The 461,373-nt window shown below is 39.3% G+C and carries 355 protein-coding genes, 9 tRNA genes, 6 rRNA genes and 1 pseudogene; 153 read left to right on the top strand and 218 right to left on the bottom strand.

The window, feature by feature from the left end; genetic code table 11:
- Positions 1-311: 311 nt before the first annotated feature.
- The 5 genes from V6R21_RS30550 to V6R21_RS30530 form a co-directional block, all read right to left on the bottom strand.
- Complete coding sequence (locus V6R21_RS30550) at positions 312-959, bottom strand: IS630 family transposase (RefSeq protein ID WP_334247281.1); 648 nt, start codon at positions 957-959, stop codon at positions 312-314.
- Positions 960-1,041: 82 nt separating this feature from the next.
- Complete coding sequence (locus V6R21_RS30545; RefSeq protein ID WP_334247280.1) at positions 1,042-1,965, bottom strand: MBL fold metallo-hydrolase; 924 nt, start codon at positions 1,963-1,965, stop codon at positions 1,042-1,044.
- 27 nt (positions 1,966-1,992) lie between these two features.
- Positions 1,993-2,760, bottom strand: coding sequence for a helix-turn-helix domain-containing protein (locus V6R21_RS30540; protein ID WP_334247279.1), 768 nt, complete (start codon positions 2,758-2,760; stop codon positions 1,993-1,995).
- 89 nt (positions 2,761-2,849) lie between these two features.
- Positions 2,850-3,584, bottom strand: a complete 735-nt coding sequence (locus V6R21_RS30535; RefSeq protein ID WP_334247278.1) for a hypothetical protein — start codon at positions 3,582-3,584, stop codon at positions 2,850-2,852.
- A 377-nt stretch (positions 3,585-3,961) separates the two neighbouring features.
- Complete coding sequence (locus V6R21_RS30530; RefSeq protein ID WP_334243358.1) at positions 3,962-4,246, bottom strand: hypothetical protein; 285 nt, start codon at positions 4,244-4,246, stop codon at positions 3,962-3,964.
- A gap of 303 nt (positions 4,247-4,549) precedes the next feature.
- On the opposite strand from V6R21_RS30530, the gene V6R21_RS30525 reads away from it, so the two are divergent.
- Positions 4,550-5,203 (top strand): hypothetical protein, encoded by a 654-nt coding sequence (locus tag V6R21_RS30525; protein ID WP_334247277.1) that lies wholly within the window; start codon positions 4,550-4,552, stop codon positions 5,201-5,203.
- Between the two features lie 249 nt (positions 5,204-5,452).
- Here the strand turns inward: V6R21_RS30525 and V6R21_RS30520 are convergent, their stop codons facing one another.
- A complete protein-coding gene (locus tag V6R21_RS30520; RefSeq protein ID WP_334247276.1) occupies positions 5,453-6,613 on the bottom strand; it encodes a DUF1624 domain-containing protein in 1,161 nt (386 codons plus the stop codon).
- A gap of 1,126 nt (positions 6,614-7,739) precedes the next feature.
- Between V6R21_RS30520 and V6R21_RS30515 the strand changes: the two genes are divergently transcribed.
- From V6R21_RS30515 to cutA, 15 genes are all read left to right on the top strand, one after another.
- Entirely contained in the window at positions 7,740-8,096 is a 357-nt protein-coding gene (locus tag V6R21_RS30515; RefSeq protein ID WP_334246166.1) for a hypothetical protein, read from the top strand.
- A 63-nt stretch (positions 8,097-8,159) separates the two neighbouring features.
- Complete coding sequence (locus V6R21_RS30510) at positions 8,160-8,333, top strand: SymE family type I addiction module toxin (RefSeq protein WP_334241649.1); 174 nt, start codon at positions 8,160-8,162, stop codon at positions 8,331-8,333.
- A complete protein-coding gene (locus V6R21_RS30505) occupies positions 8,327-8,569 on the top strand; it encodes a hypothetical protein (protein WP_334247275.1) in 243 nt (80 codons plus the stop codon). Before V6R21_RS30510 ends, V6R21_RS30505 begins: the two co-directional genes overlap by 7 nt.
- A 197-nt stretch (positions 8,570-8,766) precedes the next feature.
- The gene (locus tag V6R21_RS30500; RefSeq protein WP_334247274.1) at positions 8,767-9,333 is read left to right on the top strand and encodes a hypothetical protein; all 567 of its coding nucleotides are present in this window, start codon (positions 8,767-8,769) and stop codon (positions 9,331-9,333) included.
- Positions 9,334-11,065: 1,732 nt separating this feature from the next.
- Positions 11,066-11,737 carry a PD-(D/E)XK nuclease-like domain-containing protein gene (locus tag V6R21_RS30495; protein ID WP_334247273.1) on the top strand — a complete coding sequence of 224 codons (672 nt, stop codon included), beginning with the start codon at positions 11,066-11,068 and terminating at the stop codon, positions 11,735-11,737.
- Between the two features lie 107 nt (positions 11,738-11,844).
- Positions 11,845-13,635: a tetratricopeptide repeat protein gene (locus V6R21_RS30490; RefSeq protein ID WP_334247272.1), complete on the top strand. Its 1,791-nt coding sequence runs from the start codon at positions 11,845-11,847 to the stop codon at positions 13,633-13,635.
- A gap of 472 nt (positions 13,636-14,107) precedes the next feature.
- On the top strand, positions 14,108-14,398 hold the full coding sequence (locus V6R21_RS30485; protein ID WP_334247271.1) for an acylphosphatase: 291 nt from the start codon (positions 14,108-14,110) through the stop codon (positions 14,396-14,398).
- 28 nt (positions 14,399-14,426) lie between these two features.
- The gene (locus V6R21_RS30480) at positions 14,427-14,987 is read left to right on the top strand and encodes a subtilase family N-terminal domain-containing protein (protein WP_334247270.1); all 561 of its coding nucleotides are present in this window, start codon (positions 14,427-14,429) and stop codon (positions 14,985-14,987) included.
- Positions 14,984-22,273 carry a S8 family serine peptidase gene (locus V6R21_RS30475; RefSeq protein ID WP_334247269.1) on the top strand — a complete coding sequence of 2,430 codons (7,290 nt, stop codon included), beginning with the start codon at positions 14,984-14,986 and terminating at the stop codon, positions 22,271-22,273. The genes V6R21_RS30480 and V6R21_RS30475 overlap by 4 nt, the downstream gene beginning before the upstream one ends.
- Before the next feature lie 626 nt (positions 22,274-22,899).
- On the top strand, positions 22,900-24,342 hold the full coding sequence (locus tag V6R21_RS30470) for an arylsulfatase (protein WP_334247268.1): 1,443 nt from the start codon (positions 22,900-22,902) through the stop codon (positions 24,340-24,342).
- Between the two features lie 241 nt (positions 24,343-24,583).
- Positions 24,584-25,636, top strand: coding sequence for an HAD family hydrolase (locus V6R21_RS30465; protein WP_334247267.1), 1,053 nt, complete (start codon positions 24,584-24,586; stop codon positions 25,634-25,636).
- A gap of 798 nt (positions 25,637-26,434) precedes the next feature.
- Complete coding sequence (locus V6R21_RS30460) at positions 26,435-27,382, top strand: PLAT/LH2 domain-containing protein (RefSeq protein ID WP_334247266.1); 948 nt, start codon at positions 26,435-26,437, stop codon at positions 27,380-27,382.
- A gap of 351 nt (positions 27,383-27,733) precedes the next feature.
- A complete protein-coding gene (locus tag V6R21_RS30455; protein WP_334247265.1) occupies positions 27,734-29,626 on the top strand; it encodes a phosphatidylinositol-specific phospholipase C domain-containing protein in 1,893 nt (630 codons plus the stop codon).
- A gap of 1,328 nt (positions 29,627-30,954) precedes the next feature.
- On the top strand, positions 30,955-33,387 hold the full coding sequence (locus tag V6R21_RS30450) for a caspase family protein (RefSeq protein ID WP_334247264.1): 2,433 nt from the start codon (positions 30,955-30,957) through the stop codon (positions 33,385-33,387).
- A 400-nt stretch (positions 33,388-33,787) separates the two neighbouring features.
- Positions 33,788-34,099: a divalent cation tolerance protein CutA gene (gene cutA, locus V6R21_RS30445; RefSeq protein ID WP_334247263.1), complete on the top strand. Its 312-nt coding sequence runs from the start codon at positions 33,788-33,790 to the stop codon at positions 34,097-34,099.
- A 152-nt stretch (positions 34,100-34,251) separates the two neighbouring features.
- On the opposite strand, the gene V6R21_RS30440 is transcribed toward cutA, so the two are convergent.
- Complete coding sequence (locus V6R21_RS30440; protein ID WP_334247262.1) at positions 34,252-34,824, bottom strand: hypothetical protein; 573 nt, start codon at positions 34,822-34,824, stop codon at positions 34,252-34,254.
- A gap of 72 nt (positions 34,825-34,896) precedes the next feature.
- Positions 34,897-35,463 carry a hypothetical protein gene (locus V6R21_RS30435; protein ID WP_334247261.1) on the bottom strand — a complete coding sequence of 189 codons (567 nt, stop codon included), beginning with the start codon at positions 35,461-35,463 and terminating at the stop codon, positions 34,897-34,899.
- Positions 35,464-36,403: 940 nt separating this feature from the next.
- Between V6R21_RS30435 and V6R21_RS30430 the strand changes: the two genes are divergently transcribed.
- Together V6R21_RS30430 and V6R21_RS30425 are read left to right on the top strand one after the other, a co-directional pair.
- The gene (locus tag V6R21_RS30430) at positions 36,404-37,999 is read left to right on the top strand and encodes a hypothetical protein (protein ID WP_334247260.1); all 1,596 of its coding nucleotides are present in this window, start codon (positions 36,404-36,406) and stop codon (positions 37,997-37,999) included.
- A 685-nt stretch (positions 38,000-38,684) separates the two neighbouring features.
- Entirely contained in the window at positions 38,685-39,101 is a 417-nt protein-coding gene (locus V6R21_RS30425) for an antitoxin Xre/MbcA/ParS toxin-binding domain-containing protein (RefSeq protein WP_334247259.1), read from the top strand.
- A 229-nt stretch (positions 39,102-39,330) separates the two neighbouring features.
- On the opposite strand, the gene V6R21_RS30420 is transcribed toward V6R21_RS30425, so the two are convergent.
- On the bottom strand, positions 39,331-39,591 hold the full coding sequence (locus V6R21_RS30420) for a hypothetical protein (protein WP_334247258.1): 261 nt from the start codon (positions 39,589-39,591) through the stop codon (positions 39,331-39,333).
- 2,161 nt (positions 39,592-41,752) lie between these two features.
- Positions 41,753-42,238, bottom strand: coding sequence for a hypothetical protein (locus tag V6R21_RS30415; RefSeq protein ID WP_334247257.1), 486 nt, complete (start codon positions 42,236-42,238; stop codon positions 41,753-41,755).
- A 314-nt stretch (positions 42,239-42,552) separates the two neighbouring features.
- Between V6R21_RS30415 and V6R21_RS30410 the strand changes: the two genes are divergently transcribed.
- Positions 42,553-42,963, top strand: a complete 411-nt coding sequence (locus tag V6R21_RS30410) for a hypothetical protein (protein WP_334247256.1) — start codon at positions 42,553-42,555, stop codon at positions 42,961-42,963.
- A 53-nt stretch (positions 42,964-43,016) separates the two neighbouring features.
- Here V6R21_RS30410 and V6R21_RS30405 read toward each other — a convergent pair whose 3' ends face one another.
- The 3 genes from V6R21_RS30405 to V6R21_RS30395 form a co-directional block, all read right to left on the bottom strand.
- A complete protein-coding gene (locus tag V6R21_RS30405; protein ID WP_334247255.1) occupies positions 43,017-44,642 on the bottom strand; it encodes an arylsulfatase in 1,626 nt (541 codons plus the stop codon).
- A 178-nt stretch (positions 44,643-44,820) separates the two neighbouring features.
- Complete coding sequence (locus tag V6R21_RS30400; RefSeq protein ID WP_334247254.1) at positions 44,821-45,351, bottom strand: hypothetical protein; 531 nt, start codon at positions 45,349-45,351, stop codon at positions 44,821-44,823.
- Positions 45,352-45,426: 75 nt separating this feature from the next.
- Positions 45,427-45,981: a DUF4136 domain-containing protein gene (locus tag V6R21_RS30395; RefSeq protein ID WP_334247253.1), complete on the bottom strand. Its 555-nt coding sequence runs from the start codon at positions 45,979-45,981 to the stop codon at positions 45,427-45,429.
- Between the two features lie 225 nt (positions 45,982-46,206).
- Here V6R21_RS30395 and V6R21_RS30390 point away from each other — a divergent pair, with 225 nt between their 5' ends.
- Together V6R21_RS30390 and V6R21_RS30385 are read left to right on the top strand one after the other, a co-directional pair.
- Positions 46,207-46,410, top strand: coding sequence for a hypothetical protein (locus tag V6R21_RS30390; protein ID WP_334247252.1), 204 nt, complete (start codon positions 46,207-46,209; stop codon positions 46,408-46,410).
- 87 nt (positions 46,411-46,497) lie between these two features.
- Positions 46,498-47,460 (top strand): calcium/sodium antiporter, encoded by a 963-nt coding sequence (locus V6R21_RS30385; protein WP_334247251.1) that lies wholly within the window; start codon positions 46,498-46,500, stop codon positions 47,458-47,460.
- Positions 47,461-47,799: 339 nt separating this feature from the next.
- Here the strand turns inward: V6R21_RS30385 and V6R21_RS30380 are convergent, their stop codons facing one another.
- The 4 genes from V6R21_RS30380 to V6R21_RS30365 form a co-directional block, all read right to left on the bottom strand.
- Entirely contained in the window at positions 47,800-48,156 is a 357-nt protein-coding gene (locus V6R21_RS30380) for a heavy-metal-associated domain-containing protein (protein ID WP_334247250.1), read from the bottom strand.
- A 133-nt stretch (positions 48,157-48,289) separates the two neighbouring features.
- Positions 48,290-48,739 (bottom strand): hypothetical protein, encoded by a 450-nt coding sequence (locus V6R21_RS30375; protein ID WP_334247249.1) that lies wholly within the window; start codon positions 48,737-48,739, stop codon positions 48,290-48,292.
- Between the two features lie 219 nt (positions 48,740-48,958).
- Complete coding sequence (locus tag V6R21_RS30370; protein ID WP_334247248.1) at positions 48,959-50,062, bottom strand: DUF1254 domain-containing protein; 1,104 nt, start codon at positions 50,060-50,062, stop codon at positions 48,959-48,961.
- A 318-nt stretch (positions 50,063-50,380) separates the two neighbouring features.
- Positions 50,381-50,953 (bottom strand): DUF6266 family protein, encoded by a 573-nt coding sequence (locus V6R21_RS30365; RefSeq protein ID WP_334247616.1) that lies wholly within the window; start codon positions 50,951-50,953, stop codon positions 50,381-50,383.
- A 249-nt stretch (positions 50,954-51,202) separates the two neighbouring features.
- Between V6R21_RS30365 and V6R21_RS30360 the strand changes: the two genes are divergently transcribed.
- The 3 genes from V6R21_RS30360 to rpiB all read left to right on the top strand — a co-directional run bounded on the left by V6R21_RS30360 (position 51,203) and on the right by rpiB (position 53,581).
- Positions 51,203-51,391 (top strand): hypothetical protein, encoded by a 189-nt coding sequence (locus V6R21_RS30360; RefSeq protein ID WP_334243336.1) that lies wholly within the window; start codon positions 51,203-51,205, stop codon positions 51,389-51,391.
- A gap of 451 nt (positions 51,392-51,842) precedes the next feature.
- Complete coding sequence (locus V6R21_RS30355) at positions 51,843-53,057, top strand: glycosyltransferase family 4 protein (RefSeq protein ID WP_334247247.1); 1,215 nt, start codon at positions 51,843-51,845, stop codon at positions 53,055-53,057.
- 86 nt (positions 53,058-53,143) lie between these two features.
- Positions 53,144-53,581 carry a ribose 5-phosphate isomerase B gene (gene rpiB / locus V6R21_RS30350; protein WP_334247615.1) on the top strand — a complete coding sequence of 146 codons (438 nt, stop codon included), beginning with the start codon at positions 53,144-53,146 and terminating at the stop codon, positions 53,579-53,581.
- A gap of 62 nt (positions 53,582-53,643) precedes the next feature.
- Here rpiB and V6R21_RS30345 read toward each other — a convergent pair whose 3' ends face one another.
- Positions 53,644-53,970 (bottom strand): hypothetical protein, encoded by a 327-nt coding sequence (locus V6R21_RS30345; protein ID WP_334247246.1) that lies wholly within the window; start codon positions 53,968-53,970, stop codon positions 53,644-53,646.
- 103 nt (positions 53,971-54,073) lie between these two features.
- On the opposite strand from V6R21_RS30345, the gene V6R21_RS30340 reads away from it, so the two are divergent.
- Positions 54,074-55,126 carry a WD40/YVTN/BNR-like repeat-containing protein gene (locus V6R21_RS30340; RefSeq protein WP_334247245.1) on the top strand — a complete coding sequence of 351 codons (1,053 nt, stop codon included), beginning with the start codon at positions 54,074-54,076 and terminating at the stop codon, positions 55,124-55,126.
- A gap of 62 nt (positions 55,127-55,188) precedes the next feature.
- Here V6R21_RS30340 and murA read toward each other — a convergent pair whose 3' ends face one another.
- From murA to V6R21_RS30320, 4 genes are all read right to left on the bottom strand, one after another.
- Positions 55,189-56,499, bottom strand: a complete 1,311-nt coding sequence (gene murA / locus V6R21_RS30335) for a UDP-N-acetylglucosamine 1-carboxyvinyltransferase (RefSeq protein ID WP_334247244.1) — start codon at positions 56,497-56,499, stop codon at positions 55,189-55,191.
- Between the two features lie 249 nt (positions 56,500-56,748).
- Positions 56,749-57,390, bottom strand: coding sequence for a pyridoxamine 5'-phosphate oxidase (gene pdxH / locus V6R21_RS30330; protein WP_334247243.1), 642 nt, complete (start codon positions 57,388-57,390; stop codon positions 56,749-56,751).
- Positions 57,391-57,459: 69 nt separating this feature from the next.
- Entirely contained in the window at positions 57,460-59,043 is a 1,584-nt protein-coding gene (locus tag V6R21_RS30325; RefSeq protein ID WP_334247242.1) for an NAD(P)/FAD-dependent oxidoreductase, read from the bottom strand.
- A 217-nt stretch (positions 59,044-59,260) separates the two neighbouring features.
- Positions 59,261-60,007, bottom strand: coding sequence for a hypothetical protein (locus V6R21_RS30320; RefSeq protein ID WP_334247241.1), 747 nt, complete (start codon positions 60,005-60,007; stop codon positions 59,261-59,263).
- 667 nt (positions 60,008-60,674) lie between these two features.
- Here V6R21_RS30320 and V6R21_RS30315 point away from each other — a divergent pair.
- Both V6R21_RS30315 and V6R21_RS30310 read left to right on the top strand, forming a co-directional pair.
- Positions 60,675-60,902, top strand: a complete 228-nt coding sequence (locus V6R21_RS30315) for a hypothetical protein (protein ID WP_334247240.1) — start codon at positions 60,675-60,677, stop codon at positions 60,900-60,902.
- A gap of 11 nt (positions 60,903-60,913) precedes the next feature.
- Positions 60,914-61,129, top strand: coding sequence for a hypothetical protein (locus V6R21_RS30310; RefSeq protein WP_334247239.1), 216 nt, complete (start codon positions 60,914-60,916; stop codon positions 61,127-61,129).
- A gap of 76 nt (positions 61,130-61,205) precedes the next feature.
- On the opposite strand, the gene V6R21_RS30305 is transcribed toward V6R21_RS30310, so the two are convergent.
- The 30 genes from V6R21_RS30305 to rplP form a co-directional block, all read right to left on the bottom strand.
- A complete protein-coding gene (locus V6R21_RS30305) occupies positions 61,206-62,477 on the bottom strand; it encodes an adenylosuccinate synthase (protein ID WP_334247614.1) in 1,272 nt (423 codons plus the stop codon).
- A gap of 71 nt (positions 62,478-62,548) precedes the next feature.
- Positions 62,549-62,890, bottom strand: a complete 342-nt coding sequence (locus tag V6R21_RS30300; protein WP_334247238.1) for an STAS domain-containing protein — start codon at positions 62,888-62,890, stop codon at positions 62,549-62,551.
- 139 nt (positions 62,891-63,029) lie between these two features.
- A complete protein-coding gene (locus V6R21_RS30295; RefSeq protein ID WP_334247237.1) occupies positions 63,030-63,773 on the bottom strand; it encodes a shikimate dehydrogenase family protein in 744 nt (247 codons plus the stop codon).
- 34 nt (positions 63,774-63,807) lie between these two features.
- Positions 63,808-65,085, bottom strand: coding sequence for a M16 family metallopeptidase (locus tag V6R21_RS30290; protein WP_334247236.1), 1,278 nt, complete (start codon positions 65,083-65,085; stop codon positions 63,808-63,810).
- A 99-nt stretch (positions 65,086-65,184) separates the two neighbouring features.
- Positions 65,185-66,402: a type IX secretion system outer membrane channel protein PorV gene (porV, locus tag V6R21_RS30285; RefSeq protein WP_334247235.1), complete on the bottom strand. Its 1,218-nt coding sequence runs from the start codon at positions 66,400-66,402 to the stop codon at positions 65,185-65,187.
- Between the two features lie 179 nt (positions 66,403-66,581).
- Positions 66,582-69,911 (bottom strand): type IX secretion system sortase PorU, encoded by a 3,330-nt coding sequence (gene porU / locus V6R21_RS30280; protein WP_334247234.1) that lies wholly within the window; start codon positions 69,909-69,911, stop codon positions 66,582-66,584.
- 218 nt (positions 69,912-70,129) lie between these two features.
- On the bottom strand, positions 70,130-72,082 hold the full coding sequence (locus tag V6R21_RS30275) for an ATP-binding response regulator (RefSeq protein WP_334247233.1): 1,953 nt from the start codon (positions 72,080-72,082) through the stop codon (positions 70,130-70,132).
- Positions 72,083-72,280: 198 nt separating this feature from the next.
- Positions 72,281-73,378, bottom strand: a complete 1,098-nt coding sequence (gene carA / locus V6R21_RS30270; RefSeq protein ID WP_334247232.1) for a glutamine-hydrolyzing carbamoyl-phosphate synthase small subunit — start codon at positions 73,376-73,378, stop codon at positions 72,281-72,283.
- Between the two features lie 321 nt (positions 73,379-73,699).
- Entirely contained in the window at positions 73,700-74,176 is a 477-nt protein-coding gene (rplQ, locus tag V6R21_RS30265; protein ID WP_334247231.1) for a 50S ribosomal protein L17, read from the bottom strand.
- Positions 74,177-74,329: 153 nt separating this feature from the next.
- Entirely contained in the window at positions 74,330-75,319 is a 990-nt protein-coding gene (locus tag V6R21_RS30260) for a DNA-directed RNA polymerase subunit alpha (RefSeq protein WP_334247230.1), read from the bottom strand.
- A 95-nt stretch (positions 75,320-75,414) separates the two neighbouring features.
- Positions 75,415-76,020 (bottom strand): 30S ribosomal protein S4, encoded by a 606-nt coding sequence (gene rpsD / locus V6R21_RS30255; protein ID WP_334247229.1) that lies wholly within the window; start codon positions 76,018-76,020, stop codon positions 75,415-75,417.
- Between the two features lie 94 nt (positions 76,021-76,114).
- Positions 76,115-76,507 carry a 30S ribosomal protein S11 gene (gene rpsK / locus V6R21_RS30250; protein WP_334247228.1) on the bottom strand — a complete coding sequence of 131 codons (393 nt, stop codon included), beginning with the start codon at positions 76,505-76,507 and terminating at the stop codon, positions 76,115-76,117.
- 24 nt (positions 76,508-76,531) lie between these two features.
- Positions 76,532-76,900, bottom strand: coding sequence for a 30S ribosomal protein S13 (gene rpsM, locus V6R21_RS30245; protein WP_334247227.1), 369 nt, complete (start codon positions 76,898-76,900; stop codon positions 76,532-76,534).
- Between the two features lie 60 nt (positions 76,901-76,960).
- A complete protein-coding gene (gene rpmJ, locus V6R21_RS30240; RefSeq protein ID WP_334247226.1) occupies positions 76,961-77,077 on the bottom strand; it encodes a 50S ribosomal protein L36 in 117 nt (38 codons plus the stop codon).
- Between the two features lie 271 nt (positions 77,078-77,348).
- Positions 77,349-77,567 carry a translation initiation factor IF-1 gene (gene infA, locus V6R21_RS30235; protein ID WP_334247225.1) on the bottom strand — a complete coding sequence of 73 codons (219 nt, stop codon included), beginning with the start codon at positions 77,565-77,567 and terminating at the stop codon, positions 77,349-77,351.
- Position 77,568: 1 nt separating this feature from the next.
- Positions 77,569-78,342: a type I methionyl aminopeptidase gene (map, locus tag V6R21_RS30230; protein ID WP_334247224.1), complete on the bottom strand. Its 774-nt coding sequence runs from the start codon at positions 78,340-78,342 to the stop codon at positions 77,569-77,571.
- Positions 78,342-79,664: a preprotein translocase subunit SecY gene (gene secY, locus V6R21_RS30225; protein ID WP_334247223.1), complete on the bottom strand. Its 1,323-nt coding sequence runs from the start codon at positions 79,662-79,664 to the stop codon at positions 78,342-78,344. The genes map and secY overlap by 1 nt, the downstream gene beginning before the upstream one ends.
- Before the next feature lie 6 nt (positions 79,665-79,670).
- Complete coding sequence (rplO, locus tag V6R21_RS30220; protein WP_334247222.1) at positions 79,671-80,117, bottom strand: 50S ribosomal protein L15; 447 nt, start codon at positions 80,115-80,117, stop codon at positions 79,671-79,673.
- Between the two features lie 64 nt (positions 80,118-80,181).
- Positions 80,182-80,361 carry a 50S ribosomal protein L30 gene (gene rpmD, locus V6R21_RS30215; protein WP_334247221.1) on the bottom strand — a complete coding sequence of 60 codons (180 nt, stop codon included), beginning with the start codon at positions 80,359-80,361 and terminating at the stop codon, positions 80,182-80,184.
- A gap of 16 nt (positions 80,362-80,377) precedes the next feature.
- The gene (gene rpsE, locus V6R21_RS30210; RefSeq protein ID WP_334247220.1) at positions 80,378-80,893 is read right to left on the bottom strand and encodes a 30S ribosomal protein S5; all 516 of its coding nucleotides are present in this window, start codon (positions 80,891-80,893) and stop codon (positions 80,378-80,380) included.
- Between the two features lie 14 nt (positions 80,894-80,907).
- Positions 80,908-81,261: a 50S ribosomal protein L18 gene (gene rplR, locus V6R21_RS30205; protein ID WP_334247219.1), complete on the bottom strand. Its 354-nt coding sequence runs from the start codon at positions 81,259-81,261 to the stop codon at positions 80,908-80,910.
- Between the two features lie 8 nt (positions 81,262-81,269).
- A complete protein-coding gene (gene rplF / locus V6R21_RS30200) occupies positions 81,270-81,818 on the bottom strand; it encodes a 50S ribosomal protein L6 (RefSeq protein ID WP_334247218.1) in 549 nt (182 codons plus the stop codon).
- 87 nt (positions 81,819-81,905) lie between these two features.
- A complete protein-coding gene (gene rpsH, locus V6R21_RS30195) occupies positions 81,906-82,301 on the bottom strand; it encodes a 30S ribosomal protein S8 (RefSeq protein ID WP_334247217.1) in 396 nt (131 codons plus the stop codon).
- A gap of 62 nt (positions 82,302-82,363) precedes the next feature.
- Positions 82,364-82,633 (bottom strand): 30S ribosomal protein S14, encoded by a 270-nt coding sequence (gene rpsN, locus V6R21_RS30190; protein ID WP_334247216.1) that lies wholly within the window; start codon positions 82,631-82,633, stop codon positions 82,364-82,366.
- Positions 82,634-82,645: 12 nt separating this feature from the next.
- Positions 82,646-83,191, bottom strand: coding sequence for a 50S ribosomal protein L5 (rplE, locus tag V6R21_RS30185; RefSeq protein WP_334247215.1), 546 nt, complete (start codon positions 83,189-83,191; stop codon positions 82,646-82,648).
- Positions 83,191-83,511: a 50S ribosomal protein L24 gene (gene rplX, locus V6R21_RS30180; RefSeq protein WP_334247214.1), complete on the bottom strand. Its 321-nt coding sequence runs from the start codon at positions 83,509-83,511 to the stop codon at positions 83,191-83,193. Before rplX ends, rplE begins: the two co-directional genes overlap by 1 nt.
- Before the next feature lie 10 nt (positions 83,512-83,521).
- Positions 83,522-83,890 (bottom strand): 50S ribosomal protein L14, encoded by a 369-nt coding sequence (gene rplN, locus V6R21_RS30175; RefSeq protein WP_334247213.1) that lies wholly within the window; start codon positions 83,888-83,890, stop codon positions 83,522-83,524.
- 60 nt (positions 83,891-83,950) lie between these two features.
- Positions 83,951-84,205: a 30S ribosomal protein S17 gene (rpsQ, locus tag V6R21_RS30170; RefSeq protein WP_334247212.1), complete on the bottom strand. Its 255-nt coding sequence runs from the start codon at positions 84,203-84,205 to the stop codon at positions 83,951-83,953.
- A gap of 26 nt (positions 84,206-84,231) precedes the next feature.
- Positions 84,232-84,555, bottom strand: coding sequence for a 50S ribosomal protein L29 (gene rpmC / locus V6R21_RS30165; protein WP_334247211.1), 324 nt, complete (start codon positions 84,553-84,555; stop codon positions 84,232-84,234).
- Positions 84,556-84,560: 5 nt separating this feature from the next.
- Positions 84,561-84,980: a 50S ribosomal protein L16 gene (rplP, locus tag V6R21_RS30160; RefSeq protein ID WP_334247210.1), complete on the bottom strand. Its 420-nt coding sequence runs from the start codon at positions 84,978-84,980 to the stop codon at positions 84,561-84,563.
- A 503-nt stretch (positions 84,981-85,483) separates the two neighbouring features.
- On the opposite strand from rplP, the gene V6R21_RS30155 reads away from it, so the two are divergent.
- Positions 85,484-86,539, top strand: a complete 1,056-nt coding sequence (locus tag V6R21_RS30155) for an L-lactate dehydrogenase (RefSeq protein ID WP_408613114.1) — start codon at positions 85,484-85,486, stop codon at positions 86,537-86,539.
- 68 nt (positions 86,540-86,607) lie between these two features.
- Here V6R21_RS30155 and dtd read toward each other — a convergent pair whose 3' ends face one another.
- Entirely contained in the window at positions 86,608-87,060 is a 453-nt protein-coding gene (gene dtd / locus V6R21_RS30150) for a D-aminoacyl-tRNA deacylase (RefSeq protein ID WP_334247209.1), read from the bottom strand.
- 217 nt (positions 87,061-87,277) lie between these two features.
- On the opposite strand from dtd, the gene V6R21_RS30145 reads away from it, so the two are divergent.
- From V6R21_RS30145 to V6R21_RS30130, 4 genes and pseudogenes are all read left to right on the top strand, one after another.
- Positions 87,278-88,882 (top strand): fumarate hydratase, encoded by a 1,605-nt coding sequence (locus tag V6R21_RS30145; RefSeq protein ID WP_334247208.1) that lies wholly within the window; start codon positions 87,278-87,280, stop codon positions 88,880-88,882.
- 135 nt (positions 88,883-89,017) lie between these two features.
- Positions 89,018-90,420 (top strand): annotated as a pseudogene (gene fumC / locus V6R21_RS30140) (class II fumarate hydratase).
- Between the two features lie 281 nt (positions 90,421-90,701).
- Positions 90,702-91,331 carry an Ezrin/radixin/moesin family protein gene (locus V6R21_RS30135; RefSeq protein WP_334247207.1) on the top strand — a complete coding sequence of 210 codons (630 nt, stop codon included), beginning with the start codon at positions 90,702-90,704 and terminating at the stop codon, positions 91,329-91,331.
- Positions 91,332-91,416: 85 nt separating this feature from the next.
- Positions 91,417-92,517, top strand: coding sequence for a DNA alkylation repair protein (locus V6R21_RS30130; protein WP_334247206.1), 1,101 nt, complete (start codon positions 91,417-91,419; stop codon positions 92,515-92,517).
- 60 nt (positions 92,518-92,577) lie between these two features.
- Here the strand turns inward: V6R21_RS30130 and V6R21_RS30125 are convergent, their stop codons facing one another.
- Positions 92,578-93,603 carry an FAD:protein FMN transferase gene (locus tag V6R21_RS30125; protein WP_334247205.1) on the bottom strand — a complete coding sequence of 342 codons (1,026 nt, stop codon included), beginning with the start codon at positions 93,601-93,603 and terminating at the stop codon, positions 92,578-92,580.
- Positions 93,604-93,829: 226 nt separating this feature from the next.
- Between V6R21_RS30125 and V6R21_RS30120 the strand changes: the two genes are divergently transcribed.
- Positions 93,830-97,867 (top strand): AAA domain-containing protein, encoded by a 4,038-nt coding sequence (locus V6R21_RS30120; RefSeq protein WP_334247204.1) that lies wholly within the window; start codon positions 93,830-93,832, stop codon positions 97,865-97,867.
- A gap of 19 nt (positions 97,868-97,886) precedes the next feature.
- On the opposite strand, the gene V6R21_RS30115 is transcribed toward V6R21_RS30120, so the two are convergent.
- From V6R21_RS30115 to V6R21_RS30100, 4 genes are all read right to left on the bottom strand, one after another.
- Entirely contained in the window at positions 97,887-98,600 is a 714-nt protein-coding gene (locus V6R21_RS30115; protein ID WP_334247203.1) for a head GIN domain-containing protein, read from the bottom strand.
- Positions 98,601-98,746: 146 nt separating this feature from the next.
- Complete coding sequence (hslU, locus tag V6R21_RS30110) at positions 98,747-100,114, bottom strand: ATP-dependent protease ATPase subunit HslU (RefSeq protein WP_334247202.1); 1,368 nt, start codon at positions 100,112-100,114, stop codon at positions 98,747-98,749.
- A gap of 105 nt (positions 100,115-100,219) precedes the next feature.
- On the bottom strand, positions 100,220-101,302 hold the full coding sequence (gene porQ, locus V6R21_RS30105) for a type IX secretion system protein PorQ (protein ID WP_334247201.1): 1,083 nt from the start codon (positions 101,300-101,302) through the stop codon (positions 100,220-100,222).
- Positions 101,303-101,356: 54 nt separating this feature from the next.
- Positions 101,357-102,604, bottom strand: coding sequence for a M16 family metallopeptidase (locus V6R21_RS30100; protein ID WP_334247200.1), 1,248 nt, complete (start codon positions 102,602-102,604; stop codon positions 101,357-101,359).
- Positions 102,605-102,730: 126 nt separating this feature from the next.
- Here V6R21_RS30100 and V6R21_RS30095 point away from each other — a divergent pair, with 126 nt between their 5' ends.
- Positions 102,731-103,636: a Ppx/GppA phosphatase family protein gene (locus V6R21_RS30095; protein WP_334247199.1), complete on the top strand. Its 906-nt coding sequence runs from the start codon at positions 102,731-102,733 to the stop codon at positions 103,634-103,636.
- On the opposite strand, the gene V6R21_RS30090 is transcribed toward V6R21_RS30095, so the two are convergent.
- The 6 genes from V6R21_RS30090 to V6R21_RS30065 all read right to left on the bottom strand — a co-directional run bounded on the left by V6R21_RS30090 (position 103,633) and on the right by V6R21_RS30065 (position 111,895).
- The gene (locus V6R21_RS30090; RefSeq protein ID WP_334247198.1) at positions 103,633-104,481 is read right to left on the bottom strand and encodes an endonuclease/exonuclease/phosphatase family protein; all 849 of its coding nucleotides are present in this window, start codon (positions 104,479-104,481) and stop codon (positions 103,633-103,635) included. The genes V6R21_RS30095 and V6R21_RS30090 overlap by 4 nt on opposite strands.
- 240 nt (positions 104,482-104,721) lie before the next feature.
- Positions 104,722-105,741, bottom strand: coding sequence for a M28 family peptidase (locus tag V6R21_RS30085; RefSeq protein ID WP_334247197.1), 1,020 nt, complete (start codon positions 105,739-105,741; stop codon positions 104,722-104,724).
- A gap of 153 nt (positions 105,742-105,894) precedes the next feature.
- A complete protein-coding gene (cysS, locus tag V6R21_RS30080) occupies positions 105,895-107,394 on the bottom strand; it encodes a cysteine--tRNA ligase (RefSeq protein ID WP_334247196.1) in 1,500 nt (499 codons plus the stop codon).
- 66 nt (positions 107,395-107,460) lie between these two features.
- The gene (gene gldB, locus V6R21_RS30075) at positions 107,461-108,486 is read right to left on the bottom strand and encodes a gliding motility lipoprotein GldB (RefSeq protein ID WP_334247195.1); all 1,026 of its coding nucleotides are present in this window, start codon (positions 108,484-108,486) and stop codon (positions 107,461-107,463) included.
- A 189-nt stretch (positions 108,487-108,675) separates the two neighbouring features.
- Complete coding sequence (locus V6R21_RS30070; protein ID WP_334247194.1) at positions 108,676-110,220, bottom strand: sodium:proton antiporter; 1,545 nt, start codon at positions 110,218-110,220, stop codon at positions 108,676-108,678.
- Between the two features lie 448 nt (positions 110,221-110,668).
- A complete protein-coding gene (locus V6R21_RS30065) occupies positions 110,669-111,895 on the bottom strand; it encodes a Glu/Leu/Phe/Val dehydrogenase dimerization domain-containing protein (RefSeq protein WP_334247613.1) in 1,227 nt (408 codons plus the stop codon).
- Between the two features lie 493 nt (positions 111,896-112,388).
- Here V6R21_RS30065 and V6R21_RS30060 point away from each other — a divergent pair.
- From V6R21_RS30060 to V6R21_RS30030, 7 genes are all read left to right on the top strand, one after another.
- Positions 112,389-112,462 (top strand) — tRNA-Arg (locus V6R21_RS30060).
- A gap of 170 nt (positions 112,463-112,632) precedes the next feature.
- Positions 112,633-112,706 (top strand) — tRNA-Arg (locus V6R21_RS30055).
- 288 nt (positions 112,707-112,994) lie between these two features.
- On the top strand, positions 112,995-113,687 hold the full coding sequence (locus V6R21_RS30050; RefSeq protein ID WP_334247193.1) for a 2'-5' RNA ligase family protein: 693 nt from the start codon (positions 112,995-112,997) through the stop codon (positions 113,685-113,687).
- 70 nt (positions 113,688-113,757) lie between these two features.
- Positions 113,758-114,345, top strand: coding sequence for a phosphatase PAP2 family protein (locus tag V6R21_RS30045; protein ID WP_334247192.1), 588 nt, complete (start codon positions 113,758-113,760; stop codon positions 114,343-114,345).
- An 84-nt stretch (positions 114,346-114,429) separates the two neighbouring features.
- Positions 114,430-115,326 (top strand): DUF6588 family protein, encoded by an 897-nt coding sequence (locus V6R21_RS30040; RefSeq protein ID WP_334247191.1) that lies wholly within the window; start codon positions 114,430-114,432, stop codon positions 115,324-115,326.
- Between the two features lie 14 nt (positions 115,327-115,340).
- Positions 115,341-115,916 (top strand): hypothetical protein, encoded by a 576-nt coding sequence (locus V6R21_RS30035; RefSeq protein ID WP_334247190.1) that lies wholly within the window; start codon positions 115,341-115,343, stop codon positions 115,914-115,916.
- Positions 115,917-116,024: 108 nt separating this feature from the next.
- The gene (locus V6R21_RS30030) at positions 116,025-116,792 is read left to right on the top strand and encodes a hypothetical protein (RefSeq protein ID WP_334247189.1); all 768 of its coding nucleotides are present in this window, start codon (positions 116,025-116,027) and stop codon (positions 116,790-116,792) included.
- Between the two features lie 75 nt (positions 116,793-116,867).
- Here the strand turns inward: V6R21_RS30030 and V6R21_RS30025 are convergent, their stop codons facing one another.
- The gene (locus tag V6R21_RS30025; protein WP_334247188.1) at positions 116,868-119,102 is read right to left on the bottom strand and encodes a ligand-binding sensor domain-containing protein; all 2,235 of its coding nucleotides are present in this window, start codon (positions 119,100-119,102) and stop codon (positions 116,868-116,870) included.
- 347 nt (positions 119,103-119,449) lie between these two features.
- On the opposite strand from V6R21_RS30025, the gene guaA reads away from it, so the two are divergent.
- From guaA to V6R21_RS30010, 3 genes are all read left to right on the top strand, one after another.
- Positions 119,450-120,982 (top strand): glutamine-hydrolyzing GMP synthase, encoded by a 1,533-nt coding sequence (gene guaA / locus V6R21_RS30020; protein WP_334247187.1) that lies wholly within the window; start codon positions 119,450-119,452, stop codon positions 120,980-120,982.
- Between the two features lie 124 nt (positions 120,983-121,106).
- On the top strand, positions 121,107-121,619 hold the full coding sequence (locus V6R21_RS30015) for a hypothetical protein (RefSeq protein WP_334247186.1): 513 nt from the start codon (positions 121,107-121,109) through the stop codon (positions 121,617-121,619).
- Between the two features lie 157 nt (positions 121,620-121,776).
- Positions 121,777-122,382 (top strand): outer membrane beta-barrel protein, encoded by a 606-nt coding sequence (locus V6R21_RS30010; RefSeq protein ID WP_334247185.1) that lies wholly within the window; start codon positions 121,777-121,779, stop codon positions 122,380-122,382.
- Between the two features lie 77 nt (positions 122,383-122,459).
- Here the strand turns inward: V6R21_RS30010 and V6R21_RS30005 are convergent, their stop codons facing one another.
- From V6R21_RS30005 to V6R21_RS29995, 3 genes are all read right to left on the bottom strand, one after another.
- Positions 122,460-124,292, bottom strand: a complete 1,833-nt coding sequence (locus V6R21_RS30005; protein ID WP_334247184.1) for a cytochrome-c peroxidase — start codon at positions 124,290-124,292, stop codon at positions 122,460-122,462.
- Between the two features lie 13 nt (positions 124,293-124,305).
- Positions 124,306-125,847 (bottom strand): alkaline phosphatase PhoX, encoded by a 1,542-nt coding sequence (locus V6R21_RS30000; protein WP_334247183.1) that lies wholly within the window; start codon positions 125,845-125,847, stop codon positions 124,306-124,308.
- Positions 125,848-126,455: 608 nt separating this feature from the next.
- Entirely contained in the window at positions 126,456-129,311 is a 2,856-nt protein-coding gene (locus V6R21_RS29995) for a M16 family metallopeptidase (protein WP_334247182.1), read from the bottom strand.
- Between the two features lie 699 nt (positions 129,312-130,010).
- Here V6R21_RS29995 and V6R21_RS29990 point away from each other — a divergent pair.
- The 3 genes from V6R21_RS29990 to fmt all read left to right on the top strand — a co-directional run bounded on the left by V6R21_RS29990 (position 130,011) and on the right by fmt (position 133,571).
- Positions 130,011-131,750 (top strand): ABC transporter substrate-binding protein, encoded by a 1,740-nt coding sequence (locus V6R21_RS29990; RefSeq protein WP_334247181.1) that lies wholly within the window; start codon positions 130,011-130,013, stop codon positions 131,748-131,750.
- Positions 131,751-131,869: 119 nt separating this feature from the next.
- A complete protein-coding gene (locus tag V6R21_RS29985; protein WP_334247180.1) occupies positions 131,870-132,583 on the top strand; it encodes a TrmH family RNA methyltransferase in 714 nt (237 codons plus the stop codon).
- A gap of 67 nt (positions 132,584-132,650) precedes the next feature.
- Positions 132,651-133,571: a methionyl-tRNA formyltransferase gene (fmt, locus tag V6R21_RS29980; RefSeq protein WP_334247179.1), complete on the top strand. Its 921-nt coding sequence runs from the start codon at positions 132,651-132,653 to the stop codon at positions 133,569-133,571.
- Positions 133,572-133,648: 77 nt separating this feature from the next.
- Here the strand turns inward: fmt and V6R21_RS29975 are convergent, their stop codons facing one another.
- Complete coding sequence (locus tag V6R21_RS29975) at positions 133,649-134,662, bottom strand: hypothetical protein (protein WP_334247178.1); 1,014 nt, start codon at positions 134,660-134,662, stop codon at positions 133,649-133,651.
- Between the two features lie 265 nt (positions 134,663-134,927).
- On the opposite strand from V6R21_RS29975, the gene tsaE reads away from it, so the two are divergent.
- Both tsaE and V6R21_RS29965 read left to right on the top strand, forming a co-directional pair.
- Positions 134,928-135,362, top strand: a complete 435-nt coding sequence (gene tsaE / locus V6R21_RS29970; protein ID WP_334247177.1) for a tRNA (adenosine(37)-N6)-threonylcarbamoyltransferase complex ATPase subunit type 1 TsaE — start codon at positions 134,928-134,930, stop codon at positions 135,360-135,362.
- Positions 135,363-135,416: 54 nt separating this feature from the next.
- On the top strand, positions 135,417-136,649 hold the full coding sequence (locus V6R21_RS29965; RefSeq protein ID WP_334247176.1) for an alanine dehydrogenase: 1,233 nt from the start codon (positions 135,417-135,419) through the stop codon (positions 136,647-136,649).
- Positions 136,650-136,737: 88 nt separating this feature from the next.
- On the opposite strand, the gene dnaJ is transcribed toward V6R21_RS29965, so the two are convergent.
- The 13 genes from dnaJ to V6R21_RS29900 all read right to left on the bottom strand — a co-directional run bounded on the left by dnaJ (position 136,738) and on the right by V6R21_RS29900 (position 156,795).
- Positions 136,738-137,889, bottom strand: a complete 1,152-nt coding sequence (dnaJ, locus tag V6R21_RS29960; RefSeq protein WP_334247175.1) for a molecular chaperone DnaJ — start codon at positions 137,887-137,889, stop codon at positions 136,738-136,740.
- A 97-nt stretch (positions 137,890-137,986) separates the two neighbouring features.
- Entirely contained in the window at positions 137,987-138,598 is a 612-nt protein-coding gene (locus tag V6R21_RS29955) for a nucleotide exchange factor GrpE (protein ID WP_334247174.1), read from the bottom strand.
- Between the two features lie 176 nt (positions 138,599-138,774).
- Complete coding sequence (locus V6R21_RS29950) at positions 138,775-139,980, bottom strand: M20 metallopeptidase family protein (protein WP_334247173.1); 1,206 nt, start codon at positions 139,978-139,980, stop codon at positions 138,775-138,777.
- A 244-nt stretch (positions 139,981-140,224) separates the two neighbouring features.
- Positions 140,225-141,301, bottom strand: coding sequence for a peptide chain release factor 1 (gene prfA / locus V6R21_RS29945; protein WP_334247172.1), 1,077 nt, complete (start codon positions 141,299-141,301; stop codon positions 140,225-140,227).
- A gap of 118 nt (positions 141,302-141,419) precedes the next feature.
- Entirely contained in the window at positions 141,420-142,313 is an 894-nt protein-coding gene (locus V6R21_RS29940) for a toxin-antitoxin system YwqK family antitoxin (RefSeq protein WP_334247171.1), read from the bottom strand.
- A gap of 311 nt (positions 142,314-142,624) precedes the next feature.
- Positions 142,625-147,721: a hypothetical protein gene (locus V6R21_RS29935; protein ID WP_334247170.1), complete on the bottom strand. Its 5,097-nt coding sequence runs from the start codon at positions 147,719-147,721 to the stop codon at positions 142,625-142,627.
- A gap of 238 nt (positions 147,722-147,959) precedes the next feature.
- The gene (gene prmA / locus V6R21_RS29930; RefSeq protein WP_334247169.1) at positions 147,960-148,781 is read right to left on the bottom strand and encodes a 50S ribosomal protein L11 methyltransferase; all 822 of its coding nucleotides are present in this window, start codon (positions 148,779-148,781) and stop codon (positions 147,960-147,962) included.
- Positions 148,782-148,985: 204 nt separating this feature from the next.
- A complete protein-coding gene (gene tpiA / locus V6R21_RS29925; protein ID WP_334247168.1) occupies positions 148,986-149,747 on the bottom strand; it encodes a triose-phosphate isomerase in 762 nt (253 codons plus the stop codon).
- A gap of 666 nt (positions 149,748-150,413) precedes the next feature.
- Complete coding sequence (locus V6R21_RS29920) at positions 150,414-151,565, bottom strand: acyltransferase family protein (RefSeq protein WP_334247167.1); 1,152 nt, start codon at positions 151,563-151,565, stop codon at positions 150,414-150,416.
- Between the two features lie 40 nt (positions 151,566-151,605).
- A complete protein-coding gene (gene recG / locus V6R21_RS29915; RefSeq protein ID WP_334247166.1) occupies positions 151,606-153,708 on the bottom strand; it encodes an ATP-dependent DNA helicase RecG in 2,103 nt (700 codons plus the stop codon).
- A gap of 103 nt (positions 153,709-153,811) precedes the next feature.
- On the bottom strand, positions 153,812-155,035 hold the full coding sequence (locus V6R21_RS29910; RefSeq protein WP_334247165.1) for a hypothetical protein: 1,224 nt from the start codon (positions 155,033-155,035) through the stop codon (positions 153,812-153,814).
- Between the two features lie 144 nt (positions 155,036-155,179).
- Positions 155,180-156,133 carry a hypothetical protein gene (locus V6R21_RS29905; protein WP_334247164.1) on the bottom strand — a complete coding sequence of 318 codons (954 nt, stop codon included), beginning with the start codon at positions 156,131-156,133 and terminating at the stop codon, positions 155,180-155,182.
- Positions 156,130-156,795: a GNAT family N-acetyltransferase gene (locus V6R21_RS29900; RefSeq protein ID WP_334247163.1), complete on the bottom strand. Its 666-nt coding sequence runs from the start codon at positions 156,793-156,795 to the stop codon at positions 156,130-156,132. The genes V6R21_RS29905 and V6R21_RS29900 overlap by 4 nt, the downstream gene beginning before the upstream one ends.
- 429 nt (positions 156,796-157,224) lie before the next feature.
- Here V6R21_RS29900 and V6R21_RS29895 point away from each other — a divergent pair, with 429 nt between their 5' ends.
- Complete coding sequence (locus tag V6R21_RS29895; protein WP_334247162.1) at positions 157,225-160,161, top strand: DEAD/DEAH box helicase; 2,937 nt, start codon at positions 157,225-157,227, stop codon at positions 160,159-160,161.
- A 114-nt stretch (positions 160,162-160,275) separates the two neighbouring features.
- On the opposite strand, the gene rseP is transcribed toward V6R21_RS29895, so the two are convergent.
- Positions 160,276-161,592 carry an RIP metalloprotease RseP gene (rseP, locus tag V6R21_RS29890; protein ID WP_334247161.1) on the bottom strand — a complete coding sequence of 439 codons (1,317 nt, stop codon included), beginning with the start codon at positions 161,590-161,592 and terminating at the stop codon, positions 160,276-160,278.
- Between the two features lie 60 nt (positions 161,593-161,652).
- Positions 161,653-162,807, bottom strand: coding sequence for a 1-deoxy-D-xylulose-5-phosphate reductoisomerase (locus V6R21_RS29885; protein ID WP_334247160.1), 1,155 nt, complete (start codon positions 162,805-162,807; stop codon positions 161,653-161,655).
- A 478-nt stretch (positions 162,808-163,285) separates the two neighbouring features.
- Here V6R21_RS29885 and gcvH point away from each other — a divergent pair, with 478 nt between their 5' ends.
- The 5 genes from gcvH to V6R21_RS29860 all read left to right on the top strand — a co-directional run bounded on the left by gcvH (position 163,286) and on the right by V6R21_RS29860 (position 171,305).
- On the top strand, positions 163,286-163,669 hold the full coding sequence (gene gcvH, locus V6R21_RS29880) for a glycine cleavage system protein GcvH (RefSeq protein ID WP_334247159.1): 384 nt from the start codon (positions 163,286-163,288) through the stop codon (positions 163,667-163,669).
- A 122-nt stretch (positions 163,670-163,791) separates the two neighbouring features.
- Complete coding sequence (locus V6R21_RS29875) at positions 163,792-164,850, top strand: alkane 1-monooxygenase (protein ID WP_334247158.1); 1,059 nt, start codon at positions 163,792-163,794, stop codon at positions 164,848-164,850.
- Positions 164,851-164,880: 30 nt separating this feature from the next.
- Complete coding sequence (locus V6R21_RS29870) at positions 164,881-168,006, top strand: hypothetical protein (protein ID WP_334247157.1); 3,126 nt, start codon at positions 164,881-164,883, stop codon at positions 168,004-168,006.
- 185 nt (positions 168,007-168,191) lie between these two features.
- On the top strand, positions 168,192-169,019 hold the full coding sequence (locus V6R21_RS29865; protein ID WP_334247156.1) for a 1-acyl-sn-glycerol-3-phosphate acyltransferase: 828 nt from the start codon (positions 168,192-168,194) through the stop codon (positions 169,017-169,019).
- Positions 169,020-169,157: 138 nt separating this feature from the next.
- Positions 169,158-171,305, top strand: a complete 2,148-nt coding sequence (locus V6R21_RS29860) for a 7TM diverse intracellular signaling domain-containing protein (protein ID WP_334247155.1) — start codon at positions 169,158-169,160, stop codon at positions 171,303-171,305.
- A 52-nt stretch (positions 171,306-171,357) separates the two neighbouring features.
- On the opposite strand, the gene V6R21_RS29855 is transcribed toward V6R21_RS29860, so the two are convergent.
- From V6R21_RS29855 to V6R21_RS29840, 4 genes are all read right to left on the bottom strand, one after another.
- Complete coding sequence (locus V6R21_RS29855; RefSeq protein ID WP_334247154.1) at positions 171,358-171,858, bottom strand: hypothetical protein; 501 nt, start codon at positions 171,856-171,858, stop codon at positions 171,358-171,360.
- A gap of 25 nt (positions 171,859-171,883) precedes the next feature.
- Positions 171,884-172,639: a DUF5011 domain-containing protein gene (locus V6R21_RS29850; protein WP_334247153.1), complete on the bottom strand. Its 756-nt coding sequence runs from the start codon at positions 172,637-172,639 to the stop codon at positions 171,884-171,886.
- 74 nt (positions 172,640-172,713) lie between these two features.
- Positions 172,714-174,234 (bottom strand): SusD/RagB family nutrient-binding outer membrane lipoprotein, encoded by a 1,521-nt coding sequence (locus tag V6R21_RS29845; protein ID WP_334247152.1) that lies wholly within the window; start codon positions 174,232-174,234, stop codon positions 172,714-172,716.
- A gap of 96 nt (positions 174,235-174,330) precedes the next feature.
- Positions 174,331-177,495, bottom strand: coding sequence for a SusC/RagA family TonB-linked outer membrane protein (locus tag V6R21_RS29840; RefSeq protein ID WP_334247151.1), 3,165 nt, complete (start codon positions 177,493-177,495; stop codon positions 174,331-174,333).
- A 300-nt stretch (positions 177,496-177,795) separates the two neighbouring features.
- Here V6R21_RS29840 and ppk2 point away from each other — a divergent pair, with 300 nt between their 5' ends.
- The gene (ppk2, locus tag V6R21_RS29835) at positions 177,796-178,602 is read left to right on the top strand and encodes a polyphosphate kinase 2 (protein WP_334247150.1); all 807 of its coding nucleotides are present in this window, start codon (positions 177,796-177,798) and stop codon (positions 178,600-178,602) included.
- 671 nt (positions 178,603-179,273) lie between these two features.
- Positions 179,274-180,569: a DASH family cryptochrome gene (locus V6R21_RS29830; RefSeq protein WP_334247149.1), complete on the top strand. Its 1,296-nt coding sequence runs from the start codon at positions 179,274-179,276 to the stop codon at positions 180,567-180,569.
- 50 nt (positions 180,570-180,619) lie between these two features.
- Here the strand turns inward: V6R21_RS29830 and V6R21_RS29825 are convergent, their stop codons facing one another.
- Positions 180,620-181,501 (bottom strand): lysophospholipid acyltransferase family protein, encoded by an 882-nt coding sequence (locus V6R21_RS29825; RefSeq protein ID WP_334247148.1) that lies wholly within the window; start codon positions 181,499-181,501, stop codon positions 180,620-180,622.
- 452 nt (positions 181,502-181,953) lie between these two features.
- Here V6R21_RS29825 and V6R21_RS29820 point away from each other — a divergent pair, with 452 nt between their 5' ends.
- Positions 181,954-183,084 (top strand): DNA polymerase III subunit, encoded by a 1,131-nt coding sequence (locus tag V6R21_RS29820; protein ID WP_334247147.1) that lies wholly within the window; start codon positions 181,954-181,956, stop codon positions 183,082-183,084.
- Positions 183,085-183,104: 20 nt separating this feature from the next.
- Here V6R21_RS29820 and V6R21_RS29815 read toward each other — a convergent pair whose 3' ends face one another.
- Positions 183,105-184,337: a chorismate-binding protein gene (locus V6R21_RS29815; RefSeq protein ID WP_334247146.1), complete on the bottom strand. Its 1,233-nt coding sequence runs from the start codon at positions 184,335-184,337 to the stop codon at positions 183,105-183,107.
- Between the two features lie 687 nt (positions 184,338-185,024).
- Between V6R21_RS29815 and V6R21_RS29810 the strand changes: the two genes are divergently transcribed.
- Positions 185,025-185,660 carry a histidine phosphatase family protein gene (locus V6R21_RS29810; protein WP_334247145.1) on the top strand — a complete coding sequence of 212 codons (636 nt, stop codon included), beginning with the start codon at positions 185,025-185,027 and terminating at the stop codon, positions 185,658-185,660.
- An 86-nt stretch (positions 185,661-185,746) separates the two neighbouring features.
- Here the strand turns inward: V6R21_RS29810 and V6R21_RS29805 are convergent, their stop codons facing one another.
- On the bottom strand, positions 185,747-186,445 hold the full coding sequence (locus V6R21_RS29805; RefSeq protein WP_334247144.1) for an SAM-dependent methyltransferase: 699 nt from the start codon (positions 186,443-186,445) through the stop codon (positions 185,747-185,749).
- A 438-nt stretch (positions 186,446-186,883) separates the two neighbouring features.
- Here V6R21_RS29805 and V6R21_RS29800 point away from each other — a divergent pair, with 438 nt between their 5' ends.
- The gene (locus V6R21_RS29800; protein WP_334247143.1) at positions 186,884-188,017 is read left to right on the top strand and encodes a Na/Pi symporter; all 1,134 of its coding nucleotides are present in this window, start codon (positions 186,884-186,886) and stop codon (positions 188,015-188,017) included.
- A gap of 70 nt (positions 188,018-188,087) precedes the next feature.
- Here the strand turns inward: V6R21_RS29800 and V6R21_RS29795 are convergent, their stop codons facing one another.
- The gene (locus V6R21_RS29795) at positions 188,088-189,038 is read right to left on the bottom strand and encodes a hypothetical protein (protein WP_334247142.1); all 951 of its coding nucleotides are present in this window, start codon (positions 189,036-189,038) and stop codon (positions 188,088-188,090) included.
- Positions 189,039-189,164: 126 nt separating this feature from the next.
- Between V6R21_RS29795 and V6R21_RS29790 the strand changes: the two genes are divergently transcribed.
- A complete protein-coding gene (locus V6R21_RS29790) occupies positions 189,165-190,964 on the top strand; it encodes a MutS-related protein (RefSeq protein ID WP_334247141.1) in 1,800 nt (599 codons plus the stop codon).
- A gap of 1 nt (position 190,965) precedes the next feature.
- Here the strand turns inward: V6R21_RS29790 and V6R21_RS29785 are convergent, their stop codons facing one another.
- The 7 genes from V6R21_RS29785 to V6R21_RS29755 form a co-directional block, all read right to left on the bottom strand.
- The gene (locus V6R21_RS29785; protein WP_334247140.1) at positions 190,966-191,295 is read right to left on the bottom strand and encodes a hypothetical protein; all 330 of its coding nucleotides are present in this window, start codon (positions 191,293-191,295) and stop codon (positions 190,966-190,968) included.
- A 203-nt stretch (positions 191,296-191,498) separates the two neighbouring features.
- Positions 191,499-191,571: transfer RNA gene (locus tag V6R21_RS29780), tRNA-Gly, on the bottom strand.
- A 6-nt stretch (positions 191,572-191,577) separates the two neighbouring features.
- Positions 191,578-191,661, bottom strand: a tRNA-Tyr gene (locus V6R21_RS29775).
- 55 nt (positions 191,662-191,716) lie between these two features.
- A tRNA-Tyr gene (locus V6R21_RS29770) sits at positions 191,717-191,797 on the bottom strand.
- A 32-nt stretch (positions 191,798-191,829) separates the two neighbouring features.
- A tRNA-Gly gene (locus V6R21_RS29765) sits at positions 191,830-191,902 on the bottom strand.
- A gap of 6 nt (positions 191,903-191,908) precedes the next feature.
- A tRNA-Tyr gene (locus V6R21_RS29760) sits at positions 191,909-191,992 on the bottom strand.
- 139 nt (positions 191,993-192,131) lie between these two features.
- Positions 192,132-192,755 (bottom strand): hypothetical protein, encoded by a 624-nt coding sequence (locus tag V6R21_RS29755; protein WP_334247139.1) that lies wholly within the window; start codon positions 192,753-192,755, stop codon positions 192,132-192,134.
- Positions 192,756-193,012: 257 nt separating this feature from the next.
- Here V6R21_RS29755 and truA point away from each other — a divergent pair, with 257 nt between their 5' ends.
- A complete protein-coding gene (gene truA, locus V6R21_RS29750) occupies positions 193,013-193,759 on the top strand; it encodes a tRNA pseudouridine(38-40) synthase TruA (RefSeq protein WP_334247138.1) in 747 nt (248 codons plus the stop codon).
- A 36-nt stretch (positions 193,760-193,795) separates the two neighbouring features.
- Here truA and V6R21_RS29745 read toward each other — a convergent pair whose 3' ends face one another.
- Together V6R21_RS29745 and V6R21_RS29740 are read right to left on the bottom strand one after the other, a co-directional pair.
- Positions 193,796-194,089 (bottom strand): MTH1187 family thiamine-binding protein, encoded by a 294-nt coding sequence (locus V6R21_RS29745; RefSeq protein ID WP_334247137.1) that lies wholly within the window; start codon positions 194,087-194,089, stop codon positions 193,796-193,798.
- Positions 194,090-194,101: 12 nt separating this feature from the next.
- Positions 194,102-195,232: a glycosyltransferase family 4 protein gene (locus V6R21_RS29740; RefSeq protein ID WP_334247136.1), complete on the bottom strand. Its 1,131-nt coding sequence runs from the start codon at positions 195,230-195,232 to the stop codon at positions 194,102-194,104.
- A gap of 167 nt (positions 195,233-195,399) precedes the next feature.
- On the opposite strand from V6R21_RS29740, the gene V6R21_RS29735 reads away from it, so the two are divergent.
- The 3 genes from V6R21_RS29735 (at position 195,400) to V6R21_RS29725 (ending at position 198,550) form a co-directional block, all read left to right on the top strand.
- Entirely contained in the window at positions 195,400-196,605 is a 1,206-nt protein-coding gene (locus tag V6R21_RS29735; protein ID WP_334247135.1) for a DUF3137 domain-containing protein, read from the top strand.
- A 46-nt stretch (positions 196,606-196,651) separates the two neighbouring features.
- Positions 196,652-197,047 carry a 30S ribosome-binding factor RbfA gene (gene rbfA, locus V6R21_RS29730; protein ID WP_334247134.1) on the top strand — a complete coding sequence of 132 codons (396 nt, stop codon included), beginning with the start codon at positions 196,652-196,654 and terminating at the stop codon, positions 197,045-197,047.
- Positions 197,048-197,140: 93 nt separating this feature from the next.
- Entirely contained in the window at positions 197,141-198,550 is a 1,410-nt protein-coding gene (locus V6R21_RS29725) for a hypothetical protein (RefSeq protein ID WP_334247133.1), read from the top strand.
- Between the two features lie 72 nt (positions 198,551-198,622).
- On the opposite strand, the gene lepA is transcribed toward V6R21_RS29725, so the two are convergent.
- From lepA to V6R21_RS29675, 10 genes are all read right to left on the bottom strand, one after another.
- The gene (lepA, locus tag V6R21_RS29720; RefSeq protein ID WP_334247132.1) at positions 198,623-200,413 is read right to left on the bottom strand and encodes a translation elongation factor 4; all 1,791 of its coding nucleotides are present in this window, start codon (positions 200,411-200,413) and stop codon (positions 198,623-198,625) included.
- Between the two features lie 226 nt (positions 200,414-200,639).
- On the bottom strand, positions 200,640-201,884 hold the full coding sequence (locus tag V6R21_RS29715; RefSeq protein WP_334247131.1) for a glycosyltransferase: 1,245 nt from the start codon (positions 201,882-201,884) through the stop codon (positions 200,640-200,642).
- Positions 201,885-201,981: 97 nt separating this feature from the next.
- Positions 201,982-203,565, bottom strand: a complete 1,584-nt coding sequence (locus V6R21_RS29710) for a hypothetical protein (protein WP_334247130.1) — start codon at positions 203,563-203,565, stop codon at positions 201,982-201,984.
- 133 nt (positions 203,566-203,698) lie between these two features.
- The gene (locus V6R21_RS29705; RefSeq protein WP_334247129.1) at positions 203,699-208,690 is read right to left on the bottom strand and encodes a fibronectin type III domain-containing protein; all 4,992 of its coding nucleotides are present in this window, start codon (positions 208,688-208,690) and stop codon (positions 203,699-203,701) included.
- Between the two features lie 49 nt (positions 208,691-208,739).
- Entirely contained in the window at positions 208,740-210,029 is a 1,290-nt protein-coding gene (locus tag V6R21_RS29700; RefSeq protein WP_334247128.1) for a flippase, read from the bottom strand.
- A 15-nt stretch (positions 210,030-210,044) separates the two neighbouring features.
- Positions 210,045-210,656 (bottom strand): acyltransferase, encoded by a 612-nt coding sequence (locus tag V6R21_RS29695; RefSeq protein WP_334247127.1) that lies wholly within the window; start codon positions 210,654-210,656, stop codon positions 210,045-210,047.
- Positions 210,657-210,660: 4 nt separating this feature from the next.
- Entirely contained in the window at positions 210,661-211,554 is an 894-nt protein-coding gene (locus V6R21_RS29690; protein ID WP_334247126.1) for a glycosyltransferase family 2 protein, read from the bottom strand.
- Positions 211,551-212,789 (bottom strand): glycosyltransferase, encoded by a 1,239-nt coding sequence (locus V6R21_RS29685; RefSeq protein WP_334247125.1) that lies wholly within the window; start codon positions 212,787-212,789, stop codon positions 211,551-211,553. The genes V6R21_RS29690 and V6R21_RS29685 overlap by 4 nt, the downstream gene beginning before the upstream one ends.
- Positions 212,786-213,796, bottom strand: coding sequence for a sugar transferase (locus V6R21_RS29680; RefSeq protein ID WP_334247124.1), 1,011 nt, complete (start codon positions 213,794-213,796; stop codon positions 212,786-212,788). Before V6R21_RS29680 ends, V6R21_RS29685 begins: the two co-directional genes overlap by 4 nt.
- A gap of 173 nt (positions 213,797-213,969) precedes the next feature.
- Positions 213,970-214,326 (bottom strand): response regulator, encoded by a 357-nt coding sequence (locus V6R21_RS29675; RefSeq protein WP_334247123.1) that lies wholly within the window; start codon positions 214,324-214,326, stop codon positions 213,970-213,972.
- Positions 214,327-215,002: 676 nt separating this feature from the next.
- Here V6R21_RS29675 and V6R21_RS29670 point away from each other — a divergent pair.
- From V6R21_RS29670 to V6R21_RS29655, 4 genes are all read left to right on the top strand, one after another.
- The gene (locus V6R21_RS29670) at positions 215,003-215,905 is read left to right on the top strand and encodes a decaprenyl-phosphate phosphoribosyltransferase (protein WP_334247122.1); all 903 of its coding nucleotides are present in this window, start codon (positions 215,003-215,005) and stop codon (positions 215,903-215,905) included.
- A gap of 70 nt (positions 215,906-215,975) precedes the next feature.
- Positions 215,976-217,292, top strand: a complete 1,317-nt coding sequence (locus tag V6R21_RS29665) for an FAD-binding oxidoreductase (RefSeq protein WP_334247121.1) — start codon at positions 215,976-215,978, stop codon at positions 217,290-217,292.
- Position 217,293: 1 nt separating this feature from the next.
- Positions 217,294-218,025, top strand: coding sequence for an SDR family oxidoreductase (locus V6R21_RS29660; protein WP_334247120.1), 732 nt, complete (start codon positions 217,294-217,296; stop codon positions 218,023-218,025).
- Positions 218,026-218,037: 12 nt separating this feature from the next.
- Positions 218,038-218,640, top strand: a complete 603-nt coding sequence (locus V6R21_RS29655; RefSeq protein WP_334247119.1) for an HAD-IB family hydrolase — start codon at positions 218,038-218,040, stop codon at positions 218,638-218,640.
- A 36-nt stretch (positions 218,641-218,676) separates the two neighbouring features.
- Here the strand turns inward: V6R21_RS29655 and V6R21_RS29650 are convergent, their stop codons facing one another.
- On the bottom strand, positions 218,677-221,853 hold the full coding sequence (locus V6R21_RS29650) for an alpha/beta hydrolase-fold protein (RefSeq protein ID WP_334247118.1): 3,177 nt from the start codon (positions 221,851-221,853) through the stop codon (positions 218,677-218,679).
- 831 nt (positions 221,854-222,684) lie between these two features.
- Between V6R21_RS29650 and V6R21_RS29645 the strand changes: the two genes are divergently transcribed.
- Together V6R21_RS29645 and V6R21_RS29640 are read left to right on the top strand one after the other, a co-directional pair.
- On the top strand, positions 222,685-224,115 hold the full coding sequence (locus V6R21_RS29645) for an O-antigen ligase family protein (protein WP_334247117.1): 1,431 nt from the start codon (positions 222,685-222,687) through the stop codon (positions 224,113-224,115).
- A gap of 42 nt (positions 224,116-224,157) precedes the next feature.
- Complete coding sequence (locus V6R21_RS29640; protein ID WP_334247116.1) at positions 224,158-224,853, top strand: TolC family protein; 696 nt, start codon at positions 224,158-224,160, stop codon at positions 224,851-224,853.
- Between the two features lie 32 nt (positions 224,854-224,885).
- Here V6R21_RS29640 and V6R21_RS29635 read toward each other — a convergent pair whose 3' ends face one another.
- The 3 genes from V6R21_RS29635 to V6R21_RS29625 form a co-directional block, all read right to left on the bottom strand.
- Positions 224,886-228,194, bottom strand: coding sequence for an Ig-like domain-containing protein (locus V6R21_RS29635; protein ID WP_334247115.1), 3,309 nt, complete (start codon positions 228,192-228,194; stop codon positions 224,886-224,888).
- A gap of 6 nt (positions 228,195-228,200) precedes the next feature.
- Positions 228,201-229,148 carry a type IX secretion system membrane protein PorP/SprF gene (locus V6R21_RS29630; protein ID WP_334247114.1) on the bottom strand — a complete coding sequence of 316 codons (948 nt, stop codon included), beginning with the start codon at positions 229,146-229,148 and terminating at the stop codon, positions 228,201-228,203.
- An 86-nt stretch (positions 229,149-229,234) separates the two neighbouring features.
- Complete coding sequence (locus V6R21_RS29625) at positions 229,235-230,887, bottom strand: hypothetical protein (protein ID WP_334247113.1); 1,653 nt, start codon at positions 230,885-230,887, stop codon at positions 229,235-229,237.
- Between the two features lie 314 nt (positions 230,888-231,201).
- Here V6R21_RS29625 and V6R21_RS29620 point away from each other — a divergent pair, with 314 nt between their 5' ends.
- The 9 genes from V6R21_RS29620 to V6R21_RS29580 all read left to right on the top strand — a co-directional run bounded on the left by V6R21_RS29620 (position 231,202) and on the right by V6R21_RS29580 (position 243,480).
- Complete coding sequence (locus V6R21_RS29620; RefSeq protein ID WP_334247112.1) at positions 231,202-233,874, top strand: T9SS type A sorting domain-containing protein; 2,673 nt, start codon at positions 231,202-231,204, stop codon at positions 233,872-233,874.
- Positions 233,875-234,119: 245 nt separating this feature from the next.
- Positions 234,120-236,252 (top strand): GumC family protein, encoded by a 2,133-nt coding sequence (locus V6R21_RS29615; RefSeq protein ID WP_334247111.1) that lies wholly within the window; start codon positions 234,120-234,122, stop codon positions 236,250-236,252.
- 78 nt (positions 236,253-236,330) lie between these two features.
- Positions 236,331-238,265 carry a T9SS type A sorting domain-containing protein gene (locus V6R21_RS29610; RefSeq protein ID WP_334247110.1) on the top strand — a complete coding sequence of 645 codons (1,935 nt, stop codon included), beginning with the start codon at positions 236,331-236,333 and terminating at the stop codon, positions 238,263-238,265.
- A 26-nt stretch (positions 238,266-238,291) separates the two neighbouring features.
- Positions 238,292-239,464 (top strand): glycosyltransferase family 2 protein, encoded by a 1,173-nt coding sequence (locus V6R21_RS29605; RefSeq protein WP_334247109.1) that lies wholly within the window; start codon positions 238,292-238,294, stop codon positions 239,462-239,464.
- Between the two features lie 12 nt (positions 239,465-239,476).
- Positions 239,477-240,526 carry an acyltransferase gene (locus V6R21_RS29600; protein ID WP_334247108.1) on the top strand — a complete coding sequence of 350 codons (1,050 nt, stop codon included), beginning with the start codon at positions 239,477-239,479 and terminating at the stop codon, positions 240,524-240,526.
- A 151-nt stretch (positions 240,527-240,677) separates the two neighbouring features.
- Positions 240,678-241,235, top strand: coding sequence for an RNA polymerase sigma factor (locus V6R21_RS29595; RefSeq protein WP_334247107.1), 558 nt, complete (start codon positions 240,678-240,680; stop codon positions 241,233-241,235).
- A gap of 54 nt (positions 241,236-241,289) precedes the next feature.
- Positions 241,290-241,598, top strand: a complete 309-nt coding sequence (locus tag V6R21_RS29590; protein ID WP_334247106.1) for a hypothetical protein — start codon at positions 241,290-241,292, stop codon at positions 241,596-241,598.
- Positions 241,599-241,806: 208 nt separating this feature from the next.
- Positions 241,807-242,481 (top strand): energy transducer TonB, encoded by a 675-nt coding sequence (locus V6R21_RS29585; RefSeq protein ID WP_334247105.1) that lies wholly within the window; start codon positions 241,807-241,809, stop codon positions 242,479-242,481.
- 144 nt (positions 242,482-242,625) lie between these two features.
- The gene (locus V6R21_RS29580) at positions 242,626-243,480 is read left to right on the top strand and encodes a universal stress protein (RefSeq protein ID WP_334247104.1); all 855 of its coding nucleotides are present in this window, start codon (positions 242,626-242,628) and stop codon (positions 243,478-243,480) included.
- 50 nt (positions 243,481-243,530) lie between these two features.
- Here V6R21_RS29580 and V6R21_RS29575 read toward each other — a convergent pair whose 3' ends face one another.
- On the bottom strand, positions 243,531-244,166 hold the full coding sequence (locus tag V6R21_RS29575) for a peroxiredoxin (protein ID WP_334247103.1): 636 nt from the start codon (positions 244,164-244,166) through the stop codon (positions 243,531-243,533).
- A 223-nt stretch (positions 244,167-244,389) separates the two neighbouring features.
- Between V6R21_RS29575 and V6R21_RS29570 the strand changes: the two genes are divergently transcribed.
- The gene (locus tag V6R21_RS29570) at positions 244,390-245,283 is read left to right on the top strand and encodes an SDR family oxidoreductase (RefSeq protein ID WP_334247102.1); all 894 of its coding nucleotides are present in this window, start codon (positions 244,390-244,392) and stop codon (positions 245,281-245,283) included.
- Positions 245,284-245,344: 61 nt separating this feature from the next.
- Here V6R21_RS29570 and V6R21_RS29565 read toward each other — a convergent pair whose 3' ends face one another.
- Both V6R21_RS29565 and V6R21_RS29560 read right to left on the bottom strand, forming a co-directional pair.
- Positions 245,345-245,626: a DUF427 domain-containing protein gene (locus V6R21_RS29565; protein WP_334247101.1), complete on the bottom strand. Its 282-nt coding sequence runs from the start codon at positions 245,624-245,626 to the stop codon at positions 245,345-245,347.
- A 51-nt stretch (positions 245,627-245,677) separates the two neighbouring features.
- Positions 245,678-246,355, bottom strand: a complete 678-nt coding sequence (locus tag V6R21_RS29560; protein WP_334247100.1) for a haloacid dehalogenase type II — start codon at positions 246,353-246,355, stop codon at positions 245,678-245,680.
- Between the two features lie 304 nt (positions 246,356-246,659).
- Between V6R21_RS29560 and V6R21_RS29555 the strand changes: the two genes are divergently transcribed.
- On the top strand, positions 246,660-247,193 hold the full coding sequence (locus tag V6R21_RS29555) for an RNA polymerase sigma factor (protein WP_334247099.1): 534 nt from the start codon (positions 246,660-246,662) through the stop codon (positions 247,191-247,193).
- Positions 247,190-247,981 (top strand): anti-sigma factor, encoded by a 792-nt coding sequence (locus V6R21_RS29550; RefSeq protein ID WP_334247098.1) that lies wholly within the window; start codon positions 247,190-247,192, stop codon positions 247,979-247,981. Before V6R21_RS29555 ends, V6R21_RS29550 begins: the two co-directional genes overlap by 4 nt.
- Before the next feature lie 619 nt (positions 247,982-248,600).
- Here the strand turns inward: V6R21_RS29550 and V6R21_RS29545 are convergent.
- The 6 genes from V6R21_RS29545 to V6R21_RS29520 form a co-directional block, all read right to left on the bottom strand.
- Positions 248,601-249,158 carry a helix-turn-helix domain-containing protein gene (locus tag V6R21_RS29545; RefSeq protein ID WP_334247097.1) on the bottom strand — a complete coding sequence of 186 codons (558 nt, stop codon included), beginning with the start codon at positions 249,156-249,158 and terminating at the stop codon, positions 248,601-248,603.
- Between the two features lie 109 nt (positions 249,159-249,267).
- A complete protein-coding gene (locus V6R21_RS29540; protein WP_334247096.1) occupies positions 249,268-250,140 on the bottom strand; it encodes a hypothetical protein in 873 nt (290 codons plus the stop codon).
- A 20-nt stretch (positions 250,141-250,160) separates the two neighbouring features.
- The gene (locus tag V6R21_RS29535) at positions 250,161-250,841 is read right to left on the bottom strand and encodes an Ig-like domain-containing protein (RefSeq protein ID WP_334247095.1); all 681 of its coding nucleotides are present in this window, start codon (positions 250,839-250,841) and stop codon (positions 250,161-250,163) included.
- 192 nt (positions 250,842-251,033) lie between these two features.
- On the bottom strand, positions 251,034-251,297 hold the full coding sequence (locus V6R21_RS29530) for a hypothetical protein (protein WP_334247094.1): 264 nt from the start codon (positions 251,295-251,297) through the stop codon (positions 251,034-251,036).
- A 927-nt stretch (positions 251,298-252,224) separates the two neighbouring features.
- Entirely contained in the window at positions 252,225-253,499 is a 1,275-nt protein-coding gene (gene glyA / locus V6R21_RS29525; RefSeq protein WP_334247093.1) for a serine hydroxymethyltransferase, read from the bottom strand.
- Positions 253,500-253,697: 198 nt separating this feature from the next.
- Positions 253,698-254,390: a Crp/Fnr family transcriptional regulator gene (locus V6R21_RS29520; protein WP_334247092.1), complete on the bottom strand. Its 693-nt coding sequence runs from the start codon at positions 254,388-254,390 to the stop codon at positions 253,698-253,700.
- A gap of 558 nt (positions 254,391-254,948) precedes the next feature.
- On the opposite strand from V6R21_RS29520, the gene V6R21_RS29515 reads away from it, so the two are divergent.
- Positions 254,949-255,347 carry a VOC family protein gene (locus V6R21_RS29515; RefSeq protein WP_334247091.1) on the top strand — a complete coding sequence of 133 codons (399 nt, stop codon included), beginning with the start codon at positions 254,949-254,951 and terminating at the stop codon, positions 255,345-255,347.
- Positions 255,348-255,423: 76 nt separating this feature from the next.
- Here the strand turns inward: V6R21_RS29515 and rrf (V6R21_RS29510) are convergent.
- From rrf (V6R21_RS29510) to V6R21_RS29470, 9 genes are all read right to left on the bottom strand, one after another.
- Positions 255,424-255,535 (bottom strand): 5S ribosomal RNA (rrf, locus tag V6R21_RS29510).
- Between the two features lie 87 nt (positions 255,536-255,622).
- Positions 255,623-258,434, bottom strand: a 23S ribosomal RNA gene (locus V6R21_RS29505).
- A 152-nt stretch (positions 258,435-258,586) separates the two neighbouring features.
- Positions 258,587-258,660 (bottom strand) — tRNA-Ile (locus tag V6R21_RS29500).
- 91 nt (positions 258,661-258,751) lie between these two features.
- Positions 258,752-260,275 (bottom strand): 16S ribosomal RNA (locus V6R21_RS29495).
- A gap of 394 nt (positions 260,276-260,669) precedes the next feature.
- Positions 260,670-260,781 (bottom strand): 5S ribosomal RNA (gene rrf / locus V6R21_RS29490).
- Positions 260,782-260,868: 87 nt separating this feature from the next.
- A 23S ribosomal RNA gene (locus tag V6R21_RS29485) occupies positions 260,869-263,680 on the bottom strand.
- 175 nt (positions 263,681-263,855) lie between these two features.
- Positions 263,856-263,929: transfer RNA gene (locus V6R21_RS29480), tRNA-Ala, on the bottom strand.
- Positions 263,930-264,033: 104 nt separating this feature from the next.
- Positions 264,034-265,557: ribosomal RNA gene (locus V6R21_RS29475) — 16S ribosomal RNA — on the bottom strand.
- The 16S, 23S and 5S rRNA genes sit together here with 2 tRNA genes alongside, the layout of an rRNA operon.
- 585 nt (positions 265,558-266,142) lie before the next feature.
- A complete protein-coding gene (locus V6R21_RS29470; RefSeq protein WP_334247090.1) occupies positions 266,143-266,856 on the bottom strand; it encodes a LytR/AlgR family response regulator transcription factor in 714 nt (237 codons plus the stop codon).
- Positions 266,857-267,128: 272 nt separating this feature from the next.
- Between V6R21_RS29470 and V6R21_RS29465 the strand changes: the two genes are divergently transcribed.
- The 6 genes from V6R21_RS29465 (at position 267,129) to V6R21_RS29440 (ending at position 274,872) form a co-directional block, all read left to right on the top strand.
- On the top strand, positions 267,129-267,983 hold the full coding sequence (locus V6R21_RS29465) for a polysaccharide biosynthesis/export family protein (RefSeq protein ID WP_334247089.1): 855 nt from the start codon (positions 267,129-267,131) through the stop codon (positions 267,981-267,983).
- Between the two features lie 63 nt (positions 267,984-268,046).
- Complete coding sequence (locus V6R21_RS29460) at positions 268,047-270,509, top strand: polysaccharide biosynthesis tyrosine autokinase (protein ID WP_334247088.1); 2,463 nt, start codon at positions 268,047-268,049, stop codon at positions 270,507-270,509.
- 28 nt (positions 270,510-270,537) lie between these two features.
- Positions 270,538-271,287, top strand: a complete 750-nt coding sequence (locus tag V6R21_RS29455) for a tyrosine-protein phosphatase (RefSeq protein ID WP_334247087.1) — start codon at positions 270,538-270,540, stop codon at positions 271,285-271,287.
- Between the two features lie 66 nt (positions 271,288-271,353).
- A complete protein-coding gene (locus tag V6R21_RS29450; RefSeq protein ID WP_334247086.1) occupies positions 271,354-272,328 on the top strand; it encodes an NAD-dependent epimerase/dehydratase family protein in 975 nt (324 codons plus the stop codon).
- A gap of 76 nt (positions 272,329-272,404) precedes the next feature.
- Complete coding sequence (locus V6R21_RS29445) at positions 272,405-273,796, top strand: tetratricopeptide repeat protein (protein WP_334247085.1); 1,392 nt, start codon at positions 272,405-272,407, stop codon at positions 273,794-273,796.
- Between the two features lie 305 nt (positions 273,797-274,101).
- Positions 274,102-274,872 carry a phosphosulfolactate synthase gene (locus V6R21_RS29440; RefSeq protein WP_334247084.1) on the top strand — a complete coding sequence of 257 codons (771 nt, stop codon included), beginning with the start codon at positions 274,102-274,104 and terminating at the stop codon, positions 274,870-274,872.
- Positions 274,873-274,954: 82 nt separating this feature from the next.
- On the opposite strand, the gene kdsA is transcribed toward V6R21_RS29440, so the two are convergent.
- Together kdsA and V6R21_RS29430 are read right to left on the bottom strand one after the other, a co-directional pair.
- Positions 274,955-275,740: a 3-deoxy-8-phosphooctulonate synthase gene (gene kdsA, locus V6R21_RS29435; RefSeq protein WP_334247083.1), complete on the bottom strand. Its 786-nt coding sequence runs from the start codon at positions 275,738-275,740 to the stop codon at positions 274,955-274,957.
- A gap of 74 nt (positions 275,741-275,814) precedes the next feature.
- Positions 275,815-277,626: an ABC transporter ATP-binding protein gene (locus V6R21_RS29430; protein WP_334247082.1), complete on the bottom strand. Its 1,812-nt coding sequence runs from the start codon at positions 277,624-277,626 to the stop codon at positions 275,815-275,817.
- A 250-nt stretch (positions 277,627-277,876) separates the two neighbouring features.
- On the opposite strand from V6R21_RS29430, the gene V6R21_RS29425 reads away from it, so the two are divergent.
- From V6R21_RS29425 to V6R21_RS29395, 7 genes are all read left to right on the top strand, one after another.
- Complete coding sequence (locus V6R21_RS29425; protein ID WP_334247081.1) at positions 277,877-279,418, top strand: sensor histidine kinase; 1,542 nt, start codon at positions 277,877-277,879, stop codon at positions 279,416-279,418.
- 47 nt (positions 279,419-279,465) lie between these two features.
- Entirely contained in the window at positions 279,466-279,924 is a 459-nt protein-coding gene (locus V6R21_RS29420) for a response regulator (RefSeq protein WP_334247080.1), read from the top strand.
- A 182-nt stretch (positions 279,925-280,106) separates the two neighbouring features.
- The gene (locus V6R21_RS29415) at positions 280,107-281,759 is read left to right on the top strand and encodes a hybrid sensor histidine kinase/response regulator (protein ID WP_334247079.1); all 1,653 of its coding nucleotides are present in this window, start codon (positions 280,107-280,109) and stop codon (positions 281,757-281,759) included.
- On the top strand, positions 281,731-282,777 hold the full coding sequence (locus tag V6R21_RS29410; protein WP_334247078.1) for a response regulator: 1,047 nt from the start codon (positions 281,731-281,733) through the stop codon (positions 282,775-282,777). The genes V6R21_RS29415 and V6R21_RS29410 overlap by 29 nt, the downstream gene beginning before the upstream one ends.
- A gap of 584 nt (positions 282,778-283,361) precedes the next feature.
- Complete coding sequence (gene recQ, locus V6R21_RS29405; protein WP_334247077.1) at positions 283,362-285,545, top strand: DNA helicase RecQ; 2,184 nt, start codon at positions 283,362-283,364, stop codon at positions 285,543-285,545.
- A gap of 150 nt (positions 285,546-285,695) precedes the next feature.
- Positions 285,696-286,967: a phosphoribosylamine--glycine ligase gene (purD, locus tag V6R21_RS29400; protein ID WP_334247076.1), complete on the top strand. Its 1,272-nt coding sequence runs from the start codon at positions 285,696-285,698 to the stop codon at positions 286,965-286,967.
- 74 nt (positions 286,968-287,041) lie between these two features.
- Positions 287,042-288,205, top strand: a complete 1,164-nt coding sequence (locus V6R21_RS29395) for a 5-(carboxyamino)imidazole ribonucleotide synthase (RefSeq protein WP_334247075.1) — start codon at positions 287,042-287,044, stop codon at positions 288,203-288,205.
- Between the two features lie 62 nt (positions 288,206-288,267).
- Here the strand turns inward: V6R21_RS29395 and V6R21_RS29390 are convergent, their stop codons facing one another.
- The 5 genes from V6R21_RS29390 to V6R21_RS29370 form a co-directional block, all read right to left on the bottom strand.
- Entirely contained in the window at positions 288,268-289,173 is a 906-nt protein-coding gene (locus tag V6R21_RS29390) for a rhomboid family intramembrane serine protease (RefSeq protein WP_334247074.1), read from the bottom strand.
- 130 nt (positions 289,174-289,303) lie between these two features.
- Entirely contained in the window at positions 289,304-290,110 is an 807-nt protein-coding gene (locus tag V6R21_RS29385; protein ID WP_334247073.1) for a rhomboid family intramembrane serine protease, read from the bottom strand.
- Between the two features lie 55 nt (positions 290,111-290,165).
- On the bottom strand, positions 290,166-291,881 hold the full coding sequence (gene recJ / locus V6R21_RS29380; RefSeq protein WP_334247072.1) for a single-stranded-DNA-specific exonuclease RecJ: 1,716 nt from the start codon (positions 291,879-291,881) through the stop codon (positions 290,166-290,168).
- 132 nt (positions 291,882-292,013) lie between these two features.
- Positions 292,014-292,484: a hypothetical protein gene (locus V6R21_RS29375; protein WP_334247071.1), complete on the bottom strand. Its 471-nt coding sequence runs from the start codon at positions 292,482-292,484 to the stop codon at positions 292,014-292,016.
- A 150-nt stretch (positions 292,485-292,634) separates the two neighbouring features.
- Positions 292,635-294,422 carry an ABC transporter ATP-binding protein gene (locus V6R21_RS29370; protein ID WP_334247070.1) on the bottom strand — a complete coding sequence of 596 codons (1,788 nt, stop codon included), beginning with the start codon at positions 294,420-294,422 and terminating at the stop codon, positions 292,635-292,637.
- 200 nt (positions 294,423-294,622) lie between these two features.
- Here V6R21_RS29370 and V6R21_RS29365 point away from each other — a divergent pair, with 200 nt between their 5' ends.
- Positions 294,623-295,564 (top strand): DNA/RNA non-specific endonuclease, encoded by a 942-nt coding sequence (locus V6R21_RS29365; RefSeq protein ID WP_334247069.1) that lies wholly within the window; start codon positions 294,623-294,625, stop codon positions 295,562-295,564.
- A gap of 83 nt (positions 295,565-295,647) precedes the next feature.
- Here the strand turns inward: V6R21_RS29365 and V6R21_RS29360 are convergent, their stop codons facing one another.
- From V6R21_RS29360 to V6R21_RS29260, 21 genes are all read right to left on the bottom strand, one after another.
- On the bottom strand, positions 295,648-297,804 hold the full coding sequence (locus V6R21_RS29360) for a cytochrome c biogenesis protein CcdA (RefSeq protein WP_334247068.1): 2,157 nt from the start codon (positions 297,802-297,804) through the stop codon (positions 295,648-295,650).
- A gap of 57 nt (positions 297,805-297,861) precedes the next feature.
- Entirely contained in the window at positions 297,862-298,170 is a 309-nt protein-coding gene (locus V6R21_RS29355) for a DUF4286 family protein (protein WP_334247067.1), read from the bottom strand.
- Between the two features lie 232 nt (positions 298,171-298,402).
- Positions 298,403-299,944, bottom strand: a complete 1,542-nt coding sequence (locus V6R21_RS29350) for a glycoside hydrolase family 10 protein (protein WP_334247066.1) — start codon at positions 299,942-299,944, stop codon at positions 298,403-298,405.
- A gap of 52 nt (positions 299,945-299,996) precedes the next feature.
- Positions 299,997-300,806, bottom strand: coding sequence for an N-acetylmuramic acid 6-phosphate etherase (gene murQ / locus V6R21_RS29345; protein WP_334247065.1), 810 nt, complete (start codon positions 300,804-300,806; stop codon positions 299,997-299,999).
- A gap of 41 nt (positions 300,807-300,847) precedes the next feature.
- Complete coding sequence (locus tag V6R21_RS29340; protein ID WP_334247064.1) at positions 300,848-302,314, bottom strand: sodium:solute symporter; 1,467 nt, start codon at positions 302,312-302,314, stop codon at positions 300,848-300,850.
- A 42-nt stretch (positions 302,315-302,356) separates the two neighbouring features.
- Positions 302,357-303,568 (bottom strand): exo-beta-N-acetylmuramidase NamZ family protein, encoded by a 1,212-nt coding sequence (locus tag V6R21_RS29335; RefSeq protein ID WP_334247063.1) that lies wholly within the window; start codon positions 303,566-303,568, stop codon positions 302,357-302,359.
- 199 nt (positions 303,569-303,767) lie between these two features.
- On the bottom strand, positions 303,768-305,069 hold the full coding sequence (locus tag V6R21_RS29330) for a RagB/SusD family nutrient uptake outer membrane protein (protein ID WP_334247062.1): 1,302 nt from the start codon (positions 305,067-305,069) through the stop codon (positions 303,768-303,770).
- Positions 304,988-305,365, bottom strand: a complete 378-nt coding sequence (locus tag V6R21_RS29325; RefSeq protein WP_334247061.1) for a hypothetical protein — start codon at positions 305,363-305,365, stop codon at positions 304,988-304,990. Before V6R21_RS29325 ends, V6R21_RS29330 begins: the two co-directional genes overlap by 82 nt.
- Positions 305,366-305,380: 15 nt before the next feature.
- Entirely contained in the window at positions 305,381-308,452 is a 3,072-nt protein-coding gene (locus V6R21_RS29320) for a SusC/RagA family TonB-linked outer membrane protein (protein WP_334247060.1), read from the bottom strand.
- Positions 308,453-308,934: 482 nt separating this feature from the next.
- On the bottom strand, positions 308,935-311,733 hold the full coding sequence (locus tag V6R21_RS29315; RefSeq protein WP_334247059.1) for a family 10 glycosylhydrolase: 2,799 nt from the start codon (positions 311,731-311,733) through the stop codon (positions 308,935-308,937).
- Positions 311,734-311,826: 93 nt separating this feature from the next.
- Complete coding sequence (locus V6R21_RS29310) at positions 311,827-313,428, bottom strand: PKD domain-containing protein (protein WP_334247058.1); 1,602 nt, start codon at positions 313,426-313,428, stop codon at positions 311,827-311,829.
- 56 nt (positions 313,429-313,484) lie between these two features.
- Positions 313,485-314,279, bottom strand: a complete 795-nt coding sequence (locus tag V6R21_RS29305; RefSeq protein ID WP_334247057.1) for a hypothetical protein — start codon at positions 314,277-314,279, stop codon at positions 313,485-313,487.
- A gap of 32 nt (positions 314,280-314,311) precedes the next feature.
- A complete protein-coding gene (locus V6R21_RS29300; protein WP_334247056.1) occupies positions 314,312-315,826 on the bottom strand; it encodes a SusD/RagB family nutrient-binding outer membrane lipoprotein in 1,515 nt (504 codons plus the stop codon).
- Positions 315,827-315,838: 12 nt separating this feature from the next.
- On the bottom strand, positions 315,839-318,883 hold the full coding sequence (locus V6R21_RS29295) for a SusC/RagA family TonB-linked outer membrane protein (protein WP_334247055.1): 3,045 nt from the start codon (positions 318,881-318,883) through the stop codon (positions 315,839-315,841).
- A 449-nt stretch (positions 318,884-319,332) separates the two neighbouring features.
- Positions 319,333-321,033, bottom strand: coding sequence for a glycoside hydrolase family 3 protein (locus V6R21_RS29290; RefSeq protein WP_334247054.1), 1,701 nt, complete (start codon positions 321,031-321,033; stop codon positions 319,333-319,335).
- Positions 321,034-321,099: 66 nt separating this feature from the next.
- Entirely contained in the window at positions 321,100-322,401 is a 1,302-nt protein-coding gene (locus V6R21_RS29285; protein WP_334247053.1) for an MFS transporter, read from the bottom strand.
- A 78-nt stretch (positions 322,402-322,479) separates the two neighbouring features.
- The gene (locus tag V6R21_RS29280; protein ID WP_334247052.1) at positions 322,480-322,956 is read right to left on the bottom strand and encodes a GNAT family N-acetyltransferase; all 477 of its coding nucleotides are present in this window, start codon (positions 322,954-322,956) and stop codon (positions 322,480-322,482) included.
- A gap of 65 nt (positions 322,957-323,021) precedes the next feature.
- A complete protein-coding gene (locus V6R21_RS29275) occupies positions 323,022-323,885 on the bottom strand; it encodes an N-acetylglucosamine kinase (RefSeq protein ID WP_334247051.1) in 864 nt (287 codons plus the stop codon).
- A 246-nt stretch (positions 323,886-324,131) separates the two neighbouring features.
- On the bottom strand, positions 324,132-324,785 hold the full coding sequence (locus tag V6R21_RS29270) for a response regulator transcription factor (RefSeq protein WP_334247050.1): 654 nt from the start codon (positions 324,783-324,785) through the stop codon (positions 324,132-324,134).
- A 35-nt stretch (positions 324,786-324,820) separates the two neighbouring features.
- Complete coding sequence (locus V6R21_RS29265; protein ID WP_334247049.1) at positions 324,821-328,990, bottom strand: AAA family ATPase; 4,170 nt, start codon at positions 328,988-328,990, stop codon at positions 324,821-324,823.
- A gap of 102 nt (positions 328,991-329,092) precedes the next feature.
- On the bottom strand, positions 329,093-329,467 hold the full coding sequence (locus tag V6R21_RS29260; RefSeq protein WP_334247048.1) for a DUF423 domain-containing protein: 375 nt from the start codon (positions 329,465-329,467) through the stop codon (positions 329,093-329,095).
- Positions 329,468-329,796: 329 nt separating this feature from the next.
- Between V6R21_RS29260 and V6R21_RS29255 the strand changes: the two genes are divergently transcribed.
- The 3 genes from V6R21_RS29255 (at position 329,797) to V6R21_RS29245 (ending at position 332,567) form a co-directional block, all read left to right on the top strand.
- A complete protein-coding gene (locus tag V6R21_RS29255) occupies positions 329,797-330,009 on the top strand; it encodes a hypothetical protein (RefSeq protein ID WP_334247047.1) in 213 nt (70 codons plus the stop codon).
- 118 nt (positions 330,010-330,127) lie between these two features.
- Positions 330,128-330,733, top strand: coding sequence for a DUF1684 domain-containing protein (locus V6R21_RS29250; protein WP_334247046.1), 606 nt, complete (start codon positions 330,128-330,130; stop codon positions 330,731-330,733).
- A 250-nt stretch (positions 330,734-330,983) separates the two neighbouring features.
- Positions 330,984-332,567 (top strand): NAD(P)-binding domain-containing protein, encoded by a 1,584-nt coding sequence (locus V6R21_RS29245; protein WP_334247045.1) that lies wholly within the window; start codon positions 330,984-330,986, stop codon positions 332,565-332,567.
- Positions 332,568-332,645: 78 nt separating this feature from the next.
- On the opposite strand, the gene V6R21_RS29240 is transcribed toward V6R21_RS29245, so the two are convergent.
- The 10 genes from V6R21_RS29240 to V6R21_RS29195 all read right to left on the bottom strand — a co-directional run bounded on the left by V6R21_RS29240 (position 332,646) and on the right by V6R21_RS29195 (position 342,916).
- Positions 332,646-333,824: an acetyl-CoA C-acyltransferase gene (locus tag V6R21_RS29240; RefSeq protein WP_334247044.1), complete on the bottom strand. Its 1,179-nt coding sequence runs from the start codon at positions 333,822-333,824 to the stop codon at positions 332,646-332,648.
- A 69-nt stretch (positions 333,825-333,893) separates the two neighbouring features.
- Positions 333,894-334,256: a four helix bundle protein gene (locus tag V6R21_RS29235; protein WP_334247043.1), complete on the bottom strand. Its 363-nt coding sequence runs from the start codon at positions 334,254-334,256 to the stop codon at positions 333,894-333,896.
- A 28-nt stretch (positions 334,257-334,284) separates the two neighbouring features.
- Positions 334,285-336,693 (bottom strand): 3-hydroxyacyl-CoA dehydrogenase/enoyl-CoA hydratase family protein, encoded by a 2,409-nt coding sequence (locus V6R21_RS29230; RefSeq protein WP_334247042.1) that lies wholly within the window; start codon positions 336,691-336,693, stop codon positions 334,285-334,287.
- A gap of 95 nt (positions 336,694-336,788) precedes the next feature.
- Positions 336,789-337,307 carry a MarR family winged helix-turn-helix transcriptional regulator gene (locus V6R21_RS29225; protein WP_334247041.1) on the bottom strand — a complete coding sequence of 173 codons (519 nt, stop codon included), beginning with the start codon at positions 337,305-337,307 and terminating at the stop codon, positions 336,789-336,791.
- A 259-nt stretch (positions 337,308-337,566) separates the two neighbouring features.
- On the bottom strand, positions 337,567-338,439 hold the full coding sequence (locus tag V6R21_RS29220; RefSeq protein WP_334247040.1) for an aldose 1-epimerase family protein: 873 nt from the start codon (positions 338,437-338,439) through the stop codon (positions 337,567-337,569).
- A gap of 119 nt (positions 338,440-338,558) precedes the next feature.
- Positions 338,559-339,083, bottom strand: coding sequence for a Rod shape-determining protein MreD (locus V6R21_RS29215; protein ID WP_334247039.1), 525 nt, complete (start codon positions 339,081-339,083; stop codon positions 338,559-338,561).
- Positions 339,084-339,130: 47 nt separating this feature from the next.
- Positions 339,131-340,003, bottom strand: coding sequence for a rod shape-determining protein MreC (gene mreC / locus V6R21_RS29210; RefSeq protein WP_334247038.1), 873 nt, complete (start codon positions 340,001-340,003; stop codon positions 339,131-339,133).
- A 204-nt stretch (positions 340,004-340,207) separates the two neighbouring features.
- A complete protein-coding gene (locus V6R21_RS29205) occupies positions 340,208-341,236 on the bottom strand; it encodes a rod shape-determining protein (protein ID WP_334247037.1) in 1,029 nt (342 codons plus the stop codon).
- A gap of 204 nt (positions 341,237-341,440) precedes the next feature.
- Positions 341,441-342,088: a carboxypeptidase-like regulatory domain-containing protein gene (locus V6R21_RS29200; protein ID WP_334247036.1), complete on the bottom strand. Its 648-nt coding sequence runs from the start codon at positions 342,086-342,088 to the stop codon at positions 341,441-341,443.
- A gap of 156 nt (positions 342,089-342,244) precedes the next feature.
- Positions 342,245-342,916, bottom strand: coding sequence for a hypothetical protein (locus tag V6R21_RS29195; protein WP_334247035.1), 672 nt, complete (start codon positions 342,914-342,916; stop codon positions 342,245-342,247).
- Positions 342,917-343,431: 515 nt separating this feature from the next.
- Between V6R21_RS29195 and atpD the strand changes: the two genes are divergently transcribed.
- A complete protein-coding gene (gene atpD, locus V6R21_RS29190; protein WP_334247034.1) occupies positions 343,432-344,937 on the top strand; it encodes a F0F1 ATP synthase subunit beta in 1,506 nt (501 codons plus the stop codon).
- A gap of 106 nt (positions 344,938-345,043) precedes the next feature.
- Positions 345,044-345,292, top strand: a complete 249-nt coding sequence (gene atpC / locus V6R21_RS29185) for an ATP synthase F1 subunit epsilon (protein WP_334247033.1) — start codon at positions 345,044-345,046, stop codon at positions 345,290-345,292.
- 68 nt (positions 345,293-345,360) lie between these two features.
- Here atpC and polX read toward each other — a convergent pair whose 3' ends face one another.
- Entirely contained in the window at positions 345,361-347,058 is a 1,698-nt protein-coding gene (gene polX / locus V6R21_RS29180) for a DNA polymerase/3'-5' exonuclease PolX (protein ID WP_334247032.1), read from the bottom strand.
- Between the two features lie 150 nt (positions 347,059-347,208).
- On the opposite strand from polX, the gene V6R21_RS29175 reads away from it, so the two are divergent.
- Complete coding sequence (locus tag V6R21_RS29175; RefSeq protein ID WP_334247031.1) at positions 347,209-347,643, top strand: sugar 3,4-ketoisomerase; 435 nt, start codon at positions 347,209-347,211, stop codon at positions 347,641-347,643.
- Between the two features lie 33 nt (positions 347,644-347,676).
- Here the strand turns inward: V6R21_RS29175 and V6R21_RS29170 are convergent, their stop codons facing one another.
- The 5 genes from V6R21_RS29170 to V6R21_RS29150 all read right to left on the bottom strand — a co-directional run bounded on the left by V6R21_RS29170 (position 347,677) and on the right by V6R21_RS29150 (position 353,074).
- A complete protein-coding gene (locus V6R21_RS29170) occupies positions 347,677-348,897 on the bottom strand; it encodes a hypothetical protein (RefSeq protein WP_334247030.1) in 1,221 nt (406 codons plus the stop codon).
- A gap of 205 nt (positions 348,898-349,102) precedes the next feature.
- The gene (gene pheS, locus V6R21_RS29165; protein ID WP_334247029.1) at positions 349,103-350,122 is read right to left on the bottom strand and encodes a phenylalanine--tRNA ligase subunit alpha; all 1,020 of its coding nucleotides are present in this window, start codon (positions 350,120-350,122) and stop codon (positions 349,103-349,105) included.
- Positions 350,123-350,323: 201 nt separating this feature from the next.
- Positions 350,324-350,830: a phosphoribosyltransferase family protein gene (locus V6R21_RS29160; protein ID WP_334247028.1), complete on the bottom strand. Its 507-nt coding sequence runs from the start codon at positions 350,828-350,830 to the stop codon at positions 350,324-350,326.
- A gap of 76 nt (positions 350,831-350,906) precedes the next feature.
- Positions 350,907-351,566, bottom strand: coding sequence for an RNB domain-containing ribonuclease (locus tag V6R21_RS29155; protein WP_334247027.1), 660 nt, complete (start codon positions 351,564-351,566; stop codon positions 350,907-350,909).
- Positions 351,566-353,074: a ribonuclease R family protein gene (locus tag V6R21_RS29150; RefSeq protein ID WP_334247026.1), complete on the bottom strand. Its 1,509-nt coding sequence runs from the start codon at positions 353,072-353,074 to the stop codon at positions 351,566-351,568. The genes V6R21_RS29155 and V6R21_RS29150 overlap by 1 nt, the downstream gene beginning before the upstream one ends.
- Positions 353,075-353,596: 522 nt before the next feature.
- On the opposite strand from V6R21_RS29150, the gene V6R21_RS29145 reads away from it, so the two are divergent.
- Positions 353,597-354,730 (top strand): hypothetical protein, encoded by a 1,134-nt coding sequence (locus V6R21_RS29145; protein ID WP_334247025.1) that lies wholly within the window; start codon positions 353,597-353,599, stop codon positions 354,728-354,730.
- 57 nt (positions 354,731-354,787) lie between these two features.
- Here V6R21_RS29145 and V6R21_RS29140 read toward each other — a convergent pair whose 3' ends face one another.
- From V6R21_RS29140 to V6R21_RS29120, 5 genes are all read right to left on the bottom strand, one after another.
- Positions 354,788-355,681, bottom strand: a complete 894-nt coding sequence (locus V6R21_RS29140) for a carbon-nitrogen hydrolase (RefSeq protein WP_334247024.1) — start codon at positions 355,679-355,681, stop codon at positions 354,788-354,790.
- Positions 355,682-355,723: 42 nt separating this feature from the next.
- Entirely contained in the window at positions 355,724-356,305 is a 582-nt protein-coding gene (locus tag V6R21_RS29135) for a 2'-5' RNA ligase family protein (protein ID WP_334247023.1), read from the bottom strand.
- Between the two features lie 26 nt (positions 356,306-356,331).
- Entirely contained in the window at positions 356,332-357,519 is a 1,188-nt protein-coding gene (locus V6R21_RS29130) for a GlmU family protein (protein WP_334247022.1), read from the bottom strand.
- A gap of 264 nt (positions 357,520-357,783) precedes the next feature.
- On the bottom strand, positions 357,784-358,026 hold the full coding sequence (locus V6R21_RS29125) for a type B 50S ribosomal protein L31 (RefSeq protein WP_334247021.1): 243 nt from the start codon (positions 358,024-358,026) through the stop codon (positions 357,784-357,786).
- Between the two features lie 141 nt (positions 358,027-358,167).
- Positions 358,168-365,478: a lamin tail domain-containing protein gene (locus tag V6R21_RS29120; RefSeq protein ID WP_334247020.1), complete on the bottom strand. Its 7,311-nt coding sequence runs from the start codon at positions 365,476-365,478 to the stop codon at positions 358,168-358,170.
- Positions 365,479-365,825: 347 nt separating this feature from the next.
- On the opposite strand from V6R21_RS29120, the gene V6R21_RS29115 reads away from it, so the two are divergent.
- Entirely contained in the window at positions 365,826-367,610 is a 1,785-nt protein-coding gene (locus tag V6R21_RS29115; protein WP_334247019.1) for an LTA synthase family protein, read from the top strand.
- A gap of 97 nt (positions 367,611-367,707) precedes the next feature.
- Positions 367,708-368,913, top strand: coding sequence for a tRNA 2-thiouridine(34) synthase MnmA (gene mnmA, locus V6R21_RS29110; RefSeq protein ID WP_334247018.1), 1,206 nt, complete (start codon positions 367,708-367,710; stop codon positions 368,911-368,913).
- Positions 368,914-368,996: 83 nt separating this feature from the next.
- Here the strand turns inward: mnmA and pruA are convergent, their stop codons facing one another.
- From pruA to V6R21_RS29095, 3 genes are all read right to left on the bottom strand, one after another.
- Positions 368,997-370,637, bottom strand: coding sequence for an L-glutamate gamma-semialdehyde dehydrogenase (gene pruA, locus V6R21_RS29105; protein WP_334247017.1), 1,641 nt, complete (start codon positions 370,635-370,637; stop codon positions 368,997-368,999).
- 242 nt (positions 370,638-370,879) lie between these two features.
- Positions 370,880-371,731: a hypothetical protein gene (locus V6R21_RS29100; RefSeq protein ID WP_334247016.1), complete on the bottom strand. Its 852-nt coding sequence runs from the start codon at positions 371,729-371,731 to the stop codon at positions 370,880-370,882.
- Positions 371,732-371,925: 194 nt separating this feature from the next.
- Positions 371,926-373,404: a BatD family protein gene (locus tag V6R21_RS29095; protein ID WP_334247015.1), complete on the bottom strand. Its 1,479-nt coding sequence runs from the start codon at positions 373,402-373,404 to the stop codon at positions 371,926-371,928.
- A gap of 292 nt (positions 373,405-373,696) precedes the next feature.
- Between V6R21_RS29095 and V6R21_RS29090 the strand changes: the two genes are divergently transcribed.
- Positions 373,697-373,894, top strand: a complete 198-nt coding sequence (locus tag V6R21_RS29090) for a hypothetical protein (RefSeq protein ID WP_334247014.1) — start codon at positions 373,697-373,699, stop codon at positions 373,892-373,894.
- 67 nt (positions 373,895-373,961) lie between these two features.
- Here V6R21_RS29090 and queG read toward each other — a convergent pair whose 3' ends face one another.
- The gene (queG, locus tag V6R21_RS29085; RefSeq protein ID WP_334247013.1) at positions 373,962-374,906 is read right to left on the bottom strand and encodes a tRNA epoxyqueuosine(34) reductase QueG; all 945 of its coding nucleotides are present in this window, start codon (positions 374,904-374,906) and stop codon (positions 373,962-373,964) included.
- A 211-nt stretch (positions 374,907-375,117) separates the two neighbouring features.
- Between queG and V6R21_RS29080 the strand changes: the two genes are divergently transcribed.
- Entirely contained in the window at positions 375,118-375,879 is a 762-nt protein-coding gene (locus tag V6R21_RS29080) for a hemerythrin domain-containing protein (RefSeq protein WP_334247012.1), read from the top strand.
- A gap of 41 nt (positions 375,880-375,920) precedes the next feature.
- On the opposite strand, the gene mnmD is transcribed toward V6R21_RS29080, so the two are convergent.
- Complete coding sequence (gene mnmD / locus V6R21_RS29075) at positions 375,921-376,598, bottom strand: tRNA (5-methylaminomethyl-2-thiouridine)(34)-methyltransferase MnmD (protein ID WP_334247011.1); 678 nt, start codon at positions 376,596-376,598, stop codon at positions 375,921-375,923.
- A 175-nt stretch (positions 376,599-376,773) separates the two neighbouring features.
- Here mnmD and V6R21_RS29070 point away from each other — a divergent pair, with 175 nt between their 5' ends.
- From V6R21_RS29070 to V6R21_RS28975, 21 genes are all read left to right on the top strand, one after another.
- Positions 376,774-377,412 (top strand): hypothetical protein, encoded by a 639-nt coding sequence (locus tag V6R21_RS29070; RefSeq protein ID WP_334247010.1) that lies wholly within the window; start codon positions 376,774-376,776, stop codon positions 377,410-377,412.
- A 102-nt stretch (positions 377,413-377,514) separates the two neighbouring features.
- Positions 377,515-378,408 (top strand): glucose-1-phosphate thymidylyltransferase RfbA, encoded by an 894-nt coding sequence (rfbA, locus tag V6R21_RS29065; protein WP_334247009.1) that lies wholly within the window; start codon positions 377,515-377,517, stop codon positions 378,406-378,408.
- 52 nt (positions 378,409-378,460) lie between these two features.
- Positions 378,461-379,021, top strand: coding sequence for a dTDP-4-dehydrorhamnose 3,5-epimerase (gene rfbC / locus V6R21_RS29060; protein WP_334247008.1), 561 nt, complete (start codon positions 378,461-378,463; stop codon positions 379,019-379,021).
- 9 nt (positions 379,022-379,030) lie between these two features.
- A complete protein-coding gene (gene rfbD, locus V6R21_RS29055; RefSeq protein ID WP_334247007.1) occupies positions 379,031-379,882 on the top strand; it encodes a dTDP-4-dehydrorhamnose reductase in 852 nt (283 codons plus the stop codon).
- Positions 379,883-379,932: 50 nt separating this feature from the next.
- Complete coding sequence (gene rfbB, locus V6R21_RS29050) at positions 379,933-380,958, top strand: dTDP-glucose 4,6-dehydratase (protein ID WP_334247006.1); 1,026 nt, start codon at positions 379,933-379,935, stop codon at positions 380,956-380,958.
- A gap of 238 nt (positions 380,959-381,196) precedes the next feature.
- Positions 381,197-381,790: an adenylyl-sulfate kinase gene (gene cysC, locus V6R21_RS29045; RefSeq protein ID WP_334247005.1), complete on the top strand. Its 594-nt coding sequence runs from the start codon at positions 381,197-381,199 to the stop codon at positions 381,788-381,790.
- A gap of 426 nt (positions 381,791-382,216) precedes the next feature.
- Positions 382,217-383,122, top strand: a complete 906-nt coding sequence (cysD, locus tag V6R21_RS29040) for a sulfate adenylyltransferase subunit CysD (RefSeq protein ID WP_334247004.1) — start codon at positions 382,217-382,219, stop codon at positions 383,120-383,122.
- A 100-nt stretch (positions 383,123-383,222) separates the two neighbouring features.
- Positions 383,223-384,494: a sulfate adenylyltransferase subunit CysN gene (cysN, locus tag V6R21_RS29035; protein WP_334247003.1), complete on the top strand. Its 1,272-nt coding sequence runs from the start codon at positions 383,223-383,225 to the stop codon at positions 384,492-384,494.
- 143 nt (positions 384,495-384,637) lie between these two features.
- The gene (locus V6R21_RS29030; RefSeq protein ID WP_334247002.1) at positions 384,638-386,410 is read left to right on the top strand and encodes an SLC13 family permease; all 1,773 of its coding nucleotides are present in this window, start codon (positions 384,638-384,640) and stop codon (positions 386,408-386,410) included.
- A gap of 484 nt (positions 386,411-386,894) precedes the next feature.
- A complete protein-coding gene (locus V6R21_RS29025; RefSeq protein ID WP_334247001.1) occupies positions 386,895-387,404 on the top strand; it encodes an ABC transporter C-terminal domain-containing protein in 510 nt (169 codons plus the stop codon).
- A gap of 57 nt (positions 387,405-387,461) precedes the next feature.
- Positions 387,462-388,025: a helix-turn-helix domain-containing protein gene (locus V6R21_RS32445; protein ID WP_408613109.1), complete on the top strand. Its 564-nt coding sequence runs from the start codon at positions 387,462-387,464 to the stop codon at positions 388,023-388,025.
- A gap of 500 nt (positions 388,026-388,525) precedes the next feature.
- A complete protein-coding gene (gene tviB, locus V6R21_RS29020) occupies positions 388,526-389,794 on the top strand; it encodes a Vi polysaccharide biosynthesis UDP-N-acetylglucosamine C-6 dehydrogenase TviB (RefSeq protein ID WP_334247000.1) in 1,269 nt (422 codons plus the stop codon).
- Positions 389,795-390,062: 268 nt separating this feature from the next.
- Complete coding sequence (locus V6R21_RS29015) at positions 390,063-391,385, top strand: hypothetical protein (RefSeq protein WP_334246999.1); 1,323 nt, start codon at positions 390,063-390,065, stop codon at positions 391,383-391,385.
- Positions 391,369-392,586 (top strand): O-antigen ligase family protein, encoded by a 1,218-nt coding sequence (locus tag V6R21_RS29010; RefSeq protein WP_334246998.1) that lies wholly within the window; start codon positions 391,369-391,371, stop codon positions 392,584-392,586. Before V6R21_RS29015 ends, V6R21_RS29010 begins: the two co-directional genes overlap by 17 nt.
- Positions 392,573-393,727, top strand: a complete 1,155-nt coding sequence (locus V6R21_RS29005) for an O-antigen ligase family protein (protein WP_334246997.1) — start codon at positions 392,573-392,575, stop codon at positions 393,725-393,727. Before V6R21_RS29010 ends, V6R21_RS29005 begins: the two co-directional genes overlap by 14 nt.
- Positions 393,724-394,932: a glycosyltransferase family 4 protein gene (locus tag V6R21_RS29000; protein WP_334246996.1), complete on the top strand. Its 1,209-nt coding sequence runs from the start codon at positions 393,724-393,726 to the stop codon at positions 394,930-394,932. The genes V6R21_RS29005 and V6R21_RS29000 overlap by 4 nt, the downstream gene beginning before the upstream one ends.
- A 4-nt stretch (positions 394,933-394,936) precedes the next feature.
- Positions 394,937-395,542: a sugar transferase gene (locus tag V6R21_RS28995; protein WP_334246995.1), complete on the top strand. Its 606-nt coding sequence runs from the start codon at positions 394,937-394,939 to the stop codon at positions 395,540-395,542.
- 6 nt (positions 395,543-395,548) lie between these two features.
- Positions 395,549-396,154 (top strand): acetyltransferase, encoded by a 606-nt coding sequence (locus V6R21_RS28990; protein ID WP_334246994.1) that lies wholly within the window; start codon positions 395,549-395,551, stop codon positions 396,152-396,154.
- Entirely contained in the window at positions 396,144-397,289 is a 1,146-nt protein-coding gene (locus V6R21_RS28985) for a DegT/DnrJ/EryC1/StrS family aminotransferase (protein ID WP_334246993.1), read from the top strand. Before V6R21_RS28990 ends, V6R21_RS28985 begins: the two co-directional genes overlap by 11 nt.
- A 163-nt stretch (positions 397,290-397,452) precedes the next feature.
- Positions 397,453-399,432, top strand: coding sequence for a polysaccharide biosynthesis protein (locus tag V6R21_RS28980; RefSeq protein ID WP_334246992.1), 1,980 nt, complete (start codon positions 397,453-397,455; stop codon positions 399,430-399,432).
- A gap of 297 nt (positions 399,433-399,729) precedes the next feature.
- Complete coding sequence (locus V6R21_RS28975) at positions 399,730-401,325, top strand: DUF4301 family protein (RefSeq protein ID WP_334246991.1); 1,596 nt, start codon at positions 399,730-399,732, stop codon at positions 401,323-401,325.
- A 132-nt stretch (positions 401,326-401,457) separates the two neighbouring features.
- Here V6R21_RS28975 and V6R21_RS28970 read toward each other — a convergent pair whose 3' ends face one another.
- From V6R21_RS28970 to V6R21_RS28930, 9 genes are all read right to left on the bottom strand, one after another.
- Positions 401,458-402,252 (bottom strand): SDR family oxidoreductase, encoded by a 795-nt coding sequence (locus V6R21_RS28970; RefSeq protein WP_334246990.1) that lies wholly within the window; start codon positions 402,250-402,252, stop codon positions 401,458-401,460.
- A gap of 83 nt (positions 402,253-402,335) precedes the next feature.
- A complete protein-coding gene (locus tag V6R21_RS28965; protein ID WP_334246989.1) occupies positions 402,336-403,451 on the bottom strand; it encodes a hypothetical protein in 1,116 nt (371 codons plus the stop codon).
- A 197-nt stretch (positions 403,452-403,648) separates the two neighbouring features.
- A complete protein-coding gene (locus V6R21_RS28960) occupies positions 403,649-404,911 on the bottom strand; it encodes an O-antigen translocase (RefSeq protein ID WP_334246988.1) in 1,263 nt (420 codons plus the stop codon).
- Between the two features lie 86 nt (positions 404,912-404,997).
- Positions 404,998-405,984: an SDR family oxidoreductase gene (locus V6R21_RS28955; protein ID WP_334246987.1), complete on the bottom strand. Its 987-nt coding sequence runs from the start codon at positions 405,982-405,984 to the stop codon at positions 404,998-405,000.
- An 81-nt stretch (positions 405,985-406,065) separates the two neighbouring features.
- Positions 406,066-407,340, bottom strand: coding sequence for a nucleotide sugar dehydrogenase (locus tag V6R21_RS28950; RefSeq protein ID WP_334246986.1), 1,275 nt, complete (start codon positions 407,338-407,340; stop codon positions 406,066-406,068).
- Between the two features lie 102 nt (positions 407,341-407,442).
- The gene (locus V6R21_RS28945) at positions 407,443-408,522 is read right to left on the bottom strand and encodes a mannose-1-phosphate guanylyltransferase (protein ID WP_334246985.1); all 1,080 of its coding nucleotides are present in this window, start codon (positions 408,520-408,522) and stop codon (positions 407,443-407,445) included.
- 97 nt (positions 408,523-408,619) lie between these two features.
- Entirely contained in the window at positions 408,620-408,958 is a 339-nt protein-coding gene (locus V6R21_RS28940) for a DUF721 domain-containing protein (protein WP_334246984.1), read from the bottom strand.
- 122 nt (positions 408,959-409,080) lie between these two features.
- Positions 409,081-410,193 carry a DNA replication/repair protein RecF gene (gene recF / locus V6R21_RS28935; RefSeq protein ID WP_334246983.1) on the bottom strand — a complete coding sequence of 371 codons (1,113 nt, stop codon included), beginning with the start codon at positions 410,191-410,193 and terminating at the stop codon, positions 409,081-409,083.
- A gap of 76 nt (positions 410,194-410,269) precedes the next feature.
- Positions 410,270-411,142 (bottom strand): UbiA family prenyltransferase, encoded by an 873-nt coding sequence (locus tag V6R21_RS28930; RefSeq protein ID WP_334246982.1) that lies wholly within the window; start codon positions 411,140-411,142, stop codon positions 410,270-410,272.
- A gap of 190 nt (positions 411,143-411,332) precedes the next feature.
- Here V6R21_RS28930 and panB point away from each other — a divergent pair, with 190 nt between their 5' ends.
- Together panB and V6R21_RS28920 are read left to right on the top strand one after the other, a co-directional pair.
- Complete coding sequence (gene panB / locus V6R21_RS28925) at positions 411,333-412,151, top strand: 3-methyl-2-oxobutanoate hydroxymethyltransferase (RefSeq protein WP_334246981.1); 819 nt, start codon at positions 411,333-411,335, stop codon at positions 412,149-412,151.
- 112 nt (positions 412,152-412,263) lie between these two features.
- Positions 412,264-412,950: an RluA family pseudouridine synthase gene (locus V6R21_RS28920; protein WP_334246980.1), complete on the top strand. Its 687-nt coding sequence runs from the start codon at positions 412,264-412,266 to the stop codon at positions 412,948-412,950.
- 48 nt (positions 412,951-412,998) lie between these two features.
- On the opposite strand, the gene V6R21_RS28915 is transcribed toward V6R21_RS28920, so the two are convergent.
- On the bottom strand, positions 412,999-414,447 hold the full coding sequence (locus V6R21_RS28915; RefSeq protein ID WP_334247612.1) for an aldehyde dehydrogenase family protein: 1,449 nt from the start codon (positions 414,445-414,447) through the stop codon (positions 412,999-413,001).
- An 88-nt stretch (positions 414,448-414,535) separates the two neighbouring features.
- Complete coding sequence (locus V6R21_RS28910) at positions 414,536-415,594, bottom strand: aminopeptidase (RefSeq protein ID WP_334246979.1); 1,059 nt, start codon at positions 415,592-415,594, stop codon at positions 414,536-414,538.
- 199 nt (positions 415,595-415,793) lie between these two features.
- On the opposite strand from V6R21_RS28910, the gene V6R21_RS28905 reads away from it, so the two are divergent.
- Positions 415,794-416,789 (top strand): GDP-mannose 4,6-dehydratase, encoded by a 996-nt coding sequence (locus V6R21_RS28905; RefSeq protein WP_334246978.1) that lies wholly within the window; start codon positions 415,794-415,796, stop codon positions 416,787-416,789.
- Between the two features lie 29 nt (positions 416,790-416,818).
- Here the strand turns inward: V6R21_RS28905 and dxs are convergent, their stop codons facing one another.
- The 5 genes from dxs to metG all read right to left on the bottom strand — a co-directional run bounded on the left by dxs (position 416,819) and on the right by metG (position 424,247).
- On the bottom strand, positions 416,819-418,738 hold the full coding sequence (gene dxs, locus V6R21_RS28900; protein WP_334246977.1) for a 1-deoxy-D-xylulose-5-phosphate synthase: 1,920 nt from the start codon (positions 418,736-418,738) through the stop codon (positions 416,819-416,821).
- A gap of 475 nt (positions 418,739-419,213) precedes the next feature.
- Complete coding sequence (locus V6R21_RS28895; protein ID WP_334246976.1) at positions 419,214-420,056, bottom strand: flavin reductase family protein; 843 nt, start codon at positions 420,054-420,056, stop codon at positions 419,214-419,216.
- A gap of 58 nt (positions 420,057-420,114) precedes the next feature.
- A complete protein-coding gene (locus V6R21_RS28890) occupies positions 420,115-421,809 on the bottom strand; it encodes a hypothetical protein (RefSeq protein WP_334246975.1) in 1,695 nt (564 codons plus the stop codon).
- A 37-nt stretch (positions 421,810-421,846) separates the two neighbouring features.
- On the bottom strand, positions 421,847-422,041 hold the full coding sequence (locus V6R21_RS28885; protein ID WP_334246974.1) for a hypothetical protein: 195 nt from the start codon (positions 422,039-422,041) through the stop codon (positions 421,847-421,849).
- 139 nt (positions 422,042-422,180) lie between these two features.
- A complete protein-coding gene (metG, locus tag V6R21_RS28880; RefSeq protein ID WP_334246973.1) occupies positions 422,181-424,247 on the bottom strand; it encodes a methionine--tRNA ligase in 2,067 nt (688 codons plus the stop codon).
- Between the two features lie 260 nt (positions 424,248-424,507).
- Between metG and V6R21_RS28875 the strand changes: the two genes are divergently transcribed.
- A complete protein-coding gene (locus V6R21_RS28875) occupies positions 424,508-425,245 on the top strand; it encodes an SAM-dependent methyltransferase (protein ID WP_334246972.1) in 738 nt (245 codons plus the stop codon).
- Between the two features lie 109 nt (positions 425,246-425,354).
- Here V6R21_RS28875 and V6R21_RS28870 read toward each other — a convergent pair whose 3' ends face one another.
- From V6R21_RS28870 to V6R21_RS28825, 10 genes are all read right to left on the bottom strand, one after another.
- Entirely contained in the window at positions 425,355-427,169 is a 1,815-nt protein-coding gene (locus tag V6R21_RS28870) for a tetratricopeptide repeat protein (RefSeq protein WP_334246971.1), read from the bottom strand.
- A 1,025-nt stretch (positions 427,170-428,194) separates the two neighbouring features.
- Positions 428,195-429,892: an Ig-like domain-containing domain gene (locus V6R21_RS28865; RefSeq protein ID WP_334246970.1), complete on the bottom strand. Its 1,698-nt coding sequence runs from the start codon at positions 429,890-429,892 to the stop codon at positions 428,195-428,197.
- Between the two features lie 120 nt (positions 429,893-430,012).
- The gene (gene mnmG / locus V6R21_RS28860; RefSeq protein WP_334246969.1) at positions 430,013-431,878 is read right to left on the bottom strand and encodes a tRNA uridine-5-carboxymethylaminomethyl(34) synthesis enzyme MnmG; all 1,866 of its coding nucleotides are present in this window, start codon (positions 431,876-431,878) and stop codon (positions 430,013-430,015) included.
- Between the two features lie 261 nt (positions 431,879-432,139).
- Complete coding sequence (gene ybeY / locus V6R21_RS28855; RefSeq protein WP_334246968.1) at positions 432,140-432,568, bottom strand: rRNA maturation RNase YbeY; 429 nt, start codon at positions 432,566-432,568, stop codon at positions 432,140-432,142.
- Positions 432,569-432,589: 21 nt separating this feature from the next.
- Positions 432,590-432,994: an ATP-binding protein gene (locus tag V6R21_RS28850; protein WP_334246967.1), complete on the bottom strand. Its 405-nt coding sequence runs from the start codon at positions 432,992-432,994 to the stop codon at positions 432,590-432,592.
- 22 nt (positions 432,995-433,016) lie between these two features.
- Entirely contained in the window at positions 433,017-436,358 is a 3,342-nt protein-coding gene (locus V6R21_RS28845) for a DUF4175 family protein (protein WP_334246966.1), read from the bottom strand.
- A gap of 84 nt (positions 436,359-436,442) precedes the next feature.
- Positions 436,443-438,212 carry an ABC transporter substrate-binding protein gene (locus V6R21_RS28840; protein WP_334246965.1) on the bottom strand — a complete coding sequence of 590 codons (1,770 nt, stop codon included), beginning with the start codon at positions 438,210-438,212 and terminating at the stop codon, positions 436,443-436,445.
- 327 nt (positions 438,213-438,539) lie between these two features.
- A complete protein-coding gene (locus V6R21_RS28835) occupies positions 438,540-439,316 on the bottom strand; it encodes an exodeoxyribonuclease III (RefSeq protein ID WP_334246964.1) in 777 nt (258 codons plus the stop codon).
- Between the two features lie 63 nt (positions 439,317-439,379).
- Complete coding sequence (locus tag V6R21_RS28830) at positions 439,380-439,733, bottom strand: hypothetical protein (protein WP_334246963.1); 354 nt, start codon at positions 439,731-439,733, stop codon at positions 439,380-439,382.
- A gap of 73 nt (positions 439,734-439,806) precedes the next feature.
- Entirely contained in the window at positions 439,807-440,154 is a 348-nt protein-coding gene (locus tag V6R21_RS28825) for a carboxymuconolactone decarboxylase family protein (protein WP_334246962.1), read from the bottom strand.
- Between the two features lie 130 nt (positions 440,155-440,284).
- On the opposite strand from V6R21_RS28825, the gene V6R21_RS28820 reads away from it, so the two are divergent.
- The 9 genes from V6R21_RS28820 (at position 440,285) to V6R21_RS28780 (ending at position 447,639) form a co-directional block, all read left to right on the top strand.
- Entirely contained in the window at positions 440,285-440,983 is a 699-nt protein-coding gene (locus V6R21_RS28820; protein WP_334246961.1) for a ComF family protein, read from the top strand.
- Between the two features lie 167 nt (positions 440,984-441,150).
- Complete coding sequence (gene nusB, locus V6R21_RS28815; RefSeq protein ID WP_334246960.1) at positions 441,151-442,329, top strand: transcription antitermination factor NusB; 1,179 nt, start codon at positions 441,151-441,153, stop codon at positions 442,327-442,329.
- A gap of 262 nt (positions 442,330-442,591) precedes the next feature.
- The gene (locus V6R21_RS28810; RefSeq protein WP_334246959.1) at positions 442,592-442,903 is read left to right on the top strand and encodes a YtxH domain-containing protein; all 312 of its coding nucleotides are present in this window, start codon (positions 442,592-442,594) and stop codon (positions 442,901-442,903) included.
- 51 nt (positions 442,904-442,954) lie between these two features.
- Entirely contained in the window at positions 442,955-443,449 is a 495-nt protein-coding gene (locus V6R21_RS28805) for a DUF1573 domain-containing protein (RefSeq protein WP_334246957.1), read from the top strand.
- 99 nt (positions 443,450-443,548) lie between these two features.
- Positions 443,549-443,872, top strand: a complete 324-nt coding sequence (yajC, locus tag V6R21_RS28800; protein ID WP_334246956.1) for a preprotein translocase subunit YajC — start codon at positions 443,549-443,551, stop codon at positions 443,870-443,872.
- Between the two features lie 154 nt (positions 443,873-444,026).
- On the top strand, positions 444,027-445,028 hold the full coding sequence (locus V6R21_RS28795; RefSeq protein ID WP_334246955.1) for a YbbR-like domain-containing protein: 1,002 nt from the start codon (positions 444,027-444,029) through the stop codon (positions 445,026-445,028).
- Complete coding sequence (gene coaE / locus V6R21_RS28790) at positions 445,021-445,629, top strand: dephospho-CoA kinase (protein WP_334246954.1); 609 nt, start codon at positions 445,021-445,023, stop codon at positions 445,627-445,629. The genes V6R21_RS28795 and coaE overlap by 8 nt, the downstream gene beginning before the upstream one ends.
- Positions 445,630-445,736: 107 nt before the next feature.
- On the top strand, positions 445,737-447,275 hold the full coding sequence (gene purH / locus V6R21_RS28785) for a bifunctional phosphoribosylaminoimidazolecarboxamide formyltransferase/IMP cyclohydrolase (protein WP_334246953.1): 1,539 nt from the start codon (positions 445,737-445,739) through the stop codon (positions 447,273-447,275).
- 133 nt (positions 447,276-447,408) lie between these two features.
- Positions 447,409-447,639, top strand: a complete 231-nt coding sequence (locus V6R21_RS28780) for a 4a-hydroxytetrahydrobiopterin dehydratase (RefSeq protein ID WP_334246952.1) — start codon at positions 447,409-447,411, stop codon at positions 447,637-447,639.
- Positions 447,640-447,738: 99 nt separating this feature from the next.
- Here V6R21_RS28780 and V6R21_RS28775 read toward each other — a convergent pair whose 3' ends face one another.
- Positions 447,739-449,547: an acyl-CoA dehydrogenase family protein gene (locus tag V6R21_RS28775; protein ID WP_334246951.1), complete on the bottom strand. Its 1,809-nt coding sequence runs from the start codon at positions 449,545-449,547 to the stop codon at positions 447,739-447,741.
- A 501-nt stretch (positions 449,548-450,048) separates the two neighbouring features.
- Positions 450,049-450,612, bottom strand: coding sequence for a 30S ribosomal protein S16 (locus V6R21_RS28770; protein WP_334246950.1), 564 nt, complete (start codon positions 450,610-450,612; stop codon positions 450,049-450,051).
- A gap of 258 nt (positions 450,613-450,870) precedes the next feature.
- On the opposite strand from V6R21_RS28770, the gene V6R21_RS28765 reads away from it, so the two are divergent.
- The 6 genes from V6R21_RS28765 (at position 450,871) to gldD (ending at position 455,957) form a co-directional block, all read left to right on the top strand.
- Entirely contained in the window at positions 450,871-451,497 is a 627-nt protein-coding gene (locus tag V6R21_RS28765; RefSeq protein WP_334246949.1) for a rhomboid family intramembrane serine protease, read from the top strand.
- A gap of 15 nt (positions 451,498-451,512) precedes the next feature.
- Entirely contained in the window at positions 451,513-452,019 is a 507-nt protein-coding gene (locus V6R21_RS28760; protein WP_334246948.1) for a DUF2062 domain-containing protein, read from the top strand.
- A 49-nt stretch (positions 452,020-452,068) separates the two neighbouring features.
- A complete protein-coding gene (mutY, locus tag V6R21_RS28755) occupies positions 452,069-453,172 on the top strand; it encodes an A/G-specific adenine glycosylase (RefSeq protein ID WP_334246947.1) in 1,104 nt (367 codons plus the stop codon).
- Between the two features lie 99 nt (positions 453,173-453,271).
- On the top strand, positions 453,272-453,760 hold the full coding sequence (locus tag V6R21_RS28750; protein WP_334246946.1) for a single-stranded DNA-binding protein: 489 nt from the start codon (positions 453,272-453,274) through the stop codon (positions 453,758-453,760).
- 84 nt (positions 453,761-453,844) lie between these two features.
- A complete protein-coding gene (gldE, locus tag V6R21_RS28745; protein WP_334246945.1) occupies positions 453,845-455,224 on the top strand; it encodes a gliding motility-associated protein GldE in 1,380 nt (459 codons plus the stop codon).
- Positions 455,225-455,351: 127 nt separating this feature from the next.
- Positions 455,352-455,957: a gliding motility lipoprotein GldD gene (gldD, locus tag V6R21_RS28740; RefSeq protein ID WP_334246944.1), complete on the top strand. Its 606-nt coding sequence runs from the start codon at positions 455,352-455,354 to the stop codon at positions 455,955-455,957.
- Between the two features lie 53 nt (positions 455,958-456,010).
- Here the strand turns inward: gldD and V6R21_RS28735 are convergent, their stop codons facing one another.
- Positions 456,011-456,547 (bottom strand): RNA methyltransferase, encoded by a 537-nt coding sequence (locus V6R21_RS28735; RefSeq protein WP_334246943.1) that lies wholly within the window; start codon positions 456,545-456,547, stop codon positions 456,011-456,013.
- Between the two features lie 100 nt (positions 456,548-456,647).
- Positions 456,648-457,046, bottom strand: a complete 399-nt coding sequence (locus tag V6R21_RS28730; protein WP_334246942.1) for an ArsR/SmtB family transcription factor — start codon at positions 457,044-457,046, stop codon at positions 456,648-456,650.
- 243 nt (positions 457,047-457,289) lie between these two features.
- Between V6R21_RS28730 and hemC the strand changes: the two genes are divergently transcribed.
- The 4 genes from hemC to V6R21_RS28710 all read left to right on the top strand — a co-directional run bounded on the left by hemC (position 457,290) and on the right by V6R21_RS28710 (position 459,854).
- Positions 457,290-458,219 (top strand): hydroxymethylbilane synthase, encoded by a 930-nt coding sequence (hemC, locus tag V6R21_RS28725; protein ID WP_334246941.1) that lies wholly within the window; start codon positions 457,290-457,292, stop codon positions 458,217-458,219.
- Between the two features lie 96 nt (positions 458,220-458,315).
- A complete protein-coding gene (nuoB, locus tag V6R21_RS28720) occupies positions 458,316-458,855 on the top strand; it encodes an NADH-quinone oxidoreductase subunit NuoB (protein ID WP_334246940.1) in 540 nt (179 codons plus the stop codon).
- On the top strand, positions 458,855-459,358 hold the full coding sequence (locus V6R21_RS28715) for an NADH-quinone oxidoreductase subunit C (RefSeq protein WP_334246939.1): 504 nt from the start codon (positions 458,855-458,857) through the stop codon (positions 459,356-459,358). Before nuoB ends, V6R21_RS28715 begins: the two co-directional genes overlap by 1 nt.
- 199 nt (positions 459,359-459,557) lie before the next feature.
- Positions 459,558-459,854 (top strand): ArsR/SmtB family transcription factor, encoded by a 297-nt coding sequence (locus V6R21_RS28710; protein WP_334246938.1) that lies wholly within the window; start codon positions 459,558-459,560, stop codon positions 459,852-459,854.
- A 12-nt stretch (positions 459,855-459,866) separates the two neighbouring features.
- Here V6R21_RS28710 and V6R21_RS28705 read toward each other — a convergent pair whose 3' ends face one another.
- A complete protein-coding gene (locus tag V6R21_RS28705) occupies positions 459,867-461,255 on the bottom strand; it encodes a POTRA domain-containing protein (RefSeq protein ID WP_334246937.1) in 1,389 nt (462 codons plus the stop codon).
- Between the last annotated feature and the right edge of the window lie 118 nt (positions 461,256-461,373).

Below are 461,373 nucleotides of genomic sequence, written 5' to 3'. Positions count from 1 at the left end.
TCTTATTCGTCTAATATCGGTCAGCAGTCAATCATTTAACACCTAACCTCAAGCTATCATTTGTTCAAGCCTGCGCCTTCTCAATATAGCACGAACCTGATTTCCAATTAACTGAAGCAAATGACAAAATAGACCTTGCAGCTTGTTATTAACAAAATAAAATAAACACAGCGCTGGGCACAGCTTATGTGCGATCCATCAATACCAATCCCCCTCATCCTCCCAATCCTTTAGATCTTTAAGATCAAGGTTCTGACATAAGCAGTCCGTTACAAAAAAGCCAAACCCAACAGGTCTGGCTAATTAAGCAACTATTGAAATGAAATGGAGAATTTCTCTCCTATGTTTTCAAGGATATAGATTATCTGTTTTTCTAGGCCTTGTTTAGAGGTATAAGCATACTTAGGCAACCATGTATATTTTATTTCTTTCCAGAGTCTTTCAATCAAATTAAGCTCAGGAGAATAAGGAGGGATAAAGAAGAGTGTAAGTCCTTTATCCCTCCATTTTTCGATTTGTTCCTTGAATCTATGACTTCGATGTGTAGGTGCATTGTCTAACACGACAATGGTTGGACGAATTATGTCACTGGCAAAGCGATCAAAGCACTCAATAACTATTTCAGAGTTAGCAGCCTCTTGAAAGAGAAAAGACTTGAATGGTTGTGTTCTACTCATAAACCCGAGTACGGTCAGATTTGCACTTGGCACGGAAGGAAGCAATATCCTTTTACCTTTTAGTTGCCATGCATAAGGCACACTTGGGATAAGGTTGACGCCCATTTCATCAAAGAAATAAAGATCGATTCTTCCCTGCTCCTCCTTTTTCTTAAGTGATTTCAGCCATTGGTGGGCTTTTTCAAAGTCTTCCTGATTCCGTTTATGCAGCAAGCTTTTGCGGCTTCTTTTCCATCGGTAACCCCATTTCTTCATCCAACGTCGTAGCGTTGAGACTTTCACCCACTTGTGTCGCGGAGGCCTCAGTTTTCACTTTGCAAATAACTAAGTAAGCCTATGAAGCTTAGCACCTGTTACAGTTCGATTATCGTTGATGGCCATAGATAACCTCAACATTTGGAAACATTTCATGAAACTCTACTAATTGAGCAAGGCTGTTTTCAGCTGACAACTGATCATCTACCCAACCCGGTTCAATATTATTTATAAAACCATATCTTGTGTGACTTGCATCTCCTGTCAGAAGCTTTGGGCCATCGGAGGTCATTAGCAGATAGGATAAGTGACTTGTTGAATGACCTGGAGTATGAACTCCCAAAATCGACCCATCCCCGAAAATATCAATTACACGACTGAAAGGAAGTTTATCAATCCCTTGTGACCAATCGAGTTCTATGAGTTGCGAATTAGAAGTTAGATGATTAGCATGATAAAGTAACGGGATATCCAAGTATTCCTCTCCTTTTCCAATATATTTGGGTATTGAGGAATTCAACTCAGGTAAACCTGCTGTGTGATCACCATGCAAATGTGTAAAGAATATCCCTTTTACATCCTTATTTTCTCTTTTTAACTGAGCAGCTATATTTTGACTCTTTTGCTGCTTAGATTCGATGATAAAGTTTGTAGCCAGAAACCCCTTAATATTGCCATCTTCTTGGAAAGTACTATCCAATCCTGTATCAATCATAAACCACCCCCTATCCGTATGATGAAACAAGAATACAAATACGTCCACCCATAAGAACTCCTTCAGATCATGAGTTTCGCTTAGTTTGTCGGTGTTTAACATTCCACTAAGAGGCACTTTAACTGAACCCGTATTCAAAACTTTAAATTGATCTATAAGTGGACTACTATTGAGTATTTCATCCCAGCTTTTCTCCGGTAGTTCGCTTGGGGGTAGCGTGTAAACCAATCGAGTGGGCTTAACGGGGTGATACCCAATCACAACAACTAGTATAAGTACGATTAGTACCAGCAATGGAATTTTGATTTTTTTGCTCATGACTTTGTTTTTTGAGCAAAGTTGGGCTTACTGGGGAAAGGAAACTTGAACGAATTTGCTGTTCTTAGCGATCAGTGAAGGAGGAATTCCAATCATTTTAGTGAACGTTCGTGTCATATGAGCTTGATCTGCAAATCCAGCTTCGTAAGATGCAGCAGTAAGCAAATTTCCTTCCAATATCAATTCTATTACAATTTGAAGTCTATGCCATAAAATGTAATTACGAATGGGTAATCCCATTACCTCTTTGAATAGATGGATTAATCGACTTTCACTTAGATGAGCCACTTCCATGAGTCTTTCTGAGGTGATATTTTGATTGATATTGTTTGAGATAAAATCCAAGACATCCTGTATTCGCTTGTCTTTCTGAGAGGTTTGATCAGTTTGCCGAAAGCTGAAGACTTTTTCAATCATCGTTCTAATGGCTAGCCAGTCTTCATTGTTAAGGCAGACAGAAAACTCATCGATATCAATTGTTGCTATATCGTTTGACGGGTAATTAAGGATAGGTCGGTTTTTCAATTGATTAGTCAAAACCCATTTGCCCAGACTAGATTCGGGATCAATCTCTACACTAATTATCGGAACGTTTTTAGCATCGCATTCATGTAAATAATTGGGAGCAACAAGAAGTCCCTTTTTGTTTGTCCAAATGCCTGTGTCGTCTTTAGAGAGAAATGTGCTTCGAACTGCAAGAACCAATTGAACTATTGGGTGACTATGTTCTGTAACAGTCCGGGGATGACTTCCATAAAATAGCCTGAAGTCTTTCCAAATAACCAGGTGATTCATCTTAATAAGCTATAACGGTCTCCTGCATGTGGTATACCAACCAGATGGGAAGCATAAATATCATACAAGCTGTTCTCAGTTTTTCTGTTTTAATCTGTTGACGAACCACAGATCCCTATATACCAATCCTTTTCAGGATTATATACTGTCCAAAAGAATGTCCCCCACCATTCCTTTCCTGCATCGAAATAAGGTGAGCAGTCTGTACCCCATTTCATAATTTCTATTTTCGTCATATCTGTAAAAATGAAGTTCATAAAATCTATAAGATATTCTCCTTTTTCCTTTATTGTCTTACCTGTTTGTATTGAGTATGGTGGTTCCATAAAGGCATAAACAAAATTTCCATTACGATTTGGATATTTCAAATTAAATTCCTGAATCCTCTTCTTCATATCAATTTTATTCACTACAGCTTCTTCAGTATCAAAGTAGAAATATGAATTTCTAGTGTCATTGCCTTTCTTACCCCTCACAAATGGTTTACCCTGTTCTAAGTCATAAAAAGCTCCCAAGAATTCTTCTAACCCTATGCTTATTCCACTATTATCAAGTTCTTCGAAATTCGTTCGAAATTCGGGTAAAGATTTACGGTTTCCCTTTGATGCACACCTGTTCCAATGGTAATTCATGTCAAAATTTACCCGTTCCATTGTTTGTCTTGCAACGATCAAGTGGCATTCATATTTATCTGTTGGCTTAATCCCTTTGTAATTTTCTGATATTCGGAATACATGAAAGAGTAATTCTCCTCCTTTATTTTCGAAGTCTTCAGTTCTTGATTGAACTTTATCATTGCGTATTTCCAAAATATTTACAAGCATTTTTTAATTTTTTCTAATTGCAGAAAACAATTGTATATAATGCAGAGTGGTACATAACCTATGAATTCAAGGAACAAAAGAACAATTATTTATATACGCACTGTGTCAAAAACTTCTCTAATCTAGTGGATTCTTGATTTTGTTCAAATTTTTAGTTGCCATATGTGTGTAGGTTTCTGCCGTCATGATCTAGCAATGCCTGAATATATCGCAGGTCAGTTCCTTTTTCCGTAAATGCGTGGCAAATGAATTCTAGTATATGGAGAGTCGCCCACTTCTTTATACTAGTCCTCCTTGCAGCACGCTTGACATTTTACCCCACACTTGTGACACTGTATTGGTAACTAGTGTTCAATATCCCCCTCACCCCAAAGCCACTACCTCCTCATCCTTTCTATCATCTCCTTCAGCTCCCTAATCTCCGAAATGGTACTTTCCTGCTTCTGCTCAATATTCTGAAGCTTCAAGTCCACCACCTCCCGAGACACCATCTCCGCCTTCAGTACACTCACCTTCTCGGTCACCTCCGAAAGTGTCGCCTGCTGCGTTGCACTGGTAGCCTGGTTGGAAGAAACCTGTACCTGTATCGTCACCAAAAAGGACATAATCCCCAAGGTGGTAATCACATTCTGCAAATCGATTTTCTGTAAGTTAACTGACATGGCTGTACGTTGTTAATATTGAGATGCCACACAGCATCCCAAGCCTCAAAATTAGGTTAACGGCATTAGCCTCTTACAGCTAAGTGCCATACAAAAGATACACAAATCCATTGCCTGATATAGCTATACCGACAGCTCAGAAAGTAGAAAACCTTGTCTAAACTTACATGGAAAATAGCATAGTATTAGTCTAATAAGTGACCACACCATATACCTAAGCATAAAGTCAAAACTGCTTTTGTTATTTAGCATACATTGAGCTTATATTCACTTAATAATCAATTAACCTAATTCCTAAAACCCATGTACAAAAAATCACATCTCCTGACCCTTTTACTCATTATATCAACCTGCTTTGGATGCTCAGATAAAGATGAAACCACTCCTACTATCAACCCCCAAAACAGTGATATCCGCAGGCTACTACTAAATGCCAACTTTACCACACTAACCGTTTCTGGTATCAACAATATATTTAATGATTCAGCCATGGTTGGAGAAAGAAGTGACCTACAAATCAGTAGTGATGAGAACAGGAATAACATAGAAATCTACACCAACTTGAAAGGAGAACTTATCGATTTCTATATGGAAGAATGGTGGTACGAAGAAGACCTTCCCAATAAGAGTCCAGAGGATATACTCACTTTCTATCGTACAGAATACCTAGACCGCTTGGAAAACCGTTACGGACCAGCAAAAATCGTAGCACTTGATCGAGAAGCAGTCGAAAAGATCAAGTCTGACTTTGAGCTTTCTCGTGATGTCCAATATGGCAGTGTTTACCAGCACTATTGGGAAGTGATCCCTGATCCCAATGATATCATTGAAATAGACAACAATAACGATGGAGTCATTGACCTAATCTACCCAAGGTTTTATATCATTTATATCTCTATCACAGGTACTCGCAAGTATAATCAATATACAGCTTCCATCACTGTGGAAAATCTCTAACCAGCTAACCGCAGATGAAAAAACATTAACCCGATGACCTTACAGAAAGAAGTATATCAGTCCGCTTGCCTCCACCAACCTTCCCAAGGTGATAAGTTTAGAAAACTGATCCAGACCGCAGGCTTGTGGAATGGAAGTTGGGAGGTATCTTAGATGGCCTTTGAAGGTTGCTAAATGGATAGCCGCCATTTCCTTGGTTTGTGGGAAATGGTGGCCTTATTTCAATAAAATTTAGATAGCATAGTTGTTCTAAAAATACTTTATCAATTTTGAAGAACTATGACGCTTATAATTAGAAAACCACCTTGTTGGGTAATATAGAACTACTAAAAGTACTATGGTAAATAGCCATACCTGCCAAAGTGTATCAAACCCAAAATAACTTCCTTGTTGTGTTCCATAAATTGCCACAAGTACCTTATATAAAAACAAGAGAATGTATAGGTGTAAAATGTAGAAAAACATGGGAGCAGTACCGAAGGTTCTTAAAACTTCCGTCCATTTATATGTGACTCGCTCAAACCAAGAAAGCAACAAACACCCAACTCCAATTGTAAGTAACAAGTAATCTAATGAAGGAGGATATTTCGTATAGTTGAAGAAAGACATGACGGATTGAATAAGTGTACCTTGTGCCATCCAAGGTTCTGTCTCCCCGTAAAGGTTAAAGCCCCTCAAGATAAGTAATAGGGATAAAGCACTAGTTCCTATACCAATCATTACCTTTTTCCGTGTTAGAACTGGCACCTTGGTATCATATAATGGACCAACAAAGTAACCTATCAATATTACACCAATCCACGGTAATACAGGGTAAGATGCTTTTATTTTGAGAAACCCATCTGTTAGTAGATACCCCCTGTCATGTAAGATTGTCCAGAGTGTATAGCCCAATTCATCTGACTCTAAGGAAATAGGAGTTAATGTATTATGTCCAAATATGATAAAAAAGCCAATCATACCAATCCACAAATGACTTAGGCTTAACTTACATAATACAGATAGACATATCATACTGATTCCTATCGCCCAGATCACCTGTAAATACAGTGTCTGATAGTACCCAAACCATGATAAATTGATAACAGTCACCTCAAGCATAATTAAGAATAGTCCTCTCTTCAGCAAGAAAGAACTTACAGGGCGGGGAGCTTTATTCTTAGGGTGGGCATACAACCAAGCAGACAGTCCTGTTAAAAACACAAAAACAGGGGCACATAAATGGGCCAACATTCGGGTAAAGAATAAAGAAGCGCTTGTTTGATCTATATCAATGGGATCACTGATAGGAACATGGTAAAAGAAACGCTCTCTTACATGATCTAAAAGCATAACGGCCATCACAAAACCTCGTAATATATCAATGGACGAAACCCGTGATCGATTGATTGTTTGTTCTTGTTCTAACATAGGAGCAGGGTAATTCAATAATTGTCAGTATTTTTCATAGCCATTGTCATCCCTATCTTTTTCTAAGACATAATGCAACATAGTCGCAAATGTAAGGCAGTATACTTTAAATGCAACAATATTGCGCTTATATCAGGTTAAATATATTCGTATTATAAGGGAAAATGAATAGTAGGAGATCAACTCAATACAACCATAAACTTGTATAAGACAGCCACCAGACTTTGAAAAGTTGGTAAACCAAACTAATCATATCTATTGCTTAACCACTTTTGACAAAACATGCTCATTACCTTAGTTTCAGCTAACGATAAAAAATAATAATTTATAAAACCCACTGCCAACCCTTCCAGCCCCTGTCATCCGGCGGGTTTCGGCAGCCAATCTACCCTCAAAAAGCTCTTTCGGTCTGCCGCTCCCATTCGCCTGCTGCCAGCGGCTCCCACGCCGACACCCTACACACAGCTCGCAGTAATGTAGCAGTTCCATACCCACCCACCACATAGGACAGTATCCCGTGACAGGGCAGTAGTCACCCTAACTACCACCACACACTATCAAGGGCAACTCCCCCCGAAAAGCTAATCCCCACTGCACCAAGGGTATGCACCCCTATTATGCTGCAAGATAGCCATGGCCGCCAAATACCAACCCTGCAATTCCAAAAGCAAAAGCCCCACAGTATCACCCCAAAAATCCCACTTCTTTTGCTTTTGGCCCAAGCCATGGTCAGTATACAGCATAGGGGTTCTGCAGCCGTGGCTCCGTCGGGGTAGCTTTCTTTCCTGGGCTTTTGCCCTTGCATTACCCACCCCAGTTAGTAGCATTCGCTTCGCTCATATCTTATCTAAGAAGGGGGATGCGCGCCCTCCCTCAGTGTGTAGCTTTTCTTTCTTTAGTGCAAGTTTTCAAGGTAGTATTTTCGCTCAAAAAGTAAACTTTAATTCATTCTAAATCAGCTTTTTGCATTGAAAAAGTGGCATTTTTTAGCTATATTAGGGTATAGGGTTAAGGAAATAAGCAAACCGAAACCCGCTCCTTTATCCACGTTTCGTACAATTCCTTTCAACAAAAAACGAACTGCATCCCTCGGCAAAGTTTTGCAGCCCGTTTAAAATTCATCTTTATGAAAAATAACCAATCTCCAGCAGTTTTCACACCTTCTTACGCTAAAGTTTTATTGCCTGTCGTAGAAGAGCACGCCATTCGCAGCCTGTGCGCCTACCTGTACAACCTTGCCTCAGATCGCCACTACAAGACCAGAGGCAACGATTACACCAAGCAGAAGCGAGAAAAGGCTTTGCAGTGGCTCTCCCTCTTACATACCTGTTTGACAGCCATCGGCACACCCCACCGCATGTACCTATCGGTACGTTACAGCATCCGCCGCCATGCCATCAAGATGCTTCGCCAGTGGTCAGACTTTGAGCAAGACCACTATGTCAGCATCCAAAAAGCAGGCATCAACGAGCTGCCTTTTTAGCCCCACAGGGGCAGGCTTACAGGTCTGCCCTATATTTTCCCATCCCTCATCCCCTCAACCAAAATGAAAACCACTTTTAAGATTATGCAGCGCAAGTACTACCGCCGCCGCTTCCGTGAAGTATGCTTCCCCTCGTTAGCCCTAGAAGGCAAACAGCTCCAAACCGCTGGTTTTGCCGCAGGCGAAAAGGTCAAGGTCAGCATCGAGCACCACAAAATCACCATCGAAAAATGTTGACACCAGGCTTTTACCTCTTCGAGATCAGCGCCGACATCCTTGGCGCTGACTTCACCCTCCGCATAGCCGGTTATGTCGATGAAGATGACCCCAAAACAGGCTACAAGGCATTCTTCAACCTCCACAGCGTAGAAGCCATGACCCCATCAGGGCAAGCTGTCAACATCACCGACACCATAGAAAACCTCAACCTCACAGAAGCCATTACCGAAATCTTCTACGAAACACATCTATAACATACCCTTTAAGATAATCGGCCTTGGAGCATGGGCGTAAAGAATTCGACCGACAGAGGCGTAAAAAATGCTGCTGTTTGAGCGCAGCGAGTTACAGCATTTTTAGCTGAAGGAAGGAGAATTTAGCCCAAGCTTCACAGCCTTGATTTTTTGTCCACTTTTTTATCAAGAAAAAAGTGGAATAAACACAACATGCTATGAAAAGAGATACAAGAAATAAAGCACAAAACACCATCAAATATTACGAAGGCGCCCCAAAGCAGTACCGAGCAGACTGCAAGGCAGGACAGTTTAACCTCAACGGTATAGAACCACTGGGCAACCAACTCACCTTTCAGCCTGTGGCTTGGCGTTTCTTTACCGATGAAATCCTCGGCATGGACAGAAGAAAATGGGTCGAACTGTTTTTTGTCGACGCCGAAGGCTGCCTTTCCGCCCTGCTTTTTCACGGCTACAGCCGAGAAAACCTTGAAGGGTTGGCTGCCAAGCTATTCTATTCCGAAGTCACCATGGCAGAGATTATCCTGCATTGTAGCCTCTCGGAAAAGAAAAATGAGAAAGCAAACGCCAAGTACTTTATAGCCGAGTTTGACTTTGAAGTGGCAGACCCCGAAGCAACCAAAAAGCTAAAAGCCGCCACCGCCAGAATGAAACTCTACCGCACCGAAACCATCACAGGAACCTGCCAACTGGAAGCCTTCCACCGCTACGAGATCACAAAAATCGAAGCAGCCCGCGAGGAACTTAACCGACTGAACCCCTAGTCGGTATACAGTATTGAAATCGGCCTTGGAGCATGGGCGTAAAAAATTCGACCGACAGAGGCGTAAAGAAAATGCTGCTGTCTGAGCGCAGCGAGTTACAGCATTTTTAGCCGAAGGAAAGAGAATTTAGCCCAGACTCCACAGCCTTGATTTTTTGGTTCTTTTTCATCAAGGAAAAAGAACAACACAAAACCACAGATACCAATGCTAAAAGTCAACTACAAGATCATCACCATACCCGAAGCAGAGCAAGCCCCTATTATAGGCTACAACCTGATCCATATTATTGAAAACATAAAGTAAATCGGCCTTGGAGCATGGGCGTCAAGAATTCAACAGACAGAGGCGTAAAAAAATGCTGCTGTCTGAGCGCAGCGAGTTACAGCATTTTTAGCCGAAGGAAAGAGAATTTAGCCCAAGCTCCACAGCCTTGATTTTTTGGTTCTTTTCCATCAAGGAAAAAGAACAACACAAAACCACAACAACCAATGCACAAGATTCATCACCATACCCAAAGCAGAGCAAGCCCCTATTATAGGCTACATTATTGAATACGGCCTTGGAGCATGGGCGTAAAGAATTCGACAGACTAAGGCGTAAAGAAAATGCTGCTGTCTGAGCGAAGCGAGTTCCAGCATTTTTAGCCGAAGGAAAGAGAATTTAGCCCAAGCTCCACAGCCTTGATTTTTTGGTTCTTTTTCATCAAGGAAAAAGAACAACACAAAACCACAACAACCAATGCACAAGATTCATCACCATACCCAAAGCAGAGCAAGCCCCTATTATAGGCTACATTATTGAATACGGCCTTGGAGCATGGGCGTAAAGAATTCGATAGACAGAGGCGTAAAGAAAATGCTGCTGTCTGAGCGCAGCGAGTTTCAGCATTTTTAGCCGAAGGAAGAAGAATTTAGCCCAAGCTCCACAGCCTTGATTTTTTGGTTCTTTTTCATCAAGGAAAAAGAACAACACAAAACCACAGATACCAATGCACAAGATTCATCACCATACCCGAAGCAGAGCAAGCCCCTATTATAGGCTACATTATTGAATACGGCCTTGGAGCATGGGCGTAAAGAATTCGACAGACAGAGGCGTAAAGAAAATGCTGCTGTTTGAGCGCAGCGAGTTTCAGCATTTTTAGCCGAAGGAAAGAGAATTTAGCCCAAGCTCCACAGCCTTGATTTTTTGGTTCTTTTTCATCAAGGAAAAAGAACAATACAAAACCACAGATACCAATGTACAAGATTCATCACCATACCCGAAGCAGAGCAAGCCCCTATTATAGGCTACATACCTGCTCTATATTATTGAAAACATAAAGTAAATCGGCCTTGGAGCATGGGCGTCAAGAATTCGACAGACTAAGGCGTAAAGAAAATGCTGCTGTTTGAGCGCAGCGAGTTACAGCATTTTTAGCCGAAGGAAAGAGAATTTAGCCCAAGCTCCACAGCCTTGATTTTTTGGTTCTTTTTCATCAAGGAAAAAGAACAATACAAAACCACAACAACCAATGCACAAGATTCATCACCATACCCAAAGCAGAATCGGCCTTGGAGCATGGGCGTAAAAAATTCGACAGACTAAGGCGTAAAGAAAATGCTGCTGTCTGAGCGAAGCGAGTTCCAGCATTTTTAGCCGAAGGAAGAAGAATTTAGCCCAGACTCCACAGCCTTGATTTTTTGGTTTTTTTTCATCAAGGAAGAAGAATAACACAAAACCACAGATACCAATGCTAAAAGTCAATTACAAGATCATCACCATGCCCGAGGAAGACTACCGCCACCTTCCAGCACTTTCCAACTCAGACCTCACCGTAGCCAAGCACCTGCTAGCCGGTATCCCCCACAACAAACCAATGGCAGCCTTCCGCTTCGGACGGGCAGTACACATGTGCCTGTTGGAGCCTGAGAGATGGAAACACCACGCCCAAACCACCGATACCGAAACAGCCCTAAAGGTAGAATTGCTAGCCAATGCCGCAAGGCAAAACGAAGCCCTAGTCAAGCTACTTGCCAAGTGTTACACAAGAAAGGAACAGGTTGTACTATGGCAAGACCCCATAACGGGCATCGACTGCAAGGCAAGAATTGACCTACTGCGGGAGCGGCAACTGGTAGCCGACCTCAAAACCACAAGAGTAGCCAGTCTGGAAGGTTTTATCTCCGATGCCGAACGCTTTGACTATGACCGTCAGATGGCATTTTACGGCATGGCAATCCAACCCAAGCGTTACCTCTTGGCAGGCACCAGCAAAAAGAAACTCGGCAGCGTCTACTTTATCAGCCTAGCCCAAGACGATCACTTTATCCTGAGAGGCAAACAGAAAGTAGCCGCCATTATCCGTGCCCTGCAAAAACAGCCCGCAGTACTAAGGCAAGTACTTGAAGCTCGAAACCCCTAAACTTGCTTCTCTACTCTCCCCATTGTTTGCTTTGGGCATTGCATTCATTAAACCAAATATTATTTTTACAATATCAAACATTAACAAATGAACATTTAACAACCAGCATGAATACTAGACTGTTCTTTTTACTATTCTTTCTACTAGGTGATTTTTATGTATATAGCAACAAAACTGATAGTTACAATTTACCTATTACACAAATAAATGAGATCTCCAATGATTCTCTCCGCCTTCAATACTTGGACAGTCTCCTAAGTACTTTGGCTACAAGCCAAATGGACAACAAATTGGCGTTTTATGACAGTCTTGAAAAAAATATCCACTTCAGCCATGAAAAATTCAAGGCGGAGTTTTACCTAAACCTGACCTCCAACTATTCCTATATCAACCAATACCAGAAGGGAAAGCTATTGAGCCTGCAAGCCGCTGAAGTTTTCACTCGTTTGGGCGACAAACCTCAGCTTGCCAAAGCCTATTACATCTTGGGACTGATACACAATAAAATCAACGACCTTGATGATGCACTTAATTACCTGCTCAAATCGCTACAAATTCAGGAAGATCTTTCTCCCAGCATTAACTTGGCTCACGCCTACAATGCCATTGGTGGAGTTTATGACTTGCTGGAGAAAGACAGTAAATCATTTGAGTACTACCAGAAAGCACTAAAGCAATTCAAAATATACGGTAACCTGAAAGCACAGGCTTTGGCTTATAATAACTTGGGTTTGTTAATGCAACGGCAAGGCAACATCAAGGACGCATTGGACTTTATGCTTCAGGCACAAGAGATTTTTGAAAGTGAACAGGAAGTAAGGTTACAAACACGTTTAATACCCAATATCGCCAGCCTTTATATTGATTTGGGAGAGTTCGAAAAGGCAGAACATATCTACCTGAAAGCTAGTAAGAGCCTATCCCAGTACGAAGACCCTAATACACTGGCACATATCAATGCCGGTTTAGGGAACCTGTATATGAATATGGGAAAACTGGAACAGGCAGAAAGGCTTTTACGCAAAGCCGCTCCTTTTCTCCAACCTTTCAATGCTATGCGAGTATACAGCAACCTAGCCAGTATTGATACACTAAGAAACGATTATAAGGCATTTGCTCATGACCACTTAAAGTATGTAACCCTCAAGGACAGCATATACGATGAAGAGAAAATGCTCAAAATATCCGAGCTTGAAAACAGCTATGAGAGCAAACTCAAAGACAAGGAAATACAGCTCCTCCAAAAGGACAATAAAATCAAGAGGAGTCAACTGCTATTTATGGTCATAGCCATTGTCGCTATACTATTGTTATTGTTGACACTTTATTTCAGATATAGAGTCCTGATGCACCAGAAAAAACTTAACCTAATACAGATAGAAAAGCAGAATTTTGAAAAGCTCAGGCTGGAAGAAAACTATTATGCCGAGCAAAAGATTCGGGAAATCCAGAAAAGAAAGTACCATGAAGACCTAGATGAGAAAAACAGGCAGTTGGCCTCTGCCTCTTTCCATACAATAAGCAAAAATAAAACCCTGAAACAGGTCTCCGACAGTATTCAGGATTTTCTGGAAAATGATAAACCCAAAACATCTCTAAACCACCTTCAGAAACTGATTAACAACAACCTTAATCTTGATGAAGACTGGGAGCAGTTCAAGCTGCAGTTTGAAAAAGTAAATCCTGACTTTTTTAAAAAATTACACAACAACTACAAGCAGCTAACGGATAACGACCTCCGCTTGTTGGCTTATATGCGCATCAACCTTTCTACCAAAGAAATCGCACAAATGCTGAACATCAGTTCGAAGTCAGTCAACATGAGTCGATACAGACTCCGTAAAAAAATTGGACTTGACAAAGATGAAGAGCTGAGAGACTTTATCCAGAACATTTAACCTAAGCCTTACACGGTGGAGCTTTTCACTTAGGATATCTATTTCTAACCATAGAATAAGATATCCTTTTTGTATACTTCTATTCGCTAGCTACCACTACTCAATTTTGCTTTTATTAGCACACCTACTTTCATCAACACAAGAATGGATATATTCCGCAAAACAACACTTTTAAGTGTCAAATATTCCGCCATCAAAAAAGCTAACACACCAATCAATTACCCACAACCTCATTAACCAAATAATTCCCTAAAAAAACACCTCATTTCCCTCAAAAAATGATGTTGTAGACATTTAAAAGCACTTTACACGCACTACAACATTTCTTTCATTCACTGACAATCAACACCTTAAAAGAATACAGAATTATCTATGTAGACCCTATGTAGATAGCTGAAATTAGCAATATCACACTATGTCATAGACTTTTGTAGAGTTCACAAACATAACAATCGAACCACAACTGACACATATGTCACAAGAGCAAAACCAAGGATGGGAAGTGATCTTACAAGGATCATTCTGCAAGTCTGGAATTCTCTTCTTGTGTATGAAAGAGGCTGAAGAACTTAACCTGACCGGACAGGGATACCTATTGTCTGATACCATGGCACAGGTCAAGCTTTACGGAAACAAGAAGCAGTTGGAAGAATTTCTGAACTGGGTCAAAAGTGGAAAGCTACCCAAGCGACTACTCAATATCCAGATCAGTTACGTAGGTGAAATCACCTATGAAGAGTATAACTATTTTGAGATACTCTAAATCTTTTTTTAATCAACAAACCAATTCAATGAAAAACAAACTCTACGTATTGAACAGTAGTTTGTGGCTACTCTTACTCCTGGCGATAGGAGCCGTAGCACAAGCCCAGACACCAGTCGGGCCACAAACGCTTCCGGGTGTAATCCGGATCAAGCTGAAGGAAGAGAGCGGCGTCCTTCAGAAAGTGGGCAGCCAAGCTGTCACCACTTCCAGCATGCAACAGCCACTCAGTATTGGCATTGCGCCTTTTGATGCCCTTAACACGCAGTATAATGCCCAATCAATGAAAAGGGTATTCCCACATGGAGGCAAGTACGAGGACAGGCAACGCCATCACGGGCTGCACCTTTGGTATGAGATTGCTATCGACCAGAATGCTTCCGTTACGGCGGCAGCCAAGGACTACAGCCGTCTGGGTGAGGTGGCCATTTCAAAGCCTGTTTACAAGAAAGTATTTGAGGAAGGTGAGCCTAAGCAGATCGTGCTGCCACCGGATGTGGAGGGAATGCCTTTTGATGATCCTTTCCTCAAGATCCAGTGGCACTACAACAACCGTGGACAGTCCAACGGTACGCCAGGGCGGATATGAAAGCCTTTGAGGCTTGGGAGATCACGGCTGGTACACCCAACGTTATTGTGGCGGTGGTTGACGGCGGTATCGACACAGCGCATGAAGACCTGAAAGACAACCTTTGGGTGAATGAGGCAGAGGTGAATGGTGTAGAAGGCATCGATGATGACGGCAACGGCTTTGTGGATGACATCCACGGCTACAACTTCGTCTATGACCAAGGTGGTATCATGCCACACTACCACGGTACACACGTGGCAGGTACAGTAGGTGCTGTCAACAACAACGGTAGAGGTGTTTCAGGTGTAGCCGGTGGTACCGGAAATGGCGACGGCGTGCGCCTGATGTCTACACAGGTATTTACCGATGCCTATGGTGGAGGTTTTGCCGCTGCCATCGTGTACGGCGCCAACAACGGGGCTGTGATCTCCCAGAACTCATGGGGCTACACATCTGCCGGTTACTACGAGCAGGAAGTGCTGGACGCCATCGACTACTTTATCGAGGAGGCGGGCAACTACACAGGCAGCCCGATGAAAGGTGGTGTCGTGATCTTTGCTTCCGGCAATGATGACACCGATGCAACCATGTACCCGGGTGAGTACCCGAGAACCATTGCGGTAGCCTCTACCCAACACGACAATGACAAGGCTTACTACTCCAACTTCGGGGAATATATCGATATCAGCGCGCCGGGAGGTGACTCTGCCAACGACTATTTCGGAGGCGTCCTGAGTACCTTCCCAGGGCAAGGGTATGGTTTCCTGCAAGGTACTTCCATGGCATGCCCACATGTATCAGGCGTGGCGGCACTGGTGGTATCCAGATTTGGCGGAGAAAACTTCACGGCCGAGGAGCTGAGAAACAGGCTGGTTTATTCCGCTGACCGTCATACGGATGCCCTGAATGATTATTACGAAGGCAAAATGGGTTATGGCACCCTGAATGCTGTAAAGGCACTGAGGGAGCAAATCAATATCTTCCCTGCGCAAGTGACTCCATACGTAGCAGGATTCGATTACTCAGACACCCGCCAGACTTTTGCGATTGTGGAATGGGATACGCCTGCCGACGAAGGCAACGGCAAGCCAGCCTACTACGAGGTGTTCAGAGCAGTAGAGCCTTTTACGGCAGAAACATTGTATGAAGCTAATCAGGTGATAGCTTATCCAGCTTCGGATACCGCCTCAACGGCAAGCTATGAGCTGTACGGTCCGTTAGGTGGCAAGCGATATATTGCTATCCGACCGGTAGACATGTTCGGCAACAAAGGAGCTGTCTCTGAAATATTGACAGTGTCTTACCCTGCCAAGCCAGCGGGCGAAGTGAGCGCCAACCTTATCTCCATGAATGTGGATATCAATGCCACTTCAGCAGCCAACACTTCTTTCCAGCTTGGTAACACAGTTGTAGGGACCACCCTGAAATGGGACTCGCATATTACGCACCTTTCAGCTGGAAGTGCGGCAGCTACGTTGAGCTACCCAGCTCCTGCCAATGTAGCAGAGCACGGCGCAGCAGAAATCCAGTATTTCACCAAAGAAGCACTGGGTATTGCGGATGGTGAAAACATACAGCCAGCCAGCGAAGAAGCAGTGCCTTATGTCAGCAGCCAGTCGGATTTTTTCGATGACCTTGGCTATGACATCAAAGGAGATGTAGTCGATGGCTACCTGGGCGTGAACAATCCTTACTACTCTCTGGGAACTGCTACCCGCTTTATGGTACCTGACGACAAGCCTTTCTTTACTTTCTCCCACCTGCAGTTCTACTTCTCTGACAATGGCTACGACCAGCCAATCATTCTGGAGATCAGAAAAGGGGGCGATACCCCGGCAGAAAGCAAGCTGCTGTTTGCACAGGAAGTACATGATGACAGACAGGGAGGCGTAAGCCGCATGGTATCCTTGGAGCAGCACCTGACATTCAAGGCAGGTGACGTATTCTGGGCGAAGCTGATCTACCCGGCGGAGTTCAACTCACCGATCGTCATCAACGAGATGTCGAAGAGCCAGGCAGGCAGGTTCTTCCTGAGCCTGGATGCCGGACAGACTTTTGACCCAATGGAGTATGCCATGGGGGTAGACTTCCTGGCACTGAAAGTCAGGGCCTACAGCGCAGGCAAAGGTTGGGACATGCCGTTTATGGTACTCGACCCTGAGATGGGTGAAGTAGAAGGCGGAGATACCCAGACCATTAACCTTGCCCTGGAAGCAGGACAACTACGCAATGGTCTGCATACTTCTGAGGTGAAGATCAAGACCAACGACAAGACCTTTACAATACCGGTAGAATTTACCGTGACAGGTCAGGAGGCAAAGATCGAAGCCAACAAGAATACGGTTGAGTTTGGTAACAGCTTTATCGGTGAGCAAGCTTTGCAGCAGGTAGCCTTCCTTAACAGCGGATTGGCAGACCTGACCATCAGTGGCGTCACGTTCAGCTCAGCCAAGTTCTCGACCAAGGACCTGGCGGGTACGGTGATCAAGCCCGGACATCACCTGAAAGTCAACATCGCTTATTCGCCTGACTCAGCAGCCATGGATGCAGCAACGATGGCTCTGGCAACAGATGCGGGCGATATGGAAATTCCTGTAGTGGGCAGCGCCATAGAGAAGCCGGTACTGACCGTAACCAATGGTCCTGCTGATATGATGATCAACTTCGGTGATACGGTACTGACCAGTATGACCATCCGCAATGACGGCGCTTATCCGCTCTCCTATAAATTACCGCAAACCATCAAGGATGTAACCATCGGTATTGAGGGTCAGAAAGACCAGGGCTTCGGCTACCACTACCTGACTTCTGACAATGAAGGTGGCCCGACAAGAGGCTTGTGGGAAGAGATTTCGGAAACAGGTCAGGACATCACCAGTACACTACTTGCTGACTCAAGAAAGCGTACCTCCATGGACATGGGCCATGAATTCAATTACTATGGAGAGGTCTACAACCAACTGTATGTTCACGAGAACGGTATAGTTGCCTTCATAGACCCTAGTACTGCTTCCAGTGTAACCGGATGGGTTTATTATTACGCGCCTGCTGCAGGTATCGGACCTTTCTGGCACAACTTAGACCTGACCAAGGGCGGCCAGGTATTTTATGAGACCCACGAGGACAGAACCATTGTACAATGGCAGAACGTCCCAACCTACTATACAGGTCGCCCGGGAGATATGACTTTCCAGCTGGTACTGTTCAAGGATGGTGCTGTCCAGTTCCGCTATAAAGATATATCCGGTTCCTCCTTCCTTGACTGGGGTTCTTCTATCGGTTTCCAGAATGCGGCAAAAGACGACGGTATCCGAATTGGTTACCTGGACAAGACCCTGCTTAAGGACAATATGGTGATCGAGATACTGCCACCAGCATTTGACATTGTCAAGGAAGCCAGCGCGCAGGAAGGCTCCCTGATGCCGGGGGATTCTACAACCGTAGATTTTGTCTTGGACCCAAGTATCAAGCCTTATTACGGTGGCACACATCCGGTTGGGCTGGTAGTCAACTCCAACGACCCGACAGCCAAGCGTTATGTGCATGCCTTCAATATGAATGTCATCGGTGAGGCCATGCCAAAAATATCTGCTGACAGCCTGCACTTCTCTACCCTGATGGTGGGTGACAAGGAAATAAAGGCATTGGAGATCATGAACGAAGGTACACAGGCAATGACACTGGAAAATGTAGTCATTTCTTCTTCGGAGTTTACGGAGACCTTCTACACCACTCAGGTTATTGAACCAAAGAAAAGCTACGAGATCAATATCACTTACCGCCCTGAGACAGTAGCGGAGCTGAACGAGACCATCACGTTGACTATTGATGGTAGTGATATCGTAGTGCCAATCATGGCAAAAGCCATTGACGCACCAGTGGCTGACTTCTCTGAAATCAGTGCCTCAATTGACCTGAATTACGGTGACAGCACAGACTGGAGCTTTACGGTCAGCAACATGGCTACAGAAGGTGATACTGAATTGCACTATACGGTATCAGCCCCTACGGAAGGCAGCTTCCTGAGCAACAAGGCGCTACCGGCATACGAAGGACAGGACAAGGACTTCGGTTACTACTTTATGGACAGCCGTACCTCTGTGGATCCGGCTGACGCCTATGATTGGGTAGATATCAGGGAAACTGGTACACAGCTTTACATTGAAGGTCAGTTTGCGTGGAGTCTGGTAATTCCATTTGACTTCCCTTACTACGGCGAAAGCTTCAACAAGCTGTTTGTGGCTTCCGATGGTTTTATCGGTCTTGATTTCCCTACCAACCAGTTCCCGTTCTACTACAGGGACATTCCTGAAAAAGGGGACTACGTGAAAGGCATGATTGCGCCTTTCTGGGCCAACTTTGACCCTGACTACTCCAAGGACGGTGGCGTATTCTACCAGATGGAAGAGGATCGCTTTATCGTAACTTGGGAGAACGTGATCATGCACTACCGCTACGACGGAGAGTTCTACTGTACTTTCCAGGTGATCCTTTACAAGGACGGTCGCATCAAGTACAACTACAAGGACATCGACACGCACCACGATGTGGCGGTCATCGGACTGGAAAGCTTTGACGAGACCATGGGGCTGAGCATCAAGAAGGCTTACGAACCTGAGTATGTAAATGAAGACCTGACGTCTTACACCATCTATCCGCCGGCACACAACGTGCAAGCCAACGGAGAGGCCGAGACTTTCAGCTTCAAGGTAGATGCGGGTACCCTATATGAAGGCGCTTACACGGAGCACTTCTACGTGAAGAGCAATGACCCTAAGAGCAAGTCCAAAACGATCAGTGTAAGACTGAATATAACGGGTACACACGGGGCTACCATTGCTGACAGCATTGCCTTCGGCAACGCTTTTATGGAAGAGGGTCTGGCTGTGAAGGAATATATGCAGGACCTGACTGTGGAAAACACAGGTACCAAGGAGATTGCCATCAAGGGCTTCCATTTCAGTGAGGGTGTGTACAAGAACACTGCCAACGGACTGGAACTGCTTAGAGATTCAGGCTATTCGTTCTCTTACGGGCTAAATGCTGACAAGGACTTCTCTTACTCTTACCAGCGTCTGCGCATCGCACCAGGCGAAAGCTACACCTTCCAAGTAAGCTACGAGCCTAACACTATGGGCGTATTGAACGACACCCTTTACCTGCGTATGGACGGCGGTACGGAAACCATCATTGAAGCCATCCCTGTATCGGCAAATGTGACGGCACCTTCCATGATCGAGGCTGACATTGCAGCTGTTTCACTGAATGTGCTGCCTACTGAGCAGAACGAAGGTGACTTCAGCTTCAGCAATGCAGGAGAAGGTATATTGGAGTACAACTTCAAACCTACATGGTACAGAGCGGTAGAAGAAGGCGCAATGGCGACCAATGCCATGAGAATGGCTGATGTCACTGAGTTCACGGCAGATGCCAAGTCGTTTATCCAGGCTGCGCCAAGCAGTGCGGTGGCCACCATGGCAACAGCTGCAGAGGCGGAAATGATGAGCTTCACCGACTCCATCCATTACGCTGATGACTTGGGCCCTGAGGAAAAGGCTTACCGTTCAGGTCTGCATGGCACGCAGGTATTCAATGCCACCAGGTACAAGGCAGGAGAGGCAGGTTTTGCCCTGACACACTTCCGCAACTATGTTTACAACGAAGGTTTGCCAGAGGCGAGCCTGAAGGTACAGGTTCGAGTAGGTGGCACCACACCAAATGAGGCGACGATTGTACACACACAGGAGTTTGAGGTGATGGGCACTGAAAAAGGTGCTTGGCAGCTCTATGAGTTTGATCACACCACGTTTGTAAACCCGAACGAGTACTTCTTTATCGTACTGGAGTATGACGAGCGCCTGGACTACCCGCAAGGGGTTTACGACATGGGTTACAATGCCGACAACGGGGAGTTCTTCTACTCAGACAATGGCGGACAGTCCTACAAGGTAACCGGTCTGGGTATCCAAAGAAGAATCCGTGTCCTTTCGGATGCGTCATTCGACTGGCTGACCCTGACACCGGAGAGTGGTGAGTTATCTGGCAGCAGCAAAGGAATGTTCACTTGGAACACAGATGCTGCCAAAGCCATCCCTGGTCACAACTCGGCAAGGGTACTGGTCATCAACAACGATCCGCATGCAACTGATTCTGTTGCTTTCAATGTGGATATGTACGTCAACAGGGCGCCATACTTCACCAATCCGGTGATGGTGGATACTGTCTTTGAAAACACACCCGCTACTATCGAGCTGATGATCAGAGACTATGAAGGCGAAGCGCTTCAGGTATCACTGGCAGAGGACAACGGTTTCGCTTCCATTGACTGGAATGCGGAAACTGGTATGGCGACAATCAACGTAGCGGCAGATTACGAGGCAGCAGGTGACTACACCCTGACTGTCGTGGCAGCAGATGCCAACGGCCTGCAGACCTCACATGAGGTAATGATGCATGTGGTGGACGTGAACAGATTGCCGGAAATCACGATGGAAAACATCAGCTTCCCATTCTGGAGTGAGTATGTGATCGACCAGTCGCTGTTTACAGATGGAGACGGTGATGCGCTGGACATTGATGCGACTATCAATACTGGTGATACTGTAGCACAGGTTGTCATGAGAGGAAATGAAATGGTGATCCTGCCATTTGCACAAGGCACTACTACCCTGAACCTGATGGCAACGGACAACCGTGGCGATATGGTGAGCAAGTCAGTAGAGATAACTGTTTCAGGCAACAATGCCCCTGAAGTAGCGAACCTGATCGATGAGCAAAGCGTGTTCCTGGAAGACAAAACATTTGCTGTTGACTTCTCAGATGTATTCATGGATGCCGACGGTCATGTACTGGCTTACACCGTAAGCGTTTCTGACTCATCAGCAGTAGACTTTGTACAGACAGTAGACAACCGAATCATCTTCACACTGAATGAAGCTACTCAGGTAGAGGTTTCAATCACTGCCAATGATGGTTATACTTCAACATCAACTCACTTTATGCTGACTGTCAATCTGCCACTGGCAATTGACGAAGAACTGGCTGCCCAAATCGGACTGAGCAACTACCCTAACCCGGTAAGCACTTCAACTACCTTCAGCTATAGCCTTGTAAAAGGTGGCAATGTAGCAATTGAAGTAACGAACCTACAGGGAATGGTCGTAAAAACGATCGAAGTTGGCGACCAAAGTGTTGGCGAATACAAATCAGAACTCCAAGCAGATGCATTGCCTGCAGGTATGTATATCTACAGCCTGAAACTGAATGGCAAAGTAGTAAGCACTGGAAAAATGATTAAAAGATAATTTTTAAGACTAACACAGACACTTACTTAATAAACCATGAGTCACCCCGGATAGACCGGTGGTGGCTCATTTTTTTATACCCTACCCCTTGACAAATGATACAAAAAGAACAACACAAAAAAACCTATAGAAACAAACCAATATTATCCCCAACATTCCCGGCCTTGGAGCATGAGCGTCAAGAACTCGACCGACAGAGGCGTAAAAAATACTGCTGCCTGAGCGAAGCGAGTTTCAGCATTTTTAGCCAAAGGAAGAAGAATTTAGACAATACGCCATAGCTTTGATTTTTTGGTTCTTTTTCCTTGATGAAAAAGAACAGCAAAACAACACCTAACACACAGTAGTAACAAAGCAAAATACGCAGAAACCAAGAATACAAAGATCCATGAACTCATGCATTGTATATAATGTTAATTAAGCACCTACAAAACAACATATCCAGTAAAACCAACGCTTCTCACTCCTATTGTAATGACTTGTTCAAAGTAAATAGCACATAAATGAAGAAGAGTGTACTACTGTTTAAAGCACTTCGGCATATAAGCCACACTAGAGTCCAAAACAAGCCCAAAACTCATATTGGTTTACCATATTTCTCCCACCCTATTTCTAATTGCTCAACCATGAATAAACACATTTTACTGACGTTGCCTCTTTGCTTGATAATTCAGCTATTTGCCTCACTACATACACATGGACAGGACAAACCCAATGTGGTGATTATCGTAATGGACAACCTTGGTTGGGGAGAAATCGGTGCTTATGGTGGCGGCATCCTTCGCGGTGCAGAAACCCCACACCTGGATCAACTGGCAAAAGAAGGAACACAGCTACTGAACTTCAATGTAGAACCTCAATGTACCCCCAGTCGCTCAGCCCTGATGACGGGCAGGCATCCAATTCGATCTGGAACAACCAAGGTAGTATGGGGACTCCCATACGGACTGGTAAGTTGGGAAAAGACCATCGCCGAACTGTTTTCCGATGCAGGGTATGCTACAGCCATGTATGGCAAATGGCACTTGGGGGATATGGAAGGAAGGTTCCCTACAGATCAGGGGTTTGACGAATGGTACGGTATAGCCAATACCACTGATGAGTCCGAATATACCTCACAAACAGGTTTTGACCCCAAGGTGGTAAGTCCACCACAGATACAGCAAAGTACCAAGGGTAAAAAGCCACAACCGGTTAAGGAATATAATGTGGAAACAAGAAGAACCATTGACGCTGAACTGACCCAAAAATCCATTGACTTTATAAAGCGGCAAGTAGACAAGAAGAAGCCCTTCTTCCTCTATCTGCCTTATACACTGGTACACCTGCCGACCTTGCCCCACCCTGACTTTGAAGGTAAGTCAGGAAACGGGACATGGGCAGATGTACTTATGGAAGTGGACCATAGGGCCGGACAAGTGCTAGATGCCATTGATGACCTGAATATCAGAGACAACACCATTGTCATTTGGATGAGTGAGAATGGGCCGGAAGAAGCACCCAACTGGTTTGGTACAGCAGGCTACTGGAGAGGACACTACTTCACTGCCCTGGAAGGTTCACTCCGTACACCATTCCTGATCCGCTGGCCTGGCAAGATACCAGAAGGCGTTAAAACCAATGAAATGGTACACATGGTCGACATCATGCCTTCATTGGCAGAAGTGGCAGGGTATCAAGTACCATCAGACCGGAAAATCGATGGCGTAAACCAGCTCCCACTGCTAACAGGAAAAACAAAGGCCTCTGCCAGAGAAGGATTCCCTGTCTACAATGGCGACGATATGTTTGCCTATAAGTGGCGCAACTTCAAAGTGCATTTCATCAAGCAGGAAAGCATGTTTGACACCCCTGTCAAACACAATTTCCCAAGAGTACACAACCTAATACGTGACCCCAAAGAGTTGCATGGCATAGATGGTGGAGGACGAGAAACAGGCGCCCAAAACCTGACTTGGGTATTACCCGCTGTCACCAAGGAAGTACTCCAGTTTCAGAAGACACTGAAAGAAGAACCCCCAATCCTGCTAGGGACACCAGAGCCTTATGTTCCAAAAAGTAAGAAATAAACAGGAGTTACCTATGTGTTGCTCAATACGATTTACGAACCATAGATTATATAAAACTAACCGTCCTTGGAGCATGGGCGTTAAGAATTCGACAGACAGAGGCGTAAAAAATGCTGCTGTCTGAGCGCAGCGAGTTTCAGCATTTTTAGCCGAAGGAAGACGAATTTAGCCCAAGCTCCACAGCCTTGATTTTTTGGTTCTTTTCCATCAAGGAAAAAGAACAACACAAAACACATCTATAATGGATTATATGAAAACAGCCCTCAAATCATGGACAGCAAGCCTACTCATATGCCTGCTACTATGCTGTTGCTCCACTTCCACCAATACCGATCAACAGGCACAACAGCAGGAAAATACACCAACCGCACAGCAAGATCCCCTGCCATCATGGAATGAAAACAACACCAAACATGCCATCATTACCTATGTGGAAGAGATTACCGACAAGAACAGTGGAAACTTTATCCCTGAGCTGGACCGCATCGCTACCTTTGACAATGACGGTACCTTGTGGAGCGAACAGCCTATCTATTTCCAGCTATTTTTTGCCATGGACAGAGTCAAAGCCATGGCAGATGAGCACCCTGACTGGAAAAACAAGCAACCATTCAAGGCTGTACTTGACAACAACAGGCAAGAACTAATGAAGCAAGGGGAAAAAGGCATTCTCGAAATTGTAATGAATACCCATGCAGGCATGACCACTGAGGAGTTTGAAAAAGAAGTGAAAAATTGGGTGGCAACAGCCGAGCACCCCATCAAAAAGAAGCGCTATACAGAACTCGTCTATCAGCCCATGTTGGAACTACTCCAATATCTAAGAGCAAATGGTTTCAAAACCTTTATCGTATCCGGTGGCGGAGTAGACTTTATGCGTCCTTGGGTAGAAGAAGTCTATGGTATCCCTCGTGATCAAGTAGTCGGCAGTACCATCCAAGTCAAGTATGACTACAACAACGGAAAACCTGTAGTAAGAAAACTAGCAGAAATCGACTACATCGATGACAAGGATGGCAAACCCGAATGCATCCATAAGTACATTGGGCGCAAACCTGTTTTTGCCGCAGGCAACTCTGACGGCGATTTACAGATGCTCAGGTGGGCAGATGCCAACCCCTACAAGAGCTTTCAGCTTTACGTTCACCACACAGACTCCACCAGAGAATGGGCTTATGACCGCCAATCACACATAGGACAGTTCGACAAGGGACTCGACGAAGCCAAGGAAAAAAACTGGACCTTGGTGGATATGAAAAACGACTGGAAAGTCGTATACCCCTTTGACAAGTGACAACCTAAAGACAACAATGAAACAACACCATACCCAAAATCCGATCAACAGGTAAACGGGTATTTCAGTCTGTGTTGATTATTGGTTTCAGCCTTATGGATATATTCCATAAGGCTTTTTTTCTGCCCCCTCTCTAACCTACAGTCCCTCCCTCCTGTTATTTAGCTCAGCAGCGTCTACTTTATCAGCCTAGCCCAAGACGATCACTTTATCCTGAGAGGCAAACAGAAAGTAGCCGCCATTATCCGCTCCCTGCAAAAGCAGCCAGCAGTATTGAGGCAAGTACTTAAAGCAAGAGAGGTGTAAAAAAAGCCACTTCACCGTTCTTAATAAAAAGTTTAACACCACCGTACTTCTGTTTTTTCTAGCACTCATAGCCTCAACTGTAGCAATAACAGTTGAGGTTTTTATATGGTTTGGAATAAAAGTTCTTCGGACAAGCTTGCTTGTTTTATTACATGATTGAATCACAGTATTTCAAAGCCATTTGAAATCATTCTGATAACTCAACAGATAGGTACCGATCACATGAGTATTAAAGTATTGCAACGGTGTAACAAGAGGAAGGAAAGAACTAGCTTTGTTAAGTTATAAGATGTACAATTCCTGATATTCTTTTGTGTTGATTATGCATTAACTCAAATTATTCAATATACAGAGAATTGGTACAGAAAATCCTTCCAATAGGCAGTAGAGTCATCCCCCTAGATAGGTTGTTTGTTTGAATATATTTTTAAATTCTCAAACCCTTTTCAAGGGTTACGGAATTATTGTTTAACCTTAAAAATTTAGAAAATAGTGAACGAAATTAGTTACAAGATCTGTGTCAATACTAGTGGGAAATCCCATGGTGGTACAGATGACAAAGTCTTTATGATTATTTGTGGTGACAAGAATGTATCCAAGGAGTTTCGCTTTGATACACCCAAGGACAACTTTGAAGGAGGCAAGGATATCATAAACGCGACTATTGGTAATGCTTGGTTTGCCAGCGAAGACCTTGGGAATGTTTATGGAGTGAGTGTACGTATGGAGGGACATGATGGCTGGTGGCTGAAAGGGATATCGATTGAGCGAAAGGAAGGTCATGACACAAAAGAATATAACTTCCCATTTGACGGATTTCTGGGAGAAAAGGGGGACGGACCAGGAGTCTATGAACTACCCAAAGAAAGAAAAAGTGTTTTTCTCTGGAAAGATGGTGTTGTACCTAAAGAGGCTGACGAGGGAGCAGAGATAATGATGGAAGTGGATAGAGACTACTTCGTTCAGGATCGCAGAGGGGTCAACTCAGGTACCAACGAATATAACTATAGCATCTCAACCGAGATTAGCGCTGAGAAGATATACGAAAGTATCAAGAAGACCTCCAAAACTGTCAAGACAGAATTTATCATGGAGTCAGGTAAGTTGTGGACACCAAAAGTGAAGTTTGGCATAGGGGTTTCTATCTCAGAAGAAGAACAGACAAAGAATGCCAACCTTGTTAAGGGAAGTACCACTGTGACAGATCAATTTACCATCGAAGTACCGGTAAATACGCTATATATAAGGAAAACCAGGGTGCTGATGAAAATGAAAAAGGTCACCCTTAAAGCAAACGACAGCTATTTCGATGCCTATATCAGTTTGTCAGTAGAGAAACTCAACTACGACATTAAAGAGTGGAGCTACAAGGCTGGCGAAGAAGTCAAGGAAAAGGAAGCCGTTGATATTCTCAACAGAGTTGTTAGTGTCACTGGATAATGTACAAATATACAATCCTATAAAAAGGGTGTCACAACTCTTTTTATAGAGTCAAATTTAGATGCTGTCCAAATTTCACCTCATAGCAGCCCCCTCCTTGGACATCCACAACCTTCTAAAGCATTGACCTATTTGAGGCTATCTCAATGCCTACGTCTACATCCTTTAATTTCCAACACCAACTTATTCTCACTGGGTTAGTAGCTCGTTTGCAAGATGTGCCCCAAAAAAAGAGTTGACACTTTTCGCAGATGTCTGCTCATTACCCCAACAGAGAATATAACAATCTTAACCTAGTTTCAACGAAATCCTGAGAAAGTGGATTTCTAAACCCTAACAAGAATTCTAAACATGGAAAATTTATCTATTATCTACAAAGGAGCACACTCTAACAACCTCTACACAGCTTATTATGATGGCGCTAAATGGCATGGCGACACGCCAATCAGTGATGAGCCAGGAGGAATCAGCCCTGAGTCCAATTACAATCCTGGAACAGTAGTTTTCAACAATTGGCTGTACTTAATATACAAGGGGGCAAACTCGAATGAACTTTATTCATCATGGTATAATGGTACAAAGTGGTCAGGCAATATTAAAATCAGTGATCAACTGGGAAATATCAACCCTGAATCAAATTATTGCCCCAACGCCGTAGTCTATAAAGGGCTGTTATTTATAGTCTACAAGGACCCTCATTCCAATGATTTATATTCAGCATGGTTTAATGGAACCACTTGGTATGGCAACACCAAGATCAGTGACCAACCTGGAGGCATTAGCCCTGAGTCCAATTACAATCCTGGAATGGTGGTGTATAACAACCGGTTATATATCATCTATAAAGACGCCCATTCTGATGAGCTGTTTACGGCTTATTTCGATGGTTCAGCTTGGTATGGCAATACCAAGATCAGTGACCAGCCTGGAGATATTGACCCTGAATCAAACTATAGCCCTGGTACAGCTGTATTTGACAATAAGTTATACCTAGTCTACAAAGGGGCCCATTCCAATGAATTGTTTACAGCTTATTTCAATGGAACGACGTGGTATGGCAATACCAAGATCAATGACCAGCCTGGAGATATTGACCCTGAATCAAACTACTCTCCAAATGCAGAAGTTTTTGATAATGATTTATGGATTGTATATAAAGGAGCCCATTCAGATGAGTTGTTCACGGCTTATTTCAATGGAACGACGTGGTATGGCAATACCAAGATCAATGACCAGCCTGGAGACATTGACCCTGAATCCAACTATAACCCATCAGTATGTACTGCTGCCATCTCCCCTAATAGCCAGGCCAGATGGATGGAGCGCCTAACAGACTCCACTTTAATTTCTGCCATAAATATACCTGGCTCCCATGATGCTGCAGCAATCAACACTTCCATTACGACCCCGTATGCATGCCATAATTACTCCATATCAGATCAGCTGGAGTTTGGGATAAGGTTGCTAGATGTCCGTATCAAAGTGGAAGAGAAGAATGGCTCCTACACATTTACGACCTGCCATAGCGACATCGGATTGGGTATAGGGATGAATACCTACCAATCATTAGTATCATTGCTAGATGAGTGTACTGCTTTCTTACACACCAACCCTTCAGAAGTAGTCCTCATGTCCCTTAAGGTGGATGACTGGAGCAATACAACGGATAAGAGTCAAGCAGAAACAGCATTGACTGAATTGGTGAATCAATACCCTATTTCCTCATCAGAGAGTATTCCGAGTTTAGGGTCTGTACGTGGCAGGATATTCTTGTACAATAGAATCAATACTCATCTCTCTTTGGGAGTACCCATACATTGGAGCAACAATACAGCAGGCAGTTATGCTGACAATGTTACTCATCGAAGGTATCAAGTCTATGTCCAAGATAAATACGAGGAATTATCTACATTTGGTCCACAAGCCGAGAAATTCGAATTGGTTACACTTGCCTTTTCCAATAAACAAGAAGATGAGGTTGTATGGAATTTTGCCAGTGCCACATGGTTTGGGTTTGGAGTGTACATAATGGGAGATTTATTGAATTACTTTGGTGCTAATGAGGCAAATAACCGGTTAGCGAAATTTGGATGGACATTATTTGATTTCCCTTTCAACTCTTATAATACCAATATTTACTCAGCAATGAGTATCGTTTCTCTTATCATAGATTCAAACTTTGGTTACTCCAACTATCCGGATAAGTTTAAAGTTGTAAATGACGGGCATGATTCTAGTATATAAGAGCGTCTGAGAGAATATTGTCAGGCGTTGAGAAGATCAAGAAATGCTTAAAATAAATGTAGGAATCGGTGCTGATAGTTTTCGGCACCGGTTTTCTTTTTTATATAGTTTACGAAAGCTTGCCAATAAATCCCTAGCATAAAAAGTACTTGGATCTCACATATCAAATTTAGCCAATACCCGAAAGCTTTTTCATTTGTAGAGTTTGTTCAAATAGCTTTAAGGTTATCTTAAATAAAGCTACTACAAACCACATAGATATCCCTGAAAATGATGATTTTAAAATCACATCAGAAGTAACTTCAAAACAAATCCTTCACTCCCATCACCTATACACCCAAGCATTGATAAGTAAGATAAACCAATCCCAAAGGGATTCAATAATAATAGCTCCAGACAGAAATCTGGAGGCAGATAAATGTCATATGTTCCCAACTCCATAGGAGTTGAACTTCAATTTTGATGTAACATGTACAACCACTATAGACCTGAGTCTATCAGTACTTATACCCAAGATCGTAGTGATAAATAATTTATTCAGCAAAATATACCTACCACGAAGGGGGGTAAATACATCAGCTATGGCTGTTGCACGCGCGATTATCCCATCGAAAAGGAGATGACATTTTTTAAGCCCTATGAGGGCAATATATTCGAAGATAAACTCCTAACTCACTAGAATTTTTCCCATCACCCCATAGTTCACATTAATGTTAGAAGTGATCCCAGTAATTATTCCCACTCAAAACACGCTTTTCAAACTAAAAACAGAACCTTCACCCTCTATCAGCTAAGCTAACTAGCTCACAACTCCTTCATTAACCCCGTGATAATCTCCACCGAGGGTAGATAAATAAAGTGTACACTTTAGTACAAAACTTAAAATGAAATTTGGACAAAAGAAAGAAAAACTTAGTTTGCAACCATACAACTACCTTACTGACAGCTGATTGTGGAACACTATAACAAAGAGTCAGTCAAGCAGATGGAAAAAGCTAAATATGGATTAACCATAAGAAACCCCAAAGGGAAATACCCATTTTCATTTGCTATAAAAGACATCACTATATGCAATCAATAAACGCAGACAAAGAGTAACACCTCTATTGAGTTAACTATGTTATGGATTGCAAGTGTTTGAAAATAAATATTATCATTGCTGTTTCAACTTATTTGAAAAGAGGAATTTAATACCATCATCTTTCATTGTAAACTTTATCTACAATAGTGAAACTTGATAAGTTGGATACAATCGACAAAAATGAAACAAACGATATAGCTAATACTGTTAGCCCCAAATTAATTTGTAAGAAATGAGCACATTGAAAATGAGAATCAGACTAACATTCGTCCTGCTAATTATTACTCATGCAGGTTTTGCACAAAACTACTATCGCAACTGGACTGAACAGGTAGAGAACCAAAAGAAATACATCGCTTTGGTAATTGGAAACAGCCAGTACTCTAGCCATAAACTGCTCGAAGAACCTGTTCAGGCTGCAACTAAACTGGAAAGTACATTGATCAACCAGGGATTCGATGTAATGGCAGGTAGGGACCTGAACAGAAAGCAGATGGTAGCCTTGCTCAATGACTTTTCTAATATTTATGTAGACTACCAGTTCGCCCTCATACTATATATGGGGCATGGCTTTGCCGTAGAGGAGCAAAACTTCTTGGTTCCTATTGATGCCAACCCTCCTTCAGAAGACGAGATGGTGATCGAAGCCATAGACATGGCATATATACTCAAGAAGCTGGACAAGACCAATGTCCCAAAATCACTGATCCTTAATGCATCCTATACCAACCCTTTCTTGCAAAACTGGAATAAGCAAAAGGTAAAATCAGAATCCCCTAATGCATTCGCTGACTTCAATGCACCTACCAATACTGAAATCTTGTTGACCTTCCCTTCACAAAGCGAGAGTGGTTACCATAACCCTTTTGTCGACTATTTCATCAGTGAGCTAAATCAGGATAGCTGTTGGGAAGACATTCAAAAAAATATTAGCAACAACCTTACTGAAGAGAATCCAAGTCTTACTCCTGTTAAATACGGACGGCTGTTGAACAAGGTATGTTTTGAAAAAAACAATGTAACAACTGAAAAGCAGGCAAGTCAAATTGAAGAATGGAACCAGAAAGGGGATAATTATAGGCATGGTAAAAATGGTATAACCAAAGACACCCAAAAGGCGATAGAGTGGTACACAAAGTCAGCAAACCTAGGGGATACGGATGCACAACTCATTTTGGGAATCATATATTACAATAATAAAGACTATCAGCAGTCTTTCAGTTGGTTTACAAAGTCTGCAGCACAAGGCAATAAGGATGCCTGTTTATGGTTGGGCAAATTGTATGTATATGGTGAAGGAGTTGAAAAGGATGCAGAAGCTGCTTATATGTGGATTGAAAGACCTTTTGACAAGGAAAAATCGGAAGAACTCTATGAGCTAGGATTGGAATACTTTAACTATGGAATGGATGATTATCGATTTATGAGTAAGTCGGTATATTGGTTAGAGAAAGCCGTTTCCAAAGGGCATTTAAATATTGAAATAGCATTTTGGTTAGGAGCAACTTACGAGTCAGGTATTAATTTACCCATAGACTATAAGAAAGCATACTTTTGGTATGAACTTGCGGCCAAACAAGACGATCAAAATGCATTTTCTTGTTTAGGAGATATTTGCTACCGAGGTATAGATGTTCCCCAAGACTACACAAAAGCATTCTACTGGTATGAGAAAGCTGCGAACAAGGGCGATGCCAATATACAAGCCAAAATTGGAGATATGTACTATGATGGCAAGGGTGTGAAATCAAGCTTTGACAAGGCGATAGAATGGTATGAGAAGTCTGCCAAGGGAGGGAGTGCAGTAGGCCAATACAGGTTGGCTACTAGCTGTTTCCAACTGGGTCAGGACTATAAAAAGGCCATCAAATGGTATACTGCTTCTGCCGAACAAGGATACAAGGACGCCCAAAACACACTGGCAATCCTCTACTATACAGGTCAAGGAACATCCCAGGACATCGAAAAAACCCTTTACTGGGCCAAGCTGGCAGCAGAACAAGGACAACCCGAAAGTCAATACCTTTTAGGAGTCCTATACTATCAAGGTACTGGTATTGCTAAAGACCTCCTTAAAGCATTTGATTGGTTTGTAAAAGCAGCGAATCAAGACAATGTTGAATCCCAAAAAATACTGTCAAAAATGTATTGGATAGGAGAAGGTGTTGCCCAAGATGAAAATAAGGCTTTATTCTGGGCTCAAAAAGCCGCAGAGCAGGGGGATATGATCAGTCAATACAATTTGGGAGACATTTACGCCTATAGCAACAGCAGCTCAATACAAAACCCTAAAAAAGCGCTTCACTACTATCACCTGTCTGCAGAACAAGGGCTAGCAGCAGCACAACACAAACTGGGGAAAGCCTATTATAACGGCTCATTGGGAGCCAGCATAGATGCGGATAAAGGCAGGTACTGGTACACCAAAGCCGCAGAACAGGGCATTGTCGATGCACAGTATGAGCTAGGTGCTTGGTATGTGAAAGAAAGAAACCGTAAGAAAGCAAAATACTGGTACACCAAAGCTGCAGAGCAAGGGCATAAATTGGCAATGTATTATGTAGCGGATATGCATGTCAAGGACAAAGAATTTGAAAAAGGCAGGTACTGGCACAAAAAATCATGTGAAAATGGTAATAGTTTTTCTTGTTCAGCACTTGAACGTCAAGACCAGTGGTAATGTCACAGGCACAATCAAATAAGATAAGAGTAGTCGCCTCCATAATCCGCTCCCTGCAAAAACAGCCCGCAGTACTAAGGCAAGTACTTGCCGCTAGGGAATCATAAAACCAAAACGCCTGCAAGAATGACTTGCAGGCGTTTTGGGTTTCAGATAGCAGCTAACGAACCTATCTACACAGTTATCTCCCACTCACTCCAGGCTTCCGGCGGGCATTCGCAGCCAACCCACCCACAAAACCCATCAGGTCTGCTTCTGCCGTTCGCCTACAGCCTTTCGTCCCAATTGCAAGTACCAACGCAATACCAGATAGCTACACATCAGAGTTTCCTCGAAGCAAACTTTTTCAAAATAAATCTGATTATCTATACAAATAAACGTTAGCCTTAAACGGACAACTATGATACAGCTGAATGTAACATGCTATCAGAAGGAGCAAGCCAATATGATTGCAAGCTTCCTCCTTGAAAACAAACTCGTCATATCAGTCAATATGATGGAAGTCAAAAGGTTTGAGAAAAAGGATGGTGAGGTGATTTCCTTAACAGCCTACAAACTGATAGGAAAGACAAAGGCACTGCTATTTGACAAAATTGATAAGCAATTAAGGGAGTTATACCCAGATAATGTACCTGAACTCTATTCTGTTGCTATAGTAAATATGGATTGGGAACAGACAGAACAGTTGGTAGAAGACACAGAAAAAGTCTGAAAGACTCTACCAAACATTTTTCAAGTGCTTTACTCCTGTACTTACCTAGGTGTATTGGTAATTATCTTTGATGTTTTTTCCAAGATACGTGTAAGCAGCACCAAAACCGCTCAATGTTTTGAAATAAGATTTTCCAGTTTAGGCTAAAAGAATCATTCTACCCTTAAATCAAAACGCCCATCTCTTACACGAAGCGTATCACCCGTATGGGTCAAGGCATCAAAAGAGAATGTACCAGCCACAACCTCTTCATCCATTCTTAGCATTTTAATAGTTAAGGTATAGGCATCTCTAAATACTAACTCATGTGGTCTTCCAATTACATCAGCACCTAGCGAATCTTTACTATAAAAGTAATAAAAGGCATTATTCCCATATTCTTTATTTTCTTCAAAAACACCTAGGTTTCCATCTTTCCAAGAAAACGTTTTCTCCTTTCCAACCTCAACCTCATCTCTTAATAATTGAAGGTGAAGTTCCTGATCAGAGTTTTTATCTCTATGTCCAACAATCCCCACAAATTTATCTGTTAGATAGGCATTCCTATCTACCTGAAAAAAAGCAGTACAGCAGGGCTCCCAATTTTCTCCATCAATAGTACAGGCTAATATACCTTTACCTTCAGTGGTAATCTCAGGCAATTCAGGATCAATTTTATCGATTTCACAGGTACTGGCTCCAAGCAAAATACTAGACAGCAGCAAAACAAACTTAAGTCTTCTCATATATTCTTGATATTAACATTTCAGTTTTAATGTTGTCCAAAAAATTTGAGTCATTGGATAGATCTTGAAAAGTTATTCTACTCTCAGGTCAAAACGCCCATCTCTTACATGAAGCGTATCGCCCGTATGGGTCAAGGCATCAAAAGAGAATGTACCAGCCACAACCTCTTCATCCATCCTGAGAATTTTGACTGTCAATCTAAATGCATCCCGATAGAGTAATGCATGCGTTTTTTCACCTCCATTAGCAGCAATAGAATCTTCATGATTATAATAATAATGAGCACTATTCCCTTCATTTTTGTTTTCGGACCATATACCTAACTTTCCATTCGACTTTAAATAAGTCACTTCCTCCCCAATATTTATTTCTGACCTTAATAGTTGAAAAGCTAAAACTTCATCTGCAGACTTTTGTTTCTGTCCAACAATCCCCACAAATTTATCTGTTAGATAGGCATTCCTATCTACCTGAAAAAAAGCAGTACAGCAGGGCTCCCAGCTTTGACCATTAATGGTACAAGCAAACGTCCCCTTACCCTCAGTGGTTACTTCTGGCAGCTCACCTGGTTCAAGGTTGTCAGTATTACAGCTAATAAGTAAAAGCCAAGGAATTAATAAAAAAGTAAGCTTTTTCATTTGTAGAGTTTGTTCAAATAGCTTTAAGATTATCTTAAATAAAGCTACTACAAACCACATAGATATCCCTGAAAATGATGATTTTAAAATCACATCAGAAGTAACTTCAAAACAAAACCTTCACTCCCATCACCTATACACCCAAGCATTCATAAGTAAAATAAACCAATCCCAAAGGGATTCAATAATAATAGCTCCAGACAGAAATCTGGAGGCAGATAAATGTCATATGTTCCCAACTCCATAGGAGTTGAACTTCAATTTTGATGTAACATGTACAACCACTATAGACCTGAGTCTATCAGTACTTATACCCAAGATCGTAGTGATAAATAATTTATTCAGCAAAATATACCTACCACGAAGGGGGTAAATACATCAGCTATGGCTGTTGCACGCGCGATTATCCCATCGAAAAGGAGATGACATTTTTTAAGCCCTATGAGGGCAATATATTCGAAGATAAACTCCTAACTCACTAGAATTTTTCCCATCACCCCATAGTTCACATTAATGTTAGAGGTGGTCCCAGTAATTATTCCCACTCAAAACACGCTTTTCAAACTAAAAACAGAACCTTCACCCTCTATCAGCTAAGCTAACTAGCTCACAACTCCTTCATTAACCCCGTGATAATCTCCACCGAGGGTGGATAAATAAAGTGTACACTTTAGTACAAAACTTAAAATGAAATTTGGACAAAAGAAAGAAAAACTTAGTTTGCAACCATACAACTACCTTACTGACAGCTGATTGCAAAACCCAATAACAAAGAGTTAGTCACACAAACGACAAAACCACTTAGAGAGTCATCCATATTGCAGGAGATATGATTTTTAAAAGTAACGCTACTGATACTGATTTACCCCATTAGAGAACATGGGGTTACCTATAGCCAAAGATTAAAAACAAGCAGATCACAAATTATCATTGAACTACTATGACAAAGCTAAAACTACTATTCACCTTACTATTAGCCTTGATGGCTATAAAGAGTAAGGCACAAGACGAAATACACAACATCACCAATGTACCTATTGATATTCCAGGTAGGGATAGACTAGTAGGGTTTGTAGACTTCAAGGCTAAAGCTTTTTGTGGCGGTGAGCCTCGCATAAAAATGGCAGTGACCAGGGTCGTAATCGAAGGGGTTTGGATCAACGATTCCTATTACGATGAAGATGATATTGATGGGTTTACATTTCCAATGGAGGCGACATCTGGCAACCTGTATTTAAGAGGTGACCTATCATATGATATACGCCAAACCCCTATCCAAGAAGGTTCTATAACAGTCGGTTTAAAAGGATTTCTCGATTGGATATTGATCAAGGAAGGTACCGCTCCCCATGAAATGTCATGCTCAGAGTGGCAGACCTATGCGAATAAATACCTCCTAAATTTTTCACATCGCTTAGAAGTGTTTAAAGAAGAGTGTCTAAGTAGAAGCGGCAGCAACGCCTGCTTGCTTTCTGAACTAAAAGATGCCATCAAGAAGCTGGAAAGCTCCGACTCATATTTAGAAAAGTTAAAAGATGATTTCAGGAATGCTACTACATCCAGTCAATTGGAAAGTATCATCCAAAAGATAGATTCATATAACTGGTCGAAGTCTGCCCCTGCCTTTTCTCACGCTCCTGCAGACCTGGCTAAAGAACTAAAGGAGGAAGTGCAGTATAAGTTAAACGGTCTCTTGGAAGAAGAGAAGGACAAACAGCAAAGTACATCCCTAGATATGGCAGCCGGAAGTACAGTGGCATTTAAATCTGAAAAGAAGGAGTCGACGAAAACAGATTCTAAAAATACTGCTGCCAAACCCAAAGAAAAAAAGAAACAGTCGTCTCCCACAACTACACTGGACTATGCATATAACCTAAAGGCAAAAGGGGATATGGCTATGAAGAGGGGTGATTATAAATCTGCTGCTGAGTACTATAAAAATGCCCAAAAGCTTGGCTACCCCATGCCAAAGGAACTAATAGAGTCCGCTACTGCTGCACACATAGGCACATCCTTAAATACTTTCTTTGACGGCCTCCCAGACCCTTCAGACTCAAAAGCCAGTGTATATTTAGGATATGAGTCAGACAATTATAGCAATACATATTTATTGGGTGCATCCACAAGAGGTATTTGGGGAAAGGCATTTACGATTAACCCCGACTTTGCCCTCTTTTATTCACAATATCAGGAGGTAGAAAAAGGATTAAATCAAGAGCTTGTAGATTTTAATACATATGGGCTTAGTTTCGATCTGGGAGCTGGTCTAAACATTCCTCTAAATGCAGCAGCTGTTTCTTTTGGTGCAAGCCTCGGAACAAGGCTTGACTTCGGTCCTGAAACACTATTGCTATACGGAAATGGTTATTGGATAGACTTTTCACTTGGCAAACTGATGCTTGGTGTTAAATTCCAAAACTACAGGCAGTACCAATCTGATGATGGAGAAGAGGCTGAAGAAGACTACCTCCACATTGATGATGGTACAGGCGTGATTAAAAGGTTACAGTTCCGGATAGGGCTAAACACATTTTAAGCAGATGTATCATTGAAATCGGAAGTTTTAAAACGCTTCAATGATTTATAGGTTCAACCCCTTTGGAGTTGTGTAAATGAATTTACTTATACCGTAGGCTTTTGCCTACGGCTACCATTATTGAATCCCTTTGGGATTATTTCTCTTACAATAAACATTGTTCCCGAAGGAAACAAGCCATATTAGCTCCGGATGGTAATCCGGATTTTGCAGTGTTCATTATCTCATACCCCTGAAAGGGTTGAACAGGATAACATCATCATTTAGTACATCATAATATGTGAAAGGGTTAAAATAGAAAACCTCTATTCCAATTCGATTCTTGCTTAAACACTTTCGTAGAAGAAAAACGTCCCATCACCTATACACCCAAGCATTGATAAGTAAGATAAACCAATCCCAAAGGGATTCAATAATAATAGCTCCAGATGGAAATCTAGAGGCAGGTAAATATTAGAAGAACCCAACAACTCCATAGGAGTTGAACTCATTTTGATGTAACATGTACAACCATTATAGGCTTGGTTCTAAAGCTGACCTCTAACAATATTGACAAGCATTTTCAGCCTTGCGGAGATATTTCCGCAAGGCTTTTTCATATATCCAACTCCCATCATATATCCATTTTTACTTATATTATTTAGGTCAAAAACTAACATAACCCAACCCACACTTAGCTAAAAGCATGAAATACAAACAAGTATGTTATATATTGGGTGTACCTGACAATGTACATGCAACAGAACATGACCTGATTCAGTTGGCACGCAAAGGACTTACAACAGAACAAGTTGCCCTACTACTGGAGTTTACTGCACTTACTCAATCAGAAATCAACCACATTGTCCCCAACCTCAATATACGACTGACACAGCCACAACAGCGGCTGGATAAGCACCTCTCATCCTTGCTGATCGAGATTGCCATTATTCACGAGACAGGCTACCACCTGTTCAAGTACAGGAAAGAGTTTCAACGCTGGCTACACACCCCACTGATGGTACTTAACAAGGAAGAACCCATCTCACTCCTGGATGGCACACAAGGATGCCGAATTGTCAGCAATATCCTGTACAGGCTCCAGAAGGAAGTAATCATCTAACCATTTTACCCACTAACACTTACTTATGGAAAGCATTATCACCAACCATTTCTACCACCACTACAACAACCACAACTCGCTGACATCCTCCATTGGACTAGCACCCTTGCATACATCCGACAAAAGAAGCGTTCAGCAGGAAGCCATTTACCTCAGACGCCACCTGTATCGGTTCCGCCCCCAGCGCTGGGTGATAGACCTATCCCAATGCAGCATACAACCCTATTCGTTACAGCAAATACAGGACATTCTCACCAACTGGAACCATATACTCAAGCAAACGGGCACACTTCAGGTAGCACTGGTGGTCGAAAACAATTCCGAAGCGCTTTCCTTCGCCTGCAATATAGTGGCAGGCAGCCTCTACTGCCGCAATACCATATTCACCCCCCACTGGTTTGAGCACCTCAACCAAGCCAAAAACTGGATACGCTAACCACTCACAAAAAGGAGAGAATACACAAAAAAACAGCCCCCAATATTTTACCATTGGAGGCCTACACTTTATAAAAGTGATCATATTAGCAAAGATTAATTAGAGGGCTACTGCAAACGAATCAACAATGTTAAGTGATTATACATTACCATGCTAACGCATTAGTGTTTTTCACAATTAACATTCATCGTATTAACAATATTCTCGATGTTCCCTGAGCGTAGCCAAAGGGGTAATTCTTTGGACTTCGCTCAGTCACCGTCATTAACTATAAAATGTCATGATACAATCTATTGTACCTTTTAAATAAAAATAGCCTATTAAAGTAAATGATTAATTGGATACCCGATTAAAAACCTGTCACCCTGTGGCAGGTCTTTTTATCCCCATATCCAATAGCATATCCACCCAACATATTGTATATTATATAAAGTCAAATAGATCCTGCTTGACTTTATCAGTTAGCCCAGCCGCCCTCTACCATAAGGGCGGCTTACCTGTTTAATAGCTTTCCCCCCTAACTAAAAAGAAAAAACCACCCAATAAGCGGGTGGTCAGAAGGTTCAAGTCTCTAATGGGATGAACTCAAAACAGTAAGTGTTGAATAAAGACAGTATTAAAATAACCAATTTCCCATTGATACCATATAACCACCCTCACTTCCCTCAAAACCTCCTATAAGTTCCTTTCAAAAGAATAGGCACGACACCACCCCTTTGAAAACAAACCCCTTACACAATCAAACATTTACATATTTTTTGTGTTATAAGTAGGTAGGGTTTGATTTGACCCCTACCCCATAATGTGTGTATACAGAAGTCAGGCTCCATTACCTGGCTTCTATTTTCACCCACCATTAAACAAGTGTTTAAATAAGCCAATATTTTATTTTGATTGATATAGAGTAAGAAAAGCATGCAGAGTTTCTGCATGTTTTTTTATGTCAAAAATATTGTCTTAAATTATTCCCTAAGTAGTTAACCTTTCATGAGAAAGCGTCTTCACCCCCAATTGTGTTGACGCTTTTTTATTGACACCTAAAGTAATTTTACGCCACAAAAAATTGTTTTAATAGCAGATAAAGAAGAGCACAAGTTTAGCCGCCCCCTATTTATCCACTTCCTTCAGAACCCCTATAGCTCTCTATGGTCGTCCTTACATTATGGCAGGACGACCATTGACAAAAAACCATCGTCCCAAAAAATCGTATATAACTTATACTAGACCCTATTACAATAGGGTGATAAGTCCAGCATACTTATTTAAATAAACTCAGTTGGTTCCCAGTCTCCCATAGCATATATGAGAGACTGTTTTTTATTGAATCCCCCACAAAAAAGCCACCCCATATCAGGGCGGCCCACATGATAGACTCCAGTCTAAAATCACTTTTACATTTGAACGGCACAATGTAAAAGCCCCCTCAATATAAGAAATAACAAGCAATAACAACTCAAAACCAACCACTTAACATACACCATAGATCAAAAACTTCTATCCCCCTTCCACTTAAACATCAACAGGTACTATACCATCAAAACATACCAATCACCAATATTATCCCCCAACATTCCCGGCCTTGGAGCATGGGCGTCAAGAATTCGACAGACTAAGGCGTAAAAAATGCTGCTGTCTGAGCGAAGCGAGTTCCAGCATTTTTAGCCGAAGGAAGAAGAATTTAGCCCAAGCTACACAGCCTTGATTTTTTGGTTCTTTTTCATCAAGGAAAAAGAACAATAGAACCAATACGAAACACCCACTAGTCACAAACCTATACACCTACCCAATACTACCGGCCTTGGAGCATGGGCGTAAAGAATTCGACAGACTAAGGCGTAAAGAAAATGCTGCTGTTTGAGCGAAGCGAGTTCCAGCATTTTTAGCCGAAGGAAAGAGAATTTAGCCCAAGCTACACAGCCTTGATTTTTTGGTTCTTTTTCATCAAGGAAAAAGAACAATAGAACCAATACGAAACACCCACTAGTCACAAACCTATACACCTACCCAATACTACCGGCCTTGGAGCATGGGCGTAAAGAATTCGACAGACTAAGGCGTAAAAAATGCTGCTGTTTGAGCGAAGCGAGTTCCAGCATTTTTAGCCGAAGGAAAGAGAATTTAGCCCAAGCTACACAGCCTTGATTTTTTGCTTCTTTTTCATCAAGGAAATAGAACTAGAAGAGCATATAATAAGCTGTATCTCTCACAACTTGTATTACGAACAAAGTTCTCGTATTCTTTCACAAGCACTACAACACCCATTAAGCCAACCCAAAGCCTCTTTCCTACTCAAAAACAACCGACTCTCCAGCTGTTCAGTCTGCATCCCCTCCATAGCCAAGGAATGCTCAGCCGATAGCTGACCAAAAAGGTTACTGGACATAACAAGCCCATACCGCTTTAACCCCAATTCATGAACAGACGGTATCCACACTCGCTTTTGCCAATCATAAGTCTCCTCCCAACCTCCCATGTAACAGCTCATATCAAACAGCAAACACCGAAGCTCGTACTGGCGCAACAACTCCAATGTCAGTGTACTTGCAGCGATCAGCTCATCAGAAGTCAGCTCAACCCCCACACACCTTACATACAAAACCCCACTATATACATCCGTATGTCCCGTAAAATAAACCTCGCCCAATGAATTTTTCAGTGCCTTATACACCTTATTGGGGGTTGGTAGGTCTCGGTTAGTCACAATACTTTAGGTTAAATAAAAGATAGTTAGCACAAAGAATGCCTCTGCTAATTATAAATGCTTTAGTCAAAATAAGCAGCCACACAAAATTTCCAAAACCAGCAACCCAAAATACTTGTTCTCCCTATAGAGATCCATATGCGCTCATACACTTGAGCCATATGCCCTAATCTCTCATTTACCATAAAGAACACACGCTACCCCTATTGGAGGTAGCGTGTTTTATTCACCATCCATCATTACTTTTGTCTATTGTATTACTATAAAACACACTTACATTTCCCTTTGCCGGAATACACAAACTAACAGAACAAATGAAAGCACTCTCAAACTACTTTATACACAAATACTACCAAGAGCAGCAGCTGATGGTGACAGAACTGATAAAGCCCCCTTTACATCCAGAATCCGCCATCCACTACAATGAAAGGGACCTATCCATCATCTGCTTTCAGCGCAATAACCCACACCTATGGCTTATAGACCTTAGTGAGTACCCAAAATACTCCTCAGACAGCATCATGACAACAGCAGCCGATGCATGGCTGTCCGTTTTTTATGAGTCAGCACTTCAGAAAGTAGCCTATGTTGTGGGAGACTCTCCAAGGTCACCACAATTCACCGATGACATGAAATCCAAAATCACCCGACTGATCAACCAACTACCCATCCAGTTCCAGTGGTTCTCCACCCAAAAGGAAGCCAAGCAGTGGCTATTGTCGTAAAAAAGTGAACAGGTTATAAAACGGTACACCACCACTTTATAACCTGTCATAGATTACTTCTTGCTTGGCTCCAGCTCAGGCAGTTTCACACCTTTCTGGTCCATATATTCTTTTATTTTTTCAAGTGTTCTGAAACGTTCAATCGTCAAAGGCCCTGTAAACACTTCACTTTGTAGTTTTCTTGGAGGGTAATCAATATAACTTTTCATTAAATCCTGAATCGCCTTGTTGAATATGACCAATGTCCAGGTCTTTTCCGTAAAGCTGTTCATAAACAGGTCATACCGCTCCTGAGGGTCTTGCCATATATTATAGATGGCTGGCACTGTTGCGACATACTCCTGATCTCCTCTCCAACCCAATTCCTGACCAGGCATATCACTACCAGCCATCGCACCATTGTCTCCACGGGTATTGAAGACTGCCTTCCAGCGCTCATACCTTACCGCTCCTGGCGAAAGTTCTGTCTCCGTAAAATAGAACCACTTATTACGTAACGGCTCTCCCTCTTTGAAAAGGACATTAGACATATCAATGCTATCAAAAATCATCGCCTTGCCATCCCTGTCCTGTTTCGGTAACTCAATCCCTGCCAGACTGGCAAACGTCGCCATCAGGTCCAAACCGCCCACAATTTCATGGCTGTCACTGCCTGCCTCAATTTGATTTGGCCACCAGGCGATAGCCGGCACCCTGCTGCCACCTTCCCTGTCATTACCTTTTGATCCCCTGAAAGGCGTGTAACCCGCATCAGGATGCACGTCCTGCCATGCACCGTTATCTACTGTATAAATCACAAAAGTGTTCTCATCTATGCCCAGCTCACGTACCTTATCCATGATACGCCCCACATTGTAATCCATTTCCACTACAGCATCGGCATACTTGGTTCTGGCATCTGATTTTCCTTCAAACTGCTTGGACGGCAGGTTGGGCTGGTGGTTCTTGGCAAAGTTGATACTCATAAAGAATGGTTCGCTCCCTTTGGCATATTCCTCCAGTCGTTCGAGTGCCTTGTCTGTCATTTTCATGTCCAGCTCGGCAATATTCTCTTCCGTCACCTTCTCCACTTCCCTTGTCTTGCCACCAGCTTCACCTTCCAAAACACCTGTGGTTACCTTCTTGAAAAATTCGGTCATTTCTGGTGTCATATCCGGATTCCAAGAAGGGAAAGCATAGGTATAAGCATTAAGGTGGTAGAGTACCACATGCTCCATCTTGTCATAGCCATGGGCAATTGGCATAGCATACTCATCTTCACCCAAATGCCATTTACCACAAAAATAGGTTTTGTACCCTGCCTTTTTCAGGACAGATGCCACTGTCCATTCAGCGGCAGGAAGTCCACCTCCCTGTCCTTGGAATGCTACAGTAGTCATCCCACTCCGGTTTGGAATTCGACCAGTCTGCATCGCTGCCCTGCCGGGCGTACAGCTGGGCTGCCCATAGAATGACCAAAATTGCATCCCTTCATTACCAAGGCGGTCAAGGTTCGGAGTCGCCATTCCCCTTCCCTTACCTCCTCCATAGATACCCAAATCCCCCCAACCTGTATCATCCGAAATCAACATGATAATGTTGGGTTTCTTCGGTCGCTCTTTTTTTTGGGCTACAGCTTCCTGTATGGAAATACTGAGTAGGCCTATCAGTATAAATGATAAGAATATGTTTCGCTTCATCATAAAATTGTTTTGCATTGTAAGTAGACTTGATTCATTTAGAAATTACCAGAATACAAAAGGTGGGATAATGGTATAGACCATTAAGAGTATCTCATAACGTTTCGTTACTAATTTGAAAGGCACAGTTATTTTGGGGTAAGCTAAGACAAGGTTGTGTTCACACTGTTATTTGGACTTATTTTACAGGTCTGCCCTCTCCATCAAAATGTAACGTCTTAGTCTTTTTATCTTTCCTGATTGTAACCGTATACATATCAGCTTCTCCCTTTGGCGTTTTCTTGATTACCTCCTTGTCTTTGATAAATGCCCAGCCATTGTAGTTTTCTCCAATATAATTCCTGATAGAAGCCGGTAGTGCTTCATCCGTAATAACTTCCTTATAGTTGACAATGTCTCCCTTATCATCATACACAACTTCCGCATGAGACCTGTCTCCATACAACTTGATCGCATAGTAATGAACTTCCTCGTTAGGGTTGGATTTGCCCCGTACACTGGACACCGTCCATTCATTGACATAGACATCCTCCGGAACAATGGCAATTTCATCCACTACGGCATCAGGAAAGTCTTCTTCAATAGCTGATGTCACTTCTACTGGAACTTCTGTGCTTGCTACTCTTTTGAGAACAACCTGTTCTTCTTGCGCCATTAGAGAATTAGTCAAAAAAAAACCTAATATCAAGGTAAAAGTGAGTGTTTTCATAGTCTTGAGTTTTAATGATGTGAGTGTTATAAGGAGTAGTGCAATAGTCTATATACACCCTGTCTCACCAAATCACTATTTGATGGGAATCGGATACTTCTTCATCAGTTTTTTAATCTTCTTGGGTATGGATTTCTCTCTTTTCTTAGGCTTTTCGTTCGCAATGGTTGTCAAGACCCCTTGCCATTTTAGATCATTGTTTTGCGAGTCATACATATCAACAACCAACGTTCCCTCCAAATAGTCATTTTCACTATAGGTCGTGGTAGCCATACCTCCAGCTCCCATTCCCCAACCCCAACGTGGTCCATACCCCATTCCTCCCATAAAATCAGTATAGGCAGTGGTACTTTCCTTTTTATCAAGAACCAGGTATAAAGCAATCTTCGCATCTGCATCACCTTCAATCAGGGTCATGCCACGTTTGTCAAATTCTGATTTGAGCGCATTCTGAATACGTTCCTTATCAAAATCGTTCAATTGCTGGTCACTGTCCTTCTGCCATCCTTCAAAGGAATAGGTCTTGTACTTGGAGAAATCCGTGTCCTTGTCATAATCGCTTTTTACTTGGGCACTACTTATGAGACTAAAGAATAGTAATACCAATAGAAGCCAGTTAAATTTTATCATAGCAAAGTAGCATAGAGTCAGAGTCACAAATAATTGTACTCCCTAGTTTTGTTGTGGGCTTTGCAGGGAGAGGGTTCTTTAATTAAATGCATAACATAGATCTATAGGGACAGGTTCATTCATTGTTGTTCCCTCCTAAGCTATTTAACCCGCTGTTACCTATCCATCCCACACCTATGGCTTATAGACCTTGGTGAGTACCCAAAATACTCCTCAGACAGCATCATGACAACAGCAGCCGATGCATGGCTGTCCGTTTTTTATGAGTCAGCACTCCAGAAAGTAGCCTATGTTGTGGGAGACTCTCCAAGGTCACCACAATTCACCGATGACATGAAATCCAAAATCACCCGACTGATCAACCAACTACCCATCCAGTTCCAGTGGTTCTCCACCCAAAAGGAAGCCAAGCAGTGGCTATTGTCGTAAAAAAGCAATAGCTCACTTTTTAACACAGCAGGCAACAACTTATCAATAGCATTACCGTATCTTAGCTAATCCAAAACATCAGAAACTATGCTAACATACGTACTATTTGTCATCGGCTTCGTGCTGCTCATCAAAGGAGCTGACTACCTGGTCGAGGGAGCTTCTTCCATAGCCAAACGTTACCAACTTTCCGAGCTGGTCATTGGCCTTACGATTGTCTCCTTTGGCACCAGCATGCCAGAACTGATCGTCAACCTGCTGGCAAGTTTTGAAGGCAGTGCAGAGCTTGCCATTGGTAACGTCTTTGGTAGCAACATAGCCAACGTACTGCTGATTTTGGGCTTCTCCGCTATCGTCCGTCCACTACCCATTCAGCGCAGCATCTACTTCACTGAGATTCCTATCTCACTCGTAGCTACCTTTATGGTAGGCTTCTTGGCCAATGCCAACCTGTTTACAGATGGACAAGGACTTTCTCTTAGCCGGTTTGATGGAGGAATGCTGCTGCTCTTCTTTGCCCTGTTCATGTTTTATATCGCTGTAATAGCACGTTCAAAGGATGAAACCGAAAACGAGGAAGAGGAAATTGCCCTCCTGCCTATGGGCAAGTCACTGCTGTTGATTGGTGCGGGTGTCCTAGGCCTGTTTGTAGGAGGTAAATGGATTGTCGATGGCGCTGTGGTCATTGCCTCTGCACTCGGGTTTAGCGAAACCTTTATCGGACTTACCGTTGTCGCGATCGGGACTTCGCTACCTGAACTGGTCACCTCTGTAGTAGCTGCACGAAAAGGCAAAGCCGATATTGCAGTAGGCAACGTCATCGGTTCCAACATCTTCAACATCCTCTGGATTCTTGGTATCAGTGCCCTGATCAGGCCGCTACCGTTTGACATAGTCAACAATATGGACATCCTGACTGTCATCTTCTCCAGCACTATGCTGTTATTTGCCGTAATCGTGGGTAGGAAACCCCAAATCAGCCGTGCTACCGGCTACTTATTTGTGTTCCTGTACATAGCTTACTTGGTATACCTTGTACAACGAGGGTAGGTAAAATAACGTAAACTATCACTTAGTTTCCACCAATAGAACCTATGCCAAACTAATTGGCAGCATTCATTGGTCAACAGGGTAATCGTGCATACATGATATATTCAGAGTTCCTTTGTCTACCTGAAAGGGCAAGATACAATAGCGATGGATTTCAATCCATCCTATAAACCCATCACTCAGATTAAAATATAAGCTGCTATATCATTTGGCTAAACCCCATATCCCTGACATAGCAAGTCATACAATTTGCAAAAAAATAACAGCTACCTATGTTTCTTGGGTAGCTGTTATTACTTATCCTCCCTACAGAGCATACCATACAAGCTCTATACTACCTTACTCCTCATTCTTGCAGCAGCCATCCAGTTGCTCATACGCAGCTGTCTCCGCCTTCACATCATCCGCATCAAACCCTGCCGCCGCAATAGACTGCCTGATGCCATCAGGCGTTGTTTTATCCGGCTTGTAAATCACAGTGATCGTCTGTTTCGCAGGATCTACAGTCACCTTCTTGATCCCCTTGTTCCGGTAAATCTCATCCGTAATATTGGCGCCACAGCTGCCACATTGTAAACAGTGGTCGCACAGTATGGAGGTCTGCACTGTCAAGGTTTCCACCTTTTTCTTATCCTGTCCCAAAGCTGTACCAGCCAACAAGCCTATCAGCATTACAATTGCAAGTATTGGTTTCATATCTGTCCTTTTGGTTTAAATCAAAGATAGTAACCAATATCACAAATTGCCCCATATGGAAAAAGAACGCTGTCCATCCCAAAAAGACTACCTCCCTCACTGCTAATACAGGGACAATGAAATAAACACCCTTCTAAAACAGAAGAAGCCTTCCATTATCAACCGTACTCATTTCGTCTCCACTGTTCAATACATTTAAGTGGCTTGCCAGCAGTTCATGACACTGACCCAATAACCATTCACCTCGCTGAAAAAAGTATTCAGAAGCATGCTTAAGATTATTTTTTGTCAAGTAATTTTCGCCATCATAAAAAACCCATTCCCCACGGAGACAAGCCCTATACAAATGGTCACTTACCAAGACGGAAGCACCATACAGCTGCAAGGTCTCAATGTCAAGCAATTCGTAATAACCACGTTCAAAGAAAAAGGAGAATAGGTTACAAGCTGTTTCCAGCTGTTCTATCCTGTTTTCAATATCATCCAACAGCTCCTGATTATCTACCAAGGCTTCAAGTTCCTCAATATACAAGGCGTACATCTCCTGTTTGAGGGTTGGCGGTATTTCTTTCCTGCTCCCCATAATCCTGATCAGATTAAAGTATTCGTAACTTTATAACATAAAACAGCAAAGAAATATTCTCAATATCTGGCCCTCCTACAGGACTTCCAAACAACGTAAGTTTCCAATGGTAAGGACAAAGTATATTGAACAAAAAAAACCACAAGCCCCTCCCGAAGCCTGTGGTCCTACCTTATTCATTCATTGCCTTTTTATCTCAAGATGAAAAGTGTCATTGTATCATTGGGCCACCTCAATTTTCGGCAACTTATAGTCCCCATTCACTACCGGCTCCCCAGGCATATAAACCCTGAAACAAATCCAGAAAGGTTGGGTAGGTACCAGCAGCTTATTTTGGTGCTTTGACTGGTCAAACTGGTCTTCAAGTATATAATAGAGGTCAAAGGTCTTACCGTCAGGGTTCAGCTTGATTTCGGTATTGCTGATGGTCGAACCTTTATCAGTCTTTAGGTACTGGTCGTCCCCATAGATGGTCACAGAGTAAAAGCCAAGCTTGGGGTCTTTCATATCAGGCACCTGATAGGTAGCCTTATAGGCTATTCCCTTTTCCACCTCATACTTCTCAGTCAGGTAAACAGCATCCTTGTCAGGAAGTAGCCCTGTCGCAATGGAGACACCCCTATTACGGTCTTCCAGCGAAACCGGATTGTCCACTGTTCCCATCGTTCCACGTACCCCTTCTTTCCCTGCAATCTCCACATAGTGCTGAAGTACCTTCTTGAATTCCTCCATATTCCAGTCAGTCACCTTAAATGACTTGGGTTGGTACCCATTCAAAAATTCTAACTGTAGCTGGTCCTGATACCCATTTACCTTCTTAATATCCGCTGGATCATTCGGGTTGACCTGTATTCGTACATTTGCCCAATAGAAATCCGTCGTTTCAGAAGAAGGAATCACATACCTGCCCGGACCATAAAACACCTTCACAGTTACATGGTCATGGTTTACTATATGCAAGGACATATAACGCCCATCTGTCTCCGGCAAGGTAATCGCCACATCACCACCACCATCCAGTATGGCAAAGGAATAATCCGTATCCCGATTCATCAGCGGAGCAGGTTGTTCATTTAGCGGCATAGGCTTTCGATGGTGATTCCATGTATTATCAGCTCCCTGTACAAACTCCTTCTGCATAGCCAGGTCAGCCATAGCAAAGGCAAAGTTCTCTTTCGTAACACTCACCGTAGTACCTTTATCCACTTGAGTAGCTTCATCCTTGTTTTCATTGTCTTTGGATTGGTTACAGGCAACAAAAAGTAAATGGAATGCCATAACCCCTATGGCACTTACCATAGGTAGTAGCTTTATTTTCTTCATAGTTTATCTCAAATTATGTTCAAGTGAGTGGGATATGAAACAAATATTTCCACAGAGGGTGTTTTAGACGGGTCTATCAGCAGTGAGTCATCAGCTTCATGCTTTTTGAAACATTAGAAGACTAAAAAAAGGTTTTTGACCAAATGGATACTACTGCTTAAAATGTTACCAATTTTCGTTTTGTAAACATTAACCAATTGGTATTAGTTCTATTACAATTTCAAAAAAGTAGCATATTTAATCCCTAAACAAAAACCACAAGCCCCTCCCGAAGCCTGTGGTCCTGCCCATTCATATATCCATGCAAGCAAAAAACTGTTACGAAATCAAGAAACCCGCACTGCGGCTCACATTCACCCCATCATCCAAAAAGTAGAATACATCATACTCATCCGAATCATCCCAGTTCCTCGGAATCACCGCCTGCCCTGTGGCATCCAACTGCCCTTCGTGCACCACAACCCCCTCAGGCGTGTAGCTGTTCTGGTTCAGCATCAGGATATGGTAGTTGGCATTTGCATTGGCAGGGAAGTTCAGCGTAATGTTGGTATAGTCACCAGTGGCTGTTCCACCTGTCGTGTCCAGCACATTACCCGCCGGATCACTTACCGTAAACTTCGTTGCATCCAGCACCACCGTCCCGTTGGCCTCATCCCAAGTGAACGCCGCCGTATTGCCCTTCACAAACAGGTTCCAAGGTGTGTAGGAAGTACCCTGCGCCCTTTCATAAAAACCAACCCTTGCCGCCTGAGAAAAATACTTCAGCATCGAGACCACCGTCTTGAAGAAGCCACGCTGTTTCTGCTGCGCATCTGTGTTGGAGTTGTTGGAAAGCGGCTTGGACTTGAGCACATTGATGCCCTTCCAGGTGGAAAACACTGCATTGGCCATTGTGCCGCTTGCCCTGCCGATAATCGGGTTCTGTACCGTTGCCATAGGCTGTTATCGTAATTAGGTTAAACACTGGTTGAAAGAAGGCATCACCTTTGGGAGCCTTTCCCCGATAATACCCCACCAGCCACCACAACTCCAAACCCCACCGACCACCCTGACCGTTATGGCAGGAAATTACCGCCATTGTCCTCCCGACTCACCTCCCTGATCCTTATCTTGTAATCAATGTTAACCTGACCCTCAAGAATGAAAAGAATCTGCATCTACCCCAAGGACATCCAGCTCCTGACCGGCAAAAGCGAACGCACCGCCCGCCGCATCCTCTCCGATATCCGCAAGGAGTACGGCAAGGAGCCAAAGCAACTCGTCACCATTACGGAGTTCTGCCAGTACACCGGCCTGAAGGAGCAGCAGGTTCTTCCCCTCCTCCACTGACCAACATTGTAATTGTCCAACACATCACCAAAATACATAAGCTAGCCTAACTGGTATCTTTCTCCTATTTGTCTCCCATTTAGCGCTACCCCATATATGCTAGACTACTACCACCCTTATGTCCAAGAAATATTATATATATTGTCAGACACATAGACTGGCATAGTCTTGTTACCCAGCATGAACCATCACGGCATATAATTGAATTTTCTTTGTATCTGCTTTTAGACGGGCTTCCAACAAGTTAATTTGCGCATATCTGTGATACATAATATGTGATTTGTCCACACCGTATCCACACACAATAGGATAAGTCACTCATTTACTGATACATAACTTATTAGCAAAAGTAATAAAAAAGAGATAAGACTTGAGAGGTAAGACGCTAGACATAAGACTTTAAGAATTTCTAACATCTCATGCCTGTCGACCTGAAGTCGAAACAACTAACATGACAAAGAAACTGAACATTGTATTCGCTACGGCTGCTGACCTGCCTGAAGGTGGCGGCAATACTACCCGTCTGAAAACACTGGTGGCGGCCTTGAGGGGAATGGGACACAAGGTAAGACTCCTACTTGAACATAGCCATGGCAGTGTTTCTCCCGATATGCTTCAACTGACTGGTGATATTGATGGCGCTCCTTTTGAATATATTATTGGTACTACAAAAAAACCTGAAGGATATAAATTCTTCACCAAAAAGCTTAGTGCTGTCTTCCTGATGCGTGACCGTATCAAGGCATTGCATGCGGAAGAGCCTATTGATATCCTCTGGTTTAACCATTCTGCTGCGCACTTGATCTACCCACTCAGCAGGCTGGCTCATCAACTGTCTATCAAGACGGTTCACTCCTATGAAGATGAACGTGTAAAAGGATCAGGGCTGAAGCGGAAACTAATCTATGCCAACCAAAGCTTTGCGGATAACCGCCTGACCAAACAAGCCGATCACTTGATTGTAATCTCCAATTACCTAAAGGAAAAATACGCTCAGCTGACTCAAGGAAAGGTGCCCATCACATTGATCCCAACCATCATTAAACCTGAGTATTGGGACTGTACAAATGATGACAACAACCATGATATTCCGCTGCTAATGTATTCGGGTGGCTTTTATGGGTTCGACGAAGTTGAAGAGGTGATCAAAGCGATCCGTATTCTGAAGGACCGTAACTTGCTTGTCAATTACCATATGATCGGCTACAACAAAAGGAACCCTGCCTATATGGAATCTATCAACCAACTTATCAAGTCCAATGGGCTGGACGAGCAGGTCAAGATGCTTGGTTTTACTCCTTTTGCTGAACTAAAAGGAAAGCTAGCCAAAGCAAACCTGTTGATCGGTATCCGAAAAGACGATGAATGGAGTAGTACTGGTTTCTCCACCAAGCTGAGTGAGTACTTGGCTACGGGCAGGCCAATCCTATGTGCTGCACTTGGCGACAACACCTACTACTTGAAAAATGGGGAGAATGCCTTTATGGTACAGCCGGGGGCACAAGCTCAAGAGATTGCAGATGCTATACAAGCAGCACTCACGGATAAAGAGCGGGCTAGTACGATAGGAAAAAAAGGGCAAGAAGTAGCCCTCGCGCATTTCAGCCAGAAAGTAGCACAAAAGGAACTGGATAAAGTGTTCGATCAACTTTTCTGCAATCAGTAAGACCATACTAGGGTTTTCCTTATATTTGCAGCATCAAAAGGAATTGTCCTTTTAATTGAAAATTTAGGTTTGGATAAATAAACGACATCGTTATGAAAATCGCGATTGGTGGCGACCACGCTGGTTATGAGTACAAAGAAGAACTTGTAAAGTATTTAGAGGAAAATGGACATGAGGTAAAAGACTTCGGTCCTTTCTCTGCTGAGTCTTGTGACTACCCTGATTATGTTCACCCGCTGGCTGATGCGATCGAGGCTGGTGAGTATGAAAGAGGTGTTATAATCTGTGGAAGCGGGGTTGGTGTATCAATCGTTGCCAACAAGCACCAAGGTATCAGAGCTGCGCTTTGCTGGGAGAACGAAATCGCGGCACTTTGCCGTCAGCACAACAACGCTAACGTATTGGCATTGCCTGCTAGGTTTATTTCTCTGGATGATGCGAAAAAGTTTGTGGATACTTTCCTGACAACTGAGTTTGAAGGTGGAAGACACCAAAAGCGAGTTGATAAAATTGCTTGTGCATAAGACATATATAAAAGGGAGCCTGATAAGCTCCCTTTTTTATTTATCCAACAACACAGCAGTGATCAGTTTCTATCTCTTCCGTTGTGTTTCTTTCTATATATCTCACGGTTTGCCTGACGTTGCTCACTTCTGATTACAGCCCTCTCTCCACAGGTTACTTTGCCATCTGCTTTGGCCAGTTTTTTCATTTGCTTGACATCTCTTTGGTCTTGTCTCAGGTTTCTAGCTTCTCTTCTTGTAAGTTCTCCACTTTTCACTCCTTCTGAAATTCTTGCCTGCTGTCTTACTTGCCTTTTTGCCACTGACTGTGCCGCTACATCCTGTGTTGAAAAAGCGACCAACACAAATGCTGCTACGGCTCCGATGATTTTTAGTCCTTTTGCTTTCATAAGGTTTTTGTTCTTTATTGGGTGTCTTTAGTTGATTTCTGTTGCTTAGACCACAAGCAATGGAGAAGGTTTAAACTGACTTCCAAACTTTTTAATTTTTTCTATGAAATACTTATATTTCATTTTAGGGTTGGGCTTTCTTACGGCTTGCAATAACTCAAATACTACAACTGAACAAGCAACAGATACACCTCTGCTGACTTGGGAAAAGCACCAACTGCCAACCAATGCATCCTTCCGTGGAATCCACGCCTACAGCGACAAGGTGATTTGGCTAAGTGGCTCCAATGGGACTTTTGTTCATACTGCTGACGGCGGACTTAACTGGGAAGTGGACAGCATTGCAGATACTGAAAAGTTGGATTTCCGTGATATAGAGGTACTGAATGATACAACAGTGATTGTTATTTCTGCTGGTTCACCAGGTCGTGTTTACAAAACAACAGATGCCGGTAAAAACTGGACACGTACTTACAACAATGAATCTCCTGCTGTCTTTTTTGACGGGATGGATTTCTGGGATAAAGACCGTGGTATCGCATTCAGTGACCCGATTGACGGCAAGCTTTTCATGATCCAAACAAATGACGGAGGAAACAACTGGAGTGAAATTGAAGGGCCTGTAGTTGCTGAAGGGGAAGCTGGGTTTGCCGCAAGCGGAAGCGGTATCATTGCCCAAAATGACAGTTGTGTATGGATCGGGACAGGAGGAGCCAAAGCAAGAGTATTCTATTCCTCAGACAAAGGCAGTAACTGGACTGCTTATGATACTCCTATGCTACAAGGTAATGGTCCTCAAGGAATCTATGGAATGGACTTCAAGGACAGCATGAATGGTATTGCCATTGGAGGTAACTTTCAGGACAGTGTAGCCAATAACCAATCTCTTGTGATTACTGAAGATGGTGGCAAGACTTGGAGTATACTGAAAGAAAATGCTACGGCTGGTTATAAATCATCCGTGAAGTATGTTCCTAACAGCGACATTGTTGTTGCGGTTAGCCGTTATGGAACAGATATTTCAGAGAATGGAGGCAAAGCATGGAAAAATACTGATAAGGAAAGCTACTATGCCATCTCTTTCCCTAAAAACAGTCAGACAGGTTGGGCTTGTGGAAGCAACGGAAGAATCGCGAAGGTGATAATCTCACAATAATAACAAAAAAGCCCTGTATACTTAAGCATACAGGGCTTTTACCTTTATAAATTTTGATCAGATTATACTCTACGGATATTGGCTCCAAGCGCATTCAGACGCTGGTCAATAAACTGGTAACCTCTGTCAATCTGTTCAATATTGTAGATCGTACTCTCTCCTTCTGCTGCCATTGCTGCAATCAGCAGTGCCACACCAGCACGGATGTCAGGAGAAGTCATTGAAATGCCACGAAGTGGACGCTCATTGTTTGAACCAATCACAGTTGCTCTGTGCGGATCTGACAAGATAATTTGCGCTCCCATATCGATTAGCTTATCCACGAAGAACAAACGGCTTTCAAACATCTTCTGGTGAACCAATACTGTTCCTTTCGCCTTGATCGCAGATACAAGGATGATACTCAAAAGGTCTGGTGTAAACATTGGCCAAGGTCCATCGGCGATGTTCAGGATAGAGCCATCAATGAAACGATCAATCTTATAGTTTTCCTGAGCAGGAATATAGATGTCATCTCCACGGAATTCCATCTGGATACCTAGCTTCTGGAATGTGGCAGGAATTTGTCCCAACTGATCCAGACGGCAATCCTTGATTGTCAGCTCTGAACCAGTCATAGCTGCCATACCGATAAATGACCCGATCTCGATCATATCAGGCAACATGGTGTGAGTCGTTCCACCCAATCTTTCAACACCTTCTACCTTAAGTAAATTAGAACCCGCTCCTTCAATATTAGCTCCCATACGATTCAGCATACGGCAAAGCTGCTGGATGTAAGGCTCACAAGCTGCATTATAGATCGTAGTAACTCCCTTTGCCATAACGGCTGCCATAATCACGTTGGCAGTACCTGTAACAGACGGCTCATCTAATAAGATGTATTTACCTTCAAGGCTACTCGCATCTATCTTGTAGAAAGCATCGTTTTCATCATATTCAAATGATGCTCCTAATTTGGTAAAGCCCAAGAAGTGCGTGTCCAGTCTTCTACGACCAATTTTATCTCCACCTGGCTTAGGTACCTTTGCGTAACCATAGCGAGCTAACAGTGGTCCCAATACCATGATTGAACCTCTTAACTTTGCCGCTTTTTGGTTAAACTCTGGTGACTCCAGATATTCTATATTTACATTGTCTGCAATAAATTCATAAGAGCCTTCTCCAAGTTTTGTTACTTGTACACCCAAGTCTCCAAGAATTTCAATCAGCTTCATCACATCCAGAATATTTGGGATATTATGGATGGTTACTTTTTCTTCTGTCAGCAGTACTGCACATAAAATCTGCAGTGCTTCATTTTTCGCACCTTGTGGTACAATCTCTCCGCTTAACTTGCGGCCACCTTCAACAACAAATGCTCTTGACTCCATAGTTTGAGTAGAATAAATTATTTCTTCTTTGACCTGGCTTAATGGTTCTTTTGATTGAATCATGTGATATTAAAATTAGTAAGTGGTATTGGGCGCTAATAAAACAAATGATTCTCAATTGGCTTTTGCCCTGTGATTATCATTATGTTACCAGCTGGGTAAAAGTTGAATTATAAGAGTCTAATCAATATCAAAAAATATGCTGAAAAGTTCGCAGGATTTAAAACTTTCAGCAAAAAAGCCATGATATCAAGGTGCTAACCTTTTTTTGTTCCAATTACCGTTTTCATCCAACGTATAAAGTACCCTGTCATGAAGTCTACTAGGCCTGCCTTGCCAAAATTCAATTCGGTCTGGAGAAATAGCAAAACCACCCCAATGCGGTGGACGAGGTACATGTGTGAGATACTTTGCTGCATAAGTCGCAAAGCGCTTCAAAATAATATTTTTAGAAGTTATTTCACTACTCTGCTCTGAAGCCCATGCTCCGACTCTACTTTTATAGGGCCTGCTTGCAAAATATTCGTCAGACTTAACATCAGAAACTCTAGTTACTGTTCCTTCAATATTTACCTGTCTCTCAAGCTCAGGCCAAAAGAAAGTCAAAGCAGCCACAGGATTTGACAACAAATGCGTGCCTTTTCGGCTGTTGTAGTTAGTATAAAACACAAACTGGTTATCTTCCACTCCTTTCAAAAGAACTGTTCGAGCAGCAGGTCGTCCTTCTGGAGAAACAGTAGAGATTGTCATTGCCGTCGGCTCATTCACCTCTGACTTGATCGCTTCCTCCATCCACATATTAAACTGCTCGATAGGATTGGCTAAGCAATCTTCTTCACTGAGTTCTTTTTTCGCATAGTCTAGTCGGATATCTGCTATGTTCACTTTCATGCTTTATGCGTCTGATTTTTAAAACATCTATTCAGGTTATCAACTACCTGTCAAATCATTCGGTTGAGTTTATGAAACACCACAATAGAGTTGAGCTGCCAATTCCGCACACCTTTCTCCATCCATTGCTGCCGATGCAATTCCACCTGCGTAACCTGCTCCTTCTCCACATGGGAACAAACCTTTGATCTGAGGGTGCTCATGTGTCAGTCTATCTCGTGGAATTCTTACTGGTGATGAGGTTCTACTTTCCACACCCACAATTTGAGCTTCGTTGGTCAGGTATCCCTTCATTTTCTTTCCAAATGCCTTAAAGCCATATTTAAGCCTATGCGCTATCTGTTCAGGCAACACTGTTCTCATATCAGCCGATACCAGCCCCGGCTGATAAGATGTCTCATTTAAGGCATTGGAAACTCTCCCTTCTACAAAATCCCCTAAACGTTGTGCCGGAGCTTGTTGAGTTCCTCCTGCAACTACACAAGCTTGCTGCTCAATTGCCTGCTGGAATGCCATACCTGCCAATACACCATGCTCTTTGTAGAATGGTTTGAAATCATCCTCATCCACAGCCACTACAATTCCTGAATTGGCAAATTTTGAATCACGTCTTGATGGAGACATGCCATTCACTACTACCTCTCCAGGTGCTGTTGCAGAAGGAACTATAAAACCACCTGGACACATACAGAATGAAAAAACACCTTTTTCTTTTCCTTCAAACTGCACTTGATTAACCAAAGTATAAGAAGCTGCTGGCAAGTATGGTCCACGGTCACCATTACAGTGGTATTGAATACCATCTATAATACTTTGCGGGTGTTCAATCCTAACTCCTAAAGCATATGGCTTTGTTTCAATCTCAATTTCCTTATCACGAAGCAAAATAAATATATCTCGGGCTGAGTGACCTGTTGCCAAAATCACAGCCTCTCCCTCTAGTCGGTCTCCTTGTTGTGTAACTACTCCCTTGATACGGTCACCATCCAATATGAAATCCTCTACCCTTGTATCAAAGTGAACTTCACCACCTGCATTCAGGATACTTTGGCGTATTTCTGCTACCACTTTTGGTAACTTGTTAGTACCAATATGTGGATGGGCATCTACCAATATTTCTGACGTAGCTCCGTGAGCTACAAAAATTTCCATGATACGCACGAAGTCACCTCGCTTCTTCGCTCGGGTATAAAGTTTACCATCTGAATAAGTACCTGCACCTCCCTCTCCAAAACAGTAATTGGAATCCGGATTAACGATATTCTTCTTATTGATGTTAGCCAGATCTCGCCTTCTTTCCTGCACATCCTTGCCTCTTTCCAGTAGAATCGGTTTTATTCCCTGTTCAAGAAGACGCAATGCAGCAAACATTCCTGCAGGGCCCGCTCCTACAATAATTACACGTTTTGCATCACTTACATTAGGGTAGTCTCTTCGGTAGGATATTAAGTCTGAAGGAGGCTCACCTTCAAAAATTTCTGCCTTAACATTGATTTTGATATTTCTGGAACGAGCATCAACCGACCTTCTCACCATTCGAATATGCAACTCATCTGAATCAGACAGTTTTACTTTATTGATGATGAAATTCCTGAAATTTTGTTCGTCAAATGCCACTTCTGGCGAGACTACGTATTCAACCTCTCTTCTCATAATTATTCCTAACGAAAATAAGCCTACAGACATCAATAGACCACAGTACCTTTCTGTATAATTTATAAGCCTTTCTTACAAACTGAAGCCATATACAGACGTGCAAAGTTAAGGATTTAAATGAGTAATGACTAACCCCTCAGTTATATACCAAACATAAAAAAGCCCTCAGAACAACGGTGTCCTGAGGGCTATATCTCTTGTATATGTATTACAATTACTTCACTTTTTCTTCCATCTCCTCTACTTTAGCATAGGCATCTTTCTTACCTGCCTCAAATGCTTTTTTGTAAAGAGCCAAAGCTTCAGCATATGTCGCTTTCTTTTTCTTTGGAGCCAGTTTAGTTCTATTTGCAGCCTCTTCCAATGCCTCAGCTTGTGCGTAGAAAGCATCTGCAGTTGTCTTTTTAGCCTGTACCATCATTTCTTCAATTTGGTTTTCAAGCAACATCAACTCTTCTCTTTTCTGCTTGATAGAGTCATCCTGTGCTTGCAACTCTTTTGCCTGAAGGTCTACAGTTTTGATCAATGCCGTGTTCTCTGACTTGAACTTCTCTACTTGCTCACTCAATTGAGCTACTTCTTCGCCTCTAGTCTTCAGTTGTTTTTTCAATCTGCGAATTGTATTCTGGAAGCTTGAGTTTTGTGAATTTGCTTTAGCCATCATAGCCTCTGCTTCTTCCAACTTACGCTCAGACTCTTCCATATACTGGTTCAACTTTGCCAGTCTATCTTTATATGTTTCGTAGCTAGTGCCTTTTTCGAGGTCAAGCTTCAAAATTTCTCTTCTATCTTCAATAGAATCAATCATCTCCCCTACATCCTGCAAAGTCTCGGCAGCTTGACGGCTTGCTTCCAATTCAGTCTCCATCTCTGCCAACTGCTGCTTCAATTGTTCATTCTCTTCCTTAATTCCACAGCTTACCATTAATAAAGCCAAAAACGGCACCAATAATTTTTTCATTACTTTCTTATTTAAACTTTTGTATGATTTCAATAATTAATATTACACAATTACGTTCATGTATATGTAAAATTCAAGCGAATTAATTGCGCATTTTCAGCATATTAAATGCTAAAATTGTACAGTTTAACGAGCATCAATGATAATATTTTTATTCCGTAAAAGTTTTCGATAAAGAATTTTAATTACATGGCTTCAAACTTCTTGATAAAAGTCAATTGTGAAAGCCTAGTAGAGACAGTCAAAGAGAAATAAGAAAGGGTTTGATTATCAGTTCAATAAATTTACAATTGGGTCAATTCACAGCTGAATAATCATATTTTATACCAAATAGTTCAAATAAGGATTCATTAAACAATAACACACTGCACATTTGCTTATTTAAGTTTTTATAACAAATTTATATTATAGTTATACCCCCTTTTCTTTTCCTTGTTTTGATACATCAATTGTACAATAGTGTTTGTCATTACCTCGTTATACTTGACTAAGTGAAGACTGAAATATCCTAATATTTCCAACAAACTTGCTAGTAACTGGTTAGTTTAAAATTACTTCAGTCCATACACTGTAACAGCAAAAGCTAATTTTTTAATATTGATAAAGAGGAATAGCTTTTGTAACTATTTTGACAGCAAATTACTATTTCGAGCTGGTGAATTTTGATATGGCTAAATCAACAGTAAAACCAAATAAAGTGAAAATAATGCGTGTGATTGCGCGCCTCAATGTAGGAGGTCCTGCTATTCACACGATCCTGCTAACTGATAGGTTGAACAATGACAGCTTTGAAACCAAGCTTGTCTCTGGAACTGTATCAGCTGAAGAGGGGGAAAGGACCATTCATCTCACCTTTTGGTTAAGTTTGGTTTTAGCCCCAGAGATGCTGTATTGACAATTTACCTAATGGTGACTTCTGTAAGCACACTTTGTTTTATAGGACTAATTACAGACCTAACCTATGCTATTTCAGCTTATACTACTGTATTTATTATGCTACTGTTATTTGGACGAAAATTGACCAAAATGCATGATAAAGAATACATCCTGAATAAAGAGGATATTGTAGAAAGGCGAATCAGCAAAGAACAGGTTATGGAAAAAGTATCAGGTCGTCATTAAAATAGAATACTCCAGTAACAAAAAAGGGATGAAGTTAAATTATTAACTTCATCCCTTTTTACTTATATAAGGATAATTATTTCATTACAGTTTCTGTACGGTCTGGACCTAAGGAAACCATAGTTACAGGAATACCTACATAAGACTCAATGAACTTCACATACTCCAACATCTCTTTAGGAAGCTCATCAAAAGATTTATTGTGATCAACTTCACAATTCCAACCTTTCATTGTCTCATATACAGGCTCTGTTACATCTTCTAAATCGTAAGGAACCTCAGTTGTTTCTGATCCATCCTTCATACGGTATTTAGTACATACCTTGATTTCTTCGAATGAATTCAAAACATCTGCTTTCATCATGAATAGCTCTGTTGCCCCATTCAGCATAATAGCATATCTCAATGCAGGCAAGTCCAACCAACCACATCTACGTTCACGACCAGTAGTTGCGCCGAATTCGTGACCTATCTTCTGAATTTCCTTACCTGTCTCGTCAAACAGCTCAGTAGGGAAAGGTCCCGATCCAACTCTTGTACAGTATGCCTTAAAGATACCATAAACATTCTTCTGCTTATTAGGAGAAACCCCCAATCCTGATGAAGCACCAGCTGCAAAAGTGTTCGAGCTTGTAACAAATGGATATGAACCAAAGTCAACATCCAACAATGATCCTTGAGCTCCTTCAGCCAATACTTTCTTTCCGCTATCAATACCGTCATTCACAAAGTATTCGCTATTGATAAACTTCAGCTGCTTCATTTTCTCAACTGCTTCAAAGAAATCCTTTTCCAGTTCAGCTAGTTGCTCAGCATAATCATATTGATAAAACTCAAGTGTAGTCTTATGCTTGTCTACCAACGTGTTGTATTTCTCTTGGAAGTTAGCGGCAAACAAATCACCTGTCCTTAATCCAACTCTTGCTGACTTGTCCTGATATGTTGGACCAATACCTTTAAGAGTTGAACCAATTTTCTTTTCACCTTTGCTTTGCTCATAAGCTGCATCCAACAGTCTGTGTGATGGTAAAATAAGGTGTGCTTTTTTAGAAACCAGCAACCTATCCTTTACATCAAACCCAGCTGCTTCAAGCTTGCTAATTTCTTCCCAAAGGATTCTGATATCCAGTACGACACCATTACCAATCACATTGTCAGTACCTTCTTGGAATACTCCTGATGGAATTTGGTGCAGTACGAATTTCTTACCTTCAAACTCGAGTGTATGCCCAGCGTTTGGTCCACCTTGAAAACGCGCTACTATATCGTATTTGGGAGCAAGGTAATCTACTACTTTACCTTTTCCTTCATCCCCCCATTGCATTCCTAATAATATATCCATTGAAATATAATTTTATGCTAATTATGAATTTGATGTTTATCTGTTACATGAATTATTTGTCCTAAACACTACATCCCTTATGTGGATGGTAAAACTCTCAAAGCTTCTGAACGGCTTTCTGCTGTCAGAAACACTTTGTCTAGTTTTGTAATTTTAAGGAGTTTGTTGAATTGAGATGGAGGGGATATCAGTACCATGGTGCCCGAAGACTTGTCGAGTAAAGTTAGGATCCTAACGAGTATACTCAACCCTTTGCTATTGATGTGCCCCATTTGAGAGGTGTCTACAATGCAGTTTGTTGTCTGTGAGAGATGCCTTTCGGCAACTTTGTAGAGTTCCTTTTCTTCTGCAAAACCCAGAAGATCACCTTCTATTTTAAGAAGAAGCGTCTTATCGTATAAACTGTATGTCAGCGACACTTTTAGATTTTTTAAAGTTCCAGTTAAGAACTTATCTTCTGCAATTAAAAATCAGTCTTTTATAAATGGTTAAAAACCCAAAAATGGGTTTTTATCAGACTTTCTCACAAATATACTTTTTTAGTAATAAGCTAAAAAATCAATCTTGCATCTGCCATATACTCCAAGCTGCTTCTGCCTGACCCTGAAGCATTTCCATTCCATTTTTTATGTGGGCACCAAAAGCTGCCGCTTTTTTCATAAATGCTGTTTCAGATGGATTATATACCAAGTCGTAACAATAGTGAGATGCTGTCAAATAATGATAGGGAATATCTGGTGCATTTTCTACATCAGGAAAAGTCCCCAATGGAGTTGTATTCACTATCAGGTGTGTGCTTGCCATTACCTCTTCTGTTAAGTTTTCATAGGCAATTACCCCTTCTCTTCTCGTTCTGGACACACTCACAAACTCAATAGTCATACTCTCAAGTACTGCCTTAACAGCTTTGGCTGCTCCTCCTGTACCCAATACCAGAGCCTTCTTTACGTCTTTTGAAACAAAACGTTTTAAAGAATTAGCAAAACCAAAGTAATCTGAGTTATAACCTGTAAGTGTCCCATCCTCTTCTACTTTTATTACATTGACAGCACCTATCTTACCTGCAGTTTCAGGATCCAGCTTGTCCAGAAAAGGAATAACCTGTTCTTTGTATGGAATGGTTACATTTAAACCCAATAACCCTTCTTCTTCTTTCAGTAACTTAGGAAGCTCTGAAATAGAAGGGAGTTCATAGAGGTGATATTCATACCCTTCAATATTTTCCTTTTCAAACTTCTCTGAAAAGTACTTCTGCGAAAATGAATGTTTAAGCGGAAAACCTATTAGTCCTAGTTTATTCATAAGTAAGAGCTTATACCTTCTCTATTAATCACCATTATCCGACTGCCACCTCAATAAATGGACCGTTATAATATTTTTTAGCCATTTCTTGCACCTGTTCCGAAGTTACTGCATCCAGTCTGCTGACATAATGGTCGTAGTAATCAAAATCAAATCCGTTGAAATATAGTTGTCTCATATAATCCAACAAGGACATATAGGAATTAATTGACATTACAAATGTACCTGACATATAAGATTTCACCAATGACAGCTCTTCTGCTGAAACAGGTACCTCTACCAACTGACGAACTTCTTTATAGATTTCTTCAATGGCTAGATCTTTTTGCTTTTTCTGCACATCCGAAGCAATCATAAAATGTCCTTGGTCATGCGTATTGTAACGCCCTGCATAAATACCGTATGTCAAACCTTTGTCTTCACGAATATTACGCATCAGCCTTGACCCAAAGTAACCTCCCAATATTTCGTTCGCTACTGCAAAAGGCACCCTGTCTTCTCCATGTAAGGTAAAAGTTGACCTACCTATTCGCAATGATGTCTGAACTGCCTGATCTCTTTCCTGATATTTTTGATAACCTTCCTCAGTCAATGCAAAGTCAGGATATACGACATTCTGAGTTGAAGCCTCCAGTTTAAGTTGTCCAAAAGTACTATTCAATACTTTTATCTCCTCCTCCTTGACAGCTCCCGCAATAAAAATTACAAACTCTTTTCCTGACACTTCTTGCTGATAATACGCTAATGCATCCTTTCTATCAAATGAGCTTATCTGTTCCTCAGACAGGTCATAACTATATGGATGATCTTTACCATACATTTCTTGTCTGAAAAGTCTGGTAGCAATTATATTATTCTTTTCGTTATTGATCTTCTTATTCTGCAATGTTACACTACGCGCATGCTCAAACTCCTTTTCTGGAAACGTTGCTTCTTCAAATGCTTCTACTACCAATTGTGATACTTGAGGTAAGTATCTGGAAAGGCAATGGGCATCTATAGTAAAAAGGTCATACGCATTTTGTGCATACACTGTAGCGCCCATATCTTCGACCATTTGTGAGATCTGAGCACTTGAGTATTGAGTAGTACCTTCAAAAAGCATCTTAGCTGCAAAGTAAGACGCCCCTTGTACACGCTCTGTCAACTTACCTCCCCTAAAAATCAACTGCATACTCAACACTGGCTGTGTATAAGCATCCAATGCAAATACTTCAATTCCGTTATCCAGCACATACTTCTGAGGTTTTGTCAGATTAAAGTCAGAAACGGGATAAGCAATTGGCGGGACCGTACGATCAAAGACATTCATATATCAGCGCTTTAAATTTATGCAAAAAAGAAAGTGAGTAGTCAGTAATCAAATTTATACTTTCTACTCACTTTATTGAATGTATATAGTGAAATTTTATTAGATATCGTCATCTAACATATCTGTACCTCCAGGTCCACTTGATGATTTACCTGCATCCCCAAAGTTCAGCATGATGGCAAACCTCAAAGTATCTTCCAATGGGTGATTACGCTTATTCGAGATCAGGTAAGAGAAATCAAACCCGAATACTTGGTATCTCAAACCAACACCCAAAGTGAAATATTGTCTATCTCCCTTATTTGGGTTTTCATAAAAGTAACCGAATCTAGCTGCAAACATCTGGTTATACCAATATTCCAAACCTGTTGATATACCAAACTCTTCCATCTCCTCTGAAAAACCTCCTGGTGCATCTGTAAATGAACCAAACATGCCATCAAAAAGAGACTTATCAAGGTGTGAACCATCTTCCTGAGGAGTTGGTACCAAAAGTTTATTAACATCCAATGCCCAAGTAATCTTGTTATATGGATCGAACTCTGTTGTCAATGCTGATCCTAACCTTAGGTTCGTTGGAATAAAATCTTCTTGATTCTCATCAGTATAGCTTAGTTTCAAACCTACATTGGATAGATTCGCTCCCAATGCAAATTTGGACTGGTAACCAGCAATTGTCAATTCTGGATTTTCCCAATATGCAGATACATCAAATGCTACTGAGTGGCCTGGACGACTATCTAAGCCTGTCGATGTCGAACTACCATTGATTGACCCAGCAAGATTTGAATAAATATATCTACCTGATACCCCCATACTAAACCTCTTTGAAAGTTGCATCGCAAAAGTTGCATCAAAAGAGAATTCACGCGGGTTGAAATTTCTTGTTTCATTCCCCAAATCATCCGTAAACTGGATATCTCCCAAGTCAAAGTAGCGCATACTCATTGCCACTACCTGTCGTTTGTTCAGCTTATAATAACCTGACAAATAAGAAAGGGACATATCGTCTACAAACTTAGCTAACCAAGGGTTGTATGCTAAAGATGCTCCAAAATTGTCTTTTGCAAAGGCTAGCTTTGCAGGGTTCCAATACGTTGCGTTGGCATCTGGTGAAGTAGCTGCTCCAACGTCACCCATACCTGCACTGCGTGCATCAGGAGCAATCATTAGAAATGGTACTGCTGTGATAATAGGGTTTCCTTCCTGACCAACTAATTGGCCTGGAGAGGTTACGGGCTGTTGCTGTGCATATATTGAGACTGTTGCCAATAAACTTAGCAAAGCAGAAAAAAATAATGGTTTCCTGTTTTTCATAAGAGAAAATAACGATTGACGTGTGTGTAAAAAGTTACTACATTTTGAGTAATTGTCTCCTCTATAAGCAAGCACTATTTGTAATGATTAACGAAAAAGAAACTTTTCTGATTTTCAGCAAATTTAACATTTACTAATTCAAAGAAAAATTGTCACATATAATAGTTTCATCAAGCCTTTCAATTATTTAATATCAGCTTCATCACTTTCATACCTGACAAACCACTATTTGTACCTCTGATTGATACTTTACACAGATAAAGACCACCTATCAACCTACCTCCATTTTCCATTTGACGGTTCCATTGTATCTCAACACTTTCTTCAGCATTATACACAGTCTTGTCCATTGTAGCAATAACCTGACCTGATATAGACAAAATATCAACTCCTATTTCTAAATCCTCCCCTCCATAATCGTGATTCAGCCTAAAATTTATCAATTCATCAGCTGGATTAGGATATACATTTGCAGTAAAATTGAACATCTCATCTTCACTAACTGTAAAGCTTATACGTGCAGACGCTTCATTATTATAAGTATCCCATGCAATTAACTCTAGCTCATGTACTCCCTCTGAAAGGTTTGTCATAGGAAAAGCAATCTCTCCTGAAGTATAATCATCAACTGTAGTGCTGAAATACTCATTTAATGTCCCATACTCTTCCCCATCTAACCAAAGTGTAATGTCATGACCTAAACCAATACCTGATATATTGATTCCGTTTTCATCCTTTAGTTTAGCCAACAATAGTGCATCTGGACGAACAACTCCTCCATTTTTAAAGGATTCATTGTTCATGAAAAGTGAAATCTCTGGAGCTGTATTATCTGTCTCTGCATTAATAGTACTACCTCCTACAACTACCTTATCACTAAAACCACTTGCATCTCTATTAGCAGAATCGACATATGCGTATAAACTTACTTTTCCTTCTCCAAACTTGTAACGGATATCTTTTGGTACTACAAAGCCTACTTCAAACAATCCGTTCTTAACAGTAGCTTCTCCTCTGAAAATAATATTTTTACGTGCATCATATTCAAAGACTGTCTCAGGCCCATCATTACCTAATGTCTGCTGCCTACTTTTTTTCTCATAGACAGTTACATTTACCTTTCCATTAAAATCAGTTGAAAGATTACTTCCACTTTGAACCTCCCCTGACAAAACAACTTTTTCAAGGGCTTGTAGGGTATCGCTATCCTGTAATAGCGCTCCATTTACATGAGTAATGTAAGCTCTCTCTTCTGGGTACACCAGTCTCATTGATGGATCCCCCAATAAGGTAAAGTTACGGTTTGAAACTCCTGACAAACTTCCATTTTTTGTCATTCTGATAATATCCCCCAACCTTGGCATCTCATCACCAACTTCTTCTCCAAAAAGTACACTGTAAAATGCTTTGTTAAGCTTAAAGTTGGTGTAAGACACTACAGGTCTAGTTGTTGTTAACAATGCAATTGCACCACCTTTGGGACTTAGAATTGCCTGTTCCGCTCCTGAGCTAATGGTTGGGTCATCATAACGCCCAAATTCGCATGTCGCTGTTAAAAGCAATGGGAGTTTATGGATATTACTCCAGTTGTTTAATTCTGTTGTTTCGAGAATACGTTCAGAAGTCCATGCAGATATTGAACCATGTCCACTGTAGTTCATTACCAAAGCGCCTTGATTGACTACAGCTTCATTCAGTGCTTGTCTACAATACGGAGACAAAGCCCCATTTGCCGTTGAGACCTTTTCAAAATCATCTACAAATAACCTGTAAGGATTTAAGCCTGGGTAAGTATTTTCGACAAATGCAGCCAACTCATCTGCCTGTTCTTGATGGGTATTATTATCACCATCATCTGCCACAAAAACTACACGTTGTTTCCAAGTGCCCTGTCCATTTGTTGTTGTATGGTAGTGTATAATCTTATCCACAACTGTCGTTGCTTCTTCAACTGTCTTAACGGGCAAACGACCGACCCCTATTTCCAAATCATACTCATCGGCATAAACGGATTCAAAGTCTTCTTTCCACTCCCCTTCATTTTCATCCATAAAACCAAAAAAGTCATCTGAAGAAAAAGTCTTAGTTGGGTAAAAAACTTCTCTTGCCTCATAAACAGGCACTAAACTTCCTTTGATACCTCGGAGACTTTTATAGTCATAAGAAGCATCTCCAAATAAAAGCAGGTACTTTAGTTTTGTCGATTTTTGGTAAAGCACTTTCACAAAATCACGTATTGCCACCACGTCTTGCTTACCAGAGGAAAACTCATTGTAAATTTGGCTTACCTTCACAACTTCCACCTTCAAGTTATCATGCTGTAATCTAAAATCTGCGAGTCTTTGAGCCTCTGCTTCAAACTCATCATATACGACGATCAGCATATCAGGAACTGATATACTGTACAAATCCTGATTACTTACCTTACTAACAAATGTCGGATTTGGAAAATCAGCACCCTGAAAGGCTATAAAATGAGGGACACTGCCATTACTTTTTCCTACAAATATTCCATTACTTCCTGACAGTTGGTAAGGTAGCTTCTTTGCACTAACAGGGTCTGAGAGATCCCATATCTGTAAAGTATTATCAACGCCTGTAATGTTATAAGCAACACTACTTTGTTCAAGCGCTTCAGGGAAGTACATATCATTGAAATCTCCATTCAATGCTAGCTTTCTGGGGACATTAAGCGTATAGAAATTTAAATACCCTTTTGAGTCTGTATCCGGTTTATTATAACTGACTTGAAAATCAATTTCTGCTGAACTCGACAATACTGCTTCCATCTGTAATTCTTGTATATTGCCTTGACGTCCATACTTATAAGAGTTATAAGATGACGCTCCATCAACATGGATTTCACCAATTTCCTTACCGTTCAAATTTGCTGTAAAAGCTGACTCTGATCTACTCTTGGCTGCAACTGATAGTAGCAACTTTATTGGTTCATTAGCAATAGCCTGAGTCGAGTGACTAAAGTTACGAGACAGTTGTGTATCGAAAGTTTCTCCTAACCAATATCTACCTGAAGGTTCAGAAAGAGCTGTTTGTAACTCTTCCTCATGATGTATGACTTCAATATAGTTTTGTATCGGTGTTCCCTCATAAGCATTACTTTCTGCCTGACTCAACCTTTCCCCTTCACTATCCCCTATTTTCAGGTAATAGTAATTGGCATTACTATATAAATTAAGCTCATAACGTAAAAAGTCATTCAAAGAATCATAGTAGATAGCATCTGGCCCTTCAGCATAAAAAAGGATATAATCACTTTCATCAAAGCGTCCATCCTCTTCTCCTTTTACCCAAATGGCATTTTCCTGTAAACCTTGATACCTATCTACATTATTGGCTTGAGCGAGCATACCACCCGGATTACCTAAAATACTAAGGTTTTTAGGGTTCAAGTTATTTAAGTCCACCCCCATTGTTACCAACATGTTGGCATCTATTTTATATATACCCGTCTTCTCTACCTCAAGCTTGTAAAGCTCGCCATCAGCCATTATTCCCGGTTGGGCATAACTTTTAAGGCACATGAATATTGATAACAGGGTAATGAGTCTGCTACTATAGTTTATATATTTTCTCAACATCTTAAAAAAATGGAGGTTTGGCTATCAGAAATGATTCTCCTAATCAATGACAAATTAAGAAAAGTTTCATGATTTATCATTCAATACCAATCTCTTGCTCCCTTCCCGCCGTCACTTGTTATAAATTTTTACTCTAATGTTATTTTCTTCCTAAGATACTTGTCCACAATTGGTAATAACTTATCAAAGTCTATAGGCTTCACAATATAATCGTTTACACCTTTACTGAGTGCTATTCGTTGTTGTTCCGTAAAAGCGTCCGCTGATACAGCTACTATAGGTACTTCATGTAAATTTTCCATTTTTCTGATTTCTTTCGTTGCCTGAATACCATCCATCTCAGGCATATGCATATCCATTAAAATCAGGTCCGGTTTTATTTCCCTTAGACTATCCAAACACTCCCTTCCGTTCTCAGCAGTTTTAATCTCAATATTGAAACGTTTGAACAAGGCTCTTAAAATCTGCAAGTTTAACTTGTTGTCATCCACTACTAAAATCACATTGTCATCTTCAAATGTTTCTTTCGCCTTTTCAATCAAGTCTTTTGCTTTAATCTTTGGTACCTCGGCCTCCACAACAGGAATACGAATAAAGAACTTGCTCCCAACTCCTTCAACACTTTCCAACCATACATCCCCTTTCATTAACTCAACCAATTTTTTGGTAATAGTCAAGCCTAACCCTGTCCCTCCGAATTTCCTCATTATACTGTTATCAGCCTGCTCAAATGGCTCGAACACTTTTTTGAGTCTATTCTCAGGAACCCCTATTCCTTCATCTGATACTTCAAACAAAATGTGACCTTCTTCATATTGGGCATTCATCAGTATCTTTTTCCCTGAAGAAGTAAACTTGATAGCATTGGACACTAAATTCATAAGTATCTGATTGAGTTTGGTCCTATCCGAATAAATATATTCAGGAATAAGCTTATCAAAATTATAGGAGAATAGTATACCCTTTTCTTCTGCCCTATTCTTATTGATATGAAATACGCTAGAAAATAGCTGTTGAATATTGATATTTTCTGAAGACAGTGTCATTTTGCCCGCCTCTATTTTCGAAATATCCAATATATTATTGATCAGCTCTGTCAGGTTCTGACCACTTTGCATAATATTCCCCAAAAACTGTTTAAACTCCTCATCAACCTTCTCTAAGTCAGGGTTCAGCAAAAGTAATTTACTAAACCCGACAATGGCATTTAAAGGAGAGCGTATCTCATGGCTCATATTGGCTAGAAACTGCGTTTTTGCTTCATTAGCCACTTCTGCTTTTACCTTTGAATCTTCAAGCTCTATTGTTCTTTGCTCAACCTTATCTTCCAAAGTCCGTTTATACTCTTCCAATTCTTGGTTGATTCTCATCATTTCTGACTGGCGTTCAAACAGTTCTTTTTTTGAGCTGATTAATACTTCATGCTGTTTCAGAATCTGGTCTTTCTCCTCTTTCAACCTCTCAAGAAGCTGTCTGATTTTCTCTTCATGCTGATAGTTAGTTTTCTTAAGTAAATAGAAACCAACCAAGACAAAACACAGCAAAAAAGCGATCATAGAAGTTAAGATTATTTCCTTCTCTGGTAAGAAGGGAAAATCTCGCCTTGTTACACCAAGCCATTCATATATATAGGGAGATAAGAAAAAGAGCAGAACAGGCACCAATACAGTCAGCTTTAACTCCTTCTGCTGTTTATATTCAAAAAACACAAAAGGGATACAAGCAAAAAGCACATAGATTAACAATTGAGCATAATAACCCACAATTCCAGTATTGGTAGTCCCATTTACAACTGCATAAAAAATCAAAATGGATATCACTACAGGGGGGAAGACACAAAGTAAGACTCTGGAGAGATTAATATACCCTTTAAGGTTTAACATCAATACTCCAACTGAACAGAGAATATAAAAACATGAGCCAATTATGGTCAGTTTACTTTCGATGGAAATACCTATTAGTGCCATTAACGAGAACCAGATAATCATAATCATGGCTACCTGATTGGTCAACACCAAACTACGGTCATCGATATCTTTAGGAAGGTGGCTATTTCCGATATTTGATAGTCTATTCCACATTCGTTATAAAATATGAAAAGTTAGTCTAAATGGGTTTTAAGATAAGTCATGTATAACATTAAAGGTTGAATGACTTCAGACTTAATAGATGTAGTTTACAACAATTATCAATAAATGTAAATCCCTGAAAAAGAAAAGGTTCCATTTGTGTAATACAAATGGAACCTTTTTATAACTAAACAGTCTCTATTACTCTGATTAGTTGTTAGATCTGATCATATCAATGAACTGATCAAACAAATATCTCGAGTCATGTGGCCCTGGAGATGATTCAGGGTGATACTGTACTGAGAATGCTTTCTTATCCTTAACTCTGATACCTTCTACTGTATCATCATTCAGGTTGATGTGTGTAACTTCTACGTTGTCACTGTTTTCTACATCCTCTTTACTTACTGTAAAACCATGGTTTTGTGAAGTAATCTCACTCAGTCCTGTCACCAAGTTTTTCACAGGGTGGTTCAAACCTCTATGGCCATGGTGCATTTTATAAGTAGAGATTCCAGATGCAAGTGCCAAAATCTGATGACCAAGACAGATACCAAACACAGGCATATCATCTGCCAATATTTCTTTTACTGTGTCTACAGCATAGCTCATCACAGATGGGTCACCAGGTCCATTTGAGATAAAGAAACCATCAGGATTCCACTTCTTCATTTGTTCGTAAGAAGTTTTCGCAGGGAATACTTTACAGTAAATACCTCTCTCTGTCATGTTCTCAAGAATCGATTTCTTGATACCGATATCTAATACTGCTACTTTAATCGGTGCATGAGGGTCTCCCATGAAATATCTCTCCTTGGTACTTACCAATGAAGACAACTCTAGCCCTTCCATGCTTGGAGTTGCTTCCAACTTCTCCTTGATTTTCTCAATATCATCGGTTTCCGAGGAAATAATAGCATTCATAGCGCCCTGCTGACGGATATGTCTAACAAGCTTTCTTGTATCAATATCGGCAATACCCACGATGTTCGCTCTCTCAAGGTATTCCTGAAGAGACCCTTCAGATGTCTTTCTAGAGAAGGTGTTTGAAAACTTCTTAACCACCAATCCTCTAATTTGAACCTGTGTAGACTCATCTTCTTGAGACAGTGTACCGTAGTTACCGATATGAGACGTTGTGTTCACGATGATTTGTCCATAATAAGACGGGTCTGTATAAATTTCCTGATAACCTGTCATCCCTGTATTAAAACAGATTTCACCAGCAGAAGTTCCTATCTTACCAATGGCTGTACCGTGAAAGGTAGTGCCATCCTCGAGCATCAAAATAGCAGCTTGTTTCTCCATCTATTCAAGTCCTTTTATATTTACAAATTGCGCAAAGGTAATAAATTAATAATGAACCTATTAGAGTAATGCTTAGAATATTTAAACAGTCTGTAGAAATTATTTTAATTTTTATTTCAAATTCATTGCGTTTTCCACTCTTTTATTTAGAAAAATTGAGATTCAACAAAACATCAATCTTTTTGAACACTGTTTAATTTTTTTTTTCATCAGCTCCTCCAAATATATTCAGGGCATAAAAAAAGGGAAACAGTCAACTGACTGTCTCCCTCGACATTTCTTCTAAAGCATTTTATCAATACTGTTAGACACATTTTCAGATTATTCAGCTGATTCAGTGTTTTCAGTAGTTGAAGAAGTATCAGCTGAAGCTGAACCTTTCTTTCTTCTGCTTCTTCTAGTAGTTTTAGTACTAGTTGCACCTTTAGGGTTGTAGATTTCGTTGAAGTCTACCAACTCGATCATCGCAGTTTCAGCACCGTCACCAAGACGTCTACCAGTTTTGATGATACGAGTGTAACCACCTGGTCTGTCCGCTACTTTGTCAGCAATAACACCGAAAAGTTCTTTCAGAGCCTCTTTGTTTTGCAGGTAAGAGAATACAACTCTTCTTGAGTGCATAGTATCATTCTTTGCCTTTGTAATGATAGGCTCAGCAAACTTACGAAGAGCTTTCGCTTTCGCTAAAGTTGTGTTGATTCTTTTGTGCTCAATCAGAGAGATTGTCATGTTTGTAAGCATCGCATTTCTGTGCGCTGCTTTTCTACCTAGGTGGTTAAATTTTTTACCGTGTCTCATTATTCTACGATTGTTAGCAACCAGCCGTATTAGGTACTGATGCTTTAATATTTAAAATAAACAACTTTATAGTACCAGCCGTATTAGGTACTGGCACTCTGTAATGAATAACTGAAGACTTCAAATAATGGCCTAATAGTTATTCATTACTTATTAATCTTCATCCAGTCTGTACTTTGACACGTCCATTCCGAAGGTTAATCCTTTTTCGGCAATCAGTTGCTCAAGCTCAGTAAGTGATTTCTTACCAAAGTTTCTGAACTTCATCATGTCCGAGATCTCCAGAGAAGCCAAATCACCTAGTGTTTTCACATCGGCTGCTTTCAGACAGTTGTATGCCCTTACTGATAGATCCAACTCAGAAAGTGGAGTCTTCAGCAGTTTACGCATATGTAGGAATTCCTCATCAATTGGCTCGTCCTCTTTCTTATTAGGCAAGTCCAATGTCATTGTCTCATCAGAGAACAGCATGAAGTGCTGGATAAGCACGCGAGCTGCACCTTTCAAAGCATCCTCTGGGTGAATTGAACCATCAGTTTCAATGTCCAAGATAAGCTTTTCGTAGTCAGTTCTCTGCTCAACCCTTGTATTTTCAACACTATACTTCACGTTTTTGATAGGCGTAAAGATCGCGTCAATTGGAATATAACCAATTACTTCGTCGTTGTTCTGCTGCTCTTCAGCAGGCACATAACCTCTGCCTTTAGCCAAAGTTAGCTCCACCTGAAGGTTTACGGATGGGTCCAAATGGCAAATAACGAAGTCTGGATTCAAGATCTGGAAATCATCAGTAAACTGATTGATATCTCCAGCCGTGAATTTATCCTTGCCACTCAGGTTAACGTTGATCTTGAAGTTAGGCTCTTCAGACATCTTTTTGAACCTCACTTGCTTGAAGTTCAAAATAATCTCCGTCACATCTTCAACAACCCCTTCAATAGACGAGAACTCATGCAGCACATTCGGGAATTTAATTCCCACAATGGCATGCCCCTCCAAGGAAGAAAGAAGGATTCTTCTTAGAGCGTTACCTACCGTAACCCCGTATCCTCTTTCCAGTGGCTTGAATTCAAACAGACCGTGAAAGTCATCTGCTTTTTCCATCACCACCTTATCAGGCATTTGAAAAGCTAAAATGGACATATATGACGTTGTTTTTTCTGGATTTTGTATGAATGAAATATAAAACAGCCTTTAAGATATAAAAATATCTTAAAAGCTGTTTCGCAAGTATTAAATTACTTAGAGTATAGTTCGACGATCAGTTGCTCCTGAAGGTTTTCAGGGATATCCTCTCTTTCAGGGAGATTCAGGAACTTACCAGCCATCTTCTCAGCATCCCACTCCAACCAAGGGTAGGCAGAACGCTGACGTCCAGAAACTGACTCAGTGATTACTTTCAGCGCTTGAGACTTACCTCTAACACTTACAATATCACCTGGCTTCAGCGTGTATGAAGGGATGTTTACAACCTCACCATTCACAGTAATGTGCTTGTGCGATACAAGCTGACGAGCACCTCTTCTTGTAGGAGCGATACCCAGTCTGTAAACAGTATTATCCAATCTTGCTTCCAGGTATTGCAACAAGTTTGTACCTGTAATGCCTGGTTTTGCAGCAGCTTTCTTGAATAGGTTACGGAATTGTTTTTCCAATACACCGTAAGTGTATTTAGCTTTCTGCTTAGCAGCAAGCTGTACCGCGTATTCAGACTGCTTTCTTCTTCTATTTTTGCCGTGCTGACCTGGAGGGTAGTTCTTCTTCTTCAGCTCTTTGCATGCCCCGAAAATTGGATCATTGAACTTTCTAGCAATTTTCGACGTAGGCCCAGTATATCTAGCCATTTTTCACCAAAATTTTTCGTATAAAAATATATTAACTAATGATCTCTGCCGTGGCTTGCGGCAGACTATTGTTGCCCAAAAAGGCGAGCCATAATTAGACTCTTCTTCTTTTCGGAGGACGACATCCGTTGTGAGGTAGTGGAGTACGGTCTTTGATAGACGTTACTTCGATACCTGAGTTTTGGATAGTTCTGATTGCAGACTCTCTGCCTGAACCTGGTCCTTTAACAAACACCTCTGCTTTTCTCATGCCCAGATCGTACGCTACTTTAGCGCAATCTGTTGCTGCTTGTTGAGCTGCATAAGGAGTGTTCTTTTTCGATCCTCTGAAGCCCATTTTACCTGCAGAAGACCATGAAATCACTTGTCCCTCTAGGTTAGTGATCGAGATGATAATGTTGTTGAATGTGGCCTGAACGTGTACTTGACCTACAGACTCAACCTTAACAACTCTCTTCTTAGCTTTGTCTTTTCTCTTCTGAGCCATTGCTAATAATGTCTATTAAATCAATTATTTCTTCTTGTTAGCTACTGTCTTTCTCTTACCTTTTCTGGTACGAGCGTTGTTTTTAGTCTTTTGACCTCTAACAGGTAGACCTCTTCTGTGTCTCAGACCTCTATAACAACCGATGTCCATCAGACGTTTGATGTTCAATTGGATTTCTGACTTCAGCTCACCTTCAATTTTGTGCTCATTGTTGATGATGTCACGGATAGCCATTGACTCCTCATCCGTCCAGTCCTTAACCTTCTTGTTTTCGTCAACACCTGCTTTAGCAAGGATCGAAGAAGCAGAAGTGTTACCAATTCCGAAGATATATGTAAGAGAAATTACACCTCTCTTATTATCCGGAATATCAACTCCTGAAATACGTGCCATTTTAATACTGTTTGTACTGTGAATTATACTTTTTTAAACACTTTGTACGCAAGCGACATCTTAACCTTGTCTCTGTTTGTGACGAGGGTTCTTTTTGTTGATGATGTAAAGCTTGCCTTTACGTCTGATGATTTTATCATCAGAACTTCTCTTTTTGATTGAGGCTCTAACCTTCATAGTTCCTGATTTAGAAAACTTAAAATAAAAATCCCTGAAAGTTTATATATTTAAGGTAAGTAATCCCACCCGCAAGTAAAAAAGCAAAATTAAAAGGGCATAGTTCCCCCTCCTAGTTATTAATTGTTAATTCCTCTAGCAATCAACAACTTGCTTTATTTTGGATCGTCATTTCCTTATTTATCTCGTCAACTTTAGGACTATTATTCCCGAGTTTAGTATTCCAGTTGTATCAGCCTCATTTTGTTCAGAAGCGTCATTACTGACCAGATTACTTGTAACGGTAAACAATTCTTCCCTTAGTCAAGTCGTAAGGAGACATCTCCAGTTTCACACGGTCTCCTGGCAGGATACGAATGTAATTCATTCTCATCTTACCAGAAATATGAGCGACTACCTGGTGACCATTCTCCAGTTCAACACGGAACATTGCATTTGAAAGTGCTTCAACGATCGTACCGTCGAGTTGGATGTTTGATTGTTTCGGCATACTAGAATTTGTAAACTTCTTCTATATACTTAAATGTGGTAAGAACTTCTGTCTGATCGTTATGAGCAGCTACTGTATGTTCGTAATGCGCAGATGGCTTTCCGTCTCTAGTACGGATCGTCCAACCGTCAGCATCTTGTACAATACCTTTGCCACCCAAGTTAATCATTGGCTCAATCGCGATCACAAGACCGTTTTTGATTTTCAGTCCTCTACCTCTTTTTCCGTAGTTAGGAACCTCAGGTTTTTCATGAAGACTCTTCCCTAACCCGTGTCCAACCAACTCTCTCACGACTCCATAGCCATGCTTTTCAGCGTGCTGCTGTACTGCAAAGCTAACATCACCGATACGGTTATTCACCTTCATCTGCTCTATTGCCAAATAGAGTGACTCCTTGGTTACCTTCAGCAGCTGCATTACTTCAGCAGAAACATTTCCTACTGGATAAGTATATGCACTGTCTGAGTGAAATCCTTGGTAGTAGACACCGCAGTCAATAGAAACAATGTCTCCATCCTGTAGTCTGTAATCATTCGGGATACCGTGCACTACTACATCATTTACTGACATGCATAGTGACGCTGGAAATCCGTTATAATCCAAGAAGGAGGGGTAAGCCCCATGATCCTTGATAAATTCTTCAGCGACCTTATCAAGTTCCTTGAGACTAACCCCTACTTTGATGTTTTTTGCAACCTCAGCATGAGCACGACCCAAAAGGTCTGCACTTTCACGCATCAGCGCAATATCACTGTCTGTTTTGTAATAAACCATTAGGCCATTGCCACGTTTTGTCTTCCCTTAATGTTACCCGACTTCATCATGCCCTCGTAGTGTTGCATCAACAAGTAAGACTCAATTTGCTGAAGCGTGTCAAGAATTACTCCTACCATGATGATCAATGAAGTACCACCATAGAATCTAGAGAATGTCATGCTTACGCCAAACAAGTGAGCAATTGCAGGAAGCACTGCTACGATCGCCAAGAACAGGGCACTTGGAAGTGTGATTCTGTCCAAAATTACACTGATGAAGTTTGAAGTAGCCTCACCTGGTTTAACACCAGGAACGAAAGCATTGTTTCTCTTCAAGTCATCTGCCATCTGATCAGGATTGATCGTGATAGCTGTGTAGAAATAAGTGAACAGAAGAATCAATAGACCGAAGGTAACGTTATATGCAAGCGACGTAAAGTCAGAGAAGTTTTGAGCAACCCAACCTGCAGCATTACTCTCATCAGCCCAAATGTTTGCGATCAACGACGGCAGGAACATCAGTGACTGCGCGAAAATAATTGGCATTACGTTCGCCGCATTAACTTTCAATGGAATGTATGACCTTTGACCTGTTTTCAGCATTTTCTTCTTTCCTCCAGCTCCTACTACTTGTCTTGCGTACTGAACAGGTATCTTCCTTACTGCTGTTGTAAGCAGTACAACACCCATTACCACGAAGAACAAAGCAATAATTTCTACTACTAGCAGCAGTGAACCACCGCGAGTTGTGAACTCTTGGTAAATTGCTGTAGGGAACCCAGAGATAATACCGATCATGATCAGCATGGAAATACCATTACCAATACCTTTTTCAGTAATTTTCTCACCGATCCACATACAGAACACAGTGCCTGCAGTCAGAATTACCATTGAGGAAATGTAGAACAGCCTTTGGTCGATTCCGATAGCTTCATTAGGGACAGTGGTAGCCAAGTACCCAGACCCTTGAGCCAACGTAATCAGGATGGTCAACACCCTTGTAATTTGGTTGATTTTCTTTCTACCAGACTCACCTTCCTTCTGCAAACGCTGGAAGTAAGGTACTGCCATACCCATCAACTGCACCACAATGGATGCCGAGATGTAAGGCATGATACCAAGCGCAAAGATAGAGGCACGGTTAAATGCTCCACCCAAGAAGATGTTCAGAAAGTCCAAAAGACCTCCTGACTCACCTGTCAGTTTGCTTGGATCAACTCCTGGCAAAACGATAAATGAACCTAATCTAAATACAGCAAGGAAACCCAGTGTATAGAAAATTCTATCCCTGAGTTCCTCAATTGAAAAGATGTTCCTTAGTGTCGTGAAAAACTTTTTCATTGCTCCTTATAGTGTGTTTGCTTTTCCGCCAGCTTTTTCGATTGCCTCTTTAGCTGATGCAGAAAACGCGTGTGCCGATACCTCCAAAGATGCCTTCAGCTCACCTCTACCTAATACTTTCACCTTGTCGTTTTTGCTAGCAAAACCGAATTTGATGAAGTCTTCTGCGGCAAACGAGGTAAGACCTTTGGCCTCCGCAAGTTTTTGTAGTGTATCCAGGTTTACAGGAGTGTATTCAACTCTGAATGGGTTCTTGAAACCAAATTTCGGAACTCGTCTTTGCAGTGGCATTTGACCACCTTCGAAACCGATCTTTTGGCTATAGCCAGATCTAGACTTGGCACCCTTATGACCTCTCGTAGAAGTGCCTCCTCTGCCAGAACCTTGACCTCTACCAACCCTCTTGTTGTTTCGTACAGATCCCGCAGCCGGACGTAATGTATGTAGTTTCATGATCTATTTTCCGATTGAAATATCTCAATAGTACTAACGCATAGACGCAAAAGTACAAAAGATATTATAACTCTTCAACTATTACTAAGTGACTTACTTTTCCAACCATCCCCAAGATCTGAGGTGTAGCTTCGTGTTCTACGGTCCTGTTGATCTTGCCCAGACCTAGCGCTTCGATTGTACGCTTCTGATTTTCAGGCCTTTTGATGGTAGATCTTACTTGAGTGATTTTGATTTTTGCCATCTCCTCTTCGATTTAATTATCCGTTAAACACTTTGCTCAGTGTAACACCTCTTTGCTCAGCAACCATGTAAGGGTCACGCAACTTGATCAGTGCATCGAATGTTGCCTTAACTACGTTGTGAGGGTTAGATGAGCCCTGAGATTTTGCTAATACGTCGTGTACACCCGCAGACTCCAATACTGCACGCATCGCACCACCTGCGATAACACCAGTACCTTTTGAAGCCGGCTTAATTAGTACATTACCACCACTGTATTTGCCTTTTTGAGCATGAGGGATAGTACCTTTCAGTACAGGAACCTTGATCAGATTCTTTTTCGCATCATCGATACCTTTCGTGATTGCATCAGTTACCTCATTTGCTTTACCCAAACCGTAACCTACAATACCATCACCATTACCAACAACAACGATAGCTGAGAAGCTGAATCTTCTACCACCTTTTACTACTTTGGCAACTCGTTTGATGGCTACTACTTTCTCTGTAAGTTCCAGGTCGGTTGATCTTACGTTTTTGATGTTTTGTTTCATTCTTCCTAGACTTTTTAGAATTTCAATCCACCTTCTCTAGCACCATCAGCCAAAGCCTTCACCTTACCGTGGTACAGGTAGCCGTTTCTGTCAAATACTACTGAAGTAACACCAGCAGCCGCTGCTTTCTCAGCAAGTTTCTTGCCTACCTCTGTCGCCAAAGCGATGTTTGCAGACTTGCTATCAGGCTTAATTTCCTTTGATGAAGCTGCTACCAGAGTGTGGCCTTTTATATCATCGATCAGCTGAGCAGTGATCGCTGTATTGGATTTGTAAACAGAAAGTCTTGGTCTCTCAGCTGTGCCGGAAACTCTTTTTCTGATAATCCTTTTTATTCGGAGTCTTCTTAGATCTTTCTTAGTGGCCATGTCGCTTATTATTTACCAGTTTTACCTGCTTTTCTTCTGATTTGCTCACCTACGAATTTCACACCTTTACCTTTGTATGGCTCTGGCTTTCTCAGTGACTTAAGCTTTGCGGCAACTTGTCCAACAAGCTGCTTGTCAGTACTCTCAAGGTGTACGATTGGAGCCGCACCTTTAGGAGTTTCTGTAGACACTGATACTTCTTTAGGAACTTGAAGGATAATCGAGTGTGAGTAACCCAAGTCCAGATTCAATAGGTTGCCTTGGTTAGTAGCTTTAAAACCTACACCAACCAATTCAAGCGATTTTTTGTACCCCTCAGTAACACCAACCACCATGTTGTTGATCAGCGCTCTGTAAAGACCGTGCATAGCTCTGTGTTCTTTTGCTTCAGAAGGTCTTTTTACTTCTACCTGTCCATCAGCAACTTCAACAGTGATATCATTCTTGATCTCTTCGCTAAGCTCTCCTTTTGGACCTTTTACTGTTACTACGCCATTGTTGAATTTTACTTCAACGCCTGACGGGATAGTAATAGGCTTTTTACCAATTCTTGACATTTCTCTAATAATTTAGGCTTAAGGCATCAGAACTCAATGAGTTCCGAGCGGTCAGCTTTTTGAAATATTAATTCCCTCCTTAACGGATTAGTATACGTAGCAAAGCACTTCGCCACCTACGTTCAGCTCGTTAGCTTCCTTGTTAGTCATTACTCCTTTAGAAGTAGACAGGATAGCTACACCCAGTCCGTTCAGTACTCTTGGCATTTCTTTCGCCTTAGTGTACTTTCTCAGACCTGGACGAGAGATTCTCTCCAGCTTCAGCATTGCAGGCTGCTTTGTCACCGGGTTGTACTTCAAAGCGATTTTGATCATACCTTGAGTATTCACACCGTCCTCGAACTTGTATCCCTGAATGAAGCCCTTTTCGTGCAACACTTTAGTCATCTGCTTCTTCAAGTTAGAAGCAGGCACTTCCACGATCCTTTTGTTAGCGCGGATAGCGTTTCTAAGTCTTGTCAGGTAATCTGCTATCGGATCCATTTATTCAAATATTTATGCACACAACAAAGTTGTATGATTGAAGTCTGTCAAATGATTAAATCTTACCAGCTTGCTTTTGTTACGCCCGGTATTTTACCAGCTGAAGCCATTTCACGGAATGTCACCCTTGAGATACCGAATTTTCTCATGTAACCTTTAGGACGACCAGTCAGCTTGCAACGGTTGTGAAGACGAACAGGAGATGAATCTCTAGGCAGCTTGTCAAGTGCTACATAGTCACCAGCCTCTTTCAGCTGCTTTCTTTTTTCAGCGTACTGTGCTACTAGACGCTCTCTTTTTCTTTCTCTAGCTTTTACTGCTTCTCTTGCCATGTGATTAAGTTTTTATTTTTTGAAAGGCATTCCGAAAAGTTTCAGAAGCTCCAGTGCTTCCTCATCAGTTGGAGCTGTTGTAGTGAAAGTGATATCCAAACCTGTCACTTTCTTTACTTTCTCAATAGAGATCTCTGGGAAGATAATTTGCTCTTTCAAGCCCAGTGTATAGTTACCTCTACCGTCCAGCTTCGTCTTAATTCCGTGGAAGTCTCTCTCACGTGGCAGAGCAATTGAGATCAGTCTGTCTAAGAACTCGAACATTCTCTCACCTCTCAGTGTCACTCTCGCACCAATCGGCATACCTTCTCTCAGTTTGAAGTTCGCGATTGATTTCTTTGCGATTGTAGGAACAGCACGCTGACCGGTGATCAATGACAGTTCTTCAACACCAATATCAACTAGTTTCTTATCAGCAACAGCGTCACCAATACCTCTGTTGATTGTGATTTTTTCCAGCTTAGGCACTTGCATTACAGACTTGTACTGGAAGCGCTCCATCAGTGCCGGAACTATCTCCTCTTTATATTTTGCTTTAAGTCTTGTTGGATTTGCCATCAGTCAATAAATTCTCCAGTTTTCTTAGAATATCTTTTCAGTTTGCCAGTAGCCTCATCAATCTTGCGACCTACCTTTGTCTTCTCGCCCGATTTAGGATCGATCAGCATTAGGTTTGAGATATGGATAGATGCCTCTTTCTTCTCAACACCGCCCTCTGGCTTCTCTGCTGTTGGCTTGATGTGCTTCGTCACCAGGTTTACCCCTTCAACGAATGCTCTCTGCTTTTCACGGTCAACTTTCAGTACCACACCTTCTTTAGCATTGTGGTTACCTGTGATCACCGCTACTTTATCTCCTTTTTTGATATGGAATTTCATGTCAGTGAGTTTATAGTACTTCTGGTGCCAGTGAAACGATTTTCATAAACTGCTTCTCACGCAGTTCTCTTGCCACAGGGCCAAATACACGTGTACCTCTTGGTTCATCTTGTGTATTCAACAGTACTGCTGCATTGTCTTCGAAACGGATATAAGAACCATCTTTTCTTCTTATTTCCTTCTTCGTTCTTACAACAACCGCTTTAGAAACAGTACCCTTCTTGATGTTTCCAGAAGGAACCGCTGACTTCACTGTCACAACGATTTTGTCTCCCACTGTAGCGTAGCGCTTGCCAGTACCTCCCAGTACGCGAATACACAGTACTTCTTTAGCACCTGAGTTATCCGCCACGTTCAGTCTTGATTCTTGTTGTATCATTGTATGATCCTACCAAGGATTATTATAACCTAAACTTAAATTTTTGCGGACGCAGAAAAATTACTTAGCTCTTTCTACGACTTCTACCAGTCTCCATCTTTTTCTCTTAGACAGAGGACGTGTTTCCATGATTCTCACAGTATCACCGATGTTACAATCGTTTTTCTCATCGTGAGCCATGAATTTCGCCGTTTTCTTCACGAACTTACCGTACATCGGGTGCTTTTGACGACTCTCAACAGCTACCACGATCGAGCGGTCCATTTTGTTGCTCGTTACGACACCGACTCTCTCTTTTCTGAAGTTTCTTTGCATCGTTATCAGATCTTCAATTGTTAGGATTACTTGTTGATCGCTCTCAACACCATTTTCTTGTTAACTGGCGCTGCGAACTTGTTTTTCTGCAGGAATTCGCTTACTGACTCACGTGTCACTGACTCTGCTGCTACTTTCTCGTTCAACTCAGCAGTAACTTTCTCGTGAAGAACAGTTTTCATTCTTGCAATCTCCTTCTTCAGAGACCTGATAGTTGCCGGACTCTCAATTGGTGTCACGGCATGAGCAAATTGCAGCTCCTCCAGTTGCTTCTGTGATTCGTTGATCTTAGCAGACAACTCCTCAGCAGACATTTTCTTGATTTGATCTTTCAGTTCTTTCGTCTTCATGATGATTATCCTACGTAGTCTGGTCTAACCACAAATTTCACGCTGATTGGAAGTTTCTGAGCAGCAAGTCTCATTGATTCCTGAGCTCTCTCCAATGATACACCTTCAGACTCGAACAGGATCGTACCTGGTTTTACAGTCGCTACCCAATATGAAGGAGCACCTTTACCTTTACCCATACGAACCTCAGCTGGCTTCGAAGTCACTGGCTTATCTGGAAAAATACGGATCCAAACCTGACCTTCCCTTTTCATCGCTCTGTTAATCGCAATACGCGCAGCTTCGATTTGTCTGGAAGTGATCCATCCTGGCTCCAGCGCCTTCAGACCAAAGCTACCGAAAGCGATCGTGTGGCCTCTCTGAGCGACACCTTTCACTCTTCCTTTCTGCGTCTTTCTAAACTTTACTCTTTTTGGCTGTAACATGACAAAAATCTACTTTAATACCCGCCAAAACCGTTTTGGCGAGCGAAAAATTGCTTAAATTAAACAGCACACAAAAAGCACCCTTAAATGCAAGGCATTTCGAAAGGCAACTCCTTGTTATATATTACGTTGCGTAAATTCTGATTTCATCAAATGGGACTTATGTTTATGTCAAATAAACACAGTTTCCCGCGTATTGGGACTGCAAATGTAGCAACTCTTTACTGAAATACAAACAGTTACCCATAAATTTATAATATATTTATCAGAATCACGTCAAAGAAGATTGCCATTGATAATTAGAGCCGGTTATTCAACACTTACCAAGCCTGAAAACATTCCCATCATCAACAAATATTTATAACTTTAGGTTACTTCTTTCTATAACAGATTTTTGTCAATTTATCTTCCGTAAAAGAATTGACTATTAACTCAATAAGCTTATTTTTTTGTAAGTTTTCTTACTAGTCATATCCCCCATTGCTCATCCTAATATTTATAAAATGAAAAATCCTGGAAACAATAAAGTTGTTCTGATCGGAACAGGGTTCGTCGGAATGTCATATGCCTATGCAATGCTCAACCAAGGTGGTGCCGGTGCCCGTGAATTTGTACTTATTGATGTAGACAAAGAAAAAGCTATTGGAGAGGCAATGGACCTCAATCATGGACTTGCTTTTGCGCCACGAGCTCTTCGAATTTGGGCTGGAGACTATAAAGACTGTGCAGATGCCGATCTTGTGGTGATTTCAGCAGGGATATCCCAACAAAAAGGAGAAACAAGACTCGAGTTGTTAACCCGAAATGCCGCCATCTTCCACGATATTGTTGAGGAAGTCATGTCAAGTGGTTTCAATGGGATATTCTTAGTTGCTACTAACCCCGTTGATATTATGACCTATCTTACATGGAAATACTCTGGACTTCCGCAGCATAGGGTTATTGGGTCAGGCACCACTCTCGATACAGCCCGATTAAGATATATGCTGGGAGATAGATTGAATGTTAACCCTAAAAACGTACATGCCTATATCATGGGCGAACACGGAGACAGTGAGTTTGCTCCTTGGTCAGTAGCAATGGTGGGTGTTAAACCTATTCTCAAATATGTATTTGATAAACAGCTTGACTTCGCTGAACTAGAAAAAACATATGAGGGTGTTCGAGATGCAGCCTATCATATTATAGAAAAAAAGAAAGCGACTTATTATGGCATAGGTATGGCTTTAACCTCCATTACGGAAGCGATACTTAATAACTCTAGCTCCATACTTTCCATTTCCTGTTACCTTGATGGGCAATACGGAATTACAGATGTCTATATGGGCGTTCCATCTATACTACACAGAAACGGAGTGAAAGAAATAATGGAACTTAGTCTCACCGCAGAAGACCTGGGAAAACTTCATGCTTCAGCTCATATCCTACAAAACACTATCAAGTCAGTAATAGATAAGGAAGAACTTCAGCAAAAACCTAAAAAAGCCCCAGAAACGAAAAAGACAACCTCTTCACAAACTGCGACCAAAAAGGCTCCTCCAAAAAAGAAAAGTAAATAAGTATCCAACTCTTACAAACTAAAAATTTGGCTGAAGTCGTAACTGTGACTCACTTCAGCCAAATGCTTTTATTGCTTGTTCTTCGTATCAACCACTATTGTAACAGGACCATCATTTACAAGTCCTACTTTCATATCTGCACCAAACTCACCTGTCTGAATAGGTTTACCCATACTCTTTTCAAAAGCCTGAATGGTTTTTTCATATAGAGGAATTGCTATATCAGGCTTAGCAGCCTCAATAAAAGACGGCCTATTACCTTTCTTTGTACTAGCGTGCAGTGTAAACTGACTAATTAACAACAGCCCTCCATTTACATCCATCAATGAAAGATTCATTTTATCATCCTTATCACTGAATATGCGCATATTCACGACTTTCTTTACGAGCCAATCAATATCTTCCTGACTATCATCATGTCCTATTCCTAACAAAACCATTAAGCCTTGTGCTATCTCTCCCTTGACTTGATTCTCAATCGTAACATTTGCTTCACTAACTCGCTGAATTACTGCAATCATATAATACTTGTTTTATTAAGTTCTGAATATGCCTTCTAGTCAGAGACAAAAATAATAGAATCATAAAGTTTCCGAAAAATGTCTCCTTTTATGGCTTATGATATATCTCACCTTTCGTTTTTTACGCTAATCCTTAAATTTGTTCAGCTTTTTATATGAAATTGCACACAGCGAATACCTTTAATTCACGACTGATATAAAATAACATAAAGTAATCATGGCTGATTTTTCTTACCAGAAGCCTTTCCCATTGGGAGAGGACAAGACTGAATACCGATTGGTTTCAAAGGACTACGTATCAACAATTGAAGTGGATGGCGAAAAAGTCCTTAAGGTAGATCCAAAGGCTTTGGAAGTACTGGCTGAGCAAGCAATGGCTGATGTTTCATTTTACTTACGTCCGTCTCACCTACAAAAGCTTGCTAAAATTCTAGATGATCCTGAAGCGACAGATAACGACCGTTTTGTAGCTTATACACTGCTTCAAAATGCTGTAACTGCTGCAGAAGGACAACTTCCTAGCTGCCAAGATACAGGTACAGCCATCGTTATGGCTAAAAAAGGCGAAAATGTATGGACAAAGGCTAACGATGCTGAATACCTTTCAAAAGGCATTTTCAATACCTACCAGAACCGCAACCTTCGCTATTCTCAAGTGGTTCCTTTAACCATGTTTGAGGAAAAAAATACTGGTACCAACCTTCCTGCACAAATTGATATCTATGCAGAAAGCGGCAGTAAGTATGAATTCCTGTTCTTGGCTAAAGGTGGAGGTTCTGCCAACAAGACTTTCTTGTACCAAAAAACAAAAGCCCTTCTAAATGAAGAGAGCTTAGCTGAATTTATTCAGGAAAAGATCAAAGACCTGGGTACAGCTGCATGTCCTCCATATCACTTGGCTGTAGTAATCGGTGGTACTTCAGCTGAAGCCAACCTTGCTACAGTTAAGAAAGCTTCGGCTGGATATTTTGATAACCTGCCAACAGAAGGAAACATGGGTGGACAGGCTTTCCGTGACATTGAATGGGAAGAGAAAGTACAAGAGATCTGTCAAAAGAGCCATATCGGAGCACAGTTTGGTGGTAAGTACTTTACACATGATGTAAAGGTAATTCGTTTGCCTCGTCACGCTGCATCATGCCCGGTCGGGATTGGTGTAAGCTGTTCTGCTGACCGTAATATTAAGGCGAAAATCACTGAAGAAGGACTTTTCGTAGAACAGTTAGAAATGGATCCAAGACGTTTTCTTCCTGAGCAAGCTCCTCACCTTGAGAAGCCTGTTGAAGTTGACTTGAACAGACCAATGGATGAAGTACTGAAAGAACTGTCTAATTATCCGATCAAAACTCGCCTGAACCTCAAAGGGACACTGATCGTTGCTCGTGATATTGCACATGCACGTATCAAGGAAATGCTGGATAAGGGTGAACCTATGCCAGAATATTTCAAAAACCACCCTATATATTATGCAGGTCCTGCTAAAACACCTGAAGGAATGCCTTCTGGAAGTTTCGGACCAACAACAGCAGGAAGAATGGACCCATATGTAGAGCCATTCCAAGCTAAAAAGGGGTCAATGATCATGCTTGCAAAAGGTAACCGTTCCGCTGCTGTTCGTCAAGCTTGTGAAAAGCATGGTGGTTTTTACCTTGGCTCTATCGGAGGACCTGCTGCGATCCTTGCTAAAGAAAACATCAAGTCTGTTGAAGTAGTAGACTTTGAAGATCTAGGTATGGAAGCAATTCGTAAGATTGAAGTAGAAAACTTCCCTGCCTTCATTATCTGTGATGACAAAGGAAATGACTTCTTTGCGGAGCTATAATTAAATAGCACCCTAAATATATAAAACTGAAAGGCTACTCATTTGGGTAGCCTTTTTCTTTTTCAAGTTACTGCAAACATTTACTCCTACCCTATTTGTTCTCTTACATATACAACACGAAAAATTAAACTTCTCATGGAATTCCGCACAGAAAAAGACACCATGGGACCTGTACAGGTTCCTGCAGACAAATATTGGGGCGCTCAAACTGAACGCTCCCGTAACAATTTCAAAATTGGCAATCTTACCAAAGAGCAAATGCCTCTTGAAATCGTCAAAGGATTTGCCTACCTCAAAAAAGCCGCAGCACATACCAACTATGAGTTGGGGGTATTAGATGAAAATAAAAAAGAGCTTATTTCTAAAGTTTGCGACGAGATATTGGATGGCAAGCTCGACGATCAGTTTCCTTTAGTCATTTGGCAAACAGGTTCAGGGACACAGTCAAATATGAACGTAAACGAGGTTATTGCTAACAGAGCCCATGTCTTGAATGGAGGCAAACTAGGAGAAGGTGAAAAGCCAATTCACCCAAATGACGATGTCAACAAATCACAGTCATCCAATGACACTTTCCCTACAGGCATGCACATAGCTTGCTATAAAATGATCGTAGAAACAACGATTCCAAGTGTCAGACAACTTCAGCAGACCTTAAAGAAAAAAGCTGACACCTTTATAGACATCGTGAAAATCGGTAGAACTCACCTGATGGATGCCACTCCACTAACTGTAGGTCAGGAACTCTCAGGCTATGCGGCACAACTTGATCACGGACTAACCGCTCTGGAAAATACCCTTTCTCATTTATCTGAGCTTGCTTTAGGCGGTACAGCAGTTGGAACAGGTATTAATACACCAGATGGATACGATGTACTTGTAGCTGAAAAGATTGCCACTTTCACGAAACTTCCATTCAAATCAGCAGCGAACAAGTTTGAAGCGCTCTCTGCACATGATGCTATTGTAGAAACACATGGTGCTCTAAAGCAAATTGCCGTTTCACTTATGCATATCGCAAACAACATCAGGCTGAATGCTTCAGGTCCTCGTTGTGGTATTGGAGAATATACAATCCCAGCAAATGAACCCGGCTCATCCATCATGCAGGGAAAGTAAACCCTACTCAAGCTGAAGCGCTTACCATGGTCGCTGCACAGGTAATAGGAAATGATGTTACAATCTCAGTAAGTGGTACACACGGGCAATTCCAACTAAACGTATTTAAACCCGTGATGGCTGCAAATTTCCTTCAGTCTGCGCAATTGATTGGGGATGCTTGTATATCATTTGATGAACACCTTGCAGTTGGATTGGAAGCCAATCAGGAACGGATTGACCAAAACCTTAACAACTCATTGATGTTGGTTACAGCGCTTAATACTCATATAGGTTACGAGAAAGCTGCAAAGATTGCAAAACATGCACACCAGAATGGAACGACGTTGAAAGAAGAAGCTATCAAGTCTGGTTTCCTATCTGAAAAAGAGTTTGATGAATGGGTTGATCCAACCAAAATGGTAGGTAAGAAAGGTTAATTTAGACAAAAGCCTTTTCCAAAATATGAAGGAAAAGGCTTTTTCATTGATTTACATTGGGCATAACCAAGAAATTTTCTTTTTTTTACTTCCAAAACTTCCAAGTTCATTTATAATATTAGCAGCGATTACTCTGTTTTATTACATATGGACCATGTTTTGTACTATGTTGATTTTAGTCAACGAATCATGAGTTCGATCAATTCGTATTACTATTAAAAGCAGACTACTATATTTTTTAATCTATAAATACCTAAAGAAATAAAATGACAAATACTGTTATGAGAAAACTTATTCTTGCTGTTGTAATGGTTGTGGGTACGATTGCCGCAACAACATTTACTGCTCAAGCGCAGGATAAAAAAGCGGAGAAAAAAGAAAGAAAGGAGTGGAAAAAGAAACTGAAACAAATGGATCCACTTGAATTCCGTGACCTGACACAAGAAGTAAATGTACTTAGAGGACAGGCATCAGGTTTGAAATCAGAAATTTCAAAACTGGAAAAACAAACAGGATCACTTAAAGATGAGATTCAATCTAAGAATGACAAAATCTCAGAACTGGAGCAAAAGCTAAGTGAAGCTAGCTCTCAGCCAAAAGGTGATGATTGGACTAAAGGAGTGGTCTACAAAGTTCAAGTTGGCGCTTTCAAAAATGAGCGTCTGAAAGATTACCAAGAGAAAGGTGCTTTCTGGGAAGAGGACGAAGACGGTCTTAAAAAATATACAATTGCTCATTTCCGTGATTACAACGAAGCGGATCACTTCAAGAAATATATGAGAGCAATGGGCATCAAAGACGCTTGGATTGTTGCTTACGAAAACAATGTAAGAAAAGACATCAAAGACGCTCTTGAAAGCCAGCAGCAAAATGCTCCTGCTCAAAGCAAAAAAGAAAGATCAAGAAGATAATTTCTGATCTTATTCAGATATTGTGAACCCCTTTGCGACAAGCTTAGGGGTTTATTTTTTGCTTGATCTTTTTAATTAAACCAACATGGCTGAACCTCTCAAAAACATTTACTCCGAAAGTTTCATTAGGCTACTTTCTGAACAACTCGAAAGCATTATCCCTGACTTCAATAAATCTGAATTTACAGAAAAAATATACGATGAAACATGGGATACACTCGAACTGAAAAGTCGTATGAGACATATTAGTCATACACTTCATCTTTTTTTACCAAAGCCATTTCCTAAAGCAGTAAACTCTATCCTTGCATTAACCCAAGAGTTGAAAAAGCTTGATATCGGTGGTATGGGATTGGCATATATGTTTTTACCAGACTATATCGAGGCTTATGGATTGGAACACACTGAACTCTCTTTAGAAGCATTTGAGGAAATAGTCAATATATGTAGCCCTGAATTCGCAATACGTCCTTTCATTCTTCAAGATGAAAATACTGTTATGACAAAAATGTATCAATGGGCTGAGAGTCCTAACTACCTGTTGAGACGTTTTGCCAGCGAAGGTTGTCGTCCCAGACTCCCTTGGGCGATGGCTTTACCTGCTTTCAAAAATGACCCTTCTCCAATTATGCCTATTTTGGAAAAGCTTAAAGCAGACGATACCCTCTTTGTTAGAAAAAGTGTCGCCAACAATCTCAATGATATCTCAAAAGACCACCCTGAGTTGCTGGTAAAAACAGTTAAGAAATGGCAACATCAGCACCAACATACAGACTGGATACTCAAACATGCAAGCCGTACACTACTCAAGCAAGGTCATAAAGACATCTTACCTCTATTTGGGCTAGTCTCTCCTGATGATATCTCTGTTGAACTTACAAACATCTCATCTCCAATTACAATTGGAAATGATGGGATATTCGCTTTTACAATCCAAAACAATGCTTCAAACGTGATGCTATTACGGATCGAATACGCCATTGACTATTTGAAAGCCAATGGAAAACATAACCGAAAGGTTTTTAAACTTTCTGAAATAACTATTGGTGCAAAACAGACATTAAAGTACAGTCGCAAACAATCCTTTGCCAATATGACAACCCGCAAGCACTACAAGGGTTTACACCGACTGTCAATTATCATTAATGGTATAGAAAAAGCTACAACAGACTTTGAACTGATGTAAAACAAAAAGGGATTCTCTGTCATATGAGAATCCCTTTTCCATTTATACTTCATAATGTCATTACAACTTCACAGCATCGACACCATCTGTTGAAAATACTTTCAACTCTCCATCTTCATCGTAAATCAACAAACCTTCCAACTCACTATGACTAGAAAGTATCTGCATGGCACTATCCTTACCCAATACCATAAAAGCAGTAGCATAAGCATCTGCTGTCATACAATCAGGAGCAAAAACAGATGCACTCAATAGTGAGTGCTGTACAGGATACCCTGTTCTTGGATCAAGTGTATGTGCATACTTCTTACCATCCTTAATATAGAAGTTGCGGTAATTTCCAGAAGTGGCCAAAGCTTTGTCTTTCAGTTTTACGATAGCTGAAGCTGCCTTACCTCCTTCTTCCTGATATTTAGGGTTATCTATTCCTATTGCCCATACATCACCTTTTTCATTCACTCCACGGCAAACGACTTCTCCTCCAATCTCAACCATATAATCCTTAATACCCTTTTTGTCCAGTAGTTGAGCCACGACATCAACACCATACCCCTTTGCCAAAGCACTGAAGTCTAACTGCACTCCTTTTTCAGTCTTTTTGACCTGGTGGTCGTCAAATTGAACTTTATCCATTCCTATATAACTCATCAGAGAGTCCACCTTTTCCTCATTCAGTTCCTGACGTTTTCCTGGACCAAACCCCCAAGCTTTTACTAAAGGCAAAACAGTTGGTTCGAATGCTCCATTTGTATTTTCGTATATCTCATAACTGGACTTGAGAATTGGATAAAAGAACTGCGATTCATAAACTAAGCTATCATTATCATTGAATCGAGAGATCTCAGAGTCCTTGATATAAGTTGACAGTGACTGGTTAAATACAACAAGCAAGCTATCAACTTCGTCCTTCAACATTCTTCCTTCGAGATCAATATACTTGATATGATAAATTGTTCCCATCGTTTGTCCTTCGATCAGAAAGTGGGTCGTTTTTTCAGGCTCACTATTCTGTCTGTATAACCAAACAGCCCCCATTAGGGCAAAAAGCACTACTGAGTATACAATATTCTTAGTTCTATTGTCCATCTGATTTTGTGTATTAAATCTGTTTGTTAGAAGCTATTCACATGATTTGTAAAGCAGTATACCCAAAGCCTTCCGCTTTACGGACGTAAAGATAACAGCTTTTCTTTCGTTCAAGACAGAATGCTGCTATCTGATAGTTATATTGAAAAAATTTCACTAAAATTATTAAAGATTGGGCCATGCTATGCCCTGCCATTGACTGAGACTACTAATCCTATTTTTTGCCGTGCAGAAGACACTTAGAACATTCCAGAAAAGGCTAACAAACCTTAGCAGCAAAAACCGATCACTGCTCTTACTCAAGTTGCTCAAGAAACAGCACATTGACCTGCTCGAACTTGACTTCTTGGAAAACACGTCTTCTTATGAGTTAATCGCACAAGTGTTGCGTACTACCAAGTCTGTACCTGTCTGTGCTGTAGCAGATAGCCGGGACCAGCACGCCAACCAAGTAAGTCATCAGCTCAAGGACATTCATCGTACAGAAAAATTCATCTATGAAGAAAGTGGCAGCAAGGACCTTTTTATAGGTTATCCGATGCTTGAAGGTAAACTCTTCAATGATATGCCCATACGCTGTCCGCTGCTCTTTATCCCTGTGACATTAGAAAGTCAAGGCAACAAATGGTTGCTACAGCGCAGACAAGACGTAGCGATCACTTTCAACAAAACTTTTCTGCTTGCCTATTCCTATTTCAATAACATTCCGCTTGACGAGAACTTTATCGATACTGACTTCTCACAATATCCATCCGATTTAATTCCATTTCTGACAGAACTTTACAAGGAAGTTGAAGAATCGGCACTTGAAATTCACTTCAATCAAGAAAATTTCGAAAGTAAACTGGTTCCGTTTTGGGATTACAAAAAAGCTGAGTTTGAAGAGAAGTTAGGGACAGGCCAACTCAAGCTTTTCCCCCAAGCTGTTCTTGGCATTTTCCCTCAGGCAGACTCATACTTGATTCCTGACTATGATCAATTATTGGAAAAAGAGCACCTGCAAGAGTTTGAAGACTTGGTGGGAATTGACTTAGAGCCTCAAACACAAGCAGAAGAAAAGCTATTCACACCATATCCGATAGATGCCTCTCAGGAAGATGTTGTCAAAAGACTAAAGAATGGACAGTCAATTGTAGTACAAGGCCCTCCAGGTAGTGGAAAGTCCCAACTGATTTGTAACCTGGTTGCCGACTACATTAGTAGAGGCAAGAATGTTTTGGTCGTTAGCCAAAAGAAAGCTGCCCTCAATGTAGTTTTCGATAGGCTTGAAGAAAAAGGGTTGGCTAAGTTTTCAGCCTTGGTACATGACCATAAACATGACAGAGCAAAAGTCTATGACAAAATCCTGAATCAGGTTGAGGCGATTGAGCAACACCAGCTAAAAAACAACAGTTTGGATGCCATATTCATGGAACGCTCCTTTACACAAAAGTGCAGGGAGATTGAAATGCTGACAGAGCAACTTGAGCAATTCCGCAACGGGCTTTTCTCTTTTGAAGAGTGTGGTAAGTCTGCCAAAGAGCTTTACCTGTCATGTTCAGCCCAAGCTCCATCGGTAAGCCTCGTTGAGTATTTCAAGCAATTCCATTTTGACGAATATGACCAGTTTGTCAATACACTCAAAGACTATGTTGCCTATTACCGATTTGATCGCAGCTCCTATATTTGGTCTGAACGAAAATCATTTGCCGGATATGGTATAGGTGAATTGAAAATACTGAAAGAGGTACTAGATGAGGTGCCGAAGTTCCGTGATGAAATGCTTCAAGGAATTAAAGATGTTCTTAACCTTGAAGTTGGGTTTAATGAATGTGAAAGACTACTTGATAAAGAGCGGGAGATCCTCCGTTTTATTGACTTACTCCAAGACGATGCAACATTTAAAGCTTTCCAGCAAAGCTTGGATTACCCTACCTCAGAAAGCAGGTTAAAACAGTACGGGAACAAGCTATTAAACACTTTTGGTGAATATGGATTAGAAAAGTCTGTTGACAGACATGAACTCCCTTATTGGCACCAGCAAGCTACAGAGGCTGCGGAAGTACAACTTAATTGGTTCAAACGCAGTCGTTGGAAGATGTTTGCAGAGCATCGAGAAGACCTTCAGGAGTTATTACTCAAAAACGGCCTGATGGAAGGACAGGAACACGTTTACGATATATTGGTTGCCAGATTGGACAACAGAATGAACTATGAGCACTATGCTTCAGAACTTGGAAACCTTCCTTGGGTACTGCCCCTCCCTAAAGACTTTGAAAAAGGCAGCATTGAAGCTTGGATTGAGCGTCACCTGAATGCGTTAGCAGCTAAAGATATTTTCGAAAAGCTTCACATTGGACTACAGTTTATCGATATCACGCATATCACATTTCCTCAACTGCATAAGATATTACTGTTTATCATTGAGAAAGGGCAGGTTATCAAGAATAACAGGACAAGGTGGATCAACTACCTTGATCCGAGAATGCTAAATAAACTACTCAGAAAAGACATCAATGCAGATCACCTGAAACAAACACTGCACGATGACTTTGAAGCATTGTGTGCTTTTGATAATATGAAAGACGCACTGTATGCTCATGAAAGTGGCATGATTGAAAAAGTACTGGAGTACAATCCAAAGGCAACTCCAGAAGAATCTGAAAAACTGTTCCACAATAGTATCCACCTAGCATGGCTGGAAAGTCAGGAAAACCGTTACCCTGTTCTGACCATGGTATCAAGTGGAGAAATAGAAAAACTGGAAAAGCAGCTTCAAAAAGCACTGACAGCCAAGGCTGAAATGTGTAAGGAAATTGTACTACTGCACGCCAGAGAACGTACCTACAAGTTTATTGAGTATAACAGACTTGGGAACATGGTCACTTACCGAGACCTTAAGCATCAGGTAAGTAAGAAGCGCCTTGTCTGGCCAATGCGAAAACTGATCAAGCACCATGTCAATGAGCTATTGGACTTGTTGCCTTGCTGGATTGCCTCTCCGGAATCCGTATCCACCCTTTTCCCACTTGAAAAGGTATTTGATTTGGTCATATTTGATGAAGCCTCTCAGTGTTTCGCTGAAAAAGGTATTCCTGCCATGTACCGTGGCAAGCAAGTAGCCATTTTGGGCGATGCCAAACAGCTTTCTCCTTACGACTTATATCAGAACCGATGGGAAGAAACGGAAGATGATGATGAGTACAACCCTGCCCTTGAGATGGTTTCTTTATTGGATTTGGGTGAACGGTTTTTACCACAAACTATGCTTAAAGGTCATTATAGAAGTCAGTCTTTGGACCTGATTGATTTCTCTAATCAGTATTTCTATAAAAACAGGCTTTACTTCCTTCCAGAATATGACAAGTTTGTACAAGGAGATAAAGGGATCTCGTTTGTACATGTCAGTAATGGCACATGGCAAAACAGCACTAATCTACCTGAAGCAGAGGAAGTAGTAAGAATTACCATTAAGCTATTACAGGAAGGATTACGAAATATTGGTATAATCACCTTCAACTATAAGCAACAAGAGCTTATACAAGAGTTACTTGAAGCACAACAAGTCCGTATCCCTGACAACCTATTTGTAAAGAATATTGAAAACGTGCAGGGTGATGAAAGAGATATCATTATTTTTTCTATCACCTATGCTCCAGATACAGCAGGAAGACTAAGGGCTAATTTTGGTTCACTGAATGCTATTGGTGGAGAAAACAGGTTGAATGTAGCGATTACCCGTGCAAGGAAAAAAGTATATGTTGTCAGTAGCCTAATGCCACAACAACTCAAAGTTGATGAAGCTAAAAATGATGGTCCAAGGTTACTGAAACGTTATTTGGAATACGCATTTGATGTATCAGCAGGAGAATACAAACCAACCATTGCTGCCGTAAGTCAAACACCTTTTGGACTTTACCTAAGAGATAAAATTGAGAAAGCGGATGGATACTTAGGTTCATTACAACGGGATTTACCTTTTGCTGACCTTTCTATCAAAACTGATAAACATGAAGGTTTGGTACTGACTGACGACGACCTTTACTTCCAAAGCATTTCGGTTAAGGAATCGCACGCCTACCTACATTTTGTATTGACTCAAAAAGGATGGCAAGCACAAAGGTTCTACAGTAGGGAATTCTGGAAAGACCCCGAAAAGCTTATTGGTATGGTAAAAGCATTTGAAAAAAGTGTCTGCCTGAATAATGAAAATGATAATCGTCAAAAAGCAGGAAGTCCTTCAGTACCTGAAGTTGAAACCAGAACAGAAAAAGGAGAAGTCTAGACTTCTCCTTTTTTTATGCTCAAAACTTCTTCACGTTTCCTGAGCCTTCAATATGGGTACTCACTGTTTCAGGAGTTCCTCTATAATAAACACTTCCACTTCCTGTAATATCAACATCCAAGTACCTTTCTACAGCTACTTTGATATTTCCAGACCCACTGATATCAGCCTGTACCTTTTCACAAAGGTAACTTTCAGCATCTATATTACCTGAACCAGAAAGTTCTAATGTTGCCTCAGTAGTTCTTCCTTCCAAGGCTACCTTCCCCGAACCACTTAACCGCACTTCTGTTTTTTCTGATTCCATTTCCGCCTCAATATTCCCCGAGCCAGAAAGTCGTATTACTATACGCTCCAGACCTTCAAAGGTATTTTCCGTTCTTATTGTTCCTGAGCCAAACAAAGAGATTTGCTTGAGAGTTTCCATACTTATATAAATTCTAAGTACGTCATGCTGCCTGACATTTCGTTCCTCATCAACTTCCAAGACATTGTCTTTGACATTCAGCTTCAAGTTATCTAAAATGTTATCCTGCCCTTCCAAAATGACATCCTGTACAGCTGATTGTACCAAATACACATCAGCCGAATTATAGAACTTAATACCTTCTATTTTGTCCGGAAGTTCCACTGAGCGTATTTTTATTTCTCCCTCACCAACAATACCACTGTTATCACAGGAAATTAGAAATAGGGCAAATAATACTGACACTAGAAATGATACTCGTTTCATAAAGAGGTTATTGACGTTAATAAATAGTTATACTATAACTAAGAATCCCCCAAACCAATTCCCCCTTATTCCCAAATAGAAAATCATAAAAAAAGCCGAAGCGGTAAACTTCGGCTATTTATAATTATGTCTGAATGTCTTCTAAATTACAGGATATAATGGCTCAAATCTCTATTTTTCACCAATCCTGACAGTCTTTCATGGACCATTTCTTTAGTTACAATGATATGTGCATTTGGTCCAATCACATCTGGCACATCAAACAACAGCTCATTCAGCAAGTGACTCATCACAGTATGCAGACGTCTGGCCCCAATGTTTTCGATTTCCGTATTGATTTGGAAAGCAATAGAAGCCAATTCCTCCAAAGCATCATCATTGAATGTCAATTCCACATCTTCTGACTTAAGCAGCTCTTCGTATTGTTTAGTCAATGCATTTTTAGGTGCTTTCAGAATTCTATTAAAATCTTCTTTCGTCAGGCTACTTAGCTCTACTCTAATCGGGAAACGACCTTGAAGCTCAGGAATAAGATCTGATGGCTTAGAAATATGAAATGCACCTGCTGCAACAAACAGAATATGATCTGTATGAACGATACCATATTTAGTATTGACAGCACTTCCTTCTACAATTGGAAGTAAGTCACGTTGCACTCCTTCACGGCTCACATCAGGACCTTGCTTGGCACTTGAACCTGCTACTTTATCAATCTCATCAATAAAGACAATACCCGTATTTTCTGCCTTGAACAAAGCTTCTTCCTTCACTTCATCCATGTCAATCAACTTGGCACTTTCCTCTTCCAACAAGATTTTACGTGCCTCACCGATGCTCACCTTACGCTTCTTGGTTTTCTTTGGAAGCATTCCACTGATCATCTCTTGAATATTCATCATAGAGACCTCATCCATGGCACCACCTATTACGCCAATACCTGAATTATTGTTCTCTACTGTAATATCTATCTTACGGTCTTCTAACTCACCATTTCTCAGTTTTTCACGGAAACGTTCACGCGTTTTCTCATTCAACTCATGGTCTGGGGATAGAAACTCGCCTTCTTTTACGGTATTAGCACCTTTCAATGGTGGAATCAAGGCATCTAAAATGATGTCTTCCACAATCTGCTCAGCACGTTCCTCTACCTGCTTCTGCTTTTGCTCTTTTACCATGCCAACAGCCTGCTCAACCAAGTCACGGATCATGCTTTCCACATCACGGCCAACATAACCGACTTCTGTAAACTTGGATGCCTCTACTTTTACAAAAGGGGCATTGGCAATTTTGGCCAACCTTCTTGCGATCTCTGTTTTACCAACACCAGTAGAACCGATCATCAGGATGTTATTCGGCATGATTTCCTTTTTCATTTCCGACTTTACATTCATCCTTCTCCAACGGTTTCTCAAAGCGATGGCTACATTTTTCTTGGCATCGTCCTGACCAACTATATATTTATCAAGTTCTTTTACAATTTCTCTTGGGGTCAGATAATTCGCGTTTTCTAGCATTGGCTTAAATATTTTGATTGTGTTTGGGGACCTCTTCTGTTTTAGTGCAGTTGTGCTTTTTATCAGGCTCTATTAAAACCTCAAAAGACATTGCCTCCCTATAATTTAATCAATCACTTTCTTTTTTCTAGTAAACAGGGAACGAGTATCAGCAATCAAAGAAAAACTATTCACACCTCCTGCTACGTGGTGCCATGCTCTTGTATAGGAAAATCTGAATTTCCTGACATTCAGCATTGCTCCCATCGAAGCTCCGGCAAGTCCTCCTTGACCCTCCAATACCATCTCCCTTCTCCGCAGAAAATTGTATCCAAAACGGAGGTTCACGACCTTACCCAATACAAACTCTCCTCCAAGTACAAAATGGCGTGACAATTTGTCAGCAAAACTCACATCTTCATTAATTTCATTACCAAATGCGTCGATCTGACCGTCCTGAGATGGGTCATCATAAGCAATATCAAACTCGTGCAAGTGGTGATAAGTGACAGAAAGGCGCACAGGCATCTGCTCAGGTTTAAACGAAATACCAATTTGTGAGTCAAAAGGCATCCGGAATTGTTGTGTAGAAGAAAACTCACTAAAAGGGAATCCTATATTCTTAAACACCATCCCAATAACCAAATCTTTATCGGGGTGAATAAAAGCACCTCCCATATCCATAAATAGTCCTGTTGACTGGTAGTCTCCAATGCCGGAATAAGCAAACTTTAAGTTCGTCCCCAACGAGAATGGTCCTACTTTATGTGCATTGGATACTATAAAAGCAAAATCCTTCACTTGAAAGGTTCCCAAAGAAGCTCCTGTTTCATCATAAGCATCCATACTTCCATAACCAATATACTGCATACCTGCTCGCCAAAAGCCCGATTTCCCTGCTTGCTGTCCATATGAAAGGGATGTCTGACCGATGTCAGCATAGTAACTGTAATAGTTGAGCGCCACCTGCCTATCCATGTCTTCATTTTGTAAGGCGGGGTTTGCCCAAAACATATCCATATCCACCCCTGCAGAGGTCACATTCACACCTCCCAATGCCAACTGGCGGCTCGTTGATGGTAAGTTCAAAAAATCGAAGGTACCTACACCTCCTATCTGAGCATAACCCTTAAGGTTACCTAACAAACAGATCAGTATTGTAAGTACACCAAAGCGCATTCCCAACATATCAGTTAAGTCTCTTTTCATACCGTTCAGCATTTTCAGGTATGAAATCGTATTTGTATAAGTTGATTAATGTGATCAGTTATTATTTGCTTCTGACTTATAATACAATGTAGAGCAATTCTCCTTTACCAAGTATTTATCCATTGCCTTGTTCACATCCTCGGCCGTTACTTTTCGGACCAATACTTCTTCTTCATTAACAAGGTTGGGGTTTCCCATGATGGCTCCATAAGCTAATGCTACAGCGCGTGGTAACAACTCACTTTTTCCTGCAGCAATACCAAACTCCACTTGGTTTTTCACCTTTTCCAATTCACTTTCTGTGACTCTTTTTACCTTTACCTCTTCAATCAGTTCCTCAATAGCGAGGTTTGCCTCATCCAAAGTTACTCCCTGCTGTAGTCTACCCGCAATGCAAAACAAGCCTGGATCCAAAGATCCTGTGATATAAGCATTCAGTGAACTAAAAAGACGCTTTTCTCTTACCAGTTTCTGATACAATGGTGATGATTTTCCTCTACCCATTACATCACTCAATAAGTCCGTTGCATAGTAATCGCCTTCACCACGTGCTCCCATGTGCCACACTTTATACAGTGCATCTACCGGTACATTTTCTGTCACTTCAGTAAACCTTGCCTCTGTCTGTGGTGATTCCTTTGGGATATCTCTCTCAGGCACTTTTCCAGCAGGGATAGGCCCAAACCACTTTTCAGTAAGTTCCTTGACCTGATCCAAAGTTACGTTACCAGCCACAACCAAAACTGCGTTGTTTGGACGATAATGCGTAAAAAAGAAGTCCTTTACATCTTCCATAGTCGCATCTTCAATATGACTTACTTCTTTTCCTATTGTAGGCCACTTATATGAATGTTCCTTATAGGACATCTCTCTTAACTTATGCCAAGCGACACCATAAGGCTGATTCAGATAACGCTGCTTGAACTCCTCAATTACGACCTTTCTTTGTACCTCCAATACATTTGGATCAAAAGATAGGCTCAACATTCTGTCAGACTCTAGCCAAAAAGCGGTTTCAATGTTTTGGGCAGGTAATGTCACATAATAGTTGGTAACATCAGGGGAAGTATAAGCATTATTGGAGCCTCCTACACGCTGTAATGGCTCATCATAAGATGGCACATTGACAGATCCTCCAAACATCAAGTGCTCAAAAAGGTGGGCAAAGCCCGTTTTATGCTCCTCCTCATCACGTGACCCGACATTATACATAATATTCAGAACTGCAGAAGGAAATGTATGGTCTTCATGAACAACCACTTTTAGTCCGTTGTCCAAGGTAAAACTTTCAAATTGGATCATTAGTTTTGCACAGTTTTGTAAGGTGAATTGCATCTTTCACCATTGATTTTGGCATTCCCCATTTTGGGTAATCCTTAAATATAGAATAAGTTTTAAGATAAAAATAAGCATAAGAACAGCAAAAGCATGATAAAAGCAGCGATTGACCTCGGTACCAATACTTTTCAGCTGTTGATCGGGAAGGTAACTAACGGTAAGATCTCCCCTTTATACCAAGAAGATATCTTTGTCAGGCTTGGCAAGGGAGGCATCAGTCATGGTCAAATCACAGAGGATGCGATCCAAAGAGCTATTGATGCATTGTCTCATTTTAGAGATAAAATCGAAGAGTTTAATGCTCAGAAAACTTATGCCATTGCTACAAGTGCGCTTAGAAGTGCTGCCAACAAGGATGAAGTTGTTTCTAGAATAACAAATGCTACAGGTATTACCCCACAAATCATCTCAGGAGAAGAAGAAGCTTCACTCATTTATGAGGGAGTCAAAACCGACATCGAAATTGGCGATGAGAATGTCCTGATCATGGATATTGGAGGTGGAAGCATTGAATTTCTGCTTTGCAATGATCAGGCAATCTGCTGGAAAAGAAGCTTTGAAATTGGCGCTCAACGACTGTATGACCTCTTTGTCACTGAAGACCCCATTTCAGAAAAGAGCATCAGTAAGCTTAATGATTATCTTTCCGAGGTACTACAACCACTTGCTGAAGCTGTTTCCTTATACCAACCAAAAGTATTGGTTGGCTCAGCGGGCACTTTTGACTCCCTTAAGATGATTAACGAGTTACAGTTTTCTCATACTCCTAAAGGATACTATCAAATTAGTCTCCCTGAATATGAAAAAATCCACCGATTATTCATCAATCAACCACGGGAACAAAGATTGCTTATTCCGGGACTGATTGACAAACGGGTGGATATGATTGTACCGGCGTCATGTGCACTCCAATATGTATTGAGCAGCACTACCGTCGAAACTATTAAAATCTCTACAGGCTCTCTTAAAGAGGGAATTATGGCTGTAAAAGGTTAGATTCTCATCTTCACCCAAACAGGGTAATGATCTGAAGGAGGATGGTTACCCTGTTCAGCTGTAATTACTTTTTTATCAATCACCTCAGAGCCTGTACTCATCATAATGTAATCAATGCGCTTTCCGGGAAACTCATCTTTTGGCTCCCAACCATGATAAGTAACACTTGTGCTGTCTTTTCCATAAGCGTCCATAAAGCTTATATAACCATTATGAGTCAAATAATTGATAGACTCATCGCCACTCTCCGCATTAAAGTCTCCCATCAAGATTACAGGTCTATGACCTTTTTCCATAATGGCCCTTACAATCTGCCTTGCGCTCTGATCTCTTGCTTTCTTTGACTGATGATCAAAATGTGTATTGTAAACATATACCATCTTGGTTGAACCGATCATCTGAAATGCTCCCCAAGTGTAAATTCTAGGATAAAAGTTACCATAGGTTTTGGAGCCTGCTGAATCAGGCGTATCTGACAGCCATCTGGTTCCACTGTTAATTAGCTTCCATTTACGCTTATCATAAAAGATTGGTGTCGCTTCGCCTTCGGTAGGCTTTGCTTCTCGTGTTCTAAAAACACAGTCATAACTCATATGCAGCTGCATATCCAGATAGGCTATCTGTGTTGGTTCAGCTTCCTGCAAACCAATAAAATCTGCTTTAGATTGCTTCAGAATCTCAGCAACTTCCTCTCGTCTGCTTTCCCAATGGTTCAGACCAGGAATGGTATCATGGTATCGAATATTAAAGGTCAATGTATTGACCTCCCTTAAATTCCGCTCCTGCACCGTATTGGTACAGCCGAATAAAAAAATCAAAAAAATGGTGGCAAATGTATATCTCATACAGTGTCAAGTTAGTTTAAAAGTGATGTAATAAAATACATAAAATTGGTTGAAAGAATGTGCTCTTGAGGAGCACAAGAATTAATGGGACAAAAAATCCTGCAGTTTATTAACTGTTTACCCCATCAAGTAGTTGCAAAAAATTTCACTTCTTTTTTATAGACTAATCTCACTACAAAAAGAAAAGCCACTTCCGCGGAAGTGGCCTTTATCAGTTTGCCTATCAGGTTTCCCTTATATTTAGTTGTTAGGCTTACCTTCATTATATACCACCTGCAAAAGTGTTTGCCCCACAGCTTTCAGCGTTTCAGAGTCAATCGTTTGCATATTGTCTTCATGTGTATGCCAATGCTTGAAGAAAGTTCTCTCTCCTGTTATATCCAAGTCTATAATGTCAATCATTGGAATGTGAGCATTGAGGTTTACAAAGACATGGTCATCTGTAATTTCAGCAGCTTTCTCATAAAGGAAATGATTCCCATGACCTAAAGCATGTGCCGTTCTCCAAATTTTATCGACTACCTTTGGAGCCACTTCCATTGAAAAACCTTCACGAGGGAAAGTTGCGCCTTTGGCACCCACCATATCCAAGAGTACCCCAAAGTATGCATGGTATCCCAATTTGTGCTTATTTTTTGACCAGTACTGTGAACCTAAGCAGTAAGTCGTCTCATTAGGGTTATTGTTTCCTTCTTCAAACTCTGGTCTTCCATAGTCTTCAGCGTCAAAAAACATAATGTCTACCCCAATATCAGTCTTAATGGAATCTGCCTGCATAGCACGTGCTACTTCCAACAGTACACCTACGCCACTTCCTCCATCATTAGCACCGTCAATTGGTTCACGCTTATTTTCATCGTCCTGATCCGCAACATGACGAGTATCCCAGTGTGCTGCTAACAGAATGCGTTTTTTTGCTTGAGGGTTGATTGCCCCTACAATATTACGAGACTGCAAAACTGCACCGTTATAAGCTGTAGCCTGAAACTCCTGTACCGTCACCTCTGCGCCATAAGACTCCAACTTATCAATCAGATAATCTCCACAAGCACGGTGTGCTATACTGTTAGGAACCCTTGGTCCAAATGCTACCTGTTCTTCAACAAATTTATATGCCGAATCCGCATTAAACACAGGCGCTTTGGTCAGTACTACTTCCTCATTCTTGGTATCGTTGGATTTATTTTCACTGCAAGCAGTGGTTAGTGTCATTAGCAATGCACTACCAATTACTGCTGCTTTCTTTAAAGTAAATAGCATTGTATAAGAGCGTAAAAAATGATTTTGAAATGATTATTGTAAGCCATGACAAAAGGCTACTTACCTTCCCTCAATGACAATTTGCCCCTAATATGCAAAAAAGTTCTGCCCCTAAGGACAGAACTTTTTTAAAAAAATATAAAACCTCTAGACTTACATTTCATCGTAAGCCCATTCAATGCGGTCTTTCATATCTTTTAGCACCACACCAATACCCTTCAGCCTTTCACGGATGGTATCTACTTTTTCGTAGTTACGTACCTCTTTGGCTTCACGGTACTCATCAATGATATAAGACAAGGTTGCTTCAAAACCATCCGGTTTTTCTTCCAACAGTCCCAATACATCTTCTACAAATGTGATGTAAAGTGAAGTCATTTTCTCAAACAGTTCCTTCCCTATTGTAGCCGGTGCCAAAGCACCTGTATATACAGAGTTGATTTTCTTCAACAGGTTAAATAAGCCCGCAATAGCAATTGCTGTATTGAAGTCATCATTCATTCCTCTATAAACAGATTGGATGATGCTGTCAATTTGCTTGGCCTGCTTTTCATTGACCTCGACAGAAGCATCTTCCACATATTCCAACTGCTTAGCAATACGCAATCCGTTGATCATCTTACGATATCCTTTTCTTGCAGCCTGAAGTGCTTCATTAGAGAAATCCAAAGTACCTCTATATTGCGCCTGAAGGATAAAGAATCGGATTGTCATCGGACTGTACACCTCTTCCAACAGTTCGTGGTCACCTGAGAAAAGCTCTCCTAAAGTAATGAAGTTACCAAGTGACTTACCCATCTTCTGCCCGTTGATGGTAATCATATTGTTATGCATCCAATAGCGAGCTGGTGCTGCATGGTTACAAGCTTCTGATTGAGCAATCTCAGCCTCATGGTGTGGGAACTTAAGGTCCATACCGCCTCCATGAATATCAAACTGCTCGCCCAAATATTTTGCACTCATGGCAGAACACTCCAAGTGCCAGCCTGGAAACCCATCGGACCAAGGAGACGGCCAACGCATAATATGTTGTGGCTCTGCCTTTTTCCAAAGTGCAAAGTCTACTGCATTTTTCTTGTCTGACTGCCCATCCAATGAACGAGTACCTTCCATCATTTCCTCGATCTTACGACCTGACAGGATTCCGTAAGGTTTAGTCTCATTGTACTTAACAACATCAAAGTAAACCGAACCATTAGACTCATACGCCAACCCTTCATCTAGGATCTTCTTAATCATCTCGATTTGTTCCACTATATGACCAGTCGCCCTCGGCTCAATGCTTGGAGGTCTTACATTCAGTTTTTTCATGTCATTATGGTAGCGGTCAGTATAGTACTGAACCACTTCCATCGGCTCCACCTGCTCAAGTCTGGCCTTTTTAGCAATTTTGTCTTCGCCTTCGTCTGCATCATTTACAAGGTGTCCTACATCCGTAATATTACGAACGTAACGAACCTTGTATCCAAGGTGCTCCAAATAACGAAATACCACGTCAAAGGTAACCGCAGGTCTTGAGTGCCCTAAGTGCGCATCACCGTACACTGTCGGACCACAGACATACATACCCACAAAAGGAGCCTTGATCGGCTCAAACACTTCCTTATCCCTCGTTAGGGAGTTATATATTCTGAGTTTCTGTTCCTGTCGCATACGGCAAATTTAGTTTTTATAAGTATCAAGGCAAAAGTTGGTCTTTTGTCTCTTCAATATGTGTTTCTAGTCCACTGGAGGCCTATAGCGAGACCCCTGAAATATCTTCTTGGCATCTTCTGTCGCCATCACTTCTTTCAAAGTCAAGTTTGGGTACTTCTGCATATACTGCTGTACCACTCGCCAACCAAGCCAACGTCCGATTCTTCCTGGACACTGGGAGTCAATTTCATTGACAGCAGGTCGTTCACCTATATACTTGTTCTTGATAAAGCGATCTTTTGTATAGAAAAGGTCATTTTCCACAAAATGTTTCCAAATCTTCCCTTCATTATGGAAAGCTCCAGCAGTTTGTTCTCCTGTCCACCCCCATACAAGGCTATCCGCAATATAAGGCAAAGTTCTGTTGACAAACTCATAGGACTTGCCATAGGCAATCATTTCACCTAGCATTGTTTTGTCCTGCATATCAACATGGTTGAACCTCCCTGAAAGCAACATCATGACAGTTGGTACGATATATTCAGGCTCATAACGTGACATTTGATAAGCAGGTGTTTCAGGTGGTCTGTAAGTGGCTTCCATTCCTGCAAAATAATCAAGACCTATCACGATAAAATCACCACAGTCTACAACATCTCCACCATAACCGAAATGTCCAAAACCTGACACCATAGTGTATATCTCTGGCACTTTAAACTCAGGAAAGTAATACTTCACATAACGGAAAGCTTCCTCAAATTGCTTTTCATATGGGGTGAAATCTGCAAAAATCTTTTCCACATCCTGATTCAATGTATCATTGGCTGTATACTCAATGCTTCCCAACAATAGATCAGGTAATTTTGCAGGATCAAAGGGTGTATAGTTTCTGATATAGCGTTGTTCAATTGCAGGATTAGCCATCAGGAACTTAGTTACTTCTTCTCTGCTCTTAAGTGCAAAAAACTCTTTCTCCAGTCTGCGCACTTTCACATCCACTTTGATATCTGATATGTCAGGTACCTCATGGTCACTTTCTTGTCCTGTATCACAGGAAGTTCCTGCGAGCATCACTCCCAGCAACAAGTACAAAAAATAAAGTTTTCGCATAGTAGCTCTCTTGTTATTAATTAGGTTGAAAAATTTATGTTCCGTAATGTGGCTACAAAATTATACCATTATTGATAAAAAAGATGCCATCTGCACTCAGTACTTTTATACAGAGCTTGATGGCATCTTTCAAAGATATAGATATGGTCTGTTTTTATTCAAAAAACCAACCAATGCAATCTATTTTTTTTATGCAAATAATGCATTCCAGCCTAATGTCACAGACTCATTAAAGAAGAATAGGAACCACACCATCACCAACACAATCAGCAAAATTGGCAGTGAGTATCTTAGGATATAACCAAAGAACGATGGCATTTCAATTCCTGTTTGCTCTGCAATTGACTTTACCATAAAGTTAGGTCCATTGCCAATGTAAGTCATAGCGCCAAAGAATACAGCCGCTATTGAAATGGCTTGCAGCTCCAAGATGGAGTCAGCAAAGCCTCCTTTTGTAAAGGCAACCACATCACTGACATTATTAATATCAGCACCCTTGGATGCTAATGCCGCCGTCAAGAAATTCAAATAAGTTGGTGCATTATCCAGAATACCTGAAAGTACACCTGTCCCCCAATACAAGGTATTATGGCTAATTAGCTTTGCTCCTTCTGGAGATGCAGCAAAGCCTGCCACCAATTCCAATGCTGGCATCATTGTACCAAAGATCCCGATAAAGATGTAAGCTACCTCACGGATTGGCTCAAAGTTGAAATCATTGCCTTTAATCGCTTTCTGATCTGCCAATTTATAAGACAGGTATGCTACTGCGAACATGATCAGTTCACGAACAAATGAGAAAATCGTAGCATCTTCCGGCATTGTACTCAAAAAGCCAATAGAGAAATGGCCATGATGTTCAATGATACCTGGAACAAAACTCAGTTTAGACGGATCTATGAATACCGCTATAATGACTACTACCAGCCAAATAAAGTTTTTGCTACCTGTGATTTCTATTTTGCCCGAAATTGGCTTTACTGTATCAGACGCAAAGAAAGGATTCTTCTTATTAAGGCTTTTCTTGTCAAAGAAATAAAATATAATCGCCAGTACTGCAATGGCAAAGAACCACATTGGTAAACCATGAACGATGGTCCATTCAAATGGCACACCTTTCAAGAAACCCAAGAACAATGGCGGGTCACCAATTGGCGTCAAGGCTCCTCCCAAGTTACTTACCATAAAGATAAAGAACACAATATGGTAGGCATGGATACGCTCACGGTTCACACGCATAAATGGGCGAATCAGAAGCATAGAAGCACCTGTTGTACCAATGATATTAGCTATAACAGCCCCAATCACCAAGATTACCACATTCAGCATAGGCGTACTTTTCTTGTCGATATTGATCATAATACCGCCTGACGCTATATAAAGTGATGAGAGAAGTGCTATAAACTGGAAATATTCAAAGAAGGCATGAATCGGTCCATGTGTATTGTGAAGACCGAAGATATAGTAAAGAACTACTACTGCTGCTAGGATGACTGCCACTTTAGGGTAATTATGGTGCCAAAACTTCTCGTAGAAAAGTGGACCTGTCGCAATCATGATCAATAAAGTCGCAAATGGAATAACAGCCCACACCGGCACATGCCCATGTCCACCCTCAGTTGTTCCTTCAATAGCTGTCACCCCCATAGTTTCCGTCACCGCAGCGAACCCTTCTTGCGAAAAAAGCAATAGGGCACTAAGCGACAGGAACAAATAGATAATCTTTTGTTTCATATTTGGTTAATTCGTTTCTGCTAACAGTACTTCAAGCCCTTGACCTTGAACATACCGTAACATTCAATTCATCCACACATAAATTCAACAACGATCATTTCCGCACAATAAAGCCAAGTTGTAAATGTATCAATCGTTGAGCTTACATTATATGACTCATATCAATTTTTACAATCTTATTATCATTTATTAATATTTATATCGTCATAAATGATAGTAAAAACGTCATATTTTCTGCTTTGCAATTATAGTGATCTTTTCTTTATGATTCCGGAATCTAATTCTTGTTGTAATAATTTCTTAACATTGGCATTGTGCACATATCCAATAAAGCATCCAATATCCCACATTATAAATTTCAAAAAAATTTCGACTGCCATAAAAAAATAGTTCGCATAGCACTAAGTACTATGCGAACTATCAAAACAGCCAATTACATTCCCTAATGTTATAGCAATTTACCGATTGCTTGCTTTAGAGAAACACTTGCCAAGTTCTTATTATCCTTACAATGCTTTCGTGTTTGCTCAAGTCCTTCAAGGATTGTCTTGGAAACATCTGTAAATACCGCTTCATCAGTCAAGGCTACATCTTGTCCCATTAGGTAAGCAAATACTCTGGCCATACCAGCATTGGCAATAAAGTCTGGGATAACAGCCATTGTACTATCTGCCAACTCATATGTTGGTCCATAGAAAATCGCCTGGTCCTTGAAAGGAACATTGGCTCCACAAGAGATCACCTCCACTCCTGCTTTACTCATTCGTTGAACCTGTTCTGGTGTAACCAACCTTGAACCAGCTGCCGGAATAAAAATATCAGCCGGCATATCCCAGATACGTTCATTCACCTCATCGAATGACAGCATATTTTCTGTATTCAGTTGGTTTCCATTCTTATTTGCAAAAAGTGTCTTCACTTCCTGTAAACCTAAACCTTCTTCACTAAGTAAGCCACCTTCACGGTCGATCACACCTACCAACTTCACTCCATCCTTTGCCAAGTAAAGCGCTGCTGCTGATGCTACATTGCCCCAACCTTGTACTATTACCCTTTTTCCTTTCAGTTCCCCACCCCAAAGGTTATAGTAATGCTTCACTGCTTCAGCCACACCATAACCTGTTATCAGGTCTGCTATGGTATATTGTTTTTGACCATCCGGAGTAAACTCAGGATCTTCTACCACTTTAGAAACACCTGTCCTCAGTTGACCAATCTTATTGATCTTGTTACGCTCATTTGGATTGAAATGACCATTGACAATACCCTCTTGCGGATGCCATAACCCATACTCTTCTGTAATAGGAATTACTTCTTCTATCTCATCCACATTCATATCGCCCCCTGTTCCATAATAGTTTTTCAATAATGGAATAACGGCCTTATACCACCTCTTCAAAACCGCTTCTTTACGAGGGTCTTTCGGGTCAAAGTCAATTCCTGATTTGGCACCACCAATTGCAGGACCAGACACTGTGAATTTCACCTCCATTGTTTTTGCTAGAGACTCTACTTCCCTTTTGTCTAGCCCTGGGCGCATACGTGTACCTCCACCAGCAGCACCTCCACGTAGAGAGTTGATTACTACCCAGCCTTTGGCCTCTGTTTCACGGTCATTCCATTCAAATACTACTTCAGGAGCTTTGTCCTCAAATTTTTTGATAAGTGCCTTCAGTTCGTCATGAGAGGCGAACGGCTGTTCAACTACCGTTTGGTCGTCCATCAAAGTTTGCATATGTGTCTGTGTTGTTTGTTGGTTAGTGATATTTAAATCACGACTTGGTTATAATACTTGTGTTAATATGTAAGGAGTTGGGTCTACTCATTATCAATATCTTTATATACCCATACGTGCCTCACCTTTGAATAATAGCTGCTCAATATTCTAAATATTACACAAATTACAAGGTGTATAGTCTAAAAAAGTGTAATAAAAACGTTTTTATTTCTGTTCAGGTTATTTAAAGAAGAAAAATCATACACTGAGGGATTTCATTTATAAAGTTTCCAAGATTTTATTTCTTCTTTCAGGTACGTTTAACCTTACTACTAGTCAGTGGGTTGCCTTTAGCACATCAAGAGTATTAAAATCCGTTTAGAATTTAATTGAGGGTTAATATTTGCATAACAAACAAACATTACTACCTTTGCAACGCTTTAAGACAAAAGGCCTCGTAGCTCAACTGAATAGAGCATCAGATTACGGCTCTGAAGGTTTCAGGTTTGAATCCTGACGAGGTCACTAAAACTAGGGTTTCCAAATAGGAAACCCTTTTTTTATACAATTTCGTCTTATATTTATATTTTTCTCACTGTAAATAAGGCGGTTACTCTCTAAACAGATATTTTTAGAGTGAATGTATTGCATAATACAAAGAGAAGCCCTTATATTTGCAACGCTTTAAAGCAAAAGGCCTCGTAGCTCAACTGAATAGAGCATCAGATTACGGCTCTGAAGGTTTCAGGTTTGAATCCTGACGAGGTCACTAGAACTAGGGTTTCCAAATAGGAAACCCTTTTTTTATATCCAAATATTATCAAACTCATTATTGTATTTACACAACAATTAATTGCACATTAATAATTTATTAAAACATCACGCCCATATTTACCTCCTATTCGAAATATTAACAATATCAAAAGTCACACTTAATTTCATTTATTAACCCTATGCCATATTTTTACTTGCGGATATTACAATGAACATCCTGAAAGAGTGATATCTGTAATTAATCCAATAAATACCAATCATAACCTATCAACTGATTAGCAGCATGACAATAGAACACCTTTTGGATCACAAGTACAGGGAAATTGCCCACTCCGGTATTTCTGCCCTTACTTCCGGTAAGGAGTATATTGATGCCCACCTTCAGCTTCCTGATAGTGACAGGCGTATGGGGCTTACACTTCTAGTAACTTTAGAAGGTGAAGTACTAAATCATTTCTGTGCCGTTCATCAGAAACTGCAACCGATTGAACCATATCAGTATTATTATCCTACATCGGATATTCACTTAACTGTTATGGACTTGATTGGGGCTAAGGAAGACTTACGTCTTGATAGGAAACTTATCCAGTCTTATATGAACATCTTTGATGAGGTACTCTCACAGACTCCATCATTTAATGTTTATTTCAAAGGTGTAGCAGTCAGTAATGGTGCTGTAATCGCCAAAGGTTATTATGATCAACCGCTTTATCAGTTACGTAACAGTATTCGGCAAAAGGCGAAAGAGCGTAAACTCTTGTTGGAAGAACGGTATGAGTCCTTTACGGCTCACGCAACAATTGTCAGGTTCAAAGACCGCATGAGAAGACATGGTGAGTTCATCAACTCTGTCAAGTCAATGGAAGCCCTTAACATGGGGAAATTCAGGGTAAAAGAAATTGAATTTGTCTATCACGATTGGTATAACATTGAGTATAAAAAAGTGCTACTCGGCAAGTACACCTTAAAATCATAAAATGAAGGCTACCACTCGGTAGCCTTTTCTATTTTCAGTTATATTTGCCTGAAAACTAATAAAGACAAACATGACTGAATATATCAATGAACTAGACAAACAGTTGTTTCTTTGGTTCAATGGACTTCACAACGATTTTTCTGACCAATTTTTTTATTTCATTACACAATCTAAAACATGGGTCCCTCTTTATTTGATCATTGCTCTTGTAATGTTCTGGAAGTTTGGTTGGAAACGTGGATTACTTATGCTCGCTGCAATAGGTGCAGCAGTAGGACTTGCTGACTTTATCACATCAGGCATTTTTAAGCCATGGATTCAACGCCCAAGACCATCTCATGCCCTCGACTTGGAGGGACTCGTACACCTTGTCAATAATTACAAAGGAGGGCAATTTGGTTTTATGTCTTCCCATGCGTCGAATACGATGGCACTTGCTTCTGCATTATATCTTTTCTGGCGCAAAACATTTTCTTGGATATGGGTCATATTTCCCTGGGCAATTCTCGTGGCCTACAGTAGGATTGCGGTCGGAGTACACTACCCTGGTGATATTGTAGCAGGAATGACTGTAGGGGCTTTATGTGGAATCAATATGTATTTAGTCTCTAAGATTATTGAACAAAAATTCCTCTCTAAAGGACATATACACCCGTAAAACATAACAGCAACAACCTATTCCGCCATTTTTGTCTATTTGATTGTGTGTCGTATATTTCCCTACTTATGAATCCTGCTGTCTATGATGAAATATACTATACTGTTTACTATTTGGCTACTACCAGCCATTGCTTACACCCAAACCATTGATGAACTTGTCAGTCGCTATACAGGTGAAAATGGAGAAGCTTACATGCAACCAATGTCGGATGTATTTGGTACCAGCATCAATAGTGGTTGGTTTCGATCTGCCTATATAGAAAAAGGGGGTGTCCAGTTCTATTTTGGTATTGTAACAACATTGGCTGTCATCTCTCAAGATAAAAAAAGCTTTCAGGCCGACTTTGATGATGTTTTTGTACCTATAAACGGCCAACAGCATGTTGATGCACCTACCATCTTTGGAAGTAGCAAGGCTGTTGTAGTTGATGGACAAGGGGGAACCCAAGCCTATTACCCAGGAGGTGCAGATATTAGTACGTTACCATTTGCAGTTCCACAGTTTAGTATTGGTAGTATTCTGGGGACAGAAGCATCTTTTCGTTTCTTTGCTTCTGACTTTACAGGCAGTATAGGTAAGCTCAAGCTAATAGGTGTGGGTGTCAGACACAGTATTTCCCAATATCTACCTAAAAACTTTCCATTAGACTTAGCTGCTGGCTTCTATTGGCAACGCTTCAAGACCAATGATATGGTAAAGAGTAACAACTATATCACATCACTACAAGCTAGTTATGACTTCAGGATACTTACTTTTTATGGTGGATTGGGACTTGAATCATCCAATATGGACATCACTTACCAAGTGTCTGGCAATACAGATCAGGTCAGTATCCTACTAAAAGAAAAACGGACATTCAGACTTACGGCAGGAACCAGCTTTAATATTGGCTTTCTTAAAGTCAATGCTGACTATAGCATTAGTCCATTACAAAATGTACTGACGCTTGGCTTCGGAGTTGGGCTTGGCGAACAATAACTATCTATTCACCTATGAAAAAACTAATTCAGCTATCTTTTTTAGTACTCTTTTTACTGACTTCTTGTAAAAAACAGCCCATTGAATTCGTCGTCACTGTACCTGTTCCTCAAGACTTTGGAAACCTATCTGCTTCCAACCAAAATCTTACACTACCAATTGTAGTCCCGTATAGCCAGTTTGAAGAAACCGTAGCTCAATATGACATATCACTAAATGAAATTGATCAAGAGCGGGTTAGTTTAGAGGGATTTGTCCTGACTATCATTCCTAACTCTAACAACAAAACAAGCTCTCTTAACCTCTCTGCAACCATTGAGGGCGCTACCTTTTTTTCCTGCACCTATGATGTAAGTCAGATAGGTTATGTATATCAATACAAAGCTGATGACAGGTGCATCAATAAAGCTGGTTTACAAAAGGTCTTGGATAAAGTCAGAGCTTACATTGATGGCTCCAGCCAAGAGGATATTGTCATCAACCTTGAAGGAAGTGGTTTTCCTGCAGGAGAGCAATTTGCTGCGAATGTTGTTTTTGAGCCTACTTTCAACCTAGTTGTCATCAAGAACTTCACTTTCCCAGACTTATAGTACATTAATATTTATTGATAACTTTCTTTACTTCAGTCCCTTCCCAACTGCCCATAATTGAGTATCTTTTTATTTAATGATAATCTGTATCAACTAACCGACCCTCATATGAAAACACTTTGGATATTCATCCTTGGCACACTCATTTCCGCTCCTCTATTTGCACAACAAGAAGCCCCCGATCAAGACATCAAATCCTTTCTAGAAGAAATCGAATCCTCAGATGTCTCTAAACGCCTTGATTATATAGATCCTAACTGCAAAATCAACTATGTGCTCGTCAGGTTAAATGGGAATATCGGCACCCAGACCTATACATATGACGACCTTGTGAAAAGGGCAGAATATAATCGCATTAATAATTTATCCTTTAAGACATCAATTAAAAGTGTGAACACACACACTGCTGCTGATGCCAGTATTTGTGAATATACTCGTGAATTTGAGATCTTCAAGGGAGAAGAGAAAATAGCAGAAAACACGCAGGTCATTACCGCTGTACTAAAAAAGGTCAATGATGATTGGAAAATCGTTCAAATGAATATTTCAGAGCTTGAACAGAATAAGGAAAAAGGCACTTGCCTTTGCGAGGTATATGGTGGTCCACAAGATGAATACATTGTAAAAGCTATCATTCCGGCTGGAGACCACTATGAGACACAAATGGATAATTACACCTTAAGTGGAAATGATGGGGATAAAGTAATCAAGACTGCAAAAGGGAAATACCTACTTCGGAACAATGAGGTTTTCATGATGGAAAATGAGAAAGCAGTCAAAAGTTTAGGGAACGCCACTAAGGATGAAGAAGCCTTTTTACTGATTCTCAAACAGCAATACAGTCAACAGTGCAGTAATATACTTCGTAGGCAATAGTAATTTTTAAAAATATCTTTCAACAAAAAACGGGTAACTAAAGCAGTTACCCGTTTTGCTGTAGAACTCTAATAATTACTGTACAGCAGGAAATGTATATACTGAAACTGATTTATCTATATCAAGTATGCTATTTCCTCTCTGCTTCAACTTTTCACCCAATGGCATCACTTGTGCCTGCTGTTGTTGCATCATGTTACTAGTGAATGGTGAAGCATCTTTTGATTTATCTAAGCACGAAACGTACAGCTTTCCTCCTTTAATATAAATATCCATAATTTCACCTCCTGATATAATCCCTGCATTTTCTGTATTGAAAACTTCAAGGTTCTGGCCATCAAAGTGAGAGATACTATCTGTTCTCTTAACCCAAAGAGTCCCATCTTGTGCTAACAACAAGTTCCCTCCTGAGCAGTCATTTATCTTTTCAAATTTCCCATCTGTAAATTTATACATACCTAGGCTATTAAATGTATACACATTGCCTTCAGCATCTTCATACAAACTATAAGCTTCATTATATCCTAACCCATTAGTTTTGTCATAATGTATCCATGTTCCATTATCCAATACAGACACTCCTTTTCCATGACTTATCCAAACTTTCCCTACTTTATCTACTAAGAAACCTCTAGCATTATAGTTAGGTAATTCACTGTTTTTCTTATGGTAGTAAGTCACTTGTTTGTCAGCTGTCACATAAGCATAACCTTTGTTTATTCCTACCCAAAAACCTCCTTTATGGTCAACAGCAATTTCATCAAACTTTTTAGCTAGCTTACTATCAAAATTTATATCTGCAGGTACCACTTTTTCCCCTGTCAACTTAAAAATTTCCTTTGTCGTCAATATCCATACAGAACCATCAGCTGCTTCAGCCATCTCAGTAAGATATGCCATTTCAGGTAATTTAATTTTCTTCACATCACTACCTTTTTCTACAACCAATGTATCTGGCTTACCCCAAGCATTTGTCTTGAAGCTAATAATTGTTCCATCTTTTTTCTGAAAAGACCATCCCTTATATAAAGCTTCCACCTGATCCTTTGAGTGTGTCATTGGGTTAACAATTTCCCAGTTTGCCACTGCATTAAAATCAATTGGCTTATAAGCCGATACTTGAGTCCCTTCTTTCACATATGTATAGCGAGCTTTTTTTATCAGGCCTCTTGTCCCCTCCAAAAACCATAACTTACCATCTGCAGGGTTCTTTACTATATCATGTACTCTCTTAGTAGCATCCTTTACAAAAAGAGTTTCGCCATATTTGTATGTTTGCTTCAACTCATGTCCTTCATAATATTTCAAGTCTGAATATGTCGCTACCCAAACACCATTTCCATCAGCTAAAACACAATAGATATAATCAGCATCTCCAACTTCTAAAATAGTTTTCCACTCTCCATCTACTTTTGTCACCAAATGATTAGCCGAGTTAACCCAAGGAGTACCATCTTGTGTATAAGTATAATCTTCAATATCAAGACTCTCTCCCTTTTCTCCTCCTGCTAAAGTTGTTACTGCCTTTAAAAATTTAGACTTTTCCAAAGCTTCCTGTTCCTTCGTAGAAAGGCCTTTTGTAACTTCCTCAGATGTCCATTCTCCATCTTTCAACTCAACAAGAAAATATGAATAAGTATCAGATACAGCCCAATACTCCAACCCAATAGCTGTAAGACTACCTGATTGGCTTATTTCAAGGTTATACAAAGCCATATTACTCATGCTATCTGGAAGAGTATGCATTTTCCAATCGGTACCATCAAAGAAAGCTACACCATCATATTTTTGTAGCCACTGTATTATACCCAGCTTATTTGTATGCTTATACTGTTGCAACCCTGTGACATATACTCCTTTATCTGACGCAACCATATCTGTGATATTCATCATCGGAATATCGCCTGCTGAAATTACATCCTTCTCTTTTGTCAATTCTACATTATGCCACTCATCATCAGGCGTACGATATAAGAGCTGATGAAAATTTGACACCCATAGGTTACCATGTCCATCTTCTCCAATTCTACTTCCAAGCCCTTCTTTATAATCAGGTACATCCACGACACTTAGTTCACCATTTCTAAAAACTGATGGTGAATGTTTGTCCGCTGCAAAATAAATATCTCCATTTTTTGCAAAAGAAATGTCTGAGATGTTCTCAAAGTCTTTAAACTCCTCTTCTTTCAATTCTTGTTTGTCATAAACAAATTTAGAAGAAAGTACAGTCCAATCAGGTTGGATAACTGCTTGTGCTGATACCATATTGGCAGCAAACAGCATCCCCATTAAAATTTTTAATGTTTTCATTTTGAAATAGGATTTAGATAAAAAAGATTTAAAAAATAATCTGCGACTACTTAAAAAGTACTATTACCTCTAATTAACAGAGGTAAAAAATCTGTATAAAAATGCGTTTGAAAAACAGTAATTCCAAATTCAAAAATCCCTCACAATCAATTTAATCAAACCCACAACATTGATAACCCTATGCGGTATGGTACCGCAATGATCTAATTAGCCTACTTTTACTATTTTAGCTAGCAAGAATTTTTACTTTCATTCTCATTCACAAGGTTTTTAATATAAATGGTGTAATTTTGCACCCCATAAAGTAAAATAGGGATTTTAGAATAAGATCACTCCTTTCCAAGCTCATGGCAGACAAAATTCTAATCTACGATTTTGGCTCTCAGTATACACAGCTGATTGCCCGCAGAATCAGGGAACTAAACGTTTACTGCGAAATTTATCCATACAACCATACTCCGGCAATCGACCACTCAGAGTATAAAGGTGTTATCCTGTCAGGTAGCCCTCACTCTGTATTGGAAGAAGACGCTCCCAACTTTGATGTTTCTAATATCAGAGGTAAGATGCCTTTGCTGGGTGTTTGTTATGGTGCTCAAATGTTGGCTCACCAGAATGGTGGTAAAATTGCCCGCTCTGAAGTAAGAGAGTACGGACGTGCCAACCTTGATTTCATATACCACAACAGCCCTTTGCTGAAAGGTATTCCTGAAAACTCGCAGGTATGGATGTCACACGGTGACACCATTCTTGAACTTCCTGAAAACTTCAAGATCATTGCTAGTACTAGTAATGTAAAAGTTGCCGCTTACCGCATCGAAGGTGAAGACACATTCGGTCTGCAATTCCACCCTGAAGTAACACACTCCACTGACGGTAAAATGATGTTGCAAGACTTTGTGGTAGGTGTTTGTGGTTGTTCACAAGACTGGACTCCTGAGTCATTTGTAGATACTACAGTTGCTGAACTGAAAGAACAACTAGGTAATGACAAAGTGATCCTAGGTCTTTCAGGTGGTGTCGATTCATCTGTTGCTGCAGTGTTATTACACAAAGCAATTGGCGCTAACCTGCACTGTATCTTCGTAGACAATGGTCTGCTTAGAAAGAATGAGTTCGAAGACGTACTGGATTCTTACAAGCACATGGGCTTGAACGTAAAAGGTGTAAATGCGAAAGATGAATTCTACGCAGCACTGGAAGGCGTAAAAGACCCTGAGGCTAAACGTAAGGCGATCGGTAAAGTTTTCGTTGACGTTTTCGAAAAAGAGTCAAAACTGGTAGATGACGCTAAATGGTTAGGACAAGGTACTATTTACCCTGACGTAATTGAGTCAGTATCAGTAAAAGGTCCTTCAGCAACTATCAAGTCACACCACAACGTAGGTGGTCTACCTGATTATATGAAACTAAAAGTGGTTGAGCCTCTGAACACGCTTTTCAAAGATGAAGTAAGAGCAGTAGGTCACACTTTGGAAATTGACGATGCGATCTTGCAACGTCACCCATTCCCAGGTCCAGGCCTTGGTATCCGTATCTTGGGTGATGTCACTGCTGAAAAAGTACGCGTACTACAGGAAGTGGATCACATCTTCATTTCTTCACTGAAGTCATCAGGCCTTTACAATGACGTATGGCAAGCAGGTGCAATGCTGTTACCTGTTCAGTCAGTTGGTGTAATGGGTGATGAAAGAACATATGAAAATGTAGTAGCACTTAGAGCAGTTGCCAGCCTTGATGGTATGACAGCTGACTGGGTACACCTTCCATATGAGTTCTTGGCAGAAGTAAGTAACAACATCATCAATAGAGTGAAAGGTGTTAACAGAGTAGTGTATGACATTAGCTCAAAACCACCAGCAACTATTGAGTGGGAATAATTATAGAGACTGGGTTCCAGTTACTACAATAGATTTTACAAGCACTTTGGATACATGTTATTCAAAGTGCTTTTTTTGTATTAGCAAAGCTTGAATACATACTCAACCTTATAACCAACACAAAATGGAAACATCACTTACTCAGCTACTTGCTCAACGTCATACCAAAGAGGAAATGATCTCATTCCTAAAGCTGTATCAGGATCAGTTTGTTGATGCTATAAAAGTTGCTGTTACTGACGAACAACCTTTAGCATGGCGTGCCACATGGCTTATAGGACATTGTATGAACACTAATGACAGTAGGGTTGAACCGTTTAAAGATAAAATTATTGATACGATCCCTTTTAGACCTGATGGCCACCAGAGAGAGTTACTGAAGTTGCTTCAAAAAATTGATTTGAATGAAGAACAAGAAACCAAACTGTTGGATATCTGTATTGCTATTTGGGAAAAAGTAGGAAAAAGTGCTTCTGTTCGTATAACTGCTTTCAAGTTTATTGCGACAATAGCACAGAAATACCCTGAGCTGAAAAATGAAATCGAATTTATGACACAAAGTCACTATACAGACCCGCTTTCTGCCGGAATTAAGCGGCAATTTGAAAAGCTGGTAAAAGCTAACGTCCCCAACTGAACTCTTAAAAACGCTTCTAACAACCTGTTTTAACCGCAATTATCTTTCATACACACAGACAACGATTATGGTCAATTTTTTGCTGTCAAAACCGTTATCATATTTCATGCATTTAATTCTAAAATCAGAAACCACTTTTTCTACAACCATTTGAAAAATGAAAAAATCACTCTTTACCCTATTAATTCTAATAATAACCCTACTTGCGGTTAACGATACGCAAGCACAATACAGAAGAAGGCATAAATCAGACAACAAATTCAAAGTAGGATTGGCTGGTCTGTATGCATTGTCAACTGACAAAGGATTAGGTGGAGATGGCGTTGGCTTCTACGTTCACCCACAATACAATGTAAATGAGCAATTTTCAGTTGGTCTTCAAGCAGGAGTAATACTATCTTCAGCAGAAGAACTTCAAGTGGAAGACCTTCCAGAGGGAGCTATTGAACCATCTGACCCTACTATCATTCCTGTATTACTGACTGGAGAGTTTTACTTTTCAGACCGTGTCGTAAGACCATTTATCGGGCTAGGAGTAGGTATGTATAAGATGTCTGCCGTTACTTACAAATTCGACGATAACTTCTCAAGTATTGACAGTTTTGAATCAGAGCCAATTAACAATTATGGTTTGGCTCCAAAGCTGGGACTACAAATGGGTCCTGTTGATTTATCAGTAGCTTATCATATGACTGGGGAAGGCATCGCTGATTTTGCAACCTTCAACTTGGGCTTTACTATCGGTGGAGGAAAAAGAAGATAGACACTCACTCATCAAGATAAATAATGAGAAAGACCTGCTCAATAAGATGGGCAGGTCTTTCATATTTTAGACAACACTTACTCAACCTTTGCTGTCAACGCTCCTATTTGTTGATCTGTTAGCGTCTTCATAAATGCTATAATCGCCTGTACCTCTGCTTCAGTTAGGTTCAACGAATCAGGAGGAAGTGTTTGCAACGGCACATCCAAACCCAAACCTTGACCTCCTCCTACATTATAGAAATCCATCACTTCTTCCAATGTCTTATATACTCCGTTGTGCATATAAGGAGCTGTCAAAGCGATATTGCGAACCGTTGAAGTTTTAAAAAAGTGTCGTTTTTCTTCTGTCCCAAAGACATTCCATCTCCCTGGATCAGTATCAATTCGGTCATTCGCAGCAGTAGCGGGTACCCCCAATGACTCCAATTCTGTTTCCTTGAATCGTGGAGGAACTGTTCCATTAAAGAATGGAGGAAAATGACAGGTAGCACAAGCTGCCTTACCCAAAAATAAGTTTGCACCAAGGACCTCTTCTTCCGTAAAAGTAGCTTCCTCTCCTTTTATATTTCTGTCAAACTTTGAGTTAAATGGAGCCAAGCTTCTCACATACGTAGCCAATGCGCTCCTAATATTTCGTTCTGAAATACTATCCTTAAATACCTGCTGAAATGATTTTTGATAATTCTTATTATTCTTGACCGCTTGCGTGATGTAATCCATATCTGTATGAAACTCCATCTCACTTTTGACTACATTAACGATCTGCCCTTCTAAATTACCTGCACGTTTGTCAAAGAAGAAGCCTTTCTGAAAAGCTGCATAGGTCAGCGTTGGCGAGTTTCTTTCCAGCTCCATCCCATTACGCCCAATTGATTTTGCTTTTCCATCCGTAAAAGCAAGTGCTGGCTGGTGACAACTGCCACAATTTAGCCCTTTACCCAATGAAAGGTTTGTATCATAAAAAAGTTGTTCTCCCAAAGCTACTGTCTGTTCATCTATCTCAGGAGCAAACCTGCTAGAGAAGAACTTCATATTGTAGGCTTCAGCAGAAAATAGGTTTGCTGCATCATTCTTTAATGCCAACTCCAAAGGAAATTCAACTTGCCAGTCTTTAACCGTTTGGTTCCAAAGTTCAACCTGTTTATGCGTATGGTCTTTGATAAAATGGAATCGGTCAAAGGTGTCAAAGTCTCCTGACAATGCTTCCACTGTGGCATTGATCTCTTCCTGCCAAGCCTTATATATTTCTGAGTCAGCAAATATGGGTTCAAAATGTATCAGGTACTTTTGAAGACTACCGTAAACTTGCTTAGCCTCATCCAATGAGTTAGCAAGAACAGGGGAATCAAACCCTGTTATACCTGTAAAAGCCACCCTGACAATCGCATTTCTGACCATCCATAAGAAATGGTAAGGCTTATACCCTGTCAATTTTGTATTGGTTCTGATCAACTTCAGACGACTTGCCACAAATTCAGCTTTGGCCTGAAGCTGCACTATATCCAAAGTATCTGCAAAGATTATTTCTTCCAGTACCTGAAAACCCTGGGGTTCTGAAATCTTAATATTGGTCGCATCCTCTTCCTCAACTTGCAAAAGGTTAGGCTGGTTGAGTGTTTCATAATTCTCCACATCCACAAATGAGAGAATTGGCTCAATTTTCTTGAAATATGTGCGAGCATTTAAGAATTGTTGCTCAATGTCTTTCTGCGTTGAGCTATGTTGCAATGCTTCTGCAAAAGAAATACAGCTATCCAAATCTGCCTTATACACTTTGTCCAAGACAGCAAAAATCTCTTCCGGTGTTTCCGCTTTCTCTTCTACTGTATTACATCCAATCAAAAACACAAAAAAGAGGCTTGTTATGATCCAAGCCTCCTCTTTGATACATTTAAAAAATGTACTCATGATATTGTCAAAATTATCTTTCCAAACCTTTAATAGCGAAAAGTACACTTCCTTCTTTCGGAGAATTAGCAACGTCAGGGAATGCAGTAGGGTCAGTGAAAGCACCTTCAGCCGGCACCCATCCGTGATTTTGTGTCATGAAAAGGAAAGTACTTTCTGTGCTCCCAATCACATCCGTCACATCGATCATACCTGTGATCTCCCAAATAGAGTTTGTTGTTCCGTATCCTAGTGCTTCTGCTTCAGTCTGGTTACACTCCAAAACTGTTTTCAGCTCGCCTGTATTCAGGTTATACTGATAAAGTCTTGCAAAGTGATCAGCAGCCACCTTGTTAGGGTAAGAATTTACTACACCGTTCGGGTCTTCTTGAATGTAAGCGTAGTTCTCAGTTACCACGATATTGTCAGGGCTATGGAACATCTCTGCTTTACCACCTACCTTGTCACCATCCAATACACATGTAATTTTTCCTGCGCCAGTTGGATCATTCTCATTCAAGGTTACTTTGTATACACGACCAGTCAAAGAACCCAATCCATTTAGAGATTCCTTGTTTCTACCAGTCACACAGAAGTAAATCTCTCTTTGTGCCGAAGCGTCTCCTCTTCTCCAATCGATGTCTTCAAGACGTGAGAAGCCCATTACCCCTTTTGCCTTTGCCTCAGCATCAAGTAAGTCCATATCTGTTTCTTGCAACTCAACAAACTCAACATCATACTCAACCCCCTCGTCCATATCCATTTCATACGTAACTCCTGTTGTAGTTACTTTCAAACCGTAAAGTTTACCAGCATTCAGGTTACCAAATGGGCCTACATACATACCTAGCTGACCAGATGGAACCGAATTGTCACTGTGGTCATCACCAATAAACACTACCGTTTTCCCAGGAAATGCATCTTTACCGATTGCCACTGCATTTTCAGTTGACCACTGTCCCATCGCAGGAAGCATGTTGGCAAAGCTAGCATCAGAAGCACTTTTGTAAGGACTGGTTACGAAAACCCCATTGGAAGCTCCACCCCACTCACCACCTGAAAGGTAAAGAGGACCAAAACCATGCTCTTTAGGAGTAATCATACTACCAGAACACTGTGCTGTAAATGCCGTTGCGTTCGCATTGACAATATACTCACCATGAAAAGGCTTCAGATCTTTATTAAGTAAGATTCTAGCAATTGAGTAGTCTGCTTCAATATTATTGATCAGCATAAAGGAAGTGTCTGTATCCTGCAACAAACCAGCGCCATCTGCCATACTTCCATATACAAATTCTGGAGAGCCAGGAATAACATCCTCTGAAGAAAGAACCACTTCAAGTGTCGCATTAGAGAACTCTCCTGATAATTTCAAAAGACTAGTAGGTGTTTTTGATACTTCAAGTGGCATTAGCGTCTCTTCTGTCAAGTCTCTGCCATTTGAGCCATCAGAACCATCCGATCCATCTGCACCTGCTGAACCTTCAGGTCCCTGTGGTCCTTCAGGACCTTCACAACTAAAAGTAATAGCCCCTGCTACTAACAGGGCCGTCATCAAAATAGGTAGCTTTTTCATAAAGTCATTTCGTTTAGTTATTTGGAGTCCCCAAAGAAATGACTTCACTGTGTATTCATTTTTACCCTAATCAAATAGAAATATTAAAAAATATTAACTCAAACACTTGATAGTTCATAATTGATTAAAGAAATGCATTTTGAATTTCAAACCACCTAACAAGTTTGTTGTTTCATTATACACACAATGAATTATATTTTAAATACACAGTTTCACTATAACATTAACGAAATATAAAAAAGACCTAATCCAAAAGGCAGATTAGGTCTAAAACAATTAGCTATTTAAAGGAATGCCCTAATTTACATAAAATAAAAACCAAAATAATGCTCAACACAAAGTTCTACTTACAAAATCACTTCTTAACCGCTTAACCTCACTTTTAAGAGCATTTTGTAACCAAAAAACTAACACACATTAACCTCTTCAGCCTACAAAAATAAAAAATCAATCAATGTGTAATTTACTATTTACTACACATTGTTACTGAAAATGAATTTCAATCACTAATCGCCTCCTCATTCATAAATAGCAAAAACAAAAAAATTGGAGGCACTGACTTTTGTCAAATACCTCCAATTCATTTGTAAATTCTAATCAAACTGCAATTACTTTACAGCCACTTCATTTCCATCTGCATCCAGTTCCACAATTTCATAACCCAATCGAGCCAATTTATCTTTCAATGATGCTTTATCTCCTACTACAATGATCACCATCTTTGATGGGTCAAGGTATTTACGGGCAAGCTCATTAACGTTTTCAGCCTTGATCTTGGAAATGATTTTATTCTGCTTCTTCACATAACCTTCTGACAAATCATATTGAATGATTCTATTTAGGAATGCAGCCTTCTGACCTGGCGTCTCATACTTCAACGCATCTTTTTGGCCAACAGAACTTTTCATAAAATCAAGCTCTTCCGGTGTAATGCCTTCCTTATAGTACTCTTGAATCTCAGACATCATCTCATACACGGCACTGTCAGTTGCCACTGCCTTAACTCCTGCTGATGCTACAAACTCTCCAGTCAACTTATCTCCATAAAAACTTGATCTGGCTCCGTATGTCCATCCTTTATCCTCTCTCAGGTTCAGGTTAATTCTGCTGTTGAATGCTCCACCCAATGGGTAGTTCATCAGCGTAGACTTAAAGTATTCACCCTCTACATCATATTTCAAGTTGGTCACGTAACCTATCCTGATTTCAGACTGAGGAGCATTTGGCTTATCTACCAAGTACAGTACTGTACCTTCATTTTTTGGAGTTACCTCAATTGTAGGAGCCTGAAGGTCATTTGCTTTCCATGTTGACAAGAAATCTATTTTAGCCAACAGACTTTCCTTAGTTATATCTCCCACCACAACCAACTGTGATAGTTGAGGAACATAACTTTCTTTATAGAACTGATTGACATCCTCCAAGGTAAGTGCCTCGACAGATGCTTCTGTACCCTCAGATGATATTGCCAGTACATTACCTTTACCATACAATACTGTGTTAAATACACTGTTTGCAATCGGCACTGGCTGTTTTTTACTCGCCTTGATACTTTCCAGAGTCTGTTTCTTTACTCTAGCTAAGTCTTCCTCTGTAAACTTAGGTCTGAAGAGCCTTTCTTCTAATAACTCCAGTGTTCTGTCTATATGCTTCGTCAATGTGTTTACACTGATATAAGTGCCTGACTGACCACTTCCAACTGAAATCGAGCTTCCCAGTTTTTCCAACTCATTTTCAAACTCAGCTGCAGAGTAGTTTTCTGTCCCTTCACCCATCAATGAAGCTGTCAGAGATGCAATACCGGCCTTATCCAGATTGTCTTTTTCTAAAAGATGTCCACCTTCAATGTACAATCTCAATGTAACGGATGGAGTCTCCTTATTTTCAGTTCCAATGATCTTGATGCCGTTCGCAAATGTCTCTTTCCACAATTGAGGTACTTCTATTGTTGGGTTTGCTCCTGGACTTGGTTTTACACTTCTGTCAAAGTCATCTTTAGGCGACTTTCTTTCTGCCACCTTAGCATAGTCTGTAGTCGGAAATGTGTTTTTAACAGTCTTGTCCACTTGATAGTTGTCAGGTTTAGCTGCCATATTTTCCATTCCTTTAGGCAACACACTCTGAATAACTGCATACTGACCTTTGATATACTTGTTGTATACCCTGATCACATCTTCCTTGGTCAATTCCTGATAACTCTTCAATGACTCTGGGAAATAGTTAGGGTTATCCAAGAATGTTTCAAAGTGCGCAAGGCTAGATACTTTACCTCTAACTGATTCTAATGTTCTTAATGCTCCAGCTTCTTTTTTGGCTTTGAACTTTTGCAGGTCCTCATCTGAAACGCCTTCCTGCTCAAACTCTACTAATGCCTCTCTCATCATTCCTTCAAAGTCACTTAATGAAGTTCCTGGGTAAGGAAGGACAAACATTGTAAACTCACCCGCCAACTCAGAAGTAGGGTTAAAAATAGAAGCCTGAATCGCCTTTTGAGTCAAAACAAATTTCTTGTAGAAATAAGAATCCTGACCTTGACCAATAATATCAGCCAAACACTCAAGAGCGGCTTCATCCTTATGGAACTCAGGAACTGTAGGGTAAGTAAATAGAAGGGCTGGAAAACGGATATTGTTATCTACATAAGACACATAACGGTCTTTATCCAAAACAGGCGCTTCCAACTTCATGTCTTCAACCTCAGGTCCGACAGGAATTTTTCCAAAGTACTTATTAACCCATGCTAAAGTTTGCTTAACATCTATATTACCTCCAATAGTCAAGGTAGCATTGTTGGGACCGTACCATCTCAGGAAAAACTTCTTCAAGTCAGCCACATCTACTCTATCCAAGTCTTCCAAAAGTCCAATTGTCAACCAAGAATAGGGGTGTCCGTATGGATAAAGTGCTTCTGCATTTTTCTCTCTGAACATACCGTAAGGACGGTTGTCATAATTCTGCTGCTTTTCATTTTTTACAGTAGCCCTTTGAACTTCAAATTTCTCCTGTGTCACAGCATCCAGAAAATAACCCATCCTGTCTGCTTCCAGCCACAGCATGGTCTCCAGCTGGTTACTAGGAACTGTCTCAAAATAGTTTGTTCTGTCTCTATTTGTTGTACCGTTCAGTGTACCTCCAGAGGCAGTTACAACTTTGAAGTGCTCTTCATCCGCTACATTCTCCGAACCTTGAAACATCATATGTTCAAAGAAGTGCGCAAATCCAGATTTGTTTAATTCTTCTCTGGCAGAGCCTACGTGGTAGGTCACATCAACATGAACTAATGGGTCTGATAAATCTTGATGAAGAATTACTGTCAAGCCATTATCCAAAACATATTTTTGGTAAGGAATTGTCCAGTCATTTTCTCCTGACTCAACCTTTTCTACTAGTTTTTGGGCAAAAATCAGTTGAGAAGTCATTAGTAGAGTAGCAATACTAATTATTCTAAAAAAGTAATTTGACATGTGTTCTTTAATTAAAAAGTTACATTTGATTTAATAATGAATTAGAATTTACAAATACTAAAATCTCAAAATACTCCTATTAGTCAAAAAAATTCCATTTAAAAAATCAAAACTAACCTCTACATTCTCAAACCTTCAAATAAATCAACATACCTGACAGGCATACTTGACTAAAAAACCACACACAAAACACTCATAATCAAATTTAACAAATACTACAAGACCTCATCATTATCAACACAAGCAATAAAACCCAACCATACTATCACTTATAAAAAAGCACTACCTTTACTAACACTCTACTTTCTTGATAATTTACAAAATCAATACCTCATCAATAACATTGATCTAAAACCATAAAAAAGTGCACCTAAAAACGGTTATAGAGATAAAGTTCAAACATCTAAAATAATAAGCTAACGCATCGCTTAATTGCTATTCTCATTACTTTCAGTAGGTAGCAAAAGAGTATTTAGGTATTAACAATTCAACTATCCCATAATGGACTAAAAAAATTATTTTTCCCTTTCCTCCCAACATCATTTGAGTGGCACGAGAAATGCGATGATATTTTTTCTTGTTATCAGATAACATTGGCTACCATCGACACCCGCTCTAATTGGTTACTGTGGTTTTTATTTGATATTTTTACCGCCTATAAATTAGATTATTACTAGAACTGACTAATATAAAATAATGATGAGTAAATACTTTTTGGTTTGGCTGGCGCTTCTCGGTATTCTGGGAAACCTGAATGCACAATCAGCAGCCGACATTCGCAAGAAATATGAATACGGTAAGCAGCTGGTTGACCAGAAGAAGTATGCACAAGCACGAATCGTACTAGAAAGCATCAATCAGGACAACCCAAAGAACCTGTTGGTTGAATACTGCCATTACCTTTATGCGACAGCTTGTTTCAACTCAAACCACGAGGATGAAGCGATCAATACATTGGAGCATTTGGTATCAGAACACGGAGACTGGGAAAATATCAATGAGGTCAAAGTATCTCTAGCTGGTATGTTGGCTGATAAAGGTGACTTCCTGACAGCCGCAACGATTATGGCTTCCGTTCCATCAAAGAAACTGGATGACGCTACGAAAACCTCTGAAAAAAGTATTTGGGCAAAGTTGAGCTATGAGGATATGCAAAAACTGTATAGCCAATTCCCAAAACAAGAAAGAATAGGAAAAGGTCTCTTGGCTAAAGCATTGCATACACCAAAGGACAAAAGGGATGAAGCCCAAACTACAAAGCTGATTGCTCAATATGGTGGCGACCAAAAAGAAGCTTATACAAAGGTCATGAATGCTGGAATCAAGGACGTCTACAATATTGGGGTTATGATGCCTTTTTATGAAGACAAAGTTGATCCTACTTCCTTATCAATAAAGAACGAGTTTGTCTATAACATCTACCAAGGTATCAAACTCGGTCAAGAACAGTTGACTAAGGAAGGTATCAAAATTGAGCTGTTTGCCTACGATACAAAAAGAGATTCTGCTGTCGTAGAGCAATTATTGGCTTCTCCAGTGATGGCAAACATTGACCTGATTATTGGACCGCTTTATGGGGATATGCTTCCAATCGTAAAAAGATACGCTGACAGTACGGGTACTCCAATGGTTAACCCTATTTCTATGCACCCTCGTGTGCTGGAAGATTCAGAGCAATCATACCTTACTGCCGCTTCTTACAATACGCAAGGCAAACAACTTGCAAGGTATTTACATAGCCAGCAGGACACTGCAAAAGCCTATATCATTTATGGGGCTTCAACAAAGGAAAAAGCTTTAGCTGAAGCTTACAAAGATGAATTTGAGTCGTTGGGTGGTGTCGTTCAAGTATTCCAAGAGTATGATTATGCTGATGGCTTTACGGTTGCACAAGAAAGCTTCACTCCTTTGGCTATGGACACATTGGGTGTTGCACTTGACAGTACATCTGCACATGTAATTATCAGTACTACAAAAGAAATTCCTTCCATGAATGTACTGAGTGCCTTACAGTCATTAAAAGCGTTGGCACCCGTATATGTACCTGATGATTGGTTGACATTTGAACAACTAGGGTTTAGTCAGTTGGAAGGAGGGCATGTAACAATCATTGCACCTGAATATGTTAACCCTGATACAAATAATGTCCGAATGATTGACAAAGAATATCAGCAACGTTTTAACAACATTGCCTCGGACTTTACTTATAAAGGGTTTGAAACTATTTATTTCTTTGGAAAGGTTATGCACTTACATGGTAAATACTTCCAGAACAAGTTGCATGAAACGGGTTTCCAAAATGGTTTTATTTATCCAGGACATGATTACACCAATGCCAATGACAACCAGTATGTACCATTGATTAAGTTTCAACAAGGGAAGCTGGTGCTAATCAACAAGCAACAAGAAGGCGAAAATGCCAGTAAGGATAAAGAGTAGATTTGTGAGATACTAGACACAAGATATTAGAAGCCAAACAGGAGACTTGAGAATTATGGGAGATTTTTCTTACCTATTCTCAAGTCTTTTGTCTTGGTTTCCATATCTGTTTTAAGATCATGACGGGAATTGCAGATAATAAAGACTTAATTAATCGCATAGCAGAAGACGAATCAGCCTACCAATACCTAAGGTCATTTGTCACGCCAAACAAGCAACAGCTATTTGAAAAAGTGTTGGCTCATCGCACGCGCCACGTAACAGTGGTGTTGGAAGATATATACCAACCGCAAAATGCCAGTGCCGTGATTCGTTCATGCGATTGTTTTGGCATACAGGACTTGCATATCATTGAGGTAGAACATACCTATGAGCTGAACAAAAAGGTGGTAAAAGGAGCTTCCAAATGGGTTGACAGACACCATTACTCTTCCAATGAAGATGCGATCAAGCAACTAAAAAACAATGGATACAAGATTGTTGCTACCACTCCACATACGGATATGACTCTAGACGAGCTTCCTTTGGACGACAAAGTAGCGTTGATGTTTGGTACCGAATCCACCGGTCTGACAGACTATGCACTCTCAGAAGCCGACTACAAAATTCGTATTCCAATGTATGGGTTCAGTGAAAGCTTCAACATTTCAGTATCCGCAGCAGTTAGCTTAAACCACCTGATGACTAAGTTGCACAACAGCCAAGACATCAAATGGCAGCTTTCACCTGAAGAATACAAAAGGCAAGAAATCCGTTGGATTTTGAAAGTCATTAATAAGGTAGAAACGCATGTAAAAGATTTCTACAAGAAACAGAGGTCTAAATACGAATAAAATATTTTGATTGTATTCAACTTTTGAAACAGTCAACAAACCAAATACTTCTTCTCCCAAGACTATTATGAAAAAAGAACTTCGGATTGTATTTATGGGAACTCCAGAGTTTGCGGTGCCTTCCCTCGAAATATTGATAAACAACGGTTACAATGTAGTAGGTGTTATTACTGCTCCTGACAAACCGGCAGGCAGAGGCCATAAGTTGAACTCCTCTCCTGTTAAAGCGTTTGCAGTAGCCAATAACTTAAACGTCTTGCAGCCAAAAAACCTGAAGGACCCTGCATTTCAAGAAGAGCTGAAAAGTCTCAACGCCAACCTTCAAATTGTTGTAGCTTTCCGTATGTTACCTGAAGCTGTCTGGGACATGCCTGAAATCGGCACATTCAACTTACACGCATCGTTGCTTCCTAAATACAGAGGTGCAGCTCCTATCAATTGGGCGATTATCAATGGAGAAACAGAAACAGGTGTTTCTACTTTTTTCCTTAAACATGAAATTGATACAGGAGACATTATTATGCAAGATAGAGAGCCTATCCATGAAGATGATAATGTTGGGTCACTCTATACACGCCTAATGGCAAGGGGAAGCAAACTTGTACTGAAGACGGTTCAAGCTATTGAAAATGACAACTACACTTTAAGTTCGCAACCTGGTGAAACAGTTGAAGCTCCAAAGATCTTTAAGGAAACATGTGAGATTGACCTCAACAAACCTACTAAGCAGGTATATGACTTTATTCGTGGATTAGCTCCTTATCCATGTGCATGGACCAAAATCGAGGGCAAAGTTTACAAAATCTACGACGCGAAAAAAGGTCAGGAAAGTGATGTTACCTTCGAAGGCGACAAAGAGTATGTAACGGACAATAAAACGTATTTCTATCTGAATACAGCCGACGGTTATATCAACATTAAAGAGTGGCAGATGGAAGGCAAGAAACGGATGAAGATTGAAGACTTTCTAAGAGGTAAGCAATTCTAGTTCTAAATAAGCAAAAAGGCTGTGACAAGGATTTTAGATACTGTCACAGCCTTTTATATGTATACTCAATTAGATGGTTATTTTACTATACTGACTACACGGTTTGCAGCAGCATACACACCATTCATTGCAAACTCAGCCAAAGTAAAATCCTTCACCTTGCCTTTTCCTTCTACTTTGCCAAATGATTTCAGTGGGAGGTTACTCGAAATTGTAGCCACAACCCTATCGGCAGTCTCTTTACTGGTAGAATAAGTGTCATTCAATAACTTACCTGAGATTTCAACTGGCATTTTAACTAGCTGAACGGCTTTTGAAGACACTTCTTTTGTCATGCTTAGCGTTGCGCCTACCATTTCTCCAGAACGCTGAAAAACCATTTCACTAAGGTCTCGGCTACCTTGAATCATCTTGGTAGAAGTCTCCCTTCCAAACTTGGCTACATCACTTACCAGTGACTCTGTACGTTTGAAAGTACCACCTGCAAACTCTTTCGTCTGAACAAGGTTTTTGTCAATCATTGTTCCTGCCTTAGTCAAGGTGGTTTCTGTCAGTTCCTTTGACTTGCCCAGTACATCATTAGCTGTTTTCTCAGCTTTTGAAATCACATCCTCTGTCAACGTCTCAGTCTTGGTAATCAGACCTCCCGTTGTTTGTTTAGCATTTTCTAACGCTTTGTTAGAAGCCTCCTCTGTTTTCTGAAGAGCCGAATGCATCAATTCTTCAGCTTGGATAAGCACCTTTCCAGACTGAGCCTTTTCAGCCTCTTTTTTAGTTTTTGTTTGGGATTTTGTTTGCGTGCTCATGACTTTACTTTTTTCTTGTTGACTTTGATTCACGTTTGTTTTAGCGCCAGCACCCGTTGTTTTCTTGGCTGCAGTCGTACGGCTTGTAGAAGTCGTAGACTTTCTCTGCGTAGAAGACGTGGATGTTTTTGCTGTTGTTTTACGAGTAGAGGTCTTTGCTGTACCGGATGCTCCTACAGCAGGTGTAGTTTTTTTTTCGCTCGCACTAGAAGAATTGTCTGCACCTTGTTTTGGAGACGCTTGTTGGTTCTCCTGATTTGTAGTTGGGTTTTGCTGCTTTGCCATAGGTCCTAGGTAATTTATATGTAAAATGAATGCTTATTCAACTCTATATCAAAAAAAATATTTAAATACCATTATTCAAACTATCTAGCATTTAATTTGATAATGTGTGACTTAACTACAACAAGATAACCTACAAGTCATTTATTTGGTAATTTTGTATGTCAATTTTTTTTAAACAAAATGAGATTCCAGTCTCATTTTCTTCCGAAAGAAATACAACTTCAAATACCCTATACTTCACTATTTTATTATAAATTTGTTATTAATGGAACATATTGAATTAGAAAGCAGACAGCTGTCTGACTTAGGGGAAGTTGCCAATAAAATTATTGAATTTGCAGGGCACGATAATATATGGCTGTTTGAAGGCACATTAGGCGCAGGGAAAACTACACTCATAAAAGCGATCTGTGATCAATACGGTGTTGAAGATTTGGTTAACAGTCCTACATTTTCCATTGTTAATGAGTATAGTACCTCTAATGGAAATACAATCTACCATTTCGATTTTTACAGGTTAGATGATGAGGAAGAGGCACTAGATATTGGGTATGAAGAATACGTTGATTCGGGTAAGCTTTGTTTAATGGAATGGCCATCACGTATACCTAACCTAATTCCAGAAGATCATATCCTTATTGAAATTAATCACGGCACTGACGACCAACGGCAAATTAAAGTAAGTAAAGTCAGGCTGTAATACATCTCGCGTTAGGCTACTATTGGTGAGGTGTTACATTAACTCTTGAAAACTATGGGCAAAGAAAAGGAAGGCTTCAAACGAGCTACTGAGGAATTTTACCAATATCACCCTCAGGAAATGATGCTAAAGACACCCCAAAGGCATAAAAACCCAATTACGATTGGCATGCCTAAGGAAACTTGCCGAGATGAGAAACGCATCATGCTACGTCCTGAAGCTGTCAACATACTTGTCAACAACGGTTATGAGATACTGTTAGAGTCTGGTGCAGGAGTAGATGCCAACCTACCTGACCAAGAGTACAGTGATGCAGGTGCCAAGATAGTCTACACAGCCAAAGAAGCTTGGGGTACCGACATTATCTTGAGGGTTTCACCTCCTTCTATTGAGGAACTATCCCATATTAAGAAATCCAAAACCGTTATTACCGCCCTCAATATTAACAACCTGACGAAGGAATACTTACAAGAGATTGTCAGTAAAAAACTGGTCTGCCTAGCTTTTGAGCTTTTAGAAGACAAAGTTGGAGGTTTACCTGTAGTCAGGGCTATGAGTGAAATTGCTGGCAGTACTGTTATGCTAATTGCGGCTGAATACCTCAGCAGCTTTAACAATGGAAGAGGAATTATTCTAGGAGGAATTACAGGGGTACCACCTTCTAAGATTGTTATATTAGGTGCAGGAACTGTTGCCGAATATGCTGCTCGAACAGCTATTGGAATGGGGGCTGACGTAAAGGTCTTTGACAATCACATCTATCGCCTACGAAGATTAAAAGATGTGTTAGGCACTCATCAACTCTACACATCTGTCTTTGACAATGGACAACTAAGGGAAGCACTTTCTACAGCAGATGTCGTAATTGGGGCAGTCCATAGCAATACAGGCCGTCCACTTTCTATTGTGACTGAAGAGATGATTGCCGAAATGAAAGCCAATTCTATTATCATAGATGTCAGCATTGACCAAGGAGGTTGTTTTGAGACTTCCTATCCTACGACACTTCACAACCCGGTCTACAAAAAACATGGTGTTATCCATTACTGTGTTCCCAACATTGCATCAAGAGTTTCCAGAACCGCATCTACTGCTGTCAGCAACATTTTCACCCCTATTCTTACCAAGCTGATAGAAGAAGGTGGTACAGACCAAATGATGCGAATGCATCCTTGGTTCACCAAAGGTGTCTATGCTTATAAGGGTGGTATTACCAATAAGTTTATTGCAGAAAAATATGACTTACCATGCCGCAACTTAGAGCTAATTCTAGCCGCTAGCATCTAAGTTTTTAATAAAGGTCAACTAAAAACCCCTTCTGAAAAATAGTTTTCGGAAGGGGTTTTTAAGTTTTGGCATAAATGCCTCAAATATGCTATTCAAAAAGGTCACGCATTCTATGCATAAATCCTTTTTTCTCTTTTTTATCACTTTCAGGCTGGAAGTTTGGAGACTCCTTCAGCTTCTGCAAAATCTTTTTCTCTTCGGCAGAAACCTTTGTTGGAGTAAAGACATTTACGTGGATCAACTGATCTCCAGTATGATATCCGTTAATATCTTTGATACCCTTATTTCTCAGGCGTAATACCTTACCACTTTGTGTTCCTGCATCAATTGGAACCTTTACTTTACCACTTAAAGTAGGCACTTCAACTGTAGTCCCCAGTACAGCATCTACAAAGTTAACATAAAGGTCAAAGTGAATATTGTTGCCTTCTCTGTGGAACTCCTTGTGCTCGATTTCCTCGATTACAATCAGCAAATCACCTGGGATACCTCCTTGCTTAGGCACATTACCTTTGCCACTCATTGAAAGCTGCATACCATCAGAAACTCCAGCAGGAATCTTGATGTTCAGGACTTCCTCATTGTAAAGTCTACCTTCACCGTGACAAGTATCACATTTTTGGGTAATGGTTTTCCCTTCTCCTCCACAAGTAGGACATGTTGAAGAAGATACCATCTGTCCAAGCATAGTATTCACTACTTTACTTACCTGACCTGTACCATTACAAGTATGACAAGTTTTCAGCTCTGTACCATTCTTAGCACCATTACCACCACAAGTATCACAAGCTACATAGCGTTTAACCTTGATTTTCTTTTCAACGCCATTAGCAATCTCTTCCAATGTCAGCTTCAGCTTGATACGTAAGTTGGAGCCTTTCTTTACACGCTGACCACGACGTCCGCCGCCGCCACCGCCGAAGAAGTCTCCAAAGCCACCACCGCCAAATATATCACTGAACTGAGAGAATATATCTTCCATGTTCATGCCGCCGCCTCCACCGAAGCCACCGCCTTCAAAGGCTGCATGTCCATATCTATCGTAGTTAGCCCTCTTATCAGGGTCGCTCAGAATTTCGTAAGCTTCTGCTGCTTCCTTGAACTTCTCTTCAGCATCCTTATCACCTGGGTTCTTATCAGGGTGATATTTGATAGCTACCTTACGGTATGCTTTCTTGATCTGTTCAGGAGATGCATCCCTACTAATTCCTAATACTTCGTAGTAATCCTGTTTAGCCATGCCAATATTAATGTTTGGGGCAATGCCTAACCAAAAGACAATCCATCACTTTAATGTGACTTTCCTTTGGTTAAGCCCCCATATTTTTTGCCTTAAATTAACTTCCTACTACCACCTTTGCATACCTGATCACTTTATCGTTCAACAGGTAACCTTTTTCTACTGTATCTACTACTTTCCCCTTCAGGTCTTCAGAAGGCGCAGGAATTTGCGTGATTGCCTCATGCTTATCCATATCAAACTCTTTTCCTGTTGGGTTTTCCATTGACTTCAGTCCCTTGTTTTCCAACAGGCTTACAAGTTTGTTCTGAATCAAGTCAACACCCTGTTTGAATGAGTTCAATGCTTCATTTTCTTCATCACCTGAAGCGTGTTTTTGAGCTCTCTCAAAATCATCTACAACTGCCAATAAAGAGACGATCAAGTCCTCATTTGCCGTTTTCATGAAATCCAGTTTCTCTTTGGCTGTTCTTCTTCTGAAGTTCTCAAAATCAGAATACAGTCTCAGGTATTTATCTTTCATCTCAGCCAAATCTTTTGCTAAAGTAGCTGATTTATCTTCTTTCTGCTCTTCTGGAGCTACCTCTTCTTGTGCTTTCACTTCTTCCGCCTCTTTTTCGTTCTTTACATCTGCCTCTTGCTCAGCACCTTCCTGATTTTGCAGTTGCTCCTCTTCGTTCTTTTTATTTTTGATGTCTTCTCTTTCCATTTTGTATTTTTCTTTTGAAAACTATCATTCTGCTGTCAACAATTTTATTGCCAATGACTTACAGCCTTAATAAATGCGCCATTATGACAGCAAAACGCTGACAGCTCTACCTATATCGCCTACAACTTGCTTTCGGTCTTTTGTCAGATTGACAGTATTGACATAACTTCAGTTGGCTATTTAGCTTCTTGCAGCTCCTTAATTGCCAACCAACTCATTAAGCCTACTCCTACTTCAAGTGCATGTTCATCTATATCAAATGTCGGTGTATGTACACCTGAAACAATTCCTTTCTCTTCATTTCGGGTTCCGAGTCTGTAGAAACAGGCATCCAATTGTTGAGTATAGAAAGCAAAATCTTCTGCTCCCATCCAAAGGTCCAATTCTACCACATTCTCTTCTCCCAAGAATTCTTTAGCAGCATCAATTGCCCTGCCTGTCAGCTCCGGTTCATTAACTAAGTAAGGATAGCCTTTTCTAATTTCAAGATCAGCTGTTGCTCCCATGCTTTCCGCAATACCCTCTATCATTCTACGGATTTTTTGGTGCGCTTCTGCTCTCCACTCCTCATTCATGGTACGGAATGTTCCTTCTACCTTTACTTCTCCAGGAATGATATTGGTGGCTCCTTCTGCAATCACCTTTCCGAAAGTCAGTACTGACGGCACTTTGGGACTGCCAATACGACTCACTAGCTGTTGTAAAGCTACGATGATATGAGAGGTGATTACGACAGGATCTACAGACATTTCAGGTATTGCACCATGTCCTCCTTTTCCTTTAACAGTCAGGTAAATTTCATCTGCACTAGCCATGTACATGCCCTTTCGGAAACCTACTTTACCGACTGGAATCAACGGCATTACGTGCTGACCAAGAATCTTGCTCGGACTTGGGTTATTTAATGCACCATCCTTAATCATCAAGGATGCCCCTCCAGGTACCTTTTCTTCTCCTGGTTGGAAAATTAATTTTACAGTTCCTTCAAACTGGTCACGCAACTTATGTAAGACTTGCGCTACACCAAGCAAAGACGAAGTGTGGACATCGTGTCCACAAGCATGCATCACACCCGGCACTCTTGATTTATAAGGTACCTCATTTGCCTCTTCAATCGGAAGTGCATCCATATCAGCACGCAAAGCGATTACTTTCTTATCAGGATTTACTCCTTCAATCAACGCAACCAACCCTGTTTCTGCTTTTATTTCCTGCGTAACGATACCATAAGAACGAAGCTTTTCTGATACAAACTTTACAGTTTCATGCTCCTGAAAGGACAACTCGGGGTTTGCATGCAGATGTCTTCTATTGTAGACAACTTCTTCCAATATGCTATTACTGATTTCCTTGATTTGGTTTTTGAGGTCTCCTACTGTCATAAAATTGAGTATTATAACTCCAAGTAAATAGCGCTATCTGCTAAAGCACCTTCTTGAAAACAAAATGATTAATTAATTTCTTCCTGTATTACCAATATTTAAGAAACCCATCAATGGGTAGAAAAGTTGGCGGAAGCATCTTGAAAAGAGCAGATTGTGTAGCAATCCATAAATATAAAGGGAAAGCACATATAATAGCACTTTCCCTTTAGTTGTTTTATTTTATTTCGAGAAATATGCCTTATTAAGAGGCACTGCTTCCTTCTTTCATACGCTCTGCGTTGTCAGCAATTCTCAACTTTTCAATAAAGTCTTCAATACTGCCATCCATCACGCTTGGTAAGTTATAAACAGTGTGGTTGATACGGTGATCTGTCACACGGCTTTGTGGATAATTATAGGTACGGATTTTATCCGAACGGTCACCACTACCTACCATTGATTTTCTTTGTGCACCAATCTCTTCGTTGTGCTTTTCAAGCTCTTTCTCATAGATACGAGCACGCAATACGCTCATCGCTTTGTCAAGGTTCTTGATTTGTGACTTCTGATCCTGACACTGTGCTACGATACCTGTTGGAATGTGTGTCAGACGAACAGCTGAATATGTCGTGTTCACTGACTGACCACCCGGCCCTGAAGAACAGTACGTTTCTTTCTTGATGTCACTCATCTTAAGGTCTACCTCTACATCTTCGGCTTCTGGCAGTACCGCCACTGAAGCTGCTGATGTATGGATACGTCCTTGTGTCTCTGTAGCAGGTACTCGCTGTACACGGTGTACTCCTGACTCGAACTTCAGTTTACCATATACATCCTCTCCTGATACAGAAAGAATAATTTCTTTGTAACCACCTGAAGTTCCTTCAGTGTAATCCATCAAAGAAACCTGCCAACCTTCCGTTTCAGCAAACCTTTGGTACATACGGTAAAGGTCGCCTGCAAACAAGGCGGCCTCATCACCACCTGCACCTGCACGTATCTCTACGATTACGTCTTTGCTGTCATTAGGGTCTTTTGGTATCAACAATTGCTTCAGCTCTTCTTCCAAAGGCTTCTGTCTTTCCTGAAGCTCATCCAATTCCATCTTAGCCATTTCCCTAAAGTCAGGGTCTTTTTCATTGGATAGAATATCCTTGGCTCCTTTAATGTCAGCCAAAAGCTTCTTGTACTCTTCGTAGGCTACTACGATTTTGTTGAGTTCCTTGTATTCTTTATTGAGCTTTGCATAAGCTTTCATGTCTGCCATTGCTTCAGGCTGAACAATCATCTCGCTTACCTCTTCAAAGCGTTTCTTTATTTCTTCTAACTTGTCGATCATACTTGTTCTGATTATCAGACCGCAAAATTAATCTTTTTTTTCTGATGCCACTAATCTCTTTCACAAACAAAGCGGTCATCGGGAATGTCTTCTTGCTTAAAAAATGCAAATTGACATCTTAATTGTTCCGTCTACTTTCCCTTGTACGGTCATATGTAGAGTTTCCGGTATCATCCCACTCCCTAATGATGTAAGGCTCAAAATTATCATCATAAGTTTTTTTACGGTACTGAGTCTCCCTCTTCTTACTCCCTCTACCATACTTATCATAATACTCAAACCATCTGTTTACCTTATGACCATCCCGATAAGTGCCCGTTTCCATTAACCTGCCACTTGGATAGTATTTCAGGTAAGTTCCATCCTTTACTCCATACTGATATGGAATGACTTCCTTTACCTTTTTCCGTTTTGAATCGTAATAAGTGATTTCTGCATTTTTAGGATACCCACGATAATAGTAAACCTTATCCTGTATCATGAGATCGTCATTGTAACTGTCTCTTTGATAAGATATCCAACGCCCTGTACGTACACCTTTATAAAATTGCCCTGTTACTAATGTATCTCCGTTCACAATTTTCACATAAGTGCCATGCAAAGGCATCCCGTATTTTCTGTGGATCTCATTAGTCTTTTCTATTTTTCTTTTATCATGATTGTAGTAAAACTTAGAGGCTACATACCTATCTGGGTCTTCCCACTCTCTCAGAACAAAAAACAACTCAAACTCCACATTGTTTCCTCGAACTTTCTTCGTAAAACGTTTTTTGGTCTTAATATTCCAAAAGACGTTCTTCTTTTTCTTTTTTACCCTTCGCTTTACTAATTCCTTTTCCTCGTTTTTCCCTGGGTTCAGTTCGATAGTTGGGTCATCTTCATCCAACTCACTAAGTTTCACCACAACAGTACTATCTGGCTTAGCCTGATCTTCGGACACACTAAGTTCCTGAGCTTGAGCAAAAGCAGTAAAATAGCAAAGCAGCAATATTGAAATGAAAAATCTTTTCATGATAGATAGGTTTTGTTGCTTAAGGTCTCTAGTTACAGTAAAGTATTATACCTCAAGACTGTTCCGTCTTTCTTATTTTAGGTCTTTTATTGTAGCAGTTATCTTCCAACAAGTTCAATTCCAACAGTGACCATATCGTCGTACAATACACTATCTTTTACCTAAATATTGAATATAGATCTAATTGAACTCATTTCCTCCTAAAGAAGTTTAATCTCTTTTTCAGGGAATTCTCCCAAAAATAATAAAAAGAAAGCTTCATCAGAAGTAATCTATCTGATGAAGCTTTCTTTCTTCTATTCTGATTCTAATTAGAACCCATCATCGTCGTCATCTGTATTGGTTGGTGTTGGGGTATCATTCAGGATATCATCTCTTTGTGTATCCGTATTTGATGGAGGAGCTCCTCCCCAATCACTCACATTCAGGTTCAGTTCAAAAGGATACTCATTTTGCAAGTATTTGCCTGAGTACATATCAAAGAACTGAAGTACCTTCTTGGTGTCTGCCAAGTTTACATTGTCTTTACCTTTTGTAAAAGCCTCATTAAACGCCGCATTGGATGACATCACTTCCACTCCATCTCTTTCAAAAGACAGGTAGTACCAAGTGTCAAAATGCTTATTTTTCAACAGCATTCGACAAGTATAATCATTGGCACCACGACCGACTTTAGGAAACTCTATAATTCCTTGCAGCCAGTGGTTTGCTTCTTCACCAAACATTCCTGCCATTCCTATCTCACCAGTACTATAAAATGCCGCTTCTGTTGGAGACCACATCAGGTCTACTTTTGAGAGTAAGATCTCACTTTTCAAGCCTTGCATCACATCAAAAATAGCCTCTTGCGAGATTTCTTCAGGAATATTGTTTTCTGGAATCAACTGCACAGCCCTTTTCAGGAAATTTTTCAGGTTTCGCTTTTCAATTGAAGTCTTTTCGTGCTCATCCTTAGGACCAAGGTCTTTACTAATTTCTTTTACAGCCCTTTGATCCATTGGAATTAACAAACTAAGGGATACTTCAGCTTTGAATGAACTTGCTGAGTCCATCTCAACATCTTCAATGTTCATCTTACCCATTCCGGCAGCTTCCAAAGCATACTTTACTTTTTCCTTAGACTTCACTAAGTCCATCTTACCCAAAAAGTCTATTTCCTTTTTCTTGACATCATACCTTAACTGGTTTCCTTTTAGCAACTCGTATTCTCCATAGCTGTCAGGTAAGATACTATACACTTGCTTTGTTGTATCATATGACAGCAATCCATCTGCTTCCATTACAGACCTTGCACTACCCAAATTACCATCCAGCTGCATAAATGCACCTAACAGTGTTTGAGCTCCCATACCAAGGTATAAACCTGCTTTAGGACGTTTATTCAAGCCATCTATCTTCAGGTCATCATTCACCACAACTGCTGCAATTGAATCAGGAGCTTCATAATCATCATTTTTGGAATTGTAGACGAACCAATTGTCCTGATGGTCTTCCAGATCAAGTCTGATTTTACCTTTAAAGCCCATTTTTTCACGGTCATCTACCAATCGTACTTTTCCGGCAAACAAAAGTCCTGGCTTAAACAAGAAGGCATCATCCTCCATAATTTCACCTCTTGCTTCTGTTTTCATCTCAATAATTCCATCATCATTTTTCAGTTCCTGCTGAATGAATTTATTGAAAAAGAGTTTACTCTCCTGACCTATCTCATTCACATACTGATAGTACCCATTTCCTTCAAACTCTTTTCGGGACTTTATCTGAATATCAGCTTCCCTGATGGTATGGTATCTTGTAAATGCATTGAAGACCACAGTTGCATTCTTTAGTGTCTCTACTTCTGCATTGGTTCTTACTACCACTGTACTATCCACTGGGTGAATATCAGCGTTGGCTACCCTAATTTTCTCAACCCCTGTAGCTCTCAAAGAGTAATCCTTGAGATTATATTCTGCATGGGAACCGTTAAACATCAACTCATCCTGTTCAGGGTGAACGGAAATAAATTCACCTTTTTCACCATCTCCACTACTCATTCTTACAATACCTTCATCAATCAACCATTCAGCCTGACTGATATCTGTCTTGAACATATTGTTTGGGAAACGGATTTCTGAATCCTCTTGCTCTTTCCTAATTGTCACCTGATTGGTAGTAAGGTCACCATGTACGTGCATGTTCTTTCCGTATACAGCTTCCTTATCCCCTTCGTTCAAGCTTTTGATCCGGAAGTCTGATCCATAACTATCATAGGTAGTTTTGTTGAAACGGAAATCTGCTGACTTATTGGTGGATGATGCCATTTCTACCACACCATCTCCTGCTACCTTTTCAGGCATCAAGGCTAGCGTTCCTTGGAAAAGAATTTCATCATCTCCTGAGTGTGTATCTGTATAAAGTCTGAATGGAGCTGAATCTTCAGTATGGAACACCATACTATCCCGCTCTACATACCAACGCATATGATAACCATCCATATCCACCCTTGGGTGTTGCTCAGACTCAATTCTTGCTGAGTTACCAAAGGTCGAGACAGAGTCTGTATAAAACTCAAAGTCATCCGACTTAAAGGCACTACCTAAATATTGCAGTTCTCCCTTACCTCGAAGTCCTTTAGCATTCAAGTTCAGGTTCCCATCAAAGCTTGCTTTTCCTCCATATACAGGATAAGTCATTCGAGGTCTTGAGAAACCAAAGGCATTATCTTCTGTATTCAGACGTAGTGTATCTTCAATTTCCTCAAAGATTCCTCCCGAATGGAACGTTCCTTTAAAACTTGCTTCCAACTCTTCATTGGTATTGGCTACATTAATTTCAGGAATATCAAAATAAACTTTTTTCTCCTCTGGCATCGAATCAGCGGCTACTTGTGTCAACTCTGAGTTTACCTGATGGTCAAAGTTCATCCGTCCACCATTTTCTGAATGGAATCTCGGTGGAATATCAACCAATCCACTTTTATTGTTAGGGTGAGATACATATAAAATGCCTCCTGTATTTACAATTGAGTTGGGCGCTTGCTTGGTAGCACCATTCTGATCCCTTATAAGAAATGAAACGGAATCAATATCTGTCAGCACCACTTTGAATGAGTCATACTCAAAGTCAAACTGCGATCCACGGAATACAAGGTTACCGGCTGTAAGCGTACCTCCAAATTGCATATCCCTATTCTGCTTAAAAATCACCTCGTTCTCTGACGGTATGATCTTTACATTAAGCGAATCACTGACAGCAAACCTGCTTACACCTCTTACTTTCAGCGTACTGTCTCTCAGGTTAAGTGTTGCATTCGATTTAGATTCGATTCGAGACGCCAAAGCCAAGTTATCAAAGTCTGTAACCCTTTCCAGTTTAGCTGAGTCTATCGCTGCTCCTCGGTTTTTTCTTTCCCGATTAAAGCGTTGGTAAGCCTGATGGTAAAAAATACCTTCATCCTTCAACAGAATTTGATCTGTACTTGTATTGTACTCTATTAACCCTTCTAAAGTCAGTGGCCATAAGCTTTTTCTGAATGCATCAGGGTTTACATGTCGTGATTCTGCTACTTTTCCTGCTTCTACTACTTTGGTTCTGTTTTCCCATGCATAACCATATATCATAACCAGTGGGTGGAAAGAACGAAGTCCTTGAAGACGTTTGAATTTTGATGGATGGAAAAAGCGATCAGACTCTACAAATGTAGGGACTTTGTTAGCTGCATTCAGCGTTTTAATATTGATACTGTCAGCTTTCAAATCCCACTCAAAAAACTCTGAGTCAATGTTGAGTTTGTGGAATGAAAGATTGAACGGTGTGTATTTCCTTACTCCTTTACTTCGTCTGAATGTGACATTCTGCTCTTTCATGTCATAGCGAACAGCCACTTCATCATGCTGTAATGAGTCATTCTCCTGATAATAGATCACCATACTCGCCGCTGGTGAATAAATCAGAGAATCATTATAGACAAACCCTTTTTTTGACTTAGCTACGAAAAGTGTTGTATCAGCCTGAAAGACTTCTAAAGAAGACCTTCCCATTGATAGGGAACCTGTATTCATCTTTTTCCCTCGAATCGTAAGTCCACCGACTAGCTTTACTCCATCTTTTCCTTTCAATACTACATCCAATCCATAAGACTGAAAAAATGGGTACTTGGCTTTTTCTTCGTTCGTATTATCACGTTGCAACTGATATTCAAAACGACCTCTTACCATTGAGTCCGTATATTGCAAAAAGTGGAGTTCTGCTTTTCCTGCTTCCATCCTACCTGAAGAAATATCAAATGCATAATGTGGCAAATCACAGTATGCTTCTTCCTGAGGTATGGAAAGGTTACTCCAAAACATTCTACCAGCGCTTCCTACAAGTGTATCGTTTTTGAGTAACAAAGAACCACTAACCTTTTCAATCAGAACCGTATCAATGATGGACTCTACCCTAAAGTTAGCATCTTTGATTTCCATAAATGGTCCTAAAACGTCTGGTAATGGCGCTTCCATTGAAGGGTCATAAGTAGCAGTGTTCTCTTTTTCAAATGCAAAAACAGCTTCATTTGGAGCAGGCTCTTCATACTCCTCTACATTATCAACATCTTCTCCATCCCAGCTTCCGCTCCACTCACCTGTGTCACTTCCTGTACTGCTGTCTTCCCAAGAACCATCCCATGCATCATCCCAACTCTCAGTCTCTTCTTCTGAAGATTCATCTGAAGGATTATCATCAGGCCAAGCTTCTTCACTTGTTCCCTCTGTATTCGTTTGCTGTTCCTCTTCCTCCAAATGACCAAACCATTCTTCTTTTTGCTCTACAGAGTCAGCTTTAGCTGCTACTTCAGGTTTGATTTCTGCATCCCCTTTGATCAATGAACCATCAGGAATATGTCCAAACTCAACAGTACCTCCTTCTACGATAATAGTATGGAATCGTGAATGGTAGAGTTTCTGTTCCTCAAGGAAAAGTCGAGACCTGTGAAGAAAGTTTTTAGCAATATTTGCCGGATAAAGAGCCACCACAGAATCTGCTATTTGCATAAAACGTGTCAGCTGCTCAGAGGAAAACTTACCTTTTGCTCCACCTGCTGCTACACAGGCATAATAGTTTTCTATGTCTTTATTCGCAGGAAATCGCTTCAGGTACATTCTCTTGGAAGTAGTAAAGAGTAAGTCCTTCTGATCTTCAGACAACTGCCCTTCAGATAAAGATAGCATGTCCATCAACACGGAATCAGCCGTATGGCTTGTCGATCTAGTCAACAGGTTTTCTATGTCAGATGTAAGACTGTCTTTTTCTGTAAAAGGAAGAATGGCAAATGTCCGTACTTGCTTTACCTGTTCAGGCTCTTCCTCCAAGTCCTGTGCAAAGACACTAAAGGGAAGAATCAACAGCAATAACAGGCTAATGTAGTTCAGATACCGAATGTTCATTGGGCTGATTGAGTCAGTTTTATAATACATGAAAAATAAGTAACACTATATTTAGCTCCTAAAATTTGGGCTAGTTCTTCAGCAGAAAACCGTATGGTTTCCACTGTTGGTTTATTGTCTTAGCTATTAATGACACCGAAAGTTAAGTTGCAGCAGCAAAAGGATTTCCCAATGTTAATTTATAATAAGGCAAGTTCTAACTAAACATCAATTAGAACCTGCCTCCATTAGCAATACCTTATTTCTTATGGAATACGGCACTTACCCAATTTAGCCTCTCCTTATGAGATTCATAAACTAGCCCGTACTCCGCTGCCTTCTCTTTTATAACAGGCAAATCCTCTGTATAAAATCCACTTAGTAATAGTGTCGCCTGTGGCTTTAACATACCTGCATAAATCCCCATCTCATTTAACAGAACGTTACGGTTGATATTAGCCAATACGATATCATAACTATCTTTTTTGGGCATGTCCGTCACTGTTCCTACTGTAACATTGATGTCTATCCCATTGATTGCTGCATTTTCCAATGCATTCTCTACTGACCAGTCTTCAATATCACAAGCATCTACAGAAGTCGCTCCAAGTTTTTTAGCCATTACAGCCAAAATACCCGTACCACAACCCAGATCCGCAACCACTTTATCCTGATGATCAATTTCAAGTTGGTTAAGCAGCATCAGCGTCGTTGTAGAATGATGCCCTGTACCAAATGACATTTTAGGAGTGATCACAATCTCGTGTTTGTACTCCTTGTCAGGTTGATGAAACGATGCTCTGATCAGCAAATCATCGGAAATCACCACAGGTTCATAATTACTCTCCCAAAGCTTGTTCCAATTTTGCTTTTCAACTTCCTTAAATGAATAAGATATCTGGTCTTCAAAGAAGGAAATAGTGTCTTTGAACTCATTTTCATCAAAAAGATGCTGCTCTATAGAAGCCTCAAACCCTTCGTCATTTTCTAAAAAAGAGTCAAAACCAATACCTCCCAATACAGCTTGCAACACCTCTTTGAGTTCCTCGCTACACTTTACATCTAATGCGATATATTCCATATAATCAATTTGTTTGTAAACGCTTTGTCAATCCCATTTTATTAAACTTGACAAATATACAAAAAGCGACATCAGCGAAATGTTAACCTGAAACCTTATATCAATTCAACCGTGTTTTTCGGTGCTTCTTATTTTTAGAAACGAAAAAAGCAGCGAACATTTCCTGTCCGCTGCTCTATTCATTTTAATTATGCCTTATCAGTCTTAGTAAGACTTCGTGATATCAATAAAATCTCTAGATGCCAATGAAGCACCACCGATCAATCCACCATCTACATCAGCGTTAGCAAACAGCTCTGGTGCATTCGTTGGTTTTGCACTTCCTCCATAAAGGATAGAAATCTCATCCGCTACTTCCTGACCGTATTTAGAAGCCAACATGTCACGGATATCTTTGTGCATTTCCTGAGCTTGATCACTTGATGCCGTTTTACCTGTACCAATTGCCCAAACTGGCTCATAAGCAATCACCACTTTCTTAAAGTCCTCAGCAGACAAGTGGTAAAGACTTTCTTCCAGTTGCTTAGATACTACTTCTTTCTGTTTTCCAGCTTCTCTTTCGCTCAATACTTCTCCTACACAGAAAATTGGAGCCATTCCATTAGCCAATACAGCATCTACTTTCTTTGCAAGTTCCTCATGTGTTTCCTTGAAGTACTCTCTTCTTTCACTGTGGCCCAAAATCACATAGTCTACACCAAATGACTTCAGCATAGGTGCTGAAATCTCACCAGTGAAAGCTCCTTTTGGCTCAAAGTAGCAGTTTTGAGCAGCAACAAATACATTGGATGCATTTCCTACCAATGATTTCACACCGCTTAAGTGGATGAAAGGCACACCCATAATCACTGTAACGTCAGATGGAGTCTCGTCTTTAGCCATGTTCACTACCTCTGAAGCAAGTTTCAGTGCATCATCCTTCAGGGTATTCATCTTCCAGTTACCAGCTACTATTTTCTTTCTCATGTCTGTAGTTTGATTTTTTATCGAATTATGTTGGTTCCGAATTTTTAGGAAGGCTAAATATAGGCATTGCCAATGTGGGCGAGAAATGAGTAAAGTCACTTATGGATTTTCCCAATTTGGAATTAGGAATGACTATTTGACGCAATCAATACCTAAAAACAGTAATTATCCTCCTTTTAGGCCTTTAAAAAGCTTTCTTCTTTAGACTGTATTTAAATATTATTTAAGCATTCTTATTTCCGAACTCTCTTCCCAATATGAGAAAAGCTCCAGAAATGTCCCTTCTATATGATTTGTACTTCTCTAACAAGGTGACTGTATTATTCCAAAATTAAGGTTGAATTAACAAGAAAATCATTATACAAAACTAAGATCACACAAATTAGGTCTCTTATATGTATAAAGCCTAACCACAAACACTACTAGATTTACTTTCAACCAATTCAATTCTACTTTACACACAATTCAATTACTTCCATCTAACCAATTCAAGATTACACAACACTATCATTCTAAAATTAATCACCAGCTATGAATCATCCGGTAAAAACACCGGATGATTTTTTTATTTAGCTAATTCTACTCAGTTGGTTTCCTGTTTAGCAAACCTTGCCTGTTGTGCCTTGATGATCGCATGTTCAGGTAATGTCAAATCAGGATCCTCTCCTAAAATTTTCTCAGCCAACTCCCTGACCTTTCAACATCTCTCAAATTTGTTATTGGGCTTTCAAAGTATCTGTACAACAAAGTTGAAAGTCCAATTGTCATTCCCCAGTAAAGAGTATAGTTCAATAGTAGTCCTAGCCAAGTCCCTCTAAATAGTATAGGTAAATCTATCAACGGAAGTATGTAGCCCATCACAATAGAAAGATTTAACACATACATCGAATAAGAAATTAAACTTATGTTGGTTATCCATTTACCTAGAATACTAGTATTACTTTTCCAATTACTCAAAAAAGGAAGTAGGCAAAGCGTTGCCAGTGCATATATCGTGAAATAAAAAACACACTTAAACACTCCATACGTCTGTACTGTCAACTCATTTGCTTTTAATAGAGTAAAAAGTATCATAGAAACCAGAAGTAGTTGTTTCTTATATCTGTCCCAAAGGTTTTTGTGATAGTATTGGAAGTAAGCGCCTAATACTCCAAATGTAATTCCATCCAAACGGGTAAATACCTGTTTTCGAAATATCAAGTCCCAATCAGTTATATTTTTAACATCTACTACCAAGTAACGTTCGTATCTAAAAACTAATGGAACAACTATAAAAATTAGGATCGTTAATAAAATTGTACGCTGTAATGGTAGTTTTATCAAACGCATTACAAGCATGGATAAAGGAATCAAAAAGTAAAACCATTCTTCAACACATAAACTCCACGCTTCTGCAAAGAAAGTAGGATGCTCCTGCCAAAGATTCTGAGCAAACAAAAAATATCGCTTATGTACAAGTACAGAAAAGTTTGGATTCTTCCACTTTTCTAACCCTATTAATATAAAAAGGATTAAGAAATAATTAGGTAATGTACGAAACCACCTTCTTCTCCAAAATAGAAATATGTCTCCTATACTTACCTTACCCTGAACAAACATACGAATCAAAAGACCTCCTATTAAAAAGCCACTCAACACAAAAAAAATAGCTACGCCTTCAAAAAGAATTGCATTCTGAATGTGATACAGCTTATTACCTAGCAGTCCCATTCCATGTTTGAGTACTACTAAAATAATGGCCAATGCTCTCAAAAAATCCAATCCGAATACCCTTTCATTATAAATAAAGGCTCCAGATAAGTTAGATTTGGTTTTCACTAGGATTAAATATTTTCAAATGGGATTTAAAAAGTGGTCTTTAGCTAATTCTACTCCAGTTGGTTTCCCGTTTAGCAAATCTTGCCTGTTGTGCCTTGATGATCGCATGTTCAGGTAATGTCAAATCAGGATCCTCTTCTAAAATTTTCTCAGCCAATTTTCGGGCATCTTGTAGTACGGTTGCATCTTTCGATATATCGGCAAACTTTAGGTTCAAAATACCGCTCTGTTGTGTTCCCTCTATATCTCCCGGACCTCTCAGTTTTAAGTCTGCATCTGCTATCTCAAAACCATTATTGGTACGACACATTGTCTCCAACCTGAACTTACCATCCTTACTCAGCTTTTTACCTGTCATTAGGATACAATAAGATTGTTCTGCTCCTCGTCCTACTCTACCACGTAACTGATGCAGCTGAGCTAAGCCAAATTTTTCTGCATTCTCAATGACCATCACAGAGGCATTCGGAACATTTACCCCTACTTCAATTACAGTAGTGGCAACCATAATTTTGGTTTCACCTTTGACAAACCTTTGCATCTCAAAGTCTTTATCCTCAGGTTTCATCCTACCATGTACAATACTTACAGGCATCCCTGGAAATGCTCTGCAAATACTTTCATAACCATCCATCAGGTTTTTGTAGTCCAGCTTTTCCGATTCTTCAATCAGTGGATAAACTACATAAACCTGTCTACCCTTTTCGATCTCTTCCTTCATAAAACCAAAAACCCGAAGACGGTTAGCGTCCGTACGATGTGTAGTCACAATTGGTTTACGCCCAGCTGGCAGCTCGTCAATTACAGAAACATCTAAGTCCCCATAAACTGTCATGGCTAATGTTCTTGGGATTGGGGTTGCTGTCATCACCAGAATATGTGGTGGAGCCAAACTGGTTTTCTTCCAAAGTGCTGCACGCTGTGCTACGCCAAAGCGATGTTGTTCATCAATTACGCAAAGTCCCAAATTCTGAAAATCTACTTTGTCTTCAATCAAGGCATGTGTACCGACGATAATTTTCAACTCTCCACTTCTAAGCTGCTCATCGATCAAACGCCTTTCTTTTGCTTTTGTAGACCCAGTAAGCAATGCAATCGAGACACCTATTTTATCAGCATGTTCTTTTAGTCCTACATAATGCTGTTGCGAAAGAATTTCCGTTGGAGCCATCAAACAGGCTTGCGCCCCATTATCAATCGCCATTAGCATACAAATAAATGCTACGATGGTTTTACCACTTCCTACATCTCCCTGAAGCAAACGATTCATTTGAAAACCTGACTTCATATCTTCAAATATCTCGCGCACTACTCGTTTTTGGGCACCAGTCAGGTCAAAAGGGAGGTGATTATCATAAAACTCTTTAAGTGTTGGAATCTTGCCAAATACCTGCCCTCGAAACTTTTCTGTTTTCTTGCCCATCTTAGTCGCCATCAGTTTAAGTTGCATAAAAAACAGCTCCTCAAACTTTAGCCTCTCCTGCGCCTGATTCAGTAAGTCTGGATCTTTTGGAAAGTGGGCATAAACAACTGCCAATTTCTTAGGCAAAAAATGGTACTCATTGAGTAAATATTCAGGCAGCGTTTCCTGAATGTGTTCATATGTATTCTTGAGCAGCGTCAACATCAAAGTACTAATACCTTTACTGTCCAAGCGTTTTACCTTCATCTTCTCTGAGGTATGGTAGACAGGTGTCAGTTTCCCTTCCAGTTTTGTTTCAGCAGTAATTAGCTCCATCTCAGGGTGCGAGATCGAGAACTTGTAACCAAATCGCTGTGGCTTTCCAAAAACAATATAGCTTACCCCTTCCTGTATCTGCTTATCAACCCACTTACCTCCTTTAAACCAAACAAGCTCTAACACCCCTGTATCATCTCTTAGCTGCGCTGTAAGCCTTTTTCCTTTTCCTTCACCAACAAATTCCTTACGGGTAATTCGCCCTTTGATTTGTACATAAGGCAAATCATCCTCTATCTCATCTATCTTGTAAAATTTGGTGCGGTCTTCATGCCTGAAAGGATAATGCGCGATCAAGTCTCCGAAATTGAAAATACTCAACTCCGTATTCAGCAAAGCCGCTTTTTGTGGACCAACCCCTTTGAGGTATTCTACTTTGGTAGAGAAGATATTGTTATTACTCAAGGTCAAGAAATTTGTATTCTAGTAAAATCAAAACAAAATGTCACCTACTTGACAAAAATAATAACAATTTCTAAAAAAAATGGTGATTTTTTTGGCGTGAAAATCAGAACTTGAAAGGAACATTTGTAACTGGAGCAAAAAAATCCTGTTTAAAATGATGAGGTGGAACTCCTGTGACTCTTGGTAGCTTTCTGTAAGCATTAGCATTTTTTACCGCACGTATTACTGGATAAGTTATCCAAATGGACAATAAAATGATCAATGAGACTCTTTGAAATTTAGCAATACGTTCATAAAGACCGCTTATTGAAAACATAAAAACAAAGAATATCAACCCAAATACAGGTGACATAAAGCGTTCAACCTCTTGAATATCAATTGCACACTTCTTATATACACCTGCTAAAATATAAAGTCCTACATAACACAGAATCACGGATGATAAGACAGAAATAAATTTATTTTTTTTGTTTTGTATTATTCCCACCACTAGAACACATACCATCACAGTTATAAATGCGATAATATAAAACCCGTTTCCGAGATAAGGAAGTATACCAACAGGCATAAACCATCTAGCCATTACCTCTCCATAATTACGTAGAATGTATAATAAAAATGTCCAACTGAAGGTTGCAGACTCTCTACTCTCCATACCACCTACTCTGGTATAAATCAGCCAGCACAAAACCCCTGATAAGGAAATTACGACACTCAACAATAGCATTTTCCAGTGCCTTTTCAATAATTTTTGTTCCGTAATACTTAAGGCAATTCCAACTCCTAAAAAAACAAATAATCCTGCAAATCGCTGCAATGGCATTAAAAACCCAAAAATTGTTATCAGAATCAAGTATTTAGATGATGGTTTTTTCAAGAAATTATTTAAAGAATAGAGATATGATGTTAATAAGAATATAAAAAATGGCTCTGACCAAATAAACTTCCCTACTAGTAGATAAGGTATAGAAAATGTCACAATTAAAGCATAGAAATATACGATAGGGTTTCGACTATTTTTAATCGTATTTATGAACCACTTAACTAATAAAAAAACTGTACTTAAAAGAGAAAAATAATTAAGTAGCATCACCCCTTCCATTGTATTTCTTGCTATATAAGCTAATAGAATTGGGAATAGTGGTGGCCAATAGACAAAAAGTTCATCATTGGACTTCATCATTACTCCACTTTCCAAAAAGCTATGTGATGCAATCAAATACTCATAAGAATCAAAGCTTAGACTCAATCCGTTACTTCCTAGTAGAGCATAAAGCATTGTAAATGCTAACATCACTAGTAGATAAACTACATATTTATTCCACATCTTTATATATTTGAAGTACACTCTACACCTTCTGAATACTAACTAACTTAAAATACTTTACATTATAGAAACCTAAATTTCGTATATATTATTACTTATTTAAGTATGCCTAACTAAAACATTTACATGATAAAGTATCGAAATCTAATTTCTTAGTAAACCCAACAATAAGCCTTTCATCTTTTTAGCTTTTTTCACTAAGTACCCAAAGTTATCAATACACACTCCCATATATAAATGCCTCTCAGCTCCAAAACTCCTATAGTAGCGTCCCTGTGAAAGGATATCTCCACCCTTAAAATCTAATATTAGAGAAGTCTCTGAGTATTTTTTAATAACACTATCTAAAAGAAATGTCATGCTTTCATGTTCATATCCTTTTGAGGAAGATGCTCCAAATAGGTATACTATTTTATTCTTAAACTTGACAAAGAAAGCTGTAGCTAATGGCTCTTCATTTGGCCCCATTACTATATAATACTCTCCAACACCTCTCTGATAGAGATTATTTATTAATTTCTCTATAAATTGTATCTGATAAGGTAGAAAGCCTTCAATCTTTGGCGCTACATTTTCATTAAAAAGAGAAAGCAGAATATCTGCCCGTGGATAATCAGTCAGCCATTGACAACGTCTTAGGCTTTTTTTTAAGGCACTTTTTCTCCCTTTACTATACCTTTTTCTGATTTCCTTATACGGTTGGTTTAATTCTAAATAATGAGTGCAAGTACTTATTGTGTCAAAATACTGAAGTGAACTATTACTATTCTCCACATTAAATTGATATAGAGCCACATATTTCTGTTTTGATAACCATGCAATAAAATGAACCTCCACATCACTGCCTTTTATAGAAAAAAAGCCTAACTGGTCACACATTGGGTCCTGATGAATATACCTAATACCATATTTTTTCCTAACGTGAAAAGGCATAACTGATATATAGTTTCCTTCACCTTCCTCAATGAGGGCATCCCAAGTATGCTCACAGGCATCTAAATACCATGACATTGCATAAATTACAAACTGACTTGAATCACAAATACACTTATCCCACTTTTCACGATCTATCTCTTCATTTTTATAATATCGTATCATAATTCAATACTATAGTAATCCTGTATACTCCCTCTACCTTCATATCCTTCTTTATAATGTATCAGGCTATGATTTAAGTATTGTCCTTGCTTTTCACAAGAGTGTCCGAAGTCAAATACCTTGTCACATTGCTGAATTAATTCATCAAATAATAAATCTAACGCACCTACTTTTCTTCCTTCTTCGCTATTTGTTATATATTGAGTATGGATTACATTTTCAGTTACAAACTGTAATACTCCTGCCAAAATGCTTTGATCCATCAAAGCCAAGTTAAGTTTAATATTTTCAGGAAAAAGTCTTGACAGTCGTGTTATTTCCTCAACTGAATGTGTAGGTACCGTTTTATACCGATCCTCTAACTGTTTTTCTAAAATTCCCCAAAAAGTGTTGTATTCTTGACTGTCTGTCAAAATAGATACTCCAGCTTTTTTTGCTTGCTTTATATTTCTTCTTCTATTTTCACTGTACCTGACCTTACCACCTGAAAGAATGGTAGTTGATAAATCTCTCCTCACCAGTTTTGCACCAAACCTAAAAAGTGCATAAAGGTCTTCTTCTGCTAGGCTTGTATGGTAAATATGTGGAACAGGTTTATAAAGCAATTCTTTTACCCCCTGCTTTTTTAGGTGTTCCAATAGTATTTCAAATACCTCAAGCATCTTGGTCGCAGTCATGCTTTTGCCATATAGAAATCCTCCAAAGGATAAACCTCCATGGCTTTCATACCTATCCCCCCTTATATTACCTGGAAGTACCGTTAGCAACTTATTTTTATAGTAAAAAAGCAATGAATGATCCTCAAACCTCTCTTTGTGGTAATCCATATACCTACGGTCAAATAAGAAATGACTTTGAGAACATTTCTTAACAAACCGATTCCATTCCTCTTCAAATTGTGACGTATAACGAACGAGTGTTATATTGCTTTCTTGCATAGCTATAAATGGATGTCAAACCACTGATTTTCATGCCGATTTTGTGTTTCGGAATATGAATAAAATATGTTAGATTTGAAAATTTCCATTATTGTAGCATCACCCTTGCTCCACTGAAGGAGTAAGTTTCTTAACGATTGAGCGTGCCGTAACATGAAAGTTTCAACCCGCATCCCTTTTCAGATTGTCTACTCGCTATTTGATCACCAATACCTTGGTTACTTATTCGAGTCCTTTGCTGTACAGCTTGACCACAAAAACAAGCTTACGCTTCAGCATCAGAATATTTCAAGCCAGAATGCTCATGAGTTTGACCGCAAGCTTGATGACGCAGACTATGAACTTATTCAACTGATAGATGATATACAGCAAGATGCAGTGTTGAAAAAATTTGGCCCCAAAAATAAAAAAATGACAGCAGAACGCTTCTTTCTGTCTGTCTATGATGACCAAAAAGGGGATAAAACTTTACAAGAGGCTATTCATCAATATTTGGAAGAGAAGCGGGCTAAAATTCTCTCATTGCTCTACGGCAAGATGGTGTTTGAAATGGGGAATGATGGGGAACCTACAGCCAAAACTATTAGGGTAAATCAGGAAAAAGCCAATATCCGCTTTATCCTACATCGAAACTCAGAAAACACGCACTACTTCCCTCATATTTCTTATCGTGGAGAAAGGGTAGAAAACCTTCATCACCGCAATGCTATTCTGCTTTGTGCCAACCCAGCTTGGATTGTGATGGACGGACAACTTCTTACATTTGAACAAGATATTGACGGGAATAAGTTAAGACCATTCCTAAGCAAAAAATTCATTGCTATTCCTAAGAAAATTGAGGATAGCTATTACGATAAATTTGTCAAACACCTAATAGAAGACTTTGAAGTAGAAGCCCGTGGAGAAGGACTGAAGATTCAGCATATTGATCACCTTCCTCCACAAGCCAAACTGCACTTCGCAATGGTCTCGACCACTACCAACACCTTATTTGACTCTGGTAAAAAAGAAGAGGTACTGGACGAAAAAGTGACCTTCTCTTTAGACTTCTATTATGGTAAATACAGCGCAGGTGCCTCATCAGCAGGAAAGCCTTCTTATGTGGAGCTCACCAAAACGGCTGATGGTTTTACTTTCTGTCAGGTCAAACGAGACATTGGCTTTGAACATGATTGTATCAAGTTGCTTCAAGAGCTTGGTATGGATATCTACAGAGGCAAGTCTACAATGCCCAAACAAAAGGCGTTTTCGTGGTTAGCAGAGCATCGTGATACATTGGCTGAAGAAGGTATTGAAGTACATCAGCGTACCAAGGGCGAAAAACAGTACTTTGTCGGTAACTCTTCTATTAACCTTGAAATTCGGGAAAACCATGACTGGTTTGATATCCACGCTAAAGTCATGTTTGGACCTTTCGAAGTATCTTTCCTTGAAATCCGTAAGCTGATTGTAGCAGGCAAAAACGAATTTACGTTACCAAACGGCGAAATTGCGGTCATCCCTGACTCTTGGTTCACAAAGTATTATGACCTTTTCCATTTTATGGAAAATGGCTCAGAGCACCGTCTCAAGAAACATCACCTTGCTGTTGTCCAAGAACTTCAGGAAGGCGCCCTAGCAAGAGTTTCTTTCAATAGAAAACTCGAAAAACTAAAGGATTTTGAGAAGATTGATGATTTCGCTATTCCTGACGGCTTTGAAGGACAATTACGTCCATACCAAAAAGCTGGCTACAACTGGATGAACTTCTTGAGTGAATATAACTTTGGTGGTTGTTTGGCAGACGATATGGGTCTGGGTAAAACGGTTCAGACCTTAGCAATGCTTCAGAATGAAAAAGAAAATAGTGAAGGACGTACTACTTCTTTACTGATTATGCCGACTTCCCTGCTCTATAACTGGGAGATGGAAGCTAAAAAGTTTACGCCTAACCTAAAAGTCCTCAATTATACCGGTACAAACCGTAATAAAAATCCTGAAATATTTGGTTGGTATGACCTTGTCATTACCTCATACGGGATTGCCCGTATAGACGTCGATATACTAGAAAAATTCTATTTCAATTATATTATTCTTGATGAGTCTCAGACTATCAAGAACCCCAATTCGAATATTGCCAAAGCTGTCAAGAAGCTTAAATCAAAGAAACGACTAATCCTGACTGGTACTCCAATTGAGAATACTACGATGGACCTTTGGTCGCAAATGAGTTTTGTCAACCCTGGATTACTAGGTAGTCAAAGCTTTTTCAAACGGGAGTTTCTTTTACCTATTGAAAAGAAGAATGATGAGGCCAAGTACCGTAAGCTTCATAGCATTATAAAACCGTTTATTCTGCGAAGACACAAGTCACAAGTTGCCACAGAGCTTCCTGGAAAAGTAGAAAAAGTACATTACAGTACGATGACTGACGAGCAGCAGAAAGTCTATGAGGCTACCAAGTCATCTTACAGAAACGAAATTCTAGAGCATATTGAAGATAATGGATTGAACGGCTCTCAACTGATGCTATTAAAAGGTTTGACAGAGCTTAGACAATTGGCCAATCACCCTAAAATGCTCAACGAGGAATATGAAGGGTCTTCAGGAAAACTGGATGATGTCATTCAGACATTGGACAATGTATTGGCTAACGATCACAAAATCCTAATCTTTAGCCAGTTTGTGAAACACCTTCAGATCGTCAAGAAACATCTTGAGAAGAAGCGTATTCCATTTTCATACTTAGATGGTTCCACAAAAGACAGGCAATCTGAGGTCAATCAGTTCCAAAATGACCCTAGAAGACAGGTTTTCCTGATCTCCTTAAAAGCCGGTGGCTTGGGGCTCAACCTTACAGCGGCTGACTATGTATTTATACTTGACCCTTGGTGGAACCCTGCCATTGAAGCGCAGGCAGTTGACAGGGCACATAGAATTGGACAGGAGAATAAGGTCTTTATCTACAAATTCATTTCAAAAGACACTGTGGAAGAGAAGATTCTTGCACTACAGAAAAGTAAAATGGATCTAGCCAACAGCTTAATCTCAACAGAAGAAAGCTTTATGAAAAAGCTGACGAAAGAAGATATTGAGGCACTTTTTGAATAAGAGAAATGAAACAAAATACTTGAGATATATTAGATTTTTCTAAAAATAAAAGGCTGTACAGTTTCAAACCGTACAGCCTTTTTTATTTAAAACCTTATGTCTAGTGTCTTCTATCTAATTCGCAAATATCCTGTAGATATCATTACCAAAGGCAAAGACCATTAAGGCAAGTAACAGTACCATACCTACTTGTTGAGCTCCTGTCAGGAACCTTTGCGAAGGTTTGTGACCTGTTACAATCTCGTAAGTCAGGAATACAACATGTCCACCATCCAAAGCAGGAATTGGTAACAGGTTCATAAATGCCAATACCATAGACAACATACCTGTGATCTTCCAGAACTGTACCCAATCCCAAGTACCACTGAAGATATTAGCAATTCCAATCGGACCGCTAATTGACTTGGTAGCCGATACTTCACCTTTGAAAATCTTGTTGAAAGCTTTCAGTTGAATAAGAATTACATCAAATGCTTCTCGTGTTCCTTTTGGAATTGATTGCCCCAACGTAAAGGTATTTACTGATGGATTTAGCAACCATTCTGGCTCAAAGCCCAAAAGTCCATCGTCTCCTACCTGAGCATTAAGCGTCACAGGTTCAGTAGTCCCTTCATGGATAACCTTCAGTGTGATTCCTTTACCAGTATTACTGATCAAGCTATCACGAAACTCACGGAAGTATTCAACAGGCACTCCGTTAATTCCTACGATCTTATCTCCATCTTCCAACCCTGCTTTCATTGCATTAGAGCCTTGTCTTACCCTTTTCACTTTAAAAGGTGCTCTTAGTGAGATAAAGTCTTTCTGCTCACTGAACTGCTCCATAAAGTCTGGTGGTAATGGGATCTTCAACTCTTTACCATCTCTCAGCACTGTATAGTAACTGTTCTGCTCAAGGATATAGTTAGGGTTCAGAACATCAGCAAAGTTTTCAATTGTAATACCATTTACAGCAATAATCTTATCGCCGTCACGGAAACCTAAATCCTCTGCAAATTCTGATGCATAGATACCATATTTGTTCACTTCATCAACTGAGTAGTATTTTTCTCCATTGATATAAACCAGCATGGTAAACACTACAATACCTGTGATGACATTCATAATAATACCTCCCAGCATCACGATCAGCCGTTGCCACGCAGGCTTTGAACGGAATTCCCATGGCTGCGGCTCACTCTCCATCTGCTTCATATCCATGGACTCATCAATCATTCCTGAGATTTTAACAAAACCTCCAAGCGGAATAGATCCTAAGCCATACTCCGTTTCACCCCATTTGAAGCTGAACACTTTTGGGGGAAACCCAATAAAGAACTTCTCTGCACGCATGCCAAAAGCCTTAGCAGCCAACAGGTGTCCCAACTCGTGAATACCCACCAAAATTGAAAGCCCCAACAACATTTGGGCAACCTTTACTAATACTTCCATTCTGTTTTTGTTCTGTGTTTGATTAAGCCTGTCTCAACATAGTAGTTAAGCCAAGACTGTTTATCTTAAAACTTCTTTAGCCAGTCTTCTTGTTTCCTTATCTGTTGCAATATAATCTTCCAATGTTGGAGTTCCGACATATGTAACTTGATTCATGCAAGTTTCATTCAGTTCTGCCAGTTGTAAGAAAGTGATTTCATCTTTCAAGAAACGAGCAACTGCCACCTCATTTGCTGCATTCAAGATACATGGCATATTACCGCCACGATCCAAAGCGTCAAATGCAAGTTGGAGATTTCTGAATGTCTTCATATCAGGTTGCTCAAATGTCAGGTTTGGATAGTCCATAAAGCTGAAACGCTCAAAGTCTGACTTCAATCGCTCAGGATACCCTAATGCGTATTGAATTGGCAACTTCATATCCGGCAAACCCAACTGTGCCTTGATACTGCCATCTTCAAACTGAACCAATGAGTGAATGATAGACTGAGGGTGAACCACTACATCTATTTGGGAAGGGGTCAGGTCAAACAACCACTTTGCCTCAATTACTTCCAACCCTTTATTCATCAAAGAAGCCGAGTCAATCGTAATCTTGGCTCCCATATCCCAGTTTGGGTGTTTAAGTGCCTGTTCTTTCGTAACTGTCAGCAACTCCTCACGTGTTCTCCCCCTAAAAGGTCCTCCAGAAGCTGTCAAGATGATTTTCTCTATTGGGTTATGAGCCTCTCCTACCAAGCATTGGTATATAGCTGAATGCTCTGAATCTACAGGATAAATCTGCACTCCCTTTTTTGCAGCCAAAGCCATCACTAATTCACCAGCCACAACCAGTGTTTCCTTATTAGCTAATGCTATATCCTTTCCTGCCTCAATAGCAGTCAGGGTTGGTCTCAGACCAGCATAACCCACAAGAGCCGTCAGTACCATGGAAGACTCGCACGCTTGCATAGCCTCCACCAAGGCTTCCTCACCAGCCATTACCGTGATCTCCAAATCACTTAATGCCTGCTTTAATTCTGTATATTTTGCACTGTTCCCTATAACGACAAAAGCAGGCTGAAACTCCCTGCTCTGCTCAATCAATAAAGAAACATTGTTACCTGCCGTCAGTACTTCTACTTCAAACCTGTCAGGGTTTGCCCTGACCACCTCCAATGCTTGCGTTCCAATTGAGCCCGTAGAGCCTAGGATCGCGATCTTCTTCTTAGTCATACAACACTCAAAAAATTGCAAAGATGTTTTTCCTTCTTCTATTTCAAAATGCGGGCTGTTATTACAAAAACTTCGCCAGCTTGCAATTATATCAAAATCACACTATGCGGTAAAGATGCTTTATTCCAAGTTTTATTAAAAATATTGACTCAAATTTCCGAATGCAATTATTGATCATCTCCTTTTCAAATCTATCCACTCTAAAATAAGTCCTATTTTATCCGCAAAATACTGAATTTAACATACTTGTCTTCCAGTAGGTTTCTGTAATTGCTTAACTAAGTATTATGATGCATTCTTGAGGGGTTGAACCACACATTATAGCCTCTTGTTTCTTATGGTGAATATATGTTTCTTTGGTGCGCTATTTCCCCACTGCTGCAAAGTGAACTGTTTCAAACACAAACACAATGCTGCCAGTCTGTAAGGAATACAAACGCTGAAACACTTTACAAATTCAAACCATAAAGATACGATCATGAATTTCCCTGAAGCATTGAAGTACACAAAAGACCACGAATGGATTAGAGTAGAAGGTGAGTACGCTTACATTGGCATCACTGACTTTGCTCAAAAAGAATTGGGTGATATTGTGTATGTTGACATCACTTCTGAAGAAGAGGACGAGGTTGAAACAGGAGAAGTATTCGGTTCTGTTGAAGCAGTAAAAGCTGTTTCTGACCTGTTTATGCCAATTACAGGTGAGATCGCTGAACTGAACGAAGAGTTAGAAGATGCACCAGAGTTGGTTAACTCAGATCCATATGGCAAAGGCTGGATGATCAAAGTTAAAGTAACTGACCCGTCACAACTTGATGAACTGCTTGACAGCGCTGCATATCAGGAGCTGGTAGGTGCATAAACCATCAGTTAACAAAAATATTATAAGCCAACTGAAGTATCGGTTGGCTTTTTTTTATTCTATTTTCACTGGTATTATTAATTTGGCTTTCAACAACTGTAACACCCAAAAACAAACTAGCCATGAACCGACGACTCAGACCCTTAAAGTACTTGTCGGCATTCAGCCTTCCTGTATCTGTATCCATAGCCTTTATATGGCAAGGTTACTGGTCCTTTTTCCCATTGGCATATGTTTTTGGTGTTATCCCAATTGTAGAGCTGCTTATTTCCCCTTCAACCTCAAACTTGACCAAAACAGAGGAGGCATTAGTTCAAAAAGATTTGTTGTATGATTGGCTTCTTTACCTTTCGGTTCCCATCCAGTACATTTTGCTCTTTTACTTCTTCACCATTGTCCAATCCGATCTAACAGGGTATGAACTGGTCGGATGCACCCTTTCTATGGGACTAATGTGTGGTGGATTTGGTATCAACATCGCCCATGAATTAGGTCACAGATCAAAACCCTTTGACAAGCTGATGGCTAAAATACTGCTGCTTACTTCACTATATATGCATTTTTATATTGAGCACAACCGAGGTCATCATAAGCATGTAGCTACAGAAAAAGACCCTGCCTCCGCCCGATATGGAGAAGCATTGTACGTCTTTTGGTTCAGGTCTGTCATATTTGGCTACCTTTCGGCATGGCAATTGGAACATAAAAAGCTGAGGCAAAACGGCAAAAGCAGTTTTTCTCTTTCCAATCAGATGCTGTTATTTCAATTAATCCAAATGATCTTCGTTATAACTGTTGGCATCATTTGGGGATTAAAAGCTGTTTGTTGCTTTATTGGTGCTGCGGTTATCGGTTTTTTGCTACTCGAAACTGTCAATTACATTGAGCATTATGGTCTTAATAGAAAGGCTACGACCAATGGCAGATACGAAAGGGTACAGCCTCATCATTCGTGGAACTCAAATCACTTGATTGGGAGGCTATTGCTTTTTGAACTTTCCAGACATTCTGACCATCATTATATTGCAAGCCGTAAATACCCGATTCTCCGACACCATGAAAATAGTCCACAAATGCCTACTGGCTATCCAGGCATGATGCTATTAGCATTATTACCTCCAATCTGGTTTGGTGTAATGCATCCAAAAATTAGAACACTCAACAAAGCTACGGAGTATTAACAGGCTCTTTGCTTAAACCAATTTGATAGAATGAAACGCTTTTGGCTTACGCTAACTCTTTTAATTACACTGCTTGCCCCAACTGCTTTCACTCAAGAGGTGATTACGCTAAACAATGGTCAGTCAGATACCAATTTTTCATTGGTAGATGTCAAAATTCGCTTTTCGGGTGCCTCTGAAATGCGCCTAAGTGAAGACCATGACTTCAAAAACACAAAATGGCAGCCTTTTGCTACGGAACTTACTTGGACGCTGTCTGACGGAGAAGGTCCTAAATTGGTATTTGTCCAATTCAGACTCAAAAACAATACACTCTCTGAAATTTACGCAGCTGATGTCAATGTGGATAGAACACCTCCTTCTAGCGGTAGTATTCGAAATCCACATGGTATATATGTTAACTCGATCTATGTAGACCTTGAAATCAAGTCAGAAGATGCCTACCAGATGACTTTGAGTAATTCCGAGTTATTTACAACTGTGGAGTGGATACCATACAAAACACAGTTTAAAAACTGGCAGTTACCTATGGGAGACGGAACCAAATATGTTTATGTCAAATTCAGGGACCAAGCAGGTAATGTGTCAGAAGCTGTAAAAACAAGAATGGTACTTGATACAAAAGCTCCTACTGCAAAGTTTATTGAAATTCTCAATGAAGACCTTGTTTTGGACAGCATTACCAATACTTATTATCTGAATGCCAAACATCACACACTTGATTTGCACTTGCTTGCCAGTGATGCCAAGTTTATGATGGTCAGTAACCGCCCAAGCTTTCGTGACCAAAAGTGGCAAATCTATTATGAATATATAGACCAGTGGAAACCTGACACCTTGCTCAATGCAGAACCACTCAGACGTGTTTATGCGCGCTTCCGTGATAAGGCTGGTAATATTTCCGAAACAGTTACTGTTCCATATATCGTAGATAAAGAACCTCCACTGGATGGACGTATCACCATAGACCCAGAAGAGCAATTGACCAACATGAATAATGTCACGTTGAATATTTTTGCTCGTTATGCTCATGAGATGAAAGTCTCCAACTCACCTGATTTAACTGAAATAGAATGGGAGCCTTATCAAACTGAAAAGCCATGGTCTTTCAGCGATACAGAAAACACAGGTACAAAACATTTTTATGCGATCTTCCGTGACTTTGCACGCAATGAATCTGAAGTTGTCAGCGCTTCTCTAGAATTTGACAACACACCTCCTCAAGAAGGGGGAATTACTATTGAAGGTGGTAAAGAAGGTGTATTCAAAAATGAAGTTTTTGTAGAGGCCCGTGCCCAAGGTGCTTATATGATGAAAATTGGTACCTCACTAGACTTTCAGAGTGCACCTTGGATAGGTTACTCACACAAGCCAATTCCTGTTACCCTGTCTCCTAATGGCGGAACAAAAACAGTCATGGTACAATTCAAAGACAAGGCGGGAAACCTGAGTGACATCTATACAGACTCTATTATCCTAATGGTTAAACCTTACTCTGCATTGGTTGTCGCTAATGAGGATGCTGAATTCTGTACACACAAAGACAGAATGGTAGAACTCCACTTACATGCAGACAATGCTGCCGAAATGATGATATCAAACACACCTGATTTCAACAATGGAAAATGGCAAACCTATCAGGAAAGTGCTTCATGGCAACTTTCTCCCAATGACGGACCTAAAACCATTTATGTCAAGTACAGGAGTATCACCATGACCGAAAGCGCTGTAGCTGTTGATAAAATCATATTGGACTCAACTCCTCCACAGAACACATCCATCAGTGCCAAGGCTGTTGATCCTACATTACGTATCTTTTTGCACAAGGACATGGATGTTACGCTGAAGGCTGAAGATGCTATTGCGACACAGGTCAGTGAGTATGAAGACTTCAGAGATGCTTCATGGCAAGGCTATACCCCAACACCTTTTACATATGGCATGCGCAATAGTCAGCAAGGAAGACGTACCCTCTATGCACGATTCCGTGACGTAGCTGGCAATATTTCTGAGCCAACTTCCACGAATATTATCTTCGATGCAGTGCCTCCATCAGAAAACCTAATTTACATCGAACCTTCGGTAAAGGAGCCTAAAATCACTCCCACTTTCAAAAGCACTAACCAACGTGAGGTTAATATCAAGCTTCACTCCATGGATGCTGTAGAAATGCGAATCAGTGAAGACAAATACTGGAAAGATGTAAAATGGCACCCATTCGGTCCCGAAGCTCCTTTCACATTGAGTCAAGGAGATGGTGAAAAAATAGTTTATGTACAGTTCAGAGATGAACAAGGTAACTCTTCTCGTATTGTTCAAGATAAAATTGTATTGGATGAAAACCCTCCACAAAACACTAGAATGGAGCCAAAAGATGGGTTATTCTGTACAAGAACGGACCGAAAAGTAAGCTTCAGGCCTTTTGCTTGGGATGCACACATTATAGCATTCAGTTTTACAGGAGATTTCTCCGATGCTCATTATTTCCCTTACCAAAGAGATGTTGACATTTACTTACCTGAAGGTGATGGGGCTAAAGATGTCTACTACAAGTTTATGGACTTTGCAGGCAATGAAACTGATGCTGAAAAAATCACTATCACCTTGGACAGGGGTATGCCACAAGGACAGGAGCTCGTAATTAATAATGGGGATGTTTATTCCAATAAAAGACAAGTACAACTTACACTGAGTGCTTCTGATGCTTATGAGATGATCATTAGTAATACTCCAGGATTTGCACACCCTTCCAAATGGGAGCCATTCAGTACTGCCAAGAACTGGACTCTAGGTGTTGTAGATGGACCTGTATCTGTATATGCCAAGTTCAGAGATAAAGCAGGAAACGAATCAGAAGTGATTAGAGGTAATATATTATTGGACACTGAACATCCTATTCTCTATGAAATAAACCTAAACAAAGGTGCTACTGCTGTAGATGGGACAAGCGTAAAAGTTTTTACCAACGTTTCTAAAGATGCCCGATATATGCAGTTATCCAATAGTCAGAACTTTGAGGGGAAAGAATGGAGTCCCTATTTCCGAGAAATGGATTGGAACATGGCTGGAGAAGGACTTCAGAAAGTTTATGTAAGGTTCAAGGATGATGCAGGGAATATATCCAAACCGCTACCCGGACAAATAATGGTTTACTAGTTTTTTAATATTTAAATACCTTATACAAAGAAGCCTCTAATCAGTTACCTGTTAGGGGCTTTTTTCATAAGATATTGTTTTAGCATTCACTATGCATTAACACCCATTAACCACCTTTGTAATCTGTTACCATTACTGATAACCTTTTGTTTTAGGCTATTGGTATGAATCGAACTGGAGAAAAAATGATGACGGAAATAATAAGGACTAAAGATATAAGCCAACAACTAGGTGTACCAAGGTTTATAGCCCAACTAGTGATGAAACTGTTGGGTGTAAACCGCATCAACCGAATGTACCAAGAAGTGGCGCACTTAGGGCTAGATGGGGTCGGTCTCATTGACGAAGCGCTCAACATGCAAAACCTTGAAGTACACATAAAGGGCGAAAACAACGTTCCTGAATACGGTCCCTTTATTATGATCTCGAACCATCCTTTTGGCTTTTGGGATGGATTGATTTTACTAAATAGGATAAATAAAATACGACCTGGATTTATGGTCACGGGTAACTTCTTACTGAAGTTGGTCAAGCACTTTGAGCCTTATATAATTGAAGTGAACCCTTTTGACAGAAAAGGACCAAAACGAATGGGGGCAGGTACAAAAGTTCTACAAGCACTAGAAAAAGGATTACCTGTAGGACTGTTTCCAGCAGGTGAAGTAGCGACCACTTATGATGGTCTCAATACCCCTGCCAGAGATAAAGAATGGGGCATTTCTTCCATTAAGCTAATCCAACAAGCAGGTGTGCCTATTGTCCCTGTATTTTTTGAAGGGCAAAACAGTCAGTTATTTCACCTATTGGGCAAACTACACCCTGCTTTTAGAACTATGATGATACCTGGAGAATTTGTCAGAAAGAAAAATGGTAGTATCCGATTTCATATTGGAGAGCCTATCACCGCAGATACAATCCAACAATATGATGACCTTAAAAAGCTGAGGGACTATCTCAGAAAGCGTACAGAAGAACTCCCTTTAAACAAGACTACTTCTTTGGTTACAGCTTAACCTAATACCCCAAAACCATATAACATCAGGTATTTTTTATAAATAACATTATTCCTTCCTTATAAAACACAGGATTTCACCCAATTAATACTATTTTTACCCAGCTAAACTAATAACTATCCTTTTTTTACTATACGAATGAACTTCAGGCATTTTATTACAACCCTTATACTGCTACTTTTCAGTATTGCTATATGCTTCGGTAATCGGAGTAATATGGCGCCTACCATTCAAAAAGGTGTATTGGATCTTCGTGATACTGATTTCAGTAAAACTGGTACCATAGAACTTGAAGGCGAATGGGAATTCTATTGGAAACATTTACTCTACAGCAAAGATTTCAAAGGTGAAACCCCTACCCCAACTTACATCGACATCCCTGAGCTATGGAATGGTAAAGTAGTGAACGGAGACACACTCTCTGGTGTCGGATATGCAACCTACAGAACCAAACTACTCCTAAACAATAACACTCCTCACAAGCTGGGGCTAAAGATTCTGACTGTCTCTACAGCATATCGCCTTTATGCCAATGGAAAGTTACTTTGCAGTAACGGTACGGTATCAGCAGACCCGAAGGAAGGACAAGGAGGTTACAAACCGCTTGATGTCACATTTGAAACAGATAGTAACGAAGTTGAATTTATATTACAGATTTCCAACTACCATCACCGTAAAGGGGGTACTTGGCAACGCTTTGTATTGGGGAATGCCGCCCAAATTCAACAAGCCCGTGACATTGCAATCGTAATGGATATCTTCCTCTTTGGAAGTATGATCGTAATGGCATTGTACCACATCTGCTTTTACTTGATCAGAAAGGTGGAAAGAGGAGCTTTTTACTTTGGTGTAACTTGCTTCGTTATGGCTTTTAGAGTCATTTCTACCAGTGAATACCTAATGGGGACCATCTTCCCTAATTTGGACTGGGAATGGATTGTTAAAACAGAGTACTTGACCTATTGTATTCCTATGGTGACAATCCCTGCATATGTAAGAGCTGTCTTTCCTGATGAATATTCGTCACTTGTCGTAAAGCTAGCAGGCATCAAAGTACTGTTATTCTGTTCTGTTATCTTATTCTTTGACCTTTCGGTATTCTCATATACAGTTATTGTTTCACAGTTTACTCTATTACCATTATTCATTTACAGTATATATTCAGGAATAATGGCCTATAAGCGAAAGCGCAAAGGAGCACTAACATTCCTTGTCAGTATTATTATTTTCATCATTATGGCGGGTAACGATATCCTATACAGTCAGGATATGATCAATACCATGAATATGATGGGAGTTGGCTTCTTTATCTTCTTCTTTTCTCAGGCATTTCTTCTCTCTTATCGATATTCATCAGCCTTTGAAGAGAACGAGCGCCTAACGCATACGCTTAATATCACTAACCAAAACCTTGAAGGTATAGTAGCTGAACGAACTTTGGAGCTTCAGGAAGCCAATGATGAGTTGAATGCTCAAAACAATCAGATTGAAAAGCAAAAAGAAGACCTGAAAAAGCACAATGAGGAAGTCAAGTCGAGCATCAACTATGCAAAGAAAATACAGCATGCCATGCTACCTTCCCAACAGGTTCTAGATACAGCTTTAGGTAATGATCATTTTATTATGTTCAAGCCAAGGGATATCGTGTCTGGTGACTTCTATATGTGTGAACAAGTTGAGGGAAAAACAGTCATTATAGCAGCTGACTGTACAGGACATGGTGTTCCAGGAGCATTGATGAGTATGATTGGCTCCCAAATACTTTCTGATATTATTACTGGCGCCAAAATACTTTGTCCTGAACAGATTTTGACAATGCTGGATGAACGTGTACATACAGCGTTACAACAAGCTACTACAGGCAATAATGATGGGATGGATATTACTATTGTTGTAATCGACCAACAAAACAAGACAATGGAATTTGCGGGAGCTCGTAACCCATTAGTTTACTTCCAAGATAACCAGCAATATATTATCAAAGGTACTCCTGCTAGCATCGGTCTTCACCTTAAGCAGGATAAAAAAGCTGCTTTCAAAAAACATATCATCGATATTTCAATACCTACTCACTGCTATATCTATTCAGATGGATATCAGGATCAGTTTGGAGGCCCTAATAAAAAGAAATATCTGTCTCGAAACTTCAGACGATTTATCAAGCACCTCCATCAACAGCCTATGGCACAGCAACACCATTTGCTCGAAGTAGAGCTTGAACGATGGATTAAATTCGGTAACGAGAAACAAACCGATGACATTTTGGTAATAGGGTTTAAATTATAAAACAAAAGGGTGTCTATTAAAGACACCCTTTTATATTTTAAACTATTAAAGCCTATTGCAATTCATCAAACTCTTCGAACCCATTATATCGAATTCCAGTGTAAGAACAGGTGGTCTCTGTTGTATCAGCACGGTTAATGATTGTAAAATCAAAACTGATTTGGTCATCTACCCCATCTTCGTCTTTAGTAAAAGTAAAGTTAGAAACAGATACTAAGATTTCTTCTCCTTCAGCATAATCATGCCCAAGTTCTACCTGCTCTTCTGCCTCAACAGTATTCTCATCTGTAACATTGGCTACTACACGATAACTTGAGTCAAAAATATTATCTATCACTACTGCACTATCCTTAAATGAGGCGATTACAATATGGTAGTCAAACTCTCCACCATCACAGTTTTCTCTACCGGTATACTCTCCCGCAATCGTGGAGTTTGGTAACAATACTACATCAAAGTCCTCTCCATCCTCTCCTAAATCCCCATCATAATAACAGCTTTGAAATAGTAAACTCAGCGTACAGCAAATGCTTATATATAGTATTTTTTTCATAGCTCTTTATGTTTTTGATTGATATTTATTGTCCAGAAGTTGTACCATCTCCACCATCTGTACCATCTCCACCATCTGTACCATCTCCACCATCTGTACCATCTCCACCATCTGTACCATCTCCGCCATCTGCAGGACTTGACAGAAGTACAAAAGCACGCTCACTTCCAGTAATCGCAAATGCAGGTAAATTGACAAAGAATACAAGTTCAAAATCAGGATCTGTAAGTGTGCCTGTTCCTGATACAGGCCCAAATCCGGATGATGTTGGAATAATTGCTAATTCACCATTCCCTAAGTCCACAAACTGAAATGGAATCACTGAAGTTGAACCCCAGCCATTGGTGGTATTGTACAGCCCATCGTCACTCAGTTTTGTTACTTCTGCTTCTGGGTTGGCTGTATCATTGTTACGTAGGTACGTTCCTGATAAATCTTGAGATGGGTCAAAGTCAGGACTTTGTACAATGACATACCTTATTTCACTTGAAGCAAACCCATCTTGATTGATTGCTGTGTAAGTTACTGGGTATAAACCTGGAGTTGCCGTGTCTACAGATCCTGAGGCTTCAAAAGCTATTTCTGTATCACCTTCCATTGCTATTGCTCCTGGGTCACTGTATGTATCTCCTTCTTGAAGGAACAGAATTTGGTCTCCTTCTAAGTCAATTGTTGCATAGTTTGTTATGAAAGATACACTGTCATCTTCATCACATGATGTCATTAGGCATATACCTAACAAAACCAATGCAGTAAATAATCTATTTATTAAGTATTTCATAGCTCTGGTATTTTCATTCTGCATCTCAAACAGAACTTGTTTTAAGTTTTTGCATTATTAAACCTAATACTCTACTAATTTGCTTGTTGTGACCACCATACTCCTTGAGAAACCTGATTACGGTTGGAACGAGGAGAATTCGGGTTTCGGTTAGCCTCATCAATATCATTAGGTAGACGTTGAGGGAATTGCCCCGGAGACAATGTAGAGTTTGCAGACACTGTAAACTCACTAGGGTATCCAGTACGGTTAAACTCATAAAAAGCCTCAGGCCCTCCAATACCATTTAGCTCAATCCATTTTTGGGTTATAATTGCCTTGATTTGAGTTTCCTCTAAGGTCAAGCTACCTTCAGCAGCTGAAGGAAATGCATAGTTACCACCATCAGCAATTAGGCTCTCATTAAAAGTAACACCCAACCTATCGAATGATGCTCTAATTCCTTCTTCATACAAAGCTTGAGCATCTAGACCTAAGCCATATCTCACAGCTACTTCTGCCAATAAAAAATATGTTTCTGCCTGTGTAATAAAATAGACTGGCGCTATAGGACTCGATACTACACGAGACAAATCATCATTCTCCTGTCCCCCATCGTTCAAGTTTCCTTGAGGTAAGCCTACAAAAGTATCCGAATTAGCAGCAGGGGTATAGAGTGCCTCAATCCTTGGATCACCATTTTCCAGTAGAAAATTCAAGCTGGTATTACTTGCCACCAAGTTTACATCACCAAAACGAAATACTTCAGTAGAGTAGAATGGGTTTCTTTGGTCATCAGCATCTGCAAAAACCTGTACCAGCGCACTAGTATTAGTCAAAAACTCTGCTCCTGAATTGATAAGTTCTGAAACCCCTGATTCTACTGCTGCTTGTCTTTCAGTCACATTGGTCTGTCTCAGGTAAAGCTTCAACTTAACAGTATTCGCAAAACGTACCCAATTCTCCATTTCTCCATTAAATACAAGATCCTCATTACCTACTGTTCTAGGTCCTGTAGGAGTACTTGTATCTATAGTCAAATCTTTTGAAAGTGCAGTATCCAATTCAACAAGCAATGAGTCATAAATATCAGGACTTGCATCAAATGTAGGAGCTAGATTCGCTGTACCTTGTAAAGCTTCTGTAAATGGAATATCTCCATACATATCTGTCAGCATTTGAGTAGCGTAAGCCCTCATAGTAGTTGCTATCAGAAAGTGCGTCCAATCTTCTACTTCTACCGCTTCACTTCTTACAAACTCTAAATCTTTTAATATTCCAGCCCCATCAAGGTTAGCTGATCCCCTATCTGCTCCAGAGTAAAAGGTAGACCATTGACGATCAAAATCGTTTGCATCGATAAAATAGCGATCCCAGTCACGGTACTGTTGTGCATCTGGAGACTGAGTCCAATGCTGCCCCCAGATACTTCCCAATATTTGCCATCTTCCTCCCAACACATAAGCTGTACCAGCAATTCCTGAAGGCAATGTCAACTCAATAGTTGAGCTTTGAGCTGCATTAGGGTCTGTATTTATGTCAAAGTAATCGTCTCCGCATGATGTGCCAACACTACAAACCAGTAAGGCAATCAGGTAATGATATATTTTTTTCATAGCAGTTCTGGATGTTTTAGGTAAGCAAGACTGACTCCGCACCAGTTCCATTCATTCCCTTCGCAGCCTTGCTCTATTTCTTTGATAAACTCAGGATTATAAGGTGAATTTGATAGCAAAACCGTAGCTACGTGTCGGCAGGGTAGTAGAAAACTCACCATACTCCGCCTCGATATCATTTGTTCCTGAACCCGTTACAAAAGAGCTAGATTCCGGATCAACAAATATATTGCTATCAGGTGTCCAGATAAACATATTCCTTCCTACAAAGCTGATTGACGCCCTTCCAAACGGGGTGTTTTTAAGCCATTGCTTAGGTGCCGTTAAAGTAAAGTTCACCTCACGAAGTTTGATATAATCTCTTTTTACAAGAAAAGCTCGATCTCCTTCAAAACCTCCATCACCCCAGAACGTCAACATATTAAATCCTTCTTGTGCAATTGGAGTCGTATTTTCCCTAAACTCACCTTCTGAAACTTCAACTACAGAGTTTGGTATGACAAACGGTCTTCTGTCATTATATGTCGTATAAGGGGTTGTACCCAAGAAGTATAGTAGGTCCGCTGTACGAGAATACATTAAACCGCCTTTTCTCCAATCAACAGTAAAGTCGAATGACAACCACTTCCAACTGAATGTATTGGTCATACCTGTTATAAAGTCCACTTGGGTATCTCCAATCTCCTGATCAGTGATATAATCCGGACGACCATCAGAATTTACAATGATATTTCCATTTGGATCTCGACGAGGAACCTGTCCTTTGATTACACCTAGTGGTCTGCCTTCAATTGCCACAAAAGGTACAGTACTTAAACCTCCCAATGGTACTTCCTCCAAACCATCAGCCAACTCTTCTACATTATTTCTGTTACGAGTAAAGTTGACAGATATGTCCCATGTAAAACTTGGGGTTTCAACCGGAGTTGCAGTTAACAATACTTCTATACCCTTATTGGATATCTTACCAATGTTACGGGTCTGTGATGAAAATCCAGACGAAGGAGATTGTGGCACCGTAAAGATCAAATCCTCAATTGTTCTGTCGTAATAAGTAAAGTCAAAGCCAAAACGACCATTGTAGAATCGCATCTCTAAACCAGCTTCATACTCCGTTGTAAGCTCTGGCTTTAGGCTAGGGTTACCTGCAAGGTTATCTTCCGAGAATGCTGCTGCATTATTCAAAGGGAATCTAAGCTCTGTAAAACCATCAGAGAAGCCTGAGGTTTTAAATACTGTTTGAGTACTGTAAGGAGGAGCATCATTACCTGCTTGAGCTGCACTTAGCCTCAATTTACCGTAGCTTAACCAATCACCTGTATCCAATACGTCAGAGAATACAACTCCCAAACTGGCACTTGGGTAGAAGAATGAACGCTCGTCTTTTGGTAGTGTAGAAGACCAGTCATTTCTTGCTGTTAAGGTCAAAAATAACCAGTTACGGAAGTCAAAATCCACTTGAGCATAAACACCATTATAACGTCTCTCTGAGTCATTCTGAATAGAAGTTGGTCTATCTGCTGAGTTGGAAATATCATAGAAGCCTGGTATTTGCAAACTTCCTACTTCTGTTACCAAGGTTCTACTTTTACGTGGGTTAACCTGATAACCTACCAGAGCATTCATAGAAAAATCTTCCGTAAACTTCAGCAAGTATGTCAAAATCACATCACTATTTATCACATTGTTATACTGCCTTGTAACACGGAAACGCCCAGGGTTACTTTGTGATGCATTAGGGCCTTCAATATCCAGTACAGGCTCCCACTCATTCAGTTCACGGTTGATTACGTCTGTACCGATTCTCCAACGCAAATTCAGGTTCTTAACTAATTCATAAGAAAGGTCCAAACTACCAAAAACCCTATCTGCGTTATATTCATTACCATACTCATTAATTACAAAGTATGGGTTTAATAGCGAGAATGGCGTAAAGTAATTCTCTGGCGTATTGAAAGGGGCATTTAGATCTGCCAATTCTGTAATAGGAATATCTCTTGGAATCTGGTATAAGGAGTTAAAAATGGAGTTTTGCTGCTGTCCGCCATATACCTGACTACTTTCAGTATTGATGTAGTTGATATTGATCGTACTTTTCAAACCATTAAACAGGTCTGTGCCTCCACTAAAAGATATTGTATTACGATTATACTCATCTACACTTGTAGGAATATATCCATCTGATGTTACATTAGAATAAGATAAATAATAGTTGGTTTTCTCATTACCACCACCTAATGATACACCAGTATTGTAAGTAACCCCTACATCAAAGAAGTTTCTCACATTATCTTCCAGATTCTCATATGGCTTAATTTTTTGCTGATTATCCACTACACGTCCCCAAGGCCTTAACTGTCCGTCAAACCTGGGACCCCAGCTAGTATTTTCCTCCAAATCAGTATCACCATCAATACCTTGCCCATATCGGTTTTGGAACTCTGGTAATTTTAATGGAGTAAGAAAAGAAACACCAAAGTTGACACTAATCTCAGCCTTCTTTCTTCTTGTAGCGGCATCTTGTCCCGATTTAGTTGTAATCAAGATTACTCCATTGGCACCACGGGAACCATAAAGTGTAGTAGCAGCAGCACCTTTTAGTACAGATACCTCCTGAATATCTTCAGGGTTCAAGTCATTCAAGGCGTTACCAAAATCCAAGCTACCATTCAGGTCACTAGATCCTATTGCTGAGTTGCTGACTGGTACACCATTGATTACATAAAGAGGTTGGTTATCACCAGAAATAGAGGAAAGCCCTCGAATACGCACTTTGGTTGAAGCGCCAGGGTTACCAGAAGCACTGGAAATGTTTACCCCTGCTACTTTACCTTGCAGTGAGTTCAAAGCACTTGTCTCGTTGGTTTTAAGCAAGTCCTCACTATTAACGGCTTGTACAGCATATCCCAAACTCCGCTCGCTCCGCTCTACACCAATTGCCGTTACCACAACCTCTTCAAGCTCTTGGGTATCTTGAGCCAGTAATACATCAATTACACTTTGATTGCCAACGGTAACTTCTTTATCGGTATAGCCGACAAAATTATATATCAAAACTGTCTCTGAACTAGGGACAGATATGGTATACTTACCTTCAATATTGGTTACCACTCCTTTTGAAGTGCCTTTTATTTGTACTGTCACACCGGGTAGAGGCCCTTGCTCATCAGAAACAGTTCCGGTGACCGTCTGTTCCTGAGCATATGCAAGTAGCACACATCCTGCACATAAACACAGGGTGAGTAGTAGTTTTTGTAACATGTCGCAATGAATGGTTTAATTGTATCAGTATAAGATTTGTCATTATTGAAGCTAGCTGGTAGAAAACCTTACGGGCGTAAGGAATACAAAAAATTAAAACTATTTTTCTTTATTACCAAGCATTTGGTTTGTATGTTATTGTGAGAAGATGAATACTGTGTATTCAATGTTACATCAATGAGTTTTTATTGGATGATTGATAGTTATTCTATGCTTTAACACGATTCACCACGATGTAATATATAGACTGACTAGAGAGATTTTGAATTGGATATTAAACAGAAAACCCCAAAAACTGACATGGCTAAAAAGAAAGAGAAAGCTAAAGAGGTAAAAAAGAAACTCAAAAAATACTACGAGAAAGAGTTACTGGATCTCCAGATTGAACTCGTCAGAATGCAAGAGTGGGTTAAGAAGGAAGGGCTCAAAATTGTCGTTATTTTTGAAGGGAGAGATGCCGCTGGAAAAGGTGGTGTCATTAAACGTATTACCCAACACCTTAACCCCAGAGTCTGTAGAATAGTTGCTTTAGGTGTACCTACCGAAAAAGAAAAAACACAATGGTATTTCCAACGGTATGTGCCACACCTGCCAGCAGCTGGTGAAATTGTACTGTTTGATCGCAGTTGGTATAACAGGGCTGGTGTAGAAAGGGTTATGGGATTTTGTACTGAAGATCAATACCAAGAATTTCTACGTTCTTGTCCTGAATTTGAACGTATGCTTATCCGCTCTGGGATCATTCTAGTTAAGTATTGGTTCTCGGTATCTGACGAGGAACAGGAGAAGCGGTTTAAAGAGCGTGTCTCCAACCCACTCAAAAGATGGAAGTTCAGTCCAATGGACTTAGAAGCCAGAGAAAGATGGGTTAATTATTCACGAGCCAAGGACATTATGTTTGCCTATACTGATACAAAACAATCGCCTTGGTATGTTGTCAATGCTGATGACAAAAAGAAAGCACGCCTTAACTGCATCAATCACCTACTTTCGATTATACCTTATCAAAAGATCAATTATGATAAAATAAAACTACCTCCTATCAATAAAGAAGGCTATATGCGTCCTCCTATATCAGAACAAACCTTTGTTCCTGAAAAGTATTAGTAAATATAAATCATGAAAAAAGTCTCCCTGCAAAGCGGGAGACTTTTAGATCAATTGGCCTTAGCGACTACTTTCACTTAATCAACATATCTAATTCAAAGCTCTTGATCACCTAGTATTAGGCTTTCAGATCGCCGAATAGATATCCTAGCTTTTTAAACAGTTAATGCTACTTGTGAGTTGTGCTCAGTGTTATTAATTTATTTTAACCATGTATGAATCTTCTTTCACAAACAGTATTTTCTTCAATTACTGTTAAGTTCAGGTGATGTTTAACTCAAAATGACATCCTTTTTGTCTGTATTTCAACCTATTTCTAGTACTACCTTACTCCTCTCCAATTTAAGCACACAAGTAAGTTCACTTCTGAATCCTTCACTTTTTCACGCTCGATTCAGTTGACGTTATCATTCCAAGGTTATGGAATATATGGATAATAATCCCAAAGCTAAGTTCACTGTTATGGGCAACAACTTAACTCTTAAGTATCTTTATGTACCAGTATTGTGAATACAGAAAATCTAAATCACTGACTTTTTAATCATAACTGTATTGACATATTGGGAACGAAAACTACCCCAATATTTTTAATTACCTATAAGACAAACCGAAGATCAATCCCTCAAAAATTTTGATCGAATGAAACCTTCACCTAAAAACAACACTTGAAAATGACTGAATTCAAGAAAATCATCTATTGGTTCAGAAATGACCTTAGAATACATGATCAGCCTATTCTTTCTCAACTCCCCTCTGGAACCGCACTTTTACCTGTTTTTTGCTTTGACCCAAGATGGTTTCGAATGACAAAACTCGGCTTTCCTAAAACAGATACATTTAGAGCTTCTTTTCTAATTGAGTCTGTAGCCAACCTTAAAGAAAGCCTTATCAAACTAGGGTCAGACCTACTCATCACCATAGGAAAGCCCGAAGACGTTATACCAAAACTCGCCGAAAAGTTTGAAGCAGATATTGTTTTTGCCCAGCAAGAGCATACACATGAAGAAGAAAATGTTGAGAAAAAACTTTCTGAAAAACTTCCCATCCCTCTAGCGTTACACGAAGGACTCACTCTATACCACCCAGATGATGTCCCCTTTGACATTGAAAAGCTCCCTAATATTTACACCAACTTTAGAAAGCGAATCGAAAAGTATGCTCAGGTAAGGGAATGTTATCCATTACCCAATATGCTTCCTTGTTTTCCTGCTTCAATTGAAGTGGGTACATTACCTACGCTAAGTGATTTTGACTTAGAAGTAAAGTACACAGACAAACGGTCTGTATTACAATTTGAAGGAGGTGAAAACTCAGCGCTTGAACGTTTGGAATACTATATATGGAACAAACAGCTAATCAAGAATTATAAAAACACCCGCAATGGTTTACTTGGAGATGAGTACTCGTCAAAACTCTCAGCATGGCTAGCCAATGGATCAATCTCTCCCAGAATGATTTATTGGGAACTGCAGAAGTACGAAGAAGAGAAAATAAAAAATGAGTCTACTTATTGGCTGTACTTTGAACTGCTTTGGAGAGATTATTTTCGTTTTGCAGCTATGTGTTATGGGTGCAGTATTTTCCAGCTAGGGGGAATACAAGGTTCTTTCCCTGAATTTAAAAATAGTAAAGCTGCATTTGAGAAATGGAAAAATGGTATGACAGGAATTTCTTTTGTTGATGCCAATATGATGGAATTAAAACTTACTGGTTTTATGTCCAACCGAGGAAGACAAAATGTTGCCAGCTATTTATGTAAAGACCTAAAGGTAGATTGGCGATGGGGCGCTATGTGGTTTGAGTCCCAATTGATTGATTACGATGTTTGCAGTAATTGGGGAAATTGGAATTATGTAGCTGGAGTTGGTAATGATCCGAGAGAAGACCGTTATTTCAATGTCCCAGGACAAGCCAAAAAGTATGACCCTGATGGCAGTTATGTCTCCTATTGGTTAGAAGAAGATTAAAATGAAAAAGGGAAGGTCTATTAATATAACCTTCCCTTTTTCATATACTTTTATCTTTGGTGTTTTACACCTTGACGCTGTCCCATGCTTTGCATCTGCTGTTCCAGCTTCTTTCTTTTTTTCTCAGCCTCCTTTGCTAACATCTTCTCCTGTATAGGCTTAGCCCATTCCCCATCTGGCATTTTCTGTCCAATTGCTGATTCCACACGAGCTACGATTTCTTCAATTGGCGTATTTTCTTCAAAATGTAGTGGTGTCTTGAACTTTACTGTCAATTCAGTATCACGCTTTTTGAAGAAAAGCCCTTTCTTATCAAATGCTCGTCTGAATCCATCAATCTCCACTGGAATTACAATAGGGTTATGCTTCTTAATTAGATGTGCTGTACCCTTTCTGATAGGTGCATATGGACTAGTTGTTCCCTGAGGAAAACTGATTACCCAGCCATGATCCAAAGCTTTTCCAATTTTGTCTTCTGCATCGGTATCTACTCCTCGCTGAACAGTTTCGCCTTTAGCTCTCCATGATCTTTTAACTGTCACGGCACCTGCCAAAGAGAATATCTTTGGAATGATACCTCCATCATTCATTGTTTCTGCCGCAGCTACATAGTAAATCCTAGCTCTTGGCCACAACAAATAAATTGGGTTATTGATTGAGTTTTTAAACTTCCACTTTACGCTACCAAAAATATGGTACATGGAAATCACGTCAGCAAAGTATGTTTGGTGATTGGATAGAAACAATACGTTGCTCTTTCTCAAATCCTTCAAGTGTTCCGTACCTTCAACCTTCAGCTTGTTGGCTATCGTATATCTGCCGTAAGTCAATGAACCTACGATGGAAACTGTTAACCTTCTAATAAAAACAAAATTGCCAAAAGGGTCCTTCGGTAGGATCTTGTCAATCATGTTATTAAAAAACTTTCTCATAATTATTTATTCAGTGTCTGCCTCACAAGCCCTGTTATATATAATAGAACATTATGTGTGTCTCAGCCGTTTTAATTTACCTGAAATGTTCACATTTTTTATCAGGTAAGTGCAAGTGTAGGTCTCTTCCTTTTCTCTGAAAATAGGATCAGAGCCTGCAAAAATACTGTTACTTCTCAATAAAACAGCTGATCAATATATTATTTTACCTATAAAAAAATAAACTTTATCAAGATTATTTTGTCGGGTGTTGTGTTTTGGTTGTCTTATGAGGTTAGATGTAATTTAATAAAATTTTGACCTGAATCCATTTTTTGAAAAGCACTCTGCTAACGGATTTAAAGAAAATGTTGTAGTTTTAGGTCTTTAATAGGGTGATCACAATAAACCGGTGAAACCAATCAGATGTTGGATGCCGGTTATTTTTGTTTCAAACAGAACGTAAAATCCAGTTGAAGTTTTCACAAATTCCAGGCTTAGAAGAAACCAAGAAAGTACTGATCAAATCTGTACATGATGGCCATATAGCACATGCCCAACTATTTTTAGGGCAGGAAGGAAGTGCTAACCTTGCACTTGCGCTGGCCTATGCTACTTTTATCAACTGTACTGATAAAAAGTCAGATGATGCTTGTGGCCAATGTGATTCTTGCCGAAAATTTGACAAACTGGTACATCCAGACCTCCATTTTGTATTTCCTACAGCAAGTGCTAAAGGCATTACAAAACGCTCAGAAGCCATCAGTGACCGCTTCTTACCTGAGTGGCGAGAATTTCTTCAGCAACACCCTTATAGCGGATTGTATGATTGGACTAGCTTTTTTGGCGCTGAAAATAAGCAAGCCATGATTCCCAAAGAGGAAAGTCGCTCTATCGTAAAAGCCTTATCCATGAAAGCCTTTGAGGCTGAATATAAGGTAATGCTTATATGGTTACCAGAGTTGATGCAAGCACCTGCCGCCAATGCAATCCTGAAAATACTGGAAGAGCCACCAAGTAAAACACTTTTCTTACTTGTATCAAATGATGCAAATGGTCTGTTAACAACCATTCTGTCACGTACACAGATTGTTAAGGTTCGCAACTTCAGAGACGAGGAAATTGCTCAGTACCTTCAAGAAGAAAGAGATGTAGATCCTGTCCGTGCACAACAAGTCGCATACCTGTCCAATGGCAGTATGCTAGAAGCACTACACAATTATGATGAGGTTGCTGACGAGAGTGAGAAATTCTTTAAACTTTGGATGCGTGCTTGCTTCAAGCTTGATTTGACTGATCTGATTATTAACCTGACAGAGAATTTCAATAAGCTAGGTAAAGAAGCCCAAAAAAAACTATTCCTCTACGCTCTGAATATTTTCAGGGAGTCTATGATGTGGAAATTTACGGGTGAACAGGTTAGCAGACTAGGAGGCGAACAAAAAACATTTGTGGAAAACTTTTCAAAGGTATTGCACGACAGAAATCTTCCCAATCTTGTCAACCTTTTTAATGAGGCGCATTATCACATTGAAAGGAATGCCAATCCAAAGATTACATTCCTATACCTGTCTATTGAAACAGCTAGAGCTTTCAGACAATAAGAGTATTGAACCGAGGAGTATTATTGGATATGCTTAAGCATGGTTTCCATCTTAAGCTCTGTCTCCTTCCACTCGTTGATAGGTTCTGAATCTTCTGTAATCCCTGCTCCCGCATACAAGACCGCCTTACCTTTAAGCGCCTGCATACAACGCAGATTTACAAACAGGTCCGTACGCTGTTCTATATTTACTGGTCCAATAAAACCACTGTAAAGTGCACGATCATACCCCTCATTTGCCAAAATGAATGCTAGTGTTTCCTCTTTTGGCATTCCACATACTGCTGAAGTAGGGTGCAGTAACTCCAACATCACGGTTCCCAACTGAGGAAAATTAGCTGATTGCATATCTACTGCAAATGTGGAACAAAGGTGTAGCAAATGTGCGGCAGCGACTGTCCTAGGGCCTTGCTCATCATATTCTCTCAGACGAATCTTCTTAAAGCAGTTGATGATATAACGACCAACTAGCGCCTGCTCCTCAATTTCTTTTTGTGCCCATCTGGCTTCAGCCGTAGTTTGGTTACCTTTGGCTTGAGTACCCGCCAACGCTACAGTCCTGAAAACTTGATTTTCATCTACACTGATCAATGTTTCAGGAGATGCACCAACCCAAGTACCTAGCCCCGGTACCGAAACCATCGAAACAAAAGCTGCAGGATAAGCTTCACAGAGTGTAAAAAAGTTTTCCACTACATCATAATTCGCAGGCAAGGTTGCCTCCTTTGTACGTGAAAGAACCACCTTCTTAAATAAGCCATCCTTAATACCTTGAATACCCTGTGAAACGATCTGCTCAAAATGTGACTGACTTAGGTGACTTGGAGTATCAGTTGAAACATGAAACTCAGACTGCAATGCGGATTCTGGTATTCCATCAGATAACATTTGGTCTAAGGTTTGACCAAAAGCAGTCTTCAAATCTGAACTTGTGCTTCTTCCATTTCCAAAATTACTAAACTCAAAATTATTACTCTTGAAATACAAGTCTGCAGGTATAACATACGCCTGCCTCTCTTTTGACTCAAACGCACCAAGCACAAAACCACTTCCCATTTCTTCAAGATCTACCTGCTTATAAGGCAATTGATTACAGAAGCCAACAATTCCCTCTTTTTCTGTACCGTTTGGTTTTCGCCAGAATGCTACCGGCACGTTGTGCTGAACAGCAGCTGAAAGCACGATACGAAATACTTGATGTTCGCTTAAGGCTGAGCTCTTTGACTGGTATGCTTGTAGTAGGTGCGTCTTCAATGTCTTGCCAGTTTTATGATTTACTGAGTAAGTAATCCTTAGTTTAGTCTGATTGTTTGCATTGAGGGCAAAGATAATATAAAAGTATCTTAGGGAAAAAATTGAACTTATCTCAGAAATAGGCTTTAAATGTTAACAAAGTTTTCAAATATCAAATGATCCTTATTACTTAAGCTTGTGGGTCTCTCTCCAATCTATGAATCTTCAATAAATCAATTTTGTTACCCAAGAAGGACCTAGTGTAATATTCGAACAGAACTACCTAATAACTCGTTAATAAGTATAAGAATAAGCTTTAATGGAGGGATTACTGCGCTGGAAACACTCTTTATTCTCTATTTTCTAACAATGTAAACTTGGATTCTTCCTGTTCTTCAGAGCAGATGTTAACATGATCTCATTAGAGTATCGAAGTTTTCACCTGTAGAATCTCTTGCAGCAAATAGTACAAACGCTACCCCAATAACACAATTCTTAAATGGCTTTAACATGTTTAAAGTCATAAATATTTGATCAACAGTATTTTTATTCCCAAATAAAAGTTAATATTTGCAGTTTTTCATGAGTGGGCTTTAACACAATAAACTGAAACGCAGTTAATTCACTCTGATCAACATCATTTCAATACAGTTAAAAAATTTATTAGACATCCAAAAGAACAGTCTATGAACCAAAACTACTAAGGCAATGAAACAGAAAAACATTTATATCATAAGGCACGGCGAAACGGCCCTCAACAAAAAGAAATGGGTGCAAGGAAGTGGCGTAGACTCACGACTCAATGAGTTAGGCCAAGCACAAGCTCATGCCTTTTACAGTACTTATGGACATGTAAAATTTGACCGGGTTTTTACTTCTAAACTGATACGCACACATGAATCTGTACAGTCGTTTATTGATGACAGTATTCCTTGGGTACAGCTTTGGGGCTTAAATGAGATCAGTTGGGGTGACAAAGAAGGAAGAAAGCTTACTGCTAAAGATGACCAGCAGTACTTTGATATGATCAAAGCTTGGAACAATGGTGATTACACACAGAAGTCACCTGGAGGAGAATCTCCTTTGGAGGTCGCAGAGCGTCAGCAAAAAGCATGGGAGTATATAATGTCTTACGAAGAAGATGAAAATATTCTGGTTTGTATGCATGGTCGTGCAATACGGATTCTTCTTTGTGGATTACTAAGAGTCCCAATGTCAGAGATGGATATTTTCAAACACCAAAATCTCTGCCTATACCAACTAAGCTACACTAATGGACTATACAAGATTGAAAAGGAAAATGACACTTCTCACCTGGCATCCCTGTTTAGTGAAGCTCACTAAACAAAGAACCAACACTAAAATCAAGAAACAATATTGGTAGTATAGCATTGAAGTGCTAACCAATATTGTTTCTTTTTTTATGCTGACTATTTAGCATGCAACACAAAGATAGTTGGCTTTTTATGCAGGTCAACCTTCTCTTTTTTCCACTCTGCAATTCTCAATGTCTTGATGTATTGATCTTCCGCTGTAATGTTACAAGCCACACATAGCTTCGTGTCAGGGTGACAGTTAGCTACCAAATCATCAAGCAATGCATTATTTCTATAAGGAGTCTCCATAAAAACCTGAGTTCGGTTAAACTTCATAGAGTCATTCTCTAGCCTTTTAATCTCTTTCACCTTCTCTGGCTTCTTTACTGGAAGGTAGCCGTAGAACGCAAAATTTTGTCCGTTAAACCCTGAAGCCATTAAAGCCAGCAAGATTGAAGAAGGCCCAATCAATGGCTGTACCTCAATCCCATTTTTATGCGCATACTCGACTGCCTTTGCTCCCGGATCTGCAATTCCTGGACACCCTGCTTCTGATATGATTCCAACATTGGCATCCGATGGAATTGACTTGAAGTAAGACTGAACCTGTTCATACTTAGTTTTCTTGTCAAGTAAGTAAAAGTTCAGCTCACGTACATTCACACCAAGTCCTAACCCACTGATAAACCTTCTTGCCGACCTCTCGTCTTCGACTAAGTAATGAGTTGTATTCTTAACTACCTCATGCACAGCAAAAGACAGTGTATCATAAGCGTTCTCCGCTAACGGACAGGGAATAAGATAAACTTTCACGAATATTGGTTTTTTGTAAGGAAAACTATTTCTTTTGCAAGTATTTCTGCAAATGAAGGTACTAACAAGCAGATAGAAAAGGGATTCAGGTATAAATAATAGAATGCAGGTGTACTTAATAGGGCATACTGGTAACATTCAAACTATCATCAAGTCAGTTAGCAAAGGGATTATTACCTTTGTGACTGAATAATAACTTTTGGATTCAACTTAATTCACATTGTATATGTGATACTTCTCTCTATCCCCACTTCTCTTATGCTGATCATTTAGATTTAGTCTTGCAGGAAGCAAACATTAAAACAGACTGTCTCAGAATTGAACGTATCATAAAGTGACATCAAGTTAACTATTTGTTAAACTAGGTTGGCATTATTGTAATTCTAAGCTCGTTAAATTTGATACAGGACAATTGTTTAACCGTTTTATACGCTATCGATGACATTGACGCAATTGAAGAACAAAGGAGGGGATAAAACTTGGTACAATACCTTGACACGGGTATTGTCTATCATGGCTGCGTTTATATTGTTTCTGGTAGCTTTTGAGTTGATGACCATGGCTATTGGAGCCTTGGGAAAAGACTATACAAGAAACCTTATTACGGCAACGTCTAACCCATTTATCGCACTCTTTATAGGGATGCTGGTTACTGCTATTGTACAAAGTAGCTCAACCGTTACTGCTGTTGTGGTTGCAATGGCTGGCACAGGAACCATCAACTATACAGATGCAGTTCCCATTATAATGGGAGCCAACATAGGCACCACTATCACAAGTACACTGGTATCTCTAGGGTATATAGGGTCCAAGAATATGTTCCGTAAAGCAATTGCTGCGGCATCTTTGCATGACTTCTTTAACCTATTTACGGCTTTGGTTTTGTTTCCTTTGGAATACCTTACCAAGTCCCTATCAGGTCTTTCGGAAACCATAGCCAACAACATATTCCCTAACATGGGAAACAACACTACAATTAATGTCCATCATGTTGACTTCGTTTCTTCCATATTCAAGTACTTTGGTATAAATCCTGCCAACTACCTTTGGCCTATCGGAATACTCTCTGTAGTTCTGCTTTTATTGGCGTTAAAAGCAATATCATCTTTATCCAAAAAGTGGCTACAGTCAAAAAGAGAGCGTGAAAATCTGGAGCTATTCTTCTTCAATACCCCTGTCAAATCATTGGTCTCAGGTCTATTGTTGACCGCTTCAGTACAGTCAAGTTCACTTACATCATCCTTGATTGTTCCTTTGGTTGCTACCAATAAGGTAACGCTACCTAAAGCTTTCAACTTCTTGATTGGGGCAAATGTAGGAACTACAGTAACCGCTTTGATTGCTGCATTGTCTACTAATTCGCATGCAGCTATTGTAATTGCCATAGCACACCTTCTATTCAATATTTTTGGCTTGCTACTGTTTATTACACCTTTGTCCCGCTTACCACAATGGTATGCTACGACATTGAGTAATTTGGTCTCACAGAATCGAATATTTGGGTTTTATTACTTGTTGGCATTTTACTTCGTGATACCATTTTTATTGATTTTAATAGATAAGGTTCTTTAAAGAACACTAGCCAATAAGAAAGCTCTTGAAAAATGATATTTCAAGAGCTTTTTTATGTTACTTATCTATTCTAATCCCAAATCTCCGATTCTCTCTTGTCGTAAGTATAATCCAGTTTGCGTTGCTTTTCATGTCTAGGTTTCCCCCTTGTCAACTGAGGTCTTACCTTTTTGTAAAAGACTCCAACCTTCTTACGAGCTACAGGGTTGTATTCATCTTTCTTTCCACCTGTCCTAAAACGGTAGGAATCTTTCATGAGTTGAACCTTGTAACGAACAACTACATAATTTGGGTTATATGACTTTACAATATTGGCAATTCTAACTCTTCTGGCTCTTCCTCTTTCTACAATAACATAAGGTTTAAAACTTTTCACTGCCCTATCTATCCTTTTTCTACGAGAGACAGGATTCTCAACCACTACACGTCCATCAAAGTTATCCATCTCTTTAGCCACTCTCTTTCGGCGATGGACAGGCGCTTCCACTTTTACTGTCTCAGCATTGAAGTTATCCATTTCCTTGCTCATACGCTTACGACGGTCTTTAGGAGCTTCCATTTCTCGACGGCCATCAAACCCATCCATTTCCTTATTCATTCGCTTACGGCGTTGTATTGGGGATTCCATTACTTGTCGTCCATCATAGTTATCCATCTCCTTATTCATCCGTTTCCGGCGTTGTATCGGAGATTCCATCACCTGTCGTCCATCATAGTTCTGCCTTTCCTTTTCGACCCGTTTACGTCTGTCTTTAGCAGACTCAGTCACTTTGCCATCCTGTTTTTGGATATTTTTTGCGTTTTCTTTCCGCTTACCTTTCTTGTCAGTTACTATTCCTCCCTTAAATTTGCTAGCATCTTTCAATGCTTTGAAAGGCACTTTCTCTTTCTTTTTCCCCAAATCTTGTTGCGCATATGTCATCAAAGGCAGCAGCAAACAGGTAAGCAGTATGATCTGCCTAAAAAATGGAAATAGAGAAGCGTCTTTCAGGGTCTTGTTTGCCATTGTTACAGTGTCCATATGCAGCATTAGTAGGGAAGCAAGGTATTTAAGTTATACCAATAGACAAATCCCATTTTTTTATTGGTCTCCTCCTTAGAGGGTTGAGATAAAATTCTTTAATTTTTACAACAAAAAACCATCCGTATGGAAGATCAAAGACAAGTTTTTCATCAATTCGAAAATAAGTATAAATCATTACAAGGTAAATACCATCGCCAATACCTTACGACTGCTACCATACGTGCCGTATGGTTCATTTTGGCACTTGTCGGCTGTATTTATTGGGCTAATGCCCGTATGTCATCCTATATTTGGCTTACCTTGGTTATTGCTATACCTATCTTTTTAGTATTGGTAAAGCAGCACAGAAAAATACAATTTCGTAAAAAAATTGCGGAAAACCTGTCTATCATCAACGCTCAAGAAATAGCATTATTGGAAGGAAATCTTTCTTCAGTCACAGATAATGGCGAATCTTATAAAAAAAAGACACATCCTTTCAGTTATGACCTTGATCTATTCGGAAAAGGCTCTCTATTTGCTTTTATCAATAGATCCCATACACTTTCTGGTAAAGACACCCTAGCGGAATGGTTACAGACATATGCAACCTCAGAAGAAGTGGTTGACAGGCAAGAAGCCGTTACAGAGCTATCAGAGCTAGTAGAGTGGAGACAACAGTTGCAAGCTAAATCCATGTTGGCTGATACTGACAGGGATAAACTAGAAAAGCTTTCCAACTGGTTTGACCAACCTTCTCAGTTTTTAGGCAAACCGCTCTATAAAACTTTAATCATTGTACTTCCTATTATTCTGATATCAGCTATTGTGCTTTGGGCTTTATCCATTGTTCCGTCAGCAGTTCCTTTTGGATTTTTCTTACTCAACCTTGGGGTATTAGGAAAACATAGTAACTACATCACCAATGCTGTAGAAGAGACTACCAAGCAACTCAGTACTATTCAATCTTACAGACTACTACTCTCCCAAGTAGAAGACCAGCCATTCCAAGCCAAGAAACTACACAGTATGCGACAATTGCTCTTGGATGAACCTCCTGCATCACAACAAGTATTACAGCTAGAAAAAATCCTCAACAGTTTGGAAGCAAGGTTGAATATCCTTTTTTCATTTACTGTCAATGCTGTATTGCTGTTTGACATCAATTACATGATCAAGCTTGAAAAGTGGAAAGAAGTACACCGCCACAAACTCCAAAACTGGCTGCACATTATTGGAGAATTTGAAGCACTTTCAAGTTTAGCTGCTTACAAGTACGCTCATCCTGATTTTTGTATGCCTGATGTGACACCAACTTACTTTCGCTTTGAAGCGAAAGAACTTGGTCACCCACTCATAGGGTCATCCAACCGTGTTTGCAATGACTTCTCTATGGACATGTCAGGACAACTAATGCTAGTCACTGGATCCAATATGGCAGGCAAGAGTACGTTCCAGCGTACATTGGGCGTTAATGCTGTTCTAGCAATGGCTGGAGCTCCTGTATGTGCCAAAGAAATGAAGATTTCTCCTTGCAGGCTATTTACTAGCATGCGAATCGAGGATTCCCTAGAAGAGAACATATCTTCCTTTTATGCTGAACTCAAACGCATCCAACAATTATTCGAATTACTTAAAGAAGATGAGCAAGTATTTTTCCTTTTGGATGAGCTATTGAGAGGAACGAATTCTCAAGACAGGCACAAAGGTGTAAAAGCGATCATCAAGCAACTAGGGCAGACAAAAGCTTCAGGACTGATTTCCACCCATGACTTGGAACTGGCTTCACTAGCTGATGACGCTCCAGAAAAAATCACGAATTTCAGCTTTGGCAGTCGCATTGAAAATGGCAAACTGATCTTCGACTATAAGCTGAAAAAAGGTGTCTGCTCATCCTTTAGTGCAAGTGCTCTTATGGAGCAAATGGGTATACACTTGGAGTAGTCTACTCACCTGAACTGTATTGCATACGAAATTTCACTTTTTGTAGCTCACGCTCAACAATCAGGGTTGCAATTCTATCTGCTATGTCTTTACCTGTTGGTAAAGACATAGCTTCTTTAAAATCATGCTCCTTGATATCAATTCGGTACATGGCATTCATTAACCTACCAAAATCATGATCAAGTAACCTGCTTATCAACTTACTGAGTTGTTCCTTTAGTGCTTCTAGATTTTCAAAAGCCGTTTTGTCTCCCAAAAGCTCTTCTGCTGGGAGTTGCATATGCTTCAAAACCAATGCTTGAGTCTGGGTTGTCAGTTTTTGCTCTTCCAATCGTCACTATTTTTTTTGTGCAAGATCTTTTCCCACAATTTGGGGTATATCTCACTGTTTACCAAAGAATATTACAATCAGAAAACAAAAAGCGGATAACCAGAAATTCAATATTTCCCATTATCCGCTAATATTATTCAGTTCTACGAAAATCCAAAACCTTACAAAAAACAAAAGCCTACCGTTTTACCGATAGGCTTTTGAGCGGGCGACGAGGCTCGAACCCGCGACCTGCAGCTTGGAAGGCTGCCGCTCTACCAACTGAGCTACGCCCGCTTTTTTTGGTGGGGAGAGCAGGATTCGAACCTGCGAAGCCGAAGCAACGGATTTACAGTCCGTCCCATTTGACCGCTCTGGAATCTCCCCAGCAGCAATATGATTGAATAAAAACAAGAGCTTGCTGAAGTCTCTTATTTCTATGTGGGGAGAGCAGGATTCGAACCTGCGAAGCCGAAGCAACGGATTTACAGTCCGTCCCATTTGACCGCTCTGGAATCTCCCCAGCATTAACAGTATGTCAATTTTTTCAAAACGAGCGGGCGACGAGGCTCGAACCCGCGACCTGCAGCTTGGAAGGCTGCCGCTCTACCAACTGAGCTACGCCCGCTTTTTTTGGTGGGGAGAGCAGGATTCGAACCTGCGAAGCCGAAGCAACGGATTTACAGTCCGTCCCATTTGACCGCTCTGGAATCTCCCCAAAACAAGTTGACCTTGTATCAAATTGCGAGTGCAAATCTAAGGCTCTTTTTACAATTCACAAACAGTTTGACACATAAAAAATCCATCTAAAGAGCAATAAAAGTTCAATGTTCAGTGAATCAATTATTTACATTTCATTATTTTTTCACTTCAAAATCCTGCACAAAGTACTTTCCTTCCACTTTTGCACGAACAATGTATTTTCCCGCCTCAAAAGTCTCTAAGTCTACTTGCCTTGAAAACTCCTCTCCAGGCTTTTCATACAAATTCCGAAACAGCTCCTTCCCTCCCATTCTTCGAATACTAAGTTCAACCCAGTTTCCCCGAGCTGATGTCAACCGAATTTGTAATTCTTGATCGATTACCTCACAGTGAAACCGTTCTTTCCTTAGTGCAACAATGTCGCTTTTCAAAATACTCAATGAATCCTCCGTAACCTCAAAAGTTCCTCTCACTGCTTCGTCCCCGATCGCCAATTCATATGGGTAATATCCTTGTGGTAGCTTTCCAAAGTCAAATTTTCTAGTCACAATTCCTGTCTCGAAAATCTTTTCCCAATACACAATATTTTCCTGCTGGTCAGTTACTTTGAACGATGCAACCTCCTGTAAGTCCTCAATCCTTAACAACACCTTTTTCCCTCCTATATTGGAAAGCGTATAGGCTACAATCTCCCTATAAGACAAAGCAGTACCTATAGAAATGAATATTAAGCAGAATACACTTGATAACAGGACTCTTATGTTATTTCTAAACCTCATTGTCAGTTTGAGTTTCAAAAAGTTTCTTCAATTTATTGTGTAGTTGACAGGTATATATCTTGTGGTAAAACAATAGACTTTCCCTCTTTATAAGAAAAACATATTTCCGCACATGATTAGCTATCATTAAACAAAATTCACACGCTTAAACACCTATTATACACTGTTATTACTTTTAGTCATTCCAATTCGGGTTCATCACGTTCTACACACAGATTTTACTATTTTTGCAGCACATTGAAATAAGAAGGCATAACATGAGATATTTTATAGAAGTAGCTTACCATGGAGCACTCTACCATGGCTGGCAAGTACAGCCGAATGCAGAGACCGTACAAGAAAAACTCAACTTTGTCTTGAGTAAGCTACTCAGAGCTGAAATAGAAATCACAGGAAGCGGTAGAACCGATACTGGCGTACACTGTAGTCAGCAATTTGCACACTTTGACTATGATGATGAAATAGTGGAAAAAGACCTGTTGCATAAAGCCAACTCCTTTCTTCCTCCTGATATTTCTCTCAAAAGCATACGGAGAGTCACAGATGAAGCACACGCTCGTTTTGATGCTGTCAGTCGTTCATACGAATATAAAATCACGCTGCATAAAAATCCATTTTTACAGGGACTTGCTTACACACTTCGTTGGACTCCTGACCTAAAGCTACTTAATCAGGCAGCCAGTGTACTACCTGAATATACTGATTTTGAAGCTTTCAGTAAGATTCACTCTGACGTACACACCCACAACTGTGACATTATGGAAGCTTATTGGGTTCAAAATGGGGATGATCTTACTTTCCATATCAAAGCTAACCGCTTTTTGAGAGGTATGGTAAGGATTATTACAGGTAACCTGCTTCAGGTTGGTTTAGGGAAACTCAGCATTGAAGAAATGCGGGATATCATTGAAAAAAAAGACCGCAAGCGGGCTGCACGTTTCCTTGTACCAGGACATGGACTTTACCTCAATCAGGTTACATACCCCGAAAGTATTTGGCTCTAAATAACAAAGCCGTAGTCTGTAACTACGGCTTTATTTCTAGCTATACTTTTCCATTTTATCTTCGATAGTCACCTTGTCGTCTCTCCTACTCTGTATCTTGATATAGGTCATTAAAGATTCGGCTCCTGCCTCATAACAGGCATCTTGTACTTGTTTGACCACTTCCATTACCTTATGGTAATCTCCCTCAATTACAGTTTCGAAAGGACAAACCTGATATTTCAGTCCTGACTTCTGGATTACCTCAATAGCCTTATCCACTAAGTCATACGGATGTTTATCTTGTGCAGAAGGCAAAACCTGAACTGCTACATTCACATGATTATTCATAAGTTTTTGGTATTAACTGTCCAATACTTCTTTATACAAATTGACCATTTGTGCTGTTACAATAGCTTTATCAAAACGCTGAACATAAGCCAACCCTTTTTCAATCATACTTTCTCTCAATGACTGCTCCTGTACTACTTTACGAATGCCTTCTGCAACACTTTCCGGTTGATAAGGATCTACATAACAGGCATCAGGTCCTGCTGCTTCAGGCAAACAAGAGAGGTTGGAAGTAATGACAGGTGTTTGACTAAACAACGCTTCTATAATCGGTATGCCAAAGCCTTCATAAATAGACGGATAAATGAAAGCCTGTGCTTGCTGATAAAGTGCAGGAAAATCGGAAAAAGCCACTTTCTCTGGAAAATAGACCCATTTCTCCAATTTATGTTCCTGTACAAAAGACAGAATCTCATCCTTGTATGGACCTCCCGCACCGATTGCTACCAATGGGACACGTTCACTTTCAGGCATGGTATATAAGGCTTCCACTATTGCCTTCAGCTTTTTCCTTGGGATGATTGAACCTACATAAAGAATAAACTCTGTAGGTAATCCATATCTGTAAACGGCTTTAGCCCTCTGCTCCGAGGCTACTTCTCCTCTAAATGAATCATCGCAAGTCTGATAAATCACTTCAATCTTTGCTGGGTCAATACCATAAAAATCAATGATATCATTTTTGGTACATTCGCTGATGGCAACCACCTTGTCAGCATTTTCACAAGCATACTTGAATTTGACATCATAGATCAGGTTATCCATACGATTGTACTGCTTAGGATAATGCCTGAATATCAAGTCATGGATAGTGACTACACTTTTCACTCCTGATTTCCGTATTCCGACAGGCAATTCATGACTCAAACCATGGAATAGCTCGATTCCCTCCTGCTGAAGGTCTTTTACAACCCCTGCCGTACGCCAATAAGTTTTGAAAGCTCCTTTTGGCAAATGCAGATGATAGTCTCCACTATCCAAAAAATGGTGTGTTCTGGCATTGTCCTGAATTCTTGGGGTAAAAAGGTGACTTTCTACTTCATCATGGTGAAGCTCCGCTATATTCTCTAATAGTGTTCGGCAGTAATTGCCCAGTCCAGTATAGTTATTGAAAACCCGTTTGGCCTCGAATCCGATTTTCATCATGACGGTTGCTTGTAGTCCAGTTATTTTGATCGGTTGAATTACACTTTCTATCCCTAAATTGACTTTTCAGGATGGCGCAATATAACTATATTCAGCCTCTAAGCTGCTAAAAGATTCCGCCATAACGGTGAAAGCTGTATCTTGGCCCAATTCAATATGCAACTATGAGGACCTTAGAGGAATTCAAAAACCATTTTACTGAACATGTACAAGCAGACCTGCAAGACCTTGAAGAGCGTCGCAGGAGTATGCACAACAAACGGCTGGAAGTAGGCGGCATCACCCTTTTGCTGATTTTTATGACTTGGGCTGCTGTTTCACTAAATATTCTGCATCCCTATACCATTCTTTTTATAGGAATTGTAACACCACCAGTTGCTTACTGGATTTATTTAAAAGAGTTCAACGCTCCAGAAATTCCGGGAGAATACAAAGAAAAAGTAGTTAAGAGAATGCTCTCATTTATGGACGCATCTCTTCTGTATTACCCAGACAAGTTTGTTCCATTCAACTCCTGGCAGGAAAGCCACCTTTTCCCGCTACAACCTGAATACTATGGAGGTGATGACCTGATACAAGGAACAATTGATGGTGTCCCGATTTCATTATCTGAAATTGAGGTAAAAAACCGGATAGAAACCATTAGTAAAACAGCTGACTCACCTTGGGATGCAGCCATCAGATTTCTTTTCCCTAAAAAAGAAAGATGGGAAACTGTGTTTCATGGTATTTTTCTTCAAGGAGAGTACCCGAAAGTATTTGAAGGCAGTACCTTTATTTTTCCGGATACTTTACAGCGCCACCTTGGCCATGCCGGAAGAATCGTACAGCAGAACAACCTACTAAGAGGGAAATACATACACCCTAAGAACCATAAGTTCCGTCAACACTACGTTGTATATGCGGATGATGCGCTGGAAGGTGAGGAAATCCTGACAGAAGAACTTATGGAGAAGATGCTGCTGTTAAAAAAGAGAAGTGGAGCGAAGGTTTATTGCGCTCTGATTGGTAATAAAATAAGCGTTGCCGTAGATTTGCGGAAAGAGCTGTTTAAGGTAGATACTACCAAACCTCTCTACAATCCTCGCTTTATAGAGGAATTTTACAAGGAGATGCTTTATATATTCACCTTGATTCATGATCTGAATATAGATGGACTAGATTTATCTTCATCTGAGGATGAGCCTTCATCATACATACATACCCCAGCCCAAACATCCTTTGATATCCCTCCTGTACAATTTGAACAGGAAGACTACCCAGAGGACGATGGCTTGCAAGAGGACGATGAGTTTGATGAAGAAGAAGATTTTGATCAACATGGGATCTCCGACTTATTGGCTGACTGGGATCAGGAACATGACGAGTAACATCATTTCTTGCTTGCAGCAGCTACAATGCTAAAAAGGAACAGTTATGGATAGTAAAAGACAACAAAAGTTTTCAAGACTCATACAAAAGGATCTTGGCGAGATTTTTCAGCAGAATGCCAATAGCATGTTTGGCGGAGCATTCATTACAGTAACTCAAGTTTCTGTAACACCTGACCTAAGTCTAGCCAAAGTCTATTTGAGCTTTATGCTTGTAGACGACAAGCAGGCTATGATTGAAGAGATTAATCAACATAAGAAGCAAGTTCGACAAATGCTGGCACAGCGTATTCGTCATCAGGCTAGAATTATTCCAGACCTGAACTTCTATTATGATGATACACAAGAAGTAGCAGCCAAAATTGACAAGCTTTTTGAAGATCTGGATATTCCTCCTGCTGATGACAAGGACGAGGATGACGACAGCACTTACAATAAATAAGCAAACGATACTTGCCGGTTGCAAGCACTCATACATTTGAGCTATTGCAGCCGGCATTATATTTACATAAGAAACTAAACCTGACAGATAACCTTGCTGGAGTTTTTTAAAATCAATGACCCTATCAGAATCATCGGTGCTTTGCTGATTCTGCTAGCGATTCGATTGCCCCTTATCTTGGGTGGCATCGATATTACCCTTCCTGAAATTGGCTGGATGACTCTTGGAGAAGCGCTAGCCAATGGTAAAAAAATGTATTTGGATGTCTGGGACAATACCGGACCTCTGGCAGCAGGTATATACTGGATTCTGTTCAATATTGGAGGGAAATCTCAGTGGCTGATGCAATTGCTATCTATATTGCTGGTAATGCACCAAGCATACATATTCAACCGTACACTGCTCAGAAATAACATTTATAACCAAAAGAACTACATTCCAGCGGTTCTGTATGTGATCTTCATGTGCATGAGCTTTGACTTTCTGACCCTACCTCCAGTACTTATTGCGTTATCTTTCCTTCTTCAAGTATTACGAAGTGTAATCAGGCTAGACAACCGAAGTCTCGATCAGGAAGTATTTAGTATAGGAGCATGGACAGGTGTAGCTACACTGATCTACATCCCTAGTATTTTCTTTCTGGCAATGGCTATCCTTTCCTTGGCCTCTTTCCGTATTTCATCCATTAGAAAACTTTTCTTAGCGATCTATGGATTTGTACTGGTGATTGTATTCTATATGAGTTATCCATTTTTCAATGATGGATTACAAGAATTCCTCAACCAGTATGTTTACTCTTACTTCAGCCTTCCTACAGTCAAGTACATCACCTTACCTGAAATTATAAGGCTCTGTATCGCTCCCGGAATTTTTCTGACACTGGCTATTTTCAGAACTTTCACGGATCGCAACTTTGTAAACTTTCAGGTAAGTTGTCAACAAATCATGCTGATTTGGGTAGCAACAGCTGCTGCCGCAGTCTTTTTCTCGGTAGACCTAGCCCCTTACCAGCTGATCCTATTTGTTCCAGCCTTAAGTTTCTTCGGGACTCACTTCTTACTTATTCAAAGGAGAAAGCTCTTTGCTGAACTCACATTCTTAGTCAGCAGTGGTGCCATTGTTGCACTTATGTATCTTTCTTATCACCGATCTATTCCAAGTGATAGCTTTGTCGACTATAAGAATTACATCGCTACAGAAGATCAAATCGGGAAAGCTATCAAAGGGAAAAAGCTGCTTGTACTGGGAGAAGACATCTCTTATTATAAAAACAACACACTTGCCACTAAATACTATAATTGGGATTTATCTCAAAAACACTTGAGCAAACTGAACAACTATGCCATTATCAGTGCAGTTTACAAAGAATTTGAAAAAGACATTCCTGAGGTAATCATTGACCAACATGGACTTGCAGAACAGCTTTTTATTCATGCCCCTATTTTGGCTGAAAAGTATGTCAAAGACCCTAATCTCAATGGTGTATATAAACTGAAAAATTAGAAATGCCACCAAATAAAAAAAGCACTTCGGAACATGTTCTGAAGTGCTTTTTTATGCTTTATACTATGGAGATTAGTCCACAGAAAGTACTGCCATGAATGCTTCCTGTGTAACCTCAACGTTACCCAACTGACGCATTCTCTTTTTACCTTTCTTCTGTTTCTCTAAAAGCTTACGCTTACGGGAGATATCACCACCATAACACTTGGCAATTACGTTCTTACGAAGCGCACGGATTGTTTCTCTCGAGATTACCTTATTACCAATTGCTGACTGAATCGGAATCTCAAACTGCTGTCTTGGGATTACCTCCTTCAGCTTTTCACAAACACGTTTTCCTCTTTCATATGCTCTGTCTCTATGTACAATCGCACAGAAAGCATCAACTGGATCATTATTCAAAAGGATATCCAACTTGACAAGTTTAGAAGCTCTGAAGCCGATCAACTCATAGTCAAATGAAGCATAACCTTTGGAAATAGTCTTCAGTCTGTCAAAGAAGTCAAATACAACCTCCGCCAACGGAATCTCAAACACTAGCTCTACACGGTCTGTTGTCAGGTAAGTCTGACTCATCAGCGTACCCCTTCTATCCATACAAAGGGAAATAACTGGTCCTACAAAGTCCGCTTTCGTGATAATATTTGCTTTGATAAATGGCTCTTCGATTCTGTCAAGCTTACTTGGATCAGGCAAATCAGATGGTGCATTTACCACTACTCTCTCATCATTCTTGGTCAAGTAGGCATGATACTGTACGGAAGGAGCCGTTGTAATAACAGTCATATCAAACTCACGCTCCAAACGTTCCTGTACAATCTCAAGGTGTAGCATTCCCAAGAAACCACAACGGAAACCAAAGCCCAAAGCCGCTGAAGTTTCTGGTTCCCACACAAGGGATGCATCATTCAGCTGAAGTTTTTCCATTGATGAACGCAGCTCCTCAAAGTCTTGTGTATCCACAGGGTATATACCTGCAAATACCATTGGCTTCACATCTTCAAAACCTGCGATAGATTTTTCACATGACTTATCTACATGTGTGATTGTATCACCAACTTTTACCTCTTTTGCTTCTTTGATACCAGATATCAGATACCCTACATCTCCGGTTGAGACAATCTCTCTCGGTTGCTGTTTCAGCTTCAGTGACCCAATTTCATCCGCATGATACTGCTTACGGGTATTGACAAACTTTACATGATCCCCTTTGGTCATCTGTCCATTCATAACACGGAAGTAAACCTCCACCCCTCTGAATGGGTTATAAACTGAATCAAAGATAAGTGCTTGAAGCGGTGCCTCAGGATCTCCTTCTGGTGCAGGAATACGATCAATAATTGCTTTTAGAATATTTTCTACTCCCAAACCAGTTTTACCACTGGCGTGGATGATATCCTCATAGTCACAAGCAATCAAGTCCATGATTTGCTCAGCCACCACTTCTGGGTCTGCATGAGGCAAGTCAATTTTATTCAGTACCGGAATAATAGTCAGGTCATGCTCGAGAGCCAGGTACAGGTTGGAGATCGTCTGAGCCTCGATACCTTGCGATGCATCTACAATTAGCAGTGCTCCTTCACAAGCTGCAATTGATCTTGATACCTCATATGAAAAGTCAACGTGACCTGGAGTGTCAATCAGGTTTAATATATACTTCTCCCCATCTTGTTCGTAATCCATTTGGATAGCATGACTCTTGATTGTGATGCCACGCTCACGCTCAAGATCCATATCATCCAGCAATTGCTCCTTCAGCTCACGCTCCGTAACGGTATTCGTAGCCTGAAGCAACCTGTCGGCAAGTGTACTCTTACCGTGGTCTATATGTGCGATAATACAGAAATTCCTTATGTTCTTCATGTCGGCAAATTTATGAAAAAAGGGTCACTTTATAGCAAAACATCCTTTCACTAAAAAAGGTGTGCAAAGTTAATCATCCTTTCCAAATCTCAGTATGCTGCTATGCAGTTTCACAACATATTACGAGCGCTTTATTCGAATATAGGTCTAATTCATAACAACAAGCCCCTGTCTTGGCTAACAAAGACCAAAACAGGGGCTTATTGACTTTATATTTGATATAATATTACGCTTCGAGCAACTCCCAAAACTGCTCTACCCTCTTACTCCATGTATTTTGCTTAGCCACTTCTTTTCGCTGCTCTACTTTCACCATTCCATTTTCAGCAATTGCACGGTTGATTAGATCTGAAAAAGATGTCACACTATCTTCAGCCAAGTAAACCACCTTTTCAAACCTGCTGATATCTTCAGAGAAATTGGTACTGACCACTGGCAAGCCCATTGCTAAATACTCATTCACTTTTAATGGATATATGCTTCTTGTCAGTTCATTGCATTTGAAAGGGATAATGGCACAATCTGCATGCGCCATGTAATAACCCAACTGATCGATTGGCTTTGCTCCCAAGAAAGAGACATTAGATAAACTGTCAAAATCAAGCTTGTGATGCCCTTTATCATTTCTAGGCCCTATCATTACAAACTGTTTATCCGGATGGTTCAATGCCGTATTGTAAAGCAAATCGTAATTGATTCTGAGCTGAATATTTCCTGTATACAATACAATCGGTTTTGTGATTGCAGCAATATCATCAGGTTTTGGACAAGACTTCAATGCTTCATGGTCAAAAAGCGACAAATCTGCTGAATTAGGTAAGTGATGTACATACTTACCGTTCTTTGGTGTAATCTTTCTAGCCAAGTATGATGATGTCGCCATTACCTTATCCGCATTCAGGATAACTTGCTTCTCCAACGTCACCCCATGTTTAGCCACATATAACGATTCACTGATGTCATCCCTTGATTGGTACACAAACTTTGCAGGGCGAATATCTTCAGGAAGTTCATATCCATAAAATGGATTATATGAGTTGAAAAATATAAAGTCTTCAACCTTTTCCTCTTTCAAAAGTCTTTTTAGTGATTTAAAAAAAATATAGTTATTCAATTGGTTTGCCCATTTATATAAAAAGCCCTTTGGTAGCCAATTGACAGGAAATACAAAATAAGGACAAAAAGCCGCAAGGTTATTGGATATGGATGTAAGAGAATCCTTTCCCAAAAAAAGAGCCTTCAACCTATGCTTCAGCATCGGTAACTTTCTGGATTTCCAAATATCAAGCAATGTAAGTGGATGGTCTACATAATATACTTTATGAGTTTTGGCAAACTCCTTTGCCAAGGATATTGATGCAGAAGAAAAGGGGCCATCCCAACGCGACATACTGATCATAACAATTGACAGTGCGTCACCTGAACTTGATTTTCTTTTATTCTCTTTCTCTTGGGTTAATTGTACTTCCATACCTTGTATTAAAAAATGGATATCAGTATCGTTTTTTCGGTACACTTTTTAAGTATACCTAATAAGTAGCAATGCAATTAGAAATATAGAAAAATTATTACTGCTGTGTCAATAGATCTGTTTCAGACACATATGATACATTAATTTCACTAGGCAACTTATCCTCAAAAGCTTTCAAGTAAGATTTCAACTCACTTGTCTGCTCCTCAGATGGCGCATAAAATGACACATTTTCAAAAGCACAGATAACATTATTACTAATCTTCCATTCGCCAACTTTTTGCCATCCTTCAGGGATCATCCCTTCAAACCATCCATCATAAATAATCATCAAAGAAGGAGACTGCTGAGACAGCACTTGTTGAATTCCTGCTTTGTTATATTGCTTGGAAGCTCTCAGTCTGGCTATATCCATACTGGCTAATCCATATAAATCCAAGAGTTCAATATCATTGAAATAAGCTACAGCTCCAATATCATTCACTGCAATCGCTTTTCCATCAAAATACTCATGAACAAACTTTGCCATTTGGATTTGCTGTTCATATATATTTTTACTGGCTTGAGGAGTTTCTAACGAAGCTTGACCTGTTCTTACTAAAAGCGGATGCAGCAGTAAAAAGACACCAAAACCCAAAGCTAGCTTAGTGAAAAGGTGCTGCTTTTTTAATTCACCAGCTAACGATTGCCCTACTCCAACTATTGTAATGACAGCCAAAGCAATAATATAGGCATCATACCTATATAGCCACCCTGTTCTTGCAAATGTCAGGTGCAATACGGTTGTGCCTGCTAACAAGATTGCATAGTATCCCCAAAAACCTAACTTTTGCTCTCTATGAACAAAGTAACTGACAGAGAAGAAAAGCATCATAAATAAACCATACAGGTAGTGGGTCGCTTCCATTTTACGTAACCAAACTTGTACATAATTCAACATTCCCAAAAGGTCTAATGTAGGTTTATCTGCTTTAATAAGCACTGAGTTTGGCACAGGAAACCCTCCTTGTAAATAGGCAAACACCCCATAGGTTACAATTGGGATAAGTGCGCCCAAAGAGAGTAGCATCCAGCTTTTGTGCTTACCCTGCAATACGAATATACTTGCAGCAACAGCTGTAATAAACAGCCCTTCAAATCGGATAAAAGTTAATAATATACCAACGAATAAAATACTGACTCCTCGCTGCTTGTCTTCAACAAACGATTTGCTTAAAACATAAAATGCCAACACATTGATTGCTAACTGCCAAACATGTTCCATACCACTAAGCACTAATGTATGTACTGGTACCAGAATGATTATTGCAGCAATCATTATCAAATCTGTACTTCTTTCCCACTTCAACCCTTTTGACACAAAATACAAACAGACAAAAAGTAACAGTAAGGCAATGACATTTAAATAAATAGGCAAATAAATTGAATCTGTGAATACAAATCCCCCTGCCATTAGAATTGAATAAAGAATTGATGAAGATGCAGGTGCAAACTGATTAGCGGTTACTCCCCACACTCCATGATTTGCAATATTTTTACCAATCGACATATGGATGTATGTGTCGTCCAATGGATAAACCCATTGACTTTCTGTTAGTGATTGGGCATACAAAAAATTCGCTAAAATGATCAGTATGCTAGCAATAAAACCAACCACATATAGGTTTTGCTTACTACTCATTACTTATTGGGTATTTAAGTGGGGTTAATTAAAAAGATCACCACAACTATTTCCGTGGCTATATTTACATATATATAAAATAAAGGCTGAGAAAGCTAATAAATAGCTCTCTCAGCCTCTACACTTTGTTAAATTATTCTTTAATCAGCTTATTTACCACTGTTGCGTTAGCTGTTGTAACCTTCAACAGGTACAAACCACTCACCAATGAATGAGGTACATCAATATTCAAATATCCATTAAACTTCTCAATTGATACAGGGTATGATTTACCACTCAAGTCATATAACATCACTGACATTACCTGATCGGCTCCTGTAATTTTCAATGTATTTGTAAATGGATTCGGATACACCTTCAACTCATTCACAAGAGGCTCTTGCTTTATGGTACTAGCCAAACGAGCATTGCTGCTACCTGCCCCATCTGTATCAATAGGTGTGATCATGATCGCATTTAGGTACGCCCTTGTCTCTGGGTTGATAGTGAAGAAAATCTCACCATTAGCATCTGGGGCTACACTTACAAAGTCTACAGTCTGTGTGGCATTCTGTGATTGCGCTACTGATTTCTCAATACCTGAAATCTCAAAGCCTGTCGTATATGGATAGCTGAATGTTGTTCCAGACAAGAATTGCAGCGTATAGGTTCTCAACGTATCCAATCCTGACAGCTTCATCACAACAGGGGCTGTAAGGTACCTGTAAGTATTCAGCACATTCAATGGGAACTTGCTGGCATCTGTAAAGCTATGTAATTGCCAATTTTGCTCCAGTGTTCCAGACTCCACGAACAGGTCGATCGTCGTCTCTGCTCCTGATGTATCTGTCAGGTTTAGCAGTTCTGGTGTATAACTGGTAACATCAAAGTTATTCCAAGGGGCTGCTGCTCTAACGTTGTTCTTACTGCTAGCTGAAAAGTTTACGAAGATTGGTCTAGGTAGCTCTTTGGTATATACACTTACCGTATCTGAATATGCTGACTCTCCTTCTACATTGACAGCCTTAACCCTATAATCATAGGTGTTGAATAGGTCAAATGTTAGGTCGGTATATGTAGTATCCCACTCGGTCAACTCAGCCAAAACTTCGTACTCACTATCATTTTCTTTTCTCTCTAACAGGTAGTAGTCAGGGAAATGCTCACTTGAAGACCAGTCCAGTTTAATTCCATCCAAACTGTAATCTATCATCAAACCTGATGGTACAGAAGGGGCTTGTCCTCCAATAATAACCAAAGCACTATCTGTATTGGTAGCAGGAGACATACCGTTTTCATTTACTGCTCTCACATAATAATCATAGACTACATGCCTATCAATATTGATGTCGAAGTAAGTCAGTCTTGTTGTTGGCACCGTGTCCTGTAAAGTGAATATTCCTGTACTATCTGCTCTGAAGACCAAATATGCCTCTGTATTGTCACTTGCAGCATCCCAAGTCACCCCTATAGCTGTCCGGTCAAATACTTCTTCAGCTATTAAATTGGCGGGCGCCTCCGGAACTGAAAAATCAGCAGGGATTTCACTTTCAGTTATCACAACCCCATTTATATATCCATTACCATTTGATGGAATCAATGATACTTCAATAATGCCTTGTCCTGAAGGTAGTATATCATCAAACCCTACTTCAGTCAAGTTATTCAATGTATTGATCTGAACCGTATCACTTCCGATTGATATTGCCATATCACCGCCATTGGTACTCGTTGTAGTACTTAACAACTTAATGCTGTAAGCTTTCGTCACATCCAAGTCCTCAAACGCCAAAGTAACTGGCCCTGTAAAGTACTGGTAAGTATTATACACTTCAGCAGGGTAGTTTTCATCCCCGTCAAAAGTATTCAAAATCCAAGTTTCTGTCATATCTCCACTTTTGACAATATCTATCGTCGATGGAGTATTGTAAACATCTGGCAAGTTATCCAGATTTCCAGTCCAAACAGTTGGCGTAAAGTTGCTCCAAGGGAAACCTGCCCTCAGTGTACTTTTAGACTTGGCTGCTACATTGATCTTATATACTTTATCTTGATTAAGCGTATTCACCGTAAAGGTATTGCTGTATGCTGACGCTTCAGCAGCATTTACGGCTTTTACCCTATAAGTGAAAAATGCATTAAATGAGACATTTGCATCTGTAAATACGAAAGGTGCTTCTGTCAACTGAACAATTGGGAGGAATGCCCCACCTTCAAAAGACCTTTCAAGCACAAAGTATTCTGCCAAAGAATCAGAAGGCTCAAATGTTACCTCAACATACGTTCCTGTCACATTAAGAGGTCGTAAGTTCTGAGGAGCCTGAAGAGCTTGATATACTGAATCTGTTACTGCTGAGACTGTATCAGAAAGTACAGAAATTCCATTTGAAGCAATGATTTTACTGATATAGAAGTAATCTTCCGATACTTTAAGGTTTGTATCTGTAAAGCTCGAATCCGAAACAGTAGCAATGATTTCATACTCACCATTTAGGCTGTCTGCACGATAGATCTCTAACTGCTGATCAACTCCTAGGCTATCCCAAGTGATATTAATTGATGGAATTCCTATTACTCCTTGAGCAGCAAAACCTTTTACACTATCTGCTAAAACAGGCGCTTCAGGAACCGACAGCATATAAAGTACCGAATCCGGTATATTGGTCTTTGAAATATCAGGTCCTTCATACTTTACATCCAATACATTTCCTCCTGTTTTTTCAAAGAACATTACTTTGATATAATGCTTTCCTGCTGTCAGGTCTACTGTTCCACTTCGCTCCCTGCTACCATGCAAGCCGTCATTATCAACTACCATATTGCCATTAATGTACAACTCACTACCATCATCAGATGTCGTATAGAAAGTGTATGTCCCTGCTGAATCAACCTCAACACCGCCTTCAAAAACAAAAGCAAAATGGTCTGACTGATCTCTAGGCTCAATACTAAAATTGTTGATGAAGTCTATTCTCTTAGGTGAATAGCTTTCTACATCATCCAAATTAGAAAGGTTTTGGATTTCATAGTACCTGTAAAGCAAGCCATTCTCATCAGAGAAGTCATTTGAGGAAATGGATGTAGCCAATATTGTTGCACTCATTTTGGAGTACTTGTTATTGACATCCAAAGCTTTTACCGAGAAGCGGTACCAATTTTCAGCTGATAATCCCTCTACCTGATAAAATGCATCTGTAGTAGTCGCTATCAAGCTATCATCCTGATACAACTCATAGGCTTGTATTCCAATATCATCAACTGACGCATCCCATGTCAACCTTAAGGAAGTTGCATTCAATGCTATTGCTCTTAGACCTGTAGGGGTAGAAGGTGCTACAGTATCAACCTCTACACCAAAATCAAGGGCCACAAACGATGATGTTGACGCCAATGAGTCACTAACAACTCTCACTTTATAATAATATTGGCTTCCGTCAGTCTTGATGTCTTCTACCTTAGTCTGATCTGAAGTTAGGTTAGTCAAATAAGTATAAGGACCACTCTTATCGTCTATTGATTTATAAATCTCAAATGCAATAGCCGATGGCGCTGTATTGACCCACGACAAAGTAATCTTTCCTTCCGCGTCTACTGAAGCAGATAAACTATCAGGTACAGACAGTGGGTTGCTTTGATCTACCTCAACTCGAATAGGAGCTGATACATCACTGTAACACGAGCCTGTCATCAATACCTTACAAGCATATTCTCCTGCATCACTGACCTGTAACTCATTACTGGAAGTGGTCATATACTCAACACTGTCCTTGTACCAAACATACTCCTGATAACCTGTCGGTGCCAGAACTGTGATGCCATAATTATTAATCTCTATACTAGGAGAAGGCAGAATATGTGTATTCTTCAATGTTAAGGTAGGTACGAAAGCCGTCGTAAACTGCTTTAGTTCAATTTCATCAGCCCAGCCTGACCACTCTCCGTTACGTTTAATCCGTACAGCATACTTACCGTAAGCGTTGGCTACAAATTCATTACTGTCCGAGTTGGCTACCACCACACTGTCTTGCATCCATTCATAAGCCTCAAAGCCAGGCGAAACACCTAATGTAACAGGACTTGGTAAAGTTGGCGTACAAAACTCTGCCTGTCCACCTAAAGGACGAATGCTCAACTTGCTATACTGCAAAAACCACTTGAAGAAATCTTTTCGCTTATATGTGCGGTCCCATCCCCCATGACCATAATTAGGATAGTTAATAAACCTGTTTTTATAAGGAGTCCATTGAGTTTCGGAAAGGTCGTCATTGTATGAATCATCAAACACTTCATCGAATGGTGCTCCATGTTCATCATACTTGTCCATGATGCTTTCAATAAGGCCAAAAGTTGGTTTTGTGTCCTTATTACCGTGGTGAATAAATAGCGGAATATGTTTAGTACTCTCAAAGTATGGGTCATAGGTTGAACTTGTCCAACCCGACATTGGAGCAGCTGCTGCAAATAATTCAGGTGCCCTGTAAATGATTTCCCATGTTCCTGCTCCTCCATTGGAAAGTCCATGTACATAAATCCTGAATGGGTCAATATTGTAGATTTCAATCAGCTCCTTTATTCCATCAATAACAGTTTGCATATCAGTATATGGATCTGCCTCAACCCCCTGTCCCCATGTACCATACTTGAACTGTGGGTAAAACAAGAAACCATCAAAAGACCTAGCATCTGACGTAGACCTATTCACTGCATCCAAATGTGCCTTACCACCATTATGCAATTGTGTAGTATTGTTGTCATAACCCAACTGACTTGAAGTCCAATTGTACCATGAATTAGATCTAGCCGACTCGCCTGCTCCACAAAGAAAGACTACCATTGGGTATTTTTCAGTACGTGTCGAATCATAGTTCTGCGGTTTCTTTAACTGAAAGTTTACATAATCTGATAGTGGATCATTGTCATAATTTGATCCTTTGATGTGGTAATCTTCAAATTCGTCAATCCATGTCCTGCTCCATTCTGAAACATCTGGTGAAAACTGATCTCCATCACTGAGACCTCCTCCAGTCCTGCCATATGGCACATTGTTACTTCCTGCCTTGATTGTCCCCTGTCCAATCCTGTTTTGGGCAAACACATGACAGCTTATTGTGCACACCAGTGCCAATAAGGTCGTCAGTATCCTCATCCTAGTCATTTGTTTAATTGGGTTTTTAGCTATTACAATGAATTAATTATTAGTGCTCTGCCTTATGTAGACTATTCAAGTGTGTTTTTGCAAAATCTACTAAGGACTTATCAGTGTCGAGTTTCAGATTCTTGCGAATCCAAATCACCCAAAAGAAAAAGATTCCTAATTGGGTCATCAGGGTAGCCAATGCGGCACCTTCTGCTTGATATAGATAGATGAATATAGCATTCAAGGATATATTGATCCCTGCTGCCACAAATACCATTATAAAATTGGTTTTTGGTTTTTTAAGTGCATTTGCCACTACACCGGAAAGCCTGTTTACAGGAGAAATAAGCATGGTAACTACCAAGATTCGGAAAATGGTTGTTGCCGATACATATTCTTCTCCAGCAATCAGGGTAATGATTTCCTCTGCGAAGAGAAACAGAATGATAAAACCAGGAATATTTAATAAATAGATTAGACCTAACGATTCTATATATACTTTTCTGAGTATGGATTTTCCTTCCGTATTAGCCTTTGAGAATTTAGGAAATGCACTTTGGGCTACTGCTGTGATCGGAATGTCTGATAAGTTTTTGAGCCTTTTGCCAATATTGAAGTAGGAAACATTGGCAGGAGAGATAATGGCTCCCAACATCAACTGATCAATCATTTGCAACAATTGGGAACTTACATTGATACCAAAGGTAAACTTTCCATAATTGAACAAGTCTGCCATCCACTGCTTATTAGGCTTCTTGAAAACAAACAATTTGTTTTTTAAGGTGAATAACAAAACCATTCTAACAGATGCCCCCATTCCCAACGCCAACAAAACTTCATACAAAGCCAAGTCCTTCCCCAAAAAGAATGAAGAGGACAAATACCCCAGCATAACAAGGTTTTGGCAGGTAAATGCGATACAGATCAACTTAAAGTTGTGCTCGGCATTCATTACTCCCTCCACATGCAGGGAAAATGAGTTAAACCATAAAACAGGTATATAACACCAAAACAGCATAGACAATATTTCATCTCCCCAGACAATCGGGGAAATGAACCCCATGACAACACAGATAATGCTTGCCCCTAATGCAACAAGCAGGTTTACACTAAAAGATGATGTTAATAGGTTCTCCTTAGGGTTATGCTGCTCTACGACATAGTAGTACACCAAAGGCTGTTTGATAATACCCTCTCTAGCAAACTCTATTACCGTAATTACACTGAAGAAAAGAACCCACACACCAAATTTTGTAGGATCAAGTACCCTTACCAAAATAAGGAAGTTCAGAAAACCGAAACCAATTCTCGAAATTCTGTCTAAAAAGGAAAAACTGATGCTATTCATCTCTGCTGCCCACGCCTATCTTAGTTGTTTGATTACTTTAGCAGGAACTCCTGCCACTACTGTATATGGAGGTACATCTTTTACTACAACACTTCCGGTAGCAATAACAGCTCCTTCCCCCACTGTTACTCCTTTAAGAATCGTTGCTCTAGACCCTACCCAAACGTTCTCTTCAAAAATGATAGGAGCACTTTTCCCTTTTCCGTAATAATTATTTACATCATGATAATCATCATCTAAAATCAATACATAAGGAGCCATTTTTACTCCATCTTTGATAATTACCTCATTGTTGACTGAAAGATGCACTCCGTTAAGTCTTACATCACTACCAATGGATAGCTTTGCTCCCTTTTCAACAAAAATTTTAGCTCGTTGAAATATTGACCAAATTCTGATTCCATTACCCATTTTAACCTGTCCTTTAATCATCACCTTAGGAGCCCCTTTTACAAAGACCAATTTTCCCTTAGTAGCTTTTCTTAAAAACCACCTTCCCATTAGCCATTGCCATGATAAAGATATACCTCTCTTACAAAGACTTACATAGAAACTTAAATCACTTGAGTCTTGACTATTTTCTTTCAGCCTTTCAATTCTATGTTTTATTAGATATGCAGAGTTCATCAGATTAATGTTTTTTCATTTGTAAAAAAGCAAATACTCCTTTCCATTGTGCTACAATTAACTCCCAGTCACGAGACAGGAAAAGTTTCAGTGTATGGAAAGGGTAAGCAACAAACACGGTGTAAATGATAGACAGCCACTTATTGAGGCCCTTGATGTTTCTGTAGCCATACAGTAACCTGTTTCTACTCATATAGAAACTCTTTAGGGGACTGACACTTCCTACAGAAGCTGATTCTTTATGGTAAACTGTTGACTTGCCTTGGTAATATATTTTATAACCCAAGTTCCGAATCCGCTGACTCCAGTCTGTTTCTTCATAATAAAGGAAGTAGTCCTCCAACATTCCTTCTGTCAACTCAAACAAAGCACGGCTGATCATCATGGCAGCTCCATTGGCAAACGGCACTTCATAGACTCTGTCATAGGTTCCATCATCTTCCTTCAAGTGACCAAGTTTTCCACCTCTCAGCGTAATAGGGTTGATGTCAATTGTTCCCGCATATTGGATGAGGTTGTTGCCTTCGCTGTATTTTATTTTGGGAGACACTAAGCCTATAATTGGCTTTTTCTCCATCAACTCGACTATTGGTTCCAAAAAGTCCGGTTCAACCTCCGTATCATTATTCAATAGCATAAAGTACTTTCCGCTTGCAGCCCTCATTCCCAAATTATTTCCTCCTGCAAAACCAAGGTTCTCTTCACTTTCAATAATGATAGTCTCAGGATAATTGTCCTCTATCCTTTTCCTATCAAAGTTTCCAGAAGCATTGTCTACCAATATCACCTCATAATTTGGGTAAGAGATATGTGTTAAAGACTCCAGAAAGGCTTCTGTATACTGTTGTTGTTTGTAGTTTACAGATACAATTGATACTAATGGGTAATTTTCTTTCATGCCACAGTTTCTTCTTGATTCACTCCTTGGTAATTCATTTGTTCCTGCTGATGGTATGTTGTTACCATAAAGTCATGCTTTGTTTTTGAAAGCAAGAATAGCGATTTCACTTGCCTGTAGAGAAGTGCAGGTATCCTAAATAAGGATAGCCACACTTCCTTACCAGCATCAGAAAGTTTAAGGCTCAATAGAAAATTGAAGCCAAACAACACTACGGCCAAAACCAGCAACAGTGTTGCTAATGGGTTAATAAAAAAGCTAGGTATAGTCAAAACTGCGGCTCCTCCTACAAGGATAAAAAGAGGAGGTATCGCAGACAATAATCCGATTACCAATTGATTCCAGCTACTTACAAGACCTGATGTAACAAGTTTGATTACATCTCCCAAGTTTTCAAAATAGGCACCTACCCATCTTGCACGCTGCTTTTCCAATTGTTTTCCATTATCAACTTTGGCATCAAGTATCACAGCTTCTTCTGCAAATGCTATTCTTCCACCATTTTCCAAGACATAGTTTTGGAGCATTTTATCCTCTCCTAGAATCACTTTCCGCCCCTCTGTTTTTGTCTTGTAATGATGTAAAAATGATTGGAATAAACCTTTACTCATTGCCATACCTGAACCTGAAATAGTACAAGAGGACCCCAACTGAAAAGGTACTTTTCTTTCCACATGGTTCTTATATATTTCCCCTACTGAATCAAGCTTAGCATACGTTGAGTTATTGTTTTTGGCTGTGCGCTTTCCTTGAACAATCGCATAACCTTTAGCCAAATATTCGCTTAATGCAGTATAGAAACCTTTGGTTACTCTATTGTCAGGATCGAATACCACTACAGTTTCAATAGTATCATCCATTGCATCCAAAGCATACTCAAAAGACCTAACTTTAGCATTCAGACCTGTAGGAGGTATTAAGAATTTTACATTTGGGTAATCCTTGAACCAACCTGTTTCGACTTCAGCACATTGATCTGCTACTACATAAACGTCTCCATGGTTTGGCGCTTCCTGTATAGAGTCCAATAGCTCCCTAACGCTATGAATATTGCCTTTGTAAGCTGTGATAATGTTTCCCCATTGTGGCTGTTCAGCAACTGAATCAAGCTTTTTTTCTCCACCAGAAAGAACCATTTTAAATAGGTAAATCAGGTTGAAGATCAATGGAAGTACAAGAAATAGCGCCACTATTCCTACAATAATCCAATTTATTGTTTCCAGAAATAACATCATACCATCTCTTTTTGAATCATAGCAGGAATTGTCTTCATCATAATCTTCAGGTCATAACGGAAACCTTGATTGTCAGCATAGGTATTGTCCAGCATGATTCTCTCCATAGCATCCATATCATCATCACCTCTCTTTGACACTTGCCATAATCCAGTGATACCTGCAGCAGCAGAAAACCTTTTTGCCGCCATATCTGTCGTCAATTGCTCTGCTTCATAGAGAGGTAGAGGTCTGTTACCAACCAATGACATATCCCCTTTCAGTACGTTAAATAGCTGTGGCAATTCATCCAAAGATGTTTTCCGAATAAATGCCCCCACTTTTGTAATTCTTGGGTCATTTTTCAATTTGAAAAACTGCACACCTTCTCCTCCGTACTGATTGTTTTTCTTCAGTTCTTCTACTCTCTTATCTGCATCAGCATACATTGATCGGAACTTATAGAAGTCAAATATCCTATAGTACTGTCCAGCACGCTTTGAGGTATAGAAAACATTACCTTTTGATTCCAAACGGACTGCCAAAGCCACCAGTAACATTACAGGAGAAAGCAACAGCAGCATCGTCGCACTGACTACAATATCCATCAGGCGTTTGACCTTCTTATGTCTTTTTCTTACTGGAGTCACATTAAGGCTTTCAGTACTTGACAGTCTTTTGGCTAATCTTTCTAATGATTTAAGGTCAGAAGGGACATCTATGATCACATTCTTGATCGCTACATGATCTTCGCTATCAAGCAAGTATAGCTTATGCTTTGTTATACCATTATCTGCAAGTATCTTTTTTATGTCTTGCGCATAACGAACAAAGGAATCATGAATAAAGATATAGCACTCCTTTTGACTTAAATACTCAAATGGGGCTGAAGACGCTTGAAGTTCCTCAACAGAAGTATACTGTACAACTCTTAGTTTCCCATTTTTAGATTGTGCATTCTTGAATTGTGGAAATTCATGAGGAGCAATAAAGATGCAGGTCCAATCAGGCAATTGGCTCCGCTTCATAAGTAATTGATTCAGAGTCATTTTTAAGGTTCAGTTATTTGAGTTTTTAGCTTTTACAGATTGTTATTTAAGCTTTAGAGAAGCTTAAAAAGGCACATTTAGTAATAGACCAAGCTATTGATTTCGAATAAGGCTTAATTATTAAAGTCTTGAGTTTTGGCACACTGCTTTCCCTAAGCAATCAAGTAACTCGAAATTTTCTCTGTAAAGTTGACAGGGTTAAATGGTTTGTCAATAATAGCTTTAATTTCCGCATTCACCTCCTGAACATTGTCAGCTCCCAAGGCTATTACAGGTACAGAGTCAAAGTACACATTGTTACTTTTTAGACTGTAACTATCCCCTTCTGATACAGAAAAGCTATCTGAAATAATCAGATCTGGCGCGCCGCCATTTAACATCCATAAGATGGCTTCATTTTCTGATTGGGTCAAAAAGAGGTCATACCTTTCTGACAAGTAAAGTTCAATAATTTGAAGAATGCTCACTTCACGCTGAATAACCAAAATGGTCTTTCTCTTTTGTTTCATTGTAAGTTAGTTTTTGGGTTTTAAGGAAAAAGAAATAAAGTATTAAGTCTCTTTCAATTCAATAGCAGTGGATAAAAATCACCCAACAGCCATTGCAGCAAACCATCGTAATGATTCTAAAGTATATCTCAAGAAACTTTGTACTGATAAGAATGATAAGGTATAGGATATTACTAGATCTTCACAAAGTATATATCACAATCATTACAAGTTAGAAACTACCTAAACATTCAATTTGATTGATACAGAAATAATTTAAAGTAATGTATTCTCCTCAACTCTTAGAGGATAGATTGCAATAAAATTTGCATCACTAACATAACAAAGCAAACATTGCAATCAATTTCAGAGCTTATTCTATCATTAAATGACAGAAAACATATTAGGAATCCATTTGTATTGCTTACAAGAATTATTTAGTAACAAATAAAAGTGCGGATGGATATTACATCAATTTGGTTCTAGTATTATTAGTAATTAGCTGATCCAAATTAAAGAAACATTTTTTATATAAACAATAACTTTTTTTATAAGAAATTTCACTATAATTGCCAATAGGCACACACAATCCCACTGAATCAAATAAAATTACAATTCCTTTACAGGGAAAAACCCTTTTTTAACAACCCAAGGTACTCCTGCTGATGTACCTAAAAGCTAAAAATCCTACTAAAAAATGAGAACTAAGACAACTCAAAGCGAGTTAGTGTCTATATCACACTATTTGGAACTGATGAGGGTGCACCAATATGTTAAAAACCTTTTCATATTTATTCCTCTCTTCTTTAGTGGTAGTCTATTCCATACTTCGTACTTAATCACTGCCTTTATTGGATTCTTTTCCTTTTCCCTTTTAAGCAGCAGTGTTTATATTTTGAATGACTTTGTGGACCAGGACGCTGACAGATTACATCCCAAGAAAAAAAACAGACCTATAGCCTCAGGTAAAATTAAAAACTGGCAGGCTATTATATTAATGTGTGCCACATTCTCTTTTGGAATGTCCTTGGCCTTTCTTCTCAACAAATCATTCTTTGTACTTGGACTTATTTATTGGGTTACTAATATCCTTTACTCTTTCTTTTTGAAACATGTCCCTCTAATTGATGTCTTCATTATAGCCTTTGGTTTTATCATTAGAGTGGTTTCTGGTGGTGTTTTAAATCAGATTCAGCTTTCTCACTGGCTACTGATGATGGTTTTTCTATTGGCTTTATTTTTAGGTTTTGCAAAAAGGCGAGATGATGTTTACCTACAGGAGAATAGCAACACACAAACGAGACGATCTGTAACAAAGTATAGCACATACTTTATAGATGCTGTTATCACAATGCTTGCTGCTATTATCATTATCAGCTACCTGATGTACACCTTTACACCAAGTGTTATCGAACGATTTAACAACGAATACATTTATGCATCCGTCGTCTTTGTGATATTGGGATTAGTCCGTTATCTCCAATTAGCAATTGTAGAAAACAAGACTGGATCACCGACGGAAGTTCTACTGAAGGATAAGTTGACCCTGATTAATATTTCACTTTGGGTATTATGCTTCTTTGGTATCATCTACTACTAAGTATAACAGGTCTTCTGATGCTGACTATACTTTGTTATTAAGTGTAAAAACAACCTAACTTCTTCCGTCAATGAAAAAAATAGCAAACTGGGGAAACTACCCTCATAGAGTGGCCGATATAAATACGCCTGTTTTTGAAAAAGACATTCACCAACTGATCAATAATGATAAACCTGTTACGGTTCGGGGTCTTGGTAGATGTTATGGCGATGCCAGTTTAGGTGAGCATATCATTTCAATGGACAAAATGGATAAGATTCTCCATTTCGATGCTAATGATGGTATTATCACATGTCAGGCAGGTACAAGTTTGGATAAGATCTTAAACTTCATCGTTCCTAAAGGTTGGTTTCTACCCGTTACGCCAGGTACCAAATTCATTACTGTTGGCGGAGCCATTGCTTCAGACGTTCACGGAAAGAATCATCACATTGACGGCTGCTTTAGCCAACACATCATTGAAATGAAAATTCTATTGAGTGATGGACAAACCAGTATCTGTAGTCCGACTATCAATAGTGAGTTCTTTAGGTTAACATGTGGAGGGTTAGGGCTTTCAGGTGTGATTTTGGAAGCTTCATTCTCTTTAAAAAAGATTGAAACCTCTCAGATTGACCAGCAGGTGTATAGTGCTCCAAACCTCAAGAAGTTAATGGAGTATTTCGATGAATATTCTCATTACACATATTCTGTAGCTTGGATTGACTGCTTTGCCAAAGGTAAGAGTTTAGGGAGAGGTCACCTGATTGTTGGCGAACATGCTCCTTCTTCAAGCTCCTCTGATAAGCTCAAACAACATGCATCACCAAAAATCAATATCCCATTCCGTTTTCCTGGATGGATATTAAACAAGGTTTCCATTTGGACATTTAACAACCTATTTTACTTCGTACACAAGTTTGGTCCAAAGAAGAAAAAAGTTGACTATGATGCATTTTTCTATCCTCTTGACAAGATCAACAACTGGAATAAAATGTATGGAAAAACAGGTTTTCTACAATACCAGTTCGTACTTCCGCTTAACAGCTCTTATGAAGGATTGCAACAAATTATTGGCAAGATTTCGTCCAACTCGACCCCTTCTTTTCTATGTGTATTAAAGAAGTTTGGATCACGGAATGAGAATATAATGTCTTTCCCTGATGAAGGTTTCACATTGGCACTGGACTTCCCAATCAAGAACGGTGTATTTGAATTACTGGATGAGCTGGATGAGATAGTACATCAAATGGGAGGAAAAGTCTATCTCACTAAAGATGCTAGATTATCTCGTAAACACTTTGAACAAGGGTATCCTAAGCATCAGGACTTTATGGAGTCAATTACACAGGTCAACCCAAAAAATAAGCTATCATCAGACTTACTAAACCGTTTAACTAACAAATAAAATGAAAAAGACTGCACTCATACTAGGCGCAACATCCGACATAGCCCAACAATTGGCTTATGAGTTTGCTAATAATACTTTTGATTTAATCCTCACAAGTCGCCAGCCAGATATGCTGGTTCCTTTGGCTAAAGATATAGAAAACATCACTTCAGTTAAAGTTGAGGTTGATAGTTTTGACGCCCTTAATACAGATTCTCATGATGCCTTTTCCGCTAAATATAAAGACGTAGATACAGTGATTGTCGCATTTGGCTATTTAGGAGAGCAAGCTACAGCCGAAAGTTCATGGGAAGAATGTCAACAAATTCTACATACAAACTTTACAGGAGCAGTATCTATTCTTAACAGGTTTGCCAATTACTTTGAAGAACGAAAGGCTGGCTCCATTATCGGTATAAGTTCTGTTGCAGGTGACAAAGGAAAGAAAAGTAATTATCTATATGGAAGTGCTAAAGCAGGGCTGTCAGTTTATCTGCAAGGTTTAAGGAATCGTCTTTATCATTCAGGTGTTCACGTTTTGACTGTCAAACCAGGTTTTGTCCATACCAAAATGACACAAGGAATGGATTTACCTGAACTATTGACAGCAAGTCCTACTCAGATCGCCCGTTCTATTTTCAATGCCTATAGAAAAAAAGCCAACACCTTATACTCATTGCCACAGTGGAGAATGATTATGCTTATCATCAATGCAATACCAGAAACTGTTTTCAAGAGGTTAAACATGTAAATGAGTTACTCAATGGCTGCTAATAAAAGTACCGACTGTATTGCCTTTTTTGATTTCGACGGCACTATCACAAATAAAGACTCACTGCTTGAATTGGCTAAATTCTCTTCTGGAAACTTCATTTTCTATATTAAAATGTTTGTTCTAAGTCCTATGCTTATTGCCATGAAGCTAGGATTTCTATCCAGTAAAAAAGCAAAAGAGACTTTCTTGTATTTTTTCTTCAATGGGAAATCCCAAGAGGAAATGGAAACCCTCATGAGGAAGTTCAGCTCTGATATGATACCAAAGATGCTCAAAAAGGATGCGCTGGAACGTTTAAGGTGGCATCAGGAAAACTCACATACCATCTCGGTAGTAACAGCCTCGGGACAGTGGGTAAAATACTGGTGTCATGAAATTGGCATTAGGTGTATTCATACGGAGTTAGATTTCAGTAATGGAATATTTAAAGGAAAAATTCTTGGTGAAAACTGTAATGGACATACCAAAGTACAGATGATCAAGCAGAAATTTGACTTGGGGCAATACAAGAGTATATATGCTTATGGTGATTCCAAAGGAGATAAGGAAATGCTTCAAATGGCCTCTTATCCATTTTATAAACCATTTTAAATGAAAAAGGCTCCTCAATGGAGCCTTTTCTATTCGCTATTTTAACTTTAATAACTTATGCGTGATTACCTTTTCCTCAAATACTATTTTGATCAGATAAAGTCCAGTCGGTAACCCTCCTATAGCACCTCGGTAATAACCATTTCCATTTTCACTTAGATCAATACTATATCGTTCCCCATTGACTGAATAAAGCTCCAGCTTTGAACTACTTGGGGTAACAAGATCTTTTTTGATAAAGACACTGTTTGTCATTGGATTACTAAACAACAGTTTTTCTTCACTGATTTCTCCTAATGTGCCAAAAGCCATACGACTGTTAGCTTCACTTGCTCCTAATAGCCACTCGTATAAATTGGCACTAGTTGTTTCTTCGAAAGTTGGATTCCAACAGTCATCTCCTGTCAAATCTTCATAAACTGTCAGATTGATGTCATCTATCGCTGCTGAACATGAGGTCAAACTGTTCACAAAACTTTTTACACTTCCTACAGAAACGTTCTCATCAGCAGCATTATGGAAAATCCAAGTCCTGACTGTTGCCATATTGCAGACTTCTCCAATTCCCCAACTACCAAAGCCAACAACCGCATCCACTTCATCGCTATACTTTTCAGTAAATGCATATGCTGCAATAGCTCCGGTTTCCCAACCAGTCATCCACAGTTTTATATCTGTCAACCCATATTCACTTTTTACATGAGCTATTAGTTCTTTGACCATTTCCACATTCCAACTACCTGCCCATTTACTGTTCTGTGGAGTTAAGACCACAAATGGAAAGTTTTTCCCTTCTTCAATTAACTTAGCCGGACCATTCAAAAGTAATTTATCATACTCCAACTCTCCCCTTTCATCCTGTCCATGCAATACTACCATCAGTGGCAGGTTTCTTTGACCATCTCCATACTCATCAGGCAAATAGAGGTAATACCCATGCTGCTTGCCTGTTTGACTAGATGTAAATGACTGCTGCAAGTGTGAGGCTTGCTGTTGTTCCACTGCCCCAGTCCCAGTCTCTGAGGTATCATATAGCCAAGAATAAATATCCCAAGGAGCATCTGCTTCATATGTTTTATCCCATGAGTCATTTTCAGTAGCATCAGGGTAATAATTCATTTTAACCTCTCCACTACCACATGCTTGTAGTCGGTTAACAAAACCTTCAGCACTTGAAAGTGAAACTACAGGATCATTCTCATTCTGGATGTACCATACTCTTGATTGAGCTATACTACATACCTCTCCACTTCCCCATGATGAGAATGTGACCATAGCATTCACTTTTCCTGGGTAAGCTGTCGCATAATTATAACACGCTAAAGCACCTTTCTGCCAACCCGTAAAATAGAGTTTGTTATCATCAATTCTGTATTGGGACTTCATACTTTCCACCAATTCGTTCATCAGGTCGATATCCCAACTACCAGCCCATTTGCCGTTCTGGATTGATACGATGATAAATGGAAAATCTCGTCCTTCATTCACCTCTTTAATTGGCCCAGCTGTTAGCAGCTTATCATACTCCAAACTACCTCTTTGCTCATCACTATGAAATACGAAAAGGATGGGATACTTTTCTGAACTAGAAGCATAATCTTTTGGTGTATATACAAAAGTTGCATATCTCGCACCTGAAGATGCACTAAATTCAACAGGCAAAAGCTCTCCTTTTTCAATTGATGTTGTTTCTGTAACAGATACCGTATTGCTATTAGCAGAGCACTCGCCTAAGCCAACTTTAACAAAGTACTCCCCTGCCTTATCTACTACTATGCTTGCTCCTGTTGCCCCATTGCTCCATTCATAACTATCATATGCTTCTGCTAAACTTAATGTAACTGGTCCATTATTTAGACTCGTGTGAGAAGCCGTAATTACAGGTGTATCCATTGCTTTTGTGGTAACTTCTACATTATCACAAGTCTCTGCTGCATCTACACTCCCACATATACTCACCTCATATGTTGTTATACACGCTAATCCTTCAAACTGATAACTACTAGTATTGTCCGTTATATCAACTGTTTTAACTACAGTATTCTGCTCTATATCTTTAAGTGTAATTGTATATTGCAATGCCAATTCGGAAGCATCATGTGTCCAAGAAACAGCTATTGAATTAAATGATGTATTATCTACTGTAAGGCTGATATCAGGTAGTTGCACCTTGTTTCCGGCTGAAGAATTACTGTATTGTAATAACCAACTGTATATATCATACCCTGCACTACCACTGTATGTCTTTGACCAAGCATCATGTCCACTTGAGTTGTAGATAGTTGCCTTTGCAGGGTCTGGATCTAGACAACTATTGATTCTACTTACTGCTGACTTTGTTCCATTAGAGTTAACAGTTCCATCATTTTCATTGTGAAATGCCCATGTTGGCATTTTTACGTTACAGGCCTCTCCTGTCAACCAACCTGATATTGGAACTATCGCAGCCACTTTTTCTGGGTATGCAGCTGCAAAATTAAACGTTCCTCCACCTCCCATACTGAAACCTGTAACATACAATCTAGTCTTATCAACCCTATATTGCGCCATTAGTAAATCTGTAAACTCATTTACTACATTAGGCTCCCAGCCTCCTGCCCATTTATAAGATTGAACAGCCGCTATAATCATAGGGAAGTCCCTTCCTTGGTTTACCAATTTGGGAGGTCCATGTCTCATGAGACTACCATAATCCAGCTCTCCTTTCTCTCCCTGCCCATGCAAACACAACAGTACAGGATAATCTTGCTCAGGATACAAATAGTATTTCTCCGGAAAGTAAACTGTGTAGGCGTGAATATGACCATCTCCCTTAGATGGGTCACTATTGTAATACAGCTGACTTTGTCTTGTATGGGTCTGAAACTGCTGAAAAACCAACTTATCTTCTCCATTTTGGCGAACCAATACATATATATAGTATTGTGACTTGGGCTCTAGCCCTTCAATTGTAAATGATCCATCATTATATGATTGTTTAGATAAGTATTGGCTACTGCCTTCAAACGCTGTATTAAATGATGACACCGAACTTATATTCAGGTCACTACTATGGAGGATCACCTTCCAACTCACTACGCTTCCATCAGTACTCTTTACACGTACTGACTTGGTTCCGTAATAAACATCCACTGAGTTGGATTGAGAATAGACTTTAGTACTGATACCAATAAACAATATCAGTACAGTCAGATAAAGTGATGAAAAATTCATAGCTAAGGTTTGTGTAATTAAAAACACATTCCTTAACGTGTTGTTTTATAATAGGTTACTTCACCAACACTTAACAGTTGATAATTCCTTTAAAAACCACTCAAAAACATTGATATACAAAGAATAAATTGAATTTTAATATTCAATCACAACGTTTTACTTAATACACCTTACGTAATAAGACAAAATCAATAATTATTTGTCTTAATATTTTGGGTATTGAGTCAGAGTATTGATACTTTGTTGAAATCATACTAAAACGATGCGTAAATCATAAGTTATAGGACACTAAAAATAGGATTTATACTATTTTTATTTTCACCATAACAAGCTACAGTATTAATAACATATGACGTAATCCACTTAAAACGCTAGTGGAATAAATTTATAGCAGATTCAACTTAAAAAAATTATATTTTTTTATTTTTTCCTTTTAACTTGATGTACTGATTAATACCTCCAATATTTTTTGGTATTACAACCCTAACACAAATTTTCATTTTCGATGTGATGTATATATCCATGTGATCATCTTTAAATCCATAAAGGTCATAGATATACTATTAAGAGAGATCATTGATCAAAAAAGTTAATATATCATCATTTTAGGTGAATAAAATAGATAAAACTGTACATGTCGCTACAAGAGTGTTTTATGTAACTTATACGCTATGTCTATTAACCCAAAAAAACTACAAGACAAACTTATTATAATTATACTTGGCGGAATGTGTATTGTCGTCCAATTGATCCTTTGGCTAAAGGTGATTTACATTTAAACCTAGAATAACAGATTTTTACTACGTCCCTGAACCCGTTAATTGGTGAATAATGAAACACCTAACCCAAATCAATTACCTGAGCTCAAAATATAAATTCTTTTACCTTTCAATTACAGTACTCTTTACTGCTATAGCTATAAACTACCTTCTCAGTAGTAGCTTAGGATTAAAAAGTATTGCTCTTGTTGGTGCCCCTATCGGTATACTTCTATTCGTTAGTACACTTAGGAATATCAAGTTCGGCTTCTATATATCCTTTATTAGCTACTTCATGCTTGACTTTTTAATCAGAGCGTTGAAGATCAAATTTACAATTGGTGTCTTTATAGAAGCTTATACAGGGCTTCTTGTACTTGCACTTATATACAGGTTATGGGTAGAAAAAAACCGGAAGTTTGCTACGTCAGGCATCACCATTTTATTAGCACTGTGGTTTGTCTATTTGAGTCTGCAAATTTTTAACCCCCATATGTTATCAAAGGCTGCATATATACACTCTATGCGAACTCCACTATATATATTCTGTACTTACTTGATTGCATATCATTCCCTTAATAACCTTAAGGATCTTTGGTTCATGGTCAAAGTAATACTGATTATGATGAGCATAGCTTGTCTATATGGCATTTTTCAAGAAAAATATGGTTTGCTTTCATTCGATAGTGATTGGCTGTACTCAGATCCAGAAAGAGTCAAGCTGATGATCACTTGGGGACGCCTGAGAAAGTTTTCTATTTTTTCGGGACCAATGCCCTTTGGAGTAACATTAGCTTTTACAGGCATTTTTAGTGTCATTCTTGCTTTAGAAAGCAAAAAGAAACGACATATAATTTTATACAGCTTATACACTCTTATTGCGCTTTGGGCTAGTGTATATACGGGTACCCGTACAGCTTATATCTTGATTCCTTTCGGGTATATTATATACCTCATCCTAAGACTCAATCCAAGATTGGTCATGTTTAGTATTGGATTAGTCTCACTGTTAACAGTTGCTGTAGCGTTTAATCATTCCAGTGGTGCTATGCACGTTGTACGAACAGCCTTTACACCAAATGATGATCCATCTATGCAAGTAAGATTAGACAATCAGGCTTTTATACAACCTATTTTACAGAGCAGACCATTCGGTTCGGGTCTTGGCAGGTGTGGGCATCTTGGTGCTATGTACTCTCCCAATACAAAGCTCGGGAAGTTTCCTCCTGACAGTGAATATGTACGCATTGCCATTGAATCCGGCCCTATAGGCTTATTTCTATATATGTGTATTAATGGGGCTATATTAATTTATGGTCTCTACTATGCCAAAATGCTTAACAACCCACAACTCAAAACTATTATTGGCGCATTTTCAGTCATGTTCTTTATGATAATCTTAGGGGGGTATCCCCAAGAAATTATCAGCGGAAGTAAACCTTTACCGCTTTTCTATGCATTCACTGTTGCTGCAATAGCTAAAATACCTAAGCTGGATAAATAGATGGTTTCTAAAGATTTTAACAACTTATCAATTAATCTAACAATGAAGACTTCAATTACTACTTTAACTACTGTCTTACTTATTTTCCTGCAATACACAGGGTATAGTCAAAATAACAAAGTCATTGTGCACTTTGACTCAATCAACCAACATCAGGAAGTTTTGAATTACCTTGTTGAATTAGCGATCACCCAATCACCTCAAATCAAAAAAAGTCACTTAGAGATGGAAAGGGTTGATGTTGAAAGTAGTTCTGCAAAATGGGATTGGCTAGATAATATGGCTGTCTCTTTTAACTATAATGAAGCACACGCCAAACAAGGTTCAGAAGACTTTACTAGCAATGCTTTTTATCCCAAGTATAACTTGAGTTTAAAAGTAAACCTGTCTCTTCCCATGAAACAGATTTACACCAACAAAACTTCTAAGATTGACCAAAAGATCGTTCATGAAGAAAATACCATGTTAAAGCAGGAGCTAAGAAGTGAAATGGCGATTCTATTCGAAGACTATTTAATGAACAAAGAGCTATTGAAATTAAGTGCAGAAAGAGTAGAAGCTGCCAGACTTCAACTAGAGCTTAGTGAAAATGAATCCGACGATGTTCAGTTGTATGATACCAACCTCACCAAATACCAACAGGCTAAAATTGGCTATATCAAACAACTGAATGAATATAAAAAGAGTATCTATGCCATAGAAGCTATCATTGGTACCAAGCATAATATAGCATGGTAATAAATAAAGGAGTAATACGAATTCTGTTTACCTCAATACATCACATAAAAAATTCCCTGGTAAGTAGAATTCTCCTTTTCTCCTTTGAGCAGATAAAAATATGAACCCGTAGGAATACGATGTCCATTTGCTACTCCATTCCAATCGTTTGTATAATGGTCTTGTTTATAAATTAAGGTTCCATTCGTGTTGAATACTTCTAAAGTATAATCTTGCTGATTACTAGCAACCACTGAAAACCTTAATAAATCATTTTTATTATCGTTATTCGGAGTTAGAATCACTTTTTTACCAGCTTCTTCAGACTTATCATCTAGCTGTTCATCAATTAAAAGTACTACAAGTGCAGCTGACCTATCTCCATTCGTATCTACAACTGTATAGATAAAACTATCTTCACTATGGTATTCCTCTGCTGAATACTGATAAATAAACGTTTGAGTCTCTATTGCTAACTCTAATCCTCCATATTCAGGCATAGACTCATAGCTTACCTCTTTAATACCATCAGCGATATAGTCATTTGCCAACAAATTCAGCTCAATTGGTTCTGTATCATAAATATTGATCGTATCATTTACAAGAAGAACAGGGTCATTAACTCCTTCTATAGTAAGCATAACAAAAGCACTATCGATATTACCTTCTTCACTTACAACAGTATAAAGTAACTGATCCAAACCGTAATCATCTTTATCTGGTATATACAGTATTGTCTCATTATTGGTAACTTCAGCTCTGCCATAAAGAGGCTCCTCTAGAATAGAAAGTGTTACTGCTAGATTCGATAAAACGTCATTCTTTAAAACTTCTATTGTAGCTTGTTCATCCTCTTTTAAGGATACCGTATCATCATAAGCAATAAATACCACCTCTGGTTCTCCAAAAATATAAATCCAAGCCGTAGCGGTACTCCCATCTGGTTCCTCTATTTGATAATTGATACTGTCTTTACCTATAAGGTTTTGATCCGACAAGCTGTATTTTAAAGTAAAAGTCGAAGCAACATATTCAGCTGTTCCATGTTCAGGACCTTTCAAAATACTCAATATCACCTCTCCTCCATCATAATAAAGGTCGTTTTCCAAAGGATAGATCAAATACTCATTTTTTGTCTCATCTGTATATACACTGTCATTATTTGCTACCACAGGGTCATTTACAGCTGTCACTTCTATAATTATTTTCGCTTGTTCCTGCAACCCTGCCTTATCCTTTACTATATAAGTAGCACTATCCTTCCCGAAATAATTCGAGTTTGGCTGATACGTCAAAACACTATCTGATAATAGTGTCAAAGTACCGTTTTCAGGCTGAGAATAGGTATCTATAACCATCCCTCCATTTAAGGAATAATCATTATTCAGAACATTATAATCTATTGCTATATCTTCTGGAGTTGTGAAACTATCAGCAACTGCAACTAATGGTTTGGTCACTTCCAAGATTTCAAAGTAGACCATTGCACTGGCTTGATCTCCATCTATATCTGATATTACATATACAATACTGTCCTTTCCCACATAATTCTCAGATGGCTGATAACGTAGTTTATTATCTGCTTGTTTGGCTATTGTACCATTCTGTGGTGTAGTAAATGAAACCAATGACAAACCACCATCCACTGCTTCATCATTAGACATTACATCAAAAGTGACTTGCTCATCTTGGTTTAAGAATACACTATCCACTCTTGCAACAGGTAAATCATCTTGCCCAATTACTTCGATAAATATAAAAGCAGTATCCTCCCGTACTCCATTTGATACAGTATAAATAGCACTATCCAACCCAAAATAATCAGCTTTGGGAGTATACAGCAACACACTATCTGAAAGCTGACTCAACGTTCCATTTTGAGGAGTTGTCAGTGCAGTTATCGTTATACTTCCATTTCCTGTAGAATCATTAAGTAGTACATTAAATGCTAACATTTCATCTTCATTCAAGGAGATGTCATCAGGGTCTGCCTGTATATAATCAGTTGGATCCATAGGCCAATCAGGATCATCCAATACTACAATCTCCAATGTATCCTTGAATACTCCACCTCGCTGATCATTCACCGAGATTGAAACTTGGTAGGTACTTTTTTCACTAAAGTTGAAACTTATAGCAGACTTCAAGTAATTCTGATCAATAGAAAACACTTCATTATCTAACTCAGTCCCTTCAAGGGCAAAAATATGTCCCTGAGACTGGTCATCTTCTGCTATTAATTCACCTATCGTGGTACCTATAGGTAGGTTTTCTAAAACTGTATTTGGAGAAAGCGTTATTGAAGTTGGAGAAGTATTAGGTTGTACCTCTTTGGTAAAACCCAACATCCAAGTATATATATCATGTCCAGCACTCCCATCATAGGTCTTTGTCCATGCATCATGCCCTCCTGTCGGATAGATGGTCATGATCGCTTCAGGTTCATCTTCGGTTCGACAGCCATTGATTTGATTAATTGCATTGATTGTTCCATTAACGACTACAGTACCATCCCCTTCGTTATGGAACCCCCATACTCCCATATTGATATTACACAATCCTCCACTACCCCAACCAGAAATTGGCACCATCGCTGCGATCCTTTCTGGGTAAGCAGCAGCATATATATATGTCCCTGCACCTCCCATACTTAACCCTGTCACATAAAGCCTATTTTGGTTTACCCGATAATTATCAAACAACAAGTCAACAAATTCATTTATTACATTTGCTTCCCAACCTCCTGCCCATTTGTAAGTCTGAGGTGAAGCTATAATCATGGGAAAATCCCGTCCTTGCTCTACTAACTTCGAAGGACCATGCCTTAGCAATTTATCATACTCCAATTCACCTTTTTCCCCTTGACCGTGTAAGCATATAAGCAATGGCCATTCAGAGTTAGGGTTTAAGTAATACTCCTCAGGCAAGTACAATGTGTAAGCATGAATATATCCATCTCCTATATCAGGGTTACTGGTATAAGAAAGGCGATATTGCCTTTCTTGTGTCTCAAACTCATCAGTAATCAATATTCTATTTGACAACTCATCCAGCTGAGTCATATACACAAAATAGCTTGTTTTTTCATTCAATCCTTCAACTGTGATTTCCTTGCCATATCCTTCTGCCTTTATAGCTGTTGTGGACTCATACACTGCATCAAAACTGACAATATCATCTATTGAAAGGGCTGACTCTGAGACCAACACTTTCCATGTCACATCATTATCTCCGAGAAATCTTACTGATTTAGCTCCTGCATAAATAGTCACTTCACCTGCTAACGGAGTCAAGAATGAAGTAAGTACACTAATTGATACAGCTACCAATACTATAAAGGAGGGGATATAAAGTTTCTTCATCAGTTTTTATCGTTTATATCTTCTTCTAAACCTATTATGTCTCCGTTTTACTTTTTGTCTGTATTTGGTATAAGGCTTCTTGTCACTCTTTTTTGAAAAACGAAGTGCCACTTCATGAGCATTTTCAATAATAGTGCTGAAGTCCTCCAAATGGTGGATATATGTATACATTAGTGTGAACCCATTCAATCCTACACCAGTTGTCAGAAGCACTTTTTTATTACTTTGATAGGCTGTTGTTAACTGTAGTGTATTTTTCCAATTGAATTTGGCAACACCAGCATATTTTAAATCGGATATACGGTCGTATTCGAGTATTACGGCAGGAGAAAGGTCAACGGATTCTGATACCTTTACTTTATAATCAATATAACCACGGGCCAAATGGAGAATACTTTTATCTACAAACGCTATATTGGGTATACTTGCTCCTATTTCAAGGTCTTGGATCCTTAAAGTCATGCCAAAAGACATGATAAACTTCATTTGCGGGCTAGACCGATCATCTAAAAGAACTGGGTCTGAAAGGTCTACAATCTGATCATAGTCTCCATTTTGTAAACCTACATTTTGGTCATACAGACCCGCAGCAACTCCCAGTGTTAGTCCTGAGTTTTGCCTAAAATTAACCCGATAAGCATACGTCGCCTTTAAATAAGTCTGGCTAACCTGAGAGATTTTTTCATGGTAATATTGTAGACCAACTCCAAAATTATTGAAGTAGCACACACCTCCTCCACCCATCTTAAACAAGCTACTGTTGTTATACAGAGATTGGAGGTTACCATATAGAACGCCTGTAAATGAATGATTCTCCTGATAGCTCGCAGGATTCACCAAATAATAACTATAGAGGTAATTATCGGTATCTGACAGTTGTTGAGACTTTACGTCTCCTAATGCCAAAGCCAAAAACGCACAGACTAACACCCCTTGGAGAAAACTCCTTTTCATGTTGATTTAGATTATTCAAAACACACAAATATGATAGCTGGTTTACTTGAAGTCTATTTGTTTTTTGCTTTGTTACTTCGTTAAAGTTATCTAGATAAACTTACTATTTTTTCATCGGCCTTGTACTCTGATGAACAGGCGTCTTTATATATATTATGATAGTTTTTTCTACTCAGGTATACCTCAATAAATGAATCTCCTTCAGACTTCTGCCTTGGTGCTTCAAATGTCTCCACGAGACAATACTTTGATTTCAACTCTTCTCGCAATCGTTCAGGATAAAAATTCTCTAATCCTTGTATTTCCTGAAAGAGAACTATGTCATAAAGTTGGTCATCAATATTGTTTTTTAACCTAGAAACCCCTCTCTCAAAAATCCCTACTCGTTCATGATACCAAAGCGGTTGATCTGTCATCGGTGTATAATTCATCTCTTTTGCCAGCGGCGTCAGCTCAGTCATATTCAACACCTTTACTGAATCTGTCCAAATAGGAAGGTCTTTCAGTTTTTCAATGCCTTCCAATGTATTAGTAGGCATTGTAACTCCTGAAAATGCAGATGTTTTGGGAGAAGATATCCATTGGGACGTAGCATACTTAATTTGAGCAGTTTTCTCTTTTGGTTGAGAATAACCTACTAACCTATTGATATACCCCCAATATGGAGCTGACATAACCATAAACACCAAAGTAAGTACCCCACAAAGCGCAAAGAAGTTTTTAACCCTGATCTTATCTTGAAAAAAGTAAGTCATGTAAATCCAAAAAAAGCCATGATGGTAAATATGGTTCTCTTCAGGCAAAGGACTTGTTACTTCAATAATAACACTTTCCATAACAAAGAATACTCCTATTATTGTAATGATGATATGTCGTAGAGAGAACAGTCGTTTCCTATTATCTACATACAAATAGATATTCAATCCTAAAATAATAGAGAGGTACGCTTTGTGAGCTGTACTTTCCCCAAAAAGTACTGCCATTGCTTTTACTGGACTAAGTCTTGAGCTATGTGGGAACTGACCATAGTTAAACCAGTAACCAAAATCATATGGAATAAATATGTATACCACACCCGCAATTAATACAACTACCCCTGCCGTATACCCCAATAACAAATAATAACTACGTTGATTGATACTATAGATCGCAAATAGTAAAAATGTTAAGCATATGCCTAACCCTCCAGCATCTTGCTTCGTAAAGAATGACAGAACATTCAAAAGAACAGCCAAACTTACACAAATTGACTTCCCCCAAACTGCATGTGTATTCTGATTAGTCAGAAGAAGATAAACAACAGGCAGCATTCCTAAAAATTGAAACACAAATACAGAGTAGTTATACCAAGGCCAGAAATTCACAAATGTAAAAGTGATAATCACGATAAAGAGATTGATTATACGTTGTTGTGAATCGAATAAAAAAAGCTTCATCAAGTACCTTACTCCAAACAGGAAAAGCATATTAATGAAAACCTGAGTAATTACTAAGGTCTTTAAACTAGGGCCAAACAACTTAAAGAATGTTGCCGGCAGCAACCAGTAAACAGGCCCCATAGGCAATCCAAAGTCTTTAAATGGTATTTGACCTAAGTACAATCTATATGCTCCTTCAAACGATAAAAATATATTGATACGATAAGGTAAAGTAATCAACAAAGGAATGAGACAGATAATTGTAATCAATGCAAATTCAAAAACCTCAAACATGGTTTTTGAGCGAATATTGGTAATCATATTCTATAGAAGTTTTGGGTTTGTATTATGTATTAGGATGTACTAAAAAAGTAGTCTTTCAATAAGAAAATTATGGTATAATCATTGCTTTGAAGCCATCAAGATAATTCCTTATCAATTATGTACCAACATTTTACTATATATTTTAATTTTTAAAAGAATACAATTGAACATTATTACGCCTTCATTATCGAGATTAACCTATATCATGCAAGTCACACATGTAAGGTACATTCCCTATTTAAGCTAGAAACCGTTAATCGTTAGCTAAAATTTTGCAGTGATAACTTTCAATACCTAATCAACAACCAGTTATGCGATATTCTATACTGTCAATGCCAGTTATGATACTGGCTTTGCTCTTGACTCATGTCGTCAAAAGCCAAGTAACTTATACTGCTAATGATAAAGTGCCTGCCCAAACCGCAGACTTTATTTACGGAAGTAATATGGGATACTATCCACCTTGGACCGATGCCCAGCTAGCAGATATAGCTGCAGGAAACCCTGAAAAAGGGGTAAGTGGCATTGGTTATAACGGCTTAAGGCCTGCTCTCCCTGAACATTTTCTGGAACAATATGGATACCAAATCAGAGCTTCTACTTTTCAGCACTACCATGACATAGGTGCAAATGGAATGACTGCATTTATTGGTTATCCATCTGATGCGCATATGGATCCGAACGCTTACTGCGACGGCATACAATCCAAGATGTTTGATAACATGTATGAGCCAATTTGGGATAACGGAGCTAATGGAACAGCAGTCAACGAAAACAACTATATGGCACTCTACCTTTACAAAATGCTCCAAGTATATGGACCATATGTCAAATATTGGGAAGTGTGGAATGAGCCTGACTTTAGTTACTCTGCTAACTCCCGCAAAACGTCCGGACAGGATGGGAACTGGTGGGACAATGATCCAAACCCTTGTGACCTGAAAAATCTTCAGGCCCCTATTCAACATTATATTAGAGCTTTAAGAATCAGTTATGAGGTCATCAAAACCTATTATCCTGATTCTTATGTGTGTGTAGGAGGTATTGGTTATGTAAGCTTTTTGGATGCCGTATTGAGAAATACTGATAACCCAAACAATGGTGCAGTATCAAAATCATACCCACTGAAAGGTGGTGCTTATTTTGATTGTCTCAGCTTCCACTCTTACCCACACTATAAGCAGAGAAAATGGAATAACTCAAAAGGTGGTTTTGATCACTTTAGACACTCAGACGCCGCTCTTGATATTGTAAGAGATGAAAAAGCCACTTTTGAAAGTGTTTTGAATAAATATGGTTATGGTAAGGGCTTTCCTGAAAAGGCCTGGATTGTTACAGAGACCAATATCCCCCGTTTCACACCTGCAGGTGCAGAACTTGGAGGAACTCCTGAAGAACAGCGAAACTTTGTCATGAAGACTATGATTGCTTTTCAAAATATGGGTATATCTGCTAACTACATTTATAACCTTGCAGATAAGGAAACACCAAAAGAGTCTACTGATATTTTCAAACAGATGGGCTCTTTTAAACCCATTGAAGGTAACAATCCTTACGATGCAGAAATGACGACCCAAGGACTAGGTTTAAAAACGCTATTAACCTTCCTTGATGGTTACAAGCTAGATGCTGCTGCTACAAGTTTCATTATGGATAATGACAATATTGACGGAGGTGTTTTCACAAATGGTGAAGGTGACTACAAGTGTGTTATATGGGCTAAAACCAAAACAGATCAAAGTGAAACATCATCAGCTAATGTGACTTTCCCTAGTTATCTGAATGTTTCAGAGTATACTGTCCAAGAATGGGATCATGCTATTACGGCAGATGAGAAAACATTTGAAGGCAATACAATTACCTTACAGGGCTCACCATTAATGATAGAGCTTAAGTCATCATCATCTCCTTCGCCTCCTCCTACTCTTACTTTGGAAAGCCCTGAAAACCTTTCAGGAAAAGTATTTCTGGAACCGTTGGAGCTTCAGCTCTCTTGGAATACTGTAGCTCAAGCCACTGAATACGTAATTGAAAAAGCTGAAAGCAATGCCTCTTTTGTTGAAATGGGAACTGCCAACAGTAATTCATTTATGGACAGTGATGTTGAATTAGGCAAAGAGTATAAATATAGAGTAATGGCTCTCAATGAAGACACGAAGTCTTCTCCTTCAAATGTAATTACAGTAAAGGTCACCAATACTAAAGAAGCACCAATACTTGTAAACTTCAGTGCTTCATCCAAAAACAGTACTCGGGCCAATACACCTTGGAACAACTTTGATAAAAATTGGCTTCAAGAACTCTATGATGTGACAGACTCTCTTGGTAATACGACCAATATTGATGTTAAACTTAGCCAAGGTGATCTTTTACAGCATTGGCAACTAAACTCTTATCAGGAAGATAGCAGATTCCCTGCCAATGTACTCAATACTTACAGGTACATCGAAGGGGAAGCAGTAATGCATATAGCGGACTTAGATACGAGTAACTATTATGATATACAATTGCTTTCTGCCACAACCTTTGATTACCCAGAAAATGTGGTGTATGAAATTAATGGTGCCACAAAAAGTATTGGGCAGTATCAGAATAAAGATGTTGTAACCTTTGAAGGTATTAAACCAGACCAGTATGGTAATATATTCTTTAAAGTATCTTCAGAAGATAATAGGGCTTATCTGAATGCCTTAATCATTTACCCATACTTTGAAAGCACGAATCAACCAAATACTGACAAAGAAATATCTAAATTCTTCCAAGTTTACCCGAACCCTTTCAATGAGCAGTTCATTGTACTATCCAAAGAAGAAATTATAGGGTTTGAGTTGATTTCATTAGATGGAAAAAGAATTAAAACGACCTACGAAGCCGTTGACTATGGCTTACAGGTCATTCCTTTGGTAGCATTGGAAAGTGGCGTATATATTTTGAAAGTTTCATCTATCAATAAGACTGATTACATCAAAATATTGAAACAATAACAATCTATAAACACCTATATACACAAAGGCTACCCTATGGAGGGTAGCCTTTTCTATTATACCTTAGCTATATAATTTAATAAACATAAAATATGACAATTTGATGTTTAGAAGATAAATAAAAACAACTACCTCTAAATAAAATACAAGTTCATTGTAGTGAATTGAAAATTATATTAATATAGTCCTATTGCTAGACTAAAAACCCAATTTTCGTACTATCAAAAAAGTTACCTTACTATTTTATGGACCTGTACTTTTTATTTCACAGCTTACTCAAACGTAAGTGGTGGCTTATAGCTACCCCTATTGCTTCAGCTACATTGGCCTTCTTTTTATCCTTCAATCTTGCAAAGGAATATAAATCTGTTGGTCAGCTTTCATTGGGATTGGTGCAGAATAATACCGTATCCTTAAATGATAACAACAGGGTTTTAAATTTCGAGGTGATCACACAGGCCAACAATGCTATTGAAACCCTATACTCTCCCAATATCCTTGACCTTCTAACCTATAGAATGATCACACATGATTTAGGAGAAGAAGATCCCTTCAGATTAAAAAACCTCAAAGAATCTGAAAAGCCAATCAGCGAAGAAAGCCTGAAAGAAATATACAAGTATGCTGTCGATAAGCTTCAGAAAATTGAAATAAAGCAGTACGACACATACAGACAAGACTCTACATTTAATGAAATTGTAAACCTAATGGGCTATGACTACAATTCATTACGTGAAAGCTTGACCCTTAAAAAAATCAGTTATTCTGATTATATCAATGTTTACTTTTCTTCTGAAAGCCCTACTTTATCTGCTTTTGCAGTAAATGAATTTTGTGACTTGGCGATTAAATACAACGAATCTCAAAGGTCAATAAAAACAAGGGAGTCCCTGACTATCATCAGTAATGTACTGCAAGAAAAGAGAAAAGCATATGAAGAAAAAAGTGCGCAGCTTGAGAGTATTAAAAAGAGTCGAGACATTCTGAACCTTGACCTTGAAAATGAAGAGAATGCTGTTAAAACGATCAGTGATTTAAAACATAAAAGAGATGAACTGATCAATAACAATCAGATCTTAGAAATCAAGTTGTCCAACCTAAGAAGAAAGATAAACGATAACACTTCAGGAACTTCAAGCCAGGATAGGTCACTGATAAGCCTTAAAAAGCAAATCAACACCCTAAACGCTAGACTCGTAAGAGGTGATGACAGTGTTAAAGACTCTTTAGAGTACCTGAAAGAAAGGTATAAAGCATTGGAGCAACTTGACAACCTTACAAATATAGATGAAGCCATCTCTGAGCTGGAACTTGAAGGCATAGCCAACAAAATCAAACTCGAATCCATTGAGAATAATATCAATGAGTTAAGAAATAAAGCCAGTAATTATATCAGTAAGGACATAAAGACCTCCTCTTTACAGCATGAAGTCAATATGGCTAGAGATGAGTACTTGAATACTGAAAAAAGGTACAATATAGAACTAAGTAAAAACCTAATAACGCAAAGTAATATTCAGCAGACCAATTATGCGTACCCTCCAAGCAAACCGGAGCCTTCTAAAAAAATGCTATTTCTGCTGTTCTCAGCATTTGGCAGCCTTGGAATTGTATTGTTCAGTATGGTGACTTATGACTTTTTGGATATGTCTATTAAACTACCTACCAGATTAAGTACCAGCATTCCTTTTAAGTATATCACTTCTTTTGTAGAAGTAAATAGCAAACATATTCCTGACAGTCCTACTGCAAACAGTAAGATGTCTGAAAAAAATAATATACAATTAGTTGACTCCAGCAGAAAAATAAGGTTGGAAATCGACAAAAGTGAAAGTCAAACAGTATTGGTTAGCAGCCTGAAAAATAAAGCTGGTAAAACTTTTACAGTAAACTCATTGACCAATTCCTTTAACCTGAAAGGCAAGAAGGTTCTTGTAATTGACCTGAACCTTAAGAATAATACGCTTACTGACTACTATAATGCAAAGCCATCTATAGCTGACATTAAGACATCAGACAGTAACTCCTATTTGCAAAATCTTATCACAAAAACAGATAATGTATTGGTCGATATTGTCGGGTGTGAAAAGAGTCAGAAGTCTCCGTTAGAAATCACTGACACCAACCAATGGAATGAGTTTTTGTCTTGGGCTAAATCTCAATACGATATTATTTTAATCGAGACTGCTGCACTTGAAAAATACTCAGATGCTGAAGAGTTGGTACCACTCTGTGATAAAGTAATTTTGGTATTCTCTGCCAATGAGACCCTGACTGAAATGAGTACAAACAGGCTAAACAGCCTAAACGAATCTTATAAGAGCAAAATTCTAGGTGCAGTATTAAACAAGGTACACCGTTCTTTCTTGAACCTGTAAAGTCCTTGCTACTACTCTTACGTTGTTCATGTTTCTGATAAGACTGAAATAAACCCAACTAACAAAACTAATAATGTAATGTACAGCTCTGACTGTTTTAAACTGATCTACAAACTCATTGTAGTTTTGTACTTCATTGCTATTGCCCCATCAATTGCACAAAAAAAGCTGACAGCATTGGATCAAGTTCCTGCTGCACCCGAATCATTTGGGTATGGAAGCAATATGGGGTACTATCCACCTTGGAAGGATGAGAACTTGGCTGAAATTATTGCTGGTGACGAACGTAGAAAAATCGAAGGGCTAGGGCTCAATACTCTTAGACCAGCCCTGTATGAACACTTTTTTGAAAAGTATGGGTACGATGTTCGGGTTCCTGCTTTCAAACGCTACCAATCGTTAGGTATTTCCAATATAACAGCATTCATTGGATACCCTAGTCATTCTCACACAGACCCCAAGTCATATGGTCATGAGAAGTCCAGTAAGATGTTCAAAAATATGTACGAACCTATCTGGGATAATGGAGAAAATGGCACTCCTGTAAACGATCAGAACCCTATGGCTTTGTATGTATACAAGCTTGTACAAAAATACGGTCCATATGTCAAGTATTGGGAAGTATGGAATGAGCCTGACTTCGATTACACTGGCAACTCTCGAAAACAACCTACGGAACCTGGCAACTGGTGGGAAAAAGACCCAAACCCTAAAGACCTGCATAACCTACGTGCACCTGTACAGCATTATGTAAGGGCTTTAAGAATCAGTTATGAGGTTATCAAAAAATACTACCCTGACGATTTTGTATGTGTGGGAGGAATTGGGTATAGTAGCTTTTTGGATGCTGTTTTAAGAAATACAGACAACCCCAATCAGGGACAAAAATCTAAGGACTTTCCATACGAAGGTGGTGCTTATTTTGACTGTGTCAGCTTTCATTGTTACCCACATTATTACCTGCGAAAATGGAAGCTCTTGGGTTTTACTTATAACAGACACTCTGATGCTGCCATTGAAGCCCTTTTATCCTTTAAGTCTGAGTTTACAAGAGTTCTGAACAACTATGGATTTGGGTCAAGGTACCCTCAAAAAGCATGGATCGTGACAGAAACCAACGTACCAAGATTTGTCATGTCTGGAAAAGACAATTTGGGTAGTGAAATGGCACAAGTCAACTACCTGCTCAAAAGTATGATTATAGCTCAGAAAGAAGGTATAAGTGCACTGTATATCTATAACCTTTCAGACTCCAGACATAAAAACAATGCTGACGATGTTTACCAACAAATGGGGCTATTCCAACCCCTCAGAGGAACATCACCTTATAGGCAAAAACTCAACCCTTCAGGCATTGCCATTAAAACATTAACCTCTTCGCTGAAAGGCTTCAACTATAATGAGAAGCTCACAAGTGAACTTAATCTACCAAAGGAAGTTGATGGGGGTGCTTTCAGTAATTCAGAAGGAAATGTCCGCATTGCATTGTGGGCTAAGACTTCTACTGACCTCGATGAAGAACCTGAATACCACTACAGGTTACCACATTTCAAAAAGGGAATGTTTGAACTCAGGTATTGGGATGCTTCGGATACAGAAAAAGTAACAACCTTGAAGTCTGCTGAAATAGTCTTAGGAGGTACTCCCCTTTTTATTAAGCAGATTGGTGAAGTAAATATAGAGCCTGATGTAGTAACTGCTGAAAAGCCAAAAGAAGTCATTCCTGAATTCGAAATCTTTTTAGAAAAAACACAAGGTAATGGAACTGTCAAATTTGCTTTAACTCCTCCCCAATCCACCTCATATCTTTCAATAGAAGTACTTGACCCTATCGGAAGGCTTGTACAAAAAGTGATGGATTATGATACCGAAAGAAGTGATGATAAGCGATATGTCTCATTCCCTACTGGAATTAGTTCTGGCAGCTACTTACTTCAAGTAAAGACCCAAAATAAAGTGATAAAGAAACGTTTTTACTACCATCAAAATAACAACGTACAATCAATTAACTAATCATTATTCTTACAAATACCTTAAAAATGATTTACCTCGAAACTCTATTCTGGTTAGGGCTATTTATTATGTTCTACACCTATATTGGCTACCCGATAGTGCTGTATTTATTAGTCAAAATCAAGCGTTCATTTGGTAAAAAGCCGAACTTAAGTGAGCACTTTTATCCATCTGTAGCATTCATTGTAGCTGCATACAATGAAGAGGACTATATCGAGGATAAAATCAAGAATACCCTTTCTTTGGATTACCCAAAAGACAAATTGAAAGTCTATTTTGTAACAGATGGCTCAAATGATAATACGCCAAAAATCATCGCCAAATACCCTGAAATCACATTGCTGCATAGGGATGAAAGAAAAGGAAAAATGGCCGCCATTGAGAGAACAATGAAAATTGTTGAAGAGGATATCTCTGTTTTTACTGATGCCAATACAACCCTGCCTGACAATGCCATCAAGTTACTGGTAAATCCTTACCAGAATCCAAATGTCGGTGCGGTTGCTGGTGAAAAACGCATTTTCCAGTCATCAGAGGATACTGCCAGTTCTGCTGGAGAAGGATTTTACTGGAAATATGAGTCTACACTGAAAAAGTGGGATTCTCAGCTACATACTGTCGTAGGTGCTGCCGGAGAGCTCTTTTCCATCAGAACCACCAATTATGAAGACTTACCTGCTGACACCTTGTTGGATGACTTTATGATGTCCATGAAGATTGTTGAGAAAGGACAATTGGTTAAATATGTTCCTGATGCATACGCGATAGAAACGGCTTCCGCTAATATTGAAGAAGAACTGAAACGAAAAGTTAGAATATCTGCTGGCGGAATTCAGTCAATTACAAGATTGACAAAAGTACTGAACCCGTTCAAATACGGAATGGCAACCTTCCAGTATCTTTCACACAGGGTTTTAAGGTGGACGCTTGCTCCCCTATCCATTTTATTTGTATTGGTTTCCAATTTGGTTTTAGCATTGAATGACTATAGCCTTTACCCAGTTTTACTCACACTTCAACTACTGTTCTATCTCACTATTCTTATTGGTAAAATATTGAAAAACCAATCTATCGAGGTGAAAGGCTTATTCGTTCCTTATTACTTCTTTATCATGAACTGGTCAGTATACCTTGGCTTCTTCAGGTTTATCAAAGGATCACAATCTGTACTATGGGAGAAAGCCAAACGTAAAGCATAAAACACACGCTATATGGGCAAATTAAACTACATACATAATATGCGAGCCCTTGCAATACTGTTGATTGTAGGGGTACATGTTCGGGATATGCTCAACTGGAATGAAGGTGATATATCTGAAGAACTCCTTGTTACCTTATTTGACAATGGAACAGTAGTTTTTGTATTTATTGCAGGCTTTCTTTTTCAATATCTCAACAGCAACAAGCCTTTTAAATTCTCGGACTATTTATGGAAGAAATTCAAATTTGTCCTAACACCATATCTTATTCTTTCTGCACTACTGATCCCTATCAGGCTTTGGATGCAGGAAGATCGTTTTTTCCTTCCTCCTGATTTCTACGAACACAACTTAGTATGGCAAGCAAGATACTATTTGATAACAGGTACTCACCTAGTTCCTTTATGGTTTATCCCTATGGTAGTACTGATTTACTTATGTAGTCCACTATTGTTATGGATGGATAAAACTAAATACTTCTATCTGCTGGCGCTCCTACCAATCTGTCTTTCATTTATGACTTTCAGACCTGCATGGAATACAGATCCTATTTTAGCCTTTTTCCACTTCTTGCCTATATACATTATTGGTATGGGTGCTAGTCATTTTCGAAAAAAGCTGGAAACAATCCCAACTCAAACTACTTTTACATTACTCTCATTATGGGCGATATTAAGTATTGGGCAGTTTACAGGTTTAATTCCGGGGCATCGTTACTTGTGGATGGAAGATATCTGGCAGCAGGGAGTATGGGTTTTCAATATTGGACACTTCCGGATGGCATTGATATCTGTTATTTTGGTTCCATTATTCAGTAAGTTTGTCAACCAACCTTATAGGCTTTCCAACTTGCTAGCTAACTACAGCTTTGGCATTTTCTACCTCCACTTTATATTGGTAATTCTACTACAGAAAATATCAGTCAGGATACTCCATATCAACACCTATAGTATAAGCTACTTCTTAGTTGTATTTTCCATGGTAATGATTACCAGTTGTATGATGGTCTGGACTACCAAAAAGCTTCTAAAAGATAAAAGTCGAATACTAATTGGTAGCTAATCTCAAGCACATCCCTGCCAAAAGCAGGGATTTTTTTTGTTCAAATTGTTCCAGTTTCCTGTAACTTACACTTTATCCTACGTTAAGAGAGAAAATAAACACAGAGATGGACTAAGGAAAAAGCAATTTTTTCAACTGAAAGATATAGCCTATGCACCAAACCGAAGAAGACATCAAACAGGAAATGGCAATCATTGAAAAGGCTCGCCACCAACCTGAAGCATTCAGGTTCCTGTATGAGAAGTACTATAAGGCAATTTTCCTGTTCGTTTTCAAACGGGTAGGTACTGAAGATATGGCTGCCGAAGTAACGTCACAGGTTTTTCTAAAAGCAATGGATAACCTACCTAAATATGAATTCAGAGGTGTTCCCTTTTCAGCATGGCTTTTCAGGATTGCAGCCAATCAGGTCAACGATCATTTCCGAAAAAGTACAACAGACAGGGTTGTTTCTCTAGAAAGTGGAATTATTAATACGTTGGTTGATGAAGATGATAGCGAGATGCCAGAGACAGATGAAATGGAGCTGTTGGGACAGCTGCTGAATGAATTGAATGAAAGTGAAATATCACTGCTTGAGCTACGCTATTTCGAAAAACGTTCAGTCAAAGATGTAGCCTATATGCTAGATATCTCCGAAGCCAATGTAAAAGTCAAAACCCATCGGGTAATTGGAAAACTCAAAAAGTTAGCCAAGCGCTACCTTTGAAGACTCATAATAAAATTATAAATTAAATCCTATAACGCTTTAGTCAATAATACAATGAATAAGCGACACAAAATCAGACTAAATCAATCCATGCCTTCAGATAAGGAGATTGAAAAACACATGGATTTTGACAGCCTTATTGCAAGACATAAGCAACAACGAAGCAAAGTTCGCTGGATTGATAACTTCAATCGCAAAATGCCTATGATTGCAGCTGTATTTGTATTGACAATCCTTTCTGCTTTTGCTTTAAAAATTGAAAAAGAAAGACGTAACCGACAAGAGAGAATCGAAACAATTGGTCTTGCAGACCCGTTGGTAACGATCGAATCTCTTCAAAAAATTGATAGAACTGCGACATAAGTCACCTTATTTTTATGACCTAAAAAACCTTTTAAAAAAAGTTCATTTTTGAAGCGTTTTTTTAACACTAAAAGTCAACCAAAAAATCCCAAAGGCGTATAAAATAATACAACTGAAAGGCCTCAATGTTGAAATAAAAAAGTTCAGAAATTTAAGATCTGAAACTCATTTACGTTCACTGCTTTTTTATAATTAAATGCTTTTGGTTATGCTTCATCAAAATCCAATTCATCAATGGAGACCATTCTTTCAAATGGTCGGACTAGCTGTCAGTTTAGGTATCACCTTAGTTGCTTTTGAATGGAAAACCTACGATGATAATACACTGGTTGATCTAGGAACTATTACTATACAAGATGAAGAGTTGACTCTTCCACCTGTTACACAACAGATAATTGAGCCTCCTACTCCTACTGTCAGGGCGCCTAAAATTGTCACTGTAAAAGACGAAGAACTTGTAGCGGAAATCAACCTTGAGATTACTGAGTTTGAAGAAGACTTTATTGTAGAAGAATATGTAGCTGACGATCTCGCTGAAGAACCTCAAGAGGAAATAGTAGAAGACAAAGTATTTGAAGTAGTAGAAGAAGCCGCCGTTCCTAAAGGTGGACGAAGTGCTTTTTACAAATGGGTAAATGACCACATCAAATACCCTATCCAGCCTAAAAGAATGGGCGTTGAAGGAAAAGTATATGTACAGTTTATCGTTGACAAAGACGGGCGACTGACAGACCTTCAAGTTGTAAGAGGTATCCACGAAGACTGCGATGCAGAAGCGATTAGGGTACTAAAAAAAGCACCAAAATGGATACCTGCCAAACAAAGGGGTAGACCGGTCAGACAAAGAATGGTATTACCAATCTACTTTAAGATAGCTGCTTAGACAGCAAAAAATAAGGATCCCTTACGAACTTTCGTAGGGGATTTTTTATTAGAGTTTTAAAGCATAACAGATTTAAAACTATAACTACTATATAAAGACAATCTGCTATTTTAAACTCTATTCACTTTTCAACCTGCTACAGTTATGAATTTCAACAATATACTCGTTGCAACTGATTTTGATAATGAGTCTCATACAGCTTTAGAAGCAGCTGTCAGTTTAGCGTCCAATGATTCAACATGTATCCATATTCTACACATTTTGGACACTTCTTACCTCAGCTTTTTCAAAGGAAGTACTATTTCAACCACATCCCTTAAAGAACTCGAAAATACAGAGGCATACGCCAAGTTTACAGCCTCCCTAAAGGAAGCATCTATAGAGTATCTTACGGAACTCAAAAAGCAGTACAGCGATACTAATATTATAACACACACAGTCAGTGGCAGGCCTTTGAATGCCATCAAACAAATTGTGGAGAAGCACAAAGTTGACCTCATCATTACTTCCGCTGATCCCAATGAACAAGAAGGCAAGCACCTCCAACACCTCATTAGGCATATACACGTACCTATACTGACGGTCAATACGCCTCTTTCTGATTTCTACCCAAAACAAATTGTTTTTGCCTCAGACTTTGAGCAAAAACCGGCTCCTCACATATTGGAGATGATTAGTAAATGGCGTAATCAATATCAGGCACAATTAAACCTCCTGAAGGTGATTACCCCTGCTACATTTGAGAACACACCTGACACAAATGCCACAATTACCCGATATATTTCAGGAAATGATTTGGAAGAGGGGGATTTTCACATCTTTAATGCTTTTTCTGAAGAAGATGGTATCATCAGCTTTGCTAATAACATCAATGCCGACCTGATCATCATGGTTTCTCATCCACATTCAAGGTTTTATCACTTTATAGTAGGTAGTCTTGCTGAACATATTGCCAATGAAGCCGATACTCCCGTCTTGATACTTTTTGAGAAGCCATAAAAAAGCCCCATCCATATTTAGACAGGGCTGATATAGCAAATTTGGTAAAATTACTTGTTTGGCTGCGGCGTCATTCGCAGGTAAGGCTTGATTTCCTTTACTCCCTTTGAAAATTTCTCTTTGGCTTCAGGAGTTGGAATAGATGGTGATACAACCACATCTTCACCTTCTTTCCAATCCACTGGAGTTGCTACACTGTAATTGTCGGTCAGTTGCATTGAATCTATGACACGCAAAATTTCATCAAAGTTTCGTCCTGTCGAGGCAGGATAAGTAATCATCAGTCTAATTTTCTTATTAGGGTCGATGATAAATACCGAACGTACTGTAAATGTCTCAGAGGCATTTGGGTGAAGCATACCATAAAGGTTAGCTACTTTCTTATCCTCATCTGCTATGATCGGAAAGTTTACAGTTGTACTCTGCGTTTCATTGATATCATTGATCCAGCCCTTGTGGTCTTCAAGTCCATCAACGCTCAATGCTACTACCTTTACATTACGCTTATCAAACTCCGATTTAAGTTTGGCTGTTCTTCCCAACTCTGTAGTACATACAGGGGTATAGTCTGCTGGGTGCGAAAAGAACACACACCACGCACCTCCCAACCAATCATGAAATTTGATCTCACCTTCTGTTGTCTGAGCAGTAAAGTCTGGTGCAATGTCTCCAAGTTGTAACGACATAGTTATTAGGTTTTAAAGCATGAATAATTAAGGAATATATTGCCTAGTTGCTAGGCTTAAACTTCTAAAACAAATATATCATTATCAGCAAAGGGTAAAATAAGAATTTGCTTATTTTTCCTTTTGGCTCACACAATCTCACCTACTTATAGTATGTTTAAATATGCTATACAGTAACCTCAAACTACATTACTTTGTTTGTAACCTTTTAAACTAACTAAATATGAAAAACATCTTAATCACTGGTACTTCGTCAGGTATAGGTTTCGCTGCCTCCAAGGCTTTTATTGAAAAAGGATATCGTGTATTCGGAAGTGTCAGGAAGGATACTGATGCCGCCACCCTTCGTTCAAAACTTGGTGAAAACTTTTATCCACTAGTCTTTGATGTCACTGACCTTCCTGCAATAAAAGAAGCTAAAAATGAAGTAGAACAAGTACTGGGAAACAAAGCAGGACTTGACTGCCTGATCAACAATGCAGGCATTGCTGTAGCAGGTCCTCTACTACATATCACCGCTGAAGAGCTTCGCTTCCAAATGGAGGTAAACCTCATTGGAATGTTACATGTTACGCAGGTTTTCGCTCCGCTATTGGGAGCTACCAGAAATTTCGCTTTTAAGCCTGGTAAGATTATCAATATCAGCTCCGCTGCTGGCAAGTTATCCTACCCATTTATTGGCCCGTACTGCGCAAGCAAACACGCAGTAGAAGGGTTCTCCAATTCACTCAGACAAGAATTAATGCTTTATGGAATTGACGTTGTTGTTGTTGGGCCTGGAGAAGTAATTACAGAAATATGGGACAAAGCAGAAGAGATAGACCTTGAAGCTTATACTGATACTGACTTTTATGAATCAGGAAATAGCTTCAAACGTTTTTTTGTCAAAAAAGGTAGATCAGGAATGCCTGTTGCTCAAGTAGGTCAAAAATTGGTGAAAATTGCAGAAAAGAATAGGCCTGCTTTAAGGTATCCACTCGTAAAAGATAAGCTTACTGCTTGGTGGTTACCGCTACTGCTACCCAAGCGTATTGTCAACAATATGGTAGCCAATATTCTAAAGCTTAGAAAGCGGGACTTACCCAACAGCAAACCAGAAGTTGTAAAAGCTGATTAAAGAACCCCCGATACTATTTTACATGTATCGGGGGTTTCTCTCTTATATACTTTAAAAGATATTACTCTATTTCAACTCCTTTCTTAAACGCTACATAGTTTTTGATGTCCTTGGCTTCACTTTTTGGATGGGCATAATACCAGGCTGCTGCTTCATTTTTCTCTCCATCAACCACAATATTATAATAGGACGCCTTTCCTTTAGATGGGGACATACTGGTTTCATCTGACTTTTCAAAGTACTCTTGATGAATAGAAGTCGGAGGAAAATAGAAATCTCCTTCCACTTCAACAGTTTTGTCACTTTCAGCAATGACTTTTCCTTTCCATGATGCTTTTTTCATAAGATTATTGGGTTTTGGTTAAGTTCAGAAGCTGAGATATTTACAACTCCTTTACTCCAAGTTGATAATTTTTTCTGCCACTTTCAAAATATCCCCTGCAACTATTTCTGTTGGCTGAGACAAAGGGTATAGCTGATGTTGAGGTCTTGCAACAAAAGCAGCTCTCATTCCTGCCCACATTGCACCTGCTACATCCCAACCATGGGCTGCTATCATCATGGAAGCTTCTGGAGCTACCCTTACTTTTCTCATTGCCCAGCGGTAAACATGGCTATGTGGCTTATAGTATCCTACTTCTTCTACGCTAAGCAAATGATCAAAATACTGCCCTAAGCCTGAGTAATCCATCTGCTTCTTTAACCCTTCAGTTGAAGAGTTAGTCAATGCACAAAGTGTAAAACCTGCATCCTTCAGCAACTTTAGCCCTTCAGCACTATCCTCATAAGGTGTTAACTTAACAATTGGTGCAACCGACTCACTCGCTTCCTTTTTTGAGAGTAAGATACCGTGATCTGCTGCAACCATCTGAAGGGCAGCAACACCAATACTGCCAAAATCCTCAAACCTGTCTGACACCGTATTTACTAACGAATACTGAAGCATTGTAGTAAACCAAAGCGGTACTAGCTCAGCCCTACCATTCAATGTCTTAGTCACAGATTCTTTGACTTTCTGTAAATCAAGCAATGTCTCATTGACATCAAAAAAAAGAACTCTAGGTTTGGACATAGCAACTTATTGTTTTGATTTATTATGCACAATTTGGTGTACAACTGTAAAAATTTAAAACTACAATACGAATCAAGTAATCTATGTTATAAGCGTTTTATTTTTCATCAATTTTACCAAACTGAAAATATTATCTACCCAAAATAACCTCTTATCTGGTCAGTATCCATTCTTCTATTTGATAAATAATTATCCTTTCTGTATTCACATTTATTAATAAACTATTTGTAGCTTAAAGTATGAAAGCAGACTATGCAAAAGTTCACCCTAATTTATAATTAATACATTGTCGCCTAAAGACCCTATGCAGGAAGCAGAATTAGTTAAAAAGTTAAAAGAGCATGATTCTGGTGCCTTACAATATCTGTATGATCATTATGGAGATGCTATCTTTGGTATTATCACCAGAATCATAGGACAACAACCTATGGCTGAAGAAGTACTGCAAGATACCTTTCTAAAAGTATGGCAACATATTGACTCATATCACCCTGAAAAATCTCGCCTTTTTACATGGATGGCTAGAATTGCCCGAAACCTTTCGATTGACAAGCTTCGATCAAAAGAAAATAAGCAGCAGTCAAAATCCGACTCGCTGGAAACTTCCGTATATAACAGTGTAGATGAAAATCCTAATGAGGCTAAAATCGACTTTATTGGCCTGGACAAGTTAATCCAGCAGCTTCCTGAAGAACAGCAATTTGTATTAAATAAAGTTTATTTCAATGGGTACAGTCATCGTGAACTAGCTAAAGACTTTGACATTCCGTTAGGTACTGTAAAAACTCGTTTGAGAACTGCCGTTAATTTGTTAAGGAAAAAACTAGGAGACCTTTGAAAATAGAAGATTACATAGCGTCAGGTATACTCGAACTGTATGTATTAGGAGACCTGAACGAAAATGAAATGAAAGAAGTAGAGGAAATGCGTAAAAAGCATCCTGCCATTGCACAGGAAATTGAACGCATAGAAGCAGACTTCCTACATATAAGTCAAAAGAACAGTGTTAAAGCCCCTGAGCATATCAAACACCAGATTCTTTCCAAAATCAAAAACACAGAAGGGAAAACCATTCCACTCATTCAATCAAAAAAAACAGGCACAAGTGTATGGTGGAAGGCTAGTGTAGCTGCCTCATTACTTCTGTTAGCTGTGAGTACATATTTCACCTTTTACTACAAGGACAAGTATGAGGATGTACAACTTCAAGTAGACAACCTTATGGCTGAAAAAGCCGTTATGGCGCAACGACTAAAAAAGGCTAGCAATGACCTTTCTTTAGCATTGGATCCTTCCTACCAAAGAATCTTACTTGGCGGTACAGGAGAACAAGAGCATAAACAGCAATTGACAGTTTATTGGAACCCCAATAATACAAAGGTATTTGTATCTCTTAAGGAATTACCTCCCCCTCCTGAAGGCAAGCAGTATCAATTATGGGCTATAGCAGGCAAGACTCCTAAAGATGCCGGACTCATTGACTATGGACAAGACAAACTATTGGCTATGCCTTCTACTGCTGAAGCTGATGCTTTTGCTGTAACCCTAGAACCAAAAGGAGGTAGTAAATCCCCTACTCTAGAAGAAATGAAAGCTATCGGTTATGTAGCTACTAACAAAAGCTAAATCCGAAAATCCACCTGACTACTATTTTCCGTACTTCTAATGAAGGAGCACTAGTCTTATACTATGCTAACCTGTTATCATAACAAGGACCTATATCTTTTCTTTGCGAAAGCTTATTACCTCAAAAAGGTGATAAGCTTTTTTGTGCTTTATACTTTCTCAAAAACTACAAAACCCCTGAGATGTAAAACTCCTCAGGGGTAAAACCATGATAATTTCTAATGTATAATTGAAAGCGAATAATTGAATTGATTGATAGAGGCGTTTCTTTACCTAGTGTCTTATCAATTGCTTTGTGTATTTAAATGTAACCAACCTTTTCTTAGTTTTCATTGTAAAAAAGCGACATACTAAAACCTTTTAACTTTATTATTATTCTCTCACAAAAAAAGGTCTTCCATTCTTTCTGATGGAAGACCTTTTTTTGGGTGAACCTTTTTATAATGTCAAATAAAAAAACCGTCCAACACAAAAAAGTGTCGGACGGTTTCATCCTGTTAAATTGCAACAGGTCATTTTTCTTTCAGATATCTCCAGTTTTTCCTCTTAAAAAAAGAGTCCTATTTCCTCCTAACCAGAAAATATACCTCCCAAAAAATGTAGGTTATATACATTTCTCTTAGATACTCAATATATTATACTTTTTATACCATAACTTTTTAGTTACAGGACAATCCTGTACATACTTAACCTTAGTACTATTATCTGCTATCTGTTTCTCTGCCTTATTATAAACAACAACACAACTGAGCTTTGGCTCATTGATCATAATATTTCCTTCAATGTAGCTAGATATATCACTTAAAATAAAGCTCGTTTCTGTCCTAAACCGGAACCTCAAAAACAACTCAGGAATTGTCGTTGAAACTTGTACTATTCTATCTTGCCATCTTATATGGTTGTAAGTATGAAAAAGCCAGATCTCATGCTTTGGTTCTATACTTGTTCCTGTTACTATCCCACCACCTTTTACCTTTCTGGATGCCATAGCTTCTTGTTGGTTCTTTTTCGCATACTCGGCAGACAGTTTATAATGATAATGCTCCCTTCCTCCATTTCTTTTGATTTCACGTCCCACCGTAGACCTATGGACACCAGCTTCTCTTGCAATCGCTGAATCGGATAGCTCTTCTTTAATTCCATAATAGATGATCATTCGCTGGTGGTACTGAAGCATAATGGTATTTATAGGTTTTTAATAAACAAAGATATATGATCCTGCACTCTTTTATGAATGAGATACCTAAGCAGAACTTACTGTACCTTTGTCAATATTAAGCAACTCATTATATCTGTAAGAAGATCCCTACCGAATATGCAGGATTAGCCATGATCAGTTTGCCAAAAAAGACCGTATTATAATTTACTGAAACACCCCAGTTTTCATTAAAATGATATGCCAACTCTGGAGAGAAAGTCAAGTACTCAACATTGTTTGAAAAAAGACTGGCTCCATCTGAAGCTGCTGTCGCTGTTCCATTCTGAAAAGACGCTATTCCTATAAATCTTGCAATACCTGTCAGCTTGCTGTTACAAAATGTAGCACCTGCCTCAAACCCATATCTAAACTCATCTGAATACCCATTGGTACGATTGTTAAATCCAGCATAAGCAGAAGTATACATATTTACCTTATTTACCGTAAAACCCTTTCCCACATCTAGGCGAATCATCTGATTAAACTCTCCGTCACCTGTTTGAAGTGTCTCCAATTCTCCTCCATCTGTTTTTCCAGAAGGAATTCCCAATAATAATGTAGCACTCATGGCTATTGGCTTATTTACCAACAACCCATATGTCAAGCTTAGGTCTATATCTCCTACACTATTTAAATCATCTCCAGGGATTATTTCCTCACCTGTCGTAGCTGAAATGGTATTGTTATAATAGGTTCGGGCAAAAAAAGGAAAATAAACAACACCTGTTAGACGGCCACTGATTCCATATTCTGCATACAAACTGGTACTAAAATAACCTGTCGTTACATTTGGGTCTGTTTCTCCTGTATCAGTATAATGCTTATCTGCAATCACCCAATACTGAAAAAGTTTGTAGTAACCATGTCCTTTTTTCTGTGGCCAAGGTCCTCCACCCATAACAGGTGCTGATACTATCAAAAAGAATAAAATAGCGACGGTATACCTTATTAAGGCTCTCATTTTCTCAATCTTTTAATTGGTTATTGGATCTGTCCCTCTCCTACTTTAACATTAAATGGCTTACAGTAATAAAGTAGGTATTCATAACTACCTATTGTCACCTCTGGTACTGTATAAGTATGAGCTCCTTCAAATACCTGAACAGGACCTATTTCTAATGCACCTGCTATTGTAGAAGGATTATTTGACAAGTATAAATAGAGTCCCGGAAGGGCATCTGTTGCTTTATAAGTATCATCAATCGAGATAAGTATTCCTCCATTTATTGACTCCACCTTAAAGCTTCCTTTTAATTCATAAGAGGAGGTACTTACAATTTGACCCTCTCTTGAAGCCATGCCTACACTGTCCTCCAACTCATTACTTACCACCAACATGACAGAGTCAGACAAAACCTGCTGTCCAGTCGCTTGAGCCAAGATCATTGTGGTTCCTTCTGACACTCCTTTTACATTACCAGCAGCATCTACAATAGCGATATTTGTATCACTACTCTGCCACTCAATCTCATTTGTTCCTACAACTCCTGTCGAATCCTGATACTCTGCTTTGAATTGATAGGTAGCCTCTAAACTCAATGAGTCTACAAAATCAACTATTACTACCCTTTCTTCCACTCGGTCTTGAATGATATCATCACCAATGCACCCTGACAGCCACAACAACATCAAAAGTATTAATATATAAAGAGGGTTTTTCATACTAATTCCAGTCAACATTTTATATATCAGGTAAAATTCTATTTAATGATATGAAATAATAATCAACTGTTTATCAGAATTTTAAATTATTAAGTTTATGTGATACTTCTGTGATAACTCACTTCATTTTTGACATAAAAAAGGTGAAACCACCCCAGTAGTTTCACCTTATATTTTTTGTTTTTACCTGTATCAAACTGCCTTACTATCTCCTTCACTCAGGTTATCTTTGATTTGTGTGATCTCCATGATTATCCGCTCCAGTTTAAGCTTTTTGTTTAATAAGCGACGTTTCTCCTGCAATGCGTAAGTATTGTTATTAAGGTGACTGTCATAATCCGCAATCATATCTTCCAGCTGCTGCAACTCCATCTTTCTTTTGGCTAAGTCCTGCTCATACTTATGCCTCGTGTTAATTCTCAATTTGTTTCGGTTAATGTTTTTTAGATTACTCATAATTAGGTAGAGGGTTAATTAAAGAATTATCATAGTGGTTGTTGATGTTTGGTAATGCTCTTAGGTTAAGGCAGAACATTACACAAGTAAGAGGTTAATCGCTTTTACATACTTTGACTGTCGATTATGTAACTACTTCAAATTAATATAATCAATTTCAACACTTCCCCCATGCATCAACACTGTGCAGGTAATGTTTTGGTTCAAAAACCATGTAATTCGATAACTTTTGTTACAGATGACATTAAAACACCTTTTTTGTCTTAAGAATCTCTGTATTTATTCTAGGAATCAGCTACTATCTCTCTGTTTTTATACCACTGAAAGATATTTTTGCATTTTGAGTGTTTCATTTTTCAACTAGTTCATATCCAAGTACGATTCCAATATCCAATCCCCCTTCTGAGAATGAATGAAGCTCAAGTGCAACCTTACCCTCATGCAATATGAAGAGCACATCCAATAACATTTTGAATAAACAGCTAATAGAAGAGAGGTTCTTTCTATTACATAAGAGCTCATTCATTGAATATTTATTTTATTTTATTGGATAAATTTAATAGCCTACTTATTGATTTTAATTGGGTTAAGACAAAAAATATTACCATATTCGAACAATCAGTATATCATCTATCTTTCTAAAAGAATAACTGATTCTAGTCTGAATCCAATCAAAAACCAACTGAAGAAACATGAATATCATTTTTCTTGTACTCTTTCTAGTCTGCATGGTACAGCTAGTAAGTATTGCTATTTCTATGATCAAGGGAAGAAAAAAGGACAAAAAAGAAGAGGAGTTTATTGAACAGCTCAGTCAAAGCTGCCCTCAAAAAGTAACAAACTGATTATTCGCTTAATAAAAAAGGTTTCTCCAACACAACTGGCAGGAGAAACCTTTTTATATATTATAAGCTTATCAAAACTAGATTAAGCATTAAATAATGGATACTGTCTCATCCACTCGTTAATCTCATTCTTTACTGCTTCGATTTCAGCATCTTTTTCATGGTTAACCAGTACTCTGTCAATATAATCCACTACTCTACTCATATCAGCTTCTTTCAAGCCTCTAGTAGTAATTGCAGCTGTACCAATACGCATACCTGATGTTACAAACGGAGATTTGTCATCAAATGGTACCATGTTTTTGTTGATTGTAATATCAGCTTTAATCAATGTATTTTCAGCCAACTTACCTGTCAGTCCTTTCGAACGTAGGTCAATCAACATCAAGTGGTTATCAGTACCTCCTGAGATGATATCATAACCTTTTGCGATAAAGTGCTCTGCCATTACTTTAGCATTTTTCTGTACTTGTTGTACATACTTCAAGTAATCATCAGAAAGCGCTTCCCCAAAAGCAACCGCCTTAGCACCAATTACGTGCTCCAATGGACCTCCTTGTGTACCAGGGAATACACCAGAGTCAAGTAAAGAAGACATTGATCTAGTCTTTCCATTTGGTGTTTTCAATCCCCAAGGGTTTTCAAAGTCTTTACCCATCATGATCACACCACCTCTTGGACCACGAAGTGTTTTGTGTGTTGTAGATGTTACAATGTGGCAATACTTCAAAGGATCATCCAACAGACCTTTAGCAATCAGTCCTGATGGATGTGAAATATCAGCCAACAAGAGAGCTCCTACTTCATCAGCTACTTCACGAAGAGCCTTATAATTCCACTCTCTTGAGTAAGCTGAAGCTCCACAGATGATCATCTTAGGCTTCTCTTGTCTTGCCTTTTCTACAACCTTGTTCCAATCGATCAAGCCAGTTTCCTGCTCTACACCATAGAAAGATGGTTGGTAAAGTTTACCTGAGAAGTTCACAGTAGAACCATGCGTCAGGTGACCACCATGAGAAAGGTCAAAACCTAGAATTTTATCACCAGGCTTCAAAACAGCCAACATTACTGCTGCATTCGCCTGAGCGCCTGAGTGCGGTTGAACGTTTGCCCATTCAGCACCAAATAGTTCTTTTACCCTCTCAATTGCTAGAGACTCCACTTCATCCACAACTTCACAACCTCCATAGTAACGCTTACCTGGAAGTCCCTCCGCATATTTGTTTGTAAGTACGCTTCCCATTGCCTCCATTACTTGAGGAGATGTAAAGTTTTCAGAAGCGATCAATTCGATACCGGAAATTTGTCTGTTTTTTTCCTTCTCAATCAGTTCAAAGATTTTTTCGTCTCTTTTCATATCGGGTATGCTAATTTACTTGCTGCTTTCTCTTCAGTTTTCTGATTCTAACAGCTAGATGACCTAAACAAAATCAAGCACAAAGCTAAACATTCTAGAAAAAGAAGAGTGTTTTACTTTTTAAAATTTACAATATCAGGCAACAAAAAAATCCACCGAACCTCAGTTGCAGTGGATTTTAGATTTAATTCTTTTCCTTTAATCATACAGGTGACTGATTTTCATCAAGCCTTCCTGATTGATGACTTTGATACTTCGCTTGTTGATTTCAATCAGCTTTTCATGTTTGAATTCTGAAATAATCCTGATTGCGGTTTCTTTAACCGTTCCAACAAGTCCAGCTAAGTCTTCTCTAGTAAGTGTGATGTGTTCTTTGCCTTCAAAAGCTCTGTCCAATAGAATAAGCGCTTCCGCTATTCTACCTCTTACTGGCTTGTAGGCAATGTCTGTAATTTTCGTTTCAGCACTTTCAATCGTATCACATAAAAGACGCATGATTCCATCGTAAAAAGCTTTGTTATTAGTCAACAGCTCATTGAACTGAGATTTAGGTACAAAACAAATGGATGAGTCTTCGATAGCTATTGAGGAGGCTTTATAACGACTGTTTTTGATGAGGGACTGATAGCCAAAAATATCACCAGGTTTGGCGATTCGCAATATCTGCTCCTTACCATTGCTTCCAAGTTTAGTGATCTTCACCAAACCTTCACTTACACAGTAAAGGCCTACTGGCATAGAATTTTCCTGGAAAATTGGCTGTCCCTTTTTGTAGAAATTACAGCTTTTTGCTAGGCCGAGTTTTTCGTGTTCTTCCGGTGTACAGCAAGAAAATAAAGAACTTTCACTCCCCTTGCAAAACTTACAAGCAGGTTGTGTCAATTTCATCATCGTATGTCGTGGATAAATTCTGATAATACCCTAAAATTAGACAAGAATCAGGGACTTAAAAAGCTGTACTCCTTCTTTTTAAGATATATTTTCAAATAAATATTAGGAAAAGTAAACAAGTAATATAGTTTAATATGGAAAATCCTATTTTACCATACATATGATATTGATAACCATATTAATATTTTATTGGATTCTTGAAAGTGTTCTAAATTAGGATAGAATATTGAGTGAAAGGGAAAAGAGGAAGACAACTTAGATTCTGAACTACTTCATACCTTGTTATTGTTCTGAGTAGAAAAGTCTTTGTTACTGAATTAAAAATAGAAACAAAATAGCTTAAAAAACACAGCCAAAAGCTATGAAAGCCCTTGACTGTGTCAGTATATTATCAGAATTATCCATACCAAATGTAGGGCAGAAAATTCCCTATTATTATGATAAAAGTCTTTTAACTTCATGACTTCTCTCATTTAGTTAGCCTCTTTTCGGAAAATCCTATTAGTAAGCCTTTACTTCACAATAATCTACTTGTTTACTTCATAATCCGTGATATTTATGCACTTCAAACAGATTACTGAAACATGTCTTTACGTCAAAGATTTAACATTAACCGAAGACTTCTATCATAATAAACTAGGCTTACCCATTATTTCGACAGTTGCAAATAGACATATATTTTTTAGAGCTGGAACTTCCGTTCTACTATGCTTCATTGCTGAAGTCACTCGGCAGGAAGAAACCCTTCCTCCACATTACGGTAGTGGCAAAATACATATGGCATTCGAAGCTAATGAGGGAGACTATGATGCTTGGAAAGATAAAGTTTCCAATGCTGGTATCCATATCACGCATGAACAAGTATGGCCTTGGAGTCATAATAGAAAGTCATTTTATTTTGAAGACCCTGATGGACATGTCTTAGAAATAATCGAAAGCAATTTATGGAATAGCTGAAGGAAAGAAATCAAAAATTGATAATAAAAAAAGCCTTGCGACATATTGATATGTGCAAGGCTTTGTGCTTGTATAAGACTGGCAGTGACCTACTCTCCCGGGTGTTATCCCAGTACCATCGGCGCTGCGGGGCTTAACTGCTCTGTTCGGAATGGGAAGAGGTGTTCACCCGCGCTCTCACCGCCATGAAGGCTTTTGAAAGGCTTTCTGTTTCTTTGATTTTTATAGTACCATACTGCCTGGAGGCCTGCCCGCCTTGCGGGCAGAAGAAAAGCGAAGGAAAGTCACGGGGGATTAGTACTGCTCGGCCCGGGTCTCTCAACCCTTTCACCTGCAGCCTATCGACGTTGTCATCTACAACACCCCTTTAAGGGAAGCCTCATCTCGGAGCGGGTTTCGCGCTTAGATGCTTTCAGCGCTTATCCCATCCGAACATAGCTACCCGGCAATGCTCCTGGCGGAACAACCGGTGCACCAGAGGTTCGTCCAACTCGGTCCTCTCGTACTAAAGTCAGAACTCCTCAGGCTTCCTACGCCCACAACAGATAGAGACCGAACTGTCTCACGACGTTCTGAACCCAGCTCGCGTGCCACTTTAATGGGCGAACAGCCCAACCCTTGGGACCTTCTCCAGCCCCAGGACGTGACGAGCCGACATCGAGGTGCCAAACCTCCCCGTCGATGTGAGCTCTTGGGGGAGATCAGCCTGTTATCCCCAGAGTACCTTTTATCCTTTGAGCGATGGCCCTTCCATGCGGAACCACCGGATCACTATGTCCTAGTTTCCTACCTGCTCGGCTTGTCAGCCTCACAGTCAAGCCCCCTTGTGCCATTGCGCTCTCTGCACGGTTGCCGACCGTACGGAGGGGACCTTTGAAAGCCTCCGTTACTCTTTTGGAGGCGACCACCCCAGTCAAACTACCCGCCAAGCAATGTCCCCCGTTAAGGGTTAGACACCAGGCAAGCAAAGGGCGGTATTTCAAGGGCGACTCCCCGGATCCTGGCGAACCCGGTTCACAGTCTCCCGCCTATCCTACACATCACTTACCCAGAGCCAATGCTAAGCTGCAGTAAAGGTTCATGGGGTCTTTTCGTCCCGTTGCGGGTACGCGGCATCTTCACCGCGACTACAATTTCACCGAGCTCATGGCCGAGACAGTGCCCAGATCGTTACACCATTCGTGCAGGTCGGAACTTACCCGACAAGGAATTTCGCTACCTTAGGACCGTTATAGTTACGGCCGCCGTTTACCGGGGCTTCGGTTCAACGCTTCGCTTACGCTAACGTCCCCCCTTAACCTTCCGGCACCGGGCAGGTGTCAGGCCTTATACATCGTCTTTCAACTTCGCAAAGCCATGTGTTTTTGTTAAACAGTCGCCTGGGCCTTTTCACTGCGGCCTCTCCCGAAGGAGGAGGCGTCCTTTCTCCCGAAGTTACAGGACCATTTTGCCTAGTTCCTTAGCCATGAATCACTCGAGCGCCTTAGTATGCTCAACCCAACCACCTGTGTCGGTTTGCGGTACGGGCCGCATGGCTTGCTTTTCTTGGAAGCGTGCTCCCCCTGCTATCTGCGCCCCCGAGGGTTTGCAGTACTGTCGGACGAGTCCTTCAACGCAGTATTCCGTCACTGCGCGAGGAGTCACACACTCCGTCACTTTCGTTGCCATGCGGGTGCGGGAATATTTGCCCGCTTGCCATCGGCATCGCCCTTCGGCTTAGCCTTAGGTCCCGACTGACCCCGGGCCGATTAGCGTTGCCCGGGAAACCTTGGTCTTTCGGCGAGAGGGGTTCCCACCCTCTTTATCGTTACTTATGCCTACATTTGCTTTTCTACGCGCTCCACCACACATCACCATGCGGCTTCGATGCCCGTAGAATGCTCCCCTACCACTATTACTAGTCCGCGGCTTCGGTACTGTGTTTAATGCCCGATTATTATCGATGCGCTGTCACTCGACCAGTGAGCTGTTACGCACTCTTTAAATGAATGGCTGCTTCCAAGCCAACATCCTGGCTGTCTCCGCGACTGCACTTCCTTTGTTCAACTTAACACAGATTTGGGGACCTTAGCCGGCGGTCTGGGTTCTTTCCCTCTCGGACTGGGACCTTAGCACCCCAGCCCTCACTGCAGGGCTTAATCTTGCGGCATTCGGAGTTCGTCTGGATTCGGTAGGCGGTGAAGCCCCCTAGTCCAATCGGTAGCTCTACCTCCGCAAGAAAACACCCCACGCTGCCCCTAAAGGCATTTCGGGGAGTACGAGCTATTTCCGAGTTTGATTGGCCTTTCACCCCTACCCACAGCTCATCCAAAGACTTTTCAACGTCAACTGGTTCGGGCCTCCAACGGGTGTTACCCCGTCTTCACCCTGGCCATGGGTAGATCACACGGTTTCGCGTCTGCCCCCACCAACTATGGCGCCCTATTCAGACTCGCTTTCGCTGCGGCTCCGTCCCTTGAAGAACTTAACCTTGCTGGTGAGGTGCAACTCGTAGGCTCATTATGCAAAAGGCACGCCGTCACCCAACTGATGGGCTCCGACCGCTTGTAGGCGTACAGTTTCAGGATCTGTTTCACCCCGTTATTCACGGTGCTTTTCACCTTTCCCTCACGGTACTTGTTCGCTATCGGTCTTCCAGGAGTATTTAGCCTTGGCAGATGGTGCTGCCTGCTTCAGAGGGAGTTTCACCGGCTCCCCCCTACTCAGGGTACTTGCCTGATCAACACATTGCCTGTACGGGACTCTCACCCTCTGCGGCGGCGCTTTCCAGCGCCTTCCAGTTCCGTGTCTTCACATTATGCAAGCCCTACAACCCCGACAGTGCCGTAACACCGACGGTTTGGGCTTCTCCGCGTTCGCTCGCCACTACTTGCGGAATCACTCTTGTTTTCTCTTCCTGCGGGTACTTAGATGTTTCAGTTCCCCGCGTTGGCTCTAAAACCATGCCTTCAGCATGGTGGGTTGTCCCATTCGGATACCTTCGGATCAAGGGTCATGTGCACCTCCCCGAAGTTTTTCGCAGCTTGTCGCGTCCTTCATAGCCTCTGGAAGCCCAGGCATCCACTGTACGCCCTTTATTACTTTTTCTTGCTTTTCTTCTTGCCGCCTGCCGTCAATACCGTAAACAGCATCAACTGCGGCAGGCAGGCCTCGTTGCTTTTTAATTTGGCAGTATGTCAAAGAACCTTTCCCTTGTAGAACGTATCCCCTTTAAATCAAGGGGATACACAAGGAGTGAGTGGGCACGGCTGGACTCGAACCAGCGACCTCTACATTATCAGTGTAGCGCTCTAACCACCTGAGCTACGCGCCCTCACTTTTGTGAGATTAGATTTGGACAGTGTTCACGCCGTACAACCAACGGCACAGGCGCCTTCCCCTACAACTACAGGGACGGTCTCCAGAAAGGAGGTGTTCCAGCCGCACCTTCCGGTACGGCTACCTTGTTACGACTTAGCCCCAGTCGCTGGTTTTGCCCTTGAGAGCTCCTGTTACGGCCACCCTCTTCAGGCCCACCCAACTCCCATGGCTTGACGGGCGGTGTGTACAAGGTCCGGGAACGTATTCACCGCGTCATTGCTGATACGCGATTACTAGCGATTCCAGCTTCACGCAGCCGAGTTGCAGGCTGCGATCCGAACTGAGATAGGGTTTTTGGGATTCGCTTCATGTCGCCATGTCGCTGCCCTCTGTCCCTACCATTGTAGCACGTGTGTAGCCCTGGGCGTAAGGGCCATGATGACCTGACGTCGTCCCCGCCTTCCTCTCTGCTTGCGCAGGCAGTTCCTCCAGAGTCCCCGGCTTTACCCGATGGTAACTGAAGGTAGGGGTTGCGCTCGTTGCGGGACTTAACCCAACACCTCACGGCACGAGCTGACGACGGCCATGCAGCACCTTCCCATCCGTCCGAAGAAAGATCTATCTCTAGACCTGTCGAATGGGATTCGAGCCCAGGTAAGGTTCCTCGCGTATCATCGAATTAAACCACATGCTCCACCGCTTGTGCGGACCCCCGTCAATTCCTTTGAGTTTCACTGTTGCCAGCGTACTCCCCAGGTGGAAGACTTATCACTTTCGCTTGGGCACCCACCCCGAAGGGCAGACACCTAGTCTTCATCGTTTACGGCGCGGACTACCAGGGTATCTAATCCTGTTCGCTCCCCGCGCTTTCGTACCTGAGCGTCAGTTACCGGCCAGTAGGCTGCCTTCGCTTTCGGTGTTCCTCCCCATATCTGTGCATTTCACCGCTACATGGGGAATTCCGCCTACCTCTCCGGTACTCAAGTCTGCCAGTATCAATGGCACTTTCACAGTTGAGCTGTGAACTTTCACCACTGACTTAACAGACCGCCTGCGTACCCTTTAAACCCAATAATTCCGGACAACGCTTGCACCCTCCGTATTACCGCGGCTGCTGGCACGGAGTTAGCCGGTGCTTATTCATAGGGTACCGTCAGAGCAGGGCGCACCCCACTTGTTCTTCCCCTATAAAAGAGCTTTACGACCCGAGGGCCTTCTTCGCTCACGCGGCATGGCTGGGTCAGGCTTACGCCCATTGCCCAATATTCCCTACTGCTGCCTCCCGTAGGAGTCTGGTCCGTGTCTCAGTACCAGTGTGGGGGATCATCCTCTCAGAACCCCTACTGATCGTGGCCTTGGTGGGCCGTTACCCCGCCAACTAGCTAATCAGACGCATGCCCATCCGCTGCCGGATCGCTCCTTTAACTATTCACCCATGCAGGCAAACAGTGCTACGGGGCATTAATCCGGATTTCTCCGGGCTATTCCCCTGCAGCGGGCAGGTTGCATACGCGTTACGCACCCGTGCGCCGGTCTCAGGCTCCCCGAAGGAAACCCTACCCCGCGACTTGCATGTATTAGGCCTGCCGCTAGCGTTCATCCTGAGCCAGGATCAAACTCTCCATTGTAAGAGATTGTTGACTTGGGCTGCCCCTTGAAAGGAACAGCTCCAATTGTCGTCGTGTTTTCTGACCTGTCTCCTGCTTTTCAATTGTTGGAATTGACGCTTGTGCTTGTCTTGTCGTACTTGTTTTGCGTGATCGAAATAAAACCCTAAAGCTTTATCTCTTACCACTGTCCTAAATCCTCTCAAAGAACTTTTCAAAATCCAACTTCTTGGACTTTTCCGTGGATCCTTCCGGAACCTTTTCGCTTGAAGCGGCTGCAAAGGTAAGAAAACCTTTTTTGTTTGCAAGCACTTTTCGCTACTTTTTTTGTTTTATTTCCCCTTCTCGTATGAAGGAAAAAATTGGGAATGGTTTTACGCTTTTTCGCTAAAGGAAAACCATTCCCTTGGTATAAGACTGGCAGTGACCTACTCTCCCGGGTGTTATCCCAGTACCATCGGCGCTGCGGGGCTTAACTGCTCTGTTCGGAATGGGAAGAGGTGTTCACCCGCGCTCTCACCGCCATGAAGGCTTTTGAAAGGCTTTCTGTTTCTTTGATTTTTATAGTACCATACTGCCTGGAGGCCTGCCCGCCTTGCGGGCAGAAGAAAAGCGAAGGAAAGTCACGGGGGATTAGTACTGCTCGGCCCGGGTCTCTCAACCCTTTCACCTGCAGCCTATCGACGTTGTCATCTACAACACCCCTTTAAGGGAAGCCTCATCTCGGAGCGGGTTTCGCGCTTAGATGCTTTCAGCGCTTATCCCATCCGAACATAGCTACCCGGCAATGCTCCTGGCGGAACAACCGGTGCACCAGAGGTTCGTCCAACTCGGTCCTCTCGTACTAAAGTCAGAACTCCTCAGGCTTCCTACGCCCACAACAGATAGAGACCGAACTGTCTCACGACGTTCTGAACCCAGCTCGCGTGCCACTTTAATGGGCGAACAGCCCAACCCTTGGGACCTTCTCCAGCCCCAGGACGTGACGAGCCGACATCGAGGTGCCAAACCTCCCCGTCGATGTGAGCTCTTGGGGGAGATCAGCCTGTTATCCCCAGAGTACCTTTTATCCTTTGAGCGATGGCCCTTCCATGCGGAACCACCGGATCACTATGTCCTAGTTTCCTACCTGCTCGGCTTGTCAGCCTCACAGTCAAGCCCCCTTGTGCCATTGCGCTCTCTGCACGGTTGCCGACCGTACGGAGGGGACCTTTGAAAGCCTCCGTTACTCTTTTGGAGGCGACCACCCCAGTCAAACTACCCGCCAAGCAATGTCCCCCGTTAAGGGTTAGACACCAGGCAAGCAAAGGGCGGTATTTCAAGGGCGACTCCCCGGATCCTGGCGAACCCGGTTCACAGTCTCCCGCCTATCCTACACATCACTTACCCAGAGCCAATGCTAAGCTGCAGTAAAGGTTCATGGGGTCTTTTCGTCCCGTTGCGGGTACGCGGCATCTTCACCGCGACTACAATTTCACCGAGCTCATGGCCGAGACAGTGCCCAGATCGTTACACCATTCGTGCAGGTCGGAACTTACCCGACAAGGAATTTCGCTACCTTAGGACCGTTATAGTTACGGCCGCCGTTTACCGGGGCTTCGGTTCAACGCTTCGCTTACGCTAACGTCCCCCCTTAACCTTCCGGCACCGGGCAGGTGTCAGGCCTTATACATCGTCTTTCAACTTCGCAAAGCCATGTGTTTTTGTTAAACAGTCGCCTGGGCCTTTTCACTGCGGCCTCTCCCGAAGGAGGAGGCGTCCTTTCTCCCGAAGTTACAGGACCATTTTGCCTAGTTCCTTAGCCATGAATCACTCGAGCGCCTTAGTATGCTCAACCCAACCACCTGTGTCGGTTTGCGGTACGGGCCGCATGGCTTGCTTTTCTTGGAAGCGTGCTCCCCCTGCTATCTGCGCCCCCGAGGGTTTGCAGTACTGTCGGACGAGTCCTTCAACGCAGTATTCCGTCACTGCGCGAGGAGTCACACACTCCGTCACTTTCGTTGCCATGCGGGTGCGGGAATATTTGCCCGCTTGCCATCGGCATCGCCCTTCGGCTTAGCCTTAGGTCCCGACTGACCCCGGGCCGATTAGCGTTGCCCGGGAAACCTTGGTCTTTCGGCGAGAGGGGTTCCCACCCTCTTTATCGTTACTTATGCCTACATTTGCTTTTCTACGCGCTCCACCACACATCACCATGCGGCTTCGATGCCCGTAGAATGCTCCCCTACCACTATTGCTAGTCCGCGGCTTCGGTACTGTGTTTAATGCCCGATTATTATCGATGCGCTGTCACTCGACCAGTGAGCTGTTACGCACTCTTTAAATGAATGGCTGCTTCCAAGCCAACATCCTGGCTGTCTCCGCGACTGCACTTCCTTTGTTCAACTTAACACAGATTTGGGGACCTTAGCCGGCGGTCTGGGTTCTTTCCCTCTCGGACTGGGACCTTAGCACCCCAGCCCTCACTGCAGGGCTTAATCTTGCGGCATTCGGAGTTCGTCTGGATTCGGTAGGCGGTGAAGCCCCCTAGTCCAATCGGTAGCTCTACCTCCGCAAGAAAACACCCCACGCTGCCCCTAAAGGCATTTCGGGGAGTACGAGCTATTTCCGAGTTTGATTGGCCTTTCACCCCTACCCACAGCTCATCCAAAGACTTTTCAACGTCAACTGGTTCGGGCCTCCAACGGGTGTTACCCCGTCTTCACCCTGGCCATGGGTAGATCACACGGTTTCGCGTCTGCCCCCACCAACTATGGCGCCCTATTCAGACTCGCTTTCGCTGCGGCTCCGTCCCTTGAAGAACTTAACCTTGCTGGTGAGGTGCAACTCGTAGGCTCATTATGCAAAAGGCACGCCGTCACCCAACTGATGGGCTCCGACCGCTTGTAGGCGTACAGTTTCAGGATCTATTTCACCCCGTTATTCACGGTGCTTTTCACCTTTCCCTCACGGTACTTGTTCGCTATCGGTCTTCCAGGAGTATTTAGCCTTGGCAGATGGTGCTGCCTGCTTCAGAGGGAGTTTCACCGGCTCCCCCCTACTCAGGGTACTTGCCTGATCAACACATTGCCTGTACGGGACTCTCACCCTCTGCGGCGGCGCTTTCCAGCGCCTTCCAGTTCCGTGTCTTCACATTATGCAAGCCCTACAACCCCGACAGTGCCGTAACACCGACGGTTTGGGCTTCTCCGCGTTCGCTCGCCACTACTTGCGGAATCACTCTTGTTTTCTCTTCCTGCGGGTACTTAGATGTTTCAGTTCCCCGCGTTGGCTCTAAAACCATGCCTTCAGCATGGTGGGTTGTCCCATTCGGATACCTTCGGATCAAGGGTCATGTGCACCTCCCCGAAGTTTTTCGCAGCTTGTCGCGTCCTTCATAGCCTCTGGAAGCCCAGGCATCCACTGTACGCCCTTTATTACTTTCTCTTGCTTTTCTTCTTGCCGCCTGCCGTCAATACCGAACAATCAGCATCAACTGCGGCAGGCAGGCCTCGTTGCTTTTTAATTTGGCAGTATGTCAAAGAACCTTTCTTTTCCGTCTTGCGGTCTCCCTTGTCCTGTTTCTCGTCTGAAACTTGAAGGGAATACCCGGAAAATGAGGTGGAGGATATCGGAGTCGAACCGATGACCTCCTGCGTGCAAAGCAGGCGCTCTAGCCAGCTGAGCTAATCCCCCGGTCATCTAATCTCAAGGATTGTTTTGAGTGACTTGGACAGTGTTCACGCCGTACAACCAGCGGCACAGGCGCCTTCCCCTACAACTGCAGGGACGGTCTCCAGAAAGGAGGTGTTCCAGCCGCACCTTCCGGTACGGCTACCTTGTTACGACTTAGCCCCAGTCGCTGGTTTTGCCCTTGAGAGCTCCTGTTACGGCCACCCTCTTCAGGCCCACCCAACTCCCATGGCTTGACGGGCGGTGTGTACAAGGTCCGGGAACGTATTCACCGCGTCATTGCTGATACGCGATTACTAGCGATTCCAGCTTCACGCAGCCGAGTTGCAGGCTGCGATCCGAACTGAGATAGGGTTTTTGGGATTCGCTTCATGTCGCCATGTCGCTGCCCTCTGTCCCTACCATTGTAGCACGTGTGTAGCCCTGGGCGTAAGGGCCATGATGACCTGACGTCGTCCCCGCCTTCCTCTCTGCTTGCGCAGGCAGTTCCTCCAGAGTCCCCGGCTTTACCCGATGGTAACTGAAGGTAGGGGTTGCGCTCGTTGCGGGACTTAACCCAACACCTCACGGCACGAGCTGACGACGGCCATGCAGCACCTTCCCATCCGTCCGAAGAAAGATCTATCTCTAGACCTGTCGAATGGGATTCGAGCCCAGGTAAGGTTCCTCGCGTATCATCGAATTAAACCACATGCTCCACCGCTTGTGCGGACCCCCGTCAATTCCTTTGAGTTTCACTGTTGCCAGCGTACTCCCCAGGTGGAAGACTTATCACTTTCGCTTGGGCACCCACCCCGAAGGGCAGACACCTAGTCTTCATCGTTTACGGCGCGGACTACCAGGGTATCTAATCCTGTTCGCTCCCCGCGCTTTCGTACCTGAGCGTCAGTTACCGGCCAGTAGGCTGCCTTCGCTTTCGGTGTTCCTCCCCATATCTGTGCATTTCACCGCTACATGGGGAATTCCGCCTACCTCTCCGGTACTCAAGTCTGCCAGTATCAATGGCACTTTCACAGTTGAGCTGTGAACTTTCACCACTGACTTAACAGACCGCCTGCGTACCCTTTAAACCCAATAATTCCGGACAACGCTTGCACCCTCCGTATTACCGCGGCTGCTGGCACGGAGTTAGCCGGTGCTTATTCATAGGGTACCGTCAGAGCAGGGCGCACCCCACTTGTTCTTCCCCTATAAAAGAGCTTTACGACCCGAGGGCCTTCTTCGCTCACGCGGCATGGCTGGGTCAGGCTTGCGCCCATTGCCCAATATTCCCTACTGCTGCCTCCCGTAGGAGTCTGGTCCGTGTCTCAGTACCAGTGTGGGGGATCATCCTCTCAGAACCCCTACTGATCGTGGCCTTGGTGGGCCGTTACCCCGCCAACTAGCTAATCAGACGCATGCCCATCCGCTGCCGGATCGCTCCTTTAACTATTCACCCATGCAGGTAAACAGTGCTACGGGGCATTAATCCGGATTTCTCCGGGCTATTCCCCTGCAGCGGGCAGGTTGCATACGCGTTACGCACCCGTGCGCCGGTCTCAGGCTCCCCGAAGGAAACCCTACCCCGCGACTTGCATGTATTAGGCCTGCCGCTAGCGTTCATCCTGAGCCAGGATCAAACTCTCCATTGTAAGAGATTGTTGACTTGGGCTGCCCCTTGAAAGGAACAGCTCCAATTGTCGTCGTGTTTTCTGACCTGTCTCCTGCTTTTCAATTGTTGGAATTGACGCTTGTGCTTGTCTTGTCGTACTTGTTTTGCGTGATCGAAATAAAACCCTAAAGCTTTATCTCTTACCACTGTCCTAAATCCTCTCAAAGAACTTTTCAAAATCCAACTTCTTGGACTTTTCCGTGGACCCTTCCGGAACCTTTTCGCTTGAAGCGGCTGCAAAGGTAAGAAAACCTTCACCAAAACTCCAAGACTTTTCTTTATTTTTTATTTCCGAACCGTTAGCTCGAAAACCTTCCCGAAAGAAGCGGATGCAAAGGTAAAACCTTTTCCCCGTTATTTGCAAGCAACATTGTGAATTAATTTTCACTTATCCATTGTCGCTGTCAGGAAGCATTATTGCCGCTCCCGTTGGAGTGGCTGGCCGCTGCGGGTGTTTCCCGTTTTGCGGAGTGCAAAGGTAGAAAAACATTCCGTTAACACAAGATTAATAATAGGATTTTAAATAGGAGTGATCAGTGTTACCTGATTATCAATGTATTTAATTTCAAATACTCAACATTTCTTTAAACTTGACCGCTTGCCTTCTAGATATTTCGACACTTTCACCATTCTTCAACTTAACCATCAAGCCTCCATTAAACCATGGTTCTATCTTATCTATCCACCTGAGGTTAATGATATACTTTCTGCTTGCTCTAAAAAAAGCTTTATCATCTAACTTTTCATCCAATGCATTTAGAGAACGATGAATTAGCGGTGTTTCTCCTTCAAAATACACCTTTACATAATTTCCTTCCGACTCAAACATCCTGATATCCGAAAGTTGAACAAACCAACAACGCTCTCCATCTTTAACAAACACCCTGTCCCCTTCTTTTAATCTATCTTCAGGACTGTTAGGCTTGCTTTCGAGTTGTCCTCTTAATTTTTCTATACAAGCATCTAAGCGTTTTGGTTCAATAGGCTTTAGTAAATAATCTAGTGCATTCGTCTCAAATGCCTTTATAGCATATTCATCATAGGCTGTAGCAAAAACTACTAAAGGTGTACGAGGTAACATCTCAAGCAACTCAAACGCTGATTTGCCAGGCATCTGAATATCTAGAAAAATCACCTCAGGGTTTAAGGCTATAATTTTATCAAAGGCTTCATCCACGTTGTTTGCTTCATCTACAACTTCAACATCGTCATACTTTGCTAATAAAGATCTCATCCCTGAACGAGCAAGCCTTTCATCATCAATTATAATTACCCTCATATGATTTAATATTCGAAGAATTTTCCGCTAACCACTTTATACACTAAATTTCGGTCAGGTTTTTTCTATTAATTTGAAGTAAGTTTCACCTAAATAGGTTTTAACAAAGATATAATAAAAAATATCTCATACATTATTGTGTTATAAAGAGTGTATTCAATTGTATTATTACCATACTTTACTGATAAAAAGAATACAATTGGAGTAATTACCCATTTTTAGAGTCAACATTGATGCATCTAGTAACTAAGAATATATACCCCGTAATACTTTTGCTTGTAACAAGTGTTTTATTCAATGCTTGTACTTTTAAACAAAGTATTCTGTTCAAGACAAATAATGATATAAACCCAAACGCATTTGAGTTTTCAGTAAATCAAGCGACACAAAACTACTTGGTAGACTGTAATGACCATTTGGCTATCTCTGTATTTACTAACAAAGGTGAGCGCCTTATTGATCCTAATAAAGAGTTTCAGGTAAGCGCTCCTCTAACCAATGTTAGTCAGTCGAACAGAAATCAACAATTACAACAAAACAGAGAGGACTTCAATAGTATCACCCAACTTCCAATCATGGAAAACTCTGCTACACCATCAGTATATGTAGTTGATGGTGAAGGATACGTAAACCTTCCCCTTATTGGACGTAAGCAAGTAAAAGGGCTTACTCTCAATGAAGTTGATGACCTTTTAGCATCTGAGTACAAGCAGTATTACCTTGAACCTTTTGTAATTAGTCAATATGTCAATAAAAGGGTGCTCGTTATGGGGGCCTTGGGTGAGAAAGTTGTTCCGATCAGGAATGAAAACATGACCGTCATTGAGGTTATCACAATAGTAGGTGGTGTATTACAAAACGGAAAAGCGAATAATATTAGGCACATCAGACCTGACCCTGTTGAAGGGTTTAAGCAAGCAAGTGTTCAGGTTATAGATCTAACTACTATAGATGGGTTACGTAAGGCAAATATTAACGTTAGCCCCAATGATGTTATATATATAGAGCCTCGCAGAAAACTGGATTCCCAAAACCTAAGAGATGTAACATCTATTATTGGTGCTGTTACTTCTTCTATTACTGGCGTTGTTTCTCTCTATTTGCTTATTAATCAAATTGGCAACTAATGAACACGCAGTCAAGCTGTGGTTATTTTTAGTATGCTACTTATATAAATACGTTTTCAGTATATGTCTGAACATACGAATTCCCCAAATCCTGACATTGAGACTTATCAAACCAACAGTGATTTTGATATCGACAAGTTCAAGTTTGTCTTGTCGAAAAATTTCCTGTGGGTTATCCTTATATTCATAATATCTCTAATAGGTGCATATCTATATCTTAGATGGACACCAAATGTATATCGTGCTTACTCTATCATTAAACTGGAAGTTCGCAGTTCAAAAAGCTTTTTGAATGATGAATATAGCTTCTTCAATGATATGGGATATGAATCAGTCAATATGGCTGGTGAAATGGAGCTACTAAAGTCAGACATTATGTACGAAGGTGTAATGGACTCCCTTAACTTAAGGGTTAGCTATTACACTCTTGGGGAAGTAATGGACACTGAACTGTTTAACAGCGGTCCATTTGAAGTTACGACCCATCAAGTTTTAAACCCTGCCGTTTATGGCATTCCGTTTATAGTTGAAGTCATTGACAAGGACTCTTATTTCCTATCCTATGAAGTAAACTATAAGACGATAGGACAGCGCCTCAGTTTTGGAGAGTTACATAACCTCACAGATCTTCAGCTGTCACTAAAGCTCCGTACACCTTCTGTTGACATCATACCGCAACAAAAGTATAAGTTTGTATTAAATACATCCCAACAGATCAAAACCTATTTGGCTAAAAACCTTGTAGTGAATGTAGATAATCGCAAAGCCAATACACTCATCACAAACTTTGAAGCTACCAATAAAGAGAAAGCGACTGCTATTGTTCGAGCTTTCAATCAAAACTATATAGAAAAGACACTCTCCAATAAAAACCTGGTTCATCAACGCTCCTTGGAGTACCTCAACAATCAGCTTCGGATGATTAAAGACTCTCTAGGGAAATATGAAGGGAATTATAAGGCTTATACAACCATAGACCATTTCTCTGAGCTGAGTGATCAAGCTGAAATTGTGGAGCAGATCCGAGAAATGGAAAGGGGGAAAATACAGCTTCAGAACGCTTTCCAAAATTATGAGCATTTAGGCAAACTGATCGATGCAGATTCAAGCGCTATCTACTTAGAGGCGATTGCTACCATTTTGGAAGACTCACAACTTATCGAGATCATCAGTGAACTTCGAACTATAGAGGAGCGAATGGAACGGATTAACCAATCCTACACCAACGAAACAGTTGCTCAGGCACAACACCGTGAGTTTATAGCCAAGGCTGAAGAAAGGCTTAATGAAGTTGTTAAGTTCAGGACTACTTTATTAGAAAAAGAGATACAAGAACAGAGCTTTAAAATTCAGGCTTTACAAAAACGGTTTTACCAGAATATTGGTGGAGACCCTGTACTGAAGAAAATCAATAAGAACCTCGCTATCTACGAGGAAATGGCTTCCATGATCACCAGCAAGATTATTGAAGTCAATATTGCAAAAGCAGGAACCGTAGAAGATTTCCGAATTATCGCCCCTCCTACTGCCATTCCTGTACCTGTCTCACCTGTACCTCTTAAAGTATTTGGTATAGGAGGAGCTCTTGGTGTATTGCTTTCTGTAATGCTTGTGATGTTACGTTATGTACTACAAAACAAAATCTATAGCACCAAGCAAATAGAACGCAAGACCAACATTCCAATTTTGGGAGTTATTCCAAAATACGATAAGCAGCAGATGCAGTTTTCTCAGCTGATTGTACACAAAAATCCTAAGTCTTCTATTAGTGAAGCTTTCAGATCCATCAGGACAAACCTTGACTTTATGGTAACCACTAATAACTCTGAGAAACGAGTTATCTCTGTTACCTCAACAGTCAGTGGGGAAGGCAAGACTTTTGTATCTACAAACCTAGCTGGTGTAATTGCCCTTTCAGGGAAGAAGGTAGTCATACTTGACCTTGACTTAAGGAAACCTAAAGTGCACTTGGCTTTTGGTGGGAATAACCTAGATGGCATTTCTTCTCTACTTATCAACAAAGCAAGTATTGAAGACTGTCTCAACGATACTGCAATTGATACATTAAAGTATATTACGGCTGGTCCAGTACCGCCAAATCCTTCGGAACTGATTATGTCTGAACGTTTTGAGGAATTATTAACAAAACTTCAGGAGCAGTTTGATGTTATAGTAATTGACACACCTCCAGCAGGTTTAGTTACAGATAGCATTATTGCAATGAAATATGTAACCTTACCTATTTACATCATGAGAGCCGAATACTCAAAGGTCAGCTTTATTGAGAATGTCAATTACCTGTTCAATTCTAAAAAGTTCAAGAACCTTTCAGTCATTCTAAACTCTGTTCCTACTAAAGCCCGCTACGGAGGCTATGGATATGGAGGGTACGGCTATGGAGGACTCAACTACAGTGGCTATTATAGTTTTGATAAACATTATGGTGCTGGCTACTACGAGGATGATAAGGAGGAAAAGAATAGCAGTGTTATGGCTAAGCTGCTTAATAAAGTGTTTCGTAAATAGCCACAGCATCAAGTAAGAAGGTTAAGATATGCTATTTTCATTTTTTAAAAAGAAGAGTAAAAAAGAACCAAAGGTTTATGAAAACATCACACCTCTAACTGTGGATGTTCACTCTCACCTGCTACCCGGCATTGATGACGGTGCAGAAACAATTGAGGATAGCCTTGAAATGCTTTCAAAGTTTGCCCAATACGGGTATCGGAAAATGATTCTGACACCTCACATCATGATGGACTTCTATCAGAATACTCCTGAAATAATCATGAAACAATTGGACTTACTTCGGGAAGCTGCCCTAAAAAAGGGTATTGATATAGAACTTGAAGCTGCAGCTGAATATTACTTGGATGAAGGTCTGATTGAAAAGCTGGAAAACGAAGAGCCTCTACTTACATTCGGAAATCGTTATTTGCTTTTCGAGATGTCTTACATGAACCCAAGCAAGTGGCTAGACAAGGCTGTCTTCATGATGCAATCTCAAGGTTATAAACCTGTATTGGCTCACCCTGAACGCTATACTTACCTTTCTAGAAACTATTCCGAATTACTAGAACTGAAAGAAAAAGGTGTACATTTGCAGGTTAATACACTCTCCCTGATGGGATATTATTCTAAAGTGTCACAAAATATTGCCGAAAAACTGATTGACGACCGGGTTGTTTCCTTTATAGGCAGCGATTGTCACAAGCTTAAACATGCTGACCGTCTTCAAGAGGCTCAAGCATTGCGCTATTACAATAAGGCGTTATCGCTCAACTTGCTCAATAATTCACTTTAAGTCATACGCCTGACCAATAGCCTCCCTTAAATCAATTCAGTTAAAACCTTTTAAATACTTAACGAATTGCAATACTTCATTACCGGATGCACTGGCTTTATTGGAAGTCATATCGCTCAAAAAATTATAGACAGTGGAGGCAAAATTAAAGCACTGAAAAGAGAAAATAGTGACTTGTCCTCTCTTGGAAGTCTTGCTGAGCAAATAGAGTGGACGGATGTCAACATAATGGATCCGAACAACTTGCAGGAAGCGATGCAAGGCACCGATATTGTAATCCATGCAGCAGCCACAGTTTCTTTTAACCCTGCTCAAAAGGAAAACATGTTCAAGACCAACGTACAGGGCACTGCCAATATAGTCAATGCTTCGTTGGAACTTGGTATTAAGAAGTTTTGCCATATCAGTTCGATTGCCGCTATTGGCTCTTCTGAACACACTTTGGAACTAGATGAAACCAACAAATGGGTAAATGATGACCTTACATCTCCTTATTCTGAGTCAAAGTACTTAGCAGAGCAAGAAGTTTGGAGAGGAATAGCCGAAGGATTGGAAGCTGTAATTGTTAACCCGTCTGTAGTTTTGGGTGTTGGTGATTGGCAAAGAAGTAGTGTAAAAGTGTTTAACTATATTACCGAAAACCCTCCTTATTACCCTTCTGGTTTACTGAACTATGTTGATGTAAGGGATGTTTCTGAGATAGTTTTAAAGCTGATTCAAAGCAATACGACAGGCGAAAGATTTATCCTAAATGCTGAAGCGATTCCGTATAGGAAGGCGTTTTCTATTATGGCTAAACACTTGGGAGCCAAGGCTCCAAACAAAAAGCTTCCATTATTGTTAGCTAAAGTATTAGTAAAAATAGAGGCGTTCAGAGCATGGATGGCTAATAAAGAACCTAAAATAACGGACGACCTTATCAGATCTACTGCCAAGAAATATTACTACAGCAATCAACGTATAAAGCACAAATTTGGGTATGAGTTCCGAAAACTAGAAGATACCATGCAGTGGGTTGGAAAACACTACAATAATACCTGAATTTTATTATATTTTGAGAGCAAGAACTTACTGCTCTGCACTGAATGTCTTTTAAACCATCTTATATCATACGTTAATGGCGGATTTTCACAACAAAGAACTTAATGATGCGCTTGTCCGGTTCGAAAAGATGCTAAAAGAAAACCGCAACCAGTTTTTTGACCTGCATGTATTCGAGGACATGATTGAGTACTACATTACCAATGCCAAGGCAGAGGAAGCACTCAAGGTATGTATCGTGGCCAACAATCAGTATCCCTACTCAGTGGAAATCCTGGTTCACAAAGCACGTACACTCACTTTTATGGGGCAGTTCAAAGAAGCATTTAACGTAATTGAAGTTGCTGAGAGCATTCAACCTTATGAGTTTGATGTGCTCTTCTGTAAAGCTTCGCTGTTGTCAGCACTCAACAATTACGAAGATGCTGTCGCATATTATGAGAAAGCCCTTACCCTAGCAGAAGACAAAGCCGAAGTACTTTACTGTATTGGCTTTACTTATCAATCATACAACAAATACGAAAGAGCCATTGAATACTATCAATCAGCATTGTTAGAAGATATTACACATGAAGATGCTGTTCACGAAATGTCTTTCTCTCTCAACCAGATTGAAAAACAGACAGAAGGCATTGAGTTTTTCCAACAGTTTATTGATGAAGACCCATACAATGCCTACGCATGGTACAACATGGGCATCATATATAGTGGCACAGGTCAGGACACTGAAGCTTTGAATGCTTATGAATATGCCACACTGATTGATGAAACCATTTCATCGGCCTATTTCAATATGGGGCACTGCTATATGAATATGGAGGATTACCCTAGTGCTTTCCGCTCTTATCTTAACACGCTGGAGCATGAAGGCCCGAATGCAGAGGTATACTGTCATATTGCAGCTGCTACTGAGAAAATGGAGGATTATAACGTTGCCCTAAAGTACTACAAAAAGGCAACTGACCTTGACAAGGACTATGATGAAGCATGGTTTGGAGGAGGAGAATGCCTCAGACAGCTGGATAAATACATGGAGGCTGTGCATTACCTATCTCAAGCCACGCAACTGAACCAGTTTAAGGATGAATATTGGTTAGCACTTGCCCAAGCCGAAGGTGCATTAGGAAATATTAACGCTGCGTTGGATGCTTACAAATCAGCCTCCAACCTCAACCCTGCCAATGCTGAGGTATGGCTTAACTGGGCTGAAGCGCTCAAGGATAATGACAAGTTGACACAAGCAGCAGAGTTGATAGAAGATGCGATCGATGAATTGCCTGAATCCGCTGACTTGCTTTATCGTGCAACTGCCTATAGCTTACTTATTGGTAACCTTGACAAAGCCTGTGAATACCTTGAACAAGCCTTGACATTGGACAGAGAAAAGCATATTCAGCTATTTGAATATTTTCCTGAAGTTGAAATGCAGAAAGCCTTGCAGAAAATGATTCAGCATTTCTCTGACTGATCGATTTTCAATGAGATATAAAGCTTTAAAGCTGCTTATGTTTTCCCATAACATTAGCAGCTTTTTTTATTGTACTTCACCTATAATATCCTCAAGTTATTATAAATCAGACTATCTATTACATGGCTATTTATATATATATTCACATATTTTATTTGAAAATGATTATTTAGATTGATTTCTTTGTACTCGTTTTTCTTGGGTCATTCCATGTAGCCATACAGTTTTGACTGAGGAGGGAAATGTTTTTTACACATACTATGCGTAAGTACTTATACTAAATTTCACACTCAAAACAATTAAAGATGAACTACGTCCTTGAAAATATTCCGGAAAGAGCGTTGAAGCCTCGTGAGAAAGGACTGACCATGGTCATGGACAAAGGGTTGTCTCTAAGAGAGGTCGAGGATGTTTTGGAAACTTCTGGAGATTACATTGACATTGTTAAGCTGGGATGGGCTACTTCATATGTTTATCCAAAACTCGAAGAGAAAATCAAAATATACAAGGATGCCGGTATTAGTGTTTACTTTGGCGGAACACTCTTTGAAGCATTCGTAGTAAGAAACCAATTTGATGATTACAGAAGAGTACTTGACAAGTTTGGACTTGAGCTTGCTGAAGTTTCAGACGGTTCACTTGAAATGCCACATGATATAAAATGCCAATATATCAGACAGCTTTCAGAACAAGTTACTGTACTTTCTGAAGTTGGATCCAAGGATGCTGAAAAAATCATTCCTCCTTACAAATGGATTCAACTAATGACTGATGAGCTTAGCGCTGGTGCGTGGAAAGTAATCGGTGAAGCTCGTGAAAGTGGAAATGTTGGGCTTTTCAGATCTTCAGGTGAGGTAAGAACTGGTTTGGTTGATGAAATCCTGACACAGATTCCTTATGAAAAGATCATTTGGGAGGCTCCTCAAAAAGCACAACAAGTTTGGTTTATCAAACTAATGGGCTCAAACGTTAACCTTGGCAATATTGCTCCTAATGAAGTTATTCCATTAGAAACAATCAGACTCGGTCTAAGAGGTGATACATTTGATCACTTCCTCAACAACGAGTGGAAGTAAATAAAAAAATCCGTAATTGGTGATTGAGCTTAAATGCTTCACCAGTTACGGATTCTTTTTTTATCAGCAGTTTAAGTAATGATTAGAAGTGCTTTTTCACATCTTCCAATACACCTTTAAACTCATCCAGTTTTACCATGTTTGGTCCATCTGAAAGCGCCTCTGCTGGGTTACGGTGAGTTTCAAAGAAGAATCCTCTTACGCCAACCGCTGCTGCTGCTTTAGCAAAATAAGGAGCGAAAGCACTGTTTCCTCCACTTTTAGCACCTGCTCCACCCGGCTTCTGACAAGAATGAGTTACGTCCATTACTACTGGGTACCCAAACTCCTGCATCTCGATAATGTCGCGGAAGTCCACTACAAGGTCATTATTTCCAAATGATTTACCACGCTCTGTCAACATCACCTGATGGTTACCAGTTGTTTCAACCTTCTTAGCAGGATGAATCATGTCTTTTCCAGACAGGAATTGCGCTTTCTTGATATTGACAATCTTGCCTGTTTTCCCTGCCTCAACCAATAGGTCTGTTTGACGGCAAAGGAATGCAGGAATCTGTAAGATATCTACTACTTCAGCTACAGGAGCTGCCTGTGAAGCTTCGTGAATGTCTGTCGTAACAGGCAAGTCAAATGTATCCTTAACCTTTTGCAAGATTCTCAAACCTTCTTCAAGTCCTGGTCCTCTGTATGAATCTACCGACGTACGGTTTGCCTTATCAAAAGACGCTTTGAAGATATAAGTCAGATTGAGCTCCTCCATCATCTTCTTTAGCGTTTCAGCCAAATCCATGATCATCGCTTCATTCTCAATCACACACGGTCCTGATATGATAAAAGGTCCCGATTTCAGTTTATCGTATAAAGTCATTATCGTAATGAATTAGTGTTCTTTACTTAAGTGCTGCAAAGTTATCATCTCACACATCATCCCCCAATACTTTGTTACATATTCTGCATTTGCAGGTTCAGCAGGTTATTGTAAATCCCTCCTTGCTTGTCAGCCAGTTCATTGTGCGCACCCATCTCTACAATTTGTCCATTATCCAGCACACAAATCTTATCTACTTCTCTGATCGTTGTCAGTCTGTGTGCAATAATGATAGTTGTTCTTCCCTCCATCAATACATTCAGCGCATCCTGTACCAGTTTTTCTGACTCAGCATCCAATGAACTGGTTGCTTCATCAAGAATCAGGATAGCAGGATCTTTCAATATCGCTCTTGCTATGGCGATTCTTTGGCGTTGTCCTCCAGACAGTTTCACTCCTCGTTCACCAACCAAAGTATCAAGTCCTTCAGGGAAACTCATGATAAAATCATAGGCATTTGCTTTCTGTGCCGCCTCTATGATTTCTGACTCCGAAGCACCTGGCTTACCATAGGCTATATTCTCACGAATAGTTCCTCCGAACAAGATCACTTCTTGAGGAACAATACCAATATTACTTCTATAAGCTATCAAGTCGTAGCCAGCTATATCCTCACCGTCTACTTTAATGCTTCCACCATTGAGGTCATAGAATCGAAGTAATGTCTGCACCATTGTAGATTTACCAGCTCCACTAGCTCCTACAAATGCTACTTTTTCTCCTGCGCCTATTTCCAGATTCACTCCTTTCAACACTTCAATCTCATCCCTTGTCGGATAAGCAAAACGTACATTTTCATATAAAATGTTTCCTTTCAGTGGAAGTGCAGCTACCTCTTCATTGATTTCGTATTCAGTTGCCTCATCCAAGATCTCCTGTACCCTATCAGAAGCGCCAACTCCTTTCTGTAACTTACCATAGATATCACCCAAGCCCGCAATTGAGCCTCCGATAAACATGGTATAAATAATGAATGAGAAAAGGTCTCCTATTTTAATGGCTCCTTCACTTACCAAAGTAGTACCATACCAAAGCACGAGTACAATACCTCCGAAAAGACCAAAAATAATAAAAGAGACAAATGCCCCTCTAAAGGTGGCTGTTCTCAATGCGATCTTCACGACATTCTGTAAAGAGTTACTGTAACGGTTAATCTCAAACAACTCATTGGTAAAAGCCTTTACCACACTAACAGACTGTAACATTTCCTCTACAATCACATTGGTACTTGCTAACTCATCCTGCGTATTCTTTGATAGCTTACGGATAGACTTACCAAACACCAATGCCACCACTACAAGAACAGGGAAAGTCAGGAGCATAAATGCCGTTAGTTGAAAGTTCTTGAAGAACAGAATCGACACCCCAAAAACCAGAATGGATACTTGCCTGAACAATTCAGCCAAAGTTGTTGAGAATGTATCCTGAAGCAGGGACACATCAGCTGTAATACGGCTAAACAATTCTCCTGCTCTGCGCTTATCAAAAAATGCCATCGGCAGGCTGATATATTTTCTGTAAAGTGCCTCTCTCAAGTCTGCCATTGCATGCTCCGTAACTTGTGCGAAAAAGAGGATGCGGAAAAATGAAAATATACTCTGAACAGCAAATACAGCCACCAAAGCCAACGCTATCTGATTAATGCTTTCTAGCCAACTGTTGTCATTTACACCAACTGCTGCATTTACCAATTCACCAGTAAAATATGGGAATGCCAGCAATACCGTACTAGAAAAGAATAGACATATCATGCCCGCCACAAAATAGCCTTTGTAGGGAGCCATAAACCGGAAGATTCCTAACAGTCTCTTTAAACTGCCTCCATCCAACTTTTTTTTCTTTTCTGTAGCCTGCTGTTTGCTTGCCATCTTTCTGAACAATGCCATAGTATTTTTTAGGGTTACCCCACTTATATCGTTATGAAATAAAATTTGCCATGCAATAAATACAATACAGGAATCAAATTCCCCTCTATAAACAACTATTTGTATATTTTTTTGGACTAAACTAGTCTAACATTCTTAAAACCATCATCTTTACATAGGGTGGTATCTTTATACACAAAGCAAGAGAAGATATTCACTTTTGAAATATACGGACTGTTAATATCTTTGATAGGAATAAACATTGGGAAACATGGGCGATTTCAAGAGCAAAGACCATCAATCATTACTTATCGACAACAGTGCCGAAGTATTATCTGCTATCTTCGAGTCATCTGCAGAGGGGTTACTTATAGCCGACAAAACAGGAAAGATCCTGATGGCTAACCCTAAAGTAGAGGAATTGTTTGGTTATGGCAGTGGAGAAATGCTGGAGATGAATGTGGATAAGCTATTGCCTGAAATGCTCAGAGGCCCCCATAAACAACATCGAGATAATTTCCATAACCACCCTAGTGCTAGACCAATGGGACTTGGAAAGGACTTTCCAGCACTACGTAAAGATGGTAGTCTGTTTTCAGTAGAAGTCAGTATTAACAGTATAACTATCCGTGACAAGCAATATGCTGTAGCTTTTGTAACAGATATTACTGAGCGAAAGAAAGCGGAGATACAACTGATCAAAAGCAAGGAGCTGCTTTGGTATTTTGTTAAGCACACTCCTGCTGCTGTTGCCATGCTTGACGATCAGCTACGCTACCTGATTGTTAGCTCCAGATGGGTAAAAGATTACAAGTTTACTGATCTGGACTATCTGAATAAGCCACATCCTGAGGTTTTTCCTCACTATCAGGAAAGATGGAGTGCTGCCTACAAGCATTGCCTGAAGGGAGACATCATCACCTGTGAAGAAGATGAAATCATTTATGAGGATGGCAGCAAGATGTGGATGCGTTGGGAAGCTCACCCTTGGCGTGATCATGATGGAGAAATTGGAGGTATTATTATCTTTACCGAAAATATCACCGAAAGAAAGGTTGCTGCGGATGCGCTTTTGCGTAGTGAAAACATGCTTAAACAGTATACCAGAAGACTGGAACGTAGTAACCGAGAGTTGGAAGACTTTGCCTATATCAGTTCGCATGATTTACAGGAACCTCTGAGAAAGATCCGTACATTCGGAGATCGCATACTGCAAAAAGATTATGACAACCTCAGCGAAAGAGGTAAAGACTATCTGGAACGCATGCTAAACTCGGCTTCCAGAATGCAGATGCTGATTAACGATTTACTGGCATTCTCTCGTGTCACATCAAAGGCAAAACCATTTAAGGCTGTTGACCTGAATCAAGTTATGGATGAAGTTATCAGTGACTTGGAAATAGCAATTGAACAAGCTAATGCAAAAGTCAATATTCCAAAACTTCCGACTGTCAATGCTGACCATACTCAGATACGTCAATTATTTCAGAATCTGATCAGTAATGCCATCAAGTTCAGAAGAGATGATATAGCTCCTGAAATTAATGTGACCATGAGAACATTCAACCATGGTCCTAATAATATGTTGGAACTTTCTTTTATCGACAATGGTATTGGTTTTGACGAAAAATACGCAGACAAGATATTTCAAATTTTCACTAGGCTTGAAGGCCGAAAATATGAAGGTTCAGGTATAGGATTAGCAATCTGTAAGAAGATTGCCCAAAGGCATGGTGGAGATATAAGTGCAGCAAGTAATACTGAACACGGTGCCACATTCACTATTACCTTGGACATGAATGCAACTTCATAAGTGAAAACACTTTAATATATAGACTAGAGAACTTCTTCTTTACTTTTATGTCTAATTTATCAGAAAACAGCAGAAACCCTTTTGTAATCCTTTATGCAGATGACGATCCAGAAGATCGTATGCTCGCAGAGGAAGCGTTTGAAGAATGTAAACTACTCAACAGGTTAATCTTTGTTGAAGATGGGGATCAACTGGTACGCTACCTTAAGCATGAAGGGGAATATGCAGATGAAAAAGAGTTTCCAACTCCAGGCCTAATATTATTGGACCTTAACATGCCAAAAAAAGACGGAAGGGAAGCATTGAAGGAAATCAAGTCTGACCCTTCGCTTAAAATGATTCCGATTGTGGTACTGACTACTTCTTCCGATGAAGATGATATTCATGATACCTATGAGTTGGGTGTCAGCTCGTTTATTACGAAGCCTGTTTCATTTGACTCTCTTGTAGATACTATTAAAACATTAGGCAAATACTGGATTGAACTGGTAAAATTGCCTAAGTAAACGTTACAACCGAAGCCGACAACTCACTCTTGTCGGCTTTTTTATGCCCTCTACCTGTGATTCTCACCTAAAAGGATTGACCTAAGTCATCCTTATATCCTGCCGACTTCACTAAATTGCTAAGATTGATAATATAATTTCTTTGTATCTCCATATCTTATTTCCATAACAAAACTTGACCTATGAGAGAGGTTATAAAAGTACTTTTAATTGATGACGATGAAGACGACTATCTGATTACCTGTGACCTTATAGAAGACATTGTTGTTCAGGATTATCAGTTGGATTGGGCGGGATCTTATCATCAAGCTTTGGAGAAAATAAAACAAGCTGAACACGATGTTTATATTGTTGATTATAGATTAGGAGCCAAAAATGGGCTTGAGATCATTGAAGAAGCTAAAAACGAAGGAAACGACAAACCATTCATCTTACTGACAGGACAAGGCGACTTTGAAATTGATGAGAAAGCAATGAACCTAGGAGCTTTCGATTATCTGGTCAAAGGGAAACTTGATGCTGCCCAACTGGAAAAGTCAATACGACACAGCATCCAGCATAGTCAGAACTTACAAAAAATAAGACAACTCAATGAAGAGTTGGAAGAACGGGTGCATCAGCGTACCCACCAGCTGAATGAAGCCGTACTGGAACTTCAGCAAATGAACCATGATCTTCAAAAGGAAATCAAAGAACGGAAACGAGCTGAAGAAGCACTCCGTGAAAGTCAGCATATCTACCAAACTATTTCCCAGAACTTCCCCAACGGAATCATATGTGTATTGGATGCTAACCTCAGATTTGTATTTGTAGAGGGTAAAGAACTGCATTCATTGGGTTTAAACCCTGAGGAACTAACAGGCAAGTTTCTACCTAATGCAAAAGAGCTATTCGCTCAAGGAAACAGCTCCCTGACACAAAGCATCAAGAGCGCTTTTAATGGTGAAGAAGTGATGCTTGAGGTACAGTTCCGAAACCGCCAATACTCTTTCAATGCTGTTCCAATGCCTGACAGCGAAGGAAAAGTAAAGCAGATTCTGGTCGTAGCCATGAATATTACAGATCAGAAAAAAGCAGAAAATGAGATCCGTAAAGCCCTGAATAAAGAAAAAGAACTGAATGAGCTGAAAGGACGCTTTGTTTCAATGGCTTCACACGAGTTCCGTACACCTCTAAGTACGATACTTTCATCTGTTTCACTTATTTCTCGATACAACACAGAAGAACAAGCCGAAAAACGAAACAAGCACATCAACAGAATCAAGTCAAGTGTCAACAACCTGACCCAGATTCTCAATGATTTCCTATCAATCAGTAAGCTGGAAGAAGGGAAAGCCATCACTCACCTTTCAAAAATAAACCTCTCCGCTTTTATAGATGAGGTCTGTGATGAAATGAGTGCTGTCAAAAAACCGAACCAACGCATTGTCTACACGCATACTGGAGAAGCGATTGACTTTAAGACAGATGGACAACTCCTGAAAAACATTTTGATTAATTTGATTTCAAATGCTATCAAATATTCAGGAAATGATAAAAATATATGGGTAACTTCAAGTAATGAAGAAAACGATATTACTATCTCTGTAAAAGACGAAGGGATCGGCATTCCTGAAACAGACCAGCAATACCTATTTAGTCGCTTTTTCAGAGCCGAAAATGCGATTAACATACAAGGGACAGGACTCGGTCTGTACATTGTAAAAAAATATTTGGATCTGGTAGACGGACAAATCGAGTTCGAAAGCATCCCAGATCAAGGAACCACTTTTAAAATTACTATTCCAAAACAAACCTACTATCACCATGAAAAAGATTCTTCTGATAGAAGATAATCCTGAGATGAGAGAGAACACTGCCGAAATCCTTGAACTCTCCAATTACGACGTTGTTACTGCCGAAAATGGTAAAGTCGGTGTTGAAAAAGCTAGGGCAGAGCTTCCTGATTTAATTATCAGTGATATTATGATGCCTGAAATGGACGGCTATGGTGTACTCTTTGCCCTTAGCAAAGACCCTAAAACAGCTAGTATCCCATTTATCTTCTTGACAGCAAAAGCTGAAAAATCCGATTTCCGAAAGGGAATGAGTCATGGTGCTGATGACTATCTGACAAAACCTTTTGATGATATGGAGCTTTTGGACGCGATTGAAAGCCGTCTGAAAAAGAATGAGATCATCAAAAAGCAATATGATAAAGGAGAAGAAGGGCTTGAAGCGTTTATCAATGACGCCAAAGGACTTGAAGATCTCGATAAGTTGGCAGAGAATCGCAAGACGCGTGCTTATAAAAAGAAGAGTGTTCTTTTCTATGAAGGTGACTACCCGAACTCCCTGCTCTATGTAGTAAACGGTAAAGTCAAGACCTTTAAAACGAATGAAGATGGCAAAGAATATATTACAGGTATTCATGGTCCGGGTTCATTCCTAGGTTATGTTGCCCTGCTGGAAGACATTGCCTACAATGAAACTGCTACAGTCTTGGAAGCTTGTGAAATCAGCATGATTCCTAAAGAAGACTTCTTTACGCTAGTTCACTCAAGCCGTGATGTATCACACAAGTTCATCAAGATGCTGACCAACGAAGTAGTAGAGAATGAGGAAAAAATGCTTCGTTTGGCGTATGGCTCAGTAAGACAACGTGTTGCAGAGGTATTACTTGACCTAGATCGTAAACAAGAAGAGACAGGTAAAATGCCTATTACTAGAGATGACTTGGCAAAGATTGTTGGTACTGCCAAAGAAACATTGATCAGAACACTATCAGATTTCAAAGATGAAAAGCTGATTGAAGTAAAAGATAAGAACATTGTGATTCTAAACCGTTCGAAACTTGAGTGGGTAAGTCACTAAACTCACTCACAATCAAATACATTACAGAAAGGAAAAAGTCAGATTTTTTTTCATCTTAATAATTTTTTCACCTAGTAACAACTGGCTTTTTCCTTCTATCACAGCCTTGCTTTTGTACATTTTAATATTTCATTTTTAGGCTTATCTAACAAATAGCATACTGCATAAATAAGCAACTTCTACCCAACAGTGTGAATGTCTATTCACACGAATTTCACCCAAAAACCTACTCATCAGTATCTTGAAAAAATCACATATTTAATACGTATAGTTAAACTTAAAAGTCTTAAAACAGCGTTCCAAAATCGGACATTTCAAAGGAAAAATATTATGAAAACTAAGTCCTATTTAGTAAATTCATATTGCAATAAAGTAACAACCACTATGTAGCTAGCCATTGACAGCTGCTCCTTAGAATATTTTGGCAAATTAGAATTGATAGGCGTGACCTATATAACACAACACTCCAACTTGGTGAGCGATGTGGACATACTCACGGGTACTGGGCTTTTAGCCTTTAAGTAACTGATGATTCAGATTTTTATTCGAAACGAACGATTAATGTGAAGTAACTTACTTACACCATGGTAAGAACAGAGATTGATGACAGCTTGAGGCTCAAATTAAAAGAAGTATTTGGGTACAATCAGTTCAGAGGGGAACAAGAAAATATTATCAGAAATATATTGGCTGGCAGAAATACATTCGTAATCATGCCTACAGGTGCGGGAAAGTCGCTATGCTATCAGCTACCCGCCCTCGTTAAAGACGGGACTGCCATTGTTATTTCACCACTTATCGCATTGATGAAAAACCAAGTTGATCAGCTGAATGCTGTTGGGATCAATGCACAGTTCCTGAACTCAACACTTTCAAAAAGTGAAGCCAATAAGGTTAAGAAACAACTCCTTGCGGGTGAGGTAAAGTTACTTTATGTAGCGCCTGAGTCCCTCACCAAGGAAGAAAATATAGACTTGCTTCAAAGTTGTCATTTGAGCTTTGCTGCAATTGATGAGGCTCACTGTATTTCAGAATGGGGTCATGACTTCCGACCTGAGTACCGCCGTATTCGATCGATAGTCGAGCAGTTGGGAGATGGACTTCCGATCATTGCCCTGACTGCCACAGCCACACCTAAAGTTAGGGCTGATATACAGAAAAACCTCAGTATGGAAGACGCAGATGTTTTCCTATCCTCCTTCTTCAGGGAAAACCTCTACTACGAAGTCCGACCAAAGGTCAACCCTCAAAAGCAACTCATTAAGTTTATTAAGCAGCACAAAGGACAATCTGGCATTATCTACTGCTTGAGCAGAAAGAAAGTGGAAGAGATTGCTGAATTCTTGCGTGTCAATGATGTGAAAGCTCTGCCATATCATGCAGGTATGGATGCTTCTATCAGGATGAACAATCAGGATGGGTTCCTAAATGAGGATGTTGATGTAATTGTTGCGACAATTGCTTTTGGTATGGGGATCGATAAACCTGATGTCCGCTTCGTTATCCATTATGATGTTCCAAAGTCATTAGAAGGATACTATCAGGAGACAGGACGTGCAGGACGTGATGGCATTGAATCGCAATGTCTGATGTTCTTCAGCCCTAAAGACATTCAGAAACTAGAGAAATTCAATAAAGACAAACCTGTAACAGAGCGTGACAATGCTCGACTACTGTTGCAGGAAATGTCTTACTACTCCAACTCCTCTGTTTGCCGCCCACGACAACTGCTCCACTACTTTGGAGAAAATATGGGCAAAAACTGTGGACACTGTGACAACTGTCGCAGAAAACACGAAGAGTTTGAAGGTAAAGACGCAGTTCTTCTTTCTTTGAAAGCGATTCTCCAAACAGGACAGCGCTTTGGCATTGAACATATTATCAATGTCATTATGGGAATAGATGATCAATATGTGAACAGCTATAACCATAACAGCCTTGAAGTATACGGCAAGGGAAGTAATGAAGACAAGGCCTACTGGGAAACCGTCATCCGTCAGGCTATGATTTTGAACTTTATCCAAAAAGATACAGACAACATCAAAATACTGAAGGTAACTGATGAGGGCCTAGACTACATGGATTCGCCAAGTGCTGTAATGCTCACCAAGGATCATGATTACTCCAATGAACAGGTGGAAGAAAACGATACTGAAGAGCCTGCTGCAGCGCTATCTTTCGATGAAGCACTTTATGAATTGATAAAAGGGCTTCGTAAGAAAATTGCCAAGCAGAAAAACCTTCCCCCTTATGTCATCTTCCAAGAACCTTCTATGGAGGAAATGGCAACACTTTATCCTACTACAATTCAGGATCTGGCACAAATTAATGGTGTCGGAATGGGTAAAGCACGCAAATTTGGTCAGGCTTTCGCAGAGCTGATCAAAAAATATGTGGAAGAAAATGAGATTGAAACAGCGTCTGACGTAGTAGTCAAATCAGCCGTAGACAAGTCAAAAATCAAGATCTATATCATCCAGCAGATTGACCGAAAAATGGACCTTGAGGACATTGCGGACAACAAGCGGATGAGCTTTGATGACTTACTCTCTGAGATTGAGCACATTTGTTACTCTGGCACAAAGCTGAATCTTGATTATTACATAGAGCAAATCATGGATGACGAAAAGATTGATGAAATCTATGATTACTTTATGGAAGCTGAAACAGACAGTCTCTCTAAAGCATTAGATGAATTGGATGAAGATATTTCAGAAGATGAAATCCGTCTAATGCGAATCAAATTCCTATCAGAATTAGCAATGTAATCTGTAACTGATATAAATATCATGAACAGGCTGGTAACATCACTTTTCCAGCCTGTTTTTTTTTGCCATATTCGCACCGTGAAAAAGGAAGGATGATTCCTTGTGGCACATTCCTTCTTATATCATTTAATCTCAGACCAATTATTTAAAATGAATGTATTAGTTCTTGGCTCCGGCGGAAGGGAGCATACACTTGCTTGGAAGCTGGCTTCCAGCCCTAAACTGACAAAGCTGTATGTGGCACCGGGCAACGCAGGTACTGCTGATGTGGCAGAAAACGTAAACATTGGTGTTACGGACTTTGAAGCACTCAGCAAGTTTGCTTTGGAAAAAGAAATAGACATGTTAGTGGTAGGACCTGAAGCTCCATTGGTAGAAGGCGTTGCTGACTACTTCGCTGAAAAACAGGAACTGTCTCACATCAAAGTAATTGGTCCTAAAAAAGCCGGTGCCGAATTAGAAGGTAGCAAAGACTTCTGTAAGCAGTTTATGCTAAAACATGGTATCCCTACAGCTGCTGCTGAAAGCTTTACGCTGGCTGAACTTGAAGCTGGATATGCCTTTTTAGAAGAGCAAAAACCTCCGTATGTATTGAAAGCGGATGGTTTAGCTGCTGGTAAAGGAGTAATCATTACAGAAGACCTTGATCAGGCTAAAAGTGACCTGAAAGAAATGCTGGAAGGCAAGTTTGGCGAAGCCAGCAATCAGGTTCTGATCGAACAGTACTTATCTGGTATTGAAATTTCTGTTTTCGTTTTGACAGATAGCAAAGGCTATGTAACATTGCCTTCTGCTAAAGACTATAAGCGTATTGGTGAAGGCGATACAGGACTGAACACTGGTGGTATGGGTGCCATCTCTCCTGTCCCATTTGCTGATGATGCCTTTATGAAAAAGATAGATGAGCGAATCATCAAACCTACAATTGAAGGACTTCAGAAAGACAATATCGATTATACTGGCTTTATCTTCTTTGGTCTGATGAACTGTGACGGAGAGCCTTATGTAATCGAATATAATGTAAGAATGGGGGATCCTGAGACAGAAGTAGTTATCCCTCGTCTGAAATCAGACTTGCTGGAAATCTTTGAGCTGGCAGGAAACAAAGAGCTGGAAAAGGCAGTTGTTGAGTTCACAGAAGAGACAGCAACAACAGTAATGCTTGTATCAGGTGGTTATCCTGAAAGCTATGAGAAAGGTAAAGTCATGACTGGCATTGGTCAGGTAAAAGATGTAATTCCTTTCCATGCTGGAACAACCTTTAACGAAGCTGGTGAAGTAGTTACAGCAGGTGGACGTGTAATCGCCTTAACAGCATTTGGCAAGGATAAAGATGAAGCATTGGCCAAGTCTTTTGAAGCTGCTAAAGCAGTAAACTTTGAAAAGAAATACTACAGAACCGATATCGGTTTTGATCTTTAATAGTATGAGGTACTGTCAGGAAAAGTAGCTTTCTACTTTTCCTACACTACAATTAATCACTATATCCATTTTTTATGCAAGAACAAGCGGACAAGCAATTCAAGTTAGGTGTTCTGGGAGGCGGACAACTCGGGAGGATGCTCATTCAGTCAGGTATCAACCTGAATCTGTATACAAAAGTATTGGATCCAGACCCGTCGGCACCATGCAGCAATCTAGCAGATGAATTTGTGGTAGGAGCACTTACGGAATACAAAACCGTAATGCAGTTCGGAGAAGATGTGGACGTGCTTACAATCGAAATCGAAAATGTAAACACAGAGGCATTGGAAGAGCTCGAAAGACAGGGAGTTAAGGTTTATCCTCAACCTAGCCTGATCCGCATGATTCAGGACAAGCGTACACAGAAGCAGTTCTATCGTGAAAACGATATTCCTACTTCTGACTTCTTCCTGATCAGCGACAAAAAAGAGCTTGAAGACTTCAAGAATTTCCTACCCGCTGTACAAAAAATCGGAAAAGGCGGCTATGATGGCAGAGGCGTTCTGAAACTGAAAGACGAGTCAGACTTTGAAGAAGCTTTTGATGCTCCTTCAGTATTAGAAAAACTCGTAGATATCGAAAAAGAGATCTCTATCATTATTGCCCGTAACAAAAAAGGAGAGACAAAAGCTTTCCCTCCAGTTGAATTGGTTTACCATGATGCTAACTTAGTAGATTACCTGTTGGGACCTGCTGAGATTTCAGAAGAGGTAGCACAAAGAGCAGAAGAGATTGCAACTGACCTTGTAAACAAAATGGAGTTTGTAGGTCTGCTGGCGGTAGAACTTTTTGTTGCAAAGGATGGAAAAGTCCTTGTAAACGAGATTGCTCCAAGAACACATAACAGCGGTCACCAAACAATCGAAGCCAACTATACTTCTCAGTTTGAGCAACATCTAAGAGCTATATTGGATATGCCTTTGGGTAGCACTAAACTGCGTACACCTTCTGCAATGGTAAATGTATTGGGCGAACCTGGATATGAAGGAAAAGCTGTTTATGAAGGACTGAATGAAGTTCTTGCTCAAGAAGGAATCTATGTCCATTTGTATGGTAAGCTTTATACCAAGCCTCACCGTAAGATGGGTCACGTGACCATCATTGATGAAGACAAGGACAAACTGCTAGAAAAAATCAACTTTGTAAAAGAAAACCTTAAGGTGATTACAAAAGAGATTGAAAACGGCAATGACTGATATTAAAAAAGGGAATCTGAGTAATTCAGATTCCCTTTTCATTTATTATTATTCTAAGATTATTAACCTTTTTTCTGACTCGCTTTAAACAGGATTTGCTTCTCTTCCTGAGTTAGGTTTTCATACCCTTTTTCAGAAATCTTATCCAAGATTGCATCTACAATCTCTTGATCTGGCTCTCCATCTTTTGCCCCCTTTCCCTTCTTTGAACCTGAGTTCTTACGGTAAGTCACCTTTAGGCTGGATGATGGTTTTCCAATATTAGAGAAGAAATCCAATACAGCTGATACCGGCTTACCCAAGTCTGTTCCGGCTTTAAGTGCCTTGATGTAAACAAACCCTATCAGTGCTCCACCCAAGTGTGCCAAATTACCGCCAGCATTTGCTCCTGAGGTTCCGATCAGTGAAATGAAGATTGTAACCGCTGCTATATATTTGATTTTTACAGGCCCAAAGAAAAGCAGGTTCATTCGATAATCTGGAGACAGTGTTGCTGCACCTACCACAATTGCATAAGCACATGCAGAAGCTCCAATCATCCCCACAGGCTGTCTACTAATAAAGTAAGGAACAAGATTATACATTGTGAGGTATAGAAGTCCACCAACTAATCCTCCCAAGATATACAGTACCACAAGCTTTCGACTTCCCAAAAACTCCATAAAAATAACTCCAAACCAATAGAGCATCAACATATTGAACAATATGTGGAAGAACTCCTGTAAGCTATGGCTGAAAAAATAAGTAATCAACGTCCAAGGTCTGACGATAAAATCACTTATATCCGGCGGCAAGGCGATATTCCTAAAAATGTACTCATTAAAAAAGCCTTCAAACCCCGTAAACCTACAGACCAAGGAAATCAAACTCATTACTACAAAAGCAATGACGTTAATGATTATTAGCCTTGCCAAACCACTGTTTGGTTTATTCCAGGTTGCTTTCAGGTCGGTAACAAAACTGTTCATCTGCTTATATCTTCATTGGAATGGACCATCAAATATTTACAACAATGTAATCAATTTGGAGGAATATGTAAATATTAATATTTCAATACAAAACCTTCCATTATGATTACGAATAAGGGGTTTATATTGTTTAGCTCATTGGTTTGTAACCCCAATTTCTCAACAAAATAAACGCAAATAAGGCTCCCCCCAAGTGTGCCAAGTGTGCAACATTATCACCAGGGTTTTGTCTCCAAAGCATGTACACTTCATAAGCCAAGTATGCACCAATCAGGTATTTAGCTTTCATTGGAATCGGTGGGATAAGTAACATAATCTGTTTGTTAGGAAACAGGTATCCAAAACCAATCAAGATACCAAAAATTGCTCCTGAGGCCCCTACCATTGGTATGCCTGAGAAAAAGCCATAGATCTCTTTTACTATAAAAGATGCTTTATCTATCAATGCTGCACTTTCTGGATGGGCTGGCAACTGATCATAAGCCAAAGCATAAGCCTCATTTTGTGATAGCCAGGTTCCTACTGCTGTTCCATGATCAGTAATAAACTGCTGAAACAACTCAGGTGTTGGAGAATTAAGAAACTCTCTGGCAGCTACTTCAATTTGATGGACCTCATAGTAGTTCAATGCGCCATAAAGTAACCCTCCACCAACTCCAGCTACCATATAGAGTACCAAAAAACGCTTTTGTCCCAATACATGTTCCAAAACAGGCCCAAAGAAAAACAAGCCCAACATATTACTGAATAGGTGATCAAAATTGGCATGTACAAACATGAACGTAATCAGCTGGTATGGCTGAAACTCACTTGAGTGAATATAATGATACCCCAACCAGTCATCTAATGGTAGGTTCAAAAGTGCCTGAACGGCATATATCCCAACATTGATCAGTAGTAGTGTACGCACAACTGGCGTTATGACAATTCCTCCCATATTGTTTTAGCGGTTTTATAGTTTGGCAGCAAGCTTAGTCAAGTAATACTATTCCTCAAGCCTTGCCATGTATTCTTATATCTTTAATGACTAATTGTAAGAAACGATTGTTACGATATTCATTAGCTTGTATATGGTAACAGATATCAAAAGACTCTCCACTTTCCAAAAGTGACAAATAGTCAGTAGCCATCCCGAATCCTATGGCTTCATAGCGATGTAACCTACCCTCCTGCCTGACGGTAAACTTCAGGTGTTTATCTTTTAAAACCCTTACATTCCCTGAGACGTTCAGCCTTTCTGACATAAATAGGGGTTGTCGGTTTTCGGGACCAAAAGGACGCATTTGCTGTATTAGGGTATAAAAATTGGCAGTTACCTGATCCAAATTCAAACAAACATCTATAGGTAACTCTTCTACAAACTCTTCCCCATTAAGTTTGTTTTTGACAACCTCTTCAAACTTTACTCTAAAACTGTCTACATCATCTGGCAGGAGCTTGATCCCAGCGGCAGCTTTATGTCCTCCAAAGGAAATAAAATATTCACGACATTCATGCAAAGCACCATAAAGATCAAAGTCACCGACCGAACGTGCTGAACCTGTTACAAAACCATCTGAAAAAGTTAATACGACTGTAGGTCGGTAATATACCTCCGTACAACGTGATGCTACGATACCTACCACACCTTTGTGCCAATCAGGATGGTATAAAACGGTACTGAACCTATTTCCCCATCCATTTTCTTTAATCATCTGTAGTGCTTGAGCAGTTGCCAACTGGTCATACGCTTTCCTTTGCTGATTCTTTGTTTCAATATCTTTCAAAAAGTTTTCAGCCTCTGTATGAGAATTAGAAGTCAATAACTTAACTGAAAGATTGGCATGCGCTACTCTACCTGCTGCATTCAACCTTGGCCCCATACCAAATACTAACTTGGAAATTGTCACTGGCTCATCTCCTTTGATTCTTTTCATCAATGCCTGAAGCCCATAGTTCTCTGTTGATTCCAACCTCCTCAACCCTTCTTTGGCTAAAACCCTGTTTTCTCCCGTAATCGGTACAATATCACAAGCTATACTTACAGCCAACAAGTCTGTTAGTCTCCAAAGATCATCCTCTGGCACATCATGCTCCTGACAAAAAGCCTGAAGCAGCTTAAACCCAACTCCACAACCTGAAAGTCCTTTATACGGATAAGGGCAGTCTTCACGCTTTGGATTCAGTATGGCTACTGCCGATGGCAATACATCATCAGGTTGATGATGGTCACAGATGATAACCTCAATCCCGCTTTCTTTCGCTTTCTGAACCTGTTCTACTTCCTGAATACCACAATCCAAAGTAATGATAAGCGTTGCCCCTATTTCTTCTGCATATGCTAATCCCCTATCGGAAATCCCATATCCTTCACGGTATTTATCTGGAATATAATAGTCAACATACGGATAAACATCTTTGAAAAATGACAAAAACATGGCGACTGAAGTCGTTCCATCTACATCGTAGTCGCCATAAAACAGAATCTGCTCCTCATTTTCCAATGCTTCTGACAGACGGTTTACTGCTTTTGACATGTCTGCCATCTGTGCAGGGTCATGCAAAAGCGATAAACCTCCTCTGAAGAACTTTTTAGCTGAATCATAATCTGTTACACCTCTCTGAAATAACAAAGATGCCATTGGGGCACTAACGTTAATAGCGTTACAAAGTACCCCTACCTGTTCTGGCGTTGCCTGTTCTTTTATTTTCCAAACGGTGTGCTTCATGTATATCTCAATTATACTCTCAGCAGAGTAAGATAGTTTTGAGTTCAAAAGATAAAACGAAAGGTCAGAAACAAAAATCTAATTCCTGTTTCTGACCTTTCGTTTCAGTTTATCAATGTTTTATTCAGGTTGCTAGAACCATGACATCAGGGTATCCTGATTTAATATCAACAACATTAAAATCACCCCTACTAGTCCTCCAAATAAGATACCTAGCAGCAGCATTTTATAATTGGTTCGGCGCTTGGCTGTGACAATACGTCCCTGAAGGTCTTCAGGCAAATCAGTCACATACAACAAATCGCTTTCCTGTGCTGCAATTTGCTCTTCAATACTTTTCAGACGGCGTTCTCTCTGCTTTATCTCCAGCTCTTTGTCCTCCAAACGCTGCTCATAAACTTCCATGATCTTATCAGCATTGGCTTTGGAGACTTTCAGCTCGTTGAAAAGGTATTGCATCCGATCTTCTTCGGTCTGAAACTTCTTTTTGGGATTATAAATCAGAAATACCAGCATAGAGATGACACTTGCCCCCAACAGCACTGCCCATACGGTAAAATATTCTTGTAGCTGGTAAATGACTTGGTACCAGGCGTCATTCATAGGTTTTTAGCTATTTCTTATATCAGTTATGGTAATATCATACTTTATCATAACCTAAAATATTTATAGGTTATATGGAAGTATAATTCAATTATAATATAAAATACGTCCTAATAAAAGACATACGTTTAGAAGCTGAACCACTGATAACTATTCAGCTTCGGTACCTGTACTCACCTGCTTTTCATACAACTCCTTATAAGCTCCCTGCTTTTCCATAAGTTCTGCATGCGTGCCTGTTTCTACAACTTCTCCCTGATCCAATACCAGAATACGGTCTGCCAACTTAGCAGATGATACCCTATGAGAAATAATGACACTGGTACGGTTCTCCATAATACCTTGCAGGTTATTCAAGATTGCATTCTCCGTCTTGGTATCCACAGCCGAAAGGCAATCATCCAAAATCAGAACAGTAGGCTTACGGATCAATGCACGTGCAATTGATGTTCTCTGTTTCTGTCCTCCTGAAAGGGTAATCCCTCTTTCTCCCAAGACTGTTTCCAAGCCCTTGTCAAACATGGATATATTGTTCCAAAGGTCTGCATCCTTGGCTGCCTGAATGATTTCCTCCTCTGTCGCATCATCCTTACCAAAGGCTATATTGTTACGGATTGAGTCTGAGAATAGGAATACATCCTGAGGTACATACCCCATTTTATTTCGAATGTGATTGATATCAAAGAGCTTGATATCTCTCCCATCGATCAATACTCGTCCATCTGTTGGATCATACATACGGCAAAGCAGGTTGGCAATCGTACTCTTTCCTGAGCCTGTTGTCCCCAAAATTGCCAGTGTCTCTCCTTCGTTTATCTCAAAAGATACCTTCTTTACCGCCTCAATACCTGAATCAGGGTATACCAATGTCACATCTTCAAAAGCTACTTTACCTTTGATCGGCTCTTCCAAATTACTGATTGAGACAATCTCATTTTCAGTATGCAAGAACTCATTGATTCGCTTCTGAGATGCTGCTGCTCGCTGTACAATACTTGTTACCCAACCCAATGATGTTACAGGCCATGTAAGCATATTGACATACATGATAAACTCTGCAATATTACCAGGTGTGATAGAGCCTCTAATCACTTCAATACCTCCAACATACACCGTAAGAATAGTACTCAAGCCAATTAGCACCAACATCAAAGGATAAAAAAGGGCATTTACTTTAGCCAAAGACAACTGCTTGTCTGTATAGTCATTGGCTGCATCATCAAACAAGCCTGCTGAATCTTTCTCCCTGACAAATGCCTTGATCACACGAATGCCTGAGAATGCTTCCTGTACAAAAGTTGACATTCCTGAAAGGCTTTTCTGAATAGCTTCAGACCTTTTATTAATCAGGTTATTTACATAATAGATACTCACTGAAAGTAAAGGAAGTGGCGCCAAAGCCCACAAGGTAAGCTTTACGTTTACCGTCAGCATGTAGCCTATAATCAAGATACAAGATACTGTCAGGTTAATGCCATACATAATCGCAGGGCCAAGGTACATCCGGACCTTACTAACATCTTCGGAAATACGAGCCATCAAGTCCCCTGTATTGTTTCTTCTATAGAAACTCAGCGGTAATGACTGATAATGCTTGAATACATCATTTTTCAAATCGTACTCAATCAGACGAGACATCACGATAATGGTCTGACGCATAAAGAATAGGAATACCCCTCGAAGAAATGCCATGGCTACAATCAGCAAACCGTAGAACAGAATGGTCATGTAGAAGTCTGAACGGAATGAATCTTGCAACTGTCCCCCATCAAACAGCGGATACACATTCAGCGCATCGAGTACAAGGTTAAGTGCATGCCTTACCATTTGGGCTGGTACAATGGCAAATATATTGGACAGGATGACGAACAACGTCCCCATAAAAAGGTGTCCTTTGTATTTGTAAAGATATTTATTGAGATGTCTAAGCTCTTTCATTCAGATGCTGTATTAATGTCTGCTGTTTCATGCCTTTACGCTAAAGCTATCGTGTAGCAAAAGCAAAGGTAATAAGTTCTTTGTGTTGTATGCTCTTTGATAACTCAATTTAATCAAGTTGGTTCAACAGATACGGCACATAAACAAAATTCATTACTATCTTGGATTATAAACTTTAGACGACTAATCTATCACAACAAATGAAAAAACTATTTTTTTACGCTTTTATATTACTAACCATAGTCGGATGTGGCCCTAAAAAAAAGGATGGTAAACCAATCCTTTCCGATAAAGACATCAAAGCATTAAAAGAGCTAGCTGATGATGTTCAGAAGAGTGTTGCCTCCAACAAAACGAGCAGCAAACCTTCCAACAAGGCTAACTCATCTACTGAGAATTACAATTACACTATTCCTGCTGACCTTGACTTTACCCCTTCTTCTACCACAAAAGAAGTTATCAGACATTCCAGCTTTACACTCTCTTACTCAGAAGCGTATGAACAAGCTGAATGGGTTGCTTATGAAGTAACTAGAGCCAAAATGCAGGAAAGAAGTCAGAATAAAATTAAACGTACTGACAACTTTAGGGAAGACCCTGCTGTAAGTACAGGTTCTGCTCAATTAGATGATTACTACAACAGCGGCTATGACAGAGGACACCTTGCTCCTGCTGCTTCTGTTGGCTACTCAACTCAGACGATGTCTGAAAGCTTTTTCCTTTCTAATATGAGCCCTCAGGACCCTGACTTCAACCGTGGAATCTGGAGAAAACTGGAAGAACAAGAAAGAGAGTGGGCATTCCGAGAAAGAGCTATTTATGTAATTACTGGACCTATACTGGAACCAGGGCTAAAAGTCATTGGAAAAAGAAGCAGAAGTGACAAAAACAACAAGAAAGTGGCTGTCCCAAAACAGTACTACAAGATTATAGTAGACCGTACTGACACACCGAAAGCCATCGCTTTCCTTATGCCAAATGAGGGTAGCAAAAAGCCTTTCACTTCATTTGTTGTCTCTATAGATTCCATTGAGAAAATGACAGGAATAGATTTCTTCCCTGCTTTGGAAGACTCCTTGGAAGACAAGCTAGAAGCTTCGACAAGTACAAGTGGCTGGCAATTCAGCACCAGAATCAAATAAGCTGTTACAAGTAATTTACTTGGGACATAAAAAAGGGAAGCAGACCGAAATCTGCTTCCCTTTATATTTATCAACTATACTGATTAGTGACTTGCTACTGTTGATTGTTGTGCCCCATAAACCTCTTTTCCATTGTCAAGAAAGTTTACGAAGTTCTCTACATTCAGGTCATAAGCTTTTGGCTTAATCAACAACTCACCTTCATTGTCTAGCAGACAGTAGTAAGGCTGTGCGTTGCTGTTGAATTTAGAGATTTGGAAATCAAAGTTTACAGCACCAATAGTCTTTTTCACCTTGCCATCAAATGTTGACGTTACCCAATCTTCTTCAGGAAGTTCTGTTGGGTCATCCACGTACAATGCCAAAATAATATAGTCTTCTCTCAGTCTTTTCAGTACCTCAGGTTGCGCCCATACATTGTCTTCCATCTTACGACAGTTAGCACAACCGTGTCCTGTAAAGTCTACAAAGATTGGCTTGTTCTCACGCTTAGATGCTGCCAATGCTTGCTCATAGTCAAAATAGCCATGCAAACCATGAGGTAAATGGAACCTGTCAGCCCATTTGATTTCCTCATTTGCACCTTGATGGTTACCGCTTACACCTACAAAACTCACTTCTTTTCTGATGATTGAGTTAACATCAAAGCTATGGTGTGTTTGTGGAGGCAAGATTCCAGAAAGCAAGTTCAGAGGCGCTCCGAAAAGACCCGGAATCAGGTAAACCACAAATGAGAATACAACGACAGACAGCAACAGTCTCGTTACTGAAATTCTTTCAACAGGCATATCGTGTGGCAATCTGATTTTACCCAACAGGTAGAAACCCAACATTGAGAAAACCACTACCCAAATCGCAACCATCACATCCTTGTCCAAAATCTGAAGGTTGTAAACCAAATCGATTGTTGAAAGGAACTTAAAGGCAAATGCCAATTCGATAAAGCCCAATACCACCTTTACAGAGTTCAACCAGCCACCTGACTTAGGCATTGATTTCATAAGTCCAGGGAACAAGGCAAACAGTGTAAATGGCAATGCGAATGCCAACGCGAAAGACATCATTCCCAACATCGGTCTCAATACGTGTCCTCCTACTGACTGGATCAAGATAGTACCTACAATAGGACCTGTACATGAGAATGATACCAGTACAAGCGTAAATGCCATAAAGAATACAGCCAACAGACCACCACGGTCAGACTGCGCATCCATCTTGTTTACCAAGCTACTTGGCAACGTAATCTCAAATGCACCAAAGAACGATGCTGCAAAAACGATAAAGATTACGAAGAAGACGATATTCGGTAACCAGTGTGTACTGATCAGGTTAGCCACACTTGGGTCACCTGTAAGTGGAGCCAATACAGCACCTACCAAGCCATAAATAAAGATGATAGAAAAACCATATAGCAATGCTTTCGCCTTACCACCTTCCTGCTTTGTAAAGAATGACACAGTCAATGGAATCATTGGGAATACACAAGGTGTAAAGATCGCTGCCAAACCAAACAGGAATGCTGAAATCATAAAGCCCCAAATAGTATCTTCCTCTTCTGCTGAAACCGGCGTCACTTCATTCTTGGATGCAGGCGACAGTTTTTCAGCTTTTTCCTCTGCAGGTTCTGCTACAGTTGCTTTCTCCTTTACTTCTGTCTGTGCTGCGACAGCAGTATTTTCTGTTGTCTCTGTTTGTTCAGCTACTTCTTCAGCTTTTACCTCATCTGCTTTTTTGTTTGTCTCTTTAGCTTTTGCTGCTTCAGCAACTGTCACTTTCAAGTCTTTAAATGCAAATGACTCTTCCAATGGAATACACTGTCCTGTTTCGTCAGAGCAAGTTTGTCCTTTCAAAGTAGCCTCTACGTGAAAATCGCTTTTAAGCACTTTCACCTTTTGCTGGAACTGACCAGTACCTTTGAAGTAAGAAATCTCTCCTTCCCAAAGGTCATCATATTTCTTTTTAGGGTGAATAGGTGTAAGTCCTCCCACCAATTCGTAAGTAGCATTTTTATCGAAGCTCACTGAAGTAACGATTGGTCCCAAATCAGGATCAAAATCCGAAGAATAGAGGTACCAGCCTTTTTCAATTTTTGCTTCAAAGATTAATTCGACAACATCCCCCACCTTTGCTTCCTGAGCAGACATGTGTGATGTCCAAGTTACGGGGTTTATCAGCTGTGCCACCCCTGAAGTAAGGAATGTTACACAAGCCAATAGAGTTAAAAAAAAGTGCTTCTTCATGATATACGACGCTTTTGATGTTTAACAGCGGTTGATTATGTAAAAAAGCATAAAGGCTTAACCAATCACTTCAAGGGTAGTCCTGAATGCAACAAACTTTCCTTTATAAGCTTCTTCGTGTTTATTTCTCATTTCCACAGCATGTTCTGCAATGTAAGTGTTTAGCTTATCCATGCTTTCTGCAATGTACTGAACGGCAAAAGTTTCGCCAGTATTACCTGGTACTTCATCCAGCAATCTCAAGAATTTATGTTCTTGAAAATACCCTGTTGCCATTACTTCTGGAATATGAACATCTGTCATCCATTTCTTCCAGCTATCCATTACATCTTTCTCAACGTTAATAGTTACATTATATATGATCATATCTTTATTTTTTTTACTAAAAAAATTCTATTTAAATCTTTTTTCCCAACTCAAATCCAATACTAAAGGTTTATTTTAAAGAGATTGAAATAAAATGTATGTCGCTATTATGACAACAGCATTCCCTTTATTTCATAAAAAAAGCGGACAACATAGAGATCAAACCCCATATTGTCCGCAAATATAACTTTGTTCTGCGGAAAAAAAGATCAATTGGTTTATAAATAACGTTTTACAACACTTTTATCCCAAACCATCTTCTGTGCTTTACCGCAATTTGATTGCTTGATTTGCTTTCACAATGTAACCTATCAACCGCTGTAATAGCATAAGAATACTTTTTGCCAACCTCTGCTTCCTTATCTGTAAATTGTTGTTGTGGGTACGGAGAGCGTCTTATTTTAGCGACCATTTCACCCGCATTCTCAGTGTTACCACCTTTATCTCCCTCAAACCTGTACACTACATAATAGTTCGAATCATTAGTCTCGCTGTCTTCCCACTTTACAATCACGCCATCTTTTTTACTGCCTTCCACTGCTGTTATTCTTGGAGATTGAGGAGGCTTGTTATCAATCCACTTCATCATAGGCACCAATGCTTCATCCTGATAGTAGTTTCTAAGTGAGTCTCGAACACCAAGTGGATTAGCGGTCAGTGATTTTGAACTGAAAAACATGCTACCATGTACATTAGAATAGGTTTCGTTCAGCATCAATTGGTCTATCAGCTGATTTGGGTCTTCCCAATTTTTTTTACCAACCCTATAAGCCCCCTGACCGATATAGACGTGCTTTCCATATGAATGCTTGTTCCACCAATCTACCAAGGTCGCATAGTCAGCTGCAGGATGCCCTATATGCCAATATAACTGTGGCGCTACATAATCTATCCACCCTTCTCTCATCCATTTCAAAACATCTGCATAGAGGTCATCATAGTTAGTCTGTCCCGCTCTAGTAGCAGAACCATCAGGGTCCTTATCCTGATTTCTCCATACTCCAAACGGACTGATACCAAACTTGACAAACGGTTTTTCCTTTTTGATTCTGAATGAAAGCTGTTGTACAAAGTAGTCTACATTGTACCTTCTCCAGTCTTCCTTATTGGTAAAGGTTCCACAATATGCCTGATACGCATCTTCATCCGGAAAGTCTTCTCCAGCTATTTTGTATGGATAGAAATAATCATCAAAGTGTACAGCATCCAAATCATAGTGCTTTACCACTCTCATAATCTCATCCAACACAAACTCTCTAGCCTCAGGCTCTCCTGGATTGTAATACCATTTCGGTCCGTACTTCACAAACCACTCAGGGTGTTGCTTGATTGGATGCTCAGGTGAAATATGATCAAGGCTATCCTTCATACTTGCCCGATAAGGATTGAACCAAGCGTGAAACTCCAGATTGCGTTTATGCGCTTCCTCAATCATAAATGCCAGTGGGTTGTAATAAGGAGTTGGTATCGCTCCTTGTTCCCCTGTCAGGTATTCTGACCAAGGCTCTGCTTCAGATGGATAAAATGCATCTGCCACAGGACGCACCTGAACAATCACGGCGTTCATTCCATTTTCCTTATGCTCATCCAGAATGCGGACAAACTCCTGTTTCTGTTGGTAACTGGAGAGACCACTTCTTGATGGCCAATCAATATTTACGACCGATGCAATCCATGTTGCACGTAGCTCTCTCTTGCGGCTTTTCTGCGCAGAGGAAGTATGATTGATAAAAAAGATGCTGACTAGTGCCAGCCAAAAAAAACATTTTTGCATGATATATATCGTTACGGGTTACTGATAAACCCATTGATTTGCCCTATCACTGTTATTGTTTATTATAAAAATCGACCGCTTTACGTACAGAACCATGTTCTAGTAGTAGTGTCTGCGCTACCTCATATTCAATACCAGTTTCTTGCTGAATCATGCGGGTTCCTCTATCCACCAGTTTCTCATTTGATAGTTGCATATCCACCATCTTGTTTCCCTTCACATGTCCCAATTGGATCATTGTCGAGGTTGAAATCATATTCAGGATAAGTTTCTGCGCAGTACCTGCCTTCATTCTTGTACTACCTGTTACAAACTCAGGCCCTACCACTGCTACAATTGGCACTTGTGCCTCTTCCGTAACAGCTGACCCCGCATTACAAGTTACACATGCTGTCAACAAGCCATGCTCATTTGCATCTCTCAACCCTCCAATCACATAAGGCGTGCGCCCCGAAGCCGCAATTCCTACCAATGTATCCAACTCATTGATGCCATACGCTTCAAGGTCTTTCCAAGCTTGTTGCTCATCATCCTCAGCAGCTTCTACTGCACTACGAATCGCTTTGTCTCCTCCAGCAATCAATCCAACTACTTTTCCTGGGTCAGCACCGTATGTTGGAGGAATTTCGGAAGCATCCAGAATCCCTAAACGGCCACTCGTACCTGCTCCAATATAAAAGAGTCTTCCTCCTTTTTTCATTCTCTCTACAACCCCTTCCACTAAGGTTTCAATCTGCGGAATAGCTTTACCAACCGCCTCGTGTACTTTAGCATCTTCCCTGTTGATGTTTTCCAGCAACTCTTTTACTGGCATCTGTTCAAGGTTATCGTATAGTGATGATGATTCCGTTGTCGATGTCATATTTTTAGATATTAGATTTTACTATTAAAAATTAGGCTACATTATCTCAAGCTTACCTTCTCTAGTGTCTCGTTTCTTTGTGAGATTAGCAAAAGCCCAATAAATGTCAGCAGTCCATTCACAATCAGTATTTCGAAACCGAACTTATACCCGAATAACCATTCCTCTGAATTGGCATTCAGGATATAGGAAATTACTGGTGAGAGCAAACATACCATTGCCACAAACCTGTCCTTAACTTGTCTTTTTGTAAACAACCCAAAGGCAAACAACCCCAGCAATGGGCCATATGTAAACCCTGCTGCCTTAAATACAGATGTTACTACACTTTGGTCATTGAATGCTCTGAAGGCTACAATTACCAAAAACATCAGGAGTGAGAAGCCAATGTGAACTGCAAAACGTATTCTTTTTTGATCTTTGGCTGGCTGATGACTGATATCCAACATGTCAACACAAAAAGAGGTCGTCAACGCTGTAAGTGCAGAATCGGCACTCGAATAAGCAGCAGCCGTCACTCCCAACAGGAATATGACACCTGCAAAAGTACCAAAGTATTCCAATGCCAGTAACGGATACAGTTCATCTGTTCGGGAAGGAAGTGCTATACCTTTGGCTTCCGCAAACACATAAAGCATCACTCCCAAAACAAGAAACAATACTGTAGAGATAACAAAGGTTATACTGAATCCGATCAGGTTTTTTTGAGCATCCCATCGGGTACGGCAAGTAAGGTTCTTCTGCATCATGTTCTGGTCAAGTCCATTCATCACAATCGCAATAAACACACCTGCCATAAACTGCTTGAAGAAGTTCTTACCTGACTGCCAGTCCCACACAAATACCTCTGAGTAAGGATGAGATGCAACAGTGTCCATCAGCTTCCCGAAAGAGAAGTCCAGTTGTTGGTCAATCAGCCAAATACTAACACCCACAGACATTAGCATAAACAGTGTTTGTAACGTATCGGTCCAAACGATGGTCTTGATACCTCCTTGAAAAGTATAGAGCCAAATTAGTAGAATTGTGATTAACACTGTGACGGCAAATGGGATACCGAATGCATCAAAAAAGGCAATCTGCAAAACTGTAGCCACCAGATACAGTCTGAAAGACGCTCCAATCGTTTGGGAAATCAGAAAGAAGAAGGCTCCACTCTTATAAGCTTGCCACCCAAACCGTTGGTTCAGGTATTCATAAATGGATACCAGTTTCAGCTTGTAGTATAAAGGAATCAGCAAAAAGGCAATTACCCAATACCCTACAAAGTTACCCAATACAAATTGCAGGTATGACCACCCAGAGTTACCCACCTCTCCTGGTACAGAAATAAACGTAACTCCAGAAAGGGAGGCTCCGACCATTCCAAAAGCAACCAAATACCAAGGCGACTGGCGGTTTCCTGTAAAAAAAGTCTCTGAATCAGCATTTCTTGATGTCACAAAGGAAATGCCCATTAGGACCAGAAAATAGATAAATATTACCCCAAATACGATCGTTGGCTCCATAGTTCAGTTGATGTTTTCAGTTACAGCAAGCTGTCTTTCTGCTTATTCAAAATCTGGGTACAGCAAGTACTTTCTTCTTATCTCATTGTAAGCTTTTAGCTCAGGCTCCCAACTCTCCTTTATCTCTTCTTCTGTCATGCCTGCCTCAATTTGCTTTCTCAACTTGTCCGTGCCTGATAGCTTATCCATCCACTTCGCTCTTGAGAACAAGTCCATGCCTTTTTCCTTGAACATCTTGTGCCAAGTCAATATATACTGCAAAGTAAATTTACTGTTAGCAATACCTCTCAGGTCATCTCCATAACATTTCTCCCCTTTCAGTATCGGGTTGGATGCCGCTCCTTGTATTGACCTTGGAGTAAAGGTAAAATCACCCATTGTAGTATCATTATAGCCTATTACCTGAAAAGGAAAATCCGTACCACGTCCTATACTTACAGGTGTTGCCTCAAAGAAACAGATGGAAGGATAGAGTCTGATCGCTACATCATTCGGTAAATTCGGAGAAGGTTTTACAGGTAAACTATAAGCCCTGCTATGGTCATAATTTTTGGCAGGAATCACCGTCAGGTCACATGATTTACCACCTTCCAACCAACCTTCATCATTGATCATCAGCGCCAACTCTCCAACTGTCAAACCATGTACGATTGGAATTGGATGCATTCCGACAAATGACTTTTGAGATGGCTCCAGAATAGGTCCATCCACATAGTCCCCATTCGGGTTTGGTCGGTCAAGCACCATCATTTTAGTACCTGACTCAGCACAGGCTTCCATCATATAGTGCATAGAGCTGATATAGGTATAGAACCTCGCTCCCACATCCTGAATATCAAAAACAACAACATCTAGCTGATCCATATATTCAGGACCTGGCTTCTTATTTTTACCATAAATGGAGATAATTTCTACTCCTGTTTTAGAATCTTTTGAGTCACTGATATGGGCACCAGCGTCAGCATCCCCACGAAAACCATGCTCTGGTGCAAATATATATTGCAGGTTTACTCCAAGGCTGTGAAGAGAATCTACCAAATGTACATTGTCAATTCTTGATGTCTGGTTAACGAGCAATCCTACCCGCTTCCCTTTCAGCTGTGGAAGGTACATATCCAGCTGCTCCGCTCCCATGACAATGCGTTCTTGCTGCGTCTGTACATTACTTTCCTTTACCTGTTCCTGACTTTTCGTCGAACCACAGGCAAGCATGGCTATCATGCCAACAGCCAAAATATATAGTCTCTTTATCATAGCGAAATTGGTATGTTATTGTCCTGATGTTTCAGCATATGCCTCTAAGATACAAGACACATCAAACATACACGTAATTAGGAGGGAATGATTCACAGAAAAAAGGGATTTTGAAAATTTAGCCTTACTACAAAAAAAGACACCCTTGTAACAAGGGTGTCTTCAATCAATAATTTATTACGATCCGATATATGAAATATTAATAGCCAGGGTTAGGTGTTATTACTCCTCCGGAATTATCAATTTCACTAATTGGAATAGGGAAATAAATATGTGTTGTCGGAGCAAGGTTAGTAGGCTTAAAGATAGGATCACCTGAGTCAGTAACAATATATCCTCCTACGCCATCTCTAGTGATACTTGCTTTTACTTTGTAACCATCAGCATTCAGTTCATCCAAACGTCCCGTACGTACCAAGTCGTGCCATCTATGTCCTTCACTTACCAACTCACGTCTTCTTTCCAAATAGATATCTTCTAATAATGCTGTACCCGTTGAAGAGATATCTGCTGGAATTGTTCCTGCTCCTCTAGCTCTTTCACGAACCATATTTACATACTGTAAAGCTGTAGCCTCATCTCCTGTATGGTAAGATGCTTCTGCATAAAGCAAATAGATATCTGAAAGACGAATAATACGTTCGTTAATTGGCGAGTTTCTTTGATTACCCAATGCCTGATACTCTTCTTTAGAGATATAGTGCTTGTAGTTTGCGAAACCTGTCAAAGTAAATGCATCTTCAGGGTCTTCTCCCCACTGATCCGCATACTTTACAATATTGATAATCGAAGCCTCTCTTCTTGGGTCTCCATCTTCAAAGGCCAAATAGGCATCATAAGTAACTCCGTGCTTACCGTATGGGTCAGCACCTCCAAACCAAGTATTATTCAAGAAAGTATTGAAGTTACCGTTGTCAGTTGTAGCACCATCATTAAGTGGAGAGTCATAATATTGTATTTCAAAAATTGACCCAGGACCATTTTCCCCTGCTTCTGTAAAAATATCATGATAATCACCCATATAGAGTGAGTACTTACCCAAGGCAAACAATTGCTCTGCATACTCTTTAGCATCAGCCCACTTGTTTGGGTCGTAGAAACTTTGTCTACTATAGCCTTCACTCGCTTGTGAAGCAGATACTTTAACAAGCATAGCCAGTGCTGCTCCTTTTGTTGCTCTACCTACTTGTTCTGCAATTTCCATCTGAGACTTCAATGGCAAATCTTCTACTGCTGCTTTCAAGTCTTCCTCAATGAATGCATACACCTCTTTTGCATCTGCTCTTTCAAACGTCATCTCGTCCAAAGCAAGTGCTTGTTTGACTAAAGGCACCCCTCCAAAATTCTTCACTAAATCATAGTAGTAATATGCTCTCACAAATTTCGCTTCTGCTACTACTCTTTTTTGAAGGTTTTTATCTAGTACCCTGGTAGGTCCTCTCCATCTACATTGTTGATTAACTGGTTGGCAATCAAAATACCTCGGTAATTGTACCTCCAATTATAGCTAAAAAGGAAATGTGTTTCATCGAATGTAAACTCATGGAAGTTCAGCAACTCACGGTCAAGTCCATCATCTGTTACCAAGTTAGCAAAGGTATTGCGAGCCCAGTTGTAGTGATACTGCCACAGAGGCGCATACAACGCATTAGAAGCTTCTACAAGATCAACATCACCAGAGTAAAAACTGCTTGCTGTTGGCTCTCCTATTTTCTCTGTCTCTAAGAAATCTTCTGAACATGCACTGAGACTTACTGTTATTAGTCCCAATGCCAACATTTTATATAGATTTTTCATATGATAAATGCTCTTTTAGAATGTAACATTAGCACCGAATGAGAATACCCTTGCTTGTGGGTAAGTACCGTAATCTACTCCTTGATTCAGCGTACCATTAGCACCATCGCCTAAACCACCAATCTCAGGATCCATTCCACTGTATTTAGTTAGGGTAAATACATTCTGTCCTGAGAAATACACTCGTACGTTTGACATCCAAGGTGTTGGATTTTGGAAAGTATAACCGATCTGCATATTCTTTAAGCGAGCATAAGATCCATCTTCAATATAGAAGCTTGAGTATCTTAGGTTTTTCTCATTTGTAGCTGTATTCAATCCAAATAGCTCATTGGTTCTATTGCTCTCAGACCAATGGTTTGCATAATCGCTTGACAAACCATAATGCTTATGAGCTGCATAGTTATAGTACTTGAATGCATTCATTACTTCATTGCCTTGTACCCCTTGGATAAAGAATGAGGCATCAAAGCCTTTATATTTCATACCCAAGTTGATTCCGTAGAAGAAATCTGGAGTAGGATTTCCCAAGAAGGTTCTATCATCTCCACTGAAAGCTCCGTCATTGTTGGTATCTGCAAATTTGAAATCACCTACACCAACATTATCACCTGCCTGTATACTATTATCTACTTCTTCTTGTGTTTGGAACACACCTTCAACCTGATAGCCATAGAATGAACCAATTGGCTCTCCAACAGCTGTTCTAGTGGTATTATTTAGGAATGCTACATTACCTGCATCAATCGGCTTTTCATCCTCTCCTAGGTAAATTACCTTATTTTTCACAGATGAAACATTCAGGTTCACACTGTATGAAAACTCTGTTCCTATTTCACCTCTGTAACCCAAATCGATTTCAAATCCTTTATTCTGTACTTCACCTGCGTTTATATAAGGGTTTGTTGCATATCCAGAGTAGTATGTAACAGGAACCTGTACCAGCATATCTTTTGTATTTTTCACAAAGTAGTCTGCTGTTAGCGTTATTCTGTCATTCAAGAAGGCTGCATCAATACCTATGTTAGTAGACTCAACTGTTTCCCAACGAATATTTTCATTGGCTAATGTAACAGGCGCTCTACCTGCCACTTCTGAATCATTTAATACATAGCTATACTCCAATAATGACTCACCACTCTGTAGCGTTGACAAGAATCCGTAAGGGTCAATGTTGGCATTACCTACTCTACCCCAACCTGCTCTCAGTTTCAACTGAGTTACCATATCGTCTGACAAGAAGTCCATAAAAGATTCATTTCTCAATTTCCAGCCTGCAGAGAAAGAAGGGAAGTTACCTGTACGATAACCCGGTCCAAATACTGATGATCCATCCTGACGGAAAGAGGCTGTCAAGAAATACTTATCATCGTAGCTGTAATTAATTCTTCCCAGGTATGAATACATTCTGATATCTTCTCCTGAGTTGAAAGCATTAGTACTTTTCAGGTCTATAGAGGAGTTCAAGTATTGTAGCACCTCATCATTGTTTCCAGGAATATTGTTACGAGTCGCTGACAAAAATTCACTTTGATCACGTTGCGCAGTGAAACCACCTAAAACATTGACATTATGCTTACCAAAGCTTTTGGTATAATTCACTGTATTTTCCCAAAGCCACCCTGTAAAATTACTGGTCCTTTTATCCAAGCTATTGGTTATATTATTTTCGCCTCCGATATATGAATATGTTGGCAAATAAACCTTTCTCTTCGAATTAGAAAGATTGTTACTCAATGCTGACCTAAACACCAAACCTTTTATTGGCTCAAACTCTAGATATGAAGTTGCCAACAACAATAGTGACTCACTTACATCCACATCTCTATTTACGGCTGCTACCGGGTTACCCAAGTCTGAATAAGGAGTTGAGGCATATTCACCTGTTGCAGGGTCTTTTACTGGGGTAAGTGGATCCAATCTCAAGGCGTTTGTTACGATCCCAGTGTAGTAGTCGCTTTTGACATTATTAGACTGAGTGTTTGATACTGAAACATTTACACCTGTTCTGAACATAGGACTAATTGTATAGTTCGTATTTAACCTTAGGTTAATACGCTCGTAATCAGACCCTTTAACAATACCTTCATTCTTAAAATATCCTGCACTCATCAAGATATTGGCATTCTGATCTCCTTTTGAAACAGTTACGTTTGCCTTATTTATCACGCCTTGACGTGTCACTTCATCAAACCAATCTGTAGTTCTTGTTGGATCTGTCGAAGCTCCTTTAAGATCAAATGGAAGGTATGAAGTCGAGTTGCTGAAAGTATTGGCATTCGTTTGTGCTGTATTAATCGCATTTAGCCAATCCTGAGAGTTCATTAAGTCTGGCCTTTTCCAAGCACTTTGAACACCCGTCATTAGCTCTAGTTGTACTTTTACTTGATCAGAAGAACCTTTCTTTGTTGTAACCAGTACAACACCATTTGCACCTCTAGAACCATAAATTGCTGTAGCAGAAGCATCTTTTAATACTTCAATACTCTCAATGTCTGAGGGGTTAATATGTGAGATATTACTCAACATCATACCATCTACTACATAAAGTGGCTCAGAGTTATTTACTGTACCTGTACCACGTACACGTACTGAAAGCCCAGCTCCTGGAGCCCCTGAATTTTGAGAAACTTGAACACCTGATGCTCTACCTTGTAATAATACTGTAGCATCAGGGACTGGCTGAGCTTGAAGGTCTTTACTTGAAATACTGGAAACAGCTCCAGTCAAATCAGATTTTCTTTGCACACCATACCCTACTACCACAACCTCTTCAAGTTGCGCAAGGTCTTCGTCTAAAACTATATTAAAAACAGTCTGATTGCCTACAGCTATTTCTTTTGTCTCATAACCAATAAAAGTGATTAAAAGAACAGGGTCTGTTTGACTTTCAGAAATGTTCAGCTTAAAAGCTCCTTCAAGATCAGTCACGGATCCTATTGAGGTTCCTTTTAATAATACGTTGGCGCCAATAATCGGAGCATCTGTAGCGTCTTTGATAACACCAGAAATGCTTCGCTCTTGTGCCCAAGCCGCTACACTTAGCAAGGAAAGTAGCAGCGCAAACAAAGTAGCTCTCATTTTCATATTGTATGATTTTGTTAAAATAAATGCGTGTAACAAAACTTCTATTTACATATATCAATCACTCGTTCAGCACTTTCTATTGACATAAAAAATTGTGATGTGGCAAATTGTCTTTTAACATTTGTTATCACATCCCCGAAAACCGTGAAATTATTTTCCATTTAGCTGTACAATCAGTGTTTTACCTTATCAACCCTTCTATAGTAATGGGGTAATAAGGTTATTTTATACTATTCAAAATTCACAACCTCCAACATTGAGCATCTAAAAATCCACCCAATACGATTTGGTTGATACCTTTTCTTACTTACAAAAAGAAAGGGGGTATTTTGTGGCGTAAAAGTGACACTTAAGAAGTGGTTTATAATCACTGAAAACCATGATTTCAAATCTACCTTTGCATCAGAATAAGGTTTAAACAAAAACAGAGGACACCCTGTGAGGTGCCCTCTGCTTCTAATCTTTATTGATACTATTTAGGGTTACTCCACTACCCATCTACGCGTCTCTACCCTATCGTCAACTCTTATAACGACTAGGTATATACCTGATTTAATCGAATTTGCATTTAACCTTATCCTATATTTACCTCCTTGGAATGTCTGCTTATCATATGTCAACACTTTTCCATCTACTCCAACTATACTATATTCTAGGACACTGGTTTTATCCAAACTAAAGTCAAGGTATCCTACTCCTTGAGCTGGATTTGGAAATACTGTCCAAGTCTTCAGTTCTACTATTTCTAATGCTGTTACAGTATCTTCAGAAGTCGTAAAGCTTATTACGGCAGACCATTCTCCCATACCGCCACTTTGATTCCCTGCCCTTACTCTAGCATAGTAAACTGTAGAGGAAATCAGCGGCTCTTCGGAGATATAAGCAGTATCTGTACTGGTATAACGGAACTTGTCTAATACCAAGTTTTCAAAAGTCGCATCCGTCGCTAATTGCAATTGATACTTCTGGGCACCTTCAACACTTGACCATTCAAACTGTACCGATTCTTCCTCAACATTTTCAGCTCCTTGTAATGGCAACAACCAAATAGGCGCTTTAGGAGGCTTCTGCAAAGTTTTAAATTGGGTAGGCTCAGACCAATAAGAAGATGTCTCCCCTGCCAATACCCTGATTCTTGCTTCATACTCACGCCATTGTCCTAACTCTTGCTCTAATTGATAGGGCTTATCAGCATCTACTTGCTTGTTAACAACAAAGCTCTGTGCTTCTCCTTCAAAATCACCACTACCATACTCGATAACTTGTAGGTGGACTGTTTCTGCTTTCTCAGTTACATCCCAGCTAAAAGTAGGCTGTAACTCAACTTCTTCCTGCCCAGCTTCAGGAGATACCAATACCGGTGTTGGCAGTATATCAACTGTAAATCTATAAGCTTCAGTATATTCACTTTCTCCTGCGCTATTAAGCGATTTGATACGCCAATAGTACACTACCTCTTTTTCCAACATCAGTTGATCCAAGTCAAATGTATTTTGGGTCAGTGTATCTTGCTGATACTCCAATACACTGAAGTCTGCCGTTGTTGATATTTCCAGCAGGTATCCCATGGCATTTGTACCTGCACTCCATTTCAGGCTTCCATCCCTATAAATCAATGTGTCTGTTGATGTCAGCAAAGTAGAAACTTCTGGAAGAGATAACATAAACCACTCCGTAGCTGTCGCTTGGTGGTACCCTTGCCTGTCATAAGTCCAAAGTGCATAGTATTTGGGAGTGTTGTCACCTTTTGATATGGTGGATGCAAAAGCATTATTCCATACAACAGTTCGGTAGTTCTCTGCCATTGCTGGCGTATCAGTAGTAGCTCCTACTTCAAAAAGAATAAAACGCATACTATCAGCTTGTGGGTGATCCCACTTTAGCTCTGTGATGCCTCTTTCATTTTCTTCCAATCGGATGTTGTTAGGTAATACCTCGATATTATCTTGAGGTTGTTGCCATGATATTTCAGGCTGCATAACAGGTGCTTCATAGAAGTTATCTACAATATGCTCAGCCAAGCCTTCTACACGCCAAAAGTCATTTGCCCTAAAATATACACTCCCTTTTACACCTTTTGTCTCATTTGCTCTATTCAAGTTTAACTGTGTTGTAAGCTCAGAAAAAGTCCAGTCAGCTTGTACTCCAGCAACCCTGTAATTCTCAATGTTTGTATTAAAATAGGCTTTATACTCATGTAAACCATCCCCATATGCAACTCTTGCTGTTACAGGGTTATCGTTAAACCTGTGTATCCCTTGCCCTACATACATATGTTTACCATATCTATCCACCTGCTGTGCCCACCAGTTGATCAAAGTCTCATAATCTTGTCCTCCTCCAGTTGGCCAATACAGTTGTGGTGTGATATAGTCAACTGTCCCTGCTTTCAACCAAGCCAAAGGATCACAGTAAATCTGATTGTAGGCATCTAATCCTACAATTCCTGTCGGTAATGTCGTATCGTATTTGGTAGCGGCACTTGCATCTGTACTCCAAATACCAAAAGGACTTATACCAAAGCGTACAAAAGGTTTAGCAGTTTTAATGGTATTGTAGACCTTCTCCACCATCTTGTTAATACTTCCCCTTCTAAAATCGCCCCTGCTTTGCCCTTCCTCTTTGTAGTTGTCATAAGCTTGCTGATCAAGAGCATTACTTGTGCCATCATAGGAATAGAAATAATCATCAAAATGAATTCCGTCTACATCGTATCTAGTTATGACATCAGCTACCACTCCCGCTATATAGTTTGATACTTCTGGTAATCCTGGGTTCAGAATCTTCTTATTATCCTCATAAGTGATCGTCCACTCTGGATGTTTCTGATATACATGATTCTCGGCATAGTATGTCCCTCCGTCACTAGTTGAAGCATTGATACGGTAAGGGTTCATCCAAGCATGCAATTCCATTCCTCTTTTATGGGCTTCTTCAATGGCAAACTGCAACGGATCATAACCAGGGTGTTTTCCTTGCTCTCCTGTCAGAAACCTTGACCAAGGTTCTAGATCAGATTGGTAAAGCGCATCAGACTCTGGCCTTATTTGTAAAAAAATCGCATTCATGTTCAGCGCCTTCATTTTGTCCAGCATTTGCCTTAAATCCCGTTGCTGCAACTCCTTATTACCCTTATGTTCTCTTTTAGGCCAATCAAGATTACTGACAGTAGCAAACCATACTGCTCGCAGCTCTTTTTCTGGTGCTTCTTGTGCTATCAATTCTATGGGCGAAATGCATAATAGAATTAGTCCTAAGCAAAAAAGTATTATTCTTTTCATAAGCTATCTTGTAGTTTATCAGGTTAAAAAAATTTGGCTCACACTTGCCTTTCTTGGGCTAAAGTGTGAGCCAATTCTGATTCATGAAAACAATTAGCGTTTCACTTGATCAATTGCCAGTCCCATTGGAACTACACCTGCTACATACATCTCCACTCCTGTCCCATCAAGTTTAGCGCGCTTAATACCTGAAGTTGCCGGATCTTGCCCTACAGCCCTATATGACCAGTAGATATAACCATTGTCTTCATCTACATCTAGTCCAGTAATACCGACCAACGTAGAGTATGATAAACCATCAAGGTTTCCTAGCTGATCAAACTCAGTGTCCTTATAGCTTTCAATTTCCACGATATTGGTCCCATCCAAGTTACACATGTATACTCCGGTATCATAACCATTGGAAGGAACAGAAATCGTGAAGTAAATCTTGTCACCTACTACCTTAAATGTCTTAACTGAAATATTCGCTAGCAGTCTTGCATTAGGTGTAGTACCATCCTTACTGAAGGTATAGATACTCTGCCCGTTATTAGCTTTAGACCAATAGAAAGTATCACCTACCAGCTGTGCATCACCATTCATATTACCCCAGCCAATTCCACCTGGATCTCCATTAGTAGGGTCTGCATAAGCATTATAGAATGGATGGAAAGTATTGTTTCTAACGAAGTAATCAGGTAGGTTACTTTCTGTCAGGTCACGGTCATTAATATTAATGGAACGCAAACCTTCTCTTCTATCCAAATAGTATAAGAAATTACCTACAACTGTTCCAGAGTATGGAACGTTATTGGTACTAATTCCTGCTAACACACTTCCTTGTTCACCACTCAACAAGTCAATAGCATACACTTGACCGTCAGCACCACTACCTAGAAAGTAATTACCTGTTCCTGCATCAAATACAAACACCTTGTCTCCTGCTACTTCAATATCCAAAGCGTTGTTTGCACTAAAGACTGTAGCTGTAGCTTCTGTCTCACTTCTTACTGTTAGTGGCTTTCTCCAAATTTTTCCACTTTCCTTATCAAAGAAGTAAATGGATTTGGCTAACTCATCCTTCACCTCTATCTCAAAAGTGGAAGTCAGTACCTCTACTCCATCATTTACAGTAAGCGTCACTGTATATATTCCAGAAGCATCAAATGTTATCTTAGGATTTGCCTCTTTAGAGGTTGTGCCATTACCAAAGTCCCATTCGTAGCTTACCTCTTTACCCTCATAAGTAAAGGCTTTAGCCATAAAAGTAACCTCGTCAGCTACCTCAATAGCTGGTTTATCAATCTCCATACTTGGCATTGGCTTAACCACTTCAATAGTCATGGACGACTCCTGTACTGCTCCTTGTGCATCAAACACCTTTAGACCAATTTGGTATTGCCCAGGCAACTCATAGTGAATTGTGTCAGGCTGTACAGTTGTAGCAATCGCCAACTGATCGGCATCATGCTTCTGGTAGCCGCCCTCAAAGCTCCACTCATACCTCAGACCATTCTTTGACCCATTTACCAAAACAACATCAGCGGGAGCCTCCAACGGGCTTTCTTCGGTCACTGTATTGGCTAATTTAAATCCTACCGATACAGGCAGGTTCTCTGGGCTTTCATCTTTTTCGCAGGAAGCAAGCCCAAACAGCAAGCAGCCTGAAATAGCAGAAAGCCTTATTATGTTCAGTATTTTATATCTTATCATTGCTCGAAGTTTTTTGATTTCTAAACTGTATTGACAGTTTTGTAATTAAGTCTTGCTTATTCTGCACTACTCTCACGTTCAGTGGTCTCTCCCATCCTATCAGCCGAAGTATACACCTCTGCATCAAAGAACATCTTGGTACTAGACTTGTAACTAAACTGGTAATCATCTGCTCTTTGGGTCATTTCGATCAACACCTCAGCAGAAGTTTTACTTACCAGATCATCAGCAGCACCAGTCAGCAATTCTCCCTCTTCACTATAAAGTCCATCAAACTCTTCCTGAGTATAGATATTCATACGCTCCACGTAAATCATATTCAGGAATGTTCTTGGTAATGCAGGTACTACTGATGTTGCATACATATTCAATACCTCTGCACTAACTGAATGAAGGTACGCTACATCTTTCTTTTTAGCGTCGATTGCTTCATAAGTGGATGGTACCATATATGCGAAAGTAGATACATAAGCATTGCTGGTCGTCTGCCAATCTGAATTGAAATCACTTACTTTTTCCTTGATCATAGACCGTTCAACGATCTCGCCAGCACTCTCATAGTTAGTACTAAAAGAGACATTGTCGATTACTAGCGTATATTCTGAAACTGTCTCATTCTCCGCTCTTGCGTATATTGCTACTTTGGCTATGTCATCTGTCTTTGACCAGTAGCGCACTGTTAGATTCATATCCTCACCAGCTGTTACAGACGGTTTGGGTACATTCATATAGATGCTTGGTACATCATAACCTGTTTTATCACCAAGCTCTGCTATCGGGTCATTTTGTTCGCAGCTTGCCAGTATCATTACTGCGACTGCCCACAACATGATATATTTTATGCTTTTCATAATGTTCTTATTTCTAATGAATCAAAGATCCTTTATTTCTGCCACCACATTTTTTTCACAACCCAATCCGGCGCCTGTGCGCCCAATCGCTCAATTTCCGGCAGGTTATAGATATACTCTGTCTGAGGGTCATAAGGAAGTCGGCTGATCCACTTGCCTCCCAGCTCATCGATTACCGCCTCAGGGTAAGTAATTCCTCTATAAACAGCCGTATCAAAGTTGTAGCGACGCATATCAGTCCATGTTTCTGGAGATAGGTAAAGGGCCACATATTTCTGCTCCATGATATGGTAGATTTTCAACTCACTAGCTGAAGTCGCTGCCAATTCTGATGAAAGAAATGCTGTTGTTTCTTCAGGACTTACACCTAATCGCTCCATATTCATTCTGATACCAGCTTGGTATGCAGCAAAGGCTCTAGAGACATCACCCGTCTGGAATGCTGCTTCTGCTTCCATAAACTTGAGCTCTTCCTTTGTTAGGATTGGCAATGCGGAGGTGTTTTTAGTCCAATGTCCTTCGTAAAGGCTAGGAAAATCTTCTCTTGTATTCACACCAATACTTGATGAAACTAGAATACCCGAAAACATTTCAACATCCTCTTCACTACTGTTTTCAGCAGGCATCATCAAGAATGGTAACCTTGGATCCTGTACACTATTAGCCTTCATCTTTGACATAAAGAAGGTTGTCGGTACACTGTTATTTAAATCATTACCAATGTGGTCCCATTGTGGTCTTGCCTTAGAAGGTCCCATTGGATTTATTCTCCAAGCATTGCTTTCTCCCTCGCTCTCCGAGTAAGACCATACCGCATCAGTAAACATACCTTGTGCCTTATCCAGCTCTTCCAATACTTTTGCATAGTTGTCAGGTTGGATTGCCGTCAGGTGCAATAAAGCTTTTGCTTTAAGTGCATGATTAAACGCCTTCCACTTACCCATATCTCCTTCATAGATCAAGTCTATCGAAGCATCCATTGGTGCATCTACTGAAGCATTTGCATTCGCATAATTTTGTTCAGCCTCGTCTAGCAAGCCAAAAATGTAATTATACACCTCTTCTTGTGCGTCGTAGGTTGGGTTTACATTACCAGTAAATGCCTCATAAACAGGCATGTCACCAAAGTGATCTGTCGCTAACAAAGTACTGTATGCCAAGATCGATTTACCTACCCCTTGATAGTTATTGTCTCCATCCTCGGTTGATCGCTCAATCATGTTAAAGACATTTCCTCCTACATCAAAGTAATGCCTTCTCCATTCACCAATACGGTATGTGTTTCTGTAATCCCAGCGATCGTCAAAAGTACTTGTCCCCCAAAGTGTAGTACGGTACTGAACAATGTAAGAGTCTCGTAGAGTATGTTGATACAGTGAGGTAGCCACCATTCCTTGAATACCTGGCAAACGTTTGTCTGATGTTGTTTCAGTTGGAAAATCTTCTGTTTCGTTTACGTCCAGAAACTTATCCATATCACAGCTTGTTGCACTGATTGTCACTGCTGCCAACAGTGCCATAAGCCTATATCTAATATTATGTATCATAAGTAATCAGCTTTAGAATTTTGCATTCAGTCCAAATGTCAGTCCTTTAGTCAATGGAACAGGATAGTAGTCAATACCCATTGTACCTACACCTCCTGTACCTGAACCTGTTGAGTTCACCTCTGGATCGCCTCCTGAGTAATTGGTAAAGAGCAGAAGGTTACGTCCTGTCGCTGTCAGTTGTACATTCTTGACACCAACTTTACTTAACCACTGTTTTGGTAGATTATAAGTTAGGGTTACATAACGTAGACGCGCCCAGTTAACTTCTTCCATAAAGTTGGTTCCTACTGTTCTGTAATCATTGAAGAACTCCTGATTCAAGACTACCTCTTTCGTGTTTTCCTCAAAAGAAACAGGGTTACCTTCTTCATCTCTTTCTGTAACCATTACACCATCAAACACAAACCCTTCTCTTCTATACTCTTCCAGCATCTTGTCTTGTCCGTAAGCCAGCATTGAATAACGAGTAGCATTCATAATATCTCCCCCTACACGGAAGTCCCACAAGAAAGATAGCGACACATCCTTGTACTTGAATGTATTGGTCCAACCTATAAGGTACTTAGGCATACGATCACCGATATTACGTTTCTCTGTATCAACTATCGGGTAGCCATCTTCATTGATCATTACTCGACCATCTTCAGCTCTCATATAATCTGTACCTGAAACACCGAAAAGTGGCTCTTCTCTAATTGAGGATCCAATCGCTGCTGTACCCATTACTTGAGCCTGTGACACTGGGAATTCAGACACAAAACTTGGCAAGTCAATCAGTTGTGATTCTGATGTAGAGAAGTTCACATTTGAGTTCCAAGAAAAGTCACGCTGCTCAAACACTGTCGCATCAAGCATTAACTCATAACCTGTATTTTGTACAGTACCTCCATTAAATGTCTGAATAATGTAACCTGTTACTGGTGAGATCCTTGCTGTAATAATCTGATCAACAGATGTTTGATCGTAATAAGCACCTTCTAGACGCACACGACCATTAAGGAATGCCATATCAAAGCCAATTTCTTTAGACCTTGTTCTTTCAGGTTTCAGGTTAGGGTTACCTGCTGTGTGGTAGTTAATAAATCCACCACCTACACCAGCATAGTTATTTAGCCTAGGGTAAAGCATTTGGATTGGGGCATCCTTACCTACCTCTGCATAACTAGCATGTACTTTACCATAAGTAAGGATTGGATTATCAGGTATCAACTCTCCAAATACGAAGCCGGCTGATACTGCTGGGTAGAAGAATGACCTATTCGCTTCAGGTAAGGTAGAACTCCAATCGTTACGAGCTGTAGCTCCTAAATAAGCAATACCTTTATAGTCAAGCTTCAAGTCTCCAAAAACACCCATTCTGTTTCTTCTTCTAATTCCTTGCTCAGCTACTTGATCTTCGATATTTGTATTGTTGATTGAAGCCAGTTCTGGGTTGATAAAGTTACTTGCCTGCATTCTAGATGAGTTACTCTTATAGAGCTCTAGGTTATGTCCTACCAATACATTTAACCTAAAGTCTTGTGCAAATTTCTGCTCATACTGTGCAGTCAGAGTAGACGTTGTAATCGAACGCTGTAACATCTTTCTCTCCATTTGCCCTCGCATATAAGAAGATGAAAGGTAAGATATCGTTCTAGCATACTCATAACTATATTCATCACGTCCAAGTCTATAAGTAACTGAAAGATTGTCTATTGGCTTCCAGTTCAGGTTTGCGTTGGCAATTATACGGCTTGTCTGATCCTCTACTGGATTATTGTATGATCTCCAAAAAGGGTTATCAGACTGATTAGCTACCATTTTCTCCAAATCAACGAGACTTGGGTACAGCCATCTCTTCTCTCCATTCGGCAACTGGTAAACACTCATGTCATCCGTTGTAGGCCACACCATCAAGCTTTGCAACCAACCTCCCGAATAACCGATATCCCCTCTGGTATTATCTGTCAAAATATAGTTAACAGAACCTCCAACAGTCAGATTATCTCGAATCTTATTACTGCCTTTCAACAAGACACTTGTCTTAGCGTAATCTGTTTCTGGTACAATACCTTCTTGTGCAATATGGTTTGCCGATAGGTAAAAGTTTGTTTTCTCATTACCTCCTGAAACTGAAATGTTATTGTTATAGGTAACACCTGTTTTGAAAAAGGCATCGGCGTTATTATAAGTCATTTCATCTGGTCTTAGCATTGGTCCCCACATATAAGTAGTTCCACTATTCACCAGTCCGCTACTACCTCTTGTAAACATGTTTTGCTGTTCCGGTAACTTACCTACCTGATCGATCGCTACAGTACTATTGAAAGAGACCATGGTTTTGCCTGCCTTACCACTTTTAGTAGTGATAATAATAGCACCATTAGCACCATCCATACCGTAAAGCGCCGCAGCTGCGGGACCTTTTAGGATAGTCATACTTTCAATATCAGCAGAGTTAATATCTGCTGCACGGTTAACACCACCATCATTAGATGAGTTGTCTACTGGAATACCATCAATGACAAACAGAGGTTGGTTGTTACCTGACAGGGAATTAGCACCACGGATCAGGATTTGGGAAGAAGCACCTGGCATACCACCTGAAGAAGTAATCTGTACACCTGCCACTTTACCCTGAAGGGCATTGACCATATTACTCTGTTGAGACTCTGCTAGTTCAGCTGCATTTACTTCCTGTACTGCATAGTTCAACGATTTCTTCTCTTGTTTTACACCAAATGCAGTAACTACCACTTCTTCAAGCTGTTCTGCATCCAGCTCCATAAAAACCTCAATAATTGATTTGTTTCCTAACTGTACCTCTTGCTGCTTATAACCAACAAAAGTTACTGTCAGTACCTGGGTTCCACTCGGCACATTGAGCTTAAATTTTCCATCGAAGTCCGTAATAGTTCCCTTTGTGGTTCCCTTAATCAGTACGTTCGCACCAATCACCGGACTTCCATCTGATGCATCTTTGATAACACCAGAAATGCTTCGCTCCTGTGCCCAAGCTGCCATGCTCCATAGAGATAGCAGCAACACAAACAGAGTAGCTTTTCTCATTTTCATATTATATGATTTTGTTTTAGGTAAATTCGTATGGTTTTAAGCTGTGTAAATGTTCCCTTTGACCATACCGCTTGAGTTTGTAATAACCTTTCAAGTGACAAATTGCTCGTTAACCACCATTAACACATCCCCGAAAACCATGAAATGTATCTTCATTTAATTAAGCGTACAACAAACACTATTATTAAAAACATTAGTAACACATTTATCAATTGAAAAATAAAACCATCATTGAAATTACCCATAACACTAATCACTCAACATTATTTAATTGGTATCACGTCCTTAAGTATTTCTAAGACAAGAACTTTATTAAAGAATCAAATTATATGTATAATTGACATTTAATTAAAACACATAAGAGTTAAACTCATTGTTAGACACAAAAAAAGCCCGATAGCACTTTTTGTACTATCGGGCTTTTAGCCAGATTTAATGGACAACCATATTTACAGACCTGCACCTTCCCTATAATGTTCATTAATGGTAACCGGTAGTGTCCCACTGGTCTCAAATCCTTTTGCAATTAACCTTGCAGCCGTTTCCTGTGTATATTCACTCTCCTGATAAGTAACAATAATTGCTTTAGCCTTTTCAATTCCCTGAAAAACATTCAGTGCATATGCATTGCCCAATAAAACAAATACCACATCCTGTACTTCTGCCAATTTTTCTATGACAGGGATAGCCTCCATAGGTATATCAAAATAGTTGAAGGGCTTGATATTGACACCATGTATACTTATCACTACAGTGTGATAAGCCTCAAGTTTTTCAGCTATGGCTTCAAGTGCTTCTTTCCCTTCTTCTGCTTCCCAATAGAAATGGTCTGTGTTTCCATATTCCTGCATATAGTCAGCAAATTTGTTCTGCACTTTTTTGGCTTCCATATCTTGCAAGTGATGTGCAAGCTGATCACGAGCAGACACCGTAACACCTGAATTACTGATATGCAAACAAGCCACTTTCTGTTCTGCAGCTAACGGCAAAATACCTCCTTCATTTTTTAGCAATGTAAGAGAAGCTTCAGCCAATACTTTGTTAAGCTCTACAGAGTCCTGATCATTCAAGTCCTCCAACAGGCCTTCCAATTGGATCGGCTTATACTTATCCAAGCCAACCCATTGTTTCATTGCCAAAATACGCCTTACCTTATGATCCAGCAATTCTTCAGACATCTCTCCACGCTCTAAGGCTGCCTTGATTTCAGCTACACCATTCGGTACACTTTCACTGTTGGTTATGATATCATTCCCTGCCAAAATTGCCATCTTATCTGCAATACCAGCTGTATAATGATTGGTTATGCCTTTCATATCCAATGCATCTGTAATTGCCAACCCTTCAAACCCCAACTCTTTTCTCAATAGTTCATCCGATATTTTCTGAGAAAGCGTTGCTGGCATATTGACACGGTCGTCCCAAGCAGGAATACTCAAATGAGCTGTCATAACGCTGCTTAAGCCTTCAGCCATCATTTTCTTAAATGGGTACAGTTCCAGCGAATGTAGCCTTTCATTACTGTGTAATAGCTCAGGCAGCGCCAAATGTGAATCTACAGCAGTATCACCATGTCCTGGGAAGTGTTTGGCATTATCCAGAATCTGATTATCCTGTAGGCCTTTCATATAAGCAATTCCTTTTGCCGCTACCTTTTTCTTGTTTTCCCCAAATGACCGATAGTTGATCACAGGGTTTTCGGGATTGTTATTGACATCCACAACAGGCGCTAAAGCACTATGAATGCCTAACCTTTTACAGTGCTCTCCAATCTTGGATGCCATTTGGTAGATTAATTGGTCATCTTTTATTGCTCCCAAAGCCATTTGGTAAGGGAACTGAACTGTATTTTTAAGGCGCATTGCCAAACCCCATTCTGCATCAATATTGATAAACATTGGAACCTTGGAATGGTCCTGATAAAGGTTTGTCAGCTCTGCTTGCTTTTCGGGGTTATCCTGAAAAAAGGTCACACCTCCTAAATGATAGTTACGTATCAATTCAAGGATATGATCCTCATGAGTCTTATCTCTGTTGGAAAAAGCAGCGACTTGAAACAGTTGTCCTATTTTCTCTTCCAAAGTCATATTGGAAAGGATACTGCTTACCCATTCGCTATTGTAGTATCTTAAAAATGGTGGTTGCTTCATTGCGATTGAAAGCATTTAGTTAGTATACTAAAAAGGCTGCCATTGATGACAGCCTTGTTATTATCGTTATTTATCTTTTCGACCAAAAGCTGGATCTACTTTAACATATCTAGCTACTACAAATCCCGGCAAGGCCAATACCAAGACAATGGTGAAAAAGCTTGTATAACCTACCGCCTCTTGTATCCATCCACTCGCCATTCCAGGAAGCATCATGCCTAATGCCATAAAACCAGTACACAAAGCATAATGCGCTGTTTTATGCTCTCCATCTGAAATGTAGATCATATACATCATCAAGGCTGTAAAGCCAAATCCATAGAAGAATTGTTCTATTGCAACAGCAGCTCCAATTATATAAAGGCTTTCAGGTTGAAACAGCGACAACAAGATATAGAGACCATTTGGTAAGTTTAAGGACAATAACATCCACCAAAGCCAAAATTTGAGTCCTTTTTGAGAAACCATATATCCTCCAAGAATCCCCCCTGCAGTCAAAAATGCCACTCCTACCGTTCCATAAATAATACCTTGTTCTTGAGCTGTAATTTCTAAGCCACCCACAGCTCTTTCATCCAAAAGAAATGGTGTAGCTAACTTTACCAACTGTGCTTCTCCCAAGCGATACAATAGTATAAATGCTACACCGATCCAAACACCAGGTTTTTGAAAGAAGCTGATAAAAGTGTCTCCAAACTCACTCATCACCTGAGCTATATTTTTCTGCTCAACCTCTTCTTTCTCAGGCTTAGGTAATATCCATGCGTGATATAAACTAAAACCAATTAAAACAACTGCTATTCCACCAAAAGTTAAAGCCCAAGCCTGAATGAAGTTATCTCCCATATTAGTAGCTAATGTACCTGCTATATACACTACAGCTCCTTGACCTGTCAACATGGCTAAACGATAAAAGGTACTTCTGATTCCTACAAAAAATGCCTGTTGATCATCCCTCAACCCTAACATATAAAAACCATCCGCAGCAATATCATGTGTAGCAGAACTAAATGCGACTAACCAAAGCATAGCCAAGGAATATTGAAAGAAGCTATCCATTGGCAAGGTAAAAGCTACACCCGCAAAAGCTCCTCCTATTAACAACTGCATTGTCCATGTCCACCAACGTTTGGTACGTAACACATCAACCATTGGGCTCCAAAGGGGTTTAATGACCCAAGGCAAATACAGCCAAGAAGTATAAAGTGCTATCTCAGTATTGGAAATATTAAGGGTCTTGTACATCGTTACAGCAACACTCATTACTACGATGTAAGGAATCCCCTGAATGAAGTATAAGGAAGGTACCCATGACCATGGGTTTAGGTTAGTGGAAGCTTTTTGCTTCGGTATTTTTGTTTCAATCATGTCTGTTTTGTGTAGTTCTGTACGCTACATGGCTCTGAATGGTCAGAAAGTAGCTAAATTTTGCTGGTTTAGTAGTATCTATCGTAGCATGTTTTTATAAATCCCTGGTGTCGATCCTTCTATCAGTATTGCCCCTACTGCTTTTTGGTAAAACTCAACAGGACCAACCCCTCCAATAATGCCATATGCATAACCTAATGCTTTCAACCCATTTAAAGCTTCCAACAGCAAAAGCTTGCCTATTCCTTTACCTCTTGCTTTTTCAGAAACACCTGTTGGTCCAAAAAAAGCTTTAGCTGTCGCCTCATAACAAGCGAAGCCCTGTATTTCTCCCTTTTCAATGGCAATCAGGCATGTAGTTGGATTATTAGCAAAAGCTGCCATAACTTCACTCCCCCAATGAGGGTTGAAATTCTTGTTGACCCACTCTACCACCAAGTGCATTTCCGGAGCAATAGCCCTTCTTACTTCAATTCCTTCTGCTTGAAGTGTTGCTTTTAGAGATAGGCGATTTCCTTCTGAAGGAAGGTCATAAAGCCTAACCAGCATATCCATAGTTTATACAAAGTTATCGACTTGAAATAATATCACTGTAGTGTAACAGGCCAGCACTCGATCCATTAGCTGACCTGCTTAGATTGTACACCATGATACCTGACAAGACTTTGGATAGGTGTCTGCTCTACTCCTGCCAAATTAATTCCTTTCTCATCTGCTACTTGACGGAAAAGATCCTGAAAATAATAAGCAACAGAGCCCACACATCTTACTTCAAGTCCTTCGCCTGCTTCTTTGTATTGTAATACATAGTAATCAAAAAAGCGGGAGAAGTTGTCTCTAATCAATGCCTGAAGAATTGGATGTGCCTGATGCTTCAGTAGAAATGGTACAAAAGATGCCAAGAACCTGTTTGGCATAGGTGAGCGGTAAACACGATCCAGAATATATGGACGTGTCATCTGATAGGTATCATAGAAGTCTTCCAACACTTCGCTGGGAAGTTGCTCTTGAAGTAGTGCTGCAACCAAATCCTTACCCAATACAGCTCCACTGCCCCAATCAGCCAGAATATATCCTAATGAAGGTACATTGGAAATGATCTTACCTTCTTTATATACACACGAATTGGCGCCCGTACCCAAGATACAAGCAATGCCATCTGTCATTCCAAACAAACTTCTTGCGGCACCCAGCATATCTCCAGATACCTCAATATATCGAGCCTGTGGAATAGCTTGCTGTAAGGCACTATGAACCAGTAGTTCTTTTTCCTTCGCTCCACACCCTGCTCCATAAAAGTGAATAGCTTCGGGAGTATCCACATTGCCACCAGCCAGCAATTCCTTTTGAATCAGCGCTACCATTTCATCTAAAGACAGGAAGTATGGGTTAAGTCCACAGGTTTTGTAGTTCATAACCACCTTTCCTTTATCCACACATACCCAATCTGTTTTGGTTGAACCGCTGTCTGCTATCAGCATCATAAGCTATTAAATTATACAAGTTGTCTATTGGTTTGTGATTGATTCACTCTCTTGTGAACATAACTCCGGCAGTGCTACCCATCTTTTTCCTTGTCACAAACCATTCATCTTTCAGTAAGTAAAAAAGTATTCTTTTACTCTTGCCGTGCGATGTCACTCTGCATTACAAAGATTTGTATAATCAGATAGCAAATGATCACTGAAAAAAGTGATTTCAAAAATCCCCTTTTTTTCTGTCACAGTAAGTTAGTTGATTATACCTTCTTTAAAAGCGACATTCACCAGCTCCGCAGTATTCTTTGCCTTCATTTTCAACAATAAATTCTTTCGATGGGTTTCTACTGTATTCTTGCTGATAAAAAGTCTTTCGGCAATCTGCTGAGTAGTATATCCATTAGCAATGTCCTTGAGTACGTCCATCTCTCTTTCCGAAAGTGAATCATTCAAGTATTCTTTACTTCTGGTCTTTATAAATGAGTTAACCAGTGTCTTGGAGGCGTCATCGCTAAGGTAGTTTTCTCCATTAAAGGTTTGATTGATGGCATAAACCAGCTCCTCCTTGTCCGTATTTTTCAAGACATACCCCAAAGCACCGGTTTTTAGCAAGTTAGAAATAAATCGCTTCTCATTATGCATTGAAAGTCCTAAGATCTTGATATCAGGCTTTATTTCCAAAGCCTTTCGGGTTACTTCGATACCGTCCATATCAGGCATGCTAATATCTACAATCAGTACATCGAAATCCGTTTTTCCGACCTGATCCAAGGTATGCTTGCCATTGTATGCTTCTCCCACTATTTCAATAGACACTTCCTCTTCCAGCAAAGACCTTAAGCCCTGAATAAACATGCGGTGATCATCCGCAATCATTACCTTGATAGTTTTGTAATTGTCAGTCATCTCTGTCGTTTTATGCAGTTATACACTAGTTTGGCTTATACCAATGGTATATCGATTATAAATGTCGTTCCCCTTTCAGGAAAGCTGTCCACGTTGAGTGTTCCTTTCATTGAGTTTACTCTTGAGGCTATATTTTCCAGCCCTATTCCTTTCTTCTTCGTACTCATGTCAAACCCAACTCCATTATCCTCAAACATTAGGTTCAAAGCATTTTCATGGCGCATCAGCTGAATATCCGCCTTGGTGGCTTTTGCATGCTTAACCATATTCTGTAACAATTCTTGACAGATACGGTAAAGTGCAACCTCCTTCTTGCTATCCAATCGCTCATCATCCATTCCCCAAGTATAAACATTGATTTTGATTTGGGTAGCCTCCATCACTTGCTCAGCCATATCTTGCAGTGCTGGTACCAAACCAAACTTGGTAAGTGCTCCTGGCATCATATTATGTGAGAGCCTTCTTACCTCTTCACAGGTTCGGTCCAGCAAGTCTATTGCTCCCGCATACTTTTCCGCACCTTTGCCTTCTATTCGGTTACTGAAGTTCTTGAACTGCATCCGAACAGATGAAAGCATTCCGCCTACACTATCATGAAGATCCTCCGCTATCCGCTTGCGCTCATTTTCCTGTGTCAGGATTATTTGCTCAATATGCTCATTCTTTTGAAACTCAATTGCCTTATTTAACCGCTCCTTTTCTGCTACTTCCTTACGCAAAGCCTCATTCAAACGGATCGCTTCTTCGTGGACAATCGCATTATGCAGGTTAAGCACTCCAATTTTGCCAACCATACCCAAATTGGCACTCTTCCGGTCATCAAACAGGTTGTTGACATATTTATTCTCCAAATAAAGTAACACCATACTTCCATCTGGCATTTGAAATGGACTACAGAAAACCGACAATAGCCCTTTACTAACTTGCATGATCTCTTTATTCAAATCCGTATTGAGTGTTTCTTTCCTTCTGAAAGCATACATAACAGCAGCCCGCTCCAAACTGACTTCTTCTAAAGGCAAGCCTTCTTCAAAGTACTTGAGATAATTATCTGGGAACCTTCCTTCTCCTATTACTTTCAAGCTTTCATCATCCTGCTGAAGCAATACACACCGATAGGCACCTGATGTTTCCAAGAACATCTTTAGCATCCTACGAATCAGCATTCTCAAATTCAAGCTGTTCCCCAACAGGTACTGGGCTTCTTCCATTAGGTTCTCCGAACGCAATGGCATGACACCCTGCTTATCCAGAAAACCAAACTGCCTATGTAACTGCCTTTCGAGCGCTACAGCTCCCCATGCCCGAAAGCACTCTGCTGACAATGTATAATGATATTGCAATACCTCTTTAGCTGCTCCACGCTTCAGTAACCAACGTAGGTAATGTTCATGAGCCATTGCCTGCACATGAGCAAAGTCAAACTTAACCGCAAAGGCAATTGCCTTTTCAAAAGCTTCTCCTGCTTTTTCGTCTCCCCTAAATGCCATCAACTCAGCTTGAATCAGCCAATATTTATGCGAGAAGTTCTCTTGGGCGTGTTCTTCCCAAACTTTGAATAACGCTACATACTGATCCAGTTGTGCCAAACAACTTTGCCTTTTTTCTTCATCGTAATTGACCAGATTTGAAAGTATTGAAAGGCTCAGGTAAAATATCACCTCAGGATATAATAATGATCCTTCTTGAATGGTGCTATAGTGATGTGCTTCTTCCAGCTCGGTTACTGCCCAATCATAAAAACCAAAGTGATATGCATAACGCCCTGTCACATAATGCCTGTAAAAAAGCTCCTCATGCAAATTGTAGCGGACAGAAAGTGGGTTATTCATCTTCTCTGGAAGATAAAAAGTTGACATTTCCCCTCTGAGTAGGTTTACCAATACCTTCTGATACTCCGGAATATAAGAAGTAAACCCATTTGCTGAAGCATCACTATCTGCACCAAATGCCTGCAAGTGCTCTAACTGATGTCCATATATTAGTTGCACATTCAAGATGTGGGTACTGAGGATATATGCCCCATACATATCACCTGATTTGATACTTGCCTCCCAACCCTTTTCAAGCATTGGAATACTTTCCCTCAAATGGTGTTTCCATCCATGAATATAAAAGGCATATACCCCATACACCCGTCCTCTCAAGGAAAAGTCCTCCAGTTTATCATTCAACCCAACTGCTATCTTCCCCAGTTGATACCCCAATTCAATATCTTCCAAAGAGGCTATCAGCATTCGACCATAAGTAGCATAAGCTAATGCCGTAATACGGTTGGGTGTAGAAGCCTGTGAGACATTAATAATCTTCAAACACTGAAGCATCATCAAACGAGTAGAAGTATAATGCAAGGCAATACCTCCTGTATGCAACAGCTCCAGCAAGTAGGTTTCCTGTTCGGTAAGTGGACGAACAGGAGGTAACAACAAAACATCTATTGGCTCATTTTTGGAGAGAAAGTTTCTAAAAGTAGCTTTCTCTTCAGCCACTTGAGTTGATACCTCTTCCACCGAGACAGGCAGCCTTACTCCCAACTCAGCCAAAGCCAAACCCAATATGCCCCTTGCCTGACTTAGCCTACCAAGGTGAATATTGATGGTGATTTTTTGCTTATAGATAGTCATCCGTTGAGCTTGCTCCGTGACTTTACTAAGCAAATTATCTAGGTCCACTTCTGCCAAGTCGTGATTTCCTAAATAATACTCACACAGCGCCTTTGCCAACTCTAGCTTATAAGACAACTCTTGATTTTGCTCCTTAGACCAAGTCAACAATGACAACCCCTGCTCATAAAAGTCCATTGCCATCATAAAGGCATCATTACTGCGGGCAATATCTCCTGCTCTCAGGTTCAATGATGCTAACAGCTCTGTCTCTCCCTTCTTCATGGACAGCATCGCTGACTTGTTCAACTGCTCTAAAGCAAATATGAATTGTGTAAAAGTCAACTGCTCAATTCCCCTCTTCAAATATGCATGACCTACAAAGTAATGGAGTTCATTACGCTGCGCCTCTGGCATACTTCGGTAAAAAATGTCTCCATAGTTGGCTTCTGTAAAGTGAAATTTATCACTATCCTGAGATAAGATGCCTTTACTGACTGATATTTTCAGCATAGACCTCACATCCTCCTTGCTAGTCTGAAGGTACTCACTCAGTACTTTCAAACTGAAGCGCCCCATACAGGACATCAATAACAAAAGTCGTTTTGTATCTTCTGAGAGTGTCTCGAAGAGTTTAAGGAGAGAAGGTTTATTGATATGCTTCTTTAAGTAAGCTTTTGCAGCATGTCTGTCTGCATGCCAAAGCCCATTTTCAAGCCATACAATATTACTCTTCAGTAATTGAGGTAAAAGGTTGTCTAATTGATGTATATAACCTTGAGTCAGGGTATAGAACAACTCAACAAGTGGTTCACTGACAACTCCTTCCCCAAACCATTGTTCAGCGAAGGTCTTGACTTCTTCTTGGATGAGAGGGTGTAACTCTATCTCTTCATAGACACCATCCTGACGACGCAACTCCTCCAAAAACTGCGACAAGGCAGAGTAAGAAATCTCCCTATCACGGTCACAAACAGCTGCTATCAGAAATTTACCAACACCAAGGTGATGAATAATATGTTTGAAAAGGTAAAGGCTGGAAATATCAATGTAATGGAAATCGTCTTCTATCAGTAATACAGGCTGCTCACGTACAGAAAGAATTGCTTCAATATACAAGAGAAAAAGATCCGGTAGCTGATTTTCGGTACTGACATGCGAAGGCATCCCCAGTGATTCTTCCCCATGCTTATCCATCAGTACTCCAAGCTCAGGCACATAACTTACCAAAAGAAAGAAACCAGCACCAAGTCTTTCACGAAGCTCTTTTCTTAATTCTGCTAGTTCCTTGGAAGAGGCATTGGAAAGGAAGTCATTAGTAAAAGTAGCAACAAAGGATTTCAGGGCATAATAAGGGATATTTTGGTTGAAGACATTATTCACTTTATGAATAACATGCCAATCGCTATGGTGATCAGAAAGCAAGTCATCAGCAAACTGGTTTACCAACCTGCTTTTGCCTGTTCCTTTATCACCTCTAACCAAAATGATCCCTGCATTTTGCGCAGGATTTAACCTAAAGTGTTTGTAAGTGGCTTGCAATGTTGTCAGCGCTTCTGTGCGTCTGAACCTATGATTGCCTCCTTCCCTATTCCAGCTCATTTACTTGTATTAAATACATTTGATATCAATGCATTGTACAAATTTTTTCACTTAAAATCTAAAATTTCTAAATGCATCTATATCAAAATGAGCTAAATGACTTTATAGTTCCTTACTCACAGCAAATAATAGCATAAGCCATCCAACAATAAACCCTACACCACCAATTGGAGTTATTGCTCCTAAAATCCCAATATTGGTCAAGCACAATACATATAAGCTACCTGAAAAAATGAAAATGCCCGCTATCATCAATATTCCAGCCCATTCCAGTTTTTTACTTTTAATGTGAAACTGTAAAAGCCCAATCAGAATCAGCGCCAACGAATGATAGAAATGGTACTTTACCCCTGTTTCAAATGTATCAAGTCTACCATATTCAGTCAATAAGGGTTTCAGTCCATGCGCCCCAAATGCCCCTATCCCTACAGCTAAAGCACCTAGCAGTGCCCCACTCATCAGTATTTTCTTTTGCATCGTATTTACTTTTTAAGTTACAAATCACAATACCCAAAGTTATACTTTTTCATTGACCTGTACTATCCTCTTTTTTAAGCAAGAAGAAAACAACTGACATAAAAGCTTATTAACTTTTTATCAGTGTTATACGAAAGCAATAATTGGCATAAAAATGGTCAGCAATTATTAAGAATTCTGTAGTAGCCTATGTCAAACCAATCAGGAGCAATTGACGTATTACTGCACTACAACCCATTGCTCCTAGCCTGACAACCAATGCCCTAACGACTACCCAGAGCAACTGATACCAATTCACTCAAACAACCTGACTTAAACCAAACTAAGCAATGAACGATCACCTATTCCATGGCTGTCTATGCCTGTTTATCCTTTGCCTCAGCTTAAGCACCCAACAAGTCCTTTTAGTGCTGGCATCAATCTTTAAAACATTGAACCTACTCTTTAATCATTGGGAAAAACCTATCAGGTGGAGCATCACATTTTTAAGTGGTATTGCTGCTTCCTTCTGGGTAATTGAAAAGATGTTATTAGAAGGGTAATTCACCTCTTCAACTCAAGCCTTGGTTATTAAGAACTGAGGCTTTTTTGTTTCTCTTGATTTCTATATTGTATATTTTTACAGACTTGTGTTTTACATTCTTCAACACTTACTTACTAATGACTAAACTACTTACAACATTTCTGCTGCTACTTGCTAGCATCACTGCCTTAGTACAACAAACACCAGAAGAGGAAATTAAGGCTTTTCAAAAACATTTGAATGAGGAGTTTGCCAATCCTGAGGAAAGTCCTCTTACCAAAGAAGATCTCAAAAGCTTCAAAGAGTTGGAGTTCTTTCCTGTTGACTTGAAATATCGGGTAAAAGCCAAACTTGTCAGAACTGAATTCACCAAGCCTTTTAAGATGGCTACCACTACTGACCGTAAACCTATTTACCGCCAGTATGGAGAATTACATTTCGAAATTGACGGCAAGCTACTAATGCTTCCTATCTATCAGAGCTATGGGTTAATGACTAAAGAAGAATACAAGGACTATTTGTTCCTTCCTTTCACAGACTTAACTAATGGTGAAGAAAGTTATGGTGGTGGCAGGTTTTTGGATTTAAGAATTCCTGAGGGTAATGAAGTCACTATTGACTTCAACCAAGCTTACAACCCTTACTGTGCTTATAGTGGTCGTTATTCTTGTCCAATTCCTCCAAAGGAAAATCATTTGGACATTGCCATTCCTGTTGGTGTCAAGAAATACAAACACCATTAATTCCCTTAAACAGAAGGTCTACCATTTCAAGCATTGACCTTCTGTTTTCCTTCCTTTCTCCACAGAATACAGCGCTTTCACTTTTATCTACCATTATTATCCTCTATTTTATCTTACGATCTGTAGTAGTCCTACCTAATAAAAACAGGTTTTCTATTATAAAATCATTTTACCCTCGTAATTAACCTTTACTAACTCAGGCTACACAAATCGTTTTAACTCAACATTTATAACTATCAAAATAACCCAAATGAGAATGAAAAATGTTGGTAACACTCCTCCCAAAGTTGCTATAATCGGTGGTGGTCCATCTGGACTTACTACAGCAAAATCACTCCTGGAAGAAGGCTTTACTCCTATTATTATGGAACTAAGTAGCCATATTGGAGGGCAATGGAATGCAAAAGCGCCTCACAGTGGAGTATGGAATAGTCTCCGGACAAATACCAGCTGGTTGACGTTATGCTTTTCAGACTTCCCTCATAAAGAGGGAATTCCCATGTTTCCAAAACACAATCAAATACTGGAATACCTTACCCTTTATGCAACTCATTTCAAGCTTACACCTTATATAAGGCTGAACTGTAAAGTACAACAGGTTTCGACTCTTGAGAATGGTAAGTATCAAGTAGCTAGTTTACAAGATGGACAAGTAGAAGAAGAAGTATTTGACTATGTAGTTGTAGCTTCCGGAAGGTACAACAAACCTAAATTTCCAAACCTGAATGGATTAGACTCATTTACAGGAGAGATTATCCATTCGTTTGACTACAAAGACAATCAACCATTTCAAAATAAACGGGTCTTAGTTATTGGCAATAGTATCAGTGGACCAGAGATCGCAAGCGAAATGGCAACAGATCCAAGTATTACTGTATTTTCTTCCTGTAGAAAACCTCGCTACTACATTACCAAAACCCTAGCAGGTATACCTGCAGATTGTGCTGCTTTCTCAAGGTTTGCCTCATTGATTGGAAAAGTACTTCCTCCAGAAGCCGCTGCCCAAGGATTGAAAGATCTTATCATAAAACACTGTGGCCATCCAAATCAGTATGGAGCACCCACTCCATCTGAAAACATTTTGGAAGCAGATGTCTCCTTATGCCAATACTATCTCAATTATGTATCAGAAGGAAAGATACTTCCACGTCCAAATGTATCTCACATAAAAGGGAATACCGTTGTTTTTGATGATGGTAGCGAAGAGACTATTGATGTGCTAATACTTGCTACAGGGTATGATATACACCTGCCTTTTCTTGATGATAAAACACTCAAGACGCTTAATGCTAACCCTGACTTTATTGATCTCTATCAATATACCTTTCATCCTTCTTTGCCAAACATGGCATTTACAGGACAGTTTGGTCAAATAGGTCCTTACTTTCCTGTACTTGAACTACAGGGACGTTGGATCAGTATGATCTGGAAAGGTCTTCTGTCACTTCCTTCGAAAGAAGAAATGGAACAGTTTATCATTACTAATAGAGAGTTATTAAAAATTCGGGTTAATACAGCTTTTCATGATATGGCGCTGCTTTTTGCCCAAGAAATTGGTGCTGCCCCTAATTTGGAACAGTATCCTCACTTAGCTAAAGCATTTCTCTTCGGACCACTGATTCCGCAACAATTCCGTATTGAAGGACATGGAAAGATTGATGGAGCACTGAAAGAATATGAACAAGCTATCAAGGCATTTGGCAATAACTTCACATCTCCGTTAAGCCCTGAAGAAATTGGTGGTTTAAGGATGGTAGCAGAATCATTGAATGATCCATCTCTAATTCAGCTGGTTAGTTTACTTGATGAAAAAGTATCCAACCCTATTGTATAAAACTGAAACTGATATAATGAAAAAGCCCTGTCCATTTGAAGGATCAGGGCTTTATAGTTTATAGGTTATTCTGAATTATTACTTCAGAAGTTCGTAGATACCAGCTACACCTTGACCACCACCTACACAGGCAGTAACCATTCCGTATTTCTGGTTTCTTCGTCTCATTTCATTGAACAACTGAACAGACAGTTTCGCACCTGTACATCCTAGTGGGTGTCCTAATGCAATAGCACCACCATTCACGTTAACAATTGAAGGATCAATATCTAATTCCTTCAATACTGCTAATGATTGTGCTGCAAATGCCTCATTCAATTCAAACTGCTCGATCTGGTTCATAGACAGACCTGCTTGCTTCAGTGCTTTTGGAATAGCTGCAACTGGTCCAATACCCATAATACGAGGGTCAACACCTGCTGCTGCATATGTCACCATTCTCGCAATTGGTTCAAGGTTCAGCTCCTTCACCATTCTTTCAGACATGACCATTACGAAGGCAGCACCATCAGAAGTTTGAGAAGAGTTACCCGCTGTTACCTGTCCACCGTTTTTGAAGGCTGCTCTTAATCCTGACAAACCTTCTACAGTTGACTTACGTGGTCCCTCATCAGTATCAACCACGTAGCTGCGAGTCTTTTTCTTATTATTCTCATCCAGATAAGTTTCTTCCACAGTAATTGGAACAATCTCATCCTTGAACTTACCTGCCTGAATCGCTGCAATTGCCCTGTCATGTGACTGCACAGCAAAAGTATCTGCTTCCTCACGTGTAATACCATAGTCCTTAGCTACTTCTTCAGCAGTCAGACCCATGCTCAAGTAATACTGAGGTGTTTCGCTTGCTATTTTCCAGTTCAGAGCAGTTTTATAGCCCATCATCGGAACCAATGACATAGACTCCGTACCACCTGCGATGATACAATCAGCCATCCCTGCCTTAATTTTAGCAGTTGCCATAGAGATTGTCTCCACACCTGAACCACAATAGCGGTTAACTGTCACACCAGGAACATCGATTATTCCAGGAAAAGCCAGCAGTGAGATCATACGTCCCATCTGCATACCTTGCTCTGCTTCAGGGATTGCGTTACCCACAATCAGGTCATCTATTCTTTTTGGATCCAAGCCTGGCACTGAAGCTACCAGATGCTTGATTACGTCAGCGGCAAGGTCATCCGGACGAGTGAAACGGAATCCGCCTTTTTTCGCTCTGCCTACCGCCGAACGGTAGCCTGCTACGATATAAGCTTCCATAGTTTTATTTTTTAGAAGTTAGAAGTCAGAAGCTAGAAACTAGACTTTGCCAACCTGCTAACTTTCAATTCAACTTTTTGAATTTATACTTTGTGTAAACTTGTTGAGCATTCTTTGTATCTCATTCACCTTAGGCATCAGGATAGTTGAATCTTCTTGAGATATAAACTTTAATCTTTCTGCCAAGATGAGTTGAGTTTCCAGCTCATATAAAGAACCTAAAGCATTACCTAGAAATCTAGCGAAATCTTTGTTGGTATTTCTTCCAGAACCTTCCGCAATATTGGAAGGAACTGAAACGGCTGAACGGTTGATTTGAGAAACCAAGTTATAGCGTTCGCTTTCTGGGAAATTCCTGGTCAGCTGATACACTTCTGTTACCAAATCCATTGATTTCTGCCAAACCAACAAGTTTTTGAAATTGTGTTTCATCTAGTTTCTAGACTCTAGGTTCCAGCTTCTAGTTTCTTAGCGGCTTCCCTTTGAACAAGATGCTGTGAATTCTTTCGAGTGTTTTCTTCTCACCACAAAGTGACAGGAATGCCTCTCTTTCCAAATCCAACAGATACTGCTCTGAAACCAATGTAGGCTGTGACAAGTCACCACCATTCATCACATAGTTCAGTTTACGAGCAATTTTCGCATCGTGTTCTGAAGCCCAATGCCCGTATTGCATACCGGTTACACCTGCCTCGAACAATGCCATGCCTGCTCTACCTTGAACCTTGATATCTTTACGCTCAGCTTGCTGCTGGTAACCTGCCGCCTGTAGCTCAAGTACTTTACGCTTCGCATCAGCAATCAGGCGACTACGGTTCAATGTCACTTCAGAGATATCATTCATGAAACGCATCTCACGCATTTCATTTGCGGAAGTTGCAACCTTTGCTGTCGCGATCGCCATGAATGCATCTTGCAAGGCGTTAAACTCAACGTCTCCGTTTTTGTACGAATCCGATACTCTAAGTGTCAGTTCTTTTGTACCGCCACCAGCAGGAATCAGACCTACGCCAACTTCTACCAGTCCCATATAAGTTTCTGCATGTGCTTGAATAGCATCACAGTGCATTGAAAGCTCACAGCCACCACCAAGTGCCAGACCTGATGTTGCAGCTACTACTGGGATAGATGAGTATCTTGCTCTCATCATCGTTTTTTGGAACTGAGCAATCATCATGTTTACCTCATCCCACTCTTGCTCACCTGCATACATAAATAGCATGGCAAGGTTAGCACCAGCTGAGAACTGCTGTCCTTCGTTACCGATTACCAGACCATTCCAGCCTTCTTCCTCTGCTTTTGAGATTGCTGTATGGATACCTTCGATAACTTCAGGACCTAATGAGTTCATTTTTGAATGGAACTCAAGATTCAATACACCATCTCCGATATCAAACAGAGTAGCGCCAGCATTTCCCCAAACTACATTGGTAGCACGCAAGCTGTCCAATAAGATCAGGTCTTCTGTTCCTGGAATTACTTTATATGATTTAGATGAGATATCGTAATAAAGGCGTTTTCCATTTTCAGATTTATAGAAGTTTTCTGCTCCTGACTCAAGCATTTCGTAAACCCATTCCGCAGGCTTTTGATCAGCAGCTTCCATTTTAGCTACTGTCTCTTTTACGCCTAGTAAATCCCAAGTTTCAAATGGTCCAATTTCCCAACCAAAACCAGCACATACAGCCTGATCCAATCGGTAAGTTTCATCTGAAATCTCAGGAATACGATTCGAGCAATAACGGAATACGTCGTAGAATGTTTTGCGGTAGAATTCCCCTGCCTTATCCTCAAAGTTAACCAGTACAGGAATTCTCTTTTTCAGGTTATCTATTTCCTTAGTTGCCTCAAGTGCCTTGAACTTGGCTCTTGTCTTGTCACCATATTCCATGGTTTTAAGGTCCAGCTCCAAGATTACTTTCTTACCATTCTCGTCTTTAGACTTTTTGTAGTAACCTTGTTTGGACTTATCTCCCCACCAGCCTTTGTCGTAAACTTCTTTTACGATACCTGGCAACTTAAAGGCATCTCTTGACTCGTCTTCTGGTAAGCCCGCATACAGGTTGTTGGCTACGTTTACCATCGTATCCAAACCAACTACGTCTGTCGTACGGAAAGTAGCAGACTTAGGACGACCCAATACAGGACCTGTCAGTTTGTCAACTTCCCCTACTGTTAATCCCATTTCTTCTACTACTTTCATAGCAGACATCATAGAATAAACACCAATACGGTTAGCTATAAATGCAGGAGTATCTTTACAAAGTACCGTTTCTTTTCCCAAGAACTTATCACCGTAGTGCATCAAGAAATCAACGATTTCAGGATCTGTTTCTGGTGCTGGGATGATTTCCAATAATCTCAGGTAACGTGGAGGGTTGAAGAAGTGCGAACCACAGAAATGCTTACGGAAGTCATCACTTCTACCTTCTACCATAAACTTCATTGGAATACCTGAAGTATTGGAAGTAATCAGTGTACCTGGCTTACGGAATTTCTCCACTTGCTCAAATACAATCTTCTTGATCTCAAGTTTTTCAACTACTACCTCAATTACCCAATCACACTCTGAGATGCGCTTCATGTCATCATCAAAGTTACCTGTCGTAATTAGGCCAGCTACTTTCTTATCAAATACCGGAGATGGTTTTGATTTGATTGCTGTAGTCAGTGCGTCATTTACAATGCGGTTTCTAACACTTTTGTGCTCCAGTGTCAGACCAGCTTTCTGCTCTTTTTCCGTTAGTTCTCTTGGCACAATGTCCAGCAGAACAACTTCCACTCCGATATTGGCAAAGTGGCATGCGATGCGGGAACCCATCACGCCAGAGCCCAATACGGCTACCTTCTTGATAGTTCTGTTTTTCATTTTTGGAGTTTATTGGTTATTTATTGTGTTAGGCAATCAGCCATTTTTTTGGTCACTTCATATTGGCTGAAATGCTTTCTTCAAAAAATACATGCTTAGTGGGCATTGTCTTCGGTAATACCCATATCCTCAAGGCGTTCCTTGATTTCTTCCAACATACCGTTTTCAGGGTCGTTGATCACATCATGAATCTTATCCATTACACCAAAAAACACTTCCAGTTCCTCTTGTGTAATCACAGAATAAACGCGATTCAAAAACACCTTAACAGTCTGTTTGGACATTTCTCTTTTGCGTTGTCCGAGTTCAGTTAGTTTAATAATCACTTTACGACGGTCACCTGGATCAGCTACCCGCTCTATAAAGCCCTTCTCCTCCATAGTCTTCAGCATCCGCGTTAAGCTTCTTGCCTCCATTCCCATTAGAGGAGCAATTTTAGTGGCAGGGGTCCCATGGTCTTTATCGATATTCAGCAATACAAAACCTGTTGAATGGGTTATGTCATAATTTGACCCCAACAGGTTATACATCTTTGATATCGCAAGCCAGGTCGCCTTGATACTAAAGTCTACAGACAAATGTCTCTTGTCTGTACTCTTCTTAAATTCTTCCATGCGTCCTGCTAGTGTTTCTGGTAATTATACTTGTGTTGTGCTGTCCAAATATATAAAAAATTGTTATGCATGCATAACAAATATAAAAATTATATTGATTGATAATTTCAGTATTAATACAAATCACATTATATCATTATACTTATATAACAATTGATCAAGTTAATATTTGGCTTTAACAAGAAATCCTTCAGGCCTAGACAAAAAAACGCCGCTCTTTTCAGAAAAGCGGCGTTGAATTATGATGAATCTGAGGATTTTAATTGATGGTAATCCAATAAGATGCTTTGAACTTCTCATCCGGTTCAAGGCTCATTATACCTTCTTTATCTTGAAGAATCTGCGTAGTTTTCTGATGGTCTGCGATACCAAACCATGGCTCTATACAAACAAAAGGAGCCTCTTCTGAAGGTGACCAAATACCTAAGTATGGGAATCCTTTGAAGTCTACTGTCACGTACGGATTTAGGTTTTCATCAGCCAAACTTACTTTACTGCTTGGAAACTGCTTAAATACCAACGCATCACGCTTGAATAGATCGTCTTTTATCCATAAACTGCCTTGATTATCCAAAAGCTCTACCTTTTTACCATTCTGCAAGCCTCCTTCTATTAAGCATATGTCAGCAGATATTTTCTTGTCAAACTTCAGGAAGTAATCATCACGCTGCGTTCCCTTTTCAATTGGACAGTTAAACGCAGGGTGCGCACCTATTGAAAAGAACAGCTCTTTGTCGCTTGGGTTACTTACTTGATAGCTTACTTCCAAACTCTTTCCTTTAAGCGTGTAACCTATTCTCAATACAAACTCAAATGGATAAAGCTTTAAAGTCTCACTGTTGCTTTGAAGCTCAAACAGTAAACTCCCTTTTTCCTGCTTGATCAACTCAAAGTCCATATCTCTCGCAAAACCATGCTGCGACATCTGATATGACACTCCATCTACTATAAAAGTATTGTCTTTTAACTTTCCGACAATTGGAAAAAGTACAGGTGAATGTCTACCCCAATGCTCAGGGTCTCCATGCCAAATATATTCTTTACCATCTTCATCTTTAAGGCTGCTAAGCTCAGCACCTTTTGTATTAATTATGGCTTTTAACTCTCCATTTTCAATTGTATAGCTCATCATTTACATGTAATTGGTCCTTACTTTTACCTAAATATAAACATGCTCCAAAAAAGAAGGCAGGAAGCAATAAAGAAAAACTTCTTGCTTCCTGCCTTATCATTTCTGCTACATGGATTTGATCAGAATAACTTTCTTTTTGACGGGAAAAACAGGTACTGAATTGCCACAACCATTACCAAGGTAAATGCTCCACTTGCCAATGACTGTAACAAAGCTCCCCCTACTTTTGACATATTGCTAGCATCAATCAAGAATAATGATATATGATGAATTGCGATCAAGGCTGCACTGAAGGAGACAAACCAGTTAAAACCCATTGAGGCAATAGTCGGAGACATATTGGCTTCAAAACCTCCACTAGGACTCAATACATTCAGTAACTGAATTCTCGCAAATGCCATTAACACACAAGCTGCTGCATGAATACCTAGCGTGTCATAGAAAATATCCACAGAAATACCCAAAGCAAAACCTAACAGCAAACTGCCCAACGGGCTAAAACTGAATGGCAACAAAATCAGGTAAGATACATAAGGATAGCAAAGTGCATAATCAAACAAGGACGCATTTCTTAATAATACCCCTTGTAACAACACATAAAGGAAGAACCTTACTACCAGCTTTGCAATCGCTGTATTTCCCATATATTTTTAACTTAAAAAGGTCTTGATAAATAATTCAACGTTTTCACTTACTCTACCATGCTCTCCTCTTCAAGAGAATCTTTTTCATTCCTGAAAAGTGAGTTCACCACATACACATAAGAAAGCTTAGTGAAATCAACCGAAAGCTTCATTTCTACCTGAAGAAAACGTTCTGAAGGTAGTTTTTCCACTTTACTCACAACACCTACTACTATACCTTCAGGATAGACCGCATTATAACCTGATGTAATGATTGTATCACCCTCTACCACATCCAAATGGCGAGCAACATACTTCACATCTGCCTTATCAGGTTGTTCAGCATTCCAAATAGTCGTACACAACGCCCCATTTTTCTTCACTTGAGCAGAAACTGCCATGCTGGAATGCAAAATAGAGTAGCAAGTCGCAAAATGGTTAGAAGCGGCCTTTACCTGTCCAACAACCCCATCCGAAGTAATAATACCCATTCCAGGTCTTACCCCGTCTTTACGACCACGGTTAATTGTGATATAGTTATTAGTCCTCAATACTGAGTTATTGATAATCTCAGCTGGGATAAAATCAAAGTTTTCTACTGTATTCAACGAATCATCAGCTTTTACAAACAAACTGTCCGTTACAAGCAAGCTGTCCTTTTCCAAAGCAGCCATTGTATTATGTTCGTTCAGGTCTGAAAGCAAACGTCTGAGTCTGGCATTTTCATCCATCAGTTCTGTATTAACCTCTCTCAATGTAAAATACTCTTTCACATTGGTAGTTGTCTGGAATAACCCTCCTACAACTCGGTTAGCTGAAGTAAAAAATACCGCCCTCTGGTAGCTGTTGTTGTTAATGATCAGTACTGTACAGAGCCCCTCTAACAGCACAAAAACTAGCATAACCCTGAATCGGTATATAAAAGCAAATAATTCCTGCATTTCTCTTCCTGTTATCCGCGCCCAAAAACTTGCTAAATGTTTTCTTTTGGTTGATCCTTCTAATTATTAGAAAGTGCTCAAATATAATAAAAGGTCAGAAGGCTGAACGCTTTACCGTCAAAAAATCCTTGACTTCCAGCTATTCAATTCTCTGACCTTTTCTCAATACATTATCTATTTGTTTTCCTCTTAAAGTAGTAAAGGTTACTGCATAAGAATAGGTTTGTATTGATCAATATGTTTCAGTGCAATGCCTGTACCTCTTACCACAGCTCTCAAAGGATCTTCTGCTACATGTACAGGTAGCTTTGTCTTCAATGAAATTCTTTTATCCAACCCTCTTAACAGAGCTCCACCACCCGTCAGGTGAATACCTCTATCATAGATATCGCCAGCCAACTCAGGTGGCGCTGTCTCTAGGGCTTTCAGTACTGCATCCTCAATTTTGGCTAATGACTTATCCAAGGCAAAAGCTACTTCCTGATAAGATACACTAATGATTTTTGGAATACCTGTAACCAAGTCTCTTCCTCTTACCTCAAAGTCAGCAGGTGCGTCACCATCCAACTCGGTCACGGCTGCTCCTGTTTGAATCTTGATCATTTCGGCTGTACGCTCACCTATCAACAGGTTGTGTTGCCTACGCATATAATCAAGAATATCTCGGTTAAATATATCACCTGCAATACGAATAGACTCATCACAGACAATACCAGAAAGGGCTATAATAGCAATTTCGGTTGTTCCACCTCCAATATCTACAACCATTGAACCCATAGGCTCATCAATTTCGATACCGATACCGATTGCAGCTGCAACAGGTTCTGGAATCATAAATACTTCTTTAGCACCAGCGTGTTCCGCTGAATCTCGAACCGCTCTCTTCTCCACCTCTGTAATACCTGAAGGTATACATATAACCATTCGGTGTGAGGTAGCAAAGAACTTATTGTTCACTTTTGACATTTTGATCATCGCTCTGATCATCTGCTCGGCAGCATGGAAATCAGCAATCACACCATCTTTCAATGGACGGATTGTCTTGATGTTATCATGCGTTTTCTCATGCATCTGCATTGCCTGCTTACCGATCGCGATCACTTTTCCGGTAGCTCTGTCAAGCGCAATAATAGAAGGTTCTTCCACCACGATCTGGTCCTTGTTTAGAATCAGCGTGTTGGCAGTTCCCAAATCGATAGCGAGTTCAGAAGTAAAAAAATCGAAGAGGCCCATTTTATTCAGGTTATAGATAATGTTTCTAGCCTATATATTGTATAAACTTGAAATATTCAAACTTTCTTATATAAATATTAATATTTTTATTCTAAGATAATAAAAAAGCTTCCACCTTAGTCAGATGCAAGCTTGCCGTAGTAAGTCGAAGTAACTTCCCGTTTGTCCTGCGACATTGTTCACAATGTAAATGCTAATACTCCTCTATTTTTTCTTTTTCTTCAAAGATCGAATAAATTCTGCCCAAGCAAATGGATTTAACAACGGGTTAGAAGGCGATGCCATAAATTTGTTGGCTTGTGCATTAGCCCGTTGGTTGATGAAGTTTCTGTAATTGGCAGCTCCATCCATTGGCAAGGACATAGCCATATTATACAGCGCTCTTTCATTCAAATTCCGTTCCATATTTTCAATCCTTTCATCTCTATGCTCCCCTAAAGCCATAAATGCTTCTTCAAAAAGTTCTTTTGTTGGATATGGAAAGACCTCTACCAAGGGTAGTAAAGTAGTGTCGGACTGTAAATCTACTAGAATTGTCATCCCTAATTCTTCTCCTTTATCAGGGACTACAAGTTGTTGTTGTTCATAACCTACCGCTCTGATTACAACCGTATCACCAGCAATAGTTGGTAATGTAAAAAAACCAACTGCGTTGGTTGCTACACCTTTATTGGCTCCTTTAATAAAGACACTTACACCAGGAACGCCATAATCTTCGGCTCCATCTACAACAATTCCTGATAGTTGAAGTGTTCTTCTTTCACCTTGAGCTAATACAGTTAAGGGTAATAAACAGGTAAGTAGCAGGCTCAGAAATATTATATTTTTTAATGGTATATTCTTAGTTATCATATTTGTAATTTACAAAGGAAAAATACTCCTTTCGCTATCCTCCTCCAATATTTAACATTTTTCTCCCTTCCGGAACTTCAACACCCACATACAAAAAAGAGTTCTAAGTAACCGTAGTCTTAGAACTCCTTTATCATTTATTACCTAACGGTACACTTAATTTGCTGTCCTGAGCATTTCAGCTTTCATTTTTTCAAACTCGCTCTTCTTATATAGCCTCAACTGACTCGACTTTTCTGCAATCCATTTTTCCTGTGGATAATTGCCTTCTGGGTATACCTCATAGTAGCCACGGTAGTTGACACCATAAGCCTCAAACTCTTCACGGTAGGTTGCATCCAGAATTACAAAATTTACGGTCAGGTTTCTCTTTAGCTCAGCGATATAGTCAGGCTCTGAAAGCATTGCTGATTCAATTGCCTTGAAATGCTCTTTCAGCTCCTTGCCTATTTGTATTTGTTCACTTGCTGTAATCTGTTCCTGAGAAGGCATGCCCTCCCATGCTTCAGGCGAATCATCAACAGCCTTGGCTTTTGTCTCACCTGCATAAACTTCTTTGGAGTTACTAATTAACTCTTCTGTCAGTTGGCTCTTCCATTCCTCTACCTTTTCTTTTTCTTGGATTGTCATAGCAACCCATGGTTTACCGATATAGGAAGACCAAAGCAACGAATCTGTTGGTGCCTCCTTTAGCTTTTGCCAAAGCTGCGGTTTCTCCAAAGGATCTGAGATAACGGAAGCGAAAGCTTGGAGATCAACAAGTAATGTGATCACCAGCATCAGTGCAACCGAACAATTTTTCAGAAGACAATGTATACGGATATGCATATTCAGTTTTTGTCTTGAGCTCAAATATCATTTTAAAAAGTCCTAGAGAGATCAAAGGCAAAAGAAGCCTTTAATACATTAAATGCAAAAAAGTTAGAAGACAGTTTACAAGCTATTTTCCAATTGTGCATCATTATGTAATAGTGTGGAGAGATTTTTTACATTTTTGCTAAAAATTTTTTCCCTCTTTCTAAACCTTACACCTAATTGCTTATACTTTCACCTTCTTCGGTACTATAGACATTCTCAGGGTGATGATAAATAAATCTTGCCATCGGGACAAATATTTACTTAATTATTTAAAGAAATTATAGTGTTTTTATTGTGCCAACATTCATAAATCAAGGGAAATAAGGCTACTAAAGAGTTTAACTTTGTTAAGAACTCTTTTGGAAAATAGGGATATATATATAGTTTTGCGGTGCGAGTGGACTCGAGGCAAAAATTAAATTGTCAGAATACACTTAATTTTTTCTAAAAAGAAGTAATTAGTTCAGAAAAATAATCATATCAGAATGTCAAATCTTGGTAAGGTTACTCAAGTTATTGGACCGGTAGTGGACGTGAGCTTCGAAGACGATGCTCAGCTTCCTGCAATATACAATGCCCTTACAGTAAAGAAGGACAACGGTCAAGAGATTGTTCTTGAGGTACAACAGCACCTCGGTGAAGATCGTGTACGTACAGTCGCTATGGACGGTACAGAAGGTCTTAGAAGAGGAATCGAAGTAGTTGATACAGGTGCACCAATCGCTATGCCTGTAGGTGATGACATTAAAGGTCGTCTGTTCAACGTTATTGGAGAAGCGATCGATGGCATGAAGCAGCCTTCAGGCGCTCAAAAAGCAGCCATTCACAAATCGGCTCCTAAGTTTGAAGACCTTTCTACTTCAACAGAAGTGCTTTTCACAGGTATCAAAGTAATTGACCTGTTGGAGCCATATGCAAAAGGTGGTAAAGTTGGTTTGTTCGGTGGTGCCGGTGTAGGTAAAACCGTATTGATCATGGAGCTTATCAACAACATTGCAAAAGCATACTCAGGTATCTCCGTATTTGCCGGTGTAGGTGAAAGAACTCGTGAAGGTAATGACCTTCTGAGAGAGATGATCGAATCAGGCGTTATCAAATACGGTAAGGAATTCGTTGAGGACATGGAGAAAGGTGGATGGGACCTAAGCAAAGTAGACTACGATGAGTTGGCTACTTCTCAGGCGACACTGGTATTCGGTCAGATGAACGAACCTCCAGGTGCCCGTGCTCGTGTAGCCCTTTCAGGTCTTACAGTAGCAGAGTACTTCCGTGACGGTGATGGCGAAGGCCAAGGCCGTGACATCCTGTTCTTCGTTGACAACATCTTCCGTTTCACGCAGGCAGGTTCAGAAGTATCAGCCCTTCTTGGTCGTATGCCATCAGCAGTAGGTTACCAGCCAACACTGGCTACTGAAATGGGTGCCATGCAGGAGCGTATTACTTCAACTAAGAGAGGTTCCATTACTTCAGTACAGGCAGTTTACGTACCAGCGGATGACTTGACTGACCCAGCGCCAGCAACGACATTCTCTCACTTGGACGCACAAACTGTACTTTCTCGTAAAATTGCTTCCCTTGGTATCTACCCTGCGGTAGACCCATTGGATTCAACTTCACGTATCCTTTCTCCAGATATTCTTGGAGACGAGCACTACAACACTGCTCAAAGAGTGAAAGAAACGCTTCAGCGTTACAACGAGCTGCAGGATATCATCGCCATCCTTGGTATGGATGAACTTTCTGACGAAGATAAACTGATCGTACACAGAGCTCGTCGTGTGCAGCGTTTCCTTTCTCAGCCATTCCACGTAGCAGAACAGTTTACTGGTCTGAAAGGTGTTCTTGTTGATATCAAAGATACTATCAAAGGTTTCAACGAGATTCTGGATGGTAAGTGGGACCACTTGCCAGAAGGTGCCTTCAACTTGGTAGGTTCTATCGAGGATGCGGTAGCGAAAGGCGAGAAAATGCTGGCTGAAGCAACGAAGTAATAAAAGGTCAGTAGTTAGTATTTAGTAGTTAGTAGTCAGAAGAAGTATTTCTCACAACTAACTACTAAATACTGAATACTAATTACTAACTAATAAAGACTAAGACATGTACCTGGAACTAATCACACCTGATGCAAAAGCCTTTGAAGGTGAGGTACAAGCAGTAAAGGTACCTGGCATCAATGGTGAGTTCGAAATGCTGAACAAGCACGCAGACATCATCAGTGCCTTGACAAAAGGTAACGTTCGTATCACAATCAAGGGTGGAGAAACTAAAAACTTCATGATTGATGGCGGTACGGTTGAACTGCTGAACAACAAGATCACAATTCTGGCTGAAGCAATTATTGGGTAATCGAATGATTGTATTCTGATAGAAAAAATTCATAAAAAAGGGGACGTATCAGTACGTCCCCTTTTATTTTATTGCTTGTTATTCTTCTCTGCAAAACGCTTGGCTACCTCTTCGGTACTCATCGCATTCAAGGTCATTTCTTTTGTTAGTCCTGCTTTTCTCCCCACTAGTAAACCAAATCGCATATACTGATAACCTTCCATCTCATGCGCATCTGGATTCACACTGATCATAACCCCTTTAGACAATGCATAGCGAACCCATCTCCAATCTAGATCCAATCTCCAAGGGTGAGCATTGATCTCAATCATTACATTGTGTTCTGCACAGGCATCTATTACCATTTTATGATCTATTGGATAGCCTTCTCGTTTTAATAAAAGTCTTCCCGTCGGATGTCCCAGCATTGTGGTATATGGATTGGCAATAGCTTTAAGTAATCGGTCTGTTGCCTTCTTTTTATCCATCTTCAGATTAGAATGAATTGAGGCTATGATAAAATCAAAGCTTGCCAAGACATCATCTGAATAGTCCAAACTCCCATCATTCAAAATATCAGATTCAATCCCCTTAAAGATTTTAAATGGAGCCAGTTGCTTGTTCAGTTCATCAATTTCAGCATGTTGTTGCCTAATACGATCTTCATTCAAGCCATTAGCATAAAATGCTGATTTGGAGTGATCCGTAATACCTAAGTAATCATAACCTAACTCCTTACAGTGGCGTGCCATTTCCTCTAATGTGTGTTTTCCATCAGAGTAAGTAGAGTGGTTATGCAAGATTCCTTTCAAGTCTTCCATCTTAACCAGCTCAGGTACTCCTCCATTTTGGAGTAATTCTCTTTCAAAAAAACCATCTCTCATCTCAGGAGGAAAGAATGGCAACCCAGCCACTTCATAGTAAGCCTCCTCACTTGATTGGGAAGTTGTTCTCACTATTTCAGAAAGTATTTTTCCTTTTTCTCCAACCAATGAAAGGTGTTTTCCATCGCAAGAATTAAGCAATAATGTTTTAGCAAAATCCTGTTCCTTGGCAATTTTCACCTCAACAGGCATTCCTAAATCCGTAATCTCACCTCTCCAAACATTAGGTCCTGAGTCCTTCTCGTGATATTCCCAATCAGGGATATTCACCAATTCATTTTTAAGTTTTGAAAAATCATCCGTTGCCACGACCCACTGAAGAGTCTCTACAATTTCCATCTTTCGTCGTACTTCACCGCTTGCCTCTACTAATGAAAAACCTGCCTGCTGCAAATATTCCACAAAGCTTTGGGCTAAAGGTTCAGCTTCAGCATAGTACAGCTTCCCTTTGTTTTCTTCCAGAAATTGGATCTGCTCAAGAATTGTCTGTTCAGTCTTGGCACCAAATCCTTTTAAAGCCTGCACCTTATTTTCACGGCAAGCCTTCTCCAAAGCCTCTATGGTTTCGATCTCAAGTTCTTTCCAGATTGTGGCAATTTTCTTACCTCCAATACCTTTGATCTCAAGCATTTTGACAACCCCTTCTGGAGTTTCTTCCAATAGTTTATCAAAATCAGCAAACGATCCTGTGCCAGATATTTCTACAATTTTCTCTGCCATGCTTTTGGAAAAGCCCAATTCCTGAAGCTCATCAGAAGATTTTCCACCCAATGCTTCTTCTGATTTTTCAATATTAAATACGGCAGAGGAATATGCACGCGTTTTGAAAGCATTAGCACCATGTACTTCCATCAAAGAAGCTGCTGACTTGATAACTTTTGCTATTTCTTTATTTGAAACCATAGTTTATTTGTATTCAGAAGGGTATGTTAATCTATTAGTTTTGCTTATTTACAAAGGTACATTTAAGATATTAGATATTAGACATCAGGGTGTGATAAGACCGTAATAAAAGAATCGTTATCTTCGCCAATCTATTGATATATTGAAAGTATGAAAGGATTTGACCAGCCCTATATCATTTCACTCTGCGAAAAAGGCGAGCCTGAAACAGGTTATGTTACTATTGCTGAACATCACGAACTTATTCCGTTTGAGGTGAAGCGCACTTTTTGGACATATAATACCCCCGAATCACATACGCGTGGCAACCACGCCCACAAAACGACTCAGGAATTACTAGTCTGTGTAAATGGCAGTATTACTGTTGAAACCAGTAACACAGAAGGCAATACCGTCTCTTTTGTTTTGGACAATCCCCAAAAGGCACTCTACTTACCTCCTTTTGTATGGAGAACTATCCGATATTCAAACGGTGCAGTACTTCTAGTAATGGCTTCCACTGTTTATGACAAATCTGACTACCTTATGAATCAGAAAAAGTGGTTAGCCTATTATACTGCTGAAAAACAAATGGCTGAAGGATAATCCCTCAGCCATATATCTTGATTCAGTATTACCTTAATCGATAATGGTCATTCTCTTAAACTCTCTCGTTTCATCGAAGAGTTTGCGGTATGTAATATGTGTCTTGAAGATTTTCCCACCAATTAACTCTGCTGTTCGCATCATTTTAGGATTAAAGTCTCCAATCCAGTTCATCTCCAATTCATTGTAATGATAGCCTTTGTGTACAAAAGCTGGATCATCACTTGCTTTCCCTTGCTTTTTCAGCTTTTCCTGAATGAAATTTGAGTAGGCCAAAATAATTCCTGCTTCAACTCCTTTACGCTGATGCTCAGGTACTACACCAAACACAAGTCCGAAAAGCTTTCTGCTCGTCTTCCTTTTTACATGGTAAAACATTTTCAGCTTATTCCAGACCCCAAACTTACCATCCTTGATATTTCGAATAATCTGGTTCATTTCAGGAATCTGAAGATAAAATGCTACTGGTTCGTCTTTGTAGTATCCAAACCATGCAATCTCTTCATCTAGGATAGGCTTCATCGTTTTGAAAATCTTGGCAGCCTGTTTCTCATCAATTCCCTTTACACCTTCATGCTTTGTCCATGCCTTGGTATATATCACTGAAAAGTCTTTTGCATACTTCATCAGGTTACTGATCTTCATATGTTCAAAGTGATAATCAGGGTTATTATAGATAACCTCCCCTTTATTGATGAGCTTTTCATCCAATGTATCTGGTACTAGACGGTGATAAGTGTATTGTTTGAAGAATACACCAAACCCATAGTTCTGATACAGGTCATTATAGTATGGAAAGTTATAATGCATACAGTAGTTAGGTTCTGTGTAGCCTTCAGCCAAACACCCCCACCATTTGTCACGGTCTCCTAAATTAACAGGACCATCCATCGCTTCAACTCCCTGTTCCATTAGCCAGTTCTTGCAGGTATCAAACAACATATTCGCTGCTTGCTGGTCATTGATACAGTCAAAAAATCCCATACTTCCGGTGGGCAATGACTCATCCTTATTCACTGTCATTGGGTTGATATAGGCAGCTACTCTACCTATTGTCTTGCCTGTACCATTCTTAAGTATCCATCTGATTGCCTTACCACCCCTTTTAAATAATTTATTCTGTTCAAGGTCAAAGACCGATTCTACATCTTTATCCAATGGACGTATATAGTTAGGATCGTCTTTGTACAGTCTTACTGGAAATTCCAGAAATTCCTTGATCAGTTCTTTGTTAGTTATCTCAATAAGTTTCATCCAAAAAGTCACTTATGTTATCATCGAAATCCGGAAGCCGTACAGCAGCCGGAATTTGGTTAGCGGGGCAATTTAATAAAATGTACACTTTATGAACAAGGTTAAGTGATTGATTACTCACTATAAAGGATTCCTTTCTCTTTAAACATAAAAAAGCCGAAGGATTATTGATCCTCCGGCTTCTTTATTATGTTTTTCATCTGCGTTATATAGATGAGAACTGACGTAAGAATCGTACATCATTCTCTGTAAACAGACGTAAGTCGTTAATTCCATATTTCAGAAGTGCCATACGCTCCACTCCCATACCAAATGCAAAACCTGTATATTTTTCAGGATCAATGCCTGAGGCTTTCAATACGTTAGGGTCTACCATACCACAACCTCCAATTTCTACCCAACCTGAGTACTTACAGATGTTACAGCCTTTGCCATGACATACTGAACAGCTGATATCAATTTCAGCACTTGGCTCAGTAAATGGGAAGTAAGAAGGACGCAAACGGATTTTTGTATCTGCTCCGAAAAACTCTTTGGCAAAGTAGTACAATGTATCCTTCATATCCTTGAAGCTTACATTCTCATTGATATAAAGTCCCTCAATCTGGTGGAACATACAGTGCGCTCTTGCCGAAATAGTTTCGTTACGGTATACACGTCCTGGTGATAGTGTTCTGATTGGAGGCTCTTGATTCTCCATTACACGTACCTGTACAGACGAAGTGTGTGTACGCAAAGCAATATCAGGATCTTTTTCTACAAAGAACGTATCCTGCATTTCTCTTGCCGGGTGGTTCGGCGGGAAGTTCAATGCTGAGAAGTTGTGCCAATCATCCTCGATTTCAGGTCCCTCTGAAAGGTTGAAGCCAATTCTTTCAAAGATTCTAATGATATCCTCTCTTACTTTTGTAAGTGGATGGATCGTACCCAATTCGTTTGGAATGCTTGGAAGCGTCAAGTCATCATGCTTGATGTTCTGCATTGCCTGATTTTCGAACGTATCCTGCAACTCCTTGAACTTGGCTTGAGCAGCGTTTTTCAAGGCATTGATTTGCTGACCGAATTCTTTTCGCTGATCAGGTTCAATTTCCTTCATCTTACCAAAAAGTTCTCCGATCACACCTTTGTTGCTTACAAATTTCAAACGGAAAGCTTCCAGTTCCTCTTTCAGCTTTACTTCGGTGTTTTCTATTTCCTTCGCTATCTTTTCTACCTGCTCAAGCATAGTTATGATTATTTTTAAGCAATCGAAACAAGCTAATATCCTGTTCTCCTGCTACTTCTTTAAGTTCAATTTTTTATGAAACGAAGCAAATTTAATGATTTCATTTCATAATTCAGAAAGCAAAACCATCAGACAAAAGATTTAAGCCCCAAGATGAAAGGTTATCAACTTGCTCTTATGTCTTTTTTGTAAAATTGAGTCCTAGGTAAGCGTTACCTGATAGTTATTTTCATCATCCAGTTGTACTTCTACATGTTCATTGACTGTAGTTGACAACTCATACCCCATGTAATCAACAAATACAGGGAACCTTCTGTAACTACGGTCTACCATCACGGCCACTTGCAGTTTACTTACACGGATATTCAAGAAAGGCTTCATACTGTATGCAATGGTTTTTCCTGTATTCAATACATCATCCACCATTACAATAACCTTTCCTTCCAATGACTCAAGTTCACAATCCAGTTCTATAAAGGTTTGTAGAGGAGCCTTCTTGTCAATAGTCACTTTTACCAATTGTGTATTCATGGTAGACACCTGTCTGTATTGCTCTTCCAACAGTTGCGCCATGCGATACCCAGTTCCTACAATACCTGCAAAAACCACTTCGGCTTCATCAAAGTTTTGCTCATAAATTTCAAAAGCAATCCGACGTATCTTCTGGATTATCTGATTGTGTGTCAGGATAACGTTTGCTGATGTCATAGTCTTAGTTAGTATTGATAATTACCAACCGAAACCAAAGTACGACAATGCTTTGGTTTCAGTTATTTGTTGTGAATTAAAGCATTTCAAAATCAATGGTTCTTTTCTCGATATTTGTATTCAGAACCAATACTCTTACTCGGTCTCCAATACGGTAGGTACCCTTATACTTCTCACCTATTATAGCCATTTCCTCATCATCGTAGACATAGTAATCATCTTCCATTGAGGAAATACGGATCATACCTTCACATCTTGTTTCTTCAAGCTCTACAAAGATACCCCATTCCGTTACACCTGAGATTACTCCATCCATCGCTTGCCCCACATACTTCTCCATAAACTCCACTTGCTTATACTTAACAGAAGCACGTTCAGCATCGGCAGCTCTTTTCTCCATTTGTGAGGAATGCACACATTTGTCTTCATATTCTGCCGCCTCAGGAGATTGCTTACCATCAAGGTAATGTTGCAACAACCTATGTGACATCATATCTGGGTATCGACGAATTGGCGAAGTAAAATGTGTATAGTGACTGAATCCTAATCCGTAATGTCCTTCAGGTTCCGTTGTATATTTTGCCTTAGCCATTGTACGGATCGCTTGCTGCTCCAAAATATTCTGTTCAGGTTTACCTTCCAGCTTTCCTGACAACTCATTCAACGAACCAGCAAGCTTATTCTCCTTCATATCTATGTCATAACCGAATCGCTTAGCGAACAGAGAGAATGCCATTACTTTTTCAGGGTCTGGAGAGTCGTGAACCCTGTAAACCATCGTTGCATTCTTATTCTCTTTTTCTTGCGGTAAACATATTCTGCTACACGCTTATTTGCAAGCAACATAAACTCCTCGATCATCTTATGGGCATCCTTTCGGATTCTAGGGAAAAGCCCTAAAGGTTTGCCATCCTCATCCAACTCAAAACGGAATTCTACCGACTCAAATGAAATAGCGCCGTTACGGAAACGGTCATCTTTCATCTTCTTGGCAATTTCATTCAGCGTAATGATCTCTTCTGCATAATCTCCTTCACCTGATTCGATTCTTTCCTGCGCTTCTTCATAAGTAAACCTTCTGTCAGAGTGAATCACTGTTCTACCAAACCATTGTTTGTAGATTTTCCCCTCTTCATCCATATTGAATACTGCAGAAAATGCCAATCTATCCACATTAGGATTCAATGAACAAAGACCATTTGACAGCTTTTCAGGAAGCATCGGTACCGTTCTGTCCACCAAGTATACTGATGTTGCTCGCTTTTCAGCTTCTTCTTCCAGTATTGTATCAGGACGAACATAGTGAGTTACATCTGCAATGTGTACCCCTATCTCCCACTGACCATTTTTCATTTTCCTGATTGACAGCGCATCATCAAAATCTTTTGCTGTAAGTGGGTCAATCGTAAATGTGGTACGGGTACGGAAATCTCTCCTTTTCTTGATTTCCTCAGCTGGTATTTCTTCAGGAATCGCTTCCGCTTCCATTTCCACTTCATCAGGAAACTTAAATGGCAATCCATATTCAAACATGATCGAATGGATCTCTGTCTCATTCTCTCCTGCTCTACCCAATACTTTGATTACTTTTCCAATTGGGTTTTTATCATCTTCCTTCCAACGGTCAATTTTGGCAATCACTTTATCGCCATGCTTGGCGTCGCCCAAACCATTTTTAGGAATAAAGATATCTTGGTGCATTTTACGTCCCATCGTCACGACAAAGGCAAACCTTGCCGATAACTCTAAGTGACCAATAAATTCATCACGGGCACGTTCTACTATCCTAACAACTTCTCCCTCTGTACGACGCTTGCGTCCATTAAAATAGGTTCTAATTTCAACTGTATCGCCATCAAGCGCTCGATTCAAGTTGGGAGTACTTACCCAAATATCAGCCTCATCCTCTCCGGTTACAATATAACCAAAGCGAGGGTTTACATGATCTACTGTTCCACGTATCAAACCTTGTGAATTGGTCGATTGGTACCTGTAACCTATCTTCAACAATTGCTGTTCTTCAACCAACTTGTCTAGCAACTTCTCCAGTAAGTCTTTCTGTCCCTTCTTTTTCAACTGAAGTTGCTTGGTAATCTGCCTATGAGAAAAAGGCTTTTCAGGAGCTGAGTTCAGTAAGGTCATGATATTCTTAACCATCAATGCAGCCCCTTCTGTACCTTCACTTTTACTGTGTCTCTTTTTCTTATTGGCTGTGTTTTTATTGTCTTTTTTCTTTTTACTCATTGTATATCTTATTGTTGAACAGGAGCCTTCATATAATACTTAAAAACAAATTAGTACTATCTAACAATCAATTTTAGTACGGCTCCATCATAACCGGTTGTTAACTTTTTATCCGGTCTAACAGCTCCTTGCTGAAGCTGCGCCTAAATTTCAGAAATATCTATCTCTGAAGAAAAATTTATTTAATTAAAGCACCCTTATCTTTATGGATAATTATAGGATTACTCTACAAAAATAGCATGGTAACAAATGGTTATGAATGCTTTTTTGTATTTTGAGGTACTTTATCCTCTAGGTGCTACTATTTTAAGTCGTGACATTAGCATTTTATCATGAATATTGAAGTACTTTTAAGTGAAAAAGTATTGATTAAACCATCACTATCTTCTAAAATTGCTTTTAGCATACATGATATGATAAGCTTAAGTATTTAAAATCAACTTTAGCTTATCTTAAATTAAGGCTATTTCTGAATTCAGACTATAATCTCAACTCTACACTATATTCATAATTCAACCACACATGCTACCACGATCAAAGAACATTATCCTTCTTTTCTTTTTCCTTACTATCACTGCATTTGGAAATCCTCAATCAGAAAACGTCGTTACAAATTCCCAAAATGCAGCTATCATCTCACGGGCTTTGGAAAGTATCTATAAATGGGACTTTGATCAAGGTGTTGCTGAAATAACACAGCTTGAACAAGAAATTGGCGAACACCCAGCTGTTTACTTACTTAAAGCCCTCAACTTGTATTGGCAGAATGTCCCGCTCTCCCACGGTCAACCAGAAACCAAAGAGTATATGAAACTACTGACCAAAACAGTTGAGCTTTCAGACCAACAACTAGAGAAAAATTCATCTGACACTGAAGGTATTTTTTTCAAGATGCTGGCTAAAAGCATGAAGATGCGTCAATTCAGCAGTGACAATGCTACCTTTAAGGCCATTGGTGAAGCTAAAGATGTTTATACACTACTCAGAATTGGTGTAGATAAAAAAGAAGAATTCAATGAATTTTACTTTACGACTGGTATCTACAATTATTATCGAGAAGCCTACCCTGAAACTTATCCTGTTTACAAGCCGGTAGCTATGTTCTTACCATCTGGAGATAAAGAAGAAGGTATCAAACAACTGTATTACGCTAAGGACAATGCCATGTTTACTTCGGCAGAAGCCAGACGCTACCTGATTTCAATCTATACCAACTATGAAAATCAATTAGATAAGGCGATTGAATTATCATCTGAAAATGTAAAACAATATCCTAATAATCTCTTTTTTATCACATCGCATCTTTTTATCCTTTTACGTTCTAACCAGATTGAAAATGGTCTTCCTCTTATGGACAAGCTATTTCAGTCTGAAGATACTTTTTACCAAGCCGTTGCTTATGCTATGCATGGCTATTACGACTGGAAAAAGGGTAACCAAGAAACGGGACAAGAACAGCTGCTAAAAGCTGAAGAACTCATTCAAAATCACAAGGACCGTAATGATTATGTAGCCTCCTTTATTTATTCTGAGCTTTACCGCTGCTATAAATCCCAAAATAACCTATCACTTGCTAAGAATTATGAACGGAAAACCAATGATGAGTTATTTGGAAAGGAAAACATTGAAAGGGTAAATAAGGAAGAGAATTGGTAAGATAGTCTTAGTTAAAAAGCATCGACATCCGAAAAATTACGGATGTCGATTTCTTATTTATTTTCTAAATCTTTTAGTCAAGTCGCCATAGGCATCAATTCTCCTATCCCTGAAAAATGGCCAGATTCGGCGAACATCTTCACTTCTTTGCAAATCTACTTCCACAACAATATTTTCTTCATTGTCATTGGAAGCTTCATACAAGAATTCCCCTTGAGGACCAACCACAAAGCTGTTACCCCAAAACTGAATCCCGTCTGTTACTCCTGAAAAATCCTTTTCAAAACCTGTTCTGTTTACACTGATAACAGGTAAACCATTAGCTACAGCATGTCCTCGTTGAGAGATGATCCAAGCATTTCGCTGCCTGTCTTTTTCATCCTGCGTATCAGCCATTTCATAACCTATAGCTGTTGGATAAATCAACATATCAGCACCTGCCATTGCCATCATTCTTGCACCTTCAGGATACCACTGATCCCAACATACCAATACGCCCAAGGTTCCCACTGAAGTTTCAATTGGTTCAAAACCTAGATCTCCAGGTGTAAAGTAGAATTTCTCATAATATGCAGGATCATCAGGAATATGCATCTTACGGTATGTACCAGCAATACTTCCGTCTTTTTCCAATACGACTGCTGTATTATGATAAATACCTGGTGCTCTCTTTTCAAAAAGAGATGTTACCAATACGATTCCCAACTCTTTGGCTATTGCTCCGAACTCTTCTGTGGATGGACCGGGAATACTTTCCGCCAAATCAAACATGTCCACATCTTCTGCCTGACAGAAGTAGATGCCTGTATGCAACTCCTGTAAAACTACCAATTCTGCACCTTTAGCAACACAATCACGAATACCTGCGATGCTTTTTGCTACGTTTTCTTCCCTGTTGTTGGTACAAGTTTGCTGTACCAAACCAACCTTCAGTATATTCTGTTTTGCCATATATCTTCTCTAGCAAATAAACCTGATAATAGCCAAATTGACTTAAAAACGCTGAATCAATTTCTGACACGTACAACCTGACCCTAAATGATACAAAGCTAAGTGCCCTCCGTCGTAACTTTTCCCAATTTTACTTTCCAACATATCCGTATAACCTTTCCCTATCGTAATATGTGGATAGAAATGCTCATAGGCATACTGGGTAAAATAATGGTTCAAGTATCGGAGACCTGAAGTTGGATTCTGTTCACTAACCCATGCAAAGCATGAAGTATCATCTAATGCTATTGTATGATGGTACTTGGACATAATTGCCACTGACACATCATGAAGATGTTCAAGCCAAGCTTCTTTTTTCACATTCCACCCAATAGTTTCCTCTCCATGTCTGTATATACTTTCAACATGCAGGGCTTTCACTTGAAATTGTTTTGCCACTTCTGACAATTCATGGGTGATTTGAGGTAAGTCTTCCTCACGGGCTAAACACATACAAACAGAAATATGCGGAACCGTATGCTCTTTTTCCAGCAAAAGCTGGGTATCACCAAGCTGACGGTTTACCGCAATAGATTCCTCCAACAAATTGTCAGGCGGAATCACTGCAAAGTCTAATGCGATCATTGTCTAAATACGACAATTGAATGTCGCTAATTTCGGTCTAGAGCTGTTATTTCAAACACACGTTTTAGTATCTGCCTATCTACCTCCGTAAAATCTACATGACGACGCCCCATTACGGCTGTTGCCACCTCGCACATTTTATCGAAATCTGCAGTTACTGTATCTTCTATCCCTCCCCACGCAAATGAAGGAATATGTTTATCTGGAAAACCTCCGCCAAAGATATTTGCACTTACACCAACTACAGTACCTGTGTTGAACATCGTGTTAATACCTGCTTTTGAATGGTCTCCCATCATTAACCCACAAAACATCTGACCTGTTTCAATCAGGTTTCGGGTTTTATAATTCCAAACCTTCACCTCACCATAATTGTTTTTGAGGTTTGAAGTATTTGTATCTGCACCTAAATTACACCACTCAGCCAATACAGAGTTTCCTAGGAAACCATCATGTCCCTTATTGCTATAACCTTGAAATACTGAGTTACTCACCTCTCCTCCAACTTTACAATAAGGTCCAAAACTACAATCCTCATGAACTTTTGCACTCATGTTGATCTTGGTTCCCTCTCCAATACTACATGCCCCTCTGATTACTGAGCCTTCATGGATCTCAGCTCCTTTACCTATATAGATAGGTCCTTTTTCAGCATTCAGAATAGCAGCTCGTATACTTGCTCCCTCTTCAACAAAAATGTTTTCCTCTCCATATACTACTGTGAAGCGATCTTCAATTGGAGCACTTTTTCTACCTTCTGTCACAACAGGAAAGTCTGCAATTATCTGATTACGGGTATTAATAAAAATATCCCATGGATACCTGATAATCACTGGTGTTATCACTATATCCTTCTGTACGTATTTAGTAGCCGAAACCTCCGAAGGATCTCTAAAATGTTCCATAGTACGAACTGCAAGCAGTTCATCTTTCCACATTAGACATTGTCCCTCCTTCAATTTATGAATCCGATCTACCAATTCTGAATTCGGACATACAGAAGCATTTATATACAAGTTGTCACTGCCTGCCTGCAAAGGGAATTTTTCCTGCAAATAATCCTGAGTAAGGTAAGATACATCCGTACCCAATGCCTTTTCCCACTTTTCTGCAAGAGTCATGATTCCCACTCTCAATGCTGATACAGGACGAACAAATGTAAATGGCAATAGATTCACCCTGTTCTCAGGATCATCAAACAGAATTACATTCATTGTCTTTGTAATTGTCAAATAGCTTTAAAAAATAAAATGAGTTGATAGTAGCTAGGTAATATTTGTACACACTCAGGGGTTACCTAAAGCCCACATTATGAGCACTCCCCTTTAAAATTTATTGTTATTCAGTACACAGCATGCAATATAGCTGATTCATGCTATTATTCTGTATATTTTGGGTATACAGGAAGCCCAATTCAAAAAAAAACGTCACAATCTTGACGATTGTGACGCTTCTAGAATCTACAAGAACAGATTGGCTTAGCTTCTTCCGTATTTCTTGTTGAAACGCTCAACTCTACCAGCTTTGTTGATAGCTGACTTCTTACCTGTGTAGTAAGGGTGAGAAGCAGAGCTAATTTCCACTTTGATCAGTGGGTAAGTCTCGCCTTCGAAGTCAATTGTTTCTTTTGTTTCGATAGCTGAACGAGTCAAAAATTTCTCGTCGCTTGTCAGGTCGTGAAATACAACCTCTCTATATTCAGGATGGATTCCTTGTCTCATGTCCTTATGAATTATAAATTTTCTATTTCGTGAACTCAAATCGGATTGCAAAATTAAAACATTATCAACAACATATCAACTATGATTGAGAATATGTTGCTGATTTTCTTTGGAAAAAGAACCTATATGTGTTAATGCATCTCAAAAGCGTCTTCCTATCACTACCTTTTTCATCACTATTGAACTTTCTCCACTTAAATTCAACATTTCAATTCTGATAAGGTAGGCACCCTGCTTTACCAACCGTCCCAACTGATTGGTTCCATCCCATCTATAAAAACCTTCTGAAGTCAATAGCTGATTATCCACCAATTTTCGAACCTGCTGACCATATCTATCAAAGATAGTAATAGTAACTGTATATCCTGCTGAGTTACATTTATACTGTAAGGAGGTAAAATTTACTGAACCTGTTCCTTCTGGAAAAAAAATATCTGAATCCATTACAAAACATTCATTTTCCATTTTAGGATTACCCGAAATTCTCCTTTGTGAATTAGGAGCTGCCGGAGTAGCATAACCTGACTGACCTGAGGACGATCTCCAATTGTTAGCATCATTCACTGGTGCACTATAATCAATCCTTTCCAAAGAAACACCTTCAACATTTTTAAGTAATTCAAAATGATGGTCTTCATCATAATCATACCTTTCCCATTCCTCTCCATTAGGGTTACGCAAAATCACACTACCTTTTTCATTAGGAAATGATGGCATTTCCATTTCCAATATTAATGAGTCTGGTACAGTAGGATAAATACTCCTAAATTTTTCGGCAGATTCTGTAAGAATAAGAAAGGAGTTAGGAAAAAACACATGACTTTCGCTCAATAATGTGTGCGCTTCTTGATTGTGATTAACTAACTGCCAATTCTGTAAACTTAAGTGCTTATCTGAAACATTGTAAATCTCAACAAAATCTACACCTCCAACTTTTGGATTAAATAGTATTTCAGAAAGATTTACCTCTCCAAAATTAGCAACTAATGGTCTTACTAATTCCACTCTTTTATTTTTCACCTCATTCCCACTACAATCATATATTCCACTAATAATCAAATTATAGACTCTATTTTTCTCTAAGCTATCTGATAAAATCAGATATATTTCGTCAGGATTTACTTCTTCTAAAAAGACTTCTTTAACAGATAAACTAAAATTGTATTTTTCTAATTTTATAAAAGTGCTATCTATACTTTCATTCCACTCTAATTTGATAGTATCATTTCCTATGATTTCATACTTAACTAACTCAGGCGAGCTTGTATCAAGATACATACCTTGAATTGAATTTTGTCTACTAGGTGTACCTCCACTTTTATCAACAGAAGCTCTCCAATTTTCTCGCCCAAAACAGTTACTGTTGATATCTATTAGTTCCAGTGACCATCCCCCATCTCTTTTTTCTTTTTCCCACCAACCAGTTTCGTAGTTAACCTGAAAAATCACTTTTTTATTCACATCCAAAATGGAAATTTTGGTTCCTTCATTATTCAATGCTTTCCAATTCTCAATTCCCAATGTTCTTCCAAAAGTTATCCACAGATGTTGATCATCAGCATCACATAAAATAATTCGTTCGGAAGGTTTTATAATGGTTTCTGGCAGTTTGATTTCTACCTCACCTATTTTTAGATAGCAGTCTTGTGTTGAAATATTATGATCAGAATTGTTGATAAGTTCAAGAAATTCACTTTCTGGTAAGCCTATTGTTGGAAATGGATCAGAAAATATTTCAGTTATCAACAAATCCAATGGATTTGGAGCTTTTCCTATCAATATTTCAATCGTCTTTGTTGGTAATTTTCTGCCTAGACAGTCTTCTAGGTCTGAAATTTCTAATTGATAAGCTTGTTCTGTGGATAAACTTTGTAAAAAAGTGATTTCTACTGTCTTTGGATTTATAATTTTGACTACGTCAAAAAAAATTTTTTCGCTTACGCGATAGTTATTCACATTTTCAGCGATTTCTTCATTGATTTTTACTGAAAATTCTAACTGAATAGTCGAGTTATCCACAATTTTGGTAGAACTGACAAAAAAAGCGGGCAAATTATCAATGTTATCAACAAAGTCAGCTGTATTTGGTGATCCTCCTGATGGATCATTTGATATTTGCCAGTTATCAACACCTAAACAAATAGCATGTGGACTTACCATTTCTAATGTATGTCCTCCAGATTGTTGATAATTCCAAATTCGCCTATCATATACCATCGAAGAAATTGTATCTGATAAATGCAATAAAGAAATTCTCGATTCTTCATTGTTTAAGCTATTCCAATCAGGTACTCCCACTACATTCTCATAGTTTTCCCATAAGTTTAACTCTGACTCATCACAAAGAAGTAAAAATTGCTTAGGGTAAATCACCATATTTGGTAACTTTGCTAATCTGGCTCCAATTAAAAGAAAACCATTTTCGGTAGTTAGAATACTATCTGTCTGATTATAGATTTCAATGAATTCACTTTCAGGCATGCCAACAGATGGAGTTGGATCAGGCAATACTTCAGTTATCAACAAATCACCATAATGAGGAATTTTGCCATTGGGGATAATCATTTTAGGAATGTGTAAATTCCTGCCAGCGCAATCCTGAAAAGTGGGCAATGTAATTTCATATTCAATTCCTGTTGATAACTTGTTGAAAAAACGGATTTCTAATTCATTTTTATCCACAATATCCACAGATGATATGGGATTAAGTGGAAAAATCGAAAAGTTATCAACACTAAACAGTTGTTTTTCATTGATTTCTGCAGAAAAAATAATTTTTATCAATGAGTTATCAACAATTTTGACTTCCATAATTTGAAAATCAGGAATTGATTCAACATTATCCACAGAATTGATTGTTCCAGGAGTACCACCTGATAAACTTTCACAAACCTTCCAGTTATCAACACCTAAACAAGTTAAACCTGAATTTATCAACTCTAGTGAATATCCTCCATCACTGTGATTTTCAAGCATTTCAACATTATAAACAATACTGTTAATTATTTGATTTTCAGTAAGTAATGATACTTTACTACCTGAATTAGGTAAATTTTTCCAGTTATCAACACCAATTGTAATCCCATAAGCACTCCACTTATCAACATCCCCTTTATCACATAGAATAACTCTTTCATTTGGACCAATGACTGAATCAGGAAGAGTTATCAACAATTCACCAATCTCTAATTTCACTTCACTTAAAGTCTGGTTATGATCTGTCATGTTGATAACTTCCATAAATTCACTTTCTGGAAGTCCAAATGAAGGGATTGGATCTGAAAATATTTCAGTTATCAACAGTTCACCTTCTTTTGGATTTAAAAATGGCCTAATGATAAATGTTGAATCAGACAAATTTCTTCCGAGACAGTCTTTAATTCCTGAAATTCTAAATTGATAGCTTGACTTTGTTGATAACTTTTTGAGAAATGAGACTTCCACAGTATTGTTTTCAACAATTTGGATGGAATCCAGTAAGATTTTATTAGAAATGATAAAGTTATCAACAAATAAGGCTGTTGATTCATCGATTTCAGAAGAAAATTCGATGTGAACAATTGAGTTATCCACGAGAGAAAGAGATGAGACAGTGAATTCAGGTAAAAAATCAATTCCATCAACAGAATTAATGGATGAAGGCGATCCTCCAGATGGATCCTCCGATACTCGCCAGTTATCAACACCTAAACAAATAGCATTTGGACTTACCATTTCAAGTGAAAACCCACCTTCTTTTTTATCCCCCAACATACTCGGATGATAATAAGTCGAGAAAATTGTATCAGACAAATGAATAATTGAAATTGTATCTCCATCATTGTTTAATCCTTTCCAATCTGGAATTCCAACCACATTTTCATAATTATTCCATAAATCCACCTTTTTTTCATCACAAAGAAGTACAAATTGCTTAGGGTATATCACCATATTTGGTAAATTTGCTGAACTGTTCCCTATCAAAATCTGACACTCTTTTGTTGTTAGAATTTTGTCGGTCGGATTATAGATTTCAAGAAATTCACCTTCAGGTAAACCATATTTAGGAAGCGGATCAAAAAATATCTCAGTAAATAACAGTTCACCAATGTCTGGAACTTTTCCATTGATGATCTCTAATTTTGTTGTCGCCAATTCACGGTTTGAGCAATCTTTTATGCCCAAAACCGTCAGTTCATATTTTTCCCCTGTTGATAAGTTTTTGAAAAAACGGATTTCTAATTCATTTTCTCCTAGAATGTGAACGGAGTCGATAACAGATTCTGGAAAAATCAAAAAGTTATCAACATTTGGAGGAGTATCTCTATTTAGAGGTCTAGAAAAAGTTAACTGAAGAGTATAGTTATCCACAACATTGTGTGAAACTATGTTGAAAGGTGTTAATGTAAATTGTGAATAACCAGTATTATTAATTTTTCCGGGTGTACCTCCTGATGTATCTTTTGATGATATCCACACATCTTTTTTCAAGCAAAAATACTGATAATCAAATAGTTCAATAGATATCCCAACACTGTCTGGGAGCCATTCACTATTGTATTCAACATTGTGAATAAGCTCATTCTCTGTGTTAGTAAGTTGAATGTTATCAACATTATTATTTAAGCTTCTCCAATTAGTTATCCCCAAAACATGCCCAGATTGTTGATAACTTTTTTCATATCCCTTAGGACATAACACGACATACTCTCCTGTTGATAACTCAAAATATGGTAATGAGGTACTACCTGTATTATCCGAAAGCCTAACTTCTGATAGCTGTAACAACCTATCCGATGCATTGTAAAGCTCTATATATTCAGAATTTCCTTCTGTAGGTGTCACCATCAGCTCATTCAAAAACAACTCTCCGGCTCTAGGTGGAAAATCTCTTCGAATTTGAATAGTAGTATCTGAAATCACATTACCATATTCATCTACAATCCCTTTCAGGTTTAAATTATAGTCGATACCGAATTCAAGAGAAGTATCAAATTGAATCACAACCTTCTCTCCTTGTAAATCAGCATAATTTGAAATCCCTATTTCACTGATTTCATAGTGATTAAATATTTCAGAATTAACTTTTTCTAAAGGTTCATCGAATACTATTGTCAGTTCATTTTCAGCTGTAATCCTTACTGCCAATACTTTCGGATACTGTTGATCCCAAATAAAATTTATTTCGGAAGCTGGTAAATACTCCTTGTCAGGAAGGTGGATTTTATTCGTTCTGAGTGTATATAATTGATTTTGTGAGAGGTTTTCGGTTAAGAGGTAATATCGATTCGAGATTCCTACATCCCTTTGAATTGCAAAAATTTCTATTCCATCAATCGTAAAGTCTGATGGTAATATTTGAGAAGGATTAGCCCGTAAATTCACCTCTATTGTTTGAGCAGAAATGACGTTAATCTCTGTAACAGAGGATTGGTATTGTAGCTGGACAGTAGTATCTAAGTGTAGAAGGGATAAATCCATCCACTGTACCTCAAGAAATGAGTTAGTAAAAGTCAAATCTTGTATTGCATTGTTATTTTCATCCGTCGTAATTGAAATTGGATTTTCTGAATTATTCAGAGCAAAATCTGTTACCGAATTAGTTAACACTGGATTGGAATAATGCAATCTCAATGTTTTCATTCCAGTAACCCACACTTTACTTAATTCAGTCACTTCTGTTGAAAAAGTTGTCGTCAGTTGAGGCTGTTTATTTCCTAATACATCCTCTATATTTGAAAGTATAAGCTCGTAGTCTTGTTGGCCTAAATCAGAATAATACAACCACAATTTCTCTCCATAAGTAAAGATCGAATCAGGCTCACCTACTTCTGACAAGTTCATCTGATTTAAAGAAATATTTGAATTGATGATCTCAGAAAAAGTCAATGAAATGACATCAGGATAAAGAAATGTAGTTGTGGTTAAGATTGGTGGTAAAGTATCATAGCTAAAAGACAATGTTTTAGTTGTTAGTACATTACCTTCAATGTCTTTTACATAACGTACAGTTAATTCATAGGTCTGCTCCTGCTCAAAAACACCGTTAAAAAACAATTGAATTAATGATCCATTTACTTCTATAGTTTCGGGAAATAAACCTAGTTCTTGAATTTCATAATGGTTTATGGCCTTTGCTGTTGAACTATCTACAGACTCTGAAAAATGCAATTCTAAGGAATGGTCATTTAATACTTTCAGTTCTGTTATAGAAGGCCTTTTTGTATCAATAGTAAAGGTTAATAATGTATCCAACTGGTTACCACTATCATCTTGTAATTGTTCAATTGAAAGCTCTAAAGCTTTATTCTCTCTAAATGCTTCATCAAAAAGTAAAAACCATCTCAAATCATAATTCTGGTTTCTGACTACAGATGTTGGCTCAACTCCATCTAAAAGAAAATAGTGACTAGACAGGTCTGATATAAATTCTGAAAATTCAATTTCAAGTATTTGATTATTAACTGTATTAAATGAAGTTACTGAGGGTGATCTAATGTCAGGAAAAACAAACACCGTATCAATTGATAAAAGGTTGCCTGATGTATCAGAGATATTTGTCAACTCCAATAAATAAGTACTGTCCTGCTCAAAATCAGTGATTGACTCAATGCTTAATTGACGTCCATCTGTAAACACATCAGCTAAAGACACTGATTGAATTACTACTTGTGAGATGTTAACGTCAGCTATTGATTCATCAAATACAACTGAAATAGAATTATCTGCCTGCGGATTGATTGACTCGATCGCTGGTGGTGCTATATCTGGCGCTTGAGGGTGAATAGTTTGGGTAATGGAAAAATTATCATAGTAAAAAGAAGTCCCTCGAGAAGCTGCACTAAACCTTGCTTGTATGCCAAACCACCCATTCGGTTGGTAGCTATTATCAGTCACTGTCCCTTGACTTATACTATCTACCCACAGCTTCCAGATTCCCCCTTTCTCTCGAATTACTTTTACAGAAATGCTTGGTTGGTCAAGTACTAAGCTAGTCTGGTGTAATAAAGTAGCTGCAGACTCTTCTCCATCTTGGCGATATAATGAAACCCCATCATTGACCATAATGTAGTATCCCTCTACACTACTATTAAGATCTTCAGCACTACTCCAAAGAAATATCCTTGATTGGTTTGTTTTCGCTGTATTGACTGTTAAAGAAAAGTTATGCTGCACATCAAATTCCCAAACCAATTCATCTGCTTCAGCGCTTATTCCTTCTACCTTACTTGAAAAAGCTACTTTTCGTGTTCCCGAACCACCTGAAAAATCGGATTGTAATGTTTGTTGAGTATTAATAACAAAACTGCCTGAAGGCAAAGAACCTGTAGAAGTTATATACTGTTGCCATACATGTGGAGCTGTATCAAGTGAGGTTGAGAAGTCTTCTTTTAATAATACATCTGATTGGGAAAAGAGTACAGAAGGGTAAAGTAAACAGCCTAACAGTGCTAGTTGTGGCAACAATTTCATGATAATTGGGTTTTATAGGTCTTGAAATCAGCATCGAGAAAGACTCAATAATTTAGCTGACTACCATCATGAATTATTGTTTAAAAGGGCATTTACATTACAGGAATACTGATACAGGCAAAGAAGGTTGAAATAACAAGTGATTATACCTTCACAATAAATTAATATCTACCTTTGCGCATCGTCCTGATAATGGGCACCTTCTTCTTTCAATACATGATTATGAAGATTACCTCAACTATCTTAAGTACTTATTTGGAACAAATTTCATGAAGGCAAGAGTCAAAATATTCTTTTCCTACTTCTTTTTTTGGGTAGTTTTTTTCTTAGGTACAAGAGCCTTGTTCATGGCATATAACTGGGACAAGACAATCGAATATCCTATAACAGATTGGTTCCTTGCCATGCTAAACGGTGCACGTATGGATATGGCAATGGCGGGATATATTACATTGCTTCCAGGTCTTATTATAGCGTTGACTGTGGGAATTAAAGGGAGTTTTATCAGACCTGTCATTAATTTCTACACACTACTCTGGATGCTGATTTCGGCATTTTTAGTAGCAGTTGATATGGAATTGTATCGACATTGGGGATTCAGACTAGATGCTACGCCACTGAACTATATAGGAGGGGACAATAACCTAACAAACGTAGCCCCAATAGGTACTACATTAAAGTTGATCCCTATTCTTCTATTAACTGTTTGGGTAGGATTCAGATTTTATTTGCGAGTGGTGGCTAAACAATTCAATCTACTATCACCAATCAATTGGGTGAAGGGATTGGCCTTTATCATACTAACTGCACTACTTATTGTCCCAATCCGAAGCAGTTTTGATGTGGCTCCAATGAATATTGGATTTGTCTACTTTCATAAACAGCCATACCCAAACCACTCAGCAATCAATGTAGTTTGGAACGCCTTTTACTCACTGACCAAATTCAACAAGACTCGCTATCCTAATAATTACTTTGACAAGGAAAACACGGAACAAATATTTACCGATCTGTATAAAGATAATGGAACAACGACCAAACTGCTTAAGACTGACCGTCCTAATATCATCCTTATCGTCTGGGAAAGTTTGAACGCACAGATTGTAGAAGAGTTGGGGCCTGAAAAAGGTGTCACACCACAATTAAGCAAACTAATTAAAGAAGGTGTCTTGTTCTCTAATTTCTATGCAACTGGAGACCGAACTGACAAGGGAATACCGGGAGTTTTGAGTAGCTATCCAAGTCAGCCTAAAACAGCCATTATCAAGTTTAACAACAAGCTTGAAACAATGGATTTCCTTAGCATGGACTTAAGAAAACATGGTTACGATACTGAATTTATTTTCGGTAATGATGTCAACTTTGCCAACTTCAATTCCTATTTCAATATCGCTGGATTTGAAAAGGTTATTCACAAACTGGACTTTCCACAGGAACTTTGGACAACGAAATGGGGCGTACACGATGAGCATGTATTCAAAAGAATCTTAGATGAGCTGAATACTAAACCACAGGACAAACCTTTCTTCTTGACTACTTTGACTATCAGTAGCCACGAACCATTTGATGTTCCTTTAGAGCCTAAAGCTTTTCCGGGAGAAGATAAAACAAACATGTTTTTAAACTCCTATTACTATACTGACAAATGTGTAGGTGAATTTATCTCTGAAGCCAAAAAGCAACCTTGGTGGGATAATACGTTAGTGATTATCACTGGAGATCATGGCGCCTTATACAAGGATGACATCCAATATTACTCAAGAGAACGCTACCAGATCCCGATGGTTTGGACAGGAGGCGCATTGGCTGTTCAGGACACTGTAGTCAGTAAATACGGTTCTCAAACAGATATTGCTACTACCGTTCTCCACCAATTGGATATCAATAAGCGATACAAATTCGGTAAAAACCTACTATCCTCTGAGTCAAACAACTTTGCATTCTATACTTTAAATGATGGTTACGGGTTTGTTTCAGACTCTCTTGAATTGATTTATGACAATGTTGGTAAACAATATATTGTCAACAAGGGAACTGAGAATAGCGATACACTCAATATCCCGAAAGCCTATATGCAAAGCATCTATACAGACTTTAACAATAGAGGCAACGAAGTGTTGATAAAGAAATAAGATAACCTGCTAAATTTGCAGGATTAAAAGGAACTGTATTCAGTTCTGATATTTGTTGAAAAAGGAGCCTTTACCTCCTCAAATTTCAAGTAAAGTTATGGCAAAAAGAGTAGTAGTGGGTCTCTCAGGAGGAGTTGACTCAAGTGTTTCAGCCTATTTGCTCAAAGAGCAAGGCTATGAAGTGATCGGTCTTTTCATGATCAACTGGCATGATGGAAGCGTGACCATCAATGGTGAATGTCCTTGGATTGATGACAGCAACGATGCGTTGCTTGTTGCTCAGAAACTAGGTATTCCATTCCAAACCATCGATCTAAGCAAGCAGTACAAGGAACGTATTGTTGATTATATGTTCGATGAATACGAAAAAGGACGTACGCCAAACCCTGATGTACTTTGTAACAGGGAAATCAAGTTTGATGTATTCATGGATGCAGCCATGAAACTGGGTGCCGACTATGTAGCAACAGGTCACTATTGCCGCAAAAGCGAAACCACGGATGCTGAAGGCAATACCGTTTACCAACTGAAAGCAGGCAAGGATGGCAACAAGGATCAAAGTTATTTCCTTTGTCAGTTGACACAGGAGCAACTATCCAAAGCACTTTTCCCGATTGGTGAACTGATGAAACCTGAAGTAAGAGAAATTGCCAAGGAACTTGATCTTGTTACTGCCGAAAAGAAAGACTCACAGGGATTGTGTTTTATCGGAAAGGTAAAACTACCTGATTTCTTAAAGCAACAACTGTTACCTGTAGAAGGCAACATTGTGGAAGTTGCGGTAGATGCTGACAAGTATCAATATATCGATCCCGAAACCCTACCATTTGAAGAGCGTATTCAGAAGCTGAAATTTATGACAGCTCCATATGATTACGAACCAACTGATGGCAAAGTAGTCGGTAGACATCAAGGTGCTCATTACTATACTATCGGGCAAAGAAAAGGGCTAGGTGTCGGTGGAACCAAACTCCCTTTGTTTGTCATTGCAACAGACACCAAACAGAATGTGGTTTATACTGGTCAAGGTGATGAACATCCGGGACTAAACCGAATCGGTCTGTACATCGCTGAAGAAGATATCCACTGGATAAGGGAAGATATGAAGCTGGAAGTAGGTGAATCTATGCGCTTTGAGACCCGAATCCGTTACCGTCAACCTCTGGAAATGGCAACGCTCTACAGAGAGGCGGATGGTTTGTATATTATCTTTGACAACCCTCAAAAAGGTATCGCAGCTGGACAATTTGCTGCCTGGTATAAGGATGAAGAGCTAATCGGATCTGGTGTAATTGGTTCGTGATAAATAGATAAGTATATAAAAAGAAAAAGCGTGGCAAGTGAAACTCACTCGCCACGCTTTTTTATTATCAGTCCACCCAAAGACTACTCTTTATCCATAAATGGATATTTGTAATCGGTTGGAGGAACAAATGTTTCCTTGATTGTACGAGGAGATACCCAACGCAACAGGTTCAACATAGAACCAGCTTTGTCGTTAGTACCTGAACCTCTACCTCCACCAAATGGCTGCTGACCTACAACAGCACCTGTTGGCTTGTCATTGATGTAGAAGTTACCCGCTGTATTCACCAATTTCTTGGCTGCATAATCAATTGCGTATCTGTCTTGTGAGAAGATAGCACCAGTCAAGGCATATGGAGAAGTCTCGTTCACCAAGTAGATTGCCTCATCGAAGTACTCTTCGTCATAAACGTAAACCGTTACAACTGGACCGAAGATTTCCTCTTTCATTGACTCATAGAATGGATCTTCTGCTTTGATTACTGTTGGCTCAACAAAGTAACCTTTAGACTTGTCATATCCACCACCAGCAATTACCGCTGCTTTGTCAGACTCTTTCGCTCTGTCAATGTAACCTGCGATCTTGTCGAATGAACGCTCGTTGATTACAGCAGAGAAGAAGTTTTTGAAATCCTCAGGAGAACCCATGCGATTGCTAATGATATCTTCGATATCTGCTTTCACATAGCCTTCTACTTCAGCCCATAGGTTACGAGGTACATAAACCCTAGAAGCAGCAGAACACTTCTGTCCTTGGAACTCAAATGAACCTCTAACAATCGCAGTAGCCAAAGCTTTCGCATCTGCTGATTTGTGTGCCAAGATATAATCCTTACCACCTGTCTCACCTACAATTCTAGGATATGACTTGTATTTGCTGATGTTTTCACCAATTGTTTTCCACAGGTGCTGGAATACGCCTGTGGAACCTGTGAAGTGAAGACCTGCAAACTCTGGGTGATTGAAAATTACTTCACCCGCCTCAGGGCCATCAGAATATACTAAGTTGATTACACCGTCAGGAAGTCCTGCTTCCTTGAACAGTTGCATCAGTACATTTGCTGAGTAGATTTGGTCATCAGAAGGTTTCCAAACTACAGTGTTACCCATCATTGCAGGAGCCGCAGGAAGGTTACCCGCAATCGCTGTAAAGTTGAATGGAGTCAAGGCAAAAATAAAGCCTTCCAAAGGACGCTGCTCCAGTCTGTTCCAGATACCTGGTGACGATTCTGGCTGCTCCTTATAGATCCCCGTCATGTATTGTACGTTGAAACGAAGGAAGTCAATAAATTCACAAGCTGAATCGATCTCCGCTTGGAATGCCGTTTTTGACTGTCCCAATACCGTTGCCGCATTTAGTTTTGCTCTGTATGGACCTGCCGCAAGATCAGCCGCTTTCAGGAAGATAGAAGCTCTATGCTCCCATGACAACTCTGCCCACATTTCTTTTGCGCCAAGTGCTGCATTAATCGCCTGCTCCACATGTGACTTATCACCGAAGTGGTATTTTCCAATCACTCTTTGGTGGTCATGAGGAGAAGTGAAGTTTCTTACATCTTCTGTCTTCACTTCATCTGCACCAATGTACATTGGAATTTCGATCACTTCAGAACGCATCTGCTCAATCATTGCCTTAAGCTCGGCTCTTTCGGGAGTACCCGGAGCGTAGCTTTTTACAGGCTCGTTTGTCGCTTTCGGTACATTATAAAATCCTTTCGGCATGGATTTATGTGTTTTAAAAGTTTGAAAAAAACGTCTGTATGTTTTAGAATTCCGACAAGTACACGTGCCGGATATTGGTTACATGTTAGGAGAGTCTATTTTTTACAGGAATTTTTATAAAATAATTGTCTCCCCTATCATATGAACGGCAAATCTATGAAAAAGAGTTGAACGGCAAAATCTCGACTCCCATTCAAATCGATGTTCGCAATTTATACTATGATAAGTTTAGAGATATTAACCTACTGTCCTGCAATAGGTTCTATAATTCCTACCGTTAATGGGAATATGGTCTCTCTTGAAGTTTCATCCCGAGAACTAACCACTACCATAAAACTATTAATAGGCTGATTCTCATCATACAAGCTGTCAAATAAGTAGGATGCCTCAAAAGTAAATGACAAATCATCCCCCCCTGCAGTATCAATTGCAACCTTAATACTCCCTAGTGTATCAAAAGTGAGGAAATCACTTGGATTGACGGTTGTAAAATTAAACTTCCTCCTGAAAAGGTTCATCGTTAAGGTTTGGGCATCTCCTGTCAAATCGGATACGATACCGTCAAAACGAACAGTATCACCACGAGAAACCGCAATACTATCCATACCTGTTGGATAACTTGTTACAAGCACCATTGGTGCACGATTTTCAATCCTTACAGGAAGTGATGTTTCCTCTCCTCTGTTTCCTTCAAAGTCCATGAAGTTCAGTCTTACATTATAATCCCCTGTAGCCACTTGGCTGGAATTAAGTCTGTACTTTCTAAATATCTTGGTTTCTGCCCCTCCAATATCAAAAGTGGTATCGATATCAAGTAACGGCGGAAATAAGTATCCTTCAGGCGCTTCATCAAGTGGATCAAAACTAACCGTATATGTCCCCATGCGGGAATTATCCATAAAGAATGCAGAAAAGATTAAGGCACTATCTGTATCCAGATCACGACTGATCAAAATATCTTCTGTCTTCCTATTGATCTGAAAGTCTGTTACGGTTGGAGGCTCTGTATCTACAAATCTCTCGAACACATCGCAGGATAGACATACCAACATCAGGCATACTGCCCAAAACGTTTTCCTCAATACTTTTTTCATCAATTTCTGATTCTTGAAAGCAATATTACATCTAAATCTTAAATGGCTAACTCCTATTTACATTCTGATAGCCCTGCCTGTTTACACTCTTTATTGTGACACTACAAATGTAATCAGCAGTAAAGCAAAATCCTTGAAAATTAATAATCCCGGAGTTTTCCCCGGGATTATCATTCAACCATTTCAGATTGTATTTATTTTTTAAAAACTACTAGAGCAGTTACCAACAGAAGAATTCCAAAAACTGCATTGGTTAAGATCTTCTGCCATCCGTAATCCTCTCTACTATACAACTTGTTGTTGTGTTCATCTATATTTTCATAGAAGCCACCAAGATCAGTACGGGCTATATTCGCATCACGAAGACTTTTCCCCGTCACTTCTATTGAAACACTAGGTTCCAATGTTTCATATGTCCCTTTTCTAGTGTTAAAATATGTCCAACTCATATAGTCTTTCAAGTTGAACTTACCTGGTTCCTGTGGTTCTATATAATATTCGAAAGTCTTAGTCCCGTAAACCTTTCCATTCGCTCTATTGATATTCTGAGTAACATTTGGCGGATAGAAGATAAAATCTTCTGTTTCCTTCAGTTGTGGCTCTGGAATCGCTGAGATGTTTCCCTCTCCACGAATTGTGAACTTGTATAGAAAACTCTTACCTGTCTCATGCGTAGTCTCAACCTTGTTCTCAGACAATCGGTAATTACCTACACTCACTTCGCCTTTTTTCGGATGCTCAGGTAGTGGTTTTACCTTTACTCTTTTAGTCTTTGAGGAAAATGTCTTAAAGTCTTTTTGCTGGTTACGGCCAAAGAAAGAAGGCTGTTTGGCTACTTTATACTTAATCATCTTCAGACCTACACTCGGTATATTGATGTCCTGTGTATTGAGTGGATAATAAGTAGCTTCATGAATCTTGTACTGACGGTATGACCGCCCGTTGATCATCACATATTCAGGATTGATTGACTCAATATTGAAGTTTTCCTCCCAACAGTTCTTTGGTTTTACCTCTTTCAGGATATCATTCAACTGCTCTCCCAATTTATAGAAATCCATATCGGCACGGTTATTCACTGCCACATAGAAAGAGATATCCATGGTAAAACCCTCACCTCTATATACAGTATTTTTATCCGTAGTTACAGCAAAGAATGCATCATCAGGTACGTCAACAAACTCTTGCTTCTGATTCTTGCGATTCCCCCAAGGGTTTCCCCAAAAATCAGCGAACGGATCATATGCATTTCTTTGTACAGGAGGCCCTACCTTAATTTGTGCACCAGGTGAGCTGACAGTTTCATCATTCACCTTCATTGAAAATGCTTTCAGTGTAAAAGTGCCTTCCTTAGTAGGAGAATAATATTGAATAATGCTCTGTGAGGTTGAAACTTGCCCATTGATAATCGTAGTGCTTGAAGAAGAAGAAGGTCTTCCTTTTCTAAAACCTGAAATCTCAGGGAAGCCTTTATAGTCCCTTAGTTTCCCATTGGTTACTTTCAGTGTGATCTGAAAGTTTTCGTTTTTGCCTATTTCCGTTTTTCCCAACTCGATGGAAGCTTGTTGGGCCTGTGCTTCTCCCCCAAAAAAATACAATACCACAATGAGTAGAGCTGCAGCCAAGTATCTTAGAACACTGCAATCACATGACTGAATTCTGCTATACACCATATTAAATTATATAAATACTTTCTTACACTTAATAATGAAGTAGATAGTGATTACCCACATAAAATCCAACGTTTTTTACTTTTTTAAGTATAAAATATTGCGATAGTGTTAAAATAGGTTTAATTTGTTAACACAGGGTAACTTTTACACTAAACCCTCGTAAAGGAGGAATAGCTAACGCTAAAAATACTTATCTTGACCAAGACAAAAGATGATTTAACATAGCTTAACAGGCTTAAGTACAAGCTTAACCAAGTAAAATATCAACTAACTTTTAAAACGTTTAACCACCATGCTAGAATATTCAAAAACCATCCTCGAGAAGGTGTCTTTTGATCAAACGCTCTTTGAGAAAGAACTTAGCAAAGCTATTGACTTACTCACTGAGGACGAAGCAATTAAACTTAAGAAATGGTGCCAAACGAAATTTGACTTTTTCAATGAGCTTTCTCTCGAAGAATCATTTGAAATGGCAACGCTTTTAGCGTAAGAACTTCTAATCAAAAGTGTATCCAAAAAAATAAACCGACTGTAGAGTCGGTTTTTTTATTGATCACTTATTGCCCTTTTGGCTTTACAAAGTCTATGTTTCGTTTCAATCCCGCCAGCTTCGTCCGTTTCACTGCTGATTTTCTGAACAGTTCCTTGAATACTTCTTCTGTAATTTCCTCCCAGTCAGCCCTACTCATTTCATCCAATTTGGGTGATGGAGCGAAGTCCAGCTCCTGATGAGATTTTGAAAACCGGTTCCACGGACACACATCCTGACAGATATCACATCCGAATATCCAATTATCAAACTTCCCTTCTACTTCTTTCGGAATAGCATCCTTCAGTTCTATGGTAAAATATGAGATACATTTACTTCCATCCACAACTCCAGCATCCACAATCGCATCTGTAGGACAAGCATCGATGCAGCGTGTACATGTCCCACAGTAATCTTTTACTGGTCCATCAGGTACTAGATCAAGATCAATAATCAGCTCAGAAAGGAAAAAGAAACTTCCCATCTGCTTATTCAGCAAAAGGCTGTTTTTACCTATCCAACCGACTCCTGCCTTCTGTGCCCATTGTCTTTCCATCACGGGAGCCGAATCTACAAACACCCTGCCTTCCACTTCACCGATTTCCTCATGAATGTACTTGACCAAATCTTTCAGCTTACGCTTAATGACAAAGTGATAATCTTCTCCGTATGCATACTTTGCAATTTTGTAACTATCATCCTTCGCCACATCCTTTTCTGGATAATAGTTATACATCAACACAACAACAGACTTGGCTCCTGGTACCAACTTTGTCGGATCCAAACGCTTATCAAAATGATTAGCCATATAGCCCATTTCACCATGCATTCCTTCTGAAAGCCACTTCTCAAGCCCTCTCGCCTCTTCTTCCAGAAAACCTGCCTGAGCAATCCCACAGTAATCAAATCCCATGTCAGCCGCTTTCTGCTTGATCATTTGTGAATACCGTTGCCTTTGAATATCATTTGCCATGTTTTTGAGCCCTGCCCATTCTATTTTTGTTCCTACTTATTCATATCATGAACAGAATTCCTATATTGGTAAGTAATTCTACTGTTCAGTGCAAAGATAACCAATGATGATGGCTGTGCCCAATGATCTGCTGCTTGGTTGATTTTCACTAACTTTCTATATCTTAACTAACAGATATCAAGTCTCACTCTGACTCCAAAAATATAATTGTATGCAACAGGATTTGCTGCACAAAAAGGTTATTGAACTAGTTACTGAAAACTATGCCTATGCTTCAGTACTCCACTTTTTTGGAGTACCCTTCTATCAACATTCTGAAGAAACACTTGACAAAATATGTCAACAGAAAAACCTTGACAAAGGAAAGGTTATCAAAGAATTGGAAGAAGCGGGTAAAACAACTAATCCACAACCTGACTTCAATGAGCTGAAAAAATATGACCTTGATCTGGTTATCGAGTACCTCAAGGTAGCCCATATGAAGTTTATCCGTTACAAACTTCCCTATATCGCTAAACTGATTGATGATATTGACAGCAGACTTTTTGACAATCCTGCCGTAGCTGAAGATATGAAAGTAATCTTCCCTGTATTTTTAGAAGACTTTATTAAGCACATCTATGAAGAAGAAGATACGCTCTTCAAATTTATAGAAAGACTGATGCAGGCTGATAGGGGTATATTCAATCCATATATGCTGTTTCGTGATTTGAAAAACCATGACTTGAAACACTTATCTGAAGAACATCACGATGATGAAGATAAAATGTCAGGACTACGAGAGTTAACCAACGGATATCAGGTATGTGAACGTACAACTCCTTACACAAAAGTAATCTACACAGAGTTAAAACATTTCGAAGAGGATTTGATGATACATGCCTGTATAGAAAATGAAATCCTGTTTCCAAAAGCCATAGCTCTTCAAAACAGGATGAAACTCCGACTCTCCCAAAAAGCCCGTATGAACTAATAAATCAAAAAGCCACCTAGTAATTAAGGTGGCTTATCTATTTACTTCAATCCTCTTGTCATTTCTCGCTTACCTGGAGGGCCTGGATAAGACTCTATTGCAAAACCAGCTGACTTTAGGTTACGCTTAAACTGTCCGCTTGCACAGTATGTCACAAGCATACATTCCTCTTGTGACAAAGCGAAACACTTTGCAAGATTATCTTCTGTCCACATATCTGGCTGCTTGCTTGGCGCAAATGCATCATAATACACAAGATTAAAGCGTCTGTTCTTCGCATCAAACTCTTCCAGTTTCTTATCTGCTTTATGCAGAATAAAATTTGGCAGAATCTGTACATCTTCATTCCACGTAGCCTGATGTAACTGGTCAAAGTAAGGGTGTAATGATTCATCAATCAACTGCTTATAATTCAAGCCTTCTACCAGATCGTTATCTAATGGAAATGGTTCTAAAGTAGTATAAACGATTTGGATGTCTGGATTTTTCAAGGCTTCTTCAATAGTCAAGATTGCATTCAAGCCTGTTCCAAAGCCTATTTCCAAGATGGCTACTTCTTTCGTCTTTTCGCTTACAGGTGCAAATCCTGCCTTGATAAACACATGTCTTGACTCTGTTAGTGCTCCATGAGAAGAATGATAGGTTTCATTGAGTTCTTCATTGTAAAGTGTGCTCGAACCATCACCCGTCTCAACTATTTTGATTTTCTTATCTTCCATACTTCATCCATTTACCTTACCTGTCAATTCCTATATGCATAATACTTTCACCAATACTAACAATGACGGTGAAACAGAATTTTCTTGAACAAGGTCAAATCAGGTATTATATCAATTCTATTATTATTATCTTTAAAAACTTACATCCAAGCTGAGCTGCAAACCATTTATATCCATGACAACTGCTGAATTCGAGGCTGCCCTGCACTTTGAACTGTACGATTTCTTCAATGATCGAGATTTCGGTTTCATTCCCAGCAAACATCAGTACAGAAAACTAACGCCTGATGGTTTTCAGAATGTGATTTTCACTACAACCACTTACGAAGGCGATGAACACATTATGGAAGTAAGTATCGGCACCCGCATTGACAAAGTCGAAGATTTCGTGCAACCATATTTGTACCATACAAATGTCAGATCCTTGGAAAGTAATACCGTTGTCATGTCTTTGGGACGTATTCGGAATCAAAAATACTTCAGGTATATCATTAGATCTCCTAAAGATATCGGTGCTGTCGCCTCAGATGTAGAAGACTTTATGTATACGACAGGTATTAGGTTTTTAGAAGAAAACTGCCGGGTTGATATGTTGGATATAAAGTTCAATAAATATCCTGAGCATCCCTGTAATATAATCTACAATCAATCACACCGTTGTTTCAAAGGACTAACCTTGGCCCGACTAAATCACAATCCTCACTTCTACGCTCTTCAAGAGATTTATGAGGAGACCCTGATGAAGCTCGGTACAGACAAAGATACTGTAAGAAATTTTAAGAAAATGGCAAAAAGATTAATAGATTTGACTTGAGATGAAAGAGATATTACATCATAAACTACTATCAATATTCATTTCAATATACTGATTTAAATACCCTAACTATTTCTAACAACTCTAATCCATTAAAATACCATGAAAGGGATTATTCTTGCAGGTGGGTCTGGAACAAGACTTCATCCGCTTACTATCGCTATCAGTAAACAGCTAATGCCTGTTTATGACAAACCAATGATCTACTATCCACTTTCCACTTTAATGCTTTCAGGCATTAACGATATCCTGATCATTTCCACACCTGAACATCTTCCTCTTTTTGAAAGCTTACTAGGAGACGGCTCACGAATTGGATGTAAGTTTACTTACAAAACACAACCAAACCCCGAAGGGCTGGCACAGGCTTTTATCATTGGTGAAGAATTTATCGGTGATGATAAAGTCGCCTTGATACTTGGTGACAATATATTTTACGGCACAGGACTCTCTCAAAAACTTCAGGAGAATACCGATCCTGATGGAGGAATCGTTTATGCTTATCATGTTCATGACCCTGAACGCTATGGAGTCGTAGAATTTGATGAAGGAGGAAAGGTTATTTCTATTGAAGAAAAACCTAACAAACCGAAATCTAATTACGCTGTTCCAGGTATCTATTATTACGATAATGATGTTGTCGAAATTGCCAAAAGCATTAAACCAAGTGCTCGTGGTGAATTAGAAATTACCGATGTCAACAAAGTTTATTTGGAAAAAGGAAAACTGAATGTCAGTGTCATGAACCGAGGTACTGCATGGCTTGACACAGGTACCATCAATTCTCTTATGCAAGCTGGAGAGTTTGTAAAAGTAATTGAAGAAAGGCAAGGTTTGAAAATCGGCTGTATTGAAGAAGTTGCTTACCGTATGGGCTTTATTGATAAGGAACAACTTACTAAAATTGCAGAACCATTGTTGAAAAGTGGTTATGGGAAATATCTACAGCAAGTAGCACAACTACCCGTTGCTGTAAATAATGAGCTATTAATCTGAAACCAGAATCGGATAACCTAAAGTTATCTGCTCTCATAATTTTGAACTTAGAATGACCATTCAAGAAACCAATCTTAAGGATTGCTATATCATTGAGCCTACCGTTTTTGGGGATGAAAGGGGGTGCTTTTTTGAAAGTTTCAACCAAAGAACCTTTGAAAAGGAAACAGGACTGTCCGCTAATTTTGTACAAGACAACAGGTCAAAATCCTCTTTTGGAGTATTAAGAGGTCTTCACTTACAATTAGGTGAATTTGCCCAAGCAAAATTGGTTTCTGTACTATCAGGAGAAGTCCTAGATGTTGCAGTAGACCTACGGGAACAATCACCGACTTATGGACAACATATTGCAGTCAAATTAAGTGGTGAAAACAAAAAGCAGATGTTTATACCAAGAGGATTTGCACATGGCTTTGTGGTATTAAGCGAGTCTGCCGAGTTCTTTTATAAGTGTGACAACTTCTACGCTCCACAAGCAGAAAGTGGTATCATATTCAACGACCCTCAACTGAATATCGATTGGGGACTTGATGAAAGCAAACTGACTATATCTGAAAAAGATCAGAAGCTTCCGACTCTAGATACTTACCTAAAAACAGTCTCTCAATTGTAATTCCTTAGTATGAAAAAGATACTTGTAACTGGAGCAGATGGTCAATTAGGTAGTGAATTAAAACTATTAGCTGCCGATTTACCATTTCACTTTGACTTTACAGATCACACTCATCTGGATATTACAAATGCCCAAGAAGTGAGTGCTTATTTCCAGAAGTCACATTACAACTATTGCATTAACTGTGCTGCCTATACTGCTGTTGACAAAGCAGAAAGTGAACAGGATACGGCAACGAAAGTCAATGTAACAGGAGCTTCTCTCCTAGCCCAATCATGTCATGAGTCAGGTACTGTACTGATTCACATTTCGACAGATTTTGTCTTTGATGGTAAAAATCATAAACCTTATCAGGAAACAGATATTGCAGCACCTATCAGTGTGTACGGAGTAACCAAATGGCAAGGAGAAGAAGCTGTCAGAAATGTATCTGATAAATCCTTTATTCTTCGGACTTCGTGGTTGTACTCAACCTTTGGTGGAAACTTCGTCAAGACGATGTTAAGGCTTGCTGAAACACGAAATGAACTGAGCATCATCGCTGACCAAATCGGGACACCAACTTACGCTGCAGATCTTGCAAAAGCCATCATGCAGATTATTGAATCAGGTGCCACTGAGTATGGCACTTATCATTTTAGCAATGAAGGCGTAGCTAGTTGGTATGACTTTGCCCAAGCTATCTTTGAACTAAAGCAACTTCCTGTTAAGGTAAATGCAATTCCAACAGAACAGTATCCCACTCCTGCCCGCAGACCACACTACAGTGTGATGGACAAGAGCAAGATCAAACAATTAGGAGTTGAAACACCTTATTGGCGTGACAGTCTCAAAGCTTGTCTTGATAAACTAGAATCATAATCCTTATTACAATCTAACTTACTACTTATACCTCACTTACGTCTACAAATATGAAATCTATACTGATAACTGGAGGTGCGGGCTTTATTGGGTCCAACTTTGTACCATACTTCCTGAATAAATATGAAGATTACTATGTAATCAACCTCGATAAAATGACTTATGCAGGTGACTTAGCTAACCTAGCTGAAATACCGGCTAACCATCCACGCTACTCATTTGTTGAAGGAGATATTTGTGACAGAGAACTGATAGCGCAATTGTTCACTGAACATAATATAAAAGGCGTAATTCACTTTGCTGCCGAGTCACATGTTGATAACTCCATTGAGGGACCTGAAGCATTTATTCGTACTAATGTGAATGGTACTTTCACCCTTTTAGATGTTGCTCGTAAATATTGGATGGAATCACCTTTCACCTATAAAGATGCTTATAAAGACTGTCGATTCCACCATATATCAACAGATGAAGTATATGGTACCTTGGGTAAAACAGGGCTTTTCACAGAAGAAACACCATATGCCCCAAATAGTCCTTACAGTGCCTCAAAAGCTAGCAGTGATATGATCGTCAGAAGCTATTTCCATACTTATGGTATGCAAGTAGTGACAACTAACTGCTCCAACAACTACGGACCTAAACAACATGATGAAAAACTTATTCCAGTCATCATCAGAAAGGCATTAGGCAAACAATCCATTCCAATTTATGGAGATGGTCAGAACATTAGAGACTGGCTTTATGTAATGGATCACTGTAAAGGTATTGACCTTGTTTATCACAAAGGTGAAGCGGGTGAGACATATAATATTGGTGGACGAAATGAGCGAGATAACCTTTACATTGTCAATACTATTTGTGAACTACTGGACAAATACAAACCTTTGGAAAATGGCAGTTACAAACAGTTTATCACATTTGTAAAAGATCGTCCTGGGCACGACAGACGCTACGCTATTGATGCCACAAAAATCGAGACTCAATTAGGCTGGAAGGCAGAAGAAAACTTTGAAACAGGTATTGTCAAAACTATTGAGTGGTACCTTGAAAAATACAAGGAAACAGTTTCCTGAAAACGAAATTGATCCAAATGATGGCTGCCCAATTAGTTGGGCAGCCTTTTTCATGCCTTTTACTTCATTTGTTAATACAATCTAACCGCAAGAGGTTAAGAGACTAAGTTTAAATCTTTTGTCTTAGTACTTAATTATAAAATACAATGTTTTATTACCTTGCAAATTTCCTATACACAGGTAACACTTAATGAATATTTGGATACCTAATCAATCTTAAATTAAGATTTATCATACGATGGCAGAGAAACTCCATATCATTCCGCACGATTATAAGGTGCGTAAAGAAGACCGTAATAAACAAATCGGGCATCGCTCTTTCGTTATTTGGTTTACGGGTCTTTCAGGTTCTGGAAAATCCACTATTGCTAATGCGCTAGAAGCTAAACTACACGAAAACGGAGTCCATACCTATATTTTGGACGGAGACAATGTGAGAAGTGGTCTCAACAAAGACCTTGATTTCTCGGACGAAAGTAGAGAAGAAAACATTCGCAGAATTGGTGAAGTGGCTAACCTTTTCGTTGACGCTGGGGTAGTTACACTGTCAGCTTTTGTTTCTCCATTTGCTAAAGACAGACAAAAAGTAAGAGATATTGTCGAAGCTGACAATTTTGTAGAAGTATTTGTGAATTGTCCATTGGAAGTATGTGAACAAAGAGACGTAAAGGGACTTTACAAAAAGGCAAGAGCTGGTGAAATCTCCAACTTCACAGGTATCTCCTCACCTTTTGAAGCACCTGAAAATCCTGATGTTGAAATTCTTTCCGATCAGTATACTGTTGAAGAAGCGATCGAGCAACTATGGACAGCTATCAGCAAAAAGCTCTAATTTCTTCAGTGTTAATTACCTTTTGTATGCTTTCTATACTTACAAGGAATTGATATTGAATTACCTTTATCTATAAATTTTATCTTAATATTTCTTTCATTTCTTCAAATCATTGTAAACTTGGCTTATATTTGACACTTACTCTATGGAAATAATAGAGTAATAACAATGGATCATTTGAATTGACTTTGAAGAAGAGGTAAAGGTTAATAATATATTTTTATGTAAAATGTTATTAGTATAATACAATTAGAATCACCAATAACATAGTGTGTGAATACTCTTTGTGTTATTTTAATAAAACATTTGTATTATTAATTAGTTTCTGAGCATTAATAATATAGATCAAGGAGGTTACACTAACTTTCTTAGGGCAGGAATAAATCAAGTGATCTGAAAAACTAAACTTAATTGGCCGAAGTAATCATGAGTAAATATTATTTGAACCACCTAAAAGAATTAGAGGCAGAAGCCATTTACGTCCTTAGAGAGGTTTTTGCCCAATTCGAAAACCCGGCAATCTTATTTTCAGGAGGTAAAGACTCCATTGTAGTAACACATTTGGCTCGCAAGGCTTTCTACCCTGCTAAAATTCCATTTACCCTTTTCCATGTTGATACAGGTCACAACTTTCCAGAAACCATCAAGTTTCGTGATGACCTTGTAGAAGAACTTGGTGTCAAGTTAGTAGTGGGTTCTGTAGAGCGTTCTATTCAGGAAGGGCGAGTAAGGGAAGAGACAGGGAAAGACGCTAGCCGAAACAGGTTACAGACAACAACACTGCTTGATACAATTGAAGAAAACGGCTTCGATGTATGTATCGGTGGTGGTAGAAGAGACGAAGAAAAGGCTCGTGCCAAAGAACGCTTCTTCTCACACAGAGATGAATTCGGCCAATGGGACCCAAAAAACCAACGTCCAGAGCTTTGGAACCTGTTTAATGGTAAGCACCACCCAGGTGAACATTTTAGAGCATTTCCTATCAGTAACTGGACTGAAATGGATGTATGGCAATACATTCTGAATGAAAATATTGCAATTCCTTCACTTTACATTGCTCACGAACGTGATGTAATCTGGAGAAACAATACTTGGTTGCCTGTATCAGAACATATTACCATCCGCCCTGAAGAGCAGATGGAAAGAAAAATGGTACGCTTCAGAACATTAGGTGATATCACTATTACAGGAGGAATTGAATCCGATGCTGACACATTGGAAAAAATTGTGGCAGAAGTAGCGGCTGCGCGCCAAACTGAACGTGGAAACAGAGCTGATGACAAACGTTCTGAAACTTCAATGGAAGACCGTAAGCGTGAGGGTTACTTCTAGAAAGTACTCATTTCTAAAAACCACATTGAATTCTTTATTTGATTAAAACTAACTGAAAGCTTAGAACCCCTAGGCTACAGTACCAAATTTCTGAAGAACTATGTCTGAGACAAATCAAAATATACAGTTACTTCGCTTTACCACAGCTGGCAGTGTGGATGACGGCAAAAGTACCTTGATAGGTCGTTTGCTTTATGACTCAAAGTCCATTTTTGAAGATCAGCTGGATGCTGTAAAAAGATCCAGTGAAAGAAAAGGTTTGGAGCATATTGAACTTGCCCACCTTACTGATGGCTTGAAAGATGAAAGAGAACAAGGTATCACAATTGATGTGGCTTACCGCTACTTTGCTACTCCAAAGCGTAAGTTCATCATTGCTGACACTCCAGGTCATATCCAATATACAAGAAACATGGTAACAGGTGCTTCTACAGCCAACCTTGCCCTGATTCTAGTAGATGCCCGCAAAGGTGTAATTGAACAGACTAAGCGTCACTCGTTTATTGCTTCTCTTCTACAAATACCACACGTAATCATCTGTGTTAATAAGATGGATTTGGTGGATTACAGTGAAGAAGCATTTGATAAAGTGGTAGAAGAATACAAAGAGTTTTCTGCCAAACTGGATGTAAAAGATATTCGCTTTATTCCAATCAGTGCCTTAAAAGGTGACAATGTGGTGGATAAATCTGAAGCCATGAGTTGGTATAAGGGTGAAACGCTACTGAACACTTTGGAAACTATCCATATTGATAGTGACCATAACTATATTGACTGCCGTTTCCCTGTTCAGACAGTTATCCGTCCTCATTCGGATGAATACCATGATTACCGTGGCTATGCAGGTAGAATTTCCAGTGGTATTTTCAAGCCAGGCGATGAAGTGACAGTAATGCCATCAGGCTTTACGTCTAAGATCAAAAGCATTGATACTTTTAATGGTCCTGTAGAAGAAGCATTCCCTCCAATGTCCGTAACCATGACTTTGGAAGATGAAATTGACATCAGCCGTGGCGATATGATCGTGCGTACCAACAACAAACCTGAAGCCATTCAGGATGTTGATGTAATGCTTTGCTGGTTAAACAACAAGGGACCTCTTCCACGTACAAAATACACATTGAAACATACTACCAATGAGGTAAAAGCAATGATCAAGGATGTATTGTACAAAGTGGATATCAATTCGCTTCATAGGGTTGAAGATGATCCTGAAATTAAGATGAATGATATTGTAAGGGTTAAAATCCGTACAACCAAACCACTTTTGGCAGACCCTTATAATCGCAACCGTATTACAGGTAGTATTATTCTAGTAGATGATTCTACCAATGAAACTGTTGCTGCAGGTATGATTATGAATCGCAATTAGTTTATATACATAGAGATGCAGTCTGAATAAGCTGCATCTCTATTTTTACATGACTTCACTTTCCTTCCCTGTTTCCTAAATAGAATTTTTTCCCACTAAAAAGGACTTGAATTAAAACCTTCAAGCTCGCCATATACGGTTATATGCTAGACTTACTCTTACATAAGTGGATCGTACTGTTTGCCATTACAGCAATGGTAGGAATGCTTGCTTGGGACAAGTATCGTCCTTCTGTTGTATTTATTGGGGCTGCATCTATTCTGGTAATCTTGGAAGTCATGCCCATAAAGGTACTCGTGGAAAACTTGGCCAATCAGCAAATCCTTACTGTCTTTCTGCTGATTATGGCATCTTCCATTGTACAAAAGTCCTTCAATACAAACCAATTGTTTGATTCACTTTTTGCAAGCTCAAAGTCTGGCAGAGGATTTATGTTGAAAATGAATGTGGTTGTAGCTTTTATATCCTCCATATTCAACAACACTCCAATTGTCGTGATGTTGATGCCCTATATCTATCAGAAAGCCAAACAATTAAAAGTATCTCCATCTAAACTATTAATGCCTCTCTCCTTCTCTGCAATTTTGGGAGGCATGATTACACTGATAGGTACTTCCACTAACCTTGTTCTAAATGGGTTATTGGAAAGCAATGGTATTCCAATGTTAAAGTTTACAGACTTTATCATTCCTGGAATATTGGTCACCATTGTGGGTATTATTTACCTACAACTGTTTGGGTACAAACACTTGGCAAAGAGAGGTACGCTAGAGGAAGACATCAAAGAACACTTTCGTTCATATTTTATCGAAGTCAAACTGACAAAGGGTTCGAGCTATATTGGAAAACGAATCAAGAATACCGACTTAGGTAGTCTTGAAGGGGCTTCACTGATTGAGGTTATCAGGGACACCGAGACCTTCAACCTAATTAACAGCCGAGAGTTCCAATTCCGTACCGGAGACCGCCTGATTTTCTCAGGTAGTTTGGACGTTATCCTAAAGCTTGTACAAGAGAATAAAAATATTGAGTTGGCAAAAACGCCACACTTCCGCCTTGATGAAAGACTACACATCATGGAGGTATCCGTTCCTGCTAACTCAAGCCTTGAAGGATTAAGAATTAAGGACACCAACTTCCGTAAAAAATATAACGCAACCATTATTGCCGTTCACCGCAATGGAGAAGGTATCAGTGGAAAATTGGGAGAATTAAGACTCAGGAATGGTGACTTACTGATGATCGCAACCAACGAGAATGCCTCTATCAGTATGTTAAAAAAGGATCTTTATATCCTCTCCAAAATGGAAGATGTTGCCTTGGAAAAACCTACTGGTTTTAATCTTTACTGGTTGGGGACTTTTATAACAGTTGGATTAATTGCGCTTGGCTATTTGCCATTATTTAATGGGTTAATGTTCGTTGTGTTTGGAGCTGTACTTCTCAAGGTTACTACACTACGACAACTAAGAGAAGTATTGGACTTGCACCTACTTACTGTAATGGTTATCGCAGTCGCTATTGGACAACTTTTTATTAGTACAGGAGCTGCCGATATGATTGCCGATGCTACTTTGCCATACCTTCTTCCCTATGGAAATATAATGGTACTAGTTGGTCTTATGTTATTTACAGTACTGATTACCTCATTTGTGACTAATGTGGCTGCTGTCTCTGTATCCTTTCCAATAGCCTATTCTATTGCTGAAAACTTGCAGGTTGAAGGAACACCGTTCTACCTAGGCATTGCCTTTGCTGCATCTGCCGCCTTTATGACACCTGTAGGCTATCAAACCAACCTGATTGTTGCAGGTCCTGGAGGGTATACATTTAGGGATTTTGCCAAAATTGGTATGCCTTTAACCCTATTATACCTCTTAACCATAATAGGATATTTGGTTGTTAGGTACTTCTAACCACATAACAACGATTTAATCAAACCTAACTCCTTTTTGATAAATTCGATTGTACCTCCCGTAGAAATTGAAGAGGCAATCCGTTTCGTCTGTCTTACTTCATCAAAGTACTATTGCATTTATACATGCACTTACCTCTCTATTATTTATGTAGGTTAAAGCCAATACCCAACAGGCAAGTTAATAACCAACACAGGCCCACCTCTACTTTATAAAAGCTTTTTCACATAAAATCAGTTATGTACCATCTTCGTCCAAACCCTAAAAACACCCTATATTCCAAAAAATATTAGCATTGTTCCTATCCAAAATTGCATATGCTTAATTCCTTTTGAGAAAAAAGAAACCATTCCTCTAACATTTAGATAAAGGTGAAGCAATTCATTACAACCTCTTGAATCATAGCTCAAAACCCTAGTAGTTTTAAGAGAAGGTTCAGAAACCCTTCAGCTAATTTATTTTAAACCATATAAATAATAATACTTTGGCAGATCACAATATTAATTTTGACGATCTCTTTACACCAGAGACATACGCTAAGTTTGATCCCACTCCAGAAAAAGCCCAACGTCGTCTTGACCAAGGGACTTTTCTCCTAAAGGTATTAGCCAACTCAAATGTTACCTCAGAAATTCGGGTTGAAAAACAACAACTGGAACTTGAAGAATTATTAAAAAGAATCAGCAAACTGGAACATCAGATCTCGGCCGTACAGAATATGGTGGATGACCCTACGCTAGCTGATGAAAAAGTAGATCATGAAAAAGAGCTAGCTGACCTACAGCAGGATCTTGCTGACTTGCAAGAAAGAGTAAGCGATGACTATGTGTCCTCCAACCAGAACGAGAAAATTATGGATACCCGTTTGCGTGATATCAAGATCAAAGCACTTCGGGATGGATTAAGAGGCTATGCTCAATTCCTTGCTACCAATAACCACTTTGGCGACAACAGAAGCTACACCTTTGAAGGAGAAGAATTTGTAGCACCATAAACCAACACCCTGTAGAGTCAATATATCTCTTGACTCTACAGGGATAAACCAAATTATATGCTTACCTCAGTCGACAGACTCTATATAGCCCTTAGTCTTAAGCTTGGACAAACACAGGCTGAAATTGCCCGTGAGCTAGACGTACACCGCTCTACCATCTGTCGGGAAATCAAAAGAAATTCATTTCAAGGCAAATATCTCCCCCACCTAGCTGACCAACTATACAAAGCGCGTAAGGTATTGGCCGGCTCTCTTCCTAAGAATGTTCCGAGCGTTAGCCTCAAATTGCAAAGACGAAAACGTAAATCACGACAACTTTTAACACCTAGATACTATATTGCTTGGCGCTCCGACTGGTACGACCACTACCTAAGAGGAACTAGAAGGCAATACTTCCCATATAAAAGTCGCAAAAGAAGTCCCTTTAAACTACACCAACGCCCCATTCAATATTGGCATACACTCCCCCTATTGCAGCTACTTCAACAGACTAGACAACTTTTTCCAATCAGGCTACCTCTACAGCCTTTTCGAATACAGTTACAGCAAAACATAATAACCTACTCTGCCTGTGTCCATCAAAACATAACCTCCCAACACCCATACTTCCACTTTTTATAGAGGAGTTTAATCCATAGTTACCTCAATCCTATCAATATCATATACTAATCTACGTATCCTAATCACGGATACCTCCCCCTACCTGTCGATCCCACTCCTCCCTCATCTATCTGATTGTCAAATTTTCAAGATCTGCTTTTTGTTGCATTTCCTTCCGTATAAATGCTTATTTTTATTTTATTCACACCTCCATAAAATTCATATAAAAACGTACAAAACACACTTGTGTAACTTCCTATAACACAAGTCACCCGCAACACTATTTCAGTGTTAATTGTTTATATTTTGTTATTCCACCTATACACCTATCTATTCGAAAACACCTTATTCACACCTCTTTATAAATCAGTGTTTTTAAGCTCAACTCTTTGTTAATCAGTACTTGTTAATCATTTTTTTATGCTAAAAAATATCAATTGAATGATATGTTTTCTTACATTTGTGCCTCAAGTTTTTTTAAGCTAATCGAGAGAAATTCTTATATCAAACTATAACTAACAATGAATATTAAGGAAAAAAAATTAGCCATTATCGGTCTAGGGTATGTAGGCCTGCCTTTGGCTGTAGAATTCGGCAAGCATGGATTTGATGTTACAGGCTTCGATATCAATGTTGGCCGTGTATCCGAACTAAAATCAGGTGTAGACAACACATTGGAAGTAACACCAGAAGAACTCCAGCAGGCTACGACCCTTTCTTACTCTACACAGTTGGATGACATCAAGGATGCAGATATCTATATCGTCACTGTGCCAACTCCTATCACCCAATTCAAGACGCCTGACCTAACTCCTCTGAAAAAAGCAAGTGAGACGGTAGGTAAAGTATTGAGCCAAGGCAACATTGTGATCTATGAATCTACGGTATACCCTGGCTGTACGGAAGAAGAGTGTGTTCCTGTTCTGGAAACAGTAAGCGGCATGAAATTCAACCAAGATTTCTACTGTGGTTACTCACCTGAGCGTATTAATCCGGGAGATCATGTACACAGAGTTCACAACATCATGAAAGTAACTTCAGGCTCAACTCCTGAGATTGCAGACATTGTGGATGAGCTGTATGCGACTATCGTAACGGTTGGCACTCACAAAGCATCTTGCCTGAAAGTGGCTGAAGCTGCAAAAGTAATCGAGAATGCACAACGTGACCTTAATATTTCTTTTACCAACGAACTGGCTTTGATCTTCGACAGATTGGGGATCGATACTTTGGAGGTTTTGGAAGCTGCGGGTACAAAATGGAATTTCCTTCCTTTCCGTCCAGGACTGGTAGGTGGTCACTGTATTGGCGTTGACCCGTACTACCTGACTCACAAGGCGGAAAGCGTAGGCTATCACCCTCAGGTAATCCTTTCCGGAAGAAGAATCAATGACAATATGGGTCTGCATGTAGCCAATCAGGTGGTGAAACTGATGGTAAGAGAAGGACATGCAGTAAAAGGAGCCAAAGCATTGGTGATGGGTATTACATTCAAGGAAAATTGCCCAGATATCCGTAACTCACGTGTCATCGATGTGATCTCTGAGCTACAGGGTTTCGGTATTCAGGTTGATGTACATGATCCATATGCGTCCAAGAAAGAAGTAGAAGAAGAGTACGGAATCGAACTAGTTGACAAACTTGGTTCAGGCTACGATGCCATCATTCTGACTGTAGGTCATGACGCGTACAAGGATGTGGACTGGAATGCACTTAAAAACGGACATGGCACGGTACTTTACGATGTGAAAAGTATCCTCCCTAAAGAAGTAATTACAGACAGGTTATAAAACGTACTTTATGGTAATTGTCTCTAACAAAAGTTGATCTAAAACTGAGACTGTCTATAAAAAATCAACACCTATACTCTACGGTATTTTATCTTAGATAAGCAATCAAGAAAGCCTATTGAAAAGAATGTTTTTTTTTGATCTCACCATGACTAAGTAGAAAGTACCGTAGAGTTTAATATAACGTTGGCCATAAAAGAAAAATTAAATCCCATTTCTAGAGAATCAGATAATAAATGTCTGATTTCTTTGCTTTAATCAAGAATGAATGAAAAATCTATTAGGACAAATTAAATACTTACTAGGCTCTTCAGTAATAGCAAAAGTATTGGGTGTTCTTAGGGTTTTAATCATAGCATATATCTTTGGCTCAAAAAAAGAATATGCTGATTTCCTAATAATCAGTTCATTTGTTGACTTTTTTTCAGCTTTTGCTGGTCAAGCTGCTTTACAAGGAAACTTAGTCCCTAAACTGACAAAAGCACTTCGAGATAATTATACTGTTTCATTTAAAGAAATGAAAAAAGATGCTCTAAACATCTCATATTTCATTTTTATATTCAATATGCTTTTCACCTTAATCTACTCCTATATTTTATGGGAAGAAATAACAGTGAATACTGCTATTTTATGCATTATTTTAAGTCTGACGATGAGTATGTTTATCTTCAATAATATTGGATTAATGATTACACAAGCAAAAGGGGAGTATAAAGCATATTCAAATTCAATCATACTCAATTCATCAACCAACTGTTTCACAATTTACCCACTAGGGTACTTTGGTAGTGTAACAGGTCTAGCATTTAGTCGTTTACTATCTGTTTTTGTTCTTTACTTTGGAGGGTGGAAGCTAGCAGATAATAAAAAAATAGAAACAAATTCTCATCCATACGAGATAAGGTTAAACTATAAAGACTTCAACCTTTACACACTAATTATTGGCAATACATTTGTCTTTCTATTGTTATTAGGGAAAGTGCTTTATGGTATCTCAGGATCACAAGAAATAACCTATTTTCTATACTCAACTACAATATTAGGGGCAATAATTACAACATTAGTTAAAGCATTTAGTACCGTGATGCTCAGAGAGAACTCTTTAACAATTAATATCAAAGGAGTAATCATAAACTTAACTTATATATCTATTGCCTGTTTATCATTCTTTTCAGTCATTTATTTTTATGGAGATTTCATAATTGAAAATTTATTTCAAAGAGGTCATTTCAATCAACAAGATACATTCAAAACATATACATTGATGAAGCAGTTAATCATCCCTTTCTTCGTCATTTCATGTTTTGAAATTATTATACAACCACTACTATCGTTAAATAATCAACTCACTGCACTATTCACAAAGGTTTGTGTTATATTTATCATAGTTTGTTCAGTAATATTTATTTCTATAGAATTATCAGTATCTACAGGCACTGAGTTTAATATCATAAGGATGTTTTACACTATATCTATTGGCCTAATGGCAATCGGAATTATTTTTATAAGTAATTTATCAAGACTCACTAAAAGAATAAATAAAAAAGGTATAACTACTGAAGGTATAGTTTACTATGAAAATAAATTTTAAAATAATTATTGCTTTTTCTATAGTTATAATTATGGCTATTGGCAGACTTTATGATGAAAGGCTAAGTCTATCATTTATAAATATATCTGTAGTATTTTCTGTTATATATTTATTAACCACATTTACCACCCTTAATATATACAACAAACTATCAAGAAATACAATTTCATTAACGTTAATATTTATAGCTATATACTATACGGCTAGTATCTTATATAATACTATATTTCACTTCCACTCTTATGAAGGATTATTTGTTTCTATAGATAAGTTACTAAAGTATATACTTATAACTTTATTATCGATAAATATTATTATATCATTAAGTGATAAGGGACTAATTCAATGGGTATATAGATTTTTAATGGGTATATCATTCATTCTTATTTTACTAGCTATTTTTAAAATTGCACTTAATGGTTTAAATGGAATTGATCGACTGTCTGTTGCAGGCGGTGGTCCTATTGTATTTGCCAGATGGGTTATATCAGGTTGTACAATCCTGTTTTATACAATAGATAAAAAGTATAAAACAATAAAAATAGCTATTCTAGTGATATCCTCTAGCCTAGTCATTTTGGCAGGAAGCAAAGGACCTATTATAGGTATTATTCTGTCAGTTGGTCTACTATATTTCATTCAACAAAGAAAATTATTAAGAAGTCTCATCCCTATTACAATTCTTAGTTTTCTAGTATTATTTGTTATTCTTCCTAATGTTGCAGAGTTCTTGCCTGGCCGTCTTCAACATATGGCAGATATTGATAAAATAATAAATGGCACATCAGGTCAAGCTAGACTAGATTTTTACACAAAATCTTTCCAGATGATTGGACAACATCCTTTTGGTGTTGGAATAGGTAATTGGGCAATCGAATATATGCAAATAAGCGGTAGAGAAGATGTAAGGCTAGGGTACTACCCACACAATATCATAGTTGAAACTTTTGCTGAAGGTGGAGTTATTATTGGACTTCTATTGATATTTATATTATGCTATACTTTTATCATCACAAGAAGAGGCTTACGACTAACGCAAAAAGATCAATCACAATATATAAAGCTATCATTTATTTTATTTTGCTTTTACCTTATAAATTCATGTGTAAGCGGAGACTTAAATGATGCAAGGTTTATGTTTTTATATATGAGCCTAACTATTTCATCCATTAAATCAGTCTCTAGAAATGCTTTGGCATAACCATAAAACAGCCCATAAGATTTTTACATATGGAATAGTATTATCATTATTCACATTACCATTTGGTGGGCAACTCTCAAATATTATTTTCGCAATTACCAGCATTTATTGGATTTGGTACAGTATTACTCATAAAGCACTTATTTTCCACACTCTAACGATAGTTTTTTTGTTAAAATTTATAAGTCTATGCATAGGACTTTTATACTCAAAAAATCTCAGTAGTGGTCTATTTATTATCGAAAAGTACATATTAATATTAATAGTACCATTAGCCTATAGCAATATCAACAAACTTACCACTAAAAATAAGCAAATAGCCTTATTTTCATTTTGTATTTCCTGTTTTCTTCTTACTTCATTTTTCATTATAAGAGGCTTATTATTTCCAAATCAATATTTATTTTATCATAAACTCACTATTGATATTATACACCCTGTTTACTTGGGCATTTATATTATAACATCTTTCTATATTTCCATTACATATATAAACAGAAGTAAATTAAAACACCTTAAGATCTTTCATATCCTAAATATTGTAATTGCACCTATTTCACTGTTTGTTTTACAAGCTAGAACACCACTTATCATTTTATTCATTACTTTGCCTATATTCTTAGCATTAGTAAATTGGAGATATATTTTCTTATTTATATTATTATCAATAGGCTCTATCATAATCATTACAAATTCAAGCCTACTCATTAAATCAAAATTAAGATATACTAGATTTGCAAAATCAGCTATTGAGCAAAGAGTCGGGATTTGGAATTCATCTCTTTCAGTCATTAAAGATAATTACTTCTTAGGTGTTGGAACAGGTGACTTTCAAGATGAACTAAATCAGGCATATATAAGTGATGGATTTAAAAAATTAGCAGAACGAAATTTAAACCCACATAACCAATATATATTAGACCTACTCAGAAATGGTATTTTGGGTTTTACATCTACATTATTGATCTTATTTGTATTCTTTTATTTTTCTTTTTCTCTCAAAGATCCTTTATTATTTGTTTTTTCGATATCAATATTAATTATATTTGTCACAGAAGCATTTCTCGAAGCACAAAGAGGTATTTTATTTTTACTTTCCATTGGTAGCTTATTAATTAACTCTAACAACAAAGACTCATGAGGTTATTATATATTCATCAATATTTCACTTTCCCAACAAGTGGAGGAGGTACAAGGTCTTATGATCTGTCTACCAAATTTTTAGAAAATGGGATTCAACCAATTATCATAACCTCAAATGGGCAAATAGAAGGAATAAAATTTAATGGAAAAAAATGGGCTATTATTGAGAGAGATGGACTTATTTTACATATTCTTAACTCACCTGTTGATAATACTTCAAGCTTCATTACTCGAATAATAAAATTTATTGAGTTTACTTTACTTGCATCATTCAGAGTTCTAAAAATAAATGGAGACTTTGTTTTAGCAACATCAACACCTCTGACGGTAGGTATCCCTGCCTTAATTAAAAAGTGGCTAGGTAATACTCCTTTCATTTTTGAAGTAAGAGATGTTTGGCCTGAAGTCCCAATTGCTATGGGAGTGATCAAAAATAAATATGCTATTTATTTGCTAGAGAAGTTAGAAAAAATCATTTATAAAAATGCTTCACATGTTGTCACCTTGTCAGAAGATATGACGAAATCTGTGAAGTCTAAAGGTATCGATAATAATAAAATAACAACCATACCAAATATTAGTGAAATAAATAGATTTTCTAATACGACACATGATCCTTGTGTATTAGATAAGCCAGAGTTTAAAAATAAAAAAATTGTTTTATATGCAGGAACAGTGGGCATTGTCAATGGCTTAGACTATTTAGTTTATTTAGCTTCTAAATTCAGAAATAACCTTGACGTTGTTTTTGTTGTCATTGGAAAAGGGAATAGACTTCAGCAGGTTATAGACTTAGCTAAGGAAAATAATGTCTATGAGAAAAATCTTTATTTTCTTCCACCTGTTTCAAAGAATGATCTACCAAATATTTATTCAAGAATTGACATAGCATCTTCTTTTGTTTGTGATATTCCAGCGCTATGGTCAAACTCTGCAAATAAGTTTTTTGATACATTAGCTGCTAAAAAACCAATATTGATTAATCATCTAGGTTGGCAAGCTGATGAAATTAATAAGGAAAAGATTGGACTTGTATTACCCAATAAAATTGAGCAAATAAATGAATCATATGATTTATTATATCAATACTTATCAGATAAGAACACATTAAATCAAAGTGGGGAAAATGCTTTCCATATTGCTAAAAATAAGTATTCTTTAGAAATTGCCGTAGACAAATATTTAAATATATTAAATTATTAAATTCATGTATATAGTTTATTTCAAAAGACTATTTGATGTTTTCACATCTACCTTTGTATTATTAATAACATCCCCATTATTTTTAATTACTTTATTTTCATTATATATTCTCAATAAAGGAAAACCTTTTTTCTTTCAAAAAAGACCTGGAAAAAATGGGCATATATTTTCAATTATAAAGTTCAAGACTATGAACGATAGAACAGATACAGATGGAAACCTCTTACCTGATGCAGCTCGTCTTACTTGGATTGGAAATATTGTAAGAAAAACATCTTTGGATGAGATTCCACAGCTAATTAATGTGCTTAAAGGTGATATGTCCTTAATTGGTCCGAGACCTCTACTGGTTGAATACTTACCTTTATATAACGAAGAGCAAGCAAAAAGGCATAATGTTAGGCCTGGTATTACAGGTTGGGCACAAGTGAATGGCAGAAATGCCATCAGCTGGGAAGAAAAGTTTAAACTTGATGCCTGGTATGTTGAGAACTTGTCCTTCATTTTAGATATAAGGATACTTTTTATGACTGTCAAAAAAGTCTTTATTTCTGAAGGCATTAGCTCAAATACATCGGTTACTATGGAAAAGTTTACAGGCTCTAAATAATCACTTATGCTTTTATATGGTGCAAGCGGGCATGCAAAGGTAATTTGTAGTTGTATTGAAAGTAATGGAGTCCCAATAAACGGTATTTTTGATGATGATATTTCCAAAAAATTGCTTTTATCATTTCCTGTAGTTGGACCCTATCAATCAACTTTTCAATCCGATGATGATTTGATTATTGCAATTGGCAATAATAGGATTCGACAAAAAGTTGCTCAAACTATACAACATCGTTTTGGCAATGTCTCCCATACTTCTGCCATTATTGATCAACACACAAAGGTTGGTGATGGCACTGTTGTTTTTCATCAAGCTGTCATTCAATCCGACTCAAGCATAGGTCAACATTGCATTATCAATACTTCTGCTTCTGTTGATCATGACTGTCTGATAGATAATTTTGTGCATATATCACCTAAAGCTACTTTATGTGGCAATGTGACAGTTGGTGAAGGTAGTTGGATCGGTGCTGGGGCTACTGTAATTCAGGGAATAAAAATTGGAAAATGGGCTACTATAGGCGCTGGGGCTATTATTACTAAAGATGTGCCTGATTATGCGGTTGTAGTTGGTTCTCCGGGTAAGGTAATTAAATATAACAATGACAAATGATAAAATATGGCTCTCTTCTCCTCATATGGGAGAACTGGAGCAGCAATATGTAAATGAGGCCTTTGCCACCAATTGGATTGCACCTTTAGGCCCTCATGTTAATGGTTTTGAGGAAGATATCTGTCACTATACAGGCGCTAAATATGCAGCTGCGTTAAGCTCAGGTACCTCTGCTATTCATCTGGCCTTAATACTTTTGGGCGTCAAGGCTGGTGATGAGGTAATCTGTTCCAGTTTTACTTTCTCTGCATCTGCTAACCCAATAGCCTATCAGGGTGCTACACCTGTTTTTGTTGATTCGGAGGCAGAAACCTGGAATATGGACCCGGTACTTCTGGAAGAGGCAATCAAAGACCGAATTCAGTTAGGTAAAAAGCCGAAAGCGGTTATTCTTGTGCACCTTTATGGTATTGCTGCCAAGATGGATGAGATTATGGAAATCTGTAACCGTTACGAGGTTCCACTAATCGAAGATGCCGCTGAAGCATTAGGCTCTACATATAAGGGTAAGGCATTGGGTACGTTTGGTTTGATGGGTGTCTATTCTTTTAATGGCAATAAGATTATTACCACCTCAGGAGGTGGCGCATTAGTTTCTGATAACCAGGAACTGGTTGAGAAAGCACGTTTTTTGGCTACACAAGCACGTGATAATGCTCCTCATTATCAACACTCGCATATTGGTTATAATTACCGTATGAGTAATGTATGTGCCGGAATTGGTAGAGGTCAAATGCAGGTACTGGATGAGCGAGTACAACAAAGAAGGGATAATTTTTTCTTTTACGAAAAGCTGTTTAATGAATTCGATGGTATCACGATGCTTTCTGAGCCTCAAGATACATTTTCCAATCACTGGCTAAGCTGTATGCTTATTGAACCTGAAAAAGTGGGAGGAATTGATAGCGAAACACTTCGTTTAGCCTTGGCAGAAGACAATATTGAAGCACGACCTTTATGGAAGCCAATGCACCTTCAGCCTATTTTTGAACAATATCCAGCCTACACCAATGGTACTTCAGAAAAGTTGTTTGAATATGGACTCTGTCTACCTTCAGGTTCTAACCTGACTGACACTGACAGACAACGTATTGAGACTGCTCTATTAAAAGTACTTCAGAAGCGAACCCAATAAGGTTCGCTTTTTGTGTGTTCCTCATATTGAAACAATCTTTATGAGAAGATAACGTTTTTTTGATAAAGAATGTTAATTTTGCGCAAAGTATGAACTTTAATTGTCTTAACTAAAGCTGCGGTAAGCAACTAACAATCGTACATCATTTCTATACCTAATCTGTATGAAAACCAAAAGTAAAAGATTTTTTCAGCGAACTTTTCATGCTGGTCGATTTATTCCTCGATGGTATGTTCTCGCTATAGACCTGATCTCTGTATCCCTCGCCTTTGTATTAGCCATTATTATAAGGTTTAATTTTGACTTTCAACAAAGTTCTGATTACATCTCTACAGATCAAGCTGTTTATATAGCATTTTTGTATGTACTGGGGTTCTACTACAAAAAATCCTTCGCAGGAACTATACGTCATACTAGTTTACAAGACTTGGTAAAGATATTTAGTGCTACTTCCCTATCAACTATGCTAATCCTTTCTCTCACGATAGTAGGAAGAGAACTTGCATCAAATAGCGTTATGGACCTGCCTATATCTATTACCATCATTACTTATTTGATGAGTACCGCAATACTTATCGCTAGTAGGTTAATCTTTAGGGCAGGATATAATATGTTATATTACAATAAAATGCCTGTTAGAAATGTCTTAGTCTATGGGGCTGGTTCTGCTGGTATTATTACTAAAGAGGTTTTAGAAAGAGATAGTTCTTGCAATTATAGTGTAAAGGCTTTTGTAGATGATAATAAGTCAAAAAAAGGTAAATCTTTAGGAGGTGTCACAATATACTCTTCAAAACAAGCTTTAAATGAAGAGTTTATGTTAAAGCATGATATTGATGAAATTATTATTGCTATACAGCGTATCTCTTCTCCCAAAAGACGAAAAATAATAGATACTTGTCTTGGACTTGATCTAGATATTGAAATCAGAAATGTCCCCCCTGTAAACCATTGGATCAATGGAGAGCTTAGTGCTAAACAAATAAAAAGTGTCCGCATTGAAGATTTGTTAGATAGAGACCCTATCAAACTAGAGAAAGAAAATATTGCAAATGAGGTAAGGGGTAAAGTACTAATGGTCACAGGTGCTGCAGGGTCAATAGGAGGAGAAATCTCAAAACAGCTAACGCATTACCAACCTACAGACCTGATCTTACTAGACCAATCTGAGACAGGTCTTTATGATATAGAAAGACATGTTCAGGCTTTGTTAATAGGAAAAGATATCCGATTACATATCCTGATTGCAGATATTTCTAACCGCCAAAGGATTGAAGAAATATTTACAACGTATTCTCCTGACATCATTTACCATGCTGCAGCATACAAACATGTGCCTATGATGGAAAAAAACCCATCTGAAGCCATTATGGTCAATGTAAAAGGCTCTAAAAATATAGCTGATATGGCTGTAAAATATAAAGCTGAAAAGTTTGTAATGGTATCTACAGACAAAGCTGTCAACCCAACCAATGTAATGGGAGCTAGCAAACGCATAGCAGAAATCTATACACAAAGCCTTGGTAAGGACTCTAAAACAAAAACTAAGTTTGTAACCACACGCTTTGGGAATGTATTAGGCTCAAATGGTTCCGTAATACCTTTGTTCAGAGAGCAAATTGCAAAAGGTGGTCCTTTAACGGTTACAAGTGATAAAATCACTCGTTACTTTATGACTATTCCTGAAGCTTGTCAATTAGTATTAGAAGCTGGTGCTATGGGAAATGGAGGGGAAATTTTTGTCTTTGATATGGGAGAATCGGTACGAATTATTGACATCGCCAAAAAAATGATTCGCCTCTCTGGGCTTGAAGAAGGTAAAGACATTGACATTAAAGTTACTGGATTAAGACCTGGCGAAAAGCTTTATGAAGAGCTACTTAATAATGAGGAGAATACAATGCCTACTCACCATCCAAAAATTATGATTGGTAAAGTTCGTAAATACGACTATGGTGAAGCATCTGAACTAGTTGATTTACTAATTGAGACTGCCACTTCAAAAGATGATTGGGAGATTGTCAAAAGTATGAAAGTTATTGTACCTGAATATGTTAGTAATAACTCTATCTTTGAAAAATTAGATAGTAGGCCAAACATAGAATTAAAGGTGCTCAGTAGAAAAGGCACATTAGTAAGTTAACTAATTACCAAACAGTTATAAATGTAAAAATACCCGATAGTATATAATCTATCGGGTATTTTTTTGCTATACTTTTTTATTTCACTTTGTAATATGATTAGAGTCAAATCATTTCACCTCAAAATGGGCTATTTCTTTTTGTATTATTCCTTTAATTCCTTAAAAAATATTACTTTAGGTATAAAGCAACTTCTATAAGAAGTATATCTAGTCTCGTTACTTATTAACTGATACTTTAGATCTACTTCTGATTCTATAAATTTTAACCCACTTAATTATTTCTAAACTTTGAGCCAAATGACAGAAGATATGACGCTAACTAACAAGGATCAACAACTGATTGACAACAAAGGAATTAATCTATCAGCTATTGAAAACCAAATAGCTTATTTTAAAAAAGGTTTTCCGTCTATGGATGTCATAAAACCCGCAACCGTTTGCGATGGTGTATTTCAACTAACTGAAACTCAAAATCTTACTTATGAAGCTTCTTTTGAGGATAGTGTAGGAAGTAGAAAAATTGTCAAGTTTGTTCCAGCGTCAGGAGCTGCCACCCGTATGTTTAAGCTAGCATATGGTTTTTTAAGGAAACATCAAGGAACAGAAGTAGATACAGTATCATTTAAACCTACTGAGGAGGACCACGATATTCTAGTACTTTTCGATCGGATAAAAGAGTTTGCTTTTTATAATGACCTTAAAGGCATTTTAGTTCGTAAAGGAAAAGATTTAGATGCGTTGGTTGCTAAACGTGCCTATGTAGAAATGCTAGAAGCATTGTTGGAAGATGATGGAATGGAATATGGTTCCTTACCTAAAGGTCTACTAAAATTCCACAAGTATGGTAATCAGGAGATGAGAACACCTGTGGAAGAACACTTAGTGGAAGGGGCTATGTATGCTCGCAATGAAGATCGCTCTGTTAATATTCATTTTACAGTCTCCCCTGAGCACTTAAGAAAGTTCGAATACCATATTGCCATAGTAAAGGAAAAGTATGAACAACGTTTCCGTACGCAATACCACATTTCTTATTCGCAACAGAAACCAGCTACTGACACTATTGCCGTAACGATGGGCAATGATCCTTTCCGTAAAGAAGATGGAGAATTACTATTCCGTCCAGGTGGGCATGGTGCTCTGTTGGAAAACCTTAATGATTTAGATGCTGATATTATCTTTATCAAGAATATTGACAATGTACAGCCGGATAGGCTTAAACCAACAGTCGAGTTACATAAAAAGATTCTAGGTGGTTTATTGATCGAGTTTCAGGAAAAGATTTTTGCCCTGCTACATGATCTAAAGGATAAGGATACAGATAAGGAAAAACTCCTACAAGAAGTTGAAGCGCTATATACTAAGGACCTTTGTACCATATTCCCTGAAGCCTATCATAGTTGGGATCTAGAGAAAAAGCTGTCATACGTTTATGGTAAACTAAACCGTCCAATCCGTGTATGTGGTATGGTAAGAAATGAGGGAGAACCGGGTGGTGGTCCATTTTGGGCTACAAACTCTGATGGCTCTGTTTCATTACAGATTGTAGAAAGTGCTCAGATTAACTTGGATGATCCTACAAAGAAAGCACTAGTTGATCAAGCTACTCATTTTAACCCCGTTGATATTGTCTGTGCAACAAAAGACTATCAAGGCAATAAGTTTAATTTGCTTGACTTCCGTGATCCTGAAACAGGATTCATTGCTATCAAATCTCGAAATGGTGTAGAAGTTAAGTCTCAGGAATTACCGGGACTTTGGAATGGATCTATGTCCGATTGGAATACAATATTTGTAGAGGTTCCTGCTTCTACATTTAGTCCTGTCAAGAAAGTTAATGATCTATTAAGAAGGTCTCATATGACAAAAGATCAGTTAATGCAGAATATTTAAGTCAAAAGACGTATCGATTATATTATATAAAACCTCTTCATAATTCTAGGAATTAACTATGAAGAGGTTTTGCTATATATAGCAGATCAAATCACCTTAAAAGATAAAGGTATTCCTATCAATCATTTCTCCTCAGACCTTAGTTCTAACAATTTTATCTAGCAAGTTTGGAAAAAAACGCTTTAGCCACACAGCTACACGTTGCTGAAGCCTTCCAGGGTAAATTTCGTTTTTTCCCTTCAGGTACCCCTTAACTGTTAAGTCTGCACATTCTTCTGGTGATATGGCTTTTCTTTTTTCCTTAATATGTATTGGATTTCCTTGACCTAATAATGCATTGGATGAAAAAGCAGAGTCTACATACCCTGGACAAACTAGCATAATGTCAATCCCATCTTTATGATGTTCAGCTCTTAATGAATCAAAAAATCCATGAAGTGCATGCTTAGATGCTGCATATGCCGTACGCTCAGGGATTCCAAACTTTCCTTGAACACTGCTGATAACAATGATGTCTCCACCTTTTTCTTGTAAGAGGAAAGGCAATACTACTTTTGTTAACATTACTGTTCCAAAAAAGTTAATCTCCATTATTTTCCTAAAAGTATCAGAGCTTATCTTGGTAAAAGAGGCTCTCTGCCCTACTCCTCCCGCATGTATCAGTAAATCAATTTTCCCAAACTTCTTAATTACTTCTTCCGCTTTTTGCTGAAATGATTGGCTATTTTCAAGATCCAACTGAAGTGTCATTATTTGATCTATTGGCAATGGAAGGCCCTCTTTTACTTCCTGTAATGCTTTTTGATTCCTTGCAGAGAGAATTAGTCTAATATCTTTATTAAGGGCTAACTTATAAACTATAGCTTTTCCGATACCTGATGAGGCTCCTGTTACCCAAATAACCTTTCCTTCCAGTTTTCTTTTCATACGTAAAATAAAAAACGATGTAAACTACATTTTTAATGCAGTTTACATCGCTTAATAATCCTTATGATATAAAATAATTTGTTTTATGACATCATCTGTTCTTTCTTATTAAGAAACGTGTTAAGCTCAATCAACAAAGTAATAGACAAAACAAACACTAGACCTATTACTATACCTAATAAAGCCCTCTTAAGTCCTGAAACTTTAACCAAAGTCAATTCATCAAAGTCATTAATAAAGTTAAGACTTGAAATAAAAACTAAACTCTTATCAATCGCTCTTTGCCTTTTCATAAAAGATAGTTTTTCATTCATTACTTTAAATGACAAGTCTCCAGTCGTTTTTACCTTATCTTTTTCCTGACCTTGTAATAAAAGCATTTGGTTTGAAGTACTCAGCTTTTGATTCACCTCTTTACTTTCTTTGAACATGATCTCAGAAAGTACTTGATTCATTTCTTCAAGTTCCTTCAGTTCTTTATCTATTTGAGCTTTTTCTTTCAACAGGTTTTCTTGATCCAACTTTTTTGAAGTCAAAAGATATTCACTCTTTTCTAAGTACTTGGTTATACCTTGTTGTAACTTTTCCTTATTTATATCTGGAACTTTTGATTCTATTTCTAAAACAAATGAAGAGCCATGTAAAGCAAAATTTAGCTTTAGTGAATCTATTTTAGCTTCAGATCCTGCAACCTTTTCTATGTTATCATAGATCTTATAGTATTCATCTGAGCTAAATGCCTCTATACGTAATAATTGGTAAGCATCTTCCCTTGATAGATTAAAAATATTAGATAGGTAAACTTTAGACTTTTCATCTTCCGATTCACAATGTTGGTTCAGTTTCTCTATCTCACTTATAAAGTTTGCTCCTTTAAGGTATTCAGATTTAACTAACGCAGAGGTTGAATAAGAGGGGGATTGGATTCGTTTAGTCAAGTAGCCACCTATACCAAAAATAAAAGGAATTACAGCTAACCAAAGTAACCATCTTGATATAAAGTTTTTGGCACTTACTAATAGTAACAAAAACCCTTTTCCCAAGCGAGTTAGCATATTACCTAATAGACTAAACAGTTCCTTTAAGTCTATTTCGTCATCAGTGTTATTTGATTGATATTGCTCCTCCCACCTTTGTTCAGGCGTAATTTTCCCTTTATCAGAAGGGATTTTCTGTTTGATGTTTAACTCAGAAGTCATAATAATGTAAAACGTTGATAGTTAAGAGTATTATTTTTAGCTAATGTCTTGAGTCTTTATTGATTGATATACATATTATTATATATGAGTTAGACAATTCTAGCAATATTATAAATCTCTTAATGTTAGTTAAAAAGTTGTTTGAATGTAAGTAAGAGCAAATAAAGTAAAAAAGAGTATTACATCAATCTTTGTTATTAAGTTTTATTAAAAAAATGATAAAGAATTAACATATACACTAGGAAAACTGTAAGGTGAATAATACCTATACCCATAACACCTAATTCTCCTAGTAACCAATACACTGATAACAAATAACAAGTTGTCACTACAAGTTCAACTATAATTACAAGTCTAATCCTCGCTTTTGCTACCCAATAATTGGTAATAGGCCATGTCAAAAGTCTACACCACTCTCCAAGCAAGTAAAAAGGTAGTATCTCTTTTGCTATTGAAAACGAGTCTGTAAACAGTAAATCAATTAACCAATTCTTAATCAAGAACAGTGATACAAAAAGTATAGCCATAACACTTCCAAGAAAAAGCATTGCATGTTTTATCTCTTTTTGTATTGCTACAGTGTTATGAAGCGAAGACAAGTGAGGAATGTAATAACTGTTCACGACCATATTTGTCATCAAACTGAATGGTAGCATCAGCCTTAAAATAGCCTCAAAATTTCCAGCCGCTTCTACAGAGATCAAATCTGTAAGCATTTTCCTAATAAGGATATCAGAAAAGGCTGTGACATTTAGTACTATTGCCAATAGAGAAAACTGGAATAGCTTTTTGATAAAGTAGGCATCAAACTGTATTCGTAATTGCTTAATAGCGAATAAGCGTTGAGTAAAATAGAAAGTGATAATCAATACAATCAGTTGAAAAAATACATTCCCTAACATTGCTCCTTTAAGTCCTAAATGATAGGTTAATGTTCCGACCAACAATAGAGATGAAATACTACCTGAGATATTGACATATGCAGATGCTTGTACTGCTTTCAAGCCATAAAGTGTTGCTATCAACAACATATTTATGGCATAAAATGGTAGTGTAAAGGAGAATGCTAATAAGATTTCCTTGAACTCTGTATCGCCAAAGATCCACTCTGAAATCTCGTCAGCAAAAAGTCCAAGAGCTAAACTGGTTAACAAACTAAAGACTAATGTAATACTTAATGAAGTACTCAATAGAGCTACCTGTTTCTTATTAGTATTTTTGTATTCTGCTAGATATTTTGATACTCCCCCTCCTATTGCTCCTGTAGCTATACTTTCCAAAAACATAATAAGGCTACGAAGTTGACCTAAAATTGCCAATCCCCCAGAACCGGTATAAACAGCAACTAATTTACTTAAAATGATATGAGAAAGGACTCGAAAGACAGTTGCTATCACTGACCAAAATGAAGCATTCAGTAGACCATTATTTTTGACTTTATTCAGTAATTCTTTATACATCTAACATATCTGTTTACAAGCAATTTTAAAAAAATAGCCCCATCTGTTAAAAATGGGGCTATTTTTCATGTCATATCAAGAATATCTTAATTCAAATACTTCCAATACCAATGGACTGATTCTCTAATACCTTCCTCAAAAGTATGGCTTGGTTGGTAACCTAAAAGCTCTTTTGCTTTATCTATTGATGCCAATGAATGTTTTACATCTCCTTGTCTTGGTGGACCATAACTAGCTTTTAGTGATTTAACTTCAGGCTCAAACTCTTCCAAGTATTTCACTAAAATCTCATATAGCTCATTAAGATTTGTATTTTCACCACATGCGACGTTATAAACCGTATTAACTGCATCAGGATTTTCAGTCAAAGCAGCAAGTTGATTTACTTGAATAATATTGTCTATATATGTGAAATCTCTAGAGTTGTAACCATCTCCATTAATTACCGGCGACTCCCCCTTTATCATAGCTTTTACAAACTTAGGAATAACAGCGGCATAAGCTCCCTCTGCATCCTGTTTCCGGCCAAATACATTGAAGTACCTTAACCCGATAGTCTCAATACCATAAATATCTGAGAATACCTTTGCATAAAGCTCATTGACGTATTTAGTAATGGCATAAGGAGACATTGGATTACCAATTCGGTCTTCTACTTTAGGCAAACCTGGATGGTCTCCATAGGTAGAAGAACTTGCCGCATAGACAAATCGTCGAACTCCAGCATCTTTAGCAGCTGTCAGCATATTGAGAAAACCCGTGATATTAACATCATTAGTTGTTTTTGGGTCATTAATGGAACGAGGTACTGACCCTAATGCAGCCTGATGTAATACAAACTCCACCCCTTCAACAGCTTTTTGACAATCTTCAGGATTTCGAATGTCTCCTTCTATCAACTGAAAATTTGGGTTATTCAGAAATGAGCTGACATTCTCTCTCTTACCTGTTGAAAAGTTATCCAAGCACACTACTTTATTATCTTGTTCCAATAACCTTTCAATCAGGTTAGAGCCTATAAACCCTGCCCCTCCTGTTACAAGTACACTAGTTCCTGAGAGTATTCTCTTCATTTATGTCTGTATCTATCTACTAATAAAAGGCACAACTCTATAATTAGAATTATGCCTTCTGTATTAATTATTGATTTTTTCTTAAAGTCTATCCGTGACTGTATGCTTATCCAACTTCCCTTTTACATCATAAACCACCGTGTGGTCACTTATAAAACTACTCCAATCAAGGTCTTCAAATTCTTTATGGGCTACTGCTAACACTACAGCTTTATAATCCCCGTTAGGAGTCGACGCTAAATTCAGTCCATACTCCTCCATCACTTCATGACGATCAGCATGTGGGTCATATACCTCCACATTCAACCCAAAACTTTGAAGTTCTCGAATTACATCAATTACCTTGGAGTTACGAATATCAGGACAGTCTTCCTTAAAAGTGATTCCCATGATCAATACTTTAGCTCCTTTTTCAAGAGTGCACTTTTGCATCATGAGTTTAACCACCTTATTGGCTACATAGATCCCCATGTTATCATTGATTCGTCTACCTGAAAGAATCACTTGGGGATGGTAACCTAGGCTTTCTGCCTTATGTGTCAGATAATATGGGTCGACACCAATACAATGTCCTCCTACTAATCCAGGTCTGAATGGCAAGAAATTCCATTTTGTCCCAGCCGCTTCTAAAACCTCCAAAGTATCAATGCCAACACGATCAAAGATCAATGCCAATTCATTAACAAAAGCAATGTTGAGATCTCGTTGTGCATTTTCTATCACCTTTGCCGCTTCAGCTACTTTAATACAAGAAGCCTTATGAGTTCCAACCTTTACAACTGTTTTGTACATAGCATCCACAAGGTCTGCTATTTCAGGTGTACTTCCTGAGGTTACCTTTTGAATATTATGTACTCTATGTACATGGTCTCCTGGATTAATACGCTCTGGTGAATATCCACAGAAAAAGTCTTTATTAAACTGCAAACCACTAACTTCCTCCAAAACAGGTACACAAACTTCTTCAGTACATCCAGGGTAAACCGTCGACTCATATACCACTATATTGCCTTGACTTAAGACTTTTCCTACTGTAGCACTGGCCTTTTGAAGTGGAGTGAGGTCTGGTTTTTTAAACTCATCAATTGGTGTAGGTACCGTCACTATGTAGATATCTACATCTTGAAGGTCTTCCAACTGATAAGAATATGTCAATGTCGTTACCGCTGATAGTTCATTGGAAGGTACCTCCCTAGTTTTATCAATACCATTATGTAACTCTTCAATACGCTGCTTGTTGACATCGAAGCCAACTATCTGAAGGTTGTATTTAGCAAACTCCACCGCCAGTGGAAGCCCAACATATCCAAGACCGATAATTCCGATCTTTTTGTTAGTAATTCTTGGATCAGTCATCTCTTAATTGGCTTAATATTTAGTATAGTTAAGGTTATTATCGTTGAAAAAAATCACCTTATCAGAAAGAAAAAGTCTCGATAAGGTTGTCTCATATAGCTTTTAGACAAAGTCCTTACCTTGCTTTTCTTTCACATCATCTACAAATTGCTTGATACGTTGCTCCTGCTCTTTCTCACAGATCAGCAGAACGTTATCATATTCAGCAACGATGTAATTTTGAAGTCCTTGTACAACTACCAATCTATCTTTAGGCGTTTTTACAATGCACTCTCTGGTTTCATAGGTCATGACATTTCCCTGTAACACATTTTCGTCACGGTTTTTATCAGCCTGCTCATAAAGTGACTTCCATGTACCTAAATCAGACCATCCGAAATCACTTCTCATTACATAAACGTTATCAGCATGCTCCATAATGCCATAGTCGATAGAAATATTACGACATTGGAAATATGCTTCTTTTAGCGCCTTTCTTTCCCTTTCGGTATAGTAAGTATCATTCAGTTCTGTAAATGCCTCTGAGATATCAGGTAAGTGCTTCTTGAATTCATTTAGAATTGTCTTGGCATTCCAAATAAAGATACCAGCATTCCAAACAAAGTCTCCACTCGTTACAAATGCCACTGCTAACTCCAGATTTGGTTTTTCTGTAAACGTCTTTACCTTTTTGAGTGGACCTATTGGCTTAGAATCTTCCTGTACCTGGATATAGCCATAACCTGTGTCTGGTCTATTTGGACGGATACCTAAAGTCACCAAAATATCATTGTACTTAGTGGTTTCTAAAACGCCACTAACTACTCTCTTAAACTCAGGTACATCTAGAATTACGTGGTCTGCTGGAGAAACAACAATATTCGCATCCGGGTCTTTTGACGCAATTTTGTAACAAGCATATGCAATACAAGGTGCTGTATTTCTTCTGACAGGCTCTAAAAGAATCTGTTCATCACGTAAAAAAGGGAGTTGAGCTTTAACAAGTTCTAGATAGTCTTCACTTGTAACGATATAAATGTTTTCAGGAGGACAAATCCCATCAAAACGTTCAACTGTCTGCTGAATCATGGTTTTTCCTACTCCTAAAATATCCTGAAACTGTTTTGGGAAATGCTGACGGCTAAATGGCCAGAAACGGCTTCCAATACCCCCTGCCATGATCACCACGTAGTTGTTCTCCATTTTAATAAGCGTTTTTTGATTAATGAATTGGGTTAAAGTCAGGTATAAGATACTTGGAGTCAGATTTGTATCTAATACCTTATTTCTGAAATTTTGACTATATAAATCTTACATCTGTGACTGCCTCATTGCCAAGATACTTGTTGATCATCTCCACGATCTTATTTCTGGACATTGTCAACTCATTTTTCAATGGAGCAGAATTAATCTTGATATAAAGGATTTTCTTCTTCACAAATACTTTTTCTGTACGGCTAGCAATTGTTCTCCCCATAATTTTCTCCCATGAACTCATAATCACAGCATTATTATAGCGAGCTTCCATCTTGAATGACTTCACAATATCATTCATTACATCTTTTACAGAAGTTGGCTCATGCTTCTTAGGAGTAAAATTGTACTTTCTGAAGCGGTATTTGATTTTATTGCTTTCCATTGTTTTAGTATTGGAATATAGGCATGTAAGATTCTTAGGCAATTTCTTACTCTAATGTAAGAATTTCGAGATCAACGAAAAATTATACTTCGCTGAAAAAATTTAAGTTTTATAATCTTAAATCAAGTTGTACTACTACCCTCCTGTGTTATTTCAGATACATTCAGATACTGTACCTCTATATCGATATGCTCCATCAGCCTTTTGGTACGCTCAGGTCGTGCATCTGTAATAAAGATTTGTCCAAACTGATGCTCTGTTACCATTTGCAATAGCTTACTGATTCGAGCATCATCGAGTTTATCAAAGATATCATCCAACAACAACACAGGTTTAATGCCTGTCAACTGGTATATCAGTTCAAACTGAGCTAGTTTTAAAGCAATCACAAAAGACTTTTGTTGCCCTTGAGACCCATACTTTTTTAAAGGGTAACCATTAATCCTAAAATCGTAATCATCTTTATGGATACCTTTCGTAGTTCTTTGCAACAATAGATCCTTCTGAAGCGAACCAAAGAAATTTTCTTCAAATGACGTTTCTCCTACTTCTGATTTATAACGCATGGAAACCTCCTCAGCCTCATCCGTAAGATAGCTGTAAAACTTCTCAAAGCTTTCTTTTAAGTCATCCGCAAACCTCTTTCTGACACTGTAGATTTTCTTCCCCAATTCCAACATCAGTATGTCATAAGGCTGTAACAGGTCCTTATCCAATTGATGGGGAATGTCAGCATACATTTTCAGTAAGTTATTTCGCTGTTTCAGTACCTGATTATAACGGATCAGGTCATTGAGATACTCACGATTAGCTTGAGAGATGATACTATCAAAAAACTTGCGGCGTTCTTCACTGCCTTCCCGCACAAGGTCAGTGTCATTTGGCGCTATCAGTACACAAGAAAAACTTCCTATATGTATGCTCAGCTTTTCATACTCCTTTTTGTTGAGCTGAAATGACTTTTTACTATTCTGATATCCACAATGCACTTTTGATAGTTTACCTTCCTTCTCAAAAATTCCCATCACCATAAAGTACTTTTCCTTATGACGAACATTTTGAGACTCTACACTACTGAAAGCACTTCGGGTCATACACAGATAATAAATAGCATCAAGCATATTTGTCTTACCACAACCGTTAGGTCCTACAAGGCAATTGATTTCAGGCGAAAAGGTAATATGTGCCTCCTCATAGTTTTTGAAGTTCATCAAGTTCAGTTGCTGCAAGTACATGCCATTCATTCTTTTTAGTGATCCAAGATCAGCAAAGCTACTCAATTTCAAATCGAGAAGCGAGATCGCCTTATCATCATAACTGATTTAGGATAAAGACAAGCAAGAAGTACGTATTGAGCGTAACTGCAGAGATAATATTAAGGAGCATTGTTGACTCAAAATTGGCTTTCTGTTGGTCCTTCCACACTTCTCTAGCCCATTTAATAAAATACCCCATTACAGGCATCAGTGCTACAGCAAACCCTGCGGCAATCCTTCTATCAAAGTAATTAAGGTAATACCAAGCAAAACCAGCTGTAGCTAAGCTAAAAAACAGCATTGTGAAAATGAACGTCCCTCTAATTCCCAACATGATACTGATTGTTTTATCACCTCTACTACGATCTTCCTCATGTTGATAGATTTGCGTCATAGGGTATGAACCAAGTAGCAATAGAGAACTCAATACGGCTGGTATAAGTACTTTCAAAGTCAAAATATCCTGATCAGGAGCTACTGCCATTACAGTCATCAAATAAGTGAAAGCTCCTTGAAAAACACCTACTGTCAACCACCCTATGATAGGATACTTCTTAAGTCTAATGCTATCATAACTGTACGCTTTGGAGATCATTCCGTAAATAAATAGCATCAGTGCAAAATTGAGGCTTACCAAGAGTCCTAATAGAATAGCACTTACATCAAATAAAATTGAAAGAAGCCAAAGGTCCTGAGTTACTTTTGGTGGTTGTTTGAGTCCTCCAATACTTCCTTCATCTCTGTCATAATAAGAATTGTAAGCATTACTGGCTGGATATAGAAAGAGGTGAATAGCGACAAATGCCATCCAGAAATTAAACCATTCTATTGTTACTACACTACCTGCCGCAAAAAGAAATACAGGCATCAGAAAAAAAGAAAAAGGCACCCTAAGATGCAACAATGAGGATTTTGTAAACATATTCATCAATTTGGGGTTATTCAGACTGCCTACCTATACTTCTGAACCAATTATCATTTACCGATTCAGGTAATTATGCTAACTTTGGGTGCTATTTAGCAAGGGTACTTTATAAGCCATATCCATGGCATAAACGGATATTAATATTCCGTGATAGCAAATTGTAATTCCTGCCAATACTAAACTACTAAAAACAATGTCAGTACATAAATCAGACATCAAAAAAGTCACAACTCACCAAATCCAAGCAATGAAGGATAGAGGTGAAAAAATTTCGATGCTTACTGCCTATGATTATTCAATGGCTAAGATTCTGGATTCTGCAGGTATCGATATCATTTTAGTGGGTGACTCTGCCTCTAACGTGATGGCAGGAAATGAAACAACTTTGCCTATTACCTTAGATCAAATGATCTACCATGCATCATCTGTAGTAAAGGCTGTAGATAGATCACTGGTTGTTGTTGACCTTCCTTTTGGTAGTTACCAAGGTAACTCATCAGAGGCACTTCGCTCTACGATTCGCATTATGAAAGAGTCAGGAGCGCATGCTGTTAAGATTGAAGGGGGTGCTGAAATCAAGGAATCTGTACTGAGAGTTTTGACTGCTGGTGTTCCTGTTATGGGACATTTAGGACTTACTCCACAATCAATTTATAAGTTTGGTACTTATACAGTTAGAGCCAAGGAAGATGAAGAGGCTGAAAAGCTGATCGCAGATGCAAAACTATTGGAAGAGTGTGGTTGCTTTGCTATTGTCCTTGAAAAAATCCCTGCCAAACTAGCCAAAAAAGTAGCTGAGGTAGTTTCTATTCCTGTTATTGGAATCGGAGCTGGTCCTGATGTTGATGGGCAAGTATTGGTAGTGCATGATATGCTTGGAATCACAAAAGACTTTAAGCCTCGCTTCCTAAGAAGATATGCAGACCTTGATAACATTATGACTGATGCTGTAAAGGCTTATATCGACGATGTGAAAAGTAATGACTTCCCTAACGAGAAAGAAAGTTATTGAATCAATAATTAAGGCTTTAGAAATGAGGCTTGAGATTCAAGGTACAAGATAAAAATCTTACTACTCACGTCTCAATTACCTGTCTTAAATCTATTGTCTCAATATATTATATATGAAACGATTGGATATCATCTACGAAGATAATCACCTGATAATGGTCAACAAGCCTTCTGGGGTTCTGGTACAAGGAGACAGTACCGGAGACGAGCCGCTTGTTGAAATGGTGAAGAAATATATCAAAGACAAATACAAGAAGCCTGGCGCTGTATTTCTCGCTCCTGTACACCGTATTGACCGTCCTGTAAGTGGTTTGGTAGTATTTGCACGTACTTCCAAAGCTGCAGAAAGAATGGCTAAAATCTTTCAAGACCGTAAAGTCAAGAAAACGTATTGGGCACTTGTAAGCAACCGTCCACCTGAAGACGAAGCCAAACTGATCAACTGGCTCAAGAAAGATCCGGAGAAAAACAGAACACACTGTTACGATTCTGATAGAAGAGGTGGTAAAAGAGCAGAACTGGACTATAAGTTTTTAGGGAAAGTAGGTAGTCACTACCTATTGGAGATCAATCCTCTTACGGGCCGTTCTCATCAGATTAGAGCTCAGCTGGCTAAAATTGGTTGTACCATTAAAGGAGATGCTAAATACGGAGAAAAAGTCCGCAACAAGGATGGCAGTATTAACCTGCACTCTAGAGGCATTGAGTTTGAGCATCCAGTTAAAAAGGAGCTGCTAAAAGTAAAAGCTAAGCTTCCAAAGAATGACATCATTTGGCAAAACTTTGCTCATTTGGGATAAAAGTAAAAAAGGCTCACAGAATTAATGTGAGCCTTTTTTGTCTAAACCTTATAACCATTTGATTAACATATCCAGCATTTTCCCTTTCTGTTCGGTATAAGGCGGATAAAACAGTTTGATACCTGTAAAGCCCACTCTCTGTTTCAAGACACTTCGCTGATTTACAAATTCCAAGAAACCATAATACCCATTACCTTTCCCTATGCCACTATTATTAACTCCTCCAAAAGGTAGATTTGGGTTAGCCAATTGCACTAGACAATCATTGATACAAGTAGAACCTGCTGTTGTATTTTTTATAATTAATTCTGTCAATGTTCTATTACGACAGAAAAGGTAAAATGCCAATGGCTTTTCGCCTTCAGCTACAAACGATAAAGCTTCTTCTGTTTCTGTATATGTCATTATGGGAAGGACTGGACCAAAAATCTCCTCCTTCATAACCTGCATATCAGGCGTTACATTTGTAAGTATTGTTGGTGCTATGTATTTGGTTTCCAAATCCACTTCACCTCCATATACAACATTAGCCCCCTTATCTACTGCATCATCTATAAGGTTTCTGAGTCTATAGAAGTGCTTCTCATTGATGATTCTTGCAAAAGAAGTAGACTGTTTCACTCCCCTCCCTTCAGGATCTTGAAGAATCTTTATGGCTTCCTTCAACTTTGGAAGCAGCTCATTCAGCTTATTTTCTGATACCATCAAGTAATCAGGTGCAATACACGTCTGTCCAGCATTGACCATCTTTCCCCACATCACCTTTGCAGCTGTATCTTCCAAATCTGCTGAGTCATCCACAATAACAGGAGACTTTCCTCCTAGCTCAAGTGTAACAGAGGTCAAGTGTTTTGCAGCAGCTTCCATCACAATCTTTCCTACCTGAGGACTTCCAGTAAAGTAGATATGATCAAATTTTAGTTTCAGTAACTCTGTTGATACATCAATACCTCCTTGTATCACACATACCTCATCCTTAGGAAATAGATTCCTAAGCATTTTTTCGATAAACAATGATGTATGTGGAGTCAATTCAGAAGGTTTTACCATAGCACAGTTCCCTGCCGCAATCGCATAAATCAATGGACCTATTGTCAGGTAAAAAGGATAGTTCCAAGGTGCCAATATCAAAGCTACTCCTTTAGGCTCAAAATAAACCTTAGAGCTACTTCCTAACATTGCAAGAGGAGTACTTACTTTCTTGGGTTTGAGCCAGCCTTTAAGATGCCTGATAGTATGCTTAATATCCTTACTGACTGTATAGATCTCCGTCAAAGCAGTTTCCTGAAAAGGTTTTTGGAAATCATTGTAAACTGCCTGTTCCAGGTCAGTTCGATGGTCAAGCATATATACGAGTAACCTCCTGAGTTTGGCGACTCGCTCTTTTACTGACGATAACTTTACCTCTGGGGCTTTTGATTTTTGCAGTTCAAATATCTCTTTGATCTGAACTGCACTTAGGGTTGGTGTAGTGGTTATCATATGTTGGTGTTTTATTGGGTTTTCAAGTACTTTCTAAGATAGTCTTTGAACTTGAAGAGGATATCAGTTGAGTAGAGATAAGTTAAGACAACAGTTAGTCATTTCAAATTCCAAACGAGGGTAATAATGGCTTATAGTTTTCTTTCAGATATGTAAAGTAGGCAGGGAAGTCACTATTGAATTTGGTTTCAAACTCCTCCTTAAACTGGTTCTGTTTTTCTCTATAGCGTTTATATCCCATAAAAAAGGTGTTATTAGGTGTGAAGTTGTCAAAATACTTGTAATAAGCCTTGTTGTTGAACTCCACATCTTGAATCCCTTCACATATCTGTTTAATCATTGCGTCTTTTTTCTGCTGTTTAACTGCTACTGCTGTACCCTCATCAAAAGACTTATACAATGAGTCCAAACGCTGAGTAGAAGCCAATATATACGCTGAAAAAGCCTGACTGTCTCCTTCCCTGTACATATACTCCTGGTATTCTTTAGACTCTTTACCAAACTTGTGAAGTAAGAACATCTTTGCTCCTTCATCTCCTACAAAATCCGCAAGGTTTTCATTATAAGTCACACTGTTTTTTACATACAATGTACCGTGTGTCAATTCATGGATAATCAATTGTGTCAGACTTCCTACACTTCTATCCAACATACTTGAAAGAACAGGATCATTCAATACACCCAATGTAGACCATGCGCTTACCTGCCCGATTCGAATATCCCAATCTTGCTTTAATTTTTCGGCCTCCTGTTTAACTAACTCCTTATCAAAAAAACCTTTATAAGAAAAACTACCCACCAATGGGAAAGTCCACTCCTTTGCTTCTAACGCAAATGGTTTACACGCTGTCACGGTCCACAACAATGGTTCTCCCTTTTGGTCATACATTTCAGTATAACTTCCCGATTTATTCAAACCGATTGAATCAACTGTAAACTGCCTGATTTCCTGAATAAGCCTGAGTTTTTCTTTCTTCTCTTCTGGAAAGTTTTCATCATTCAGGAACTTATCTATAGGTTCTGCATTCATAATGACATTTAGCTGTCCTTTTCCTTGCTGAATACCATATATCACTGCTTTGTAATTCCAAACCAAGAAAACAATTACTACAGCAGCTATTCCCCATAAAATCCTCTTTATAATACTTCCTGTGTATTTCATCTGTGATTGATCAATGTGTGCTATTTAATGGAATCCAATGAATCAAATAGTAAAATATAAAGATTGAAATGTTGTCTTATTTATTTTAATATAATTAACGAACAGAACCATATAAAGTCCATAACTTATTACTGATAGAAAGCCCCTTACTCTACCCAAACTAACTACCTCTCACAGCGCTATCTTTATAACTAATACTATGAAAAATTTACAAACAGTCCTGATAACAGGAGTTGCAGGATTTATTGGTTCTCACCTATCAGAAAAGTTATTGAAAAATGGTTATCGAGTAATCGGATTAGATAACTTTGACTCATTTTATTCCCGTTCACTTAAAACACAAAACCTTCATAACAGCTACTTATATCCACATTTCCAGTTTTTTGAATTGGATATCACTGACAAGAAATCCCTCTACCACCTTCCAAAATTTGATATAGTTATTCACTTGGCTGCCAAAGCCGGTGTTCGTCCTTCTATCAAAAACCCTTCAGCCTATATTCAAACCAATATTCAGGGTACCAACAACCTCTTGGAGCTAATGAAGGAAAGGCTATGCTACAAAATGCTTTTCGCCTCTTCATCATCCATTTACGGCAACAGTAAAAGTTTCCCATTTTCTGAAAGTTTATTTGTGGGAGAACCCATTTCGCCTTATGCCTTTACAAAAAGAAGCAATGAGTTGATGAACTATACCTACCACTCCTTATACAAAATGGATATTATCAACTTACGTTTCTTTACTGCCTATGGTCCCAGACAAAGACCCGATTTAGCTATTCACAAGTTTGTGCATAAAATAAAAAATGGAAAAGTAATTGAAATGTATGGAGATGGTACTTCGGCAAGAGACTACACCTATGTTGAAGACATTGTAGAGGGAATATGCAGGGCTATGCTCTACTTGGAAGAGCACAACAATGTTTATGAAATAATAAATTTGGGAAACAACCATTCTATCTGTCTTTCAGAAATGATTAAGACAATTAGTGAAGTTGTAAATGAGGATGTTTCTATCAAACAAATTGAGATGCAAGCCGGTGATGTAGATATTACTTGTGCTGATATTACAAAAGCTAAAACACTATTGGGATATCAACCCAAAATCTCTTTCAAGAAAGGTATTAAAAAGTTTGTTAGGTGGTATGAAGATACATTTGTTGAGTATCAACTAAAAAACAAAACCCCTTACTAATAGTATAGTAAGGGGTTCTTAAGGCTTTATTATTTAATCAGCTTTTTTACGTCTGACATTTCCATAACCGCATTCATGATACCCTCATGGTCAAATCCTGCATATCGCTGTAATTCGATTTGAGTACCTTGCTCTACAATCTCGTCAGGAATACCCAAACGTTTTAACTGAGCAGAATAACCATTGTCCAACATCCATTCAGCTACTGCACTACCAAATCCACCCATAATACAGCCATCTTCCACTGTAATGACTTTACTATAGTTTGTAAATACTTCGTGTAGCATTTCTTCATCCAATGGCTTTACAAATCGCATATCATAGTGGGCAGGGTTCAGACCAGCTTCCTTAAAACGGTCTCCTAAATCCACTACATAGTTACCGATATGACCTAATGTCAAGATTGCCACATCCTCACCTCCTTTGATTTTACGACCTGTACCAATCTTCAGTTCCTGCATGGGTGTTCTCCATTCAGGCATCACACCTTGTCCTCTTGGATAGCGGATACTGAATGAACCATCCTTGTATTTTGTCGCTGTATACATCAGGTTTCTCAACTCAGCTTCATTCATTGGAGCTGAAACAACCAAGTTTGGAATACAACGCATATAAGCAATATCATATGCCCCGTGGTGTGTCGCACCATCAGCTCCTGCAAAACCTGCTCGATCCAAACAGAATATAACAGGTAACTTCTGAATACAAGCATCATGTACCACCTGATCATATGCACGTTGCATAAATGATGAGTATATATTACAGAACGGAGTCATACCTTCAACTGCAAGTCCTGCGGCAAATGTTACAGCATGCTGCTCTGCAATGCCCACATCAATTGCTCTATCAGGCATCTCTTTCATCATAATATTCAATGATGAGCCAGATGGCATTGCAGGTGTTATACCCATTATTTTCTCATCCTGCTTAGCCAGTTCCAAGATGGTATGGCCAAATACATCCTGATACTTTGGTGCCTGCGGTACTGTGTGGACAGTCTTTTTGATCTCTCCTGTCACTTTATCAAACTTACCTGGCGCATGCCATTTAGTTTGATTCTCCTCAGCAGGTTTATATCCCTTACCTTTTGTTGTTACACAATGTAATAACTTAGGTCCTGGAATGTTTTTAAGGTCTTCCATCACACTTACCAAGTGGTTGATGTCATGACCATCCACTGGACCAAAATAACGCAGTCCAAGTGCTTCAAAAAGGTTGCTCTGCTTCAACACAGCAGACTTTAACGAAGTCTCCAATGTAGATGCTATCTGCTGTGCGTGTGGACCTACTTTTTTCAGTTTGCCCAATATATTCCACACCTCTCCCTTCATCTTGTTATAAAGCGGAGAAGTCGTGATATCTGTCAAATAATCTTTTAATGCGCCAACATTAGGATCAATTGACATACAGTTATCATTCAATACAATCAACAGGTTTGAATCGGATACACCAGCATGGTTCATAGCTTCAAAAGCCATTCCTGCTGTCATAGCCCCATCACCAATCACTGCAATATGTTGTCTGTTATGCTCACCTTTCTGTTTAGAAGCTACAGCCATCCCCAAAGCTGCGCCAATTGAAGTTGAAGAGTGCCCTACTCCAAAAGTATCATACTCGCTTTCATCTCGTTTTGGAAAACCAGAAAGTCCACCATACTGTCTGTTAGTATGGAATTGTTCACGCCTTTTGGTAAGGATCTTATGCCCATAAGCCTGATGTCCCACATCCCATACAATACGGTCATACGGTGTATTGTATGCATAGTGAAGTGCCACAGTCAGTTCAACAACACCCAAGCTTGCGCCAAAGTGTCCGCCGAATACTGAAACGTGATCTATAATATACTGTCTAAGTTCAGTACAGACATCGTATAGCTTGTCTGCCTCTAATTTTCTCAGATCTTCAGGGGTATCGATCTGAGCTAACAATTGACCAGGTTTTATGAGCATATTGGTTAGAAAAAGTTATAATCCGAGTTTTGTTTGCAGTTTTTCAACCTGTTAAAGAAAGGCAAATATAACATTTTGCCAATAATGAACCTGTTTTAAAACAACCAAAATTTACTATTGTTATCCAAAACAATAGTTCTCGAACTTCTCAATCATATCAAAATCAAATAATTAACTCGCAACTTACTATAATTGAGAGTAAAATATATCATCTCTTCAATTATGTTACGATTGTCTTGGAAACTTCGTGATGTAAGAAAATGTTTTGGTTATACTTTTCAAGATTAAATCCAATTTTCTTGTACCCTACTCAACTTAATAACTACCAATATTCCTATAACTTGACCTGTTACATATTTGTGTACAGAAAATTCAAACACGATGTGAATAGCATTTGAGTTCAACATAAAAAAACAACCCCATAAAGTCTTTGACAACTTATGGGGTTCTCTTTTTGGTATAAAAACGTTCTCTTCTACGTCAATAATACCTTCCAAGCTTCCATTATTTTATCTCCATCGAGCAATGTTCTAGCTAAATCATGTGGGTGTCCAGATACTGTAAAACTCTGTACCTGCTCCAATTCTTCTAATGTTGGTATCTTTTCCACATTTGCTAGCTTTCCAAGATTGTTTCCTGTCAGTATCGGGCTTTCCTTTATTTCTTGAGGTAACTTATCTATACCTATTCCTAATGTAGTAAGAGGTTTTTCTACTTCAAATAAAGCATCTCCATTAGCTCTTACATACCAATTACCTCCCATCCTTCCAACAGGATCTAACTTGAGTGTATCTACAATTCCACTCTCATCAAGAATGTCCTCACTAAAATGCGCTCTTTGTACTTCACATACAATCAAGTTTCCAGCACCGCCTTCATTACCCAATTGAATTATATCAATTACTTTACACTCAAATTGGGCAGGTGATTCTGCTACTCTAGGAGGCTTAATCGTCTCTGATGGTAATTCAGTAAAACCTGACTTTAGAAACTCATTGATCCCTTTTGGGTATTCTGTACTAGAAAGTGACATCTGCTCTACCATATTGTAAGTAACAATATTGATAACCACTTCAGGTACTTCCAGTACATTTTCCAATGTATGTTTAGTAGTATTATCCCTAACCCTCCTTGCTGGTGAAAATACCATTACTGGAGGATTAGCACTAAACGCATTGAAGAAGCTAAATGGACTCAGGTTTACATTACCATCTTTGTCAATGGTACTAGCAAATGCAATAGGTCTTGGCGCTACAGCCCCTAACATATTGCGGTGAAAAGCTCCTGTACTTACATCTTTAGGGTTGATGGTTTTCATGTGTTCAGTTTATGTGTTTTATGTAGTCTGTGTATATGTAAGGTCAGTATTTGTGCTATTAAAACTCATTTAACTTTTGTCCTACATTCCAACGGATGGCCAAGTTGGTGTAGCTTGTATTGTAAGGAGTTGCCATCTCTTCAATTGACTGTTTTCTATAAATATACTGAAGGTCTACAAAGAAGTTATGGAAGAACTGGTATGATACATTAGCTTCAGCCATCAGTGTTTTGGAAGCTACTCCTTGTCCTGTTTTGTTTCCGTATTCCTGTACTCTTGTTGTATAGTCACGGAAGATATCATCTCCCCAGTTTTCTGTCTCAGTGCTTAAGCCTTGCTCAACATAGATCCCTTTTAATCTAAAGTTAAATTTGGGAAGGCTAGAAGGTTGGTATCTAACCATACCAATAAACTCTTTCAAGTTGGCTCCTAAAGGATGTGCCAATGGCTGCTGGTAATGATGATAACCTCCTGCTATGCTACTTGAATTCTGGATGTTCTGGAAATGTGAATACATATAGGGTTTTACAATATTAATCTCACCTTGCAGATCAAGGTTACTAACCTTGAAAGCATCTATATACTTTCCGCCCATTTGTATTGCAAACTTGTTAGCATACCAACCAGACCCTTTGAACAATTCTTTAAACTGAATATCATCAATAGCTAACTGACCGTATAACTGTAAACAGTTAAATATGTTCCATTTCAAGTCAGCTCCTAGAATTACACTGTCACCATCTCCTAAATCATGCTCCAAGGATCTATAAAACATGATAGGGTTCATATATGCCAATTCGATACCTCCACCTTCTCTTGCATACATAACAGACTCATAAAAACCGATATTCAGGTTCTTCAGTATGTTGGCACTCAAATGATGAAAGGCCAAATACTTTTTAGGTAATACTTGTCCATCTCCTTTATCATTATCTGCCATCATCTGTGCAAAGATGTTGGTATAGTTCAGTTTCCAGACTTTTGTATTCAGTTTAAGGAAAAGGTAATCATTACTATTATCTGACAAAATCATGGAGCGGTAACCATCCCCTATAAAATTTTTGTCGTACCCGAATTGAGCATTGATACTTTCACTGACAGCAAAGGTGATGTATCCCCTTCCTGTAAAATATTCCCTTTGGTCATTGCCATCTCCACTAGGCAACCATCTTCCTTCTCCTGCAATTGCTCCTTGTTTCTGAATATCACGTTCCACATAAGCAGGAAACCTCATCAGGTTGTCAGCAGCATAAAAGTAAAACCCAATCTTATTATCCAGTGAGCCTTGTACTGTTACACCTCTTGTATTATAAAAAGTGAAACTGTCAGATTCCTTATCCGAACCAATCATGGTATACAAAACAGGATTTGCACGAAGCACCAAATTTTTGGTCTTTACATGGTACAGGTCTGTTTTTTTCTTATAAAAATAAGTGAGGAAAGGTTTTTCAGCATCTGCTACAGTACTATCCGATATCCATTGCCAGTTATCTGCCTTCAAATAATCTAAGTTGAACTTATCTGCCATTGAAAGTGTATGCCCAGCCTCTTGGTACTGCTCGATAAAAGTTGCAATGTCAGCTCTTGAGTAGGGTTTGCTAATACTGTGAAAAGACTGTGAAAACGTCTTTTGTTTTATCTCATAACGATCCAGTAGGTTATAATAATCCTTGTTGTAAGGTACCAGATCGCTCTGTCCATAAGAGTAGCCACATAACGCTATTCCTATGATAAGTGAAAAGAATCTTTTCATTTAATTGGTTTTAGAAATAAAAAAATTGCGAAATATGTTATTGGTTCTTTTTCTGTTCTTTACGGTATTTAGCATATCTGAATGCGGCCAAAACAAATGATAAGGCTGAGATAAGAAAAGCTTCTTTATCCAAACCCTTGTCAGCATAGTTATAGATGCCTAATACCAAAAAGACGATACCTACCAGAAAAAAAATCAAGCTTATATTGAGCGATAGTTTTCTTTTATCCATGACTTATGTTTGTTGTTTATATATAATACTTTCCAAATACAGGAATGTTGTTTGGATGATTCACTAATCATATAATACAAAAAAAGCAGTACCATTTCTGATACTGCTAATTTATATAAGTTCCTGTAATCTTAGCAGGTTACCTTACTGTACTTCCTTCTGTTACCTGTTTTGTTGGCGAAATAAATGACAGTGAACCGTCTTTATCTTCTGCCATCAGGATCATTCCTTCAGATTCGATTCCTCTAATCTTTCTAGGGGCTAAGTTAACTAGAACACTAACTTGCTTACCAATGATCTCCTCAGGTGAGAAGTGCTCAGCAATACCACTTACAATCGTTCTCTTATCAATACCTGTATCAACAGTCAGTTGAAGCAGCTTCTTTGCTTTTTTCACTTTCTCTGCTGCAAGGATGGTTCCGATACGGATATCCATCTTCATAAAGTCATCAAAAGATGTTTCGTCCTTTTGTGGCTCTACAGCTTGTTGACTCAGTTTTGTTTGTTCAAGCTTTTCGATTTGAGCATCAATTACAGCATCCTCAATCTTTTCGAACAACAATTCAGCTTTTCCGATTGTATGTCCTGTTTTGATCAAGTCTGCATCTCCAGATAGGCCCCAATCCAATACATCCATTTTCAGCATTTGCTGAATTTTTTCAGCAGTGTTTGGCAACAATGGATACATCACTACTGCAAGATTGGCTGTAATCTGAATAGCAATATTCATGATGGTTTCTACTCTTGCAGGATCAGTCTTTACCAATTTCCAAGGCTCAGTATCTGCCAAGTACTTGTTTCCAAGTCTAGCAAGGTTCATCATTTCAATCTGAGCTTCCTTAAAGCTGTAAGACTCTATAAGTTTTTCAATCTTGGCAGGGAAAGTACTCATTGCTTCCAGCACCTCTTTGTCATAATCAGACAACTCACCTCGTGCCGGTACAGTACCGTCATAGTACTTATTAGTCAATACCAATGCCCTATTTACAAAATTACCCAAGGTGGCTACCAGCTCGTTATTGTTTCTTTCCTGGAAGCCCTTCCAAGTAAACTCAGAGTCCTTGTTCTCTGGAGCGATCGATGTCAACACATATCTTAGTACATCCTCTTTTCCTGGGAATTCATCCAGATATTCATGCAACCATACAGCCCAGTTTCTTGATGTTGAAAGTTTTGCACCTTCCAAGTTCAGGAACTCATTTGCAGGAACATTATTAGGCAATACATAATTGCCATGTGCTTTAAGTATGATAGGGAAAATGATACAGTGGAATACGATATTGTCCTTACCAATAAAGTGCACCAGTTTTGTATCTTCTTTCTGCCAATAGTCTTTCCAATCTTTACCATTTGCAGCAGCCCAATCCTTAGTTGCTGAGATATAACCAATTGGAGCATCCAACCATACATAAAGTACTTTACCTTCTCCACCCTCTACAGGAACAGGTACACCCCAATCAAGGTCTCTCGTCATAGCACGAGGCTGTAGCCCTTGGTCAATCCAAGATTTACATTGCCCCAATACGTGTGTTTTCCATTCTTTTGGATCGTGGTGTTGTTCTCCTTCGAGTTTTCCATCTACAATCCATTCTTTGATCCATTCCTCATGATCATTCATTGGTAGGTACCAATGCTTGGTCTTTTTAAGAACAGGTTTTTCGCCAGTAATAGAAGACTTAGGTTCAATGAGGTCAGTTGGGCTCAATGAAGTACCACACTTCTCACACTGATCGCCGTATGCACTATCATTGCCACATTTAGGACATGTACCTACAATGTAACGGTCAGCCAAAAACTGGTTCGCCTTTTCATCATAGTACTGCTCAGATTCCTGAATTGTAAAGTAACCTTTATCATTCAGTGTTGTGAAAAACTCCTGAGCCGTTTCACAGTGTGTTTGAGAGGATGTTCTATCATAAATATCAAAGGCAATTCCGAAACGCTCAAAAGCTTCTTTGTTGATGCCATGATATTTGTCTATGATATCTTTAGGTGTAACACCTTCTTTCTGTGCTTTAATGGTGATAGCAGCTCCGTGCTCATCACTACCACAGATAAAAGCTACATCTTTACCCCTTTGTCTTAATGACCTAACGTATATATCTGCAGGAAGGTAACATCCAGCTATATGTCCAATATGCAATGGGCCATTAGCATATGGAAGTGCTGCAGTGACCGTATGTCTTTTATATTTATTATCTGACATTGTGATTTTCGTATTAAGCTCTTTGTATTCAAGTTGTCAGCGCTTTCGCTCAAGCCGTAAAATTAAGAAACTATTTGCTTCTTGCAGGGATATTATCAACAATAAATGACATAATTGGTTGAACTGCTTAACCAATAGTGAATAACTTTGCAGAAAATTCGGTTAATCTCATACCCGAAAGTGAAAAGTTGTGAATTACGGCATGTTTCCCGTCTCATTTGTGTTCGGTAAACAGATGCTTGGTTTTAAAATTAAAAATAATGGCGAGTCAGAAAGAATGGTTTGATGAGTGGTTCAATACTCCCTACTACCATATTCTTTACAAAAACAGAGATTACACTGAAGCTCAGTTGTTTATCGATAATCTCATTGCATTTTTGGGCATATCCCCAGAACACAAACTATTAGACTTGGCTTGCGGAAAAGGAAGGCACTCTATCTACTTAAACCATAAAGGGCTTGATGTAGAAGGTATTGACCTATCTGAAGAGAGTATCAATTATGCCAAACAGTTCGAAAATGACCGGCTCCATTTCAGCCGTCATGATATGCGTATCCCATACAAACATCATTACTTCGACTTTGTACTGAACATGTTTACCAGTTTTGGTTACTTCAAGACTGACCATGAAGATATGTTTGCCATCGAAGCTATCGCTGAATGTTTAAAAGATGGGGGCTATTTGGTACTTGATTACTTCAATACTTATAAAGTTACTAACAGTTTGCCTATCAAAGAGGAGATTTTTAGGGATGAAATGAAGTTTGATATTCACAAATATGTGGATAACGGCTTCGTAAAAAAGGATATTTCTTTTCAAGCCGATGGAAAACAGCATTTATTCACTGAAAGTGTAAAAGCATTAAAAAGATCTGATTTCCAAAGGTATTTTGAAGGAACTGGTTTAAAAGTTATCCACATTTTGGGCAGTTATTCACTTGATAAGTTTGATAAAGAAACATCTGACCGTATGATTTTTATTGTACAGAAAGTTTAATTCACATTTTGTGAATAGCCATCTGAATTATCATATATAACAATCAATGATTTTGAACTTTTACCAAAAAAGGTGTTAGTAAAGCCCATTTACTAACACCTTTTGTTTTTTAGTTGATATCATCTCCTCTTAAAGCTCGAAAACGTTTCCGAGCTTCTACTCCATAACTACTTCCCTTAAATTTAATCATTTGGTTCTTGTAGTACTCCATTGCTTTCTCCTTATCATCCAGATAATTTTCATACAAATCACCTAACAAGAAATTGGCATCATCAGCCCATATATCATACTGATAGAATTCAACAATTTGCTCCAATGATTTAGATGCCTCTTTAAACTCTCCAAGCTTGATCAACATATTCGCCTTCTCCCACAAAATCTCATCAGTCAAGCTATGTCCTTTGTACTCTATCAACATTTTATCATATCGACCAATGGCTTCCTCATACCTTCCCTGAAATACTAAGAGATCGATATCCGCATATTCTTTCATGGCGACTTCGGTAGTATCAAGATTAAGGTTGTCATCAATCAGAATAGATAACTTCATGGCATCATTCGATATTTCCCTGGAAGTAGCCAACTTCAAGATATCCAAATGGTCTTTTGCTAACTGAAATTTGCCAGTATAGTAAGAGAGTTTCGCATTCTTAAGTTTGGCTTCATGTCCTAGGTTTGTTTCCTTTTCTGACTTCTCTACTTGTGAATAAAGTAGTGTAGCTTCCCAAGGTTCTCCTTTAAGCAAATAAATATCTCCTAAATCTAGTTTGGCTTGTGCTATTACTTGTTTAGGAATACTTCTTATCTCAATCAAATCCTGAAGAATTGATACTGCTGAATCACGTTGGTTCAAATAAAATGCTTGCAGCAATGCCATATTCCGAACAGCATCCGCTGTAGTACTCTTTATCCCTATTTCATCAATGATTTGTTGATAGTCATAAACCAATGACTGTATCTTATCTTTATCTACAGGAAAAGTGTTCTTTACCAACAATTCCTTTGACCTTATCAACATCTTCTTGGAAACAGCATAAACAGGTCCCCCTTTGTACTTGTCCACCAAGTATTCAAATATCTTGATAGAAGCTTCATAGTCATTGTTGTTGATAGCTATTCTACCAATCTCAAATACCTTGAATCCATCCAGTTTTTTTCGTTTATCAATGGCCTTTGCCTGAAAAAATGCCTTGTAGAACTCTTGTCTTTGCAGATAATACCATAGCATCAACTCGTTATAAACAATTTTGTCTGGATTCTTCTGAATGTACTTCAGCAATGTCTTTTCAAGGAGATCAAACTCTTCATCCTTTTGAAGCCTTTCCTGTAGTCCTATCTCAACATATTCAAGCTGGTTATCCACATTGCTTAACAATTCAAGGTATTTCTCAATCATTAGCTCCTTTTTCCCCCACAATGCGTATAGATCCGCCAACTCGTAATAAAAGTCTTCCTGATTATTTTTCTCACCATACAGATAGCACTTCTCTGCATATTCATACATACCATAGTCAATCATATACAAAGCAGCGTACCTCAGTTGTGCATTATCATGTTTTATTTTCCCTATATAATCATCCATGACAGATTTTGCATCTGAACTATCCTGCATCTGCATAAGTAACCGACTGTAGTCTATATTATACATTGCATTTTCCGGATCAGACTTCGTCATCTTTTTCAGATACTTCTTAGCCTCCTTGTACTGTTCTGTGCGCAACATAGCATCGAGATAATTTTTATGGATATACCCAATATCTGACTTTCTCTTTGCGATGTTGTTATATAGTTCGAGTGCTTTATCAAATTCTCCATTTTGATAATACTCGTTTGCCAAATCGATTTGCTGGTTTTGAGCAATTGCATATCCACTACTTATCAGAAGTATTACAGACAGCAGAAGTACCAATTTTTTAGGGATCATGTATTTTAAGGTTTTCAACAATTCACACTTATAGATTATAAATTAAGAATAAAAAAATTTTTCTCTTTTAGTAATAGTAGTAGTGTGGATATGTTGATGGAAAATCTTGTCCACACAGTCTAACAGACTATCAACAGATGGTTAACACCTAAATTACTAGATTATCAGTACTTTACGTTGTTTATCAACTATTCATATTGTCAACAATCCACAGAAAGTTGAGTGTTAAAAGTGAGTTGGTAAGCCCCATTTTTGTAAACATAGACTTGTCAACAGCTATGTGAATAGTGTTGGTAAAGTGTATTTGTTAGTTACTGTTGATAGTTTTACCTATTTATGAACAGTTTATTAACTGTCAACATAAGTTCGACATTTCTGACTGTTGATATGTGGATATTCACAATTATTCTTTCTATCGCTTATAATATTAACAGATATAACTCATATTATTCAATTAATCTCGAGTGAGGATTTGATTAATGCTAATTTTAATAGAAAATATACTTTTTTTGGCAACTTATATCAATTGTTTATCAACAATGCTTTTTTGCTAAGTTCAATTTATATTCACTTTCCTTCCTCTTGGTTTTTTCTGTTTTCCTTTTTCATATACTCAGTAAATTTCTCTCATTATTATTCACATTAGCTCATTTTGTTATTTGTTGATATGTTTATTATAATTTTCATTATCAACACTTAGGTGTTAATTAATTGATAATCAGATAAATACATGGTGTTGATATGTTGGTATTGTATTTTCACTGTTTATCTAGTGTTGATACTTAATCTTGTTAGTATCAATGTTGATAAGTCTTCATCTTATCAACAACACACTAATAAGTAATTGATTTCATGATTACATAACTAAATATTTAGTTTGTTTTATAAGAATATCAGTCATGATTGAATGATGATATCTATAAGAAATAAAGGGTATCTGAGTTAAGATAAATGATAAAAAAATACCCTGTTGAAATGTTATCAACAGGGTATGTATAAAGTATCTGATTTCTTTAGAGGAAGTATTAATCAATGTTGATGATAGTATCCTCTCTTCTGATTTCCCAATTGGCTTGAACTGTAATTTTCTTTTTAAATACGACTACTTTCTCAGGAGGAATACGCTCAAGGTAATTTCCTTTTGACCATTTACCATCTCCATTCTCATCTACTAAGACCCGAATGTAATAGTCGGAAGGTTTGATAAATTCGAACCTAAACTCTCTAATATTTTTTAGTTCTTCTACAACCTCATACTTATCATTCAAAAGCTGAACAAAAAAGTTAGGAGCATCTCCTTTTACTAAACCTTCTATAATTCCATATTCATCTTCACTCTTGATACTGTAAGAAAGTGTTTGTTCATTCGTCGAGTCTTTTAGGATAGAAATAAAAGCTCCTTTTTTTAATTGAATGCTAAATGCAGAATCTGCTTTAATTGTTCCTAATGAGGCTTCAGTTCTATTATGGTTCAGTACTATATCATTTTCAAAGGTTGTAGTATCTCCACTTTGGATAAAAAATATGCTATCAGGTAAGATAGTCAGTACTAGTTTGTCAAAGTTTAGAACAAACTCATTGGTGCTATTTGGTACAAGCTTTTTATCTTTTGGTTCCACTACTTTTAGATCAAGTGTAGTAGTAGTTATAGTTTCTTCTTTTTTTCTTCCAAACAGACCAGTTCCTTTTCCTTTATTATCTTTTTCATCCTCTATATCTCCTTCAGATTGCTCAAAGAGAATTTTGGTGGTAAAGTCAAGTTGCTGTTCGGTTGAGTCTATAGCTATTACATTGACATCAACAGAGTCTTTCATTATTTGATTGCCTATGTAATAAATATCAATACCTTCTGGAGTCAACTGAGAAAAAAGACTATCCTTAAACTCAGGGTCAAGAAAATTCACTTTATAGTCAACTACAGTCTTGTTAAAAGTGAGTAGGATATTTTGCTTATTCTTTTGAGCTTTTTGAAAGTTGAATTCTTTATTATCATAATCAGTGATATTGAAGTCAATGCCATCAATATTTTCTTCAATGACTATGCTGTCTTTCTTGAAGCCAATTTTTTCAATTCGATCGTTATACTTAAAGTTGCCATCTTTCTCTTCCATGGCATATATCCGGTATGTCCCTTTTTTTATTCGGTCGATGATATATAAGCCATTCTCATTGGTAGCAGTTACATAGAGAGGTTGTGCATCTTCTATATCCAATGTATCATTGACATCATAAAGTCCAACAAAACCTTCTGCTACTGGCTCACCTGTCATGAGGTCTTTTACTTGTCCTGTAATAGCGATAGAGTCCAGTTGGCTACCTGTACTAAAATATAGAATTACATTTTGGGCGACATTTTTTTCAGTAAGGTCTTTAACCGTATTTCTAAAATCCATGAGGTAGGTTGTATTAGAATCCAGTGGTTCTAGAAAACTCATAATAAGTTTATTCTTCCTCACCTTTACTTTATAAGTCCTATCCTTTTTATAAGGAGTCATGATTAACTCCTGCTTGATTTTTTCTTGCTGTATATCCTCATCAAATAATAATGTAACTTTTTCATCTGTATAATTGGTTTGTCCATTTTTTGGAATCGTCAATAGTAGATGAGGAGGTGTAGTGTCTTTTGGTCCTCCAGAGGGAGGTTGAATATTCGCACATGAGCTTACTAGCCATACTGTAGAAGCAATAGCCAAAAAAGAATAAGTTATTTCTAAAATCTTCATATATATAGTTCCGAACTGTGTAAATGGATACGGGAAAAAGTTTAGAAAAAAAGGCATATCCCTATCCCAAAATAAGATAGAGGTATGCCTTTTTCCTAGTTTATAACAGTTTTTATAATTTTACTTTTCCAAGTGCACCATTAGGATTGAAACATCTGATGGGCTTACTCCACTGATTCTTGACGCTTGACCAATTGTACTAGGCTTAACTTTATTCAACTTTTCTCTGGCTTCTGCTGATAGTGCCTTCAATGTTGAAAAATCGAATCCAATTGGAATCTTGTATCCTTCTAATACTGTTAGCTTGCTGGCAAGTTTTTCTTCTTTTTCAATATAGTTTTCATACTTCAGAAGAATTTCAACTTCTTCTTTTTCTTTATCACTATACTGAGCTATTGTTTCTTTCAGCTCAGAAGAACATTCTTGAAGAACATTAATATTTATCTCAGGTCTTTTTAGAAGTTGAGAAGCCTTCATACCTTGAGGCATAGGACTAATATTATTTTCTTCTAAAACAGGGTTAGCATCCTTGGTCTTGACACTATAGTCCTTGATAAAATCAGAAAGACTATTAATATTCTTTCTCTTTTCATCCATTTTTCTGAATCGATCTTCAGAAGCTAACCCAAGTTCATAACCAATAGGAGTTAGTCTCAAGTCTGCATTATCCTGCCTTAAAAGGATACGGTATTCAGCTCTTGATGTAAACATTCTATATGGTTCATTTGTCCCTTTATTGATCAAGTCATCAATCAATACACCGATATAGGCATCTGATCTGCTTAATATAAATGGATCTTTTTCGTGGACATTATTGTGAGCATTGATACCTGCCATCATCCCTTGACATGCAGCTTCCTCATATCCTGTTGTACCATTTATTTGCCCTGCAAAGAAAAGGTTTCGGATCAGTTTGGTTTCTAGTGTGTTATGTAATTGTGTTGGAGGGAAGAAGTCATATTCAATAGCATATCCAGGTCTGAAAATCCTAACATTCTCAAAACCAGGGACCATTTTTAATGCTTTGTATTGTACATCTTCTGGTAGTGAAGTTGAGAATCCATTTACATAGATTTCTACTGTATCCCATCCTTCAGGTTCCACAAAGATCTGATGTCTTTCTCTTTCTGCAAATCGATTGATTTTATCTTCTATAGAAGGACAATACCTTGGACCGAGACCTTTAATTCTTCCTTGGAACATTGGAGACTTTTCAAAGCCGGTTTTTAGCATTTCATGAACCTCATTGTTCGTATAGGTGATGTAACAGCTACGCTGCTTTTCTAAAGGTTTTGTTTCGTCGCTATATGAGAATTTTTCAGGTTTTTCATCACCCTTTTGTTCTTCCATAGCTTCCCAGTTCAAAGACCTGCCATCAACCCTTGGAGGTGTTCCGGTCTTCATTCGTCCAGACTCGAAGCCTAATTCGACTAATTGTTCAGTAAGACCTTTAGCGGCCCTCTCTCCTGTTCTACCTCCTCCAAATTGTTTTTCACCAATATGGATTAATCCATTTAGGAATGTTCCATTTGTTAGAACAACAGCTTTAGCATTAAATTCAATTCCTATACTGGTTTTTACACCAGTCAATTTGCCATTCGTGACAACAAGTTCAGTGACCATATCTTGCCAGAAGTCAACATTTGGATTAGCTTCCAAGGCTAGGCGCCACTCTCTAGCAAACATGTGTCTGTCACTTTGTGCTCTAGGGCTCCACATTGCTGGACCTTTTGATCGGTTCAACATGCGGAATTGAATCATCGTCTTGTCAGTAATAATTCCTGACATTCCTCCTAATGCATCAATTTCTCTTACGATCTGTCCTTTGGCAACACCACCCATTGCTGGATTACAACTCATTTGGGCAATTGTTTCCATGTTCATCGTAATGAGAAGAACTTTAGAACCTAGTGTAGCTGCTGCATGGGCGGCTTCGCATCCTGCATGACCACCTCCGACTACAATAATATCGTAATTAGGATACATTATTAAGCTTTATTTTATTGAATGTTCCACGTGGAACGTTAAGGATTATCTTATACTAATTCGTACTAGAGTGCAAATATAATTGTTTATTAGGAGTTTAAGTACGCCACTAATAGACAATTATTTGTACAAAAATGTTTCAAGCATATAACCTTTTTAAGAAAATACTGATTTCACTAGTAGAATAGTCTATAAATAAAAAAAGTGTTCCACGTGGAACACTTCAATATTTGCATATAAAATACCTTTAGATCTAGTCTATTAGAAAGACCTCAAGTCAAGGTGTTTCTTTTCTGTACTTCTCATAATTGATTTTTCATCGTCAGTTTTATCCTTCAGACCAACTAGATGAAGAATCCCATGAATCATTACTCTGTGTAGTTCATCTTCAAATGAAACATTAAACTCTGAGGCATTATCTTTTACTCTTTCTACACTGATAAAGATATCAGAGAGAATCTCTCCTTCACGTTCCGAGTTGTCAAATGTAATAATATCAGTATAAGTATCATGGTTCAGGTACTCCACATTGATCTGATATAGGTACTCATCTGAACAGAAAATATAGTTGATTTCATCAACACTGAAATCATATTGAGCGACTGTATCACCGACCCACTGTTTGACTTTTTCTTCGTTAGAAAAATCAAACTCTACATCTTCAAAGAAAAAATTAATATTATCGACCATATAAAATAAGTATTTACTTGCTTACGAATTCAAGTAAAAGATGATTTCTACTCTTTTCCCCTCTTGGGTAAATCGAACTTCGTCAGCCAAGTGCTTAATAAGGAAAATTCCACGTCCTCCAGGTTTGTCTATATTTTCAGGAGCTGTAGGGTCAGGAAGATCTAGAAAGTTGAAGCCAATACCTTCATCTTCTACTGTAAAAGAGATATTATCATCTTCCATTACCAACGACAAATGTACGTTTTTATCCTTATTGTTTTTGTTGCCATGAATAATAGCATTGTTGACCGATTCAGTTACAGCTATCATGATATTACCGTAGATATCATCATCGAATTTTAATTCTTCCCTTGCTTGATCGATAAAACTTTCTACAATTCTAAGGTTGTCAGTAATCGATGGAATTTTAAGCTTAAATGGCTTCATATTTACAGATTTGTTTCAAACGCTATTTCTTGATCTTTTCGAAATACTTATTTACTTCTTGTTTATAATATTGGTTCAAGGAAGTAGGTATAGTTCTCAAGAGTTCAATTTGTAACTCTTTTTTCTTTAAATACTCATCGAAGTTATTTGGAGGCGTAGATTTCTTTTGCTGTTCAGCTATTTCTCCTTTTCTTTCTTCGTCAAGTTCTTTTTCCTTGGCAGCTTTTTCAGATTCCAGTAATCGTGTTAAAATCTCTCGCTGTCTTTTTATGAGTTCGTCTGTGAGTTTTTTATTGACTAAATCCTCCTCTGTTTTTTCCATTTCTTCAAGCATCTGCTTGTAAGGCTCCCCACCTTCTCCTTCTTTTCCACCACTTTCTTTACCTTCTTTTCCTTTCATTTGCTCTTTGCCCTTACCCATCTGTTGCTTCATCGCATTGCGAATCATTTCTTGTTGGGCTGCAAGTTTAGCAAGTTCTTCAGATAACTGTCTACCAGATTTACCACTTTTTTTAAGTTCTTGTATCTGCTGGTTCAGTTGCTTCTGCAATTCACTCATACTTGGAGTGTTTTGCTTCTGTTGATTATTCTGCTTGCCACTCATACTTTGACTCATTTGCATCTGCATCTGATCCAAAATATCGTTAAGTAGTAATGCTAAATTATTGATAGAAGTCATGGCAAACTGCTGTTTACTGGACGCTATTTCAGGGATTCTTTTTCTGATTGCATCCAAGCTTTCATCCATGTACTTGTTCATCTCAGTCACTTCCCTAGTCACAAAGGATTGTATTTGGAATACCCTTTTTGATAGTGAAATCAATGAGTCTTCTATGTATTTAGCATCATCTTTTAGCTTGAGCTGGTCCTGAGACAGATCGACAAATTTAGGGTCTATTCGTTTAACTGACTTGAAGTCTTTCATTAATTGTTCCTGGTCAAATGAAAGTTTAATCAGGTTGTCCATTATTTGTCTCAAGTCATCATAGTTCTCAGACATTTGCTGCATTTGAGACGACTGCATTTGCTGCTCCATTTGTTGAGCCATCTGCTGCATTTTATCAGCAGCTTTCTTTTGTGATTGAGATGCTTGCTTTTTTTGCTGTTGTTCTAGTTGTTGCTGAGCGTTCTGCTGATCTTGCTCAATTTGTTTTTGATCAGAATCAAATTGCTCATAATCTTGATTAGAGTTATCAAGTTCTTCATTCATTTTTTTGAGGTCATCCATTTCTTTTTTGATGTCCTCAAACTTTTTATTAAGCTCTTCTTGTTCTTTCAGCTGTTCAGTAGCATCCTTATTGTTGTTGGAGTTGTCCTCCTTCTCTGTTTCTTGTGCGAGCTTTTCTTGATCTTTACTAAGCTCTTTTAATTCATCTACGATTTCGTTGGCTTTCTGTTCTACCTTTAGCTTTTTAAATAATTCCAAGGCCCTATCTAGCTCATTCTTTAAGTTTTTTTGCTTCTGTTGAATATTATCTAGATTCTCCTGTAAGTTCTGATTGATATAGTTTTGCTCAAGAAGTTTATTCAGTTCGTCATAGAGCTTCTTTGTTTCTTCATCAAGAAGTTCGTCCATTAACTTTTGTAGCTGTGCAGCTTTGTCACTTAGTTCTTCTTTGTTTTGGTCATTGAACTTCTCGGACTTCTCATTGGTGATTTTATACTGCTCTTGAAGTTGCTTGATTTCATTTTCAAGCTCTTTCTTTTTCTCAATTAGTTGTTCAATATCCTTTTTGTCCTGCCAAGTTAGTTGTTTCCGTCCTTTAAGCTTATCCTGAATATTCTCGAGGTCTTTTTCTAGCTGCTGACTTTTTTGCAGTGTTTTATCTAGGTTGGACTTTGTGTTTTTGGTTTCTTTTGCCAACTCATTTTTCAGCTCCTCTTTACTAGGTAGTTTAAATTCAAAGTTATTGGTCTTACTCCTTTTTCTTCCATTAACAGCATCGTTATCCCATACTTCAACAAAGTATTCGAGTCTTTGCCCTTGGTTTAGCTTGAAGTCAGAGATATTCAACCTATAGAAATAGCTTTGGTTTATCGCCTTTTTATTGAAAGGGATATTTATTGCCTTAAACTGACCTTTTGACTTACTTCCAGAGTCGTGTATTCTATATCTGAGTTTAAGGGCTGTAACTCCATAGTCATCTCCTATATTACCACCTACCAAGAGGTAATTATACATTACAGTGTCCTCAAATTGTCTTAGACTGATAGAAGGAAACTTGTCAGGAATGACATTCAGGAAGTACTCGATATTATCTTTATTAGTACTGAAATCGTTTTTGAGGATAACCTTATAGTTCGAAGACTCTTTTGCTACTTTCTGATATTCAAAAAGTGCATCAGAAACTTTTGTAGCATCAATACCGGTACTATCACTTTCAAATTTGATGTGTAGGTTTTCAGCCATTTGGGTATTGAACTGCCATGAAACTTTAGTGCCTTCAGGAACCATCAAGTTGCCTGTGTTACTTACAGTTTCATCTGCTTTATTAATATACTTAGGATACTCTAAACGAATATTGAAATTACTCAGACTTGGTCGTTGAATAACCTTGAGGTTGTAGTCAGAAGAGAAATAACCAGCAGATGCAAACTGAAACTTCATTCCTTTCTGTATCTTCTTGAATTCATACTTGAAAGTACTCCCCTCCTTACCAGCTGTCATTTTGAGTTTCCGTCCATCTTCAGTCTCTATATAAACATCATTTGGTAGGGCTCTTCCTGTTAGCTTCAGTTCTAGTGTGAAGTTATCATTTCGGAATGCTGTCAAATCTTTGTTTTGCAAGTTAAACTGAAATGGCGCTTGTGGAATGTATTCCTTTTTATAGTTGATAATCTTTGGAGTACTTTCTGTAAAGACTTGAGGTTCAAGTGCTAATACCGTGATGATGAGAAATGCAGGAATCGCCAGGAACTTTAGGTAGTGGTTGTTTTCTTTATACTGTATTGCTTCAGTAAAGTCTATCTGGTTAAATACAGATGCTTTTTGCTGAATACTGGCTTTTACTAGGTCAGAGTCTTGATTCGATTGACTAATCTGAAGGGTGTTGAGCAGTTTGTCTGCTACTGTGGGAAAGGATTTGCCTATTTGTTTGGCCGCATCTTGATCGGAAATTTGCCGATTCTCAAAAAATAGTTTAGATAAAGGTAAAAATACCCAGTGGTAAAATGATATAGATATTATGGCTATAAAGCTGAAGAATAATATAGCACGGGTTAGCTTATTAAAAGACCCTAGGTATTCTAATGCATTTACGAGCAAAAAGGTAGACAGGATCACGGTCAAAGCAAAAATACTACCCTTAATGATGGCATTACGGTAGTATTTCTGTTTGTAACGCTTGATTTTATTCTCTAACATAAGCGTTGCAGTTTTAAAGTAGTGAAGGCCAAACTTGTGCTAGTATTGAATGGCAGTACCTTGAAAAGTACTGCCATTTTCTAATTATTCAGCTTGGGCCATAAAATCTTTTTCATTGCTGAAGTATACAGTACTGAAGTCTCTGTACTGCATTGGGTTATTAGGAAAGTCTTTTACGTATGACTGAATCAGTCTATATCCTTCGTCATACCAAAGAACCAAAAATGGCGCATCCTGCATAAGTACTTTTTCAGCTTTCATGAAATTTTCAAAAGCCTCATCAGTTGATTTTGCTGCCATTGCTTGCTCATAGTATTTATCAAACAAAGGGTTTTTGTACCTAGTCAGGTTAGGATATGATTTCTCATCAGGGTTTTCAGGTAGAGATTTACTGTGGTATGCCCAAAGGTAATTTTCAGGACTTGGGTAGTCAGCAATCCAAGCAAGTCTTAAGAATTCATAGTTACCTGAGGTGCTCTTTTCTACAATTTGTGCGAAAGGAGAAATTTTGAGATCAATGTTGATATTGAGGTGACTCTCAAGTTGCTTTTTCACTTCAAGTGCAACATTGCTGTATTGTTCCCCTTCAGTGTTCAAATCTAAAGTTACAGTTGGAAAACCTTTTCCATTAGGATACCCTGCTTTGCTTAAATAGATCTTAGCTGAATCGATATTGAAAGAATAACCTTTAATCTTTGTGATATCATACTTATTGAAGACGGGAGGCGTTATACCATGAATACCCTCCTTATAACCTTCTCCGTTTAGAATATAGTCTAAAATACGCTCTCTGTCAATAGCAAAAGAGAAGGCTTTCCTAACGTTTACATCCTTGAAAACTTTGCTGCTGTTATTGAAGGCTAAGCATTGAGTTGACATCTCAGGAACACGCTGTAGCTCATATTGCTTATTAGCATTAGCATCACTGCTTTCCTCTAATACATTGATGATATATTCTGTTGGAATGCGGTACATCATGTCCAATTCGTGCTTCTTGAATTGAAGCATTTCTATCTTTTTGTCTTTCACAAATGTTATGACAATTGCATCAAGAAATGGAAGCTTATTGCCATACATATCAGTACCATGATAATTTTCATTCTTTTTAAGAATGATGGAAATGTCTTCGTCAACGCTGGCAAGCTTGAAAGGACCTGTACCTACACACTTGGTTCTCATTTCCTCTCCATACAGCTGGTATGCCTCTTTTGGGAAGATAAATGCACCAGGACGAGCAAGGTTGTAAAGGAACATTGAGTTAGGCTCCTCCAAAGTAATTTCCAATGTTAGGTTGTCAATTACTTTTATTCCGGATACTTCTGGAACAGTTTGTTCAGCTTCAGAGTTAGTGCTGCTAGCTTCGTAATACTCCTTAGCTCCTTTAACCAAACCTACAAAAAGGTTACTGCTTTGATTATTCTTGCTTTTACTACATGACAGTGTAAAGCAGTACTTCACATCTTCAGCCGAAAGCTTTTTGCCTTTTCCATTAGGGAAGCAGGCGTCGTCATGAAAATAGATTTCATCTTTTAACTTAAATGTATAAGTAGTTTGATCTTCACTAACAGAATAATCCTCAACCAAACTAGGGATAACTTCTAGATTTCTTTGATCAAACTTGAAAAGCCCTTCATAAATCTGCGATGCTACTCTGTAAGAGTAAATATCAATAATGCTATGAGGAAAAAGATTCTTAATATATTCAGGTTCATTTAGCTTGAATATCCCACCATAAAACTTGTCCCCATCAGCGGCTTTAAGTTCGTCGGTACGGGTTCTTTCGTCAGGTGTTGTTTTACAGCTGTAGATTAGAGTACACAGCAGTAAGGTGAAAATAGTAGTAAGTCGTTTCATGTGTTAGAAGACTTTTCAGTTGAATCTCATTTTTTATGAAGAGGTTTTATAATCAATCACGAATACACAAGTGGTATTTATCGAATGATCAAACACTTCGTTTTATTTCTACTTAGCACTTTTAAAGTAGCTTTAGTAAAAGAGAATTGACTAAGGTTTAGTTATATCAGCCAATGCACTTAAGTAGTCGATTCACCACTTAAGTGCATGGGTTGTATATTGAAAAAACAATCCATTGATATAAAAATATTTAAAAATATTTCTTTATCAGACTTTTTAAGGATTATCTCGACAAAAAGTGGTTTCCTGTTGTTATTAATGTCAGGATTAGTTTTGGCAGTGTAGCTGAAGCATCACAGGGCAGTGGTCTGAATGTACAACTTGATCCAGAATGTCACTATTTGTCATTTTATCTTTCATAGAGTTAGCTACCATAAAATAGTCAATACGCCACCCTTTATTGTTCTTTCTGGCTCCAGCTCTGTATGTCCACCAGCTATATCTGTGAGGAGCTTCAACAAATGAACGGAAGGCATCTTGAAACTCTCTTTTTTCCATAAAATCAGTAACCCATTCTCGCTCCTCTGGCAAAAAGCCTGATGAGTTTTTATTTGATACAGGGTTATGGATATCTATAGGTTTATGGCAAATATTGAAATCTCCACAGATGACCAGGTTCGGTTGGTCGCTTTTCAACCCATCAATGTAATGGTTGAAATCTTCTAGAAAGCTGTATTTAAATTGCTGACGCTCTTCTCCTGATGTCCCTGAAGGGAAATAAGCATTGATCAATGAAAAGTCTGGAAAATCAACTTTAATGGTTCTTCCTTCATTGTCATAGGCTTCTACTCCCATTCCTTTTGAATAACCAACAGCCTTTACTTTGGAAGCTACTGCTACTCCACTATACCCTTTCTTTTGAGCTGAAAACCAGTAAATATTTTCATACCCTAGCTTATGAAACTCATCTAATGCCACTTGATTTTCTTCAGCTTTCACTTCTTGGAAACAAATGACATCGGGATTTTCTTCTTTTAGCCAGTCTATTAAGCCTTTATTCATGGCAGCTCTAATGCCATTGACATTGTAGGATATGATTTTCATAAGAAGTTTGTATTGTTAATTCAATGTTTAAACAATGTAATTATTGTTAGTCGTAAGGGATAGTTATTGCTCAGTACCAAATACTTCTTTCTCGAAATATTCAAGTACGTGCATTTTCAATAAAGATTCCTGATTCAAAATATTTAGGAATGGTAGCTTCTTGGTACTTTTCCAAATAGGCCAGCCTTCCTTGTCTACTCCTTCCAGTTCGTAATATCCGGAGTAGCTCAATATCTTACATATAGCAATATGCATCAGGTCTTGCTTCTCTTCCTTACTAAAGTGTTGAGCCCCTTTTCCTAGCTCTTGTACACCGATGAGGAACAAAACTGTCTTTAAGTCAGGCTCTTTTTGAAAAGACTCCTGAAGCTTTATTGTCAGTTTTTTCCACTCTATATTTATTTCAGTTTCTGTCATGGTCACAATTATAAATAAAAAAGTGTAGTCAAGGCTGATAAGCTCAGTACGACTACACCTTCAATTAAAATAATCAGAGTGTTTCGCTATCCAGTTCCTCAAGATAAGCAACAGCTCTTCTTAAATGAGGAATGACAATCGTACCACCGATTAGGTTGGCAATAGACATGCCTTCAATAATTTGCTCATTTGTAAAGCCTACTTCCTTACATTTCTCAAGATGATACTTTACGCAGTCATCACATCTGAGGGATAACGATATAGTCAAACCAATCATTTCTTTGGTTTTCACATCTAATGCCCCTTCCTTAAAAGCCAAAGAGTCTAAGCTAAAGATACGCTTAACTACCTTATTGTCAGTAGCGAGAATCTTCTCGTTCATCTCACTTCTGAAAGACCTAAATTCTTCTATCTTGTTCATCCTGCAAAATTACAAAAGAGTTGATTGTTAGACTATTGCTTTGATGATTTAATGATTATAATCACAAAGGTTCTCCTCCACTGTCATAACCCTTTATCCCAAAGTAAGTTATAATAACCGCCAAGCACTCATGATGTTTATAAAAAAGTACTTTCAAGACCTGTTGTTTCTACTATTTCCAGAGTCATGTCATGGCTGTGGAGAGGTATTGGGAAATAATGAAGCGTTGGTATGTACAAAATGCAGACTGACAATTCCAGAAACTGACCTTCACACTACTCCGAATGATAATGAATTGGTTAGAAAGTTTTGGGGTAAAGTACCTGTCAGATATGGTTTTGCATATTGCTACTTTAATAAAGGTGGTTGTGTACAACAATTACTTCATGCATTAAAATATGAGGGAGCAGAATCATTGAGCAGTATGTTTGGTTATTGGTATGGAAGTCAACTTAGACAAGAGTTTGAAGGACAGTTTGATCTGGTGGTTCCTGTGCCAATTCATCCCGTAAAGAGAAGAAGAAGAGGTTATAATCAGTGTGATGGGTTTGCATTAGGTCTTTCTGAAATACTTGAGGTCAATTGTGATGTCAACCTTCTTAAAAAGGTGAGTCATACAGAGAGTCAAACCAAGAAAAGTAGAATGGCTAGGTTTGAAAATATGGAAGATGCATTTAGTGTAGATTCAGCCGTCGAACTTAGAGGGCTAAGGGTTTTGTTGGTAGATGATGTCGTAACGACTGGAGCTACTTTGGAAGCCTGTATAAAGGTTTTGGTTTCAAAAGGTTGTAAGGAGGTAAGTATAGCAACGATTGCACTTCCTCGATAAAGATCTATTAAGTACAAAAAACGACTCATTCTCAGAGATTCCGTGTTTAATTTATACCTTTGCGGTGAAATTTGGGGAAATGTTCCCAAATGAGGACTAAAGGTATGTTTTTCTGAGTCAAAACGTGCCTTTTTGGGTTCTGAAAATTTGATAAATCGTTTTTATATATGCTCAATCGAAGGATACTTAGAGTAAAGGTAATGCAAAGCATTTATGCTTTCAAGCAAAGTAAAGAGTCTAACTACGAGTTGGCTGTAGATCAGATCAAAGAAGAGTTTGCCGAGGAACTGAGCATAATCGGTAAGGATCACAAAGAGCAAGTTGCAGAGAAGGAAAGATTGGTTTTGGAGTATCTTGCCCATAACCATGAAGATGGAACATCTCAGTTAACAAGTGACAAGCTTGATGAAAAAATGATCAAAATTGGAGCTGATGCAGTATCCTACTATCGTTCACTTGTACAAAACGATAAGGAAAGTTTCAGAACCAAAATGCTTTCCGAAACAGAGAAACTGTACTTCAAGTACCTGAAATTCTTACAGTACCTGATTGACCTTTCGGACTATGCTCAATCAGAGCTGGAGCAAAAAGTAGAGCGTGGCGTGAAGAATATTGAGAAAGATACAATTCTTCATAACATACTTTCTGGAAATATGCTGATCGAAAAGCTTAACAGAAACTTTAAGCTTACAGAAGAAATTGAAAAGCATAAGATCAAGCGTGCTGAAGATATCGATCGAGTGAAGGAGTGGCTAAGAATTCTGAAAAAGGAAGAGTCGTTTATGGCTTTTGCTGATCAGGAGAAAAGCTTCGAAAGAGACAAAACTGTCGCTCGTTACCTGCTGAAAGACTTTATGTTCAAGCATGATATGGTTGAGCCTGTCTTCGAAGAAGAGGATATCAACTGGACCGAAAACAAGACAATCCTGAAAAGCATGCTTGTAAAGACGATAAAAAGCATCGAAGAAGGTGATGTTGATTTGGAGCTCCTTTCTATCTCTAAAAATTGGGATGAGGATAAGGTGTTCTTTGAAGAGCTTTATAAGCATACACTACAACAAGAGAGAGATTACGTTGAGATAATTGGTAAGAACTCTAAAAAGTGGGCGAAAGAAAGAATGGCAAGAGTTGATAGCATTCTTTTGAGCATGGCACTTACAGAGATGGTAAACTTCCCTAATATCCCTGTAAAAGTGACAATCAATGAGTTTATTGAAATCTCAAAGATGTACTCTACTCCAAAAAGTTGGCAGTTTATCAATGGTATTCTAGATGCTGTTTCTGACCAAATGATGAAGAGTGGTCAGATCAGAAAGAGTGGTAGAGGGCTCATCGATAACAAATAATATCTTAAGATTTGATAAAAGTATAAGCAGATACTGGGAATATTGAAACAATTACTCAATAAGCTCAGTATCTGTTTTATATAGGAAGAATCTTAAAAAAGTGAAAACTGAAGGTGTTTTTTATTTTTTTTGGTAGAAAATGCTGATTTTTCTACTTTAATCGTCTATATGGCGATTGAACAAGGAAAGTTCCTTTTCTAATAAATATTTTAATTTATCGAGAAGAGCGCTGAAGTTTTTTTCACACTAAAATCACACACAAATGAGTAAAAATTCAGGTAATTCTCTGCTGGCTTTTTTGGCAGGCGCTGCGGCAGGTGCATTGGTAGGAGTACTTTACGCGCCAGATAAAGGTAAGAGTACAAGAGATAGGTTGAGCTACCGTCTTGACAAATACAAAGAAAGTCTTCAAGAGCTGATTGATGACTTGATGGAAGGTCGCAATGAGCATATTTCTGCGGCTAAAACAGAAGGACAAAAAGTGATTTCTGATGCCATCAAGCATGCTGAGCAATTGATGAATGAGGTTGATGCATTGAAAAATAAAATTGCATCTGGACCAGATACAGAATAATAAATCAATATCTAACTATATAACCCTGAAACCCTTATAGAGCTAAAGGTTATGAAAAAAATCACAAAAATAATTGGACTTTGCGCATTGAGTGCATCTATGCTTTTCGCGTGTAATGCTGAAAAAGAAAAGAGCAATGCAGGTTCAGAAGATGTAGTAAAAGTTCAGACTAGTACAGGTGGTACTGAGACTAACGAAGCAGTAGCTGCTATCGAATTCGAAGAGAAACTTTATGACTTCGGTGATATCCAACAAGGTGATGTTGTAGAGCATATCTTCAAGTTTACTAACTCAGGAAGTATTCCACTGCAAATCACGAATGTGAAAACAACTTGTGGTTGTACTGCTCCTGAATGGCCTAAAGAGGCAGTGGCTCCTGGTGAAACAGGTGACTTGAAAGTAGTCTTCAACAGTAGAGGTAAAGTTGGCCAACAGAACAAGGCTATTACTATCTATGCTAACATTGAAGATGGACTATCATCAATTAAGATCACAGGTAATGTGGTTAAAGAAGAGACAGCAGAAGGTCCAGTAAAGACCATGTAATAATATTGCAAAACCCACAGGCATTGCTTGTGGGTTTATATTTTAATATCAACTAAACTGAAGTTTTCCTCATGATGGGGAGAATAAAAATTTAAAACAATGCTTTATACAGTACTTTTACAAGCTGGAGGTGGGTTGGCTAACTACAGTCAAATCCTGATGATTGTTGCCATGGTGGCAATTTTCTATTTCTTTATGATGAGACCTCAGCAAAAGAAGCAAAAGCAGCAGCAAGAATTTTCAAAAGGATTAAAGAAGGGTGACAGTGTCGTAACTGTTGGAGGTATGCACGGTACGGTGGCTGCAATTGAAGGGGACACAGTACTGGTAGAAGTAGATAAAGGAACTAAGATCAGATTTGAAAAGTCTTCAATTTCTTTTGAGAACACAAAAACAGTGTTCGGAGGTGGAGAGAAAAAATAAGTAAGTTTGTCTTTTCATAATATAAAATGGCTCCTATTCAAACAAGAATAGGAGCCATTTTTTTTGGCTTAAGTTTATTTTCTATTTTTATGCATTATTCTAATACATTGAACCTTATACTTGACCTAAACCATACATTCTCAGCAATGTCAGTATGAAAAAATTCAGAGTTACAAGCTTATATAGATATTGGAGAAGGCGCATCAACCTTGATAATGAGCTTTTCCGGAGCATAAGAAAATGGGATTGGCGGGCGCTGTCCATTTGCTTTGTGACTGCATTTACATTTTGGATTTTCCATTCTTTAAATGAAGACCACACAACTAACATTGATATCCCTCTTAAAGTACAATATGAGCAAGCTAACATTGTAGCTTTGAGTACCCCTCCAAATCACTTGACAGTGAATGTGACTGGCAATGGCTGGGCATTGCTGAGTAAAAGTTTGGGTTTTAGTTTAAATACTTTGAACCTGGATATAGAGAATCCTGTCAACATCAATTTTGTGACGGGTAAGATGCTTTTACCTGAGGTAAATAGACTTTTAAAAGGATTGAAGGTTAATTACTTGATGGAGGATTCAGTGTTTTTTGACTATGATGAACTCGTTGATAAGTCAGTACCTCTCAAGGTTGATATTGCTTCTATCCCACTGGGTGAAGGTTATGAAGTAGTGTCTGATGTATTTATCACTCCTGATACGGTAAACTTTACAGGGCCAAAGTCCTTTATCTCAAAGTTGCCACCCGTTTGGACGATAGACTTGGATGAACACGAGCCTATTGAGGAAAGTTTTGATGAGAGTGTACCGATAACCAAGGCTAATCAGAAATATACTTCCGTGGATTATGCTGAAGTGAATGTAAGTTTTGAAGTGGCTTATATTGTAAAGGAAAGAGTACCAGCCAAACTGCGTCTGGTAGATTTCCCTTCCAATGTTGAGCCAGTTAACGAAACTGTATATATCAGTTATGAGATTAAGGAGTATGATATAATGGAAGATATAGATTCCTTAAATGTATGGTTGGAGTATAAAGATTTGAACAAAGCTGATACAACTATAAAACCAATGGTAACATTGGATGATCGCTTCAGAAATGTAACTGTATATCCTGAGCGGGTAAAACTGAGAATTAAAAACAAGAAAGATGAGTAAAGGTGTGCAGGTAGGGATTACAGGAGGAATCGGAGCTGGAAAAAGCCTGATCTGTAAATTCTTTAGGTTATTAGGGGTACCTGTATATGATGCAGACAGTATGGCCAAAGAGTTAATGGTTAAAGACCCAAATCTTGTAGGAAAGGTAAAATCTGCATTTGGGGATGATTCATACTACCCTGACGGTACACTTAACAGACAATACTTAGCCGGTCAGGTTTTTTCTGATTCTGAGAAAGTGAAAGTCTTGAATAGCTTAGTACACCCTTTGGTTGGGTTACATTACCAGGAGTGGGCTGCTTATTACTTGAAACATTTTCCTTATGTGGTCAAAGAGGCTGCCCTGATGTTTGAATCAAATAGTCATAAGTCACTGGATCAAGTGATAGCGGTAGTTTGTAATGAGGAGGAACGAATCAGGAGAGTTTTAAAAAGAGATCCTCAACGATCTGAAGAGCAAATTAAAGGCATCATTGCTAAACAAATTTCAGATAAAGAACGAGCTGCAAAAGCAGATATCATTATACACAATGATAACTCTGAGCTGGTGATACCAAAGCTATTGGCACTACATGAGCAGTTTTCTAATGGAAATTTATGAATAGCTGAACGTATTTTTATCTATATGTTAAAAATATGTTTTTTCAGGGTTCAATTTTAAATAAAGTCTGATTAGTTTCGCAGCACATTTCCAAAACTCTTGACTCAATGAAAAAGATAGAATCAGCGCTCATTTCCGTATTTTACAAAGACAATCTTGAACCAATTGTTAAACTTCTGCACGAGAACGGAGTAACAATTTACTCTACAGGTGGTACACAGAAGTTTATTGAAGAGCAGGGTGTACCTGTAGTAGCGGTTGAAGACCTTACTTCTTACCCTTCCATTCTTGGTGGTAGAGTAAAGACACTTCACCCAAAAGTATTTGGTGGTATCCTGAACAGAAGAGATAACGAAACTGATGTTCAGCAAGTGAAGGAATATGATATTCCAAACCTTGACTTGGTAATTGTAGACCTCTACCCTTTTGAGGAAACAGTAGCATCAGGAGCTCCACATGAAGATATCATCGAAAAGGTAGACATTGGAGGTATTTCACTGATCCGTGCAGCTGCCAAGAATTACAAAGATGTAACAATTGTATCTTCAAGAGAGCAGTACGGCGAGCTTGAGAATATCCTAAGAGATAAGAAAGGCTGTACTGAACTTTCAGACAGAAAGCGTTTTGCTGCAAAAGCTTTCGATATTTCATCTCATTATGATACAGCTATCTTCAACTATTTCAATGAGACGTTGCCAGAAGAAGAGCATATCATGAACTACAAGGAAAGCGTGCGTGAGTCAAAAGTTCTTCGTTATGGAGAAAACCCTCACCAAAAAGGAGCTTTCTTTGGTAAACTTGACGATCTGTTCAATCAACTTCATGGCAAGGAGCTTTCATACAATAACCTTGTTGATGTTGATGCTGCTATTGCGTTGATTGATGAGTTCCCAGCGGCTGAAGGTTCTGCATTCGCAATTCTGAAACACACAAATGCTTGTGGCGTAGCAACAGGTGATACGATCAAAGAAGCATACCTGAGAGCATTTGAATGTGATACAGTATCTGCATTCGGTGGTGTATTGGTTGCAAACCAGCCGATTGATGCTGAAACAGCAGGGGAAATTCATAAACTGTTCTGTGAAGTACTGATTGCTCCAGCATTTGATGATGCAGCTCTGGAATTACTGAAAAGCAAGAAAAACCTGATCTTGTTGGAAAGAAAGGAAACAGCAATGCCTAAGTACTTGTACAAGACATTACTGAATGGTGTTGTAGCTCAGGAAAAAGATGCTGTAACAGAAACTACAGAAGACCTGAAAGTAGTGACAAAAGCTGCTCCGACAGATGCTCAGGTAAAAGCACTCCTGTTTGCTAACAAAGTAGTGAAGCATACTAAATCTAATGCAATTGTATTGGCTAAGGATGGTCAATTGTTTGCAAGTGGTGTAGGTCAGACTTCACGAGTTGATGCGTTAAAGCAAGCAATCAAAAAAGCGAAGTCATTTAACTTTGATCTGAATGATGCAGTAATGGCTTCAGACGCATTCTTCCCATTCCCTGATTGTGTAGAGATTGCAGACAATGAAGGTATCAAGGCAGTCATTCAACCAGGTGGATCAGTAAAAGACCAGCTGTCAATTGACTACTGTGATGGGCATAATATTTCAATGGTATTTACAGGAATTAGACATTTCAAACACTAATTCTGAAAATATATCTGATTTTTAAGAAGGCTCCTTTCGAGGAGCCTTTTGTTTTTATAGTCATTGTCTGAGTAGATTAATCTTTCTACTTTGAATTTTAATAATCACATACAACCCTTAAACAATAAACATCATGTGGACAGAAGCTGATAATAAACTTAAGAGGACATTTAAGTTCAAAAACTTTTCAGAGGCTTTCGCATTTATGACCCGTGTAGCTATGTTGGCGGAAAAAATGGATCATCATCCAAATTGGTCAAATGTATGGAATACTGTAGATATTGAGTTAACGACTCACGATGCAGGAAATACGGTCACGGAAAAGGACAAAAAACTGGCAGCTGCAATTGATAAGCTAGTGTAAAGAAGTTATTAGATACAAAAAAGCCCAACTGAAACAGTTGGGCTTTTTCCATCATGTAACCAAGTATTTGATAATCGTCCTATATATATATATCTACGATTAAAGGAAAAAGAATGGGTAACCACCCTTTTCAATAATTTGATCTGCAATTGCTCTTCTCTTGCCATGAACATCCACAAAATCATATTTTGTGAAGCGTTTCACGCCCATCATCATCACTTTCATCTCATCACCTTTAGCAATAGCAGGAATAGCTTCTCTAGCAGCTGCAGCAATCTTCTCTGCAGCTTCTCTCATATATACTTCAACAGCATAGATGTTAGCCTTACAAGCATCCTCACCTCTCTGAGCAACCAGTTTTTCAGTTCTCAGCATTGCGGATTCTGCTGCATAGATTTCAATCAGCATATCAGCAATGTTCATCAGGATTTCTTGTTGGTTTGAAAGTTCAGCTTCAAAAGTTTGAGCGGCTTTACCTGCAACCATTAGCGCTGCTTTTTTCAGGCGCTTCAGCAAGTCTTTTTCAACATTGAAAAGCTTGGAAGCATCAATTGTTTCAAATGAAGGAATTGAAGTAAGCTCACGTGCCACATCCATTGCAGGAGTCATCACATCAAGCTCGCCTTTCATAGCTCGCTTTACGATCATACCTACAAGCAACATACGGTTGATTTCGTTTGTACCTTCGTAGATACGAGCAATACGAGCATCACGGTAAGCTCTTTCCATAGGAGCATCAGCCGAGAAGCCCATTCCACCGTAAACCTGAACCCCCTCGTCTACTACATAGTCAAGAGCTTCAGAGCCATGTACTTTCAGAATTGCACATTCAATAGCAAACTCCTCAATACCTTTCAGTTTTGCTTGAGCTTCATCCATGCCACTAGCAATCAGTTCCTCGATCTTGTCATCGATGTTCTGACCAGCTCTGTAACATGCTGACTCAACAGCATATGTTTTTATAGCCATTTGCGAAAGCTTGTGCTTGATAGCACCAAAGTTTGCAATTGACTGCTTGAATTGCTTTCTCTCTTTAGCATATTGTGTTGACAGCTCGATTACACGACGAGAACCATCCAATACACCTGCACCTAGTTTAGCACGACCAATGTTCAGGATATTTACAGCGATCTTGAAGCCGTTTCCTCTTTCTGAGAGCATATTTTCAACAGGAACCTTACAGTCGTTGAAGAATACTTGACGAGTTGAAGAACCTTTGATACCCATCTTATGCTCTTCATCACCTAGTGAAAGACCTTCGAAGTCTTTTTCAACGATGAATGCTGTCAGGTTTTTATCATCTTCGATTTTTGCGAAAACGATGAATACATCTGCAAAACCTGCGTTTGAGATCCACATTTTCTGACCAGTGATCAGATAGTGTTTGCCATCTTCAGTTAGAACAGCTTTTGTTTTACCTGAGTTAGCGTCTGAACCTGCATCTGGTTCTGTCAGGCAGTAACAGCCTACCCACTCACCCGTTGCTAGCTTAGATACATATTTCTTTTTCTGCTCTTCTGTACCGTAGTATAGGATTGGCAGTGTACCGATACCTGTATGTGCTCCATAAGTAGTCGAGAATGAACCAGCTGCTCCAAATAGATCGGCAATCAACATAGATGTGTTGAAGTTCATTCCCAAACCGTCAAGCTCTTCAGGTACTGAGATACCTAAAAGGCCTAGTTCACCAGCTTTGTCAAAGATTGACTTCACTAGTTCCCAATCATGGCTATCAATTTTCTCTGCATTAGGGGTGATTTCTTTTTCAATGAAATCTCTGGTTGATGCCCCCATCATTTTTTGCTCTTCGGTGAATTCTTCAGGGATAAAGATTTCCTCAGGATTACTTTCTCTGATAATGAATTCACCACCTTTAATCGCGTGCTTTTTTTCGGCGAATGTGTTCATTGCTTATTTGAGTTGTTAATGGTTGTTTTGAGTCTCTACAAGATATTCTGCATGCAGAGTATTTAGTGTCAAATAAACGGTGTTGTCCACCGTAATTATTGAGCTTTACCTTTGTAAGTATTTGTTATGCATGCATACCTTATTTGGACAAATATATAAAAAATATTATGCATGCATAATATTGGATGAAAAAAAATTTACCTCTTTACAGGTGAATACACCTTATATTATAATGTATTTGATATATGTTTCTGAAATAAATAACTGAATAAGGAGGGGATTAGTTTCGAGGAATAAGTGCAAAAAGTACACGAATATGACATGTAAGATAAAGTTTACCTCAGATAACGTGATAGTGCTAAAAGCTCATTCTTGGATACAATAAAAGCCTAGATTTCTATGCATAGAAATCTAGGCTTTTAACCGATTTATAGTTCACGAAACTTAAAACTAAGTTTACGGGGTGATGGAACAACTCCTCACCTTCATGCTTAAAGTTTCTTATTCTGCGCTTTCTTCAGCAGCATCATCAGCAGGAGCTTCACCTTCTTCTGCGTTTTCTTCCGCAGTAGCAGCCTCAGCTTCCGCTTTTGCAGCAGCTTCTGCCTCAGCTTTCGCTTTAGCCTCAGCTTCTGCAGCTTCTTTTCTCTTAGCTACACCAGCTTCCTGGTCTTTCTTGATAGCATCTGCTTTTGCTTGCTTCTGAGCTTCCAGTTCAGCAGCGTAAGAAGCATCTTTAGAAGCCATCCACTCTTGGAAGATTTTGTCTGCTTCCTCTTGAGTTTTAGCACCTTTAGCAACACCTACTTGCAGGTGTTTCTTGTACATAGCACCAGCTTTTGACAAGATAGTTCTTGCTGTATCAGTAGGTTGTGCACCTACCATCAGCCACTGTGTAGCCTTGTCTACATCAATGTTGATTTGAGCAGGGTGTACGTTAGGGTTGAAAGTACCCAGTTTCTCAATGAATTTACCATCACGTGGTGATCTTGAATCAGCTACAACTACGTTGTAAATAGGCTTTCTTTTTCTACCTTTTCTTGCCAGTCTGATTTTTACTGCCATTTCTTAGAATGTTTATCGAGGGATCACGTCCCTCAGTGAGAAATTATTAATGTGGGATCACGTCCCAAAATCGGCTGCAAATATACGTTATAAATTTAAAATTCCTTATATCAGATAATTAGAATGTTAAAAACATAGGTTTTATTTACTTTTGTGGACTTGATTGCTTTTGTATGAAGCCAAACAGCTTCAACAATAAATTTATGGGATGACTAATTTTGTTCACTTACATATATAATTAAAATATAATCCATCAACATGTCAGCAAACCTCATATTGATAATAGCCATAGTAGGGATAAGCCTTTACGCTTGGAGACAGCCTAACTTATACAGTAAAATGCTGATGCATCCTTACAGTATTAAAAATAGGAATGAGTTTGGAAGGTTTATCACATCAGGGTTGATTCACAAAGACTATGGACACCTGTTCTTTAATATGTTTACCCTTTATTTCTTTGGAGGTGTAGTGGAAAGCATCTTTGGAGCAGTAATGGGTAGTGCTCAACTGGGAAGTATTCTTTATATAGTACTCTTTTTTGCAGGAGTTGTAATCTCAGATTTACCTACTTATTTCAAGCATCAGAATGATCCTGGTTATAGTGCCCTTGGTGCTTCAGGTGGTGTGTCCTCTGTATTGTTCGCAAGCATTTTATACAATCCGATAGAGGGCGTTTGTCTATGGGCAATACTATGTATTCCAGGCTTCCTGTTTGGTGCTTTATACCTCATTTATTCATACTATGAGAATAAACGTAATGTGGGTAGAGTAAATCATTCTGCTCATTTCTATGGTGCCATCTTTGGTGTTGTTTTCGGTATTGCAATAAGACCGGCAGTTGTACCTTATTTTATTGACCAGATTTCTAATTGGTCTCTCTTCTAACAGAAATCAAGAAAAGTGACAGAACCATTACCTAAAGCTTCCTTTTTGAAGAGGAAGCTTATTGATCCCTTGTTGAACTTACTAAAGCAAGGGATTTCTCCACATAAGTTGGCATTATCAGTAGCGCTAGGAACAGCGGTGGGCGTTTTTCCCTTGTTTGGGACATCAACAACGATTTGTTTGATATTGGGCTTTTTGTTGGGGCTTAATCAACCAGCAACCCAGCTTGCTAATTATTTTGTATATCCACTACAGTTGATATTATTAGTACCTTTTATTCAGGTGGGAACACATTACTTTGGACCTGAAAGTTTTTCTATTTCAGCAACAGAGTTATCTGAGCAGTTTACAGCTGATTGGTTTGGAACAATACAAAGATTGGGAGGAGTTCTAATGGCTGCTGTATTGGCATGGTGTGTAACCATGTTGCCCTCCAGCTTTTTAATTTACCTAGTAACTAAACCAATATTTAAGAGAGTCGTAAGAAACTTTGACTCGACAAACCGAAATGAGGCAATATAAGTTAAGTTCTTTACAGACTTAACTTAATATATCAACCATACTAAACTGAATGACTTCAACCACTTATTCTGACAATTCTTTTGATTCTACTCTAATCAGCTGGTACCTAAAGCATAAGAGAGATTTACCTTGGCGTGAAACAACTGACCCATATAAGATCTGGTTATCTGAAATCATATTACAGCAGACCAGAGTCCAACAAGGGCTACCTTACTATGAGCGGTTTGTAGCTCAATATCCGACAGTCAAAGACTTTGCGGCGGCTCCACAAGATGAAATCCTGCGTTTATGGCAAGGGTTGGGCTATTACTCGAGAGCGAGAAATATGCATACGACAGCAAACCACATTGTTGATGAACTGGGAGGTACATTTCCGACATCATACAAAGAACTTTTAAAGCTAAAGGGTGTTGGTAAATATACAGCGGCAGCTATTGCTTCATTTGCCTTTAAGGAAAAAGTAGCCTCAGTGGACGGAAATGTGTACAGGGTTTTGTCTCGTGTATTTGGTATGGCTGATGATATTGCTAGTCCAAAAGGACAGCAGGCATTTTCAGAATTAGCGAATTCATTAATTTCTGAAGAACATCCTGACCTTTTTAACCAAGCTTTAATGGAGTTTGGAGCAATTCAATGTACTCCTGCTAACCCGAACTGCATGTTTTGTCCGTTTGCTCAAGAATGTGTAGCAAGATCAAATGGAGAACAGAGTAGTTTTCCTGTCAAAACAAAAAAGGTAAAGGTAAAAAAGCGTTTTCTTCATTACCTTGTCTTTGAACATAAAGGGATGCTCTTAATGAAACAGAGAAAAGGTAAGGACATATGGCAGGGTTTGTTCGATTTCTACCTGATTGAGAGGGATAAATTTCTTACATTTGATGCCTTAATTTCATCACTTTCTAGTGATGAAATATGGGGAACTGGTTTGTTAGAAACGGCGATGGATAATAATGTAAAAGAATCGCCTGATTTTAAGCATATATTGACCCACCAACGGCTATCCGTTCGTTTCTTTAAGGTTGAATTACCGAATGCAGAAAAACTACAGGAACTATCAAATCATTTGGGAATGAGTGTTTTATCAATAGATGAGGTAAATGATAGTCCGAAACCGATCCTGATTGAGAATTATTTGAAAGAATATATTTATTAAGTATTTTGTTTTAGTGATAGAAGCCTATTTATTCTTGGATTAAGCAAAGGATTTTTACCTTTAGTACCAAATAGATAGGAAATTCATAAACATAAAATTATGGCTAACGGAGTAAATAAAGTAATACTAGTAGGTAACCTAGGAAGAGACCCAGAAGTAAGACACCTTGAAAGCGGCACTTCAGTTGCTACGTTTCCAATTGCGACGACTGAATCATATACAGATCGTGATGGAAACAAGCAGTCTATGACAGAGTGGCATAATATTGTTCTTTGGAGGGGCTTGGCAACAGTTGCTGAAAGATATCTGAAAAAAGGAAGCAAAATTTATGTTGAAGGTAGACTCACTACACGCTCTTATGAAAAAGATGGTGTTACCCGTTATGTAACTGAAGTTGTAGGAAGAGACATGGTTATGTTAGATAACCGTACAGAAGGAGGCAGTAGCATGCCTGGCTATGAGCCACCAATGAACGAGCCGGCTATGGGTGGTTCTTCAAATGTTTCTCCAGTTTCAACTTCAACTGAAAGCACTTCATCTGGAAGTGATTCACTTGGAGGTGATGATCCTGATGATTTACCGTTCTGATTTTTTATATTTCAGGAAAATGGTATGCTTTTATCTCTGAAGTATACCATTTTCCAATATATGTTTAACTAAACTGTTAAAGCTTTGGCTGACACGATTGATGGTGATTCGGTCCAGCAGTTGATGTTCCTGATGACGAGCATGCTGTCCGATCTACCTTATTTTAGTATCCTGATCACCTTATTTCTCCTATTGTTATCAGGATTAATATCAGGGTCTGAAGTTGCCTATTTCTCCCTTACCGCTGAGCAGATTAAACGCTGTAAAAACAGTGAGGATGCTACTGAAAAGCGGGTTTTTAAACTATTGCAAAATCCAAAAGACCTTCTGGCTACAGTACTGATTCTGAATAATCTAGTCAATGTAGCTATTGTTACACTCTCCACTTATATTTCATGGGATATAGCAAGCAAGATGGGTATGGAAAAAGATGCCCCTATCATCTTGTTTTTCATGACAGTTGTTGTCACGGCAGCGGTGGTGTTTTTTGGAGAGATTGTACCAAAAGTTTATGCTTCTCAGCGAAATCTGCGTTTTGCAAAGCAAGTGTCAGGCATTATATCAGCAGCAATTACAATGCTTAGCCCTATGGCATCAGGGTTAACCTTTTTGGGTGATTTTGTAGAAAAACTACTTAAAAAGAAAAAGAAGATTGAGGTATCAGTCAATGAACTTAATGAGGCTGTAGAAATTGTGACAGCTTCCGAAGATACAATCAATGCTGAAGAGATTCTGAAAGGAATTGTAAACTTTGGTTCCATGAGTGTGAAGCAAATTATGCAGTCACGAATGGACATTGAAGCAATTGATATCTCGATGGATTATCACCATGTAATGGATAGGATCAATAAGAGTGGTTACTCGCGAATCCCAGTTTTTGTGGATAGTATTGATAATATACATGGTATCTTGTACATCAAAGACCTCCTCCCCTACTTGGATGAGGAAGAGCATTTCAAATGGCAAGATAAAGTGAGGAGAGATACATTCTTCATTCCTGAAAACAAGAAAATAGATGAGTTGCTTAGAGACTTTCAGGAGAAGCGTGTTCATATAGCCATCATCGTTGATGAATATGGAGGAACAACCGGACTAGTCACACTTGAAGATATCATTGAGGAAATTGTTGGTGAAATCAATGATGAGTTTGATATGCCGGATGAAATGGGGTATAAAAAACTTAGTGATGCTAAGATGGTGTTTGATGGTAAAACATCTTTGCTTGATTTCTGTAAGGTAACAGGTGTTGACCCTGAAATAATGGGTGAAGCTAAAGGAGTGAGTGAGTCGTTGGGAGGTTTGATGCTGGAGTTGTTCCGGAAAATGCCTAACACAGGAGAGCAGGTTAGTTTTTCCAATCTAATATTCAAGGTAAAAGCCGTTGATAAGAAAAGAATAAAGATGATTGAAGTGACTTTCAAGGACAGGGTAACCAAAACATCTAAAGCAAAGGTGCATGGATAAATAGCCTTGATAAATTTAATCCAAAAGCCACAGGCACAGTTTTCGATGCCTGTGGCTTTATTTATTTTATAAAAACAGGGTTTTAATATCTTTGTAGAGTTAAGGAGCTGATAATAACGAATTGGAGATGAGAATATATAAAAGAGTATTGCAGTGCATGCTATTATTATTGGTAGTGGCTAGTTGTAGTAAGAAAGAAGAAGGGTATGTGCCAAAGCCAAGAGGTTTTCAGAGAATTGTATTGCCAGAACATGTATATCAGGCATTTCCTGATACAGGCGAATTTGTAAACTACCCTTACAGGTTTGAGTTATCAAAATTCAGTACGATTGTACCTGATACGTCGTTTATGACAGAGCCTTATTGGTTTGAGTTATACTACCCGAATTTTAAGGCATCTATTGACATATCCTATAAGCCAGTTCCTAATTATGATTCATTGATTGGTTATACCAATACAGCAGGAAAACTGACTTTTAAACATAATGTGAAGGCTACTGCTATAGAAGAGTCACGAACTACAACACCTAATGGAGATGTTGCAGTTATGTTTGAGTTGGAAGGGGAAGTACCTAGTCAGTTTCAATTCTTTGTGACAGATTCCTCACAGCACTTTTTTAGAGCGGCGCTATATTTTCCTACAGCGACAGCAAATGATTCGTTGGCTCCTGTGATTGACTATATGAAACAGGACATGATACATATGATTAATACGCTCAAGTGGAAAAAGTAATCTGAATAGAGGTATATGATACTTTAAGAAGATGGTATCATATACCTGCTTTTTTAGCCGTTTACCGATTGGATATACTGCCATAAAACAATACCAATACTTACAGAAATATTTAGTGAGTGTTTGGTGCCATACTGAGGAATTTCAAGACTCATATCAGCAAATGAAACAACCTCATCATCTACACCGAATGCTTCATTGCCAAATACAAATACAACCTTCTCTTCTTTGGAAGGGTTAAATTCATTGAGCATTACACTGCCTGTAGTCTGTTCCACCACAATGATCTTATAGCCCTCTGCTTTTAATTGCTTAAGTGCATCTAGTGTATTGTCATGATACTCCCAAGTAACCGTTTCTTGCGCTCCTAAGGCAGTTTTGTTGATATCTCTATGAGGTGGGCATCCTGTAATACCACATAGCAGAAGTTTTTCTACAAGAAAGGCATCAGATGTTCTGAAAGCAGACCCAACATTATTAAGACTTCTCACATTATCTAGTACTACTACTGCAGTATGTTTATCCGTAGCTTTGAACTCTTCTACCCCTAGTCTGTTGAGTTCTTCCATTGAAAGTTTCTTCTTGCTCATATCAGATTTTGCCCCTTAAAATCAATTGAAATAAAATATTACTATATCAATAAATGATTTGAATTATTAGCTATATTTGATTGATAATCAGTTATTTGTTTTATAGTGGTAATGGTGGTTTTCTCCACTTTCGAGCTTCGATTTTATTGATGGCTAGCTCTCTATTACTATACAAAGTCTGATACGTTTCTTGATCATTCATTAGTAATAGATCTTTTTCCATATATGTATAAATGATCTCAACAAAACCTTTTAGTTCATCTTTGATAGAGTAAAAAGTCCATTGGTCAATTTTTCTTGAGGTCACCAGACCTGAGTTTTTTAAGTAGATCAGGTGTCTAGATGTTTTGGTCTGGGTGAAGTCAAGTACCAATTCTATATCAGAGATACACATCTCATTATTTCTATACAATAAATGCATAATCCGTGTTCGGGCTTCTTCACTGAATGCTTTCAGTATCTGTGTCCCGATCATTAGGTTGAAGTGCTTTAGTTTCATAGGTCAATTTTACCTTCTTATATTTTAAATATTCTCTTAGTCGATTTTACAAATGTAACCTTCTTGAAAATAATATCCATTTATTTGTTAAAACGCATTTCCAATTATTATAAGTTTATTGCAATAATTCCCTGTAATTGAGATATTTGTTGGTTAATTCACATTCTTATTATAGGTCTGTTATATATGTAACATTCTGGTAGTAAGTTTTCTATATTTGTAATTGCATAAAACGCAAAGGCTTTGGATAAAGTAGTAAAGATTGGCACACGTGGAAGTAAGCTAGCATTATGGCAAGCTGATTATGTAGCAGAACTGTTACAGAATGAGGGTGTTAAAACCGAAACGGTCATCATTGAAACAAAAGGAGATAAGATCCTTGATAAGTCTTTGTCCAAAATAGGAAGCAAGGGAGTATTTACAGAAGAGTTGGAAGAACAACTTCGAAATGGGGGTATAGATATAGCTGTGCATAGTGCTAAAGATATGCAAGCAACTTTGGATGAAGACTTTAAGCTCATAGCTTTTACAGAGCGTGAACAAGTGAATGATGTAGTTGTTAGCTATAATAAGAATCTAAAAATCAATACTACAGATAAGGTTGTCTTGGGAACGTCTTCTGTAAGAAGAGTCGCAATGCTGAAGCATTACTATCCGAATATTGAGGTAGTGGATGTAAGAGGTAACTTGCAGACTCGAATGAGAAAAATGGAAGAAGGACTGTGTGATGCATTGGTACTTGCTTATGCAGGTGTACACAGAATGGGCTATGCAGAGCACATTGTACATCATTTTTCTTTGGATGAATTTACGCCAGCAGCGGGACAAGGCAGTGTAGCGATAGAGGCGAGTAGCAACATTGACCCTGCTTTGGAAAGAGTTATCCGAAAAGCCGTTAACAATGAGGATGCTGAATATAGGCTGAGAGCAGAGAGGGGTTTCTTGAAAAAGCTTCAAGGTGGCTGCAGTATTCCTGCTTTTGCGTTAGCATCTTTGGATGGAAATGAACTTTCTATAACAGGAGGATTGGTGAAGCTTGATGGAAGTCATATCATTCGACACACAAAGTCAGGAGACAAAATGCAAGCAAAAGAGTTGGGCAGGGAAATAGCTGAAATGGTATTGAATGATGGAGGTGATAAAATTTTAGCCGAAATCAAATCATCTAAATAACTTTCATCTACAACTTGTAGTTATTCAGTTATTATATTGACTTGCTAACTAAGGTTTTAAGCAGAAGAATGTTAAAGCCTACAAAAATAGAGATTAATGGGAGGTTTGCTGGATCAGAAGTTTGAACATGGCGGAGTTGTTGTAACTAAAGTTGAAGACCTTATAAATTGGGCAAGGCTTTCTTCCTTATGGCCAATGGGATTCGGTTTGGCGTGTTGTGCCATAGAAATGATGGCAACTTTTGCTTCAGGCTATGACTTGGATCGAATTGGGGTATTCCCACGTCCTTCTCCTCGTCAATCAGATGTCATGATTGTATCAGGGACCGTTACTTTCAAAATGGCAGATCGTGTACGAAGGCTATATGAGCAAATGTCAGAACCAAGATATGTAATATCGATGGGAAGCTGTTCTAATTGTGGTGGACCATATTGGGAACATGGTTATCATGTAGTCAAAGGTGTTGACAGAATTATTCCTGTTGACGTTTATGTACCAGGTTGTCCACCAAGGCCTGAAGCCTTGATTGAAGGTATCATGAAACTTCAGGACAAGATTAGAAAAGAAACTTTAAGAGGTCCAAAAGCAATCGAAAAACTCTTAGAAGAAGAAGCATTAAAGGAAAAAGAAGCATAATGGATTTTGAAGCTTTACATAATTTAATACTCTCAGAGTTTGGAGAGCAAACCATAGTAACAGCTGATAAGGAAGCGCTACAACCTTCAATTACTATCGAAGCCGAGCGACTGGTAGCAGTTACTGTCTTTTTGCGTGATAATGAGCAAACCTATTTTGATATGCTTTCTTGCGTTTCAGGCATTGATAATGGTCCTGAAGAAGGAACAATGGAAGTTGTGTATCACTTATACTCTATTCCATATGGTGCTAAGCTGACATTGAAGGTGGTGATTAAGCGTAATCAAGATGCTGACGTATTACCACAAGTACCATCACTTTCGAGTGTTTGGAAAAGTGCAGACTGGATGGAAAGAGAGACTTTTGACCTATTAGGAATTAACTTTGAAAACCATCCTGATTTACGAAGGATTCTTTTACCTGCAGATTGGGAAGGATATCCTTTGAGAAAAGATTATCAGGCTCAAGAGTATTATCACGGAATCAAAGTAGCATATGAATAGCCTATTATTCACTTATAATAGTCTATTATCTCTGTGGATAATACAGGTTAACTTTTTACGTTACAAACTTGCATAAATAAGTACTTATATGAAAAAATCCTCATAAGTTGAATTATTTATATTAAAACTCAGTTATTATGGGGATTCTACCTTTATTAAATTATCAAAACTATTACTACATATATTAAAAATGCATACAATGTCATTGGAATCAGAAAAAATAGAAAAAGCGGCTTTTATATTGAAGACAATTGCACACCCAATGCGATTAAGAATAATTGAGTTGCTGGATCAGAATGACAAACTATCAGTAGGTGAAATTTGCGATGCACTCGGATGTGAACAATCACTAACCTCCCATCATTTGTCAAACATGAAGCTAAAAGGGATTTTGGCCTCTCAAAGAGAAGGGAAGAATATTTACTACTCGCTTAAGGAAAAGGACGTAACCAATATTCTTGTATGTTTAGAGAACTGTAACTGTAATATGGGTTAACCTATATTACAGTTAAAAAGTAGATTTAAAATAGAGGTAAAACGCACCACTTAAGTCATGTTTATTTAGGGAATATTCAAGTCTAAAAGTGGTGTTATAAAATGTGACTACGTCAACACCTGTTCCCCAACCTAATAGAAGATTATTTGTGAGTCTCTCGTTGGTTTCTGTAACAACCTGTGAAGAGATATATCCAGCATCTGCATAAGATTTCAGGTATACTTCTATTGGGATACTACTAAAGTATTTCAGAGGGATTATTTTTTTAAGGTTTAATTTTTTACTGAGCGCTTTAAATCGCAAAGTATTTTTGAATATACCCAGGTGTTGTCCCTCAACAACGTAATTATCGTATCCACGTAAAATTTTGGTTGTATAGCCTAAGGCTCTCATTTCCTGATAAGGTTGAAGTGCAGGGAATGATGTTTTGAATGTTGCTCCAAGTTCATGGAAGAAGCGTTTGGAGATAGGAGTGTATTTAAAGTAATCACCCTCAATGACTATTGAGTTGAGATCATCAAATACACCTAGTCCATTTTTTTCAAAGCTTCCACGTACGAAATAGCCATTTAGAGGATACACACGTATATCTCGCATGTCTTTGGCATAGCTATAACTAAGTTTGAAAAACTTTTGGCTTTTGCGGCCACCAAGGAAGTAGTTAGGGTTTAGCTCAGCAACGGTATCAGCAATGGCTCCGGAAGAGTACCCTAATGAAACCCTGTGGTAGTCATAAAAACCTATGCGCTTACCTACCGATACATATCCTGCCCATTGTTTTTGAAGAACATTTTCCTCATTTGATACCTCAACAAATTTATTGAATTTAGTTGCGTACGCGACAGTGTGAGTCTCGCTGTAACTGGCACCAAAGCTCAAACTAGTTTTCTGTTGTTTATCAAGAAATGGGATATTATAGTTAATTCTGAATACATTCGAAAAGCCAAACCTCATAAGTAGGTCCAATGACTCTTTTCTTCCTCTGAAGTTTCTTCGCTTGAACATAATGCCATACTGAAGACGGCTGAAATCGCCTCCACGGTTATTCCACCATTCATTGAAATTCCGGTCGGCAAGCTCAAGTATAGGAATTGGCCATGTGTACCACCTTTCCTTGACAGCGATATGAACATTCAAGGAGTCTTTCCCTTCCTCTTCAATACTGAGGTTCACTTCCTCAAATAAATCTGTATTGATTAGCTTGTTACGTTCACTTTTGAAAAACTCATCAATGTCTTGTTTAGGTAATAATACACCAGGCTGCATTTCCAATTCCCTGTAGATAATCTTATCCTTTGTAACTTGATTTCCACTTAGGTTGATGTCTTTGATATAGACAGCTCCAGTTGAGTCAGCTAAATATCGTTGTAAGGAAATCAAAGTTGAGTCTGTAGTGCTCATAGTGGTTTGAGCACACAAAAAACTACCTGTTAATAACAACGGGCTTATTATGATGAGTGGAAGTAAATGTTTTCTGCTATAATGAAGTAATATTTGTCGAATATAATGCAAGTCTCAG

This window comes from Limibacter armeniacum, from assembly GCF_036880985.1.
In the GTDB taxonomy this organism is placed as follows: domain Bacteria; phylum Bacteroidota; class Bacteroidia; order Cytophagales; family Flammeovirgaceae; genus Limibacter; species Limibacter armeniacum.
This window is presented reverse-complemented; position numbering and strand designations above follow the sequence as displayed.

Excerpts from the sequence above, each read along its gene's own strand:
- V6R21_RS30545 (WP_334247280.1), bottom strand. The coding sequence starts at position 1,965 with ATGAGCAAAAAAATCAAAATTCCATTGCTGGTACTAATCGTACTTATA.
- V6R21_RS30540 (WP_334247279.1), bottom strand. The coding sequence starts at position 2,760 with ATGAATCACCTGGTTATTTGGAAAGACTTCAGGCTATTTTATGGAAGT.
- V6R21_RS30535 (WP_334247278.1), bottom strand. The coding sequence starts at position 3,584 with ATGCTTGTAAATATTTTGGAAATACGCAATGATAAAGTTCAATCAAGA.
- V6R21_RS30530 (WP_334243358.1), bottom strand. The coding sequence starts at position 4,246 with ATGTCAGTTAACTTACAGAAAATCGATTTGCAGAATGTGATTACCACC.
- V6R21_RS30525 (WP_334247277.1), top strand. The coding sequence starts at position 4,550 with ATGTACAAAAAATCACATCTCCTGACCCTTTTACTCATTATATCAACC.
- V6R21_RS30520 (WP_334247276.1), bottom strand. The coding sequence starts at position 6,613 with ATGTTAGAACAAGAACAAACAATCAATCGATCACGGGTTTCGTCCATT.
- V6R21_RS30515 (WP_334246166.1), top strand. The coding sequence starts at position 7,740 with ATGAAAAATAACCAATCTCCAGCAGTTTTCACACCTTCTTACGCTAAA.
- V6R21_RS30510 (WP_334241649.1), top strand. The coding sequence starts at position 8,160 with ATGAAAACCACTTTTAAGATTATGCAGCGCAAGTACTACCGCCGCCGC.
- V6R21_RS30505 (WP_334247275.1), top strand. The coding sequence starts at position 8,327 with ATGTTGACACCAGGCTTTTACCTCTTCGAGATCAGCGCCGACATCCTT.
- V6R21_RS30500 (WP_334247274.1), top strand. The coding sequence starts at position 8,767 with ATGAAAAGAGATACAAGAAATAAAGCACAAAACACCATCAAATATTAC.
- V6R21_RS30495 (WP_334247273.1), top strand. The coding sequence starts at position 11,066 with ATGCTAAAAGTCAATTACAAGATCATCACCATGCCCGAGGAAGACTAC.
- V6R21_RS30490 (WP_334247272.1), top strand. The coding sequence starts at position 11,845 with ATGAATACTAGACTGTTCTTTTTACTATTCTTTCTACTAGGTGATTTT.
- V6R21_RS30485 (WP_334247271.1), top strand. The coding sequence starts at position 14,108 with ATGTCACAAGAGCAAAACCAAGGATGGGAAGTGATCTTACAAGGATCA.
- V6R21_RS30480 (WP_334247270.1), top strand. The coding sequence starts at position 14,427 with ATGAAAAACAAACTCTACGTATTGAACAGTAGTTTGTGGCTACTCTTA.
- V6R21_RS30475 (WP_334247269.1), top strand. The coding sequence starts at position 14,984 with ATGAAAGCCTTTGAGGCTTGGGAGATCACGGCTGGTACACCCAACGTT.
- V6R21_RS30470 (WP_334247268.1), top strand. The coding sequence starts at position 22,900 with ATGAATAAACACATTTTACTGACGTTGCCTCTTTGCTTGATAATTCAG.
- V6R21_RS30465 (WP_334247267.1), top strand. The coding sequence starts at position 24,584 with ATGGATTATATGAAAACAGCCCTCAAATCATGGACAGCAAGCCTACTC.
- V6R21_RS30455 (WP_334247265.1), top strand. The coding sequence starts at position 27,734 with ATGGAAAATTTATCTATTATCTACAAAGGAGCACACTCTAACAACCTC.
- V6R21_RS30450 (WP_334247264.1), top strand. The coding sequence starts at position 30,955 with ATGAGAATCAGACTAACATTCGTCCTGCTAATTATTACTCATGCAGGT.
- cutA (WP_334247263.1), top strand. The coding sequence starts at position 33,788 with ATGATACAGCTGAATGTAACATGCTATCAGAAGGAGCAAGCCAATATG.
- V6R21_RS30440 (WP_334247262.1), bottom strand. The coding sequence starts at position 34,824 with ATGAGAAGACTTAAGTTTGTTTTGCTGCTGTCTAGTATTTTGCTTGGA.
- V6R21_RS30435 (WP_334247261.1), bottom strand. The coding sequence starts at position 35,463 with ATGAAAAAGCTTACTTTTTTATTAATTCCTTGGCTTTTACTTATTAGC.
- V6R21_RS30430 (WP_334247260.1), top strand. The coding sequence starts at position 36,404 with ATGACAAAGCTAAAACTACTATTCACCTTACTATTAGCCTTGATGGCT.
- V6R21_RS30425 (WP_334247259.1), top strand. The coding sequence starts at position 38,685 with ATGAAATACAAACAAGTATGTTATATATTGGGTGTACCTGACAATGTA.
- V6R21_RS30420 (WP_334247258.1), bottom strand. The coding sequence starts at position 39,591 with ATGGTAAAATATTGGGGGCTGTTTTTTTGTGTATTCTCTCCTTTTTGT.
- V6R21_RS30410 (WP_334247256.1), top strand. The coding sequence starts at position 42,553 with ATGAAAGCACTCTCAAACTACTTTATACACAAATACTACCAAGAGCAG.
- V6R21_RS30405 (WP_334247255.1), bottom strand. The coding sequence starts at position 44,642 with ATGAAGCGAAACATATTCTTATCATTTATACTGATAGGCCTACTCAGT.
- V6R21_RS30400 (WP_334247254.1), bottom strand. The coding sequence starts at position 45,351 with ATGAAAACACTCACTTTTACCTTGATATTAGGTTTTTTTTTGACTAAT.
- V6R21_RS30395 (WP_334247253.1), bottom strand. The coding sequence starts at position 45,981 with ATGATAAAATTTAACTGGCTTCTATTGGTATTACTATTCTTTAGTCTC.
- V6R21_RS30390 (WP_334247252.1), top strand. The coding sequence starts at position 46,207 with ATGACAACAGCAGCCGATGCATGGCTGTCCGTTTTTTATGAGTCAGCA.
- V6R21_RS30385 (WP_334247251.1), top strand. The coding sequence starts at position 46,498 with ATGCTAACATACGTACTATTTGTCATCGGCTTCGTGCTGCTCATCAAA.
- V6R21_RS30380 (WP_334247250.1), bottom strand. The coding sequence starts at position 48,156 with ATGAAACCAATACTTGCAATTGTAATGCTGATAGGCTTGTTGGCTGGT.
- V6R21_RS30375 (WP_334247249.1), bottom strand. The coding sequence starts at position 48,739 with ATGGGGAGCAGGAAAGAAATACCGCCAACCCTCAAACAGGAGATGTAC.
- V6R21_RS30370 (WP_334247248.1), bottom strand. The coding sequence starts at position 50,062 with ATGAAGAAAATAAAGCTACTACCTATGGTAAGTGCCATAGGGGTTATG.
- V6R21_RS30365 (WP_334247616.1), bottom strand. The coding sequence starts at position 50,953 with ATGGCCAATGCAGTGTTTTCCACCTGGAAGGGCATCAATGTGCTCAAG.
- V6R21_RS30360 (WP_334243336.1), top strand. The coding sequence starts at position 51,203 with ATGAAAAGAATCTGCATCTACCCCAAGGACATCCAGCTCCTGACCGGC.
- V6R21_RS30355 (WP_334247247.1), top strand. The coding sequence starts at position 51,843 with ATGACAAAGAAACTGAACATTGTATTCGCTACGGCTGCTGACCTGCCT.
- V6R21_RS30345 (WP_334247246.1), bottom strand. The coding sequence starts at position 53,970 with ATGAAAGCAAAAGGACTAAAAATCATCGGAGCCGTAGCAGCATTTGTG.
- V6R21_RS30340 (WP_334247245.1), top strand. The coding sequence starts at position 54,074 with ATGAAATACTTATATTTCATTTTAGGGTTGGGCTTTCTTACGGCTTGC.
- murA (WP_334247244.1), bottom strand. The coding sequence starts at position 56,499 with ATGGAGTCAAGAGCATTTGTTGTTGAAGGTGGCCGCAAGTTAAGCGGA.
- pdxH (WP_334247243.1), bottom strand. The coding sequence starts at position 57,390 with ATGAAAGTGAACATAGCAGATATCCGACTAGACTATGCGAAAAAAGAA.
- V6R21_RS30325 (WP_334247242.1), bottom strand. The coding sequence starts at position 59,043 with ATGAGAAGAGAGGTTGAATACGTAGTCTCGCCAGAAGTGGCATTTGAC.
- V6R21_RS30320 (WP_334247241.1), bottom strand. The coding sequence starts at position 60,007 with ATGAAAAAATTATTGGTGCCGTTTTTGGCTTTATTAATGGTAAGCTGT.
- V6R21_RS30315 (WP_334247240.1), top strand. The coding sequence starts at position 60,675 with ATGGCTAAATCAACAGTAAAACCAAATAAAGTGAAAATAATGCGTGTG.
- V6R21_RS30310 (WP_334247239.1), top strand. The coding sequence starts at position 60,914 with ATGGTGACTTCTGTAAGCACACTTTGTTTTATAGGACTAATTACAGAC.
- V6R21_RS30295 (WP_334247237.1), bottom strand. The coding sequence starts at position 63,773 with ATGAATAAACTAGGACTAATAGGTTTTCCGCTTAAACATTCATTTTCG.
- V6R21_RS30290 (WP_334247236.1), bottom strand. The coding sequence starts at position 65,085 with ATGAATGTCTTTGATCGTACGGTCCCGCCAATTGCTTATCCCGTTTCT.
- porV (WP_334247235.1), bottom strand. The coding sequence starts at position 66,402 with ATGAAAAACAGGAAACCATTATTTTTTTCTGCTTTGCTAAGTTTATTG.
- porU (WP_334247234.1), bottom strand. The coding sequence starts at position 69,911 with ATGGCTGATGGCGAGCTTTACAAGCTTGAGGTAGAGAAGACGGGTATA.
- V6R21_RS30275 (WP_334247233.1), bottom strand. The coding sequence starts at position 72,082 with ATGTGGAATAGACTATCAAATATCGGAAATAGCCACCTTCCTAAAGAT.
- carA (WP_334247232.1), bottom strand. The coding sequence starts at position 73,378 with ATGGAGAAACAAGCTGCTATTTTGATGCTCGAGGATGGCACTACCTTT.
- rplQ (WP_334247231.1), bottom strand. The coding sequence starts at position 74,176 with ATGAGACACGGTAAAAAATTTAACCACCTAGGTAGAAAAGCAGCGCAC.
- V6R21_RS30260 (WP_334247230.1), bottom strand. The coding sequence starts at position 75,319 with ATGTCCATTTTAGCTTTTCAAATGCCTGATAAGGTGGTGATGGAAAAA.
- rpsD (WP_334247229.1), bottom strand. The coding sequence starts at position 76,020 with ATGGCTAGATATACTGGGCCTACGTCGAAAATTGCTAGAAAGTTCAAT.
- rpsK (WP_334247228.1), bottom strand. The coding sequence starts at position 76,507 with ATGGCTCAGAAGAGAAAAGACAAAGCTAAGAAGAGAGTTGTTAAGGTT.
- rpsM (WP_334247227.1), bottom strand. The coding sequence starts at position 76,900 with ATGGCACGTATTTCAGGAGTTGATATTCCGGATAATAAGAGAGGTGTA.
- rpmJ (WP_334247226.1), bottom strand. The coding sequence starts at position 77,077 with ATGAAGGTTAGAGCCTCAATCAAAAAGAGAAGTTCTGATGATAAAATC.
- infA (WP_334247225.1), bottom strand. The coding sequence starts at position 77,567 with ATGCCGAAACAATCAAACATCCAACTCGACGGTACGATCGTTGAAGCA.
- map (WP_334247224.1), bottom strand. The coding sequence starts at position 78,342 with ATGGTTTATTACAAAACAGACAGTGATATTGCGCTGATGCGTGAAAGT.
- secY (WP_334247223.1), bottom strand. The coding sequence starts at position 79,664 with ATGAAAAAGTTTTTCACGACACTAAGGAACATCTTTTCAATTGAGGAA.
- rplO (WP_334247222.1), bottom strand. The coding sequence starts at position 80,117 with ATGAAACTACATACATTACGTCCGGCTGCGGGATCTGTACGAAACAAC.
- rpmD (WP_334247221.1), bottom strand. The coding sequence starts at position 80,361 with ATGGCAAAAATCAAAATCACTCAAGTAAGATCTACCATCAAAAGGCCT.
- rpsE (WP_334247220.1), bottom strand. The coding sequence starts at position 80,893 with ATGAAACAAAACATCAAAAACGTAAGATCAACCGACCTGGAACTTACA.
- rplR (WP_334247219.1), bottom strand. The coding sequence starts at position 81,261 with ATGGCCACTAAGAAAGATCTAAGAAGACTCCGAATAAAAAGGATTATC.
- rplF (WP_334247218.1), bottom strand. The coding sequence starts at position 81,818 with ATGTCAAGAATTGGTAAAAAGCCTATTACTATCCCGTCAGGCGTTGAA.
- rpsH (WP_334247217.1), bottom strand. The coding sequence starts at position 82,301 with ATGGATCCGATAGCAGATTACCTGACAAGACTTAGAAACGCTATCCGC.
- rpsN (WP_334247216.1), bottom strand. The coding sequence starts at position 82,633 with ATGGCAAGAGAAGCAGTAAAAGCTAGAGAAAGAAAAAGAGAGCGTCTA.
- rplE (WP_334247215.1), bottom strand. The coding sequence starts at position 83,191 with ATGGCAAATCCAACAAGACTTAAAGCAAAATATAAAGAGGAGATAGTT.
- rplX (WP_334247214.1), bottom strand. The coding sequence starts at position 83,511 with ATGAAATTCCATATCAAAAAAGGAGATAAAGTAGCGGTGATCACAGGT.
- rplN (WP_334247213.1), bottom strand. The coding sequence starts at position 83,890 with ATGATACAACAAGAATCAAGACTGAACGTGGCGGATAACTCAGGTGCT.
- rpsQ (WP_334247212.1), bottom strand. The coding sequence starts at position 84,205 with ATGCAAAGAAACTTCAGAAAAGAGAGAGTCGGTGTCGTAACGAGCAAC.
- rpmC (WP_334247211.1), bottom strand. The coding sequence starts at position 84,555 with ATGAAGACGAAAGAACTGAAAGATCAAATCAAGAAAATGTCTGCTGAG.
- rplP (WP_334247210.1), bottom strand. The coding sequence starts at position 84,980 with ATGTTACAGCCAAAAAGAGTAAAGTTTAGAAAGACGCAGAAAGGAAGA.
- V6R21_RS30155 (WP_408613114.1), top strand. The coding sequence starts at position 85,484 with ATGAAAAATCCTGGAAACAATAAAGTTGTTCTGATCGGAACAGGGTTC.
- dtd (WP_334247209.1), bottom strand. The coding sequence starts at position 87,060 with ATGATTGCAGTAATTCAGCGAGTTAGTGAAGCAAATGTTACGATTGAG.
- V6R21_RS30145 (WP_334247208.1), top strand. The coding sequence starts at position 87,278 with ATGGCTGATTTTTCTTACCAGAAGCCTTTCCCATTGGGAGAGGACAAG.
- V6R21_RS30135 (WP_334247207.1), top strand. The coding sequence starts at position 90,702 with ATGAGAAAACTTATTCTTGCTGTTGTAATGGTTGTGGGTACGATTGCC.
- V6R21_RS30130 (WP_334247206.1), top strand. The coding sequence starts at position 91,417 with ATGGCTGAACCTCTCAAAAACATTTACTCCGAAAGTTTCATTAGGCTA.
- V6R21_RS30125 (WP_334247205.1), bottom strand. The coding sequence starts at position 93,603 with ATGGACAATAGAACTAAGAATATTGTATACTCAGTAGTGCTTTTTGCC.
- V6R21_RS30115 (WP_334247203.1), bottom strand. The coding sequence starts at position 98,600 with ATGAAACGAGTATCATTTCTAGTGTCAGTATTATTTGCCCTATTTCTA.
- hslU (WP_334247202.1), bottom strand. The coding sequence starts at position 100,114 with ATGCTAGAAAACGCGAATTATCTGACCCCAAGAGAAATTGTAAAAGAA.
- porQ (WP_334247201.1), bottom strand. The coding sequence starts at position 101,302 with ATGAAAAGAGACTTAACTGATATGTTGGGAATGCGCTTTGGTGTACTT.
- V6R21_RS30100 (WP_334247200.1), bottom strand. The coding sequence starts at position 102,604 with ATGATCCAATTTGAAAGTTTTACCTTGGACAACGGACTAAAAGTGGTT.
- V6R21_RS30095 (WP_334247199.1), top strand. The coding sequence starts at position 102,731 with ATGATAAAAGCAGCGATTGACCTCGGTACCAATACTTTTCAGCTGTTG.
- V6R21_RS30090 (WP_334247198.1), bottom strand. The coding sequence starts at position 104,481 with ATGAGATATACATTTGCCACCATTTTTTTGATTTTTTTATTCGGCTGT.
- V6R21_RS30085 (WP_334247197.1), bottom strand. The coding sequence starts at position 105,741 with ATGCTATTTACTTTAAAGAAAGCAGCAGTAATTGGTAGTGCATTGCTA.
- cysS (WP_334247196.1), bottom strand. The coding sequence starts at position 107,394 with ATGCGACAGGAACAGAAACTCAGAATATATAACTCCCTAACGAGGGAT.
- gldB (WP_334247195.1), bottom strand. The coding sequence starts at position 108,486 with ATGCGAAAACTTTATTTTTTGTACTTGTTGCTGGGAGTGATGCTCGCA.
- V6R21_RS30070 (WP_334247194.1), bottom strand. The coding sequence starts at position 110,220 with ATGAAACAAAAGATTATCTATTTGTTCCTGTCGCTTAGTGCCCTATTG.
- V6R21_RS30050 (WP_334247193.1), top strand. The coding sequence starts at position 112,995 with ATGACAATAGAACACCTTTTGGATCACAAGTACAGGGAAATTGCCCAC.
- V6R21_RS30045 (WP_334247192.1), top strand. The coding sequence starts at position 113,758 with ATGACTGAATATATCAATGAACTAGACAAACAGTTGTTTCTTTGGTTC.
- V6R21_RS30040 (WP_334247191.1), top strand. The coding sequence starts at position 114,430 with ATGATGAAATATACTATACTGTTTACTATTTGGCTACTACCAGCCATT.
- V6R21_RS30035 (WP_334247190.1), top strand. The coding sequence starts at position 115,341 with ATGAAAAAACTAATTCAGCTATCTTTTTTAGTACTCTTTTTACTGACT.
- V6R21_RS30030 (WP_334247189.1), top strand. The coding sequence starts at position 116,025 with ATGAAAACACTTTGGATATTCATCCTTGGCACACTCATTTCCGCTCCT.
- V6R21_RS30025 (WP_334247188.1), bottom strand. The coding sequence starts at position 119,102 with ATGAAAACATTAAAAATTTTAATGGGGATGCTGTTTGCTGCCAATATG.
- guaA (WP_334247187.1), top strand. The coding sequence starts at position 119,450 with ATGGCAGACAAAATTCTAATCTACGATTTTGGCTCTCAGTATACACAG.
- V6R21_RS30015 (WP_334247186.1), top strand. The coding sequence starts at position 121,107 with ATGGAAACATCACTTACTCAGCTACTTGCTCAACGTCATACCAAAGAG.
- V6R21_RS30010 (WP_334247185.1), top strand. The coding sequence starts at position 121,777 with ATGAAAAAATCACTCTTTACCCTATTAATTCTAATAATAACCCTACTT.
- V6R21_RS30005 (WP_334247184.1), bottom strand. The coding sequence starts at position 124,292 with ATGAGTACATTTTTTAAATGTATCAAAGAGGAGGCTTGGATCATAACA.
- V6R21_RS30000 (WP_334247183.1), bottom strand. The coding sequence starts at position 125,847 with ATGAAAAAGCTACCTATTTTGATGACGGCCCTGTTAGTAGCAGGGGCT.
- V6R21_RS29995 (WP_334247182.1), bottom strand. The coding sequence starts at position 129,311 with ATGTCAAATTACTTTTTTAGAATAATTAGTATTGCTACTCTACTAATG.
- V6R21_RS29990 (WP_334247181.1), top strand. The coding sequence starts at position 130,011 with ATGAGTAAATACTTTTTGGTTTGGCTGGCGCTTCTCGGTATTCTGGGA.
- V6R21_RS29985 (WP_334247180.1), top strand. The coding sequence starts at position 131,870 with ATGACGGGAATTGCAGATAATAAAGACTTAATTAATCGCATAGCAGAA.
- fmt (WP_334247179.1), top strand. The coding sequence starts at position 132,651 with ATGAAAAAAGAACTTCGGATTGTATTTATGGGAACTCCAGAGTTTGCG.
- V6R21_RS29975 (WP_334247178.1), bottom strand. The coding sequence starts at position 134,662 with ATGGCAAAGCAGCAAAACCCAACTACAAATCAGGAGAACCAACAAGCG.
- tsaE (WP_334247177.1), top strand. The coding sequence starts at position 134,928 with ATGGAACATATTGAATTAGAAAGCAGACAGCTGTCTGACTTAGGGGAA.
- V6R21_RS29965 (WP_334247176.1), top strand. The coding sequence starts at position 135,417 with ATGGGCAAAGAAAAGGAAGGCTTCAAACGAGCTACTGAGGAATTTTAC.
- dnaJ (WP_334247175.1), bottom strand. The coding sequence starts at position 137,889 with ATGGCTAAACAGGATTACTACGAAGTATTAGGAATTAGTAGGGATGCA.
- V6R21_RS29955 (WP_334247174.1), bottom strand. The coding sequence starts at position 138,598 with ATGGAAAGAGAAGACATCAAAAATAAAAAGAACGAAGAGGAGCAACTG.
- V6R21_RS29950 (WP_334247173.1), bottom strand. The coding sequence starts at position 139,980 with ATGACAGTAGGAGACCTCAAAAACCAAATCAAGGAAATCAGTAATAGC.
- prfA (WP_334247172.1), bottom strand. The coding sequence starts at position 141,301 with ATGATCGACAAGTTAGAAGAAATAAAGAAACGCTTTGAAGAGGTAAGC.
- V6R21_RS29940 (WP_334247171.1), bottom strand. The coding sequence starts at position 142,313 with ATGAAAAGATTTTTCATTTCAATATTGCTGCTTTGCTATTTTACTGCT.
- V6R21_RS29935 (WP_334247170.1), bottom strand. The coding sequence starts at position 147,721 with ATGAACATTCGGTATCTGAACTACATTAGCCTGTTATTGCTGTTGATT.
- prmA (WP_334247169.1), bottom strand. The coding sequence starts at position 148,781 with ATGGAATATATCGCATTAGATGTAAAGTGTAGCGAGGAACTCAAAGAG.
- tpiA (WP_334247168.1), bottom strand. The coding sequence starts at position 149,747 with ATGAGAAAGAAAATAGTAGCTGGTAACTGGAAGATGAATACCCTGAAG.
- V6R21_RS29910 (WP_334247165.1), bottom strand. The coding sequence starts at position 155,035 with ATGTGGAATAAATATGTAGTTTATCTACTAGTGATGTTAGCATTTACA.
- V6R21_RS29905 (WP_334247164.1), bottom strand. The coding sequence starts at position 156,133 with ATGATACGATATTATAAAAATGAAGAGATAGATCGTGAAAAGTGGGAT.
- V6R21_RS29900 (WP_334247163.1), bottom strand. The coding sequence starts at position 156,795 with ATGCTTGAGGTATTTGAAATACTATTGGAACACCTAAAAAAGCAGGGG.
- V6R21_RS29895 (WP_334247162.1), top strand. The coding sequence starts at position 157,225 with ATGAAAGTTTCAACCCGCATCCCTTTTCAGATTGTCTACTCGCTATTT.
- rseP (WP_334247161.1), bottom strand. The coding sequence starts at position 161,592 with ATGGAAGTATTAGTAAAGGTTGCCCAAATGTTGTTGGGGCTTTCAATT.
- V6R21_RS29885 (WP_334247160.1), bottom strand. The coding sequence starts at position 162,807 with ATGACTAAGAAGAAGATCGCGATCCTAGGCTCTACGGGCTCAATTGGA.
- gcvH (WP_334247159.1), top strand. The coding sequence starts at position 163,286 with ATGAATTTCCCTGAAGCATTGAAGTACACAAAAGACCACGAATGGATT.
- V6R21_RS29875 (WP_334247158.1), top strand. The coding sequence starts at position 163,792 with ATGAACCGACGACTCAGACCCTTAAAGTACTTGTCGGCATTCAGCCTT.
- V6R21_RS29870 (WP_334247157.1), top strand. The coding sequence starts at position 164,881 with ATGAAACGCTTTTGGCTTACGCTAACTCTTTTAATTACACTGCTTGCC.
- V6R21_RS29865 (WP_334247156.1), top strand. The coding sequence starts at position 168,192 with ATGATGACGGAAATAATAAGGACTAAAGATATAAGCCAACAACTAGGT.
- V6R21_RS29860 (WP_334247155.1), top strand. The coding sequence starts at position 169,158 with ATGAACTTCAGGCATTTTATTACAACCCTTATACTGCTACTTTTCAGT.
- V6R21_RS29855 (WP_334247154.1), bottom strand. The coding sequence starts at position 171,858 with ATGAAAAAAATACTATATATAAGCATTTGCTGTACGCTGAGTTTACTA.
- V6R21_RS29850 (WP_334247153.1), bottom strand. The coding sequence starts at position 172,639 with ATGAAATACTTAATAAATAGATTATTTACTGCATTGGTTTTGTTAGGT.
- V6R21_RS29845 (WP_334247152.1), bottom strand. The coding sequence starts at position 174,234 with ATGAAAAAAATATATCATTACCTGATTGCCTTACTGGTTTGTAGTGTT.
- V6R21_RS29840 (WP_334247151.1), bottom strand. The coding sequence starts at position 177,495 with ATGTTACAAAAACTACTACTCACCCTGTGTTTATGTGCAGGATGTGTG.
- ppk2 (WP_334247150.1), top strand. The coding sequence starts at position 177,796 with ATGGCTAAAAAGAAAGAGAAAGCTAAAGAGGTAAAAAAGAAACTCAAA.
- V6R21_RS29830 (WP_334247149.1), top strand. The coding sequence starts at position 179,274 with ATGACTGAATTCAAGAAAATCATCTATTGGTTCAGAAATGACCTTAGA.
- V6R21_RS29825 (WP_334247148.1), bottom strand. The coding sequence starts at position 181,501 with ATGAGAAAGTTTTTTAATAACATGATTGACAAGATCCTACCGAAGGAC.
- V6R21_RS29810 (WP_334247145.1), top strand. The coding sequence starts at position 185,025 with ATGAAACAGAAAAACATTTATATCATAAGGCACGGCGAAACGGCCCTC.
- V6R21_RS29800 (WP_334247143.1), top strand. The coding sequence starts at position 186,884 with ATGACATTGACGCAATTGAAGAACAAAGGAGGGGATAAAACTTGGTAC.
- V6R21_RS29795 (WP_334247142.1), bottom strand. The coding sequence starts at position 189,038 with ATGGACACTGTAACAATGGCAAACAAGACCCTGAAAGACGCTTCTCTA.
- V6R21_RS29790 (WP_334247141.1), top strand. The coding sequence starts at position 189,165 with ATGGAAGATCAAAGACAAGTTTTTCATCAATTCGAAAATAAGTATAAA.
- V6R21_RS29755 (WP_334247139.1), bottom strand. The coding sequence starts at position 192,755 with ATGAGGTTTAGAAATAACATAAGAGTCCTGTTATCAAGTGTATTCTGC.
- truA (WP_334247138.1), top strand. The coding sequence starts at position 193,013 with ATGAGATATTTTATAGAAGTAGCTTACCATGGAGCACTCTACCATGGC.
- V6R21_RS29745 (WP_334247137.1), bottom strand. The coding sequence starts at position 194,089 with ATGAATAATCATGTGAATGTAGCAGTTCAGGTTTTGCCTTCTGCACAA.
- V6R21_RS29740 (WP_334247136.1), bottom strand. The coding sequence starts at position 195,232 with ATGAAAATCGGATTCGAGGCCAAACGGGTTTTCAATAACTATACTGGA.
- V6R21_RS29735 (WP_334247135.1), top strand. The coding sequence starts at position 195,400 with ATGAGGACCTTAGAGGAATTCAAAAACCATTTTACTGAACATGTACAA.
- rbfA (WP_334247134.1), top strand. The coding sequence starts at position 196,652 with ATGGATAGTAAAAGACAACAAAAGTTTTCAAGACTCATACAAAAGGAT.
- lepA (WP_334247132.1), bottom strand. The coding sequence starts at position 200,413 with ATGAAGAACATAAGGAATTTCTGTATTATCGCACATATAGACCACGGT.
- V6R21_RS29715 (WP_334247131.1), bottom strand. The coding sequence starts at position 201,884 with ATGGAAGTACAATTAACCCAAGAGAAAGAGAATAAAAGAAAATCAAGT.
- V6R21_RS29710 (WP_334247130.1), bottom strand. The coding sequence starts at position 203,565 with ATGAGTAGTAAGCAAAACCTATATGTGGTTGGTTTTATTGCTAGCATA.
- V6R21_RS29705 (WP_334247129.1), bottom strand. The coding sequence starts at position 208,690 with ATGAGGATACTGACGACCTTATTGGCACTGGTGTGCACAATAAGCTGT.
- V6R21_RS29700 (WP_334247128.1), bottom strand. The coding sequence starts at position 210,029 with ATGAATAGCATCAGTTTTTCCTTTTTAGACAGAATTTCGAGAATTGGT.
- V6R21_RS29695 (WP_334247127.1), bottom strand. The coding sequence starts at position 210,656 with ATGAACTCTGCATATCTAATAAAACATAGAATTGAAAGGCTGAAAGAA.
- V6R21_RS29690 (WP_334247126.1), bottom strand. The coding sequence starts at position 211,554 with ATGAAAGAAAATTACCCATTAGTATCAATTGTATCTGTAAACTACAAA.
- V6R21_RS29685 (WP_334247125.1), bottom strand. The coding sequence starts at position 212,789 with ATGATGTTATTTCTGGAAACAATAAATTGGATTATTGTAGGAATAGTG.
- V6R21_RS29680 (WP_334247124.1), bottom strand. The coding sequence starts at position 213,796 with ATGAAGCGGAGCCAATTGCCTGATTGGACCTGCATCTTTATTGCTCCT.
- V6R21_RS29675 (WP_334247123.1), bottom strand. The coding sequence starts at position 214,326 with ATGAAACAAAAGAGAAAGACCATTTTGGTTATTCAGCGTGAAGTGAGC.
- V6R21_RS29670 (WP_334247122.1), top strand. The coding sequence starts at position 215,003 with ATGAGAACTAAGACAACTCAAAGCGAGTTAGTGTCTATATCACACTAT.
- V6R21_RS29665 (WP_334247121.1), top strand. The coding sequence starts at position 215,976 with ATGAAAAAAATAGCAAACTGGGGAAACTACCCTCATAGAGTGGCCGAT.
- V6R21_RS29660 (WP_334247120.1), top strand. The coding sequence starts at position 217,294 with ATGAAAAAGACTGCACTCATACTAGGCGCAACATCCGACATAGCCCAA.
- V6R21_RS29655 (WP_334247119.1), top strand. The coding sequence starts at position 218,038 with ATGGCTGCTAATAAAAGTACCGACTGTATTGCCTTTTTTGATTTCGAC.
- V6R21_RS29650 (WP_334247118.1), bottom strand. The coding sequence starts at position 221,853 with ATGAATTTTTCATCACTTTATCTGACTGTACTGATATTGTTTATTGGT.
- V6R21_RS29645 (WP_334247117.1), top strand. The coding sequence starts at position 222,685 with ATGAAACACCTAACCCAAATCAATTACCTGAGCTCAAAATATAAATTC.
- V6R21_RS29640 (WP_334247116.1), top strand. The coding sequence starts at position 224,158 with ATGAAGACTTCAATTACTACTTTAACTACTGTCTTACTTATTTTCCTG.
- V6R21_RS29635 (WP_334247115.1), bottom strand. The coding sequence starts at position 228,194 with ATGAAGAAACTTTATATCCCCTCCTTTATAGTATTGGTAGCTGTATCA.
- V6R21_RS29630 (WP_334247114.1), bottom strand. The coding sequence starts at position 229,148 with ATGAAAAGGAGTTTTCTCCAAGGGGTGTTAGTCTGTGCGTTTTTGGCT.
- V6R21_RS29625 (WP_334247113.1), bottom strand. The coding sequence starts at position 230,887 with ATGATTACCAATATTCGCTCAAAAACCATGTTTGAGGTTTTTGAATTT.
- V6R21_RS29620 (WP_334247112.1), top strand. The coding sequence starts at position 231,202 with ATGCGATATTCTATACTGTCAATGCCAGTTATGATACTGGCTTTGCTC.
- V6R21_RS29615 (WP_334247111.1), top strand. The coding sequence starts at position 234,120 with ATGGACCTGTACTTTTTATTTCACAGCTTACTCAAACGTAAGTGGTGG.
- V6R21_RS29610 (WP_334247110.1), top strand. The coding sequence starts at position 236,331 with ATGTACAGCTCTGACTGTTTTAAACTGATCTACAAACTCATTGTAGTT.
- V6R21_RS29605 (WP_334247109.1), top strand. The coding sequence starts at position 238,292 with ATGATTTACCTCGAAACTCTATTCTGGTTAGGGCTATTTATTATGTTC.
- V6R21_RS29600 (WP_334247108.1), top strand. The coding sequence starts at position 239,477 with ATGGGCAAATTAAACTACATACATAATATGCGAGCCCTTGCAATACTG.
- V6R21_RS29595 (WP_334247107.1), top strand. The coding sequence starts at position 240,678 with ATGCACCAAACCGAAGAAGACATCAAACAGGAAATGGCAATCATTGAA.
- V6R21_RS29590 (WP_334247106.1), top strand. The coding sequence starts at position 241,290 with ATGAATAAGCGACACAAAATCAGACTAAATCAATCCATGCCTTCAGAT.
- V6R21_RS29585 (WP_334247105.1), top strand. The coding sequence starts at position 241,807 with ATGCTTCATCAAAATCCAATTCATCAATGGAGACCATTCTTTCAAATG.
- V6R21_RS29580 (WP_334247104.1), top strand. The coding sequence starts at position 242,626 with ATGAATTTCAACAATATACTCGTTGCAACTGATTTTGATAATGAGTCT.
- V6R21_RS29575 (WP_334247103.1), bottom strand. The coding sequence starts at position 244,166 with ATGTCGTTACAACTTGGAGACATTGCACCAGACTTTACTGCTCAGACA.
- V6R21_RS29570 (WP_334247102.1), top strand. The coding sequence starts at position 244,390 with ATGAAAAACATCTTAATCACTGGTACTTCGTCAGGTATAGGTTTCGCT.
- V6R21_RS29565 (WP_334247101.1), bottom strand. The coding sequence starts at position 245,626 with ATGAAAAAAGCATCATGGAAAGGAAAAGTCATTGCTGAAAGTGACAAA.
- V6R21_RS29560 (WP_334247100.1), bottom strand. The coding sequence starts at position 246,355 with ATGTCCAAACCTAGAGTTCTTTTTTTTGATGTCAATGAGACATTGCTT.
- V6R21_RS29555 (WP_334247099.1), top strand. The coding sequence starts at position 246,660 with ATGCAGGAAGCAGAATTAGTTAAAAAGTTAAAAGAGCATGATTCTGGT.
- V6R21_RS29545 (WP_334247097.1), bottom strand. The coding sequence starts at position 249,158 with ATGCTTCAGTACCACCAGCGAATGATCATCTATTATGGAATTAAAGAA.
- V6R21_RS29540 (WP_334247096.1), bottom strand. The coding sequence starts at position 250,140 with ATGAGAGCCTTAATAAGGTATACCGTCGCTATTTTATTCTTTTTGATA.
- V6R21_RS29535 (WP_334247095.1), bottom strand. The coding sequence starts at position 250,841 with ATGAAAAACCCTCTTTATATATTAATACTTTTGATGTTGTTGTGGCTG.
- V6R21_RS29530 (WP_334247094.1), bottom strand. The coding sequence starts at position 251,297 with ATGAGTAATCTAAAAAACATTAACCGAAACAAATTGAGAATTAACACG.
- glyA (WP_334247093.1), bottom strand. The coding sequence starts at position 253,499 with ATGAAAAGAGACGAAAAAATCTTTGAACTGATTGAGAAGGAAAAAAAC.
- V6R21_RS29520 (WP_334247092.1), bottom strand. The coding sequence starts at position 254,390 with ATGATGAAATTGACACAACCTGCTTGTAAGTTTTGCAAGGGGAGTGAA.
- V6R21_RS29515 (WP_334247091.1), top strand. The coding sequence starts at position 254,949 with ATGCACTTCAAACAGATTACTGAAACATGTCTTTACGTCAAAGATTTA.
- V6R21_RS29470 (WP_334247090.1), bottom strand. The coding sequence starts at position 266,856 with ATGAGGGTAATTATAATTGATGATGAAAGGCTTGCTCGTTCAGGGATG.
- V6R21_RS29460 (WP_334247088.1), top strand. The coding sequence starts at position 268,047 with ATGTCTGAACATACGAATTCCCCAAATCCTGACATTGAGACTTATCAA.
- V6R21_RS29455 (WP_334247087.1), top strand. The coding sequence starts at position 270,538 with ATGCTATTTTCATTTTTTAAAAAGAAGAGTAAAAAAGAACCAAAGGTT.
- V6R21_RS29445 (WP_334247085.1), top strand. The coding sequence starts at position 272,405 with ATGGCGGATTTTCACAACAAAGAACTTAATGATGCGCTTGTCCGGTTC.
- V6R21_RS29440 (WP_334247084.1), top strand. The coding sequence starts at position 274,102 with ATGAACTACGTCCTTGAAAATATTCCGGAAAGAGCGTTGAAGCCTCGT.
- kdsA (WP_334247083.1), bottom strand. The coding sequence starts at position 275,740 with ATGACTTTATACGATAAACTGAAATCGGGACCTTTTATCATATCAGGA.
- V6R21_RS29430 (WP_334247082.1), bottom strand. The coding sequence starts at position 277,626 with ATGGCATTGTTCAGAAAGATGGCAAGCAAACAGCAGGCTACAGAAAAG.
- V6R21_RS29425 (WP_334247081.1), top strand. The coding sequence starts at position 277,877 with ATGGGCGATTTCAAGAGCAAAGACCATCAATCATTACTTATCGACAAC.
- V6R21_RS29420 (WP_334247080.1), top strand. The coding sequence starts at position 279,466 with ATGTCTAATTTATCAGAAAACAGCAGAAACCCTTTTGTAATCCTTTAT.
- V6R21_RS29415 (WP_334247079.1), top strand. The coding sequence starts at position 280,107 with ATGAGAGAGGTTATAAAAGTACTTTTAATTGATGACGATGAAGACGAC.
- V6R21_RS29410 (WP_334247078.1), top strand. The coding sequence starts at position 281,731 with ATGAAAAAGATTCTTCTGATAGAAGATAATCCTGAGATGAGAGAGAAC.
- recQ (WP_334247077.1), top strand. The coding sequence starts at position 283,362 with ATGGTAAGAACAGAGATTGATGACAGCTTGAGGCTCAAATTAAAAGAA.
- purD (WP_334247076.1), top strand. The coding sequence starts at position 285,696 with ATGAATGTATTAGTTCTTGGCTCCGGCGGAAGGGAGCATACACTTGCT.
- V6R21_RS29395 (WP_334247075.1), top strand. The coding sequence starts at position 287,042 with ATGCAAGAACAAGCGGACAAGCAATTCAAGTTAGGTGTTCTGGGAGGC.
- V6R21_RS29390 (WP_334247074.1), bottom strand. The coding sequence starts at position 289,173 with ATGAACAGTTTTGTTACCGACCTGAAAGCAACCTGGAATAAACCAAAC.
- V6R21_RS29385 (WP_334247073.1), bottom strand. The coding sequence starts at position 290,110 with ATGGGAGGAATTGTCATAACGCCAGTTGTGCGTACACTACTACTGATC.
- recJ (WP_334247072.1), bottom strand. The coding sequence starts at position 291,881 with ATGAAGCACACCGTTTGGAAAATAAAAGAACAGGCAACGCCAGAACAG.
- V6R21_RS29375 (WP_334247071.1), bottom strand. The coding sequence starts at position 292,484 with ATGAATGACGCCTGGTACCAAGTCATTTACCAGCTACAAGAATATTTT.
- V6R21_RS29370 (WP_334247070.1), bottom strand. The coding sequence starts at position 294,422 with ATGAAAGAGCTTAGACATCTCAATAAATATCTTTACAAATACAAAGGA.
- V6R21_RS29365 (WP_334247069.1), top strand. The coding sequence starts at position 294,623 with ATGAAAAAACTATTTTTTTACGCTTTTATATTACTAACCATAGTCGGA.
- V6R21_RS29360 (WP_334247068.1), bottom strand. The coding sequence starts at position 297,804 with ATGAAGAAGCACTTTTTTTTAACTCTATTGGCTTGTGTAACATTCCTT.
- V6R21_RS29355 (WP_334247067.1), bottom strand. The coding sequence starts at position 298,170 with ATGATCATATATAATGTAACTATTAACGTTGAGAAAGATGTAATGGAT.
- V6R21_RS29350 (WP_334247066.1), bottom strand. The coding sequence starts at position 299,944 with ATGCAAAAATGTTTTTTTTGGCTGGCACTAGTCAGCATCTTTTTTATC.
- murQ (WP_334247065.1), bottom strand. The coding sequence starts at position 300,806 with ATGACATCGACAACGGAATCATCATCACTATACGATAACCTTGAACAG.
- V6R21_RS29340 (WP_334247064.1), bottom strand. The coding sequence starts at position 302,314 with ATGGAGCCAACGATCGTATTTGGGGTAATATTTATCTATTTTCTGGTC.
- V6R21_RS29335 (WP_334247063.1), bottom strand. The coding sequence starts at position 303,568 with ATGATAAAGAGACTATATATTTTGGCTGTTGGCATGATAGCCATGCTT.
- V6R21_RS29325 (WP_334247061.1), bottom strand. The coding sequence starts at position 305,365 with ATGAAAAATCTATATAAAATGTTGGCATTGGGACTAATAACAGTAAGT.
- V6R21_RS29320 (WP_334247060.1), bottom strand. The coding sequence starts at position 308,452 with ATGAAAATGAGAGCTACTTTGTTTGCGCTGCTACTTTCCTTGCTAAGT.
- V6R21_RS29315 (WP_334247059.1), bottom strand. The coding sequence starts at position 311,733 with ATGAAAAGAATAATACTTTTTTGCTTAGGACTAATTCTATTATGCATT.
- V6R21_RS29310 (WP_334247058.1), bottom strand. The coding sequence starts at position 313,428 with ATGATAAGATATAAAATACTGAACATAATAAGGCTTTCTGCTATTTCA.
- V6R21_RS29305 (WP_334247057.1), bottom strand. The coding sequence starts at position 314,279 with ATGAAAAGCATAAAATATATCATGTTGTGGGCAGTCGCAGTAATGATA.
- V6R21_RS29300 (WP_334247056.1), bottom strand. The coding sequence starts at position 315,826 with ATGATACATAATATTAGATATAGGCTTATGGCACTGTTGGCAGCAGTG.
- V6R21_RS29295 (WP_334247055.1), bottom strand. The coding sequence starts at position 318,883 with ATGAAAATGAGAAAAGCTACTCTGTTTGTGTTGCTGCTATCTCTATGG.
- V6R21_RS29290 (WP_334247054.1), bottom strand. The coding sequence starts at position 321,033 with ATGAAGCAACCACCATTTTTAAGATACTACAATAGCGAATGGGTAAGC.
- V6R21_RS29285 (WP_334247053.1), bottom strand. The coding sequence starts at position 322,401 with ATGATTGAAACAAAAATACCGAAGCAAAAAGCTTCCACTAACCTAAAC.
- V6R21_RS29280 (WP_334247052.1), bottom strand. The coding sequence starts at position 322,956 with ATGGATATGCTGGTTAGGCTTTATGACCTTCCTTCAGAAGGAAATCGC.
- V6R21_RS29275 (WP_334247051.1), bottom strand. The coding sequence starts at position 323,885 with ATGATGCTGATAGCAGACAGCGGTTCAACCAAAACAGATTGGGTATGT.
- V6R21_RS29270 (WP_334247050.1), bottom strand. The coding sequence starts at position 324,785 with ATGACTGACAATTACAAAACTATCAAGGTAATGATTGCGGATGATCAC.
- V6R21_RS29265 (WP_334247049.1), bottom strand. The coding sequence starts at position 328,990 with ATGAGCTGGAATAGGGAAGGAGGCAATCATAGGTTCAGACGCACAGAA.
- V6R21_RS29260 (WP_334247048.1), bottom strand. The coding sequence starts at position 329,467 with ATGCAAAAGAAAATACTGATGAGTGGGGCACTGCTAGGTGCTTTAGCT.
- V6R21_RS29255 (WP_334247047.1), top strand. The coding sequence starts at position 329,797 with ATGAACGATCACCTATTCCATGGCTGTCTATGCCTGTTTATCCTTTGC.
- V6R21_RS29250 (WP_334247046.1), top strand. The coding sequence starts at position 330,128 with ATGACTAAACTACTTACAACATTTCTGCTGCTACTTGCTAGCATCACT.
- V6R21_RS29245 (WP_334247045.1), top strand. The coding sequence starts at position 330,984 with ATGAGAATGAAAAATGTTGGTAACACTCCTCCCAAAGTTGCTATAATC.
- V6R21_RS29240 (WP_334247044.1), bottom strand. The coding sequence starts at position 333,824 with ATGGAAGCTTATATCGTAGCAGGCTACCGTTCGGCGGTAGGCAGAGCG.
- V6R21_RS29235 (WP_334247043.1), bottom strand. The coding sequence starts at position 334,256 with ATGAAACACAATTTCAAAAACTTGTTGGTTTGGCAGAAATCAATGGAT.
- V6R21_RS29230 (WP_334247042.1), bottom strand. The coding sequence starts at position 336,693 with ATGAAAAACAGAACTATCAAGAAGGTAGCCGTATTGGGCTCTGGCGTG.
- V6R21_RS29225 (WP_334247041.1), bottom strand. The coding sequence starts at position 337,307 with ATGGAAGAATTTAAGAAGAGTACAGACAAGAGACATTTGTCTGTAGAC.
- V6R21_RS29220 (WP_334247040.1), bottom strand. The coding sequence starts at position 338,439 with ATGATGAGCTATACAATTGAAAATGGAGAGTTAAAAGCCATAATTAAT.
- V6R21_RS29215 (WP_334247039.1), bottom strand. The coding sequence starts at position 339,083 with ATGGGAAATACAGCGATTGCAAAGCTGGTAGTAAGGTTCTTCCTTTAT.
- mreC (WP_334247038.1), bottom strand. The coding sequence starts at position 340,003 with ATGCAGGAATTATTTGCTTTTATATACCGATTCAGGGTTATGCTAGTT.
- V6R21_RS29205 (WP_334247037.1), bottom strand. The coding sequence starts at position 341,236 with ATGGGCCTCTTCGATTTTTTTACTTCTGAACTCGCTATCGATTTGGGA.
- V6R21_RS29200 (WP_334247036.1), bottom strand. The coding sequence starts at position 342,088 with ATGATAACTAAGAATATACCATTAAAAAATATAATATTTCTGAGCCTG.
- V6R21_RS29195 (WP_334247035.1), bottom strand. The coding sequence starts at position 342,916 with ATGCATATCCGTATACATTGTCTTCTGAAAAATTGTTCGGTTGCACTG.
- atpD (WP_334247034.1), top strand. The coding sequence starts at position 343,432 with ATGTCAAATCTTGGTAAGGTTACTCAAGTTATTGGACCGGTAGTGGAC.
- atpC (WP_334247033.1), top strand. The coding sequence starts at position 345,044 with ATGTACCTGGAACTAATCACACCTGATGCAAAAGCCTTTGAAGGTGAG.
- polX (WP_334247032.1), bottom strand. The coding sequence starts at position 347,058 with ATGGTTTCAAATAAAGAAATAGCAAAAGTTATCAAGTCAGCAGCTTCT.
- V6R21_RS29175 (WP_334247031.1), top strand. The coding sequence starts at position 347,209 with ATGAAAGGATTTGACCAGCCCTATATCATTTCACTCTGCGAAAAAGGC.
- V6R21_RS29170 (WP_334247030.1), bottom strand. The coding sequence starts at position 348,897 with ATGAAACTTATTGAGATAACTAACAAAGAACTGATCAAGGAATTTCTG.
- pheS (WP_334247029.1), bottom strand. The coding sequence starts at position 350,122 with ATGCTTGAGCAGGTAGAAAAGATAGCGAAGGAAATAGAAAACACCGAA.
- V6R21_RS29160 (WP_334247028.1), bottom strand. The coding sequence starts at position 350,830 with ATGACATCAGCAAACGTTATCCTGACACACAATCAGATAATCCAGAAG.
- V6R21_RS29155 (WP_334247027.1), bottom strand. The coding sequence starts at position 351,566 with ATGGCATTCTCTCTGTTCGCTAAGCGATTCGGTTATGACATAGATATG.
- V6R21_RS29150 (WP_334247026.1), bottom strand. The coding sequence starts at position 353,074 with ATGAGTAAAAAGAAAAAAGACAATAAAAACACAGCCAATAAGAAAAAG.
- V6R21_RS29145 (WP_334247025.1), top strand. The coding sequence starts at position 353,597 with ATGCTACCACGATCAAAGAACATTATCCTTCTTTTCTTTTTCCTTACT.
- V6R21_RS29140 (WP_334247024.1), bottom strand. The coding sequence starts at position 355,681 with ATGGCAAAACAGAATATACTGAAGGTTGGTTTGGTACAGCAAACTTGT.
- V6R21_RS29135 (WP_334247023.1), bottom strand. The coding sequence starts at position 356,305 with ATGATCGCATTAGACTTTGCAGTGATTCCGCCTGACAATTTGTTGGAG.
- V6R21_RS29130 (WP_334247022.1), bottom strand. The coding sequence starts at position 357,519 with ATGAATGTAATTCTGTTTGATGATCCTGAGAACAGGGTGAATCTATTG.
- V6R21_RS29125 (WP_334247021.1), bottom strand. The coding sequence starts at position 358,026 with ATGAGACAAGGAATCCATCCTGAATATAGAGAGGTTGTATTTCACGAC.
- V6R21_RS29120 (WP_334247020.1), bottom strand. The coding sequence starts at position 365,478 with ATGAAATTGTTGCCACAACTAGCACTGTTAGGCTGTTTACTTTACCCT.
- V6R21_RS29115 (WP_334247019.1), top strand. The coding sequence starts at position 365,826 with ATGGCATATAACTGGGACAAGACAATCGAATATCCTATAACAGATTGG.
- mnmA (WP_334247018.1), top strand. The coding sequence starts at position 367,708 with ATGGCAAAAAGAGTAGTAGTGGGTCTCTCAGGAGGAGTTGACTCAAGT.
- pruA (WP_334247017.1), bottom strand. The coding sequence starts at position 370,637 with ATGCCGAAAGGATTTTATAATGTACCGAAAGCGACAAACGAGCCTGTA.
- V6R21_RS29100 (WP_334247016.1), bottom strand. The coding sequence starts at position 371,731 with ATGAAAAAAGTATTGAGGAAAACGTTTTGGGCAGTATGCCTGATGTTG.
- V6R21_RS29095 (WP_334247015.1), bottom strand. The coding sequence starts at position 373,404 with ATGGTGTATAGCAGAATTCAGTCATGTGATTGCAGTGTTCTAAGATAC.
- V6R21_RS29090 (WP_334247014.1), top strand. The coding sequence starts at position 373,697 with ATGCTAGAATATTCAAAAACCATCCTCGAGAAGGTGTCTTTTGATCAA.
- queG (WP_334247013.1), bottom strand. The coding sequence starts at position 374,906 with ATGGCAAATGATATTCAAAGGCAACGGTATTCACAAATGATCAAGCAG.
- V6R21_RS29080 (WP_334247012.1), top strand. The coding sequence starts at position 375,118 with ATGCAACAGGATTTGCTGCACAAAAAGGTTATTGAACTAGTTACTGAA.
- mnmD (WP_334247011.1), bottom strand. The coding sequence starts at position 376,598 with ATGGAAGATAAGAAAATCAAAATAGTTGAGACGGGTGATGGTTCGAGC.
- V6R21_RS29070 (WP_334247010.1), top strand. The coding sequence starts at position 376,774 with ATGACAACTGCTGAATTCGAGGCTGCCCTGCACTTTGAACTGTACGAT.
- rfbA (WP_334247009.1), top strand. The coding sequence starts at position 377,515 with ATGAAAGGGATTATTCTTGCAGGTGGGTCTGGAACAAGACTTCATCCG.
- rfbC (WP_334247008.1), top strand. The coding sequence starts at position 378,461 with ATGACCATTCAAGAAACCAATCTTAAGGATTGCTATATCATTGAGCCT.
- rfbD (WP_334247007.1), top strand. The coding sequence starts at position 379,031 with ATGAAAAAGATACTTGTAACTGGAGCAGATGGTCAATTAGGTAGTGAA.
- rfbB (WP_334247006.1), top strand. The coding sequence starts at position 379,933 with ATGAAATCTATACTGATAACTGGAGGTGCGGGCTTTATTGGGTCCAAC.
- cysC (WP_334247005.1), top strand. The coding sequence starts at position 381,197 with ATGGCAGAGAAACTCCATATCATTCCGCACGATTATAAGGTGCGTAAA.
- cysD (WP_334247004.1), top strand. The coding sequence starts at position 382,217 with ATGAGTAAATATTATTTGAACCACCTAAAAGAATTAGAGGCAGAAGCC.
- cysN (WP_334247003.1), top strand. The coding sequence starts at position 383,223 with ATGTCTGAGACAAATCAAAATATACAGTTACTTCGCTTTACCACAGCT.
- V6R21_RS29030 (WP_334247002.1), top strand. The coding sequence starts at position 384,638 with ATGCTAGACTTACTCTTACATAAGTGGATCGTACTGTTTGCCATTACA.
- V6R21_RS32445 (WP_408613109.1), top strand. The coding sequence starts at position 387,462 with ATGCTTACCTCAGTCGACAGACTCTATATAGCCCTTAGTCTTAAGCTT.
- tviB (WP_334247000.1), top strand. The coding sequence starts at position 388,526 with ATGAATATTAAGGAAAAAAAATTAGCCATTATCGGTCTAGGGTATGTA.
- V6R21_RS29015 (WP_334246999.1), top strand. The coding sequence starts at position 390,063 with ATGAAAAATCTATTAGGACAAATTAAATACTTACTAGGCTCTTCAGTA.
- V6R21_RS29010 (WP_334246998.1), top strand. The coding sequence starts at position 391,369 with ATGAAAATAAATTTTAAAATAATTATTGCTTTTTCTATAGTTATAATT.
- V6R21_RS29005 (WP_334246997.1), top strand. The coding sequence starts at position 392,573 with ATGCTTTGGCATAACCATAAAACAGCCCATAAGATTTTTACATATGGA.
- V6R21_RS29000 (WP_334246996.1), top strand. The coding sequence starts at position 393,724 with ATGAGGTTATTATATATTCATCAATATTTCACTTTCCCAACAAGTGGA.
- V6R21_RS28995 (WP_334246995.1), top strand. The coding sequence starts at position 394,937 with ATGTATATAGTTTATTTCAAAAGACTATTTGATGTTTTCACATCTACC.
- V6R21_RS28990 (WP_334246994.1), top strand. The coding sequence starts at position 395,549 with ATGCTTTTATATGGTGCAAGCGGGCATGCAAAGGTAATTTGTAGTTGT.
- V6R21_RS28985 (WP_334246993.1), top strand. The coding sequence starts at position 396,144 with ATGACAAATGATAAAATATGGCTCTCTTCTCCTCATATGGGAGAACTG.
- V6R21_RS28980 (WP_334246992.1), top strand. The coding sequence starts at position 397,453 with ATGAAAACCAAAAGTAAAAGATTTTTTCAGCGAACTTTTCATGCTGGT.
- V6R21_RS28975 (WP_334246991.1), top strand. The coding sequence starts at position 399,730 with ATGACAGAAGATATGACGCTAACTAACAAGGATCAACAACTGATTGAC.
- V6R21_RS28970 (WP_334246990.1), bottom strand. The coding sequence starts at position 402,252 with ATGAAAAGAAAACTGGAAGGAAAGGTTATTTGGGTAACAGGAGCCTCA.
- V6R21_RS28965 (WP_334246989.1), bottom strand. The coding sequence starts at position 403,451 with ATGACTTCTGAGTTAAACATCAAACAGAAAATCCCTTCTGATAAAGGG.
- V6R21_RS28960 (WP_334246988.1), bottom strand. The coding sequence starts at position 404,911 with ATGTATAAAGAATTACTGAATAAAGTCAAAAATAATGGTCTACTGAAT.
- V6R21_RS28955 (WP_334246987.1), bottom strand. The coding sequence starts at position 405,984 with ATGAAGAGAATACTCTCAGGAACTAGTGTACTTGTAACAGGAGGGGCA.
- V6R21_RS28950 (WP_334246986.1), bottom strand. The coding sequence starts at position 407,340 with ATGACTGATCCAAGAATTACTAACAAAAAGATCGGAATTATCGGTCTT.
- V6R21_RS28945 (WP_334246985.1), bottom strand. The coding sequence starts at position 408,522 with ATGGAGAACAACTACGTGGTGATCATGGCAGGGGGTATTGGAAGCCGT.
- V6R21_RS28940 (WP_334246984.1), bottom strand. The coding sequence starts at position 408,958 with ATGGAAAGCAATAAAATCAAATACCGCTTCAGAAAGTACAATTTTACT.
- recF (WP_334246983.1), bottom strand. The coding sequence starts at position 410,193 with ATGTACTTGCAGCAACTGAACTTGATGAACTTCAAAAACTATGAGGAG.
- V6R21_RS28930 (WP_334246982.1), bottom strand. The coding sequence starts at position 411,142 with ATGAATATGTTTACAAAATCCTCATTGTTGCATCTTAGGGTGCCTTTT.
- panB (WP_334246981.1), top strand. The coding sequence starts at position 411,333 with ATGTCAGTACATAAATCAGACATCAAAAAAGTCACAACTCACCAAATC.
- V6R21_RS28920 (WP_334246980.1), top strand. The coding sequence starts at position 412,264 with ATGAAACGATTGGATATCATCTACGAAGATAATCACCTGATAATGGTC.
- V6R21_RS28910 (WP_334246979.1), bottom strand. The coding sequence starts at position 415,594 with ATGAAATACACAGGAAGTATTATAAAGAGGATTTTATGGGGAATAGCT.
- V6R21_RS28905 (WP_334246978.1), top strand. The coding sequence starts at position 415,794 with ATGAAAAATTTACAAACAGTCCTGATAACAGGAGTTGCAGGATTTATT.
- dxs (WP_334246977.1), bottom strand. The coding sequence starts at position 418,738 with ATGCTCATAAAACCTGGTCAATTGTTAGCTCAGATCGATACCCCTGAA.
- V6R21_RS28895 (WP_334246976.1), bottom strand. The coding sequence starts at position 420,056 with ATGAAAACCATCAACCCTAAAGATGTAAGTACAGGAGCTTTTCACCGC.
- V6R21_RS28890 (WP_334246975.1), bottom strand. The coding sequence starts at position 421,809 with ATGAAAAGATTCTTTTCACTTATCATAGGAATAGCGTTATGTGGCTAC.
- V6R21_RS28885 (WP_334246974.1), bottom strand. The coding sequence starts at position 422,041 with ATGGATAAAAGAAAACTATCGCTCAATATAAGCTTGATTTTTTTTCTG.
- metG (WP_334246973.1), bottom strand. The coding sequence starts at position 424,247 with ATGTCAGATAATAAATATAAAAGACATACGGTCACTGCAGCACTTCCA.
- V6R21_RS28875 (WP_334246972.1), top strand. The coding sequence starts at position 424,508 with ATGGCGAGTCAGAAAGAATGGTTTGATGAGTGGTTCAATACTCCCTAC.
- V6R21_RS28870 (WP_334246971.1), bottom strand. The coding sequence starts at position 427,169 with ATGATCCCTAAAAAATTGGTACTTCTGCTGTCTGTAATACTTCTGATA.
- V6R21_RS28865 (WP_334246970.1), bottom strand. The coding sequence starts at position 429,892 with ATGAAGATTTTAGAAATAACTTATTCTTTTTTGGCTATTGCTTCTACA.
- mnmG (WP_334246969.1), bottom strand. The coding sequence starts at position 431,878 with ATGTATCCTAATTACGATATTATTGTAGTCGGAGGTGGTCATGCAGGA.
- ybeY (WP_334246968.1), bottom strand. The coding sequence starts at position 432,568 with ATGGTCGATAATATTAATTTTTTCTTTGAAGATGTAGAGTTTGATTTT.
- V6R21_RS28850 (WP_334246967.1), bottom strand. The coding sequence starts at position 432,994 with ATGAAGCCATTTAAGCTTAAAATTCCATCGATTACTGACAACCTTAGA.
- V6R21_RS28845 (WP_334246966.1), bottom strand. The coding sequence starts at position 436,358 with ATGTTAGAGAATAAAATCAAGCGTTACAAACAGAAATACTACCGTAAT.
- V6R21_RS28840 (WP_334246965.1), bottom strand. The coding sequence starts at position 438,212 with ATGAAACGACTTACTACTATTTTCACCTTACTGCTGTGTACTCTAATC.
- V6R21_RS28835 (WP_334246964.1), bottom strand. The coding sequence starts at position 439,316 with ATGAAAATCATATCCTACAATGTCAATGGCATTAGAGCTGCCATGAAT.
- V6R21_RS28830 (WP_334246963.1), bottom strand. The coding sequence starts at position 439,733 with ATGACAGAAACTGAAATAAATATAGAGTGGAAAAAACTGACAATAAAG.
- V6R21_RS28825 (WP_334246962.1), bottom strand. The coding sequence starts at position 440,154 with ATGAACAAGATAGAAGAATTTAGGTCTTTCAGAAGTGAGATGAACGAG.
- V6R21_RS28820 (WP_334246961.1), top strand. The coding sequence starts at position 440,285 with ATGATGTTTATAAAAAAGTACTTTCAAGACCTGTTGTTTCTACTATTT.
- nusB (WP_334246960.1), top strand. The coding sequence starts at position 441,151 with ATGCTCAATCGAAGGATACTTAGAGTAAAGGTAATGCAAAGCATTTAT.
- V6R21_RS28810 (WP_334246959.1), top strand. The coding sequence starts at position 442,592 with ATGAGTAAAAATTCAGGTAATTCTCTGCTGGCTTTTTTGGCAGGCGCT.
- V6R21_RS28805 (WP_334246957.1), top strand. The coding sequence starts at position 442,955 with ATGAAAAAAATCACAAAAATAATTGGACTTTGCGCATTGAGTGCATCT.
- yajC (WP_334246956.1), top strand. The coding sequence starts at position 443,549 with ATGCTTTATACAGTACTTTTACAAGCTGGAGGTGGGTTGGCTAACTAC.
- V6R21_RS28795 (WP_334246955.1), top strand. The coding sequence starts at position 444,027 with ATGAAAAAATTCAGAGTTACAAGCTTATATAGATATTGGAGAAGGCGC.
- coaE (WP_334246954.1), top strand. The coding sequence starts at position 445,021 with ATGAGTAAAGGTGTGCAGGTAGGGATTACAGGAGGAATCGGAGCTGGA.
- purH (WP_334246953.1), top strand. The coding sequence starts at position 445,737 with ATGAAAAAGATAGAATCAGCGCTCATTTCCGTATTTTACAAAGACAAT.
- V6R21_RS28780 (WP_334246952.1), top strand. The coding sequence starts at position 447,409 with ATGTGGACAGAAGCTGATAATAAACTTAAGAGGACATTTAAGTTCAAA.
- V6R21_RS28775 (WP_334246951.1), bottom strand. The coding sequence starts at position 449,547 with ATGAACACATTCGCCGAAAAAAAGCACGCGATTAAAGGTGGTGAATTC.
- V6R21_RS28770 (WP_334246950.1), bottom strand. The coding sequence starts at position 450,612 with ATGGCAGTAAAAATCAGACTGGCAAGAAAAGGTAGAAAAAGAAAGCCT.
- V6R21_RS28765 (WP_334246949.1), top strand. The coding sequence starts at position 450,871 with ATGTCAGCAAACCTCATATTGATAATAGCCATAGTAGGGATAAGCCTT.
- mutY (WP_334246947.1), top strand. The coding sequence starts at position 452,069 with ATGACTTCAACCACTTATTCTGACAATTCTTTTGATTCTACTCTAATC.
- V6R21_RS28750 (WP_334246946.1), top strand. The coding sequence starts at position 453,272 with ATGGCTAACGGAGTAAATAAAGTAATACTAGTAGGTAACCTAGGAAGA.
- gldD (WP_334246944.1), top strand. The coding sequence starts at position 455,352 with ATGAGAATATATAAAAGAGTATTGCAGTGCATGCTATTATTATTGGTA.
- V6R21_RS28735 (WP_334246943.1), bottom strand. The coding sequence starts at position 456,547 with ATGAGCAAGAAGAAACTTTCAATGGAAGAACTCAACAGACTAGGGGTA.
- V6R21_RS28730 (WP_334246942.1), bottom strand. The coding sequence starts at position 457,046 with ATGAAACTAAAGCACTTCAACCTAATGATCGGGACACAGATACTGAAA.
- nuoB (WP_334246940.1), top strand. The coding sequence starts at position 458,316 with ATGGGAGGTTTGCTGGATCAGAAGTTTGAACATGGCGGAGTTGTTGTA.
- V6R21_RS28715 (WP_334246939.1), top strand. The coding sequence starts at position 458,855 with ATGGATTTTGAAGCTTTACATAATTTAATACTCTCAGAGTTTGGAGAG.
- V6R21_RS28710 (WP_334246938.1), top strand. The coding sequence starts at position 459,558 with ATGTCATTGGAATCAGAAAAAATAGAAAAAGCGGCTTTTATATTGAAG.
- V6R21_RS28705 (WP_334246937.1), bottom strand. The coding sequence starts at position 461,255 with ATGAGCACTACAGACTCAACTTTGATTTCCTTACAACGATATTTAGCT.